General features: G+C 36.8%; 379 protein-coding genes, 2 pseudogenes and 6 riboswitches (1 of these 387 cut by a window edge). Of the genes and pseudogenes, 95 read left to right on the top strand and 286 right to left on the bottom strand.

The window, feature by feature from the left end; genetic code table 11:
- Positions 1-336 precede the first annotated feature (336 nt).
- The 9 genes from IEW44_RS02395 to IEW44_RS02355 all read right to left on the bottom strand — a co-directional run bounded on the left by IEW44_RS02395 (position 337) and on the right by IEW44_RS02355 (position 17,783).
- Positions 337-5,229, bottom strand: a complete 4,893-nt coding sequence (locus IEW44_RS02395) for a DUF4132 domain-containing protein (protein WP_188613417.1) — start codon at positions 5,227-5,229, stop codon at positions 337-339.
- Positions 5,230-5,252: 23 nt separating this feature from the next.
- Complete coding sequence (locus tag IEW44_RS02390; RefSeq protein ID WP_188613416.1) at positions 5,253-5,660, bottom strand: hypothetical protein; 408 nt, start codon at positions 5,658-5,660, stop codon at positions 5,253-5,255.
- A 145-nt stretch (positions 5,661-5,805) separates the two neighbouring features.
- Complete coding sequence (locus IEW44_RS02385; RefSeq protein ID WP_188613415.1) at positions 5,806-7,248, bottom strand: alpha-amylase family glycosyl hydrolase; 1,443 nt, start codon at positions 7,246-7,248, stop codon at positions 5,806-5,808.
- A gap of 206 nt (positions 7,249-7,454) precedes the next feature.
- Positions 7,455-7,820, bottom strand: coding sequence for a YisL family protein (locus IEW44_RS02380; RefSeq protein ID WP_188613414.1), 366 nt, complete (start codon positions 7,818-7,820; stop codon positions 7,455-7,457).
- Between the two features lie 74 nt (positions 7,821-7,894).
- On the bottom strand, positions 7,895-8,794 hold the full coding sequence (locus IEW44_RS02375) for a fumarylacetoacetate hydrolase family protein (protein ID WP_188613413.1): 900 nt from the start codon (positions 8,792-8,794) through the stop codon (positions 7,895-7,897).
- Positions 8,795-8,843: 49 nt separating this feature from the next.
- Positions 8,844-10,004 carry a DUF418 domain-containing protein gene (locus IEW44_RS02370; protein WP_229704133.1) on the bottom strand — a complete coding sequence of 387 codons (1,161 nt, stop codon included), beginning with the start codon at positions 10,002-10,004 and terminating at the stop codon, positions 8,844-8,846.
- A gap of 15 nt (positions 10,005-10,019) precedes the next feature.
- A complete protein-coding gene (addA, locus tag IEW44_RS02365; RefSeq protein ID WP_188613412.1) occupies positions 10,020-13,634 on the bottom strand; it encodes a helicase-exonuclease AddAB subunit AddA in 3,615 nt (1,204 codons plus the stop codon).
- Positions 13,615-17,106, bottom strand: coding sequence for a helicase-exonuclease AddAB subunit AddB (addB, locus tag IEW44_RS02360; RefSeq protein WP_188613411.1), 3,492 nt, complete (start codon positions 17,104-17,106; stop codon positions 13,615-13,617). The genes addA and addB overlap by 20 nt, the downstream gene beginning before the upstream one ends.
- 65 nt (positions 17,107-17,171) lie before the next feature.
- Complete coding sequence (locus tag IEW44_RS02355; RefSeq protein WP_188613410.1) at positions 17,172-17,783, bottom strand: TVP38/TMEM64 family protein; 612 nt, start codon at positions 17,781-17,783, stop codon at positions 17,172-17,174.
- Positions 17,784-17,870: 87 nt separating this feature from the next.
- Here IEW44_RS02355 and IEW44_RS02350 point away from each other — a divergent pair, with 87 nt between their 5' ends.
- Both IEW44_RS02350 and IEW44_RS02345 read left to right on the top strand, forming a co-directional pair.
- Complete coding sequence (locus IEW44_RS02350) at positions 17,871-18,602, top strand: AzlC family ABC transporter permease (protein WP_188613409.1); 732 nt, start codon at positions 17,871-17,873, stop codon at positions 18,600-18,602.
- Positions 18,599-18,922, top strand: a complete 324-nt coding sequence (locus tag IEW44_RS02345; RefSeq protein ID WP_188613408.1) for an AzlD domain-containing protein — start codon at positions 18,599-18,601, stop codon at positions 18,920-18,922. Before IEW44_RS02350 ends, IEW44_RS02345 begins: the two co-directional genes overlap by 4 nt.
- A gap of 154 nt (positions 18,923-19,076) precedes the next feature.
- Here the strand turns inward: IEW44_RS02345 and IEW44_RS02340 are convergent, their stop codons facing one another.
- The 10 genes from IEW44_RS02340 to uvrB all read right to left on the bottom strand — a co-directional run bounded on the left by IEW44_RS02340 (position 19,077) and on the right by uvrB (position 31,780).
- Complete coding sequence (locus tag IEW44_RS02340; RefSeq protein WP_188613407.1) at positions 19,077-20,231, bottom strand: PDZ domain-containing protein; 1,155 nt, start codon at positions 20,229-20,231, stop codon at positions 19,077-19,079.
- A gap of 287 nt (positions 20,232-20,518) precedes the next feature.
- Complete coding sequence (locus IEW44_RS02335; protein WP_188613406.1) at positions 20,519-21,100, bottom strand: TlpA disulfide reductase family protein; 582 nt, start codon at positions 21,098-21,100, stop codon at positions 20,519-20,521.
- A gap of 12 nt (positions 21,101-21,112) precedes the next feature.
- Positions 21,113-21,643 carry a TlpA family protein disulfide reductase gene (locus tag IEW44_RS02330; protein ID WP_188613405.1) on the bottom strand — a complete coding sequence of 177 codons (531 nt, stop codon included), beginning with the start codon at positions 21,641-21,643 and terminating at the stop codon, positions 21,113-21,115.
- Positions 21,619-22,221, bottom strand: coding sequence for a hypothetical protein (locus IEW44_RS02325; RefSeq protein WP_188613404.1), 603 nt, complete (start codon positions 22,219-22,221; stop codon positions 21,619-21,621). Before IEW44_RS02325 ends, IEW44_RS02330 begins: the two co-directional genes overlap by 25 nt.
- A gap of 136 nt (positions 22,222-22,357) precedes the next feature.
- A complete protein-coding gene (locus IEW44_RS02320) occupies positions 22,358-23,683 on the bottom strand; it encodes a murein hydrolase activator EnvC family protein (RefSeq protein WP_229704132.1) in 1,326 nt (441 codons plus the stop codon).
- 28 nt (positions 23,684-23,711) lie between these two features.
- Positions 23,712-24,596 (bottom strand): permease-like cell division protein FtsX, encoded by an 885-nt coding sequence (gene ftsX / locus IEW44_RS02315; RefSeq protein ID WP_188613403.1) that lies wholly within the window; start codon positions 24,594-24,596, stop codon positions 23,712-23,714.
- Positions 24,586-25,272 (bottom strand): cell division ATP-binding protein FtsE, encoded by a 687-nt coding sequence (gene ftsE / locus IEW44_RS02310; protein WP_188613402.1) that lies wholly within the window; start codon positions 25,270-25,272, stop codon positions 24,586-24,588. The genes ftsX and ftsE overlap by 11 nt, the downstream gene beginning before the upstream one ends.
- 422 nt (positions 25,273-25,694) lie before the next feature.
- On the bottom strand, positions 25,695-26,876 hold the full coding sequence (locus IEW44_RS02305; RefSeq protein WP_188613401.1) for a DUF4097 family beta strand repeat-containing protein: 1,182 nt from the start codon (positions 26,874-26,876) through the stop codon (positions 25,695-25,697).
- 60 nt (positions 26,877-26,936) lie between these two features.
- Positions 26,937-29,804 (bottom strand): excinuclease ABC subunit UvrA, encoded by a 2,868-nt coding sequence (gene uvrA / locus IEW44_RS02300; protein ID WP_188613400.1) that lies wholly within the window; start codon positions 29,802-29,804, stop codon positions 26,937-26,939.
- A gap of 5 nt (positions 29,805-29,809) precedes the next feature.
- Positions 29,810-31,780: an excinuclease ABC subunit UvrB gene (gene uvrB / locus IEW44_RS02295; RefSeq protein ID WP_188613399.1), complete on the bottom strand. Its 1,971-nt coding sequence runs from the start codon at positions 31,778-31,780 to the stop codon at positions 29,810-29,812.
- Positions 31,781-32,024: 244 nt separating this feature from the next.
- On the opposite strand from uvrB, the gene IEW44_RS02290 reads away from it, so the two are divergent.
- Entirely contained in the window at positions 32,025-32,510 is a 486-nt protein-coding gene (locus IEW44_RS02290; RefSeq protein ID WP_188613398.1) for a competence protein ComK, read from the top strand.
- A gap of 48 nt (positions 32,511-32,558) precedes the next feature.
- Here the strand turns inward: IEW44_RS02290 and prfB are convergent.
- The 35 genes from prfB to IEW44_RS02115 all read right to left on the bottom strand — a co-directional run bounded on the left by prfB (position 32,559) and on the right by IEW44_RS02115 (position 65,599).
- A protein-coding gene (gene prfB, locus IEW44_RS02285) for a peptide chain release factor 2 (RefSeq protein ID WP_188613431.1) occupies positions 32,559-33,660 on the bottom strand; the annotation gives its coding sequence in 2 pieces (ribosomal slippage) (positions 32,559-33,587 and positions 33,589-33,660; 1,101 coding nt in all).
- A 159-nt stretch (positions 33,661-33,819) separates the two neighbouring features.
- Positions 33,820-36,330 (bottom strand): preprotein translocase subunit SecA, encoded by a 2,511-nt coding sequence (gene secA / locus IEW44_RS02280; RefSeq protein WP_188613397.1) that lies wholly within the window; start codon positions 36,328-36,330, stop codon positions 33,820-33,822.
- 197 nt (positions 36,331-36,527) lie between these two features.
- Positions 36,528-37,208 (bottom strand): S-layer homology domain-containing protein, encoded by a 681-nt coding sequence (locus IEW44_RS02275; protein WP_188613396.1) that lies wholly within the window; start codon positions 37,206-37,208, stop codon positions 36,528-36,530.
- A 93-nt stretch (positions 37,209-37,301) separates the two neighbouring features.
- The gene (hpf, locus tag IEW44_RS02270) at positions 37,302-37,850 is read right to left on the bottom strand and encodes a ribosome hibernation-promoting factor, HPF/YfiA family (protein ID WP_188613395.1); all 549 of its coding nucleotides are present in this window, start codon (positions 37,848-37,850) and stop codon (positions 37,302-37,304) included.
- Positions 37,851-37,936: 86 nt separating this feature from the next.
- Positions 37,937-38,314 (bottom strand): PilZ domain-containing protein, encoded by a 378-nt coding sequence (locus IEW44_RS02265; RefSeq protein WP_188613394.1) that lies wholly within the window; start codon positions 38,312-38,314, stop codon positions 37,937-37,939.
- Between the two features lie 77 nt (positions 38,315-38,391).
- Entirely contained in the window at positions 38,392-38,754 is a 363-nt protein-coding gene (locus tag IEW44_RS02260) for a flagellar protein FliT (RefSeq protein ID WP_188613393.1), read from the bottom strand.
- Positions 38,751-39,146 (bottom strand): flagellar export chaperone FliS, encoded by a 396-nt coding sequence (gene fliS / locus IEW44_RS02255; RefSeq protein ID WP_373286121.1) that lies wholly within the window; start codon positions 39,144-39,146, stop codon positions 38,751-38,753. Before fliS ends, IEW44_RS02260 begins: the two co-directional genes overlap by 4 nt.
- A 54-nt stretch (positions 39,147-39,200) precedes the next feature.
- Entirely contained in the window at positions 39,201-41,258 is a 2,058-nt protein-coding gene (gene fliD / locus IEW44_RS02250; RefSeq protein WP_188613391.1) for a flagellar filament capping protein FliD, read from the bottom strand.
- A gap of 24 nt (positions 41,259-41,282) precedes the next feature.
- Positions 41,283-41,720, bottom strand: a complete 438-nt coding sequence (locus tag IEW44_RS02245) for a flagellar protein FlaG (RefSeq protein WP_188613390.1) — start codon at positions 41,718-41,720, stop codon at positions 41,283-41,285.
- A gap of 511 nt (positions 41,721-42,231) precedes the next feature.
- On the bottom strand, positions 42,232-43,050 hold the full coding sequence (locus tag IEW44_RS02240) for an SDR family oxidoreductase (RefSeq protein ID WP_188613389.1): 819 nt from the start codon (positions 43,048-43,050) through the stop codon (positions 42,232-42,234).
- A complete protein-coding gene (locus tag IEW44_RS02235; protein ID WP_188613388.1) occupies positions 43,050-43,754 on the bottom strand; it encodes an acylneuraminate cytidylyltransferase family protein in 705 nt (234 codons plus the stop codon). Before IEW44_RS02235 ends, IEW44_RS02240 begins: the two co-directional genes overlap by 1 nt.
- Positions 43,747-44,655, bottom strand: coding sequence for a Gfo/Idh/MocA family protein (locus IEW44_RS02230; RefSeq protein WP_188613387.1), 909 nt, complete (start codon positions 44,653-44,655; stop codon positions 43,747-43,749). Before IEW44_RS02230 ends, IEW44_RS02235 begins: the two co-directional genes overlap by 8 nt.
- Before the next feature lie 4 nt (positions 44,656-44,659).
- Positions 44,660-45,697 (bottom strand): nucleotidyltransferase family protein, encoded by a 1,038-nt coding sequence (locus IEW44_RS02225; RefSeq protein WP_188613386.1) that lies wholly within the window; start codon positions 45,695-45,697, stop codon positions 44,660-44,662.
- On the bottom strand, positions 45,694-46,317 hold the full coding sequence (locus tag IEW44_RS02220) for an acetyltransferase (protein ID WP_188613385.1): 624 nt from the start codon (positions 46,315-46,317) through the stop codon (positions 45,694-45,696). Before IEW44_RS02220 ends, IEW44_RS02225 begins: the two co-directional genes overlap by 4 nt.
- Positions 46,310-47,380: an N-acetylneuraminate synthase gene (gene neuB / locus IEW44_RS02215; RefSeq protein WP_188613384.1), complete on the bottom strand. Its 1,071-nt coding sequence runs from the start codon at positions 47,378-47,380 to the stop codon at positions 46,310-46,312. The genes IEW44_RS02220 and neuB overlap by 8 nt, the downstream gene beginning before the upstream one ends.
- The gene (gene neuC / locus IEW44_RS02210) at positions 47,377-48,504 is read right to left on the bottom strand and encodes a UDP-N-acetylglucosamine 2-epimerase (protein ID WP_188613383.1); all 1,128 of its coding nucleotides are present in this window, start codon (positions 48,502-48,504) and stop codon (positions 47,377-47,379) included. Before neuC ends, neuB begins: the two co-directional genes overlap by 4 nt.
- The gene (locus IEW44_RS02205) at positions 48,504-49,655 is read right to left on the bottom strand and encodes a LegC family aminotransferase (RefSeq protein ID WP_188613382.1); all 1,152 of its coding nucleotides are present in this window, start codon (positions 49,653-49,655) and stop codon (positions 48,504-48,506) included. Before IEW44_RS02205 ends, neuC begins: the two co-directional genes overlap by 1 nt.
- Positions 49,652-50,650, bottom strand: coding sequence for an NAD-dependent 4,6-dehydratase LegB (locus IEW44_RS02200; RefSeq protein ID WP_188613381.1), 999 nt, complete (start codon positions 50,648-50,650; stop codon positions 49,652-49,654). The genes IEW44_RS02205 and IEW44_RS02200 overlap by 4 nt, the downstream gene beginning before the upstream one ends.
- A 216-nt stretch (positions 50,651-50,866) precedes the next feature.
- Complete coding sequence (locus tag IEW44_RS02195) at positions 50,867-51,205, bottom strand: DUF8042 domain-containing protein (RefSeq protein WP_188613380.1); 339 nt, start codon at positions 51,203-51,205, stop codon at positions 50,867-50,869.
- Between the two features lies 1 nt (position 51,206).
- A complete protein-coding gene (locus IEW44_RS02190) occupies positions 51,207-53,009 on the bottom strand; it encodes a motility associated factor glycosyltransferase family protein (protein WP_188613379.1) in 1,803 nt (600 codons plus the stop codon).
- 65 nt (positions 53,010-53,074) lie between these two features.
- Positions 53,075-54,331, bottom strand: a complete 1,257-nt coding sequence (locus tag IEW44_RS02185; RefSeq protein WP_188613378.1) for a flagellin N-terminal helical domain-containing protein — start codon at positions 54,329-54,331, stop codon at positions 53,075-53,077.
- A gap of 215 nt (positions 54,332-54,546) precedes the next feature.
- Positions 54,547-54,774: a carbon storage regulator CsrA gene (gene csrA / locus IEW44_RS02180; RefSeq protein ID WP_188613377.1), complete on the bottom strand. Its 228-nt coding sequence runs from the start codon at positions 54,772-54,774 to the stop codon at positions 54,547-54,549.
- Complete coding sequence (gene fliW, locus IEW44_RS02175; RefSeq protein WP_188613376.1) at positions 54,774-55,211, bottom strand: flagellar assembly protein FliW; 438 nt, start codon at positions 55,209-55,211, stop codon at positions 54,774-54,776. Before fliW ends, csrA begins: the two co-directional genes overlap by 1 nt.
- Before the next feature lie 10 nt (positions 55,212-55,221).
- Complete coding sequence (locus IEW44_RS02170) at positions 55,222-55,794, bottom strand: DUF6470 family protein (RefSeq protein WP_188613375.1); 573 nt, start codon at positions 55,792-55,794, stop codon at positions 55,222-55,224.
- A gap of 69 nt (positions 55,795-55,863) precedes the next feature.
- The gene (gene flgL, locus IEW44_RS02165; protein ID WP_188613374.1) at positions 55,864-56,763 is read right to left on the bottom strand and encodes a flagellar hook-associated protein FlgL; all 900 of its coding nucleotides are present in this window, start codon (positions 56,761-56,763) and stop codon (positions 55,864-55,866) included.
- 18 nt (positions 56,764-56,781) lie between these two features.
- The gene (gene flgK / locus IEW44_RS02160) at positions 56,782-58,386 is read right to left on the bottom strand and encodes a flagellar hook-associated protein FlgK (protein ID WP_188613373.1); all 1,605 of its coding nucleotides are present in this window, start codon (positions 58,384-58,386) and stop codon (positions 56,782-56,784) included.
- Positions 58,387-58,397: 11 nt separating this feature from the next.
- Positions 58,398-58,889 (bottom strand): flagellar protein FlgN, encoded by a 492-nt coding sequence (locus IEW44_RS02155; RefSeq protein WP_188613372.1) that lies wholly within the window; start codon positions 58,887-58,889, stop codon positions 58,398-58,400.
- Positions 58,890-58,900: 11 nt separating this feature from the next.
- The gene (gene flgM, locus IEW44_RS02150; RefSeq protein WP_188613371.1) at positions 58,901-59,158 is read right to left on the bottom strand and encodes a flagellar biosynthesis anti-sigma factor FlgM; all 258 of its coding nucleotides are present in this window, start codon (positions 59,156-59,158) and stop codon (positions 58,901-58,903) included.
- A 355-nt stretch (positions 59,159-59,513) separates the two neighbouring features.
- The gene (locus tag IEW44_RS02145) at positions 59,514-59,933 is read right to left on the bottom strand and encodes a TIGR03826 family flagellar region protein (RefSeq protein WP_188613370.1); all 420 of its coding nucleotides are present in this window, start codon (positions 59,931-59,933) and stop codon (positions 59,514-59,516) included.
- Positions 59,934-59,962: 29 nt separating this feature from the next.
- A complete protein-coding gene (locus IEW44_RS02140; protein ID WP_188613369.1) occupies positions 59,963-60,583 on the bottom strand; it encodes a ComF family protein in 621 nt (206 codons plus the stop codon).
- Position 60,584: 1 nt separating this feature from the next.
- Positions 60,585-61,952: an ATP-dependent helicase ComFA gene (locus IEW44_RS02135; RefSeq protein WP_188613368.1), complete on the bottom strand. Its 1,368-nt coding sequence runs from the start codon at positions 61,950-61,952 to the stop codon at positions 60,585-60,587.
- Positions 61,953-62,003: 51 nt separating this feature from the next.
- Positions 62,004-62,846 carry a DegV family protein gene (fakB, locus tag IEW44_RS02130; protein WP_188613367.1) on the bottom strand — a complete coding sequence of 281 codons (843 nt, stop codon included), beginning with the start codon at positions 62,844-62,846 and terminating at the stop codon, positions 62,004-62,006.
- A gap of 141 nt (positions 62,847-62,987) precedes the next feature.
- Positions 62,988-63,512, bottom strand: coding sequence for a DUF3225 domain-containing protein (locus tag IEW44_RS02125; RefSeq protein ID WP_188613366.1), 525 nt, complete (start codon positions 63,510-63,512; stop codon positions 62,988-62,990).
- A gap of 219 nt (positions 63,513-63,731) precedes the next feature.
- Positions 63,732-64,406 carry a response regulator transcription factor gene (locus tag IEW44_RS02120; RefSeq protein ID WP_188613365.1) on the bottom strand — a complete coding sequence of 225 codons (675 nt, stop codon included), beginning with the start codon at positions 64,404-64,406 and terminating at the stop codon, positions 63,732-63,734.
- Positions 64,407-64,429: 23 nt separating this feature from the next.
- Positions 64,430-65,599: a sensor histidine kinase gene (locus IEW44_RS02115; protein ID WP_188613364.1), complete on the bottom strand. Its 1,170-nt coding sequence runs from the start codon at positions 65,597-65,599 to the stop codon at positions 64,430-64,432.
- Positions 65,600-65,745: 146 nt separating this feature from the next.
- On the opposite strand from IEW44_RS02115, the gene IEW44_RS02110 reads away from it, so the two are divergent.
- Complete coding sequence (locus IEW44_RS02110; protein WP_188613363.1) at positions 65,746-66,381, top strand: YigZ family protein; 636 nt, start codon at positions 65,746-65,748, stop codon at positions 66,379-66,381.
- Between the two features lie 89 nt (positions 66,382-66,470).
- On the top strand, positions 66,471-67,526 hold the full coding sequence (locus IEW44_RS02105) for an LCP family protein (protein WP_188613362.1): 1,056 nt from the start codon (positions 66,471-66,473) through the stop codon (positions 67,524-67,526).
- Positions 67,527-67,614: 88 nt separating this feature from the next.
- On the opposite strand, the gene IEW44_RS02100 is transcribed toward IEW44_RS02105, so the two are convergent.
- Positions 67,615-68,658: a glycosyltransferase family 4 protein gene (locus IEW44_RS02100; protein ID WP_188613361.1), complete on the bottom strand. Its 1,044-nt coding sequence runs from the start codon at positions 68,656-68,658 to the stop codon at positions 67,615-67,617.
- A 190-nt stretch (positions 68,659-68,848) separates the two neighbouring features.
- On the opposite strand from IEW44_RS02100, the gene secA2 reads away from it, so the two are divergent.
- Both secA2 and IEW44_RS02090 read left to right on the top strand, forming a co-directional pair.
- Positions 68,849-71,221, top strand: a complete 2,373-nt coding sequence (secA2, locus tag IEW44_RS02095) for an accessory Sec system translocase SecA2 (RefSeq protein ID WP_188613360.1) — start codon at positions 68,849-68,851, stop codon at positions 71,219-71,221.
- 2 nt (positions 71,222-71,223) lie between these two features.
- On the top strand, positions 71,224-72,126 hold the full coding sequence (locus tag IEW44_RS02090) for an accessory Sec system S-layer assembly protein (protein ID WP_188613359.1): 903 nt from the start codon (positions 71,224-71,226) through the stop codon (positions 72,124-72,126).
- 43 nt (positions 72,127-72,169) lie between these two features.
- Here the strand turns inward: IEW44_RS02090 and murJ are convergent, their stop codons facing one another.
- The 4 genes from murJ to IEW44_RS02070 form a co-directional block, all read right to left on the bottom strand.
- On the bottom strand, positions 72,170-73,711 hold the full coding sequence (gene murJ, locus IEW44_RS02085; RefSeq protein ID WP_188613358.1) for a murein biosynthesis integral membrane protein MurJ: 1,542 nt from the start codon (positions 73,709-73,711) through the stop codon (positions 72,170-72,172).
- Positions 73,708-74,808 (bottom strand): glycosyltransferase, encoded by a 1,101-nt coding sequence (locus IEW44_RS02080; RefSeq protein ID WP_188613357.1) that lies wholly within the window; start codon positions 74,806-74,808, stop codon positions 73,708-73,710. Before IEW44_RS02080 ends, murJ begins: the two co-directional genes overlap by 4 nt.
- The gene (locus IEW44_RS02075) at positions 74,805-75,950 is read right to left on the bottom strand and encodes a polysaccharide pyruvyl transferase family protein (protein ID WP_188613356.1); all 1,146 of its coding nucleotides are present in this window, start codon (positions 75,948-75,950) and stop codon (positions 74,805-74,807) included. The genes IEW44_RS02080 and IEW44_RS02075 overlap by 4 nt, the downstream gene beginning before the upstream one ends.
- Before the next feature lie 152 nt (positions 75,951-76,102).
- Positions 76,103-78,367 (bottom strand): S-layer homology domain-containing protein, encoded by a 2,265-nt coding sequence (locus IEW44_RS02070; protein ID WP_188613355.1) that lies wholly within the window; start codon positions 78,365-78,367, stop codon positions 76,103-76,105.
- Between the two features lie 177 nt (positions 78,368-78,544).
- Between IEW44_RS02070 and IEW44_RS02065 the strand changes: the two genes are divergently transcribed.
- Complete coding sequence (locus tag IEW44_RS02065; RefSeq protein WP_188613354.1) at positions 78,545-80,455, top strand: S-layer homology domain-containing protein; 1,911 nt, start codon at positions 78,545-78,547, stop codon at positions 80,453-80,455.
- Between the two features lie 84 nt (positions 80,456-80,539).
- Here the strand turns inward: IEW44_RS02065 and IEW44_RS02060 are convergent, their stop codons facing one another.
- The gene (locus tag IEW44_RS02060) at positions 80,540-81,844 is read right to left on the bottom strand and encodes an oligosaccharide repeat unit polymerase (protein ID WP_188613353.1); all 1,305 of its coding nucleotides are present in this window, start codon (positions 81,842-81,844) and stop codon (positions 80,540-80,542) included.
- Positions 81,845-82,030: 186 nt separating this feature from the next.
- On the opposite strand from IEW44_RS02060, the gene IEW44_RS02055 reads away from it, so the two are divergent.
- Positions 82,031-83,944, top strand: a complete 1,914-nt coding sequence (locus tag IEW44_RS02055) for an S-layer homology domain-containing protein (RefSeq protein WP_188613352.1) — start codon at positions 82,031-82,033, stop codon at positions 83,942-83,944.
- A 40-nt stretch (positions 83,945-83,984) separates the two neighbouring features.
- Here IEW44_RS02055 and IEW44_RS02050 read toward each other — a convergent pair whose 3' ends face one another.
- The 4 genes from IEW44_RS02050 to IEW44_RS02035 form a co-directional block, all read right to left on the bottom strand.
- Positions 83,985-85,913 (bottom strand): N-acetylmuramoyl-L-alanine amidase, encoded by a 1,929-nt coding sequence (locus IEW44_RS02050; protein ID WP_188613351.1) that lies wholly within the window; start codon positions 85,911-85,913, stop codon positions 83,985-83,987.
- Positions 85,914-86,125: 212 nt separating this feature from the next.
- Entirely contained in the window at positions 86,126-87,049 is a 924-nt protein-coding gene (locus IEW44_RS02045) for a C40 family peptidase (RefSeq protein WP_188613350.1), read from the bottom strand.
- A 254-nt stretch (positions 87,050-87,303) separates the two neighbouring features.
- On the bottom strand, positions 87,304-88,350 hold the full coding sequence (locus IEW44_RS02040) for a CAP and S-layer homology domain-containing protein (RefSeq protein WP_188613349.1): 1,047 nt from the start codon (positions 88,348-88,350) through the stop codon (positions 87,304-87,306).
- Between the two features lie 180 nt (positions 88,351-88,530).
- Positions 88,531-92,466 carry a coiled-coil domain-containing protein gene (locus IEW44_RS02035; RefSeq protein WP_188613348.1) on the bottom strand — a complete coding sequence of 1,312 codons (3,936 nt, stop codon included), beginning with the start codon at positions 92,464-92,466 and terminating at the stop codon, positions 88,531-88,533.
- A 229-nt stretch (positions 92,467-92,695) separates the two neighbouring features.
- On the opposite strand from IEW44_RS02035, the gene IEW44_RS02030 reads away from it, so the two are divergent.
- The 3 genes from IEW44_RS02030 (at position 92,696) to IEW44_RS02020 (ending at position 95,268) form a co-directional block, all read left to right on the top strand.
- Entirely contained in the window at positions 92,696-93,376 is a 681-nt protein-coding gene (locus tag IEW44_RS02030; RefSeq protein WP_188613347.1) for a hypothetical protein, read from the top strand.
- Positions 93,376-94,746 carry an efflux RND transporter periplasmic adaptor subunit gene (locus IEW44_RS02025; RefSeq protein WP_188613346.1) on the top strand — a complete coding sequence of 457 codons (1,371 nt, stop codon included), beginning with the start codon at positions 93,376-93,378 and terminating at the stop codon, positions 94,744-94,746. The genes IEW44_RS02030 and IEW44_RS02025 overlap by 1 nt, the downstream gene beginning before the upstream one ends.
- Positions 94,747-94,854: 108 nt before the next feature.
- Positions 94,855-95,268, top strand: coding sequence for a DUF6526 family protein (locus IEW44_RS02020; RefSeq protein WP_188613345.1), 414 nt, complete (start codon positions 94,855-94,857; stop codon positions 95,266-95,268).
- Between the two features lie 38 nt (positions 95,269-95,306).
- Here IEW44_RS02020 and IEW44_RS02015 read toward each other — a convergent pair whose 3' ends face one another.
- Positions 95,307-96,779, bottom strand: coding sequence for an S-layer homology domain-containing protein (locus IEW44_RS02015; RefSeq protein WP_188613344.1), 1,473 nt, complete (start codon positions 96,777-96,779; stop codon positions 95,307-95,309).
- A 137-nt stretch (positions 96,780-96,916) separates the two neighbouring features.
- Positions 96,917-98,503 (bottom strand): SulP family inorganic anion transporter, encoded by a 1,587-nt coding sequence (locus IEW44_RS02010; protein ID WP_188613343.1) that lies wholly within the window; start codon positions 98,501-98,503, stop codon positions 96,917-96,919.
- Between the two features lie 316 nt (positions 98,504-98,819).
- On the opposite strand from IEW44_RS02010, the gene IEW44_RS02005 reads away from it, so the two are divergent.
- A complete protein-coding gene (locus tag IEW44_RS02005) occupies positions 98,820-99,902 on the top strand; it encodes a response regulator (protein ID WP_188613342.1) in 1,083 nt (360 codons plus the stop codon).
- A 649-nt stretch (positions 99,903-100,551) separates the two neighbouring features.
- On the opposite strand, the gene IEW44_RS02000 is transcribed toward IEW44_RS02005, so the two are convergent.
- The 3 genes from IEW44_RS02000 to IEW44_RS01990 form a co-directional block, all read right to left on the bottom strand.
- Complete coding sequence (locus IEW44_RS02000; protein ID WP_188613341.1) at positions 100,552-101,538, bottom strand: 2-hydroxyacid dehydrogenase; 987 nt, start codon at positions 101,536-101,538, stop codon at positions 100,552-100,554.
- Positions 101,539-102,133: 595 nt separating this feature from the next.
- Positions 102,134-102,787, bottom strand: a complete 654-nt coding sequence (locus IEW44_RS01995; protein WP_188613340.1) for a 3-oxoacid CoA-transferase subunit B — start codon at positions 102,785-102,787, stop codon at positions 102,134-102,136.
- Entirely contained in the window at positions 102,774-103,457 is a 684-nt protein-coding gene (locus IEW44_RS01990; protein ID WP_188613339.1) for a CoA transferase subunit A, read from the bottom strand. The genes IEW44_RS01995 and IEW44_RS01990 overlap by 14 nt, the downstream gene beginning before the upstream one ends.
- Positions 103,458-103,543: 86 nt before the next feature.
- Between IEW44_RS01990 and IEW44_RS01985 the strand changes: the two genes are divergently transcribed.
- Positions 103,544-104,137, top strand: a complete 594-nt coding sequence (locus IEW44_RS01985; RefSeq protein ID WP_188613338.1) for a TetR/AcrR family transcriptional regulator — start codon at positions 103,544-103,546, stop codon at positions 104,135-104,137.
- Here the strand turns inward: IEW44_RS01985 and IEW44_RS01980 are convergent.
- The 4 genes from IEW44_RS01980 to IEW44_RS01965 are packed head-to-tail and all read right to left on the bottom strand — an operon-like array spanning position 104,108 to position 108,327.
- Positions 104,108-105,295 carry a thiolase family protein gene (locus IEW44_RS01980; RefSeq protein WP_188613337.1) on the bottom strand — a complete coding sequence of 396 codons (1,188 nt, stop codon included), beginning with the start codon at positions 105,293-105,295 and terminating at the stop codon, positions 104,108-104,110. The two genes, IEW44_RS01985 and IEW44_RS01980, sit on opposite strands and share 30 nt — an antisense overlap.
- A 1-nt stretch (position 105,296) precedes the next feature.
- Entirely contained in the window at positions 105,297-106,052 is a 756-nt protein-coding gene (locus IEW44_RS01975; RefSeq protein ID WP_188613336.1) for a 3-hydroxybutyrate dehydrogenase, read from the bottom strand.
- A gap of 2 nt (positions 106,053-106,054) precedes the next feature.
- On the bottom strand, positions 106,055-107,002 hold the full coding sequence (locus tag IEW44_RS01970; protein ID WP_188613335.1) for a 3-hydroxyacyl-CoA dehydrogenase family protein: 948 nt from the start codon (positions 107,000-107,002) through the stop codon (positions 106,055-106,057).
- Between the two features lie 11 nt (positions 107,003-107,013).
- Positions 107,014-108,327: a GntP family permease gene (locus IEW44_RS01965; RefSeq protein WP_188613334.1), complete on the bottom strand. Its 1,314-nt coding sequence runs from the start codon at positions 108,325-108,327 to the stop codon at positions 107,014-107,016.
- Between the two features lie 182 nt (positions 108,328-108,509).
- Between IEW44_RS01965 and IEW44_RS01960 the strand changes: the two genes are divergently transcribed.
- Entirely contained in the window at positions 108,510-109,808 is a 1,299-nt protein-coding gene (locus IEW44_RS01960; RefSeq protein WP_188613333.1) for an MFS transporter, read from the top strand.
- 135 nt (positions 109,809-109,943) lie between these two features.
- Here the strand turns inward: IEW44_RS01960 and IEW44_RS01955 are convergent, their stop codons facing one another.
- The 3 genes from IEW44_RS01955 to IEW44_RS01945 form a co-directional block, all read right to left on the bottom strand.
- The gene (locus IEW44_RS01955; RefSeq protein WP_188613332.1) at positions 109,944-111,842 is read right to left on the bottom strand and encodes a FecR domain-containing protein; all 1,899 of its coding nucleotides are present in this window, start codon (positions 111,840-111,842) and stop codon (positions 109,944-109,946) included.
- Positions 111,843-111,848: 6 nt separating this feature from the next.
- A complete protein-coding gene (locus IEW44_RS01950) occupies positions 111,849-113,525 on the bottom strand; it encodes an S-layer homology domain-containing protein (protein ID WP_188613331.1) in 1,677 nt (558 codons plus the stop codon).
- A gap of 189 nt (positions 113,526-113,714) precedes the next feature.
- Entirely contained in the window at positions 113,715-118,343 is a 4,629-nt protein-coding gene (locus IEW44_RS01945; RefSeq protein WP_188613330.1) for a hypothetical protein, read from the bottom strand.
- Between the two features lie 196 nt (positions 118,344-118,539).
- On the opposite strand from IEW44_RS01945, the gene IEW44_RS01940 reads away from it, so the two are divergent.
- Entirely contained in the window at positions 118,540-122,139 is a 3,600-nt protein-coding gene (locus tag IEW44_RS01940; protein WP_188613329.1) for an S-layer homology domain-containing protein, read from the top strand.
- A 231-nt stretch (positions 122,140-122,370) separates the two neighbouring features.
- Here IEW44_RS01940 and IEW44_RS01935 read toward each other — a convergent pair whose 3' ends face one another.
- Positions 122,371-122,607 carry a hypothetical protein gene (locus IEW44_RS01935; RefSeq protein WP_188613328.1) on the bottom strand — a complete coding sequence of 79 codons (237 nt, stop codon included), beginning with the start codon at positions 122,605-122,607 and terminating at the stop codon, positions 122,371-122,373.
- Between the two features lie 4 nt (positions 122,608-122,611).
- Between IEW44_RS01935 and IEW44_RS01930 the strand changes: the two genes are divergently transcribed.
- On the top strand, positions 122,612-122,905 hold the full coding sequence (locus IEW44_RS01930; RefSeq protein WP_188613327.1) for a hypothetical protein: 294 nt from the start codon (positions 122,612-122,614) through the stop codon (positions 122,903-122,905).
- Positions 122,906-123,648: 743 nt separating this feature from the next.
- Here the strand turns inward: IEW44_RS01930 and IEW44_RS01925 are convergent.
- The 3 genes from IEW44_RS01925 to IEW44_RS01915 all read right to left on the bottom strand — a co-directional run bounded on the left by IEW44_RS01925 (position 123,649) and on the right by IEW44_RS01915 (position 129,476).
- Positions 123,649-127,041 carry an S-layer homology domain-containing protein gene (locus IEW44_RS01925; RefSeq protein WP_188613326.1) on the bottom strand — a complete coding sequence of 1,131 codons (3,393 nt, stop codon included), beginning with the start codon at positions 127,039-127,041 and terminating at the stop codon, positions 123,649-123,651.
- A gap of 444 nt (positions 127,042-127,485) precedes the next feature.
- Positions 127,486-128,208: a WecB/TagA/CpsF family glycosyltransferase gene (locus IEW44_RS01920; protein ID WP_188613325.1), complete on the bottom strand. Its 723-nt coding sequence runs from the start codon at positions 128,206-128,208 to the stop codon at positions 127,486-127,488.
- On the bottom strand, positions 128,205-129,476 hold the full coding sequence (locus IEW44_RS01915; protein ID WP_188613324.1) for a nucleotide sugar dehydrogenase: 1,272 nt from the start codon (positions 129,474-129,476) through the stop codon (positions 128,205-128,207). Before IEW44_RS01915 ends, IEW44_RS01920 begins: the two co-directional genes overlap by 4 nt.
- A gap of 144 nt (positions 129,477-129,620) precedes the next feature.
- On the opposite strand from IEW44_RS01915, the gene IEW44_RS01910 reads away from it, so the two are divergent.
- Entirely contained in the window at positions 129,621-131,246 is a 1,626-nt protein-coding gene (locus tag IEW44_RS01910; protein WP_188613323.1) for a hypothetical protein, read from the top strand.
- 47 nt (positions 131,247-131,293) lie between these two features.
- Here IEW44_RS01910 and IEW44_RS01905 read toward each other — a convergent pair whose 3' ends face one another.
- Together IEW44_RS01905 and IEW44_RS01900 are read right to left on the bottom strand one after the other, a co-directional pair.
- The gene (locus IEW44_RS01905) at positions 131,294-132,115 is read right to left on the bottom strand and encodes a flagellin N-terminal helical domain-containing protein (RefSeq protein ID WP_188613322.1); all 822 of its coding nucleotides are present in this window, start codon (positions 132,113-132,115) and stop codon (positions 131,294-131,296) included.
- Between the two features lie 122 nt (positions 132,116-132,237).
- A complete protein-coding gene (locus IEW44_RS01900; protein ID WP_188613321.1) occupies positions 132,238-132,696 on the bottom strand; it encodes a transcriptional regulator in 459 nt (152 codons plus the stop codon).
- A gap of 181 nt (positions 132,697-132,877) precedes the next feature.
- Between IEW44_RS01900 and IEW44_RS01895 the strand changes: the two genes are divergently transcribed.
- Both IEW44_RS01895 and IEW44_RS01890 read left to right on the top strand, forming a co-directional pair.
- Positions 132,878-134,398 carry a hypothetical protein gene (locus IEW44_RS01895; RefSeq protein WP_188613320.1) on the top strand — a complete coding sequence of 507 codons (1,521 nt, stop codon included), beginning with the start codon at positions 132,878-132,880 and terminating at the stop codon, positions 134,396-134,398.
- Positions 134,395-137,034, top strand: a complete 2,640-nt coding sequence (locus IEW44_RS01890) for a DEAD/DEAH box helicase (protein WP_188613319.1) — start codon at positions 134,395-134,397, stop codon at positions 137,032-137,034. The genes IEW44_RS01895 and IEW44_RS01890 overlap by 4 nt, the downstream gene beginning before the upstream one ends.
- A 73-nt stretch (positions 137,035-137,107) precedes the next feature.
- Here the strand turns inward: IEW44_RS01890 and IEW44_RS01885 are convergent, their stop codons facing one another.
- Positions 137,108-137,479 (bottom strand): single-stranded DNA-binding protein, encoded by a 372-nt coding sequence (locus IEW44_RS01885; protein ID WP_188613318.1) that lies wholly within the window; start codon positions 137,477-137,479, stop codon positions 137,108-137,110.
- 158 nt (positions 137,480-137,637) lie between these two features.
- On the opposite strand from IEW44_RS01885, the gene IEW44_RS01880 reads away from it, so the two are divergent.
- On the top strand, positions 137,638-138,039 hold the full coding sequence (locus IEW44_RS01880; protein WP_188613317.1) for a YwpF family protein: 402 nt from the start codon (positions 137,638-137,640) through the stop codon (positions 138,037-138,039).
- A 163-nt stretch (positions 138,040-138,202) separates the two neighbouring features.
- Here IEW44_RS01880 and IEW44_RS01875 read toward each other — a convergent pair whose 3' ends face one another.
- The 37 genes from IEW44_RS01875 to IEW44_RS01695 form a co-directional block, all read right to left on the bottom strand.
- A complete protein-coding gene (locus IEW44_RS01875; RefSeq protein ID WP_188613316.1) occupies positions 138,203-138,586 on the bottom strand; it encodes a hypothetical protein in 384 nt (127 codons plus the stop codon).
- Between the two features lie 89 nt (positions 138,587-138,675).
- Complete coding sequence (fabZ, locus tag IEW44_RS01870) at positions 138,676-139,116, bottom strand: 3-hydroxyacyl-ACP dehydratase FabZ (protein WP_188613315.1); 441 nt, start codon at positions 139,114-139,116, stop codon at positions 138,676-138,678.
- A 10-nt stretch (positions 139,117-139,126) separates the two neighbouring features.
- Positions 139,127-139,366, bottom strand: a complete 240-nt coding sequence (locus IEW44_RS01865) for a DNA-directed RNA polymerase subunit beta (RefSeq protein ID WP_188613314.1) — start codon at positions 139,364-139,366, stop codon at positions 139,127-139,129.
- A gap of 18 nt (positions 139,367-139,384) precedes the next feature.
- Positions 139,385-140,233 (bottom strand): flagellar hook-basal body protein, encoded by an 849-nt coding sequence (locus IEW44_RS01860; protein ID WP_188613313.1) that lies wholly within the window; start codon positions 140,231-140,233, stop codon positions 139,385-139,387.
- Positions 140,234-140,246: 13 nt separating this feature from the next.
- Entirely contained in the window at positions 140,247-141,080 is an 834-nt protein-coding gene (locus tag IEW44_RS01855) for a flagellar hook-basal body protein (protein WP_188613312.1), read from the bottom strand.
- 18 nt (positions 141,081-141,098) lie between these two features.
- A complete protein-coding gene (locus IEW44_RS01850) occupies positions 141,099-142,091 on the bottom strand; it encodes a rod shape-determining protein (protein WP_188613311.1) in 993 nt (330 codons plus the stop codon).
- Between the two features lie 176 nt (positions 142,092-142,267).
- Positions 142,268-143,560 (bottom strand): UDP-N-acetylglucosamine 1-carboxyvinyltransferase, encoded by a 1,293-nt coding sequence (gene murA, locus IEW44_RS01845; protein ID WP_188613310.1) that lies wholly within the window; start codon positions 143,558-143,560, stop codon positions 142,268-142,270.
- 345 nt (positions 143,561-143,905) lie between these two features.
- Positions 143,906-144,109 carry a DUF1146 family protein gene (locus IEW44_RS01840; RefSeq protein WP_308421622.1) on the bottom strand — a complete coding sequence of 68 codons (204 nt, stop codon included), beginning with the start codon at positions 144,107-144,109 and terminating at the stop codon, positions 143,906-143,908.
- Positions 144,110-144,199: 90 nt separating this feature from the next.
- Positions 144,200-144,604: a F0F1 ATP synthase subunit epsilon gene (locus IEW44_RS01835; RefSeq protein ID WP_188613309.1), complete on the bottom strand. Its 405-nt coding sequence runs from the start codon at positions 144,602-144,604 to the stop codon at positions 144,200-144,202.
- Between the two features lie 25 nt (positions 144,605-144,629).
- Positions 144,630-146,045: a F0F1 ATP synthase subunit beta gene (atpD, locus tag IEW44_RS01830; protein ID WP_188613308.1), complete on the bottom strand. Its 1,416-nt coding sequence runs from the start codon at positions 146,043-146,045 to the stop codon at positions 144,630-144,632.
- 77 nt (positions 146,046-146,122) lie between these two features.
- Entirely contained in the window at positions 146,123-146,980 is an 858-nt protein-coding gene (gene atpG, locus IEW44_RS01825; RefSeq protein ID WP_188613307.1) for an ATP synthase F1 subunit gamma, read from the bottom strand.
- A 179-nt stretch (positions 146,981-147,159) separates the two neighbouring features.
- Entirely contained in the window at positions 147,160-148,668 is a 1,509-nt protein-coding gene (gene atpA, locus IEW44_RS01820) for a F0F1 ATP synthase subunit alpha (protein ID WP_188613306.1), read from the bottom strand.
- A 27-nt stretch (positions 148,669-148,695) separates the two neighbouring features.
- On the bottom strand, positions 148,696-149,232 hold the full coding sequence (locus tag IEW44_RS01815) for a F0F1 ATP synthase subunit delta (RefSeq protein WP_188613305.1): 537 nt from the start codon (positions 149,230-149,232) through the stop codon (positions 148,696-148,698).
- Positions 149,229-149,750, bottom strand: a complete 522-nt coding sequence (gene atpF, locus IEW44_RS01810) for a F0F1 ATP synthase subunit B (RefSeq protein ID WP_188613304.1) — start codon at positions 149,748-149,750, stop codon at positions 149,229-149,231. Before atpF ends, IEW44_RS01815 begins: the two co-directional genes overlap by 4 nt.
- A 158-nt stretch (positions 149,751-149,908) precedes the next feature.
- The gene (gene atpE / locus IEW44_RS01805) at positions 149,909-150,121 is read right to left on the bottom strand and encodes a F0F1 ATP synthase subunit C (RefSeq protein ID WP_010857993.1); all 213 of its coding nucleotides are present in this window, start codon (positions 150,119-150,121) and stop codon (positions 149,909-149,911) included.
- Between the two features lie 61 nt (positions 150,122-150,182).
- Positions 150,183-150,893: a F0F1 ATP synthase subunit A gene (gene atpB / locus IEW44_RS01800; RefSeq protein ID WP_188613303.1), complete on the bottom strand. Its 711-nt coding sequence runs from the start codon at positions 150,891-150,893 to the stop codon at positions 150,183-150,185.
- Positions 150,894-150,926: 33 nt separating this feature from the next.
- On the bottom strand, positions 150,927-151,298 hold the full coding sequence (locus IEW44_RS01795) for an ATP synthase subunit I (protein ID WP_188613302.1): 372 nt from the start codon (positions 151,296-151,298) through the stop codon (positions 150,927-150,929).
- 577 nt (positions 151,299-151,875) lie between these two features.
- On the bottom strand, positions 151,876-152,985 hold the full coding sequence (wecB, locus tag IEW44_RS01790; RefSeq protein WP_188613301.1) for a non-hydrolyzing UDP-N-acetylglucosamine 2-epimerase: 1,110 nt from the start codon (positions 152,983-152,985) through the stop codon (positions 151,876-151,878).
- Between the two features lie 99 nt (positions 152,986-153,084).
- Positions 153,085-153,714, bottom strand: a complete 630-nt coding sequence (upp, locus tag IEW44_RS01785) for a uracil phosphoribosyltransferase (RefSeq protein WP_188613300.1) — start codon at positions 153,712-153,714, stop codon at positions 153,085-153,087.
- 308 nt (positions 153,715-154,022) lie between these two features.
- Positions 154,023-155,264, bottom strand: a complete 1,242-nt coding sequence (gene glyA, locus IEW44_RS01780) for a serine hydroxymethyltransferase (RefSeq protein ID WP_188613299.1) — start codon at positions 155,262-155,264, stop codon at positions 154,023-154,025.
- Positions 155,265-155,278: 14 nt separating this feature from the next.
- Positions 155,279-155,830 (bottom strand): TIGR01440 family protein, encoded by a 552-nt coding sequence (locus IEW44_RS01775; protein WP_188613298.1) that lies wholly within the window; start codon positions 155,828-155,830, stop codon positions 155,279-155,281.
- Entirely contained in the window at positions 155,823-156,272 is a 450-nt protein-coding gene (gene rpiB, locus IEW44_RS01770) for a ribose 5-phosphate isomerase B (protein ID WP_188613297.1), read from the bottom strand. Before rpiB ends, IEW44_RS01775 begins: the two co-directional genes overlap by 8 nt.
- Positions 156,273-156,550: 278 nt before the next feature.
- Positions 156,551-157,834 carry a methyl-accepting chemotaxis protein gene (locus tag IEW44_RS01765; RefSeq protein WP_188613296.1) on the bottom strand — a complete coding sequence of 428 codons (1,284 nt, stop codon included), beginning with the start codon at positions 157,832-157,834 and terminating at the stop codon, positions 156,551-156,553.
- A 5-nt stretch (positions 157,835-157,839) separates the two neighbouring features.
- The gene (locus tag IEW44_RS01760; RefSeq protein ID WP_188613295.1) at positions 157,840-158,274 is read right to left on the bottom strand and encodes a low molecular weight protein arginine phosphatase; all 435 of its coding nucleotides are present in this window, start codon (positions 158,272-158,274) and stop codon (positions 157,840-157,842) included.
- A 185-nt stretch (positions 158,275-158,459) separates the two neighbouring features.
- Positions 158,460-159,476 carry an L-threonylcarbamoyladenylate synthase gene (locus IEW44_RS01755; RefSeq protein ID WP_188613294.1) on the bottom strand — a complete coding sequence of 339 codons (1,017 nt, stop codon included), beginning with the start codon at positions 159,474-159,476 and terminating at the stop codon, positions 158,460-158,462.
- A gap of 67 nt (positions 159,477-159,543) precedes the next feature.
- Complete coding sequence (gene prmC / locus IEW44_RS01750) at positions 159,544-160,395, bottom strand: peptide chain release factor N(5)-glutamine methyltransferase (protein WP_308421620.1); 852 nt, start codon at positions 160,393-160,395, stop codon at positions 159,544-159,546.
- Positions 160,388-161,464, bottom strand: coding sequence for a peptide chain release factor 1 (gene prfA / locus IEW44_RS01745; RefSeq protein WP_188613292.1), 1,077 nt, complete (start codon positions 161,462-161,464; stop codon positions 160,388-160,390). The genes prmC and prfA overlap by 8 nt, the downstream gene beginning before the upstream one ends.
- Positions 161,457-162,059 carry a thymidine kinase gene (locus IEW44_RS01740; protein ID WP_188613291.1) on the bottom strand — a complete coding sequence of 201 codons (603 nt, stop codon included), beginning with the start codon at positions 162,057-162,059 and terminating at the stop codon, positions 161,457-161,459. The genes prfA and IEW44_RS01740 overlap by 8 nt, the downstream gene beginning before the upstream one ends.
- Positions 162,060-162,213: 154 nt before the next feature.
- A complete protein-coding gene (gene rpmE, locus IEW44_RS01735; RefSeq protein WP_188613290.1) occupies positions 162,214-162,414 on the bottom strand; it encodes a 50S ribosomal protein L31 in 201 nt (66 codons plus the stop codon).
- A gap of 301 nt (positions 162,415-162,715) precedes the next feature.
- Positions 162,716-163,651, bottom strand: coding sequence for an ABC transporter substrate-binding protein (locus tag IEW44_RS01730; RefSeq protein ID WP_188613289.1), 936 nt, complete (start codon positions 163,649-163,651; stop codon positions 162,716-162,718).
- A 110-nt stretch (positions 163,652-163,761) separates the two neighbouring features.
- Positions 163,762-164,760, bottom strand: a complete 999-nt coding sequence (locus tag IEW44_RS01725) for an AraC family transcriptional regulator (RefSeq protein WP_188613288.1) — start codon at positions 164,758-164,760, stop codon at positions 163,762-163,764.
- Positions 164,761-164,871: 111 nt separating this feature from the next.
- On the bottom strand, positions 164,872-166,155 hold the full coding sequence (gene rho, locus IEW44_RS01720) for a transcription termination factor Rho (RefSeq protein WP_188613287.1): 1,284 nt from the start codon (positions 166,153-166,155) through the stop codon (positions 164,872-164,874).
- An 82-nt stretch (positions 166,156-166,237) separates the two neighbouring features.
- Complete coding sequence (gene glpX, locus IEW44_RS01715; protein ID WP_188613286.1) at positions 166,238-167,194, bottom strand: class II fructose-bisphosphatase; 957 nt, start codon at positions 167,192-167,194, stop codon at positions 166,238-166,240.
- A gap of 17 nt (positions 167,195-167,211) precedes the next feature.
- Positions 167,212-168,492, bottom strand: a complete 1,281-nt coding sequence (gene murA, locus IEW44_RS01710; protein ID WP_188613285.1) for a UDP-N-acetylglucosamine 1-carboxyvinyltransferase — start codon at positions 168,490-168,492, stop codon at positions 167,212-167,214.
- 54 nt (positions 168,493-168,546) lie between these two features.
- On the bottom strand, positions 168,547-169,197 hold the full coding sequence (fsa, locus tag IEW44_RS01705; RefSeq protein ID WP_188613284.1) for a fructose-6-phosphate aldolase: 651 nt from the start codon (positions 169,195-169,197) through the stop codon (positions 168,547-168,549).
- An 81-nt stretch (positions 169,198-169,278) separates the two neighbouring features.
- Positions 169,279-170,133 (bottom strand): class II fructose-bisphosphate aldolase, encoded by an 855-nt coding sequence (locus tag IEW44_RS01700; protein ID WP_188613283.1) that lies wholly within the window; start codon positions 170,131-170,133, stop codon positions 169,279-169,281.
- A gap of 99 nt (positions 170,134-170,232) precedes the next feature.
- A complete protein-coding gene (locus IEW44_RS01695; RefSeq protein ID WP_188613282.1) occupies positions 170,233-170,592 on the bottom strand; it encodes a response regulator in 360 nt (119 codons plus the stop codon).
- 99 nt (positions 170,593-170,691) lie between these two features.
- Here IEW44_RS01695 and IEW44_RS01690 point away from each other — a divergent pair, with 99 nt between their 5' ends.
- Positions 170,692-171,192, top strand: coding sequence for a DUF2529 family protein (locus tag IEW44_RS01690; RefSeq protein ID WP_188613281.1), 501 nt, complete (start codon positions 170,692-170,694; stop codon positions 171,190-171,192).
- A 75-nt stretch (positions 171,193-171,267) separates the two neighbouring features.
- On the opposite strand, the gene IEW44_RS01685 is transcribed toward IEW44_RS01690, so the two are convergent.
- The 22 genes from IEW44_RS01685 to IEW44_RS01580 all read right to left on the bottom strand — a co-directional run bounded on the left by IEW44_RS01685 (position 171,268) and on the right by IEW44_RS01580 (position 205,919).
- Positions 171,268-172,770 carry an S-layer homology domain-containing protein gene (locus tag IEW44_RS01685; RefSeq protein WP_188613280.1) on the bottom strand — a complete coding sequence of 501 codons (1,503 nt, stop codon included), beginning with the start codon at positions 172,768-172,770 and terminating at the stop codon, positions 171,268-171,270.
- A gap of 113 nt (positions 172,771-172,883) precedes the next feature.
- On the bottom strand, positions 172,884-174,476 hold the full coding sequence (pyrG, locus tag IEW44_RS01680) for a CTP synthase (RefSeq protein WP_188613279.1): 1,593 nt from the start codon (positions 174,474-174,476) through the stop codon (positions 172,884-172,886).
- Between the two features lie 217 nt (positions 174,477-174,693).
- Positions 174,694-175,281, bottom strand: a complete 588-nt coding sequence (rpoE, locus tag IEW44_RS01675) for a DNA-directed RNA polymerase subunit delta (RefSeq protein WP_188613278.1) — start codon at positions 175,279-175,281, stop codon at positions 174,694-174,696.
- Between the two features lie 83 nt (positions 175,282-175,364).
- Positions 175,365-175,532 (bottom strand): hypothetical protein, encoded by a 168-nt coding sequence (locus IEW44_RS01670; RefSeq protein WP_188613277.1) that lies wholly within the window; start codon positions 175,530-175,532, stop codon positions 175,365-175,367.
- A gap of 182 nt (positions 175,533-175,714) precedes the next feature.
- Entirely contained in the window at positions 175,715-176,359 is a 645-nt protein-coding gene (locus IEW44_RS01665) for a TetR/AcrR family transcriptional regulator (RefSeq protein ID WP_188613276.1), read from the bottom strand.
- 3 nt (positions 176,360-176,362) lie between these two features.
- The gene (locus tag IEW44_RS01660; protein ID WP_188613275.1) at positions 176,363-177,499 is read right to left on the bottom strand and encodes an acyl-CoA dehydrogenase; all 1,137 of its coding nucleotides are present in this window, start codon (positions 177,497-177,499) and stop codon (positions 176,363-176,365) included.
- 20 nt (positions 177,500-177,519) lie between these two features.
- Positions 177,520-178,659, bottom strand: a complete 1,140-nt coding sequence (locus tag IEW44_RS01655; protein WP_188613274.1) for an acyl-CoA dehydrogenase — start codon at positions 178,657-178,659, stop codon at positions 177,520-177,522.
- 12 nt (positions 178,660-178,671) lie between these two features.
- Positions 178,672-179,523, bottom strand: a complete 852-nt coding sequence (locus IEW44_RS01650) for a 3-hydroxybutyryl-CoA dehydrogenase (RefSeq protein WP_188613273.1) — start codon at positions 179,521-179,523, stop codon at positions 178,672-178,674.
- 12 nt (positions 179,524-179,535) lie between these two features.
- On the bottom strand, positions 179,536-180,729 hold the full coding sequence (locus IEW44_RS01645) for an acetyl-CoA C-acetyltransferase (protein ID WP_188613429.1): 1,194 nt from the start codon (positions 180,727-180,729) through the stop codon (positions 179,536-179,538).
- A 265-nt stretch (positions 180,730-180,994) separates the two neighbouring features.
- Complete coding sequence (locus tag IEW44_RS01640) at positions 180,995-183,121, bottom strand: transglutaminase-like domain-containing protein (RefSeq protein WP_188613272.1); 2,127 nt, start codon at positions 183,119-183,121, stop codon at positions 180,995-180,997.
- On the bottom strand, positions 183,118-184,092 hold the full coding sequence (locus tag IEW44_RS01635; RefSeq protein WP_188613271.1) for a DUF58 domain-containing protein: 975 nt from the start codon (positions 184,090-184,092) through the stop codon (positions 183,118-183,120). The genes IEW44_RS01640 and IEW44_RS01635 overlap by 4 nt, the downstream gene beginning before the upstream one ends.
- A gap of 11 nt (positions 184,093-184,103) precedes the next feature.
- The gene (locus IEW44_RS01630) at positions 184,104-185,042 is read right to left on the bottom strand and encodes an AAA family ATPase (RefSeq protein WP_188613270.1); all 939 of its coding nucleotides are present in this window, start codon (positions 185,040-185,042) and stop codon (positions 184,104-184,106) included.
- A complete protein-coding gene (locus IEW44_RS01625) occupies positions 185,043-186,641 on the bottom strand; it encodes an ABC transporter ATP-binding protein (RefSeq protein WP_188613269.1) in 1,599 nt (532 codons plus the stop codon).
- Positions 186,614-187,489 (bottom strand): energy-coupling factor transporter transmembrane component T, encoded by an 876-nt coding sequence (locus IEW44_RS01620; protein WP_188613268.1) that lies wholly within the window; start codon positions 187,487-187,489, stop codon positions 186,614-186,616. The genes IEW44_RS01625 and IEW44_RS01620 overlap by 28 nt, the downstream gene beginning before the upstream one ends.
- A gap of 5 nt (positions 187,490-187,494) precedes the next feature.
- On the bottom strand, positions 187,495-188,031 hold the full coding sequence (locus IEW44_RS01615) for a DUF4430 domain-containing protein (protein WP_188613267.1): 537 nt from the start codon (positions 188,029-188,031) through the stop codon (positions 187,495-187,497).
- A gap of 2 nt (positions 188,032-188,033) precedes the next feature.
- Positions 188,034-189,848 carry a prenyltransferase/squalene oxidase repeat-containing protein gene (locus tag IEW44_RS01610; RefSeq protein WP_188613266.1) on the bottom strand — a complete coding sequence of 605 codons (1,815 nt, stop codon included), beginning with the start codon at positions 189,846-189,848 and terminating at the stop codon, positions 188,034-188,036.
- Between the two features lie 2 nt (positions 189,849-189,850).
- A complete protein-coding gene (locus IEW44_RS01605; protein ID WP_188613265.1) occupies positions 189,851-191,905 on the bottom strand; it encodes a DUF4430 domain-containing protein in 2,055 nt (684 codons plus the stop codon).
- A gap of 83 nt (positions 191,906-191,988) precedes the next feature.
- Positions 191,989-197,313 (bottom strand): S-layer homology domain-containing protein, encoded by a 5,325-nt coding sequence (locus tag IEW44_RS01600; RefSeq protein ID WP_188613264.1) that lies wholly within the window; start codon positions 197,311-197,313, stop codon positions 191,989-191,991.
- Between the two features lie 64 nt (positions 197,314-197,377).
- Positions 197,378-199,108: a PQQ-binding-like beta-propeller repeat protein gene (locus IEW44_RS01595; RefSeq protein WP_188613263.1), complete on the bottom strand. Its 1,731-nt coding sequence runs from the start codon at positions 199,106-199,108 to the stop codon at positions 197,378-197,380.
- A gap of 81 nt (positions 199,109-199,189) precedes the next feature.
- A complete protein-coding gene (locus tag IEW44_RS01590) occupies positions 199,190-202,357 on the bottom strand; it encodes an S-layer homology domain-containing protein (RefSeq protein ID WP_188613262.1) in 3,168 nt (1,055 codons plus the stop codon).
- A gap of 144 nt (positions 202,358-202,501) precedes the next feature.
- A riboswitch (cobalamin riboswitch) is annotated at positions 202,502-202,678 on the bottom strand.
- Between the two features lie 280 nt (positions 202,679-202,958).
- On the bottom strand, positions 202,959-205,130 hold the full coding sequence (locus tag IEW44_RS01585; protein WP_188613261.1) for a (Fe-S)-binding protein: 2,172 nt from the start codon (positions 205,128-205,130) through the stop codon (positions 202,959-202,961).
- Positions 205,131-205,361: 231 nt separating this feature from the next.
- On the bottom strand, positions 205,362-205,919 hold the full coding sequence (locus IEW44_RS01580; RefSeq protein ID WP_188613260.1) for a cob(I)yrinic acid a,c-diamide adenosyltransferase: 558 nt from the start codon (positions 205,917-205,919) through the stop codon (positions 205,362-205,364).
- A gap of 325 nt (positions 205,920-206,244) precedes the next feature.
- Between IEW44_RS01580 and IEW44_RS01575 the strand changes: the two genes are divergently transcribed.
- On the top strand, positions 206,245-206,796 hold the full coding sequence (locus tag IEW44_RS01575; RefSeq protein WP_188613259.1) for a helix-turn-helix domain-containing protein: 552 nt from the start codon (positions 206,245-206,247) through the stop codon (positions 206,794-206,796).
- 93 nt (positions 206,797-206,889) lie between these two features.
- On the opposite strand, the gene IEW44_RS01570 is transcribed toward IEW44_RS01575, so the two are convergent.
- Positions 206,890-207,903, bottom strand: a complete 1,014-nt coding sequence (locus IEW44_RS01570; RefSeq protein WP_188613258.1) for a helix-turn-helix transcriptional regulator — start codon at positions 207,901-207,903, stop codon at positions 206,890-206,892.
- A gap of 100 nt (positions 207,904-208,003) precedes the next feature.
- On the opposite strand from IEW44_RS01570, the gene IEW44_RS01565 reads away from it, so the two are divergent.
- The gene (locus IEW44_RS01565) at positions 208,004-209,431 is read left to right on the top strand and encodes an amidase (RefSeq protein WP_188613257.1); all 1,428 of its coding nucleotides are present in this window, start codon (positions 208,004-208,006) and stop codon (positions 209,429-209,431) included.
- A 56-nt stretch (positions 209,432-209,487) separates the two neighbouring features.
- Here the strand turns inward: IEW44_RS01565 and IEW44_RS01560 are convergent, their stop codons facing one another.
- The 8 genes from IEW44_RS01560 to IEW44_RS15840 all read right to left on the bottom strand — a co-directional run bounded on the left by IEW44_RS01560 (position 209,488) and on the right by IEW44_RS15840 (position 216,666).
- A complete protein-coding gene (locus IEW44_RS01560) occupies positions 209,488-211,167 on the bottom strand; it encodes an acyl-CoA dehydrogenase family protein (RefSeq protein ID WP_188613256.1) in 1,680 nt (559 codons plus the stop codon).
- 3 nt (positions 211,168-211,170) lie between these two features.
- Positions 211,171-212,661 (bottom strand): class I adenylate-forming enzyme family protein, encoded by a 1,491-nt coding sequence (locus IEW44_RS01555; RefSeq protein ID WP_188613255.1) that lies wholly within the window; start codon positions 212,659-212,661, stop codon positions 211,171-211,173.
- A 3-nt stretch (positions 212,662-212,664) separates the two neighbouring features.
- Positions 212,665-213,039, bottom strand: coding sequence for a MerR family transcriptional regulator (locus tag IEW44_RS01550; protein ID WP_188613254.1), 375 nt, complete (start codon positions 213,037-213,039; stop codon positions 212,665-212,667).
- Positions 213,040-213,171: 132 nt separating this feature from the next.
- A complete protein-coding gene (locus IEW44_RS01545) occupies positions 213,172-213,726 on the bottom strand; it encodes a GNAT family N-acetyltransferase (protein WP_188613253.1) in 555 nt (184 codons plus the stop codon).
- 58 nt (positions 213,727-213,784) lie between these two features.
- Positions 213,785-215,452 carry an arginine--tRNA ligase gene (gene argS, locus IEW44_RS01540; protein ID WP_188613252.1) on the bottom strand — a complete coding sequence of 556 codons (1,668 nt, stop codon included), beginning with the start codon at positions 215,450-215,452 and terminating at the stop codon, positions 213,785-213,787.
- Positions 215,449-215,871 (bottom strand): YwiB family protein, encoded by a 423-nt coding sequence (locus IEW44_RS01535; RefSeq protein ID WP_188613251.1) that lies wholly within the window; start codon positions 215,869-215,871, stop codon positions 215,449-215,451. The genes argS and IEW44_RS01535 overlap by 4 nt, the downstream gene beginning before the upstream one ends.
- Before the next feature lie 123 nt (positions 215,872-215,994).
- Entirely contained in the window at positions 215,995-216,237 is a 243-nt protein-coding gene (locus IEW44_RS15845; protein WP_229704130.1) for a hypothetical protein, read from the bottom strand.
- Positions 216,238-216,417: 180 nt separating this feature from the next.
- Complete coding sequence (locus tag IEW44_RS15840) at positions 216,418-216,666, bottom strand: hypothetical protein (protein ID WP_229704129.1); 249 nt, start codon at positions 216,664-216,666, stop codon at positions 216,418-216,420.
- A gap of 221 nt (positions 216,667-216,887) precedes the next feature.
- Between IEW44_RS15840 and IEW44_RS01525 the strand changes: the two genes are divergently transcribed.
- Positions 216,888-218,936, top strand: a complete 2,049-nt coding sequence (locus IEW44_RS01525) for a transglycosylase domain-containing protein (protein ID WP_188613250.1) — start codon at positions 216,888-216,890, stop codon at positions 218,934-218,936.
- 274 nt (positions 218,937-219,210) lie between these two features.
- Here the strand turns inward: IEW44_RS01525 and IEW44_RS01520 are convergent, their stop codons facing one another.
- On the bottom strand, positions 219,211-219,729 hold the full coding sequence (locus tag IEW44_RS01520; RefSeq protein ID WP_188613249.1) for a YwhD family protein: 519 nt from the start codon (positions 219,727-219,729) through the stop codon (positions 219,211-219,213).
- 61 nt (positions 219,730-219,790) lie between these two features.
- On the opposite strand from IEW44_RS01520, the gene thmT reads away from it, so the two are divergent.
- Positions 219,791-219,976: a 2-hydroxymuconate tautomerase gene (gene thmT / locus IEW44_RS01515; protein WP_188613248.1), complete on the top strand. Its 186-nt coding sequence runs from the start codon at positions 219,791-219,793 to the stop codon at positions 219,974-219,976.
- Positions 219,977-220,076: 100 nt separating this feature from the next.
- A complete protein-coding gene (locus IEW44_RS01510; RefSeq protein WP_188613247.1) occupies positions 220,077-220,751 on the top strand; it encodes a class A sortase in 675 nt (224 codons plus the stop codon).
- A 71-nt stretch (positions 220,752-220,822) separates the two neighbouring features.
- Here the strand turns inward: IEW44_RS01510 and IEW44_RS01505 are convergent, their stop codons facing one another.
- From IEW44_RS01505 to lipL, 22 genes are all read right to left on the bottom strand, one after another.
- Positions 220,823-221,917 (bottom strand): response regulator, encoded by a 1,095-nt coding sequence (locus tag IEW44_RS01505; RefSeq protein WP_188613246.1) that lies wholly within the window; start codon positions 221,915-221,917, stop codon positions 220,823-220,825.
- Positions 221,918-222,076: 159 nt separating this feature from the next.
- Positions 222,077-227,770 carry a collagen binding domain-containing protein gene (locus IEW44_RS01500; RefSeq protein ID WP_188613245.1) on the bottom strand — a complete coding sequence of 1,898 codons (5,694 nt, stop codon included), beginning with the start codon at positions 227,768-227,770 and terminating at the stop codon, positions 222,077-222,079.
- 389 nt (positions 227,771-228,159) lie between these two features.
- Complete coding sequence (locus IEW44_RS01495) at positions 228,160-229,470, bottom strand: HD domain-containing protein (protein WP_188613244.1); 1,311 nt, start codon at positions 229,468-229,470, stop codon at positions 228,160-228,162.
- A gap of 100 nt (positions 229,471-229,570) precedes the next feature.
- Positions 229,571-234,754: a SpaA isopeptide-forming pilin-related protein gene (locus tag IEW44_RS01490; protein WP_188613243.1), complete on the bottom strand. Its 5,184-nt coding sequence runs from the start codon at positions 234,752-234,754 to the stop codon at positions 229,571-229,573.
- A gap of 468 nt (positions 234,755-235,222) precedes the next feature.
- On the bottom strand, positions 235,223-236,737 hold the full coding sequence (locus IEW44_RS01485; protein ID WP_188613242.1) for an acyl-CoA carboxylase subunit beta: 1,515 nt from the start codon (positions 236,735-236,737) through the stop codon (positions 235,223-235,225).
- An 18-nt stretch (positions 236,738-236,755) separates the two neighbouring features.
- The gene (locus IEW44_RS01480; protein ID WP_188613241.1) at positions 236,756-237,526 is read right to left on the bottom strand and encodes an enoyl-CoA hydratase; all 771 of its coding nucleotides are present in this window, start codon (positions 237,524-237,526) and stop codon (positions 236,756-236,758) included.
- A complete protein-coding gene (locus IEW44_RS01475; protein ID WP_188613240.1) occupies positions 237,527-238,429 on the bottom strand; it encodes a hydroxymethylglutaryl-CoA lyase in 903 nt (300 codons plus the stop codon).
- Positions 238,430-238,439: 10 nt separating this feature from the next.
- Positions 238,440-238,652, bottom strand: a complete 213-nt coding sequence (locus IEW44_RS01470) for an acetyl-CoA carboxylase biotin carboxyl carrier protein subunit (protein WP_188613239.1) — start codon at positions 238,650-238,652, stop codon at positions 238,440-238,442.
- 12 nt (positions 238,653-238,664) lie between these two features.
- Positions 238,665-240,008 carry an acetyl-CoA carboxylase biotin carboxylase subunit gene (locus IEW44_RS01465; protein ID WP_188613238.1) on the bottom strand — a complete coding sequence of 448 codons (1,344 nt, stop codon included), beginning with the start codon at positions 240,006-240,008 and terminating at the stop codon, positions 238,665-238,667.
- A gap of 4 nt (positions 240,009-240,012) precedes the next feature.
- Positions 240,013-241,644 carry an AMP-binding protein gene (locus IEW44_RS01460; RefSeq protein ID WP_188613237.1) on the bottom strand — a complete coding sequence of 544 codons (1,632 nt, stop codon included), beginning with the start codon at positions 241,642-241,644 and terminating at the stop codon, positions 240,013-240,015.
- A gap of 36 nt (positions 241,645-241,680) precedes the next feature.
- Complete coding sequence (locus IEW44_RS01455; protein ID WP_188613236.1) at positions 241,681-242,823, bottom strand: acyl-CoA dehydrogenase; 1,143 nt, start codon at positions 242,821-242,823, stop codon at positions 241,681-241,683.
- 70 nt (positions 242,824-242,893) lie between these two features.
- Positions 242,894-243,532: a TetR/AcrR family transcriptional regulator gene (locus tag IEW44_RS01450; RefSeq protein WP_188613235.1), complete on the bottom strand. Its 639-nt coding sequence runs from the start codon at positions 243,530-243,532 to the stop codon at positions 242,894-242,896.
- A 75-nt stretch (positions 243,533-243,607) separates the two neighbouring features.
- Entirely contained in the window at positions 243,608-244,255 is a 648-nt protein-coding gene (locus IEW44_RS01445; protein ID WP_229704128.1) for a 3-oxoacid CoA-transferase subunit B, read from the bottom strand.
- Position 244,256: 1 nt separating this feature from the next.
- A complete protein-coding gene (locus IEW44_RS01440) occupies positions 244,257-244,955 on the bottom strand; it encodes a CoA transferase subunit A (protein WP_188613233.1) in 699 nt (232 codons plus the stop codon).
- A gap of 65 nt (positions 244,956-245,020) precedes the next feature.
- Positions 245,021-245,932, bottom strand: coding sequence for a LysR family transcriptional regulator (locus tag IEW44_RS01435; RefSeq protein ID WP_188613232.1), 912 nt, complete (start codon positions 245,930-245,932; stop codon positions 245,021-245,023).
- A gap of 110 nt (positions 245,933-246,042) precedes the next feature.
- On the bottom strand, positions 246,043-247,101 hold the full coding sequence (locus IEW44_RS01430) for a YkvI family membrane protein (RefSeq protein WP_188613231.1): 1,059 nt from the start codon (positions 247,099-247,101) through the stop codon (positions 246,043-246,045).
- A gap of 13 nt (positions 247,102-247,114) precedes the next feature.
- Complete coding sequence (gene menC / locus IEW44_RS01425; RefSeq protein WP_188613230.1) at positions 247,115-248,221, bottom strand: o-succinylbenzoate synthase; 1,107 nt, start codon at positions 248,219-248,221, stop codon at positions 247,115-247,117.
- Between the two features lie 11 nt (positions 248,222-248,232).
- Entirely contained in the window at positions 248,233-249,033 is an 801-nt protein-coding gene (locus tag IEW44_RS01420) for a GNAT family N-acetyltransferase (RefSeq protein WP_188613229.1), read from the bottom strand.
- On the bottom strand, positions 249,033-250,154 hold the full coding sequence (locus tag IEW44_RS01415) for an amidohydrolase (protein WP_188613228.1): 1,122 nt from the start codon (positions 250,152-250,154) through the stop codon (positions 249,033-249,035). The genes IEW44_RS01420 and IEW44_RS01415 overlap by 1 nt, the downstream gene beginning before the upstream one ends.
- Positions 250,155-250,159: 5 nt before the next feature.
- Complete coding sequence (locus IEW44_RS01410) at positions 250,160-251,029, bottom strand: MurR/RpiR family transcriptional regulator (protein WP_188613227.1); 870 nt, start codon at positions 251,027-251,029, stop codon at positions 250,160-250,162.
- 201 nt (positions 251,030-251,230) lie between these two features.
- Positions 251,231-251,458 carry a YuzB family protein gene (locus IEW44_RS01405; RefSeq protein WP_188613226.1) on the bottom strand — a complete coding sequence of 76 codons (228 nt, stop codon included), beginning with the start codon at positions 251,456-251,458 and terminating at the stop codon, positions 251,231-251,233.
- A 74-nt stretch (positions 251,459-251,532) separates the two neighbouring features.
- Positions 251,533-252,354 carry an octanoyl-[GcvH]:protein N-octanoyltransferase gene (lipL, locus tag IEW44_RS01400; protein ID WP_188613225.1) on the bottom strand — a complete coding sequence of 274 codons (822 nt, stop codon included), beginning with the start codon at positions 252,352-252,354 and terminating at the stop codon, positions 251,533-251,535.
- A 127-nt stretch (positions 252,355-252,481) separates the two neighbouring features.
- Here lipL and hemQ point away from each other — a divergent pair, with 127 nt between their 5' ends.
- Entirely contained in the window at positions 252,482-253,231 is a 750-nt protein-coding gene (gene hemQ, locus IEW44_RS01395) for a hydrogen peroxide-dependent heme synthase (protein WP_188613224.1), read from the top strand.
- A 68-nt stretch (positions 253,232-253,299) separates the two neighbouring features.
- Positions 253,300-253,914 (top strand): M15 family metallopeptidase, encoded by a 615-nt coding sequence (locus tag IEW44_RS01390; RefSeq protein ID WP_188613223.1) that lies wholly within the window; start codon positions 253,300-253,302, stop codon positions 253,912-253,914.
- Between the two features lie 109 nt (positions 253,915-254,023).
- On the opposite strand, the gene IEW44_RS01385 is transcribed toward IEW44_RS01390, so the two are convergent.
- A complete protein-coding gene (locus tag IEW44_RS01385; protein ID WP_373286117.1) occupies positions 254,024-255,073 on the bottom strand; it encodes an AI-2E family transporter in 1,050 nt (349 codons plus the stop codon).
- A gap of 394 nt (positions 255,074-255,467) precedes the next feature.
- On the opposite strand from IEW44_RS01385, the gene IEW44_RS16100 reads away from it, so the two are divergent.
- Positions 255,468-256,076 (top strand): hypothetical protein, encoded by a 609-nt coding sequence (locus IEW44_RS16100; RefSeq protein ID WP_188613221.1) that lies wholly within the window; start codon positions 255,468-255,470, stop codon positions 256,074-256,076.
- A gap of 1 nt (position 256,077) precedes the next feature.
- Positions 256,078-256,236, top strand: a complete 159-nt coding sequence (locus IEW44_RS01375) for a hypothetical protein (RefSeq protein ID WP_188613220.1) — start codon at positions 256,078-256,080, stop codon at positions 256,234-256,236.
- Between the two features lie 132 nt (positions 256,237-256,368).
- Here the strand turns inward: IEW44_RS01375 and IEW44_RS01370 are convergent, their stop codons facing one another.
- Genes IEW44_RS01370 through IEW44_RS01355 form a run of 4 tightly spaced genes read right to left on the bottom strand, consistent with a single transcriptional unit; the run spans position 256,369 to position 257,904 of the window.
- On the bottom strand, positions 256,369-256,749 hold the full coding sequence (locus IEW44_RS01370) for a DUF423 domain-containing protein (protein ID WP_188613219.1): 381 nt from the start codon (positions 256,747-256,749) through the stop codon (positions 256,369-256,371).
- Between the two features lie 18 nt (positions 256,750-256,767).
- Positions 256,768-257,001: a DUF5327 family protein gene (locus IEW44_RS01365; protein ID WP_188613218.1), complete on the bottom strand. Its 234-nt coding sequence runs from the start codon at positions 256,999-257,001 to the stop codon at positions 256,768-256,770.
- Positions 256,998-257,174 carry a uracil-DNA glycosylase gene (locus IEW44_RS01360; protein ID WP_229704127.1) on the bottom strand — a complete coding sequence of 59 codons (177 nt, stop codon included), beginning with the start codon at positions 257,172-257,174 and terminating at the stop codon, positions 256,998-257,000. Before IEW44_RS01360 ends, IEW44_RS01365 begins: the two co-directional genes overlap by 4 nt.
- A 58-nt stretch (positions 257,175-257,232) precedes the next feature.
- Positions 257,233-257,904 carry a uracil-DNA glycosylase gene (locus tag IEW44_RS01355; protein ID WP_188613217.1) on the bottom strand — a complete coding sequence of 224 codons (672 nt, stop codon included), beginning with the start codon at positions 257,902-257,904 and terminating at the stop codon, positions 257,233-257,235.
- A 112-nt stretch (positions 257,905-258,016) separates the two neighbouring features.
- On the opposite strand from IEW44_RS01355, the gene thiD reads away from it, so the two are divergent.
- From thiD to IEW44_RS01335, 4 genes are all read left to right on the top strand, one after another.
- Positions 258,017-258,850: a bifunctional hydroxymethylpyrimidine kinase/phosphomethylpyrimidine kinase gene (gene thiD, locus IEW44_RS01350; protein WP_188613216.1), complete on the top strand. Its 834-nt coding sequence runs from the start codon at positions 258,017-258,019 to the stop codon at positions 258,848-258,850.
- Positions 258,851-259,020: 170 nt separating this feature from the next.
- On the top strand, positions 259,021-259,371 hold the full coding sequence (locus IEW44_RS01345) for a YojF family protein (protein ID WP_188613215.1): 351 nt from the start codon (positions 259,021-259,023) through the stop codon (positions 259,369-259,371).
- A 7-nt stretch (positions 259,372-259,378) separates the two neighbouring features.
- Entirely contained in the window at positions 259,379-260,062 is a 684-nt protein-coding gene (bshB2, locus tag IEW44_RS01340; RefSeq protein ID WP_188613427.1) for a bacillithiol biosynthesis deacetylase BshB2, read from the top strand.
- 388 nt (positions 260,063-260,450) lie between these two features.
- Positions 260,451-261,800, top strand: coding sequence for a YjiH family protein (locus IEW44_RS01335; protein ID WP_188613214.1), 1,350 nt, complete (start codon positions 260,451-260,453; stop codon positions 261,798-261,800).
- A gap of 60 nt (positions 261,801-261,860) precedes the next feature.
- Here the strand turns inward: IEW44_RS01335 and IEW44_RS01330 are convergent, their stop codons facing one another.
- Positions 261,861-263,558: a methyl-accepting chemotaxis protein gene (locus IEW44_RS01330; RefSeq protein WP_188613213.1), complete on the bottom strand. Its 1,698-nt coding sequence runs from the start codon at positions 263,556-263,558 to the stop codon at positions 261,861-261,863.
- A gap of 243 nt (positions 263,559-263,801) precedes the next feature.
- On the opposite strand from IEW44_RS01330, the gene IEW44_RS01325 reads away from it, so the two are divergent.
- Genes IEW44_RS01325 through IEW44_RS01315 form a run of 3 tightly spaced genes read left to right on the top strand, consistent with a single transcriptional unit; the run spans position 263,802 to position 266,317 of the window.
- The gene (locus IEW44_RS01325; protein WP_188613212.1) at positions 263,802-264,461 is read left to right on the top strand and encodes a response regulator transcription factor; all 660 of its coding nucleotides are present in this window, start codon (positions 263,802-263,804) and stop codon (positions 264,459-264,461) included.
- 9 nt (positions 264,462-264,470) lie between these two features.
- Positions 264,471-265,652 (top strand): sensor histidine kinase, encoded by a 1,182-nt coding sequence (locus IEW44_RS01320; protein ID WP_188613211.1) that lies wholly within the window; start codon positions 264,471-264,473, stop codon positions 265,650-265,652.
- Positions 265,653-265,696: 44 nt separating this feature from the next.
- Positions 265,697-266,317, top strand: coding sequence for a hypothetical protein (locus IEW44_RS01315; RefSeq protein WP_188613210.1), 621 nt, complete (start codon positions 265,697-265,699; stop codon positions 266,315-266,317).
- 141 nt (positions 266,318-266,458) lie between these two features.
- Here IEW44_RS01315 and IEW44_RS01310 read toward each other — a convergent pair whose 3' ends face one another.
- Positions 266,459-267,196: a TerC family protein gene (locus tag IEW44_RS01310; RefSeq protein ID WP_188613209.1), complete on the bottom strand. Its 738-nt coding sequence runs from the start codon at positions 267,194-267,196 to the stop codon at positions 266,459-266,461.
- Positions 267,197-267,380: 184 nt separating this feature from the next.
- Between IEW44_RS01310 and ilvA the strand changes: the two genes are divergently transcribed.
- On the top strand, positions 267,381-268,643 hold the full coding sequence (gene ilvA, locus IEW44_RS01305) for a threonine ammonia-lyase IlvA (protein ID WP_188613208.1): 1,263 nt from the start codon (positions 267,381-267,383) through the stop codon (positions 268,641-268,643).
- A gap of 165 nt (positions 268,644-268,808) precedes the next feature.
- Here the strand turns inward: ilvA and IEW44_RS01300 are convergent, their stop codons facing one another.
- A complete protein-coding gene (locus tag IEW44_RS01300) occupies positions 268,809-269,483 on the bottom strand; it encodes a glycerophosphodiester phosphodiesterase (RefSeq protein WP_188613207.1) in 675 nt (224 codons plus the stop codon).
- A gap of 126 nt (positions 269,484-269,609) precedes the next feature.
- Between IEW44_RS01300 and IEW44_RS01295 the strand changes: the two genes are divergently transcribed.
- The 4 genes from IEW44_RS01295 to IEW44_RS01280 are packed head-to-tail and all read left to right on the top strand — an operon-like array spanning position 269,610 to position 273,797.
- Positions 269,610-270,722: an ABC transporter ATP-binding protein gene (locus tag IEW44_RS01295; protein WP_188613206.1), complete on the top strand. Its 1,113-nt coding sequence runs from the start codon at positions 269,610-269,612 to the stop codon at positions 270,720-270,722.
- Positions 270,719-271,594 (top strand): carbohydrate ABC transporter permease, encoded by an 876-nt coding sequence (locus IEW44_RS01290; RefSeq protein WP_188613205.1) that lies wholly within the window; start codon positions 270,719-270,721, stop codon positions 271,592-271,594. The genes IEW44_RS01295 and IEW44_RS01290 overlap by 4 nt, the downstream gene beginning before the upstream one ends.
- Positions 271,591-272,409, top strand: coding sequence for a carbohydrate ABC transporter permease (locus IEW44_RS01285; RefSeq protein WP_188613204.1), 819 nt, complete (start codon positions 271,591-271,593; stop codon positions 272,407-272,409). The genes IEW44_RS01290 and IEW44_RS01285 overlap by 4 nt, the downstream gene beginning before the upstream one ends.
- A 29-nt stretch (positions 272,410-272,438) precedes the next feature.
- Positions 272,439-273,797 carry an ABC transporter substrate-binding protein gene (locus tag IEW44_RS01280; protein WP_373286120.1) on the top strand — a complete coding sequence of 453 codons (1,359 nt, stop codon included), beginning with the start codon at positions 272,439-272,441 and terminating at the stop codon, positions 273,795-273,797.
- A gap of 48 nt (positions 273,798-273,845) precedes the next feature.
- Here IEW44_RS01280 and IEW44_RS01275 read toward each other — a convergent pair whose 3' ends face one another.
- From IEW44_RS01275 to IEW44_RS01265, 3 genes are read right to left on the bottom strand one after another with little or no spacing between them, the layout of a single operon-like run.
- A complete protein-coding gene (locus tag IEW44_RS01275) occupies positions 273,846-274,640 on the bottom strand; it encodes an ABC transporter ATP-binding protein (protein WP_188613202.1) in 795 nt (264 codons plus the stop codon).
- Entirely contained in the window at positions 274,633-275,649 is a 1,017-nt protein-coding gene (locus IEW44_RS01270) for an ABC transporter permease (protein ID WP_188613201.1), read from the bottom strand. Before IEW44_RS01270 ends, IEW44_RS01275 begins: the two co-directional genes overlap by 8 nt.
- A gap of 20 nt (positions 275,650-275,669) precedes the next feature.
- Positions 275,670-276,686, bottom strand: coding sequence for an ABC transporter substrate-binding protein (locus IEW44_RS01265; protein ID WP_188613200.1), 1,017 nt, complete (start codon positions 276,684-276,686; stop codon positions 275,670-275,672).
- A 306-nt stretch (positions 276,687-276,992) separates the two neighbouring features.
- A riboswitch (PreQ1 riboswitch) is annotated at positions 276,993-277,037 on the top strand.
- A 6-nt stretch (positions 277,038-277,043) separates the two neighbouring features.
- Here IEW44_RS01265 and IEW44_RS01260 point away from each other — a divergent pair.
- Together IEW44_RS01260 and trpB are read left to right on the top strand one after the other, a co-directional pair.
- Positions 277,044-277,529 carry a QueT transporter family protein gene (locus IEW44_RS01260; protein WP_188613199.1) on the top strand — a complete coding sequence of 162 codons (486 nt, stop codon included), beginning with the start codon at positions 277,044-277,046 and terminating at the stop codon, positions 277,527-277,529.
- A gap of 136 nt (positions 277,530-277,665) precedes the next feature.
- Positions 277,666-278,829: a tryptophan synthase subunit beta gene (gene trpB, locus IEW44_RS01255; RefSeq protein WP_188613198.1), complete on the top strand. Its 1,164-nt coding sequence runs from the start codon at positions 277,666-277,668 to the stop codon at positions 278,827-278,829.
- Positions 278,830-278,864: 35 nt separating this feature from the next.
- Here trpB and IEW44_RS01250 read toward each other — a convergent pair whose 3' ends face one another.
- Complete coding sequence (locus IEW44_RS01250; RefSeq protein ID WP_188613197.1) at positions 278,865-280,475, bottom strand: long-chain fatty acid--CoA ligase; 1,611 nt, start codon at positions 280,473-280,475, stop codon at positions 278,865-278,867.
- A gap of 148 nt (positions 280,476-280,623) precedes the next feature.
- On the bottom strand, positions 280,624-281,577 hold the full coding sequence (locus IEW44_RS01245) for an L-threonine 3-dehydrogenase (protein ID WP_188613196.1): 954 nt from the start codon (positions 281,575-281,577) through the stop codon (positions 280,624-280,626).
- A 338-nt stretch (positions 281,578-281,915) separates the two neighbouring features.
- Between IEW44_RS01245 and IEW44_RS01240 the strand changes: the two genes are divergently transcribed.
- Complete coding sequence (locus tag IEW44_RS01240) at positions 281,916-283,778, top strand: AraC family transcriptional regulator (RefSeq protein WP_188613195.1); 1,863 nt, start codon at positions 281,916-281,918, stop codon at positions 283,776-283,778.
- Between the two features lie 57 nt (positions 283,779-283,835).
- Here IEW44_RS01240 and IEW44_RS01235 read toward each other — a convergent pair whose 3' ends face one another.
- The 10 genes from IEW44_RS01235 to bioD form a co-directional block, all read right to left on the bottom strand.
- Positions 283,836-285,470, bottom strand: coding sequence for a methyl-accepting chemotaxis protein (locus tag IEW44_RS01235; protein ID WP_188613194.1), 1,635 nt, complete (start codon positions 285,468-285,470; stop codon positions 283,836-283,838).
- Positions 285,471-285,675: 205 nt separating this feature from the next.
- The gene (locus IEW44_RS01230; protein WP_188613193.1) at positions 285,676-287,088 is read right to left on the bottom strand and encodes an amino acid permease; all 1,413 of its coding nucleotides are present in this window, start codon (positions 287,086-287,088) and stop codon (positions 285,676-285,678) included.
- A gap of 233 nt (positions 287,089-287,321) precedes the next feature.
- Positions 287,322-288,116 carry a carbon-nitrogen family hydrolase gene (locus tag IEW44_RS01225; RefSeq protein ID WP_188613192.1) on the bottom strand — a complete coding sequence of 265 codons (795 nt, stop codon included), beginning with the start codon at positions 288,114-288,116 and terminating at the stop codon, positions 287,322-287,324.
- A gap of 88 nt (positions 288,117-288,204) precedes the next feature.
- On the bottom strand, positions 288,205-289,395 hold the full coding sequence (locus IEW44_RS01220) for a glycine C-acetyltransferase (protein ID WP_188613191.1): 1,191 nt from the start codon (positions 289,393-289,395) through the stop codon (positions 288,205-288,207).
- A 111-nt stretch (positions 289,396-289,506) separates the two neighbouring features.
- Entirely contained in the window at positions 289,507-289,989 is a 483-nt protein-coding gene (gene ybaK / locus IEW44_RS01215) for a Cys-tRNA(Pro) deacylase (RefSeq protein WP_188613190.1), read from the bottom strand.
- A 16-nt stretch (positions 289,990-290,005) separates the two neighbouring features.
- On the bottom strand, positions 290,006-290,620 hold the full coding sequence (locus IEW44_RS01210; protein ID WP_188613189.1) for a hypothetical protein: 615 nt from the start codon (positions 290,618-290,620) through the stop codon (positions 290,006-290,008).
- A gap of 200 nt (positions 290,621-290,820) precedes the next feature.
- On the bottom strand, positions 290,821-291,825 hold the full coding sequence (gene bioB, locus IEW44_RS01205) for a biotin synthase BioB (RefSeq protein ID WP_188613188.1): 1,005 nt from the start codon (positions 291,823-291,825) through the stop codon (positions 290,821-290,823).
- Between the two features lie 110 nt (positions 291,826-291,935).
- Positions 291,936-292,496 carry a biotin transporter BioY gene (locus IEW44_RS01200; protein WP_188613187.1) on the bottom strand — a complete coding sequence of 187 codons (561 nt, stop codon included), beginning with the start codon at positions 292,494-292,496 and terminating at the stop codon, positions 291,936-291,938.
- The gene (gene bioA, locus IEW44_RS01195) at positions 292,493-293,854 is read right to left on the bottom strand and encodes an adenosylmethionine--8-amino-7-oxononanoate transaminase (RefSeq protein ID WP_188613186.1); all 1,362 of its coding nucleotides are present in this window, start codon (positions 293,852-293,854) and stop codon (positions 292,493-292,495) included. The genes IEW44_RS01200 and bioA overlap by 4 nt, the downstream gene beginning before the upstream one ends.
- Positions 293,851-294,534, bottom strand: coding sequence for a dethiobiotin synthase (gene bioD / locus IEW44_RS01190; protein ID WP_188613185.1), 684 nt, complete (start codon positions 294,532-294,534; stop codon positions 293,851-293,853). Before bioD ends, bioA begins: the two co-directional genes overlap by 4 nt.
- A 160-nt stretch (positions 294,535-294,694) precedes the next feature.
- Between bioD and chrA the strand changes: the two genes are divergently transcribed.
- Positions 294,695-295,843 (top strand): chromate efflux transporter, encoded by a 1,149-nt coding sequence (gene chrA, locus IEW44_RS01185; protein WP_188613184.1) that lies wholly within the window; start codon positions 294,695-294,697, stop codon positions 295,841-295,843.
- Between the two features lie 138 nt (positions 295,844-295,981).
- Here the strand turns inward: chrA and IEW44_RS01180 are convergent, their stop codons facing one another.
- From IEW44_RS01180 to IEW44_RS01170, 3 genes are all read right to left on the bottom strand, one after another.
- Entirely contained in the window at positions 295,982-296,353 is a 372-nt protein-coding gene (locus tag IEW44_RS01180) for a DsrE family protein (RefSeq protein ID WP_188613183.1), read from the bottom strand.
- Between the two features lie 911 nt (positions 296,354-297,264).
- The gene (locus tag IEW44_RS01175; RefSeq protein ID WP_188613182.1) at positions 297,265-298,401 is read right to left on the bottom strand and encodes a bifunctional cystathionine gamma-lyase/homocysteine desulfhydrase; all 1,137 of its coding nucleotides are present in this window, start codon (positions 298,399-298,401) and stop codon (positions 297,265-297,267) included.
- Positions 298,394-299,326 (bottom strand): PLP-dependent cysteine synthase family protein, encoded by a 933-nt coding sequence (locus IEW44_RS01170; RefSeq protein ID WP_188613181.1) that lies wholly within the window; start codon positions 299,324-299,326, stop codon positions 298,394-298,396. Before IEW44_RS01170 ends, IEW44_RS01175 begins: the two co-directional genes overlap by 8 nt.
- Before the next feature lie 328 nt (positions 299,327-299,654).
- Between IEW44_RS01170 and IEW44_RS01165 the strand changes: the two are divergent.
- A pseudogene (locus tag IEW44_RS01165) lies at positions 299,655-299,969 on the top strand (toprim domain-containing protein); the annotation flags it as partial.
- Positions 299,970-300,137: 168 nt separating this feature from the next.
- Here IEW44_RS01165 and IEW44_RS01160 read toward each other — a convergent pair.
- Together IEW44_RS01160 and IEW44_RS01155 are read right to left on the bottom strand one after the other, a co-directional pair.
- Positions 300,138-301,220: a hypothetical protein gene (locus IEW44_RS01160; protein WP_188613180.1), complete on the bottom strand. Its 1,083-nt coding sequence runs from the start codon at positions 301,218-301,220 to the stop codon at positions 300,138-300,140.
- A 1-nt stretch (position 301,221) separates the two neighbouring features.
- Complete coding sequence (locus IEW44_RS01155; protein ID WP_188613179.1) at positions 301,222-302,661, bottom strand: DUF5677 domain-containing protein; 1,440 nt, start codon at positions 302,659-302,661, stop codon at positions 301,222-301,224.
- Between the two features lie 175 nt (positions 302,662-302,836).
- Between IEW44_RS01155 and IEW44_RS01150 the strand changes: the two genes are divergently transcribed.
- Together IEW44_RS01150 and IEW44_RS01145 are read left to right on the top strand one after the other, a co-directional pair.
- Positions 302,837-305,248 carry a sacsin N-terminal ATP-binding-like domain-containing protein gene (locus IEW44_RS01150; protein WP_188613178.1) on the top strand — a complete coding sequence of 804 codons (2,412 nt, stop codon included), beginning with the start codon at positions 302,837-302,839 and terminating at the stop codon, positions 305,246-305,248.
- 5 nt (positions 305,249-305,253) lie between these two features.
- The gene (locus tag IEW44_RS01145; protein ID WP_188613177.1) at positions 305,254-306,219 is read left to right on the top strand and encodes a TIR domain-containing protein; all 966 of its coding nucleotides are present in this window, start codon (positions 305,254-305,256) and stop codon (positions 306,217-306,219) included.
- A 79-nt stretch (positions 306,220-306,298) separates the two neighbouring features.
- Here IEW44_RS01145 and IEW44_RS01140 read toward each other — a convergent pair whose 3' ends face one another.
- Together IEW44_RS01140 and IEW44_RS01135 are read right to left on the bottom strand one after the other, a co-directional pair.
- A complete protein-coding gene (locus IEW44_RS01140; RefSeq protein WP_188613176.1) occupies positions 306,299-308,491 on the bottom strand; it encodes a DNA topoisomerase III in 2,193 nt (730 codons plus the stop codon).
- Between the two features lie 75 nt (positions 308,492-308,566).
- Positions 308,567-308,818 carry a transposase gene (locus IEW44_RS01135; protein ID WP_188613175.1) on the bottom strand — a complete coding sequence of 84 codons (252 nt, stop codon included), beginning with the start codon at positions 308,816-308,818 and terminating at the stop codon, positions 308,567-308,569.
- 122 nt (positions 308,819-308,940) lie between these two features.
- Between IEW44_RS01135 and IEW44_RS01130 the strand changes: the two genes are divergently transcribed.
- Positions 308,941-309,186, top strand: coding sequence for a helix-turn-helix domain-containing protein (locus IEW44_RS01130; RefSeq protein ID WP_188613174.1), 246 nt, complete (start codon positions 308,941-308,943; stop codon positions 309,184-309,186).
- Positions 309,187-309,351: 165 nt separating this feature from the next.
- Here IEW44_RS01130 and IEW44_RS01125 read toward each other — a convergent pair whose 3' ends face one another.
- The 6 genes from IEW44_RS01125 to IEW44_RS01100 all read right to left on the bottom strand — a co-directional run bounded on the left by IEW44_RS01125 (position 309,352) and on the right by IEW44_RS01100 (position 315,680).
- The gene (locus tag IEW44_RS01125; RefSeq protein WP_188613173.1) at positions 309,352-309,594 is read right to left on the bottom strand and encodes a hypothetical protein; all 243 of its coding nucleotides are present in this window, start codon (positions 309,592-309,594) and stop codon (positions 309,352-309,354) included.
- Positions 309,595-309,598: 4 nt separating this feature from the next.
- Positions 309,599-309,931 carry an ArsR/SmtB family transcription factor gene (locus tag IEW44_RS01120; protein ID WP_066545406.1) on the bottom strand — a complete coding sequence of 111 codons (333 nt, stop codon included), beginning with the start codon at positions 309,929-309,931 and terminating at the stop codon, positions 309,599-309,601.
- Positions 309,932-310,216: 285 nt separating this feature from the next.
- Positions 310,217-310,900 carry a hypothetical protein gene (locus tag IEW44_RS01115; protein WP_229704126.1) on the bottom strand — a complete coding sequence of 228 codons (684 nt, stop codon included), beginning with the start codon at positions 310,898-310,900 and terminating at the stop codon, positions 310,217-310,219.
- Positions 310,887-312,521 carry a tyrosine-type recombinase/integrase gene (locus IEW44_RS01110; protein ID WP_188613172.1) on the bottom strand — a complete coding sequence of 545 codons (1,635 nt, stop codon included), beginning with the start codon at positions 312,519-312,521 and terminating at the stop codon, positions 310,887-310,889. Before IEW44_RS01110 ends, IEW44_RS01115 begins: the two co-directional genes overlap by 14 nt.
- Before the next feature lie 10 nt (positions 312,522-312,531).
- Complete coding sequence (locus tag IEW44_RS01105) at positions 312,532-314,448, bottom strand: DNA-binding protein (protein ID WP_188613171.1); 1,917 nt, start codon at positions 314,446-314,448, stop codon at positions 312,532-312,534.
- Positions 314,445-315,680 (bottom strand): site-specific integrase, encoded by a 1,236-nt coding sequence (locus tag IEW44_RS01100; RefSeq protein ID WP_188613170.1) that lies wholly within the window; start codon positions 315,678-315,680, stop codon positions 314,445-314,447. The genes IEW44_RS01105 and IEW44_RS01100 overlap by 4 nt, the downstream gene beginning before the upstream one ends.
- Positions 315,681-315,753: 73 nt before the next feature.
- On the opposite strand from IEW44_RS01100, the pseudogene IEW44_RS01095 reads away from it, so the two are divergent.
- Positions 315,754-317,631 (top strand): annotated as a pseudogene (locus IEW44_RS01095) (DNA topoisomerase III); the annotation flags it as partial.
- Between the two features lie 78 nt (positions 317,632-317,709).
- On the opposite strand, the gene IEW44_RS01090 reads toward IEW44_RS01095, so the two are convergent.
- The 5 genes from IEW44_RS01090 to IEW44_RS01070 form a co-directional block, all read right to left on the bottom strand.
- Positions 317,710-318,444 (bottom strand): hypothetical protein, encoded by a 735-nt coding sequence (locus IEW44_RS01090; RefSeq protein WP_188613169.1) that lies wholly within the window; start codon positions 318,442-318,444, stop codon positions 317,710-317,712.
- Entirely contained in the window at positions 318,444-322,142 is a 3,699-nt protein-coding gene (locus IEW44_RS01085; protein WP_188613168.1) for an AAA domain-containing protein, read from the bottom strand. Before IEW44_RS01085 ends, IEW44_RS01090 begins: the two co-directional genes overlap by 1 nt.
- Before the next feature lie 117 nt (positions 322,143-322,259).
- Entirely contained in the window at positions 322,260-322,814 is a 555-nt protein-coding gene (locus IEW44_RS01080) for an NADPH-dependent FMN reductase (protein WP_188613167.1), read from the bottom strand.
- 93 nt (positions 322,815-322,907) lie between these two features.
- On the bottom strand, positions 322,908-324,755 hold the full coding sequence (locus tag IEW44_RS01075; protein ID WP_188613166.1) for a cation:proton antiporter: 1,848 nt from the start codon (positions 324,753-324,755) through the stop codon (positions 322,908-322,910).
- A 44-nt stretch (positions 324,756-324,799) separates the two neighbouring features.
- Positions 324,800-325,513 (bottom strand): NAD(P)H-binding protein, encoded by a 714-nt coding sequence (locus tag IEW44_RS01070; RefSeq protein ID WP_188613165.1) that lies wholly within the window; start codon positions 325,511-325,513, stop codon positions 324,800-324,802.
- Between the two features lie 149 nt (positions 325,514-325,662).
- On the opposite strand from IEW44_RS01070, the gene IEW44_RS01065 reads away from it, so the two are divergent.
- The 6 genes from IEW44_RS01065 to IEW44_RS01040 all read left to right on the top strand — a co-directional run bounded on the left by IEW44_RS01065 (position 325,663) and on the right by IEW44_RS01040 (position 331,365).
- Positions 325,663-325,845 carry an SE1832 family protein gene (locus IEW44_RS01065; RefSeq protein ID WP_188613164.1) on the top strand — a complete coding sequence of 61 codons (183 nt, stop codon included), beginning with the start codon at positions 325,663-325,665 and terminating at the stop codon, positions 325,843-325,845.
- A gap of 18 nt (positions 325,846-325,863) precedes the next feature.
- A complete protein-coding gene (locus IEW44_RS01060; protein WP_188613163.1) occupies positions 325,864-327,426 on the top strand; it encodes an ABC-F family ATP-binding cassette domain-containing protein in 1,563 nt (520 codons plus the stop codon).
- A gap of 207 nt (positions 327,427-327,633) precedes the next feature.
- The gene (locus tag IEW44_RS01055) at positions 327,634-328,737 is read left to right on the top strand and encodes an ABC transporter ATP-binding protein (protein WP_188613162.1); all 1,104 of its coding nucleotides are present in this window, start codon (positions 327,634-327,636) and stop codon (positions 328,735-328,737) included.
- Positions 328,738-328,747: 10 nt separating this feature from the next.
- A complete protein-coding gene (locus IEW44_RS01050; RefSeq protein WP_188613161.1) occupies positions 328,748-330,301 on the top strand; it encodes a glycine betaine ABC transporter substrate-binding protein in 1,554 nt (517 codons plus the stop codon).
- A gap of 211 nt (positions 330,302-330,512) precedes the next feature.
- The gene (gene spx / locus IEW44_RS01045; protein ID WP_188613160.1) at positions 330,513-330,914 is read left to right on the top strand and encodes a transcriptional regulator Spx; all 402 of its coding nucleotides are present in this window, start codon (positions 330,513-330,515) and stop codon (positions 330,912-330,914) included.
- A gap of 19 nt (positions 330,915-330,933) precedes the next feature.
- The gene (locus IEW44_RS01040; protein WP_188613159.1) at positions 330,934-331,365 is read left to right on the top strand and encodes a MarR family winged helix-turn-helix transcriptional regulator; all 432 of its coding nucleotides are present in this window, start codon (positions 330,934-330,936) and stop codon (positions 331,363-331,365) included.
- 53 nt (positions 331,366-331,418) lie between these two features.
- On the opposite strand, the gene IEW44_RS01035 is transcribed toward IEW44_RS01040, so the two are convergent.
- Complete coding sequence (locus IEW44_RS01035; RefSeq protein ID WP_188613158.1) at positions 331,419-331,910, bottom strand: GNAT family N-acetyltransferase; 492 nt, start codon at positions 331,908-331,910, stop codon at positions 331,419-331,421.
- A 148-nt stretch (positions 331,911-332,058) separates the two neighbouring features.
- Positions 332,059-332,607, bottom strand: a complete 549-nt coding sequence (locus IEW44_RS01030; RefSeq protein WP_188613157.1) for an RNA polymerase sigma factor — start codon at positions 332,605-332,607, stop codon at positions 332,059-332,061.
- Positions 332,608-332,839: 232 nt separating this feature from the next.
- Between IEW44_RS01030 and IEW44_RS01025 the strand changes: the two genes are divergently transcribed.
- Positions 332,840-334,234: a dipeptidase gene (locus IEW44_RS01025; protein ID WP_188613156.1), complete on the top strand. Its 1,395-nt coding sequence runs from the start codon at positions 332,840-332,842 to the stop codon at positions 334,232-334,234.
- 102 nt (positions 334,235-334,336) lie between these two features.
- Here the strand turns inward: IEW44_RS01025 and IEW44_RS01020 are convergent, their stop codons facing one another.
- From IEW44_RS01020 to IEW44_RS01000, 5 genes are all read right to left on the bottom strand, one after another.
- A complete protein-coding gene (locus IEW44_RS01020) occupies positions 334,337-336,199 on the bottom strand; it encodes an FtsX-like permease family protein (protein WP_188613155.1) in 1,863 nt (620 codons plus the stop codon).
- Positions 336,186-336,950 (bottom strand): ABC transporter ATP-binding protein, encoded by a 765-nt coding sequence (locus IEW44_RS01015; protein ID WP_308421621.1) that lies wholly within the window; start codon positions 336,948-336,950, stop codon positions 336,186-336,188. Before IEW44_RS01015 ends, IEW44_RS01020 begins: the two co-directional genes overlap by 14 nt.
- A gap of 106 nt (positions 336,951-337,056) precedes the next feature.
- Positions 337,057-338,016, bottom strand: a complete 960-nt coding sequence (locus tag IEW44_RS01010; RefSeq protein ID WP_188613153.1) for a sensor histidine kinase — start codon at positions 338,014-338,016, stop codon at positions 337,057-337,059.
- Positions 338,017-338,703 (bottom strand): response regulator transcription factor, encoded by a 687-nt coding sequence (locus IEW44_RS01005; RefSeq protein ID WP_188613152.1) that lies wholly within the window; start codon positions 338,701-338,703, stop codon positions 338,017-338,019. It abuts the gene before it with no gap.
- A gap of 147 nt (positions 338,704-338,850) precedes the next feature.
- Positions 338,851-339,414, bottom strand: a complete 564-nt coding sequence (locus IEW44_RS01000; protein WP_188613151.1) for a nitroreductase family protein — start codon at positions 339,412-339,414, stop codon at positions 338,851-338,853.
- A gap of 170 nt (positions 339,415-339,584) precedes the next feature.
- On the opposite strand from IEW44_RS01000, the gene IEW44_RS00995 reads away from it, so the two are divergent.
- The 4 genes from IEW44_RS00995 to IEW44_RS00980 are packed head-to-tail and all read left to right on the top strand — an operon-like array spanning position 339,585 to position 343,990.
- Complete coding sequence (locus IEW44_RS00995) at positions 339,585-341,093, top strand: DUF6583 family protein (protein ID WP_188613150.1); 1,509 nt, start codon at positions 339,585-339,587, stop codon at positions 341,091-341,093.
- 20 nt (positions 341,094-341,113) lie between these two features.
- Positions 341,114-342,298, top strand: a complete 1,185-nt coding sequence (locus IEW44_RS00990; RefSeq protein ID WP_188613149.1) for an ABC transporter permease — start codon at positions 341,114-341,116, stop codon at positions 342,296-342,298.
- Positions 342,295-343,347, top strand: a complete 1,053-nt coding sequence (locus IEW44_RS00985) for an ABC transporter permease (protein ID WP_188613148.1) — start codon at positions 342,295-342,297, stop codon at positions 343,345-343,347. The genes IEW44_RS00990 and IEW44_RS00985 overlap by 4 nt, the downstream gene beginning before the upstream one ends.
- Entirely contained in the window at positions 343,334-343,990 is a 657-nt protein-coding gene (locus IEW44_RS00980; RefSeq protein WP_188613147.1) for an ABC transporter ATP-binding protein, read from the top strand. Before IEW44_RS00985 ends, IEW44_RS00980 begins: the two co-directional genes overlap by 14 nt.
- A 51-nt stretch (positions 343,991-344,041) precedes the next feature.
- On the opposite strand, the gene IEW44_RS00975 is transcribed toward IEW44_RS00980, so the two are convergent.
- From IEW44_RS00975 to IEW44_RS00955, 5 genes are read right to left on the bottom strand one after another with little or no spacing between them, the layout of a single operon-like run.
- Positions 344,042-344,761, bottom strand: a complete 720-nt coding sequence (locus IEW44_RS00975) for a glycerophosphodiester phosphodiesterase (protein WP_188613146.1) — start codon at positions 344,759-344,761, stop codon at positions 344,042-344,044.
- A gap of 22 nt (positions 344,762-344,783) precedes the next feature.
- Positions 344,784-345,668 (bottom strand): GNAT family N-acetyltransferase, encoded by an 885-nt coding sequence (locus IEW44_RS00970; protein ID WP_188613145.1) that lies wholly within the window; start codon positions 345,666-345,668, stop codon positions 344,784-344,786.
- Positions 345,669-345,683: 15 nt separating this feature from the next.
- Positions 345,684-347,492 carry an ABC transporter ATP-binding protein gene (locus IEW44_RS00965; RefSeq protein ID WP_188613144.1) on the bottom strand — a complete coding sequence of 603 codons (1,809 nt, stop codon included), beginning with the start codon at positions 347,490-347,492 and terminating at the stop codon, positions 345,684-345,686.
- Complete coding sequence (locus IEW44_RS00960) at positions 347,489-349,207, bottom strand: ABC transporter ATP-binding protein (RefSeq protein ID WP_188613143.1); 1,719 nt, start codon at positions 349,205-349,207, stop codon at positions 347,489-347,491. The genes IEW44_RS00965 and IEW44_RS00960 overlap by 4 nt, the downstream gene beginning before the upstream one ends.
- Positions 349,208-349,222: 15 nt before the next feature.
- Positions 349,223-350,119, bottom strand: coding sequence for a DMT family transporter (locus IEW44_RS00955; protein WP_188613142.1), 897 nt, complete (start codon positions 350,117-350,119; stop codon positions 349,223-349,225).
- A 132-nt stretch (positions 350,120-350,251) separates the two neighbouring features.
- Here IEW44_RS00955 and IEW44_RS00950 point away from each other — a divergent pair, with 132 nt between their 5' ends.
- Complete coding sequence (locus IEW44_RS00950; RefSeq protein WP_188613141.1) at positions 350,252-352,267, top strand: GGDEF domain-containing phosphodiesterase; 2,016 nt, start codon at positions 350,252-350,254, stop codon at positions 352,265-352,267.
- 45 nt (positions 352,268-352,312) lie between these two features.
- On the opposite strand, the gene IEW44_RS00945 is transcribed toward IEW44_RS00950, so the two are convergent.
- Both IEW44_RS00945 and IEW44_RS00940 read right to left on the bottom strand, forming a co-directional pair.
- Positions 352,313-352,795 (bottom strand): threonine/serine exporter family protein, encoded by a 483-nt coding sequence (locus tag IEW44_RS00945; protein ID WP_188613140.1) that lies wholly within the window; start codon positions 352,793-352,795, stop codon positions 352,313-352,315.
- Positions 352,796-352,807: 12 nt separating this feature from the next.
- A complete protein-coding gene (locus IEW44_RS00940) occupies positions 352,808-353,527 on the bottom strand; it encodes a threonine/serine exporter family protein (protein WP_373286119.1) in 720 nt (239 codons plus the stop codon).
- A gap of 144 nt (positions 353,528-353,671) precedes the next feature.
- On the opposite strand from IEW44_RS00940, the gene IEW44_RS00935 reads away from it, so the two are divergent.
- The 3 genes from IEW44_RS00935 to IEW44_RS00925 all read left to right on the top strand — a co-directional run bounded on the left by IEW44_RS00935 (position 353,672) and on the right by IEW44_RS00925 (position 356,889).
- Positions 353,672-355,084, top strand: coding sequence for a polysaccharide deacetylase family protein (locus IEW44_RS00935; RefSeq protein WP_188613138.1), 1,413 nt, complete (start codon positions 353,672-353,674; stop codon positions 355,082-355,084).
- A gap of 190 nt (positions 355,085-355,274) precedes the next feature.
- Positions 355,275-355,943 carry a GntR family transcriptional regulator gene (locus IEW44_RS00930; protein WP_188613137.1) on the top strand — a complete coding sequence of 223 codons (669 nt, stop codon included), beginning with the start codon at positions 355,275-355,277 and terminating at the stop codon, positions 355,941-355,943.
- A 10-nt stretch (positions 355,944-355,953) separates the two neighbouring features.
- Complete coding sequence (locus IEW44_RS00925) at positions 355,954-356,889, top strand: DMT family transporter (protein ID WP_188613136.1); 936 nt, start codon at positions 355,954-355,956, stop codon at positions 356,887-356,889.
- A 41-nt stretch (positions 356,890-356,930) separates the two neighbouring features.
- Here IEW44_RS00925 and IEW44_RS00920 read toward each other — a convergent pair whose 3' ends face one another.
- From IEW44_RS00920 to IEW44_RS00900, 5 genes are all read right to left on the bottom strand, one after another.
- Positions 356,931-358,103 (bottom strand): saccharopine dehydrogenase family protein, encoded by a 1,173-nt coding sequence (locus IEW44_RS00920; RefSeq protein ID WP_188613135.1) that lies wholly within the window; start codon positions 358,101-358,103, stop codon positions 356,931-356,933.
- Between the two features lie 146 nt (positions 358,104-358,249).
- A complete protein-coding gene (locus IEW44_RS00915) occupies positions 358,250-359,077 on the bottom strand; it encodes an undecaprenyl-diphosphate phosphatase (RefSeq protein ID WP_188613134.1) in 828 nt (275 codons plus the stop codon).
- A gap of 179 nt (positions 359,078-359,256) precedes the next feature.
- Entirely contained in the window at positions 359,257-359,934 is a 678-nt protein-coding gene (locus tag IEW44_RS00910; RefSeq protein WP_188613425.1) for a GTP pyrophosphokinase, read from the bottom strand.
- 213 nt (positions 359,935-360,147) lie between these two features.
- The gene (locus IEW44_RS00905; RefSeq protein ID WP_188613133.1) at positions 360,148-360,384 is read right to left on the bottom strand and encodes a hypothetical protein; all 237 of its coding nucleotides are present in this window, start codon (positions 360,382-360,384) and stop codon (positions 360,148-360,150) included.
- A gap of 22 nt (positions 360,385-360,406) precedes the next feature.
- Positions 360,407-360,958, bottom strand: a complete 552-nt coding sequence (locus IEW44_RS00900; protein WP_188613132.1) for a phospholipase A2 family protein — start codon at positions 360,956-360,958, stop codon at positions 360,407-360,409.
- Between the two features lie 161 nt (positions 360,959-361,119).
- Here IEW44_RS00900 and IEW44_RS00895 point away from each other — a divergent pair, with 161 nt between their 5' ends.
- From IEW44_RS00895 to IEW44_RS00885, 3 genes are all read left to right on the top strand, one after another.
- Entirely contained in the window at positions 361,120-361,599 is a 480-nt protein-coding gene (locus tag IEW44_RS00895; protein WP_188613131.1) for a DUF6530 family protein, read from the top strand.
- A gap of 18 nt (positions 361,600-361,617) precedes the next feature.
- Positions 361,618-362,997: an MATE family efflux transporter gene (locus IEW44_RS00890; protein WP_188613130.1), complete on the top strand. Its 1,380-nt coding sequence runs from the start codon at positions 361,618-361,620 to the stop codon at positions 362,995-362,997.
- Between the two features lie 83 nt (positions 362,998-363,080).
- Positions 363,081-363,512, top strand: coding sequence for a YrvL family regulatory protein (locus IEW44_RS00885; protein WP_188613129.1), 432 nt, complete (start codon positions 363,081-363,083; stop codon positions 363,510-363,512).
- Positions 363,513-363,633: 121 nt separating this feature from the next.
- Here the strand turns inward: IEW44_RS00885 and IEW44_RS00880 are convergent, their stop codons facing one another.
- Together IEW44_RS00880 and IEW44_RS00875 are read right to left on the bottom strand one after the other, a co-directional pair.
- Positions 363,634-365,262: a sensor histidine kinase gene (locus IEW44_RS00880; protein ID WP_188613128.1), complete on the bottom strand. Its 1,629-nt coding sequence runs from the start codon at positions 365,260-365,262 to the stop codon at positions 363,634-363,636.
- Positions 365,259-365,957 (bottom strand): response regulator transcription factor, encoded by a 699-nt coding sequence (locus IEW44_RS00875; protein ID WP_188613127.1) that lies wholly within the window; start codon positions 365,955-365,957, stop codon positions 365,259-365,261. The genes IEW44_RS00880 and IEW44_RS00875 overlap by 4 nt, the downstream gene beginning before the upstream one ends.
- A gap of 256 nt (positions 365,958-366,213) precedes the next feature.
- Between IEW44_RS00875 and ldmS the strand changes: the two genes are divergently transcribed.
- The 5 genes from ldmS (at position 366,214) to IEW44_RS00850 (ending at position 372,833) form a co-directional block, all read left to right on the top strand.
- Positions 366,214-367,356, top strand: coding sequence for an L-aspartate--L-methionine ligase LdmS (gene ldmS, locus IEW44_RS00870; RefSeq protein WP_188613126.1), 1,143 nt, complete (start codon positions 366,214-366,216; stop codon positions 367,354-367,356).
- Between the two features lie 89 nt (positions 367,357-367,445).
- On the top strand, positions 367,446-369,671 hold the full coding sequence (locus IEW44_RS00865; protein ID WP_188613125.1) for a S8 family serine peptidase: 2,226 nt from the start codon (positions 367,446-367,448) through the stop codon (positions 369,669-369,671).
- Between the two features lie 71 nt (positions 369,672-369,742).
- Entirely contained in the window at positions 369,743-370,306 is a 564-nt protein-coding gene (locus IEW44_RS00860; protein ID WP_188613124.1) for an SLOG family protein, read from the top strand.
- Between the two features lie 44 nt (positions 370,307-370,350).
- Positions 370,351-370,668 (top strand): hypothetical protein, encoded by a 318-nt coding sequence (locus tag IEW44_RS00855; protein ID WP_188613123.1) that lies wholly within the window; start codon positions 370,351-370,353, stop codon positions 370,666-370,668.
- Positions 370,669-370,820: 152 nt separating this feature from the next.
- Positions 370,821-372,833 (top strand): methyl-accepting chemotaxis protein, encoded by a 2,013-nt coding sequence (locus IEW44_RS00850; RefSeq protein ID WP_188613122.1) that lies wholly within the window; start codon positions 370,821-370,823, stop codon positions 372,831-372,833.
- 98 nt (positions 372,834-372,931) lie between these two features.
- Here the strand turns inward: IEW44_RS00850 and IEW44_RS00845 are convergent, their stop codons facing one another.
- From IEW44_RS00845 to IEW44_RS00810, 8 genes are all read right to left on the bottom strand, one after another.
- A complete protein-coding gene (locus tag IEW44_RS00845) occupies positions 372,932-373,366 on the bottom strand; it encodes a hypothetical protein (RefSeq protein WP_188613121.1) in 435 nt (144 codons plus the stop codon).
- 87 nt (positions 373,367-373,453) lie between these two features.
- A complete protein-coding gene (locus IEW44_RS00840) occupies positions 373,454-374,839 on the bottom strand; it encodes an L-cystine transporter (RefSeq protein ID WP_373286118.1) in 1,386 nt (461 codons plus the stop codon).
- A 165-nt stretch (positions 374,840-375,004) separates the two neighbouring features.
- Entirely contained in the window at positions 375,005-376,297 is a 1,293-nt protein-coding gene (locus IEW44_RS00835) for a nucleobase:cation symporter-2 family protein (protein ID WP_188613119.1), read from the bottom strand.
- Positions 376,297-376,881, bottom strand: a complete 585-nt coding sequence (locus tag IEW44_RS00830; protein WP_188613118.1) for a xanthine phosphoribosyltransferase — start codon at positions 376,879-376,881, stop codon at positions 376,297-376,299. The genes IEW44_RS00835 and IEW44_RS00830 overlap by 1 nt, the downstream gene beginning before the upstream one ends.
- Before the next feature lie 121 nt (positions 376,882-377,002).
- Positions 377,003-377,104: riboswitch (purine riboswitch) on the bottom strand.
- Positions 377,105-377,187: 83 nt separating this feature from the next.
- The gene (locus tag IEW44_RS00825) at positions 377,188-377,688 is read right to left on the bottom strand and encodes a PepSY domain-containing protein (protein WP_188613117.1); all 501 of its coding nucleotides are present in this window, start codon (positions 377,686-377,688) and stop codon (positions 377,188-377,190) included.
- A gap of 265 nt (positions 377,689-377,953) precedes the next feature.
- The gene (locus IEW44_RS00820) at positions 377,954-378,565 is read right to left on the bottom strand and encodes an ABC transporter ATP-binding protein (RefSeq protein ID WP_188613116.1); all 612 of its coding nucleotides are present in this window, start codon (positions 378,563-378,565) and stop codon (positions 377,954-377,956) included.
- A complete protein-coding gene (locus IEW44_RS00815) occupies positions 378,562-380,562 on the bottom strand; it encodes a bacteriocin-associated integral membrane family protein (protein ID WP_188613115.1) in 2,001 nt (666 codons plus the stop codon). Before IEW44_RS00815 ends, IEW44_RS00820 begins: the two co-directional genes overlap by 4 nt.
- 277 nt (positions 380,563-380,839) lie before the next feature.
- A complete protein-coding gene (locus tag IEW44_RS00810; protein WP_188613114.1) occupies positions 380,840-382,294 on the bottom strand; it encodes an amino acid permease in 1,455 nt (484 codons plus the stop codon).
- Between the two features lie 77 nt (positions 382,295-382,371).
- A riboswitch (Lysine riboswitch) is annotated at positions 382,372-382,547 on the bottom strand.
- A gap of 165 nt (positions 382,548-382,712) precedes the next feature.
- On the opposite strand from IEW44_RS00810, the gene IEW44_RS00805 reads away from it, so the two are divergent.
- Positions 382,713-383,918 carry a CynX/NimT family MFS transporter gene (locus IEW44_RS00805; protein ID WP_188613113.1) on the top strand — a complete coding sequence of 402 codons (1,206 nt, stop codon included), beginning with the start codon at positions 382,713-382,715 and terminating at the stop codon, positions 383,916-383,918.
- Between the two features lie 109 nt (positions 383,919-384,027).
- Positions 384,028-384,216 (top strand): hypothetical protein, encoded by a 189-nt coding sequence (locus IEW44_RS00800; protein WP_188613112.1) that lies wholly within the window; start codon positions 384,028-384,030, stop codon positions 384,214-384,216.
- A gap of 154 nt (positions 384,217-384,370) precedes the next feature.
- Here the strand turns inward: IEW44_RS00800 and IEW44_RS00795 are convergent, their stop codons facing one another.
- Positions 384,371-384,793, bottom strand: a complete 423-nt coding sequence (locus IEW44_RS00795; protein WP_188613111.1) for a hypothetical protein — start codon at positions 384,791-384,793, stop codon at positions 384,371-384,373.
- A 13-nt stretch (positions 384,794-384,806) separates the two neighbouring features.
- Entirely contained in the window at positions 384,807-385,850 is a 1,044-nt protein-coding gene (locus IEW44_RS00790; protein ID WP_188613424.1) for a nitric oxide synthase oxygenase, read from the bottom strand.
- Positions 385,851-386,036: 186 nt separating this feature from the next.
- On the opposite strand from IEW44_RS00790, the gene IEW44_RS00785 reads away from it, so the two are divergent.
- From IEW44_RS00785 to IEW44_RS00770, 4 genes are read left to right on the top strand one after another with little or no spacing between them, the layout of a single operon-like run.
- Positions 386,037-386,348, top strand: a complete 312-nt coding sequence (locus IEW44_RS00785; protein WP_188613110.1) for an aminotransferase yhxA — start codon at positions 386,037-386,039, stop codon at positions 386,346-386,348.
- Between the two features lie 17 nt (positions 386,349-386,365).
- Positions 386,366-386,764 carry a DUF350 domain-containing protein gene (locus IEW44_RS00780; protein ID WP_188613109.1) on the top strand — a complete coding sequence of 133 codons (399 nt, stop codon included), beginning with the start codon at positions 386,366-386,368 and terminating at the stop codon, positions 386,762-386,764.
- A gap of 13 nt (positions 386,765-386,777) precedes the next feature.
- Positions 386,778-387,221: an RNA helicase gene (locus IEW44_RS00775; RefSeq protein ID WP_188613108.1), complete on the top strand. Its 444-nt coding sequence runs from the start codon at positions 386,778-386,780 to the stop codon at positions 387,219-387,221.
- Positions 387,218-388,435 (top strand): glutathionylspermidine synthase family protein, encoded by a 1,218-nt coding sequence (locus tag IEW44_RS00770; RefSeq protein WP_188613107.1) that lies wholly within the window; start codon positions 387,218-387,220, stop codon positions 388,433-388,435. Before IEW44_RS00775 ends, IEW44_RS00770 begins: the two co-directional genes overlap by 4 nt.
- Before the next feature lie 126 nt (positions 388,436-388,561).
- Here IEW44_RS00770 and IEW44_RS00765 read toward each other — a convergent pair whose 3' ends face one another.
- Positions 388,562-390,409, bottom strand: coding sequence for an SLC13 family permease (locus IEW44_RS00765; protein WP_188613106.1), 1,848 nt, complete (start codon positions 390,407-390,409; stop codon positions 388,562-388,564).
- A 229-nt stretch (positions 390,410-390,638) separates the two neighbouring features.
- Between IEW44_RS00765 and IEW44_RS00760 the strand changes: the two genes are divergently transcribed.
- The 3 genes from IEW44_RS00760 to IEW44_RS00750 all read left to right on the top strand — a co-directional run bounded on the left by IEW44_RS00760 (position 390,639) and on the right by IEW44_RS00750 (position 392,884).
- Positions 390,639-392,129: a catalase gene (locus IEW44_RS00760; protein WP_188613105.1), complete on the top strand. Its 1,491-nt coding sequence runs from the start codon at positions 390,639-390,641 to the stop codon at positions 392,127-392,129.
- 69 nt (positions 392,130-392,198) lie between these two features.
- On the top strand, positions 392,199-392,513 hold the full coding sequence (locus IEW44_RS00755) for a DMT family transporter (protein ID WP_188613104.1): 315 nt from the start codon (positions 392,199-392,201) through the stop codon (positions 392,511-392,513).
- A 14-nt stretch (positions 392,514-392,527) separates the two neighbouring features.
- A complete protein-coding gene (locus tag IEW44_RS00750) occupies positions 392,528-392,884 on the top strand; it encodes a DMT family transporter (protein ID WP_188613423.1) in 357 nt (118 codons plus the stop codon).
- A gap of 100 nt (positions 392,885-392,984) precedes the next feature.
- On the opposite strand, the gene IEW44_RS00745 is transcribed toward IEW44_RS00750, so the two are convergent.
- From IEW44_RS00745 to IEW44_RS00705, 9 genes are all read right to left on the bottom strand, one after another.
- A complete protein-coding gene (locus IEW44_RS00745; protein ID WP_188613103.1) occupies positions 392,985-394,565 on the bottom strand; it encodes a Na/Pi cotransporter family protein in 1,581 nt (526 codons plus the stop codon).
- Between the two features lie 183 nt (positions 394,566-394,748).
- Positions 394,749-395,540 (bottom strand): ABC transporter ATP-binding protein, encoded by a 792-nt coding sequence (locus IEW44_RS00740; protein ID WP_188613102.1) that lies wholly within the window; start codon positions 395,538-395,540, stop codon positions 394,749-394,751.
- 11 nt (positions 395,541-395,551) lie between these two features.
- Complete coding sequence (locus IEW44_RS00735) at positions 395,552-397,267, bottom strand: ABC transporter ATP-binding protein (protein WP_188613101.1); 1,716 nt, start codon at positions 397,265-397,267, stop codon at positions 395,552-395,554.
- Positions 397,268-397,279: 12 nt separating this feature from the next.
- A complete protein-coding gene (locus IEW44_RS00730; protein WP_188613100.1) occupies positions 397,280-398,290 on the bottom strand; it encodes a FecCD family ABC transporter permease in 1,011 nt (336 codons plus the stop codon).
- Entirely contained in the window at positions 398,290-399,333 is a 1,044-nt protein-coding gene (locus tag IEW44_RS00725) for a FecCD family ABC transporter permease (protein ID WP_188613099.1), read from the bottom strand. Before IEW44_RS00725 ends, IEW44_RS00730 begins: the two co-directional genes overlap by 1 nt.
- 162 nt (positions 399,334-399,495) lie before the next feature.
- Positions 399,496-401,055 carry a helix-turn-helix domain-containing protein gene (locus tag IEW44_RS00720; RefSeq protein WP_188613098.1) on the bottom strand — a complete coding sequence of 520 codons (1,560 nt, stop codon included), beginning with the start codon at positions 401,053-401,055 and terminating at the stop codon, positions 399,496-399,498.
- A gap of 378 nt (positions 401,056-401,433) precedes the next feature.
- On the bottom strand, positions 401,434-403,044 hold the full coding sequence (locus IEW44_RS00715) for a Na/Pi cotransporter family protein (protein ID WP_188613422.1): 1,611 nt from the start codon (positions 403,042-403,044) through the stop codon (positions 401,434-401,436).
- A gap of 631 nt (positions 403,045-403,675) precedes the next feature.
- Positions 403,676-405,454, bottom strand: coding sequence for a phosphomethylpyrimidine synthase ThiC (gene thiC, locus IEW44_RS00710; protein ID WP_188613097.1), 1,779 nt, complete (start codon positions 405,452-405,454; stop codon positions 403,676-403,678).
- Between the two features lie 126 nt (positions 405,455-405,580).
- Positions 405,581-405,695: riboswitch (TPP riboswitch) on the bottom strand.
- Positions 405,696-405,748: 53 nt separating this feature from the next.
- Positions 405,749-406,675, bottom strand: coding sequence for an AEC family transporter (locus IEW44_RS00705; protein WP_188613096.1), 927 nt, complete (start codon positions 406,673-406,675; stop codon positions 405,749-405,751).
- Between the two features lie 83 nt (positions 406,676-406,758).
- Between IEW44_RS00705 and IEW44_RS00700 the strand changes: the two genes are divergently transcribed.
- Positions 406,759-407,955 carry a DUF4085 family protein gene (locus IEW44_RS00700; protein ID WP_188613095.1) on the top strand — a complete coding sequence of 399 codons (1,197 nt, stop codon included), beginning with the start codon at positions 406,759-406,761 and terminating at the stop codon, positions 407,953-407,955.
- 71 nt (positions 407,956-408,026) lie between these two features.
- Here the strand turns inward: IEW44_RS00700 and IEW44_RS00695 are convergent, their stop codons facing one another.
- The 10 genes from IEW44_RS00695 to IEW44_RS00650 form a co-directional block, all read right to left on the bottom strand.
- Positions 408,027-409,901: an AraC family transcriptional regulator gene (locus tag IEW44_RS00695; protein ID WP_188613094.1), complete on the bottom strand. Its 1,875-nt coding sequence runs from the start codon at positions 409,899-409,901 to the stop codon at positions 408,027-408,029.
- Positions 409,902-409,978: 77 nt separating this feature from the next.
- On the bottom strand, positions 409,979-411,817 hold the full coding sequence (locus IEW44_RS00690; RefSeq protein WP_188613093.1) for an AraC family transcriptional regulator: 1,839 nt from the start codon (positions 411,815-411,817) through the stop codon (positions 409,979-409,981).
- A gap of 87 nt (positions 411,818-411,904) precedes the next feature.
- A complete protein-coding gene (locus tag IEW44_RS00685) occupies positions 411,905-413,020 on the bottom strand; it encodes an acyl-CoA dehydrogenase family protein (protein WP_188613092.1) in 1,116 nt (371 codons plus the stop codon).
- Positions 413,013-414,401: an LLM class flavin-dependent oxidoreductase gene (locus IEW44_RS00680; RefSeq protein ID WP_188613091.1), complete on the bottom strand. Its 1,389-nt coding sequence runs from the start codon at positions 414,399-414,401 to the stop codon at positions 413,013-413,015. Before IEW44_RS00680 ends, IEW44_RS00685 begins: the two co-directional genes overlap by 8 nt.
- A gap of 155 nt (positions 414,402-414,556) precedes the next feature.
- A complete protein-coding gene (locus tag IEW44_RS00675) occupies positions 414,557-415,192 on the bottom strand; it encodes a carboxymuconolactone decarboxylase family protein (RefSeq protein WP_188613090.1) in 636 nt (211 codons plus the stop codon).
- Positions 415,193-415,267: 75 nt separating this feature from the next.
- Positions 415,268-415,372, bottom strand: a riboswitch (SAM riboswitch).
- Between the two features lie 226 nt (positions 415,373-415,598).
- Positions 415,599-416,510 carry a pseudouridine-5'-phosphate glycosidase gene (locus IEW44_RS00670; RefSeq protein WP_188613089.1) on the bottom strand — a complete coding sequence of 304 codons (912 nt, stop codon included), beginning with the start codon at positions 416,508-416,510 and terminating at the stop codon, positions 415,599-415,601.
- Positions 416,504-417,604 (bottom strand): carbohydrate kinase, encoded by a 1,101-nt coding sequence (locus IEW44_RS00665; RefSeq protein ID WP_188613088.1) that lies wholly within the window; start codon positions 417,602-417,604, stop codon positions 416,504-416,506. The genes IEW44_RS00670 and IEW44_RS00665 overlap by 7 nt, the downstream gene beginning before the upstream one ends.
- Before the next feature lie 223 nt (positions 417,605-417,827).
- Positions 417,828-418,085: a DUF2087 domain-containing protein gene (locus IEW44_RS00660; protein WP_188613087.1), complete on the bottom strand. Its 258-nt coding sequence runs from the start codon at positions 418,083-418,085 to the stop codon at positions 417,828-417,830.
- Positions 418,086-418,170: 85 nt separating this feature from the next.
- The gene (locus IEW44_RS00655) at positions 418,171-419,847 is read right to left on the bottom strand and encodes a methyl-accepting chemotaxis protein (RefSeq protein ID WP_188613086.1); all 1,677 of its coding nucleotides are present in this window, start codon (positions 419,845-419,847) and stop codon (positions 418,171-418,173) included.
- Between the two features lie 318 nt (positions 419,848-420,165).
- On the bottom strand, positions 420,166-421,869 hold the full coding sequence (locus IEW44_RS00650; RefSeq protein WP_188613085.1) for a methyl-accepting chemotaxis protein: 1,704 nt from the start codon (positions 421,867-421,869) through the stop codon (positions 420,166-420,168).
- A 319-nt stretch (positions 421,870-422,188) separates the two neighbouring features.
- Here IEW44_RS00650 and IEW44_RS00645 point away from each other — a divergent pair, with 319 nt between their 5' ends.
- Entirely contained in the window at positions 422,189-423,349 is a 1,161-nt protein-coding gene (locus IEW44_RS00645) for an NtaA/DmoA family FMN-dependent monooxygenase (RefSeq protein WP_188613084.1), read from the top strand.
- 142 nt (positions 423,350-423,491) lie between these two features.
- Here IEW44_RS00645 and IEW44_RS00640 read toward each other — a convergent pair whose 3' ends face one another.
- The 3 genes from IEW44_RS00640 to IEW44_RS00630 form a co-directional block, all read right to left on the bottom strand.
- Entirely contained in the window at positions 423,492-424,259 is a 768-nt protein-coding gene (locus IEW44_RS00640; RefSeq protein ID WP_188613083.1) for a nucleotidyltransferase domain-containing protein, read from the bottom strand.
- A gap of 139 nt (positions 424,260-424,398) precedes the next feature.
- Positions 424,399-428,658 (bottom strand): S-layer homology domain-containing protein, encoded by a 4,260-nt coding sequence (locus tag IEW44_RS00635; RefSeq protein WP_188613082.1) that lies wholly within the window; start codon positions 428,656-428,658, stop codon positions 424,399-424,401.
- Positions 428,659-428,812: 154 nt separating this feature from the next.
- A complete protein-coding gene (locus IEW44_RS00630) occupies positions 428,813-430,378 on the bottom strand; it encodes a sensor domain-containing diguanylate cyclase (RefSeq protein WP_188613081.1) in 1,566 nt (521 codons plus the stop codon).
- A 258-nt stretch (positions 430,379-430,636) separates the two neighbouring features.
- Between IEW44_RS00630 and IEW44_RS00625 the strand changes: the two genes are divergently transcribed.
- Positions 430,637-431,806 (top strand): CaiB/BaiF CoA transferase family protein, encoded by a 1,170-nt coding sequence (locus tag IEW44_RS00625; protein WP_188613080.1) that lies wholly within the window; start codon positions 430,637-430,639, stop codon positions 431,804-431,806.
- Positions 431,807-431,954: 148 nt separating this feature from the next.
- Positions 431,955-432,824: a DUF6612 family protein gene (locus IEW44_RS00620; RefSeq protein ID WP_188613079.1), complete on the top strand. Its 870-nt coding sequence runs from the start codon at positions 431,955-431,957 to the stop codon at positions 432,822-432,824.
- A gap of 225 nt (positions 432,825-433,049) precedes the next feature.
- On the opposite strand, the gene IEW44_RS00615 is transcribed toward IEW44_RS00620, so the two are convergent.
- The gene (locus IEW44_RS00615; RefSeq protein ID WP_188613078.1) at positions 433,050-434,375 is read right to left on the bottom strand and encodes a hypothetical protein; all 1,326 of its coding nucleotides are present in this window, start codon (positions 434,373-434,375) and stop codon (positions 433,050-433,052) included.
- Positions 434,376-434,412: 37 nt separating this feature from the next.
- Positions 434,413-435,294: a LysR family transcriptional regulator gene (locus tag IEW44_RS00610; RefSeq protein WP_188613077.1), complete on the bottom strand. Its 882-nt coding sequence runs from the start codon at positions 435,292-435,294 to the stop codon at positions 434,413-434,415.
- 187 nt (positions 435,295-435,481) lie between these two features.
- On the opposite strand from IEW44_RS00610, the gene IEW44_RS00605 reads away from it, so the two are divergent.
- A complete protein-coding gene (locus IEW44_RS00605; protein WP_188613076.1) occupies positions 435,482-436,798 on the top strand; it encodes an aspartate aminotransferase family protein in 1,317 nt (438 codons plus the stop codon).
- The gene (locus tag IEW44_RS00600; protein ID WP_188613075.1) at positions 436,799-438,181 is read left to right on the top strand and encodes a sodium:solute symporter family protein; all 1,383 of its coding nucleotides are present in this window, start codon (positions 436,799-436,801) and stop codon (positions 438,179-438,181) included. It begins immediately after the preceding gene.
- 48 nt (positions 438,182-438,229) lie between these two features.
- Here IEW44_RS00600 and IEW44_RS00595 read toward each other — a convergent pair whose 3' ends face one another.
- Positions 438,230-438,943, bottom strand: a complete 714-nt coding sequence (locus IEW44_RS00595; protein WP_188613074.1) for a hypothetical protein — start codon at positions 438,941-438,943, stop codon at positions 438,230-438,232.
- A 165-nt stretch (positions 438,944-439,108) separates the two neighbouring features.
- On the opposite strand from IEW44_RS00595, the gene IEW44_RS00590 reads away from it, so the two are divergent.
- The 3 genes from IEW44_RS00590 (at position 439,109) to glsA (ending at position 442,311) form a co-directional block, all read left to right on the top strand.
- Positions 439,109-439,795, top strand: coding sequence for a response regulator transcription factor (locus tag IEW44_RS00590; RefSeq protein WP_188613073.1), 687 nt, complete (start codon positions 439,109-439,111; stop codon positions 439,793-439,795).
- A 10-nt stretch (positions 439,796-439,805) separates the two neighbouring features.
- The gene (locus IEW44_RS00585) at positions 439,806-441,200 is read left to right on the top strand and encodes a sensor histidine kinase (RefSeq protein ID WP_188613072.1); all 1,395 of its coding nucleotides are present in this window, start codon (positions 439,806-439,808) and stop codon (positions 441,198-441,200) included.
- A gap of 175 nt (positions 441,201-441,375) precedes the next feature.
- Complete coding sequence (gene glsA, locus IEW44_RS00580; protein ID WP_188613071.1) at positions 441,376-442,311, top strand: glutaminase A; 936 nt, start codon at positions 441,376-441,378, stop codon at positions 442,309-442,311.
- Between the two features lie 46 nt (positions 442,312-442,357).
- On the opposite strand, the gene IEW44_RS00575 is transcribed toward glsA, so the two are convergent.
- The 5 genes from IEW44_RS00575 to IEW44_RS00555 form a co-directional block, all read right to left on the bottom strand.
- Positions 442,358-442,717, bottom strand: a complete 360-nt coding sequence (locus IEW44_RS00575) for a YxeA family protein (RefSeq protein ID WP_188613070.1) — start codon at positions 442,715-442,717, stop codon at positions 442,358-442,360.
- Entirely contained in the window at positions 442,717-444,579 is a 1,863-nt protein-coding gene (locus IEW44_RS00570) for an FtsX-like permease family protein (RefSeq protein ID WP_188613069.1), read from the bottom strand. The genes IEW44_RS00575 and IEW44_RS00570 overlap by 1 nt, the downstream gene beginning before the upstream one ends.
- The gene (locus tag IEW44_RS00565; RefSeq protein WP_188613068.1) at positions 444,566-445,333 is read right to left on the bottom strand and encodes an ABC transporter ATP-binding protein; all 768 of its coding nucleotides are present in this window, start codon (positions 445,331-445,333) and stop codon (positions 444,566-444,568) included. The genes IEW44_RS00570 and IEW44_RS00565 overlap by 14 nt, the downstream gene beginning before the upstream one ends.
- Positions 445,334-445,474: 141 nt before the next feature.
- Complete coding sequence (locus tag IEW44_RS00560) at positions 445,475-446,791, bottom strand: FAD-dependent oxidoreductase (protein ID WP_188613067.1); 1,317 nt, start codon at positions 446,789-446,791, stop codon at positions 445,475-445,477.
- Position 446,792: 1 nt separating this feature from the next.
- Entirely contained in the window at positions 446,793-447,941 is a 1,149-nt protein-coding gene (locus IEW44_RS00555; protein ID WP_188613066.1) for a VanZ family protein, read from the bottom strand.
- Between the two features lie 129 nt (positions 447,942-448,070).
- On the opposite strand from IEW44_RS00555, the gene IEW44_RS00550 reads away from it, so the two are divergent.
- On the top strand, positions 448,071-448,502 hold the full coding sequence (locus IEW44_RS00550; RefSeq protein WP_188613065.1) for a GatB/YqeY domain-containing protein: 432 nt from the start codon (positions 448,071-448,073) through the stop codon (positions 448,500-448,502).
- A 41-nt stretch (positions 448,503-448,543) separates the two neighbouring features.
- On the opposite strand, the gene IEW44_RS00545 is transcribed toward IEW44_RS00550, so the two are convergent.
- Complete coding sequence (locus tag IEW44_RS00545; RefSeq protein WP_188613064.1) at positions 448,544-448,828, bottom strand: DUF6509 family protein; 285 nt, start codon at positions 448,826-448,828, stop codon at positions 448,544-448,546.
- Positions 448,829-448,912: 84 nt separating this feature from the next.
- Here IEW44_RS00545 and IEW44_RS00540 point away from each other — a divergent pair, with 84 nt between their 5' ends.
- The gene (locus IEW44_RS00540; RefSeq protein ID WP_188613063.1) at positions 448,913-450,085 is read left to right on the top strand and encodes an alanyl-tRNA editing protein; all 1,173 of its coding nucleotides are present in this window, start codon (positions 448,913-448,915) and stop codon (positions 450,083-450,085) included.
- A gap of 40 nt (positions 450,086-450,125) precedes the next feature.
- Here IEW44_RS00540 and IEW44_RS00535 read toward each other — a convergent pair whose 3' ends face one another.
- The 8 genes from IEW44_RS00535 to IEW44_RS00500 form a co-directional block, all read right to left on the bottom strand.
- The gene (locus IEW44_RS00535) at positions 450,126-450,293 is read right to left on the bottom strand and encodes a hypothetical protein (protein ID WP_188613062.1); all 168 of its coding nucleotides are present in this window, start codon (positions 450,291-450,293) and stop codon (positions 450,126-450,128) included.
- 185 nt (positions 450,294-450,478) lie between these two features.
- Complete coding sequence (locus IEW44_RS00530) at positions 450,479-450,847, bottom strand: Na+/H+ antiporter subunit G (RefSeq protein WP_188613061.1); 369 nt, start codon at positions 450,845-450,847, stop codon at positions 450,479-450,481.
- Positions 450,825-451,109 carry a Na(+)/H(+) antiporter subunit F1 gene (locus tag IEW44_RS00525; protein ID WP_188613060.1) on the bottom strand — a complete coding sequence of 95 codons (285 nt, stop codon included), beginning with the start codon at positions 451,107-451,109 and terminating at the stop codon, positions 450,825-450,827. The genes IEW44_RS00530 and IEW44_RS00525 overlap by 23 nt, the downstream gene beginning before the upstream one ends.
- Complete coding sequence (locus IEW44_RS00520; RefSeq protein WP_188613059.1) at positions 451,106-451,588, bottom strand: Na+/H+ antiporter subunit E; 483 nt, start codon at positions 451,586-451,588, stop codon at positions 451,106-451,108. Before IEW44_RS00520 ends, IEW44_RS00525 begins: the two co-directional genes overlap by 4 nt.
- Entirely contained in the window at positions 451,589-453,076 is a 1,488-nt protein-coding gene (locus IEW44_RS00515) for a Na+/H+ antiporter subunit D (protein ID WP_188613058.1), read from the bottom strand.
- On the bottom strand, positions 453,069-453,407 hold the full coding sequence (locus IEW44_RS00510) for a Na(+)/H(+) antiporter subunit C (protein ID WP_188613057.1): 339 nt from the start codon (positions 453,405-453,407) through the stop codon (positions 453,069-453,071). Before IEW44_RS00510 ends, IEW44_RS00515 begins: the two co-directional genes overlap by 8 nt.
- A 2-nt stretch (positions 453,408-453,409) precedes the next feature.
- The gene (locus IEW44_RS00505) at positions 453,410-453,832 is read right to left on the bottom strand and encodes a Na(+)/H(+) antiporter subunit B (protein ID WP_188613056.1); all 423 of its coding nucleotides are present in this window, start codon (positions 453,830-453,832) and stop codon (positions 453,410-453,412) included.
- Positions 453,819-455,994: the 3' portion of a Na+/H+ antiporter subunit A gene (locus tag IEW44_RS00500; protein ID WP_188613055.1), read on the bottom strand. It continues 224 nt past the right edge of the window; only the last 2,176 of its 2,400 coding nucleotides appear in the window; its start codon lies off the right edge, out of view; its stop codon occupies positions 453,819-453,821. The genes IEW44_RS00505 and IEW44_RS00500 overlap by 14 nt, the downstream gene beginning before the upstream one ends.

The raw sequence follows: 455,994 nt of genomic DNA, 5'->3' as shown, positions 1-455,994 counted from the left end.
TTGCATTAATTGTCGGTTTTCGAGTTACCAAAGGTACCCCTCATACCGAACGGCATTCATCACCCAACTATAGAGGATGGGCGACTTCTGCCTAAATTAGTTAAAATAGCGAAAATACTTTTGCATATAGTTTAATGCATTATATACGTTAAGATATATGAATTAAAGGTAAATATTAGGATTATATGTATAGAGAATAGTTTCTTCTTAGCACTAATATAAGCTACTATTTGTTCATCTTATTAAGAAAAAAAGACCACATTTTCGCTACGCTCAAACTACAAATGCAAAACAAAAAAGAGGCAGGATGTAACCTAGCCTCTTTTTCCTATTCATTTACGAATAACGAATCATCTGCAAAATACTCGGGTCTTTGATTGTATTATCCTCACTTAGCATTACAATTTTAGACATAATCTCTGCTGTTCGAGGGTCTTCATCTGCAAATGGTAAGAAGATGCGTCCGCGATGTTGAGACTGTACCGCTAAAATAGGCATCATCGCTCCACCTACTTTATGCACTGTGCCACTTCCTAAATTAATACTATACTGGGCTAACGAGCCTTCAATCAAGACATGTTGCTTCTCCACTGAAATATGTGGCAAGTTAAGCATTACTGTTAACTCACGCACAATAGCGGCTCTTGTCTCTATAGTGGAGTAGCTCGCTTCTGGGTCTACTCCGCCAACATGTGCCACACTCACTACTAAGTCGATATCTCTCATTGCCTCAGAGAAAATTAATGGTGGTACTTCTTGTAATGTAATTGGTTTACCTGTGCGACGATTATAAAACATCACATACTCTAACGTTGGTGCCTCAATATCTGCTGGGGAGAACCAGTCCGCCATAGCATACATCGTTACTACAATATCCTCGTTATAATATACTTTACGCAACCCTTCATCGTAGCTCACTAACCAGCCACGATTTTTTAATAAGGCTACCGTCTTTTGTGGCTGAATTTGATGCCCTGCATAACGAGCTGATTTTATACGATCTCTTTCATCCTCATTTACGACGTATAATTCACGGAACACTTGTTTAAACGGCTGTACTATTTTTTCTGTAAATACCTCATGTTGAATGGCAGCCCATTTACTAGAAGCATATAAATCGTAAGGATGTGCGATACGTACTTCAGCATCATCTGCTAGCGTTAATTTTGTAAGCAGTCCTACTTGTTGCTCAGCTACGATATACAATTTACTCAGCATTGGCGCTAATACAGGGTGCTCTAACAAGGCTTTCATTTCACCAAAGCTAAATACAGTACCCTTCTCCATAGCTTCTTCAAACGATTTACGTGAACGTTTTTGTTGCTCTCGCAATGCTTTACGTATGGCTGTGATCTCCACTACTTTGGCATGTTTCTTTAAGCGACTTGGCACTGTTTTCAAACGTTTATCCTCTTTATGGACCACATAATCGACAATCCCTTTATCATTAGCCTCCAAATGAAGTGTAATATCATCAATTTTAATTGGTTCAAAGTATTGCAAAATCGTATTCAACTCAAATATTTCCATGCGCCACATAAAACGTGTCACATCGTCTCCTAAGTTGCGTGCTAAGTTTTCAACCGCCACTTGGCTAGCTAACTTTTCACTCTCACGGCGCTGCGCTCCAAATTGTTTGCTCTCTTTTAAAAAGTTTTGAATAAATTGATAACGTTTATACGCATCTTTTAATGGAATACGCTTACTTAACGGAATCAACCCAATACAGCGCAACTTATCTTTATTACGTTTATCTGCGACTTCTTCCATTAAAGGCTTTAGTTTCAGTTTGCCTAATGCAGCATCTGAAAATAATTGCGCTCGGCGGTGATTAGACCCTTCCGAAGCATATTTTGCACTCTCATATAACTTTTCAAAGCGACGCTTGCCTAATGCTTGATAAACTTCAAGCAACCATTCACGCGCAAATACACCATCTCGGAACTCATTAGCTGTAATATTTGTATACAATTGAATTTGACTAATGCTTTCCTCTGATAATGCATCTGTTGTATGTGCTCTAAAATACCATGCCGCACTTTCCAACCCATTCCACCCTAAATACTCACTTACTAAAGGAATATATTTCGGCGTATACATCATGGCATTAAGTAATTCTTCTTCTGTAATTTTATAAGGTTTTAATGCTAATTTTAAATCCTCAACTGTTTCACCTTCAAGTGGTGAGGCATTTTCTAACATTTTAGAAAATACTTCTCGCTTGGTATAATCTCCTGCCCACATATAACCACGGACTAATTTCAATCCTTTTAATACATGTAAAAGACGGGCAAAATAATCGACACCTTGTAAATAAATATGGCTATTGGCAAGGTGACTCACTTCTGTTTTTAATTCGCCTCGGCTCAGCTCAATCTCAGCTATTCTCGCCACGGTTGTATCATACACTTCTTGTAAAAACGGATAGCGTTCCACTAGATTTTTGCGCTCATCATAACGGAATAAATCCGACGAATTATAACGTGGATTTTCAGGGTCAAATAGGTGCAAATAGCAAGCGTCAATTGGTACTAAACCTAGCTCATGTGCATGCGCTACATCCGCATCACTTGCATGGCGAATAGGGTAATGAGTAATTGCTCGCCCTTTTTGTCTAGCATAAGCTTCACTTTTTTCTGTTAGGACACGGTAAATGCTAAACATTCTTGTAAAATGCTCATTTGTCACAACATGGCGACGGCAAACCGATAATAACTCCTGAAATAATGGGAAGCGACCATAATCATATTCGTCCCATGAATTGCCTGTATTAACACGAGCAAACCACTCTTCCTCTGGCACTGTAGCTATATACTCTACCATTGCATTATACATAGCATTAAATGGGATGGTTTGGTCTTGTTCCGTTTCAAACTCAGTGTTATAGAGTAAGCGAATGATTTTGTCCACCTTCTCACTATGAGGCAAACGAGTAAACCACTCATTAAAGGTATTAATATGATCAAAGTTAATCATATTCGCTAAGCGATTTTTTACCTCTTTCTTTAAACCATGCCCCCAAACGCGACCTTGTCTCGTAAACAGTACAACCATCAAACAATCCATGGCTGTTAATTGCACATCGTCTTTCCATTGCAACCATACATCTGCAAAAGGATAATTCTCAATACGCTCGCCTTCTTTGCCATGTAAAATACTATAGCGATTAGCAAATAGCACAGTAATAGGATTTTTATACCAGTCTTGTGCCTCATACTCTATATTTTCGCGCTCTTGAATGAGCGGAATTAACTGCATAATCTTATCTTGCAGCGCCTCATATGGATAAGACGTTAATTGATACATGGCTTGGTCTACAACAGGTGGCAACGCTTTAATACCACTACGGTCATAGTTAGGTTCAAAAATACCAAAACCACTTGCCAATGTTTTTTGAGAGGTATCATCTACAATAACGTCAATGAGTTCTTGTTCTTTTTCTGTAGGCTTGGCAATATGCGTGATAATCTCTTGCATTTGTGTTAGGCTAACTTTTTTACCTTTCTTCATTTCAATGAGCAAACTTAATCCACCGAGGCGAATATCTTGTTTGCCATCTTTAACTAAACGCTCTGCACTCTCACAAATTTGCGTTACAGGTTGGGTCTTTAAAATGTTTAGAATAGCTTGCCTTGTAGCACCCGACTTTAAATATAACAGTTGCTCTACGGCTTGGATTTGTTCATTTGTTAATGAGGTCTTTTTATATTTCACTAAATTTAAAGCTAACTCGCGTGTACCACGGTCTTGCAAACACTCGACTAAAAACTCATTTGCTTGGGGCATGTCTTCGATTTCTACAAAAATACCTAATAAATTTTCACGTTGGGTAGCTGTTAGCGTGGCACGCTCGTCATAGAGTTTAAGTAAATACTCTTGATCTCCCCAAATTTGCGCTAATAACATAGCGCCACTTGATACATAAGCACGTTCTAACTCATAATCAATCCACGGGAAAGGCTTACCATACAGCTCATGCGTTGGCTTAGTAAATAGAGTAGCGATTTCTTCTAGACGTGGTAATAGTGATGTAGGATAGTCCAACAAGTAACGATAATGCCCTGCTATTTTCTTTGTTTGCTTGTTCTCATAAATATGATTATAAAATGTATATGAAGTTGAAATAGGAAATAGATGTTGCATAGCCATTGTCAAAATATCTAAGTCATCATGCGCCATAATTACTTGTAAAATAGTAGCTTGCATCACAGACTTTTTATCGAGCATCGAAATAAAGTACAAGGTAGCTAAAATTTGATGTTTTTCACCTTGTATTAAACGAGCGAGTACAGTTGAAATTTCTTCCACATCTCGCGTAGCAATCGACCATAATGCCGCATAATTCATAATAGCGTCTTGAGATTGTAATAATGGCTCCACATCTGCACCGTGTGCTAAAATATCAAAAGATAAATCCAATACTTTTTGAATGATTTTTTTATCCTCTACATAGTAACCTAATCCTGTCCATGTGGATACAGCTCGTTGTACTGCCGAAAAACGCATTAAATCATGAGCTTTGATTAAGTCCATAAAATAAACTAATGTGGTGACAGTGCCTCGATCTGCACTCTCTAAAATAGCTTGACGTATCCCTTCTTGACGTTGTGCAGCTAATAATAATTGGCCTAGCCACTCAATAGCTTTGCGGTTATCACTAGCGATAATACTACGTATTACAGTATGAGATAATATCGCGGTATTATTCTCACCAAAAATAGCTTCTTCTACATAAGCCATAGCTTCTTCATCGCCCACTTTTAATAAGTGCGTAAATTTAGCATTAACAAATTCTGACGTAGCTAAACGCTCACGTTGCTTATTACCATACATATAAACCATGCCATTATAATACGTATCGTAACCTTTGCGAATAATCGTTAAGACATCTGCTGTTTCATTGAGACTACCTGCAAGAAGTAAACTTAAAATTGATGTCGCATGATCTGAAATGTTGGAGCTATGAAAAGAACGACGATAAGGTCCTTCTGTGTAATTCATCGTTAATTGTTCTGTGCAGTATGTTTTTAATTCTGCTGCAAAAGAAGCGGAATACATATCTGTAAGGATGTCTGTTAGCCCACCTTCAAATAAGTCATCTACTGTTGTAACATTATAATCTGTTAAAATCTTTTCAAATTTCTTGGCATTATTATAATGATATACCTCGCCATTTTCCTTATACTTTGCTTCCATCTTTGTTAATAACTGCGCTAATGCTTCTTTCATCTGACCAGCTCCTTGTTTTTTGATTACCATAAACGCCCTGATAACATCGTTAATTTAATAAATGTAAACGTATCATCTTCTTGTACATGTAATGCGTCATCAAGTGTTGTTACTGCTGTTTCATTATGTAAAACTTTATAAATCCCATCTTCAAAAGCAAGAATGGCTTCTGTAATCGCTTGTTCTTCGGACTGTTTAGCATCATTATACATATGATTAAATCCTACTTTGCCATGTTCATAGGCATCTTGTATTTGCTCTTGCAGTAAGTAAGTAGTAAATGGTTTTTCTTCGTTAAATGTGCGCACATTTTGTTGCACAATCTCTGTTAAAAGTTGGCGGAGACTTTGGGGTTGCTGCACGTCAAAAGGCTGTAATGACAATGTTGGCTTGCGTTTACCTATTGATTTTACTTTTGCATAAATACGCAATAAAATTCACCTCTTTTTTATTCTGAATAAATTATACATGAGAATATGCGTTCGCACTAACAATTATCGGATTATTGCCATAAAAATGACTTTAGCACTAAAAAAGACTGATACAAAAGTAATTCACTTTGTATCAGCCTCGCTATTATTTTACTTTATTTCTTTTTGAACGACGAATCACAATGACTACAAAGGAGATGAAGGCGATATATACAATACTTAATGCTACTGCATATGGTACATTGAACCCTTCATCATCAATTACTTGATATACTTCCACAATTTCACGATTTAATACTAGGCGGTAAACACCATCTTTTTCGCGCACTAAATCTCGCTCAAACAAGCCTTTTAACTCTTTACCCTCACCTAGCTCCTCTGTTGTGAACTCTACTGTTTGTGTTTTATCTGTGTTATTGACAAAGATAACCCATTTCTCATCTTCACTTTCTTTTGTGAAGACTAATAAGCCATCTTCACTTTTGATTAGCTTAGCATCCCCATGTCGTAATGTAGGTGACTCATTACGCAATTGCAAAGTGTTACGAATACTTTTTTGCAGTTCATCATCCACACTAAAATTCATAATGCCATGTGTATAAGGCTCTTTTTCACCGTTCATGGCAATTTCTGTGCCATATTGAATGACAGGCACACCCGGCAATGTAAGTAATGCACCAAGTGCCATACGAATACGTGTAATGGGGTACATATTTGTTTCTTCTGAATCAAACGTAAATCGTGACGTATCAAAACGATCAATCATTAATTGTGAGGGCTTATCTCCCTCCACTGTTTGAGGCAGTTTTTCCATACTTTCATTTACATTACGAAAAGCACCACGATAAATATCAGCGGTTTCTAATGAAAAAGTAGCATCATAATCCGCTTCACTCTCTCCATTAGCAATGACATAAATATCTTTTTCTTTTTTGATCGCTTGCATTAAATCATTTTGAAAATCAGTTGGTGCATTTCCTAAATATGTGAGGCGTAGTCCAGCAAAATCGTTTTGCTTTACGAATGCTACAGCTGCTTCCTGTAACGCTTTTTGAACATCCTTATTTGTCAAATCCCACTGGATCACACCATTCTCTTCTGATAAGATCCAATCTTGATTGTTAGCCCATTCATGATTTTTACTCGCTTGGCTCAATGGGAAGTCTGCCATAATGGTAATATCATATTTTTTATATGCTTTAATCAGCTCATCTAGCTCTTCTTGTGTACCAAAATGACGCTCTAATGTTGTATGGCTTGTTGGCATTGAGCCGTCATACTTCTCTGTTGAGAATATCGCACCAATTGATAGCATACTAAAGCCCATATCATATACATAATTAAATTTATTTTGTAAGCCTACAAAATCACCACCAGCAAAGCTTTCTGGATTGGTTGAGTCTACCTCAAAGTCATTACTCTTTAATTGATTAAAATAACGGTCAATCAATAAATCATAAATACTTTCGTCTTGTATAGTACGTGGTTGTTCATCTTCTTTTTTAGCTGCTTCACTTGGCATTGCTAGTAAAGAAGTTGATAACATTGCCACTGCCACTGCTGATCCTAGCCATTTTTTTATTTTCAACTTCGTTCCACTCCTTATCCATTACATCACTCAGTTTATCAAATTTCACTGTGCAACCGCTATCTTTTCTGTAAGATATGTATTCGTTATTTTCGACAATGTCGTGACAAGTAAAAAAGCATACCCTCTTCGGCCTTTTATGCATAAACATCTTAAACTATGAGACAAATAAAAAAACTGTCTAACATGCGTTAGACAGCTTTTCATTATGCTAAGAAATTAATCCCCATAGGAAGTTTAAATCCTAAGAATAATGTGAGGAATAAAGCGACAGCAAATAAAATCCAAAAGATATTATTTGGTTTACCTTTTGCTTTTTTCACTAAAACCATTTCCATCATACCCACTGTTACGATACCAAACAGAAGCTTCATACCATATAACATGGGATCAATCGTCTGGTGTTTCATAAATAATGCCACACCTGAAATGATGATTAAAATATAAAATAAACGTAATGCCATGTGTAAACCTTTATTCGGCTTAGCACTCAAAGCTGCAATGAAAAATAACACAATCGCTACGACCCAAGTCGTAATATGCAAATGCGTTGAGTCTGTTAAAAAACTCATTAATACCCACCTCATTTTTTTAGTTCAAAACTATCCTATCATGGTAAATGAGTACTTTCAAATATTACAGAAAGTTATTGAATGCGATTGACCAATGTGCCAATGTCTTCAATTGAAACTTTCACAACATCGCCACTTTTTAAAAATGTTGGTGGATTCATACCCTTACCTACACCAGCTGGCGTACCCGTTAAAATGATATCGCCTGGCTCGAGTGTCACATGCTGTGAAATATAAGCGACTAAGTCTTCTACTTTATGCAACATATCTTTTGTTGAGCCATTTTGACGAATCTCATCATTTACCTTTGTTACTACTGTTAAGTTATGCGGATTTGGAATTTCATCTTTCGTGACAAGGTAAGGGCCTAATGGACAAGCCCCTTCTAAACTTTTCCCTAAAAAGAATTGCTTATGCTTTGTTTGTAAGTCACGTGCTGTAATGTCATTACCAATCGTATAACCAAATACATAATCATATGCCATACTTTTTGGAATGTCTTTTCCTTTTTTCCCAATGACAACGGCTAATTCGCCTTCATAATCAAGTTGTGATGTAACATTTGCATGTGCGGAAATTGTCGCCTCATCCGCTGTAATAGCTGTTGGTGCTTTTGTAAATAATACAAGTTCTTGTTCTTGTTCGCCACCCATTTCTTCTGCATGGTCTTTATAATTACGACCAACACACATTACATTTTTAGGGGTGCGTGGAATCGGTGATAACCATTCAATGGCGTCAAAATTATGTTTAAATTGTGTAGCATTTTCAGATTTTTCTGCTGCCTCAACTAATTTACGCATCTTTTCGACAAAGTCAAATCCTTGTGCAATACCTTCAATAACTGTAGAAGCAAACGAAGGTAATACTTGCAGCTGTTCTTGAATAGCTTGCACGTCCCAAACAGCTTCTTCTCTTTTTACTTTTGGTCCAAATTTGACTTGCCCATTCACTTTGAATGATAAAATTTTCATCTCACTAGCGCTCCTTTTTTTTACAATCTAATACTTGATTATAACGTATTTATTCTTTTGTACGCAATTTACCATATGTAAATTTGCGCCATAACCATTCGATTGGTCCTTGCTTAAAGCGCGCCAACCAAAGTTCAGCAATAATTACTTGCACTACAAAAATAGCTAATGCAATGACGATTCCTGCTTGTACTCCAATCTTACCATACCAACCGAATCCATACCCATAAAATAGCACAGATAAAATAATCGATTGCCCAATATAAGTGGTTAATGACATGCGTCCTACTTTAGCAAAAGGGTTCATGACTTTAGCAATGAGTGGACTCATACATAATAATACAATGATAGCTGCATAACCAAGTGCAGTAATCGGGCCACCAACATACGTCTTAATATAATCTAAGAAAAATGTGCGTTCCTGCAAAATCGGTAAATTTTTCAAAAATATACCGAGTGGTATACAGATTACAGCTAACGCCATCCATAATCCTTTTACTTGTTTTGCCCGTTGAATTAACTGCCATTTACTTGCTGCAGCACCAATTAACATATAGGGCAAAATAGTAAAGAATCCTACAAACCACATCGTAATATCATTTTGCACAGCCAAGTCTAACAGACGTTGGTCAAAGATTTCTTTCCACGTACCTGTTGCATACGTGCCGAGCGCTTGTTGTGTGCTCACCACATCTAAATAATAACCTTCCTCAAAAGAAGTTCTTGGCATTAAAATAAAAAAGCCGATTTGAAGTAAACCATTTAAAAATAATGCCATCACAACTAATAAAACAGGTTGCAAACGTAAGAATAATAAGAGGATTGTACCAAAAACTGCGTACATCATTAAAATATCGCCCCACCATATTAAGAAGGCATGTAGTAGACCAATAATAAGTAATCCCACCATACGACGTATACCTGTACTAAAGAACGGTTGATCTCTTGCTACAGATTTTTGCCATTGCATCGCTAATCCGTAACCAAATAACATAGCAAATAAAGGATAAAAACTACCTTGCACATAAATATCTAACAATTGTTGCCATTTGATGTCACTTGGCAAGGTGTAAAATGAGGCAAGGTCTACGTTAGGCAATGGGGTATTAAATGCCAATAAATTCACTAAAATAATCCCTAATAAACTAAAACCTCGTAACACATCTAATGTGATGTTACGTTCGTTCATTAAGGTGGGTTGGTTATTCACTAAAACTCCTCCTCTTTATAACTGCACAGCATAACCTTCACGCATTAAATAAATATAACTAGCGGTAATATTTTGCTTCGTAATAGTAGTTAATGCCTCACCATAAATACGCATTTGCTCCCCGTATCGCTTGGTCATCTCTGTAACTAAAGCTTGTGGCTCACTAAAGTGAGGCAATACGCGGTCAGATTTATAATCGATGAGATATAAAGAGCCATCTTCCATTTGGAGTACAGCATCCATAATACCTTGTAAGATTTGGGCATCCCCTTGTTCATCCACCACACGTAAAGTAAAAGGTAACTCACGATAAATCGCTGTTGCTTTTTTACATAAAGCGTAAATTGTGCTGTCATAAAATTGTACAAGCCAAGCGGCATCTACAGCGCCTGCTTCTGCTATTGTCAACAATTCACGCTCCACTAGGGACTGAATGAAAGCACTCGCCGCCTTTGTTGTCGTTAAAGTTGACGTTATTGGTAAGTGTTGCATGATTGTATGCACTGCTGTACCTAACTCCATCGCTGTTAATTGCTTTTCTTGCATAAAGTTTGGTCTTTCGGGTGGCGCTATCTCTACTTGTTGGTACGATAACCATCCATCATCTTGCCCTGCTGCTAATTGGGACAATTTCTTCAGCGCTGTCACAGAAGTTTTAGTCTGTTTAGTGACAGCGTGTGGATATGAATAACGCTTGGCAAAACGATTAACAATAGCATCAAAACTTGCTACTACCTCTTGCGAATTCACAATAGTTTGTTCCTCTTGCTGATTGTCTGGAATCGTCGCTTCATGAATAATTGCTACTTGCCAGTCATCGGCATTAATTAACTTATCTTCTCCCTCTTGTAATTGAAATTGCTCATGCCTTGATAGAGCGGGGACAATCCAGTCTAAGTAATGATTGGCTGTCGCTCGTAAATAAGTAGGCAAAGTGCCATCTTTAGTGTCTACTTGCCACTGGGTAACTTTCTTGATTACTTCTTTTTGTGAACCTACAAGGATTAAACGCTCCTTTGCTCTTGTCATAGCTACATATAAGATACGCATCTCCTCAGCACGCAACTCAAGTTGCTTTTTCTCTTTCAATGCTACGTAAGGGAGCGCTTCAAATACAATTCTTTCTACAGGGTCAATCGCTTTAACAGCTAAGCCATAATGTTGGTCAAATAAGTAATGTCCATTAAAATCTTGCTGATTAAACTTTTTGCCTAGCCCACTCACAAAGACAACAGGGAACTCTAAACCTTTAGACGAGTGAATGGTCATTAAGCGCACCACATCTTCTTGAGCACCTATTGCGCGCGCAGAAGACAAATCATCCCCTCTTAAACGCATGCGCTCAACAAAACGTAAAAAACGGAATAATCCTCTAAATGATGTTTTTTCGTAAGCCAATGCCCGTTCATGTAAGGCACGTAAATTAGCTTGGCGCTGTTTACCATTAGCCATCGCGCCTACCATATCGTAATAATGTGTATCATTATAAATTCGCCAAATTAAGTCTGCTAACGAGCCACGACGTGATAAATCACGCCACTGTTTAAATTGTTGTAAAAAGCGATGTAGCTTTTCGGCGGTTAATGTATCTATTTCTGTGTGTTCTTGTGCCATAAAAGCTTGTAGTGCATCAAAAAATGGCAATTTACGATGCGCCAGACGGATTGCTGCCAATTCGTTTTCGGTTAAACCAATAAATGGCGCCCGCAGTATGGAGGCTAATGCGATATCTTGGTACGGATTGTCCACACACTTTAACACATTTAACATAATCATCACTTCTAGTGCTTCAAAATAACCGCCTGATGTTTCTGCATATAAGGGAATCTCTGCCTGTTTAAAAGCCTCAACAATTTCATGTGACCAGCTCATTGAACGTGTCACAATCACAATATCGCGATACATAAGGAGTCGCTCGCTTTGCGTTTTTGTATCGTAAACCGTTGTTTCATTTGCCATTAGCTGTTGAATACGCGTGACGATGTAACGAGCCTCCGCTTCAGCCGAAGTTAATGCCTCATCTGTTGCCGTTTCAATGAGAGCAAGTTCAACTGGCACTACTTTGTCATCATACGTAGCGCCTACTTTTAACGAAGCCTTATCATCATAGGCAATCTCACCAACTTCTTCTGACATCACTTGCGAGAAGATAAAGTTTGTCGCATGCAGTACTTCTTTTCTACTGCGGAAGTTGGCATTTAAGTCAATACGTTGCCCCAATGCATGTTGTGGCGTAAATGTACGATATTTCCTTAAAAAGAGATGTGGCTCTGCCAATCGAAAACGATAAATACTTTGTTTAACATCACCAACCATAAATAAGTTACCTTCTTGTTCTGTGCCACTCTTAATAAGCTGAAGTAATGTCTCTTGTAAAATATTAACGTCTTGATATTCATCCACTAGCACTTCTTTAAATTGCCTCTGGTAATCTTTTGCAATTTGACTAGGAATTAAGGCATCTTCTTGTTGCTCTGTTAAAATAGCAAGTGCATAATGTTCTAAATCCGAAAAATCAACGACAGCTCTTTTTTCTTTCAATTTTTGATAGGCAGTGGCAAAGCGTTCTGTCAGTTGTTGCAATGTTTTTAACAATGGCACCATAATTTGCATCTCTTGTAATAGACGTTCTGGTGTGCGCACAAAGAAATTCGTTTTAATTTGGTCAAAACAATTTTTAATTGCTTTATAATAAGCTGCGCCCTTTTCCTTTAACGCCTCGTCCACCAAATCTTTCTTAGTCACTCTACCAATCGTACTCGCTTTAAATTGGGAGAAGTACGCATACATCGTATGAAAATTGCCGCTTGCTACAATAGCTTTAGCCTCACGTATCGCAACTGCCATTTCATCCGCTGTTTTACCATGAGGTGCTGGCCCAGCAGGTAAGCGACTATTGGCTAAAAATTGCGCATTCAATGCCTCAGCCGCTTCAAGTTGGTTTGTAATGGCCTGTATAATAACAGGCATAAAGGATAGCGCATCAATATTTGTTGTTGCCTCAACATCATATAAGGCAATAATCTCATCCAACCAACGACTTGGCTGTGCATGCACACGTGACATCTCATACAACTGTACAATGAGCGTTTCGATCGCTTGGTCATCACGGTCAGAAGTAAAACTATCCACCAATTGATAAACTTCACTTTGTAGCGTAGGGTCTGCATAGGCCTCCTCTAATACTTGAGCCAAGACATCATCTTTAAACAATGCCACTTCTGATTCTGTTGCCATTCTAAATCCAGGATCAATGTCAATCACGTAGGCATACTGCCGTACAATATTTAAACAAAAAGAGTGTAAAGTCGAAATTTGTGCTTTATTTATTAAACTTTGTTGACGTTTAAGGTGTTGATTGGTTGGGTCTTCTTCCAATGCTTTTTGCAAGGCATCTATTAAGCGTTGACGCATCTCTGCGGCTGAAGCATTGGTAAACGTCACGACAAGTAACTCATCCACATGCCATTGTTGTTTTACAATCTTTTCGATTAATCGTGTAATTAATACTGCCGTCTTACCTGAACCAGCAGCAGCAGATACCAATGTATCACTGCCACTTGTATAAATAGCTTGCCACTGGTCATCTGTCCACTGCGCATCTGTTGGTTTAATAGGTATCGTCGTCATTTGAGTCCTCCTCTCTTACACGTTGTAATACATCATCTGTATGAAGCGATTCTAATTTGTGATAATGTTGGTCGCCATCTGTCACATCAAATTGACAAACCGAGCGGAACGAACAATATTCACATCCCGTGTGACCATTCAATTCAAATGGAGTGATCGCTGTATCGCCTGCAATAATTTGATTGCCTGCGTATTGATGTTTTTTCTCCACAAATTTGCGCAAATCATGTAAATCATTTGGTGCAATGACGCGTGAAAAATGTTTAGAGATGCCTTGTGTTTTTGATGTGCGTACAGGTACAACAGAGGAGGTTGTATAGTCTGCTAAATTCTCGTCCATTGCGACTAACACATCCATATCGTCTACTAATAACCCTGTCATTTTATAAGCTTTCAATCGCTCTTGTTCTACAATTGTCGTATCTACTTCTTCTTGCAAGCGGAGCAATGGATTTTGCACATGCACATATAACATCCCCGCTGGGAAGCCTTCCTCTTGGAGCCAATAATCGGCATTGCGAATCGCTACATCTAAATAGGTGACCACTTGCAAGGATAAGCCGTGGTAAATTTCCTCTAAACGCAAATCTCTTTTTGATGATTTATAATCCACAACACGCAAATAAGGCTTGCCATTAATTTCTTTATAGTCAATACGGTCGATGCGACCTTGTAAATGCATCTCCTTGCCATTTTTTAAAGGTAAGGTCAACGCTGGTAAAGGCTCTCTCGGTCCAAATGCTGCCTCAATCGCAAGTGGCGCAAAATCCGACACACTTGCATGTGCCTGTAGAGCAAATAAAGTACGCTTAATTACTCGTAATAATTTAGCTTCAATATAGCGCATACGAGAACTTGATAATAAGATTTCATGCGATAATAACGGTGCTACTTGTTGCATCGTTCGTTCTGCCATATCACTTAACTGAGCTCTTGTTAATTGCCTCCACTGTAAATTATGCTGTTGAATATGCAAAGTTACTCTACGTAACACCTCATGGAATAAATCGCCGATCGTAAAATGCTCCAAGCGATATTCTGTGCGTTCTTCTAATTTAAGACCATATGTGGCAAAGTGGGAGAAAGGGCAACGATAATATTTTTCCACACGTGAAATACTTGATAATAAAGTTTCGCCATATAATGCTTCTGTAATATGTGGACGTAGTGTCTCCGCCTCATTTTTAGTAGTAAGCGGTTTTGTTACACGCTTCACTAATACATGCCAATAATCGTCTTGCTTATAATAATCGTACAATGCTTGCCACGGAGCAGGTAAAACACTATGCATCTGCATTTGACGCATTAAATAACGCAAAGCAGCTCGTGGATGACGTATATAAGTCAATGCATCCACCTCTACTAGTTCGGAAGGGTCAATTACAACCCGCTGTATGTTAATTGCGGCAATCATTTGCTGTAAGCGTTTGATATAAAGCGATGGTAATAATGCTTTACTCTCCTCATCTGCAATCGGATAGGTTACATATAAAAAATGTGACGGGCTTGCAAACGCTTGGTAAATTAAATAATTTTCGTGTAATAAGCGTGATGTCGATGTCGGCGCTAACTCATAACCCATTTGCGTAATCCAGTCTCGTTCATGGTCAGACAGCAAGCCTTCATAATTCATCTTTTGTGGATAAATACCTTCATTTACACCGATGACAAAAGTTGCCTTAACATCTGGTAAACGAGCAAGCTCTACAGTGGCCACTTGTACCTCGTCAAGTGTTGGTGGAATACGTGAAAAGGTTAATGCTTCTAACCCTTCATCCAATAACGCTATCGCCTCATCCAACGTTAATGGTTGCTCACCAAACAATTGAACAAACTGCTCTAAAATCATTAGCCATTGTTGCCATGCTTGGTCATGCTCAGTAGCAAGCTCAATTGCCTCTTGATTCAATTCTTTCTCTTTCATAGCTTGCAATTTTTCATAGACTTGCAATTGTTCAACAAAGACAAATAAGGCTTGTGCATAATCTTTACCAACTTTTGCCCCGTTAAGTTGTGTTTGTAAGGCTTGCAGTGGCTCTCGTATAAGGTCGCGCACTGCTTCTATTTCTCGTTGCACCATCTGCTCTTCATCGCTTTGCTGTGTGGTATGGAATTCTAAGCCACGATACTTCTTATAAAACCAGCGTCTCTGATCAAACCAACGCTCACCAAAAATACCGTGTGCTAAACAAAAATTCTCCATACGGTCGGCACGTTCTCGCCACAATGTAGTATCGCTTGCTAACGGGAAAAATAAATCCGTTTTAATCGCTCTAAAAACCGCCTCATATTGCCAATTAGTATCAATTGCCTCTAAAACAGAACGCGTGAACTCAATTAAAGGATAATGCAACATCGGTTTCTTAGTGTTTGTAAACACAGGGATATCATATTGCGGAAAAATCGTTGTAATCAATGGATCATACACTTCCGCTTGACGATATAAGATAGCAATTTCTCTATATCTTATTTGTTGCTCTGTAGTGAGGCGCACAATTTCTCTTGCTATTGCATGTACTTCCGCTGCGCGACTAGCTGCCTCCATGATTTGCACAGAACCATCATCTAGTTGTGCGAGATGATTTGTTTTAGCAAATGACTGTTCAATATGTTGTAAATTATTCGTTTGATAGCGGTATGGCGTTGTTAAATGTTGTAGTGCCTCTACAGCAACACCATATTCATAAGCAAAATCCATCAATGCTTGAGCAGTGTATGCCGCCTCATGAAATAACGATTGTTCATCCATAGCCTCTGTAATACTGGCAAAAGGCAAAGCAATATAAACGTCTTTAGCTTGTTGCATTAATTGCCCTACTACTTGGAATTCTCTCGTAGTAAAAGCGGTAAAGCCATCGATATATACGGTTGTATCTTTAATGTGAGGTGCTTCAGGTAATTGCTCTTGCAACAGACGGTAAAACCCTTCACTATCTACATAGGTTGTGCCTAATCTTTGCTCTAATGCCTGTACAACAATGAGTAGATCATGCACTTTTGCTTGTAAGGTATGGGGGGCATCGGTTGCCATAAGCTCCTGTTGAATTTGAGTAAGCAATTGTGACGTCACACCATAGCGACTAAACTCTTGTAATAATGACTCTACCTCCGTCGTAAAACCTCGCTTACCTGCTGCCTGTCTGAATAAAGAAAAAGCGGCTTTATGTTCAGTCAATAGTTGACGAATTAACATGCGATACCCATAGCCACTTACCTCTTCACGTGCAATCCCTGCTGTTTGTTGCAATACATACCAAGCTAAACGTTTAAATGATAATACTTGTGCACGCATCAAACCATTGATTCCTTTAGCATTTGTTAACTCATACTCTGTAGCATAAGACATTTGGTCGGGTACAAGATAAAAAATAGGTGCACCTAAAGGTTGTTCCCGTAGTTGTTGCATCACCATTTGTCGTAGTTTCGCTGATTTACCTGAGCCTGCACGACCATGTATTATGTGTAATGCCATATTCTCCCCCTCCTCTCTTTTGTCTATTGTAACAAAAAAAGTGAGGGGAACATCAGTTGTTCCCTTCACTTTTTGTCAGTATTGCGAAGATCTCGCTCCACACGTTTATTTAATTGAATTTCAATAATCTTACCAATTCCCCACAGTGCAATGACTGCTACAACAGCAAGTATCATCTTCACTGGGCTTGAAATTAACGCACGTAAATCATAACCTAATACACTCATTAGAAAAATCATTACAAATTTACCTGCCATTAACACAATCAAGTAAAATTTCTTACGAATATTAGCTAACCCTGCTACAATATTAACAAGTACAGACGGTGTAAAAGGGAAACATAATAAAACAAATAATGGACTTAACCCTTTCATATCTACCCACCGAATTAATGACTGTACTTTCTCACCACCTGTAATACGCTTTAAACGTGGATGGTGCCCATATTTACGTACAATTAAAAAAACTAAATAAGACCCTAATACTGTACCAATCCATGATAATAAAAAGCCAAACCATAACCCAAATGCGCTTGCATTCGCTACCACAAATATGACAAGTGGTAAGAAAGGTAAAAAAGATTCAATAAATGGAAGCAATATACCAATCAGTGGCCCTAGTTTGCCGTATTGCTCTGCAAGATGCTCAATATTATCAATCGTAAACCATTCCATCATTTGAGCCACCTCCTTTACTTTATTTCATTGCAATTTATAACTATCATTTGTATAATGCTAAAATATCTGAAAATTAAATAACATTACATGGAAAGTGAGTTGAATGTTGTGAAAGCTATCACAAATTCAGTGAATGACGACTCGTTCTTACAGGGCGTTAGAGACTGTATCCCCACATTATTTGGTTACATAAGCATTGGATTAGCATTTGGGGTCGTAGGGATTGCTTCCCATCTAAATGTATTAGAAATCGCTCTACTTTCTATTCTTGTGTATGCTGGTGCTGCCCAGTTTATTTTTTGTGCACTCATCTTATCTGGCAGCCCTGCTTCTGCTATTATCATCACAATATTTGTTGTTAATTTGCGTCATCTCCTTATGAGCTTATCTGTCGCACCTTATTTAACAAGGTATAGTGTGCTACGTAATATCGGTTTTGGCACGTTATTAACAGACGAGACCTTCGGTGTAGCTATGACCAAATCTATGCAAGCAGATAAGCTATATGCGCGTTGGATGGATGGGTTAAATATCACAGCATATAGCTTTTGGATTGCTTCTTGTATTGCAGGTGCATTTTTAGGGCAATGGGTAGCTAGCCCAGAAAAATGGGGGCTAGATTTCGCCTTGATCGCCATGTTTATTGCACTTTTAGTCTTACAATTAAGCAATGTTGGCAAAGGGAAAGTTTGGCATTATTTAAAGTTAATTGGCTGGATGGCAGTATGTATGTATACCTTATCCTTCTTAGTGCCTTCCTACGTTGCTGTATTAATAGCAACTGTAATCGTAGCAACGATTGGAGTGTTAACCGAATGACAACAACTACTGAAATGGTACTTATTATTATAGGATGCGCGATTGTCACTTGGCTACCACGTGTTATTCCCTTTATTTTTGTACGAGCCATTAAACTACCAGACATCGTACTGCGCTGGTTACATTATATTCCGGTTTGTATTTTAAGTGCACTCGTAATAGAAAGTCTTCTCGATACGTCTGGTACAATTGTCAGCATTAAATGGCCTATATTTTTCACATTTGTCCCCACTTTATTTATTGCTCTCTGGACAAAAAGCCTATCCATTACTGTATTGGCAGGGATTGTGATTATGGCGCTTGTGCGATACTTCTTTTAATAACGTTTCGAAGCCTAATTAGTTGCATATTACGTACTCAAGCAGTAAAACAAACTAACTGCAATATCACATACTTTGCGCATAAAAGTAAAAAGTGGTAAAGAGAAAGCCATCCTTTCCCTTTACCACTTATTTTTATGAGTTTAGCGTAATTTTAATAAGGTCGCGCAGCTAAAATACCGATACGATAATGGTCATTCATAAAAACAGCGTGCTGTGTATAACGTATCTCACCATCAATATCTAACACTTCTAAACGACAATAAGCAGCATTAATTTGTAACGCCTCATATAATTCATCTTCTGTATGAACAGCTTGGCCGTTTACCTTTACAATGCACTCTCCAATTTGTAGTCCCATCTTCTCTGCGGGTGAGTCAGGTAATACAGCAGCAATGACAATCCCCTTTGCACTAGGTGCAACAGCATACCCTGCGCTCTTCTCTTGCAATTGCAAAATAACTGTGATTAATAGACGCCAGATAAATGCGGCAATGATTACGATATAACCCATCCACTCATTATAATAAACAAGCACTGCGCTCACTAAAGTAATAATCCCTAACCATAATACATGTTTACCAAGTTGTTTAAAATATTGTTGCGGCAGCTGTCTACGTGATGCTGTATCCACACCAATAATATAAGGAAATAATACTAAAGTAAATGTCGTCTCTCCTAACGTAAATTGTGGCCAATAAGGTAACCATGCAGCAATATCCTGTCCTGGAATCACAAAAAACAATGGCAATAACCATACCTTGCGCAGACGATAGTCCAATGCATTCATCCCACGCTTTGTTTTGTGTAATACAGGCGTAATGCCATGGCGATAATAATAGCGTAATAAAATACCTTCTGTCATGAGTAGTAACGCCATTACAATGATAATGGCTGTTAGTGAAATAGGTTGGTCAACATTAATAGCAAAAGGCATTGTTACATTATATTGTTGACAAAGTATAATAACACCAACTGCAATTGGCAATACGTATGCTGGAGATAAAGCACGATACAATTGTGCCACACATGCCATTATACTAATCAGCATAATGAAGATGAGATTAGCCTTTGACACAACGAGACCTGCTACAACAAAAAGGATGGATAACACAATAGCATAAGGAAAACTTTCTTTTAATAAACTTCCTAATTCCGTCCAACCAAAACGAATACGTGTATGAAATTGGCGTCTTTCTTGTTTAACACGACGATAACCTAAAAAAATAGCCGCTAACGTAGCGACATACAACAACGGATTAATAAAAAATTGTCCAATTGCGGTTATCCATACGATATAATCACTCACTAGCTACGTTACTCCTTTCAAACAACATATTTTTACTATTATTTAATTGTATCAAATGTAAGTTATCTTGCGTAGTACCAAAATACCCTAACGTTTTAAGCGCCGCCTACGATTACATCAAACCCTCATCTCTTTTTACACCATACATGATCTTATAGCCTACAAACTATTTATCGAGAGAACTTTACTCTCGTCATTTAACTTTAAAACGTGTATTTTGATGCGCTTAATACAAAGTGTTGGCCTTTAATGGCTAAAAAACGTGAGAGAATGGCTTCTCTCACGTTTTACTCAATCCCTGTAATATACGTTTCCATCATATCTTCATTCATCGGTCCAATAATACTATGCTCAATCGTTCCTTCTTCATTCAAAATATAAGTAGAAGGGTAGGTGATGACTTTATATGCTTTCTCTGTTTCGCCGTCCACATCAAATGGTACATGGAATGTAATACCGTAATTTTTTAAAAACTTTGTCACCAGGTCTTTGCTCTTTTCTTGTTTTGTCAAATTAACGGCAATAATCTCAAAGTTTTGCTCTTTTCCTTTTTTATCATAGTATTTTTGCATATGAGGCATTTCTGCTTTACAGGGCGGACACCATGTTGCCCAGAAATTCAAAATCACTTTTTTACCTTTAAAATCACTTAATGTCAGTTTTTCACCATCTACAGTCTCCAAAGTAAAGTCAGGAGGCGTATCTCCTTTGCGCAATCCTTTTTGTTTTTGATTTAAGTCAATCGATGCTCCTAATAAAGATTCATCAATCTTCGTTTCACGATCTTTGGCAATTTGATCTTTTGCATAAACACCTACTGTAATGGCAATCAATGCAATGACCATGATAAGCCCAATATTTTTTTTCAAAGTAATACCTCCTTATGTATCCTGTAAAAAATCTAGTAAAGTATCTTTAGCCATTGGTCCCATAATACGATGGACAATCCTGCCATCCTCATCCATAAAAAACGTCGTAGGTACAGCTACAACTTGATATTTTTTGGCTATATCACCTGTTACATCCAAGCCGATTGGTAATGTTAAATGATGTTGTTGAGCAAATAGAGTCGCTGCAGTTTCATCTTGTTCTTTATTTGTCATATTAATCGTTATCACTTGCTCACGATACGTTTCATATACTTGTTGTAAAAGAGGCAATTCCTCCTTACAATAGTCGCACCACGTTGTCCAAAAGTTAATAATTTGTTTCTTCCCTGCTTGTAATACCAGGGGTTTTTGTTCAACAGTATCTAGCGAGAATGATATAGCCTCTTCAGGTACAGGGAAAAGTTCTGTAAGTGCTTGTGGATCTGGTTTAGCCTTCATCATTGAATATATGATCAATAGAATAACGACAACTAAGCATAAGATCCATATTCCCCAGCCTATTTTCTGATTGACCTTTGCCATAACCGCCACATCCCTACAGCTATAATGGTAAACCAAACAGAAAATTGCGCATAAATCGGTACTGGCTGTAATAAAGCAACCAAAATATGAATAAAAGCAAAATTTTGTAAGGCTATTTTGATATGCGTAGTACGTATGCTATAAATTAATGTGCTAGAAAATACAACTAATGTTATGACTTCTTGCCATAAATGATTATCGTTTAAGATAACCATAGCTAATTGAAAGATAGATTGTGTCATCATAATGGCAACAGCCATTTCCTTAGCATCTACCGTCATACGTTTACGCCAAAATTGAATACACACAGCAATAAAAGCGAATACGATACCTATTTTACCACCATTAAAATACAGCAAAGATAAAGGTTGTTGAACAATTATCGAAAAGTCTGTGAAGATGGCACTAAATTTCCATACAATAATAAACGTAAATGCTAAATCGCTATACAATTGAGCAGTTTCTTTACGATATTGCAAACGAATGATTAACCATGTGAAAAATAAGGCAAATAACACAGCTAACCACGATGATAAAAACGTTAAATTCCCGATAATATACGTATCTGTAAACTTCATAACACGCCTCCCTACGCAACCATAGCATAGCTAAAAATACCATTGCACGTATCTTGCTTATCATTGTTTAATATTACACATAAAAAAGCTAGCCAAGAATAGAAATCAAGGCTAGCTTTGCGTATTATATGATATTTTAAAACGGGATATAATACATAGGATTGATATTATTCACTTGTTGTCCTTGCCACGGTCCTGTATGAATTTCAAAGTGTAAGTGAGGCCCTGTGGAGCGCCCTGTAGAGCCCATAATACCAATTTGTTGGCCTTTACTTACAGTTTGACCTTGTGACACGTTAAAGCCGTTTAAATGCGCATAAACCGTTGTAAATACTTCACCATCAATCACATGTGAAATCATAACGAGGTTTCCATAACCACCTAATGGAGCAGCATGTGAAACGACACCATCTGCGGCTGCAACAACAGGTGTACCTGCTGCATTACCAATGTCTAACCCATAATGGTACTCATTACTGCCACCTAAATTTCTTAAACCATGTTGAGAAGTAATAGTACCTGTTGTTGGACGTGTCCACGCACCTGCTGAAACTTGAGGCACTGGGCCTGTTGCTGCTGGTACGTTACTAGTAGATGAGCTTTTCGTTTGCTGCTGTTGTGCCGCTTGTGCTTGTGCTTCGGCTGCTTTCTTTTCAGCTTGTTGACGAGCAATCTCTGCGATACGTTCTTGTTCAGCAATGATTTTTTGTTCAATTTCAGCGGTTAATTGGACATTCTCTTCATGCTCTACTTCTAATGCTGATTTCTCTTGTTTTAATTGCTTTTCAGCCGCTTCTAACTCTGCAATACGGCGATCTTTCTCCGCTTTTTGAGCAAGCAATGTCTCACGTAATTTTTCAGCTTCTGCTTTTTGTGCTTCAAGTTGTTGCTTCACTTCTTCTAACTGTTTACGTTCGTCCTCCAAACGCTTTTTATCTTTTTCTTGATCTAACATAATTTGTCGGTCGGCATCAATTAATGTGTTAACAGCGCTGAAGCGATCAATAAAATCTGTAAAACTACTTGCACCTAACAATACGTCCAAGTAATTCATAGAACCGCTTGCTTGAATGGCGCGCGCGCGTTCTTGCAATAATGCATCACGCTCTTCAATTTTACGAATTAACTCTTTAATAGACGCTTCTAATGCAGCAATTTCATTATTTTTTTGTTCGATATCTTGTGTAAGTTTGTCTAATTTCTTATTATTGTCAGCCATCTTCACAGTTAACGCTTGAATTTGTTCAATTGCTTTTTGTTGTGCTTCAACATTATTTAGAAGTTCTGACTCTTTTTGTTGAATGGTTGCGTTAAGTTCGTTGTTTTTATTTTCGACTTGCTGTTTTTCATTCTTTAATTCTGATAGGTCATTCGCATTTGCTTGTGGCATTTGCATACATAAAAGGATGGCAGCACTTGCTGTAAAAACGCGAACACCCTTCTTCCAATTAACTTTAGTCACTCGGCTGAACTTCCTTTCTGGGCAATTATTATATTTTTAAAAACTTGCGCACTGACATAAAACTACCTAACATACCAATAATAACACCTATAGCTAAAACTAATAAATCCACCTGATAAATAAGCGGCATTGTATCGACAAGTTGGAATAACTCCCCTTGTAATCGCGGTGAAACCTGCTTATAAAAATAAGGGTAAAAGCTTGAAACGGCTGCAATCGGAATAATAGAGCCTAAAATACCTAACCAAGCGCCTTCTAATAGAAGCGGGATCCGTACAAAGGCGTTAGTTGCCCCTACTAATTTCATAATTTCAATTTCATCACGTCTCGCCAAAATCGTAATACGAATCGTATTCGAAATTAAGAATATCGCAGTAAATAATAGCCCGATAATTAATACTAAACCGATATTACGCCCTGAGTTTAATACAGAGAATAATTTTTCGATTTTTCCTTTACCATAGTTTACTTCTGCTGTATATTCCATTTTATCTATTTTTTTCGCAACTTCTACCGTTTGTTGAGGGTTAGATGCCTTAACATACAACACATTGCGAAGTGGATTTTGTTGTTCCCAAAGTTCAAAGTCTTTACCTAAGTCTTTAATCAATTTTTTTAATTCTTCCTCTTTTGAAGAATACACAACCTCATCTACATCTGGTAAATCCTTTATTTTCTTTTGTAAGTCATCTTCTGCTTGACTATCTGCTAATTCATCAATCAATACTTTAATCTCAACATCATTTTCAATATCGTCAGCCACTTTGTCTAAATTAGCCATTAACAGCGCAAAAGCACCTACTAAAATCAATGTTACTGTCACCGCACTAATGGAAGCGAATGTCATCCAGCCATTACGACCTAATGAACGGAAACTCTCGCGGAAATGTCGGCGTAATGTTCTACCTTTCATAGCCGTATTCACCTCCGTCTTCGTCTCTTACAATAATACCGCCTTCAATCGCAATAACACGGCGTCTTGCTGTATTTACAATCTCTTTATTATGTGTTGCCATAACAACTGTAGTCCCTTGTGCATTAATTTTTTCAAAGATGCTCATAATCTCCCAAGACGTATCAGGATCTAGATTCCCTGTTGGTTCATCAGCAATCACAAGCTTAGGATTATTGACAATGGAACGTGCGATTGCGATACGTTGTTGTTCACCGCCTGACAATTCATGCGGCAACATGCGTGCTTTATGCGAAAGCCCTACTAAATCTAACACTTCCATTACACGTTTTCTAATCTCTGCTGGTGTATGCTCCGTTACTTCTAGCGCAAATGCCACATTCTCATATGCTGTTAAGCGTGGCAATAATTTAAAATCTTGAAAGACAACGCCAAGTGAACGACGTAATTGAGGCACTTGCCGATTTTTTAATTGTCCTACATTTTCACCATCTATTAGCACGTCACCTGCTGTTGCCTTTTCTTCTCTATACATTAATTTAATAAACGTAGATTTACCTGCCCCACTAGGACCAACTACATAAACAAACTCGCCTCTGCGTATGGTAATGGATATTCCATTAACAGCTACGACACCATTTGAATACTTTTTTGTGACATTTTTCATCTGTATCATATTGTTAATCACCTATAATCTCTGTTTTTAAAATCCTATATCATTATAACACCGTTACTTTATCGTACTATTACAATTTCATTTCATTGTTGAGTTATCTCGTATTATACTGTCATATTTTGAATCACAAAAGAAATACGCCGTAAAATGTTGAAAATTACAATTTCAATACTTTTAACCAACATACCCCTTGCAGCGCAACACTACTCTCATTCAAGTGAAATTAATTATCTTTTATCGTTGTCACATACTGTAATGTTCTGTAACAATGCAACTCACATAAACTAACAGGATTAGGAAAATCAACATTTATTTTTAATGTCATTCTAAAGAGATAGCGATTTACTCTTTGTTTTGTCGTAAAAGTTAGTCAACTAAAAAAATCAGCTAGCCTAATTGGCTAACTGATTTTTTATGATGGTTTACTCTTCTGTATCAAGCATTGTTGTATAACGTACGATAATTGTGCCTGTTTTAGATGAACCCTCAATATATAATTTGCTATTTTCACTTTCTTTAGTGAAGTTTAATGTTTTGGAAAACATTTGATCTTGTGACTCTACTTTATTAACATCAGCTAAATTAACATCTAATTTACCAAGGTTAGTCCCTAGTTTACCACTTAATGCTAAGTGACTTGGAAGATATAATTCCACCGCACCTGCTACAGTTTCAGCCTCAACTTTACGTGCTTTTTTACCGTAATTTGTGATCGATACTGTGCCATTAACTGATTTCGCTTCTACTTCAACTAATGCACCCTCGATATAAACACGCCCATTAACGGTTTCGGCTTCAAGTTCTTCGCCGCGTACAGAGCGTAACTCTACTTCGCCATTAGCTGTTTGTACTTTAGCTTCATCAAATGTTAGTCTATGCGCTTTTACTGCCCCGTTTAATGTTTTCACTTTTACTTTACGTGCATTAAGTTCACGTAAATTAGCTGTGCCATTTGTCAGACGTAATTTGATTTCATCATATTTTTTTTGTGGTAAATATAAAGTAGTATCCACTACCGCCCATTTCATTTCATTAATTACACGCAGTGTACCCATATCTGCTTGAGCTACAAATTGCTCTAAAAACTTAGCACGTGTCGTTTCTTCATCATCTTGTAGCGATGTACGAACACTACATACTAAGCGTGCATCCTGTAACTCAGCAGGCTCAATTGTTACACTACCATTAGGCATCTCAATAAAAACTTGTGAGATATCATCTGCATCAAATGTACGCACTTCTTGGAAAGTAACTTTCTCTCCAAATGAAAATGGCGTATTAAAATCATAATCTTTCACTTTTTTAACCGTTGTATTAAACAACTCCATAAATACAGAACCTACTTGCGATAAATCTTTGCGGAAGTTTTTCATTTCTTCTTCAAAAAATTCACGTGTTTGGTCATTTTCTGTATGCGTAGTTTTTTGTTCGTCCGTTTTTTCTTGTTGCTCTGTCGTTGCTTGCTTCTCTTGCGTCACTTTTGTTTCAGTCTTAGGTGATGCCGTATTCTGTTTTTCTAGTGCTTCTAATAACGTTACTGCTTCCTCAACCGCAATTTTACCCTCAGACACCAGTTGTAAAATACGTTGCTTTTCAGTTTGCATAATAAAAGCCTCCTCCAGATGATTTACTATTTATACGCTATGACTGCTAAAAAAGTTTCATTATTTTTCACTCGCTACTGCAATTTGCTGCGCCATACGCTCTTTATCACGCGTTAAAATAGGCGCTAAATACTTACCTGTATGTGATTGTTCATGCGCTGCAATTTGCTCTGGCGTACCTGTCGCAATAATCGTACCACCTTTATCGCCACCTTCAGGCCCTAAGTCAATCACATGGTCGGCTGTTTTAATAACATCTAAATTATGCTCAATGACCAGTACGGTGTCGCCATTGTCCACTAGACGTTGCAACACAATCAATAAACGTGCAATATCATCTGCATGTAAACCTGTTGTTGGCTCATCTAAAATATAAAATGACTTACCATTAGAGCGTTTATGCAACTCTGATGCTAACTTCACACGTTGTGCTTCACCACCAGACAATGTTGTAGCAGGTTGCCCTAACTTCATATACCCTAAACCAACGTCTACTATTGTTTGTAGTTTGCGTTTAATCTTTGGAATATTTTCAAAAAACACAAGGCCATCTTCAATCGTCATCTCTAAAATATCGGCAATATTTTTATCTTTATATTTTACTTCTAATGTTTCTCTATTATAACGCTTGCCATGACACACCTCACACGGTACATAGACATCAGGTAAAAAGTGCATCTCAATTTTAATAATACCATCACCACGACAAGCCTCACAGCGTCCGCCCTTAACATTAAAACTAAAACGGCCTTTTTTGTAACCACGTACTTTAGCTTCATTCGTTTGTGCAAACACATCTCGAACATCATCAAACACGCCCGTATACGTTGCAGGGTTTGAGCGTGGGGTACGACCGATTGGAGATTGGTCTACATCAATTACTTTTTCGAGTTGTTCAATGCCTTTAATTTCTTTATAAGCACCTGGCTTTACTTTAGATCGATTTAATTTTTGTGCCAATGTTTTGTAAAGTACTTCATTAATCAATGTTGATTTTCCAGAGCCTGAAACCCCTGTAACAGCAACAAATTGCCCTATCGGAATATCTACTTTAACATTTTTTAAGTTGTTTTCTTTTGCACCAATAATGCTTAACTTACGACCATCTGCTTTTCTACGTTCTGTAGGTAGTGGAATAAACTTTTTACCACTTAAGTATTGACCTGTTAATGAATCTGGATTAGCCATCACTTCTTGTGGTGTACCAGCAGCTACAATTTGTCCACCATGCACACCCGCGCCAGGGCCAACATCAATCACATAGTCCGCGGCTAACATGGTATCTTCATCATGCTCAACTACAATTAATGTATTGCCAATGTCACGCATACTTTTTAACGTGCCAATTAAACGATCATTATCACGCTGATGCAGTCCAATCGAAGGCTCATCCAAAATATATAATACACCTGTTAAACGTGACCCGATTTGTGTCGCTAACCGAATCCGTTGCGCCTCACCACCAGATAATGTGCCTGCAGCTCGACTAAGTGTCAAATAATCAAGCCCAACATTTACTAAAAAGCTCAATCGCTCATCAATTTCACGTAAGATAAGGCGAGCAATTTGATAATCTTTTTCAGATAGTGTAAGGTCTTTGAAAAAACGAACAGCATTTACAATCGAAAACGCCGTTACCTCACCTATGTGCAAGTCATTAACTTTGACAGCTAATGACTCCTTCTTTAAGCGATAACCCTTACAGGTTGGGCAATGTTGTTGTGTCATATATTTTTCCATTTGTTCACGTACATAATCAGATGAAGTATCTTTAAAGCGGCGTGCAACATTCGTCACTACCCCTTCAAATTCAATCTGTTGGTCACGCACATTGCCAAAGTCGTTCTCATAATGGAAATGGATTTTATCGTTGCCTGAACCATATAAAATTTTATCCATCTGTTCTTTAGGCAATGTCTTAACAGGTACATCCATCGCAATATTATAATGTTGACACACAGCCGCCAACAATTGTGGGTAATACTGCGAACTTGTTGGTTCCCAAGGTGCAATGGCATGCTCGACTAATGATTTATTCCAATCCGGTATAATTAATTCTAAATCTACTTCTTGTTTTGTGCCTAACCCGTCACACGTCTGACAGGCACCAAAAGGGCTGTTGAACGAGAACATGCGTGGCTCTAACTCACCTATAGAAAAGCCGCACATAGGGCAAGCATGGTGTTCACTAAACAGTAATTCTTCCACATCCATCACATCAACAACGACGCGCCCCTCAGCCAGACGCAAAGCACTTTCTAATGAATCACTTAAGCGTGTTTCAATGCCCTCTTTCACAACAATACGGTCAACAACTACATCAATAGAGTGTTTTTTATTTTTATCTAATTCAATATTGTCATCTAAGTCTCGCAAATCACCATCAATACGCACGCGTACATAACCTTGTTTTGAAAGATCGCTTAACACTTTTACATGTGTGCCTTTTCGTCCCTTTACAATCGGGGCTAAAATTTGTAACTTAGTGCGTGCCTCGTATTGCATAATACGGTCAACCATTTGCTCAATGGTTTGAGAAGCTATTTCAATACCATGTGTAGGACAAATTGGCTTACCAACACGTGCATACAATAGACGCAGATAATCATAAATTTCTGTTACTGTACCTACAGTAGAGCGAGGGTTACGACTTGTTGTCTTTTGGTCAATGGAAATCGCTGGTGATAAACCTTCAATGGCATCCACATCTGGTTTATCCATCTGCCCCAAAAACTGGCGAGCATATGCAGATAAAGACTCTACATAACGGCGTTGCCCTTCTGCATAAATCGTATCAAATGCTAATGATGATTTACCCGACCCAGATAACCCTGTTAACACAACAAGCTCATCTCTTGGGATTGTAACTGTAATATCTTTTAGATTATGTGCTCTTGCGCCTTGCACAACAATTTCAGTATTCTTCACTTTATTCACCCTTCTGCTTGTAGCTCTAATATCGTATCTCGTAATTCTGTCGCACGTTCAAAGTCTAATACTTTAGCTGCTTCTTTCATTTCTTTTGTCAATGCCTCGATTACTTTTTCACGCTCTGCTTTCGTATACTTCTTCTGTGCCTTCTTCACCACTGTTACATCGTCTTCTGCTTGATATGTGGCACGAATTACATCTGGTATTTTCTTAATAATGGTTTGCGGTGTAATATTATGCTCCTTATTATAAGCCATTTGAATTTCGCGGCGACGCTTGGTTTCTGAGATGGCTTTCTCCATGGAGTCTGTTACTTTATCTGCATACATAATAACTTGTCCGTTCGCATTACGTGCTGCACGTCCAATCGTTTGGATTAATGACCGCTCGGAGCGCAAAAAACCTTCCTTATCAGCATCTAAAATGGTAACAAGTGAAACTTCAGGTATATCGAGACCTTCTCGTAATAAATTAATGCCTACTAATACATCATACGTACCTCGTCGTAACTCTCGAATAATCTCAATACGCTCTAACGTTTTAACTTCTGAGTGTAAATACTCCACTTTCATGCCTAGCTCTTTTAAGTAAGTCGTTAAATCTTCTGACATTTTTTTCGTTAATGTTGTAATTAACACACGTTCATTCTTTTTCGTACGCTCATGGATCTCATCGATTAAATCATCAATTTGACCTTCACTTGGGCGCACGTCAATCGTAGGGTCAAGTAAACCTGTAGGACGTATAATTTGCTCTACCATATGCGGTGTATGTTCAATTTCATAAGGCCCTGGTGTAGCTGAAACAAATATTGCCTGTCCTACCTTCTCTTCAAACTCACTAAATTGTAACGGTCTATTATCTAAGGCGGATGGCAATCTAAATCCATGCTCTACTAATACATTTTTACGTGCTTGGTCGCCATTATACATGCCTCTCACTTGAGGCAATGTTACGTGAGACTCATCAACTACTAACAAAAAATCTTTAGGGAAGTAATCTAGTAATGTATAGGGGGTTGCTCCTGCTTCTCGTAATGTTAAATGGCGTGAGTAGTTTTCAATACCTGAACAAAACCCCATCTCACGCATCATCTCTAAATCATAATTGGTGCGTTGTTCTAGACGTTGTGCTTCTAATAACTTATCATTTGCTCGCATTACTTCTAATTGTTGAGCTAATTCATCTTCGATATTAACAATGGCTTTTTTCATCTTCTCTTCACGCGTAACGAAGTGAGAAGCTGGAAAAATGGCAACATGCTCTCGCTCGACTACTACTTCGCCTGTTAAAGCATTTATTTCACGTATTCGGTCAATTTCATCACCAAAAAACTCCACACGTATGCAACGCTCGTCATGCGAAGCTTGGAAAATCTCTACAACATCACCACGCACGCGAAACGTGCCTCGTGTAAAATTAATATCATTACGCTCATATTGAATATCAACTAGCTTACGTAGTAATTGATTACGTTCAATCTCCATACCTGTACGTAAAGATAATACCAGCTCTCGATACTCCTCCGGCGAACCTAAACCATAAATACATGACACAGATGCAATAACGATTACATCATCACGCTCAAAAAGAGCTGATGTGGCAGAGTGACGTAATTTATCAATTTCATCATTGATACTAGCATCCTTCTCAATAAAAGTATCTGTTTGCGGTACATACGCTTCGGGTTGATAATAATCGTAGTAACTCACAAAATACTCCACTGCATTATTAGGGAAAAAGGATTTAAACTCGCTATACAATTGCCCTGCTAATGTTTTATTATGCGCAATGACTAGCGTTGGTTTATTTACTTCTTTAATAACATTTGATATTGTAAATGTTTTCCCTGTACCTGTTGCACCTAATAAGGTTTGATATTTTGTATCATTTTTTATACCTTCCGTTAGCTGTGCAATAGCTTGTGGTTGGTCTCCACTAGGTTGATATGCAGATTGTAAATCAAAATTCATCGCTCCATCGCCCCTTTTCTTGTAGACTCATTTTATCATAAGAAAACTGTTCATTGCGAGTTTTTAAGAATGTTTGTTCTGTTTTTATTTTTCTTTTTTCATTTTTGAGATATTTTAATTTTAGTGTGCCCAATGTCTTAGTTGTGAAAGATTTACTGATCTTTTATGATCTACTAATACGCTTTTATGCATTTATACCTTTTTCCATTTTATACGTATACTAGGCAAAAAGGAGGTATTCATTATGAAAGACACATACTTAATTTCATTCAATACATTAATGCTTTTACCCGAAACAACAGGTCATCGAACACGCACTAAAATAATTGACCGCCAACAAAATATCATTATTAATCGCAAGCCCATGTATGTGATTCGAAAAACTTGTTTAACATTAGGGCTTTCTTATGAAATGACACGAAAAAATGCAAAAAACTTCTTTGGTAATCAGCATAAATTACCCATTGTTGTATCACATGATTATGGTGTACCTTGCGTATTCTTCCCTACATTTTCTCCTACTGCTGAAGGTAATGTATGGATTGGGTTACATGCTGTCAAACGCATTGACCCTACAGAAGTTAATTGTACTGTCACTTTAATTAATAATGAGGTTGTACCTCTCGAAGCAAGTTTTGTCACTGTGCTCAAACAATTTGCCAATGCCAATTTACTCTATCGTCATTTTAAAAGAGAACGTGCTGCTATTTTACATGATAGTGTATTTTAAAATAACAAACACGATTTCTCCATAAGGAAAAATCGTGTTTTAATCTGCTTAATTCATTTGTGATCGTAAATACGCATGGATGAAGGCATCTAACTCGCCATCCATGACGGCGCCAATATTACCTGTCTCTTCATTTGTACGGTGATCTTTAACCATAGAATAGGGATGGAACACATACGAACGAATTTGACTACCCCAACCAATTTCTTTTTGCTCACCACGAATATCATCTAACGCAGCTTGTTGTTTTTCTAATTCTACTTGGTATAACTTTGCTTTTAACATATTCATTGCTTTTTCACGGTTTTTGATTTGTGAACGCTCTGCTTGACATTGTACCACAATACCTGTTGGCATATGTGTAATACGTACAGCCGAATCTGTTGTATTAACGTGCTGCCCACCTGCACCTGTAGAACGATACGTATCAATTTTCAAATCTTCTGAACGCACTTCAATTTCCACATCATCAGTGAACTCTGGCATTACGTCACAAGACACAAACGATGTATGACGGCGACCTGATGAGTCAAACGGCGAAATACGCACTAAACGATGTACGCCTTTTTCTGCTTTTAAATAACCATAGGCATTATGCCCTTTAATGCCTAATGTAACCGATTTAATACCAGCTTCGTCCCCTGGCAAATAATCAATCGTTTCTACTTTAAAACCATGATGCTCTGCCCATCTCGTGTACATACGTAGCAATAGTGAGCCCCAGTCTTGTGATTCGGTACCACCTGCACCTGGGTGTAATTCTAAAATGGCATTATTAGCATCGTATGGTCCGCTTAATAACATTTGTAATTCAAAGTCTGCCATCTGCTTTTTAAAATCAACGACTTCATCGCCTAATTCTTCTTGTAACTCCACATCTGGCTCTTCACGTAACAACTCCAATGTCATATCAATATTGTCATACGTATCCACTAACTCTTGATATTGATTAACAATGGCTTTTAACGCATTTGATTCATTGATGACTGTTTGAGCACCTTGTTGGTCATCCCAAAAACCAGGCTCTAACATCATCTCATCTAACTCCATAATACGTGCCTCTTTGTTTTCTAAGTCAAAGAGACCCCCTAAAGTCCGCCAATTTTTTGGCTGTATTGTCTAACGTATTACGTACTTCTGCTAATTCCATCATATGATAATTCCTCCACGTAGTTAAAATTGCTATCCTTTCATTATAAACGATAGCTTGTCAATCTCCAACTACTTTATATGAGTATTTCTCTCTCACTTATTTTTCGTTATGCTAAAAAATCCAGATGATACGATATCATCTGGATTTTTGACAATGTTACACTGCCCCGTGACAGTTTTTATATTTTTTACCGCTTCCACATGGACAAGGGTCATTACGGCCAACATCATCTTTCTTACGAATCGGTTGTTTTTTAGCGCCGCCGCCTTCTTCCTCTTTTGGGTTAACAGCTTGGCCTTTAGCCACTTCTTCTCGTTCAAGATTCGATTGAATCTCCGCCTTCATAGCATATTTCGCTACGTCTTCACGTACGGAAGCCATCATATCTTCAAACATATGGAAACCTTCTTGTTGATATTCACGCAATGGATCATTTTGCCCATAGGCACGTAAATGAATACCTTGACGAAGTTGGTCCATAGCATCAATATGGTCAATCCATTTTGTATCAATAGAGCGAAGTAAAATAACTTTCTCAAACTCACGCATACGCTCAGCAGTCATTTCTTCTTCCTTACGATCATAACGTTCTTTTACTTTTTCTAAAATAAGCGCAACCATTTCTTCTGGTGTCTTATTCGTAAGTTGCTGTTCTTCAAGCGCACCTTCTTCAAATAAATTATTCACCATATAATCTGTGATGGCTTTAATATTCCACTCATCTTTGTTTTCGGATTGTGTATATAATGCCACTGTATCTTCTACCACTTGATTAATCATAGTTTCTACTAATTCACGCATATTCTCAGACTCTAAAATCGCATAACGCTCACCATAAATCACTTCACGTTGTTGACGTAACACATCGTCATATTGTAGCAATCGCTTACGTGCATCAAAGTTATTACCTTCAACACGTTTTTGTGCTGACTCTACAGCACGAGAGACAATTTTAGATTGTAGTGGTTGTGTATCATCCATACCTAATTTTGTCATCATATTCTTCATATTTTCAGAGCCAAAACGGCGCATTAAATCATCTTCTAATGATAAATAAAACTGTGTGACACCAGGGTTACCTTGACGTCCCGAACGACCACGCAACTGATTATCAATACGGCGGGATTCATGACGCTCTGTCCCAATAACAGCAAGACCACCTAGCTCTAATACACCTTCACCTGGTTTAATATCCGTACCACGACCTGCCATGTTAGTAGCAATGGTTACAGCACCCTTTTCACCAGCATTTGCAATGATCTCTGCTTCACGTTCATGATTTTTCGCATTTAATACATTATGTGGAATTTTATGACGCACTAATAATTGCGAAATAATTTCTGAAGTCTCAATCGCCACTGTCCCTACTAATACAGGTTGCCCATTGCGGTGACGCTCTGCAATGTCAGCTGCTGCTGCTTCATACTTACCAGCCATAGAAGCAAAGATTAAATCCGCACGGTCATCACGTGCAATTGGCTTATTAGTAGGGATCGCAATAACATTCATATTATAAATATTACGGAATTCTTCTTCCTCTGTTTTCGCTGTACCCGTCATACCTGATAACTTCTCATACATACGGAAGTAGTTTTGGAATGTGATAGTAGCCATTGTCATAGATTCATTTTGAATATCTACGCCCTCTTTAGCCTCAATCGCCTGATGTAAACCATCTGAATAGCGGCGGCCTTTCATTAAACGCCCCGTAAAGCCATCAACAATGACAATTTCGCCATCTTGAACCACATAGTCAACATCTAGATGCATACTTACCTGTGCTTTTAATGATTGATTAATCGCATGTAATAATCGCACATGGGTTAAGTCAAAGAGATTATCAATCCCAAACGCCTTTTCAGCTTTCTCAATCCCTGCTTCTGTTAATGTTACACCCTTGGTTTCTTCCTCATATGTGTAGTCTTCCTCATTTTTTAAAATGCGTACAAATGCGTTAGACTGCTTATATAATTGTACAGACTTGGCTGCTTGCCCTGAAATAATTAACGGCGTACGTGCCTCATCAATTAAAATGGAGTCAACCTCATCAATTACCGCAAAATAAAGCGGACGCTGTACACGTTCCTCTTTATAAAGCACCATATTATCACGTAAGTAGTCAAATCCTAACTCATTATTCGTACTATAGGTGATATCAGCAGCATATGCTTCACGCTTCTCATCTTTACTTAAGCTGTTTAAGTTTAAGCCAACAGATAAACCTAAAAATTCGTATAATTCGCCCATTTCTGTAGCATCACGGCTAGCTAAGTATTCATTGACGGTTACAACGTGCACACCTTTACCCGTAATCGCATTCAAATACACAGCTAATGTAGAAGTTAATGTTTTACCTTCACCTGTTTTCATCTCGGCAATATTACCTTCATCTAGTGTGGCTGCCCCCATAATTTGTACACGGAATGGATACATGCCTAAAACGCGTCGAGATGCTTCACGACAAACCGCAAATGCCTCCACACGAATATTATCTAAATGCTCACCATCTTTGTAGCGTTGTCTGAATTCTTCTGTTTTCTGTTTTAATGCTTCATCTGACAATTTCTCTATATCAGACGCCATCGCATCTACTGCATCAGCTACTTTATTTAACTTTTTTAGTTCTTTTTTATTTAAATCAAACATTTTATTTAAAAGGTTTAACATGCGTCGTCACTTCCTATTTAGTCTCACTTTTCATTCTACCATTTACGTTAGCATTGGCGCAAATTGTCACCACATGTAAAAAGTACGCTATCCTCTTTATATCACATATGCCATTTAATACAAATAAATAATAAACAAAGAGGCTAACACATCGTAAAAAAATACAGCTGAAAACTAGTTCAGCTGTACGGCAATAATTATTCGATACCTACATTAGGGATTTCACCAACAGGTTGCATCGTATGATACGTACGCACTAAAAAACTTGCCATTTGCGCACGATTCACAGGATTACCTGGTTTAAAGTAACCATTTACAGGTTTTGTAATTTCTAACGACGCTAAAATTTGTGTATAATGTTTGGTTTCAGCGTCTTGTACATCATGCAAGATAATGGTTTCATTTCCAGCCTCTAAATCAAAAGACTCGACTAACACTTTAGCCATTTGTTTTCTTGTCAATACACCATTCGGATTTAAGTAAGGATTAGTAAAAGCACCAATATCTTTTACAATAAGTGAAGCGTAAAAGAGTTCTTGTTGTGATGCTGTACCTGCTCTAAAAGAAATAGGCACATCAACAAATGGTGTTTTATTTGCCATTAAATGATGTAAGTCTACATATTGTCTTAAATGTTCGATAGATGAGCCACCCGCAATCGCTCGGGCAATCGTTAATGTAGCATGACTACGCTTTAACTGCTGTGTAGGATTAAAACTTTGTCCATCTTTAAAATACCCAATCTCAACTGCTTTATGTATTTCACTTTGTGTATCTTTATGTAAATTTTGTATATCTGTAAAACTTGCTGCTTGTACATTAACAGCCCCAAACCATAATGCTGACGCTAGTAGTGCTACTTTACTCATACGTTTCATTACATAACCACCTTATACCTTTTACCCTATTATAATATACATATACCTAAAAAATAAGAGGTACATATACCTAGATATATGTACCTCTCTCATTTAATTTGTTTCAATCAAACCGTATTTTCCATTTTTACGTTTATATACAATATTAGTGCCATCCGTTTCAGCATCTGTATAAATAAAGAAATCATGGCCTAATAAATTCATTTGCAAAATGGCTTCTTCTTCGTCCATCGGTTTTAAATCAAATTGTTTTGTGCGTACGACTTCATACTCTTCATCAGCATTGGTTGCTGGCTCTGTTTCAGTATTGGCAAAATAAATGCCTACGCCCTCACGCTCTCGGAATTTACGATTTACTTTCGTTTTATGCTTGCGAATTTGTCGCTCTAATTTATCAACAATTAAATCAACAGCTGCATACATATCAGCATGGCGCTCTTCAGCACGCAATGTTAGGTTTTTCATCGGGATAGTAATCTCGACCTTTGTTTGTTTATCACTATAAACTTTCAAGTTTACGTGAACAGTTGCATCTAAGTCTTCATTGAAATAGCGCTCAATTTTTTCGACTTTATTTTCAACATACTCACGAATAGCTGGTGTTACTTCAAGATTTTCTCCACGAATGTTAAAGTTTAGCATGTAAACTCCTCCTTTAATAACAACTTACTTACTTTATTCTATACGATATGTAAAATTCCTTCTTAATTTATTAATTTTTTTAAAATTTATGCCTTACTTCGTAAAACTTCTTTACGACGTCTTGATTTTAAGTCATCAATTATTTTACCTTCTACTTCTGCCTGTTCATGAAAGTATAATCCTAATTGCTGACCACCGCCGTAAGATTTATACCAACGTATTTCAGCATAACCTTTAATCATATTCGCATCAATGCGAAAGTTTGACTCGAGTTGCACTTGTCTAATTTCTGTCTCTGTTAATTGTAAATCCGATACTACTTTCATACCTTGTGGGCTAATATCTACAATATGCCCTTTCCACTCCTTATGATTTAAGTGCTCTAACTCTGATACTAGTACACCACTTATCACAACGATCTCTGGAAAAGTATAACGAAAACTTTCATTTCTGCGATAAACCATTGAAATCCCCCTCTCAATAGAATAAGGGATAAGGTGAGATGTATTAACATCTATTACCTTATCCCTATCATTATAACCTATTTTTTACCATCATAATACATACCGTCTAAAGTTCTCACAGAATCGTAAGGATTCGCATATTGCGCTTCACTTTTCCTTGACTTCTTTAAGTTTAAGATATCTTGTTTCACAGTATCCATCACCTTATCTAAGCGTTGTTGAATACCTTGATCTAATTCGATAAGATGTGGCAATAATTGATGACCTTCTAAATCTTCTTTTGAAAGCTGACTTAAAAGCTCGCCTCGTTGGTCTAGCAATTCATTAATGCGTTCAATATAAGCATCACGTGCTTCACCACTTGGGACTGTAGTTAAATGATTGAATAATGTGGCTGATGTCGCTAATAAACTTTTAATATCAGCTTGTTGCGTGGTCATACTTGATCTCCTTGTACAGCAGGTTGCTGTTGGCGATTTAAGCGTATAACCTCTTTCCATGTATCACGAAACTCTGTGACTAGCCCCATAACTTCATCAATCATAGCGATATCGTTCTTCATATTAGCCTCAATTAAACGGTGATTCATATATTCATAGAGCGTTAGCATTTCTTTAGAGATCGCAATATCCATATTCAAAGTTAACATAAGCTCTTTAATAATCGCTTGTGCTTTTTGCAAATTATTATTCTTTTCTTGAATATCTTCATTCTCTATCGCCTTTTTGCTAAGTGTTAAAAACTTGAGACAACCATTGTATAACATTAATGTTAATTCCCCTGGTGATGCAGTTGTTACGCTATTTTGTTTGTATGCGTTATGTGCTGACATTTGTGCTGTCAATGACGACAACTCCTTTTCGTGACTTTTATACTAATTATATGATTATTGACCAAACTGTGCAAACATACCTGCTTGTTCATTAGCTTTTTGAATCGCTTGCTCCATCGCAGAGAACTGTTTCCAATAACGCGCTTCAATATCTTTCAACTTTACTTGCAGAGCCTTAATACGATCATCTGTCTCATTAATCTTCTTGCCTAATGTAAAAGTATTATTCACAGCACTTTCATTACCAGCTTTTTTCTCAATTTCAGTAGACATCACTCTCATAGAATCTCTTAAACGCCATGCGATACCACGTGTACTTTCAATTACTTTTCCATTATCGTCTTTTTCACCAGTCGATGCAAAAAGTCGATGCACTTGATTTGCATCTTTCGTTAATGCCTCTTCTAACTTTGCTTTATCTTTAATAATTAATTTTCCGCCATCTTTCAGTTTATCCGATGTCGTTATACCAATCTTAGCCAATGAATTCATTGTTTCATCACTTAATCCATCCATTGGTGTCATTAATGACATACGCATTTGTGACATACCGTCTCGAACAATTTGATCGTTACGTAACATACCACTTTTTGCTTTCTCATCCCATAGCTTTTGTTCACTTTCTGACATATCTTTACGTTGTTCTGCTGTTAATGGAGGGAAATCGCGATATTTTGTTTCTTTTAATTGATTATTAAAGCTATCAATCATTTCATTATATTTATCGATAAACTCCGTAATCTGTTCCATTGCTGCTTTGGTATCAGATGTAGCAGTCATTGTAACAGGCGCTACTGTAGTTCCTGTGATAGGATTTGCATTTTTAAAATTCTCTGCTTCATCTTTTTCAATTTTCAGAGCCTCTACTTTAAGTTTTGCTGAGTCTAACTCTGTCTCTGCTACTTTTGCTTCTTCCTCTGCCATTACTGAAGTTTGCTGTTTAGCATAAATATCTTGGAATTGTGCTAAATCATCACTATGTGTAGCAAATCTTTCTACATCTGCTACATCCATAGCCATTAGCTTTGTTTTTGTATCACTGTCTGGCAAAGCTTCTAAAGCAGTTGCTAATTCCGTATCCGATTTTCCTTTTAAACTTGTTAATGTAGCAATATCATCAGATGTTAAAGATTTTAATGCGGATTTATCCATTGCTAAATAATCACCTTCTAAAGATGAGTTATTTTGAAATTTGTTATCATAAGCTTCTGTAAATGCTTGAGCAGCACTAATTAACGCATTATTTTTATGATTAAAAGCATCTGTAAATGCTACTACATCTTCTTCTGCTTTTGTTAATTTGTTAACAGCATCTTGAAAACTTTTATTTGCCACTTCACCTGCATTAAATGTTTGTTTAAGGGTTAATTCATAACCAGAAATAGTAAATGTATTAGAAGAGCGTTCTGTTTGTATGCCGTTTACTTCAAATTTAGCATTCTGTCCATTATTAGATAATACGCTATCACTAAAACCTAATTTTTGAAACACACTGTTATTACTCTCATCAATAATCTCGCCTGCACCATCTTGGACTTTACCTGTATACTTAGCAGTTACCGAAAGTTTACCATTTTCAAAAATAGCAGTAACACCTGCGTTACTCTCATTTATCTTTTTGACAAGATCATCTACAGTATGTTTATTTGGATCAAAAGTAATTTCCGTTGCTTCTTCTGCTAAATTTCCGTCAGCATTGATTGCACGTAAACTTATAGAACTCCCCATACTGCTGTCTATATCTTTTAATAAAGTACTACCTGAATAACCTGTTTGCGCACCAACATTTTGTGACGCCTTTGCTAATTGTGAAACACCACCAATTGTAATATTACCTGTTGCTCCTGCATTAGCTTTAACACTTACTAAATCACTATTTGTCGATGTCCCTATTTTTTGATTCATTTTACCTGAAAGAATAATATCATCAAACAAATAATTACTAAATGTTGTAAGTTGTGTATTTACTCCTCTGTATGCATCACGTTGCCATTCATATGTTTGTTTCTTCTGGAATGTTTTATCTAAGGGAACACGTTCCGCTTGCATTAACTTTTCTACTAAAGCATCAATGTCCATACCTGATGCTAATCCACCTACACGCATAACCATAATTGGTTACCTCCTTATATCGAATTAAATTTTTTCGTCAACAATCATTCCCACTAATTTTTGCATTTCATAAAAAGCATTTAATAACTTCTCTGGTGGGATTTCTTTAACTACTTCGTCCGTTTGTGCGTCTACTACTTGCACATAATAACGATCTAACCCTTCGTGTAAACGAAACTTTGATGCTGTTGGTGCTGGCATATGTTCTTTCATAAATTCATTTAATGAATCGACGGCATCTTGTAATTTTTCTTTATTTTCAGCTGTTTTACTAATACCCTCAGCTGCCTGTGCATTGGTTGCCTCTGTAATCGTTGGACGATCTACTACTTTTGGTTTACTTGCCTGTTGTGTTGCTTGTCGTTGTGCATTTGTTGCCGTGTTTGTTGAAGCTATGTTTTGATTGGCACTTGACACGCTTGCCGTCATATCCGTTGACGACGCTTGCGATGAAATACGCATGTTCGTTACCCCCTACATCCTTGTATTATATAGTTCTATATATGTAATATCGGTTGTTGGTATCAAACTTCCACACTAATTACAGAAATTAATTAAAAAGCCAAAGAGCCTAGATATCCCTTTTATAAATATTATTTGTATTTGAGATAATGTAGCAATGATTTGATAAATTACTCTTGTAATCTAGCACTTAAATAATGCATTTCATAAAAAATCCATACTTTACCATCCATCAATATCTACTATTTATAAATAATGTATTTGAAAGTCAGTAAAAAATATACATTTCTAATACATAAGAATAGGCAAGATTTCTTTTTATATTTTTAAAATGATCAACTTAATATTTAAGTATTAATTGATTTAATTCTTAATATTTTTTATATTATTCATCTTTCAAAACAAATCATTTTTAAGTTTAGTCTAAAAAACCAATTGTTCCTCGATAACAGATAGTTGATTTACTTTAAAACTCAATTTAAATTACTCTTTACTTAAAAAACGACATCAATTACCAAACGTTTAAACCACCATCAATCATAATATTATGACCTGTGACATAACTAGAAGCATCTGAGGCTAAATAAATTAAAGCACCAACCATCTCTTCTGGTTGCGCCATCCGTTGAAGCGGAATTCGGTTACTATAATTTTGTTTAAAGATATCATTTTGCCCACTCTCAACACCACCAGGCGTAATAGTATTAACTCGAATACCATCCTTAGCCCAGTAAGTCGCTAAATATTTAGTTAGACCAATAACTCCCGATTTCGAAGCTGAATAAATTGCAGGTGTGTTTATTTGACGATCTAAATAATGAGATCCTTCATAGATACGGTTATCAGGCCCCATTACCCCATAAATTGATGCAGTTTGAATAATAGAACCACCTTTTCTCTGGTCTTTCATTATTTTCCCAACATACTTCGCCATCAAGAACATGCCATCTAAATTTGTAGCCATAATTTCTTTCCATTGAGCTAAAGAATATTCTTCAAATGGCGCAAAAAATGCTGCCAAATCACTTGATTTCCCTGCAGCATTATTATGTAAAATGTGAATTTCTCCGTAGTATTTTTGAATATCATTAACAGCTTTTAGTACAGATTCTTCCTTTGTTAAATCACAAAAGAAAGCTTTGGCGTTCGTATTTGTTTTCTCATTAATAAACCGAGCTAGTTCTCCAGCTTTCTCCATATCAATATCGACAATTGCTACATTCGCTCCTGCATCTGCTAATCCTTTACAAAAATGTTGTCCTAATATACCTGCACCACCAGTTACAATTGCATTTTTATCACTTAAATTAAATTTATTTAAGTATTCCATCATAGTTCTCCTCGCTTAGTCGCTAAAAATTCTACAAAATCAAAATCTAATGGTGAATCAATATCTATAGAACGTTCTTCTGGCATTTCATATAAAGCGGTTTTAGGTAGAATCACTTTATCTTCTTCTAATAACACTTCTCTGCGCCATATATAAATTGACGCATTCATATCATAGCACTTAGGTGAGTCTTGCCTTCTTGCAATAGATGTTGATAATTCTTTAGATAACTCAACATATCCCTCGGTGTTTAGTTCTACTAAGTTAAAATAAGGGCTTCTTCTTGCTGGAGCACCTGTAATCACATTTGTAATTTTATTATCATTTTCTAACATATTAACAGCGCCATGAATATCTCTTACATTACGTAAAGGTGATGTTGCATCTAAATCAACATGTATATGAAATGTTTGTCCTGTTTGTTGTTCTGCTGTTTTTAATGCATGACGAATGACAGGTAATTTTGCTGCTTGATCTGTTGCTAATTCATCAGGCCTTTTTATTAAAATATCAGCACCCCATGCTTTCGCAACAGATAATATTTCTTCACTATCACTACTCACTGCTACATAGTTAAATAACCCGCTCTTCTTTGCTTGAATGATAGTATGTGCAATTAGTGGTTTTCCTAATAATAGTTTAATATTTTTATTAACTACTCCTTTAGAGCCACCCCGAGCGCATATTGTGCACAATCTATTCATTAAATATCGTCACCTTTTCTATAGAAGCTTGTTCTATTTTATCGATCATTTTATTTGTATATAGTCCTTCGTTATAGTTACAGACAATTGTATAGTCTTTTTTCAATAATGCTGTATGTTGTAAAAAATATGTATCATTTCGTTTACTTTTAAAACTAATTACTTGCTCATTATGCACGATTGTATTATTAATGTAGTCAGCAATATAAGTACTAGTAGTAGTATTAACAATTATTTTACGCTGATGAATATGATCTAAGTAATTAAGTGTTAGTTGTACTAAGCTACCTTCTCTATTCCTATATTGTAAAAGCACATGATCATCACTAGTTATTTTTAAGTTCGTAACCTTTTCTACCAAAGCTTGTAAAGAATACCATTCACCAAATAAATAATGATATAAATCTAACTCATGACTTAAATCTCTTAATGCTCCGCCACCATTAGCTTTACTTGCTGAATAGCTAGCCGAGTAGTCTGTATTTGGGCGCCATGAAGGCAGATATTGTCCAACATAACCTTGTATAGAAATAATATTCTCTTTCTCAATACTATTTTTTAAATACTGAGTAATGGGATGGAACCGTAAATTGTAACCTACATAAATTTCAAAATCATAAATAGCTTCGCAATATGTAGCATACAATGGTTTTTCTACTAATACTGCACAACTACATCCTAGTTGTTGTAATTTATCAAGCGTGTGCTTATGTTCATTTGTTTTATTAGCAATTACAATATAGTCGTACGTTTGTTCAGCGAAGGCAATTTCTAAAGTTGGATAACATAAAATATCTTTATTTAATTGCTTGCTGACTATAAAAACATTGCATTTTAAACTTTGCAATATTTCCACATGGCGTTTTCCTATAGAGCCATAACCAATTACTAGTACATTCATATCGTCATTCCTTTTCTTTATACTTTAATTGTGCCCGTTCATAGTCCTTTAATTGCCCTATATCCATCCAATACTCGCGGATAGGAAATGCCGAGACATCTTTTTGCTGTTGAATTAAGCAATTAAACAACTCTGGCATATCATAATATTGATTTTTAGGTATGTAAGTCAAAGCTTCAGGCTCTAATACATAAATCCCTGCATTTACAAAATGTTTTTGCACAGGTTTCTCTACTATAGAAGCCAATTTATGTTCGTTGACTTCAATTACGCCATAAGGCACTTGATACTCATACTCCCGTACACACATGGTTGCGGTTGCTTGATTAACTAGATGAAAGTCTAATAATTGCTCAAAATTAGTATTCGTTAATAAATCACCATTCATGACAAAAAAAGCTTCATCTATATCCTCTTTTATTAAAGAAAGTGCACCTGCTGTGCCTAATCGTTCAGTTTCTTCTATATATGTAATCGTAACACCAAAACTTCTACCATCTTGAAAATAATTTTTAATAATTTCTTTTTTATAATTAACGGAAAGTATAAAGTTGACAAAGCCAAAAGATTTAAAGTGCATAATAATATTTTCTAAGATTGGTTTACCACCAATTGGCAACATGGGCTTGGGTAAATCATTCGTAAGTGGGCGTAGCCTTGTACCTAACCCCCCAACCATTAAGACGATAGTGTTAGATCTACGTTTTGTAGAAATGATATTCTCATAAAATAGTACGTCTCTTACAACCTTATCTGTATCTACTAATGGTAATTGCTTTACATTATGTTGTTGCATGAATAAACGATGTTCTTCCATAGTTCGTTTTGAAAATCCATATATGGGGTTTGGATTCATCACCTCACTAATAGGGATATTTAATGGCAAACCCCTTAATATAGCTCGTCTAATATCACCATCTGTTACTGTACCTTGTAATTTATTCTCCTCATTGACTACCACAATAAATTGTTTGGCTGATTGATCTAATATCTTCATTGTATCCATCAAAGTCGTTTCATTCGTTACTAGAATATCATTCATTTCAACACCTCTTTTGCTGGGACACCGACCACAGTGGCGTTTGCTACAACATCTTTTGTTACTACAGCACCTGCACCCACCGTTGCTTTTCCACCTATAATAATACCTTGAATAACTGTAGATGCTGTACCTAAATGTGCAGCTTCCTTAATTATGACATTGCCAGAACATATGACACCAGGTGCAATATGGACATGGGATTCAACAATGCAATCATGGTCAAGTTGCGCACCTGTGTTAATAATGCTATTCTCACCTATTTTAACATTCGGCTGTAAAATTACCCCTGCCATAATTTGAGCACCAGATGCTATTTTTACATTATTAGCAATAATCGCTGTAGGATGGATTAAAGTCGTGAAGTTATACCCTTTCCCCTTAAGGTTCGCGTATATTTTTCTCCTTATATCACTTGCTTTCACAGTACCTATACCTAATACCAATTCAATACTTTTACAATTGTATTTAAAGATTTCTTCATCATTCCCAAGGTATTTTAGTACATTTTTACTCGGATTCGGAGCTGTGTATCCTATAATTTCCCTATCATTTAGTTGTAACATTTCAATTAATACAGAAGCATGTCCACCATTCCCAATAATAATTACTGGCTTATTCATAAATCAGTGTATCCTCTTCAAAATCTGCTACTGCTTCTGTTCCTAATAAGCGCCACCATTCAGAAGGGGCAATCCCATTCCCTGGGCGCTTAACAGTCATATTATTAACAGTTAAACATTCTCCTTTTTTTATAGCCCTTTTTGCTACAATACTTTTACGAGTAGCAAGTTTATTAGCCAGCTCCGTTTGAGTTGGTTCCTTAAATACTGTACCTAGCAATTGTTCCATTAAACGAATTTGCTTTACAAGAGTTATTAACTCACTAGGTACTAAAGAAGCTTTATGGTCTGGGCCTGAAAGTCCGGTGCTTATTGTGAAATGCTTTTCAATAACTGTAGCACCTAACCCTACTGCACCTATACTTGCCATGATCCCTTGTGAATGATCTGAAAAGCCCACACTTATATTATAGTTTTCCTGTAAAGTAGTAATGGCATTTAAGTTAACTTCTTCATTTGGAGTGGGATAAGCCGTTGTACAGTGTAATAAAGTAACATATTCCTTTAATAAATCTTTAGCAACTTGAGTTTGATAAAATTGTTTGCTATTTTCTTTTGTGACATATTGCTTATTAGCTAAACCATAAGCAATAAAACCTAATGCTTCCTCGATCTCATCTAACGTCCCCATGCCAGTTGATAAAATCATAGGTTTACGATACTTAGCAAGTTCATAAATAAATGGGCTATTAGTTAATTCACCTGAAGGGATTTTTATTGAAGTCATTTTTAAATCTTCTACTAAAAACTGCGCACTCTCTTCATCAAACGGTGTAGATAAAAAATCAATTTCTTTTTTATCACAATATTGTTTTAGCTCAAAAAATGCTTCATGACTTAACTCTAATTGCTTTAACATGTCATATTGCGAAGTCTCTTGTCCCATATTTTGTTCTTGGTAAGTTGCTTGTTTTGCATCTTTAGTTACTAAATTTTCAGCTTTAAATGTTTGAAACTTTACAGCATCAGCCCCAGCTTCTTTTGCAATATCAATTAAAACTTTTGCTAAATCGAGCGAACCATTATGATTTACGCCCGCTTCAGCAATAATATATGTGCTCATAAATCATAAAACTCCTTTACAGTAGGTAGTTTTTCTTCTTTTAATATCGTAAGTATTTGTTTTGAAGTGTCTCCCTCTCCAAAAATGTACTCATAGCCATCATTATAAGAAAGAGCGTCTTTAATAGCTTGCTCTATACTTTGCTCATTTAATTTGCAGTGAATAACTGACTTTGGACACTCTCTTCCTAACTGTCTCTCACCAATATTAACAGTAGGTATATTAAAATATGGAGCTTCGATTAACCCACTAGAAGAGTTTCCTATTACAGCTGTAACATATTGTAATAAACTTAAATAATTAAGCTGCCCTAGTGAATCAAAAAAGTGGACATTATCTTGTGTTAACGCATAGTTTTCTAATTGCTTGTTTATTTCTCTGCCGCCATTATCAGCATTAGCTTTAGTTATTACAATATTATAATTTTGATATTTACGTAATCCATTACAAAGCGCTTTTAAACCTAACATAGTATTTTCAGTAGTTGTTTCAGGGTGGTAAGTCACTAAAAAAGTTGGGCACTCTTCTTTTATACGAAGTTGCTTGTAGATTTGTTGTTTAGTTAATAATGGCAAATCCTTTATGTTCTCTATGCCTAGAGCGCCTACATTAAATACTGAACTAGGTTGCTCTCCTAACTGAATCACTCGTCTTTGATGTTGATTTGAACTCACAAAATGCCAATTTGCCATTTTAGTAATGCTATGACGAATTGCATCATCATAAGCACCTAACGTAACTTCTCCACCATGAATATGTGCAATAGGAATTTGCATAATTAGTGCTGTTTGAGCTACTGCTAACATTTCAAAGCGATCACCAAGTATCACAACAATATCTGATTTTAGTCGATTGAAGCTGTCTGCAAATGAAATTGTGGCAAGGCCCATTGCTTTTGCTACGCCAACACTTGTATCAGAAGACAATAACATTTCTACTTTTTCATCAATCGTAAAGCCATCTTCTTCAATTTGCTTATAGGTTAGCCCAAACTCTGGTGATAAATGCATACCTGTTACAACGAGCTGTAATTGTAGCTTATCGTCAGCTTTTATTTTATTAAGTAAGGGCTTTAGTAAGCCATACTCTGCTCTTGTACCTGTCACAACACATATCTTCCGCATTACTTTACCTCCACTGGTGAAGAAGGAATATTAATAATACGCTTCTTCAAATCTTCAGTCACACTTAAATCCATTGCAGGACACGTATCATAAGGCTTTAATTCATTCATTGGTGTCCAAATAGGACGTGCCATGACGCCATTATCATTCAACTCTTGTAAGACTTGATCTCGTTCATAAATAGAAGGGTCTAAAACCAATGTTTGCAGCCAATAGTTACTGTCACTATGATCTGGTTGGGTAAAGAGTTTTACGCCTTCCATACCTTTAAATAATTTTTGGTAACGCTCCGTAAGTTCTTTTTTTTGTGCTAAAAATGTTGTCATTTTTTCAAGTTGCGCACAACCTAGTGCTGCATTTAAGTTCGGCATCCGGTAATTATAACCTACCTCGTCATGTTCATAAGCCCATGTGTGAGGAACTTTAGCCGTTGTGGTTAAGTGTTTGGCGTAGTCTGCTAATGTATCGTCATTTGTTAAAATAGCACCACCACCACCTGTAGTAATAATTTTATTGCCATTAAAACTTACAGCGCTTGCCTTACCAAAGCTACCTGTCATTTTGCCTTTGTATTGTGTACCTAGCGATTCTGCTGCATCTTCTACTACTACTATATTATATTCATCACACACTATTTGTAATGTTTCAAGTTCCACAGCGTGCCCAAAAGTGTGCATTGGCACAATTGCACGAATTATTCTTCCTGTTTCTTTATTATAACAATGACCATCCTTCATGAATGATTGCTGTTTTAAATAAGTCGCTAACTTGGTAGCATCCACCCCTAATGTGTCATAAGAAACATCAATAAAATGTGGGGTAGCTTGTAAATAACTAATTGCATTAGCAGTTGCTACAAAAGTCAATGCAGGCATTAACACTTCATCATTTGGTTGCACACCACATATTTTAAGTGCAATATGTAATGCTGCTGTACCATTAACTACTGCTACTGCTCGTTTGACGCCTACATAGCTAGCTAAATCCTCTTCAAATTTTGTAACATATTTACCAACAGATGATACCCAACCAGAGCTCACACAATCTGTGATATATTCAAGCTCTTTATTTGTAAAAGTTGGTTCATGTAAAGGAATAAAATTAGGGCCATAAATCTCTTTAATTTGATTAATGATTAATGATATACTCATATATTATATTCATCTGCCTTATATTGCGCTAAATTTTTAGGGTTTGAAAACCATTCTGCCGTTTCTTGTAAACCTCGTTTAAAACCTTCTACTCCACCATATTGTGGTTCCCAATCTAATAGTTGCTTAGCTTTTTGATTATCCGCCCATAAACGGTTAACTTCACTTTTTTCTGGACGCAAACGCACTTCGTCTGTTTCAATTTCAATCTTTTTACCCATAACCTCAGCAATCATTTTAGCTGTATCTCCAATAGATACTTCATAATTAGAACCGATATTAATGACTTCACCTATTGATTTTTCCGAATTCATCACTGAGATAAAACCACTAACCGTATCCATCACATAATTAAAGTCACGCGTGGGGCTAATTGCACCTAATTTAATGTTCTCTTTGCCTGCTGCTAGTTGTGTAATAATTGTCGGTATTACTGCTCTAGCAGATTGACGTGGACCATAGGTATTAAAAGGACGAATAACTGCCACGGGCGTATCAAATGAACGATAAAATGAAAGCGCCATTTGATCTGCACCAATTTTAGAAGCGGAATAAGGTGATTGCCCTTGCAATGGATGTTCTTCATCAATAGGTACATATAAAGCCGTGCCATATACCTCACTCGTAGACGTGTGAACGACTTTTTCTACATCTAATTCACGTGCCGCTTGTACTATATTTAATGTACCTTTAATATTAGTATCCACATATGTATCTGGTGAATGATACGAGTATGGTATCGCAATTAATGCCGCTAAATTCAATACATGGCTACAACCTTGCATAGCCACCTTTATACCATGTGGATCACGGATATCGCCCGCAAATACTTCAATATTTTTTGTAATTTCTTTTGGAGACTCGTCTAGCCAGCCCCATGAATTAAATGAATTATAATTAACAAATGCTCGCACATGATAACCTTGACGAACAAGTTGCTCTGTTAAATGTGAACCTATAAAACCATCTGCACCTGTAACTAAAATTTTCTTCATTACCTTTAACGCCTCCATCTATGTATCACTATTTATTATATCGGACTTTCAATAAAAAATTATATAAAACTCTCTAGATCATGATTTGTTTTTTCCGAAAGATCAAATTACAACTTTTCTCACTTTATGAATAGCTTATACTTTTATAAACAAAAAAATACTAGACTGAAATAGAATCAGTCTAATATTTTTCCTTTGTCCCAGATACCAACTTAATCATGCTTCTGGCACTACAGAAAGTTGATTAAAGTGTGTATACAACTCGGAATCAAAAATAGTAGCAACTTCTTGAAATGCCTCTTTTTCTAGAGCATTATTAATTTGTACCAAATAATGTTGAATTTGATCAAACTCCAAATTATGTTTAATATCATGTAATAGCAATAATTGTTGCGCGTCATTCAACCACAATAAACCTTCAGAAAAATACATAATATTTTCTTTGGCTAGTACCAATTCATTTTCTCTTAACAATGTTGCTATCACTTTACACCCTTCTGGTAATTTTCTTAAATACTCATTATAGCTTTGTATAACTTCGTATAACTCATTCACTTCAATCACCCTCACTTAACTTGTCATAAGCTTCTTGAACTACACCTTTTATTTCATAAATTGTTTTTGCCATTACGCCTAATAATTTTATTTGCTCATTTCTTTCATCTTGCACATGTTCTCTGCTAATAATTTGCTCTCTACTATTATGTGACCATAAATATTTTAGTAAAGTAGATTGTAAATTGTGCATAATTATTTTATTACTCATGGCATCTTTAACAATATAATGCACTACACTTAATTGTTCATTGTACTTTAAAAATGTTTTGTGTGTAATTTCCATCTGGTCTATACGGTTAAAATAATCAATTATATTCTCCAAAAATGCTTCATAATATTCTAATTCTTGTTTAAGATTAGCTTGCAATTTGGATATCTCTATAGGGTATGTCTCTATTTGACTTAAAGTGTCTATCACGGGAGTAATTTCATTCCTACAATATATATCAATACATTGTTTTAATGTCGCTTGCTCTGTTAAATAAATGCGTGCACCGCCTTCTGTTGCATCTATTACTTTTAAATTGGCTTCGCCAATGCGTTTTTCAAACCACGTTTTAAACTGTAACCATATTCGAGTCGTTAATACTTGTTCACCATAGTATCCTTCTACATAATCTTGGTCTCTTTTCTGTTCTTTAGTGGGCTCCTCTGCATCATAAAAAGTACCACTTGCATGTGTTTCACTTTCATTAGAGCCGTAAGCTAAATCCTGACCAACTAAAATAATAGGTGAACAACCTAGGTGATCTGCCATACCAAAAGCAACATGAGCACAAGATGAGCCCATATTAATACCTGCTGTTATTGGCTGAGCCATAATTCTTTGTAACCACTCTGTTTCTGCTACTTCATTCCGAAAAGGTATGATTTGATTACCTTCAAATGTTTCAAAAACCCTTGAATCTAATACCGCTGGACCTACTAAGTTAATAGATTTAGGGAATATTTTATCTTTATAAAAATAGTCATACACTTGTGGGACACGTTCAATTGAACATACAAAATCAGGTGTAATTCCTTCATCTAATAAACGGTTAATAATCGTATCTACAGCAATAATTACTGCTTTCCTCTTTACACCCTTAAGATATTTAATATTTTTATTTAAAGAAGGACCAGCAGCTACTACAATAGCTGGTACATCTTTATAACTATTCATTAATTTGCTAGTATCTTTAGACTCTAATATATAAGGTAAATTATATAAATTATGTCTTAATCCAATTAAACTATCTTCCACATCATTGCCAAATGTATGTATGGTTGACAATATGGTTTGGCGAATTAATGTAATCAATTGTTTAGTTAAGTTCAAATCATACATTCTGTAGTAAGATGTAAAATAAAAATTCACTTGTTTCACTAATTTGACAAAATTAATATCATGCATCATTGGTTGCAAAAAAGTAATAATGTTGTCAATAGCATCATCAACAAACAAATAAATATTTTCTTTACCAAAGAAATCTAGATTCTTTTGATGTAGTGCTGTAGTAAAAAAACTTATATTAGGTTCAATTACAATAATGATTGTCTCTTTATTTTTTGTTTTATAAATATGTTGTAATTCATGTACAGCATAGATACCAAAAACAAATAAAATCTCTCGATACGATTGACGCCCTTGATATCCTTCTTGCACATGATCACATACTTCACGAACTTCTCCATCACTATAAGTAAAGTACGCTGCATAATCATCAATTTTAGTGCATACTGGTTCCAGTGCGTCTTGAATCGCTGCTATCCAATTTAATTCATTTGTTGATAACGCTGAAATATTTTGTTCGATATACATCTACTATCACTCCTCTCATGAAAAAAAGCCATAGCGCAATGCGCTATGGCTTAATTTTTTAGGTATTAACCTAATAATTGTAAAACGCCTTGTGGCTGTTGGTTAGCTTGAGCTAACATTGATTGTGCAGCTTGCATAAGAATGTTATTCTTAGTGAACTCCATCATCTCTTTAGCCATATCTGTATCACGGATACGTGATTCAGCAGCTGTTAAGTTTTCTGATGCAGCACCTAAGTTATTAATTGTGTGCTCTAAACGGTTTTGTACCGCACCAAGTGCTGAACGTTGTTCAGAAACTTGTTTAAGTGCATCATCAATTTTAGTAATTGTACCTGAAGCTTGCTCACGAGTAGATACACTCACACCATTAATCTCAAATTTAGAACCTGCTGCTAAATCATCAGCAAGATTTAAATCATCTTTGTCAAATGTTACAGTTTCGTTACCTACTTTAATTTCATATGTGCCAGCTGTTGTAGTCACTTTACCTACTACTTTATCATCTTTGATTACTTGATCTCCAACGATTTCATATTTACCAGCTGCTAATTTAGAAGATACTGAGTTCAGTTCTGTTTGAGCAGTTGCTTTACCATCTTTAATAGTTAAAGTACCATCTTTTAATGATGTTGCGTTAGTAAATTTATATTCTGCACCATTCTTACCAGTTACAACGCCTGCTGCTACATCGCCCACTTCATTACCTTTAGCATCGATTAATTTATCGCCTGCTGAGTTAACTTTATATGTGCCATCTGCTAAACCAGCAACAGTTGCTGTATTTTCTACATCTTTACCTAATGTCGTTGTATTGACTAAACCAAGTGCAGCTGCACCCATTTTATCAATATTCATTTTAAGCTCTTGGCCTTCGTTAGCACCAATTTGGAAAGTACCTGAGAAAGAACCATCAAGTAATTTTTGTGTATTGAATTCAGTTGTTTCTGATACACGGTCAAGTTCTTCTGTTAATTGAGTAATTTCTTGTTGGATTGCTTCACGGTCAAGATTTACGTTAGTATCACTTGCAGATTGTACAGATAATTCACGCATACGTTGTAAAATAGCATGTGTTTCATTAAGCGCACCCTCAGCTGTTTGGATTAAAGAAATTGCATCTTGAGAGTTTTTAGTAGCCATGTCTAGACCACGGATTTGTCCACGCATTTTTTCAGAGATTGCTAAACCTGCAGCGTCATCGCCTGCACGGTTAATTTTGTAACCTGAAGCTAATTTCTCAAGGTTTTTAGAAGCTTGAGCGTTGTTGAAAGCTAAGTTACGGTGTGTGTTTAAAGCTGAAATGTTATGTTGAATTCTCATGATAGAATTCCTCCTTGAATTTGTTTTATTTTGCTCACATCCATGTGGGCTTTATTATGTAGGAAGCTTATTTGCCTCTTACATACATTATATCGCATGTACTTATGATTTGTTTAGCTTTTTTTAGAAAAACTTTTAAGTTTATAATAAAAAGTGTTTAAACCCTTGATACTGCTCTCTTTAGGATATTTGAACGTTTTATGAACACGTGTGAATCAGTCATTTTTCTTAAAGTTTAATTGATCCAACACATCTAAAGATATAGTAAGTGACTTTTCATTTTGTGCCTTAATTGCCTCAAATACTTCTGTACGGTGCACCTTAACAGACTTTGGCGCTACAATACCAATCTTTACTTGGTCACCTTCTACTGACAGTATCTTCAACTCTACTTGGTCACCAATCATAATAGATTGATTTTTTTTTCGTGATAATACAAGCATTACTTGGTCACACCTTTTCCTAACGGGAAGTGTAGTGGATATTTTTTATTATCTTGCAGCACAATTTGTTTCCCCATTTTTTTTGTAATGTTTAGCACGACAGGTGCCAATAAATTCATTGTTGATGTTTGTAATGTTTCTTTCATCGTAATAATAGCATAAGGTAATACTTCGTGATTACCTTCAATATGTAATGTTTGTTTATCCTCGTCACTTAAATCAAAAGTATAATTTGCATCAAATGCAAATGGGTACGCCATAATAAAGCTAATCGTAGGTTGATCAACAGACTGTAGTGCTACTAAAGGTAAGTCTGCATCAATTGGCATAAGTATAAATCGTTGTAAATCACTGAATCCAGGTAAACCTTGCGGAAATGTGTAAACATCTTCTTCCTTAAACGCCACTTCTCCTAAAAACTTCGTTTCGATTTTCATCCTATTCCTCCTATTTAATGACATCAATGAGATGCACACTTGGTCTTTGTAACATCGTATAACTTACTTTGGAAGGCGTGTATTGATGAATGGGTTTATTCACTTGAGCTGAGATGCGTGGTTCTTGCCGCCTCACATTAATATCGAGTGTACCTTTTGTAAAGTGAATGTCAATGGCATCACCTGATGGGATAAATGTAATATTTACTGGTGTATCTTGTGGTCCATGATTTTGCTTTGCTATAGTTTGTCCAATACTAAAGCCCTGTCCTTTACCTGACATTAACATCATTTGATCTCCTTCACGTGCTGTCTGGGCGATAAAATCTAAATTAGCTTGTTTACCATCTTGCGCGTACTTTGCTACCGACTTCATAGGGGATAATAGCCCCATCTCTTGCCACATTCTAGATTGGTCAATCCTAAGCTCACTATTTGTCGTATGCATCTCTATAATAGCGGCTGGTTGTTCAATTTTCAAATCAGCTTGTGGTTGCTTAATCACTTGTTGCCCTGTTACAGCTGCAGGTTGTAAATTCATTTTAATGTCATTAATTTGCAATTGAATTTGTGGCATCATCATAACTCACCTCCTAAATCTTAAGTAAAAAAACACTTGAACACTAGTAAATGTTCAAGTGCCCATCAAAAATTATCGAATAAAATCAACAAGTGTAGGTTGAATCACCTGTGCACCTACTGAAAGACCAGCTTGATGTATTGCTTTTTGCGTCATAAAATTAGTAATTGTTTTAGCATAATCTACACTTTCATTATCTCTCATTTGGGATTCAACTAAAAGCTCTCTAAAACTTAAACGTTCTTCCATTGTTTCTGCACGATTTTGTAATGCACCTAATTTAGCCTGTTCGGATAATACTAAGGAACGCATACTATCTGGATTGTTTTCATTATTAATTTTACCAAGTAAAGAGCTTATTTTTGAAATATCTACTGGTGACTCATTCACAGTTTTAATAATCTCATCCATTGTATCATCTAATTTTTTAAATAATGTAGCACCTGGTGTATTAACTTCCAATTTAATTCCATTAAAAATTTCAATCTCTACATAATTGTCACCGCCAGGTAACGCATTCATATTGCCATCTTTATCAAATAATGGCGACAATACATTAGTACCACTAAAAATATGATTACCAGATACTTCTGTATTTGCAATAGTATGCAGTTGCTTACGTAATTGTTCTAACTCTTTATTAATCGCTTTACGGTCTTCATCTGTTTTACCATCTGTTGCTGCGTATGTTACCAATTCTTGAACACGGTGCACTAATTGGTTTGTTTCCATAAATGCTGTGTTTGTAGCATCTTGCCACATTCTTACTTCTGACATGTTGCGATTATATTGTTCAACTCGTGCCAAATCACGACGATGCCCCATTGCTCGTACTGCACCCGCCGGGTCATCAGATGGACGATTAATTTTGAGTCCTGAATCTAATTGATTTTGCAAATCACTCATTTTACTATAACTGCTATTTAAATTATGCAATAAATTGCCTGATAACATGGATTGTGTTACGCGCACAATACTACCTCCTTAAACTTATAGACCGACACGGCCCATTCCGTTAATTATTTTATCTAATGTCTCATCTACTACTGTAATCATACGTGCATTAGCATTATAGGCTTGTTGAAAGGTAATCATACTTGTCATTTCTTCATCCAAAGATACAGAACTCACAGAGGCACGATCACGATAAATGGCTAATTGTTGAACGGCCGATTCCTTTGACTTTTGGATAGCCTCTCTACCTTGAACGCCTAAGCGACCTGTAACACTGTCATAATAACTACTAATAGAGCCATTGTCTAAAGCAGCAAATGGTTTATTTTGCAAATCTGCTAAGGCAAAAGCATTTTTGCTGTCCCCCTCTTCACCTGGTACAGAAGAAGCTGCAATTAGATGAGGATTATTAAGTAATGCATCATTGACTTTAATATCTTTCGCTGTGATCCCTGCTGGGTCAAAGAAGTCGCCACCTTGTACAGAAGCATCCTTCACAGTACCATCAGGATTTTTTGTTTCTAATGTATACCCTTGTCTATGTAATTTATTAAACTCCTCTACAAAGGTCTTTGCCATTGCGTTAAGGTTTTGTAACATTTTTGGATAGGTACCCTTTGCGGTTTCCATATCTGCACTACCATAACCATAGGCATCAATTAATGATAATAAACGTCCTTTACCTGGTAACATATCATCATACTCAATAGGACCTTCTAAAAAGTCTTCGGCAATGAAGTCGCCATCCTCATCAACTGGCGGCCCTCCAAGTTCGGACATTTTCATCTCTTGGAATGGTAACATTTTCCCTGATGGGTCTGTAATATCCTTTGTTTCAATAGAGACAGCACGATATAATTGTCCTTCTACAAGCTTAACTGTAGTGCCATCTTTCTTTTTCAATGATACGGTTAACGAACCTTCCGATACACTACTTGCATTACCACCTGAGGCTACTCTTTGTACTTCAACGGGGATAATCTCGTTTAATTCATCCACTAATTTATCACGTGCATCGTATAAATCATTCGGTACGTAGCCACTTGGCTCTACTACACGGATTTGCTCATTCAAACTAGCAATTTGACTTAAAATAGAGTTAACATCACGTGTTACCACATCAATTTCCTTACCTAAGTTGCTTTGCATTTCTTTAATTTGAGTATCGTAATAATTAAAAGAATCTGCTAGCTGTTTCGCCCCTTCAATTGCGACATCACGACTTGTTAAATTTTTAGATGCCTGGCCTACCTCTTGCATGTTTTTCCAAAAATCAGCAAATGCTTTATTTAAACCAAAGTTTGATGGCTCTTTCATTAAAGCCTCTAATTCACCTACTGAACGAGCTTGCGCATCCCAATAGCCTAAGCGGTTTGTTTCTTGACGGTATTGACGGTCAATAAACTCATCACGAATACGTTGAATAGAGCCTGCCTCTACCCCTGTACCGATATGCCCTGCCGTTTTAGGCGATTGTAAACCTGGTGCTGGGAAGCCTTGAGTAGCTTGCATATTCACACGTTGACGTGTGTACCCAATCGTATTGGCGTTTGAAACGTTATGTCCTACGGTATAAAGACCTGATTGCTGTGTAAAAAGCCCTCGCTTACTTGCCTCAAGCCCCATAAATGTTGAACGCATATTACTCCTCCTTAAACCTCATACGTTTTACTTGCCATATTAGTAGGTTGGCGCACCTCTTTACTTGAATAATTCATTGTTTGGTTTACTGGCGGTGTAGGTTGCAGTAAATCAAGTGTCATATTCACAAGTTGCAATGATTGATACACTAATTTTTGGTTCTGTTTATTCACGATTTTAATGTCTTCAATTGTTTGTAATAATTGTGCTCTAAATTGTGTAATTTCATTACGCTCTTGCTCGTTAGCTGCTACTAATAACTCCTCAACAGTCGGTGCCGCGGAATGTGCAAATCCATTTGCCTTCAAGTAGTCCGTTACCATACGCTGGCGCTGTTGTTCAAGTTGTTCAATAGCTGCTATATGCTTTTGTTCCTTTTTGATAATGGCATCTAATTCATCAATATTGTCATGGATGAGATGCTCCGTTTTGGCTGTCATTAATTCTAATAAGCTTTTATGCATACGTGTTAAATTGCTTAAATTTTGTAGTATTTTATCCATACCTATGCTCCTTAGAATCGGTAATATTTCAACATATCTTCAGCGACTTTATGTGTATCTACTTTATACTCACCTGATTGTACATCCGCTTTAATTTGCGCTACACGTTCAGCACGTGCAGATTGTAAGTTTGTAGTACCTTTCATATCAATAGCTGCAGATGAGATTTCAACTTTATCTAAAAAACTTTGACCAGATGTCGTTTTAGCTGGTTTTGTTTTATTAGCATATGTGTGCAATGGTTGTATATGAAATGGCTTAATTTTCATTCATTTCACCTTCCTTTTATCTACTGTTCTACTTATATCTTCGGCTCACTTTACTAAAAGTTAATGCCGAAATATAAAAACACGCGATGTTTTCTCATTTTCTATACCCTTTTTCCTGTATTTTATGAAATTTTCTACGTATTTCATACTTTTAGCCGTTTGGTCTACCAATTGGATAATGTCGTATTCACTAGTTTCGTTATCCTCTACTACGTAAAAAGAAGTGGTAAAGGGATGTATTACTCTCCCTTTACCACTTTTAAGATGGCTCAAGCTAAAATGGCTTGGCATTTGTTTGCTCTCCACATGCAATGCCATATTCTCTTGACTGTGTAGGTGAATCATTTCACTATTGTTATTTCTTTTTATTCGCATTCACATGATATGTACCCTTTGCTTGTTGCTCAACAGTTTCTCTAAAGCTCTTTGCGGCCTCAAACGTATTAAGTTCACGTTTTAATGTTTCTTGACACTTGTTACAAAGCTTACCTGTTGTTGTTAAATGTCCACAATTATCACATGGATAACCTAAGTTAGGAAACATTGCCGTATGTAAACGACCTTTACGCACCCAGCGATACAATGTATCTTCTTCAACCCCTGTTACTTCTACAATACGTTCCACTGTCGCTGCTCGATTTTCACGTTTACGTAAAAAACGATACACTACTTGATAATCATCTTCTTCTTTTTGTGAACATTTTGGACAAATATCTCGAATACCTGTGTAATTAAAAAACCCATTACATTTTGGACAACTACGTACTTCTGCCATAATTTAGTACCTCCTTACTCGCTCATTTATCATTTATTATACATCATCCTTGTGAATTCACTACGAAATAATGTAAAAGTAGTGACTTTTCTTGCACCCGCTTCTTTAAAGAGCATAACAATATGTTGTAATGTTACCCCTGTTGTACAAACATCATCAAAAATCACAAAATCTCGATTAAGGACTGCTGTACGATCCCGCAAAACAAAGGGATTCTCTCGTTGTAAACGTTCCGCTCGTGAACCAAGACCTTGCGTAATATTATCTTTTTTCAACAGATGCTCCTCGTAAGGTAATGCCGCTGCGATTAACAATTGCTCTACTTGCGCAAATGTTCTTTCTTGTAATTTGAGCGGGTGTAGGGGCACAGGTACAATAATGGCACGCTCTTTTAATAGTCGCTGACGCAATTGTTGTGTAAAACTTGTAGCTAATAACAGATCCTTCTGGATTTTATAACGTTGCAACCATTCACTCGCGATTTCATTATAAATAAAACAAGCTTCTTCTGGCTGCGTAAACACCTCAAATTGTTGTAAGCAACTCTCACAAATTGTAGCTCTTTGCTCCCTGCCCCACAATCCTTGCCAACTCCTGTTGGCATGTAATTTTGTATCACACCATACACAATGTGTTATCGTTTGCTGCATATTACACCTCCTTATAAGCATTTTGCATACGAATTCGTTGTCTCGCTTTGCTCATTGCTACGCTAATGCCATGATGAAAGAACACAATATCGCCTGTTGGGTATTGAGGGTGGCGTCCTGCGCGACCACTAATTTGGATAAGGGCACTTGCATCAAAGATGGTGTGCTCTGCACCTACGACAGCTATTTGAATATTTGGTATTGTAATGCCTCGTTCTAAAATAGTTGTCGTTAACAAGCCTTTAACTTGCCCATCGCGTAATAGTTGTACTTTGTGAGTGCGCTCTGAGTCATGAGCATGTACGCTTTCTATTAAAGGATCAAGCTGCTGAAAATGGATAAGACTGCTAGCCATTAATTGTTTTGTTGCAAAAAAGATTAGGAAGGGTTCACAACATTGTAGCCTTTCTTGCACCCATCTTGCTAATTTGCGTGGTAATCTTTTTTTCAAAGTAGTTTGGTAATGAAACAATGAGGAAAATCGAGGGACAGGTAAGGGGTGTTGATGATACCTATGCCATACTTTACTATGCTGCCACTGTTCTTTTTTTACAAGGGCAAGTAACGTCTTACTAGGAGTTGCTGTAACAAAAATCAGTGGCGCATCTTGTTTTTTAGCTTTTGTCACAGCCAATTGTAGTGTGTGATCATACGTGAAGGGAAAGGCATCTGCCTCATCTACAATCATGATGTCGAAAGCATTTTCAAAGTGATAAAGTTGATGGGTTGTTGCAATAATGATTTGTGCACAACCTTTCGATAACGGGGCATCGCCATACAATGCGTGAATTACACGTTGTGGGAAGGCTTGTTGCAATCTGGGCATTAGTTCTTTGACAACGTCAGCTCTTGGCGTGGCGATACAGATGCGGTAACGTTTATGTAACGCATAATCTAACATGGGAAAAAGCATCTCGGTTTTACCCGCCCCGCACACCGCATCAACGAGGTGATGCTGACGTGCCTTAACACTTGTAATGAGTGCCTGACTTACCCTTTGTTGCGCTTCACTCAATTGTTGTGGATATTGCGCGATGGTTTTTTTTATAAAACGATATTGGTTGTCATGGTATGTCAGTAATGTCGTCTGTGATGTCACACGCCCCATCATTAAACAATGGCGACAATACGTTAAAGTATACGTAATCAAATGGCGTTGTAACGTTGTTAAACAGCGCATGCACTGTTTAGGTTGCTGACGAATCCCTTGTTGTTGTTGTACATAGCCATATTTTTTTAGGAGATGCATGTAATGGGGTACTTGACTAGCAATAGCTTGCCACTGCTTTGGCAATTGGTCTTCTGCCCAAACACGCCCTATTAAAAAATCACTGATTATCGGTGGCACAATAAAACCTTTATATTTCATCTCTTAACCTCCATAAAAAAAGCCCCTACACTTATGTGTAGAAGCCTTGTATTATTTCATTTCACACCAACCAATACCGATAGATCCTTCACCTAAGTGTGTACCGATTACTGGTCCAAAATAACTGATCTTAAAGTTGACTTGAGGGTATTTTTGTGCAAACTCATTCTTTAAACGCTCCGCCTCTTCCAGACAGTTGCCTTGAATAACGACGACTTCATTAGCACCACTTGCGATGGCATTCGCCATCATCTCCTCAGCACGTTTCACTGCCTTTTTACGTGTGCGAATCTTTTCAAACGGCACAATTACTTTATCTACAAAATGTAACACAGGTTTTACTTGGAGTAAGCCGCCAATAATGGCTGCTGCTGCGGATAATCTGCCCCCGCGTTGTAAGTGTGCTAAATCATCTACAACAAAGTAAGCATTTACACTTGGTTTCATAGCATCAAGCGCTTCAATAATCGTTTGTGCAGATGCACCATTTGCTGCCATTTCACCTGCTTTTAAGACATAATATCCTTGCACAGCACATGAAATTTCACTATCGAATGCCTGCACTGTAATACCATCTACCATCTCACCTGCTTGCAATGCCCCTTGGTATGTACCACTAATGCCACTTGATAAATGGATAGAAACTACTTCTTCAAAACCTTGTTGTTTTAACGCTTCAAATAACTCAACAAAACGGCCAATTGAAGGTTGTGTTGTTTTCGGGAAATCCTTATTGGCACGCACTTTATCATAAAAAGCTGAAGGTGTAATAGCGGTCTCGTCAAATACTTCTCCAGCCAAATTAACTGCTAATGGAATCACTTTAATATTAAAGCGTGACTGTTCTTCCGGCGTTAAATACGCTGTACTATCTGTTACAATTGCCGTTTTCATATCTTCTTCACACTCCTATGGCATTATTTTACCGTATATTACAGTGAATGTGAATGATTGATTTGGTTTACGATTTGTTTCCATGCCAAAATGATAAAAACTGCTATAGTTGTCGCTCAACTTAGCAGTTCACAGTATCATTTATTTTCCTTCTGACGACATAAAGTGCACACTTGATACTTTCCACGTACCATCTTCTGGTACAAACACCGTTACTTGACGCCCAACAGCTTGCCCTGCGCGCCCTGTTGAAATTTCCGTTCTTGAAATTTCAAGATTAGCAAAAACATGTGCTTCTTTTTCACTATATTTAACGATTGTAATATCTTTAGCAATACGTTCCGTATCATAGGCATCAAACTCTGCTTGCACTTTCTCTTGTTCATCTTTATAAACAAATCCCTTTGACTTGGTCGAAAGTGTATCCACATATTGATCTACTTCTTTATTATTAAACGATTCTATGTAAACATTGAATGCGTTTAAGATTGCTTCCTTTTTATCTTCTGGCACATTCGTTGCTTCTTCAATTGAGCCGCCATCCATCGAAAATCCTACTTTATTTGTTTCAGTATCCTTTGTAGATGCTTGATCTTCTCCACTATCATTACATGCTGCAAGTACACTTGCGCATACAAAAAGTAAGGCAATTAACCATTTTTTCATATTTCCCTAACCTCCCGCGAAATATTGTAACACACTACGTAAAAAGTTGTAGTAAAAGCGTTTTAACTTTGTACAACATTATGACGAATTTTTTACAGCTATGTTGCAATTGCGCCATACACCTTAGACATTGTCAATTTATTGCCATAAAAAAAGCTGTTAAGGACATGCCTTAACAACTCTTAATAAGTATATCGTCGTATTTTACACTATGTGTGATTAACGTACTTCAACCCAGCCATTTTTAATCGCTGTTACAACAGCTTGTGTGCGGTCACTTACTGCCATTTTTTGAAGAATACTAGATACGTGGTTCTTAACCGTTTTCTCTGAGATGAATAATGTTTCACCAATTGTACGGTTGCTCTGCCCGTCTGTTAATAATTGCAGTACTTCACATTCACGCTTAGTTAATAAGTGATATGGACGGCGAATATCCGTTTGATGGAAATTCCCTTTATTCTCATGCTCACTTAAACGGCGAAACTCTGCTACTAAGTTTTTAGTTACTTTAGGGTGTAAATATGAGCCGCCATCTGATACAACTTTAATGGCATTCACAATCTCATCTGCATCCATTTCTTTGAGCATATAACCTAATGCACCTGATTTTAAGGCATGTGTTACATAAGATTCATCATCATGGATGGATAAAATAATTACTTTAGCGTCTGGATGTTTCTCTAATAATTCTGCTGTAGCATCAACACCGTTAATGCCTGGCATATTGATGTCCATTAGCACAACATCTGGTAGGTGTTCGTCATACAGTTGTAGCGCTTCTTCTCCATCGCCACCTTCTGCTACTACATCAAATGACTCTTCAAAGTCTAAGATGCGTTTTACTCCTTCGCGGAAGAGTTGATGGTCATCAATAATGATTATTTTCGTCATAAAATTGTTCCCCCTTAATACACTCACTCGTTACTTTCGATATGCTTTGCTTCATATGGAATTTTAAATAAAAATAGCGCGCCTTGATTAGGCTCTGAAATAATTTTCATTGAGCCTTCCAATAATTCAAGACGTTCTTGCATCCCGATTATGCCAAATGATTGCGCCTTCGAGATTTTATCTTTATTAAAACCTTTACCGTTATCTTTCACCATAATATTTAGATCATCTTTACGCCATTCTAGTTTTACCCATATATCAGTAGAGGACGCATGCTTTATAGCATTGGTTACCCCTTCCTGTACAAGACGAAACACTGACACCTCAATATCCGAAGAAAGACGTCGGTCTGAGCCAACGGATTGGAAATGAATCTCCACGCCCTTATTGTATTCTTCGGCAGTAGAAAGGTATTTCTTTAGCGTTGGGACGACACCCAAGTCATCTAAAGCCATTGGTCTCAAATCATAGATGATTCTACGCACTTCAGATAGGGCATTTCTCACATTATGCTTTAGTTCATGTAGCTCATCTAATGCTTGGTCAATCCCTTTTTCACGGTATACTCTTTCAATTAAATCCGAACGCATTAATACGTGAGCCATCATCTGTGCAGGCCCATCATGTATCTCTCTTGATAGCCTTTTGCGTTCATCTTCTTGTGCAGCGATGATGCGCATGCTAAAATCTTGTTTGATTTTGGCTTGTTCCAAAGCTGCTCCGACATTTTTCAAATCGGATAGCAAATAATTCAAAACAACGTTTACTTGATTTACAATATGGTCAGCTCGTTCAATCGTATCTGACAAGCCACGCAAGCGACGCTCAAGATCATCACGCTTTTGACGCAGCTGTCTTTCTTCACTCATGCTAATAGCTAGAGAAATTTGTAAATTATGAGCATTTTCATAGGCTTCTCGAATCTGAACTTCTGTAAACTCGTTGAATGATTTACTTACAAAAGCGAGTCGTTGTTTAGCCAATTGGGTATTTCGTTCTAAACTATCACTTTTGTCTATTGCTTCTTTGATTTGTTCTCGCACATAAGCAAGCTCGTTTTGCATTTCTTCAAAACTTTGACGACTTTTCTCGCTTATAATAAAAATATCGTCTTTTGAACTCGTTATTGTTTCTACCATGCGATTAAATACAACATCAATCGCAGCAATATCAAGATTTCTTTGTTCTGTCATAGTGTCAACGTCCCCAGTCTTTCATCATTATGGCTTTTAAAAAATACCCGACTTAGCTTATGCTAATTATATCATTTTATTATCAAAAAAAATATTGCAATTACATTAAGAATTCGCAACAAATTCCAAAGGAGTGTTACTATTTTATGAGATCAAATTATTTAACAGTTAAAGGTTTTGGTGAGCAGGAGATTATTATATCAAAATCTCACTTTATTGCGTATGTTGAGCGAGCAGAAACAGAGGCAGAAGCACTCGCTTTTATTGATAAAATCAAAAAGATGCACCCTCAAGCTACTCACAATTGCTCTGCTTACCTCATTGGCGAACATGACAACATCCAAAAAGCTAATGATGATGGTGAGCCCTCTGGTACAGCAGGTTTCCCTATGTTAGAAGTATTAAAAAAACAAGGGCTAAAAGATACTGTTGTTGTTGTCACACGCTATTTTGGTGGTATCAAATTAGGTGGCGGTGGTTTAATACGTGCTTACGGCAGTGCAACCTCTGAAGGCATACAAGCTGCGCAAGTTGTGTGGCGTAAGTTACATCGCCATATACGTGTCACTATTGATTATACATTACTTGGCAAAATAGAGAACGAAATACGCCAGTCTTCTTACACATTGTTACATATCGAGTATGGGGAAAACGTAGAAGTAGTGACAGCTGTATTAGAAGAAGAAAAAGACAATTTTGTTAATTGGATGACAGATTTAACGAGTGGCAAAGCGTTGATTTCTCTAGAGGAAACCCATTTTGTAGAATTTTTAACTACCTAACATAATTGTAATTGTCCATTCCATAAATACCGTAGTATAATTATCAGATGAATGTTAAACATGGCTAGACAAATTAAAGGAGAATTAAAATGGGAAATAAAGAACGAAGCAGGACGAAGAAAAATACGAGTCGTACTGTAAAAGTTTTTAAAGTCATTCTTGTTTTAGCAACCTCTGCACTCATTTGTGCCGCTGCTTATGGTGTTTATTTAACAAAGCAAGCGGAATATGCTGTTACTAAAGCACATGAAAAAATTGAAGGGCGCGATATGTCAGCAAAGCGCGATGAAAAAGTAAAACCAATTACAGATAATGTCTCTATATTACTTGTTGGTATTGATGATAGTGAACAACGTGCACAAGGCGCTGATGCTTCACGTGCAGATGCTTTAATGCTTGCTACACTCAATAATCAAGCTAAAACCGTTAAACTAGTTAGTATTCCGCGTGATTCTTATGTACATATCCCTGCTGTTGGGTATGAGGATAAAATCACACATTCACATTCTTACGGTGGCACGCTAGCCACGATTGAAACTGTGGAAGAATTATTAGAAATCCCTGTAGATTTTTACGTTCGCATGAACTTTAATGCTTTTATTGATGTAGTAGATGCATTGGATGGCATTGAAGCTAAAGTGCCTTATGAATTATTAGAAAAAGATGAATTAGACCGTACAGCTGTACATTTAATGCCTGGTAAACAAACGTTAAACGGGAGTGAGGCGTTAGCACTTGCCCGCACACGTAAACAAGATACAGATGTAGACCGCGGAAAGCGTCAACAAGAAATTGTACAAGCCATTATGAAAAAAGCTGCTTCGATGGAATCCGTTTTAAAATATGATGATGTTTTACAAGCTGTTGGCGATAATATGAAAACAGATTTAACATTCTCTGATATGAAGTCATTTGTGCATTATTTATCAAGTGGTATGCCTGAGGTTGAAACAATCTCCTTAATGGGTGAAGATTTAAACACACCAGGAGGTTACTACTATGGGTTAGATGAAGATGAACTTGAAAAAACAAAAGTCATTTTACAAAAACACTTAGAAATCACACCCAAAAAGAAAGCGACAAATGAAACTTACACAGACGATCTAATAAATAATGATACAAATAACGAAAATGACAACTATTAATAAAAAAGGTGAGGCGACTTTAAAATCGCCTCACCTTTTTGTATAAAAAGAAGAGTAACGAAACTTACGCTTCGTCACTCTTTATGTGTTACTTATTTAAACTTCTCACAATATTAAGTAATGGTCGATAGTTTTTACCTGCTAATCCAATAATCTCTACAAACAATTCAATGGTGATGACAATGACTACAATTAAAAGCAATGCGCCCCAAACTTTAGCCATAGAGAATATAATCGCTGCTACACCAAACATCATCGCAATGCCATAAATAAGTAATACCGTTTGGCGATGCGAGAAGCCCATGTTTAATAAACAATGGTGCAAATGGGATTTATCAGGATCAGACCATTTTTGTTTCATTCGGAAACGACGTATAATAGCAAACAATGTATCAGAAATAGGTACACCTAGCATAATTACTGGAATGATAAATGATACCATGGTAACACTTTTAAACCCTAATAAGGATAATACAGCAATCATGAAACCTAAAAATAATGCACCTGTATCCCCCATAAAAATTTTGGCTGGGTGAAAATTATAAAATAAAAAACCGATACATGCAGCCGCTAAAATAGCAGCTGTTGCCATAACAAATGTGTCGCCTAAAATAAATGCCATTGTTGCTAGCGTTAATAATGCAATTGTCGAGACACCTGCTGCTAAGCCATCCAAGCCATCTATTAAGTTAATAGCGTTTGTCACACCAATAATCCATAATAAAGTGAATGGAATACTTAAAAAGCCAAAGTCTAATTTACCATCAAATGGTAAATTAATAAACTCCACTTGAATACCACCGACAAAAACAACAATTAATGCAGCTGCGATTTGTCCGATTAACTTTGCTTTAGCAGAGATTTCATACATATCATCTAACACACCAGTAATTACAATAATCAGTGCGCCTAATACGATGGCTAATGTATATGGACTTTCTGGTTGGTATACTGCAAAGCCTATAATAAAGGCTAAAAATACAGCAAGACCACCTAATCGAGGCATAATGCGTGAGTGTACTTTACGATAATTGGGTGCATCAACTGCACCAATCCGAAAAGCTAGACGCTTTACTAAAGGTGTAAGTAAAATTGACGCCATAAAAGCGACAATTAAAGAAACGTATCCCACATTTCTCCTCCTCTAAAAATATTAAATATGCCAGTCTTCCATTTATTATACCACGGGCAATATTTTTTTTATAGTAAATTCCTTTTAACACATGTCGTTGTCATGGAACTTTAATAGTCACCCCTACTAAAATTTGATAAAATAAAAGGTGCGTGTAAATAACATGCAACCATTAAAGGAGCGTAAAATAATGTTCTCATTTTTCAAAAAAAATAATGAACAGACAACGCAAAAACAATTAAAAGGTTATTACAAGGTTGTTGATAGTATTAACGCCTTGGAAGATAAATTTGTTGCAATGTCTGACGATGAATTAAAAGCGATGACACCTATTTTCAAAGAGCGCATTGAAAATGGTGAAGAAATGACAGCTATTATTCCAGAAGCTTTTGCTGTAGTTCGCGAGGCTTCAAAACGTGTATTAAATATGCGTCACTTTGACGTACAACTTATTGGTGGGCTTGTCTTAACAGAAGGCAATATTGCCGAGATGCCTACAGGTGAAGGAAAAACACTCGTTGCCTCTTTGCCCTCTTATGTTCGTGCATTAGAAGGCAAAGGTGTACATGTTATTACGGTAAATGATTATTTAGCGACTCGTGACTTTGAGCAAATTGGGCAAATTCACCGCTTTTTAGGATTGACTGTTGGTTTAAATGTACCCATGATGGAACCTGATGCGAAAAAACTAGCCTATAAAGCAGATATTACGTATGGTGTGGGTACAGAGTTTGGCTTTGATTATTTACGTGATAATATGGCACATAGTATTGCAGACCGCGTACAACGTCCTTATCACTTTGCCATTATTGACGAAGTGGATAGCGTATTAATTGATGAAGCTAAAACACCATTAATCATTGCAGGTAAAATGATGGCTAATGAAGAACTACATAAAATTGCTGCCATTTTAGCTAAGCGTTTTAAACGTGACGAAGATTATGATTTTGATGACGAAACGAAAGCTACTTCTTTAACAGAAGATGGGATTACAAAAGTAGAACAAGCTTTTGGTATCGACAACCTCTACGACTTAGAACATCAAACACTCTATCACTACGTTATCCAAGCTGTGCGTGCACATGTAATGTTTGAGCGCGATGTTGATTACATTATTAAAGAAGATAAAATCGAATTAGTAGATATGTTTACAGGCCGTATTTTAGAGGGGCGCTCTCTCTCTGACGGCTTACACCAAGCGATTGAAGCTAAAGAAGGCGTGACCATTACGGAAGAAAATAAAGCACAAGCGCAAATCACCATTCAAAACTACTTCCGTATGTACCCTAAATTATCAGGTATGACGGGGACAGCTAAAACACAGGAAAAAGAAATTCGTGATGTTTATGGCATGGATGTAATCCAAATCCCAACAAACCGCCCTCGTCAACGTGTTGACCATGAAGACATTGTGTTTGAAAAGAAACAAGAGAAATATGAATATGTGGCGGAGCTTGTCAAAGAGCGGCACGCTAAAGGACAACCTGTATTAGTAGGTACTACTTCCATTTTACAATCTGAAGAGGTAGCTAAACATTTAAAACAAGTAGGTATCCCTTTCCAACTTTTAAATGCCAAGACTGTGGAACAAGAAGTCAATCTAATCTCTGAGGCTGGTCAACGTGGGCGTGTCACGGTAGCCACAAATATGGCGGGGCGTGGAACGGATATTCAACTTGCCCCCGAAGTATATGAACTGGGCGGATTATTTGTAATTGGTACCGAAAAGCACGAAAGTCGACGTGTGGACAACCAATTGCGTGGGCGCTCGGGGCGTCAAGGAGATATTGGCGAAACACGCTTTATCTTATCATTAGAAGACGATATGTTCCGTCGCTTTGCTCGGGATGATGTAGAGAAATTCAAAACTAAGATGACGAAAGATGCGCAAGGTCTTATCGAAAATAAAGAGGTATTTGAATTAATTAATCGCACACAACGCATTGTTGAAGGTGCACAATTTAGCATGCGTGAGTACAATTTAAAATTAGACGATGTCATCAATGATCAACGTACCGTAGTTTACGGTTTACGAAACAGCATTTTACAAGGTGATAAACTTATCCATCATTTGAAAACGATGCTCTCTGAGACAGTAGACTTTGCTGTACATGAAAATGCACCTGAAGATGTCGCTCAAATTGAGTGGGACTTTGATGAGATGGAACGCTCATTAAACAGTTTATTTTTAACACCTGTGACCATTGATCGTGAGTTGCAAAAGACATCACTCATTATGAAACAAATAGCACCACATGAAAAAGAACTACAAGATAAGTTAGAAGCCTTTGCGCAAGACGAGCGTATTATTAATGCTATCCCTAACTTTATGTTAAGTCATATTGACCGTGGCTGGGTAAAACATCTTGAAGCGATGACCCATTTAAAAGAAGGTATCGGTTTACGTCAATACCAACAAGAAGACCCGATGCGTATTTATCAACGTGAAGGTTTACAGTTATTTGCACGCAACTTCCAAGAGTTACGTCGCCTTATCATTATAGATATTGTCGACTTTATGAAACAATTAGAAGCACGTGATGCACAAGAGGAGGAACAATAAACATGAGTATTTTTGACTTTTTCAAAAAGGACGATAAAGTAAAGAAAGAGAATACTATTGACTCGAAAACATTATTACAAGATTTAAATAAACCGACTTCTGACAGAGATGTTACAACAAAATTATCGATCCACCCCGAGTGGGATGTGCCACAGGAGCAAAAATATATTTTTAGCTTCTTAGCCAATGACTTACAACCATTAAAGCCAAACCAATTATCTTTATCTACAATTAGCATGGAACAACAAGATGGCAAATGGTTTGTGCGAGCTTTCTTCCGTTCATCATTAGACCAACCCATTGAATTAGGTGATGTCGAACTATTTTTATTAGATAAAGATGGCGAGCTTTTAGCGACAAAGCGTTTTGATTTTTCAGCGCTAGGTACAATCCCTGCTGAAAGCGCACGTCCTTGGATTTTTACTTTTGAAAAAGAAACACAAAAACAAGTGCTAGACGGTCTACCTGAAGATGGCTGGCAAATCGCCTTTAACCTTGTGTATTTACGTGGGCACCAATTAGATTTAGACCCATCTTGGGAAGAACAATTAACAAAAGAACAAAAAGCACAGCTTGAAGAGATCGTCAGTAAATTGCCTGAGTTAGGTGACTCTGAAGTAAACTTCACAGGTTTCCAAATTCGTGAGGTCGAAGATGGTAGCTTGCAAGCCACGGTCTTCATTCGCAATGGTAATAATCGTGCTGTCAACTTAGAGCAGCTGCCGCTAGAGATTTATGATGCGAATAGTAAACGTATTGCCAACGGCTCGTTTAAAATGGACCCTGCCATCACAGTAGAAGGCAATACAACCAAACCATGGACATTTATCTTCCCAGCTAATCTTGTCGATACAACTGATGCCGATTTATCACGCTGGTCAGCACGCGTTGCTCAACAAGCATAATCATACAAAAAGACGGTTTCTCCTTTTGAGAAACCGTCTTTTCTTATGCATTATCTTTTTTACTTTTGCCAAACTTAGCAAGCAATTTACGCACTAACTCTTTAAACTCCTGAATACCAAATAACCAATATAACGCTACTAAACTACTGCCAAATATCGCAACACCTACAAAAAACGTAAGGAACTTGTTGTCAAATTGTAAGTAAGTACTAGATAAATATACGATTAACGTAATTAAAATAAATGGCGGCCATGCTCTAAAATAATGGGCACTTGGATCAAACATACCAAATTTTAATTTGTACTTAAATCGCGCATGTAAAACGAGCATAAGATAATTAGTGAAGGAACTAATCAGCGTTCCCCATGCAATTGCCATAGCACCATATTCTTTTGTGAAATAAACCATAATAAAAATATTAATGCCAATTACGTTAACAATACTGTAAATGACAGGTGCTAATGAATTACCTTTAGCATAATAAAACCGTGTAATATACATATTCGCTGCTAAAAAATACATGGATAAAGAAAAGATAGCAAAGACAGGAGCTGTCATAGCAGTCGATTGCTCATTAAATTGCCCATATTGGAACACCACTTGAATAAGGTTTGTTGAATAAAAGTAAGAATATACGGTTACAGGTAATAACAATAATAGAAGGTAATGCAGTCCTTTAGAATAGAGACTTCGAATGCCCTCAATATCATTCTCACCCTCTTTTCGACTTAGCACAGGATAAATAACCGTTGTTACAGCTGTTATTAAAATGGCTTGCGGAAATTGCATTAAACGTGAGGCATAGTTAACAGCAGAAATTGCCCCTTCTCCTAAACCTGTTGCAAACAAACGATGTAATAATGCATAAAATTGTATTGTTGCGCCACCAATCACTAATGGCAACACCATTAACCACAATTCTTTTGTTGATAAATTGTGTGTAAATGAAATCCCAACAGGATGTGACTTTAATTTGCGATAGCCAATAATTAAGAAGAATAGCATAATAACTGCACTTAATAATGCACTAACTCCATAACCAAATGGCCCAATCACAACGGATAATGCAACCCCAATAATTAAAAATGCTGCATTATAAATTAATATCGCAAAACTGGACAAATGGAATTTATCATGTAGATTAAGTAAGCCACTATACCAAGAAGATAATACAAGTAAGACCGAAGATGGCATCATCCAATAATATAATTTCGCTGCTAGCACATAAATTTTTTCAGATTTTTCTTCCCCACCAACATCAAAAACATGAAGCATTGAGTCTGCAAAGAACATCATAATAGCGGTTAAAATCAACGTTGTAAACAATACGATTGTAAATGATTGTTTAACAAATAATGGCCGATTTGTATTTTCACGATTGTAAATCGAGATAACAGCTGTTGTAAAAGCACCACCTACAGCCAAGTATAAAAAATTAGGAATGGTATAGGCAGTAAAAATACTATCTGCATAATATGAAGAACCATATTGCATACCAATAACCATCTCACGCAGAAAACCAAACATACGCGCTACAATATTAATAATAGCTACTGCTCCGATGATTTTGAAAAACTTATTCATACACGTCTACCGCCTTTAGCAGCAACCTCATAAATCTGTTGCAATTGTGCGGTAATATTCTTTTCATCATGCTGCTCTAACACCGCATTCACTGCTGAAACGTGGTAATAGTCGTCCGCCACACGTGTCGTTGCACGTTTCATCTCCTGTGCTAATTCTGATGCATGATGTGGTGGCACAAGGTGACCTGCACCATTATTTAATAAAGATACTAAACCTCCAACTTGGGTAGCAATAACAGGTGTACCTGCAGCTAACGCTTCTAACGCTACTAAACCAAAGCCTTCTAAATGAGAGGGTAAGACAAACACATCTGCCGCTTGAAACCACTTAACAAGCTCTTGTTGTGCTAATGGATCAATAAATTGTACATCCTCGTCAATGAAAGGTTGCAACTTTTTCTGGAAACCTTCATCACGTCTTGCACCAATGATCGTTAATTTAACGGGCTTTTCACAAGATGTTTTCACCATTTGAAAAGCTTGAACAAGCTCTTCCACACCTTTTTGTTCAATAACATTACCAACAAATAAAAAATGAAAAGCGTCCTGTGCAAGATGAACTTGCTCCCGTGCTATATTTTTATCAATAGGATAGAAAATGCGACGATTGACACCCATACTTAAAACGGAAATCTTTTCTTTAGGTATGGAAAAATCATGCTCGATTTGTTCCGCTAGCACAGGGCCCACTGCAATGACATGCTCACTATTTTTTAAAATGGTTTCTGTCCAATTGTGTAAGCGAGTGCTTTTTTTAGCCATACGTTCAATATCGCCACCATGGGCTGTTACAACATAAGGAATACCAAATAAGCGTTTAACAATAAGCGCTAACATTCCAGAAGGGAATGCATAATGGGCATGTGTAACACTGATTTGTTTACGTTGACGAAAAGCGGTTGTAAGGGTTTTTAAGCCCCATTTCATATATTTTTTTATAACAGGCCATTTACCTGTTGTAGGGTCATCATTTACAGCAATCACAACATTCATGCCTGCCTCTTCTAATGCACGCACTTGGTTTTTAACGAAAATACCAAAAGATAAATGATTGTCGGTAGGATACATGTTGCTAATGATTAAAATTTTCTTCATAGCTCCTTCACCGCCCTTTTCATTAATTCTTTACCTTTCATGGCTTCGCTATGAATGTGATTGGCAATTTGTTTCGTTTCGATAATAAGCTCATCCCAGTTCTCGTTCATCTTTTGGATAGACTTTGCCACAATCTTAGGATCTCTTGCAATATCCTCCATGGATAAACAGCGATCTGATGCATTGACTAAAGACATAAAATCTTGCACCTTCACATGATAAGAAATAGCAAGGACAGGTGTTTCAGCATCTGTTGCTAAAATAAGTGAATGCAAACGTGTGCCTATAACAATATCTTGCTCTGCTACTACTTCTAATAAGCGATCTGGATACAAGTTTTCATCTAATATTTGCACACGATTATGATAGCGCATCTTTTTTTGAATATCCTTCGTTACTGTAACATCTTGAGGATATTTGGTTGCAAAAAATGTAATCTCTACATCCTGTGCTTCAAGTAATGCATCTAAATTATTTGCCATACTTGTAATATATTCGTCATACTTTTGAATATTTCCTTCTGGCCAATAGTTTGCATTATAGTAAGGCACTGCAGAAACACCAATTTTCTTTGGCTTTTTTGCATACGTTGTTTTTTCCTGCTTTAATGTAAACGCAGGGTCTCCAATAACGGCTACATCCTTTTTGACGCCTATACGTTCAAGTAGTTCCTTTGACTCGGGGTCTCTTACAGAAACATTCTCTGCATAACTACACATCACACGGATAAATAACTTACCTGTAATGGTATCGAGAGGGCCTGCGCCACAACCATAAATAATATAAGGTACTTTCATTTGCTTGGCCATCATGGCATATGTGCCATAAAGATGAGCTTCTCTACGATAAAAATCCATTAAAATGCCGCCACCACCAATGATTAATAAATCAAATTGTGCTACATAACGTTTATTATTTTTATACGTATGAATAAAAGTTTTATACAGGTTGCCTTTCCGATAATACAAAGGATAACTTGTCACGCCGTAGCGTTCGGATGTTTGTTGTGTATTGTTACTAAACACCGTAATGTCCTTATCTTCAACAGGGAACGTTTCTTTTACTTGTTTGAGAATGCTGTATAAAATAGCTTCATCGCCATTATTGTCATTCCCATAGTTCCCAACAATACCTATTTTCATTCCATTACATCCTTTTATCCCCGGCTCATTTTATCAAGCCATTTTTTTTAATAAAGTGATTATACCATAGCTTCACAAGTGTACTTATTTTTTCTGTACAAAGGAAGAGCTGGCCCAAACGTTACAAAATAACGCTGAGGTCAGCTCCATGTTCATTTGACTTGTAAACTATTATAAAGGAATACGCTAAAGTGAATGCGACTAATAGCTTGACCTGGCTTAAAGGTTTGGTCGAGATAGCCAGTTGCTACACCATTATGCACAAGCGTTTGAATATAATCATATGCCCAAAAATCTTGAGAAACATCCGTAAATACTTTATCGTTTGAGCCTGTTAAATTAAAGGCTTCTACGATCATTTTTGACATATGTGCACGTGTTACATTATTTTGCGGGTTAAAATAACCATCTGCGCCACTAATAATACCAGCTGTTGTTAACGCCGCTATTTCATTGTAATACACATGCCCCTTAGGTACATCTTTATAACCTGGGTCTTGCACATTCGTTGTATCTAACTGCAATACTTTAGTTAAAATTAATGCTGCATGTTGACGTGAAATCGGATTATCCGGTAAAAATCTACCATCAGGATAACCATTAATATAGTTGTGTTGTACTAAATAAGCTAATTCTTTCTCATATCTATGATTGGGTGGGACATCTGTAAACAGCCCCTTTTTAGCGATAGTTACGTTAACAGCCACGGATTGATTACCTAATGTAGCGACAACTTTACCTTTTGTACCAGCATTTTTTGCTGTAAAAGTACCATTCCCCGCAATGCTCCCTATATCACCTTCTACGGACCACTTCACTTGGCGCTCATCATATAATATGTTTTGCCCTGTATCATCCTTAATATCTTTAAGCGTAAAGCGCAATTGCTCACCTTCTTTTAAGGTACGGTCTCCTTCAGCAATTGTCATTGTAGTAGGGCCTGCAACCGTCTTAACAGGGAATGAATTTACTACTGTGCCATCATGCATCACATAGATGCGGTCATCTCCTGCTTTTGTCGTTTGGTAGCTCATGCCATTTGTAGTCAAAGTGCCATGCTGTGAAGAAAGTGTAATATGCCCGTCAATCGGCAAGCTATTACGATTTTTATCTTGCACTAAACTTACCGTAATACGCGAACCATTTCCTTCTAATATAGGGATATCATTTTCAATACGGAATAACATATGCTTTGCAACACTAACAGGCTCTAATGACACTGCCTGTAATATCGTAGATACTGCCCTTTGTGCGCCACCACCATTAGATGTACGGTTAGCTAACACGATTTGATTACTTCCATAATTACGAATGCCCATTGTGGTTGAGCCACCGCCATCTAAGTTAATCGCTCGCTCCACACCTAATGACACTAAATAATTTGCCAATTGTACCATGTTCATGCCTTCACTATGACTTTGACGTCCATCTACTGTAATAAGATGCACCTTTTTACCACCATCTGATGTAGCTACAATCGTGCGAGGAGCCTTTTCTTTGGCACGCCAACTATTTGTACTCATCATAATGTATGGCTTACTATCTTTTACTAACATAGGGCCACTTGCAATGATATAATCTGCATTCTTCCATTTATCATCTATGCTAAAGTTCACAGCAATTTCTTCTCCGATTTTAACATCTCCATATTTTTTGTGCCAATCACCACCCTGCATAGAAACGACGAAAGCTGTACGTGGAATAGTTAAACGCTCTGTAGAATTATAGGGCTTAATATGGGTCACTTTGCCTTTTAAAGTTTGCCCAAACGTATTGCGGGTAATCTCTTGCCCTGTATCCACAACAAATTCAAAGCCATACTGATTCGTATCGGTATGTGTTTTATAAAATTGTGGTGTGTAGATAACAGCCTCATAAATATTACGTTGACGATTTAATCCTGACATCGCTTCCGTTTTGCCGCCTCGCTTTAATGTAATACCAAAATCAAAGTAATCAATTAAACCTTTCCCATCAGCTGTCATACCAAATGCAGTAGGTACATTTAAATATTCGTCACTACCTTGTGACACTGTACCACCATTTACAATGACATTATCTTTTGCAAGTAGGAATAACGGATAGCCTTCTGCCATATTAAAAAAGCCTGCATTAATAGCACCTACAACACGATTGCCCTCTCGTGAATTTTTCATAGCTAAGGAGGTTGTTGTTTCTTTACCATTTACACGGGTTGGTAAACCCAATTGTACTTCTGTTTTACCAGGCGCTACATCTACTGCTATATGATTGATGGATTGAGGTGCTCCTGTAGAATATTTATATTGTTTATACCAAACATCTTCTGACAGACCAAAACTTTTATCAATTGTTTGAAACGCAAAGGCATGGGTAGGTAATAATAGCATTGTAAACACAGCGATAATTACCATAAAAACCGATTGCCATTTTCTCATTTTTTTACTTCCTTTCTACGATTTTAATAATTCATACTCTCTTTACGGTATCAAACAATGGGGGGAATTGCTATATTACAATTGTGGCATTTTCTTTATAATACTGTTTCAATAAATTAATCATGTTACAGCTATGTTAGAATGAATTTAGCTATTGAATACTAAGGAGGCGACATCGTGAAAAAACTCTCATTTATTTCACTACTTGCTATCTGTTTTATGCTTGTACTAGCACCACAATCTCAAGCTGCATTTAACGGAGCAGGGTCACACAAAGATGGACTCGATTATTTATTAAAAAAAGGGGCCATTGAAGAATCAATTAACTACAATGCTAGTGTTACTCGTGCACAATTTGCATCATACATTGTCAAATCACTACAAATCACCGCTTATGATGCCGTTTCGTTCACTGACGTTCCAAAGAACTCACCCTATTATGAAGATATTGCTCGAGCTGTAACAGCTGGTATTGTAACAGGCTACACAGATGATACCTTTAAACCTGATACGTACATCTCTCGTCAACATATGGCTGTTATGCTAGATCGTTTAATGGACTATGCTAAAATCGACAAAAAGAAAGGGACAAAAACCTTTGCTGACCATGATAAAATCAATGCTGATTATCGTGATATTGTCATGACAGCTTCCGAAATGGGCATCATTCAAGGAAAGCAAGGTTATTTCAATCCCCAAAATAACGCAACAATTGCTCAATCAGCAACATTTATTTATCGCACAATGCAATATACTAACGACCCTGAAGTTAAACCTGGCGAAAAGCCTGAGGAACCAGACAACCCAGCACCTACTGGCGATTACCAATTGCAAAAAATTGAATATGGTCGTTTAATTCCTGTAAGAGGATTTGCTTCGTTTAGCGATGCTTCTAAAGCAATGGGGAATAATCATGTGATTACTTTGCATGGACGTGTCGTTAATATGGGAACAGGATTTGCGGTAGCTAATAAATATATTTCTTATAAATCAGAGAATATTAATGATGTTATGGCTGTAGCTGAAAATACGGAGATGGAGTTTATTAGTAGTGATGGTAAGAATGCGCGTGTTCGTCTTTCTGGTCACGTGAGTACGGTAAGTTTAAATGATATTACTTTATATCCCTTTGGCACTTCTAAAGGTCGTTCTTATTATCAAAATGTAAATGGTGAGTTAATTCATTATTTATATAAACACTCTTCTAATCAATACTATGCATCTTATGTTGTAGGTAAAGCACCTAGCTCAATGAAGCCAAACGTACGCTATCATAGTTGGAATGGCATTCACTTCAATGGAGATGGTACATCAGAAGAGGCGTATAACTATTATCAGTTCTTACCAGCGCGCTCTACAACAAGTTACACAGCCCAAGAGATTGATAACTATGTTATGCAACAATTGCGTAATTTAGATGCCAATGGCGGCATTTGGATTAATGGCGTGAATCATAAAAATGCTGCTTCTAAAAGTAAATTAATCGGTATTGGTTCTGCATTGAAACGTGTGGAGCAACAACATAATATTAATGCCATGCTTATTTTATCATTAGCATTCCATGAGAGTGCTTACGGCATGAGTGATCATGCACAAAAATTAAACAACTTATTTGGCTTATATGTGTATGACACAAATCCTTTAAATAAAAACTTTGCCTCGATTGAAGCAAACATTAACGAGTTAGTTTCTAAGTTTTGGCAACCAAACTATATTACACCTGGTGGTTGGTATGCAAATGGCGCTGTTGTAGGCTCAAAAGCATTTGGCTTTAATGTTAAATACGCTTCTGACCCATTCTGGGGAGCTAAAATTGCAGGTCACTACTACCGTGCTGACCGCGCGATGGGCTTTAAAGATGCGGGCAAATACACGATTGGCTTAACAACATCTGCTAATTTACCTGTGCGTACAGTAGCCACAACGTACAATAACACACCATTCTTTACGTATAAGCGTGCAGGCATGCCTGTCATTATTACAAGTGGTAATATCCCTGATTGGTATGAATTATTGTCTGACAAGCTATACAATGGGCGTGTCTATGTACCAAAAGCTAATGTTCGTATCATTCCAACAGTAAAATAACTTTAATCATGAGTTCAGTCCATGGCTGAACTCATTTTTTATACAAAAAAACTGTATCTCATTTAAATAAGATACAGCTTATTATTATTTCATTAGATTAAATTGTAAACCACTAGCACTTTTAGGCTCCGTTTTAATAATGGCTGATGCTAATATTACAAAACCTAACATTAACACAAAGATCAAATCAAGCAAGCCAGTGTGCATTGATATCGTAAACATCGTCACAACAAAGGCATATGCTACGGTATGGAAAGTATGCGTACCGCCTTGTTTTACTTTATTGTAAACCATAGATACGACTGCTCCATATAATAAGAAGCCAATTGCGACTAATAAGTAGCCGCCGTCTAAAAATAGTTGCCCAATAAATGTTGGGGTCGTTGTACGATTTTCACGTGTGATAAACTTCCCGTCTTTTACACTTAATGAGTTAACAATTTGTGTAACACGCATACGTGGCGATACTTGTTCACCTGGTAAGATTGTATTAAAGACACCTGCATGTATTTCACCATTCAAATAACCATTCTCATCAGTATATTCAATAATACGGCTTAATACAATATGCCCTGTCACACTCTCTCCATTCAATCCACGAATCCATTTAGGCGTTTGATTTACTTTTTGTTCTGTTGTTACAAGACGTTCTTTTTTATCTTCACTTAATTCTGAGATATCTGGTTGGTCACGGTTGTTAAACTCTTTTGATGTGTCCTCTGTCACAACACGTAAGAAACCAAACATAGAGAAGGTAATACCAATAATCAACAACGCACTAAGGAACCAAGTCAGTTTCACTCGTTGTACAGTATAGTGGAACACAATAATCCCTGTAAATAACATTAATACTAATGGTGTACGATAACCCATTAATAAGAATAAAGACATAACTACTGCAAATGCTGCTGCATAGATGATGGCTTTTTTCCATGTCATGGCTTTTTCTTTTACCATACGATAAGAAAGTAACAGTAATGCACCAAACCATAATAAATGTGTGAAGAACATTAATTTAGGTGGTAAATTACGTCGTACAGATTCATCGGCTAAGCCAAAGCCAGCTTTAATTGTAATTAGTACATAAGCCACTAACCCAATTAACATTAAACCGACAATAAAATGCACAACATACTTGCCCAATTTCGCTAAACCAAAGGATGGGAATGTCCAACCTAAACGGTCAATTACGTATACACCTATATAATAGAAAATAAGCGCGACAATAACAGATGGCCAAATAGAATAAGTAATGTTGAAGAGCTCAAAACGGTGGAAATCAAATAAGCTCGTGAAGAAATAAAGCACTAGAATAAACGGTAAAAAAAAGTATGGTGAAAATGTATCAATCCGATTCATTTTCTCTAATAAAGTTCTTACATTTTTCATACGTCTGCCATCTTAAATCGATGTACAACCTCCTCAAATAAAATAAAAATTAACTTACCAACATTTTTATAGTCTAACACAAAACTTTAATTATTATATCATAAATCCTATATATCTATACGTTTGTCACATAATTTATGCTACAATTTGTTTGGTAATACTAAACTGAAATGGAGGTATTAGATTTTGAAAAAAATAGTCTTTAGTCTGTTTCTCCTTACTTTCTTATTAATTATACCTACAGCTCAAGCAAATGCACAAAAAATTGGCATAATGTTTTCAGAAAGCAGTGAAAAATATGCAGACACAGTGCATCCTGCTGGCAAGTATAAAAACAAGGATGTTTCAGCAAAAGTGGACTATAGTTCTACTTACGATAAAGAACTAAAGGCTTACCATATGTATCAACAACTTGGATTTGACGTACATAAAGTAAATGAAGCCATGTTAAATGATTTATCCTCATTAAAACAATTTGATGCCATCGTATTTCCTTACACTGTCATGATGAACCATACACAACGTGAAAATGTAAAAGCCTTTGTACAAGCAGGTGGTGGTGCTGTCTTTGCCTTCCAAACGGCGCGCAATGAATCGGCACACTTCCCTCAAGCAGGTAAACCCGATATCTCTCCACTAATTTTTCATGTTGACTCTTGGGTATTTGAATGGGATAACTTAACTGAAGTATTTCAATCTCGTTTTATTGATGATGTTAGACTACGCAACTTTGATGTAGTCAATACCAACCAATCACACCCCATTATACAGTGGTCTACACAAGAACTTGGACGCAACTTAAAAATGACGGATACAAAAACAAACTGGGTTGAAATCATCAAACCATGGCAAAATCAACGCAGTAACATTCAACCTATCTTATTTTTTAAAAACTACGACTACACTGACAAAGCAGCTACTATGAATAGTGACACCTTTGGCGCTGCACATGCCATTCAATATGGTAAAGGTCGCGTCGTCCAAATCGGCTTTAAAATCATGGACTACATTGATGTCGTCGCTAATGATCATTGGGAAGAAGAGAACCGCGGTCATAGCTTTGTTGGTCACAGTGGTTCAGATGATGCTAAAGTATTCATGAAAAATGCGTTGAAGTGGAGCATTGCACCTAATAACAGCAATGCTAAACGTTATTATAACCTGTCCCTGTATACAGACCAACTACAAGCTTATATCTCTCCAAATGGCTTTGTATATCGCGCAACAGCTACTATTAAAAATAATGGTAATGTCCCTGCACGTGGCACGTTAAAAGCAGAAGTATTTGATCAAAATAATAAACGTGTCGGTGTTAGCCATGAACGCTACATACCAGGGTTAGCCGCAGACGCTACAACTAATAACGCAGACCGACGTGATATTAGTGTGCACCGTGAAAAGTTTGAGATTTACATGAAAGGTTTACCTGCTGGTACCTATACGGTGCGTGTTAGCTTCACAGAAGGACGCCCTGACCAAACAGGGAATGGCTTTAATTTCAAGACAATGGCTGAAACAAAAACATTCACGCGTAAAAATGGCTCTAACAATGCGACGTTTGCAAACGTGCCAATGTTCCGTGATGTACCAATAAATAATCCAGCTTATTATGACATCAAAAATCTATACGCTACAGGCATTGTTACAGGCTATGGCGATCATACGTATAAACTGCAAAATGCCATCACGCGTGTACAAGCTGCAACAATGATCTTACGTGCTTTACATATCCAACCTACTACACAACATACTTTACAAGCCAATGACTTACAAAAAGGGCAATATGGCTATGATGTGCTCGCTACAGCTGCAAAATATGGCATTGTCTCTTTACAAAATGGTCGCATCAATGCACAAGCACCAATGACACGTGGTGATATGGCACAAGCATTGACAAATGGCTTCCAGTTGCGCGGCATCTCACACAAAGCATTCCACGATGTGCCAACATCAAGCCCTTATTACAACTATGTACAAACGCTAGCAGCACTTGCTATTACAACAGGCTATGAAGACCAAACATTCCGTCCTAATCATCCTGTAAATCGTCAAAACTTTGCACAATTCATTAATCGTACATTATATTTCCAATCTAAATAATAAAAAGGAATCGCAGTCACTTGCGATTCCTTTTTGTGTACTATTGTTTTGTATAGTATTGTACAATCCCTCTATAAATTGCATCTGCATAAGCATCTTGCTGATTAATGAGTTTTGGTAAATCATTTTGATTCGTGATAAAGCCTAATTCTACTAAAACAGCTGGGACAATTGTGTTATGGATAACATAGAAGCCCATCTTCTTAACACCACGATTATAAGTTTTTAAATCACTAACAATATTATTATTAATGAATGTTGCTAAGTCAATATCCTCACGGTACATATCACCTGCTGACATACTGTAGTATGTTTCTGTACCATGTGCTGAACCACTTGCAAATGAGTTAACGTGAATACTTACAAAAATCTCTGCTTCATTACGATCTGTAAATGCTGTAATATCCCATAACTCTAAAAACTTATCTGTTGTACGTGTTTGTCTTACATCAGCACCTGCTGCACGTAACTTTGCACTCACTTTATTTGCTACTGCTAAGGTAATATCTTTTTCTCTGTATCTTTTATCAAATGATAATGCCCCTGGGTCTTTACCGCCATGTCCTGCGTCAATCACAATTACGCGATTTTGTAATGGTTTACCATTTTGATTTAATAATTTTAAGTACGATTTATATACCCAAGCTGAGCGACCATTGTAATTGACATTCGCCCAATAGCCAGAAATTTTATTAACCGAAACTTTTTGACCATACTTTAATTGACCTAATAATTGTGATTGATTATTAGCCTGTGCACGAACGTTAACAAAATCAACTGTCACGCGACCAATCGTATTCGTTGGCCCTGGATTTGGGTTTGGATCTGGGTCTGGATTTGGAGCTGATACATCCGTTGTAGCATTTGCTACGACATAACCTGGCACACCTTTATAAATCACTTGGTAATAGCCACCTACTGTTTTATAGACAGGTAATTTAGTCCCTTTAGCAATAATGCCTAATTGTGATATTTTCTTAGAACTTGAAGAGGCACCATAATAAAGATTTAATGCATCATTTGCGGTAACTTCTTTTGTTTTACTACCTAATGACTCACGTGTATCAGGGTCAATATACTCTAAATACGTTTTATAAACGTAAGCAAATTTACCTTTATACGAAATCTTTACCCAATCGCCTAAGAAATCATACACAGCTAAATTGCCACCTTTATTGACAACACCTACAATATTATTGTTAGTAGTAGAAGATGCCGTAGAGCGTACATTTAAGCCATCTGTTGTAGAACGCACGATAGCAATCACATCTTTTGCATCAGGTATATCTGTTTCACCTTTAACAGGTAAATCTAAACGGAAACGATCGTCCATAGCACGAGCAATAAATAATGAGAATTGTGCACGTGTCATGGTATTTGCTGCACCAAAGTCAGCACGTGTACCACTTGGACCAACGGCAATACCATTATAGAAGATAGCATTTACTTCTTTTGCGTACGTATGATTAGCATTCACATCTGAAAAGACAGTATCCATACCTTCATATTCTTTTAAATCCAAGTTAAATGCATGAGCTAATACATATGACATTTCACCACGTGTTAAATCTTCATTAGGTTTAAAACTACCACCTGTTTTAGCAGGGAAATAACCTAATTGATGGGCACGCTCAATGTAACCTGAACGCTCCGTATCTGTTACAGGTACATCTGTAAAACTCGATTTTTCAACTTTCAATGGCTTTTGACCTGTAGCCAATACCACCATTTTAGCTACTTGTGCACGATTTACTTTATTATGAGGTTTAAATAATTTTTGACCATTCTCTGTATAACCACTAATAATACCTTTTTCCACTAATAAATTAATCGCATCTACTTTATCTTGCTCCATACTTGGACTTGCTTTTACATCATTAAACTGACTATTTGCTTGTGCAATCGGTGCAAGTAATAAGACAAAACAAATAGACAGCATCACTGTGCTCCATATTTCTTTACGCCACACAACGACGTCCTCCCTTCAAATCACTCATTATTTATTCATTGGCCCAAAACTTGAGGTACATTCCGTCGTATTTCCCTTATTTTGTGAAGACAACACTCCCTTTAATAATAAGAGGGAGCAATTGCCAAAGCAATTCTCCCTGATATTATACCTATTTGTAAGAACACTTATGTCAACAACTTGTAGCTCATTATAAATGAATAAGTTGCTACTTACTTAATAATAGAACGCTCAATGAAAGCATCTAATTGTGTATGTTTTACATTTTCGCCAACACCGAAACTACCATCAATCTTACCTGTTGTAATTTCGTTAGAAGCTAAAATTTGGATGAACTCGTTAAATTGGTTGTCTGCTGCTACATCAGTAAATGATGTTTCGCCACCTTGGTGTTGTAAACCAAATGCTGTTACTAACACTTTTGAAAGTTGACCACGTGTAATTGGTGATGCTGGATTGAAGTTACCATTACGGTCTCCACCAAAAATACCTAATTTACGTACCGCTTCAATTTCACCTGCATACTCATCTGTATGTTTAACATCATTAAAGTCTGCAATTTTATCTGAAGTATCTAAACCTAATGCTGTAGCAATTTCGTAAGCTACTTGACCACGGTTTGCATATACTGTGTTATCAAAGCTTGATGCATTTACTTCTGGCTTAGCTGCTTCTACAGGATTGATGCCAGAGATGCGTACTGCACCTTGGTAACGAGCGCCCCAATAGTATGGGTCGTTAATGCTTGCATAGCTAACACCTTTAGACGTACTAGAGTTAATGAATTGACCATTGCCTGTGTAAATCCCAACATGTGTTAGTGAACCTGCTGTATTAAAGAATACTAAGTCACCAGCTTGTAAATTGCTTTTTGATACTTTAGCGCCACGAGCGTATTGATCCCATGTCGTACGACCAATGTCAATACCTACATCGCGGAATACTTGACGAGTGAATCCTGAGCAGTCAAAACCTGATGTTGTTGTACCACCCCAACGATAAGGAATACCTAAATATTTGTTACCGTTTTGGATAAGTTGTGATGGTGTTGCCGCCTCTGCTGTGTCTGACTCACCTGGTGTTGCTGAAAAAATCATAAATGCTGCAAATACTGGTAATAACCATTTCTTCTTCATTAGTTTCAATTGCCCCTCTCAAATCTTTTAGTCATATAGTTAACGTTATGTGTAATTGTCGTTTTTTACTGAGGTCTTTTTGACCTGTATATAGACTATCATAAATAAAGAGGTTTTTACTTTTCAATTGTGTAACGGTTTCAAAAAACGCCTCAAACCTTGATATAACTAGGTTTTGAGACGTTTTGTTTTTTTGTTTTTTGTTTTATAACAGCTTTCTGTAATATTGCTGTAACATAGTAACATTATATAACTCACTTTTCCCCTGCAAAATGTTGCACCCAGTAATAATGACCGTTGTAATCTTGCCAGATTCCTACACCAACATGTGTATATTTACGCTTTAAAATATTAGCGCGATGCCCCTCCGACTTCATCCATCCCAGCACAGTTTGTTCGGGTGTAGTAAAGTATCGCGCAATATTTTCCCCATAACCATTAAAACGATAGCCAAACAAATAAGCTTGGTCCCAAGGCTGACCATATGTTGGTGATTTATGATCAAAGTAACCTTTTGTAATCATATCTTGTGCTTTAATTAATGCAATTTGACTTAACTTAGGGTCGTAGATTAAAGGAGGCAGTTCTTTTTTTACGCGCTCTTCATTTGTTAATGTTACGACTTCTTCCATTTTTTCAACATGAAAATTGGTTGTATCAATATAGCGCTTATTTACATAGTCATAAATAATTTCATAGTTTGCCTCTCGCTCTTTAAATTGCAAGCCTCGTTGTAACAACGTAGCAAACTGTGCTCTTGAGATAGTAGCATGTGGTAAAAACATTTGATTTGTTGCACCCTTCATAATATAAAGGTCTACTAAATCATGGATCGTATCATAAGCACTGTCTCCAACCTTCACATCTGTAAACTTACTAGCGTGTTTCTGATCAATTTCAATGTCAAAGGCTGGTGCAACCCAAAGAGCTAAATCACGCTTTGTCATCAACGTATTCCCATTAAAGTATGTTGTTTTTGGAATAATATTCAAGGAGGTTAAACGTTTAATTTCTTCATAGCCTACACTATTCTTTGCTACATCAACAAATTCATGCGATGTCATTTCAGCAGGTTTTTTAGTCGCCCGTGCAAGTGCAATCGCTGCTTCTAATTTTGTGATTTTTTGTTGTGGCTTAAATAAATCATCCTGTTTACCTTTCATCAAATTCAAATCCGTTACTTCTGTAATAGCAGGATAAGCCCAATGCTTAGACGATACATCACGATAAGCGTACGCCGAAATTGTTGTGCTAAATAAAACAAGTACTGTAAATACACTAACGATTATTTTTTGTCTCATTACAACCTCCCCTTACTTCTTTCAATATTGTAACATGTCTTGTTTCCTATTCCTTTTAGAACCATTCAAAAACATGGAATGATAAAGTGTCTTTTCAAAATTATGACATAAAAAATAGTGAAGAACAAAGGCATAAATGATTATTTTCTGCCTTTTTCTCCACTATATAAGGAAGCTTTCTTAAATTTGTTTTAAATAGTCATCAAGTAACCATGCATTATTGATTAATTTTCTTTGCTCTGATGTGAGAGCATCATACGCTTTTTGTGCTGCTAATACTTGTTTTTCAAAGTTCGTACTCTGCTCATCAATAATCGTAATAAGCTCTATTACCTTTCGTGCTGCTGTAATATCTTTATTGGCTTTCTCTAATTTATCATAATTCATCACATGTTTACGTAGAGGTGTTGGTAGTGCCAGATATTGCGCTTGTACTTGGTCAAATTGTGTAAAGTATTGTGATGATGTTGCCGACATTTGAGCAATTAATTCCATAACATGCTCCACTTGTTTACGCTGTGCCTCAGCCTCTAATAATTTGTCATAATTTTGAACGCGCTGTTTATCTGCGTTACTCAATGTGTTGTATTCTTTACGCACTAACTCTGCCATACCAAAATAATTAGGGTCTGATACTTTTAAGGCCGCAATTTTATCATACACCTTAATAACATCAGTCAATGTTAAAAATGCGTTGGCATTATAGACAAATTTTCGCTGTTCTGCTGTTAATTTATCATAAGCTGTCATAACCACTTTATACTGTCTCACCATATCTTGTGCTGTAAAGATATTGTCAATTTTATTCACGACATCTTGAATAGGTTTCGCCATCTTTTCCATAGCTACTAATATTGAATAATTTTTCACTGCTTTTTTACGCTCTGTTGACAAGCCATTATAGACATTGCGTGCGTTAGCTACATTTTTTAAGAACTCATCATTACGAGAATCTGGTAAAGCTGCGATTAACGCATCAATATCGGCTGCGCTCGCAATATTTTTCTCTGCCTCTACTAAAATATCCATATTATTAACTAAAGCTCTTCTCTCATCATCTAAACCATTGTATAGTTGACGCGCCTTTTGTGTATCTTCATGATAGGTTTTGCTTGTTGATTTAATCTTACTAATCGTTTCGACCACTTTTGCCACAGGCTCATAGTACATTAAACGATCATAGTTAGAAACTAAGTTGCGTTGTGTACGATCTAGCTTGCCATATGCTGTACGTGCTGCTGTTGTATCTTTCACAAAAGTTAACAGTTCGGCATCAATTCTATCGATTAATACCATTGTAGTTAGTACAGGTTTTACCGCTTTTTCATGGGTTTGTAACTCTCTTTGGTTGGTAACAAGACGTTTTTGCTGCGTATCGAGTCGGTCTAAAGCAATGCGCGCATTCGTTAGTCTTTGCATATAATCTTCATGTTTTGGCTCTTGTACAGCAAGTTGAATTAAATCAACTACTTCCTTCGCTACAGCAATGGATTCCTCTGCTGCTTCTAATAAGTAATAGTTTTTAATTAAGCGTTGCTCCGTAGCATTTAATGCATCGTATGCTTTACGTAATTGTTCAACATCTTTACTATAGGTTTTACTCGAAGGCTTTAATGAAGCAATATCACCCATTAAGTAAGCTACAGGTTCTACTAGTTTTAAATCATTATAATTCGTTACACGTGATTTAGATATTGGCTCTAACGCATCATACGCTTTACGAGCTGCTTCTACTTTTCTCGTATAGTCACGTTGATTAGGGTCTAAATTTTGAATGAGCTGCACTACTTTTAAGACAGCTTTGTTTTCTTTTTCATAATCTGTTAAGCTTTTAGCATTTTGCACTTGGCGCTTAACATCTGCTGGTAAACGTTGATACTCCTTTGTTAACTTGGCGACTTCTTCTAACATATTCTCAGGTGGTACTTGAAGTAAACTTTCAATTTTAGCATCAAATAAATCCGCTTGTTCAATAATATGTTGATAGTTAACTAGCATTTTGTAATTTGTAATCTTTGGTTGATGGCTATTTTCTAACGCTTTATACTGCTCTTGTGCTTTCGCAACATCCGCTCGGAATGTCTTACTAGCTGGCTTTAATTTATTAATTGCTTCAATGACAGTAACATATTGATTAGCTTGCTCTACAAATGTGTAGTTTGTAACATATTCTTTATGCTGTGTCGATAACTTATCGTAGGCTTTATTTGCTGCCTTTAATTTATTAGCAAAGTCTCTTGCCTGTTCATCTAATTTAGAAATTTGGTCAATGACTTTTAATACAGCATTAAATTCTTTTTCATGCTTTTGTAAATCTTTTGTATTCGTTACTTGTTTCTTAATAGCGGATGGCAATAAATCAAGTTTCTCACGTGCTTCTTTTAAAGTGGCAATATAGTCATTCTTACTTAAATTTTTATCATCAAGTTTTTTAATTTGATCAATAATAACGGCTACCGTCGCCTGCTCATTTTCTAAAACATCGAGTTTTTTTAATGCATCTGATTTTAATTTAGCAATTGCCTCATCATGTTGAGCAAGCTCTGTTGGCAGAGTAATGTGCTCTAATGCGTCATATTGTTGACGTGCTTGTTGTAGCGCTTTTTCATAACCTGCCTTCCCTGGCTTTAAATCATTCATAGATTTCGTTAATTGTGCAAATGGTAAGAAGGCTTCAAACTGTGCTTTATTGCTTAATAATGCTTGCTCAGAATCGGTTAATGTAAGGTATGTTTTATTTAATGTTGTCATACGTGCTGCAAAATTTTTATCTAATGGGCGTACTTTAGCTATGTCTTGGTCCAACTTTTGGACATGTTTAATCGTCTTTTCTTTATCTGTCAATACTTTAAGATTTGTCACAATACGTTGTTCAGCTTTATCTAAAGCATTGTAAGCACTGCGCGCCTCTACAATATCTTTTGCCTGTTGAATAGTATTAATCTTCTCTTCTACTGCTTCTACTCGAGTTACGACATCTAATGCTCCATTTAAGTCTGCTTCATTAAAAATAGCTCGGCCTCTTGTATTTTTAAAAGTGGTCGCTTGCTCAACTATCTCTTTTAACTGTGTACGGTACTCAGGCTTATTGGTCGGTTTTAACGTGGTAACTTGTTTTACTATTGCGCTTTCCTCTATATAAGTAGGCATGATATGAGCTGTCATTTGATTGACAAAATCTTGTCCAATCTTTGGTAATGTGGCATAGACTTTCGCAGTATTATCGATTTCCCTTGTATATTCGACACTTGTTTTATAATTTTTGGTTGCTATTGCATGAATCTTTTCGCTTAATGTTTTCGCTTCGTTTAACGACTTTTCAACATTGATAAAATGTTGGTATGCTGCTGTACTATATGTTGGCGTAATGGATAACTCCGCTATTTTTTTGGCGGTTGCACGCAAATTATTATACTCTTCACGTGTATTCTTCACATCCGCCTCTATTGCCATTAAATCTGTCGCTTTTTCAATCACACGCAATTGATCAATAACAGGTACTGCCTCTTGTAAATCTGTGATTGTTTGTTCAAACGTTTGAATATCTGCACCCTTATTCTTAAAATACGTTCTTTGATTAATATCACCATTACCATATTGTAAAGCGTCACCTAAAAATTGATTTAAAATTGCATTACTTGTTGCCTTCACTACATTTTCATACGTTTGATTTGTCGTTAATGTCTTTTGGAATAATTGATTAAGATCTGACTCCACTGTGCCATTTTTATAATCATCATATAAAGTAGCACTCGTTGGCGTTAATCGCGCCATTTGCAAGCCAAGCTGTCGTATTTGTTCGTTATATGTAAAATAGGCTTCGACATAAACGAGTTTTGCCCGCATAAAATTTTGTTCTTCGTTAGTAAAGCCTATACTTGTTAAATCATCTGCCATATAACTTGAGGCTAATGTGATGTCTTCACGTGTTGAATTTTCATTCAACCCTGCAATTAAAGTCGTCAATTGTGTTTTAAGTTCTTCTGGTGTTGCTTGTAACAACATCGCTTTAGTGGGCAGTTGTTCCGTTGTCGTCGCTGCTTCAGCGATAGGTGCCAAAATAGATGGTGTTAATAACACCCCTGCTAAAATACTCGCTTGTATTTTTTTATTCACAACCTTCATCCCTTCTTCAGATCATTCATTATACTTATTATCGACGATTTCATAGGAAATTACAGCTATTTCAGACATAATGATATAAGTATAATGTTTAGGTTTTTTGTTTCAGGGGCATTTTATTTAAACGACCGTCGTTTTTTTGGTATCGTAAAGATGGAGATGGTTGTATAATGATTGGATAGTAACGTCATTTTAGGTTGATTTTGAAGAGAGGAAGCTGTAGATGTTTTACAATTATTCATTTTTTCATAGCTTATTCCACCCCTCTACATTAACTACTGCCGTATCAAATAGTAATGAAATTCGCGGTTATAAACGTCGTGTATTCTTTGTACTATTATTTACTCTAGCAGTTTTTGCTGTACAAAACATTTGGGGCATGGGCACTTCTAGCTTTTCGCATCTATTTGCTACAAATGATGCAAAAACATATTTCACGGCACGTATGATTTCATTTATTGCCACGTTAATTTGGGCTGGTCTATTTTTTATTTTCCATTATTTCTTCGTTTCGTTAATTTTATTTATGTTAACGGAAGTATCTCAAAAATGGATTCGTAAAGTTCAATTATACGTTGTAGCAACGTTAATGATTGAAAAACTCATTTTATTTATCGTCTTTTATATCGTTGGTTATGCAACGAATTTAAATTTCTTCTCTGTAGCACCTTTAGTAGCAAAAGTTACGAATGAAGACTTTGTACTATTTGCACTTAACCAACTTACTATATTTAGTGTATTAACGATTATCATTCAGTACACATTTATTAAACGTTGGATGGAGACAAGTGCTCATAAGCAGTTATTAACAAGAATTATTGGTATTCATGTATTATTTGCTATCATTATTGGTTTACTTAGCGCTCTGCCATTACAAGACTGGATTGTAAGGGGGCTATCTTAATGAAAAAGTTACTTCATTTTATGCGAGAAAAGCCGTGGCAATTTATCGGTTTAACTGTCATGTTAATCCTCATGATCGCTAGTATGTATGCCACTTTTGAGCAAGACAGTAAAGTCACACGCACCTATTTTATTGATGAATTTAAACGAGCAAAAGCCGCTGAACATGAGGCGCAAATTGATAAGCCTGCCATTGTCACACCTGCAAATAAGCAAACTATTGCTGTACCTACTAAAGAGATTGAAAATATTAAAGTACAAGTAGGTCAACAAATTACAACAGCAGATGAATTAGCAACTTATAAAGGTTCAGAAATTGACGATGCGAGCACAAGGCTAAATGCTGAGAAAAGTGCTTACCAAAGTGAACTTAGCACATTGCAATCTGCATTATCTACTGCACAACGCGAGAATAGACCTACAAGTCGCAACCCGCAAGGCAGCATTAAAACACAACAACGTGATAAAGATTTAAATGTAAATGTTCAAGTAGATTTACCTCAACAACAAGACTCTAACAAAACGGCTATTGCAATTATTGAAGGTAATATTGCACAAACCAAACGCCAAATCGAAATTGTTGACGCACAAATTCGTGAGTTACAAGCTAAGCAAGGCGTCATCAGTCCTATTGATGGTGTCATCGCTGACATTAAAGAAGATGCTGGTAATATTGTCTTTGATATTTACAGTGATGAACGTGCCTTACGTACATACGTCAATGAAAAGACTTGGCAACAAGTGACGGAAGATGATGTTGTAAACTTTATGTTAAAGCACACACCTAAAGAGGATGAGCCTATTATGGTAGTTGTGGACGAGGATGCAGATGAGGATGATACATTAACAGCCGTCTTAACTCAAAAGGTATTGTTACCCATCGATCAAACAACGTACTGGGCGTCTCACTTTAAAACAACACACCCTTTAAAAGAAAATCAAGCTTATTATGAACTCATTATGACACCTGATACACCTATTTCGGATATGCCTTACGCAGCTGAAAGTCAGGTAAGCATTATTACAGACCAAAGCACTGAGGCTAATAAAGTGCCTACTAAGTGGGTCAAAAAAGTGACGGAAGTAGAAGAAATTGAAGGTGAAACCTTTAAAACAAAAAGTGAGAATGTCTACACAGTAGGTTATGACGGAAAGATTCGTCTAGAGCCTATCACAATCGACTTTGAATATAAGAAAAATACAATCTTCCAATCCATTATTGAAGATGGCACACCAATCTTAAATCAAACAGAACGTGATGTTATGGCACGCACATTCCGCACAATGCCTATTACTACCGATAAAGCCTATTGGAAACAATTTAAGAAGTTAAAATGGAAAGACTATGTAAAATATAGTATTATGCGTTAATTTTAAAAGCTCAAATCATCCATAACATGATTTGAGCTTTTTGTTTGGTCGTTTATTTATTTCATTTACGTTATAATACCCTTATAGGTATGAAGAGAGGTGATACATATGCAATCTTATAATAACCATTCAAGAAAATTCCCCTTGCAACATTACATTTGGCTACCATTAAGTTTACTATCTTTACTTAGTGCCATTTATTTATTAATTACTAACTTTTCATTATTGACATTATTAATAGCAACAACACTAGTCGTAGCTATTATTGGCGGGATGTTAGCGCGCCTATATGGTCTCAAGTTACAAGACCGTATCATTCGTTTAGAAGAACAATTTCGTTACTACACACTCACCCAACAGCCACTCAGTAATGAACTAACACTACAACAACTTATCGCTTTACGTTTTGCCTCTGATGATGAATATTTGCTATTAGTTGATAAAGCCATCAAAGAAAAACTTTCTCCTGATGATATTAAACGTACGATTCAACAATGGCGCGCTGATCATCAAAGAATATAATAAAGAAGCTTCGCCACAGAGCGAAGCTTCTTTCATTATTATTTTAACACCGTTGTTGAAATACTCTTATATGCATATAAATCATGAATTTCTACAGCTACTTTTGTAACACTTCCCTTTACAGTCTCCACTTCAATGACATAAAAACCTTTATCGCTATTTTTCACATCTATTTTCATAGTGCCATTGTTCTCTGTATAATTTAACTTTGTATTATCTAAAGCATGTACTGTAATATCTTTTACTTTATTTTTGGATAAGTTCTCTAATTGTAAGGTTTCTTCATTCACTTCTTCTAGTGATTTATATGCCAATTTGCCATTGCTATTCTTTACAGACAAACCTAATAAAGTAGAGAACCCACGATACGAGCTCACACGTAAAATATAATCGCCACTCTTTTTAATATCAACATTATGATTATCAATTGTATAATAATTTGGTTGTAATACTAAACCGTTCTCTTCTACATTTACCTTATCAATAGCATGTGTAATAGCATCTGCGTTTATTTGATATGAAGGCTGATAAGCACCTAATAACGTAATATCTTTTACTTCAAGTGTATTATCTTTTACTGTAACATCAATATAATAACGATTCTCTTCATCACCAATGACCACATAACCTGTGCCATCTTCTATGGCATCTAATTGAATGCCTGTAGCGCTTTGAGTGACTTTAACAATAGCCTTAGCCTGATCACTATTAATAACGGTTAATTCTTTCAAACCATACTGTGAAGCTTTAATCGTGTAACTATCTTTTTCTGTAGGCTCTGGATCGATTGGATCTACTGGGTCTACTGGGTCAGGATCTACGGGATCAACAGGGTCAATCGGATCTGGGTCGACAGGGTCGACAGGATCTGGATCGATTGGATCTACTGGTTTTCCTTTGACTGCCTCTGCACGTGTAATAAATAAGGCAAATTGCGAACGCGTCACAACATCATTAGGGCCGAACTTTGTTGCTGAAGCACCTTTTGTTACATTTAATGCATATAATGCTTCCACTAAATCATACAGCTCTGAGCCAACACGTACATCATCAAATGGCATCTCTACTTTATTAGGTGCTTTCAAATGAAAGGCACGCACTAAAATCTCTGCCATTTCTTCTCGTGTAATAGCACGATATAACTTAAATTCGCCATTCGCATAGCCTGGCATAATGCCTGCTTGAGCCAATGCAGCAATTTCCTTATAATTTTGATGCCATGTGCCAACATCTTTAAACTCAGGATTCTTTATATTCGTAGTATCTAATTGTAATACTTTTCCTAGAATAGAGGCTGCTTGAGCTCTTGTCACATGCTGATTAGGCTTAAATGTGCCATCACTATAACCTCTAATAATCCCTCGATCTACTAGCCCTTGAATAGCTTTACCGCTTTCCGAATTAGCATCCACATCTGAAAAACCTGCCGCTTGCGCTTGCATTGGGACAACAATAGCACTTGTTGTTAACGACAATACTACCGCACCTTTAAACCATTTACTTTGATTCATGATTATATTTCCTCCTATGTGTAATGATTTATCTATCCTACTACCTTAACGAAAAGCACAAAATTGTTCAACTCTATCTCTTCAATAAAAAAATACTGCAATAAAAGTACAAACTTTTAACACAGTATTTTTATTCTTCATGTTAAATCTTTAACCATATAAAAATTATCAGCACCTATTTTATCATATAAGCCACTTTTCTTTAAGAAACTGCGCGGTTCTTGAGGTAATTTTTTAATAATAATACGAATATGTTCACTCTCGGCATAATCAAGTAAATTAGCAATCGCTGCCTCACCAGTAGCATCAATAACAGAAACTTCTTCCATTTTCATAATAATGGTTTTTACATCCTCTTGGATCCACGACTCAAATTGGTCTTCAAATTTCTTTGCTGTGCCGAAGAAAAGAGGGCCTTGAATATTATATTTCACTGTAGCCTCTCCAAATTGCATTACCTCAGCTGCTGTAACTTTTTGTTTTTTAATGCGTAATTCACCAATCATTTTCTTTAAAAAGAAAACAGCAGATAACAAAATACCCACTTGCACTGCTACTGTTAGATTAACAAATATCGTTAATAAAAATGTGACCCATAATACAATAGCATCTCCCGAACGCACACGAGCGATTTGAGCAAAAACTTTACGTGCACTCATATTCCATGCTACAAACATTAAAATGGGTGCCATAGCCGCTAGTGGAATATAAGAGGCATAAGGGCTTAATAACACAAGAAACAGTAAAACAAATCCACTTTGGAATATACTTGATAACGGGCTCACCGCTCCTGAACGAATATTAGTTGCTGTACGTGCAATCGCACCTGTTGCTGGGATACCACCAAATAATGGTGTAAAAATATTAGCCAGCCCTTGCCCAAATAATTCACGCTTTGGATTGTGTTTTGTATGTGTCATCTCATCTGCTACAACAGTTGATAATAAGGACTCAATCGCACCTAACATGGCAATAATAAGAGCTGGTTGCCATAACTCTAGCACTTTATTAAAAGTAATTGTCGGTAAAGCAAATTGTGGTAAAGTTTTTGGGATACCACCAAATGCTGTGCCGATTGTCTCTACTCTACCATCTAACCAAATGACAGAGACAATCGTTGGCACAACTAATGCAAATAATAATACAGGTATACGTGGTGCAAATTTTGTAATACTTAAAATCGTAACAAAACCAATGACACCAAGTAACACACTATAGCCATTCCAAGTATGTGCCTGTGCCATTAACTCCATTATGGTTTCATGAAAGTATTCTTTTTTTTCAACACCTGTTAAACCAAAGAAGTTAGCAATTTGTCCAGAAAATATAATGACGGCTATCCCTGCTGTAAAGCCTATTGTCACAGAGCGCGGTACAAAATGAATGAGTTGACTTACCCCAATAAAACTCATAATCAATAAAAATATACCTGCAAGTAAACCCGCAATTAGTAAATCTTCATAACCATATTGCAAAACAATAGCTAATAAAATCGGAATGAATGCACCTGTAGGGCCCGCTACTTGGAAGCGAGAACCACCAAATAATGCGACTAAAAATCCTGCGATAATCGTCGTATAAAGACCATACTCGGGCTTTACACCTGATGCAATGGCAAAAGCCATCCCTAAAGGAATGGCAACAATCCCTACTGTTAATCCAGCAATCAAATCTTTTTTTACATCACTTAATGCATAATTCGTAAAGCGATGATTTTTCAACACAATGCGCCTCCTTATATTTCTTATACAGCTAGTATACGCCTTTTTCTTAAAAATTGTTTGTTTTGTGTATTTTTTTGTATTTTCGGTCTTTTTTTTGTATGAATATTGATTTACTATCGTATAATAATACGTAGGTGGCAACTAGCATTACTTTTTTGCTACACTCATACGTAGTGAAGCATACTATTATGAGTAAAGGCATATGTAAAAAGATTGTTTTATTTAGCTTATCTTTATTTTTAATATAAAATTCAAAAGATATAATAAAGAGACGATATGATGACTAATGAATATAGAAGGAAATGAGGGATATAATATGCGAGCGATTATTATTGATGATGAGCCCATTGCCATTCAGATGTTTGAACGGTTGATTGCAGATATTACTCAACTCGATTTAGTAGCATCTACTACGAATGCTACTCAAGCTCTACCACTAATTACAACACATCTACCAGATGTTGTTTTTTTAGATATTGATTTAGGTATTGCCTCGGGCTTAGAAATTGCAGATCGGATTAATGAACATTTTCCACACATTAAAATTGTATTTATCACTGCTTTTTCTGATTATGCTGTGCAAGCCTTTGAATTAAATGCGATTGATTATTTACTAAAGCCTGTTCAACAAAAGCGCATTGTACAAATGATGATTAAACTATCACAAGCCTCAACAAAACAAGCTGCTACTCAGCAGACCATTCATATAAAAACGTTGTATCAAGGGCGAATGCTCGATCAAGATGGCTCTACAATTAAAGTGCGTACTGAAAAAGTAGAGGAGCTTTTTTATTATTTATGGTATCACCGCTCCGAAGCCATTACGAGAGAACTTATTTTAGACGCATTATGGACAGATTTAGCGCAAGATAAGGCTGTAAATTTAATGCATTCTACATTGTATCAATTGCGAAAAACCTTACATCAATTAGGTTATGACAATGCTATTACCTTAAAAAGCAAACAATATGTGCTTAATGTAGATGTCACTAGTGATTATAATGAATTGATTCACTTGTTAGTACAACCTACACTAACAGAAAAAGATGTTATTCGTCTGTTGGACTTATATCGGGGAGATTTTTTTGAAGTACAAAATTATCACTGGGCACATTTTGAAAGAGAGAAGTTACGTGAAGACATTACCACCTCTTTATTACATTATGTGACAACCGAAACATGTACAGACAATGTTATGATTGCGATTTTAGCCCTTGTTAAAAAGCTCGAATTATATGATGAGGAGTGGGTATTAGCTATAATGGCTTACTTTGCGACACATCATAAGCAAACAAAGCTCATTCATTTTTATAATGAAGTAAAATCACATTGGCAAAATGAACTCGGTTTAGATTTACCCAAAGCGATACAAAATAAATATGTCGATTATATTATTTAATGCTTGCGTGTTTAACGCTTTTTTTATACTAAAAAAACGCAGTGAGCAGCTGCGTCTTTTTAGTCGTCAATTGATATGTTGACTTGAGGATGTACAAGCATAGGCTTGTATTTTAATACGAACGACTTACGTGATACTAAAATGCTTGGCAGACATCTAGTAATGGCAGTGACTGCACTGCCTAATATGTACTATAATAAATGAATTATGAAAAATTTCTTAACAACTATCGTTAAAAAATAAAAAACGAACAGCAAAAACTGTTCGTTTTGAATACGTAGTGAGCAGCTACATATTCGAGATAGGCAAATGAGGAAGTTACACCTCTTCATTTGGCTAGAGTGTTTAGGTAAAATACCTACTCTAAGATAAAACGATTATGCGATATACTAAGATGCTTGGCAGACATTTAGTATTTACAGTAATAACTTACTGCATATGTTATTATAGCTAGCATACTATGAAAAAATTCTGAACATCATTCTTAATAAAAAAGAAGCCTTCTTCGTAACCAGAAGAAGGCTTCTCTTTAGCTATTGAGATTTTGCGGACATCTCATTTGGATAACACTCTCATTTGTTATCTACAATTAGTATAAAAGACCATTTATGAAAAAATTCTGAACAAATTAATCTTATTGATTACATAGTTATCTTTCATTATTAACAAGATGTTGTAATTCAGGCACAATATGCGCCTCTCCTTGTTGGTACAAAATAGCCTTTAAGTTATTAATAGCTGTGCGCTGCATAGCATTTCTCGTAGCTAATGTAGCAGAGCCAATATGTGGTGTTAATACGACTTGGTCAAGTTGTGTAAATGGGTGATCAGCTAGTAATGGCTCTGTCGTAAATACATCTAATCCTGCACCTTGAATACGCTGTTCTTTCAATGCGTTAAGAAGTGCTTGTTCATCTACAACGCCACCTCTTGCTGTGTTAATGAAAATGGCATGTTCTTGCATACAAGCAAATTGCACCTGACCGATGATTTCTTTCGTTTGCTCTGTGAGAGGTAACATCACGATTATAAAATCACATGTAGCACATATCTCATTCAACGATTGATAAACAGCTCCGTATGCTTGTTCGATACGGGGCTTTCTAGAGCGATTATAATAATAAATAGACATATCAAAACCATATTTCAAACGTTTGGCTATCTTTTCACCAATCCTCCCCATCCCTATAATACCTACTTTTTTGCCATATACATCAATACCAAAAAGCGTCTCTGGTACACCTGCTTGCCACTGCTCTGTGCGTATCCATTTATCTAAACGCGTAATCTGACGAGCAACCGCTAACATTAAACCTACTGTCAAATCTGCCACTGTATCATCTAATACATAAGGTGTATGTGTTCCTATTACATGATGTTCTGCCATCGCTTGTACATCAAAGTTATCATAACCCACTGCTATATTACTCACGACCTGTAACGTTGGGCACGCTTGTAATAACTCCCTCGTAATATTACCCATTGGCACTGCGTAACCGACACAACCTTGTAAAGCATCATATTTATTTTGTAATGTCAGATTTGCTGTTCCGACTGAACAATCAAAATATTGCTCTGCTAGTGCCATTATATCTTGGTCTAATGCACATTCAATAAAAATCTTTGGTTTCATCATTGATTGCCTCCTCATCTATTACTTATGGCTATATTAAGCATATCATAGAAATAATTTATCATTCCCATCGTATTTCATACATAAATTACTATTTTTTAATATAACTAACGCGCCAACAAACTATATTCTTTCAATTATTTCAATGCTATACGGATTTTTATCATGCCATTTTTAAAGTTAGGGCGATTTAATTGAGGATTGTCGCACACCACGTGAGGAGGCAATTGCAAAAACAACACCGTTACATGATGCGACGTTATTACCTAAAGGTGCACATACATTTGATGCAACAGATTACTTCTGTGACACCACCTATTGTTATCCTATCGTAGGCAATATTGTAACACACTTTGATGACAATCCTATTTCCGCATCGATTTCACGTTCCTTCATGCCAATCTTTGAAGAAGATCTGCGCACAGCATTAAAAGCAAGTAAAGCATTTACAAAGTTACGCCACTCCTAACCAAAAGGATTGCACTTTTGATCTTAATACAATTGCAAAACACTTGATATCACCATAATTTGTAAAATAAAAAGTGGTAAAGGGATTGATACACATCGCCTTTACCACTTTTTATATCCAGCTCGTTAGTTATTCGCAACTCATAGGTTTTAATTGTTTCAATGGTACATTAATATGAGATTGCAAAGTAGCAAAATCCATATCACTTACTATTTCAGTCACCACAACACCATCTGTTGTAAACTCAAACACGGCATGCTCTGTTACCAACATATCAATTAAGCGTATACCGCTCGTCGGGTACGTTAATTGTGGTACTAATTTTGCGGAGCCGTCTTTCGCAAATAAAGTAGCAGCAGCAATTACCTTTTTAGCGCCTACTACTAAATCCATCGCACCACCTACACCTAGTATCGGTTGACCTGGCACTGCCCAGTTTGCTACCTCTCCTTGAGGATTCACTTGTAAAATACCTAACACAGCAACATCGATATGCCCACCACGAATCATCGCAAATGAATCCGCGCTATTAAAAAAAGCAGCGTGCTTTGCTAGTGTAACTGGTTCTTTACCTGCGGAAATTAAATCGGCATCAATAGCCGCCTCCTCGGGTGGAGGCCCCATGCCAATTAAGCCATTTTCCGATTGTAAATAGACTTCCTTCTCAGCGATAAATGAAGCAACGAGTGTTGGTATACCTACACCTAAGTTAACAGCTTGCCCGTCTTCTAACTCAGCAGCAATTCGCTTTGCAATACGTTCTCTCGCATTAAGCTTCGACATAAAAATCCCCCTCCTTCTTATAAGTTGTTTGTACAATATAATCCACATAAATATGCGGTGTCACAATAGCTTCAGGGTCTAACTTTTCCACAATTTCATCCACTTCAACGATAACAGTCGTCGCTGCTGTTGCCATCATCGGATTGAAATTACGTGCGGTTGTGTGATAAACGAGATTACCTAATCGATCTGCTTTTTTAGCACGAATGAGTGCGATATCACCTTTAATGGCTTTTTCAAAAATATAACGCTCACCGTCTATTGTTCTTTCCTCTTTACCTTCTGCTAACGCTGTGCCTACACCCGTTTTTGTATAAAAGCCTCCAATACCTGCACCACCACAGCGCACCGCTTCTGCTAATGTGCCTTGAGGTAATAAATCAATCGCTAGATTCCCTTCAGACCAAGCCATAACAGCCTCCTTATTAATCGTAAAAAATGACCCTGTTGCTTTTGTAATTTGACCTTGCATAAATAATTTGTGTAAGCCAATGCCACGGTCTCCTAAATTATTACTAACGATATGCAAGTTTTGTGCATGGGATTTGGCTACAATATCAATTAACGTGAGGGCAGAGCCTGATAAACCAAAGCCACCTGCTAATATCGTTTGATTATCCTGGAAAACATGTAATAACTCATCTGTATGAGTAACCATTTTGTTTTTCATATGTTACACTCCTTTATTGTCATAGACGGTTGTTCACTAGCCTTGTATACTTTATAGAAGATACATGTTGAAAGGAGTAGATTATTGTGAGTTCTCCCATTTCGCCTAAAGGAGAAGCTAAGAAAAGGCTTCTCACAGACACAGCCATACAGCTCTTTCGCAAAAAGGGCTATAATAATGTGACTGTGGATGAAATTATTAAACAATGCCAAACTTCTAAAGGCTCGTTTTACCATCATTTCAAGTCAAAATCAGATATTATTAATGAACATTTTGTAGCGGCAGATGTGTATTATAAAGAGATGCTTCTTCACGCACCTGCACATTATGATGCTAAACAACGTTTGCGTTATTTTTTGCTACACATGTTTGATTATTTAGAGCATAATTTTGGTCAGGATTTCTTAACGATTGTCTACTCTACTTCGTTAGAAACAACAACACATAAATATTTTAGAAACCCTAACCGTAAACTTTTTCAAATTTTTGAACAGCTCGTAACAGAAGTAAAAAGCGAGTTCAATTACGAACGCTTACACGTTGCAACAGTTACACAAAGCGTAAAACAAGTTGCAATGGGTATTATTTATTACTGGTGTACCATTCAAGACCCAACGCCACTTGCCAAAGCTGCGGAGCCTTCTGTCGACTTATTGATTAAAGGTCTCGTTTTCGAGTAAAATCGCAATACCTTGACCCCCACCAATGCATAAAGATGCCACACCATACCGTTTATTTCTCAACTTCAACTCCTCTGCAAGTGAGTACGTAACACGTGCACCACTTGCACCTAGAGGATGCCCAAGCGCAATAGCACCACCATTCACATTTACTTTATTGGCATCCACACCCAAATCTTTAATAACAGCTAATGATTGTGCCGCAAAAGCTTCGTTAAACTCAAATAAGTCGATATCATCTAAATGTAACCCCGCTTTTTGAATGACTGCTCTCGTTGCTGGTGCGGGGCCAATGCCCATAATTGTTGGGTCTACACCTACAACAGCTGTGGCAATAATTTTAGCTAACGGTTGCTTATGATGCGTTTTAGCTGCTGCCTCACTCATCAAGACAACGGCTGCCGCACCATCATTTATCCCACTTGCATTAGCTGCTGTTACTGTGCCATCTTGCTTAAAGGTAGGGCGTAGTGAGGCAATTTTGTTCGGGTCTAATGCGGTACGGATATGTTCATCTTGGTCAATTTGATGTTCCTTGCCTTTACGGTCTGTATACATAAATGGCACAATTTCTTGTGCAAAGCGACCACTTTGTTGCGCTTGTGTAGCTTTTTGATGAGAGTGAATGGCAAATGTATCTTGTTCCTCTCGGCTAATATTGTATTGGTCCGCTAAGTTTTCTGCTGTAATCCCCATACCACAACCAATATAAGCATCTGTTAATGTTGCCCATAACATATCTTCAACAATGGGTGCTTTATTAGGCGAGCCAAATCTTGCTCCTTTAATATGTTGAGGGGCTTGCGACATATTCTCTGTACCTCCAGCCAAAACAATAGCACTCTCACCTAATAAAATATTTTTATATCCTTGTACAATTGCTTCAAGCCCTGACCCACATAAGCGATTAACCGTTAAAGCTTGTGACTCGTTTGTCATACCACTTAATAAGCCAATATGTCTTGCTAAATATGGCGAACGCGTCGTCGTTTGAATGACATTACCAAAAATAATTTCATCTACTTCTTTACCTTCAATATTAGCGCGTGTTAATGCTCCTTTTACTGCTGTCACACCTAATTCTAAGTCAGAATGGTCTTTAAAACGTCCCCCATAACTACCGAATGCTGTTCGACTTCCACTCATGATATATACCATGTTACATTCCTCCCGCTACTTTAATATGTTCCATCGTAATGGCACTTGCCTGTGGTGAGGCTAAATAAACGACCATATTAGCAATTTCTTCTGCTGTAATAAAACGCGCCATAGCACGTTTTGGATAAACAATGCGATTGAGGGCTTCTTGTTCACTAATGCCTTCACTCTCCGTAACATCTTGTAATTGTTTTTCAATTAATGGTGTGCGTACTACACCTGGGCATACCGCATTAACTGTAATACCATACGGTGCTCCCTCAATCCCTGTAACATCTGTCAAGCCAATCACACCATGCTTTGCAGCCACATAAGCAGCTTTTTCAGGTGTTGCCATTAACCCATGTACAGAAGAAATATTAATCACACGCCCATACTTTGCTCTTTTCATATGAGGGAAGACATGTTTAGTCATAAGGAAAGGGCCTGTCAACATAACATCAATCAGTTGTTGCCATTGTGCTAACGGAAAGTCCTCCACTTTAGCACGATATTGCAAACCTGCATTATTTACGACAACATCAATCCTTTGTTGCTCCTGTATAATTTGTGCGATGGCGGTTTGTATGGCTTCTTCACTTGTCACATCAACAGCTAAACCTTTAATATGGTGATGTTGATAACTTGAGGCAAGTTGCTGTACAGCCTCCTCATGTAAATCCATGGCATAGACATAATCACCTTGCGCCATAAATTGACTTACAATCGCTTGTCCTATACCACCTGTAGCCCCTGTAACAATTACAATATTTTGCATGATTACTTCTCCTCCTTTTGCACATGATGAGTGTGTAATAAATGTTGTAACAATTCACCATCTCGTACTAATACCAATTCATCAAAACTGCCACCAGGATAGGTAAAGAACCCTTCCCCTGTTTTAATACCGTATTTTTCCTTTGCTACGCGTTCTTTTATCATAGGAAATGGTCGTACAGATGACTCAATCTCACCTTGTAAATTCGTTAACACCTTATCCCATACATCTAAACCACCAAAATCCATTATTTTCAATAAACCGCTCGTCGCATAACGGAATCCTGGACCATCAAATAATACTTTCTCTAAGTCATCCATAGAAATAACACCATCTTCTACTAATGCCAATGCCTCTCTTGCTAATGCCGTTTGAATGCGGTTAGCGACTAAACCAGGCAGCTCCTTTTTAATAGTGACAGGTGTTTTATTAATTTTTTCAAAGAATGCATGCACCTTTGTCATAACCTCTGGCGCAGTATGTTCACCACTTAATAATTCAACGAGCGGCACAATTTGTGCAGGGTTGAAAAAATGTGTTAATAAGACACGGTTTTTCATGCGCTCTACATCTTGCATAATGCTTGATAATGTAAAACTAGATGTGTTAGATGCCAAAATCGCCTCTTCTTTTACAATACCATCAAGCGCCTGAAACAGTTGTTGTTTAATGGGTAACACTTCCACAACACTCTCAATGATCAAGTCACTCTCTGTAAACGCGGTTACATCTGTTGTCCATGTGAGATTAGCTCGTCCTTGTTCTTTAGTTACAAGCAAAGGGTAGCCTTGTTGTAAAAATAAATCATAATACACATCATATTTCTCTTTTGCTTTATTTAGTGCTTCATCATTAACGTCATATACCAACGTTTGATAATCGTGGATGGCAAAATAAAACGCAATGCCAAACCCCATCGTCCCTGAACCAAGTACACCTAAATTTTTCATCCTTTTCCCTCCTAATAAAATGTAATCGCGACAAGTAATGCAGGAATCGCTGCAATAATAGGTGCCAATACGGCTGTAACAAAAACATGCTTATACGCATCTTTATGAGTAAGACCTGTCACGACTAATGTTGTAATAACTGCGCCATTATGTGGTAGTGCATCTAAACCACCTGATGCAATAGATGCCACGCGGTGAAAGGCTTCTGGATTAACACCTAACTTTAAATACGTATCTGTTAATGTCTCCATGGCAATCCCTAAACCACCTGAGCTAGAACCTGTAATCCCTGCTAATAAGGTCGTTGCCACATAGAGTGATACTAATGGATTACCCGGAATATCGGCAATCATATCTTGAAATACAGTAAATCCTGCTGTTGCGGCAATGACAGCACCATAACCAACATCTGCTGATGTATTAATAATAGGTAACACCGCATTAGTTGCGCCAATATTCAGTGTTTTCTTTTTAGCATCAATATAGCGCCAAAATACAAGCGATGTGATAACTACTGTAATCATTAATGTATATAATACTTCCACCTTAAACACATTGAGCAAGAGCAACAATAGTAAGGGTGGGGTTAAACTCACGAATAAATTAGGCAATTTTTTATTCGCATATTTATCTGCTGTTAAACTGGGGTCATCCGATTGCTCTAAATTTTTCATGGATGCATACGTTTCATTACGTTGCTCAGATTTCTTTAGCGCATACTTCATGTACCAAATATTAAAAGCAATAACAGCCACAGTAGCTGTTAAACCAATCCAAGCACCAGCCGTTACTGTTGTGCCTAAATACGTAATGGGAATAATATTTTGAATGGCAGGTGTACCAGGCAACATCGTCATCGTGAATGTAGCAATACCTGTAAAGAATGCGGCAATAAATAAATGCCACGGAATATCCATCTCTTTAAAAATAGGCTTTGCGATTGGTAAAATGGCAAACACTACTACAAATAAACTCACACCCCCATACGTTAAGAAAGCACATACAACCATTATACTAATTAATACACGTAATTTACTTTTCTTTCCTAAAACGCGCAATAAGTATTGTGCAATGGTGCGTGCTGCACCGCTGTCATCCATAAACTTGCCAAACATTGCGGCAAATAAAAAGATAAGGAAATAATTTTTCACATAATTAATAAAGCCAGACATATACACATCTTGAAATGTCTCTAGTATTGGCATTTGGTTGAGTAACATAACAACCAAACTAACTGCTGGTGCAATAACAATAATCGTAAAGCCACGCATCGCTAGCACAACAAGCAGTATTAAAGAAATTAAAATCGTAATTAAACTCCACAAAATCGCCACCCCCTAAAATTAGACCGCAGTCTGTTTTAAACAACATTAATACATTACTAACGAATTGTAAATAGTATTGTAGAGAATATTTGCAATTAACAGAAAAATACTTTGACAATACAAGCAAGAAGATTTATAGTGTTGAAAAATAGACCGCAGTCTAACAAAGGGAGGATATTCATATGTCACCAATTGCTCAATCGGCTACAAGGAAAACGATGGTTCGTATTTTACCTTTTATTTTATTGTTATATGTTATTGCTTATTTAGATCGTGTAAATTTAGGTTTTGCCGCTTTGCAAATGAATGCTGAGCTTGCCTTAACTGCCGAAGTCTTTGGCTTATTGTCAGGGATTTTCTTTATTGGTTACTTCTTTTTTGAAGTGCCAAGTAATATGTTAATGGAAAAGGTTGGCGCTAAAATTTGGATTGCTCGTATTATGATTACTTGGGGCATTGTCGTTGTCTTAACAGGGTTTGCTCAATCGGCTACACATCTTTACATTTTACGTTTCTTACTTGGGGTATCAGAGGCAGGGTTCTTCCCTGGGGTTATTTTATATTTAACGTATTGGTTTAAAGAGCAACAACGGGGCAAGGCAACTGCTGTGCTATTACTCGCTTTACCATTAGGTGGGTTAATTGGTGCGCCGCTCTCTACATGGATTATTGATAATATTACATGGGCATCAATGGCTGGATGGCGTTGGATGTTTATTCTAGAAGGTATACCTGCTATTTTATTAGGTATCATTACTATCTTCTTCTTAACAAATCGTCCACGTGACGCCAAATGGTTAACCGCTGAAGAACGTGACTGGTTAGAAAACGAGCTTGAACAAGAGCGCGAGGCGAGTCGCAAAGTAAATAAAGTATCAAAGTTAGCCATGTTAAAAGATGCTACGGTGTGGAAACTTTCTGCCTTTTACTTTGCAGGTTACACAGGTGTGTATGGTTTATCATTTTGGATTCCTAGTATCATCAAATCATTATCGGAAAATTCCACCAACTTAGAGATTGGTTGGATTGCGATGTTGCCTGCACTTATTGGCATTCCATCTATTATCTTTACAGGTTGGAATTCAGACCGCACTGGCAATCATAAAGCACATTTAATTGGTTGTTTAAGTATTGCGATTATCGGTTTTATCGGTTGTGGGATAGTGACTTCTTTATGGGGTATGGTAGCAATGCTATCCATTGCCTCTGCAGGTTTATATGGGTTTACGGGTTGTTTCTTTGCTTACTTAACCTTCTTTTTCACAGAGTCAACTGCACCTGTTGGCATTGCACTCGTTAACTCTTTTGCCGCACTTGGTGGTTTTGTAGGCCCAATGATTTTAGGGGTATTCACGTTAAGCTCTGGTATGTACTCACTTGCTATTATTTTGGCAATTGGGCTTGGTATTTTGTTAACAACAAAACGCAAAGTCGAAGTCATAGCTACAGATGACCAAACCATATTATCAAAAGAAATATAAAATACTAGGACAACTGGCTAGCTAAAAACAAAAAGCTTCAGCACAACCAATGCTGAAGCTTTTTAATGTGGAATAAACGTAAAAAATCGAACAGTCTAGCATACGGATCTTTCTTGTTGTGCTAGTTTCTTCACCTTATGCTAAGTTAGCAATAGCTGCTAAAATAGCTGCTGTTTTTGCTTGTTTTTCATCGTTTGTTTCTTCTGGCATCGCTAAAGCTGTATCTATTCCTTGCTGTGCCGTTTCTGTATACATACTCAAATCTGTTGGGATTTGTGATTTTGCATCATCTAATGCCACTTGGATATCATCATCCACTATTTTCACTAATTGCTGTAATGCTTCTTGTATCTTTATAATTTTACTAGCTTTCTCTGCATTTGTTTGTTCAGGCAATTCTAGTGCCTCTTCTAAGAGTTGTCGTGTTGATAGTGTATAAATGGTTAAATCACTCGGTACTTGTTGTAGAATATGTTGTAAACCTTGATCTACAGTGACTAATTGATCTATTGCTTGTGTTAATGCGTACCCTTTTTGTGCTTTTTCTTCGCTCGTTTGCTCAGGTAATTGTAATGCCTCTTCCACGCGTTGTCGTGTTGCTGTTGTATACTTCGTTAAATCACTTGGTACTCGTGCTTTACTCTCATCTAAATACATCATATTTAAAGCGTGGAATAAAGCTTCTTTTTTCGATTGCTTTTGTTGTAAATTTTGCTGTGGCATTGCCAAGATTTGCTCAACAGCTAACTTTGTCTCTTCTGTGTAATGCAATGCTTCTTGCAATGATTGATTCACTTGTACTTGCAGCTCGTAAAGCTCTGCATTTAATATTTGCTCGTCTTCAGACGGCTCTGATGGTGTGGGTGGTGTCGGGTCAATAACAGGAATATCTGGTAATGGCTTATCATATTCTTTTAATTTTTGCCATTGTTCTTGCAGTAATTTTTCACGCTGTTGTTGTTGTGCTTGTAATCTTGCTCTGTCACTTTCTGAAAGCTGATTGAGATATTGATTTTTTAGTTGTGTTTGTTGCTCTTCTAACGCTTTTTGCTCTAACGCACGTTGCTGTACGAATTGTTTTAATCGTTCTGCCTCTAATTCACGTAACTCTCTATTATTAGCTGCTTGTGTTTGTTGGTCTTTTAATCGTTGTGCCAATAATGCTTGCATAGCTTGTTGATTTTTAAGTGCCTGTAACTCTTGCTCTGTATATTGTACTTGTTTAGGATTGCCTAAAAGCTTTCTTGTTTCAGCACTCACAAGATTAGATTTCCAGTCATATGTTTGTTCGTAATTTGTCATAGCTTGTAACAGTGCCCAGCGCATATGCTCTTCACGTGATGCAGTAATCACATCTTGCTCTATTAACCTCTCATTTTCTGACACAATGCGAGAAGTTTGTTCTTCTATCGCTCTAAAGATTGTTGGCGACAAATCAGTATATAATTCTTGCACTGGTGTCTGTATGGGTTTGCTACCAGGTACCACATAAATGGTTTGAGCAGGCGAAATCGTATTACGTGTGCCGCCAACTGTCATAAGGGAATTCATTTCTACAATACCAGATAAAACGCTTAGAGAATTAGCGCCAGTTAGTGGTGAAACGGTAATCAAAAAGTTCGTTCCTTTGCTAACATATTGATTAGTAGGCGTGTTTATAATAAATTTACGTTTTGCCTCTGGATTAATACTCGTAAATGTCTCACCACTATACAAAGTAAGCGTAGCGCCTTTTTGCTTATTCAGTGCCTCTACTTTCAACCAAGCTTGCTGGGTTACTGTAATTTTATCAGCTGTAGTATGCCAAGATAATGTAATAGAAGATGTTTGATCTGTTTTTACTTCATCACCTTTTTCAATGGGTAAACCATTATATGCTTGTACCTTTATACCATTCTCTTTCCAAATCCATACCGTCCCTACTACTTCCTCATACGTAGGGGGAGCTACAGGCTGTTTTGCTTGAGCTGCGTATGTTGGAATGATGAGTAACAATACTAAACTTGCCAATTGAATCCATCTTTTAATAGGCATTATGCATTACTCCTTTTCACTATAATAAAATTGTTTAATTTGATGGTCGCCCGCATCTGTGATATACCAAGCATCTTTATCTTTAGTAATGCTTGTAGGTTGCTTCATTTTTGTAGCAATGGTATGCACTTGACCATTGCGTAATAGACGCACTTGACCATTACTAGTATCCGTAATTAATAAACCATATGCCTCGTCATAATAGAGCCCTCTTGGTGAGTTAAAACGGGCTTTTATTGCCTTACCGTCTATATTGCCACCTTTTTCAAAAATAAATTGACCTGTAATGCTTGCTGGGTCTCCTGCTACCGTTTTTACAGTATGGTTTGTAAAGTCCATGTAACGAATCAGATGATTGCCTGTATCACTGACATACAAATTATCATGTTCGTCTAATGCCAAGCCCATAGGCGCATTAAATTGTGCTTCTGTTATTTTTCCGTCTCTAAAACTACCTACTAATAAGATATCTAAATTCCATTCTGTCATTCGACTAGCTGGCGCATTAATCGTTGTTACAGTACCATCTGTCGCAATTTTACGAATCACATGATTCATCGTATCTGCCACATAAGCCTCACCCTTCTTATTCACCACAATACTTTGTGGTGAATAAAAACGAGCCTGCTCTCCCGCACCATCTGCAGTACCTTGTATGCCATTTCCTGCAACCGTTTGTAATTCGCCATTCACGATTTTGCGTATAGCATGATTGCCTGTATCAGCAATCCAGATTTCATTATTTGGCCCTGTTGTCACTGCTGTCGGCTCTTGTAATAAAGATTGTTCGACTTTGCCATTGATTAAACCGCCCTTTGGCATGCCATAATCATCCCAATCAATAGTAGTGCCTGCATACGTACTCACATTGCCCTCTTTAATTATCTTTATTTTCTGATTATTTTTGTCACTAATAGCGAGTGAACCGTCCGCTAATGTAGTAATGGCTGTCGGTGTTCTAAATTGAGCCGTACGTAATGCCCCGTCACTATCACCAAATATACTACCTGCTACCACCTCTGTTGTCGTTAGTTTAGTCATATCAATAATTTGACTCCTTGACACAAAAGAGGCAAACTGCCCTCTCGTAATAGCTTGCTTAGGTTTAAATTGGGATTGATTTGTAATCTCCAAATACGACAACAATTGTAAAGATAAATGTGCCTCCTCCTTCGCAAGTAGCAAATCTGTAATTCCAGACGTCACCTCTTGTTTTTCAAGTTGGCGAATGGTATGGACGCCGTAAATCTCATCATAGGCACGTGTTAAAATTAAAGCCATATTTTCACGTGTCATCTTCTCATGAGGCTTCAGCTCACCATCAGCGCCTAGAAAAATACCATAATCATATAACAATGCAGCATATTGTACTAAATCATTTTGATCATTTACGGCAACATCTGTAAAACGAGCTTTCGTATTCGCATCTTGTGGTAAATCGTAACCTATAGCTACTAACCATTTGCCAATCATCTTAACAGCATCTGAACGTGTCAATGTTTGTTCAGGTCTAAAAGTACCATCCGCATACCCCGAAATAATGCCTTGTTGTACTAATTGCTGAATGGCCTCAGCATGTGTATTATGAGTTAAATCTGTAAATGTAGCCGCTTCTGTCGTTGCTGGTGCTAATGCTATCACTACGGCTGTCGTTGCCCACATCGCATAATATCTCTTCCTCATATCTCTCCTCCTTTACATTACTTTTATCATAGCAGTAAAAATTTCATTGCACTATTAACATTTGTTAACTTGTTTTTATTGATAAGCGAAATTGGCTCGTTTATTCGATGAAATTACATAAGTTAGATTATATAGTTAACAGTAAAAAGATGAAGCGATGTTAAAAATCGCTTCATCCATGTTTATCGCTTAAGGCTTCAACAGTAATTTGCCGTTTTGCATGTGTAATGTTGTACTAGTAGCTGCTTGTTCATTACCAATAGTATCTTTCACTTTAGAGGTTGCCAATGTAGCTGTCATCCCCACTTCTTTAGATGGTTCAAACGTTAAAATAATAATATTATTATCCCCTGCTGGTGTTACTTTTGTTGCCTTTGTACCATCTATACTAAAGTCACCTAACCCTACCATATCTAACGCTTTAGAATAGGTAATCGTCAGTTGCTGTACTTCACTCTTACCACCTGCTAAAGTACGGTGCCCTGATACGCCATTTAAATTTACAGGTGTTTCAGGCGTGGAGGAACTAGCACGAATAATTTTACTCGCCTCTTCGTCTGTATTAACAGCTATACCGACTTCACGCTCAGTAGCATACACGATATCTTGATTTACTGTGCTATAACCCACTGTTACCACTACACGTTGACCTTTCACTTCAACCTTTGTTGGCACATAGTCTTGACCTTTATCAGCATACCTTAGTTCAACTTCCTTGCCATTTCCCTCTACACCTTTGGCCACTGCCTCAAATGTTAAACCATTCGCATTATAATGAAATGCAGCTTGCTCCGTTGCCTGTACTACGCTTGTAACATCTGTAATCTCAGGCGCCTTTGTATCAACCTTTACTACGAACGGCTCATCATCCATATCAATTTCAAATGTTTCGCCTTTGCTATCTTTTACGACAAAGGAAGCAATATATAGCGTTGCGTAATCTCCATGCTTCCCTTTAATTGCTTGGTTACTATTAGAGGCAATAACACCGCTATTTGTAGAATCAAACTTTACTTGTTCAATAGCTGTAATAGGCTTACTATGACCATCTACTAACATAAGCTGGCGCAACAATACTTGATCTAAGGCATCGCCAGGTTTAGCTAATAATTGATTATCAATAATCGTAACACTTGGCTTTTTACGATTATCCATGATATCAAACTCAGCTGTTACAACCTCGCCATCTACTGTGGCACTGAGTGTAAAGTGCGTTTCGTCTAATTTACGTAAGTCTTCGCTTTTAACTTCACCTGTAAATGGTTTACCATTCAACTGTATAGGAGCTGTTGCTTTTTTCGTTGGTAACCCGTTTTTATCAACACCGTAAATTACAGGTGTAAAGCTTGTCGGCTTACCTTCTTCCTCTACATAATATAAGTCTTTTACATTAAAGAAGGCATAATGGGCAGCATCTGCTTGTGGCTTTTTAACGCCTACTTTAACGGTTTGTTGGTGTCCTTCATACTCAACTGTTACCGTTGTCTCGCCTTCGCTAACGGCTGTGATGTTTACCTCACTATTTTGTACAGTGGCTGTGGCGATGTTATCATCATCTACTTTGACTTTAATCTTGCTGTTGTCGAGTGCAAAAGGTTCGCCAAATTGGTTCTTACCTAATACTGTAACTTTATCCTTATCAAAACCTTCGACACCTTGCACTAATGCCATTTGCTCCATACTTAATACAATTTCATTTAATACCGCTTCAGATTGCACACGTAAACGAATACGCTCTGTAATCTCTCTGCCTTCATGATTTAATACAGGATTATCATTTTGATCTACTAGTTTAGCCGTAATCGTTGCTGTACCCGTTGCCTTTGGTGTAAGTTTGCCTGTAATTTGGTCAACTAATAATACACTCGGTGCATTTGATTCATACACTACTTTTAAATCCGTCATATCTACATCTTGTTCAAATTGGTCGCGTACTGACAAGTTTAAATATTTATCCAGCTCTTTTTCAGTAATCAACTCATCTTGCGCAAAAGTTGGTGACTCATATTCATTCTTTGTTAGGATGCCTTCTGTAGTCGAGACTGTCCAGTATTCTCCAAGCTTTCGTGGTGCCGCAATACTCGACTCTGCTGTAATGGTAACCGTCTTTTTAACACCATTACCTGCGGTTAACGTAATAGGCATCTTACCTGTTGCTGTTGCCGCTAATCGAATAAAACCTTTACCTGTAACAAAAGCATCCGCATACTCACTTGATACAGATAACTCTACATCTTCTGTAATATCAACGCCCGCTTCATCTAGCACACGATAGTCTAATTTACGTCCTTGAATCACGGTTTGATTTTTAATGTCAATGGCTTTTACATTGCCCACTTTGTAAGTGAAATCTTTGTTAATCGTATCCTCACCTAGTGTAATGCCTAATTGGTATCTTTCACTTGGCTCCATGCGGTCACGCAATGTGATTTTTGCACTACGTCCGTCTGCTGCTAGTTCAACACGCTTTACTTGTAATGTTGCCTTTGCGCCTTCTACCTGCACCATTTCAGGCGTCAATTTACTAACAGTACGATTAAACACAACATCAAGTGTATGTGCACTTGTTGGCTTTACTTCTGTAATTTCAGCGAGTGCTACTTCTAAATTAGCTACAGCGCTAATATCACCTGATGAGACTTCAACACGCCCCTTACCCTTTTTTAAACCTGTGGCAATTACTTCATAATGGGATATTTTATTATTTTTATAAATAGGGGTTACTACTTTGCCATCTTTTGAAACAATCTCTAACACACTTGTCGGTATCGCTTTAGCACTTAATGCTGCCTCAAATGGTCGCCCATATTGGTCTAATGTATTGACCTTTAATGTCATCGTATCATTAATGCCAATGACACCCGATTGTGGTTCAATCGTCATGGTTGCCAAACGGCGTGGCTCAGACACTTGTAGTTTATACGTACCTTTAACCTCTGCTTTATTGTCGCTTGTACCAGGTGCTGCGATAATCTCACCACCAATATGCTCACCTTGTTGATACTTCGTTTGGTCAAATCTCAAGGCAATATGCGTAGCTTCATTTTGCGAAACTTCTTCGTAACTTGTACCTGATTTTTTCACATAAACAATGCATACATCTGCTGTAGAGGCTGGCGTTGTTGGTGCTGTTGCTTTTAGTTTAGTACGATCAATTTCTTTTGGCTTTAATATAACATCTTTCGTATTTCTAAATTCGATTGGCTCATAATGATACCCCACATCACCCTCAGCAAAAGTAACTAATGACGTTTGAACTTTAGATAAGCTAGGTGTTGGCTCTACTTGCAGCTCTTTTGTTGCAGTCTTGCCATTAATCGTAATCGTAATCGCCACTTTACCTTCATCCGCTAATGTGAAAGTTTCTTTTTGCGTAGCGCCTTTTCGTTCTAAACTGCCTACCTGCCAATCTACGGTTAGCCCTTTCATCTCAATGCCATGTTGATCTAACACTTTTGCGGTAAGCGCAATAGGGTCACCGTTAAAATATTTTATTTTGTCATCATATTCAATCATTACTTGGTCTACTACTGGTGCTGCTAACACATCAATCGTCTCTGTTATTGTTAAGTCGCCAACTTTAACCGTAATCGTTACTTTGCCATTGTCTTTTAAGACAAATGTTTCTTGTTGTGTACCTGTTTTTAGTTGACTGCCTACTTGCCACTCTACAATTTGCCCTGTCATTGGCTTACCATATTGGTCAAGTACGGCTACGTTCATTTCGACCTCATCATTCTCACGGTAAGCTTGTTGTTGTGCAATCGTTAAGGAGAGTTGCGTTGCCTTTGCTGGTGCAAATTCTTCAACGTCTGTAACAAAGGTTTGACGCTCTGTTTTATTTTTCACTTTATATGTGAAAGTGACTTCAATTTTATCTTTAGGCACTACTTTATCATGCAGTGTTAGCTGTCCGTTACTATAGGCAAAATTAGTTGTTGTCTTACCATTAATCATAACGCTCTCTACTTTAGTGCTTGGTAATAAATCAATGCGATTATTATATTGGTCTACACCGTAATACGTTAGTAACTTCTCTGTCTCATTATCCGCTGTTGGTTGAATAGCTGTATCATCTGTTGCCATTTTTGCAAAATATGGTGACTCATTTTGTACAGTTAACGAACTTACCCAACTTTGTGCCCAGTGATCTATCACATGTACACTATACGTTGTATTATTTTTTAAAGGTTTGCCATCAATTGTGCGGAATATAGCCTCATCTTGATAAATGCCACCACCACTATACATCAAGCGCACACGCTCATTACCATTACGCAACTCAATCCATTTCCCATCAATTCGAGATGCTACGTTCATATCATTTGCTGTAATACGTACAGACACTGCATTATTCACATCTTGTAATGCCGTTATATTGGTTAAATAAATCGTAGGTTGTGAAGGCGTTGGTGTAGTAGGTACAGTAACATGAATACTGCCGTCTACTTTATTTACATTCACCTTAGCCCCGTAGCGTACTTGTAGTCGGTTAATCTCGTCATTTGATAAATACTTGTCGTTTTTAATTAGCTTGCCGAGTATACGGTCTACGCTCCATTTGCCATGTTTAGCTAACTCATACCCGTAATCTTTCATTGTCACGACATGGTTGGTATTTGTTTTAATATGTGTAACGTCTTTACCTGCGGCTAATAAGTTACCTAAATCGGCGCTTGGGAATGTGTACGTGACGCCATCAATTTGGGCATAGACTTCTCTCATCTCATACGTTGCGGCGCTTGCATAAGGCGCAACCGTCGATGTTAACAATGCCGCTGTTGCTAAAGTAGCGGTTATTTTATGTACTTTTGTCATTGTTTTCTTCCTTTCTCTTCGTTTAACTGTTAGTATGTTCCTTTATTATATCGTAATATCTACCCATATTTTCACTGTCTTTAGCCCTATATCACTTGCAAATTTGTGAATAACGCTTTGTTTTCTCTATTTTGAGCCGATATAATGAGGAGAGTAAAGAACAGCTATATTTATTGATGTTATAAGGAGAGATTGCATGAAGAAAATCGGACACTACGCATTAGCAGCAACGCTTGTTATTCCTTCTACAGTTGCTTTTGTTGGTGAGGCTAATGCAGCTACTACTGTTAAAGATGCACCACCTAGCGCAACGACAACGAATGTGGCAAATACCCATCGTGAGCTTGAGCAGTTAATTAACGTGCGACTATTCAATCACGAAACGTATTTTGAATTACATTTTAATCGCAATAAAAATCAAAACATACAAGTGAAAGACCTCATTCAACACGTGGAGTCTTATTTGAATGAAAACTATAATTTAAAAGAAGAAAACCCCTACTTAGGTTGGTCGATTAAAAAGAATAAAGTGGAAGGGATCGACGGGCAAGAAAAAATGACAATGGCCATTACCGTAGAGTACCGCAATACACTTGACCAAGAAGTAGAAGTGGATAAGTTAGTCGAGGCGATTTCTAACGAGATTATCACCGCTAATATGACTAACTTTGAAAAAACAAAAGCCATTTATGATTACGTCACGACAGACCATTTACTCACAACATTAAATCAATCCGATACAGCGAAATCGGTACATACTTTACTCAAAAAAAATAACGGTGCATCATTAGCTTACGCTTTATTCATGTATCGTTTACTTACGTATAATAAAATCCAAGCAAAAGTAATAGAAGGCTCGATTTTAGGCGCACCTCCTACAAATTTAGATGCCCAACATTTTTGGAACTATGTGTATCTCGATAATCGTTGGTATCATATTGATGCGGCACTTGGCAGTGGTTACACCGGTTTAATAGAAGTATTCCCGTATGATACCTTTTTATTATCAACGAATACGATGCGTAAAACGCATAACTGGAAAGACTACAGCAATATTCATGCCACAGATGCACAATACGAAAAATACCGCACTGCCAAAAAATTAGATATCTCTAAAAATTACACGATTACAATTAATCCACAAGACCAACTTGTCATTAACAATAAAAAACTAGATGGTTACCGTGTACAAGATTTTGCCTACGATGCTAAAAACAACTGGATTTATTTTATCGGTTTATCACATGGCAGCTATTTATATAAAATCCGCCCTGATGGTACAGGCTTCACTGTCGTTAATCGAGAGCAAGGAAAAAAGGTAGCCATTAAAAAGAATGGCAAAACACAGCAACTCGTTTACCGCACTATTAATGGCCGTGACCAAGTGACAACGATTGAATTACAGGCTGATGTTGACAAGCGTGACGCTAAAAATGTAGAGCGTAAAATTGATGCCCTTGATTTAAACCACGTCACCGTAAATGAAGTAGCGGATATTCGTGTAGATTATAATCAATTAAGCCCTGATGCCCGCCTTTACTTACCGCAACAAACCGAAACAAAGTGGGCAGTGGCGCAAAACAAATTAACCCCTTCTGAAAAGAAAGTCGTTGATGTCATTGTAGGCATTGCCTTATTGGATGACTTAAAGCCAACATACCGCACAGATGTAGAGGCGGCGCGCAAAAATTACGATGCCCTATCTCAACAGGAGCAACGTGATGTATCCAATTATCGTGAGTTAACAGATGCCGAGCAACAAGTCATTAAAAACTTATCACTTGCCTTTGAGCTCGACAAAACACTGGAAAAACTGAATCTCGATATGAGCAATTATCAAGAGCAAATCTTGCGCTCACGTGATACGTTCCATCAACTGACATTTGCACAGCAAACATTAGTAACGCAAGACCAAAAGCTCTACAATATGTACGAGGAAGTTAAAAAATATAATAAAGTAGGCGCTGACTTTGACTATCGTTTAGAGGTGCTAGAGGATAATGACCCGCGCCTCATTGAAAAAGTGCAAGCACTGCGTGAATTATATGACACCATCACTATTGGCGAAGAACGCAATATTAAACGTTACGACAGACTGTTAACATTAGAGCGCACGGTACAAGCTATTGAAAACAAACTGAGTGGCTGGCAAGGTCAAATCGACAACATTTATACCCATATGCAACAAGTACAAAATGCAACCGTTGATGAGCCAGTCGAGATTGTAAAAGACTTTGTCGAGCGACTTATTTTACTGCGTGAAGCTTACACAAAATTTACTCCTGCTGAACAAGCACTCCTAACAGACGAGTACAAGCAGTTAGAAGAAATGGAAGCCTACGCAAAAATGCGCTTCCGTGATACAAACAAGGATGATAAGGGCGTTTATGTCGTGATTGAGTTAGAGAAGGCTATTGACCAACTCTATCTTGACTCGCGTGAGTTAGAAAAACAAATGACCCCTGTGTTAGACCGCTTTTATCAACTAACCGAGAACGAACAATACAGTGTACAAAACTATAAACGTCTCTTACGTCTTGAAAAAGCATTACCTTATAAAAAAGATATTGTGACCGTCATGCAAAAAATTGATAAAACGAACCAACCGATGAAGTGGACGCAATTTAAAGCTGCCACATACGATGCCCGTTTATCATACGACCGTCTACCAGAAGACGCTAAACCTGAGGTGAGCAATTACAGCGACTTACTTGCCGCTGAAAAGAAAGTAAAAGAAGGCAATAAAGAGGAAGACCCAAAGCCACCTGTCATTAAGCCGCCTACCTCTAACGACCAAATCGTTGTAGAGGGCAAACAACAAGCAACTGAGCATACATTCGACATCCCTAACAGCATTGTCACAAAGACCATTGCAGAAGAAGGCACAAAAGACTTGCACTTAACGAGTGGTGATGTGGACATTATTTTGCCTGCACAAAGTGTAACAGACCGCTTAGCCAACGTAACCGATGCACGTGTTACATTTGATAGTAAACTAGAGCATGCTGCCACTTTAACTATCACGTTAGACCCTGGTAAACGCAATGCACGCAACGTCAACTATTTGGCTGACTATGCGCAAATTACCTTGCCAGTAGATGTATTAACCGCGGATAGTGATGATTTACATTTACTTGCGACAGAAAATACATCATTTGCAGCCATCCCGTTTTATGTGGATGATGCCAATAGCGTGGTCATCAAACCACGTACGGTGGGCAAATACAACGTCATGCCAAGCTTTGTCAACTTTACAGACATACGTAATAGCGACTACCAAGACGAGATCAACTTCTTAGCCAATCGCTATATCATTAAAGGGAAAACAACATCTATCTTTGACCCATACTCACCACTGACACGTGCCCAATTCGCGATGATGGTAGCCCGTGCATTAGATGCTAAACCGAGTGCAAATACGGAAAATCCCTTTAGTGATACAAAAGGGATTGAAGCTGAGCAAGATATCCTTGCCCTGTATGAGTTAGATATTATCCATGGCGTGAACAAGCATGAATTCAAGCCTTACGGACAACTAACACGTCAACAAGCACTCGTCATGATGAAGCGTATGCTCGAATCATTAGATTTGGAATTAGAGTATAATGATGAAAAGCCTGAAGGGATTCATGACTGGGGTAGTATGAGCGCTGAAGCCCAAGAAGCTTATTTACTGTTAGCGCATCTTGGCGTACTTGAGCCTAAAGACGGCTATTTAAAACCTTATAGCCCTCTCCAACGACAAGAGATGGCAAATATGCTAAAACGCACATTAGTAGCGGCTGAGATGTATTAAAAATAAACAAGGTTCGGATACAAAGAAAAAGACAAAGCGATTTTAAACATCGCTTCGTCTTTTTTTGCTATAAACAGAGATTTAAACTGCTGAAGATAATATATTTTTACCTTTTTCCTCAAAAATCATTTTATATTGATCTATAAGAAAAAACCTTGTGTATTATCAAAATTGATAAGGAACACAAGGTTATATTTATTCTATTAGTTTATAGAATAAGAGTGTATTTAATTATTGAACAGTAACATCGATTGTACGAGTTTCAATAACCTCATTATCTGAGTTAAGAATAAATACAGTAATCTTAGCTGTACCAGTATCTACACCTGTAATTTCTACAGTTTCACCATCTGCATTAATTGCAACAGTTGCAACTGCTGTATCATCTGATTCTGTACCTAATGCTTCGCCTGTTCCAAGATTAGTTACTGATTTAGAGCTATCTACATCAGTTTTATTTATTGTCAACGGAGTGTTATCTAATCTTGTTAAATCTTTAACTACTGCATCATTATATGCTGTTACAGCTGCATCTAAGTCTGCTTTAGCATTTTGTAATTGTTGTAAAGTTGCATTTGTATCATTTGCTACAGTTTCTGCTGCTGCAATTGCTTGGTTAAGTTTAGTACCTGAGCCAACTACAGTATCACCTACTGTTTTGCCTTCTGTATTACCTGCATTTGCTGTTGCTTTTGCTGTTGTAATGCTTGCATCTAAATCTGTCTTAGCAACTGAAATTGCGCTATTCCCGCCTTATGTATTATAGCGAGCCTACACCGTACAAGCGACTTTCATCGCATACGGCGTGCCATCAATAAGTTTGACATACTTACTGACTAGGTTCCTTCGCTCGTGTTAGTTTTACCCTCCTTACTTGTTACCAAGCAAGTGCTAACGGCTAACCTTCCCTACTACTACGAACCTGCTGCCATTTTTTATAGGTTATTGATGCAATCACATCTCGCTATAAAAAACTTCAAACGTTCCATTAAAATGATCCCTCTTTTTAATACCCTTAGATTCCCACTATACACATATAAACATCAATAGTTTAATAGTTAATTGTCCTATTGCCAAAACAAGTATTTCAACTTATTTGTCTAATATAAAACCCCTAGCGTAGCTTTTTATCATATTAGCTATTTATATGGTTTTAAATGATGGGTTCGTTGTCCTAATCATAGATATTTTTTATGGAGCTCCGCCTCAGGACTACCTGAGTACGACTTCACCTGACTTCGCCCCTTCCACATGATTGTGCTTCACTGGACGCAGGAGGATTAAGCTCATGCTTATGTACTATTAGCAAGGATTGGAATTTCGCCAATCTACTCATTTCAATAGTTATATTTTGATATTTTAGTACCAAAACACATACATTTCATCAAATTCCTATCATTTTCTTTTTATGTAAAATATTTGAAATTATAGTGTAAAGGAAACCTCTCTAGCAAATGCTAGAAAGGAAACCTTTTATTGATTTATAGTATAACGTTTCGTTTATTTTTATTAAGGAGTTACTACTACTGTTTTAGTATCTTTTAAAGCTGTATTTGTTTTATGTGTTACTTCAACCACATACTCATCAGGATTTCCAGTTGACGTTACACTAGTAATTGTTGCTTTAGTAGTATCAATACTATATGCAGCTTCTAAATCTGCTGCAACTGGATTTGTGTCTGTTAAGTTAGTCACTTTAGCTAATTCTGCAGCTAATTCTGCTTGTTGCGCTTTAAGCACTAATGAATTTGCATATTCTAAATTGAATTTAGAAGTTTTAGCTTCTACTGAAGAGTTTTCTTTAGCTTGGTTACCAGCAATATCTTTAATTGTGATTTCTGATTTACCACTTGTAGCTTTAGGAACGATTGTAATTGTAGCAGCTTGGCTAACATTTACAGGACTTTCTAGTGTTAATACTAATTTATCGTTATCAATAGCATCTTTGTCTGCAACAGTAGCACTACCATTGTATTTAGAAGTCGCAGCAATTTCTGTAACAGCATATGTGCTACCGTTAATTACTACAGCTAAATCTTTAGCAGCTAATTGCTTATTATTAGCATCCTTATCGTTAACTGCTGATGCAACTTGAATTGCTTCATTAAATGTTACTTCAATTTGATCCGATTTTGTTTGGTTTGTAACGTCATCAGTACCTACATAATAAACTGCTGATTTTAATTCTGGTGCTACGTTATCTGCTACTGTGAATACTTTTTCAACAGGTTCTTTTGTTTGTAATGAACCTACAATAATTGAGCCTGCTGCTGTTTTCACATTAGTAGTAATACCTAATTTGTACTGTGTACCAGTTGCAAATGTATTTTTAGGGAATACAATTTTCACTGTTTTACGATCATTAACAAAGTCTACTGTTGTGCCTGCTGGTAAAGCTTTACCATCAAGTGTGTAGTTTGCTACATCGCGAGCTGTATCAGACATATCTGCTGGGTAAGCAAATTCAATTGAGTTTTCATCAAAAGTTGATTTCACACGATATTGCCCTGTTGTAAGTTTGTCGTTATTTGTAATTTCTTGGTTTAACGCGAATGGTGTATATTGGAAATTAGACTCTGCTTCTTTACCTACTGATACTGTGAACGCACTGTTCTTAACAGTATTTACAATATAACCTGCTACTGTGTTTGTATTTTCTTCGTTTTTGAACTTGCCTTCTTTAAACTCTACTGTATAAGGAGCTGCAGACAAATCTTGTAAAGCTGAATTTGGATCTTGTGGATTTACTTTTTTACTTAGAGAAATAATATCATTTGTTTTATTTGGTGCATCGCTGTCTTTTAATGCTGCTTCAAATCCTGTTACAATGATGCCATCTTTATCTCTAACAACAAAGTCTTTTGTTTCTGTTAAAGGTGAAGCATCTAATACTAATGTATTAGTGAATTTTACTTCTAGGTTTTTGTTATCTTTTGTTAATGTTGTTGTTTCTACTACAGGTTTTGTATTATTTTTATTTAATGTTACGTTTTGTGTTGATTTTTTACCAACTAAACCATCAGCAGTATACTTTTCAAAAGTAACTGTTAAATCAACTGATGTTTCATTAGCACGATATAATGGGTTACCATCTTTAGCGTCTGTAACTACTACCCAAATACCTTCTTTACCTTTGTAAGTTGTTTGAGCAACTTCAGCTACAGCTACAGTTTCATTAGGAACTAAAGCAGTTTTGCTGTCAAACTTATGAGCACCTTTATTTACTGTGAAATTATTTGCTGTTAAAGGATCTACTTTTACGTTTGTAGATACGAAGAAACGGTTAGCATTTACTGCTTCAATACCTGTTACTTCTGGTGCTGTAACTTGGTCAGTCACTGTGTAAGTACCATTTAACACACTCGCTTTTGAAGCGTATGCTGATGATGTATCAAGTACATCAAAAATTACAACTTCATGTTCGCCTAATTTTTTAGCTTGTGTTTTAGCATCAGTATTTGTGATGTCTACTTTATAACGATAATCGCCAGCTGTACCTAAAACATCTGTTGTTCCTGCTTTAACTGATACTGGAAGTAGTTCTTTACCGCCAATTTCAATACCATCAACCTTAACTAAAGTAACATCTTTAGCTACTGGACGGTCAAATGTAAATTCTAATGTGTCACCTTTTTTAACTGTTTTAACTAATCCTGGTGCTGCTGTTTCAGAGAATGTAGTTTCAGCTGTAACAAACTTCTCGATTTTTTTACCTTCTTTTGAAAGGATAGCATCGTTAGTTTGAACTACATATTTATCACCATTTTGGAATGCTGGTTTAGCTTGAACTGATTGGTCTAGTAAAATTGTAGCTACTTTACCATCTTCAGATAATTGAATATCTAAGATAGATGCGCTTGTATCATTATTTACTTTTAATTGATAGTTAGCTTTATCTGTAGCTGTTTTTTTGTCAACTGCTTGTGAGAAGTTTACTTGTAATTCTGAAGCGTTGATTGCTTTGATTGATTCTACAACTGTTGCTGTGAAATCGTAAGCTTTTTTAACGCCGTTTACTTCTACTTCACCTTTTTTACCATCTAAAGAAGCGATCGTTAATGTGTAGATAGAGCCGTCGCCATTAGATGCCGCTGCTTTCACTTCTACTTCTTTACCATCAACTTGTACTTTGAAGTTTTCTGCTGTTAAATCTTTGTTAGCTTCAGTTACTGAAACTGCTAAAGTTGTAGCATCTTTAACTTCTAAAGCTGCAACTTCTACTAAGTCTGCTGCTGGTGATGCGTCATAAGCACGCACTGAGAAGCTAGCCATTTGAATACGTTTAACCGCTTCACCTGGTTTGTAAGGGTTAGCTTTAGTAACGCCGTTTTGAGCTAAGATTACAATGTACTCTTGGAACTCTTTTGTTGCTTTGTCAAGGTCTGAGATTTCTACTTCTTTGTCAGTGCCTTCTAAGCCAAATGCGTTTACTAATACTTTAGCCATTTGTTGACGAGTGATGTTTTTCTCTGGTAATAATTGATTTTTCTCGTTACCAGTGAAAACTTCTGCGTCTTTAACAATTAGAGAAGCAAAGTATAATTCGCTGTCGCGTTTTTCAGATACATCTGAGAAACCATCAGTGATTTCGAATTCTTCAACATACTCTTTAAGACCGTTTAAGTCAGTGTCATAGCCTTCTTCAGCTGCGATATGACGAGCTAAGATTTTAGCTACTTGGCCACGAGTAACGTAGTCAGCAGGTTTGAAGTCGCCGTTTTCGAATCCTTTAACGAATCCTAATTCTACTGCGCGATCTAATTCTGCTAAAGTTTCTTTGTCGTAATTTGAAGTATCGTTGAAGCCTGCTGCTGATGCTGTAGGAACGATTGCTGCTGCTACTAAAGTAGCTGTCGCAGCTGTTGCTACGAATTTTTGATATTTCTTTGGTTGGTTAGCCATTGAAAAATTTCCTCCTCTGAGTTCGAAAAATTATGTTTTGGTATGCATGAAAGCACACATTAAACAACTACACATAAAAGTATAGTTGTATGCCAAAAAGATGTCAATGACATTTTGCTTAATAGAGACGATGCTCTAGCCCAGTCGCAAAACACACATTTGTTCATCTTGTCCTTATTGTCGGCTAAATAGCATGTAATTTCAAGCTTTAACTGTATTTTTTGCTATTTTGTAATGTTGTTGTCATATTTCTTTCATAAAGTATGCGTTTTGTAATCATTTTGCCTTATTCCTTTACAAAACGAAAAAAGCTCAAGCACTTTTGTGCTTGAGCTTTTTTCGCTTGGGCTACCAACCGATTTCCTTGCAGGGAATTTCTATATAAGTTATAGAGGAAATTTTCCTATACAACAGTAGTTTATCATTTACCTCTAAAAAGGACAATCATTTTTTATTTTTTTGTTTAACAACCTCAAGCAAAAACTGTGGCAACGCCATTTGGCGCTTAATACGAGATGGCTCTTTCACTAAACGATACAACCATTCTGTACCTGTTTTTTGGAACATTTGTGGCGCGCGCTTTACATTGCCTGCTAACACATCAAATGAGCCACCCACCCCTTGATAAATCGTAGGGTGCAATTGATCGCGGTGCTCGTTAATCCAGTTCTCCTGTTTAGGGCTACCCATCGCTACGAATAAAATAGCAGGTTTAGCTTCGTTAATACGCGTGCAAATTAACGCCTCGTCTTTTTCATAGCCGTCTTGTGTCCCTACGACTTGAATACCAGGGTATAATGTTTCGAGTTTAGCTTTCGCTTTTTCGGCAACGCCTGGCTTACCGCCGTATAAAAAGATGCGCTCGCCACGTTTAGCCGCCTCTTCACATAAACGCAGCATCATATCGACGCCCGTTACGCGAGAAGTGATGTCACCTTGCTGTAATTTAGATGCTAAGATCACACCAATCCCATCTGGTATTTGAATCTCTGCATCATTTAACAAACGGCGCAGGGATGGGTCTTGCTTTGCCTTCATGATTTTTTCGGGATTGATGGCAACGACTAACGACTTCTCGTTGCGTTCAATACGTGCAAAAACATCTTCCATTAGCTCATCATAATTTTGCGTATTCACTAAGATATCCAGTACACGTTCTTTTTTCATACGTTTTTAGCATCTCCTAATAAATGATGGTGATACCCTGCTTGTTGCCACTTGTTGCTATCAAGGCAATTTTTTGTATCAAACACGATTTTATGTTGCGGTGTTAGTGTTGTTGGGTCTAGCTCTTTAAATTCATTATGGTCGGTTAATACGACAATCACATCGGCTTGATTTACCGCTTCTTCTAAGCTTTGAGTTTGCGTAGCATGTTTATTGTCTTTAATATGTGGGTCGTGCGAGATTACAGTTAAGCCTAAATTTTGCAACTCATCAATGACGTAAGTTGACGGGCTTTCACGCATATCATCCACATTGCCTTTAAACGCTAAACCGAGGACAGCTACTGTACCGCCAGAGATTTTAGCCTCATTTAAAATGCGCTGCGTCTTTTGCGCTGTAAAGCGTGGCATGCTGTCATTCGTTTGGCGTGATAAATGAATGATTTGTGCTGTGTCGCCACCCAACTCTACTAAAAACCATGGGTCAACAGCGATACAGTGACCGCCAACACCAGGCCCTGGGAAGTGTACATTTACGCGTGGGTGATAGTTTGCTAGCTTGATTGCCTCCCAAATGTTCACGTCTAACTTTTCAGCAAGTTGTGCTAATTCATTGGCAAAGGCAATGTTTACATCACGATATGTGTTCTCCATCACTTTCACTAACTCTGCTGTTGTGGCATCTGTTAAATGAATCGTACCTTGTACGAATGTTTCGTATAATGCTTTTGTCATCTCGGCCGCTTGTTGTGATACACCACCAACAATACGGTCATTTTGAATTAACTCATCAAAAATACGACCAGGGATTACACGCTCTGGTGAGTGTGCTACATGTAGTTGCTCACCAATTACTAAGCCTGTTTTAACAAGCTCTGGCAACATCACATCTTCTACCGTTTTAGGTGGTACGGTTGATTCAAGGACAACGAGGTTACCTTCCTTAATATAAGGCACAACTGCTGCTGTCGCTTGGCGTACGTACTCTAAGTTAGCCGTATGGTCGGCATTGATTGGGGATGGCACAGCAATAATAAAAATATCCGCCTCTTTTGGTGTTGTGGATGCTGTTAACAAGCCTTCGTCTACCGCTTTATTTAAACGCTCCTGTAAACCAGGTTCTTCTATGTGTAATTGCTTTTCTTGAATACTTTTTACAGCCGCTGGGTTTACATCAACACCATGTACTTGCACACCATAGTTGGCAAACATTACCGCTGTTGGCAATCCAATGTAACCTAGCCCCATAACACAAATTGATTTCGTCATCGTTCGTTATCTTCCTTTCAGAAACTCGTCTATTGAAGTAGTATACAACTTTCTCTTTTCAGTGTGAACTGTATTCGGTGTTTTTTGTCAGTTGTCACACTTGTTGCCTTTCTCTATACTGATAAACATAGGAGGCGAGAAGTTTTGAAAAAAGTTTTACTCATATGTACTACTGTACTATTATTCGTTGGTGTTCTTTGGTATTTTATCACACAATGGCAACGCTTTGACCCCAACGATAAATTACTAGCACTACATCATAATATCATATTGAACGTTACGGGATTAGAACTTGTTCCAAGCGCAACAATGACAACCGAAAAAAAGTACGCAACAGACGATCAATATACATATGTTGTGAAAGATGGCAAAGAAGTTGGCACTTTCACCATTACAGTGCGCACACTCGATAATGACGACCAATTTGTGTTTTATCATTTAACTAACACGACAGACCAACCACTTGAAGGCACTTTACAAATTGGCTTGCCTACTAAAACGTACACATTCAAACCATTTAAAACACCCACTCAGCCAGAGCATGACCGCGTCTACGGTCCTGATGAGACATCATCACTTAAAGGGTTGTTACGTGCAGATGGTAAGGATGTCTTGTTCTCTCAAAACTTTATCTCCCATCGCCTTGTGGAGAAATATGAAGATGGTACAACGAGTACATTAAAGGATTTAGTAAAAGAAGAGCGTGAACACACCTTAAAGCAGCGACAACAACATGCTGTTATGGAAATCCCTTTACAAACACCAGCCAAAAACGACGAAAGTGAAGGGTGGCTTTTAATAGGAAGTAAGTCATTATTAGAAGATGATAAAGAATTTACATTTTTCGATAATTATATGGCAGATTATTATATTAACGCACCCAAATGGCTGACAGCGGATGGCGCTTACACTAAACTCCCTTGGTCGATTGAACCCACCACTAAACTCGGTTACGGTCGCAAGCTCATTGGCATGCAGCAAAAAAATATCGCACTGCGCTACGAAACCAATCCTGAGCGTTTATATTACGACTTACTCATCAATGCCACTAACTATTTATTAGACTATAAAACCGATACAGACATTTGGCCAACCGAGTACACAAGCACATGGCTTAAAAATGATTATGGCATTAAAGCGCCGTATCTCGATACACGCCACAATGAAAATATCGCGTTGTTTCTACGTATGGTAGGTACATTTTTAGACGATAAAGACTTACAAGAGAGCGACCAGCTGTATGGCAATTATTTAGTCGCCCAACAAACAGTAGGCAATGTCTTTGAAACTAAAAATGGTTACTATATTTTAGATTATTATGCCGAGTCACAAACTAAAAAAACACATGTCTCACTCAATCATGCGTTTGGCGAAATGACCTTTTTATTTAAATTATATGAGGATACAGGCAAGCAGGCTTACCTAGACACAGCCTTGCAAATAAAAAACGCGTTTGAGGATACAGGTTTAGCTTGGCAAAACCCTAATGGTGACTTATGGTACCAAATTAACGGAGATGGCTCATTTGAAGGGCAAGACTACGATGTTTTAACTTTAACAGACTTTATTAATGTGCTCGATTATTATAAAAAGCTCAATATCCCATATGACCGTTCCATTTATGACACATTAATTCGCAGTAAAATTCAATTTTTAATGGCGGAAGAAATCGTCATCTTACGCAGTGTCAAAGAGGACTTACTACGCCTCGGTTATACGGAGATTAAAGATTATACCTTAACCAAAGAATATGAAGACGACGCATCATAAAAAAAGGCACTGACGAGTTACCGCTTGTCAGTGCCTTCTTTGTGGGATTAGCCTAATAAACGCAAGATCGCTTGCCCTCTTTGCATATGCATAGCTAATACTTGTTGCCCCACCTGTGCTAAAATTTGTGCCTTCACCATGTTCATCATTTCTTTAGCAATGTCTGTATCTCGAATACGCGACTCTGCATCTTGCAAATTCTCTGCCATACTTTGATTCACATTATAAGCATGCTCTAAACGATTTTGGTAAGCACCCAGTTGCGCTCGCTGATGGGATACTTTATTGAGGGCTTGCTCTAATGTGCCAAGCGCATGATTCGCATCCTCCTGTGTCGCAATCGAAAGATTATCTAAACCGAGTGCCTCTGCACTCATATGGCCTATGTTAATCTCCATATACTGCCCACTATTAGCCCCAACTTGAATGTTAAGCCCTTGATCTTTATAGTCCCCATTTAACAAAGCACGCGTGTTAAACTCGGTGTCTGTAGAGGTACGTGTGATTTCTTTTAATAACTCATCTACTTCTAATTGTAGTTTTTGACGGTCTTCATCTGTGTTTGTATCATTTGCCGCTTGTACGGCTAATTCCCGAACCCGTTGAATGATAGCATGTGTTTCGTTAATTGCACCCTCTGCCGTTTGCAACAAAGAAATACCATCCATGATATTTTTTGATGCCATGTTGAGCCCACGTATTTGCCCACGCATCTTTTCTGAAATCGCTAAACCAGCAGGGTCGTCTGCTGCGCTGTTAATGCGATAACCTGTGCTTAATCTAAGCATTGCTTTATTGGCTGTTGCCCAGTTGCGATTCATATGCCCTATAATCGACATCCCTTGCGATGACCATTCTCCTATACGCATCCTTGCTCTCCTCCCTTTATCATAATATCGACCTATATGTAAGCTCATTGTATAGTAAAAGACGATGAATCTTCTCTATATGTTAGAAAATTCATCGTCTTATTGACTCATATTCACTTTAATTAAACCTCCAATTGTTGTTTTGCTGCTGTTAACTCATAAAATGTATTGGCATCATTTTGATCTAACGCACAGTCAATCAAATAATCATAGTTACGTTGTAACCAAGCCACTTCAAACTCATCTTGCTCTACCTTTTCTAGAGGTGGTGCAATTTTCGGTGTTTTTGCTACTAGCTCTTCAAGTAGTGGTAATAAATATTCTTGAATATTTGACATTAACATTAATTGATAGAGCGGTAAGCGCAAGAAACGATTGCCTTTTTGAAATACAAAAATGTCGCCTAAATTTTCAACTTGCATCGTATCAAGATTTACAATCATTTCTTTGCCTTCAATTGGCACAAAATAGTATAATTCTTGTTCTTTAATAACAGAGAAATATTGATAGGCAAAAACGAGTCTCAATTTACGTCCTGTAACTTTTGTATAAAATGGTTTCATGTACTTTACTTCAATCATACGCTTACACCCCTTTTTCCGATATTTTTTACATTATAACACGATTTCTGCTCTTTAATCAAACTTTTCTGAATATTCTACTTTATGATGAGGTTTCTTCATATCGCCATTTATAACGCTTACCTTCTTTCCCTTTTAGCAGTATAATGATAGGATGATATTTTTAAGGAGGCGAACCATATTGGGAATTGCGGTCTCATCCATCGCTAAAACACATAGCCAATTTATTGAACAGCAACTCGCACAATTTGAGGCGCAACTTAACCCTAACGTAGAGGCAGATGAAGCACTTGTTAAGCGTGCCATTTTTTATATACGTAATCAAACGATTGAAATTAAATCCTATAACGAAGCGACTTTAGGTATTCAAGCTGTAATGACGCAACCTCAAACCGCTTTTATCACGTTAGCACCTTCACAAAATACATTATATTGTTCATGTGACGGGGCTAATTTTTGTGTGCATAAATTAGCCGTACTTTTAACATTTTACCAGTATCTCCACTCTGTGCAAAACTGGCAAAGTGAGTGGTTATCCGCCAAACAAGTACAACAGCAAACATTAACCAATGAGCGCACGCCACAAGCTTGGGCAATGAGAGCTGAGCAAGCGCTACTTTACATCTCAGAAGAACGACAATTTGAAAGTTATAACTTGTACTATGCAAAAAACCATATTACGCAAGACTTGCGTAAAACGATGCCTTTTGAGCGTGAATGGCAACCCATTTACTGGCTGTTTATGGAGTTATATCTCACAAAACGCATTTGGCAAATGCTTGACGAACAAGAGAGCAGGCATTTTCACTTAACGCGACCCGCCTTTTTATTTTTGTTAAAAGATACGAGTGAAAAGCTGACAAATTATGCTGAAAAGCTACACGCTATGCCGAGACTATTTGCAACGGATACATTTTATACAGCCATCTTACAATTAGCTCGTGACTTTTTAACATTGCCAGAGCATTTAGCCGAACGCTTAACCATCTATACCACTATCATTGAAAACTTATTGCCAACAGAACGACAATTAAAAGATGAAGCTGACCAACAACAACTACCAGCTGCTCAAGTAGTATTTGCTATTTTATTAGATGAGCCATGTACAATAAATATTGACGATGTGCCAACCTTATTTTATTTATTACAATTAGCCAATGATAAAAATGCTCGCTTAAACGAAGCATTAGCGAAAGAACTATTGCCTCTCTTAGCAGACTATATTGATACATTGCCTACCCATCAACGTGACGAATTTACAAGCGGTGTATACCAAGCTGTACAACCATTAACACTGAGTGTAGAGGAAGAAATGCAACTTTTTGCCTCGTTCGGGACAAGTGGTATTGCACCTTTTTCACGCTATTTAATTGAACAAAACCGTTTTGATGAATGGATTGCCTTACACTTACTACATGCTAAAACGTATAGCCAAGTCGAAGCCAATGGATTAAAAACAGTATTAAAAATGCAACCGCAAGCTGCGTTGCCTTTACTACACCATTTTGCCCTGCTTGAGCTTGACGGGAAATCGCGTCAACATTATAAACGTGCTGTACGTATTTGGAAGACAATGAAAACAGCTGCAAAAAAAGCAAATGAACGTCAATTCTTCAACGACTATATGACAACGATTCAACAACAATATAAACGTTTACGTGCATTGCAAGAAGAATTGGAGAAAGGAAATCTATTTTTATGACACAAACGCCCTTTACTAAGTCATTACAATTACATACAACAATTGATGACCAAGACTATGTGCATATACAATCTCCAACGCATTCAGCCAAACAATTAAATCAATTATTATGTTATCGCTATCCTAAAAACTTCTTCGGTACAACTGCGCAAGAAAGAGAATCTTTGATTTTACCTTTATATCAATTATTAGATGTACTAAGCGAAACATACCGCAATCCCTTTTTACAAATTGATACAACCTTGAATACCTTACTGCCATTATGGGAGAGCAATGAGTTATTTGATTATGCCACATTTGATGGGCAGTTAAACTTTACTTGTGAGCATGGTACATTGCTGCGAAGCGCTGTATTAAGCGCTTTACATGAGCAAGGTATTGCTGAGGCGCAACTTGAAACATTATTACCCACATTAAAAAATGGCGGTTGGCCATTGCAAGCACACCGTAAAATTGATGATGTTTATGTGGCTGTGCGCCTAAGTGAACCTGTAACAGATGATAACTGGCTACTAGAAACGGTGTTATATACCGATACAACAGCTTATTGGACACCTGCACAGCGCAAGAAAACAAGTGCTATCGAGGAGGCGCTACCGCAAAAGTGGAAGGCATTAGCGCCTAACATCCAACAAGAACAAGCGCGCCTCATTGACTTATTATCTCTATCTCAACATAGCGAGCAATTTTTAAGCCATGCAATGTCAGAAGGCGATGTGCGTGCATTTTTACGTGATGACGTTAGCTTATTACAAGCTTTTGGCTTTGAGGTGATTTTACCTTCTTGGCTAAAATCTTTACAACCTACTAAAATGCGTGTTGCCTTACAAGCAGGCTCAGCTAAAGCCATTACTAGTCTGGATGATTTAGTGAATTTCAATTGGGAAGTCTCTTTAGGGGAACATACACTTGATGCAAAGCAGTTTATGCAACTTGTAGAAAGTGAACGTGAGTTAGTGCGTATTGGCACCGATTGGTTTAAAGTAGATGCCGAATGGACAACGCAAATTAAGGCGATTATTGATAAAGCAACTAAAGAAAAAGTGACAGTGCGAGATTTATTGCTAACAGATGTTATGGAGGAAATCACGCCCGAATTAGAAGACGATATAGATCCTCTCCTGACATTCCAATTACAAAAGACCATGCAACAATTTGTTGCCACTTTGCGTGATAAAGAACAGATTCCTACATTGGCTGTGCCGCCTTTACTACAAGCCACATTACGCCCTTATCAAAAACAGGGCTTTGAATGGCTCACTTTTATGCGTCAACAAAATCTAGGTGCTTGCCTTGCAGATGATATGGGGTTAGGTAAAACTGTACAATTGATTACGTACTTAACAGCTCTCTACGACGAACAACCGTCTGCTGCACCATCACTTATTATTTGCCCGACCTCAGTATTAGGCAACTGGCAAAAAGAGTTAGCACGATTTGCGCCACATCTCAATGTTTATACACACTATACCGCTCAACGTGCTAAGGAGGATACATTTAATCCTCATCTTTGCCAAGTAGTATTAACTACTTACGGAACAATTACACAAGATATTCATTTTCTTGCCCAGACAACATTTGCAGCCGTCGTATTAGATGAGGCACAAAACATTAAAAATATGCAAACCATGCAATCCAAGGCTATTAGACAACTACAAGGGACACATCATATTGCCTTAACAGGGACACCTGTAGAAAATCGCTTAGCGGAATTATGGGCAATCTTTGATTTCATTCAAAAAGGCTATTTAGGTACGTTCTCTAGCTTTGTAAAGAACTACATTACGCCCATTGAGCGCGAACAAGATGAAAACATTACAGAAAAGTTGCGCATGAAGATTCAACCCTTTTTACTACGTCGCACAAAACGTGATGAAAATTTAGCGTTGAATTTACCAGATAAACAAGAAGTGAAAGACTACTGCCCGCTCACGGCTGAACAAGCTGCTTTGTATGAAGCTTATGTATCAGAAACTGCCCTATCACTACAAGACTTACATGGCATTGAAAAAAAAGGTAAGATTTTAGTCATGCTTAATAAGCTTAAACAATTATGCAATCACCCAGCACTATACTTAAAAGAACCTTTAGATGATGCGTACACTTTATCTACCCGCTCCTTTAAAGTAGAGCGCATTTTACAGTTAACAAGTGAAATTGTGAGCAACGGGGAGCAATGTTTAATTTTCACACAATATGTAGGTATGGGAAAACTACTGCAATACTGTTTGAATGAACTATATGAGATTGAAGCTCCTTTTTTAACAGGCAGTACAACTAAATCACAACGTGATGCATTAGTGGATGGCTTTCAAAGTGGGGAATTCCCTGTCTTACTACTGTCATTAAAAGCTGGAGGAACAGGGTTAAATCTTACTGCGGCTACACATGTACTACATGCTGACCGTTGGTGGAATCCAGCTGTTGAAAATCAAGCGACAGACCGTGCTTATCGCATTGGTCAAACAAAGTTTGTACAAGTGCATAAGTTTATCACTTTGGGGACATTAGAGGAAAAAATTGATCAGCTTCTTACAGATAAATTAGCCTTATCAGAGGAGCTAATCCAATCGAGCAAATGGCTAACGGAGTTGTCAGAGGAAGAACTCCAACAATTAATGACACTAGAAAGATAAGGAGATTGTCTACAAGAGACAATCTCTTGGCAGTTATTTTGTAATTGCTTCTACTATTATTTAATTTTCACTTTTACGGTAGCACAAAGTCGACAGGCGGTGGCCCTTCATTGTGTTGTGGCACGGTATTTTTTAGCTGATAAAACCTAACATCTTCTGCAATAATTTCGGTCATAAAGATGCGCGTGCCATCTTCTTTATCATAGTTGCGTGATTGGATACGGCCATTGATACCAATTAAAGACCCTTTTTTGCAATATGTTACGATACGCTCAGCTAACTTACCCCAAGCTACACATAATACAAAATCAGTCTCGACTTCGCCTTGTTGATTTTTAAATGTGCGACTAATAGCTAACGAAAAATGGGTTTGCACTCTGCCTCCCGCAAGCTCACGCAACATCGCATCTTTCGTTACACGCCCAACTAGCCCAACCTGATTCATATCATCACCTCCTTTTATTACTGCCTAGCATAACGGCAATACACAAAAGGGACAACGTTTGGAAAATGATATGATCCGTGACATTTCGCACGAAAAATTCCATAATAACAGTAAAGTCTTACATGGAAATGGTATTTTTTAAAAAAGGGGGATTATAGATGAAAACATTTAAATTGTTAAAAATCGAAGTAGCTAGTAAAGATATTCCGTTAATTGATGGTGTGATTATTAACCAAGAGAATAGTCGACGCTCGTGGCTAATTGAGGTATTTACTACGCCTGAGTACCGAGCATACTTTCAACAATTAAATGACCAACTTGTAGCAGCGCGTGCCGTCATTTCGTTTCCTGATAATGAGCCTGCGCCATTTGAAGTTGTTGTACATGCCATTGAACAAATCGATCATGAACATATTTCTGTATTATTACTTGGCAAACTTACAGCGAGCCGTTCAAAATATGCCGAAAAATTACTCGCTAATTTATTAGAACAAAACCTTAACGCCGAACAACTCTTAACTCAGTTCACCGAAGGTATGAAGAAACGCCCCAAATTATAAACCAAAAGTAAGCACAGTTCTTTAACCTTTCTCGCCGAATCAAAAAATGGGAGACCACTTGTATCTTGGTCTCCCATTTTTCTTGTTATAACAGCCTCCATATTAAATAAAACCGCATTTGAGGGATTAGCTCAATGCGGTTTGAATGATTGCTCTATTTATATTACGGTTGTAATGATTTTAAATAATTTTCAACGAAAGTAGCTTCTGCTTTGCAACCGTACTCTAATTGTTTGCCTGTTGCTTGCTCTAATTGTTTGATTGTTGCAATTTGCTCTTCTGTTGGTGCTTGTGCAAGTGTTTTACTAATCACATCGTTAATCTTAGTCGCTAATTCTTCTTGGAATGCGATGCTTTGAATAACTTCTGGCTTTACTTTATCGTACCATGCTGCACTTGTTAATACGTATTGCTGCCAATGCGCAATAAAATCATTAAAATCGTATTTGTCTTCACTCCATGAAATTTTAGCCATATATGTTTCAAAGGCAAATGATATGGAGCGCGTAATACTAATTTTAATGCCTGAAGATAACTGCTTATACATTAAAATAATCCTCCTACATCTCGAAAAGCTTACTGATGATTGATTTAATTAACTTATTCAGTCTATAGCTTTTTGATAACAATTGCAAATTACGATGTTGGTTGCTCAGGCCCTATCGCAAATAAAATGTCTGCTTCACATACCAATTCACCGTCAACAGTAGCAACACCTTTACCTTTGCCCATAACCCCTCTAAACCTTGTAAACTCGACTTCTAGTCGAAGTTGGTCTCCAGGTTTAACTTGGCGTTTAAAACGACAATTATCAATGCCTGTTAAAAAGGCTAGTCGATTTTTAAACTCAGGCGTGTTTAAGATTGCTACGCCTCCCACCTGTGCTAGTGCCTCCACAATTAATACACCAGGCATTACAGGGTAGCCTTTGAAATGACCTTGGAAAAAGGGTTCGTTTATAGTAACGTTTTTAATACCTATGACACGTTTAGATGGTTCTATTTCTAAAATACGGTCTACCAATAAAAAGGGGTAACGATGTGGTAATATTTTTTGGATTTCTTCAATATTTAACATACATAGCCTCCTATTTGTTTACACTACCGTTTTTGATATCAAAAATATGTTGCCACACTTCAGGCTTAAACACATCAAATGCTTTGCCCTCGCCAAATACACTATAACCGATCATAGCACCGATAATGGCTGTTAATAATAACAGTACGAAAAAACCTACTATTCTTGCCCATATCGGCAGTTTTCTTAGTTTTGGCTTATTTTGTGCCGTGTCCTGAGTCGTTGCTTCATTTTTTGTACCATCTGTCATGCTTTTGTTCTCCTTCGCTTAGCGAATGCCATTAATTAAACCAAGCATTTGATCCGCCATTGTTACTGCACGTGCATTAAACTGGTAAGCACGCTGCGTTTGTATTAATTCCGTTGTTTCTTTGCCTACATCAACATTAGACATTTCCATTGCACCTTGCTGTAAACCTACTTCATTACGCCCTGCTCCGCGCAGTGGTGTCAAAATATCGGCTTCTGTTACTCCTAGTTCATTCATATTATTAGGTAATGCAAAATACGTACCTGAGACATGTTCCATAAATTGTGGCTTATTAAAGCGGGTTACAGCGATATCAATAGGTTGCCCTAATGTTGTACCATCACTATATTTTATCGCTAAAGCACCTTGTTGCGAAAGGGAAACTTCTTTCACTAATTGAGCATTTGGAAATGTAATTGGGTTACCATTACTATCTGCCACTGGATAACCATCGCCATTCACTAGCATACCACCACCATTAGCTAAAGGTGAAATATAAAAGTTACCTTGACGTGTGTACACTTCTTTCGTGCCGTTTCCGTCAGGCATTAATACCGTGAAATATTGTTTAGGTGATGTAAAAGCAAAGTCTAAATCACGATCTGTTGTTTTTAGAGCACCTTGTTTTTGATTAAATTGAATTTGACCAAGATGAGCGCCAACACCATAACGAATGCCTGCTGGTGTTTGACGCGGCGCTCTGTCCAATTTATCGTTATTATACTGTTGATATAATAACTCTTGAAACTTAGCATCTCGCGACTTATACCCTTCCGTTGTCATATTCGCTAAGTTGCTGCCAATGTTATCAAGTTGGTTTTGCAACTCGCCCATTGTATTGGTTGCGGTTAACATTGTGCGTAACATACTATCCTACCTCCTATACCTTACCAATTTCATTCACTGCTTTTTCCATACTACGATCATAAGCTTGCAATATTTTTTGATTGGCTTCAAATGCTCGATACGCAGTCATTAACTCTGTCATCGAACGCGCACCATCTACATTAGAGCCCTCTAAAAAGTTTTGTTGTACCGCAAATGTTACACCGTTTGCATTATACGCTGAAGGTAAATTTGCCTCCGCTCTAAATAAACCGTTATCTTGCTTAGTTAAGGCAGCGGGATTTGCTGCATACGACACACCTAAACGTGCAATTTGTTGATTATTGGCATTATAAATCATGCCATCATCAGCTAATCGAAAATCATCACTATTTACACGAATGCGCTGACCTGTATCAGATAAAACATATAATCCTTGTGGATTCGTTAAATAGCCTTGCCCATCTACAGTAAAGTTACCATTGCGCGTGTAAGCTTCACCTTGTCCACTTTCATGTTGTAAACGGAATAAAATCGCGCCTTGTACGCCTTCCGCATTACGCGGTAGGTTGCCATCTACTAAAGCAAAATCTGTTGAAAAATCACTTTCTCTTAGTTGACCTTGCTCGTAATTCGCTAACACATCTTGCATATAAATCCCTGTGTTCACTGTGCCAATCGGCTGAGCCATATTATGTATAAGTCCTTTTTCTGTTGGAATTCTTTTAGCATTGATACTAGAAAGCAACATATCAGGGAATGAGCGAATGGATGATTGGTCTTCTTTAAAGCCAGGTGTATTCGCATTGGAAATATTATTCGTTAAAAGCTCTGTACGACGCTGCTGTGCGATCATACCTGTAGCTACTGTATAAAAACCTCTAAACATGGATGATACCTCCTTTTATTATATATCGGATAAACGGCTAATATTATCTAGCATAACACCTGTACCTGTTGCAACACAGTCTAAAGGTTGCTCTGCTACAAAAACAGGTACTTTCAACTCCTCCATTAAGAGTTGGTCAATACCATGCAAAAGTGCGCCCCCGCCTGTAATAATAATACCACGGTCAATAATATCTGCCGATAGTTCAGGTGGTGTCTTTTCTAGGACATTTTTTGCTGCTTGTACAAGTATTGCCACAGTTTCCTTCACAGATGCGGCTACTTCTGCTGATGTAATGGTAATCGTTTGTGGCAAGCCTGTTACTAAGTCACGCCCTCTAATATCCATCTCTTCTGCACGTTCGTTAGGGCGCACTGTGCCAACGGTCATTTTAATGTTTTCTGCTGTACGTTCACCTATTAATAATTTATGTTTCTTTTTAATGTAGTGTAAAATATCATGGTCAAATGCATTACCTGCTGCTTTGACAGATTGACTTGTCACAATGTCCCCCATAGATAAGACAGCCACATCTGTTGTACCACCGCCAATATCAATTACCATATTGCCACTTGGTTGGAAGATGTCCATACCTGCGCCGATCGCTGCTACTTTAGCTTCTTCTTCTAAAAATACTTTTTTACCACCAGCTTTTTCAGCCGCCTCACGAATCGCTTTTTGTTCAACACTTGTAATTTTCGTTGGGCAACAAATAAGCACATTCGGTTTTGACATAAAGCCTGTTAAATTTAATTTATTAATAAAATAAGTTAACATAGCCTCTGTAACATCAAAGTCAGCGATAACGCCATCTTTTAATGGTCGTATCGCAATAATGTTACCTGGTGTACGCCCTAACATTTTACGTGCCTCTTCTCCTACTGCTAGCACTTTATTTGTTTTGCTATCAAGTGCCACAACAGATGGCTCATTAAGTACAATACCTTTCCCTTTTTGTAAAATTAGAACATTTGCTGTACCTAAATCAATGCCAATATCTTTTGAAAACATGCTTTTACTCCCTTCCCAATAACCCGTTCAAAATATAGACTTACTGACCAATATTTTACCATAGTTGAGTAGTGTTGACACCCTATTTCAAAGTGGCTAATGAAGGTTTATTTCCTGAGAAATGAGCTTATTTAACAAAAAACCATTCAAACATTTTTAGTTTGAATGGTTTTACTTTACGCTTGTACTTTGTCTTGTTGTTCTACTGTGTCAACACGTTCAATTTTTGCACCTAATTGTGCTAATTTTTGATGGAAGTTAACATAACCACGATCCAAATGATGGAGTTTTGTTACGCGTGTGATCCCTTCTGACACTAAGCCACCTAAAATTAATGCAGCTGCTGCTCGTAAATCTGTAGCGGCTACCTCTGCTCCTTGCAATGCATTTTCACCATTAATGAAAACAGAACGTCCTTCGATTTTCACATTAGCATTCATACGTCTAAATTCTTCAACGTGCATGAAGCGATTTTCAAAAACCGTTTCTGTAATGATACTTGTACCTTGAGCTGTTAACATTAGTGTCATCATTTGAGATTGCATATCTGTTGGGAAACCTGGATGTGGCATTGTTTTAATATCTACAGCCTTTAAAGGTCGCGTTGAACGCACGCGTAATCCTTCTCTTAACTCTGTAATTTCAATGCCCATTTCACGCATTTTGGCAATTAATGCTGTCATATGCTCAGGTACAGCATTCTCAATAACCACATCACCTTCTGTAATAGCTGCTGCAATCATAAACGTTCCTGCTTCAATGCGGTCAGGAATAATTGTATGCGTTGCACCATGTAATGTGTCAACGCCAGTAATACGAATCGTATTTGTCCCTGCGCCTTGAACGCGGCCACCCATCGCATTAATAAAGTTAGCTAAATCTACAATTTCAGGTTCTTTAGCGGCATTCTCAATAATAGTTACGCCATCTGCTAATGCAGCGGCTGTCATAATATTTTCTGTAGCACCCACACTAGGGAAATCAAGGTATACTTCTGCACCTTTCAAACGCCCTTCTACCTTTGCCTCAACATAGCCATGTCCAAATGAGATTTTAGCTCCCATTGCCTCAAAGCCCTTTAAATGTAACTCAATAGGTCGTGAGCCAATTGCACAACCTCCTGGTAATGCAACTCGCGCAAAACTATTGCGTCCTAATAATGAGCCCATCACTAAAATAGAAGCACGCATTTTACTTACAAAATCGAATTGCGCTTCGCTTGATAGTGGCTGAGTAGCATCAATTATCATTTCATTTGCTGAAACGTTGTAATCTACTTTTGCGTTAAGACTACGTAATACTTCGCCAATTGTTTGTACATCTGCTAAGTTAGGTACTTCTTGAATATGATGTTTTCCTTCAGATGCTAATAGTGAAGCGGCTATTATAGGTAGTACTGCATTTTTAGCCCCTTCTACCTTTACGGTACCTTGTAATTTACTGCCGCCAGTTACGATGATTTTTTCCACGTTAGTCCCCCCGCTATTTTTTTACAGTCGGTTATTATAATCATTTATTTAATAAAAGTCAGATGTCATAATTTTTAAAAGCAAACAACTTAATATTACAATGAATACGCTTGATATACAAGCTTTCATTTGGATTTGTTTCATTTTTGTTACATATTGTAACTATTATAACGCGGATGAAAACAAAATATCTTGGGGCTATGCGTTTATTATACAACTAAGCCATTTTACCTAATTTAAACTTAAGCATAAATTATTATATGTTTATAACAGTATTTTAGACCTTATAATAACAGCGGCTATTATATAAAAAGAGCAACTCTCCCTAAGATAAAAGTCGCTCTTTTAGATTAAATAAGGTAACTGTTGTGACCATCGTGTTAAAGAAAGGAAAAATTGTGCCACAATCGACCCTAATGCAATCGTAAGTAATATAAATAATATTCGTGCTTGAAATATGCGCCCCTTTTTAACCATTTCTTCTAACTTTAGCGCTTGCAATGCGTAAAAAGCAATGGCGATAAAAACAACATGTGCGACTAATTCAATAACAGCTTCTTGACCAATCGTTTGATAAATATTGATCGGATGTCATCCCCTTAAAAAAAGCGAGCAGAAATATTCTGCTCGCTTAACATATTAAATGTTACCCTCATGAACGTTGATACGATTCATTGCGCGTTTCAATGAAAGTTCCGCACGTTGAAAATCAATACTATCTTGTTTCTTTGCCAGGCGTTGTTCAGCGCGTGCTAAAGCTTCTTTAGCGCGTGCTAAATCAATTTCGTTTGCCACTTCTGCTGAAGGAGCTAATATCGAAATTTTATCTGGTCGAATCTCGATGAAGCCTCCGCTAATCGCAACAAACTCTTCACTGTTTTGCCCTTTAAGCTTTACAGCTCCAATAGCAAGTGGTGCCACTGTTGGGATATGCCCTGGAAGGACACCAATCTCACCTGATGTTGTTTTCGCGATTACCATTGATACTTCTGAATCGTATACGGGGCCGTCGGGAGTGACAATATTGACTGTAACTGTCTTCATATGTTTTCCTCCTCCGTCCCTGGTATTATACCTCTACGCCCATGCTTTTCGCTTTTTCAACTACCTCTTCGATAGAACCTACTAAACGGAAAGCATCTTCTGGCAAGTGGTCATATTTACCTTCAAGAATTTCTTTGAAAGAACGTACTGTTTCTTTAACAGGTACGTATGAACCTTGTTGACCAGTGAATTGCTCTGCAACGTGGAAGTTTTGTGATAAGAAGAACTGAATACGACGAGCACGTTCAACAGTTTGCTTATCTTCATCACTTAACTCATCCATACCTAAGATTGCAATGATATCTTGTAATTCACGGTAACGTTGTAGTGTTTGTTGTACGCCACGTGCTACTTCATAGTGCTCTTCACCAACGATTTCTGGAGATAATGCACGTGAAGTTGAAGCTAGTGGGTCAACTGCTGGGTAAATACCCATCTCAGATAATTTACGCTCTAAGTTAGTTGTTGCATCTAAGTGAGCGAAAGTTGTTGCTGGCGCTGGGTCAGTATAGTCATCGGCTGGTACATAGATTGCTTGAATCGATGTTACAGAACCTTTGTCTGTTGACGTGATACGCTCTTGTAATTTACCCATATCAGTAGCAAGTGTTGGTTGGTAACCTACTGCTGAAGGCATACGACCTAATAAGGCAGAAACCTCAGAACCTGCTTGTGTGAAACGGAAAATGTTATCGATGAATAAAAGTACGTCTGCACCTTGCTCATCACGGAAATATTCAGCCATTGTTAAACCTGTTAAAGCAACACGCATACGTGCACCAGGTGGCTCGTTCATTTGACCGAATACCATGGCTGTTTTCTTAATTACACCAGAGTCACTCATTTCGTAGAATAAGTCATTACCCTCACGAGTACGCTCACCTACACCAGCGAATACCGAGATACCGCCGTGCTCTTGTGCGATGTTGTTAATTAATTCTTGGATTAATACTGTTTTACCTACACCGGCACCACCGAATAGACCGATTTTACCACCTTTAATATATGGTGCTAATAAGTCTACAACTTTGATCCCTGTTTCTAAAATTTCAACTTGTGTAGATAAGTTTTCAAAGCTTGGCGCTTCACGGTGAATTGAATCACGACGAACGTCAGCTGGAATTTCTTCACCTAAGTCAATGATATCACCTAGTACGTTAAATACACGACCTAGTGTAGCCTCACCTACTGGTACAGAAATAGCTTTCCCTAAGTCTGTAACCTCTGCGCCACGTTGTAAGCCATCTGTAGATGACATAGCAATCGTACGAACAGCATCATCACCTAAATGAAGTGCTACTTCTAAAGAAAGAAGTTGTGGTTCTTCATTTGGGCGTTCAATCTTTACAGTTAAAGCGTTAAAGATCTCTGGTAATTTACCGTTGTCGAACTTAACGTCAACTACCGCACCCATTACTTGTAGAACGCGTCCTTTATTCATTACTGTGTACCCTCCTTATCGATTGAACAGTAAAATGGAATTATTTTATGTCCTTATACGATGTTAGGAAGCAGTGCCTATTCTAAAGCAGCTGCTCCACCAACGATTTCTGTAATTTCTTGTGTAATCGCCGCTTGACGCGCACGGTTATATGAAAGCGATAGATTATCAATCAACTCGCTTGCGTTGTCTGTTGCGTTTTTCATTGCTGTCATACGTGAAGCATGTTCACTTGCTTTACCATCTAAGATTGCACCATAAATTAAGCTTTCAGCGTACTGTGGTAACAGTACTTCAAGAATTGCTTCACCTGATGGCTCAAATTCATAAGCTGCTGTAGAGCTAGAAGGCACAATGTCTGTTAATGGTAATAGCTTTTTCTCCGTAACTTCTTGTGAAATAGCACTTACGAAGTGATTGTAGTACATATAAAGTTCATCATATGTACCATCTGTGAACATACCAACAGCCTTACGAGCGATTTCTTTAATATCAGCAAAAGTTGGTTGGTCAGATAAACCAACAATCTCACCGATTACGTTATGACCACGTTTTGCAAAGTAATCACGAACCACACGACCTACTGCTAAAATCACGTACTCGTCTTTTGATTTATGACGCTCGTCAATAATCGCTTGTAGACGACGTAAAATACTTGAGTTGTATGCACCTGCTAAACCACGGTCAGAACCGATTACTAAGTAAGCTGTCTTTTTAACAGGACGGCTCATTAGCATAGGATGCCCGCTATCTTTAGTGCCTGATGCAATCGCACCTACAACATCTTGTACTTTCTCCATGTAAGGAACGAATTTCTTAGCATTTTGCTCTGCACGATTTAATTTCGAAGCCGAAACCATCTGCATCGCTTTCGTAATTTGACTCGTTTTCTTAGTCGATACAATACGCATTTCAATGTCACGTAAGTTTGCCACTGGTATTTCACCACCTTATTGTTTTTAGTCATTTTACCCGTTGCACATGATATGCTCAGTAACTGTTAACGCCTATTTCATTTCAAATATTTCACTCTTCTACCATCCCTGATTATCTTTCATATGCGTGTAATCAATCAATAGTGTCCAAGTGAAATATTGAATAAAACGTCTAAATATTATTCAGATTTAGCGAAAGTTTTTTTGAAGGCAGTAATTGCTGCTTCCATATCAGCATCTGATGCAAGTTCTTTTGTTGTACGGATATGATCTAAAACGTTAGTGTGGTTTGAATCTAACCAGCTTAAGAATTCCGCTTCAAAGCGAACGATATCTTGAACTGGAATATCATCTAAATGACCACGAGTTAACGCATAAAGAATTGTTACTTGCTTCTCAACTTTTAGCGGTTTGTTTAAGTCTTGTTTTAACACTTCAACTGTACGTTTACCACGCTCAAGTTTAGCAAGTGTTGCTTTATCTAAATCAGAACCAAATTGTGCGAATGACTCAAGCTCACGGAATGCAGCTAAGTCTAGACGTAGCGTACCCGCAACTTTTTTCATTGCTTTGATTTGAGCAGAACCACCAACACGTGATACAGAAAGACCTGCGTTAATCGCTGGACGTACACCTGAGTGGAATAAGTCAGATTGTAAGAAGATTTGACCATCAGTAATTGAGATTACGTTCGTTGGAATGTATGCAGAAATATCGCCTGCTTGTGTTTCAACGAATGGTAATGCTGTGATAGAACCTTCGTTATACGTTTCGTTTAATTTTGCTGCACGCTCTAATAAACGTGAGTGTAAGTAGAATACGTCACCTGGGTAAGCTTCACGACCTGGAGGACGACGTAATAATAATGAAAGTTCACGGTAAGCAGCTGCTTGTTTAGATAAGTCATCATAAACGATTAATACGTGTTTACCTTGTAACATGAACTCTTCAGCCATAGATACACCTGCATAAGGAGCTAGGTATAATAATGGTGCTGGTTGTGATGCTGATGCTGTTACTACGATTGTATAGTCTAATGCACCGTGTTTACGTAATGTTTCAACAACACCACGTACTGTAGATTCTTTTTGACCAATTGCAACGTAGATACAAATCATATCTTGGTCACCTTGGTTAAGAATTGTATCAATCGCTACAGACGTTTTACCAACTTGACGGTCACCGATGATTAACTCACGTTGACCACGACCGATTGGTACAAGTGCGTCAATCGCTTTGATACCTGTTTGTAATGGTTCATAAACGGATTTACGCGCCATAACACCGAAAGCTGGGCTCTCGATAGGACGTGTTTTTGTTGTATTAATAGGACCTTGTCCATCCACTGGTTGACCAAGTGGGTTTACTACGCGGCCAATTAGCTCTTCACCAACTGGTACTTCCATGATACGGCCAGTACGTTTTACGCTGTCGCCTTCTTTGATCTCTGTGTATGGTCCTAGAATAACGATACCTACGTTACCTTCTTCTAAGTTTTGTGCCATACCCATAACACCATTTGAGAACTCTAAAAGTTCTCCAGCCATAGCGTTGTCCAGGCCATGAGCAAGTGCGATACCATCACCAACACGGATAACTGTACCTACTTCGCTTACTTCTAATTCAGATTGATAACCTTCAATCTGCTGCTTAATCAGCACGCTGATTTCTTCAGCTTTGATGCTCATGCTTGTCACCTCTCACATTTCTTAATATTATCCGATTAACTCATTCTCAAGACGAGCTAGTTTACTAATAACTGTGCTGTCATAAATATGATTACCGATTTGAACGCGGATGCCACCTAATAATGATGGATTCACTTCGTTTGTAATTGTTAATGTTTGTTTACCTACAAGTTGTGCAAACGCTTTAGAAATATTAGCTACTTCGTCTGCTGTTAATGCACGTGTTGAAGATACTACTGCATTAGCTGAACCTTGTGCATCTGCTGCAAGATCTTTAAACGCTGATGTAATAGCTGCAATTTCATTAATACGCTTTTTATCTACTAAGATTTGAAGTGTATTAAGTAACACTGGCTCTGCATTAGCAAATAATGATTGAACCATTTCTTTCTTTTTGTCGACTGAAATTTTAGGAGCTGCTAATACAGCAAGAAACTCTGGAGATTCTTGTGTAACTTTAGCTAGTTCATTTAAATCTGCGCCAACTTCTGCTAGTTTACCTTGCTGATTTGCCAGCTCAAATAGTGCTTGAGCGTAGCGCTTCGCTACGATAGACTGACTCATTTAGCTTCGCCTGCCTTCGCAATCGTTTCTTCGATTAGCGCGCGGTTGTCATCCTCAGAAATTTCTTTGCCAAGAACTTTAGATGCTGCTAATACAGATAATGAAACGACTTCTTGACGTACAGCTGCGATTGCTTTTTCTTTCTCTGTTTCGATTTCTCGGACAGCAGATTCTTTCAAACGGTTAGCTTCAGTGCGAGCTGCTGTAAGAATTTCTTCTTTTTGCATTTCGCCTTGCTTCTTCGCGCCTTCAACAATCGTTTGTGCCTCTGTACGAGCTTCTTTAAGAAGCTGTTTTTGTTCTTCTAATAGTTGGTGTGTCTCTTTGCGTGCTTTTTCAGCTGCATTGATTTCTTCCGCTACGAATTCTTCACGTTTTTGCATCATACCCATTAACGGACCCCATGCTACTTTCTTAAGTAGTAACATAAGAATTAAGAAGATAACAACTGTTGCTAGTGCGTCACCAAGGTTCATCTTAGTTGAGCCTGCACCTAATACTAGGAAATCTAATAACACGATTGTTTCACTCCCTTCAAGAGCTATAAAATAATAAATGTTTCAATAATAGTTAAATCAGGTATTACCATATAATAAATTGTTTAATTACAATCATTTAATCATTAAAAGGAAAGGCGAAGCGTCTTCTGCTGAATCTTCTCCGCCAAACATATCAATTATTTGTTCATTACGATGAAAGCTACTACTACTGCGATGATCGGTAATGCCTCAACTAATGCAACCCCGATGAACATTGTAGTTTGTAGAACACCACGAGCCTCTGGTTGGCGAGCGATACCTTCTACTGTTTTTGAAACGATAAGACCGTTACCGATACCTGCACCAAGTGCACCTAAACCGATTGCGATTGCTGCTGCTAATAAACCCATTGTTAAATTTCCTCCTTGGAATTGTTTGTTTTATTTTATTTAAGCGGTTTCCCGCTTTATATTAATGGTCCTCACTCACTTTATGAGCAATATAAACCATCGTTAACATTGTAAAGATGAAACCTTGAATGAAACCGATGAAGATCGAGAATCCTTGCCATGCCATCATTGGAATGATTGCACCTAGGAAACCAGGAATGCTTGATGCTGCTAAACCAGCAATCAAACCGATTAAAATCTCACCAGCGTAAATGTTACCATAAAGACGTAGACCAAGTGTTAACGTATTCGCAAACTCTTCTACAATCTTAAGTGGTAGCATAAATGACATTGGTTGTAGGAAACCTTTGAAGTAATTTCCTGAACCGCGCATTTTCACACCATAGTAATGTGATAGTAATAAAATCATAACAGCTAGAGACATTGTAACTGTTGGATCGGCTGTTGGCGATTTCCACCATAGCACATCATCATACACAATAGCGAACGGTAAACCTAATAAGTTCGATACAATGATAAACATGATTAATGTTAAGCCTAGTACGTGGAAGCGACCACCTGTTTTCCAGTCCATGTTACTTTTAATAATCCCTTTCACGAAATCCATAACCCACTCCATGAAGTTTTGCATGCCTGTAGGTTTCATTTGTAGATTACGTGTTGAGATAAACGCAATTAAAAATACGATTGTTGCTGCTACGAGTAACATCATAATTGTTGATGGGTTGAAAGTTAACGGCCCAACGTGCCACTCTGGATTTATGTGATCCATTTTATAATTCACCTCTCTTTCTAATACACAAAGTTAGTTGCCCTTCATATGAGAGATCAATCTCTCAATAAAGAGAAAAACGTATGGTAGCATTAGCCCTATGACTGTGCTGACAAGGTCAATATACTCAGGCATTGTAATGGCTAACGCAACTGCTGCAACACCTGACGCAAAGCGAAGCAATGTGCCGAGCGATGTTGTTTTTGTCCCTTCACTTATGGAACGGTCAAACTTTTCCATTCGTCGAACTAAAATCCAAAAGTTATACGTACCAAAAAAAGCGCCAAGTGCGATGCCGGCAAACACGGTCTCATATGATGTTACCGCCCAACCAAGTGCGCAAATCGCGAGCAAAAAAAATAACGCTTTTTTCTGCATAGCAAAAATGTGATGCAAATCTAGCATTGGTCTGTCGTCTCCTGAATCAAATTTTCGTTGAATTGGGTAAGCTTGATAACCACTTAGTGAAATCAGAAATGAGTAGTAATCTACTCCAGCGGTGTGGAAGTAAAGTAGTGGATGTACCCTATTATGCAGAATCTTTTGTGAAATGCTGGGATACGTTTTACTAGCTAAACTTCCGCCTACGGTTGGACATAAAAATCCAGACGCTATAAGCGAGCTGTTTCATAAATGTTTCAACTGTTTCAACTAGTTAGAAACTTGATAAGATTAGATTTTTCTGTGCTTAAAAATACAAAAAAACCTCATCAATAATACCCTTTGTAAGCATACAATAGGTGTTTTTTGAAGTCAATTAGTAATGAGAAAAAACTTCACACCCTACACATTCTTGTCAAATTGTTGACAAATTTGTGTGTTGCTTCACAAAGTATATAATAACATATAAAAAGCCCTTACATACAAAGTATTTTCAACAGGAGTCTGTCAATAATGACACATTCCTGTTGATGACGAATGAAAACCTTCGCTTAACGATAATTCATTCGCTTTTGCTCATTTTCACTTAACCATTACCGGTTTATTTTCCTTCTAAGTGTGTGAGTAAAGCTTGTACAATACGCTGAGAAGCCTTGCCATCTCCGTAAGGGTTAGCCGCATGTGCCATACTTGTGTAAATCGTTTCATCCACTAACAATTGTTTGGCAAGTTGATAAATGGTTTCTTCCTCTGTGCCTGCTAATTTCAGTGTGCCTGCTTCAATACCTTCTGGTCGCTCAGTTGTATCACGTAATACGAGTACAGGCTTACCTAATGAAGGTGCCTCTTCTTGAATACCGCCTGAATCAGTTAAAATCATATATGATTTTGCTTGGAAGTTATGGAAGTCATACATATCTAACGGTTCAATCAGATGAATACGTTCATCACTACCTAAAATATCATTTGCTGTTTCACGCACTACAGGATTCATATGCATAGGATATACAACTTGAATATCATCATGCTCTTGTAATAAACGTTTGATAGCTTTAAACATATTACGCATAGGCTCGCCTAAATTTTCGCGTCGATGCGCTGTTAATAAAATCATACGATCCTCGCCAATTTTATCGAGCACAGAGTGTGAGTAATCATCATTTACTGTCGTTTGTAAAGCGTCGATGGCTGTATTACCTGTCACATAAATTGTCGCATCATTTTTATTTTCATTTAAGAGATTTTGACGAGACATCTCTGTTGGAGCAAAGTGTAAATCTGCCATAACACCTGTTAATTGACGATTCATTTCTTCAGGGTATGGTGAATATTTATTCCATGTACGCAGTCCTGCTTCCACATGTCCAATCGCAATTTTGTTATAAAATGCAGCCAAGCTACCAACAAATGTAGTTGCTGTATCACCGTGTACTAATACGATATCTGGTTGTGCTTCCTTCATTACTTTATCTAAACCTTGCAGTGCTGAAGTTGCCACATCAACTAATGTTTGGCGGTCTTTCATAATATTTAAATCATAATTAGGTGTAATATTAAACGTTGCCAACACTTGGTCTAACATTTCTCGGTGCTGTGCAGTCACTGTCACAATTGATTCAATTTTATCTGGATGTTTTTCTAATTCTAAAACAAGAGGAGCCATTTTAATCGCTTCTGGCCTTGTACCAAAAATTGTCATTACTTTAAACATATCATTACCACCTTTTTTATTAAGTAAAATCCATACTGAAAAAGAGTGAAAAGTATAGTTGAGCCAATGCCTACTATAAATCTCACTCCTTTATTTGTTTTATTTAGTGCCGAATAAACGGTCACCAGCATCACCTAAGCCAGGTACGATATAACCGTGTTCATCTAATTTATCATCTAATGCCGCAATGTATACGTCTACATCATTATGTGCATCTTGCAATGCTTGTACACCTTCTGGCGCTGCAATTAAACACATAAATTTAATGTTAACAGCCCCGCGCTTTTTCAAAGAATTGATCGCTTCAATAGCTGAGCCACCTGTTGCTAACATAGGGTCAACAACGATAAATTCACGCTCTGCTACATCTGCTGGTAGTTTAGCATAATATTCTACTGGTTCAAGTGTTTCTGGGTCACGATACAATCCAATATGACCTACTTTAGCAGCTGGAATTAACTTCAATACACCTTCTACCATGCCAATCCCTGCACGTAATATAGGTACAATACCAATCTTTTTACCAGATAAGATTTTTGATGTCATTTTTGTCACAGGTGTTTCAATTGTTTTGTCTTCTAATGGTAAATCACGTGTGATTTCAAAGGCCATTAGTGTCGCTACTTCATCAACTAGCTCGCGAAATTCTTTTGTACCTGTGTTAATATCACGAATGTATGTTAGTTTATGTTGAATTAATGGATGGTCAAATACGTATACTTTGCTCATTATGAGTCTCTCCTAACTATTTGAATGACTTTTTTATCCCAATAAGTATAACAGAAAGTACAGCTGTTTTTAAACGTTGTTTCAAGTTTTATTAAAACTCTTATCCCTTTTTGGTTTTCTTTGTGAAAAATAGGCGCACACCATAGCAAAATAAAATGGCGATACCGCTCTTCATTATATCCTTTTTTATGCAACATAACCCTTTAACTCCAATGAATCATAACACTAAAAAAGTGGCAAAGGGTTATCAATCGCCCCTTTACCACTCGTTAGAATACGTTATGATCTAAACTTATATGTGCATTGGATTATGCATACAATGGATGTTTTGCTGTTAATGCTGCAACACGTTTTTTAGCTTCTTCTTTTGTTGCTTCATCTTCTGGATTTTTCAATACTAATGCAATAATAGCACCCACTTCTTTCATGTCTTCCTCTTTAAAGCCACGAGTTGTAACAGCTGGTGTACCAACACGAACGCCCGATGTTACGAATGGTGATTCTGTATCATATGGGATTGTGTTTTTGTTTGTTGTAATGCCTACCTCATCTAGAGCGTGCTCTGCTACTTTACCAGTTAAGCCTAATGATTTAACATTTAGCAATAATAAGTGATTATCTGTACCACCTGAAACGATGTCAACACCTTCAGCTTGTAATGTTTCACCTAGCGCTTTAGCATTTGCTTTTAGTTGTTTAGCATATGTTTTAAACTCAGGTTGTAGTACTTCACCAAATGCTACAGCTTTAGCCGCAATGACATGCATTAATGGGCCACCTTGAATACCAGGGAAAACAGATTTATTTAACGCTTTCTCCCATTGTGCAGATGCTAAAATTAAACCACCGCGTGGGCCACGTAATGTTTTATGTGTTGTTGATGTAACAAAGTCCGCATATGGTACTGGTGATGGGTGTTCGCCAGCAGCTACTAAACCTGCGATATGCGCCATATCTACCATAAAGTAAGCTTCAACTTCATCTGCAATCTCGCGGAACTTCGCAAAATCAATTTCACGTGGATAAGCAGATGCACCTGCAACGATTAATTTAGGTTTATGTTCAAGTGCTTTTTGACGTACATCTTCATAGTCAATCACATTTGTATCTTCTGTCACACCATACTCTACGAAATTATATAATTCACCTGAGAAGTTAACTGGCGAGCCATGTGTTAAGTGACCACCGTGTGATAAATTCATACCTAATACTGTATCACCAGGTTTTAAAATAGCATTATATACAGCCATATTTGCTTGTGCACCAGAGTGTGGTTGTACGTTTGCATATTCAGCACCAAAGATTTCTTTTATGCGGTCACGTGCAATATTTTCCACTACATCTACATGCTCACAGCCACCGTAGTAACGTTTACCAGGGTAACCTTCCGCATATTTATTTGTTAGTTCTGAGCCTTGTGCTTCCATAACAGCTTCAGATACAAAGTTTTCAGAAGCAATAAGCTCGATATTGTCTTGTTGACGTTTTTTCTCCGCTAAAATACCATCTAAAACTGCTTTGTCTTGTACTGCTAATTTTTCGTATGCCATTGTATGACAGCCTCCTAATTTATGCTATATGTTGCGCGCTCGCCACCGATAAGTTTTGGACGCGTTGTTGCTACTGTAAGATATGCTTCACCAATTTTTTTAATGTTTGTGCGTACTGGAACAGCGACGTGTTTAATGTGCATACCAATTAATGTTTGACCAATATCAATGCCTGCATGTGCTGTAATATGCTCGACTACTACAGGATTTTTAAATTGGCGATAGGCATAAGCTGACATCGCACCACCTGCTGTACGTACAGGAACTACAGATACTTCTTCTAAGTAGTGTTTTGTCATAGACATCGCTTCCCGTTCAATAGTTAGGGCACGATTAATATGTTCACAACCTTGAAAAGCTAAATACAACTGATGTTTTCTCGCAAATTGTTGCAGCGGTTCAAAAAGTTCAGCAGCGATTTCTTCAACGCCAGCTGTTCCAATTTTCTGACCAATAATTTCAGATGTGGAGCAACCTACTACAAAGAATGTATGCGGTTGTAAAACTACTTGCTCCTCAACTTCGTGCAACAATTGCTGAATTTCTGTTTTCAGCAATTTACTCACCTCTTGATAAATCTAAACTACATAGCTTATTTACACGACGTTCGTGACGGCCACCCTCAAACGCTGTCTCTAACCATGTTTTGGCAACCATGCGTGCTAACCCAGCCCCAACTACTCGCTCACCCATTGCTAAAACATTAGAATCGTTATGTTGACGCGTTGCCTCTGCACTAAAGACATCATGGACTAATGCGCAACGAATCCCTTTTACTTTATTGGCTGCAATAGACATACCAATACCTGTGCCACAAATTAAAATGCCACGATCAAAGTTGCCGCTCGCTACACCTTCTGCTACTGGTTTTGCATAATCTGGATAATCTACAGAATCGTCATTTTTAGGACCGAAATCCTCATAGCTAATATTTAGTTCATCTAATAATGTGATAATCTCTTTTCTTAAATTATTACCACCGTGATCTGAAGAAATTGCTACTTTCAAATTGGCTCCCTCTTTTCGATATATTGTCATCAACAGTTTACCATTTTTGAGAGAGGAAAAGCACGTAATTTATTTGTTGTGATATGATTCAAATCATACCCAAATACGAATGATTTGTCTATAGTTATTTTTATCGTTCACCTTTTAGTCTTTTTTAAACGTTTATAAATGTCTAAAAACCATTATTTTACGCTATTTGCTTTACTCCTTCTAAATTCAAGAGAGATAGTCTAGCAGGTAAAATAAAAAAGTTGCCTTTGTACTTGGCAACTTTCACTTTAGCTAAATCGCTTAATCATTTCATATAATTGTTGTGCTTGTGCTTGCAATTCATGCGTGGACTGTTCAATCGCATTCATAGCATATAATTGTTCTTCTGCACGACCTCTCACCTCTTGTGCACCGGCTGAAGTCTCCTCAGCAATTGCTGCCACATCTTGTGATTGTCTCGTCGTTTGTTCAATGCTTAATAATTGTTGTTGCATGTCAGTTGATACTTGTTTCGTTGTTTCTGCGATAGTGTAAATCGCGCTGACAACTGTTTCGACTGCACGTGTCGTTTCTGTAACGCGTCCTACTTCATCATTAGCAAAGGTCACTTGGGCTCTAATCTCACGCCCAACGCTCTCAACATGTTCTTGCATGACTTGAATTAATTGAGACGTATCTTTAACCGCTACTGCGCTTTGGTCTGCCAATGTGCGTACTTCTTCTGCGACTACTGCAAATCCTTTACCATGATCGCCTGCTCTTGCGGCCTCAATCGAAGCATTTAAGGCTAATAAGTTGGTTTGTTCTGCAATCGTTCCCACTAGTTGTATGACTTTACCTACATCATTAGCATTATGCTCTAACTGCTGGACACGTTGTAAAGACTCATCACTACGTGTGGCCATGTTTTGAATCCCCTCTGTCAGTTGTTGAATGGCTTTTGTCGCACTCTGTAATTGAAGGATGAGGTTTTCTGCTTGTTCATTAGCTGACACTACTCGCTCGTTCACATGAATAGCTGTCTCTCTAGCTTCTTCCATAGACTCTGCCATACTTTGCACAGCATTAGCTGATGCCTCAGCCCCTTGTGAAATATGGTCAATCGTTAGAGAAATACCTTGTGCACTCTCCGTTGAGACGGTTGCTTGTGTTGATAAATGTTCGACGGTTGTCGCCGTAGCAGAAAAGTTTTGCTCAATGCCACCTACAATCGTGCGCATATTGACCAACATATCATTAAAGGCTTCACCTACAGCATGTATTTCATCTTGAGATTGTGGCACTTCAAATTCCCGACTAATAGTACCTTCTGCCGCATATGTAACAGCTTCCTCTAGCTTATGTAATGGCTTTACTAAAACACCACTAAATAAAGCCGCTAAAATGCACGACCATATAATACCTAAACCAAATGTTAAAACCTCAAACCAAATGCGACTATAATTAGCAAAAAACGTAGGGTGAATATATTCAATAAATACGAAACTTGTTGAATATGTCACAATCGCTAATATACCTACAAATAAGACTAATTTTTTAGCAATGCCAAATGTTGTTTTCCGATGTTGCATAACATTCACTCCTCAAGTTTATTGATGATTGATTGTATTGCTTGCTCTAACGCTTGAAATGTGGCTTGATATGTCGCTAAATCTCCACCATAAGGGTCGTATACATCTTGCATAGGAGCTTCTACATACTCATATAAGCGAAATATTTTATCTGCTTGTTCAGGATACATCTGTAATAAAGCTTGTTTATGCCCCTCTGTCATAGTTAAGACAAGATCAGCCCACTGCATATCTTCCATTGTGACATTAGTAGCTGCATGTGCTGTATTCATCTTATTTTCGGCTAACGTTTGTTTAGCATGTTCACTCATATCCGCTCCTGGTGTAGCAAAAATACCTGATGATCTCACCGCGATATGTGATACATTTTTATGAGATAAAATAGCCGCTGCCATTGGACTGCGACATGTATTCCCTGTGCAAACAAAATAAATATTCATATTTATAGCCTCCTAAGTAGCAAAAATTATGCGCTTTGCTTAATTGTAATGAAATTTTTATCAATTGTCACTTCTTATAACTTATGGACTAAACACAAAATGAATCATCGTATTTTTTACCTATAGCTATAAAAAAACACTAAGCCATCTTTTAAAATGTACTTAGTGTTTTAAACGGCTTATTATTAAATTAATCGATTCCCACCAGCTGCTTTTTCCAGTCGATTCATAATCGCTTTCCCCACACCTTGTAACGGTACAGCCCTTACAATAATCATTGTAGCATCTGTTTGATCACAAGCGCGTAACGCATCATAAAGCTTAATAGACATAGCCTCGATGGTATTTCCTAAATCATACACATAATTTGCTTGTAACGATGTTGGTGACATCGCTAATAACGCTACCTTTTCGTGTTGCGTTTGATGCATAATAATCATTTCTTGCAATGCGTGGTCTTCTAACGTTGTTACATATACAGGCGCCTCTGGTGAATAATGTGTATACTTCATACCAGGCGCACGTGGTGCGTCTTTTACATCTGTTAATGTTGCTTCATGCACTTCGCCAATAACCGCCTGCAACATCTCTTTTGTCACACCACCTGGTCGTAGTATGATTGGTGGTGTTTGTGTCACATCTAGTACAGTTGACTCTAAACCAATGCCTGTTGCTCCACCATCTATAATTAGAGGGATTTGTCCTTTAAGATCGTGATACACATGCTCAGCTTTTGTTGGACTTGGCTTACCACTGCGATTCGCACTTGGTGCCGCTATTGGTAACCCTGTCTTTTGTAATAGAGATAATGCGACAGGGTGATTGGGCATACGTATACCAACTGTCGCTAATCCTGCTGTCACATTGGTAGCAAATATATTTGGTTTTGCTTTTACAATTAAGGTTAATGCTCCTGGCCAAAAAGCCTCCATACATTGTTGTGCCACTAAAGGGATATGCTCAGCATATTGCGCTACTGCTTTTGCTTCGCCAATGTGTACAATTAAAGGGTTATCTGATGGACGTCCCTTCGCTTGAAAGATTTTTGCTACAGCTGTTTCATTGGTAGCAACTGCACCTAATCCATACACCGTTTCAGTAGGGAATGCAACTACTTCACCAGCCTGCAATGCACTTACAGCTTGTGCATAAGTCAAATGGTTATCACCATCATGATCCACAGATACTATTGTTGTCAGCAAGTGTAATCCCTCCTTTATGCTTTTGTTATCCACAAGCTGTGCATAAGTTTCTGAAAATTGTGTATAACTATACTATTTCACAAAATACCATGCGTTCTTTTCCGTTTAAGTCTTTTTGTATCGTTATAGTTGCGCCAGGAAAGCTCTCTTGAAATAACTGTGCTACCGCCTGACCTTGTTTATAACCAATCTCCACACCAATGAGCGCTTTCTCATTCATGCATTGTTGTGCCTCTTGTGCTAGACGGCGATACAATTGCAAACCATCTTCTGCTGCAAAAAGCGCATTATGTGGCTCATGCTCCAACACTAAATCAGACATCAATGGCAATTCGTCAAACGCAATATAAGGAGGGTTCGCTAATAATATATCCCACTTTTTATGGTTGATTGGCTCTGTTAAGTCCCCTAACCCAAAATTAATATCTGCTTGTAATTTATTAGCATTGTATATCGCGACTTCTAGCGCACGTTCTGATAAATCGGTAGCTGTCACTTGTAACTGTGGTGCCTCTAATTTCATTGTTACTGCGATAGCACCACTACCTGTACCAATATCAACAAGTGTTACTGGCTCTTGACCAAACATACGCTCAATTTTTTGTAAGGCATAATAGACAAGTTCCTCCGTTTCTGTACGAGGGATTAACACAGATTCATTCACAGTAAATTTTCTACCATAAAACTCCTCATAACCAATACAATATTGTACAGGTCTACCTGACGCATGCTCTTTTACTAACGCTTGAAACTCCATCCACTCAACATAGGTTAAATCTTCATACATATGCATTACTAACTCTGAATAACTACACTTTTTTACATGTTGCATAATAAGACGAGCCGCATTTTCTTCACGTCCATATTGCTTTAAAAAAGAAGAAGCCCATTCAAGGGCCTCATATGCTTCTTTACGCATCCTCATTTAGCTTCTCAAGCTTTGATGCTTGTTCTTCTAAAGTTAGTGCGTCAATAACCTCATCCAACTTGCCCTCCATAATTTGGTCAAGCTTTTGAATCGTTAAACCAATGCGGTGGTCTGTAACACGGTTTTGAGGGTAGTTATATGTACGAATACGCTCTGAACGGTCTCCTGTACCTACTGCTGATTTACGAACAGAGTCATATTCGCTTTGCGCCTCTTGCATATACATATCTGCTACACGTGCACGTAAAATTTTCATAGCCTTTTCTCTGTTTTTAATTTGTGAACGTTCATCTTGCATTGACACTACAACACCTGTTGGTAAATGGGTCATACGCACAGCTGACATCGTAGTATTTACTGATTGCCCACCAGCGCCTGAAGAGGCGAATGTATCAACACGAATATCTTTTTCATGAATCTCGACATCCACTTCCTCTACTTCTGGTAAACAGGCTACTGTAGCTGTTGAGGTATGAATACGGCCTGATGATTCGGTTTCTGGCACACGTTGCACACGATGGGCGCCGTTTTCATATTTAAATTTAGAATAAGCACCTTGTCCATTAATCATAAAAACAATCTCTTTATAGCCACCCATACCTGTTGCATTGGCATCCATTATATCAATTTTCCAACCATGTGCCTCCGCATAACGCGAGTACATGCGGAAGAGGTTACCTGCAAATAAAGCGGCTTCTTCGCCACCAGCTGCCCCACGAATCTCCATAATAACGTTTTTATTATCATTAGGATCTTTAGGAATTAATAGCATTCGTAATCGTTCTTCTAATGCTGTTACTTGATGATTTAAGTCGTTAAATTCTTCTTTCACCATCTCACGCATATCAGCATCTAATTTTTCATCTAGCATTTCACGTGTATCTGCTAATTGTTGTTTGACATCTTTATATTCACGATACGCCTCTACGGTTTCTTGAATATCAGATTGTTCTTTTGAGTATTCGCGTAGTTTCTTACTATCACTTACAATATCAGGGTCACTTAGTAACTCATTTAAACGTTCATAACGATCTTCTACTGCTTGGAGTCGATCAAACATTATTTTTCACCTCAACTTTAATTTCTAACGGTGGATTTGTATGGCATTTGCGACAAACAGGAAAATAAGCTTCATTTCCCCCAATTTGAATTTGCTCACCTGTATAAACAGGTTGACCATTGCCATCCACACGTAAATTCATTGTGGCTTTGCGTTCACAAAACCAACAAATCGTTTTCATTTCTTCTATTTTATCAGCATAAATCAACATATAGCGACTGCCTTCAAACAATTCATTGCGAAAATCATTTTTCAAGCCAAATCCCATCACAGGAATTGCTAACTCATCTACAATCTTTGTTAATTGTAATACTTGCTCTTTACTCAAAAATTGTACTTCATCTATTAATATGCAGTAGGGCTTGCTACTATAATTTTTTACAATAGTAAAAATATTGGTTTGTTCATAAATAGCAATCGCCTTTTCACGTAAACCAATACGGCTTGAAATATATCCTTCTTCGTCTCTTGTATCAATGCCTGGTGTGAATAACAACACGGGCTTATTTTGCTCTTGGTAATTGTGCGCTACTTTTAAAATCTCAATAGATTTCCCGCTATTCATTGCGCCGTATTTATAATAAAGCTGTGCCAAATCTTCACCCTCCAAACGCTTATCAACTGCTTAAGCGAATTGACCATACGCTATCTATTATAACAATCTATTCTCATTTTTTTAGATAAAAATCGGAAATACTCTCAAAAAAATACCTGCCAAGTGAATACTTGGCAGGTATGGTGTTGCAAAATTATTTAAGACCGTATTTTTTGTTGAAACGATCCACACGACCATCAGCAGCCGCGAATTTTTGACGACCTGTATAGAATGGGTGACATTCGTTACATAATTCAACAGTGATTTTTTCTTCTACAGAACCTGTAGTGAATGTGTTACCGCAAGAACATGTAACTGTCGCTTGTTTGTAATCTGGATGAATTCCTTGTTTCATATTCGTTTCTCCTCTCGCCCTGAACTATTTGCTAGATCAGAGTTGTAATTTCGTTTTGTGCCTTACATAGCCCGAATATGTCGACTACATATGCACAACATACATACTTTAGGAATTATAACAGAGCATACAAAGAAAAACAAGGATTTTTACCTGTCATCAAAATTATTTATAAAATTTGGCATGCATAATTGGATTGCACCATTTTTTAGTCGCAATTGCGTACGTCATGGATTGTTATAACATCCTGCTTCGTCATTAGAGCGCATACATCCTTCTTCTAAGCAAAAGTTTGGACGTATTATTTTTGTTTCTTTTCCTTATTGTCAATGAGCCAATCTGTAATCACCACTACTTGATTTTTTACAGCGATCGGATCAAATGGCCAAAATACAGCTTCATCTAAATAAAATACATTATCATTTTTTACGGCGGGTAATGATTGCCACAATTCATCATCTTTATTCATGCCATCACTATATGACTCGTCTAAGAAAATATAGTCACCCGCATATTCTGGTAATACTTCATAGGCAATTTGTTGGAATGTAATATCTTTATCAATCATATTTTTTTGAATACCTTCAGATGGCTTTAATTGTAATTGTTGATACATCGCCTGTCCACCACGATAAATACCATCGCCATATACATAATAATCATCTTTGTACGCACCTAGTAAAGCAATTGTTTCATTTGGTTCCATCACACCTTCTAAACGTTCACGATTAGCTTTTACTGTTTGATGAAAATCAGCTAACCACTCATCGCCTTCTTTTTCTTTGCCCAAAATTTCAGCTAGTGCGTTTACCTCATCATCTACATTACGATACGTTTCATAAGGAAGAACAATTGTTGGAGCAATTTTACTTAACTTTTCATAGACTTTAGTGTCTGGGTTCGCAGTGATAATCAAATCTGGTTTTAATGCAAGAATTTTTTCTGGTGAACTCTCTCCTGTATTTTCAATACCTTCAATTTGATCTTTAATATGGACATTTAGTAAATCTTGTTCTGTGGCTCCTATTGGTTTTACCCCTAATAAAAGCGCTGTTGGCAAATAGGCTTCTACTACTAAACGCTCAACATTTGTAGGGATTTCAATATCACCATTAATGGTTGTAATTGTTTTTGTAGCTGCCTTTTGTTCCTTTGACTCATCCTTTTTTGTATCATTCGTGCTGCAGGCTGCGACGACCAATAAAAGTACAAACAATACACAACTTATTTTCTTCATTTTTTATCTCCCTTATAAATGATAATGATTCTCATAATCAAATATAATGTAAATCACTTACTGTTGCAAGCCCTTTTATTATTTCCTAAAAAAACAGAAGCTGTTATCGTTTAACTTCTTTTATCCATAGCTGTTGTTGTTCTATGTAAGAGTCGTTGTAAAAATGAAGATTGAATATCTTGCAATACGCGTTGTTTCCTTATTTTTTCTTGCGCTTTCATTTGTAACACTCGCTCTTTGCATTCTCCTATTAAAGGTTCGGATAAAACACTGTCAAATTGAGGCGTCGTATCAATAGTAGTGCGATAAATACTAGGTGCTACCCCTACTTGTTTTTTAAATGCGCGACTAAAATAATATTCATCCTCATAGCCTAAATGATTAGCAATAGCCTTTATTGTATGTTCATTTTTTTGCAGATGTTGCTTTGCTACTTCCATGCGCCTTTGTAGTAAATATTGCTGCGGCCCCATGTCATAACGCGCTTTAAATACGCGCAATAAATGGCGCGAACTTATTGTTAAACTATCAGCTAACTTTTGCATAGTAAACGCTTCGTCCATATGCTGCTCCATATACATTAGCGCTTGTGCTGCTAAATCAATGGGGTGTGGTTTTCCTTGTTCCTCTGTTAATTCATGAAAAATACGATAAATTAATTCATAAAATAAAATCTTAACAGTGAGATGTTCTTCAAACGAACCTGTTTTCCATTTGATATACATATTTTGCATAAGTAAATCAATGGCAATAGGGTTTGTTGGTACACAGCTGAAATTTTTATGAAAAGGACGATGCTCCATATGTAAATGTTGAATACATGCATCTGTATAAACAACATCCGCCTTATAATACAGCAAATAATAGGTAGATGGTTTGTTCATTGTTAAATGCATAAAGGCTGACTTCCCTATATGAAAGATCGCTAAACGGTTGATATGATAAGGTATTTCATCTAACCATAAATTCATGTCCCCCTCTATTACAATGAGTATGGCACTATGCCCTAAAATCATTTCTACATCTGTATTTACTTTTTCAACATATTGTATTTGCCTAACTTGCGCATGTGTATTTTCCCATAACAACATATGCGATTCATAATTCATTTTATTCGCCACCTTTAATTGATAATGATTATTATTATCTTTAATAGTAGCACATTTACAAAGCGCACACATAAAAAAAGAGAACTGCATAAATATGCAATTCTCGCTTTCTTATAATAAACCTTTGCCTTTTGTTGCTTTTTTCATATCTTCGTTTAATTTATCAAAAAACTCTTCATTCGTTTTTGTTGTACGTAACTTACGCATAAAGCGCTCTGCAAAATCTGGTGTGTCAGAGAATGTTTTACGAATTGCCCAAAGTTTATCTAGCTCCTCTTTAGGAATTAATAACTCTTCTTTACGTGTGCCTGAACGACGAATATCAAGTGCTGGGAAAATACGACGTTCTGCTAAATTGCGGTCTAAATGTAACTCCATATTGCCTGTTCCTTTAAACTCTTCATAAATCACTTCATCCATACGTGAGCCTGTATCGACTAATGCTGTTGCTAATATTGTTAAGCTGCCGCCTTCTTCAATATTACGCGCAGAACCAAAGAAACGTTTTGGGCGGTGGAAAGCTGCCGGGTCAATACCACCAGACAATGTACGGCCACTAGGTGGAATCACTAAGTTATAGGCGCGTGCTAGACGTGTAATAGAGTCCATCAAAATAATAACATCGCGCTTTTGTTCTACTAAACGGCGCGCGCGTTCTAACACCATCTCAACTACTTTGACATGATTTTCTGGTACTTCATCAAAAGTAGAACTCACAACGTCTGCATTTACAGAACGTTCAATATCCGTCACTTCTTCAGGACGCTCATCAATTAACAAGACGATTAACTCTGCTTCAGGGTAATTCGTTGTAATGGAGTTGGCAATCTCTTTTAATAACGTGGTTTTACCTGCTTTAGGTGGCGCTACAATTAGTCCACGTTGCCCAAAACCTACAGGAGATACTAAGTCCATAATACGAGTTGATATTTGATTTGGTGATGTTTCTAATTTAATTTGACGGTCTGGATAAAGAGGTGTGAGTGCTGGGAAGTGAACGCGGTCTTTTGCTGTCTCTGGGTCTTCACCATTGACGGCTTCTACTTGTAATAGCCCGTAATAACGTTCATTTTCTTTTGGTGGTCGCACTTTGCCTGAAACTTTGTCGCCATTACGTAAATCAAAGCGACGAATTTGTGAGGCGGAGATATAAATATCTTCTTTACTTGGTGAATAGTTGATTGGTCTAAGGAATCCATAGCCTTCTTGCGAAATAATTTCTAGTACACCCTCCATAAAGAAGAAACCTTCTTGTTCAGAGCGTGACTTTAAAATAGCAAAAATCAATTCTTTTTTCGTTAATTTACTATAATATGAAATCTTATATTCTTTAGCTAAACGATATAATTCTTTTAGCGTCATCTCTTCTAACTGAGAAATTGTCAAACTAGACATAAGCACAGCTCCAGTTCTTAATTAATTATTCTTTTTAAAAAAGGAGTCGATAAAATCACAATGATTTTATCGACATGTTAGCTTAATACGTTGGTTTTTTATCTAAGCTGTGACGCCCTTCAATGAAACGCACTGTGCCTGATTTGGCACGCATAACTACCGAGTGGGTTAAGCAATATGAACCTTTATATTGCACACCTTTTAATAATTCGCCATCTGTTACACCTGTTGCGGCAAAAATGGCATCGTCGCCTTTAACAAGGTCATTTAATTGGAACACTTGATTTACATCAATGCCCATTTTCTCACAACGTGCTAATTGTTCATCATCTTCTGGTACTAAGCGACCTTGGAAGTCCCCGCCTAAACATTTTAGGGCTGCTGCTGAAATAACACCCTCTGGTGCACCGCCAATACCAAACATAATATCCACACCTGTTTGGTCAAATGCTGTGTTAATCGCTGCGTTTACGTCACCATCTTGAATAAACTTGATTTGTGCGCCTGCTGCACGAATTTCTTCAACAATTTTTTCATGGCGTGGTCGATCTAATAATGTAGCCACAACATCAGAAACGGCTTTATTTTTTGCTGCTGCTACAGCTTGTAAATTTTCTGTTACAGAAGCGTTAATATTTACTTTCCCTGCTGCTTCTGGGCCTACAGCGATTTTTTCCATATACATATCTGGTGCATTCAATAGATTGCCTTTGTCTGCAATGGCTAACACAGTTAATGCACCATTACTGCCTTTTGCTACAATGTTTGTACCTTCTAGTGGGTCTACTGCAATATCCACTGCTGGTCCACCATTACGCAAACCTAATTCTTCACCAATATAGAGCATTGGTGCTTCATCCATCTCGCCCTCACCAATAACTACTGTACCATGCATTGGAATGGTATCAAACATCGTGCGCATAGCTGTTGTTGCCGCATCGTCTGCTGAAATTTTATCACCGCGTCCCATCCATTTTGCTGATTCAATTGCCGCTGCTTCTGTTACTCGAACTACTTCCATTGATAAACTACGTTCCATGACTTTTCTTCCTCCTGTTATTTATCCGCTGTTTCTAGCGAAATCTTTTCGCGTCGAATATCGGCGCCTAGAGCACATAATTTGTCAATTAAACTACTGTACCCTCGTTCGATATGATAAATATCGCGAACTTCGGTTTCACCCTCAGCAATTAAACCGGCTAATACTAATGCTGCGCCTGCTCGTAAATCTGTGGCTGTTACTGTCGAACCTTGTAAAGGTGTAGGCCCTGAGACCATAGCTGTATTGCCCTCTACTCTCCCTTTAGCATTCATACGATTCAATTCGTCAATATGTTTAAATCGTGCAGGATAAATCGTATCAGTAACACGAGAAGCACCTGTTGCTTGTGTCATTAACACCGATAAAGGTTGCTGCACATCTGTCGGGAAACCTGGGTATACTAATGTTTTCACATCAACTGCTTTTAATGCTGAAAAATCTGTCCTTGGTATAAAAATACTTTCTTCTTCTGTTTCTACTTTTACACCCATTTCCCGCAATTTTGCTGTTACCGCTTCTAAATGCAAAGGAATAACATTATCAATCGTAATACCATCACCAATAGCTGCTGCCATAATCATAAATGTTGCTGCTTCAATACGATCTGGGATGATTGTATGTTGTGTACCATGTAACTCATCAACACCTTCAATGCGAATTACACTTGTACCAGCACCTTTAATATTGGCTCCCATATTTGTTAATAAAGTAGCTACATCAATAATCTCTGGCTCTTTTGCTGCATTTTCAATGACCGTTTTACCTTTAGCTCTTACTGCCGCTAACATAATGTTAATCGTAGCACCTACACTCGCTACATCTAAATAAATTTTAGCGCCGATTAACTCATCTGCACGCAAATAAATAGCACCGTGTTCATTTGTTACTTTAGCACCTAATGCTTCAAAGCCTTTAATATGTTGGTCAATTGGACGCGGGCCTAAGAAACAGCCACCAGGCAATCCAATTACTGCTTTTTTAAAACGCCCCAACATCGCACCCATTAAGTAGTAAGATGCTCGTAACTTTTTCACATTGCCATTTGGAAGCGGTAGCGCAATCATATTTGTGGGATCTACTGTCATGACACCATTTTGAAATAAAACTTTACCGCCAAACTCTTCAAGAAGTGCTTTCAGTGACCATGCGTCTGAAATTTCTGGAATACCACCAATCGTTACGGGGGAATTGGCTAAAATCGTGGCGGGTATTAAAGCAACAGCACTATTCTTTGCTCCACTTACCTTAATTGTACCTTTCAGGCGATTTTCACCTGTAATTTTATATACATCCATTTCGTTTCTCCTTAATTCAATGGAAGTTCACCCCAAACGGAATGCGCTTCTCTATTATTTCACTTGACGCTTCTCCCAATCTGCTAAAAAGGCATCAATACCTTTGTCTGTAAGCGGATGCTTAAATAATTGCTCTAACACATGAAAAGGTGTTGTGGCAATATGTGCACCTGCTAAGGCTGCTGCTTGGATATGTTGAGGATGTCGAATTGATGCTGCAATGATTTGTGTATCAATATTATGCAAAGCAAAAATTGTCGCAATCTCTTCAATTAAAGCTGCCCCGTCCTGACCAATATCATCTAATCTACCAATAAATGGTGATACATACGTAGCACCTGCACGAGCCGCTAATAACGCTTGGTTAGCACTAAAGATTAATGTTACGTTCGTTTTAATGCCCTTGTTAGCAAAATAACGACAAGCTGTTAAGCCTGCTGGTGTCATGGGCAATTTCACTGTAATATTTGGTGCAATTGCTGAGAGCTCAAGCCCTTCTTTAATCATACCTTCTGCATCAATTGCAATGACCTCGCCGCTAACTGAGCCTTCTACTAAAGTAGCAATTTCTTTTAAGCGCTCATGAAAAGACACATCTTTCTCTTTAGCTACTAATGATGGATTTGTTGTGACACCATCAATCATACCCCATTGATGTGCTACTTTAATATGCTCAAAATTTGCTGTATCAATAAAAAATTTCATGTATATTGCCTCCTTTTTATCTTCATGATAAAACAAGAGAAGCTCGACAAACGTGCGAGCGCTTCTCTTGTGCAATAGCCATTATGCCTTTTGTGAGCTACCGAATTCGCGCATTTTACCAATAACCGTTGTTTTAATTGCCTCGCGTGCTGGTGCTAAGTATTTACGAGGGTCATACACTTTAGTGTCATTAGCTAATACTTCACGAATTACTTTTGTTGCTGCAATTTGGTTTTCCGTATTCACATTAATTTTTGCTGTACCTAATGAAATTGAACGTTGAATATCTTTTGTTGGGATACCTGTACCACCATGCAATACTAATGGTAAATCTGCTAATTTCGAGATTTCTTCCATCTCTTTAAAGCCCAAGTTTGGTTCACCTTTGTAAGGGCCATGTACAGAGCCTAGTGCTGGTGCTAAGCAGTCAATTGCCGTTTGCTCAACCATTTTACGGCACTCTTCTGGGTCTGCATAAATAATACCACCTGTAACGCCATCTTCTTCGCCACCAACAGTACCTAATTCGGCTTCAACTGAGATACCATTTTTATGAGCATATGCTACAACTTCTGATGTAATTTTAATATTCTCTTCAAATGAATGGTGTGAAGCATCAATCATAACAGATGTAAAACCTGCATCAATCGCTTCCTTACATTTGTCAAAACTTGAACCGTGGTCTAAATGAATAGCCACTGGTACTGTAATATTATAGCTTTCGATTAAACCTTTTACCATATGTGTCACTGCAATGAAGCCGCCCATATATTTCCCTGCGCCTTCAGAAACACCTAAAATAACAGGAGAGTTTTCTTCTTGCGCCGCTTGTAAGATGGCTTGTGTAAACTCTAAGTTGTTAATGTTAAATTGTCCTACTGCATAACCTTCATCTTTTGCTTTGATTAACATGTCTTTCATTGATACTAATGCCATTGTGAAAATCCTCCTTAAGGATAATACGATATTTTAACTAGTAGTAATATGCCACTTAATCATATCAAAAAGCGTTTATCTATGCTACTGCCTGATTGACTAACCTTTTAAAATTTTGTTAACAGTTTCTTTTACTTCAGCAATATTAAATGGTTTTGAAAAGTATTTTACTGCACCTAGCTTTTCTGTAGTCTCTTGGGCATCTACTTCACCATATGCTGTCATCATAACGACAGGCAATTGAGGGTACATCATTTTTAATTCTTGTAAAATTGTTATGCCATCCATCCCTGGTATTTTCATATCGAGTAAAACACAATCAGGGCCATGCGTTTTAGCCATTGTCAGTGCCTCATAACCATCTGCTGCAAGATAAGTTTGATAACCTTCTTGTTTAAATACTTCTTGCAACAATAGACGAATCCCCTCTTGGTCATCTACGATTAATACGTTTTTCATTTCGCCACCCCTTTTGGTTTTTTTTTGAAATTAATCCACTGTCATCATACTATAACACATTGCTTTCAATTTCACTTATAATGTTTGTGAGGTGAAAATATGTTAAAAATCGTAACGACACAACTTCAAGGTTTGTTTCAACGCATTGCTACAAATGAAGAAGAAAATATTGAGGACACGGCCCGTTTATTAGCACAAGCTGGTGTTGGTGAGGGGCATATTTACTTTGCTTGTTTTGACGAATTTGAAGCTATTATGTTACATGCTACAAATGAAGAACCCTTCTATAAAATGCTACCTTATACTACTGACACAACGCTTACACCTGCTGACCGTGTTTGTATTTTCACAAAAACAGCAGATGATGAGGCAGCTATTCATTTAGCTAGCACATTGGATGTCCCTTATGCTGTTGTTGCAAGTGAAGTGAAAAATGGTGAGAATCGCTTATTTGAGGAGAGCTACACGTATATTAATCTACAAGTGCGTGGGGGGCTAATCCCTGGAGAAACCGGTGAGCGCTTTTTGCACCCCGATTTATTTGCGGCATTATTTGTTTATGAAGCTGTTAAATTAAGCTTCAATGAGATGATACAATAAGAGTACATCCAACTAAGAAACTAAAACAGGCATTGGCGAAATAAACTTCGCCAATGCCTGTTTCCTTACCTTATCTTAAAATGGCATACCTACACCAGATGTTCCGAGTGAGTTAGCAAGTGCCAACAACTCTTCCATTTGCTCTGCTGTCAATACTTGATACTCAATTGTTGTAATACCTGCTAATTCCTTCATCAGTCCATGGACAAATAGCACTTCACCTTGCGCGCTTGTTAAGCGAACAGAAAACACACCCGCGCCTGCTTTATTGCGAGAGATTTTCAAACCTTCTTCTGTCATGGCAATCGCTGCAAAATCGTTACTACCCATAGCTGCTGTATATTGTTCAACATAAGTATTAGCTACGTTAAAACCAATTTCATCATTCGAGATGATTACTTCATTTTTTTCCATAGCCTCCATAGCTAAAAGTGAGAATGCATCCTTTGTTACAACAAGTGCTAATCGTTTCTGATTACCCAAATCATCAGATAACGTAGCGATATAAGTGCCTTCTGCGGCAATTGTAAGGGAATAACTAGCTAAATCTTCTTCATCTTCTGATGCTTTTTCATAACCAAAAATATCTGAACTTACGACTTTACCTTCTACGGTTTCTAAACGGATATGCTTTGGATCAAAGCCAAAAGCTTCCTCTTCAACAGAGATAATGGTTGGCTCAACGTCTGTTACCTCTGTTAGCTCAACTGCAAAATCGCCTTTGATTTTCGTTACAGTAACGGCATATTTCTTTTGGATATCAACTTCATATTCACCTTCTACATTCACTGTAGAACCTGAAACAATAATGGTGCTTTCACCTTCTGCAATTGGTTCAATCCCTACTGTCTCACCATCATTATGTATTACAAATGGCGCTTCTTCCTCGTCTAATTCATAATTAACATCAATCATTTCAGCTTGTAATTGCTTAGCTGTAATCGTTGCTTTCACACGCGTTTTAACCGCTTGCTCTGCTCGTAAAATAAATTGAGCAAATTGACCACGAGAGACATTTTCACCTATACCAAAACGTTCTGGAGAGATGCCTGTTGTTACTTTATAATGATACAAACTCGCAATATTATGATAAACCTCGGTATTACGTAATACGTCTTTAAATGTAACGACTGTTTCGACAGGTGTCTCCAATTCATAAGCTGCTACTAAAATCTTCGCCATTTGCTCACGTTTTATCGGTTCATTAGGACGGAATGTATTATCGGCATACCCACTAAAGACACCCAGTTCTGTTAGTGCTGAAATAGCCCCATAATATTGATGTGATTGGGGAATATCGGCATACTCATAATCCACAACATCTGTTGTTTCTAGTTCTAATAAGTGAGCAAGCATTTTTGCCATTTGCCCGCGTGTAATAGCTGCAGCAGGACGGAATGTACCATCAACATACCCTTTAATCACACCACGCTCTACTAACGCATTAATCGCTTTACCTGCTGGGCTATTATCTTTCACATCTGTAAATTTCGCGGCATCTGCTGTGGGCGCCACTGCTACAATTGCTCCTGTTGTCAATGTGGCAGCCATCGCTAATTGAAACATCTTTTTTGTCATAATCATTGTCATCTCCCTTTAGGTCACTACTTCCATTTTATCTTATACGCTTCGTAATACAAAAGGTTTCAATAAAAAAACCTAGAAAGATCACTCTCTAGGTTTGTTAATTATTATTGTAATGTTGATTTAATAAAATCGCGGAATAATGGTTGTGGGCGATTTGGACGAGATACAAGCTCTGGATGGAATTGAGCTGCTACAAAGAAACGGTTGGTTGGTAACTCAATAATCTCTACTAAACGATTATCTGGGCTCACGCCTGAGAATACAAGCCCCTCAGCTTCCATCGCCTCTCGATATTCATTATTAAACTCAAAACGATGGCGATGACGCTCATATACTAAGTCATTATCATACGCCTCGTGTGCTTTTGTACTCTCTTTAACTTTACATGGATATAGTCCTAAACGAAGCGTACCGCCAAGGTCTACTTCTTCTTTTTTGTCTGGCAAAATATCAATGATTGGGTAAGCTGTATCGGCATCAATTTCTGTAGAGTGTGCGCCTTTTAAGTTAAGCACATGGCGTGCAAACTCAACTGTAGCTAACTGCATGCCTAAGCAAATGCCTAAGAATGGTGTATCATTTTCACGCGCAAAACGAATTGCTTCAATTTTACCTTCCACACCTCGATCACCAAAGCCACCTGGCACAACAATACCATCCGCTGACGCTAATAAATCAGCCACATTGTCAGCTGTTACGTCCTCTGCATTCACCCAGTCAATTTCAATATCTGTATCATAATGATAACCTGCATGGCGCAATGCCTCTACTACTGAGATATACGCATCTTGTAACTCAACATACTTACCTACTAATGCAATTTTACGTGTGCCTTGTAAATTTTTAACGCGTTCTACTAAGGCACGCCACTCTACCATGTCAGCTTCTGGTGCTACTAAGCCAAAGTGGTCTAAAACAATATCGTCTAAATCTTGTTTGTGCAAGTTCAGTGGTACTTCATATAAATGCTCAACGTCTGCTGATTCAATGACTTCATGTTTTTGTACATCACAGAATAACGCAATTTTCTCTTTCATATCTTCAGGTACTTCTTGTTCTGTACGCACAACAATGATATTTGGTTGAATACCTAATGAACGCAATTCCTTCACAGAATGTTGCGTTGGTTTTGTTTTCAATTCACCTGCTGCTTTAATATAAGGTAACAATGTACAGTGAATATACATCACATTATTGTGACCTAAATTCGTACGCATTTGTCGAATTGCTTCTAAAAATGGTAATGATTCAATATCACCTACTGTACCGCCTACTTCAGTAATAACGACATCAGCATTTGTCTCACGGCCTGCGCGTTGAATGCGGTCTTTAATTTCATTGGTAATGTGCGGGATTACTTGTACTGTACCACCATTGTAATCACCACGGCGCTCTTTATTTAATACCGTTTGATATACGCGTCCTGATGTTACTGTCGAATGTTTACCTAAATTAATATCAATAAAACGTTCATAGTGACCTAAGTCTAAGTCAGCCTCTGCACCATCATCTGTTACAAACACTTCACCATGTTGATATGGACTCATTGTACCTGGGTCAATGTTAATATACGGGTCGAATTTTTGAATCGTTACCTCTAAACCTCGATTTTTTAATAAACGTCCTAAAGATGCGGCTACGATTCCTTTACCAAGTGATGATACTACGCCACCTGTTACAAAAATATATTTTGTCATTACAAAATTCCTCCCTTTTCATTCATAATGCTTGCCTAAAACAAGAAAAAGCCACTAGCACATCGGCTACAGCTAAAATAAAAAAACGCTCCTCCTGCCATATTTGCAGGGGGAGCGTATTATTTATACGGTCATTCTCCTCTTAAAAGGAGCCCAAATAAAAGATTAAACGTATTAGCATTATAAGTCAAGAAATTTATAATGCGAATTTAAAGAATTACTTCTCTTCTTCATATTCTTCTTCGTCGTCTTCTTCAAGGTCTTCATCTTCTTCATCCAGTTCAAATTCTTCGTCTTCAATCAACACTTCGTCGATTTCCGCTTCTTCTTCGATTTCTTCTTCCTCTAGTTCATCCTCTTTGCCAAAGCCAATTGGTTCTACTACAGGTTTTTCATCTTCTTCTTCGTCTTCTTCATAGTCTTCTAATTCATCGTCGAATTCTAGCGCTTCTTCTGCTTCTAATTCTTCCACATCGTCAAAATCATCTTCTTTAGCTTTTGATTTTTTCTTACGTGTTTTAACAGATGGCGCTGTTTCTTCTTCAATTTGCTCTACTTTATACCACTCACGTAGACCCCAACCATCTTCTTGGTTTAAAAGAAAACGACCATCAATATTAATATCTGTATAAAATTGTTGTAATTTAGTTTGTAATTCTGCATTTGTTAAACCTTTTAACTTTTGTAACTCAGCCATTAATGCTTCAAAATTTAACGAGCGACGTTGATCTTTTAAAACTGCATATGCTAAATCTACTAAAGCTTCTTCTGCCAATTGTTGTGCTGTCATATTACGAAAATCCACTAAAAATGCACGTCCTTTCAATTATCTCTTGCTTACCGTCAGCGAGCATAATATTCATTATATACAATGTTCTATTATAATAGCTACTTTGAATTTTGTTTTTTTATCAGTCGCATTTTTTGTATTCCTAAAAAAAATAAATAGGCTGACAAAAGTAGCAACGGAATGGATGCTAATTGTTCATTATATAAAATCGTTACGACAAGAAGTAATACGCCAATTATACCATATGAAATCGTTGCCTTTGTCATTTACTAACACCTGCTATCTTTTCTTTTCATTATAGCGAAAAGTCATTGTTATGTATAATTAAAACATGACAAAAAACTCATATTTATTATGTAAATCATCCTATAAAACATAGAAAAACGACTTTATCAAACACGAAAAAAAGTGTAGTAAAGTGTGATACACACTCGCTACACTTTTATAGTTATTCCTTGGCTGAGAATCCTTTAATCCCGTTGATAAACATTTTCGTTTGCAAATCAATAAATTCATCAATGGAATGATGTGAGTGCAAAGCCCATTTACGGAAAGCCCAACTCTGTCCTTGTACAACGATATTATTTGCAGCAAGGTGAATTTCTTTATCAGACATCTTTAATTCACCTGTTGCTACGCAATTTTTTAAAATCTCTTCAAAAATAGCTACCATCTCAAATTCTTTTGAAAATACATATAACAAGGCTTCTTTTTTTAATGATTTAGTTTCTTGATACATAATTGTAAATTCATCTACCATACCATCAATTAAATAAAAATACTCTTTAATCGCACCTTTTAACTCTTTTAAAGTGCCAGACTGTGTTGGGAACTCCGATAACTGATTCATTACCTCATTAAAAATACTGTCACATACAAGGTATAACACATCCTCTTTAGAGCGGATATATTCATATAAGGTACCAATGCTAAAACCTGCTGCTTTAGCAATTTCTCTTGTTGTCGCACGATGAAAACCTTTTTCTTTAAATAACTTAATGGCGCCTTGGATCATTTGTTTACGGCGAATTGCTATTAAACTCTCATCTTTTACAGATGTTTGTACTACTATTTTATCTTGTTTTTCAGTCATAAATTATTTTGTTAACATACGCGAGATTACAAGGCGTTGAATCTCTTGCGTTCCTTCATAAATTTGTGTGATTTTTGCATCACGCATATAGCGTTCTACTGGATAATCTTTTGTATAACCATAACCACCATACACTTGCACAGCATCGGTCGTTACTTTCATCGCCGTATCCCCAGCCATTAACTTAGCCATTGCAGAAGCTTTACCATATGGTAAATCATTCGACTCTAACCATGCTGCTTGATAAGTTAGTAAGCGAGATGCTTCTGTTTGTGTTGCCATATCAGCTAATTTAAATGAAATGCCTTGTTGCGCAGCAATTGGTTTACCAAATTGAACACGTTCTTTAGCGTAACCTACTGCCGCATCTAACGCACCTTGTGCAATCCCCACTGCTTGTGCTGCGATCCCATTACGCCCACCATCTAATGTTTTCATAGCAATGATAAAACCTTCGCCTTCTTTACCAAGTAGATTTTCTTTTGGTATGCGACAATTATCAAACATAATTTCTGTTGTTGGTGATGAGCGAATGCCGAGTTTCTTTTCTTTTTTGCCCACTGAGAATCCTGGCGTATCAGCCTCTACAATAAATGCACTTGTTCCATGTTTAGACGTAGGGTCTGTTACAGCAAACACAACATATGTATCCGCGATACCACCATTTGTAATGAAGATTTTCGACCCATTTAATACATACGCATCACCATCGAGTCTAGCTGTGGTTTTCATACCACCTGCATCTGAACCAGAACCAGGCTCTGTTAAACCATAAGCACCCACTTTTTTACCTTCAGCCATTGGACGTAAATACTTTTGCTTTTGCTCTTCATTACCATACTTATAAATTGGCCATCCCGCTAATGATGTGTGTGCTGATAACACGACTGCTGTGGAAGCACATACGCGTGATAACTCTTCAATAGTAATCACATAGGCTAAATAATCCATACCTGCCCCGCCATACTCTTCTGGCCACGGGATACCTGTTAATCCTAATTCAGCCATTTGGTTAAAGATCGCCATATCAAAAGTCTCATTCTCATCACGCTCTGCTGCAGTAGGCGCTACTTCATTCTCTGCAAAATCGCGTACCATTTTACGAATCATTTCATGCTCTTCAGATAATTGAAAGTTCATTGCTATAATCCCCTTTTTTATTAGTCTGTTAACATATGTTTCCCAATGACTAGGCGTTGGATTTCGCTAGTCCCCTCGTAAATCTCTGTTACTTTCGCATCACGGAAATAACGCTCCACTGGATAATCTTTTGTATAACCATATCCGCCAAATACTTGAATAGCTTCTATAGCAGTTTCTACTGCTGTTTTAGAAGCAAATAATTTAGCCATCGATGCTTCTTGTCCACACGGTTTGCCCTCTGAGCGCAAATTAGCTGCACGATACACCAGTAACTTTGATGCTTCTACAGCTGTTGCCATATCGGCTAATTTAAAGCCAACCCCTTGTTGTGCTGCTATTGGCTTACCAAACTGTACTCTCTCCTTAGCATAGTTAGTTGCAGCTTCTAAAGCCGCTTCTGCAATTCCTAAAGATTGTGCTGCTATGCCTATGCGTCCTACGTCTAGGTTCGCCATAGCAATTTTAAAACCTTCGCCTTCTTTACCAAGCAAATTTTCTTCTGGTATGCGCATATTTTCAAATGTTAGTTGGACTGTACGAGAACCGTGTAACCCCATTTTCTCTTCATTTTTCCCAATAATCAAGCCTTCTGTGTCTTTTTCCACAATAAAGGCTGAAATACCTCGAGAGCCTTTCGTAGCGTCTGTTACAGCAAATACGACATAAACATCGGCTTCCCCGCCATTTGTAATGAAAACTTTTGAGCCATTAATGATATAATCATTGCCATCTCTTATCGCTTTTGACTTCAATGAGCCCGCATCTGAACCTGCATTAGGTTCAGTTAAACAAAATGCGCCTAAATACTCCCCTGATGCTAACTTAGGTACATATTTTTGTTTTTGCTCCTCATTGCCAAAATAAATGATAGGATTTGTCCCCACTGATGTATGTACAGATAAAATAACACCTACTACTGCACTTACCTTCGATAACTCATTAATCGCAATAATATAAGAGGTGAAATCCATGTTTGACCCACCTAATTCTTCTGGTGCTGTAATCCCCATCAAGCCTAGTTCACCCATCTTAGCTAGGATTTCACGGGGGAACTCCCCTTCTTCCATACGCTCAATAAACGGTGCAATCTCGTTTTGCGCAAAATCACGTACCATATCTCTCATCATTAATTGCTCTTCAGTAAATTGTAAATTCACGTTCCTCACTCCTTACTCGTACTCGTAAAAGCCGCGCCCTGATTTCTTACCTAACCAACCTGCTGCTACATACTTACGTAGTAATGGACAAGGACGGTATTTACTATCACCTAATCCATCATGTAAAACTTCCATAATATACAAACAAGTATCCAAACCAATGAAGTCAGCTAATGTTAAAGGCCCCATTGGATGGTTCATTCCCATTTTCATGACATCATCAATTGCCTCTTTAGAAGCCACACCCTCATATAATGCATACACAGCTTCGTTTATCATAGGCATCAAAATACGATTAGAGATAAAACCAGGGAAGTCATTTACTTCTACTGGTGTTTTATCTAACTGATACGTCATATTCTCAACCGCTTGATATACCTCATCAGAAGTAGCTAGACCACGAATAATTTCCACTAATTTCATTACAGGTACAGGATTCATATAGTGCATCCCAATCACTTGAGCAGGACGCTTTGTTACAGCTGCAATTTCTGTAATTGGTAGTGAAGAAGTATTTGTTGCTAAAATGGCATGCGAAGGTGCAATTTCATCTAATTGTTTGAAAATCGTTTGTTTAATCTCCATATTTTCAACCGCTGCTTCAATAATAATGTCTACATCTTTTGCATCGTTCAAATCTACAGACATTGTAATACGTCCTAAAATCGCTTCTTTTTGCTCCGCCGTTTTGCGGCCTTTCTCCACGTCACGCGTTAAATTTTTAGTAATAACGCCAATGCCGCGCTCATAAAACGCTTGTTTCATATCGTTCAGTATCACTTCAAACCCAGCTTGCGCACATACTTGCGCAATACCTGACCCCATTTGTCCAGCCCCGATGACCATCACTTTTTTAATTTCCATTTTATTCTCCCCTTATTCCTTTGGTACTTCAATCATAATCGCGTCACCTTGTCCTCCCCCAGAACAAATTGCAGCAATTCCCACACCGCCGCCTTGACGTCTAAGCTCATAAGCTAATGTTAAAATAATACGTGCACCCGATGCCCCAATCGGATGCCCTAAAGCCACTGCTCCACCATTGATATTTACTTTATCCTCAGGTAAACCTGCAATTTGATTACTTACTAAAGCCACTGCTGCAAATGCCTCATTAATCTCAACGGCTGTAATATCATCTATTGTTTTGCCTGTTTTCTTTAACAACTCATTAATGACTAAGCCTGGTGTCTGCGGGAAATCTTCAGGTGCTACGCCAACTTCAGCATGCCCTAAAATATAAGCAAGCGGCTTTTTATTTTCTTGCTGCGCTCTCTTTTCACTCATTAAGATGAGTGCACATGCCCCGTCGTTCACACCAGGTGCGTTGCCTGCTGTAATCGTGCCATCCTTATCAAAAGCTGGACGAAGTGTTGCTAACGTCTCCATCGTTGTATTGGGACGCACTGCCTCGTCTTGATTCACCTTAATGGGCTCACCTCTACGTTGCGGTACTTCTACTGTGACGATTTCCTCAGCAAATTTGTTTGTCTCTATCGCTTTAACTGCGCGTTTATGGCTGCGTACTGCCCATTCATCTTGAGCTTCACGGGACAATTGGAACTTATCTGCTGTCGAGTTGCCATAAGTACCCATATGCACGTGATTTGGATGAAAGGCACAAGATAAACCATCAAATACCATGCCATCAATTAGTTTTGCATCCCCCATGCGTAAACCTTGACGTGCATTCATTGAGTAATAAGGCGCTTTAGACATAGACTCCATGCCCCCTGCAACGATTACTTCCTCTTCGCCTAAGCGAATAATTTGGTCAGCTAATGTAACACTTCGCATGCCTGATGCGCATACTTTATTAATTGTTTCTGTCTTGACATGGAAGGGTATGCCTCCCTTTACAGCAGCTTGTCGAGAAGGTATTTGACCTTGGCCTGCTTGTAAAACATTCCCCATAATAACCTCACCGACTTGAGTTGGTGCTACATTTGCTCGATGTAAAGCTTCTTTGATCGCCACTCCACCTAGATCACTTGCCGATAATGAACTTAAGGCACCACCCATTTTGCCAAAGGCTGTTCGCGCCCCGTCTAAAATAACTGTTCGATTCATTTTCATACACCCCTCTACCCCCTAAAATTAAGCAATCGCGACTGAACGCTCGCTCATTCTCCTTTTGTTTTATTTTAAAGGAATACCATAATAATTGCAATGTAAAGTTTGATCAATAACCATGCATACTGCGCTCACAAAACCATTTTTTCTACGTTATGTCGTTGTTTTATATTTTTCTGTTAATTTTAACTATTCATGATACAAATCAAAAAAAGCACAGCTAAAATTTTAGCCATGCTATCTGTTATCTTTATCTTCTCATTTAATAATATGTTATAGCTAGTTTTATTTTTTGATACCATTTTGCCTGCTGCCATATGGTAGTTCTTACACTTTTATAAAATGCATACATATGTTGCTTATCCTCATCCGTTATTGGTAGTTCGCCATATTGTGCTCCTAAATACATGTTGTAGTATGGTGCTATTTTTTCGCCTTGAGACCACTGTTGTAATGTCGTTGCTTTATGCATAGATTGGTACATATAAAATGTATTTAAATAAAGTGTTGTTGTCGCAAACTTCGGAGATAAACGTAAGATTTTTCTTAATTTATGTCTGCGATATAGCCAAATGCCAAGTAAAATTATAAGCAATAAAACAAGCATACTTAGCCATATTTTAATAGGCATTTTTTTCTGTTCTGGTTCTTTCTCTTGAGGCGGTAATTCATTTTGTTGAATGAATTGCTCGTTTAATTCCTCAGGTGGTCCTTCTGCCTCTTTTGATAATGCTTCTTTAGGATCTGGCACAGTCGTTGTTTCATCATGTTCGATTTCTGGCATTATTTTACGATATGGTGGTGTGACCTCTACTGGCATCCAACCTAATTGATCAATATAAATCTCCGTCCAAGCATGCGCATTTTTAGCAGGGATTTTTGTTGTAGCGATCCCTTTACTTAACGTATCCTCTAACGTGACAACATACCCCTCAACATAGCGAGCAGGAATGCCTAATGTACGATAAAGCAAGGTAGCAATCGTGGCATAATGTACTGCGTAACCGCTTGATTGTTGCGCTAACAGCCCTGCTAAAATATTATCTTGAACAGGGAATTTTTGCTCATCATAAGTTAATGTATCCTCTACTTGTTGTAATACAAGTTGTGTTGCTTGCTCATAACTTAAACGTTTTTCATTTGTTGTAATAGCCGGAAAATGGGTAGTGAGCAATTGTTTATCTTCCTTACTCACTACCGTCTCATTTTTATATACATAGGCATTATAATGACTTTCCTTAGCTAAGTATGCCTCATCTTGTTTGGCATACACTTGTTTAGCCACTTGTGGATATTGATAATAAGGCGTCTCACTTATTAGCCATTGATAATTACGTTCACCTTTAATACCACTTGTATAAGCTGTACCTTCTTTTGCAGAGGTCGTCAATACTTGATTAGCTTCATAAGGGGTATAAAAATAATGACGATTTGCATTACGATTCGCAATATTTAATTTTGCTGGTTGCGTCGTATTTGTTAACATATAAAACTGAGTTTGTGCATTGAAGCCTTGCTGTAATAATTGTTCAAACACTGCCTGTCTTTGTAAATACTGACCGCCTGATAATGAGTGCCACTCGTTGTTTTGATACGTTGAGCCAATGAATCCTTTTAAGTACATCGGTCGTATGTTTTCAGTAGCAATCTCTAACATCGTTGTATTTGTTGTTGCCTTTGGTTGTGTTTGTTGTAACTTGCCATCTGGTAAAGGCGCTTTATTGCCATACCTAAAACTCGACCACTGGCTGATCAACTTCTCTTGTATAGAAGAAGCTACAGTGGATTCGCCCATATTAACCCAAGTCATACTTGTCAAACCAATTACCACAATTAATGTGGGGACTAGCCAACTATAACGTAACATTGCCTTATTATTACGTACTACCATTATGAGATATAACGTCATGCCATACAGTAATACTGTAAAAATAGCTACACCCGCACGATCTAATACGATACTAATAATAAAAACAATACTAGCCATTACAATAAACGAGCTTGCTTGTCTTTTCATAAAAGTTTCGATTAAAAGGGTCAACAATAATAAAGCCACTGCCCCTACGAAAAATCCTGTAAACAATTGTTTGTCACTGACTTCAAGTAAAGGGATTAACCAGAAACGTTGTTCTGCTATCATCATGGCAATCGCATTTAACGTTATGCTCATATCATTTTTAAATGCTTCCCATGTACCTAAAATGAGTACCCCATATAATGCTAAAAAGATAAGCAGTCCTTTACGTTTAAATACATAGTATATGATAACGGCAATCCCTGTAACTAAGAGTGGCGCCATCATAGATATCTTTGGAAGAATAATAGCCTGCATAGCTAATAACCACAATGCGAGATAACTATAGATTAATAGCAATGATTGAATTGTCATATTTGCTCACCACTTACTTTTATAATCATGGCATCCTCTTGTTGGTACAGCATGCTCGAGTGATGCATTAGCTCATCTTTTGTACAAGCCATTATTTTTTTTATTAATAACATGACCTGGTGCTCATGCTCAACAAGCGTGTGCTCCCACCCTTGTAAATAAAGAAGGAAGTCCACTTGCTTTTGATAATTAATAGCTGTGTGCAAATAGCCATATACATGTTCAATCAATTTATTGTAACGTGTAATATCATTAGCGATTGTTGTTGTATCAATCGACATAACTAATCTTTCTTCCTGTTCAGCTTCCCAACGCTTCACATATAAATCATCTAGTTTTGACGATACTTTCCAGTGAATCATTTTGACAGCATCACCTGGTTGATATAATTTAATTTCATTAAAATGTGTGCCATCTGTCATTTGGTGTGCCATAATATTTTGCTCATTCTCTGCTTGATACATCGCTGCACTAATGGCTTTGTTTACATTAGCAATCGAAGGCAAAAGAAATAAAATACCAGCCTCTTGCAAACTACGTCTTTGTGTAAAGAGATGGATGGCATCGTAATACGTAAGATGTGTTGTCTGTACAGTTGCCATACCATACCATGATGCTGTTATAGGTAATGCGACACGTTGTTGTGCTTGTGACTTTAATGATAACGTAATCTCATCTGTTATAACTTCACCCGTATATTGATGTGTTACTTTATATTGAAGTGCCATGTGATAGACAGGTAATTTACTATGATTAGTGAACACTACATAGGGCTGTTCGTCCACCTCACTCGACATTTGTAACGCCATATGCACTTTTTTCGTTTGATAGCGTAACGTTAGAAACAGCCATGCCAAATACATCATTGTTAAAATGAGCAGTATTAATGATAAGCGAGAAGGTACAAAAACAGCGTATATGATTAAGCTAATAAGCCATATTAGACTTACTACACTTGCGCGAAGCGTCATCACCTTACCCCCTATAATGTAATATCTGCCTGATCTGGTGTCTCTATCGTTTGTAAGATCGCTTGAATAATAGATTTACATTGTTGCTCACTTAAAATATCGCGATAAACAAGGCGATGAATGATTGTAGCTTCCCAAATTGCCTGAACATCTTCTGGTATTACAAACCTTCTTCCTTGTACAAAGGCATGTGCCTTAGCCATCTGACAAATCGCTAAAGCTCCCCTTGGACTAATACCTTGTGTGAGGGCTTCGTGATTACGTGTAGCTTCTGTTAACTTTGTCACATACGTAAGTATATTATCGTGAATGTGTAAATGATTTACTTGTTGTTGGAGTTCAATCACTTGCGATTGTGTTAAAACGGCTTGAATTTGTGCCATAGGGTCTTGTTGTTGTCGATTGCGTAACAGTGCCACTTGTGCCTCAAAATCTGGATACCCCATACTCAAGCGCACCATAAAACGGTCAAGTTGAGCTAAAGGTAGCGGATATGTACCTAGTGCACCAAAGGGATTTTGTGTTGCCATCACAATAAATGGCGTAGGTAGCGCATACGTTTGGCCATCTACTGTAATGTGATGTTCTTGCATTGCTTCTAATAGAGCGGATTGTGTTCGAGCTGAAGTACGATTAATCTCATCTGCTAGTAGTAAATTACACATCACTGCCCCCTCTTTAAAAACAAAGGTATTTTGCTGCTTATCAAACATCGTAAAACCAATCACATCTGATGCAATTACATCTGGTGTAAATTGTATGCGATTGGATTGTAAGCCTAATACTTTACTAAATGCTTTAGCTAATGTTGTTTTACCTACGCCTGGATGGTCTTCTAATAAAATATGACCTTGTGCTAAAATCGTTGTCCATACTTTAGTAATTACATCTTCTTTACCATTAATCACTTTATTTACTTCAGCAATTACTTTTTGAGATTGTTGTTCCATTTATTTACCTCCATAGCAAGTTAAAATATCTTGTATTGTAATACTATTCGCCAATATACGCCGTGATATTCTACGACTAGCTGTTGTATAAAATTGATTTGTTGTAAAAAACGTTGTGGTATCTGAAACGCTAACAATAGTATGATCAAATAACATGCCACAACGATCCGCTACCGTTGCAGCTACATCCATATCATGCGTAATCATAACGATTGTTGTTCCTGCCCTACTATATTGTTGTAATAATTGAATAACCTGATGTTTAGTTGGCGCATCCATTCCTTTTGTTGGTTCATCCAATAATAAAAAGTCAGGATTTTGCGCTAACACTTTAATTAAAGCTACTTTTTGTTGTTCGCCACCACTTAAATCTAATGGATTACGTTGTAACAGCGCTTGAATATTAAATAACTCCGTAAATTGCTGTAGTGCGGTTTCCGTCATGGCTGTGGCAGCTAACTCCTCTGCTACTGTATTATGCAAAAATAATAAGCTTGGCTTTTGAGGCAATAAAGCGATCTGCTGTTTTGTCTTTTTCAATGGCATATTTTCTAATAATATTTTTCCTTTATAAGGTCGACTTGCACCTGCTAATAAATTTAACAACGTTGTCTTGCCAGAACCATTGCCGCCAATTATCGAAAAAATTTCACCTTTTTTTATTACTAAAGATAATCCTTTGATTTTATCCTCTTGTTTTTTGTCATATTTAAAATATAAGTCTATGAGCTGTAAATATGGTACTTGTTGTTGAGGCGATGGTTTATTTACCATCGTCTGTTTTACTGAGTATTGTTGTAACATAGCTATCCCTTGTTGTACGGTTAATGGTACTTGTTGCTCGCCGTCTGTGACTAATCGAAGATAGAGTTGTGTTGCTGTAGGCAATGCACATACCATATCACCCGATAATTGTTGTGCGATCTGCTGTGGTGTACTGTCAAATAGTAAAGCGCCTTCTGTCATATACCATACGCGATTACTCAGCCATAAAACTTGGTCAAGGGCATGTTCTACTATTATTACAGTAATACCTAACTCTCGATTTACTTTAGCAACGATTTGCAAAAACTCTTCTGAAGCAATAGGGTCTAATTGTGCAGTTGGTTCATCTAATAATAATAAGACAGGGTCTGTTACTAAAATACTTGCTAAATTAACCAGTTGCTTTTGACCGCCTGATAATTGCTCCGTCTTATGATGCAGTAAAGCATGTATGCCTAAAAAATGTGTAACTTCAGCAATCTTTTGTTTCATGATTGGTAGTGCAATGCCACTATTCTCTAAACCAAAAGCTAATTCTTGCCAGACATACTCCATCGTTATTTGGTCATTAGGATTTTGCATTACATAGCCAATAGCTAGCTCTGTAGCAAGTGTTGCTCGATGTAGAGGCTGTTGCTTAAATTGAATTACCCCTTCGTACTTTCCACCACTTGCTAACGCCGGTTTCAATGCTTTTAATAATGTTGATTTACCTGACCCTGTTGGGCCAAATAAAGTAATAAAATCACCTTCATCTACTTCACTTGTTATATTTTTTAGCAAGCGCTCACCATCATAGTGATAACTTACATTTTTGATTGTAAGTAATGCCATTGTGTAACCTCCTTCGCTTCATATAATGAAGGCAGTAAAAAGTATAAAGCTACAACTGTTGCACCATACCAAGTCATTGCCCATGGCTTGATCGCAGGGTAATAATAAAAGAGATATTGTTGATGCCATAAAACAATGCAACCACTTAGCGCTAGCATACTTAATAAAAACCATCCATCTTTTTTGTGAAAGGTAAAAAGGTGAAAATGACTGCGCTTTTTAGTGTACCCATAGCCTTTACTACGCATAATGGCGCTTGTTAAAAAAACATGTTCAAAAGTATAAGTGATTACATACCAATATACTTTGAGCCATCTTACTACTCGATCCGTATAACTGGTCGTTTGATAATACCCATTTGCTTTTAACACACGTTGTTTCGCCTTAAACTCTGCTTTACATAGCGGAATAAAACGTATACTTAACGTACATAACAATCCCAGCCTAGTTGACAATTTGGTTAGTAAAAACAACACTTTATCTGATGTAAAAATGAGACTATAGCACTTTAACCAAAAGCTAACCGCAAGTACGACAACAGCAAGCACAATGCTTTTATACGTGGCTTCATACGTAATTGCTTGGTCATTCAGAAAGAATAATGGCGTCTTACCATTATGTGTAAACATGCTATAACTTAAAATCATCCATATACCTACCCAAAGATAAAAGCCATATTCGCGCAATAGTTTAGGCAAACCAACAAGTAGGCTAAAATAGACACTTGCCCCCATTAAAGCGAAGAAACTCACTACTGGGTTAATAAAAAAAATAATGCCACTAACACCCAACACATATAACACTAAAATAATAGGATGTAATGTACGAAATGCGTGCACAGTAGCCATTCACCTCACTCAAATTCATCATGACCAATATCTTTACCTAAATTACATGTATAACGAAATATAATGTCGTCCCCGTTTTTCACAGCATATTGGCTCACGCCTTTTGTTGGGAATTCGCCGTTCACACTATACATCCAACCACTCAGTGACCCACAAGCAAACTCATATAAATAGTTAATTCCTTGAATATATATGCTGTTATAAATGTTTAAATCAGCGCCTTGATATTCCATTTGTATACGCTCATGCCTTGTAGCGCGGTTTAACACATCAAAAACAGTATCACCGTCCCGTAAAACATACGTGGTTTTACCTAAAACCACACCATCTGCCGTTAAATAAGGATGGATTTCTGGAGGAATTTTATCGCGCTCCGCATAAGCTCTATCATTTAAAATAGTTAACGTTACCGTCTCAGCATCAGGAGTAATGTCGTCTACATGCGTCAAATAATATTCTTCTACAGATTGTATTTTTGTACCTGAGATAAGGAAGGCAATAATTAAGCCAATAAAGCCCAAAACCACAAAATCTTTACGCATTATTACGCCTCCTGTTTCATACGTCTCCTTATGATGCGCCCTACTACAATAATGGCTAATAAACCGCTCACTATAATCAAACTAACTTTTATCCATTTTGCTCGTTCTAGATTTTTCATTTGCACTTGGGATTTTTCGATATCCTCATGACTCAACACCTTTTGTTGATCATAAGGTGCTAATTTGTTGTACCGTGTTACAATCGCTTCCACATTGTGTTTATCATCTAGCGTTAATGCGGAGAACGGATATAATTTATCTAATACCTCCTCATTAATGGCATCAATTTCTAATTGAATTTGTTCAATCTCTGTTTTCATTTGTTGTAACTGCTTCACTTCTTGTGGACGATTTGCTTCTTCAAATACTTGCAATAAAGCAATAACATCTACATATTGCTCTGTCGTTAACAGTTTAGGTAGTTGGGCAAATTGTTGTTCTGCTACCTCGATGCTTAACGATTCACTAGCTGTTGTCATAAGTGATGTCACATTCCCCTTACCTTGAGTGGCAATATTATATGCCTCCCATAAAGGCGGCTCATTTAAAGCTAATTGGTGGCGACTCAACTGGCTTTGTAAAGTGGCAAATGAGTTAACATAAGAACGTTCTTCAATAGGCACTTGCTTATATTGTTGCAATACTTGTGCGATTTGATCTTGCGTTGGCACTTGTGGTAATGCTTGAATTTGTGCATTCACCACATTAATTTGCTGTTTAATATCCTCTGATATTTCTGGACGCAAATCATATAGTGTGCGGTAACCTAGCTGTTGACGCATAATAGCAGCTAATGCATATAGTGCTTGTTCACTCGCCATATCATTGGATTCATCTGGTTGTGAAGATGGATTAGTAGCATCATATTTTGCAGCATGAATAAAACCACCATCTTTTTGTTGATACGTTAACAATGCCTCGTACAATGTCGTACCATGTTGTGTAAAACGCTCATCATCATGAGCTAGGCCTAGTGATGTTAATGCAACAATCACTTGAGCAATACTTTCTGTGTTACTTTGCCCATAACTTGTGAAACTACCATCTGGCTGTTGTAGTTGTTGTAATACCATTAATGCCTCATCTACTACTTCACTTACTGTGGCAGTTCGCTTTTGTTGTGTATACTTTTGGTGATACGTCAGTGATGTCGTTTCATTATAGTAAGGTGCTAATGCTTGAATAGCCATTGCTGTTAAATCCACATCACTTGTGCCTTCACTTAATGCAAAACCGCCATCTTTTTGCTGTAACGACATGATATTTTGGAGAATCCTTTCACGATTAATAGCCGCTTCTTTAGGTATTTGATAACGCATACTGTCAATGGCAATCAGTCCCCAAATCCAACCATTAATACCTTGAGCACCTAAAGCACGTTGGTTCGTGCGGTCATACACACCATCTTTCACTAAATTGATTTCATTGATATGGGTAGGGTCACCACCTGTTGCTAAAGTTGCTAAAATAATACGATGCCACTCTGTCGCTTTAGTTTTACTTAATTTATCTTCTGTCTCATATCTTTGTGCCACATTATTATGTAGCAGTGCTTGATACGTTACAAAATCATCTGTTATCCCAACACGCCCTAAGCCAAAAGCATACCAGTCAACATTTCCCTGCCCTGCATGCTCAACAAAAGGCGCTTGTAATAAATAGGTTGCGCCCTCTTTATGCTCTTTTTGTTTTTTCCACTGAACAATATCCTCAATAACGTCTTTTACGTCACTATTTGCTAATGCACTAGGTGTGATACAAAAGAATAAAATAAACACACTTAGCATGAGCCATATACAATGTTTAATTCCTTGCATGTTTACCATTCCTTTGGCCAGTTCGGTCGGTAACTATTTCCTAAACCACCAAAACCATTAATATCTTGTCCATAATAAAGTGTGTATCTAATACGCACCACATCTCCATCGAGGAAACGTGCGTCAGAGAAACCATAGTTAGGGTAAACATCATTGATGCTATACATCCAACCTGCACCATTTGTAAAATCCATTTCACCTAAACTATTCACGTCATAATCTGTTTCGCTATAATAATCCGCTTCTTTTTGCACAATGTCCCACAAATCTTGAGGTATGGCTACATGTTGCAACATATTTGGCTTGGCTATGCGAGCGATATAAAAGCTTTGTTGTATATTACCTGTGTTGCTGTAGGTAAAGCCATGTTGTTTTAACAGTTTATCTAATAAAATACTTCCTTCTTGCTTTTCGTAGACAGGCACTTTTGTGGGCGGAATCAAATACGGTATACCAATTGTTGATGCCTCCACACTTATTGTAATATCACCTATATAGCCATCTTCTTTAGCAAGTTTGCTATATACCGTGTAGATAAGATTTGTTGTTCTCCCATTATCGTCTTGAACTTTAATTTTCACGATATTTTCGCCTTCTTGAAGTATTAAACGATAACTTGTCTTCTCATCATCTGTCCAGATTGCACTCAATTGCTTATCATTAACAGACACCTTCATATGTCGCTCATATAAGGTTGAACCGTCTGAGGACTGTGCGTTTATATTAATATTTTTCATAGACCCTTGGACTTCACTACCTGATACTAAGTCTGTTACTACAATAGGAGCTAATGGGTCCTCTTTAGGTCCCTCACTACCATTGGGATCTTGATAAAAAATAATATATTGCTTATTCAATTGTTCGGCTTGATGGGTACCTTCAAGTTGAATGGTATTTTTCCCAGGCAATAATGTCACCGCATATTGATTTTGCTTTGTGGGCGACACTACTTCACCATTTAATTTGACTTGTACATTTACTTTTGTTCCATCCGCACTGGCTTGTGCATAAAATGAAAAATCGGTTTGTGATACACGTTGGTCGTGTAAGTTTGTCTCTAAATGAATGGTATGTTTTTCTTTATTGAACGTTATAATAAAACGCTCTTCTTTGTGCAACTTACCTTCTGCACTTTTTAACACAAGTTGGTTTTCGCCTTCTTTTAAGGTCGTTTTATACGTGGCACCACCTAAAGGCTGCTTATTTTCCCCATTAATTTCAACGGTTAATGGCAATTTTTTTTTGCCAATTTTAGCTTGTGCAACAAAGGTAATCTGTTCTTCATGTACTACTTTATTTGCTAAATTCGTTTGAATGACAATGTCTGTAGTGTTCAGATGCACAATAAATTCTTGAACTACGTAAAAAGGTTCTTTATCTTTTTCCTGATACAATACCGTAATACGAATGCTGTTTTTTCCTTCTTGTAATAACAATTCTCCTTGAAATGGCTCTATCGCCTTCCCATTAATTAAAACCTCTTCATCTTTCACTACTAAATCTTTATCAAGATGTGTAATTTTCACATAATAGGCTGGCTCTGTTACTACTTCATTATTTTTTATCGTTGTGACAAAATAGCGATTGGCTTCCTCTGCACGATCAACCACTCTATAATTATCTTTTGGTGTCTCTGGCTTCTGTGGGTTAGGCTGTTTTTTAGGTGGCTTAGTTTTCGTATTAGTAGTAGTATTTGGCGTTGACGGTTTGTCAGGGTTTGGCTTACTTTGTTGCTTATGTGATATCGCATTTTTCTTTGTCGTGTTTGGATCTTGCGCTGGCTGTTTTATCTCCTGTTGACTATAGTCATTTGGCGGTGTCTCTTCAGGTGTAGATGTATCGTCTAGTTCGTCGTTATCTTGTTCAGGCTTATCATCATTAGTCTTTTGACTAACAGCTTCTCCTGTGAGTTTCATCGTTGATGCTTCTGCCCGTTGTGACAAATCTAAAGGTGCTGAAGAGGCACTATAATATACATAAATGACACTCGTTAAGAGTAATAAAATTGGCACAATATAATAGCAACTTTTTTTTATCCGCTCTATCCATTTAGCCATACTAATGCTCCTTTACGATAAAATAACAAAGTGGAAAAAGGGCGTATCCCAACACACTTTGAAATAACCCTTTTTCCTTGTATTTACATCTCTACTTTATTTAACATGCGGTGAATAATCTGTGCCATTTGTGCACGAGTTAAATTACTACCTGGTGCAAAACTGCCATCTGGCTTCCCATTCATAATGCCTTCTGCTTGTAGCGTTTGAATAGCTTTTGTGTATTGCTGATCAATTTTATGTTGATCTTGGTATTTGCTTGCTCTCGTATCATCTGCTTCATAATCTACATAGTGTAGGGCACGATAAATAATGGCTGCTGCTTGTTGACGTGTAATTGCTTGTCCAGGATTAAAGTTGCCTGGTGATTGTGTAATATCCGCTTCATATAAAGCTTGTACTGCATCCTCATACCATGCCCCTTTAACATCTGGATAATATGTCTCCTCTAGTGGTATTAAATTCAAAGCTCTTGCTATCATAGCTGCAAATTGTGCGCGTGTAATACTATGGTTTGGTTCAAACTTCCCGCCATTACCTGTCACAATATGTCGCATTGCTAAAGATTCAATATCTCCTGCACTACCTAAACCTTTAATATCTGCAAAACTCACACCTTGTTGTGAAACAATCAATTGTTTACTCTGTTTTAAATAAACGGTTACTGTATCTTTTCCAATATGGTGTGGTATTGCTTCAATACCTTGCTCTCCATCTTGTAGTAAGACAAATGAGCGCTTATTATTGGGTTGCATATTCGCTAATGGTATTTCTAATGTCACATAACCTTTAGATACAACTACATCTCGTTTAATGCCATTAGATAATACTTCTTGTAATGTTACATCCATATTAAATTTCGTTTGTTGTTGATAATTTACTTTCACTTTCGAATTTTTACCAAGCGAGTTTTTTATTACTGTTAATGGAATGGTTAATTTACCTTGCTCACTATCAATCACTATTTTTTTCATTTTTTGTTGCATAGTCGTAGCAAGCAATTCAGCTGATAATAACAACTCACTACTTGTTGCAGTAATTTGAAGTGTTTTTTGTTTATGATCTACCTCTGCTTTTTCAATCCCTGTTGAAGTTGTAATACCTTCTTCAAATTCTTTCGGTATGTTTTCATTATTTTCTTGTAACTCTTTAAGACGCTGCTCTACAGCTTTTAACTTATCAATATTCGTCACAAATGTTTGGTCATCTTTATGAAGTTCTTCATAAGCTTTACGCAATGTAATAACGAGTGACTCATGTTCCATTTTTATAGCATCTACTGCTGGTAATTGGTTAATCTCTTCCATAATAAAACGAATATTCATTTCAATTTTTGAAATATGGAATTCAGCTTCTTCTAATTTGCTAATATTAGTTACTTGTGCGCGATCTGATGAAGATAAACGTAAATATTTTTCACGTATTGTTTTTATTTGTGTACGTTGCGCTAATGTAATATGAGTTACTGTTGGTAAGGCATCAATCTCTTTTACAACCGCTAAATACGCTTGTGATTTTAATTCTTTCATTTTAGTGAGTAATGATTGTAACGTTGATCCATTCGTCACTAATTGCTGTTGTTGTGTAGTTAAACTGTCATAAGCTACTTTTACCATATTTAAAATATTTTCATCACTTACTGTAATAGTAGAAACACTTGGTAGTAAATCAATTTGTTTGATTACGTTTTGCACAGCAATATCTGTTGTTGCCCCTTTTAAATCTTGTAATTTAGCATGTACACTGAATAACTGCTCGATGTTTTTCACATAATTTTGCTGTTCAATCGTTAACTCGTAATATTGTTGATAAGCCTCCATAATTTGACTCTCATGTTGTAATGTTATTTGTGCTATGGCAGGTAACTTATTAATTAATGTTTCAACAGCTTGGATTGGCGCTAATAAATTAGCGATCTTTTTCTCAGCTGCTGTTAAAGTAGCTACCTCGTCTTTCCAAATCCATTGTTTCATCACATCATCTAATGCATCATAGTTGGCTCTAATTTGCTCGATGGTATTTTTATCTTTTAAAGTAATTACTGTTGGCAATGCTTTAATGGCATCATTTACTACTTTAGCCTCGTTTGGCATAGTAGCAGGTACTTCTTCTTCCGTTTCCTCACCACCAAGTGCCTGTAATAAGCGGTCTAGTTCTTTTTGTGGCGTATCCATCACTTGCAATACTTTCATCGCTTCATCATAATGCTTTTGATTGTCACCCTCTGTAAGGAAGGTTGCTTTATTTTCCATAGCATTGATTTCGGCAATGCGCCAAATCAAGTCATCTTTTCGTGCTGTATTAATTAATGATGCTGTACCCCATTCTGAGTTATCTGCATTCAAATCAGCGCCATAACCAAATACAGTATATTGCCAGCGCATTACTTGTCTATCCTCAAGCGTCCATGCCGCTGCGCCAACTCCTGGGAAATTATTATTAATGGCATACATCCAACCTGACATATTATAAAAATCAAATTCTCCCAACCAATCTTTTTTACGCTCTAAAGTAAAATCGCCACCTCTTTCTGCTGCAGCTTTTTTAACGTATTCTGGAAAATTACTGTAATCGTAATCTGTATCATATACATGTGATAAATAAAATGTATCTTCTACTTTTCCAGTCATCTTCCACGGTTGCTCTATTTCAGGATACTTCTTCTTCAGTAAATCTGTAATTACTTTCGAGGCAGGAGTATATTTTGGTACAGTAACTAACATTGGTTCAATAATATATCCTTGCCCTAAAGTAAATTTCTCCATCGTTACAGCAACTGTAACAGTATTTTTTTTAGGTATAGCTTCAATTGCCTTTTTAGCTTGATTGAGTGCATTTGTAATATCGCCTTTTGATGTTGTGACAGCTTGAATTGCTTTAATTCCAGCATCACGTGCAGCTAAAACCTTTTGATAATTATCACCTTCATATTGATAACTTTTAAACTGTTTTGCATACGCTTCAAGCGCTGCAACAGCCTCTGCCATTTCCTTTGATAAGTCAATCGTTGAAGTTGTCCATTTTGCATAAAGGGTAATATCCTTTGCTGGCATAAAGTCAAAATGATAAGGCTTAGTTAATGCCGCATCACTATACCAACCCGCGAAATACTCTCCTGCCTTTGTAGGTGTAGTAATCATTGGAATATCCGTACCAACATTGCCTGTAATGGCTCCTACTGGTGTGCCGCCACTACTATTAAATTTAATCGTCGATGAGCCAAAATCAGCATAGATTGCTCCGCCTTGCCCCACAAATAAATTCATATTGTCTTGTAAAATATAGATTGTTTCTACACCGTTTGGTCTAACTTTTTTAGTTAAATAATCAGCATGCTCTGGCGTAAAATCATTTGGTGCTGTGAAAGCCTCCACATGTTGATAAACCCATTTCTTTTGCGCCTCATCATACTTATAAATAGAGTTTCCTGTATACCCACTAGTCCCTACTGCTGTATACTTTCTAGTACTAGGGAATGCATATAAATCCCCATTACTATCCATACTCGTACGGTTATAGATATTTGTTGTAATCTGATTACGAATTTCTGGTAATTTTTCTACTGTACCATCTTTACCAACCTTGTAATCTTGCTGATTAATATGAATTAGAAGCTCACCTTTAGTTGTGATATTTTGCAAATTAGGTATGTTCGTTGTGTTAAGATTAAGTTTTATCTCTTTCCATTCATTATTTTCATAAAAATAAACTACACCTTTACCACTAGCATAGGCTATTGTTCCATCTAATTTTTTAAAAGCACTGAAATCATACCCATGTTCTTGCCACTGCTCACCATTCCAATGTGCTCTATCTGTCCAAATTTCGTTTTTATTCGTAATATAAGCAGTGGTACTCTTAGGCTTTAAACTATCTTTTATGATTTCGGAACCTTGTACTTTACGCCATTCTCCTAGTTCTTTGGTGTACTCATAAATGGCATAACTTAATAAAGTACTAACACCCGACTTTTCACTGTCTTGAACAAATGCGAGCAAATGGTCTTTTGTCCCGCCAATACCTAATACTAAACCTGCACTTCCTTCATTATCCCCTGTTTTCAAATCTAGCCCTGGCATATAGGTAAATTCTAGCCCTTGTAATTCCAATACACCGCCTAAGGCTGCTGCATATACGGAGCGTTTACCTGTTGCTTCATCTAAAAATGTTGCCACATCATAAATATTAGGTCCCGGATCTAATGTAGCTACATTACTTAAAAATTTATCGTTTGGTGTTGTTAAATACGTTAATTCTTTTTGTTCTATCGCTGGGAAATCAATATTGTATGTTTTAGTCACTATGTCACCGTCATTGACTTTCCCTACAACTGTAAATTCTTTTGCCGCTGGTACAGGATCTACCAAAATGTTAACCAATATATCTTCTTTTGGCTGTTCTATACTTGTGTGTTGATATGTTGCTAATGGCTTACCAGTCGTCTTTGTACCTTCATAGATTTCAAAGTTATAATTACCTATCACAGCTTTAGCACTTGTAATTGTAATCGGTATCTTGAAAAGGGCTCTTTCACCTACCATGGCAGGTACACTAAATAAATTTCCTTTCCAAGTAGATTCGTTTCCACTCGTTTGAACAACATTAAAACCATCACGATACTCAAATGTTACCTCTGGTGCACTAAAAATAGGTTTGTATGTAGTATCCGATTCTAGTGTGACTTGTAAATTTTCCTCTTTGTTTAATTCTATTTCATCATTTTTTTGCCAACCTTTGAACACATAACCATCATCAGGAAGAGCTCTTAATACCCATGTTTCGTCCTCTAATTTATCTAAACGTACTTTACCATTGTCGCTTTGTTGAATAGTTAGTTGATAGTTAGTTTGAATATCACTAATTTTTTCAAAAACAGGCTCTATTTCTACACTTTTAGCTGTTTTACCGTTAGCAATATTTAAATATAATTCTGATTCAATACCATTTAAAAAATAATTTTTAGTTGCTGCTTTTTCTGGCATTCTTTTATTATTAATGTAACTGCCAAATTTACTACCCTCTGTATAACCTTCTCCGAACAATCCTTCTTTTTTAAAGGCATCATATTCTAATACTATCTTGTCATTATTAATTTTCCAACCTTTAAAAACGTAGTTACTGTAATCAAAGCTTTCCAAAAAAATATAATATGAACCTGACTTTTCAGATGTATCTAGGCTATATTTATGAGGAAATTCATGTAATTTCTTAATGTTGTCTGCATTAGGACTACTATTATTTAAAGAATAGCTATATTTTGCCTTCGCTTCATCTGAGTTTCCTTTCTCCACAGTAACTGTATTAGTAGTGTCTGTTGCATTTGCTGTTAACCAAAATGTTGGAATAGATGAAAATAATACGAGTATAATTGTAAGTAAAGTCAATATTTTTTTTATTATATTTTTCACATTATCCCCCCTGAATTGTCGAGAACTCTAACTTATAACAAAGTTAGAGCTCTCATTAATAAAATTACTTAATAATATAAAGGTTATTATAATCATTACCAAATACTAAATAACCACCACTTGCCGCCATTCCTTGTAGCGTATAAGTTTTCCCATCTGTGTTAGTTGTATTCCATAGTTCTTGAGTTGTAGTACCATTAAAACTATAGCCTGCGCCATCTGCTGCATTTGTTGTTAAATAAATATAATCTGTAGTCCCTACACTATAAGCAACCACTGAAGATTGAACAGGTCCAGGTGTACCAACTGTTGTCACACTCTTTGTATTTAAATCAATAGCTTGAACACCACCATTTGTGAAACCTGCATAATAACCAACATATGCCTTACCATTATTAGTAATCACTGGGGTTGAAGTTGATGTACCTCCTAAAGCGACTTTCCATTCAAATGTAGGTATACCATCTTGGTCTAGCTCGTAAGACCATAAATACCCGCCTTGACTAGTGAAGTACAAGGTATTATCTACTAATGCAATAGATGAGCGAACATTACCTGCTGTAACACCACCATCTGTAGATAGATTAATCACACCACCAACATTAGCAAAGTTGGCAACTGATCTATAATGTAATTTACCTCCATCGCCACCAAAATAGACATAATTACCGACTACTACAGCACCTGCCCAATAATAGTCCCCTGTTGTTGCTGTTTTAACATTTGTAGGGTTAGCGATTTCAACTTGATAATATGTACCGCCACCTTTACCTGTCCATGTACCAAAGTACAAATATGTGCCATCTGTTGTAATTGGCGTATTAATTTGACCTGCAATGCCTGTTACAATCGACACATTACTTGGTGATGGTTGATCTAAGCCTGTTACTTTTTGAATTGAACCTGTTTGTTGATACAAACTTGCATAGTCTACTTTAACTGTACTCGCATTATTTTTCACATCGATGATATACTCCACTTCATCGCCTGCCATCGCTGCAAAATTATCATTTAAATAATAGTAATATTGCCCTGGATTTGCTGGGTCTTGAATTGGTTTAGCTTGAGCATCTGAACTTGATTTTGAAAACGCTTTTGTTACTACTGTAGTACCATTAACTTTGACTTGTACATCTGCAGTTACATTCGTATTGGCGTTATTGCCAACATGAATACCTAAAGTCGCACGGTTTGTAGCTGCATTATTTAATGCCAAACCTGTTTGCTTTAAGGTAACAACTTGGTTTCCAGTTACATCAATTCCTGTGCCTGACGCTACACCACCAGTAACTGTCCAATCTGTTACTGGTGAACCATTTAATTCATCATTTTTTAACAGTTGAGAAAAACCTGTTGTACCAACATAAATTGTGTCATCAGCTTCACTAGATGCATCATTTCCTTGTACTAATAAAGGGGTTGAAAGTTGGAATCCTGCAGATAATGTTAACTGTTTACTCCAAATCTCTTTTGCATCATTCGCACGTACCTTTGCTAAACGACCACCACCATTGTTACCATTCACTGCATACCCATCATAAATAACATAGGCATACGTATCGCCATTATCTAAAGTTTGCATAACTGGTGCAGTGTCAATACCATCCCAGCCAGATCCGTTGTGTGTTAAATTAACCATTGCGGTATTAACGCTTGCTGTAATTGGTGCCCCGTCTGTAATTACACCATTGTGATTATTATTTCCTTGATACGTTGTCCAATCGGCTGCTGCTGGAAATGCAAAGCCAACGACAAGTAATAGTGTTAAAAATAAACTTGAAATACGTTTAAACATATTCTTCTTCCTCTCCCTATTGTGATTAAGTTTTGATTGCGCTGCCTTACGTGTTATCACCCCCCTTTATGAATGACAAACTTATAGCATTTCTATAATGCCCAATGTACGTTTTAAAATTTTAGCCATTTGGGCACGAGTTAAATGCCCTGATGGGTTAAAACCATTGGCATTACCTGACATGATGTCTAGCGTATTGAGCACACCTATGTCGCGTAAGGCAGCCTCACTAATACGATTGACATCTTTAAAATTCGTATTGGGTGAGATTGTTTCTGTCTTAAAATCGGCATAGCGTAAAGTACGAGCCATCATTACAGCCGCTTGTTGTCTCGTTAACTTCCCTTGAGGATTAAAGGTTGTGGCATTCACCCCTTGAATAATCCCTGCCTCATATAGAGCTTGTACATCTTGTTCAAATGCTTTGCCCCTTACATCCATAAAAGGGCTCTTCGTTGTCTGTGGTGTAACACCCAATGCTCTTGCTACCATCGTTGCAAATTGAGCGCGGGTAATATTTTCATAAGGGCCAAACGTGCCATCCAAACGCCCTTTAATAATTTGACGCTCTGCTAATGCAAGCACCTCGTCTCTATTAGCTAAGTTCGCTAAATCAGAAAATGTAGCTTCTTTTTTACCAAACCAGAAAATGCCTCCCCGCTGTAGTTGCATCATGATATGTTTATTTGATGACGTGTAAGGTGTTGTTTTAATATCACGTCCTTCTTCTCGGAAGAGTGTTAACTTATTTACATGTTGCCCATCAACGAAAAAGGTGTATGGAATAGTAATTTTAATAAATGTATTTGGTAATGTAATCGGTGTCTCCTTTTTACCTTGGATTGTAGCTAGCTTCACTTCAAACAAACTGCTGTCATAATCATATTGTGAAATGTAAAGTTGTAATTTCTCTGCTCTTGTTTGATTTAACGCTTTTTGCAATACTTTATTATCAATAAGCCACTGGACACCACGCTCATCTTTTAGTTCTATTTGCTTTACTTTAGTGTCCATTACGGTTTGCAAAACTTTGTCTGGCAATACAATTTTGAAAGCACCTGCACTTTTAGTTGAGGTAATCGTTAATTTATCACCTTTTAATACCATTTCATGATACGCATCAAAATCGGTATCATCTTCAAACTCTTCTTGGTCTAATGCTGCCTTAATCAATTCATCAATGCGTTTTTCTGCTGCCTCTAAGTCTTTAATGTTCGTTACTATCTTTTGTTGGTCACTTGATAAACTATCATAGTAAAGACGTGCTTTTTTTACTTCTAGGGCATCGTCTTTTTTGAGTTGTGTTAACGTAGGTAGCTGTTGAATCATTTTCTTTACTTCTTCTGCCATGCGTTGCGGCACACCACCGTTATTAATGGCATCATCTTGTTCTTCTTTATCAAGCTCAATTAAAATAGCCATCTTTGCCTCTAACTCTTGCAGCTTATTATAATTTGTAATTTGTAAACGTTCGGAAGCTGACAAAGCATTATAGGCACGCCTTGCATTCTCGACTGCTAATTTATAATCAATCGTCAACGGTTGTATTTGGTATAAGTCATTAATTGTACGAATCAATGTATCTACTCGTAACTCATCATCGTATTGATTTAAGATTTGATTCATTTTAATCTCAATGGCAACCAATGTATTGTAGTTCGTTATACGTTTCTTTTCTTCACTATTTAGCTTGTCATAGTTACCTCTCGCTCTTGCTACTTCTGTAGCATGCTCACGTTTTAACTGCGTAGAAGCGGGTAATGTGTTGATTAATGCGATCACGTCTTGTACTTTGTTTGTATCTACCTCATTCGCACCACCTGATTTTTGCGCATATAGCGTAATACTATGTTCAGGTACGACAAGCTTATCTTTTGGATAATAACGTACGCCTGTACCATCTGCCTTTGTATTCCAACTCATCACACCTGGAGGATCAGGTAAATGGACTGTACTGTAAGGCGATTGGTGTTTTGTTGTTGTTTCTATTATGACATTACCATTTAATTCAATATTAACTTGACTAGCATACATATTTTGATGTTCGCCATTTATCATGTCGGTCATATTATAAAGCGCGTTTTTCCCCTTTTTGAAACGGTCGTAGGCAATCAAACCATATAACACTTGGTCTGTGGCCATGGCATCAACCCCTATACCTGAACCGCCACCGCCATCATAGCCTGATGTTACGTGTTTAAACCCGCCCACTTCTGCTGACGAACCACTATTAGGTGCCCAAAAACTCAGTAAGGCATCAATCATGTTATTAGATTTAACCCCGTCATGAATACCACCCGATGTTACAAAAGAAATGGTTTTATTAATGGTTGGTAGCGTGATTGAAGGCGCTAATGGGTCCATTTGTAAAGCTGTAACAGCTACTAAAACTTGCACAGTACTCTCGGCAGTCACATTCCCCCATGCTTCATAACTTCCATTCACATGTTGTATATCTGCCATTTTACTGAGCGCTCGTTCAACAGATGCTTTTAATTCCACATGACTATGTTTTGTACCTGCTTGTGTAAACTTTGACTTATCTAAATAGTAGGGCGCTAAAGCTTGTAATGCCATGCCTGTAATATCGGGGTCAGCTTTATTACCAAATAATGTCCACCCACCATTTTCAACTTCTCTTTTTAAGATGTAATCAATCATCTTTCCAGCTGTATTGCTGTCTTCAGTAGTTGGTACATCAAATTGATAATTACCTGTATTCATAGCAATTAATTCCCAAATAGGACCATTAATTCCTTGACGGTAAGAGAATTTATGCGACTGTGATAAATACGAAGGGAAATTATAACCGCCAACATTATGCACATCATGCCCTATAGCACTGAGCGCTAGCATTAAACGTGACCATTCGGTTGACTTCGCTATATCAAGTACACCTTTCTTGTCTTTGACATACTGTTCAACATGTGTGATGTAATCGGAAAAATATCGCCCAGGAATATGATTAATATAGTCATAACCTGTATATTTCGCGCGTAATAAATCCATCACTGACCAATCTCCAAATGTTGAACCCACTTGTGGTCGGTCAACCGTTTCCAAAATATATCTTGCGGATGCATTAATATAAAAGCCGATATCCGGAGCTTCATTATTCCAAAATCGAACATCTAATGTTTCATGCCCATGTTCGTGATCATAAGCTGCAGCTAAACTTTGCTGTGGGAACCATACAATAATCAATAGTAAAATAAATGCGAACGACACCCACTTTTGCGTAAACTTCATCATCATTTCCTCCCTTTTATTGTATAAACACCAAAAAGCCTACTTCAGCAATTGTATGAAGTAGGCTGTAATAACATATTTAGGCGATTAAAGGCCAAAAAAATATGATACTTGCCGCATATTCCCTCAATTTCCGAAGAGATTAGATACGATCATAAATAGACAGGTCTCCTGACTTGTACTCAACCTACTTTGAACCCTTCCCGTATCACACAGTGGTATATGTTCATTTCGTCTGTACTTACAGTTGCGGAAACAGCTATGGATTTTCACCATATTCCCTATTAAGCCTAAAAAGGCATCTATTTACTGCAAATCTATGTAACTATTTAATATTATTAACAACTATATCATAAGATTTCTAATTTTGTAGTCGAATTTTCAAATAATTTAAACAGCTAGAAATTGGACAATTTGATTTTTTAATGGTTATTTGTAATAAATAATACTTTTTTACTCACATTCGATTTATTTTATAATTTTATTTTCGCTAAAAAGCATCATTAGTCCTAGCACTTGTATTGTCAATTAATAGAAAAACCGAACTATCTCCCGTATTAATTTGTAAATAACTAGGATAGTTCGGTTTGTTCATATATTTTTAGTTTACTAATGGCTCTTCGTCTGTTTCTTCGTCTTCCGCTTGTGTTGCTTCTGCTACCGTTTTTGTACCAAAAACGGAACGAGCTAATAATTCAGCTACATCATATGTGCCTACTTGATCTTCTACTTCTTTAGCTTTTGTTCCATCTGATAACATGGTTAAACAGTACGGACAACCTGAGGAGATAACAGAAGCATCTGTTGCTAAGGCTTGCTCTGTTCGAGCCACGTTAATACGATTACCTACATGCTCTTCCATCCACATGAGACCGCCACCAGCACCACAACACATACCCGTATCACGATTACGCTCCATCTCCACGAGTTTTACACCTGGGATGCCGCGTAAAATTTCACGTGGTGGATCATATACTTCATTATAACGTCCTAAGTAACATGAATCATGGAAGACGATGGTTTCATCCACTTCATAATTTAATGCTAGTTTACCATCTGTAATCAACTGATTTAATACTTCTGTATGATGGTACACTTCACCCTCCCAGCCAAAATCTTTATATTCATTTTTAAAGATATTGTAGGCATGCGGGTCAATCGTAACAATTTTTGTCACATCATTTTTCTCAAACTCACTAATATTAGCATTGGCTAACTCTTGGAATAAAAATTCGTTACCTAAACGACGCGGTGTATCACCAGAGTTCTTTTCTTTATTACCTAAGATGGCAAACTTAACACCTGCTGCATTTAAAAGACGTGCAAAGTCTAAAGCAATCTTTTGAGAGCGGCTATCGAATGCGCCCATTGAGCCTACCCAGAATAAGTACTCCATTTCTTCGCCTGTTTTCTTAAACTCTTTAATAGTAGGCACAGATACGGTTGGGTCAAGGTCACGCCAATTTTCTTTTTCTTTACGGTTTAATCCCCAAGGGTTACCTTGACGCTCAATATTTGTCATTGCACGTTGTGCGTCAGGATTTACTTTACCTTCCGTCATTGTTAAATAACGACGTAAATCAATGATTTTATCCACATGTTCATTCATTACAGGACATTGGTCTTCACAGTTACGACAAGTCGTACAAGCCCAAATCTCTTCTTCTGTAATCACATCACCAATTAATGATGGGCTATAAATATCGTCAATTGAAGCGCCCTCTGCACCAGCTGCTATTGCTAACTGATTGCCTTTTGTATTTTTAAACGCTGTAAATGGTACCCATGGCTTCTGTTTAGTTTCCACTGCTCCTGTATTTGTAAGGTGGTCTCGTAATTTAACGATTAAATCCATAGGTGATAACATTTTACCTGTGCCTGTTGCTGGGCACATATTCGTACAACGCCCACACTCTACACATGCATATAAATCAATGAGCTGCTTTTGATTAAAGTCTTGAATTTTGCCAACTCCAATCGCAGGCATTTCTTCTGCATCATCGTCCATTTCTTCTAAAGCAGAAAAATCGATAGGTTGTAATGTACCTACGCGGTCTAAACGGTTGAAAAACACGTTTGCTGGCCCAGCAATTAAGTGGAAGTGTTTAGATTGTGGTACATATACAAGGAATGTTAATAAAATTAATAAATGAAGCCACCACATTACAAAGAAAATTGTTGCTGTGGCTGATGCTGGTAAAAAGCCAAATGCTAATGCAATAACAGATGCCATTGGTTCAAATAAACCTGGCTCATGTCCTTGCCATATCATATTCATACCGTTAGCGATTAATGTTGATACCATTAATCCACCGATAAAGATCAATACTAGTCCATTCTTCCAACCACGTTTTAAACGCACCAACTTCTCTACGTAACGACGATAGAATGCCCAAATTACTGCTACTAATATCATAAATACAACTAATTCTTGTGAAAAGGTGAAGAATTCATATAAACCGCCTAAAGGCAAATGTGAACCTGGCTTTAAACCTTTCCAAATTAAATCAATAGCACCTAATTGTACTAATAAGAAGCCATAAAAGAAAAATACGTGTATAATACCACTCTTCTTATCTTTTAATAGCTTCTTTTGTCCAAAGACGTTTTCAATAATACTACCTAATCGTTCTTTGACATTTTGGTCAAACTCGACTTTCTTCCCCAGTTTCACAAACTGATAACGTGTTTTTAGTAAGTATAAAAATAAACCTACACCATATACAACAACAATGCCAAATAGCACCCAGTTTGCAATCAATAGTGAATTCATAATGTCTCCCCCTTAACAATAATTCCCCCAAAATTATGAGTAACATACCATCATGTATCTTTGTGTACTTCTATTTTAGTTATGAATGAGCATTCAGTCAACTAGTATTCAAAAAATAATGACGATTTTTTATTTTTCAACACTTCGTACTTATGCTGTTATTTTCTCCATTATACTTGATATCTGTCAAATTGATAGTTCTTTTTTTACTGAGTAACATTGCCAAGTGCATTATTTAAACACTTGGCCACCTCGTTCGTACTCCACATCTGATACATGAGCACGATAATTGATTACACGAGCTGCTGCAAAAAAATAATCGGATAATCGATTCAAATACACTTGAATCAGAGTAGGCACATCTTCAACTTCTCTTACTAATGTCACCATTTGTCGTTCTGCCCTTCTTGTTACTGTACGCGCCACGTGAAGTGCTGCAGCTCCTTTAGTACCACCAGGCAATATAAACTTTTGAAGCGGAGGTGCCTCTGCCGTCAACTGATCAATACGTGTCTCTAAATACGCAATAGAATCTTCTGTTAATTTATATTGTCGTTCTTTCATCACATTGGCTAAATCACCGCCACAATCAAACAACTCATGCTGAATAATAGTTAAATCTTTACTGATATCTTGGCACCCTTCCTGTAACTCTGTAATCGCTACACCTACAAAAGCATTTAATTCGTCTACAGTGCCGTATGTTTCTACACGTAAATCATCTTTTTCTACACGTCCGCCTATTAATGCTGTTTTTCCCTTATCACCTGTTTTTGTATAGAGCTTCATCTATGCACACTCCCTCGCTACCTAATCTCCCTTCATTTTAACATAATTTTCTGACAACCTAAATGCGTATTAACAATATAATGGCATATGGAATGCAGTACATCGTCATGATAAGCAGATATTTTACTAAAATAATGGGCAAAACATGTCATGATAGCTAACCATTATATTGTCCTTACATAAAGGACAAATTACCGTAACCTATTTATGTTTAAACGACATTTAAGTAAAAATTACTACTCATTTTACATAGACGTTATAACGTTTATCGTTTGAACTTAAAAATCGTATGACGTATATTACACATATTAAGGGAGGTTTTTACATGGAGAAAATTCAACTCGCACTTGCTTATAATTTAAAGTCTCTGCGCGAAACTCGCAAACTTACATTAGAGAAACTTGCTGAAATTACAGGTGTAAGTAAAACAATGCTTGGGCAAATTGAACGAGGTGAATCTAGCCCTACTATTACAACCCTTTGGAAAATTGCTGACGGTCTTAAGGTAAGCTTCACTGCTTTAGTTAATATGCCGAGTCATGCTGTTGAATTAATTCGACAAACCGATTGTCCAAGTATTTTAGCAGATGAAGGAAGATACGAAGCATTTCTACACTTTCCTACCACACCCGAGCAAAGCTTTGAGGTCTACACCATTCATATGGCGCAATATGCTTATCATCAAGCCGATCCTCATCAAATAGGTACAATTGAATTCATTACCGTTTTTCAAGGTACCCTTGCATTAACCATTGGCGATGAAACACATGTACTGACCGCTAGTGATAGTATTCGCTTTAATGCTAATCAAACACACAGCTATAAAAATGTCGGAGATGACCTTATTCAAATGAATGTAATCTTGTATTATAGCTAATCACCTTATCCTTGCTATACTACTCTTAACTAATAAACTTTCAATAGTATGAATAAAATCGATTTTATTCATACTCCTTCTGTCAATGACCACCTAGGTAAACAACAATCTTCGTAGTTCACCAACTTTAGTTACTTTTGCTTTTTGATAAATATTTTTCACATGATGTTTGATAGTATTCACTGTGATAAATAATGTAGTGCTCATCTCAGCATAACTTAACCCTTCTAATAGTAATGCACAAACCTCCTCTTCCCTACTCGTTAATCCCAAACGCTGTAAGTTATTCATATAGCTATTATTTGTTTGTACTCGTAATAAGTACGTTGGCGTTGTATAAAAACCATCAAATTTATGATCTCTCTTTGTAGTAGAAAATACATATTGTTGCCCATCATTTGACCAAATAAATCGCTCATTGTGGATTTGTGCAGGAAGCCATGCCTTGATTCCTTGTTGTTGTAATACTTGCTGTGCGACTGGATTTTCATATAAAACATTACAAGCTGTATCTAATAAAATATACCCATCCTCAGCAATAGCTAGCTTATTACGAATTAGCTGCTTTTCATCAATCATTTCCCTAATCGTAAAATAATGCATCATTTTCTTTTCGATAATTTTACTAATGGATTGGAAACGCCACACATCTTGTTCGTTAAATGGTAGCTCACCCTGTTGTTTTAAAATGCCTAAAGTGGCAATGATTTTGTTGTTGTAACTAAAATTAACTGCCATCTCATCTATATAGCAGTGTTTGCGCATAAATTCTTGATAATAGATACTGCGCTTTAATTCATCCAAACTCAATACATGGTAGGATGCTAAAACAGAAGGAACATCACTATTTTCATGAATATAACGTGTAGGGTGTAAAAAATCATGCGTAATATAAAAATCGAAATATTCTGATATTATATGATCTGAAATTCCTAAAAGTTGAGGATTAAATGTTTCACCATCGTCTTTAGTAAACCAAAATACACTATGTTGATAGCCCCAAACTTGTTTTAATGCTTGTTGTACTTGCTCCCTAAAGTTTAACGTTACATCTGATACGAGTTCTAAAAAATATAATACGCGATCAAATTCACGATTATTCATCATAATGCTCGCATTCCTCCCAAAACTACACTTTAAGGTAGTATTTTTGTTTAATATTGTACGCTAGGATAGTAATTAGTACAACACAAAGGAGGAGAAATAAATGAAACAAGATATTACGATGATGAGCGCTATTCAATTAGCACAGTGTATTCGAGAGCAACAAATTACAGTTGTAGAAGTGGTCACTACTTTTTTAGAAAAGATTGACCGTATCAACCCTAAAATTAATGCCTTCGTTACTATTATGCGTGATGAAGCCCTACAACAAGCGCATGAAGCAGATCAAGCTATCGCAAATGGACAACCTCTAGGCGTGATTCATGGTGTACCTGTAGCTATTAAAGATTTAACCCCTGTGAAAGATGTACGTTATACAATGGGTTCAAAACTATTTGAACATCAAATTGCTGATCGTGATGCTATTGTAGTGGAGCGGATTAGGGCAGCTGGCGGTATCATTATAGGTAAAACAAATACACCCGAATTTGGCCATAAAGGTACAACAGATAACCTGGTCTTTGGTGCATCTCGCAACCCTTGGCATCTTGATCGTATTACTGGTGGGTCTAGCGGTGGCTCTTCCGCCGCAGTAGCAGCTGGTTTAGTTCCGTTGGCTGAAGGAACCGATGGTGGTGGCTCCATACGTATACCCGCTGCCCTTTGTGGTGTATTTGGCTACAAACCAACATATGGTAAAATACCGATGGATATTTTTGGCCCTTTTTCTTCACAAGCGCCATTTTTACATTATGGACCTATTGCACGTACAGTTGAGGATGCCACGCTTCTCTATGATATTATGGCAGGGCCTGATACAAGTGATGCTTTTACAACAGAGCCTCACCAAGCAGTTTATCCCGTATTAGAACAAGACATCTCGTCTTTAAAAGTCGCTTATAGCAAGGGTTTTGGCTTTTTCAACGTAACATCTGAAGTGCAACAAGCATGTGATCAAGCTGCCGAAACATTCCGTACACTTGGTTGCCAAGTGGATGACATTACATTCGCATTTGAACAACCTAAGGAAAATATCGAACAAGTATGGTTTGACTTATGGTGTGGATTATTAGCATCTAGTTTTCATGATTTGCCACCAGAACAAATGGCACTCTTAGAACCTAAAGTACAAGAGTGGATTGCGCTTGGTACAGAAATGTCTGCGACAGAGTACTTAAAAGCTTATAATGACCGTGACCAAACGTTTAACGCCTTGAAAAAAGTCTTAGATGAGTATGATGTGATTATTACACCTACAACGGCTATGACTGCCTTCCCTATCGCTATTTGGGGCCCTGAAGAGATAAATGGTGAAGCCATCAATCCGATGCACGGATGGTTTTTAACCTATCTCCTTAATCTTACTGGACACCCAGCCGCTTCCCTACCTGTTGGCTTTGACCAAGAGGGATTGCCTATCGGCTTGCAAATTATAGGTAATCGCCTTGATGATGCAACTGTCCTCCAAGCATCCCGTGCCTTTGAACGTGTAGCTAATTGGTATACCTCTTATGAAAAAATTCAACTATAAATAAAAAGGCAAAAGGTGTGGCAATAAAACGACCACACCTTTTGTTATTCTCTTTACTATGCTAATGGTGTTGTTTTCATAATCTCATCAAAATAGGACACGGTTTTCATTTCCGCACCGATTTCTCTTAATTGCCAAGTGCTCTCCAAATAGATATCAGTAAGTAGCTCATATTTACCACCATAACGTGCAGCCCACTCCACTGCTACTACACTTTCATAACAATGTGCAATTAACGCTGCCATCGCCTTCGCCTCAAATGTTTTAGTTGCTTCATCTAAACTAGCAAAAATTTGCAACTTACGCTGTGCCTCTGTTAATTGGTGTGCCACTATCGTAGTAAATTCATGTGTAATAGTAGCTAAACGCTCTTGCATCGTATGGATAAATAACTCATGTGCTTGATATTTATCCACAAGTCGGATGAGCTCTAATGCTAAAATATTAGCTGTACCTTCCCATACCGTTAATACTTGTGCATCTCGCAATAGCCTTGGTGTTACAAAATCTTCAATATAACCATTACCCCCCATTAATTCAATGGCTTCACTTGCAAAATGAACAGCTTGCTCGCCACTCTCCTTTTTCATTACGGCAATGTACAAACGATTTAATATTTGTTCTTCTTGTGTTCCCTCTCCTGCCGTTACTTTGTCGTATTGTGCAATTAAATCAAAGATTGTCGCTGTCTCCACTTGTAGTTTAGCGGCAAATTTCCCTAATGAATCTCTGATCATAGGGTATTGGGTTAATGGTGCACCAAAAGCTAAGCGATTTGTTGTATAATGTTTTGCTTCTAAAAATGCACGTCTCATAATACCAATTGAAGCTACAGCATTACAAATACGTGAAAGATTTAATGCTTCTAACATATAATAAATCCCTCGAGATGCATCACCCACAACATAGGCTTTTGCATGGTCAAACTCCACTTCTCCTGATGGTACAGCCTTAACGCCAAGTTTATCTTTTAAACGGCGAATACGAATACCATTAAGTGAACCATCTTCATTGCGCCAAGGCACAGCAAACAATGTTAAACCTTTAGAACCTTCTTGCGCCCCTTCGATACGAGCTAATACCATTGCTACACCGCACATGCCAGCATTGGATGCAAAATATTTCTCACCTGTTAATACATAGTGGTCATCCATTGGCACAGCTTTTACTACGTTTGCCCCCACATCTGAACCACCTTGACGCTCTGTTAAAAAAGTAGCTCCCTCATATAATGTCGTATTACCTGTGGCACAAACATGTGGTAAAAAGCGCTGTTTTACCTTTTCATCTGCATAATGGTCTAACAAATAAGCTGTTGCCATCGTTAACGTAACAGGACAATAAAACCCTGGCTCTGCATGTGATAATAAATAGCCTTGTGCAAAGCTATATACATAGTTTCCTTTATGACCTAAAGCATCAATCGGCTTATGCACGTAGCCTACAATACCTGTATTATAACTTTGCTCAACCGTTTTTTTATAGCCATCATTCACCAGTACTTGTGATACTTCTTCGCCGTATTTATTATAACGCTGTAGTTTTGGTTCGCCTTCTCGATCTGTAAATTTAGCTCGTTCATCAATATCATTGGCACATAATTCGCCAAATTTAGCTAACTCTTGAAAGGCATAATCTTTGAAGGCATCGTCTAAATAGTGGGTAAGAATGCGTTGTAATGTCTCCTCATTTGTGAAAAAGTTTTGCTCTTTTGTTTGTTGTTGTAATACTTTCATACCTTAGCCCTCCTTTAGTACTTGTTTTAAAATTTTACCTGATAAATTACGAGGTAATGCGTCTACTTGCTCATATAGGCGTGGGATTTTAAAATTCGCCAAATTTTCTGATAAAAATTGACGTAATACCCCTACATCAATTTGTTCTTTAGCAGCATATACCGCTTTCACCGTCTCGCCCCACTCTGGATGTGGTACACCAATCACTGCCACTTCAAAAATACTAGCATATTGTAAGATGGCCTCTTCAATCTCTTTAGGGTAAATATTGACACCACCACTAATAATGACATCTTTTTTACGGTCTACAATCCACATATATCCGTCCTCATCCACACGTGCTAAATCACCACTGCGTACACCTTCACCTAAAAATGCCGCTTTTGTTGCCTCATCATTGTTATAATAGCCAACCATATTGCCTTCGCCATACAAAATAATCTCGCCAACCTCACCCACAGCAACATCTTCACCTTGTTCATTAACAATACGGATTTCCGTATTTAATGGGGCTCTCTTACCGATACTGCCTGCTTTTTTCTCATGTTCATGAGCAAATAGTAAACTGCCACTTGGTCCTGCTTCTGTTAACCCATAAACAGCTGTAAGGTGATTTGTCTTAAAAGCTTGTTGCACGTACTTCACCTCTGCTTGTGACAATGGAGCACCACCATAAACCCACCACTTCATAGAAGATAAATCTTTCTCTGCTAATTGTGGATGTTGAGCTGTTAATAAGTAAGCGACGGGGGCGCCAAAGAAATGTGTCACACGTTCGGTCTCCACCATTTCAAGTAATAAATCAGGTGTAAAATTGGGTGTTAATACATTCGTTGCGCCAACTAATACAGCTGTAATCAAAAAGAGATGCAACGGTGCTGAATGTGTCAAAGGCATCATGAGTAACACTCGACTCTCTGGTTTAAACTCCATCTCTACTGCCATCATTTGAGCAACAGTTAAAATATTACGGTTGGTAAACAATACGCCTTTTGGTTTACCTGTTGTACCAGATGTATATAAAATGGTTGATAAATCATCCTCTGTCAATTTACAATATACGGGTAATATGCTTGCGCTTTGTATCAATTGCTCAAAACTATAAAAATCGCCCTTAGCTGAACCTGTTGTTATTTTTAATGAACATTGTACTTCTTTTGCATGTTCAAATAATAATTCATGTACAATCATTGCTTTAGCCCCTGCATCCGTTATTACATGATTTACTTCACTTTGCGTAAACTTGGCATTTACAGGTACTACAATGGCTCCAATACGTTGGCTAGCAAAATAACTTATGATGAACTCCACCGTATTCGGTAAAAATAAAACAATACGATCGCCTTTTTCAATAGTATGAGATTGTAATGCATATGCTAAGGCATTCACTTGTGCATCAAGCTGGCTATAACTCATGCGTCGCCCTTGGCAAATGACCGCTTCTTGCTGTGCATATTTGGTTGCGTTACGTGCTAATAAGTTAGAAATATTCATTCATCATTCCTCCAATTTGTTTAGTTTTCTTTTAAAAATGGTATTTAATTGTTCCATTTCTCGTTTAATTTCGTATAACTCTGCAATTTTTTCGTCAATCTCTGCAAGCTTTTCCTCACCGTAGGCAATGGTACGTTGTAATTGCTTTTTGCCTGTGCGGTCTAAATCAAATAACAACACCATTTCTTTAATCTCATCTAACGTAAACCCAAAACGTTTGCCCCTCATCACAAGTTGAAGCTTCACCATCTCTTTTTTGCTATATAAGCGCTGTCCCGTTTCAGTACGTTTTGGTGTGAGCAGACCTAACTCCTCGTAATAGCGTAATGTCCTTGCTGAGATTGCAAATTGTTTAGCTACTTGTTGTATCGTTTGCATGATGTCGCCTCACTTTCTTTCACTTTATCATTTACGTTAACGTAAACTTCAACAGTAAAACGTATTTTACAAGAAAATTTCATCGCTAACCACGATATTTATGTATATAAAAAAGCTAAGAGCTTTACACTCTTAGCTTTTTTGCAATGCTTGCCATTCTTTTTTTAGCTGACCATAGACAACAAGGTCAACATATTTATCATATAAATACTCGCCTTGACGAATACAACCTTCTTCCACAAATCCTAGACGTTTTGGAATGGCACGGCTTTTACTATTATCAACAGCTGCTCTAATTTCAACACGCTCTAAGTCTAATGCTGTAAAACATAACGCAAGCAATGCTGCACAAGACTTCGTCATAATCCCTTTACCTTCATATTTAGGGCTCAACCAATAACCAATACTTGTCGAAAGATTTTGACGATTAATACCATGCATACCTACTCGTCCTACAATATGCCCCTCATAACAAATACCTAACTGATAACCTTGATTATTAGCAAATTGCTGTAAAGTTTGTTGGATATGTATAACCGAGTCTTCAACAGTAGCTGTAGCGTCAACCCAAGGTAACCATTGTCTCAATGTATCACGCGACTCATCAATCATTTGAAATAATTCAGGTGCATGACGTTGCTCTAATAAGGCTAATGTAATATGATCGTCTACTCTAATCTGAAACATTTCATTCCCCCCTATAAAAAAAGAACTGTATATTGACTATACAGTTCTCAACATTTTATCACATTTTTTCAGGAGCTGATACGCCAATTAAACGCAGTGCATTCGTCAACGTAATACGAACGGCTGTAATTAATGCTAATCTTGCTTCTGTACGCTCTTGATTGGTAGCATCTAATACTTTCTCTGCATTATAAAAACTATGGAAAGTAGCAGCCAACTCTTGAATGTAAATGGCAATGCGGTGCGGTGTACGATATTTGGCAGCATCTGCGATCACAGTTGGGAAGTCGCCTACTTTTTTCAATAAGTCAATTTCTTTCTCTGCTTGTAATACAGATAGATGATCTGTTGAAGCTTCCAAACCTTGTTCTGTAGCTTGGCGTAAAATAGAGCAAATACGTGCATGCGCATATTGTGCATAATAGACAGGGTTTTCATTAGATTGTGATACGGCTAAATCTAAATCAAAGTCCATATGTGAATCGCCTGCCGTTTTCACAAAGAAGTAACGCACAGCATCTAAGCCAACTTCTTCTACAAGCTCACGCATTGTTACAGCATTACCAGTACGTTTACTCATTTTGAATTTTTCACCATTTTTATATAATTGCACCATTTGAATTACTTCTACTTCTAGTGTGTCACGGTTATAACCAAGTGCTTCAATCGCTGCCTTCATACGTGGAATATAACCATGGTGGTCGGCACCCCAAATATTAATAAGCTTTGTGAAGCCACGATTGATTTTATCTTCGTGATACGCAATATCAGGTGTTAAATAAGTGTATGAGCCATCTTGTTTAATTAATACACGATCTTTATCATCACCAAATGTCGTTGAACGGAACCAAGTTGCACCGTCCTCTTCAAAAACATGACCATTCTCTTTTAATTTATTTAAAGCGATAGCAATTTTACCATTGTCATATAAAGACGTTTCTGAGTACCATACATCAAAGTTAACACGGAAATTAGCTAAATCATTTTTCAATTTATCTAACTCTAACTGCAAACCATGTTGACGGAAGAAAGTGAAGCGTTCTTGCTCTGTTTTTTCTAGCATACTATTCCCATATTCGGCTGCTAATGTATTCGCCATATCAATGATATCCTGTCCATGATAACCGTCTTCTGGCATCTCAGCTGCTTGACCTAACGCTTGTTTGTAACGCGCCTCTAATGAATAAGCTAGGTTGTTAATTTGATTACCTGCATCATTAATATAATATTCACGAGATACAGCATAGCCTGCTGCATCTAATACGTTACATAATGAGTCGCCTACAGAAGCCCCACGTGCATGCCCTAAATGTAGGTCACCTGTAGGATTGGCTGACACAAACTCGACTTGTACTTTTTCACCTTCACCTGCTGTAGTGCGGCCAAAATCAGCACCTTGAGTTAAAGCTGTTTTTACAACATCCGCTAAAAAATCTTTACGTACGGTAATATTTAAAAAACCTGGTCCAGCAATCTCAATTTTTTCAATATTAGTGCCTTCTACTTCTAAGTGATTAATAATTGCTTCTGCAATGGCACGCGGTGGTTGCTTCGCTAATTTTGTTAATTGCATAGCAATGTTTGAAGCATAATCGCCATTAGCTTTATCTTTAGGTTGTGATAATTGAATAGTAATCGCCGAAATATCTTCTATTAGCTTTGCTTTTGTAATAGCTTGTTGTAATGCTTGTTTAATTGATTGTTGCACTTGCTCTACTGCGTTCATTTTCCTACCTCCGAATATTGTATTGTCAATGTGTATAAGCCTAGTGCTTGTCCACCCATAAGTAATTCATATGTTGTATGGAATTCACCATGTGCTTGATGATGGTGTAACGCTTGCGCACGCACATCTAATGGTAACTTCCCTAATTTATTTTCGTATTGACCTTGCTCAATTACATCTTTTTGTAACGGCAAACGCATAGTAACTGCCCCTGACCGTGTAATAATTGCCCGGTCTTGTGTCATTTTAATAATCGTTGTAATTTGACCTTCTTCTTGCTCATCAATGTAACGGATATAATGTGTGTCTTTGTTTTGCCGTAGTTGACCCTCAATGTCCATTTCAATGGTTTCAGGTTGACCGTCATACGTATCAATAACAGATTTGAGCTTCACTCTTACTGGCTTAACTACTGTCAATGCCATCCGCCCCTTTCTATAACTTATCTATTATATCTTACAAACAAAGCATAATACAATATGCAAGTGCTAAAGGTAATCTACTATAGCACAAGCTCTTTGAAGTAGGTTACCTTTTTTCATTTACCGCGGGGATTGATATTCATAACAAGTTGCTAAACAGTGAAAACCTTGTTTCTTTAATATTGGCGCGCTCATTGGACTAGCATCAACCGTTAATAAACGATACCCTCGTTCATATGCTTTTTCGCACGCGCTGCTAGCAGCTGTGTATAATACCTTCCCTCTATAATCTACTAACGTAGAGTCTCCCCATAAACTTACAAAGGATGTATTCGGTTCAATATACATCCATGCTGCACTCACAAGTTGATAATCTTTATACACACCATATAAATATAACTTATCTGGATATTACTGTTTATCTTGACATAACCTCATACCTAATTCGACTTTATCATCAGACCATATTTTGCCCTCTAATGTGCGATTTTTTAATGCCTTTATCCTCTGTAATTTCTTTAACTTGATGAGTACGTGTAACTTTTAGGAGAGGATGTTTTGATGAAGTTCCGTTACTAATACTGCTTCCTCACCTTCAAGTGTAAAGCCTTCTTCTTGTAATAGCTCTTTTAGATGAGCAGGCTGGTCATAACTATACACTTTCCACTCAAAGTGTTGCTGTCTTTCTTTAAAATAAGCAAGCCCTTGTTGCACTATGCTACGTGCATTATTGTCTGTTAATGTTGAGGCAATAACAAAGCCCGCTTCTTGATGTGCGGATACATGACGCACTACATATGGAGTCTCTTCTCGAATATAGCCAAATGACTGCGCCTCTTGTCGTAATTTTTTAAGAAATTTGGCGAATCATGCTTGTTGATTCATTATATTCTCTCCTTTGTTATTTTATCCGATTTGCATCGTAGTAGGTCAAAATCCCTCAATTGAAACCTTCCTTATTTCATAAACGTAGTATAAGATGTACGATGATACTATTTTAGAGGTGATGTGCGATGGAACGTAAAGCATACGTTCGGAAAAAAAAGCATAAACGTCGAGGCAAACGCCTTTTACTACTAGTTGCTGTTTTTATCGCTCTAATTGGCATCGCTTGGGGAGGGCTACGTATTTATGCGCAGCTTGCAGGTGCACCACCAATTACAGTGCCAAGTGCATCTGTTTTCGTTGACAAAGATGGCGAAAAAATTGGTGACCATTTTGCAACAGAGCGAAGGTACTGGGTAGAGCTTGAAAATATTTCACCATATATGAAAGATGCATTATTATCCGTAGAAGACCACACTTTTTATGAACATAATGGCTTTAATTTTAAGCGTATTATGGGTGCTATTGTTGCTAATATTCGCTCAGGTGGTAAAGCGGAAGGCGCTAGTACAATTACACAACAATTTGCGCGTAACTTGTACTTGTCCCATGAGAAAACATGGACGCGAAAATTAAACGAGGCATTGTATGCTTATCGTTTAGAATTGTTTTATAGTAAAGACGATATTTTAGAAGGTTATTTGAATACTGTCTATTTTGGCCATGGTATGTATGGTGTAGAAGCAGCTAGCCGTTATTATTTTGGTAAATCTGCGAAAGAGCTCACATTGGCAGAAGCCAGTTTATTAGCTGGTGTACCTAAAGGGCCAAGCTTATTCTCGCCAATTGTAGATTTTGATCGTGCTAAAGAACGTCAACAGACCATTTTGCAATTGATGGTAGAAAATCAGAAAATCACACAAATAGAAAGTGATACTGCTAATCAAACCGAGATCGTTTTAAAAAATGATGCCTTTCAAGATACAAATATTGCACCTTACTTCCTAGATGTTGCTTGGCAAGAAGCCAGTGAAATATTACGTAAACAAGATAAAGACATTAGTGAAGGTGGCTATACGGTGACCACTACACTCAATCGTAAACATCAAGAAGCGGCTGATTTCGCGGTAAAAAACCGTTTACCTGCTGGTGAATTACAAGTAAGTTTTATGAGTATGGAGCCAAATACAGGTGCGATTACCTCATTAATTGGCGGTCGTGATTATAGCGATAGCCCTTATAATCGAGCAACTAAAGCAGAGCGACAACCTGGCTCAACATTAAAGCCTTTTCTTTATGCGGCAGCGTTAGAGAAAGGCTATAATCCATTAACACCTCTAGATGTGAGCAAGACAACATTTAAGTACAACGGTAGTGAAACATATACACCTAAAAACGCGAATGATCAATTTGGTAACCGTGACTTCTCCATGATACAGGCATTAGCATTATCCGATAACATTTATGCCGTTAAAACGTTAGAAGACATTGGCTATCCTGCATTCCGCGATATGGGGAAACGATTTCAGTTGAATGTTGGAGATGAGGACTCACCTACCATTGCCCTAGGTACAGAAGAAACGAGCCTAGAGGAGTTAACGAATGCTTATAACTCACTCGCATCAGGTGGTGCCGTCACAAAACCAACTACAATACTTTCAATACAAGATAGTAAAGGTAATGAAGTTTATCGCTTTAAGCAACCTGAATTACAAAGTGCATTATCTAAAACAAATGCTTTCCTTATTACTACAATGATGCAAGCAATGTTTAATGCTAATTATAATGACTATGCACCTGTAACTGGACAAGATATTACTAACCATCTTTCTTACCCTTATTATGCAGCTAAAACAGGTACAACAAATAGTGACCAATGGATGGTTGGTTATTCCCCTACATTAACTGCTGGAGTATGGAATGGGTATGACCAAGGTAAAACATTAGATGTCAGTGTAACGAAATACATGTGGCTTGATTTTATGGAGCGTGCTAATACAGCAAAAGATAATTTTAAAAAGCCTAAAGGGATTGAAAAAGTAAAAGTAGCCATCCCTTCACGTGCACTCGGTTCACGCTCATGCCCTGAACCACAAGCGGATGTTTATGTATTAGAGAAAGATATCCCGAAAGAGCGTTGCGTTAAATTTGATATTTTTGATTTAGATAGCATGCGCGATTTCTTCAAAACAATGCCTAGTTCAATATTAGGTGAAAATCCTGTCTTTAAAGATTGAAACTTTTTTGATTGATGAAACGTCATTAATAAATTGCAAACAAAAAACGATGTGTTATAAGGTACAAACTTGCTACCTTTATAACGCATCGTTTTTCTTTAGTAGTAATTAATAAGAAAACGCTTTACAAGTGGTCCAGACTCGTATAACCTCTCTCAAAAATACTACAGTGTCCTAGCTTACTGATTTATAAGCTCTACAAGTAGTTTACTTTTTTTCAGACACAGTTTCAAGGTCATATCAAAGTGTTTTCAAATTGTCACACATTGTTCAATCATTTTGTTTCTAATGCTTTATGCAATGTTTCTTCGCTATTTACCCACAATGTTTCATTATGGCTTTGTAAAAAGGCCTTTAAAATATCTTTTGATGCATCATCCATATTATCTACCATAATATGACGCTTCATTGATTTATCCATACGATTGACATGGTCTGCTAATATTTTATAACCACGACGTTTTTCACGATTTACCACCATCTCACAAGCTGTGACGCCTGCATAATAAGGGCCTTCTGGTTTTTGGTCAATCGTCACCCACACTAACCAGTATAATTTACCACCTTCTGAATCTTCACGATTTGTTGTGAATTTAATGCCTCTCTCAATAGGACTGCGTGCATGCATAGCTCCTATCTCAACAAAGGCTTTACCTTCCTCCACATCGACAAAGATAGGTGATACATTCTCTAATGATAATGAGCCAATCCCGAAACCTTTATGACCATCCGTTGGATTATTTTTAATAATAGTAAAGCCCATTTTTTGCTTTGGCTTTTCTTGATTTGTCATGCTCATCCTCCTTCATTCATGCTATAGTTAAACTATACACTATTTAAGGGGGAAATGAACAATGCCATACGTTACAGTCAAAATGCTTGAAGGGCGCACAGAAGAGCAAAAACGTGCACTAGTAGCTGAAGTTACAGAGGCGGTCTCACGTACCGTAAATGCACCTCAAGAAAATATTACGGTTTTTATTGAAGAAATGTCTAAAAACCATTATGGGGTAGCAGGTATTCGCATGAGTGACAAATAACTGTTAAAATAAGAGCGTACATCAAAGCACTTATGCTTTTACGCGATGAAGGAGCCATCGTTATTTTGTCGGCTTCTTTTTTATTTTACAGGAGGCCGTTATGAAAAATAAATTAATCACAATAGGTATTGTTTTATTATTCCTTGTTGGTTTAGCGCTTGTCTTTATTAATCCGATTGAAGATTTTTTATTAAAGCGCTCGGCTAAACAGCTTGATATATCCAACTATTCTACCGAACAACTTCAGCAGAACAATGATAAAGAGGTAGCAGATGCTGATTTTGAGTTTGAAGAGGTACAATCTCTCTCCATTCAAGATGTGCTACGTGCACAAGCCTCTACTGAAAACTACCCTGTCATTGGCAGTATGTATGTGCCAAGTGTTGAGATGCAACTCCCGATTTTAAAAGGTGTATCTAATGATGCTTTAGCGGTTGGCGCTGGCACAATGAAACCTGATCAAAAATTAGGAGAAGGCAATTACTCATTAGCTGCTCATTATATCGAAGGGCGTGACGTCTTATTTGGCCCTTTGTATCGTGCTAAAGTTGGCGATGCCATTTTTGTAACCGATGGTAGTCAGATTTATGAATATAAAATCAATAATAAAAATGTGATATTATCAACAGATACACATGTAATTAACGACCAAGCAGATAAAAAAATGTTAACACTCATTACTTGTGCTAACTCGGGTGTAGACCGCCTCGCTGTCGAAGCCGAATTTGTAAATAGCAAACCTTTTGACAAAGCGAATGCTAATTGGGGGCAATAATAACCGATATGAAAACCGAGCCAATCGAGTTATGTCGATTGGCTCGGTTTTGTTTCAACCACTTTATTGTTTTATAACTCCAGTAAGCAAGCTGTATAAATTTTCTGTATATCCTTTGGTAAGTCAATGCCCAATTCATCCGACCACCAGTTCATACTCGCTTCATAGAACGCCACTAACTTGGCACGTTGCTTCGTATCAATATAATAACGTAACACTTCTTTAATCCACGCCTCATCCATGTAAATATCATCGCCCAAATGCTCAATAATCTCTTCTGCTAAACGAGTCGAATAACATCGCTTTTTAAAATGTTGAAATAAAAATGCATAAAATCGCTGCTTAATCACTTCTCGCTCTTCAATTGCCCATACGTAATCCATCTGTGCTAAATAATCGCCTTGATACAAACTTAAAGTTTGCCTAATCATAGCTTCTGAAATATTTTTCTCTTCCATGATTTCAAACAATTGATCTACATCAGCATATACAGGCGCATCTAAATAATAACGTTTATTGCGAAAGACAATCGCTTCTTCAAAGCCTTCCTTATATAACACTTTACGAAGTTGATACATAGCAGAGTGTAATGATGTAGTAGCTTGTTCCTCAGTCGCATGTGGCCATAAGTAAGCTAATATTTGTTCTCTCGTCGCATTTTTGCCTTGCGAACACCACAACAAATAAAATAACTCCTCCGCCTTCTTTGTACGTGTTTTGATTGGTTCATTATTTTTATTATAGATTCCATTATTACCTAATGATGTAATATAAAGCCCATTCTCAACTTGCATTTTACTCACAACACTTTGCTTAATCACATTACTAACCATCTTATGTAAACGTTCATTTGTTACAGGTTTTAACAAATAATCGACAGCACCTAACTCAAAAGCAGATAATGCAAACTCCTCATGCGCTGTGACAAACACGACTTGTACTAGTGGATAATTTTCAGCCAAGTATTCTGCTATAGATAACCCTGTTTCCTCACCTAAATTAATATCGAGAAACGCAATATGGGGATTATATTTATGCATCAACGCATCAATTTTGCGACTATCTGTGTCAATTGCCATGACACGTATTGGTGTTAACTCTTCAAGTTTTTGCTTGAGTAATATGGCTGAAAACCGTTCATCATCAATAATAATAGCACGTCTCATATACACACCTCCTACATCAGCTATATATGTTATTTATCGACATATTTTTCACTTTGTTTATCTTCATTCATTAAGAAAGTAATATATCACTATTGAATTTAATTTTCATACGAGTAAAAAAGCACTATCTCCAATAGAGATAGTGCTTTACACCATTACTTATTTCGCAGTTGCTTTACGACGGAAGAATATAAATGCGCTAATTGCCATTAACACTAGTCCAATGTAAACAAAGATTGTATTACTTGCACCATCTGTTTGTGGTAATTTGTTTGGATTCTTTCCATCATTTGTTGTGTTATGATCCGTACCTGGCTTGTTCGGGTTCACAGGTTTTCCATTATCGCTACCATTTTGGTTAGGATTATTTGGATCTACTGGTTTACCACCATCACCGCCACCTTGGTTAGGGTTATTCGGGTCTACTGGCTTGCCACCATCTGTACCTGGATTGTTTGGATCAACTGGGTTCTCTCCGCCTTCACCTGGGTTGTTAGGGTCTACTGGATTCTCTCCACCCTCACCTGGTTTATTTGGTTCCTCTTCACAATCTGGGTCGGTTGGTTGACCTGGTTCAGGTTTATCACAATTTGGTTCTTCTGGTTTCTCTGTTGTCGTTACATCAAACTCACAGTTTGTACCATCTACTACAAACTCGCCTACTTTTTTATCCACTTCATACACAATGTATTTGCCTTTAGGAAGCGGCTTGCCTGTTGTAAGTTTACCCTCATCGTTTGTGAAACCTGTTAATACGACTTTATCTTTCGCATCTTTAATGGTAATATCTACATCTTTACGTGCTTTGCCGTCTTTATCCGTTACTGTAATCGTAACTTGTGGACAAGTTGGCGCTGGCGTTGTAGTCACTTCATATTCACAGTTCGTTGCATCTTTTGTGAATTCGCCTACTTTTTTATCGCCTTCGTATACAACATATTTACCTGGTGTAAGTGGTTGTTCTGTTGTCACTTTACCGTCTTTATCAGTAGTACCTGTTGCTACTGTTTTACCTTCGCTATCTTTAATCGTTACGTCAACATTTGGACGAGCCTTACCGTTTTCATCTTTTAATGTCACTGTAACTTGTGGACAACTTGGTGCTGGTTGTTTAGCAACCACATTGATTTGACAATCAAAAATTGTGACTGTAATCACTTTAATATGTGCACCATCTACGTATAGTGTATATTCACCAACTTGTAAATCCTCACGTGGGAATACTACTTTACCGTCTTTATCAGTAGTGCCTGTTACAACTGTAGTACCTGCCTTATCTTTTAATACTACTTCAGCACCTGGGCGAGGTGTATTTTCATTATCACCTAAGCCTGTTACCTTAATTGTGTAATGCTCACAAACCGTAATTGGCGGTGTTGTGTTTTGTGGTTGAATAGTAGCTTCACATGTATTCCCCACAGTCACTTCACCTAATACGTTACTGCCTTCTTTTACAACATATTTGCCAGCTTTAATAACACTGTTATCAATTTTAATCTGACCATTTCCATCTGTTGTGAAGTTTGTATCTCCATTCACTTCAACTAATGCTCCTGCTTCATCTGTTAATGTCACAGTTACATTATCACGTGGGTTACCATTAACATCTTTCACTGTTAACGTGAACTCTGGACAAGTTGGTGCTTGCGTCAATGTTAATGTAGCTTCACAGCCACCTTCATAATCCACTTCAACTGTACCTAAGAATAGGTTGCCATCATACACATTGTAAGTGCCTGCTGGAACAGTCGTAGTTGTTGTATCAAAGATAAACTTACCATCTTTATCTTTTGACACTTCATATGTGTTATTACTTGTACCTTGCGCTTTTAACACTAATTTTGAAATTGGTGTTTTTAATACGTTATTTGGATCGTCAACTTTAATCTCAAACTTCGGACATTTATCCGCCACTTTAGGTTGGATAACAGCTTGACAATCATCTGTTACAAATGTGCCAACTATTGTTGTGCCATCTGCTTCGTATACGGTGTACTCGCCTGGCTCCAAACTGTTAAGTGTAATTTGTCCTTGTGCATCTGTTGTATACGTTGGGTTACCTACAATTGTTGTATCTTTCTTTACAATTACTGACTTACCACTAATCGGTTTACCATTAATATTGTTAAGCGTAACTGTAAAGATTGGACATGTTTGTGCTATTGTAAGCTCTGCTTCACAATCCACGTAGCTCACTGTTACATTACCTAAAAATTGTGTACCATATTTTACGGCATACTCGCCGATAGCTGCATCTTTAGGCATTGTGAATGTTTTGTTTGTTACTGTTACTTTCGTTTCAGTACCTGTTGCCTTTTCGATAACTGTTACTTCTTTACCTTCTAAATCAATTGTAGTACCTTTTGCATCTACAACATCACCTTTAATCGTAACTTTGAATGTTGTACAAACTTTATCTTGTTGAATTTGTACTACTGTACCACATTGGTCATAAGTTACTTTAACATCTTTAAATGTAATTGTTTTGCCACTTTGTGTTTTAGCAGTAACTTCATAATTTCCTGGTGTATCTGTAGCACGGTCTAATGTAATCTTACCGCCTGTTGCTGTTTTAGTAATCACTACACCTGTTACCTTATTAGTAAGTGTAATTTCTGTTACTGGCTTACCATCTGCATCTGTTGCTTGTAATTCAAATGTTGAACAAGCATTAACATCTACTTTTGTTTTGTTAACTACTGTTACTACTTTAGCAGCGTCTAGTTTTGCATCTGTATCAGCGTCTAATGTCACTTTATAATTCTCTTTCACATATTCGGCTGGTGTACCTGATGTTTCTTTTAACACATAGTCTGCATAACTTAAATCTTTAATCGTTAACATACCTTGTGCATCTGTTGTTAACCCTTGACGCAATAAATATTCTTTACCACCTACTACCTTAATCAAGTCAAATGTAATACCAGGTAATACTTTTGTGTCACCTGTTAATGAATCTACACCAACTTTTTTAATTTGTAAGTCACCTTTTGTCAAACTCATCCAACCACTTGATGCACTGAATGAGAAGTTTTGGGCTTTATGGTCACTACCTTGTTGGTTAGCAGCACCACCTTGGTAATCTAATGTTGCTGTATTAGATACTTCTACATTTGTTTTCGTTGCACTCTCTGGGAAACCAATTGTGCTATACGTAATTTTATAACCTGCTGTTAAATTAGCAAATTTCACCTCAAAGCTGCCATCATCATTGAAAGTAACTGTCGCATCAGCATCTGCAAATGTCGTTGCTGTCGCCATTTTAGATGTTGGATCATATTTAGCAATCTTCAGTGATCCTCTATCTAGCATTTGATAACCACTTGGTGTATCTTTCAATGTTGCTGGCCCTAATTTAGAGTGCGATTTATTCACATCTAATGTCCAATTAATTTCATTACCCGAACCTTTTTGAGGGCTAGATTTTTCTAAAATTTTATTTGCAATATCTACCTTAACTTTTGCATCTGTTGTTTTTGTATTACCTGCAATTGTAAATGTTACATCATTACCATATGTGTCACCTACAACACCTTCAGCGCCTTCAATCCCTAAAATATCATTTGTATCTTTTGTTTGATATTCAACGATATAAGCATCTTGACCATAACTTGCATCAAAATTAATAGTAAATCCTTGTTTATTCGTTTCAGCGTAAGGAATTGTTTTAATAGCTCCACCATCTTTAACGATGTCCTTGTCGTTTGTTGGTGCACCACTTGCATTTAGTTTAGCTTTATAAATGTTAATATCACCTTTTAGCTCGTGCCCTTCGCCAATCACATCTGTTAATGTTGCTCCGTCCATAGGCGCTTTATTGACATTCGCTAAAATTGTCCATGTGAATAATTGATCATTGTAATCAAATTTCCCTACTTTGTATAAATTGTTTTGACTTACCTTGTCAGGTGTATAAGTAGAGGTAATCTCTTTTTCATATGTTACTGTACCATCTGTCCAAGTAATATCTGCTTTGTTGGCAAATGGCGCACCAATAACAGCACCTGTATTATCTACTTCAAATTTTGTCTTATACGTGATTGTTTCTGTAGCACCAGGCGCAATTGTATACGTTTTAGTAAAATCGTTTGAATTTTCATCCACTAAACCATCTGTCACAAATTTATGCTCACCTGTAAGTACATCTTTTAATGTAACTGTCATTGACTGTGTTGGGTGATCATTAGGAATATCAATACGCCAGTTGATTTGCTGTTGACCAAAGTCAACGGTATATGATTTGTGTAAGTAGTTTTCACTAATCGAATAACCGCCACCAATATTTGTTTTGCTACCCGCATTTACACGGTTATCAATAGTTGTACCATCTTTATTTTCAAAGAATGCTTGGTTGTCATATTTCGCATTATATTTAATGATATATGCATCTGAAGAACCTTCCGTGAATGTTACTTTGAATCCTTTCGGTCCTTCATCAGAAATTGTATAACCACTAGCTGCTGAACCATCAGCTTTTGTTACAGTAATGCTTGTTGTATCAATATTATGTGGTCCTGTCATGGTATCTGTTAGAACATTGTTACTTGCTGTAATTGGGATATTACTAAAATTATATTTAATTTCCCATGAGCTGTTATATTTTTCTTGTTTCGTTGCTTGTTTCGTTAAAAATGGCTCGTATGTCACACTTTGTGTGGCACCTTTCGTTGTAGAAGAACCATTATTCGTGAACGTTACATTATTCGTGAAGCTTTTAGCACCTTCACGCTCTTCAGGTGCAATAGTAACTTCTGTTTTATACGTCAGTTTATACGCATCATTGCCTGTTAATTGTGTATTAACGTCAGCCCATGAGCTTACTGTGCCTGACTTTTTAGATGCACCTACACCACTTAAACCAACCTCAAACGCCTCAATGGTAATATCACCAATTAGTTTGTGATTATTACTTAGTGTATCTACGATTGTTGCATTGTTAAGCTCGTCACCATTTTGGTTAACCCAAACTTCCCATTGCATTTGATGATTACCATCTACTAAAACAGGTGAACCAATAGCTTGTTTTGTTAATTTTTCACCGTTCCCACCTGGTTTGAACGTTAATGTAATCGTTTCTTGGCCACCAGGTGTTGGGACTGTTAAATCTTGTTGTAGGCTATTGCCTACTGTTGCAAATTTAGAAGTAAACTCTAAACCTACTGGCATTGGCTGAGTACTAACATGGTCAACTGTCATACCTGATAATGTCACTCTTACTTTATTACCAGAAGTTGAATAGTTTAATGTAATACCATTGTGAGTAACTGTACCTGTAAATTTCCCATCATAATCTACAATTGTTGCTGGTAAATCAAATTCAAACCAACTGCCATCAGCCCATTGCTCTGTTAGAGGAATTGAAAAACCTAATTCAAATTCGTACTCTTTGCCAGCATCAACAGGCGTATTTGCCCATTCTTTCACATCTGTGTTGCTCACTTTATAGTGTGTGAATGCAACACCTGTAATTTCTTTTGCTTGTGCTGGCGCGTTCAATGTTTGCACTTCATCAGCTTTGTCTTCAGCTGCTTCTGGTGTGGCATTTTCTTCACCTTGAGTAGCTTCAGCTTCTGATGTTTCTGTTGGCTTCACTTCGGGTTGCTCTTGTGAAGGCTCTGATGTTTCGTCTTTAACTGGTGGAGTCGTTGTTTCTGAAGTACTACTATCACCAGTTGTGCCTTCTATTGTTGCCTCTGTTGCCCCATCATTAGCTTCTGGTAATGTTGCTGGTGCTGATGTTGGTTGGTCAGCTTCATTGACTGTAGGTAACTCAGCAGCAAGCGTGCTAATTGGTGCTAGCAACGTTTGGAAGATCAGTAATACTGACAGCATCAGTATGTGTATTTTCTTCAAATATTTGCATCTCCTTTATCGTTTTTATTTAAAGGAGTTGGGGTATAATTAACGTGTGAGCATTAATTTTTAAATTTGTGGTGGCCTAATACCACAGATTTAAACCCTCTCCTTCATTCACAAAGTATATATCGAGAGGTCTGTACAAATTCTGAAATCATTTTTTTCAGGATTATGCACAAGAGCGCAAATATCCGTTGATATTTGCGCCCTTTTTACTATTACCTTTTTATTGTTGTATTCATTGTTATGCATATTATTGAAAAACATTGTATTTTATATCGTTATTCGCTTTTATAGCTAACCTATTTTACTTTTTCGTCGTATATTGTTTGCATGTTAATAAATAAGTGACAACTTTATCAATTTCTCTTTTTATTTAAAAAAAGTCATTTAGACCTATGTGTTTTTACACCTAGGATAGAAAGTATGAGTTCGCTTATTTTATTATTACTTTCATAGAGTAGTTCCTTAGGGAAGTATACTTTATGGTCTCGCTGTTCACGCCCTGTTACAGCTTGAACCAAAGCGGATTTTTCTGATAGCTCTGCCAAACTGCCATCCTTTAACTCCACATAAATGGGCTCACGCGCATTCTCTTCCCCTGGTCGATAAAAATCATAAGGTAAATCTGCAGTTGTATCATGAACAAAATAATAAGTAGGGTCTAAACCTAACTGCTTAAACAATGCCTGTAAACGCTCATAGTCTGCTTGGCGTTCTTCTGGATTAAAATCTACATAATGAAAGAGTTTACGATTTACAAAACGCGAGCTCAAATCACGTAAAATTACATCATCTTCTTGTTGCCATAATTGAAAGTACGTAAATAAAATACTTTCATCTAATGCGATATACTCTGCTAATGTAATTTGCTCTAAAAAGAATGCAATAAAGGGGGTAGGTGCTTGTTTAAACGTATACCCTTGTCGATATAAATGTTTAGCTCTTTGTAAAATATTACATAAAATCACTTCTGCACTGCGCGACACAGGATGAAAATAAACTTGGACATACATTTGATAACGGCTCATAATGTAGTCTTCTACAGCATGAATCCCACTTTGTTTAATAACAACTTTATCTTGCCTTGGTCGCATCACACGTAAAATGCGCTCCATATCAAAATGCCCGTAACTAACGCCTGTATAATAGGCATCTCGCTGTAAATAATCCATACGGTCTGCATCAATCTGGCTTGAAATTAAACTAATCACTCGAGGGTCTGGATATTCTTTAGCAATTACTTGTGCCACCTTATTTGGAAAATCAGGTGCTACTTTTTGTAAAACTGCATTCACCTCTGTATCCCCTAAGAGAATTTGACGTGTATATTGCTCATGGTCAAGTTGAAATACATTTTCGAAGGCATGTGAGAATGGCCCATGTCCCAAATCGTGAAGTAAGGCTGCGCATAATGTAACAAGCCGCTCATCATTATTCCAGTGCGCTCTCCCTTGGAAAATGTCATCTACAATACGTCTCACAATTTCATACACACCTAGCGAATGATTAAAACGACTATGTTCAGCCCCATGAAAAACAAGATAGGTTGTGCCTAATTGACGAATACGCCTTAAACGTTGAAACTCTTTAGTGCCAATTAAATCCCATATCACGAGGTCTCGCACATGAATATAACGATGCACAGGGTCTTTAAATACTTTTTCATCACGCAACTTTGTTGAACCATAATTCACATGGATCTCCTCCTCTCTTATTTTATTATAACGCGCTCATCTGTCTTAACCAAAAGATAACAAAAAACCCCGTAAATCAAAGATTTACGAGGCTGATTCATTATTTATTTTGCGCTTGGCGACGACGCACATAAAACGCAATACTTAATGCCATAAGTACAAAACCTAACACAATATACATCGTTTGGTTTTGACCGTCTGTTTGTGGTAATTTTGATGGATTTTCATTGCTGTCTTTTCCACCACTAGGATTTGTTGGCTTATCTTTATCGCCACCACCTGGGCCTGGTTTATTAGGGTCCACTGTTGTTGGCGGATTTGGCTTATCTGGATTACCTTTATCTGGCGGTGTTGGCTTATCGCCATCTTCGCCATCTCTTGGCTCTCTCTCGTTTGTTACCGTCAGTTTTTCATCGCTAGTTGCCACAATAGTAAAGCCATATTTACTTGCATTTAGTTTATAACCTTTTGGTGCCTTCACTTCTTTAAAGTAATAGTCACCTTCAGCTAAGTTTTCCACGATAATTTGACCCGCTTGATTGGTGTCATACGTGCCAACAAGTGTGTCGCCTGTTGCTAACTTCTTGTAAAGCTCGAACTTCGCACCGGCTAACGTTTTCGCATGATTATCTGCATCGACTTTTGTTAGCGTCACTTTTGTTTTTTCTTGAGGTGGTACAATTGTCTTTTTATTTGTTGCGGTTATGGTAATATGTGCGCCTTCTTTACCTGTAAATGGATAAGTTGTATCGCCTTTTTCATAACCTTTTGGCGCCTTCACTTCTTTAAAGTGATAGTCACCCTCAGCTAAATTTTCCACGACAATTTGACCCGCTTGATTCGTGTCATACGTGCCAACAAGTGTGTCGCCTGTTGCTGACTTCTTGTAAAGCTCAAACTTCGCACCTTGTAATTTCAGTGTGGCATCATCTGCATCGACTTTTGTTAATGTTACTTTAACATGATCGATTGGTGGCATTGTTTCTTTTGTGTTAGTCGCCACGACTTGCGCATGTTGATTGTCTTTTGCTTCAAAAGTATACATAACTTCACCTAATACGTAACCTGTTGGTGCTTTTACTTCTTTAAAGTAATACTGACCTGGTGTTAATTCACCAACTGTAATTTTACCCTCTGCATTTGTAACAAAATACGTTTCTGTCCCATTATTAATGCGCACATCACCATCTGCATTTTTCTTATACAATTCAAAATGTGCATCTTCTAATACAAGTGTAGGGTCTTTTTCATCCACTTTTGTTAATGTTACCTTTGCTTTTGGAAGCACAGGTGGTACGTATGATTTTTTATTCGTTGCTGTTACAAGATAATGTTTGCCCTCTTGTAAAGTAACTTTGTATTCTTTTGCATTTAAATCATAGCCTGCTGGCGCCTTTACTTCTTTAAAGTAGTACTGGCCATAAGCTAATTGCTCTACGATAATACGACCATTTGCATCTGTTTCAAAGTAAGATAAATCCCCATTCTCAATGCGCTGATCTTCACTAGGGGTATCCCCTTTTTTATACAATTCAAATTGCGCACCTTGTAATTTCAGTGTAGGGTTATCTTCATCCACTTTTTCAAGTGTAACAGCTGTATCATTTGCTTCATTTGCAAGGTCAAAATAATAGGTTAACTCTTTTTTATCACTACTAATGGTAAATTGTACAGGCTCCGTCAATGGTTTGTAGCCATATAGCGCTTTTGTCTCTACAAATTGATAGTCACCATCTGCTAGTTTTTCAGTGAAAATCAAACCATCTTGATCGGTGGTATACTTGTTGACAGCTTTATACTCACCGTCTTCATTTTTCTTTTGTAATTCAAATTCCACACCTGCTAGGGCATTTTGTGTGTATTTATCGTACTTGTAAATGGATACCGTACCATATGGCAAGTTTTCCGCAGTAATTTCAACAGGCTCAAGTGCATCTGCTTTAATCTCAAACGTAAATTTACGTCCTTTATTTGTTTCTGGATAACCTTCTGGTACTTTTGTTTCTACAAAGTAATACTGACCTGGTGCTAAGTCTTTTACATGAATTTTACCCGCTTGATTTGTACGATATGTGCCACCAATTTGGCGATCACCATCATTATCCTGACGATACAATTCAAATTCGACATCTGCTAATAATGTAGGTTCACATTCTTCATCACTAAGAGATGCTGGACAAAGTTTATTCACAGGGTCGATTTTTGTTAATTCGACTTCATACACTAATTTATGGTTTTCTACTTTTTCAACTTGAACTTCATTCGGATCATCCATATTTTTAACCGTTACTCGGATTGGTTCAGCTTGCAGTAAATAACCTGTTGGTGCTTTTGTTTCGACTAATAAATAATCGCCGAATAATAATTTTTTAAAGAATACTTCACCATCATTATTCGATGTTGCTCTTTTAAGCACACGTCCTGAAGTTGCGTCACGCAATTCAAATTCGGCACCTGCTAGTAATGCAGATGTATCCGCATCTTCTTTTATAATACGTAATTTACCTGTCTTACCATTGGCTGTACCGCCACCTGTTTGCTCTCTAATTTCTACAGATTCTTCTGTTGTATTCTTCTCTACATTAACTTGATCCCCCGTAAACTCAACCCCATTTTTCACTTCACCATCATAAATAAAGAATAATGTGGAATACGTAATTGTCATTTGGCGATCAATTGTTTTTGAGAAGGCTACTGTAAAACTACGATTATCCTCTGTAAAAGTAATCGTATAATCTTTGCCTTTTTCTAAAACATTACCAGCAGCATCTGTAATCTGTACGGAGTCAGGCAAATACTCTTGGTCTTCAGACAACGTATCTTTTAGTTTTGCATTCTGCACAGTCGCTTGTGCTTCATTAACTGTAACCTTCCAGTCAATTGTCTTACCATCTTTACTTGCAGATTTTGTTACATATTTGCCGCCACCTGTAATACCAACAGAGGCATCTAGCTTTGTATCTTCATTACCTTCTTCACCAAATAAAGCGGTATTTGTATACTTTTCTGCAATATATGGTAAACCTTCTAATGATGTTTTATAGGTAATGTTGTAAGCTTTTGTTGTCTTGCCAAAGTCAAATGTAATATTTTGACCATCAATCGTAGGTTTAATATTAATAACGTCACCACTAAATTGCTCTGTTACAACAAAGCTATCTGGCAAGATTTTTTGGTCCTCACCTACTGTATCTTTCACAATTAATTTTTCATAATTGTTTTGACGATAATTCACACCTAAAGACCAAGTAATTTCTTTACTCTCAACATCATAGGTGCCACCTTTATATCCTTGGTTCTTTGTTTCGTCATTTAATGGCACATTCGTAATCAAATCTTTTTCATATGGCTTTCCGTCTTCTTCCCATTTGAAGTTAGCTTTATTATAAGCATTTAAATCCTTCACTTCATTTGGGTTAAAATAGGTTTTATAACGAATATCTAATACATCTGTTACCGTGCGGTTAAATGAAATCGTAAAGCCCAATTTACCATTGTCCTCTACATCAAAATCTTTACCTGCTTCCCATACTTCTTCACCATGACGTACTGTAACACTATCTGCTTTTAGCCATAAACCACCATTGGTGTATGTGTCGGTGATGACTACATTTTCAGATTTTTGTTTATCTTGGTTAGCGACAATACCCCATTCAATAGTTTGATCCTTATAGTCAACATCTCGGTTGCCCCACTTGTAACCTACTTGTTGTCTAATAGAACCTTCACCAGTAGATGTTGTTTCGCCTAGCTTTGCGGTATTTTGCACATTAATATCATCAATAGGGCGAATATTAGCTTCTGTTCTGTATGTTAGCAACAAAGGTTGATCCGTTGTAATTGGAATCTCAAAACCATTGGCTTTGCTCGTTACTGGGAAATTAATTGTTTGATCTGTTGCTTGCATTTTACCATCTTTAAACGTCATCACTGTAAATTTAACACTATCTTCGATTAACGTTAAAGGAGCATCTCCCCAATAATCACTGAATAATACATTACTCAAATTTTGCTCATCATAATTCAGTTCTACTTGCCACTCCAAGTAACGTTTTCCTGTTTTTTCATCTGTTTTTAACAACCCTTTACCTTTGTTAATCGGGTCACCGTATTTAATTGTTACGGTTGAAGTTGCATCAACAGGTTGCAATTTATTATCTTCTAGTGATGCTTTGTTTGTAAAACTTGTTATCTTTTTATCCACTATTTTTGTTTGATACGTAATTTTCTTTTTACCTTGGAAATCGCCTAAAGCAAGTTCAATTTTATTATTATCTGTAGATTGATTGCTTACAGGTTGTCCATCAACTAATAATGTACCTTCTACTAACGCTAAGCCAGCAGGGATTTCATCAATAAACTTACTCTCTTGAATCTTATTTTTTGTTACATCAAGGTTAATTTCCCAATCGATTGTCTCTGAGCGATAACCGTCGTTTGAAGGATAGCCTTGTTTATCAATGCTTTTTTGAGCCTGTTGACTTTTAACAGGAATTACAACAGAAGATCCTTCCTTAATAGGGTCTAGGACAACGACATCATCTTCTGTAATCACTACATCTTCTTTTAATGAAGAGGCAAACCAAAATGTACCTGTAATATCAGAGTTCTGTTCTACTTCTTCTGTAAAAGTAAAAGTTACTACCCCATCAGTATTAATATAGAAGCTGCCATACTCTCCTAATGAACCTGATATTGGTTGGTCTATCTTTAATTGGCTTGGTAAATTAAAAGCGGTCGTATCCCCTGCTTTGAATCCATGACCATTTTTTAATGACCAATTGTATGCTAAATAAAGATTATCTGTTAACTCTGCTAGGGGGTTTTCTTGTGTGATGCGGTCACCATATACAACATTCCCTTGCCCATCGATAGAGATTAAATGATATACACCTTCTACATCAATGACAAAATCGGCAGAATCTGCGGCTTTGATTGCTGTCTCCTCTACCTTTTCTTCTTGAACTTCTTCTACTTTGTTTTCTTGTTCAGATGTTTCTACGTTTTCTTTTGTTTCAGGTTGTGCAATCACAGGAGGTGAAGTGGTTTGATTATTATCTTCTTCACTGTTATTGTCTGGTGATTGAACTTCTCCACCTTCTATAGGTTGTTGCTCTATTGGCTTGTCAGCCTCACCGTCTATGTTTTCCGTAGCATTTGCTTCGGTGTTCATTGTTTGAGTGTCAGTTTCTTGTGCAAATGCGTTATGCGTAGATAGAGGACCAATGATTGTTTGAGATACTAATAATACAGTCATGATCATCATAATTAGCCTACGTTTCATAATCTTTCACATCCTTCCCTTCTTATCAGATACTATTTTTTTGTTCTATAGAGTATTTTTTATTACCCCTCTATCATAATGACATTATTTTTTATCCAAAAGATAGTAATTCAAACCATCTTCACAAAAATCGAATCGTTTATGCTAGGCCTTATTTTTCATTGTGATGACGGTCGACTGACAACATTGCTTTTATCATTAAAAAAATAGGCTGATAGTTATAAATTTGATATCATTACTTTATATTCAGTTTTTTATACAAGAAATTTTATCTTCAAATTCCCCTCTTGAATTCACTCGTATTTTAAAACATATTTACTTACTATAGATAAGATTAGTTCACATTTGTGACTACACTAAAAATAAAATGCTATTAGACGTATGATTATGCAAAAAAGTTGATGTAAAATGACCTAAAAATAAAAAAACAGCTTACAAGATTTTATTCTTGTAAGCTGTTTTTTTATTTTATACTGGATTTACACCATGTTTACGGTCTGTGAATGTCACATATTTAGACATATAGAGGGGAAGCCTTGTAGCTAACGCTTGGCGTAACTCATTAGGCTCAATTACATCATCTACAATTAACTCCGAAGCCAAACGGTAAATATCAATTTCTTCTTGATATTCTTTGCGCTTTTCATTGATAAAGGCTGTGCGTTCTTCTTCGGGTAATTCGGCAATTTTATTAGCATACACGGCATTTACTGCGGCTTCAGGTCCCATCACTGCAATTTGAGCATTGGATAAAGCAATACAGCAATCTGGTTCGAATGCAGGCCCAGCCATTGCATATAAGCCAGCTCCATATGCTTTACGTACAATTACAGTTAATTTAGGTACCGTTGCCTCACTCATCGCAAAAATCATTTTGGCACCGTGTCGAATGATACCTACCTTCTCGACTTGTGTACCAATCATAAATCCTGGTACATCGGCTAAAAAGACTAACGGAATATTAAAAGCATCGCAAAGTGAGATAAACTTAGCTGCTTTATCTGCTGAATCATGAAATAATACGCCACCTTTTACTCTTGGCTGATTAGCAATAATCCCAATCGGTTGCCCATCAATACGCCCTAACCCCGTAATAAGCTCTGGCGCAAATAACTTTTTCACTTCACAAAAACTATCTTCGTCAATTAAACGATCAATTAAATCATACATATTAAAAGGTACATTTTGATTTTGAGGAATCAAATCAGCAATGGATTTTTCAAACGTTGCTGGTGGCTTAGGTGCTTCTACTGGACTGCGCTCTGTATAATTACTTGGGAAGTAGCTTAAATATTTGCGTGTATAGGCAATGGCGTCCTCTTCGGTTTTAGCTAATACATCACCACAACCCGACACAGAACAATGCATCTTAGCACCACCCATCGTCTCTAAATCTACTTTTTCACCAATTACCATTTCCGCCATTCGAGGAGAACCTAAATACATAGAAGCATTTCCTTCAACCATTACAACAATATCACAAAAAGCAGGAATATAAGCGCCACCCGCTGCAGATGGACCAAACAACAAACAAATTTGTGGTACTCGACCGCTCATCTTTACCTGATTATAAAAAATACGGCCCGCTCCGCGTCGCCCTGGGAACATTTCAAGTTGGTCTGTAATTCTAGCTCCCGCCGAGTCAACTAAATATAACATTGGGCAACGTAATTTCTCAGCTGTTTCTTGAATACGAATCATCTTTTCAACTGTGCGTTTCCCCCATGATCCTGCTTTAATCGTCGAATCATTCGCTAACACACAGACAGTTTGCCCATTTACTTTACCAATGCCTGTGATAACGCCATCTGCTGGTAAATCTCCTGCTAAAGCATTCGCGTATAAACCATCTTCTGACTGTAAACCGTCATCTAATAACAAGGCTAGACGTTCGCGTGCAAATAATTTACCTTGTGCCTTATTTTTTTCGTGATATTTAGGTTGACCACCTTGTAAAATTTTATCTTTCATTGTTTCGCTCATTTGTCATTCCTCCCCATATTATTCCCCTTTGTAATGGGGCGTTCTTTTTTCTGCAAAAGCTTGTAAGCCTTCTAAACGATCTCGTGTAGGTATCAATGCATCATAAGCCAATGCCTCAATGGCTAAACCAGTTTGCAAATCAACCTCGCTCCCTGTATTCATTGCCTTTTTAGCTTGTTGAAGTGCAAGTGGGCCCTGTTTTGCGATTTCTTTTGCGATTTGCTGTGCCCCTTGGTAAACATCGCTAAATAAATGTGTAACAATACCAGCTTGTAATGCCTGTTGAGCTGTTAAACGTCTCGCTGTGTAGATGTATTCTTTCGCTTTGGCAATTCCAATTAATCTTGGTAGACGCTGTGTACCACCTGCACCAGGGATAATAGCAAGAGAGGTTTCTGTTAATCCCATCTTCGCTTGTTCACTTGCCACTCTAATATCACAAGCGAGTGCCAACTCTAAACCTCCACCAAAAGCAACCCCATTTATTGCCGCAATTACAGGCTGTGGCAGTTGCTCAACTTGATTCACTGTTGCACCAATCAAGCGAACTGCTCGTTTCACTTCTTGTTCAGTCATCCCTTTTCGCTCTTTTAAATCTGCACCTGCACAGAAAGCTTTGTCACCTGATGCTGTTAAAATCACGACATAAATATCTTGACGCTGACTAACCATTTGTAATATTTCACTCAATGTTTGCAAGAGCGAAATCGACATCGCATTTGCTGCTTCAGGACGATTTAACGTAATTGTTCCTACACCAAATTGTGTTTGTAACGTAACAAGTGACATTTAGTCCTCACCCCTTAAAATCGCCATTTGTTTAGAATTCACCGTACGATTAATTTTATGTTCGATATATTGAGCCGCTTGTAGTAAGCGCTCTAATGAAACATTCGTTGTAATGCCCATTTTATTTAATGTGTATAACACATCTTCTGTTGCCACATTACCAGAAGCACCTTTAGCATAGGGACAACCTCCTAAACCACCTACTGCACTATCAAAAATGGTAATACCCATTTCCATAGACTTTATGATGTTAGCGATTGCTGTACCTCTTGTATCATGAAAGTGCATAGCAAATTGGTGTGGCTTATATGATTTTAATAACACCTCTAATAAACGTTCTACTTCATTAGGTACACCTACACCAATTGTGTCACCTAACGAAATCTCATCCACACCCATATCAAATAAACGATGCACAACATCTAGCACTTGCTGTGGTGATACATCACCTTCATATGGGCATCCTAATACTGTTGATACGTATCCACGTACTGTTAACTGTTGCTGTTTCGCATGGCGTACCACTTCATTCAGGACGGGGTAAGTATCTACAATGGTTTTATTAATATTATTTTTATTATGACTCTCACTTGCCGACATAAAAACATTTGCCTCGTCAATGCCCACCTGTAATGCTCTTTCCAGTCCTTGCATATTCGGAATGAGCGCTGCATATGTAACGTCTTGTTGACGTTTAATTTGTTGCATTACTTCAAATGCATCACTCAATTGAGGAATCCACTTAGGGTGTACAAATGAAGTTACCTCAATATAAGAAAGCCCTGTATCACTCAACAAATTGATAAATGATACTTTATCACTCGTTTCGATCTGCACTTTTTCATTTTGTAATCCGTCTCGTGGACCAACTTCTTTAATGACTACCTTCTTTGGCAACTTCATTATAATCCCCCTATCCTAATTCAATCAGATCGTCATCTACATTAATGAAGTCACCTTCATTTGCAATGACTTTCGTTACTACACCATCTTCTTCTGCAGCAATAGGTATTTCCATTTTCATAGATTCTAAAATGGCTACATCTTGCCCTGCATTCACTTTATCCCCCTCTGCTACTAACACTTTCCATACTGTACCTGCCATACTTGCTTTTACCATTGTCATGACGTTCACTCCTCATTGTGGTTGATAATAATATTCAACAAACTTTGTTGTTGTCTCTCCTTTAATAAATGCTTCTGTTTGCATAATTTGCTGTAACATAGGAATATTTGTCTGAATGCCTTCTACAACAAAATCATCTAATGCTCGTGTTAAACGTTGAATAGCCTCATGACGTGTTGTACCATAAGCAATTAATTTACTAATCATTGGGTCGTAAAATGGTGTGACAACACTGTTAGCCATTACGCCACTCTCATTACGTATTCCCTCTCCCTCTGGTAATAACCACTGCGTGATAGTACCTGGCGATGGGAAAAAGTTTTTAGGGTTCTCTGCATAGATTCTAACCTCAATCGCATGCCCCGTTTTTTTCACAGTTTCAGCTGTAAATGGTAGTGCCTCTCCAGCTGCTACTAGCAATTGGGCTTCAACTAAGTCTAGTCCTGTAATTTCTTCTGTCACAGGGTGTTCAACTTGTAAGCGTGTATTCATCTCTAGAAAATAGAAATTTTCATTATCGTCTACTAAATATTCAATTGTACCTGCATTAACATAGCCAATATGTTTAGCAGCTTGTGCTGAGGCTTGCAACATATTGTTTCGCGTTTTTTCAGAGATAGATGGCGATGGCGCCTCCTCAACTACCTTTTGATTACGGCGCTGTATAGAACATTCCCTTTCAAATAAAGGCACAATATTACCATGTTTGTCAGCAATGATTTGCACCTCAATATGATGCGCTTCGGCAATATAACGCTCCATATACATCGTGCCTTCTCCAAAAAAGCTAGCTGCTCGCTTTTGATTACTCTCAAATGCTTGTGTTAAATCTTTTTCATCTTCAACAAGTTGCATACCAATGCCACCGCCACCTGCTGAAGCCTTTAGCATAATGGGATAGCCAATATTTTGTGCAATCTTTTTTGCCTCCTCAGCATTTTCAATCGCTGTTTCAACACCTTCTACAATAGGTACACCCGCAGCTTTCATCGTTTTTCTAGCCTCTAATTTACTTCCCATTGTTTGCATTACTTGTGCACTAGGCCCAATAAATTGGAGCCCCGCCTCCTCACAAGCCTTAGCAAAGTTTGCATTCTCTGATAACAAACCATAGCCTGGATGTATCGCTTCCGCACCGCTTTTTTGTGCTACCTCTATTATTTTCCCAATATTCAAATAGCTTTGTGCAACAGGTGGCTTGCCAATACAATACGCCTCCGTTGCTTCTTGTACATGCAATGCATCAGCATCTGCCTCAGAATAAACGGCTACTGTTGCTATATTTAAACGATTACAAGTACGTATAATACGGCGTGCAATCTCACCACGATTTGCAATCAGTACTTTTTTAAACATATGATCACCCCAAATGATTTGAAATAAAATCTTCACGCAATTTAAATTTTTGTATTTTGCCTGAAGCTGTCATCGGATATTCTGTTAAGAAATGGATATAACGAGGGATTTTATGTCGAGAAATTTGTCCCTTACAAAATTCACGTACTTCCTCTTCTGTTAATACAACATTTTCGTGCACAATAATCCATGCTACAACTTCTTCACCATACTTTACATCGGGTACACCCGCTACTTGTACGTCAAATATCTTTGGATGTGTATACAAAAACTCTTCAATCTCTCGAGGGTAAATATTTTCACCACCACGAATAATCATATCTTTTAAGCGCCCTGTCACACGTACAAATCCATTTTCATCCATGGTAGCTAAGTCACCTGTATGCAACCAACCTTCTGCATCAATGACATTATTTGTTTCTTCCTCGTTATTATAATAACCTTTCATAACATGATAGCCTCTTGTGCAAAGTTCCCCCTGTTCATTAGGTGCTACTTCTTGATCTGTGCCGGGATGAACAATCTTTACTTCCACATTAGCTAGTGCTCTACCTACCGTCTCCACTTTAGCAGTAAAGTCATCGTCTACTCTTGTTTGAGTAATTACAGGTGACGATTCTGTCTGTCCATAACAAATGGTGATATCCGTCATGCCCATTTTATCAATAACTGCCTTCATTACCTCCACTGGGCAAGTAGAACCTGCCATTACCCCTGTACGAAGTGTACTAACATCATATTTCTCAAAATTCGGTGAATTTAATTTACTAATAAACATGGTAGGCACACCATGAACAGCTGTACAACGCTCTTTTTCAATCGCTGCTAACACCGCATCTGGTGAAAATTCTTGTACAGGTACCATAGTACCTCCCACTGATACAATAGCTAATGTCCCAATAACGCAGCCAAAACAGTGGAAAAATGGCACTGGAATACAAAGGCGATCTTCATCCGTTAAACGCATACACTCTGCAATATTAATTGCATTATTAACAAGATTGCTGTGTGTTAACATCACACCTTTTGGAAACCCTGTCGTACCGGATGTATATTGTATGTTAATCACATCATCTGGTGTTAACGTCGCGTGCCTGTCATCCAATGCTTCATCGCTAATTTTGGCTGCCCCTTGCAAAACATCTTGCCATGTCAAGGCACCTGTTGCAGTGCCATCAATTAAAATAACTCGTTTTAAATGTGGTAGACGCTCACAATGTAACTCACCTTTATGATTAACAAGTTCTGGACAAATGGCTTGCACGGTCTCAATAAAAGAGTGGTCGCGATATTGACTCATTAAAATTAATGTTGTAGTATCCGACTGTTTTAGCAAATACTCTAATTCACTTTGTCGATAATTTGTATTAACTGTTACGATTGGTGCTCCCATTAAGCCTGAAGCAAATTGTAACTGTACCCACTCTGGAATATTTGTTGTCCATACGGCAATATTCTCGCCTTTTTCAATCCCCAATGCCATTAAACCTTTAGCTACTGTGCGACACTTCTCGTAAAATTGCTCATAAGTCATACGTAAATCTCGGTCTGGATAAACTACTGCTTCGTGTTTTGCATATTTACTACTTTGCTCCTTTAACAATTGTCCAATTGTCTTTTGTACAAGTTCTGCCATGCAAACCCTCCTTATGATTTTACATTCACTAAAGTACTAGCAACCAATTAAGCGTGAAATCACAAGGCGCTGAATCTCAGAAGTCCCTTCACCAATTTCCATTAATTTTACATCTCTCAAATGACGTTCTACATCGTATTCTTCCATATAACCAGAGCCACCATGAATCTGAATCGCTTGATTACATGTGCGGAAGCCCATTTCTGATGCAAATAATTTAGCCATTGCTGCTTCTTTACCAAATGGCTTGCCCGCATCTTTGAGCCACGCTGCCTTGTGTACTAATGTACGAGCAAGCTCAATTTCCATTGCCATATCCGCTAATTTAAATTGAATGGCTTGGAATTTGGAAATAGGTTGACCAAATTGCTCACGTTCTTGTGCAAACTTTAATGCTTTCTCATATGCTGACTGGGCAATCCCAACAGACAATGCTGCAATTGAAATACGCCCCCCATCTAACGTACTTAAAAATTGTGAGAACCCTCGTTTTTCATCCCCTAATAGATTGCTACGTGGCACGCGAACATTTTGTAATACAATCTCACATGTATTAGAACCACGTACACCCATTTTGTCATAATTACAATTAATTGTTAAACCTTCTGCATCTGTTGGCACAATAATAGATGAGATAATTTTCTTACCATCTGCTCGTTTGCCTGTCACTGCTGTTACAATAATTTGCCTAGCATGCCCTGCATTTGTAATCCAACACTTTTCGCCATTAATTACATAATCATCGCCATCAACAATAGCCGTTGTACGCGTGCCTCCTGCATCTGAACCCGCATTAGGCTCTGTGAGACCAAATGACCCCAATGTTTCACCTTTAGCTAAAGGTACTAACCATTCTTGTTTTTGTTCTTCTGTACCAAAATAATAAATTGGTGATGCACCTAAACTAATAGCAGCTGCATAACTCAAACCTGTGCCACCACATGCTCTACCTATTTCTTCTACAGCTAAGGCGTAAGATACCGTATCTGCACCTGCACCACCGTATTTTTCAGGGAATGGTAAGCCCATCAAACCTAATTCCGCCATTTTTTGAAAATGTTCAATGCGCATTGTTGAAGATTTGTCTACTTCTCTAGCATAAGGTGCAATTTCCTTCTCAGCAAAATCGCGTACCATGTTGCGAATCATTTCTTGTTCCTTTGTTAATTCAAAGTTCATAATAAAGTCCCCCTTGTGTTGAAACCGACCAGTCGGTTTGTTTAGTGTAAAATTAAAACCAAAGTTTAAATTATAGCTCTGGTTCATGTAAAAAATATAAACTTGCCTCTTGCTCCCCTTGTTTAGTTACAATCCCTCGCAAAATCATATCTATAAATATCGCAGTAATTTGTTGCATCGTTAACGTACCATCTTGTTTGTACCATTTATACGTCCAGTTAATCATACCTGTAATTGACATCGTAACGATAATAGGCGGCAAAACTTTTCTAAAGTCACCACAAGTTTGACCTTCCTCAATCACACGTTGCAATAATTTGCGATACTCATCACGCTTTGCTTTAATTAGCGTTCTCTCATCACCTAATAACGATTGGCTTTCCTCATAGAACACAATAATATGTGCTTGGTATGTATGAAAAACCTCTGTAAAAGTACGTAAAATAGCGACTAAACGCGTTATTGGTGTATGATAATCGTGATATGCTGTTTTGGCATTTTTGAGCACATAAGAAATGAAAACATCGTGAATTTCATAGAGCAATTCATCCTTTGATGTAAAGTGGTGATAAAATCCACCTTTTGATGTACCTGCATGCTGTACAATTTGATTAACGGTAACGCCATTATACCCATGTTCTTTAAAAAGTGATAATGATGCGTCAATGATGCTTTGCTTTAAAGATGTCACAATAGTTCCTACTTTCATGCTTTGTTTAAGAATACCATAACATCTTTCAAAAGCAAAACAAATATTTTTGCATTTTCGACGCTTTTCATAACATCAAAGAGCTATTTCTTTTAAATCGTCACTTATACGATAAAGAGCTTCTGTTTTTTCTTGTAATTCTGCTAATGAAATATCTGCCGCTTTCTCTACTAAAACCATACCTTCATCTGTAAAATCAAATACAGCTAAGTCTGTGATCAAGCGATGTACGACAGCTTGTCCTGTCAAAGGTAGCGTACATGCTTTTTTCACTTTGGATTCACCATGTTTTGATACGTGTTCCATAATAACAATAACTCGCTTGGCCCCTTGAACAAGGTCCATAGCGCCACCCATCCCTTTAACCATTTTACCTGGTATCATCCAATTCGCTAAATCACCTGTCTCTGAAACCTCCATACCGCCCAGTATAGCTACATCAATATGCCCCCCACGAATCATAGCAAATGATTCTGCACTGTCAAAATAAGAAGCGCCTTTCACTGCTGTTACTGTTTCTTTACCTGCATTGATTAAATCAGGATCCATCTCTGCTTCTGTAGGATAAGGCCCAATACCTAACAAGCCATTTTCGGATTGTAATAGCACTTGATAATCAGCAGGGATTTCATTAGCGACTAAGGTTGGCATACCAATACCTAAATTCACATTCATACCATCTGAAATCTCCTGTACAGCACGACGTACAATTTTTTCACGCATATTAGTTACCTCCTCTAGTAGTGCGACGCTCAATACGTTTCTCATAATTTTCCCCTAAAATAACATGTTGTATGTATACACCAGGTGTATGAATGTCATTAGGGTCTAACTCGCCTGCTTCAACAACCTCTTCTACCTCCGCAATAGTAATTTTCCCTGCAGTTGCTACTAGCGGATTAAAATTACGTGCTGTCTTGCGATAAACTAAGTTGCCTAATGTATCTGCCTTCCAAGCTTTTACTAACGCATACTTGCCAGTTATTGCGCGCTCTTCAATATATGTTTTGCCATCAAACTCTTTTGTATCCTTCCCCTCAGCTATTGGTGTACCAACACCCGTTGCGGTATAAAAGGCAGGAATCCCCGCACCACCTGCTCGAATGCGCTCAGCTAATGTGCCTTGTGGCGTTAGCTCTACTTTTAGCTCCCCACTTAAATATTGCTGCTCAAAAATTTTATTCTCCCCTACATACGAAGCTACCATCTTATCAATTTGTTTATTGGCTAACAAAATGCCTAAACCAAAATCATCTATGCCACAGTTATTACTCACAGCTGTTAGATTTTTAGTTCCTTTTTCTTTAATAGCTTCGATGGCTTTTTCGGGAATACCACATAAACCAAAACCACCAACTAAAATGGTATCACCATCTTGTAATTCGGCTAACGCCTCTGAAAATGATTGTTTTACTTTACTCATCTCTGCCACCTCCTTGTTTTATCGTAGCTTTTTTCTGAGAATTAGGGAAATAATGTTATGGCATATTATTTATTCCCTATTGGCATAAATTCATGCCAACTAAACCACTCTTCTTGCATCAACTTAAGCCACTCTTGTAGAGCGAATGTTTGATAACGCTCGTTTAAACTAACAATGCCAAGTTGCCACATTAAGGGCTCGTCTAAAGGAATAATTTTCACATTCGTATTTGCTTGTTTTTCGTAAATGGCTCTTGGTAAGATAGTTACCCCTAATTGCAAACCGATTAACTCCACAATTAAATCCCATTGTGAACTTTTATACATCACACGTGGTGTAAAGCCTTCATTCTCACAAGCTCTAATGACAAAATCATGCAAAGCAAAGTCCTCTGAAAAAAGAATAAAAGGCTCGTTTTTCAAATCGTTAATTGCAATTTGTGACTGTGTGGCAAAAGGATGTTCAACATGTACATAAGCAACAAAGTAGTCTTTGATGAATGGCATAATCGAAAAGTGTGATGCTTCTAATGGCAATACCGCAAACCCTGCATCAACATTGCCAGAGCGTACTAATTCATTAATTGTCTTTGCACCATGCTCTACTAACTCCAGTGTAATATGCGGATATTTTTGATGAAATTTCTGCGCAATCTCGGGAAAAAATAATGTGCCAATTAATGGTGGTATACCTAGGCGAATCACTCCAGACTTAACCTCACGCAAATCTTGTATCGATTGCTCTAAATCTGTCATGGTATCTAATAATTTTCTGCCATATTCATACACTACTTTACCGCTATCTGTCACTTGTATTTGGCGCGTTGTACGATGTAATAATTGTACATCTAATGCTTGCTCTAAACGTTTAATTGCCTTGCTTAATGTAGGTTGTGCAATAAAATGTTGGTGCGCTGCACGTGTAAAGCTCCCCTCTTGTACAACAGCTAAAAATAATTCAATATCTTTTAAATCCATACTCTCACCCCTTACTTGTTACCATTATAACGTAAAAAAATCGCATCTTTACTTCATACAATAAAGATGCGATCCGTCGCCTTTAATTTAAAATAGAAAATTCTGATAATTTAAATTGTATTTTTACGATGACGATATGCTGCCATAAACGTAGCTATAATAAGTGCAAAACCTAAGTAACCCATCGTCGCATATACGTTGCCAACCAATTGTGTAAAGCCTACAAAACTTGCCCCGTAGCCAACCATACCAATTACAACAATAATCCCTTTGAAATACGGATAATCTGGGGCTACAAAACGTACAGTAAATGAGTAAATCATACCTACAGCTGTATTATACATCATACCTAAAAGAGCAATAGCCATTAATATCCCTACGGCTGGATGGATTTGTTTAGCTAATGCTAATGTAGGCATCGCCTCCTCAGCTACAACATCTATTTTCATCAATAATGTAAGATTAATCAACACAATAAGTATACCTAATAATAAACCACCTAACATGCCACCTGTACCTGCAATCTTCTTTGTTTTAGCGGTACTACCCATAACAATTAATAAAGCAATACCTGCAGCAATATTATACGAAACATAAAGTAAAGCGCCTATGACCCAATGCGAGGCAGCCGATTTTTGCGTTTGGGCTAATGTATGTTGGTCATTAAAACTCATATCACTTGTTACTAATGCATAGCCTAAAACAATAAAGATAATAATCATTAAGTATGGCGTCAACATACCAATAACTTTAATGATTCCTTCCACATTTAATAATAAAGTTAACACAGTGGCTACTGCCATAATAATGCTACCTACCATGGCAGGAATATTAAACATTTGTTCAAATGTTGCACTTGCACCTGCACCTGCAAACATCACAACTGCTACTCCAAATAAAAAGAAAGTAATCACTACGTCTAATAGCGTACCAATATAACGCCCACCGATATAATAAATCACCTCTTTATGCGAAGTAGTCGGTAACTCTTTTCCTAATCGGGCTAAAGTTTTGCCGAGTGCCATAAACATTAAGGTAGCAATTATGCTACCTATAATGCCATATGCACCAAAGCTTGTGAAATATTGCATGATTTCCTGCCCCGAGGCAAACCCTGCTCCTACAATAATACCTACAAAGGCACCACCTATTTGCCAGCTTTGTTTCATAATAATCTCCTTTTTAACGATACGTTTTCTTCTTCTCTGTATAAGCTGCAATAGTGGCTTTGTTAACGGTATAACCAATGCCTGTTGTTTTTGGCACATCAATATAACCATCAACTACTACGACTTCTGGGTCAATAATATCCTTCTCCCAATAACGGCTTGAACTCGCTGTGTCACCAGGCATAATGAAATTCGGTAGCGTAGTTAGAGCTACATTATGAGCGCGCCCAATCCCCGACTCCAACATCCCACCACACCATACAGGGATGTTATGGGCTAAACAATAATCATGAATTTTTTTAGCTTCTGTTAAACCACCCACGCGGCCAATTTTAATATTAATAATCTTAGTGCTCCCTAATGCTACTGCTTTACGGGCATCCTCTAAAGAATGAATACTCTCATCTAAACAAATGGGTGTTGCCACCTCTTTTTGCAACGTAGCATGGTCAATAATATCGTCTGAAGCAAGTGGTTGTTCAATCATCGTTAAATCAAAGGCATCCAGTTGTTTTAATAACGCTACATCTTCTAAACGGTATGCTGAGTTTGCATCTGCCATAAATGCAACAGTAGGGAATGTCTCACGTAACGTACGTATTACCTCGACATCCCAGCCTGGTTTGATTTTTACTTTAATACGTTTGTAACCTTCTTTGACATAACCATCCACTAAACTCACTAATGTCGCAATATCATTTTGTATACCAATACTAATGCCCACCTCTATTCTTTCTTTCGTTCCACCTAATGCCTGTGCTAAAGATTGATTGGTGAGTTGTGCGTAAATATCCCAAACAGCACCTTCTAGTGTCGATTTCGCCATATTATTTTTGCGTATCGGTTCAAATAATGTCGACACCTCATCAGGATGTTGTATCGCTTTATTTAAAAGTAATGGAATTAAAAAGTCCTCTAACATATGCCAATTTGTTTGTAATGTTTCCTCATTATACCAAGGCGAATGGAAGGCAACAGACTCGCCCCAACCTGTCACACCTGACTCATCCTTAGCTTCTAGCAGTAAAAAATCCCGGTGCTCAAACGTTCCAAAGCTCGTTGTAAAAGGGTCTTTTAATTTCATTTTTAATTGGTGAATGGTAACCTCAGTAATCTTCATACTATTCTCTCCTATATTTCAAGTTGATGTTTGGGTACAAATATATAATCATTCATTGCTGTATGTTGCTTTACAGCCACAGCAACATAGTCTTGTGCTAACAAGTTTTGAATGGCCGCCCTTGTTTGTAAACGCCAATCCAAAGCTAAGGCAGCATCTTGCGCTTTAATATCTTGAAAATCTTTTGGTACTGGTACACTGTAATACTCTCCTGTAGCTATTACGGGGTGTGCTTTTTGCACATAAAGATGGTGACTTTTAGTATGTGCTATTTGAAATACGGCTGTTATATTGTGATTAAATGTTTGAGTTTGTTGAATGTAAGGTGAAGTAATATGCCAATTCACTTCAAAGCGGTCAGAGGGTAATCCTTTATTAAAGCCATCTTGCATCTCGCCATAACAATTCTCAATATAAGTGTCACAAACGCCATGTAACTTTGTCAGATTTAAGTAACCATTCCTTGTTTCTAATGGGTCAAATGTCCACACCATGACTTCATAACCGCGTATAATAGCTACTTCTTTTTGTTTATGTTTTAATAATGCTCCAATCCCTTGTGAGCGATAATCTGGATGAATACCTAACATATGAGAGCATAAATAACTTTTTCCTTCACGAAAGCCTGCAAAGCCATAGCTAAAACCAATCAATGTTTGTTGATGATAGGCACCAATAACGATGCCCCCATTTTTTAAAGCGGTTAATGTTTGATGGGTAGGTACAGGAGCTGTCACTTGCCACACAATTTTCTCTAATGCTTGTACTTGAAGCAACTCTTCCATTGTTGTGATCTCGCGAATATCATACACTAGCTCTCAACCTCCATCGCTGCCAAACATGCTACTTCTGCTAAAATCTGTGCTCCTTCATGTAGTCGTTCTGTATTAAACGTCATATTAGGATGGTGTAGACCTGGTGTCACTGCGCACCCTAACCCTAGCATTGTTGCTTTAAGACTTGGGCACTCATACGTATAAAAATGAAAGTCCTCTCCACCTGGCGACACAATACTAGGTGCACAGTTTTCTTGACCTACAATAGTATGAATAGCGGTTGTTAATAATTGTGTTGCCAACTCATCTACTTGAGCTGCAACGATTTCCGCACTTACATTAGTAATAATTTTAGCTTGATATATGGCTTCAACACCTCGCAATACACGTGTGAGCCCCTCCATGAGTTGTTCCATTACTTCATTTGTTTGAGCACGTGCATCTATGCTAAAAGTGGCCTGTCCAGGAATAATGTTAGTTGAACTCCCACCACCTTGAAATTGCGTTACTTTAATAGAAGAAGATACATTAGGGTCTGCCCATATTTTTTGTAAGCCTTCAATAATTGCAGCTCCTACTTCAATCGCATTAATCCCTAATTCAGGGCGTGCCCCATGTGTTTCAATACCTGTAATAGTCCCTTGAATTAACTTAGCTGCCCCGTGGTAAATGGCAGGTGCATGTTGACCATCTGATAATTCTTTAATAGGGCGCACATGAATGCCAAATAAAAACTGTAAATGATCGATCACACCTTGTGCTACTACTGCTTTTGCACCTTGTGCTTTTTCTTCTGCTGGCTGAAAAATAATCCGTATAGCTTGTTGTAAGTTTTGCTGTTGTACATACATGGCAGCTCCAATCCCCATTGCAATGTGACCATCATGACCACAAGAATGATTTGCTTGAAACACACCGTCTACTTCTTGCCATAAGGCATCCAAATCTACCCGAATGCCTACTTGAGGTGTACCTACACCAATATCTACGTATAAACCTGTTGGTGTTAATAATTGAGGTGCTAATCCTAATGCTATTAATTGCTGTTCAATATATTTTGTTGTTTGCTGTTCTTGCCAACTAATTTCTGGATTGGCATGAATATGTTGATACACCTCCATAACTTTCTGTTGTATTTTTGTGATTACTTGTTCCATTGGTCTCAACTCCATCGGTCTGTCATAAATACGTTTGTATAATCATCAAAAATGAGCCTTTGCTGTTCATAATATGTAGGGTCTTGTGTTGTCATGCCTGCAATCAACGCATTAATAAATGAAATAATGGTTGGCATTGTATCTATTGTGGATACACCTGTAAAAGATTGCACAAAGCAAATCGTAGCATGTGGCACCACTGGCGAAATATGAGCATCTGTAATCGCTACAACCTCGACCCCTTTACTTTTAGCCTCCTTAGCAATTAATACTGTCTCTTTAAAATAGCGATGGAAAGAGAAAACTACTAACATATCGGCTGAGGTCATCTCTTGCAAAACACGCACAAAACTACTTGGGTCATGTGGTACTAAAACAATACGCGGGCGCAATAATCCAATAGCAAAATGCATCCATTGTGCCGCCAAATAAGAGGCACCAAATCCTACAATGTATAAAGTTTGGCAATGATGTAAGTGCTGAGTAGTCACCGAGAAATCGGCTTCACTAATTTGCTCTGCCACATGCATCACTCGTTTCGCATCACCCATCATTAATGTTTCATATTGCTTTGTTGTATTTTGTAACGATTGCTTATTCGTTAAATAATTTTTCAAACTACTTGTCTTATTATTTTGTTCAAATAAATATGTGGTAATCTCTTTTTGTAATTGTGCATAACCTGATAGGCCCAAAGCATAACAAAGTCGAATCACTGTTGTTTCACTCACTTGTGCTTGCTTACCCACCTCACTTGCAGCGTGTACGCCAACATAGGTCATGTTATGCAAAATAAAAGTGGCCGCTTTTTGTTGCCCTTTCGATAATTGATTAAATGTCATCTCGATTTTCTGTTGGATCGTTTGTTTCGTCAAAATGAAGTCACTCCTTCTTTTTAAACACAAATGAAGTTTAAACTTCTATTTATGTTCGCTACTATAGCATATGTTTTATACAAAGACAATTCATTTTCTGATAATTCAAAATAAAAAGTGCTCATGTATGTAATTTTGCTTTATAAACAGCAAAAAACGTCCATGATATCTACCATATCATGGACGTTTTCATTATACCTATTATGTTCTTTTTAGTTTAGCAAGCACTTTTTCCATGAGTTCTTCCTCTGTTAGTGCTGCAACGGGACGGCTATTTACAAATGTAAATGTCTTTTTTCGACCTGGCCCGCAGTAAGAATGACAGCCAATTTCAATTGTTGCTTCTGGATCGATTTCTTTTAACTTAGGAATCAATGTTTTTAAATTAACGGCCTGACATTCATCGCAAACTTTAAATTCGTTTGCCATAGTGTCAACAACCCTTTCTATTAGGTATTTGCATAAACGTATTTTACCCCACTTAGTACAGGCAAACAAGTGCTTTACTTAGCGAGCATTTTTTCATTGCGAGTGAGTACACGCTGTAAATAAAATAAATAGCGTTCATTCTCTACATCATTAAACGGTCTTAGCTGTACTTCACTTGTCGTCATTAATAATTGTTGTATGCGTACTACAACATCTTGTACAGTTAAGGTTTGTCTTAATAACTCGTTTAATGAAGCCATTACTTCAGGTTGGATTACAGGGTAAGTAAAGCGTGTGGTTTCATTTTGCAATCCCGTTTCGTAAAACTGTTGTATCATCTTAGCTCGCTCACTACCGCTACCTTCCACACATAAATAAATTTGCACTGCAACACCATCTCGCAAACGGCGCTGAGAAATCCCTGCAAACTTTTGACCATTGATGCTTAAATCATAAGAGCCAGGGCAATACGAACCTACAATTTCATACGCTTTAATTGCTTGTGTTTCAGGAAATAATAAACGTACAAAAGCTAACATCGCCTCATAACCATCATCAATGGATAACGTTTGTGTGCGCTCTGAAAAAACGAGGGAAACATTCAATATCCCTTCGTCTAATACTACTGCCAACCCTCCAGAATTACGCACGATAGGATGATAACCATTCATTGCTAATTGAGCCATTGCCTCATGAATATGAGGTAGGCGATGATCTTGGATACCTAGCACTACACTCGCTTGATGTACCCAAGTGCGCACAGTTGGTGGTGACAGCTGTTGGCCTACTAACTCACATAACGTATCATCTGCTGCAAATGATGTAAGTGGTGATTGTGTAAGCGCACTCAATGATTGATCGTATAAACGCCAAATTGGTTGTTGTAATAACTCCATGTTGTAACTCCTTAGACATAATTACCTTTAGTTTATCACACCACATACATTCAAGTTATGAGGTTTTTTATATAGAGTATGATAAAATGCTAGAGAAAGCTAATCACATTTAAGGAGTGTTTACATAATGAATGAAGCAGCAATTACATTAGATGGCTGGTATGTTCTACATGACTTCCGTGCAATCGACTGGGCATCTTGGAAGCTGATCTCACAAGAAGAAAGAGAAGCAGCAACCGCTGAGTTTATTACATTTTTAGAAAAAATCAATCAAGCAGACATTGATAAGACAGGCTCTCATGCTTTTTACACTATCGTTGGTCAAAAAGCCGACTTCATGCTAATGACATTACGAGAAACAATGGAAGAGTTAAATGACATCGAAATCGCATTCAACAAATTAGCAATTGCTGATTTCACAATACCAACTTATTCATACGTTTCTGTAGTGGAACTATCAAATTATTTGGCGGGTGAATCTTCAGAAGACCCTTACCAAAACCCACATGTACGTGCTAGATTATATCCTGAGTTACCACGTTGGAATCATGTGTGCTTCTACCCTATGGATAAGCGTCGTGAGGGCAATGACAACTGGTACATGCTTGATATGGAAACACGAAAAAAACTTATGTACTCTCACGGCTTAATTGGTCGTAGCTATGCTGGTAAAGTAAAACAAATCATCTCAGGCTCTGTCGGTTTTGATGACCATGAGTGGGGCGTTACTTTATTTGCTAATGACGTCTTACAGTTCAAGAAAATTGTATATGAGATGCGTTTCGATGAAGTTTCAGCACGCTATGGTGAGTTTGGTGAGTTCTTAGTAGGTAATTTGTTAGACCACGATAAATTACGCAATATGTTAGCGATTTAAAATGGATTACACAAAAGGAACAGCATTTTTATGCCGTTCCTTTTTATTTACAGATAAGGAGTAATGACATGAAAAAATGGCTTGTTTTTGCAGTTATTATATTAACAATCGCTGCTATCATCATATGGCAAAAGCAATCTACTGTTGAAGCCAACCCTAATTTGCGATTAATTAATCAAGAAAATCCCATACCTGGCGAAGCCATCCCAACCGATTTAGTTAATTTATATCAAATCGAACGCCCTTATCAGTTATTCGACAGTTCCATTGAATTGTCGTCGCATGTTGTAGATGCCTTAGCTAATATGATCCATGCAGCTAACAAAGATGGTTTGCAAAATTTCATTGTCATGAGTGGCTATCGCAGTGTGGAAGCACAACAAAAACTTTATGATGAGTTAGGTGCAGAATATGCCATGAAGCCAGGTTATAGTGAACATCATTCTGGTCTCGCGCTAGACATTGGCTCTACTGAAACGACAATGGACCTTGCGCCAGAAGGTAAATGGATTGAACAAAATGCCCATCGCTTTGGATTTATTTTACGTTATCCTGCTCATAAAACTGCGATTACAGGTATTGAGTTTGAACCTTGGCATTTACGTTATGTTGGCTTACCTTATAGTGAAGAAATGTATGAGCAAGACCTTGTCCTTGAAGAATACCTCACACAAGACAAATAAAAAAAGTGGTAAAAGGATTTTTCCTTTACCACTTTTCTAATTTTCACGCGTTTGTGAATAAACTGCTGTAACCTTCCTTACATTACTTTATACTGTAGCCTCTGTTATGTTAAACCGATTCTTTTTGTGCTTTTGGTAATGGCTCTTTGGGTGGACTACCATTAGAAGTCACACCTAGTACATCTAATACAAACATGAATAATGGAATACCTACAATTAACCCCCATACGCCTAAGAAATGTTCAGAGAAAATAATGATGATGAAGGTATAAAAAATAGGGAGATCTGTTTTAGCTGACATTAATTTTGGGTTTAAGAAGTAAGCCTCTACAGCATGTAATACCGCTATAATAAGCAAAATATAAAAGATATAACTAAACCCACCAATACTATATGCGATAATGGACAATGGAATTAGCGATATAATTACACCCGCTACTGGTATTAAGCCTAATGTAAAAATCATAACACCTAGTGCAATTAAATGAGGGAATCCCATAAAATAAAGAGCTACAACGGATAAAACACAGTTGACAGCAGCTATGATAAATTGTGCTTCTATTACTTTACCAAATGAACGAATGAACACTTGTGAGAAATAATGTAATTCATCATAAAGGGGCGCCATTTTACTATTTTTAAATTTCATTGTAAATTCAATAATTCGTTTTTTGTCGAGTAAAATAAATAAACTCAGAATCGCTGAAATTAAAATTTGCATAATAATCTTCCCGATATTGGCGATATTCTCCCATACCATGTTTACACCATTTTCGAGATACTTACCTAATTCTATTTTTTCAAAAGTTGGGGCGATGTAACGCGTAAACTCATTTTCATTTGGGTTCAGGCTGAAGTTAGAAATAAGCTTAATGAGTTGTGACACTTGATGGGAAACAATTGGGAAGTATTTATAAATCGTACCCACAATACCTGCAACAAATAGCAAATAAATCGCTATAATTATTACAGCACTGCTAATTCGCACATATTTACGAATAAAAATCGTCAATTTTGTGCTTAACTGCCCCATTAAGTACGTGATGATAAATGTTAATAAAATAATGTTTATCATGCTTCTCATTAAATATAAGGCGATGATAATACTGGCTAGAATGACAAAGCGCTTAAAACCATTACTTTTTAAAAAACTCCACACACACATATTCTCCTTTTATTGTTGAGGTGACCCTTTGTTATGTAAATAATAAAAGCATCTATTACTTTCCATTAAAATTGACAGCTCATAATTTTTTATTACTTTTATTATAACGTTTTCAAATAGCATGTCCAAACGTAACCCACATTTATTTGCGATTTTTTTGTAAATTATTTGTATTAAAATATTATTTTATTCATAATTTATATTTGAAATTGTCGACCCTAAGGAGGACTGCACATAAAAATGACAAGTGAACAGTTAGCAAATCATCCAATTTACCTTTATGTCTTTACAATGATCCTAGCTAGTATTGTAGGCTTAACTAATGAGAGCTTTACTGCTTTGTTTACATAGGCTATTTCACCTTATATAGCATTTTTTCCAAATTCCATTGACAAAAAAGCTCCATGCCTTCGTTAATAAGCGTTTTATTATTGCATTAGTAGTTGGTAACTTTATTATCGTGCCTATACTTGTATGGCTATTGACGTATTTTTTTACACCTTCTCTGCCTGCGTTGATGGGGATTGACTTAGTGTTGCTCACTCCCTGCATTGACTACGTAGTTGTTCTTACACATCTCGGTAAGGGCAATGCCAAGTTAGTAGTAGCGACAACTTCCTTTCTCATTACTTGTGCAAATGATTTGTCCTCCCTTATATTTAAGGCTATTTCTTGGCAAAAACATCTTAAACATTATACAGCCTACACCTTTTATACCTGCCTTTATTACCTCTTCTTGCTGCTATCTTTACACAAGATTGGTCAATATCTTTTAAGCAAGGTGTACACATTATACATCTGGTTGCCTGTACCTTTAATAGCCATTATGCTTTTTGCTGTCATTGCATCACAAATTAGTAGACTTTATCATGACGTTATCTTGTTAACAGAAGTTCTTCCTATTTATGTATTATTCGTACTCATTACACCATTTATCGCTTACGCATTAGCGCTTATTTGCACTAGACATACTAGCAGAGCGAGCTTTAACCTTTAGCATGAGCACACGCAACTCACTCGCTGTGCTACCACTCGCTTTTACCTTGCCTGCTCAACCTGCACCACTAGTAGTCGCTGTAATTATTACGCAAACAATTATTGAACTATTCGCTGAAATCATTTATATTCGCATCATTCCTACATGGCTTGTTACGTAAAAATATGCACCAAAACAAAAGGATAACAAGATATAAATTCATACGTTAACAAAAGTAACCCATAACTTTTGGTCTTGCGTACATCAAAAAAGTGTTAGACCAATAGTTCATTGATCTAACACTCTTAGTGTATTATTTGCCTTCTTTTACAACTGTCTTAATAATAAATAGCCAACCGATTAAAAATAATACACCACCAATTGGTGTAATCGCGCCGAGTACCTTAATGCCACTCAGTGCTAAAATATATAAGCTCCCTGAGAAAAAGACAATACCAGCATTCATACACCAACCCGCAATATTTAAACCTTTATTATTCCCTATTATATTGCGGCTCATCAAAATACCAATGACTAATAAACCAGCCGCATGAAACATTTGATACTGCACAGCTTTCGCCCAAATATCAGCCCCATAAGCGTCTAAAACATCCGCTAAACCATGTGCAGCAAAAGCACCTAGTGCCACGGCTAATAAGCCATGAATCGCACCTGATACAATAAATTTCTTCATTTTTGTCCCCATCCTTTATTAAAAATCAAATAATGAATCCCCGTTAGCCCCGTCCTCTTCTGCTGTCGGAGTAGATTGAGGGATTATTGAAGGCTGCGCAACACTTTGAGAAGTAGGTGTTGCTAAATCGGGTTGCTGTAATACAACATCACATAACGCTTTAATGGCAGTTAGTGATGCTGTAACATTCCCTGCTTTGGCATGTTGTAATTGTTTTTCAATCTCCTGCAAAATGGCTTGTTGTGAAATCATCGTCCGTCACCTCTTTGTTGCTTTTGTTTAAATTTCATGCAATCCATACCTGAGGATTGTTTAACGACTGTGGAAGGGATTTGCTTAGACTTGAAACCATAAGCTGTGCAAGCTCTAGGGTTATTTGTATCCCAAGTCACCTTAAAAAAGTGACATTGAAAACAATTAGCCAATCTAATGCCTCCTATTCAATGTAACATTTTTTAAACTGTAAAGACTGTGAACACTTTCCTACAAACACCAATGAATTGGTGTCTCTCCCCATTGCGCTAATTGTGCGTTAATTTGTGAGAATGGCTTGCTGCCAAAAAAGCCTCGATGTGCACTCAGTGGGCTTGGATGTGGAGCGGTTAAAATCTTATGTTGTGTATGCTGTGAAATCAGCGCTGCTTTTTGCTGAGCAGGTCGTCCCCATAATACAAAAATTATAGGTTGCTCTCTCTCTGCTAAACGTTTAATAATGACATCTGTAAATTGCTCCCAACCTTTGTTTTTATGGCTATGTGCTTGTCCTTGACGCACAGTCAAAACTGTATTTAACATCAATACCCCTTGATTTGCCCAACTTGTTAATGTCCCATTTTCTGGTTTTGGACAACCCATATCATCTTGTAGCTCTTGCAAAATATTACGTAAGCTAGGCGGGAATGGTACATGAGGTTTAACTGAAAAGCTCATGCCATGAGCTTGATTTGGTCCATGATAAGGGTCTTGCCCTAAAATAACCACTTTAACATCTTTATAAGCTGTCGTATGTAAGGCTGTCATTACCTCATCTTTAGGTGGATAAATCGTTTGCGTTTGATATTCTTGCGCTACAAAATGACGTAAATTTTGATAATAGGATTGTTCAAATTGGTCTCCTACTATCTGTTGCCAATCATTTGTAAAAACTTTTTTCATTGTTCTACACTCCAAACTGACCTTATATTTTTCTTTAAAACTGATTATTTTTATATCATCAGAATAGCGGTATACTAGTTCATACTTATTTTACTATAAAGGGGCGCTTAATATGACACTAAATAAAACATTAACTATCGCAGGTTCTGATGCTTCAGGCGGTGCTGGACTAGAAGCAGACTTAAAAACCTTTCAAGAATACAACACATACGGTATGGCAGCTGTTACGGTCATTGCCACAATGGATCCTGATCATTATTGGGCTCATGATGTCTACACATTACCTACTGAAGTGCTTCGTGCACAATTGAAGACAGCCTTCTCAACAGGCATCGATGCAGTAAAAACAGGTATGCTATCCACAGAAGAAGTAATAAAAACAGTAGGGCAAGTGCTGGCACAAGCCCATACGCCTAACGTTGTTATTGACCCTGTCATGGTATGTAAAGGTGAAGACGAAGTTTTAAATCCTGGTAATGTAGAGGCAATGAAGCAATACTTATTGCCCTATGCTTTAATGACAACACCTAATTTATTTGAAGCGGGACAATTAGCAAGTATGAAAACACCAAAAACACTTGAAGAAGTAAAAATAGCTGCGAAAAAAATTATGGCGCTTGGTGTTCCACATGTTGTGATTAAAGGTTGCCAAGGCTCACAACCTCACTATGCTGCGGACCTTTATTACGATGGGCAACAATTTATATTATTTGAAACACCAAAAGTAGATACAACTTATAATCACGGTGCAGGTTGCACATTCGCAGCAGCCATTACAGCAAACTTAGCTAACGGAAAAACCGTGGAGGAGGCTGTCATTGCTGCCAAAGCTTTCGCCGCTGCTAGCATTACGCATGGCTGGCAGCTAAATCAATACGTAGGGCCTGTGTTACACGGAGCGAGTTCACAATTTGGCGCACCAGCTATCATAAAAACTATTGTATAAAATTTAAATACTGTCCTAAACAACAGACACTGATAAAAATGTATCCGTGTCTGTTTTAATTAGCTCAAATACACGTTATTAGTTTAAATAACCCAAGCTATTAACTATGCAATTTTTGCGAACTTCTCTATACTAATACCATAAGTAATTCGGAAGGAGAATTATCGCTTATGGAAATTGTAAAAATTGACGCTTTACAAAAAGAGTTAAATGCTTTTGCTGGTAAAGAAGTCTTTATTCATTTAGAAACAACCAATGGCTCTTATGCAGCTCATTATGATACTAACTTTTTTAATGCGGGGGCATTCATTCGTAATGTTAAACTTGTATATGAACATGCTAAAGTTATAGAGGATACACCAAATCGTGTAGGTTTAAAGCTACCGCATGGCTGGGTGTATGCACAAGGGATCACACATTATGAAGTGGACGTTGAAGGTCGCTTATTAATGGCTGGATTAGACCATAGCGGTAAACTAGCTGTTGCTTTACAAATTAGTGAAACACCCTTTTCTTATTAAGGAGGCGATAACAATGGAGAAAGAAAGACAATTACTAATTGTATATCCACACCCTGATGATGAGTCATTTTCAGTTGCAGGCGTTGCTGCTATGCAGGCTGATATGGGGGTACCTGTCACGTACGCTTGTTTAACACTAGGTGAGATGGGGCGCAATTTAGGTAACCCCCCCTTTGCCACACGAGAGTCACTACCCCACATCCGTAAAAAAGAGCTCATCGCTGCATGTGAAGCAATCGGTATACAAGATCTTCGCATGATGGGCTTACGAGATAAAACAGTTGAATTTGAAGATGATGAAAAAATGATTGCTATGATGCGCCAACTGATTGATGAGTTAAATCCATCATTAGTGGTTACTTTTTTACCTAACTATTGTGTACACCCTGACCATGAGGCTACAGCAAGAGCTGTAAAAGAAGCCGTACGTCGCACACCTAAGCCACAAAGACCCACATTATACGGCGTTGGCTTTGCGAATAACACGGTTGAAGAAATGGGAGAACCCGACGTAATCATTGATATTAGTGCTTATCGTGAGCATAAGTATAATGCGTTAAAAGCACATGCCTCACAAACGGGTTGGATGTTACAAGAGCTTGAGAATCGTGAAGATAGTCACGGTGAGACAACAGAGGATGCTTGGTTCTCTACAGAGAAATTTTACACGATTACCTTTGATGATGAATGATTGATATACTCGCAAATTCAATAAATTACTGGATAAGAAGCCGAATATTTTATTTCGGCTTTTTTTGTTTATTAATTTTATACAATAATAATACATTTGTTCTTTTATACATGACTGTATATTTATCACCTTATCTTTTAGCAATACTAGCTCTAACGAATCAAGTGACAGAACATTGCCAATAAAGAATTTATAGAGAATTAAACATACATTAAACAGATAATAATAACCATAATGACATTTATATTTATTACTATTGTATACCGTTTTTTTAATAAAAATATAAATAATGTAATAATCTCTTTCTTGTAAAAAACTATAGACATACAATTAATTAGAGGCTATAGTGAATAAAAATACATTTATTTAATTGAGAGAGGTTGACACCATGAGAAAACATAACGCCTATACTTGGGTACTTTTTATTTTGCCTTCTTTATTAGGTATTTTTCTTTTTATGACGCCAATCAAAGTGGATGGCGTTTGGAAAGTAACCATCGCAATTTTAGCTAATGAATTAGCTGCACTTGTATCACCTTTTATTAGTTGGTTTGCGTTAATTATTATTGGCATAGCAGCATTAGGCTCTGTCATTTATTTATTTTTGCCTAAGACAACCATGCAAGCACCTGGTCTCTTACGACATTTATTTCATGTTAATCTCTTTTGGACTATTGTACGTGTTATAGCATTCATATTTACAGCTATGGTAGTCTTTGATTTTGGGCCTGAGGCAATTAATAATGAGAATACAGCAGGTTTATTAATGAATCCTGATGAAGGTTTAGTCACCTTTTTATTAACGATATTCTTTTTTGCAGGGACTTTATTGCCTTTACTAACAAACTTTGGTTTGTTAGAATTCATCGGTACTTTAACAACTAAAATTATGCGTCCATTATTTAAAATTCCTGGTCGCTCTTCTATTGATGCTTTAGCGTCTTGGATTGGTGATGGTACAATTGGTGTGTTAATGACCAATAAACAATATGAATCAGGTAACTATACTAAAAGAGAAGCGGCTATTCTTGCCTCCACCTTTTCTATCGTATCCATTACTTTTTGCTTCACCATTTTAAAAACGTTAAATTTAGAAGGTTATTTCTTCCCGTTTTTTGGCACAATTACGATTACAGGGTTAATTTTAGCGTTTATTATGCCACGTATTTATCCGTTGCGTAAAATTCCTGATACGTATATTGATGGCTCTACAGAACGTAAAGAAGAAATCACATCAGATGAAAAGTTGCTAACCATTGCTAAAAATAGAGGATTAGAAGCGACTCATCATAATCGTAATCCTTTTACATTTTTAAAAGAAGGTTTTCGTAATGTATTAGACATGTGGATTGCCGTTACACCTGTCGTAATGGCATTTGGTACTATTGCATTAGTATTAGCCGAGTTCACACCTACTTTTGCTGTGCTAGGCAAACCTTTTGAGCCTTTACTTGCTATGTTGGGTATTCCTGAAGCTGGGCAAGCTGCTCAAACAATGGTTATTGGCTTTGCGGATATGTTATTACCTGCTGTGTTAGGTTCAGGGATTGAAAGTGAAATGACACGCTTCTTCATTGGTGCTGTGTCTGTTGTACAACTTATTTATATGTCAGAAGTGGGTGGCTTAATTTTAGGCACCAAAATCCCACTTAAATTTTTAGACTTAGTTGTTATTTTCTTATTGCGCACATTAATTGCCTTGCCAATTGTTGCGTTATTCACACATTTACTTTTCTAAAGCAAAAATGTTAGGCCGCATACAAGCGGTCTAACATTTTTTTGCATGAACTGCTTTACTTCACGCTTGACGTAAAGTATATACATCTACTAATCGTGCTAACTCTTTAGAGGCATCGCTCATCTGCTTAACATGCGTATTCACTTCATGTAACGCACTGCTAGACTCCTCTGCAGACGCCGTTGTCTCCTCTATACCTGCTGCTGATTGCTGTGTTACAGCAGCTTGTTCTTCAATGCTATGTCTCACTGCATCGCTTGTCTGCGACAAATGCGTAATCTCTTGAGCAGTATGACGAATATTCCCTGTGATATTTTCAATCGCTTCCATAATTTGATTAAACATCGCATTTGTTTTTTCTAATAATTCTGTCCCTGTTCGTACATCTTCATAGCCTTCATGTAAAGAAGTTGTGACCGTTTTTGTCTCCTCTTGAATCCCTGCAATAATATCTGTGATATCTACTACTGAATGGGATACTTGTTCGGCTAGTTTTTTCACTTCTGTTGCTACAACCGCAAAGCCTTTACCATGATCACCAGCCCGTGCCGCTTCAATTGCTGCATTTAGTGCAAGTAAGTTTGTTTGGTCTGAGATTGCTTGAATAGTCTCCACTAATGAGTGAATTGCATTGGATTGTTGTTCTAATTTTTCCACACGCACAACGACTTGCTCAAACACACGATAAATGACATTCATTTGCTGAATGGAATTATTCATGACTTCATGACCACTTTGACTAAGGTCTGTTACTTCTTCTGCTTGCTGATGTACCTTCTCACTATCTAACGTAATTTCTTGTAAAGCCTCATTAAAACGCTCCACACTTTGTACCATATTACTAGCTAGGTCGGCTTGTGAAGTAGCCCCCGTCGCTAATTCTGTCATTGTAATGGCGATTTGATTGGAGCCTTTACTAATTTCATCTGTTACCTCAGAAACGGTAGAACTGCGCTCCGTCACTTCTGTCATAGCATGTGTAATTTTTTGCAATAAGGCATTATTTCGTTCACTCAATTGATTGGTAGCTGTCATCAACTGAGCTAACTCGTCTCGTCCTATAACCTTTAAAGGCGCTTGGCTCAAATCACCCTCTGCAATTTTTAATAAACGATTTTTCACTGTATTGATTGGCTTTACTATACTATTAGTAAGTTGATATGCAATGATTAAACTTACCAAAATCACAAATACCACAACAATACTTGTCATAAGAATAGCATTGGTACCTGATTTTACTACTGCTTTCCCTTCATCTTGGATGCGTTGTTCACGCGCTGCACCTAACTCGGCAAACCCTGCCATAATATCTCGCACATAAGTTTGTGCCTCCCCCGTTAACAACTCACGCGCCTCATCTTCTTGCCCACTATCAAATAATGGGAAGATTGTATTTTCTACAAGTTCTTGCCATTCTTCACTTAATGTAATAAGCTGCTCTACTTGATCACTATGTGTATTAGCTAATAATAGCGTTTGTAATTCTTCACCTTGTTTTTTATAATCGGCATACTCTGTTAAATACTCTTTGTCTCCCATTAATAAATAACCTCGAGCTAATGCAATTTTCTTTGCTGTTACAAATGATAATTTTTCATCCGCAATTAAAATCGGCAACTCTTCATGTGTAATTTCTTTCATTGTGTCATGTGTTTTATTCATCGCATAAATCGTGTATAAAGATAAGCCAATAATCATAAGCAATATTAAAGCAAAGCTAAAGACCATTTTCCTACCTACTGTTTTAAATGTCCACACAGATTAACTACTCCTCCCATTTATGTAATCACTTTGTAGATACAAATACCTCTTTTTTAAAGTTTTAAACAAAATAAACATAAAATTATTATTTGATAGCAATAAAAGCATTACTTTGCACACAGTATATTCGTTATAGGGCTGCAGTTACATAAGATTTTTAGCTAATTTTATTAAGATGATGGAATGAGGAAAGCAAGCTATAATAAAAAGAGGCATTGTGAGAGATAAGGAGAGGATATGATGAAAATTTTATTTGCAGAAGATGATGCGATATTAAGGAAGCATATTCATTATTTACTAACGCAAGCGGGCTATTGTGTTACCTTAGCTGCAAATGGAGAGGACGCCTATGATTTAGCCTTACATGAAACTTTTGATGTAATTATTTTAGATTGGCTAATGCCAAAAAAGTCAGGAATTGCTGTTTGTCGTGCCTTACGTCAAGCTAACCACACGGCAGGTATTATTATGTTAACGGCAAAAGGAGAAGACGAGGATATCATTAGTGGTTTAGACGAAGGAGCCGATGATTATTTAATTAAACCTTTTAAAACAAATATTTTACTTGCACGTATTCGCGCGGTGAGTAGACGTAAACCTAAATCTGTTATTACTACTTTACACTGCAAAGATTTATTGCTAAATGCACAAGCTCATACATTACATAAAAATAATAAACAAATTGAACTCACTAAAAATGAATTTTTACTTTTACACTACTTAATGAGTAATCAAAATCATGTGTTAACGAGGGAGCAAATTATTAATTATGTCTGGCACTTTGAACAAGATGTTTCAAATAATGCCTTAGATGCCCTTATTAAATTGGTACGAAAAAAAATCGATGATGAACATACCTCATACATACAAACAGTGCGAGGCGTAGGTTATAAAATGTAGGTGATACTGTTGTTTCGGACAATGCGATATAAATTAACTTTCCTTTACACACTGACTTTTACAGTGGCCATTGCTATTTTTGTGAGTTTTTTATTCTTTATGTTACAAGGCGTTATGGACCGCCAACAAGTTGAAGAGTTACAAGGCTACTTTGATGCGGAAAAAGCGAACTTTCAACAGCAAGCTCAACAATCATCCGCTATAATGATTGAACCCACACGCCATTTCTTTTATTATATTTATCGCAATAATGATGAATTAGTAGGTGGGGCTTCTCCTTATGAGCAATTAGACCATGCCTTATTTAACAATTTTCATGCTAATCATAAAACGCATACTACGTTAGCATGGCAAAAAGAGCATGTATTGGCGATAAAAAAAGAATTACAACATGGTTATGTACTTGTAGGTAAGACAATTACAACACAGCAAAACTTTTTTAAAAATGCCTCACTTACCTTATTATTGGCAACCGTCATTTTTACACTCCTTATTGGTGCAATTAGTCATTTCTTTGCTGGTAAAGCAGTTAAACCCATTCAAAACACCTATGAATTACAAAAGCGATTTGTCTCTGATGCCTCGCATGAGTTACGAACACCATTAGCTGTCTTTCAAAGCTCCCTTGATATTTTACAAACCGAAAAACTCACGCCTTTTGGCCAAGAGGTGTTACATGATGCGGAGCAAGAGAGTGCTCATATGGAAGCCTTATTAGAACAATTATTACTGTTGGCAAGAGCTGACCATCACGTAAATATCAATAAAACACCAGTAGATGTCACGCAACTTTTACAACAAATCGTGCATACATTCCAACGGATTTCTGCTGTGCCCATCGATTTAACATGCGAGCCAAACATACATGTATTAGGTGATGAACAGAAATTAAAACAACTATTTTATATCTTACTTGATAATGCCATGCGTTTTACGTCAGAGGGAGCGATTACAATTGTAGCTTCAAAAGAAGAAATTATTATCATAGATAGTGGGATTGGCATTAACGCGGAGGATTTACCTCATATTTTCGAACGTTTTTATCGTGGTGATACATCACGACACAAAGGGGGAACTGGTTTAGGCTTGCCGATTGCTCAAGCGATTGTGCACCAACATGACGGTACCATTACCGTTAAAAGTTCACATAAAGGTACATGTTTTACGGTTGTACTTCCTTTTTTCAGCTAAAATTCAGATTGCTCCATTATACTCCTAGAAAAAGGAGTGGTTTAATGGCACATGACGTATCATTTTCATTAGAAACAACAGTTGATGTTTGGCAATTCTCATTACCTGCCTTTTGTGAAAACACCATTCCATTTATTACAAAATGGTTGACACACCTGGAAGAAATTTGGTTTAAACGTGATTTACCTGCCATTCAACAACTGCATACAGAAGATCAGTTGCAAGTGGACGCACTTTTATACCATGCCTTACAGCAACTCGCACAAGCTACGCCACTACCTATGCAATTTTTAACAGATAATATCATTCAAAAATCATCACACACACCACTAAGTTTGCGTGACTATGCGGAAGCTTTTATTATGGATCAACTCGCTACACTATTACAGTATAATTACCAAGCACCTTTTGGTTATATGAAAACAGCACACTATATGTACGCTTGGGGCGACACATCTTATCGCCCCAAAAATGCCTGGTTTTCGCATTATGATAAAGGAGCTAGCGTAACATTCATACCGCAGCAACCTGTCAATGGCATTAAACATGTTACAGTATGCTATCACACTGTGTTAGAAGCTTTAATACAAGCCAAACAACACATCTATTTGAAAAAACCCTGTTCATTTGCGTTAGCGACGACAACACACGTAGCAAAAATATGATAATAATATGCCAATCAAATAAGTGGCAAGGGGGATTAAACTTTTCCCCTTACCACTTTTATCTGTTATACAATGATCTACCATCTCAACTTTGTTACACGTAGTTCTTAAGCGCATTTTCACTTTGTATAGCGATTTCTTTTACGCTTGTCGCTTTTTATTTCTGAAATGAATAATGAATGTAATGCTAAATGCCACAATTAATACCGCAAAGAAAATATAATGTGACACTTCAATACCAAATACACTCAATAGCATTTTAAAAGCAATAATGCCAATTAACATAAATGCTGTTGACTCTAACTCAGGTATCTTTTCAATTAAAGTTAAAAACAACCCTGCTATGGTTCGCATAACAAGTATGCCCAACATACCACCCATTAACAGCACCCATACTTCTGTTGAAATAGCAAAGGCTGCTAATATGGAGTCTACCGAGAAAGCGATGTCCATTAATTCTACTGTAATAACTGTCGCCCAAAACGTACCAAAAATCCGCACAAGCCAGCTATCTTTTTTAAACTCTTTCACTTCTTCTTCTTTATTTTTCTTCATAAAGTGTGACATTGCAATCCATGCTAAATAGAGTGCGCCAAATAATTTAATAAACCAAAATTTCACTAAATAAACACCAATACCAATAAATAAAAAGCGGAAGAAATAAGCCCCCACCATACCGTACATTAATGCTTTTTTACGTTGTTTTTCCGGCAGATGTTTAACAAGTACAGCAAGCACAAGCGCGTTATCTGCTGATAATAACCCTTCAATCAATACAAGTGAAAAGATAACCCCCCATGACACAGGATCTGTTAACACTACCTTCCACATATGCCAATCAAAAAATTGAGCATACGTGTGTAATATTTGTTCCATCATATTTACATCTCCTCAACTTTCATTATACTCCTATACCCTTTTGATAATAGGTTTGGCACATTAAAATACATTTTTATTTTTCTACAAAATTATTTTTTAGAATTAACGAAATATTCAAACCTTTAATTTGGAATGTGTGCTATTATAGATAAATGTTTATTATAGAATATGGAGGTTGACACTTATGGCAGAAACAAAAGAAAAACTCGTTCAAGTTGCTGACATTCTCATCGCATATCAAGCGTTAAAAGATGTCGTTGTACACACGCCACTACAAAAAAATGACTATTTATCTGAAAAGTACGGTGCCAACATCTATATTAAACGCGAAGATTTACAACATGTTCGTTCGTTTAAATTACGAGGCGCCTACTATAAGATTAAAAAAATTGAAAATGAAGCACGTGAAGCAGGAGTTGTCGCTGCAAGTGCTGGCAATCATGCACAAGGTGTTGCTTTTGCCTGTGCACAGTTAAAAATCAAAGCCAGTATTTTTATGCCACAAACAACCCCTAAACAAAAGATTGACCAAGTACGTATGTTTGGTCGTGATTATGTTGATATTATCTTATCTGGCGATACATTTGATGATGCTGCTGAGAGTGCTACACAGTTTTGTGATGAGCATGATAAAATCTTCATCCATCCTTTTGATGATCTAGATGTTATTGCTGGGCAAGGTACAGTAGCTGTAGAGATTATGCATGATATTGAATCTACTGTTGACTATGTCTTTGGTAGCATTGGTGGCGGTGGATTAATGTCTGGCGTTGCCACCTACATTAAAAATTTATCACCTTCATCTCAAGTAATCGGCGTGGAGCCTGCTGGAGCTGGCAGTATGAAAGAGGCCATCACACAACAACAGCCCGTCCAACTAGAGTGGATTGATAAATTTGTAGATGGGGCAGCTGTGAAGTTAGTCGGCGATTACACGTATCGTGTTTGTGCAGAATATTTAAACGATGTTGTCTTAGTCCCTGAAGGTAAAGTATGTACCACAATTTTAGATTTATACAACAAACATGCTATTATTGCAGAACCTGCAGGCGCTTTAGCGGTAGCGGCATTAGATGACTATGCTACAGATATTAAGGGGAAAAATGTTGTCGTTATTGTAAGTGGTGGGAATAATGATATCGGACGTATGCAAGAAATTAAAGAAAAATCGTTAATCCATGAAGGTTTACTTTACTACTTTATCGTTAACTTCCCTCAACGTGCAGGTGCTTTACGTCAATTTTTATCTAGTGTACTTGGCCCTAATGATGATATTACAACGTTTGAATATACAAAGAAAAATAATAAAGAAAGTGGCCCTGCTCTCGTTGGTATTGAGGTTGGGCATCGTGATGACTATGCTGGTTTGTTACAACGCATGGAAAAGTTCGGATTCTCTTATAAAGAAGTAAATAAAGACATTACCTTGTTTGGTTTGCTTGTTTAATATCACATCTTTATAATCTAATAATGGAAAAACAGTTGACTGACCCACATCAGTTGACTGTTTTTTTATCGTAATTAACAACGTACGGGCAATAAATCGCTGAGAACATATTATTTTTCACTCATACTTTCTATACAGCTATACTTTAGCCTTTAATAAATCATACTATTCATTTTTCCATACGATTTCTCGCATTTTATCAGGTTTGTCCGTGAACACACCGTCAATACCTAAGCGCTGTAACGTTAAAAAACGCTTTTCATTATTCACAGTGTAAGCTATTACTTCAATACCTTCATTATGATATTTTTCAATGACTTGTCTTGTAATATATTTTTCGTTAATGCCTACTTGTTTTGCATAGATCGGCATTTGCCCAATATTCTTTTTAGGGATTAACCAGATTACTTCGTAATGCGCTTGCACATCTGCTAATGCCCATTCCTCAAACGATTGAATAACAGCACATTTTGGTTGTTCAGATTGCAACATTGCAGTAAACTGTGCAACGGATTGGATTGTTGGGTTTTTAATTTCAATATACATGCACACCTCCTTATATCGCTGTAACACATCCTTCAACAATAACCCCTCTTGTTCGTCGTCGTGAGCCACAATTAATTCATTTTGGTCATTTGTTTGGACATCTAACTCCACATAATCACTTTTCATAGCAATGGCTAAATCATACGCCTCATAACTATGCTCTGGTGCATAGGCAGATGCCCCTCGATGAGCAATAATAATTGGCTTATCGTTTGTTAATGGTTTATAAAGATTCTCCTGTTGTAGACAGCCTGTTAATAGTAGCACAAACACTATAGCACCGTATTTCCTCACTCGATCGAGCCCCCTATCATTATTAATTTATTATTAATTTGATTTAAAAAAACCTTTAAAGCCCTATTTTTTTATCTTTTTTAAGCTACTATAAAGGCACGATTAGAACAAGTAAGGGGTGCCTGTATGAAACAAGTTTCACTAAACAATGTAGTTAAAACGTATGATAAACAAACGACTGTCTTACATAATATTAACGTCACAATTGAAGCTGGGGAGTTTTTTGTTCTAGTGGGCCCATCAGGCTGTGGCAAAAGTACAATGCTTCGTATGATTGCTGGGCTTGAAGACATCACAGCTGGAGAAATGTATATCGATGAGCAAGTCGTTAACGACCTACCACCTGTAAAGCGAGAATTATCCATGGTCTTTCAAAATTATGCTCTCTATCCCCATTTAACGGTCGCACAAAATATTAGTTTTGGATTACATGCTAAGAAAATGAGTAAGGCCACGATTCAACAACGCGTGGAGGATGTGGCAAAAACATTACAATTAACAGCTTATTTAACACGCAAACCTCGTGAATTATCAGGTGGACAACGTCAACGTGTAGCATTAGCTCGTGCCATTGTGAGCGACGCTAAAATCTGCCTTATGGATGAACCATTATCTAATTTAGATGCCAAGCTACGCACACATATGCGTGCAGAGATTAAACAGCTACAACGTAAACTTGGTATTACTATGATTTATGTCACCCACGATCAAATTGAGGCTATGACAATGGGCGACCGCATTATGATTTTACATGAAGGTGAAATACAACAAATTGGGAAACCTATTGATATTTATAATTATCCTGCCAACCCGTTTGTTGCTACATTTATTGGTTCCCCACCTATGAATATCGCGCCTGCAACGATTCGAGCAGACGGCTTTTTTATAGATGAACAATTCATACTACCTAATGAAATGAATGAACGATTTACTAAACATCATACGTTAGTCATGGGCATACGCCCAGAACACATCACACATATTAAAACAAAAAATGCGCACCCTTTGCCAATTACCCTACGTAATATTGAATTGTTAGGTACTGAAACAATTATTAGTTTTGCTGTTGGCACACATACTTGGCATGCACGTATGCCAGGACAATGGGCATTAGACGTGGGGCAACACCTTACCGTTTACTTACCAAGCGATGCCTTTTACTATTACGATGCCCAAACAGGTGAATTATTAAAAAAAGCTACAATTGTAGGTCATTTCGAGAGGTTAGGTGACTTATGAAGCAACTCACACATATGCGAAGTGCCTTACTCTATTTGCTGCCATCACTCATCTTATTTACCGTTTTTATTTTTTATCCCATGTTTCGTACATTATATTTAAGTTTCTTTCTCACAGATGCTAAAGGCAATGCCTCCGTAGCTGTAGGCCTAGATAATTACATTCATTTATTTACCTCATCTCAATTTTTAAACAGTATGAAGGCTACGCTCTTATTTGTACTATATACAGTACCGCTTGGCATTGTAATTGCATTATTTTTAGCGCTATTAGCTAATGAGAAACTAAAAGGTATTGGCTTTTTCCGTACCATCTTTTCATCAACGATGGGCGTTTCTGTCGCAGCTTCTTCTGTTATTTGGTTATTTTTATTTCATCCTAGTATTGGTATGTTTAATCACGTCTTACAACTGCTACACCTACCGCAAGTGCAATGGCTAGTGGACCCTGACTGGGCACTACTCTCGGTTGCTATCACTACCATATGGATGAACACAGGTTTTAGCTTTTTAATCATTTTAGGCGGCTTACAAAATATCGACCAAACACTTTATGAAAGTGCCCAAATTGATGGTGCTAATTATTGGTATCGTCTGCGCCGCATTACCATACCAATGCTATCACCAACTTTATTTTTCATTTCCACTATTTCATTAATCAATGCCTTTCAAACATTTGGACAAATAGATATTTTAACAAAGGGTGGTCCTACACAAGCCACTAACCTTATTGTCTATTCCATTTACCGTGAAGCATTTGTCAATTATCAATTTGGCACAGCTAGCGCTCAAGCCGTTATTTTATTTGTCATTGTACTGTTCGTAACCATTTTACAATTTAAGCTTGGCGAAAAGAAGGTGCATTACCAATGAAAAAAACCTATCTCCACCGTGTAAGTCTGTATCTTCTCCTCACCTTTTGTGCTTTGTTATTATTCTTTCCTATTATTTATGCTTTCTTCATTTCTTTTATGACAAACACCGAAGTAATGAGTGGAAAGTTACTACCACAAACGTTTGATTTGAGTAACTACTATAAAGTATTTGAGCGCTTGCCACTTGTAACATTTTTAATTAATAGTTTCATCGTGTCATGTACGGTGATGTTAGGGCAATTAATTGTCTCTAGTTTGGCTGCTTATGCCTTTGTCTTTATTCCTTTTAAAGGGCGCGATCTTTTATTTTTTATCTTTGTTTCCACCATGATGATTCCTTGGGAAGCTACTATGATTCCCAATTTCTTTATTATTCAAAAACTAGATTGGTTAAATACGTATCAAGGTTTGTCGCTGCCTTTCTTTGCACTGGCATTTGGCACATTTTTATTGCGTCAACATTTTAAAACTATTCCTTACGAGTTATATGAGGCCTCACGTGTAGTAGGGCTAAGTCGCTTTGCTTTCTTTTGGCGCATCGTGTTGCCTATGTCAAAAACAAGTTTAGTCACTCTAGGTGCTTACGGCTTTCTTACTACATGGAATATGTATTTATGGCCTTTATTAATTACAACAAATGATTCTGTGCGCACGGTACAAATTGGTTTAAAACAATTGCAATCGCAAGAACTTGGCACAGATTGGGGGGTGGTGATGGCTGGCGTTGTTGTTGTAATTATTCCTACACTATTGTTGTTGTTCATAGGTCAAAAACAATTACAAAAAGGTTTATCGCAAGGTGCTATTAAATAATGTAAAGAGGTGCTATCCATATGAAGAACATGAAGTTACGCTTACTATTTTTAGCCATATTAAGTCTATTTGTACTTGCTGCATGTACTAATAGTGACAGTAAGAAAAATGACACTACCTCAACAAACAATACAAATGATAACAGTGGTAAGGATACAGCTAGTGATCCTATTGAAATTGACTTTTGGCATGCAATGTCTGGTACTGCACAAGAAACATTGGATACAATCGTTGCTAATTTCAATAAATCACAAGACAAATATAAAGTAAACGCACAATACCAAGGAACATATGAGGAGTCCTTGCCTAAGCTACGCAGTGTAGGCGGTACGAAAGATGCGCCTGCTATTACCCAAGTATTTGAAATCGGTACAAAGTATATGATTGATAGTGGCTTTATCGAGCCTATTCAAACTTTTATTGATAAAGAGAATTATGATATCTCACAACTTGAACAAAATATTCTCAATTACTATACAGTAGATGACAAGCTCTACTCTATGCCTTTTAACTCTTCTACACCTGTTATGATTTATAATAAGGATGCTTTTAAAGCAGCTGGTTTAGACCCTGAAAAAGCACCAGCTACCTTTAATGAGGTGATTGAGGCCGCTAAAAAATTGAAAACAGATGATATGGCTGGATTTTCAATGTTAACGTATGGTTGGTTTTTTGAACAACTCGTAGCCACACAAGGTGGCTTATATGTAAATAATGATAATGGACGCAGCGATACAGCTACGGAGTCTGTATTTAATGGCAAAGAAGGTTTAAACGTATTTAATTTCTTAAAACAAATGAATGATGACGGTACATTCGGTAATTTCGGTACTAATTGGGATGATATTCAAGCAGCCTTTACAGCCGAGAAAGTGGCGATGTATATGGATTCATCTGCTGGTGTAGCAGGTATGATTGACGCGGCTCCTTTTGATGTAGGGGTTGCTTACATTCCTTATGCCGATGATGTAGAACGTGCAGGTGTTATTATTGGCGGGGCATCTTTATGGATGTCAAAAGGTATTGAAGAGCAAGAACAAGAAGCTGCTTGGGAATTTATGAAATACTTACAGACGTCTGAAGTTCAAGCGGAGTGGCATCTAGGTACAGGTTACTTTGCCATTAACCCAGCAGCATATGAAGAACAAAATGTAAAAGATAAGTGGGCAGAGTATCCTCAATTTAAAGTGACAGTGGACCAGTTACAAAGCACAAAAGAAAGTTTTGCTACACGCGGTGCATTAATTTCTGTATTCCCTGAATCTCGCCAACAAATTGTCAATGCATTAGAGCGCTTATACCAAGGCGAGGACCCGCAAAAAGCTTTAGATGATGCAGCTACTGAAACCGACAAAGCTATGGAAACAGCAGAAAAAGCTAATCAATAGTAATAAAAAACGACTGGAAAATAAAATCCCCAGTCGTTTTTATCTTTTTCATCCTAATAACGCGCGGTCTGAAGCCATTTTTTCACCACGAATACGCTCAAATTCTGTCATTAAGTCTGGAATGGTAAGGTGCGGTTTACGTGCTTCTTCTACTTCTAAAATAATTTGACCTTTATCCATCATAATAAGGCGATTACCCAAGTTTAAAGCTTGTTGCATATTATGTGTCACCATCAATGTCGTTAATTTATCTTGCATGACTAACTCTTTTGTTAATTGAGTAATCAACTCTGCTCTAGAAGGGTCTAAAGCAGCTGTATGCTCATCAAGTAACAAAATAGAAGGCTGTGTAAAGGTTGCCATTAATAATGATAATGCTTGGCGTTCTCCACCTGACAATAAACCTACTTTAGCACTTAGTCTATTTTCTAAATTTAAATGTAATCGCTCCAATGCTGTACGAAAAACATCTCGTCTATTTTTTGTCACACCAAAGCGCAATGTACGCGACTTGTTTCTTGAGTAGGCAATCGCTAAATTTTCTTCCACTGTCATGGATGGGGCCGTGCCTGCCATTGGGTCTTGGAATACGCGACCAATATATTGTGAACGCTTATATTCTGGTAACGGGGTTACATCTTTATTAGCAATAATAATATTGCCAAAGTCAGGCGTTAAAGCACCTGAAATCATATTCATCATTGTAGACTTCCCTGCACCATTACTTCCAATAATTGTGACAAAATCACCTGGTTTAAGGTGAAGGTTAATATTACCTAATGCTACTTTCTCATCAGGCGTGCCTTCATTAAACACCTTCTGAATATTTTGCAGTTTAAGCAAGTTCATCTCCTCCTTGCTTATTGCGCATCTCTTGCAAACGTTTCGCCCGCGCTTTCTTCTCTTTAGACTTATTAATCACTTGTGGTAAAATTAATGCCAAAATCACAATAATTGCTGTAATTAATTTTGTATCGCCAGCATCTAAATACTGTGAGTTCAATGCTAATGCCAATACAATACGATAAATAATAGCACCGATAATCACAGCTAATGTCGTACGCATAATCGTTTTTGTACCAATAACTGCCTCCCCAATAATCACAGAAGCTAGCCCTACAACAATCATACCTACACCCATTGTAATATCCGCTGTTTTATTAACTTGCGCAATTAATGCGCCTGAGAAAGCGACTAAAGCATTAGATAAACCTAACCCTAAAATAATAAAACGATCTGTATTGGCAGAAAAACTACGAATCATACGCTTGTTATCACCTGTTGCTCTTAATGCAATCCCAACTTCTGTTTTTAAGAACCAATCCACAAAGATTTTAATAATAATAATGACAATTAAACCAATAAAGAGCACACTCCATGTTTTCGAAACATTACCAATGCCAATTGTTGTTAGCATATGATTAAGTGCCGTATCAATCCCTAAACTAGTCCACCAACTTTGCACTTGTGAAAAGATAGTCGTTTCGTTTAAGAGCGGAATATTAGGTCGACCTACTGCATTATCTAATGTTAGCCCCATAATCCTTAAATTAATGGAATATAAGGCAATCATCATTAAAATCCCCGATAATAAAGGATTGATTTTACCTTTTGTATGTAGCAAACCTGTCATACAACCTGCCAAAAAACCTGCTATGATGGCAACCACTGTTGCTACAATTGGCGAATAACCAAAAACAATCATCATAGCAGCTGTTGCAGCTCCTGTTACAAAACTTCCGTCTACTGTTAAATCAGGAAAATCAAGCACTCGGAATGTTAAATACACACCGAGCGCCATAATAGCATAGATGATTCCTTGCTCTACAGAACCAAATAGCGAAACGAACATATGAATCATCTCCTTAGATGTTAGTTAATCACTTCTGCGCCCCAGTCTTCTTTAATGTCTAAATCAAGTGCGTCAGCTGCTTTTTTATTGACTACTAATTTTAAATTTTGTGGATGCTGTGCTGCTAGTTCTTCAATCTTAGCCTCACCTTTTAATACTTTGACAGCCATCTGACCAGCTTCGTATCCTAAGTCTTCATAGCTAAACCCATATGCTGCCAAACCACCACGCTCAACCGAATCCAATTCCCCTACAATCAGTGGTTTTTTCGCTCCATCAGCTACATCAATTACAGACTCTAATGCTGAGACTACCGTATTATCTGTAATAATGTAAAATGCATCTACTTTATTGACAATCGATTCTGAGGCTTGTTTAACCTCGGATGAATTTGACGCTGAAGCTTCTTCTACTTTTAATCCTACTTTTTCTGCTTCTTCTTTCACTTGGTCAATTTGAGCTACGGAGTTTTGCTCACCAGCGTTATAAACCATACCAATAGTTTCAGCACCTAGCTCTTCTTTTAAGAAAGCTACTGTATTTTTAATTGTGTCAGGGTGCAAGTCAATCGTACCTGTAATATTTTTACCTGGTGCTTCCATAGCGTCGATTAATTGTGCGCCTACTGCATCTGTTACAGATGTAAAGATAATAGGAATATCTGTTGTTTGACCTGCTGCTGCTTGTGCAGAAGGTGTTGAGTTAGCAAATATTAAATCTACACCACTACTCACAAAGTTTGTAGCAATTGTGGTATTTAAACTGTTGTCCCCTTGGGCTACTTGTTCATCAAATGTAACTTGTAAACCGGATTCTTCTAAAGCTTTTTTAAAGCCCTCCGTTGCCGCATTTAAAGAGGGATGTTCTACAATTTGTGAGATTCCAATGACATATGCTTTGTCTGCATCGCCCGTCGTTGTAGTCTCTTCTTTTTTCTCATCGGTTTTATCACTTGCTTTATCACCTGAGCCACATGCCGCTAATAGTAATAAAACAGCTAGCATTAATAATGCCAACCATGTTGATTTTGTCTTCATATTTTAACCCCCATTTACATAAATTCATTTCACTATGCTCATACATTTCATTGATTGTGAGCGTACAGCTATATTATAGCGCTTTAAAGCGTTAGTCAATAACCTTTAGCGAATGTTCTGACACTTTATTCTACTAAATATTTTTCTTTTCCTTTTGATTCTACGCTTTAAACGACTAAACTGTTGAATTTGTAGTCTTTTTTAATTTTGTAATATAATAAAAAAACCATATATCTTTTTTTATAAAAATACGGAATATTTGCTTTAATTGACGTTATCACCTAGCTATACTACAATATTTATTTGCATGACGAGGTTCGAAACCATCCCTCGATAAAAAACTAAGGAGAGTTTAATATGAAAACTAAAGTTTTAGCGATTAATGGTGTAATCGCAGCTCTTTATGTAGCATTGGCTTTTGCGATTAAGCCTTTTGCATTCGGAGAGCTCCAATTTAGGTTGCCTGAAATTTTTAATCATCTTGTAGCCTTTAATCCATTGTTTTTACCAGGCATTGTTATTGGTGTGTTTGTAGCTAACCTATCCTCACCTCTTGGCTGGTATGATTTAGTCTTTGGCGTGGGACATTCATTACTCACATTAAGTATTGCCATTGTATTATTTAAATTTATTAAAAACACATGGGCAAAATTGATTACGATGACACTACTATTTAGCTTCACGATGTTCATCATTGCTTTTGAATTACACTTAGCACTGGATTTACCATTTTGGTGGACTTGGTTGTACACAGCTATTAGTGAATTGATTGTGTTAAGTATTGGTATGCCTATTATTTATGCATTAAATAAGCGTATTAATTTTAAAGATGTGTTTAAGTAAAGAGCTGAGAGAAATGTTTAACGCATTTCTCTTTTTTTGTTGACATTACTAGTAATCACAGCTATCATAAGACAAATTAGTCGCAGGTATGTAGTAATACTTGGGCTATAACATTTCACGTAGGAGATGAGTTTAGATGAGTACAGCACAGTCAGCAACACAAGGTTATTTTGGTCAATTTGGTGGGAGCTTTGTTCCTGAAGAATTACAAAATGTATTAGCGATTTTAGATGAAAATTTTCAAAAATATAAAAATGATGAAGCATTTAATAAAGAATTACATTATTATTTTGAAGAATACGTGGGACGTAAATCCCCCCTTTATTTCGCTGAAAACTTAACGTCACGCTTAGGTGGCGCTAAAATTTATTTGAAAAGAGAAGATTTAAACCATACAGGTTCTCATAAAATTAACAATGTATTAGGGCAAATTTTATTAGCTAAACGCATGGGGGCTAAACGAGTGATTGCAGAGACAGGTGCGGGGCAACATGGTGTTGCGACTGCTACAGCCTGCGCTATGTTTGGCATGGATTGCACCATTTATATGGGTTTAGAAGACACTAAACGTCAAGCATTGAACGTTTTTCGTATGGAGTTATTAGGCGCAAAAGTAATTGCGGTGGCAGAAGGTCAAGGTCGCTTAAAAGATGCGGTGGATGCAGCATTTGCTGACTTAGTAACAAACTATGAAAACACTTTTTATTTATTAGGTTCAGCAGTTGGGCCACACCCCTTCCCTCAAATGGTAAAGCACTTTCAGCAAATCATCAGCCAGGAAAGTCGTGAACAAATCCTTGAAAAAGAAGGGAAATTACCAACAGCTGTGATTGCTTGTATTGGTGGTGGCAGTAATGCCATTGGATCATTTGCTAACTATATTGAGGATAAAGAAGTACGTTTGATTGGTGTTGAGCCTGAGCAAGCAGCTTCGCTAAATGAAGGTGTGCCTGCAGAACTACACGGTTTCCGCTGTCACGTATTATTAGATGCTGACGGTAATCCCAAACCAACCTATTCCATTGCAGCAGGATTAGACTATCCAGGTTGTGGGCCTGAACATTCTTTTTTACAAGAGAGTGGTCGCGCTGAGTATGTCACAATCTCCAATGATGAAGTACTAGAAGCGTTTCAATTACTATCCAAGGAAGAAGGCATCATCCCTGCTTTAGAAAGCGCACATGCTGTAGCATATGCGTTAAAGTTTGCACCTACCTTAAATCCAGATGAAAGTATTATTATCAATATTTCTGGTCGAGGCGATAAAGACGTGGAACAAGTATTTGCCATGTTAAAATAAGCAAAGAAGCATCGAAAAATTTCGATGCTTCTTTTTTATATTTGTGGATAAAATTGTGCCACATTATCGCGTAATTTCGCTTTTAAAAACTTACCAACAGATGTTTTAGGAATTTCATCTAAAAAGACAATATCATCTGGCAACCACCATTTTGCAAATAATGGTTCTAATATATGATACAATTCTTCTTTTGTAGCTGTCTCTCCTTCTTTTAACACCACACAGGCTAACGGGCGCTCTTGCCATTTAGCATGTGGGACTGCAATAACTGCTGCTTCAAATATTGCCGGGTGAGACATCAACGCGTTTTCCAAATCAACAGAAGAAATCCATTCGCCACCCGATTTAATTAAATCTTTCGTACGATCAGTGATTTTAATTAAACCATCTTTTGTACGAACGGCAATGTCCCCTGTATATAACCAACCATCCCTATAAGCATCGGCTGTCCTTTCATCTTTATAGTACTCATGAGAAATCCAAGGCCCTCTTAAACGTAATTCGCCCATGGTCTCACCGTCCCAAGGCACTTCGCCATTTTCATTAATAATACTGGATGTGATACATGGCATCGTCATACCTTGTGTAGTACGAACCGCCACTTTCTCGTCCATTGCCCACTCATTCATCCAGGATTGATAATTTGATAATGCTACAATTGGTGTTGTCTCTGTCATGCCATACACCGAAATATAAGGTACTTGATACTTCTCTTCAAAAGCACGTATTAAATGAGGCGGTGAAGCCGAGCCACCACAACAAATTACTCGAAGTGAACTAATATCTCGTGGCTTTTCTTCTAATGATTGTAAAGCACCTAACCAAATAGTAGGTACACCTGCTGTCAATGTTACTTTTTCCGATTCAATCATATCTAAAATAATATCAGGTGTGAAGTTCGGCCCTACTAAAACTTGTGAAGCCCCTACATTAACACTGGCAAACGGAATCCCCCATGCATTAACATGGAACATTGGCACAATCGGCATCGTACGGTCTGCCTCTCGAATCCCCATAGAATCCACCATACTAAGCATCATACTGTGCAATACTAGTCCACGATGTGTATAAACTACACCCTTTGGCTTGCCTGTCGTAGCACTTGTATAACACATACCTGCTGGTTCATTCTCCTCCAAATCATGTGGAAAACTAAATGTCTCGTCCGCTTCTTGTAACAACTGCTCATAACTATAAGCATTCGGTAATGTCGTCTTGACTTCGTCCTCATCTGTCATAATAATATAATGCTTTACTGTTGTTAAATCGGCTGCGATATTTTCAATAATAGGCACAAGGTCAGCATCAATAATTAATATTTCATCTTCAGCATGGTTAATAATATAACGTAAGTCATCTTCAGACAAACGAATATTCACCATATGTAATACGGCTCCTGAACAAGGTACAGCAAAGTAAGCCTCTAAATGCCTATGCTGATTCCATGCAAAGGAACCTACTTTCATTCCTCTTGTCATGCCTAATTTGGTTAAAGCATGTGCTAATTTACGTGTACGTTTTGCCCACTCCCCATAAGTTAAGCGATGAATTTTCGTCTCACTTGTACGTGAAATAATTTCTTTATTAGCATAATAGGTCTCTGCACGGTTAAAAAAATCGGTTAACACTAAAGGTGTTTGCATCATATGCTATTCCCCCTTTTCCCCTTTGAATTAACTCCCAACATTAGCAAGTTATCACTACATATTATAGAGAATATTCTAATAATTTAGCAAGTTAAATTATTGAAACAGCAAAAAACTCACTTAATCAACTAGACTAAGTGAGTACATATCATGAAATCGCTTTTGTTATTCTCTTCTGTTGTAGTTTTTCTAACATATCCGTTGTCATTTTAGCTAAATCATACTGAGCTTTAAAACCCCACTCTTGTACGGCTGCTGTTGGGTCTATACGATTTGGCCAGCTATCTGCAATCGCTTGACGCATAGGGTCTACAGCGTAATCCATAGTAAAGTGTGGGATATGTTTGCGAATCTCTGCCGCAATTTGAGAAGGTTCAAAACTCATCGCTGTAATATTAAATGCATTGCGATGAACTAAGCGCGTACTGTCTGCTTCCATTAAGTCAATGATCGCCTGTAATGCATCGGGCATATACATCATATCCATATACGTATCTTGTGCAATATATGAAGTATAATGCCCGTCTGCAATCGCTTTGTAATAAATATCAACAGCATAGTCTGTCGTACCACCACCAGGCGGTGTCACATAAGATACTAAGCCTGGAAAACGTACACCTCTCGTGTCTACACCGTATTTTTGATGGTAATAATCACATAATAATTCACCTGCTACTTTATTTACCCCATACATCGTTGTTGGACGTTGGATTGTATCTTGTGGTGTATTATTTTTAGGTGTATCTGGTCCGAATGCGCCGATTGAACTTGGCGTAAAAAATTGTAAATCTAAAGTTCGTGCTACTTCTAATGCATTCATTAAGCCACCCATATTTAAATTCCATGCGAATAATGGATTTTTTTCAGCTGTTGCAGAAAGTAAAGCAGCCATATGAATTATAGTGTCTGCACCAAAATCTTTTGCTAAATCATGCATTGCTTTACCATCCATTACATCAAGAATAGCTGAGGGACCTGAATGTTCCGTTCCTTGTCGAATATCTGTAGCTAAAACTCGGTCTACACCATACTTCTCACGTAATGTCCCCACTAACTCAGAGCCAATCTGTCCTAAAGCGCCTGTCACTATTATTTTTTTCATCATGTTTGCCTCCTACTCTAGCTGTACAATTGTTTTTATGGAAAGAACAAATAATATTTATTCATATTGTTTTTTAAATTCACTACTCACATAAATTATATGATGTTCACTCTAAAAACACAATATAAATATTAAAAACATTATAAAACAAAGGTAAAACTATCTTTTTATTTCAAATAAATAAAGTGTACTTCTCAAAAAGACATATGTATTTCCATTCAAAGCGGTCATTTGTCCTTTCATTACGGACAACTTATTATTGCAGTATTATTTCAAATGATACGTATTCTCAATTAAAAAGATTTCTGTTATGCTAAATCAAAAAGAGGCATACCATTATGACAATTAATGAGCAAATGAAGTTATGGAATAATAATTTACTTGCTATTTTAAATATTGAGTGGTTTGAACAAGAAGATGAACAAATCATCATCCACAAAAATTTACCAACTAGTAGCTTTATTATTATGACCAAAGGCGAAGGTGAAGTATGTTTTAATAACATTTGCCATACTTTCTCTTCCACTTATATTTTTCATCTACAAAAAAAACAGTCGTTAGAAATACACACTTCTAAAAACTGTGCGTATTTCCTTGTATATTATCGCTCTAAAAATAAGGCACTATTTACTAATACGAATTACCATTTCAAAGCAACAGACCATTTAAGTATTTTAGAACCTATACAACAAATTTATCAAAATAAAAATTATAATCTCGCTTTAAATCATCTTTATATCACAATGTTAGCTCAGCAATTTAGTTATCAAATATATAGACAATACCATTTCCCACATTATGATTTAACATCCCAAGTAATCCATTATTTTCATCAGCATTTTAAACAATCATTAACATTAGAGCATCTCGCTAAACATTTTCACTGTAGTGTTAGTTATTTATCTAAACAATTTAAAGAAAATACAAATTATGCGCCTATGTATTATCTCGGTAAAGTCCGTATTGATGCTGCTATTGAATTATTATTAACAAGTGATGCAACACTTCAAGAAATCGCTGAAAGAACAGGGCATCTTGATGGTTATTCTTTGAGTAGAAGCTTTAAAAAATATACACATTTATCTCCTACTGCTTTTAAAACACGTTATCGATTAGAAGATTTGCCAACAATTCGTAGAGAATTTGCCATTCTCTCTTCAACTCCTTCTCTCTATACTATGAATGATATTGAGAATAATTATCAAATAAGGAGAGAGAAACATTCTATGATGTATCAAAGCATGAAATCAACTTTATTAGCGTTAGTCATGTGTTTATCTATTGTATTAACAGCTTGTAATACCACACCTGCTGAAAAAACTGAGATTAAGCAAGAACAACAAGCAACGGAAACAAGAGTAGTAAAAACACCTCATGGAGATGTAACAATACCAGCTAATCCAAAACGTGTCATTGCTGATCAATATATGGGTCAATTATTTAAATTAGGCATTATTCCTGTCGGTGTACGTTCTTATATGTTAAGTGAAGCTTGGTTTGATTATGCAGGCATTTCACAAGAGACATTAAATCAAATTGAAGATTTAGGCGGATTCCCAATGAATGCTGAAAAAATGATTACATTAGAGCCTGACTTAATTATTGGTTCAATTGAAGATAATATTGAGCAGTACGAAAAAATTGGTACAACAATATTTGTTCCCTATTGGGAAGAACTTTCAACAGCAGGCCCCATTGAAAAATTCCAACGAATTGCGTCTCTATTCGGTAAAGAAAATGAAGCTGATGAGTGGATTAGTGATTTTAATAACCAAGTAACAGACGCACAAAAAATTATAAATAAACATATAAAAAAAGACGAAACTGTCTCTGTTATACAAATTAGTTCACAAGGTAATTTTGTATTAGCTAGTGAAGGTGGTAATTATGGTAGCCCCATTATTTATGATATGTTGAAATTAACACCTACAGAGCAAGCAAAAAATATCAAAGATGGTTTTGAAAATATTTCTTTAGAAGTATTACGTGATTATATTGGGGATCATGTATTTGTTTACATTGGGTCAGAAGAAGATGCTGCGCCTGTATTAGAAAGTGCGGTTTGGAAGGATATACCTGCAGTAAAAAATGGCAATGTTTATTTTTATGGTCAAATGGGTGATGAATTTGTTATGGAAGACCCTTATTCACTTGAAATGCAACTTAATAAAATTATAGATGTCGTAGAGAATCATAAATAACAACAAAACAAACACTAATTGGGGTTTTTCCCTCTGTAGTGTTTGTTTTTTCCGTTATTAGACTAAAAACTTGGCGGTGGCATGTCGCAATGATTTAGATGCTTTCGCAATAGTGCCTGCATGATGATGAATTTTATCCACTTGTTCTAATTGTTGAGTTGTTAATGTCACAACCTCTGTAGCATAATCAGCGGTTTCACTTGAAAAATTCGTTATGGTCGTTGCGGTGTGCGCAACTTCTGTCGTGTGTTGTAAAATCTCTTCTACAGTTTGTGTAACACCTTGAATATTAGGTGTGATACTTTGAACTTGATGTGCAATGGCATAAAAATTCTCAGAAGTTTGTGCTGTTGCGTCTACACCTTGTGTAGCATACACGACCATTTCGTTCATCAGTCTAGCTGTTTGTTGAGCGTCTTGCTCAATGCCTCTAACAATACCTGTAATCATTTGGGTTGATTGAATCGACTGCTCTGCTAATTTGCGAACTTCATCGGCAACAATAGCAAACCCTTTGCCATGTTGCCCTGCATGTGCCGCTTCTATAGCAGCATTCAACGCAAGTAAATTGGTCTGTTCGGCAAGCGTGGCAATAACATCGACTACTTTTTCAATATCTGTAGATCGTGCTGTCATAGTTTGTGCCATTTGTTGAGAATTTTGTGCAGCTTTTTGAATGCGCTCCATTTGTTGTGCATTAGTCGTTACAATAGCTGTCCCTTCCTCCACAGTTTGTAGCGTATCCTGTGTCATTGTTGTCACTTGCTCTAAATGAGCGGTGATCGATTGTATACCTGACTCTACCTCTGTTAAGGAAGTTTCATTTACTTTAAGTTGTTGCACGGACTCCTGTGTCGCATCTGAAATGGCTACCATCTTTTGTTTTATTTGCATAGTGGAAGAAGTTGTTGTAGCAGTGGCTTGCTCTAAGTCATCTGCGACTTCCGTTACATCAACTGCTGTATGTTGCACTGTTGCTAATAAACTTTGCACTTGTGTGGTCATTTGATTGTATGACAGCATAACAGCACCTAGTTCATCATTAGCGCTGTAAGTTGCCATTTGACTAAAGTTCCCTTGTTCAGCTTGTTTTAATAATCGTTTTAACTCTTGTGTTGGAATACGTACTGCCCTTGTAGCAATAATACTCATACTAATTACTAGTATAACGACAATGCCACATACACCACCTAACACCCAATAGCCAAATTGAATATCTTTTTCATACGCTTTTTTCTGTTGCTCTGCTCGTTTAATAATATATTGTGACAACTCACTTAACTTGTGTTGACTCTCCATAGCAAGTGGTAAGTAGTTTTGTTCAAACCAGTCATTTTCTTGTTTTTCTTGCAAGGTATGGGTAATTTGTTGTTGTAACTCCTCATATTGTTTTACTAATAAACTTACCTTATTATCTGACTGCCATGCTTTTAATTGTTGTAGCTCTTTTTTTGTGTCACTCGCATGTTGTGTACCTTTAGAGAATGCTTTTTCTTGTTGTTGTTGTTCTTCAACAAGTTGGTTAATCCAGCTTAATGGTTGAAGTGCTTCTGTATATGTACTTGTTGACTGCCATGACATTTTCCGTAAATAATCGACGCTAAAAACGCCGAGTAAAATATTTGAAATCACACAAATAAACATGAGTAACATGAGTTTATCTTTTACTTGAACATAGCTCCATAGTCTCATTAGCGATAGCTCCTTATGTTCTATTAAAGCTAATACTATAGTGCTGTTATGTATAACATATCAATTCATTGTAAATTTTTATTAATCTTTATCATATAAAATTTAATATTTTTTACAAAAAGACAACAAATCATATGTGCTATTCTTATTCAATAAAAAACAGCAAAATTGTGAATTTGCTGTTGGCTATACCACTACTTTTATGTTAATTATTTTTAAGATTAATTTGTTCTGGTGTAAATACGCGCTCTGTCTCTTTAACAGGGGTTTGTTTATTTCGTTGCGTAATAAAATACATGAGTAAGACAATGGCTGTAATGATGGTAGTGAATAATATTTGTGAGCGCATCGTATCAATGAAAAACATAGCTACTAATAAGGCTACAGTGGCGATAATGGTAAAGTACGTTAAATACGGAAATAGCCACATCTTTACTTTTAATACTTCTGGATTTTCCTTTTCTATTTTCTTACGCATACGCAACTGTGAAACCGCAATAATTAAGTAGAGAATTAACGTAATCGCACTGCAAGAACTAAGCAAAAACATAAATACTTTATCTGGTGAAATGTAATTCATAATAACAGCAATATAAGAGAAAAATGTAGCACCCAAAATGGCGTTAACAGGAACCCCATTACGATTTAATTTAAGAAATGTTTTTGGTGCTTCTCCTTTCTCTGCCAGTGAAAATACCATACGCGATGTAGCATATAAGGCCGAGTTTAAGCAGGATAAGACGGCTGTTAACACGACAAAATTCATAATTTGAGCTGCAGCTGGAATCCCTATATAATCAAGCACTGCCACATAAGGACTTGTTAAAATATCAGATGAATGCCAAGGCAACAATGTAACAACTACTGTAATTGACCCAACATAAAAAATTAAAATGCGCCATGTGATTGAATTCGTTGCCTTTGTTACTGCCGCTAAAGGTTCATCGGACTCACCCGCTGCAATGGCCACAATCTCTGTGCCCATAAAAGAGAAAATGACAATGACAACGCCCATTAAGACAGCACCGAAACCATTTGGTAAAAATCCACCTTCTCCTACAAGGTTAACGACACCTACTGCAGTAAAATTGGGTGCTAAGCCAAAAATAATAAAAGAGCCTAAAGCAAGAAATGCAATAATACTTACCACTTTAATTAATGAAAACCAATATTCAAATTCACCAAAGGCCTTTACAGACCACACATTTGTTAAAGTCATAGCCACCGTTAACAATAAACTCAATAGCCATAACGGCATACCATCATACCAGTATTGAATAATAGCTGCAGCTGCAGTAGCCTCTAATGCGATAGCAATAACCCAAAAGAACCAATATAACCACCCAATCATAAAGCCTGCCCACGGTCCAATGGCTTCATGTGCATAATGGGCAAATGAGCCACTCGTTGGATTAACCGCTGCCATTTCTCCTAACATACGCATTACTAAAATAACAATAAAGCCTGCAAAAATATACGAAAGTATAGCACCCGGACCAGCCAAATTAATGACAGAACCACTGCCCATAAATAAGCCAGCCCCAATAACACCAGCAATCGCAATCATCGTCATATGTCGTTTCTTTAAACCTCTTTGTAACTGTACTTCATTGCTCATACTTCTCACCCTTCCTATATTTGCAATACTTATTACTGAAATTTTAGTATTTTCTGACTTTATTAACGATACACATTACGTAAAAAAGATAGCGCTTACATTTGAACACTATGTCAAGTTTCTTAACTCAAAGAGTGCTTTTCTTGGTAGTAATTAAAAACTACACCGCCCATTGTTAAATCTGTCTAACAATCGGGGTGCAGTTCAATCACAGGTATTTTTACAACGCTTTCTTAATCTTTAACCACTTCTGTATAAATCTCCGGTCTTCTATCTTCATACACAGGGATACGGTTTCTAACTTCATCCACTTGTTCAAAAGGCACATCAATAATTGCCATCTCTTCTGTGTCATTGCCTGTCCATAAAATTTCACCCCATGGGCCAATCACCATAGAATACCCATTAAAATTCTCTACTTTATGACTAATACGATTGACAGCAATGACAAAACATTGATTTTCAATTGCTCTCGCTTGTAATAAAACTTTCCAGTGGTCTACACGTGCTGTTGGCCACTGTGCTGATACAAACAATACTTTTGCTCCTAATAAAGCTTGTGTGCGTAACCACTCTGGAAAACGAATATCATAACAAATCACCGCGCCTGCCTCAATATTACCTAAATCAAAACGATTAGGTGTGCCTTCACCTGCTGTTAAATACAAATGTTCGTCCATTAAACGAAACAAATGTGCTTTATCATAGCTACTTTGTTGTTGACCAGTATTATCATATACATACATGGTGTTATAGTAATGTTCGTTTTGAGCTGTAGCAACCGACCCACCCACAATATGCAGCTGCAATTGTTGGGATAGCTCACTTAAAAACTGTTGCGTACGTTGGCCTTTATCATCGGCTAATTTAGGTAAGTCTTTTAAGGCGTAGCCTGTGTTCCACATTTCTGGTAAGACAGCAATTTCTGCCCCTTGTGCTGCCGCTTTGCGCAACCATTTTTCTGCATTAGCAAAATTTTCTTCGACTTTTCCATATCGTACATTCATTTGAATACATGCTACTTTCATTTATTGCTCCCCCTTTGTTCATCTTATGCTTTTATATTATCCCATAGAAAAAGTACGCTTTGCTATAAAAGCGTACTTTGTATACTTTTTATGAAATCACACCTAGCTCTTTGCCTACTTTTTCGTAAATGGCAAGTGCATCGTCTAACATTTGTTTTGTATGTGCGGCTGTTGGCATATTACGCACACGCCCTGTACCTTTAGGAACAGTTGGAAAGACAATGGACTTAGCATATACACCTTCTTCGATTAAACGCTTTGAAAATTGTTGTGTTAATGTTTCATCACCAATAATACACGGTGTAATTGGTGTCTCAGATGCACCGATATCAAAGCCTAACTTTTGCAAACCTGCCTTTAAATAATTCCCATTGTCCCATAACTTATCATGTAATGCGGTTGAGTCCATAATTTTTTGGATAGCGCTTGTAATAGCCGCTACATCTGCTGGTGGTAGCGCTGTTGAGAATAAGAAGGGACGAGAACGTACTTTTAACCAATCAATAAGATTTTGCTTACCTGCAACATATCCACCTACCACACCAATTGCTTTAGATAGTGTACCAATTTGGAAATCAATCTCATTTTCTAAACCGAAGTGCTTCACTGTGCCCTTACCCTTACCCATCACACCTGAACCATGAGCATCGTCTACATAAGTAATTAAATCAAATTCTTTGGCAATGGCTACAATCTCTGGCAATTTAGCAATATCACCATCCATGGAAAATACACCATCTGTAATCACCATAATTTTATTATACTGACCTGATGCTTTAGCTGCCTTTGCTTTGGCACGTAAGTCATCCATATCAGAATGGTTAAAAGCAATAATTTTTGCTTTAGATAAACGACAACCATCAATAATCGAAGCGTGGTTTAATTGGTCTGATAAGATGGCATCATTTTTATCCATTACTGCTGAAATCGCTGCCATATTACAATTAAAACCAGATTGATAACTAATGGCCGCTTCTGTTCCTTTAAATTCCGCTAGCTTTTCTTCTAATTTAATGTGTAAATCCAATGTGCCATTAATTGTACGCACAGCACCAGCACCTACACCATAGTGCTCGATTGTTGATTTTGCTACAGCTTTTAACTCTTCATCTGTAGCCAATCCTAAGTAATTATTAGAAGATAAATTAATTAATGATTTATCATTTACTGTAATAACGGGACCATTTGCGCCTTGAACCGGATCAATTTCATTATATAGTCCTTGCGCTTTTAAGTCGTTTAAATTATCGTTTAAAAATGCATTTAAGATGTTTGACATGCTGACACTCTCCCTAAAGTATTTGTTTATAGTGTAACAGAAATCTCTTCTTGTGCTATAATCCTTTCACTCATAAAAAAATGCCTCATAAGTTAAACTTAAGAGACATAATTATTGCGTAATTTTATGAACTTGTGCATGCGTCACTTTAATTAAATCTGCAACAGCCATGTGTAATTGTAATCCTACTTTACCTGCACTAACAATAATCTCATCTAATGCATCCACACTCTTATCAATTATAGTAGGATACATTTTTTTCATGCCCACAGGTGAGCATCCGCCACGTACATAACCCGTCACTGTTAATAATTCGTCTAATGGTAACATCTCTAACTTTTTTACTTTAGCAATTTTTGCGGCGGCTTTTAAGTCTAAAGTTTCTGTTACAGGTATCACAAAAATAAATACTTCATCTCGACTTGCATACGTCACTAATGTTTTATACACATATTTAGGTTCCATATTAATTTTATTTGCTACCGAAAGACCATCAATCTCTCCATCATTAACGGTGTATTCTAGTACATCAAATGATATATCACGTTGTTCTAATAATCGGATTGCGTTTGTTTTTAATCTTTTTTTTGCCATGATAAGAACTCCTTAATTAGGCTATTTGCGAAAATTTTGGCTCTTGGAATGACTTATAACCATTAGCTACCATTTGATATGTTGTCGCATACGTTTGTATAGCTTTATTAAACAACCTTGTATGCATAACATCTTCTAAGTTGCGCCCAAATATTGTTTCTCGTTGTGCATCTCGTACAACATCTTTTGTAAAGCGCTCTGGTACATGGACAGTATCATCAAGCTCTTTACTCTCTTGCTCTATAATTTTTGTTTGTGCAATTTGACTAACCGCGCTTTCTGCGACCTTTAAATCTTGAGCAGTTGGGTTTTTAGGGGCTAATGCCGCCTGTCTAATGGACTCTAAAATAGCTAGTGTGTCATCGCTAACTTTAGGCTTTTGCTCATCTTCAACTAATTGTTCACTTGGTAGATGCGCTACTTTAGGCTCATTAGGTTGGACTATTTTATCCTTGACCGAATTCCCTTGTAATAATTGTTGTAACTCAGCTAATGCTGCATTTTTAGCAGGTTGAAAATATTGTGCTTGTTTTTTATACGCACCTTCTGCTTCTTTACGCAACTGCAAACGTTTGCGTTCTTCTGTTTGTACCAGTCTTTCAGGTTGTACAGCACTTGTTGTAATGCGCATAACGCTCCCCCTTCCTCAATTGTGTAATGTTTCTATTATACAATATTTTTCAAGGGGTTTATAGAGACTGTACAACTAAGCAGGCATCTACTATATAATGCTTTCCACCTAAAAGCAATTATTAATTGATAATTACTCTAAATGTTAGAATAAAAAATCGTGCATCCCTCTTGAGGAATGCACAACCTTTTATTAGCCTTTTATGAACAACAAGATGTATTCTCTGTTGTTTGAGGTGCAAATTCAATTTCAAATCCTAAATCTTCCAACATGCGGTAATCGCTATTTTTCTCTTGGCCTGCTGTCGTTAAATAATCTCCAACAAAAATACTATTCGCAATAAACATACCCATTGGTTGTAAGGAGCCTAGGTTTACTTCTCGCCCACCAGAAATACGGATTTCTTTTGTAGGATTAATATAACGGAATAAAGCTAATACTTTTAAGCAATAACGAGGGTTCAACTCATCTGTACCTTCTAACTTGGTGCCAGCAATTGCATGCAAAAAGTTCACAGGGATAGAGTCTGCATCAAGTTGGTGTAAAGCACGCGCAATATCAATCACATCTTCTGTTGTTTCTTTCATACCAATAATAGCTCCAGAACATGGTGATATGCCATGTTTTTTTGCAATTTCTACTGTATTCACGCGATCCTGATATGTGTGAGACGTTGTAATATAATCGTGATGGCGTTCTGATGTATTTAAATTATGATTATAGCGGTCTACACCTGCTTCTTTTAATTGCTCTGCTTGCTCTTCCTTTAACAAACCTAAACAAGCACATACCTTTAAGCCATATTTATCTTTAATTTCTTCTACTGCTTCACTCACTACATTTACATCTTTACGTGTAGGTCCACGCCCGCTAGCTACAATACAGTAAGTTCCGATTTTATTATCATAAGCACGTTTAGCCCCTGCTAAAATTTCTTCCTTTGTAATAAACGGATATTTATCAATAGGTGCAGATGATTTTGAAGATTGCGAACAATAACCACAGTCTTCAGGACAATAACCACTCTTAGCATTCATAATCATATTTAATTTTACTTTTTTGCCATAGTAGTGTTTCCGAATAGTAAAAGCACCGTCTACTATTTTTAATAAATCATCATCACTTGCCGTTAAAATTGCCATTGCTTCTTCATTTGAAATCGTCTTTCCGTTAATAACTTCTTCTGCTAGTTGTGTATAATTCATACCATCTCTCCTCTATTCCCCTCAATATGTTAACTTAAATATATAATAAGTTTACATATTAACATTCAACTTGTAAATAGCCGATTTTGTATGAACGATGAGAAACCTTTTTATACTAACATATAGCGCTGGACAATCGTATCATATAAACGTTTGCTCAATATCGCTGTAACGCAAGCTAATATAAGATCCACAAAAAAACCTGCGGAAAATCCAACCATAATCGCATACTTTATCGAAGTTGTTTGACCAACCCATATATTCAACATAGCATAAAGATACGGTATACCTATTAAATAAATGCAGAACACACCGAGTAAATTGGCTATCACAAAATGTATAAATTGTGGTTGTTTGATACGTTCAATAACCCACCCTATACAATAAGCAGCCAAAGCAAACCCTAATAAATAACCGAAGCTTGGTTTAAAAATATACATGATGCCACCACCTTCATTAAAGACAGGCATGCCTGCTAAACCGACCGCAATATAAACGAGTTGGCTGTATAATGCTCCTTTACTTCCCAATAATACCCCTGCCAAAAAGACAACAATAATCTGTAAAGTAAATGGCACAACAGGTATCGGTATTTTAATAAATGCTCCTATTGCGGTTAAAGCGGCAAAGATTGCAATTAACACCATACGTTTTGTCTGTACATTTTTCATACTAATTCCCTCTCAGCAAAGAAATTAACAAGCGTGTCTTTTGTTGTCGTCACCATAAACGTCATTTCTTCCTCTGTAATCGTATAAGGTGGCATAAAATATAAAATATTGCCTAACGGACGAATGAGTAAACCTTTTTCTAATGCTTCTTTATAAATGTGATAACCAATACGCTCTTCGCTAGGGAATGGTTGCTTTGTTGTTTTATCTACCACCAACTCAATAGCACCTACTAAACCTATTTGACGATACTCTCCCACATATGGCAAATCACAAAAAGCTGTCTCCGCTTGTCGCCTCAACATAGCGCCCTTCTCCTGCACCATATCCATCACGTTTTCGTCTTCAAACATTGTTAAAACTTCCTGTGCAATACGGCAAGCTAAAGTGTTACCCGTATAACTGTGCGAATGCAAAAATGCTTTCATGGTTTGATAATCATCGTAAAAAGCCTCATAAACATCATTCGTCGTTACTACGACAGATAATGGCAAGTATCCTCCTGTAATCCCTTTAGATAAACATAGAAAATCAGGTGAAATGTCTGCTTGTTCACAAGCAAATAAACTACCTGTTCTCCCAAAACCAACAGCAATTTCATCAGCAATCAAGTGAACGTCATATGTGGTGCATAATGCGCGCAATTTTTTCAAATAAATAGGAGGATACATTTTCATGCCTGCTGCAGCTTGAATTAAAGGCTCAATAATAACAGCCGTAATCTCCTCATGATGTTGCTGTAAATCTCGCTCAACAAATTCAATACATTGTGCCTGACAATGACTCGGTTGTTGTTGAAAGGGACAACGATAACAATCCGGCCCTTGGCTACGTACTGTATCTAGTAATAATGGTGTATACACTTCATTATATAAATCCACCCCACCTACCGAGAGCGCTCCAATCGTCTCCCCGTGATATGCATTTGTTAACGCTAGAAAACGTTTCTTCCTAGTTTTATTTTTTTGTGCATGATATTGGAAACTCATCTTTAAAGCGACTTCAATTGCCGCAGAACCATTATCAGCAAAAAATACTTTATTTAACCCTTGAGGTGTAAGGCGTACTAAACGCTCTGCTACTTCAATTGCGGGTAAGTGTGTAAAGTTAGCAAAAATGGTATGCTCAAGTGTTTGAGCTTGTTGAGCAAGTACTTGACTCAACCGTTGATTAGCATGCCCAAATAAATTTACCCACCAAGAAGATACAGCATCTAAATAACGTTGCCCCTGCTCATCATAAAGCCAAACTCCTTCTCCCCTTACAATCACTTTAGGTGGAAATTGTTCATAATCTTTCATTTGAGCACATGGATGCCAAATATAACGCAAATCTTTTTCTTGTAATTGTGTCATCATCGCAATGCCTCCCATAAAGTCGTCTGCTCAAGCGTTAGGTTCTCCAGATCCTGTTCTTTAGCTAACTTCGGTATGACGGCAAATGGCAATTGTGTTTGAGCAATAATAACATCGATATTTTCCTGCTCCAATTGTGTATTCTCAAAGCCGTTAAAAACAATGCCGAACACCGTAATGTTGTTGTTATTTAAAGCTTGCAATGCTAACAAAGTGTGATTAATTGTGCCTAATCCCGTTTTAGTGACAAGTACTGTGGCAAGTTGCGATGCTTTCACAAGGTCTAGTAAATAATAGATGGGTTGTCTATGTAATGGCACATACAAGCCTCCTGCTCCTTCACAAATCATCACCTCATACTGCTGGCTATGCTGTTGTATACGCTCTATTATTACTTCTGGTTTGATATGGTCATTCTCTAGTTGAGCTGCATAGTGAGGCGAAGCAGGTGCCTTGTAGCAATAACACATCGTGTCGTTTGTTAAAAGTGTTTGTTGACTATAGCGCTCATACATTGTGGTGTCATAGTAATATAAGTCATTATCGCTTGTTAATACACCTGTTTGCACAGGTTTAAATGGTAATACTTGCTTATTAAATTTTTGAAAAGTACGCATCAATATTGTGGTGACAAATGTTTTTCCTACATCTGTATCTGTACCTACAACCCAAAAATGTTGCAAGATTAACTCCCCCTTCAAATGTGTTAACTTATTTAGTTTTTAAGTTAACACATATGCTATGTTATTGTAAATGACTTTTGAGAATTTACAATAACTTAACTTGCATACCTCATAAAAACTTATTAGCATTTAAGTATTACTGTGTAGAAGGAGATCATTTGTGAAAAACTATCTGGAGATTTTTTTCATCGCCTTTCGACTAGGTTGTACATCTTTTGGTGGCCCGACTGCTCATTTAGGTTATTTTCAAAAAGAATATGTACAAAAAAAGAAATGGCTAACAGACCAACAATTTGCTGATTTAGTCGCATTAAGTCAATTTTTACCTGGCCCTGCATCGAGCCAAGTTGGCATGGGGATTGGCTTAATACGTGGGGGTATTGTGGGCAGTATATTAGCTTTTATTGGCTTTACTTTACCATCTGTTATTTTTTTGATCTGTTTTGCGTTATTTCTGACGAATACAACCATTGATTTAAATTGGATTCAAGGCTTAAAATTAGTCGCAATTGCCATTGTGGCACAAGCCATTGTAGATATGAGTAAAAAGTTACTTCCAACAATTCATCACGTGTTTATTGCCTTATTAGCACTCAGTGCCATGTTATTATTCCAAACAAGTTGGTTACAAATTGTCATTATTTTAATTGCTGCTATTACAGGGCAACTCATATTAAAAAATCGTACAGTTGCTACAACTAGTATGGCATTCTCAAAAAAGATGGGCATCACTTGTTTGAGTTTGTTTTTTGGATTACTCGTTTTATTACCACTACTCGCAAACACTTTTCAACATGATTGGCTTTATTTAATCGAAAAATTTTATATGGCTGGAGCATTCGTTTTTGGGGGTGGGCATGTCGTACTACCTTTACTCGAAACACAATTTGTTGAAACAGGCTTAATGTCTACCTCGTCATTTTTAGCAGGGTATGGTATTACCCAAGCGATGCCAGGTCCATTATTTACCTTTGCCACATATATTGGCACGACACTTTATGGTGTGAGTGGCGGGCTTTTAGCTACTTTTGCTATATTCTTGCCTGCCTTTTTATTAATTATTGGTGCTTTGCCCTTTTGGCAAGTATTAAGTACCAACGCTAAATTACGCGGTGCAGTAAGTGGTATGAATGCGGCTGTTGTTGGTATCCTTGCCGCTGCTTTTATTACACCTATTACTTGGTATACCATTACTAGTATCAAAGATGTCATATTTGCTGTAGTGCTGCTGCTCATCGTATTTTTAGCTAAACAACCACCTATTGTTACAGTTATCATTGGCTTTATCATTGGTGTGGTATTTTACTAAATACCAAGAGAGCGATATAACTTTCGCTTATTCCATACGATACTGAACACCATGTTGCATTTTCATACCTTTCTAAATCAAAAAATGTTAAACCGAACGAGGTCGGTCTAACATTTTTTCTTTTAATCCTAGCTACTTTTAATTAAGTTGTAGTGACTTTTTAGCACCCATTAATGCATCCACAACGTAATCTGCTGAGACAACTTGTGCTGCATCTATTAATTGCTCTTCTTTGACACCATTATGAATCATACAAGCGGAACACACTTTTAATGTGCCTCCTGCCGAGATAAACTTTTCTATGAGTTCTTGTACAGGTAAAAATGGCTCACCAATATTTATTTTATCCGCAAAACCTTGCGATGCTAAATGCACCGCATCAGACAATAGTAAAATCTCCGCCTTATGTCCTTTTTCCGCTGCTTTCCATCCCATCGTAAATGCAATTGTTACATTATTAGGATTATTATCATGATGTGCCAATGTGATTAATAAATCTGCATATTCCATTATAAATAGCCTCCTTTTATATACCCTAACCCGTATTTTACCTCTTTTTAAATGACTTTTCCAATCATCTGCTTCAATGTGTAAATCACATATTGCTTTTCTTTCTTTTTAAACTCTGAGGGATGCCACAATTTTCATTATGCAGGTCGTTAACTTTTAATAAAAAAAGACCGTCAAATGACGATCGTTTAGCTAACTTCGTTCTTCAATAAACACACTCCTTCTTTTTGTCTGTTAATATGCCAACAACGGCTCCCAATAGTATGTTCGTTATTAAGATTGGATGGATTGAATCTATTGCAACTATTAGAATAAACGACAATATACCTGCAACTGAGGCAAATAAAATTGCATTATAGGACATCATATTTCCTCCTTGGCTTTAAAAGTTTTTCTAGAAGCTGACTCATTTTAGTGTCAATTTTATCTCATCACATGATTATTCAGCCCAACATGCTAATACACTATGACGTTGCATACATCATTAGCTCCCTTGTGTAACTTCTCATCAATGTGGGACAAATCGCTATCATCAGTCTCACTTAAATTAAACGCTGTATGTATCTTTTTCAAAGCTCAATCATATAAAATTAATCGTTTATCAACGGCTACTTCATCAAAATGATCGACTCTGTTTGAATTTTTATCGTCTCATTCTTTACATCTCATTTGGGTACTCTTGATATATCATCTATTTTTTATTAATAAAAAGCGTTTTTTTTACAAATAAAATAAAATAAACGTAATGATAACAATCAAACTACTTTACATTTACGAAGTGGTACAGCACTTTTTTATCTTATTCTTATACATCCTAAAATTTTTCAACTGTCCATTACATTCTATGATGAAACATCCTTAACGACTAAAAATCTCCTTAAAAATGTTTTAAGGAGATTTTTTACTATGTTTTATATTTGAGGCAACGCCTGTGTTAAATCTTCAATTAAATCGGCAATATCTTCAAGCCCAACTGAAATGCGAATCAAGCCATCCTCAATACCTAGCGCTAATCGTCGGTCGCGTGGGATCGAAGCATGCGTCATCTTGGCTGGCAAGGAGATTAAGCTCTCTACTGCACCTAAACTCTCGGCTAATGTAAAATAGTGTGTTTGTTCTAACACACGTAACGCTGTCGCTTCATCCTTCACAGCGAAAGAGATGATACCACCAAAACCTGCTGCTTGTGTTTTGTGTAATTCATGCCCTTTATGAGTTATTAATCCTGGATAATATACTTTTTCGACCGCTGGATGCTTCACTAGGAAATTAGCTAACTCGTTAGCATTTTGCTCAATCTCTTCCATACGGATCCCTAAGGTTTTCATACCTCGCACTAATAACCAACTATCATGTGGGCTTAAAATTGCACCAGAACCATTTTGAATAAAGTGAAGTTCTTCGGCTAATTTTTCATCTTTTACTGCAACTAAACCAGCAATTACATCACTATGACCACCTAAATATTTTGTTGCACTGTGTAAAACAATGTCTGCACCTAGCGTTAATGGATTTTGCCAATACGGTGTACTAAATGTATTATCTACAAGTAATAATAATTGATGTTGTTTAGCAATCGCTGCCACACCTTTTATATCTGTAATTTTTAATAACGGATTCGTTGGTGTTTCAATAAAAATAGCTTTTGTATTTTGTTGAATTGCTTCTTGTACATCAGCTAAATTTGCCGAATTAACAAAACTTACTTCAATATTTACTCGACTAAGCACTTTCGTTAACAAACGATATGTCCCGCCATATACATCATCTGTTACTACAATATGGTCACCTGCATGGAATAATTGCATCACTGAATTAATCGCAGCCATTCCTGATGCAAAGGCAAAACCATGTGTCCCCTGCTCAATATCTGCAATAAAAGTTTCTACACCATTACGTGTAGGATTACCTGTACGCCCATATTCATAAACAAAATCGCCTACACTTTGTTGTTTAAATGTACTTGCCTGAAAAATAGGCAGTGACACTGCTCCTGTTGTTTTATCTACAGTTGCTCCGCCATGAATTAATTGTGTTTTTTTACGCATGATTCCTGTCGCCTCCATAAATGTTTTTACTTAAATAACGCTCGCCACTATCTGGAAATATGGTGACAATTGTTAAAGGTTTATCTGTTTGATCTGCGATTTGACAACACGCTTCAAAAACAGCACCTGATGAACTTCCAACAAGTAACCCTTCTTCTTTTGCTAATTGTGCTACTCTAGCAAACGCTGCTTTATCTGAAATTGTGTAAGCTTCATCGTATAAAGCTTTATCAAAAAATGGTGGGAAGAACTCCATGCCAATACCTTCTGTCTCATGACTTCCACTCTTACCACCATTAATGATTGAACCTTGTGGCTCAACAATTACCGTTTTAATCGATGGATTTTGCTCTTTTAAATATTTAGCCACACCCATAAAAGTCCCTGATGTACCTGCTCCTGCAACAAACACATCTAGTTTACCTTCTGTACCTTCATAGATTTCGCGTGCCAAGCTATAATAGTAAGCTTCTGCGTTCCACTCTGTATGAAATTGATTAGGGTTATAAGCGCCTTCTATCTCTTGTACTAATTCCCTAGCTTTAGCTACAGCGCCTTTCATCCCTAACTCTTTTGGTGTGTTCACAATCGTTGCACCTAATGCCCGTGCCAATGTTTGTTTTTCCTGACTAAAACCTTGGGGAATGACAAAAATAGCATGTACTTTAAAATGTATTGCCGCCAGTGCTAAACCAATTGCTGTATTACCTGCAGTTGGCTCAATCACTGTACCACCTTGATGTAATTTCCTTGTTTTTAATGCTTGTTCAATAATATAAAAGCCTAAACGGTCTTTGACACTTCCTCCAACACTCATCATTTCAAGTTTGGCTAAAATGCGTGCATTTGAAGAGGGCACACTTGTCTCTAGTTCATATAACGGTGTATTGCCGATTAGACTGGTTAATTTTTGATATGTATTCATATGTTTACCTCCAACTAATTCAAACTTAAATAGTAGGTTTTATAAATCATAGCATGAACTTTTACGTTAAACAACACTATTCTTAGTTGACAACTAAGAATTAAAGTTCTAAAATTTCAAAAAACACTGTTATAGGAGGTTGAGTTCGAGTGCGCCAAACTTATATTACAAGTAAAACCCCCGTCATCTTACCTATCTTATTATTTATTGTGTGGTTGATTTTTAAAGCGTAAACATTTATTTTATATTCACTCTACAACACCCCCCTCTATACAAGGATTATGCTGCCAATCTATGTTATATTTACATCATAAGAAAGGGTGTTATTATGGCTAAAATAGCAGTAATTGCTGAGAAACCATCTGTTGCAAGAGACATTGCAAGAGTATTGAAATGTAATAAGAAAGGAAATGGCTATTTAGAGGGCGATAAATATATTGTCACTTGGGCACTTGGACATTTAGTGACATTAGCTGACCCTGAAAGCTATGATGTAAAATATAAGACGTGGAACTTAGAAGACTTACCAATGCTACCTGAAAAAATGAAACTAGTTGTTATGAAGCAAACAGGTAAACAATTTAATGCCGTCAAACATGTGCTTGAACGTCAAGATGTAACGAGTTGTATTATTGGTACAGATGTGGATGTATCTCTATAAAAATCAAGTGTACAAAAATCCTAAATAAATAAAAAACCTAATATTTAAAGGATATCCAATTTTTTCTTAGTGTACATAATTATTCTCCTTAATTTGCACATAAATAAAAAGCCTACCAAATAAATATCATATCTGATAAGCTTCCACATTTTAAAACAGAGGTGAAAATTCATTTTCATAGAACTCATTTACTGCTAAATTAATATCCCGTAAGCTAGTGTCTTGTAACTCTTTATTTTCAAGATGTAGTTTTTGAAAAACATACTGATATAAATTCAACCCATTAATTTTTGCTAAAAATTCTTCATACGATAATCCGTTAATTTTTTCAAAGTCAAAGATTCTTTCAAAAAGGTAGCTTATAGTAGTTCTAATAATTTGCTGATCTAAATCTAAGTTTAAATTATATTTTAAAGAAGTATATAGTACAGTTAGATATCTAAAAGGTACATTTCCACGAATATAAGGTACAAATTTAGTTGTAGACATAGTGAATAAAATGTTCATCCCTTGTGATAAATAACCTCTTTGTGAAAAGAAGAACACCTCACTTATAGGCGCTTCTTTATTACCCATAAATTCTGTATTTACAAAGTTGGTGAATCTTTCTTTTAAAGAATTAGCTCCTACTTCGTCATCCCAACCAAATAATATCCAATCTTTAACTGGTTCCTTCAAATAGCTTTCTATATCTTCAAAAGTGTTTATTTTTCCAAAGTAATCTTTAATGGAACTAATCCCTTCGAATAACGAAATGAAAAATTGTTGGGCAGCTTTAGTGACAATTTCTGTTGGAATTACTGTGCGAAGTGGTAAAATGAAAAAATCATTTGATGCAGTTTTATATAATTCAATAGATTCTCGAATATTTTCTTGAATTACATCTGAAAATTTCTCACGCATTTTAGGAGGTAAGTCTTTATCTAAAAGATTTAAGTAACTGATTAAAGGATCATCAATTAAACAAATTTTTCCACTAATTTTCATAGAATAATGTTGTAAATATTCAAGGTCGATTTTAGTAACAGCTGTGAGAAAAATAGTTTGTAATTTAGGGAATTCATACTCATAGATTGTGTTTAGAACATTTTCATTTCTTTTCCAAAATAAATTTAATTCCTCTATAAACTCAACAAAATATTCTTCATCCCATTCTGTTAATCCTAACTCCAAAAGATAAATGTACTCATTTTGGATTTTAACAAGCTCTTCCATAAATTTCGTTTTTATCATTTTAATTCCCCTCCAGATGAGAAGGGTATCCATAGAGTCCTTTTAAAATTTCTAGTGTTTTTTGCATAAGCATTTTAGCATCATGCCATACGCTTTTTAAATTCTGTTGATTTTCAATGTCTGGTACACAATGGAACTGGTGGCTAGCTTTGTCGCATTTTAATAGGCTACTTTCTCTAATTGCCCCCCATAACCCATGTTCATAAATTGAATCGTAATCATATAGATGTTTATACAAATCTGATTCATTTACTAGCTCTGCCTTCTTTTTAATGTTATGGCTACCAAAATAATTCAAATCCATATCGATAAAATTCTTGTTTTTATATTCTTCTACTAGTAACCCTATATAGTTATAATCCACATGACTGTTAGGATAAATATCACCACTATCTTCATATCTTTCAGTTATTAATTTAAACTGGCCTAATCCGTAATATTGATATTCTTCCCAAATATTTTCTTTCTCTTTTTCTCTAAGAAGTAAATATTTCATCATAATATAGTTTTCGATTAAAGATCTTGTAATACTTCGGCCAGTAATAGTGTTATAAAGATTGTGTTCCACTAATTCTAAAAATCGCTTATATGAAAAGGTCGTAATCCCTAATAAAACTAACATCTTATGGTCTAAGGGCGATGTTGTATGGAATAAATCAGTGAAATATTTTAACTCTTTATAAATTTGCTCTAGTGAATCCTTTCTATCTATTAAATCTTCTACATCAAATTTAACTTGAAAAAGCTCACATTCAGTCAATTCGCTCATCCTTTCCCAAAATAATTCAAGATATGTTATATCTATATTTTTTTCAAAAGAGGGTGACACCATTTCTAAAGTTCTTATAGTAGGTCTAATCATCGCCATTAAAGGATTATCATGTTCCAGTAATGGATACCGTTCAATTAGTTCAAGATGCTGTACTGGCATAATAATTCTATTTTTTAATTGCATATAGTAAAAGATTAAATACCTCAGGTCTGTAGTTTGATTAGAATGTTGACTGGAAAATTCTTTGAGTGTTTCTTCTAATTTATCTATTTTTCCTTCAAAACTAAGTTCATGGCTTGAAAAATACTTTGAAAATGGTCTACTAACTGAATAAGTAATAACAACAGTTAGAGGGTTTAAAGTACTTTGATCTACTTTATTTAATAAATAATTATAAAAGAGCTTTTGTTGTTGTTCAGGTAGATTTAGAATTTCTGAAATTTTCGGATGCATATTTTCTTTCGGTAGATATTTACTTAACTCCATTAAAATATCTTTAAGCAAATCTAACGAATTTCTTCTAGATTGTGATTTATATATTAATGCTATCCATAAATATTCTGGTAGACGACCTAAATACCATTGTTCTTCTTTACCTATTTCTGATAGTAATTCATTAAACGGAGTTATAAATTTTCCTTTTTTAAATTTATGTCCTTTGTATTCCATCAAATTCCCCCAATTTGTAAGTATATTAATGGTAACATTTTTCGAATCATTAGATAATACTTCATATAAAGTTATTTAAAGTTATAATAATATCGTATAAATACTGTTAATAAGCGTTATAAACTAGTGATATTAAAATAAATTCCACAGAAAAATTCACGGGGATGGTGAAATTATGTCAAATGAACAAATTCTCTTAAATAAAGTTCTTGATGCAAGTTCTAATACTATCTGGGATGAGTTGAAAAAGATTAGAGAGTCCTCTGAAGGTGATAAAAAAGTAATTCGCCGTAGATGGGTATGGGAGTTAATTCAAAATGCTTCGGATTGCACACCTAAAAATCAAAGGATCGATATTTCTATAAATTATTCAAACAATCAAATTATCTTTAGCCATAATGGTCTCCCGTTCTCTTATGAAAACTTATTAGATTTAATAACACAAATTTCCTCTAAACAGAGTTCGGAAGAAAAGAAGACAGGTAAGTTTGGAACCGGATTTATGTCAACACATTTATTGTCAGAAGTTGTAACGATAGAAGGTTCTTTTATTCAAAATGATGGGACTTATAAACAGTTAAATTTTGTCGTTGATAGATCGGGTAACGATTATAAAGATATAAAGAATAAAACTAAAAAAATGCTCGAAGATTTAGAAAGACTAAATCACTATTCTGATGAGTTACAAAACGAATATTTGAAAACTAAATTTATTTATTCAATAGACCAGGAGGATATATTAGAAGCAGTTGAAGAAGGAATAAAAGATTTAAAAGATGCCATACCTTATGTTTTAGTATTCAATGAAAACATTAATTCTATTACTTATAATAATGAAATTTATCAAAGAAAATTAGAAAAATCATCTCAATCTAACCCAAAAATTAAAATGGTAAAGATAGAAAGCTCAAATTCCGATGTAAAAAGTTTACTATTTTTGGATGAAAATGAGGTAACAATTGGTTGCGAAGTAGAGTTCATAAATAATAAATTACATTTCTTACCTTTATCAAATAGCTTACCAAGGTTATTTTGTGAATTCCCCCTACTTGGAACAGAAAAATTTTGTTTTCCTATAGTTGTGAATTCTAAATTATTTGATGTTGAAAGAGATAGAAATGCGATTAGAGATAGTAATGAAAGGAATATGTCTTTAATAAAAATTGCTATTTCATTATACAAAGAACTTTTGGAATATTGTTCGAAAAAAGAAAACACCAATAATGTATTTAATATTTGCCTTATTAATAAACCTATTAATTCAGTTATTCAAAATCACTGTTATAAAGAACTAAAAAAAACTATAGAGTCTAGTCCTATTATTCCGATTTATGATGATTTAGGTGGGTTGAAAAAGGAAGCTTTTATAGGGGATTCAGAAGTGAATATCTTTATTCCGATAAAATTAGAGGAAGATACTAATGATGAATTTTGGCAGCTTCTATCTAATTTCAAAAATTTAAAGATTCCTTCTCAAGATAGCTATTTAGGGTGGAGTAAAGTTTTTATTCCTAATATTAATTTTTCTTACGTAAATGAAGAGTATTTATCAGACTCAGATTTAACAACAGTAAATTCAAATTTAAAAACGCATATTCAATCTTCGGAATGGCTAAACAAATTTTATTCTTTATGGATAAATGAAATAGGCATTGAGAAATTAATAACAAACGTTTATGTACCTAATCAAAATGGGGATTTTATTTTATTTGAAAAAATATATTTTGATGAAAATATAGATGAAGAATTGAAAGGCATATTAGGTTCTCTCGGTACTGATATAAAGAGTAAATTATTAAATAAAGATATTACCGTATTTGAAGAATTTTATAACGAAAATACAGAAAAAAAAATAAATAATAAGATTACTTCTAACAAAATCGAGAAAAAAGTATTAGAAATTTTATCTAAAGAAACTATTGATAATATAGAGCGGGAATCCAATACTCAACAAATATTCAATAAATTAACTAACTGGTTTATATCTAATCAGCAAGATGCAATTAATTGGTTTGAAAACATTTATGCCAAAAGAATGATGTTATCTTCCCCAGAAGAAAATTTAAGAAGATATAAAATAGCAGAAAAAATTGAGAATCATAACATTAGATATGAAGAGTTAGACGATATTATTAATAATCGAGAGCAGATAATTTCTATATTACATAATATAGAGTTAAGCCATGATGAAATAATACAACAATTGAAACATATTGTAACTTCTTCAAGAGAACTTAAACTATATGTAGATGGCTTAATTGAGAGAAGCATAAAAAATATTTACACTTATTTAAGTGAAAGCAGTTATTATACGCTTCCTGAGACTCTAGATGAATGGAAAAGTATTAGACATTCAAAAACCATCTTCCCAGCTAAATATAAAGGGAAAGATATCCGAATTGTAATACGTCCAAGTGATCAGCAACAAATAATCTTTTATCATGAAGAAGAATTCGAAGCTCTAGATGATACAGAATACCAATTATGGACTGATGATGGAAAAGTCCAAAGACTTATCACTTTAGGAGATTTATTAAAGACCACTGGAATTTCTAAAATTCCTTTAAATAATTTATGGAAGAGTTGAATTCATTGTTTAGAGATATTGAAACTATTAAGTCTACGATTAGCAATAATAATCGTATAAACGTGAAATATGTACACCCAATAATCGAGAATGAAGAATTAGCAAAATGGATTTCTGCTTTCTCAAATGGTGATGGTGGAGATATTATTTTTGGAGTTCAAGATGATGGAGTAAATCTAAATGTTAAAAAGTTTCCCTTTAAAATTGATATGCTTCAAATACAACTTATCCTAGAAGGACAAGTTCAATTAGAATCTGGAAATTTCACTTTTAATGAACATAATTTATTTTATATTTCTATTGCCAAATCAAGTGAATTTATAAAAGTTAATGGAATTCCTTACACAGTCGACAGAGGAGGTAAATTAAAAGAATTGTTAATGAAAAAAGTATTTATTTCATATACTCATAAAGATCGTGATTTCGCAAATATTATAGAGAGGAAATTAAAAGAAACACAAAATATAATAGTAAGTCGTGACATCAACGTTACAGAGTACAGGGATAGCTTAGATGAGTTTATGCAAACTATAAGAGAACATGATTATGTAATTTCAATTGTTACAGATGCATATATAAAGTCTCTAAATTGTATGTATGAAATTACTCAATTGATGAAAGATAATGACTATAAGGAAAAGTTGTTTTTTATTGTTGTTGGAAAAGACGACGCAATATACTTTAAAGATGAAAATCTTTATGAAAACTTTGAAGCGAAAGTTTATAATGTCTACGATAGAATAGACTACATTACTTATTGGGTAAATGAAAAGGAAAAGTTAGAAGGTAAAATAAAATTAGCTAATCTCCCTATTAGCCTAATGGAACATCTAGCTACAGACGTGAGAAAATTAGAATCTGTAATACCATCTATGAATGATTTCATCGCTTTGGTAAGTGATAGAGTAGGTAGATCATTCAAAGAGATGGAACAAAATGAATTCAAGGAAATTTTAAAATCTATAAAATAGAATTTTATTTCTAATAAAGTACCGTACTAATTGAATTAATACAATTAATACGGTACTTTAATGATTTTTAATAATCTATTTAATCAAGTTTAATTCCTTTTAATAAGTCTGCAAATGGATTATTTAATGGTTCTGCTTCTTTCTCCTGCTGCTTCATATATTTCTGTACACTTCGCTTATCTACTTTACCGCCGCCTTCTTTTTTACGACGAGCTTCAAATGCAGATAGCTTCTCACGATGACCGCATTTACATACAAAGATTTGACCATCGCCTTCTCCGCGTAGCTCTAATTTCTTTTTACATTGAGGACAACGAGCATTTGTTACACGTGCTACGTTTTTCTTATGACCACATTCACGATCTTGGCAGACAAGCATTTTTCCTTTCTTGCCATTTACCTCAAGCATCGGTTTACCGCAGTCAGGGCATGATTTAGTTGAGATGTTATCATGCTTGTATTTTTTATCACTTGATTTGATTTCAGCAACTATTTTTTTCGTGTGCTGCTTCATTTCGTTGATAAATACTTCTTTCTTTAATTTACCTTTTGCGATCAACTCTAGTTTTTGTTCCCATTCAGCAGTAGTCGCTGGTGAGCGTAATTCTTCTGGTACTAAATCTAATAATTGGCGACCTTTTGAAGTGATGTAGATATCTTTGCCACCACGTTGCTCAATCATAAATGAATTAAATAATTTATCGATAATATCCGCACGAGTTGCTACAGTACCTAATCCACCAGTTGATTTTAATGTATCAGCTAACTGCTTATCATTCGTTTCTAAATACTTTGTTGGATTTTCCATAGCAGATAACAATGTCGCTTCGTTAAAGCGTGCTGGCGGCTTTGTTTGGCCTGATGTTTGAGCGATTAACTGAACTTCAATTGTTGAACCATTTTCAATTTTCGGGAAAACTTGTTCTTTTAAATCGTCATTCGATTCTTCATCGTCAAAGCGATTTTCATATACTTCTTTCCAGCCTGGTACAGTAATTGTTTTCCCTTTAGCTACGAAGTTTTCATCGCCAATTTTTGCACGTAACGTTAGCTGCTCGTATTCATGGGCAGGGAATAAAACTGCTAAGAAGCGTTTTACGACTAAATCATAAATTTTTCGTTCCTTATCATTAAAGTTTGCAAAATTAACGTACTCTTCTGTCGGGATAATCGCATGGTGATCAGACACCTTAGAATCGTCTACAAACGCTTTAGTTGCTTTTATAGGTTTTGATACTATCTTGTTAGCAAACGGGCGATATTCGCCAATTCCGCACGCTTTAATGCGTTCTGGTAATGTTGCTACGATATCGCTTGAGATAAATCGAGAATCTGTACGTGGGTACGTTAATACTTTATGCTGCTCATAAAGCTTTTGCATAATATTTAACGTTTCCTTTGCTGAATAACCAAAGATTTTATTAGCATCGCGTTGAAGCTCCGTTAAATCGTAAAGACCTGGTGCAAATGACTTCTTAGGTTTGCGTTCTACTTCAATAACTTTTGCGTTGTTATTACCTAATTTTTTAACAATAGTATCAACTTTTTCTTTGTCGAAACTACGGCTGTTGCCTTTTGTATCTTGCCAAGTAAGCTTTAAATTGTCTTTTGTTTTTGCCTCGATACCATAGTAAGTTTGAGGTTTGAAGTTCTTAATTTCATCTTCACGTGCAGCAACCATTGCAACAACTGGTGTTTGTACACGACCACAGTTTAATTGTGCATTAAAACGTGTTGTAAGAGCACGTGTTGCATTTAAGCCGATATACCAATCAGCTTCACTACGTGCGACAGCAGCTTGATATAAGTTGTCATAGTTTTTACCTGGCTTTAAATTCGCGAAGCCATCTTTAATTGCTTTATCTGTTACAGAAGAAATCCATAAACGTTTAATTGGCTTTTTGATGTTGGCTTTTTCAATTATCCAACGTGCTACTAATTCGCCTTCTCTCCCAGCGTCCGTAGCCACGATTATTTCATTAACATCGTTACGAGTTAACTGAGATTTCACTGCATTATATTGTTTTCCTGTTTGCTTCATTACCACTAATTTCATACGTTCAGGCAACATCGGTAAATCTTCTAAATTCCACGTTTTGTACTTTACGTCATACGCTTCTGGATCTGCTAGTGTAACAAGATGTCCCAAAGCCCATGTCACGATATATTTGTCACCTTCTAAAAAACCATTACCTTTTTTCGTACACTTCAATACGTTTGCAATATCGCGTGCAACGGATGGTTTTTCGGCTATTACTAAACTTTTTGCCATTTTTTCATGCTCCTTTACCTACATATGTAGTATTAAATATACCACAAGTAAAGAATTAGATTATGTTGGCTACTCCTACTTAGAAGTGAGAATGGTCATGGCTTGTTTTAAAATTGAAACTTCCTTTTTTAAACGCTCGTTTTCCTTAGAAATTTCAAGATTTGTTTGGTGCTTCGTAGATTCCGTTTTCCCATAAGTTTTAATCCAACTATAAATTGCTGTAGTAGAAATCTTATGCGTATTAGATAAATCCGCAACAGAATGTCCGCTTAAATATAAATTCACAATTTTTCTTTTAAAATCATCTTCGTATTTTTTATAAGTCATTTTAATAGGCTCCCATTGAATTTTTAGATTTGTATAATATTGTATCACCAGTTAGTTTTGATGACTATAGTCGGTCGAATGAGGTGTCACATTTCTTAGTTAATAAACTAAGAGGTGATGACGTGGAAATTTCAAAAGCATTTGGAATCGTTTTACGTAAGCAGAGGAAGGCAGCTAACTTCTCCCAAGAACAGCTGGCTTTGCAGTGTGATTTAGACAGAACTTATATTGGGATGTTAGAGAGAGCAGAGCGGCAGCCTAGTTTGACGACGATTTTTACAATTTGTGCGGTATTGAAAATTGAACCGAATATATTTATTAAAGAGGTCGAGTTGGAAATAGAAAAAAATAACCAACAATATAAATAGAACATTTTGTTGGTTATTTTAAATTAAAAATTTATTATGGCTATAGGTGATTTTATTCGATTTATTTGGATTTACAATACAAAACAGATAACCTTCCCAAACAGCACTTTGGGGATATTAAAAGCCTTTATCCAATCATTTGTGAATAAAGGCTTTTCTTGACTATCAATCTACTTCTTTTAATAATTTTTCAATTTTACCTACACGGTCATTTAATTCATCTACTTGTTTTTGCAAATTAAAGGTCTGCTGCTTTTCAATATTTAATCGTTCCTCTGAACGTTTCGCATTTTTCTTATAAGCTCTGTAAAATAAAATTACTAAAATAATTGGAATTACCATAGATCCTAACATAATGATTGTTGCCACTACATCTCCTATATTTACAATTGTAGCACCATTAGACATTGATTTAATCCTCCATCTTTTTATTTTTTTTAAGAGTAAGTGTTGGTTCTAACTTCGAAATAAGTTCCTCATTAAGCTGCAAATCAAAGGAATTTAGCATATAGTATTTCGCAGCTTTCCCACTCTCTAATAATTCCATATCGCTTGAAACAAGATTCGCATCTTCAAGCTTCTGTAAATGTAAATATAAAAGTGGTCTGCTCATACCAAGCTCTCTAGCAAGTTGACTAACGTATTGTTTACCATTAGACAAAATGCTAATAATTCTTAATCGATGAGGATTAGACAAAGCTTCCAAAAACAAAAGTAATTCATCGCCATTATTAATATGTTTCATATGTAAGTATTTTATTACATATAGTTTATTTTGTCAATATAAGTAAATACATAAGCATTCAAATAAACGTTCCCAAATGAAAGTTTGGAAATGTACTTATAAGCCACAAATACTGTTATATCAGCGCTTGTGGCTTTTATGTTAGAACATACTCTATATAGATTTTTATACAAGCGTTCTAACCGCTGAAATAGCAACATTTTCACTTATTTAGTCTGTTTTACACTATGCATAAAATATTGTATATTCTTTAGCGTATTAATTTGCGGTAATATGGCGATTCACCTATAAGTTTAAATCAAATCTACTGTTTAATTTTTTTATGACATCATTACTTTCATTTTCCTTCATGTTACTTTTCTCGATAGTATCATTATAGGTTTTTAAGGGCTCAGTAAAATTTAAAATCTCATCTGGATTTTGAGGCAGCGGAATAATTTTTGATTTAACATTAGCTGCTCGCAAATTTTCCGAGCGCCCATATAAATGCGGAAAATAACTTTCTGCAACAATTTGATTATATAGAGTTTCAAAATGTACTTTTTGTTCATTGGATTGCTTTAGTTTTTCTTTAGTAATATCAAGCTCCGTTTGAAGTTTTGTTTTATTTGCTTTAAGTGTTTCCACTTGTTTTACATCTTTGTATAAATCGTTAATGATGTTAAGTAGTTTCGCGATTTCATTTTTCAATTCAATTATATTGTCACCATAGTTTTCAAATAACTCATCCACAGTTAGAATTGTAATAATGCCGCCTTCTTTAAGAGAAGGAACATGTACAGGTGCGTTCAATTGATTAATAAAATCTTTCATTCGTCGGCTCCATGTATTCCGACCAATACCAGTTTCCTTTTCTAGATACAAAGCAGTAAGTTTACCATTAGGTGACTTGTACTTTACTTCTAATGCGATTTCCTTTAGCTGTTCATCTGTCCATTGCTGTGGCTTCCCTCGTTTAATTCCGTCCATTTAATACTCCTTCAATTTGAGAGTTTACGCTCGATTTTAGTTCTATAAACTGCTGTAGCTTGCGAGCAGCCGTTTTACGCTCTACTATATTCAAATCATTACCATACCTTTGAGGTAACGAGATTAAACTTTTTAAAAGTGCCAGTACCTCATCAATTTTTTTATCTAATTCTTCAGATTGATAAGAGAGCCACTTGATTGCTTCCTCACTTTCATTTACACTTGGTGCGAAAATGTATTTAGGACAAAATTCGCAAAACTCAATGCATGTATTAGGGAAGTTTTCTTTAAGTTCCATGCAAAAGCCATATTGAATTTTGCCGACATGATTTTTATTTACATTCTTTTTCTCTAAAGAAGACTTATGAACCAGATATTTTTTCCACCCAATAATAGCGGTATCCATTCTATGACTAATATCGCTTTCGAGTTTTAATTGAGTTAATTTGTATACATACGATTGAACAAATGATTTTGTATGACTAAAGTAACTTTGCGTAATTCTTAACTCTGTATGACCAGCTAAAGTAGCTATATTATGCATACTAAAGCCTTGTAAACACATATTAATAATTGCAAAGTGGCGAGTATCGCCAGCTTTAACTCGTTCTAAATCGTATTTTTGGTATTTCCCCTCAACAATCTCTTTATAAAACCTATCCTTTAAATCATTGAAATCTCTTAAATTTAATATTGAATTTTTCTTAGTACCACTATTTTTTGCATTAATATTGAAGATGCCCGAAGGAAATAAGTATTCATTATCTGGGAAAAAATGATTAATTTGATTTTTTGCAGACATTAATAATTTATAAGTCGCTTCATCAATTGTAATTAAATCATAGTGAAGGGAGTTATTAAGTTCACTATTCAAATTTTTAATACGAGGAACAGAAATATGGAACTTTTGATTTTTTTCATCCTTAATTAAGCAGTCCTTCTTAAGCTTTAAAAACTCACTTGGTCGCATAGGTAAAATATTTGTAAGTAACCACCAAATTAAAATTGGCAGATAGGTAATGTTTTCTTTGAGATGGCTATTTTTGAAATAATTATTGATAATATCATCTAACGCTAAAACATCTTGGAAGTTTGGAAGCTCTCTAATCGATTTTTTATAATTAGGCATACTCTCGCATAAATCTAAGATTTCTTGATAGTTCTCGCATCTGTAGAAATCGATAAATATTTTAGTTACCATGATTAAATGATTTCCTAGATATTTATAGTTGTTTATACTTTCTATGAAGAATTCTTTTAGTTTTTCAACATTTTGAAATCCGTTAGAGTACAAAATTACTTTTCTTAGAGATGCTAATTCATCATATACAGTTTTAGCAGCTTTGCCTGAAGAAATTCTGAGCAACGTATAGAATCTCAAATGCAAATTAATATCAGGATAACTAATTAAATTGAATCGCATATGTAAATCTAATTGCGAAAGTGGGTCGAAAATATACCAAATAGGGTCTGTAAAAGAACAATTACGAATTTTATTAATATCAAATAAATCATCGAAAATTTTTTGATAATCTTTCAGAGTATAGTCATTTTGATAAACTTGGCTAATCGATTCTATTTTTGTGAACTCAGATTCATTTAATGTTTTTCTTATCTCCATTTTAATCTCCCTAAATCTCAATTTTATTTGTATTTTCAGTGATAAGAGATTTTATTCTGTCTATTTCTACATAAGCTTTAACGTGCTCTTTTCCGAAATTTTTATTAGCTTCGCTTAAAATCAAGAAACAATGTAACAGGAATCGATTTTCTCTTTTTAATATATTTAGATTTTCAGTAGTATTTATCGTTTCTAATAGCCTTAATAATTCTTGATTTAACTGTATCAATATTAAATTTTGTGGTAATACATATTCACAGTACATACAATTTGTTAATGCTGGGTACTCGCAATTTGGCGCAATTAAGCACTGAGCATGTTCAATCTTTGAAGGCATTGAATGCGTGGCTAGCTGTTCAAATAAAGTACTTATCTCTTCTTGTTTCAGTTGCATCACTTTATGGATAACTTTTATCCTTTTTTCGTAAATTGAGTTCATCACATTGGTTATAGAAATCTCTTGATTAATAGTATGCGGTTCTAAATAATTGAGTGCATATGCAGCCAAAGATTCTACTTCTTTAAGTGAAAAAGATTCCTTTAGTTTTTCAATTTCAATGGTTCTCGTTTCTAGAACTTTATTTTTATAGTCATCAGAAAGGATAAATTTTAGTAATTGATCATAAAGCCACCCAAAATGTCCTCTTCTAAAAAGATTATTTGACACTCTTTCTAGTGAGCCATCTTTACTCATCATTTGAATATAATTTTTTGTACTATCTTCACTTTTATGAGAGCGTGCTGTTTGCGTTAATATAAGAGCTAATTCAGAATCATATGCACTATCTTCAGTAACCGAACCGTATAAATAAGTTGCTATAGAACGGTTCATAATTAGACTACTAAATTTAAAATCAATAAATTGTTCATAATTACTGAAAAATTTCAAGTGTGTAATATACCCCTGAGTGCGTACTTTTCTATATTTACCTTCAATAAACGTATCAAGTTGTAACTCGTCTTCTTTTCGTAAATATTCAGAGCAGACCATTGCATAGGCTAATGGTTTTTCAAGGCTTGCTGGTATTAAAAATGTTAATATTTCACCAGTTTTAGATGCTCTTTTATTTCTAAAAGAAAAGTATATTTGTTTGATAACATGCTGAATTTGCGTATCTGTTAAAGCGAAATTCTCACGTTGCAATTCTTCATATTCAATTTCTAAATCTTTTAAATTTACTATTGGCGTGTTTAAAATCAAATCGCTTCCTCTGATAAAATCGCAACAGAGTAAGGTCGTATAAACCCACATATTTGCATAGTTTCGATTGTTAATACTATGCTGCAAATGAAGTTCAATGTTTTGAACATGTCTATAAATTTGATTAAACATTTCAAGTGAATATATCTCTTTTTCAGACCTAGTATTTTTTTGAACAGCGAGTAACTTATTTTTTAAGGGAATTTTTTTCTGTTCGAATGCATAGTTTATAAATCTTGTGAAAAGTAATCTTTCTTTAGTTTTCAAGAAATCTTCTTTTAAAAATAAATCATTAATTTTATCTGGACTAAGCTTGAAAATATCATCTTCAAGAACTGTAACTAATTTATTATAAAAATTTATAAATTGGCCAATTGTACCTGTTTTATAAGCATTTGAACCAGTCATTTTACTAAAACAAATACGACTATAACCAAAAAATAATTCCTGTGTTTGTTTTAATTTAGGGATTTCTGTTATATCGGCATATAGTTTATTCATTGCATATTCACTATCTACTTCAACTAACTCGTATAAACCTTCTAAATATTTTATATAACGTTCCACTTCTTTTTTTTCAATAAAAACTCTTCTGTCCTTTCTAATAACATTCAACTTAACTGTTGAATTTTTTGGATAAATAGCATTCCGTATAGCATCTGTAGATTTATTTACTAATTGAGCGACTTCTTTAAGTGTATATAGTTCTTTCTCTAACTGAATCATTGTTTATTTCCTTTCCTTACAATTAAATTTGGTATATAACTTTCATGCATAGTCTCTAATTTTTCTTCAATTTTTTGATGAATGCGAGATGTTGAAACCATGTAAGAAAGGGCCGATTCTAGACTTGAATCACCTCTCATATGAGCAATCTCATAAGGGTTACTTGCCTCGTTGGCTACAATGTTTGTAAAAGTTCCTCTGCCAATGTGTGTTGACCATTTTATGTTTTTTAAATGTTGTGCAACGATACGATGATCTATTTGCTCTGAGGTCTCTAGTTGAGAAATAAAGCGATCTTTGCATTTCTCGAAATATTGTCTATAGCTGCGTCCAGACATCGGTTTATCACTCGAGTTTAGGAAAAGAGCGTTTGTTGATTTTGACTGGTAAATATTTAAATGCTTTCTTAATAAAGTTGAGCCCCAACCATTTATATCTAATACAGCTTGAGTGCGTATTTTCTTAACAGATGCATGTTCTTTTAAGTCTGTTCTGAAATTTTGATTTTCTATTTGTAAAATGAATTCTTTGCTTACAAGGGTCTTAGTAATTTGGGTTCTTTTTATGTTAAGTACTTCTGATACACGTAAGCCTCCAAAAATCTGTAGGTAAATTCCTAAAGCTATTCTCGGAGCATGTATAGTTGCAATTTCTAAAAATACAGGTATAAATTCAAATGGAATTACATGCTCAAGTTCTTTCACTTTCTTTTGAGGATAAATTACTTGAAAGGGTGATTGAAAATATACTTTATTCTGCTCAGATATTTGTTCTTTAAATTCTGTAATATCTACTTGGGTAAATATAGATTTTTTGATTCCCCATACATAGAAATGTATTAACGTTCTTTCAGCATCTTTTACAGTATCTTGAGAAACACCTGTTGTCCCCAACCAATTCAAATACATAGTACCCTGGCTAACTGTAAGGTCAATTAGATTATTTATCTTTAGTGCAGGATATCGATGTATTAAGAAGTTAAGAAATTTCACTGTATTTGTTGCGTGTTTCTTCTGTGTATTAAAAGATTTTAGTCCCCATTTATCTATAATGAAATCACTTAAATGATGATTAATATATGTTACTTTCTCAATATTTTTAATAGCAATCAAACAAATATGCTTTTTTTCTTTAACTTTTCCATTTCCATCAACAACGTAGTCAATCCACACAGGGTTTACAAAGAATTTAATGTTTTGGTTCTTATTCTGAAGTTCTACTACATTAGACAATTTAGCCCTCCTAAAAAACTTATTTTTCAGATATTTATGTGCATTTCTATATTGTACACTACTATAGAGATAAGCAGGGCGTGAAGGCGAATTGGTTGCACGTTGGATTTTAGAAAAAATACATTATCGTAAGCCTGTACAACGTTTATGGATTTCATCTGTTACAGATAAAGCTATTAAAGACGGCTTTGCTAATTTAAAGCCTGGCAAAAACTATGAAAACTTATATCAAGCTGCTGTCGCACGTAGTGAGGCGGATTGGTATATTGGTTTAAACGCTACACGTGCCTTAACGACAAAGTTCAATGCTCAATTAAATTGTGGGCGTGTACAAACCCCTGTCGTTGCTATGGTTGCTGCACGTGAAGATGAAATTAAACACTTTAAACCTCAAACGTTTTACGGGATTGAGGCACAAACAACCGATCAATTGAAACTAACATGGCAAGATGCGAAAGGGAATACACGCAGTTTTGATAAAGCCAAAATTGATAAAATTGTACAAGCTATTAGTCATGAATCAGCTAAAGTATCAGAAATTGATAGCAAGCCTAAAAAAACGTTTGCGCCTGGTTTATATGACCTCACAGAATTACAACGTGATGCCAATAAAATCTTTGGCTATTCTGCGAAAGAAACATTAAATATTATGCAAAAACTGTATGAGCAGCATAAGGTGCTAACATACCCTCGTACCGACTCTCGTTTTATTTCAAGTGATATTGTTAGCACATTACCTGAGCGCTTAAAAGCATGTGGTACAGGTGAATATCGCACACTTGCCAATAAAATAGTAACGAAACCTATTAAAGCTAATAAAGCATTTGTTGATAATGCCAAAGTATCTGATCACCATGCCATCATTCCTACAGAGGAATATGTTAACTTAGCAAAATTCACAGATAAAGAGCGTAAAATTTATGATTTAGTCGTAAAACGTTTCTTAGCAGTGCTATATCCTGCACATGAGTTTGAACAATTAACATTGAGAGCAACCATTGGTACAGAAAGCTTTATCGCCAAAGGGAAGACGATTATTGCTGCTGGATGGAAAGAAGTCTATGCCAATCGTTTTGATGATGAAGCATCTACAGACGATATGAAAGAGCAAGTTTTCCCTCGCATTCGCAAAGGGGATACATTAGATATTCGTTTAATTGCACAGACTTCTGGGCAAACTAAACCACCTGCTCGTTTTAATGAAGCAACGTTATTATCCGCAATGGAAAATCCAACAAAGTACTTAGAGACAAACAATCAACAACTCGCAAACACGCTAAAATCTACAGGTGGTTTAGGTACAGTAGCTACACGTGCTGATATTATTGATAAATTATTTAACTCCTTTATGATTGAGCAACGTGGCGGTAAAGACATCTATATTACATCTAAAGGTCGTCAATTATTAGATTTAGTACCAGAAGCCTTACGCTCACCTGCCACAACAGCAGAGTGGGAGCAAAAATTAGAATTGATTGCTAAAGGGCAATTAAAAAAAGAAGTATTTATTAATGAAATGAAACAACACACAAAAAAAATTGTAGCTGATATTAAAGCTAGTGATAAAAAATATAAGCATGACAATATCTCTTCTAAAACTTGTCCTGATTGTGGCAAACCAATGCTTGAGGTAAACAGTAAAAAAGGCAAGATGCTTGTTTGCCAAGATCGCGAATGTGGGCATAAGAAAAATGTCGCTCGTGTGACAAATGCACGTTGTCCACAATGTAAAAAGAAATTGGAATTACGTGGTGAAGGTGATGGACAAATCTTTGTCTGTAAATGTGGCTACCGCGAAAAATTATCTGCATTTGAAGCACGTCGTAAAAAAGAAGGTCGTGGTAAAGTAGATAAACGCAGTGTACAAAAGTTTATGAAACAACAGGAAAAAGAAGCAGAACCGATTAATAATCCATTTGCTGATGCACTTAAAAATTTAAAACTCGATTAGTCAATCGTATAATAACCAAACAGGCACTGACATGTATCATTTGTCAGTGCCTGTTTGTCTTATTTTCAAATGGGGCATTTATACTTGCTCAACCCACTGTTGATATTGTTGTTTTTGTAGCGCATCTGCTAATGTTTGATCCCATTGTTGTTGCAAAACATCCCATACTCTAGCGTAAAATATGCCTTCCTCTTTATGATATAAAACAAAAGATAAGTACGGAATATCATAGATTTGCGGCTCACTGATGTGTAAAACATCTGTAATAACTTCTTGATACTCTGCTTGAGCAGACGTTTGGTTTTGTAATGTTTGCAGGGCTATTTCTGTTGTGAATGGTTGCTCTTTCATATAGGGAAAGAGCGGAGGAAAATCCTCTATGGCTTCTACAGATGGCACCCCAATCTGCACACACTCTCCGTGCCATGGACTATAAAATAGTGCTTGTTGTTGTTCGCTTAATAGCACCTCGAACTCACCACGTTGCAATTGCACTTCACCACGAGCTGTTATTGTATAATATCCTTCTTCACGCTGTATGAGTTGCTCTTGAGCTAATAATTGTAAAATTCCTTCAATAAATAAAGGCTCTACAGCTAATAATTGACTAAACGCTGCCGTATCTTTAAATTTTACACGTTGAATGGTCAACAAAATCATCTTCATTAAAATATCCATCGTTGCGCGCTTTAACGGCTGATACGTTACAGTATATAAATGAAGAGGCAAACTAAATTCGCTACTTTCTATTAAACTGATAGTTAAATCTGTTAATAATTCATTACGGATTAATTGTTGTTTGATATCACTCACTATACTAAAGTCACCTCACTCACTAAACCATTTGCTCGTTCAACTGTTGTTTTTAATGTACTATACATCTCTTTAGTCGCTTGCTGTTTTGCTTTTGTAGTAAACATCTCTGTATTGCCAATTAACATAAGTAGCTGTCTCGCTCGCGATAAGGCAACATTTAAACGTCGATAATCTTTCGCAAAACCCACATCGCCACCTTGCTGCGTATTCCGCACCATGCTCACCATTACAATATCCATTTCCATTCCTTGAAACTTATCTACAGTACCTGTGCGAATGGATAAATGCGGTAAATTCAACGTTTGTACAAGCTTTGTTATACGTTTGACTTGCTCCCCGTAAAAACTAATAACGCCTACACTTTTTTGAGTCTCTTGTGGTAATAATCCGTTTTGTTTGGCTACTGCAGTAGCTTCATTCATTTCGACTAACATATTCTCTACGATATGCAATTCACCTTCATTAAAACGACTCGTACCATTTGTCATACGTTGCTCAAAATACGGCGGCTGTGCGGGCGTATCTATCCACATGAAATGATGTTGTCGTCCAAAATAAGAGGTAGTCAGTTTATGGTCACGTGCTTCATCTGAATTTGTTAAACCGCATTGTAAACCACCTGCTTCATGCGCATAGAAGGGGGCAATGCCTTGCATAATTTGTTCATGCATACGATATTGTATCGCTAGCATTTGTTTATTTGTTGCGGGTAATGACTTAAAGAGACGCTCAAATAGGGATTCCTTTAAAAGTTGAGTTAATTCTTTTTTACCATCAAATGTTGTTTGCTCTTTTGTTAACTGCTCAATCGTCTCTTCTAACGTATCATCACCTAATAACGGTGGAAGTTGATGATGGTCCCCTACTAAAATTACCTTCTTTCCTTTTAACATCGGAAGTAATAATTCGGGTGGTGTAGCCTTTGATACTTCATCAATAATAACGGTATCAAAGTGACGATAACTCTCTGCAAATTCTTTACGTGCAGAGGCTACACAAGTTGTACCGATGACATTGGCATGTGCTACATATAATTCTCTAATTTTATGGACATCTGCGTCAGTTGCCTCTTGTAATAAGGTTAACCATGTTTGCTGTAAGTCATCAAGCACAGGTTGTATCGTCCTTTTTTCGTCTAATAGCTCATACGTATTTTGCGCTTTGGCTAACTGTTGTTCTAATGCTGTAATTACAGATGTAGGGTCTGTTTCTAGTAAGGCTTTCATTTGTTGGATTTGTTGTTCGGCTTGTTTACCTTCTTTTTTTAATTGGCGATATAACTGACGATTATCCTCCGTTTGTTGCTTACATTGCTGAATTTGTGCCTGTAACTCAGCCATTTGATTTTCTTTTGCTTGTAGTCGCTGTAGGCATACTTGAGCATGCATTTCTTGTAATTGTAGTTGCTGTAATTGCTCGTTGCTTTGTGTAAGCTCTACTTGCCATTCATGGTGATCTTTGATGGACAAAGTCGGTTTAGTTAATGTAGCAAGTTGTTGTTCTAGCTGTGTTAATTGTTGTTGTGATGTATTATTTTTCATGAACCGACAATACATCATCTCTTGCTGTAATGTTTTTTCTAATTCTTTTTGCAATTGAGGTAACATTTGGGTGAGCTGTGTCTCTACCTCAGGTAATTTTTGTACACCATTAACTAAAAACTGTCGTATGGCTAAAAAAGCTTGTAACCATTGCCATATTTTTGTTTGCTCCCAATGTTTAATCGCTTGTTGTTCTCTTTGTGCATTAATTGCCTGTAAGCCTAATGTCATTTTTTCATGAGTGAAATACAATGGTACTTGCTGCAAGCGCTTAGCCTCTTGTCGGGCTTTGTCTTGTTTTTGATAAGCGTGAAATAATACTGTCACTGCTTTTTGAATACGCTCTAATAAAGTTTGTTGCTTATTTAATTGTCCATATTGCTTTAATAAGCCACCTAAATAAGATGGTACATATTTAAGTGATAATTCATAATGCATAAAAAAACGTTTAACGTGTTGTGGCGTCGTTAAACGGTGCGTATATTGAAGCGCTTCTTCACATTGTTTGGCACGCACTTCATTGAATTGTTTAGTATGCACAAGTTGGTCATACGCTTGTTTAACTTCAGCATACTCTTTTGCTTGCTCTAGCGCTTGAAGATGTTCAGTTTGTGCGATGATTTGCGCTGTTATTTTATCAAGTGGCGTATGCTGTTTCTGTTCGATTAACTTGTCTAACTCCGGTAGTAATTGTTTAAATTGTTGTTCAGCTTGTTGCTGTGTTGTTTCAATTTGTTGTTTTCGTTCTTTTATTTCTTCAAACTGCTCATTACAACGAGCAATAGTTGCTCGTGCTGCCTGTAACTGTTGCTCGGCTTGTTGTTTATTGGCTAATGCCTGTCTAGCCTCTTGTAGTTGTTGTTGTAGTTGTTCTATCTGCTCTTGTTGTAACTGTAGATCATGTTTTTGTTGTTGAAGGGCCGCTGGTTGGGATTGAATAGCCGCTTCCATTGCTTTTGTCGTTTGCTCTAGCCAATAATAACCTACATTCTCCTCGATAAAAGGGCGTCCCTCTTCTTCAATACTTTCTGTACGACCAAAGCGAAGAATACGTGTTTTCTCATCTTTTAATAGCCGCCCAAGTGCATTATCAACTGCTAAGTTAGACTGAGACGCAATTAAAGTGCGTTCACCTCTCTTAATACTTTGCAAACAAATCTCTGCTATGACCGTCGTTTTACCTGTGCCTGGTGGGCCCTGTATCAAAAAAATATCTTCAGCATTTAAGGCTCCAGTTACTGCAAGCTGTTGAAACTCATTGAGATCATTATGAAAAGTAACTTCCGTTGTTTTAAGTGGGGCTACTTCTGGCTTTTTATCAAATAGCAATTGTTCTAAGTGGGGATTAACTGCTAAACCATCTGCGAGTTGTTGAAATCCTAAACGCAAACGTTGTAGCTGTATCAAAGTAGCTCGGTTACTAAAACGCAACTTTTTATGTTGCAGTAGTTGTTGTTTGCGAGCTAAATGTTGGGCCCTTTTATTGAGCGAAATTGTAATACGTTGTTTGGTCATTCGAACGACCTGCCCAATTTCTTTATGGTCATCCAAACTAACACCAAAGTCTTCTAACTTTTTTAACTGTTTCGTTGTTAAAGTTGGGCAAAATACTGTTAATTGAGTAAAAGATTCGTTAAAGTGAGCGTCTTGATAACGACACGCAATATCGTTTATCTTTTCTTTATCTTCTTGTATTTTTAAATAGCCTTCCCACCCTGCAATACGTTTTTGCACATATTCAGAACGCTCTTTAGCAATAGGTAATTGGTGGAGAGCAGATTTTAAAGTTTGTGTCATTACACCTCGGCGATAATTAGCTGTAATAAACTTAAGCTTAGCACTTAAGCGATAATTGGTTTGTAAGTGGGGATGACGAAATAATCCATCTTGGTGAAAATGAAGCAGCAATAGCCCATCTTCTTTTAACAAACAATGCATAATGATGACAGTAGTTGGCAATACTTTTTCGATGTATGCATTTTCTTGACTACTCATTATTATTTTTAACTTTAATTCATCTGCTTCTTGTCCTTGTTCACGCTCAATATGGGCGGCATAATAACCTTGTATATCAAAAAAATGCTCATTCAATCCTAGTTTCTCGAGCTGTTCTTTAGCATGATTCGTTAAAATTAAGCTACATTGTTGACGCACTATTGCACACCTCCTTTTTTTACAATCATACGTTCTATTCTACCACAGTCTTTAATTAAAAATAAAATAAGGCTATGTGGTCAAATATGGTTTCCACATAGCCTATCATACTGTCATTTAATTTTGATCAATTGCCTCTTTACTTAACGTTGAACTCATTTCACAATACTGTACAAATACGCGCGCTAACTCGCGCAAACGATCATGCACACCATCATCAATAATAGTATTCTCAGCATCAAAATGCGTCGCATGTGTGTAGACATAATTCGGTGTCACTAACGCACGGAAATAATCTAAAATAGGTTTAAGCTGATTTTCAACCACTAAGTGATGTTGGTATGTGCCACCATTTGCTACAATGGATACAGGTTTATAACGCATTGTCTTCGGATGTAACATATCAAAAGCATTTTTTAACACTCCAGGAATTGAACCTTGGAAAATGGGTGTTGCCATGATATAAGCATCCGCTTCTTCAAACTTTTGAACAAGTTTCTTCATATCGTCATTTAATGGCGTGCCATCAACAATCTGGTGCTCATACTCACTGAAATACATAATCTCTAACTCAAAGCTTGGCGCAAGCTCTTGAATATAGCCTTCAATCTCTTGTAAAATCGCGCCCGTTTTACGACCCAATACGGTGCCGTCAACGAGTAAAATTTTCATGATTTATTACCCTCCAAAAGAATTAATAGTATATCTCTATTGTAGCAAAACAAATTCCTAGAAAGTAATAAATCTCTCAAACGCTAATCAAAATCAGTCTTTTGGCGTAGTTTGCTTCTCTCGCTCTTGCTCTAGTCGTTCTTGTATACGAGCCTCTTTAATTGCTGGTGATACTAGACTAATAATACTATCACCATCCTCTACATTACGCACTTTACCATTAACAAAAAAAGACAATGCGCCATCACTGCGTAAGACGAATAGTGGGATTGTAGTATTATCTTTAGCACGCATAAATTGCTCATAGGTGTATTTTTCAGTTACAGATGTACGGCGCAATACATAACCTGCCTCTACTAACTCATTTAAGTGATGGATATCTTGTGTTGCCTCAAACAATAGTTTGCCACCTAAAGATTTACGATAATCATGAGGATTATTCATATGCATAGTCGTTTGATAAATATTTTCGCGCCCTAATTCAGGCACGAAGCTTGAACAAATTAATGCATTATATGCATCATCTGGTGTTGCAACAATCATTTTTTCATAAGGGGTTAAATCTACACTGTACTCTGTTTGCTCTGACAAAACATCTCCAGCTAGGCTTGGGACACCTACCCTTCTCGCATCACGTAATTCTTGCCAGTTGCGATCCATAATCATCACAGGTTTGCCTAAGTCTTGAAGCTCCTTACCTAGTAATGCTGTAAAAGGCGAACCACCTACTAACAATACACCTGCTTCCTTCGTCGCTGTTAAACCTAATTTATCCGCTAACCAACTAATAGAAAAGCCATGTACAATAACTGTAGCAAATACTAAAGCAAGCGTTAATGCTGTTAATAATTGACCGTCCTCATAACCTGCATCTACTAACACTGTAGCAAAAAAACCTGATACCGTTAATGCAACAATACCTCTCGGTGCAATCCAACCAATTAATATCTTTTCATTTACAGGGATGCCTGTATTAATCGTAGCAATAAATATTGATAATGGACGTACAATAAACATCATAGCTAGTACAAATAATAATAAGTGCCAATCTAAAATACTAAGCAACGTATCTAATGACAATGAAGCTGTTAACATTACAAAAACACTTGAGATCAATAATACAGAAACATTCTCTTTAAAATGACGCATATCACGAATTGATGATAGATGCATATTTGCCATAATCATACCCATTGCGGTGACCGCTAATAAACCTGTCTCATGCATGACAGCATCACTTATCGCAAAAGCAATCAAGACAAAAGCAAATACGGTTGGTGATTTTAAATATTCTGGAATAATCCCCCGCTCTAAAATAAGCCCTAACCCAAAGCCTATACCTACACCTAAAATTACAGCGAATAATGACGCTGCGAAGAAAGCCAATAACGCTGTACCAGTAGAGTGCCCATCAAGGAATAACACCACATTAAAAGCAAATAACGCTAATAAAGCACCAAATGGGTCAACCACAATACCTTCCCATTTTAAAATAGAGGCAGGGCGTTCTTTTAATTTAGCTTGACGTAATAATGGGATAATAACAGTTGGCCCCGTTACGATAAATAATCCACCAATTACAAAAGCCACAGGTAAAGATAACCCCGCAAGATAATGGGCAGCTAATGAACCTAAAATCCATGCGACAAATGCTCCCACTGTTGCTATGCGAAAAATCGGTTTACGAAAGCCTCTAATCTCTCTAAAATCTAAACTTAAACTACCTTCAAATAAAATAATCGCTACAGCTAATGAGATGAGCGGATTAAATATCGCACCAAAGCTCTCTGATGGGTCGAATAAATGTAATACAGGGCCCACTAACAATCCTGCAAAAGACATAATTACAATCGCAGGGATATTAAAACGCCACGCTAGCCATTGCGATAAAATGCCTAAAAATACAATTAACGAAATTTGAAATAACAATGAGTCTAACATGTACTCACTTCCTTTCAAGTAAGTTGAAATGTCACTTTATTCTTTTACCCCCGTTTTGACCAATCAAAAGTCTTTTTGTCATCTTCATTTTGTAAAGGTGGCTCAATATTTTGTAGCTCTTGTGACGTATACACTTTAACTTTTTGTACAGGTTGATATAAGGCAATACAACGCATAGCTTGTGCTACTTGCACACCTTCAATCGCTTGATATTTACGTAAAGGCCCTTGTAATAAAGGTTTCATAACTTTTAGCAGGGCAGCGCCACTCTTTTCACCTAGGCGAAATTTAGCTCTTTCTCCGCGTAATAAAGAAGGCCGAATAATGGACAATTGATCAAAATCCATGGCGATTAATGCTTTTTCTACTTTTCCTTTTACACGACTATAATAAAAACGGGAGGCTTCATTTGCGCCCATTGCAGAAATCACTAAAAAATGAGGGATCCCTTTTTTCTTAGCTAGTGAAGCGATTAATAAGGGGTAGGTAAAATCAACACGTTCAAAAGCCACTTTACTACCTGCCGCTTTACGTGTTGTGCCTAAACAACAAAACACTTCATGAGCAAAATCAATATCTCTTGCCTCTATGCGCTCAAAATCTCTCACTTTTATTGTTAGCTTTGGATGACGGTATTGAGGCGCAGTACGCACAATAATCGTAACATCTACGTAGTTATCATCTTCACATAATTGTTGTGTCAATGCTTGACCAACTAAACCTGTAGCACCGACAACAATAGCAGAACGTTTTTTCATGAACTCCACTCCTTTAATATGATGATTGTGTTATGACAAATCCTTACTTATTATTTCGACAGAAGTCGTTTGATTTTCTATATTTGACATGCTATATTTCAACACAGGTTATACTTTACTACCCTATAGGAAAGGAAGTAGAAAAAATAATGAATAAACGTGATATTCAAGCACAAATTGCTGAATTAAAAATGGATTATATAAATTTACAAGGTGACATCGAAAAACTAGAGTCTACAGGTCATAATGACATGGTAGCACAAGCTGAACAGCGTCTTGCAAATATGGAAGAACGCCTAAAAGAACTCAACACACAGCTTGCTTCATTATAAGAGAGAAGAGGAAAAATTATGGCAATATTAACGGTCGAAAAGCTGGAGCACTCCTTTGGCGACCGCACTTTATTTAAAGACGTATCCTTCCGTTTAGTTGAAGGCGATCATATCGGTTTAGTTGGCGCAAATGGCGTTGGGAAATCGACATTAATGGGCATTTTAACAAAACAAATTATTCATGATGCGGGTAAAGTCGAGTGGCTGCCTAATACGCACTATGGTTACTTAGACCAGCATACCGTATTAACAGCTGGGCGCTCAATGCGAGACGTGTTGAATGATGCTTTCCTTCCATTATTTAAAAAAGAAGAAGAATTGAATACCATTACAGCACAAATGGCGGATGCCACGCCTGAAGAACTTGAAAAACTACTTCATGAGATGGCAATGATTCAAGACGCTTTAGATGCAGGTGATTTTTATAACCTTGATAAAAAAGTAGAAGAAATTGCACGTGGCTTAGGATTGGATGCTATCGGCTTAGAGCGAGATGTCGCTACATTATCAGGTGGTCAACGCACAAAAGTATTACTTGCTAAATTATTACTTGAAAAACCTAAAGTATTACTACTTGATGAGCCTACCAACTATCTCGATGAAGAGCATATCCATTGGCTTTCCATGTATTTGAAAAACTATCCTTATGCCTTCTTGTTAATTTCACATGATACAGAGTTTATGAATGGGGTAGTTGATGTTATTTTCCATTTAGAATTCTCAAAACTAACACGTTATACGGCATCTTATGAGAAGTTTTTAGAATTAGCTGAAATGAATAAACGACAACATATTGATGCCTACGAGAAACAACAAGAGTTTATAAAAAAACAAGAAGATTTTATCGCCAAAAACAAAGCGCGTTACTCTACAACAGGTCGTGCCAAGTCACGCCAAAAACAATTAGACCGTATGGAGCGTATTGACCGCCCTGAAACAGCGATGAAACCTGCTTTTGAATTTAAGCAAGCACGTTCATCAGGGCGATTTGTAGTAGAAGCTGATGAGTTATTAATTGGCTATGATAAACCTTTATTACCTCCGCTCACATTTGCTATTGAGCGGGGCGAAAAAATTGCCTTAGTTGGTATGAACGGGATTGGGAAATCTACTTTATTAAAAACGATGCTTGGCAAGATTAAACCGGTAGATGGCAAAGTTGCGCGCGGTGATTTTTTAGTTCCTGCTTACTTTGAACAAGAAGTGAAAGCACCTACAATTACACCTATTGATGATGTGTGGGCGGCATATCCTAGTATGGAGCAAAGCCAAGTACGTGCTGTATTAGCACATGTGGGTTTAAAGAACGAACATATCTCCCGCCCTATGAATCAACTATCTGGTGGCGAACAAGCTAAAGTTCGGCTATGTAAATTATGTATGGATGAAAGTAATTGGCTAATCTTTGACGAACCAACTAATCACCTAGATGTCGATGCTAAAGCTGCCTTGAAACAGGCTATGATCGATTATAAAGGCACAATTGTACTTGTCAGTCACGAACCTGAGTTTTATGAGGGGCTTGTAACAAAAGTATGGGATGTGCAAGATTGGTTCACATCAGGCAAACAAAGTGAATAACATTTCCATAAATAAACGTATTATCATATCAAGTACTTTATTTGTTAAGCTACATTTACTAAAACAGTTGAGTTTAAAACTCGGCTGTTTTTTTGCATCATTACATAAACATTGCATAACTCTTAAAAGCACGTGACTAACGTCTATCGTTTATCTTAGTCATTTTATGTGAATAGTATACGTAATAATAGAAAAGGAGGCCATGCGTTGATTACATTCCATAACGTGTGTAAAACATACGAGAAGCAACACGTCATAAAAGATTTTTCACTCACCATTCATGAAGGCGAACTATTTGTTTTAATCGGGCCGAGTGGTAGTGGTAAAACAACAACAATGAAAATGATTAATCGATTAATCGAACCGACTAAAGGTCATATTACAATTAAAGATAACGATATCGCTACTTTAAACCCTGTAGCATTACGTCGTAACATCGGCTATGTGATCCAACAAATTGGATTGTTGCCCCACTTAACAATCCAAGAAAATGTGAGTCTTGTCCCTCGATTAAAGCAAATGGCGGTTGAAGAATATCACGCACGTGTTCAAGAACTTATGCGTATGGTGGCATTAGAGCCCTCAACATTTGCTGAACGTTATCCGCATGAACTTAGCGGTGGTCAACAACAGCGCATTGGTGTAATACGTGCACTAGCCGCTGACCCTGACATTATTTTAATGGATGAGCCGTTCTCTGCATTAGACCCCATTAGTCGTGAACAATTACAGGATGAATTAATTCGCATACAACAAGAATTAAAGAAAACCATTGTATTTGTTACACATGATATGAACGAGGCTTTAAAGTTAGCAGATCGCGTTGGCATTATGCAAAATGGTCATTTAGTTCAAGTTGATGCACCGCAGCAATTACTGGCACATCCTGCTAATGACTTTGTAAAAACATTTGTTGGTAATCAACATAATGCTATGTTGGCATCGTTACTCCCTATCACACAAATTATGCAACCTGCTCACACGATGTATGCACACCAAACGATTAAAGAGGCACAGACCTTCATGTTGAAGCATCAACTTGACATGCTTATTATTTTAGACCGTCAGGAAATTTATATGGGGAGCGTTACCATTTGGGCAATTTATCAACAACACTACGATCCAGAAACTTTATTACAAGACGTTATACAGTCTACTGTTGCCGTATTATCTCACTCGGCAACAATAGAAGATCTAACTGCATTATTACACGTTCAAACACAACCTATTACCCCTGTTTTAAACCGAGACCAACGTGTAATGGGCGTTATTAATAGTACAGAGGCAGCAGCTTATATCGCTACTCTCTAAGGAGGTCACTATGATTCAGGAAATTTGGTCAGATACTATAGATGTTTTTACTAATCGGTTTCAAACGATTTGGTCTTTACTTATTGAACATGCTTATTTATCTCTTATCGCCATTGCCATCGCCATTTTTATTGCGGTTCCTCTAGGTATTTTTTTAACACGACATGCTAAATTAGCAGAGCCTGTAATCGGTATTGCTTCCATTTTTCAAACAATACCTAGCCTTGCATTATTAGTTTTTCTCGTACCATTTATGGGGACAGGGAAACTACCCGCTATAATTGCACTAACGATTTACGGCATCTTACCGATTTTACGCAACACATATTTAGGCATTAAGGGCGTTGACCAAGCAACTGTAGAAGCTGGTGTTGGTATGGGTATGACGACACGACAAGTGCTATTTATGGTGGAATTACCGTTAGCTTTAGGTGTCATTATGGGGGGGATTCGCACAGCTGCTGTACTCATTGTAGGTGTGGCTACAATTGCTGGTTTAATCGGAGCAGGTGGTTTAGGTGACCTCATTTATCGCGGCTTACAAACATATAACTCAGGTTTGATTTTAGGCGGAGCAATCCCAGCTGCATTATTAGCGATTTTACTAGATTTTTTATTAAAAAAAGTAGAACAGAAAGCTCAGCCAGGCGCTATGTCAAAACGTGCCAAGAAACGCATGTTGATTGGTGGCATAAGCATTGCCACAATCGCAGTGTTATTTACCATAATCTCCTTACTTCCTACTCAACAAAAAGAGATTACAATAACAGGTAAAAGCTTTACTGAACAAGAAATTATGGTTTATATTATGGGACACCTCATAGAAGAGCAAACGGACATTACGGTAAAGTACGAATCTTTTTTAGGTGGTTCATCCCCTGCTTTTGATGGATTACGTAACGGTTCTTATGACGTTTATGTAGAGTATACAGGCACAGGTTTAATGAGTTACCTTAAGGAGCCCGTCATTAATGATCCTGATAAAGCATATGAACATGTAAAAAAAGAATTTAAGGAGAAGTTTAATCTCGTATGGTTACAACCTATAGGTTTTAATAACACTTACACACTCACTGTACGCAATGAGGATGCTAAAAAATATCATCTTGAAAAGATTTCTGACTTACGGGCAAAGGCAGATGACTTTATTTTAGGTTCAGAGCCCGAATTTTTAGAGCGTAAAGACGGCTATGTTGGCATTAAAGAACTTTATGGCATTACTTTTAAAGATGTTAAAGCGATGGACCCAGGCATCATCTATAGTGCAATTAAAAATAAAGATGTCGATATCATTGATGCTTATGCCACAGATGGGCGCATACAAGCTTTTGATTTAAAAATATTAGAAGATGATGAGCAACTTTTCCCTCCCTATTACGCTGCCCCTTTAATTCGTCAAGAAACATTAAATCAATACCCTGAACTAGAAAAAGTATTGAATCAGTTAGCAGGCAAAATATCAAATGAAAAAATGCAAACATTGAATGCCAAAGTAGATATTGATAAACAAGATTATGAAGAAGTAGCGATTGCCTTTTTGAAAGAAGAAGGATTAATTAAATAAACCTTGCACTAACTTACATGATTGTAAGCCATTTTTTAGAAACTTTTATTTATGAAAATGCGTATAAATTAAGGAAGAAGGGAATAATAACCGTAAACCAATGTGAATAAAAAACACATTGACTTACAAGTAGTTTAGTGGTAAGATATAAGTATCGAATAACTGAATTACAAACCTTCAAATTTAATTTATAGAAAGCGAGGAATGAAGAATGACAGTTACAATTTATTCGCAAGCGAGCTGCTCTTCATCCAGAAAAGCATTGAAATGGTTAAAAGAAAATAATATTTCCTTTAAAGAAAAACGTGTAACATCTCAACCTCTAACTTTAAATGAATTTAAAGAGATTTTAAGTATGACAGAAGATGGCACAGACGAAATTATTGCAACTAACTCAAATGACTATAAAAACTTAAACTTAGATATCGATCAACTTTCGATTCAAGAATTATATGAAGTAATCCAAGCGCACCCTCGTATGTTGCGTAGCCCAATCTTAATTGATGAAAAACGTATTCAAGTTGGGTACAATGAAATGGATATTAGACGTTTCATCCCACGTAAGGTGCGTGCATTCGAGCTTCATGCCATGCAACTTGCACAAGAGAGTTAATTAGTTGGAGCTGATTGTAGTGGAGCAAAAAAAACGAGAAACAATTTCCTCTTTATTTGAGATTGCGGCTACATTAGAGCGCAAGTGGACAAATGATTGGAATACACATAATACACTCGGTTTTTCTAAGACGCATATTTTATTATTAGATTTTTTAGCAAACGAGGGGCCTAAACGCCCTTCTGCTATCGCTGAACATTTACAAGTGACATCAGGTGGTGTTACCGTATTAACCACTAAACTATTAAAGTCTGGATTTATCGAAAAAAACCAACAAACGGTAGACCGCCGTGCATCTCAAATTGTGATTACTGAAAAAGGACAAGAGTTATTGGAGCAATCACGCCAACAGATCGAGACTTTAGTCAATAATATGTTTGGTATGTTGAGTTACGAAGAATTAGCTACATTGCGTACTATCTTTACAAAATGTTTAACACCTAAACCGTAAATAAACACCCGCTACTGCTGAATAATCTTTCAGAGATAGCGGGTGTTTATCATTTAATGTAACACTAATTCATAGCGTAAGACAGCTGCACCTTCTTCTATTTGGTGATCTTTATAATAAAAGCCTAACTTCTCCACTAACTTAACAGAGGCTATATTATCAGGATCAATTTTTGCATGCATCGCTTGATAACCTGCACGTGTAGCTTCATGAATAAGTGCCTGAATAATCTCAGTGCCAAAGCCTTGTCGCCACATCTTGTGACTTAATTCATAACCAATCTCTACATACGAAAAATCTGCTGCTACATGATTAAAACCTGCTGAACCTACCGTCTCACCCTCATAAATCACTGCATAGCGAAAAGCAGTAGGTAAATCGTTAATCAGCCGAATCATATGTAGCGCTTCTGCCTCTGTTGAAAATGGCTGAATATTCATATGTCTTGTGACGTCATCATTTGACCAAATGACAAAAAGGGCTTTAGCATCGTCGTCATGTAATTGGCGTAATAATAATCGTGCTGTTTGGATGACTTGTTTCATGTTAGTTTCCCCTACTCTCGCTTTTTTTACAGCTTATCACAATTCCGAAATTTACTAAAATAGAACACTGCTGTGCAAGAAAAGACCTCTTTATCATAAAAAAAACAGCACATTGAGCGCATCAACTGTACTGTTTTTTTCTTTTATTTTAAGCTGGTAAAATGGCTTCTGCTGCTACATGATCAGCCATTAACATTTCTTTTAAACGTGCTTTAGCACGGAATAATCTTGATTTAACTGTGCCAATTGATACTTTCATTACATTCGATATCTCAATTAACGAGTACTGTTCAATATAAAAATACCATAATGTTTTTTGATAAATACCATCAAGTTGTTTCATTTTTTCTTGTACAACAGAACGAATCATATCCTTCTCGACTTGGTCTTCTGTTGATATTTCTTGGTTTGGTACTAAATCTAAAATAGGTACTTCTAATGTTTCTGGTTGGAATGCTACATATTTGCTACGACGCATCGTTTTGCGATAGCGGTCGCGGAATGTATTCATACAAATTGTAGTTAGCCAAGCTTTTATATGTTCAACGTTTTGCATACTTTCTTCATAACGTACAACTTTTACCCAAACTTCTTGCATTAAGTCTTCTGCCTCTGTTGTATTACGTGTTAGTTTAAGGCAAAGATGATAAATGTAACGATTATATTCCTCATAAATTGCTTGTAATTGTGTGTTCATCCTTTAGTGCCCCCGTTCGTTTTACGTTTTCTTTGTTACTTACATTCTCGCAAAAACGAACCTTACTCACTATCGGATTTTCTTTCAATTAGCTTACATTGATGTAAGGTTAAGCACTATCGCTTGTAATGTTTACACATTATCTAAAGCGATAGCAAAATGTTTCTTCAAGGAAAATCTCTATGCTATACTACTAATTAGGACGCAATTTAAAGAAAAGAGGTTTCAACTTATGACAAACTTACAACAACTTGATGCTTATTTTACAGCACATCGTGAGCGCCACTTAGAAGAACTCAATGAATTATTACGCATTCCAAGTATCAGTGCATTATCTGAGCATAAAGAAGATATGGCTACAGCGGCTAACTGGCTAGCACAAGCATTAAAAGATGTACAAATGGAAAACGTAGCGATTTTACCAACAGCTGGGCACCCTGTTGTCTACGGGGAATGGTTACATGCAGAAGGCAAACCAACTGTATTATTTTATGGACATTACGACGTACAACCTGTAGACCCTGTGAATTTATGGGATAGTGCACCTTTTGAACCAACCATTCGTGATAATAAATTATATGCACGTGGGGCTAGTGATGATAAAGGGCAAGTATTTATGCACATTAAAACAATAGAAGCGCTATTTGCTTTACATAAAGAACTACCTATTAATATTAAATTTTTAATTGAAGGCGAAGAAGAAATTGGTAGCCCTAGTTTAACTGCCTTCATTGAAGACAATAAAGAAAAGCTTAACTCAGACTTAATCGTGATTTCAGATACAGGGCTTTATGGGCCTGGTAAACCTGCGATTTGCTACGGCTTACGTGGTTTAACAGGCGTTGAGATTAACGTGCGAGGGGCTAAAGGTGACTTGCATTCTGGTTTATATGGGGGTGGCGTACAAAATGCGATCCATGCCTTAACAGAAGTACTCGCTTCATTTAGAGACGAACACGGTACAATTCAAGTAGAAGGTTTTTATGATGATGTATTACCACTAGCTGATGAAGAACGTGCGGCTTATGCGGCACTCAACTTTGATGAAAATGATATTAAAGAAGAAGTTGGCGTGAACGAACTGTTTGGTGAACAAGGTTACTCATATTTAGAGCAAACGTGGGCACGCCCTACATTAGAAATCAACGGTGTATTTGGCGGATTTGCTGGTGAAGGGATTAAAACGGTACTGCCAGCAGAGGCAGGCGCTAAAATTTCTTGTCGCCTTGTACCTAACCAAGACCCTGAAAAAATTGTAGCGTTATTACGTACACATATCGAAAAACACAAACCAGTTGGGGTTGATATTACCATTACTGAATTTGACAAAGGGCAACCTTACTTAACACCTTTTGACCACCCTGCCATTCAACTTGCAAGTAAATCATATGAGCATGTTTACCAAGTACCTACTGCCTTTATTCGTGGAGGTGGGTCAATCCCGATTGTTGCATCATTCGACCAAATCTTACAAGTGCCAGTGGTATTAATGGGCTTTGGCTTATCTAGCGAAAACTTCCATGCTCCAAATGAACACTTCCATTTAGAGAACTTTGATAAAGGGTTACGTGTTATTGGCGATTACTATACAGCATTAAATCAATTAACACCTGAGGAGTTAAAATAACAAACGCTATGCCATAGCGTACATCTAAAAATAATAAAGTGGTAAGGGGAAGATGTTCATTCCCTTTACCACTTCTTTTTGCTTTACATGTATTTTATGTCATCACATCGTTAATAACGATTTTTTATAATATTTGCGTACATACAAATAACCAGTGAGTTGTAATAGCGCAAACAGCGTAATACTGCCAACAATAATCACAGCACTACTAGTAAATAATTGTTGGGCGAGTAATAGTGCGAGCAATACAAGCATAACAGCTATTACAAATGGCACTAACATTAAAAAAGCGAGTTGATGATTAATAATGCGATGAAACTGTTGTAAAGATAAGCCCATTTTACATAAACTTTTAAATTGCTGGCGCTCCCTATCCACATGCGTGATTAATCTAAAATAAATCATACTTAGTGAGGCTGCGATAAAAATTAATGCTAACATAAAGCCAATATAAAGTGCTAAGTTTTTACTGATACGCTCTGTATTATATAAGCCAACCGCACTAAATAAGCTAGCACGTTCATAAATATTACCTTGCAATACTTGATTTAATGCTCGGTCTTGTTCAATAAACTGTGTCCAATTCTCAAAAGTATAATTTGTGAAAGTCATCGCTGACAAGGTAGCTTTATTTATTTTAGTGTAGTCCTCGTCCTGTAATACTATTAAACGGCTAAAATAACCAGTTGGCGTAATGTTTTTCTCTATCACATTCTTTACAGCTAGTAATGCCTTATCTAATGGCTGTGTCTCGATATCTTTTTGTGGTATTACACCTACATTACCTGCTACAATCGCTACTTCTGACGCCTGTAAATTAATCGGTGACATATGTAATAAAGTAGCAGCTTCATTGTACTGGCTATTTGAAATATAGCCAACACGCTCATCCTCCTCAACTAAAATAGCAAGCTCTTGTTTGGCAAAACCCGGTTGTTGATTTAACTTATCGTCAATTATTGTAAGATGTTGCTGTTCATGCGTATTATCCACGTGTGAAGCATATGTGTAAACGAAAGGATAGTTACTACGTGTATCCTTTGCCACATTCGTTGAAAATAAATACAAAATAATGATGGCAAAAAAAGCACCCAATAATAAGATCGTCACTAAATACATCATCTTAGTGTTAGCTCTCACATCACTCATTAAATTGCTCACTACTAACGGACGAGTCCCTTGCATAAAGCTAGATGACTGCCTAATACGTTGTAAAACACCTTGAATCGATTGATAAAAAACCACATATAAACCACCCAAAAATAGTAAGAATAAGCATAATTGCATAAGTGTATTCTCTTCAATTTGTTGAGGTAGCCATACAATCGTTGCTGGGATACACGCCAACATGCCCATACCTATTAACCATTTCACACGTGAGAAAACCGCTGCCTTTTCCCCTTGTTTATCCCCTTTCACTAATTGAATAATTTGTGTGGTGCGCAACATACGTGGTGAAATAAAAGCTACAATCATAAATAATGTTAAAAATAATAACACCGTTATCCCAATCGCCTTAAATGGCATATAGAAAGCAAAACCGTCAATTTGTAACACTTTACGAGAGAGTAATAAAAAGAGCGGCGAGCAAATCACACCTGCTACAATCGCTGTTACAATTGCACTCACACCTATTATAATATTCTCGTAAAATAGCATACGATGCATCTGTTGCTTAGAAGCTCCGATTAACATAAATAAGCCTAATGTTTTCTTTTTATTATGCATAAAAGCCATAATGGAAAATGTAATAAATATAAAAGAAAATAAATAAACTAAAATGGCGCCTACTGTCATTGATATGGCTAGCATAGAACCATTACTAATCACAGCTAAATCTGGATGAAACATCGACACCGCAAAGGAGAAGAAGATAAAAATCGAAAAAACACTACTCAAAAAATAAGCAATATAAGTCCATTTATCACGTACTACGTTTTTCCACACAATATCATGAAAAGTCATGGGTAACACCACCTAAGAAGGCTAAATTATCTACAATACTTTGGTAAAATTGTTGGCGATTATTTCCTTTGTACACTTCATTATAAAATTCACCATCTTTAATAAAAACGACGCGTTGGCAAAAGCTCGCAACATATGCGTCATGCGTCACCATTAAAATAGTAGTGTTCATGTCTTGATTGACCGTGGTAAATAATTGCATCACATCTTTTACAGATTTGGTGTCTAAATTCCCTGTAGGTTCGTCAGCTAATAATAATGTCGGTTCATGAATAATAGCTCGTGCGATTGCCACACGCTGTGCCTGTCCCCCTGATATTTCAAATGTTCGTTTCGTTAATAAATGTTGTATACCTAAAATAGTAGTCACCTTAGCTAAGCGTTCCATCATTACATCTTGTGCCACACGGTCTAAAGCTAGTGGTAATAAAATATTTTCTTGCACCGTTAACGTGTGAACTAAATTAAAATCTTGAAACACAAAGCCTAATTGCTGACGACGAAAAGCCGCTAATTCCTCCTCTTTCAAGGCATAGGGTGATATTTTATTAATATGAATCGTGCCACCTGTAGGCGCATCTATCGTAGAAATACAGTTTAGTAATGTTGTTTTCCCACTACCTGAGGGGCCCATAATTGCAACAAACTCTCCCTCCTCAACCGATAATGTAATATTTTTCAATGCTTCATAGTTTACTTTTCCGATATATGTTTTATTCATTTTATTCACTTCTAAAATAGCCATAGTAATATCTCCTTTATGCTTAAGTTACATTTATCATATCGAAGCTACACTACTACATACTATCGCCTTACATGTCATGAAGATGACAATTTTGTCATAAAAAAAGATGCTGTTAAGCACCTTTATACGTAATCGTAAATGTTGTCATTTGTTTTGTAGCATTTGTCAATGTAATCGCATGCCCTAGATGAGTAAGCACTTGTTGTGTAATATACAATCCTAAGCCTGTAGACTCTCCGTAATTTCTACCATTCTGTCCTGTATAAAATAAATTAAATATCCTCTTTTCATCTGCGGTATTAATGCCAATGCCTTGGTTTGCAATGGTGATCGTTTCTGGTGTGATATGAATGTGAATGGCTGTGTGCTCATCACTATACTTAATTGCATTAGTGAGTACTTGTATAACCGCTATTTTAAACCACTTCTTATCGGTAACTATGCGATGATCTTCACCTGTTAGCTTAGGGAAAACGGATTTTGCAATAAAAAAATTTTTATGTTCATTCATTATTTCTTTTAAAAGTTGTTTTACAGACACTTCTTCTACGTTTAAGTCTTGCGAAAAATCGGTAAGCCTAATATACGTTAACAATTGTTCTAAACTGTAATGAATCTTCTGCACCTCTTGTTGTATTTTATCTTCATCTACATTACCATTAGCCATTTGTAATAACATATCAATAACAGCGACAGGTGTTTTCACTTGATGTACCCAACTTTGTATTAACATTTGTTGCTCTTTTTGCGATTGTGTTAACGCAACTATTTTTTGATGGTGGGCTAATACTTGTGCCTCAGCCTGCTTAGTGTAAGCTTGTGTAATAACACTTTTTGGTGCGCTAATAATGGCGTCTTCTAACGTATGTAGCGCCGCTATTTTTTCATACATAGGGCGATCTACATAATATCTGATGACTAAATATACACCTAAAATGACAAGGCTTAATATAACAAAATAGCTAATCGAAATCGATAAACCATCCAGCCAATCGTAAAAGACAAAGAGTACAATAAAAGTGCTACAGTAACACAGGATTAATAATAGATGATGTTGTAAAAACAAACGCATTTATACCAGCTCCTTAAGCTTGTAACCCACACCTCTCACTGCCTCAATGTGATAAGGGGCTTGCAACTCTTTTAAACGTTTACGTAAACGAGCAATGTTAACATTTAACGTATTCTCCTCTACAAAACTTTCATCATCCCATAATTTTGTAAGCAGCGTCACACGAGTGACGACTTTTGGTGCCTCCGATAACAACACTTGCGCTAGTGCTGACTCCTTTTGCATTAATGCCACTGCTTGATTGTCATACTGCAGGATAAGTCTCTCCAAATATAAAATTAAACCTTCATATCGAACACTGCGCTCTTGTTGCGCAGCATAATCCCCGTAAATGCGGCGCAAATGCCCTGATATTTTTGCTACTAATACATCTAAGGAAAAAGGCTTCACAATATAATCGTCTGCGCCACTTTCAATCCCCATAATTTGTTCAGCATCTGCTGCACGGGCAGAAGTAATAATAATTGGGCAAGTCAACGTTTGACGCAATTTACGACACCAATAAAAACCATCAAAATACGGTAAATTAATATCTAATAATATAAGATGGGGCTGATACTGTGTGACAGCTTCTTCAATGTCTTGAAATGCAGTAACGACCTGCACATCATAATTATATTTTGTAAGATGTTGGCTCATAAGACTTGCTAATGTCGTATCATCTTCAATAATTGAAATTTTATACATATTCAAAATCCTTTCTTGTAAAATGACAAAAGAGAAATAACAACATTTGTTATTTCTCTTGTCTACATTATATTTTTTTAGTTAGTATTTGACAAATATAATGAAACTTTTCCGCAAATGAGCCGTAAATAATACTATGTTAGATTATCACTCACCAAATAGCGTCATAACTTCTTCCAAAGGCTTACGTTCACGCGCAGCAGGTTGCTCATCAGCATAACCAAACTGTAACATGCACATCACACGCTCGCCATCTTTGGCGCCAATTGCTTCTCTAAACTTAGGCGCATCTAGAAATACTGGCGTTTTCCAGCATGTGCCCACGCCTTGTGCTACTGCTAATAATTGTGCATTTTGTACTAAAGCACTTGCTGCTGCAAAGTCTTCAAGACGCTGTTTTTGACGCATATCTTCAGGTACTAGGACAAAGACAACACCACCTGCTTGTGTAAATTTTTGCATTTGAGTAGTTACTTCCTCTTCAGGGAGTTGCGCCCAATTAGGGATCGTTACATCGCGTAACAAGGTAATGATTTTGTCATAGCGGTCGCCGCCAGCTACAACAAAGCGCCATGGATTGCGCATACCATGATTAGGTGCCCATACCGCATCTTCTAAAATTGAGACAATTTTACTCTCTGGAACACGCTGTCCATTCATTTTTTTGAAGGAACGTCGTTTTTTAATTGCTTCTTGTACAGTTAATGCCATTTTTTCATTACTCCTTTACCAATTCATACTTGTAAGTATACGTGATATCGGGAAGAAAAAGCGAAATGTTTGTTCTTAAGGTCGTTGACGTGATGTTTTAAGTTATGCTATAAAGATACATGGTTTACTTTTCTAACAATAACAATATTATTTAAACATGGAGGTTTAACATGAACAAAAAAGGAATTATCGGCATTATTATTGCTGCAGTTTTATTGATTGGTGGAGGCGCTCTTGCATACACATTTTTAACAAACTCACCTAAAAATGCTTATATGTTAGCTGAAAAAGACGAAATGGAAAGTTGGTCTAAACTCTTTGAAGAGCGCTATAAAGATGAGTTAGACTGGTATGAAAAAGGGCAAAAAGAAAAAAGCGAAAGCACAATGAAAGCTAATGTTACTGTCAACGAAGCATTAGCACAAGAACTTGGTATGGACCCTTCAATCTTATCAATGGTAGAATCAGTTGTTTTAGATTTCAAGTCGAAAAATGATTTAAAAAACAATGTTAGCAATAATGAATTATCTGTAAAATTAGCTGATTCTGAATTAGCAAAACTATTTTTCGGTTTAAATAAACACGATGTGATTGTAGATACCTCTTTAACATCAGGCGTACAAATTAGCGATAAAAAGCTAACAGAATATGTTTCAGCACAGCCTGATATGCAAGATTTTAAAATGGATTTCACAGAATTATTCTCACCAGAAGGCACTACAATGCCACAAGAAGATGTGGACTATTTAACAGCGCATTATGGTAAAATTTTCTTTGACCAGTTAGAAGATAAATCTTTTACATCTAAAAAAGGTGATGTAGAAGTATATGGTAATAAAGTAAAAGCTGAAAACTTAGTCATGACATTAAATAAAGAACAAATTCGTTCTTCAATTGATGCTATTTTAGCTGAAGCATTAAAAGATGAAAAAACAAAAGAAATTATTGAAAATTACTCAAAACGTTCATCGTTTGGATTATCTGATGGCACAGATACTAAAGAATTATTCGACGGTCTAGAACAAGCACGTAAAGATTTAAAAGAGGCTGACTTACCCGAAAAATTAGTCTCTAGTATTTGGGTGAAAGATAAAGTAATCGTAAATCGTGAATTAACAATTTCTGATGCTAATACAACGTTTACAGTAGTAGGTGTACGTGAAGTAAAGAAAAACAATGCTAACTTCAAGTATACAATGGGTGACGGTACAGATGAGGTTGTTATCACTGGTGAGCTTACGTATGATGGTAAAAAAGTAAATGATATGATTGATATTACTTTTGATGACACGGTTATCTCGTATCAAGCAAATGAGGACCGTAAAGATGGCGGCAATATTTTTGAACGCAGTATTTCAATCGAGCCTGGTACTACATTAGAAGATGAAGTAGGCAGTCCCTTCGAAAAAATGGGAATTGTTTGGCAAGGTGATGTGAAGTATGAAAAAGATAAAATGGGTGGCACTCACACATTCTTATTCCGTGCAGACGACTCAGACGCATTTAGTTTACATGTTGATGCTGATACAAAAATCGTCAAAAAAGTAGACCCTATGAAAGCTAGCGAAGATGTTGTTAATTTAAATGACATGACAAATGAAGAAATTGATAGCTACTTTGAAAATGATTTCGCTGAAGAAATTATGAATTTAGTCGGCGGTTTCGGCGCTGGATTTTAATTTAAAGAAGGTGAATCGGTATGTCTCGATTTATTATTCATCATATTAAGCAATTGAAAAGGCAGTGGATTACACTGCCTTTTCTTTTGTTTTTTCCTATTATATTAGTGGGAGCTGTTGCGCTACTTTTTTATAGTTGGATACAACCTGTAACAGAAACGCCATTAACCATTGCTATTGTTGACAACGACCAGTCTGAAGAGACCGTATTGCTCAGTACACTCTTAACCGACTCCAATACATTAGCTGAGCATATTTCAATGATCCAACTCACTACAGATGAGGCTAAAACACAGCTAGCCCAACAAAAGATTATTGGTTATTTATCACTTCCTACCAACTTTACAGAGACACTTTATAATGGTGAGCGTACTAACATTGCCATCACAGCTGACCCTGCCCACCAAAACGAAATACTACTCTTAAAGCAAGTTGTTGATAGGATAGCCAACTATATGAACCTAGCTCAAGCTAATCTATTACTCATTAATGAGACAGCTCATGCTTTGCACTATACAGATGAGACGAGAATATCCCTCATTAAAACCCATTTATTAAGTTACTTTACGCGTTTTTTTGCAAAGGAACAATTTATGCCACATGAAGAAGTTGAAAATATCGCTACCGCAAATCCTGTTAATTATTACATGTTAAGTGTTATATTCTCACTACTAATCATTTGGATTTTTTTATTACAACAGTGGTTATTAAGAGAAACGCCGCAAAGTATCACTTGGCGCTTACGTTTGTACAATGTAGGGCTTATCAAACCACTACTAGCTAAAGCGGCACTATGTTTACTCATACCGCTACCATTAGCCACACTATTTATTTATGTTATGCGAGCATACGCTCAACTCTACTGGCTACCAAGTGACTATGTGAAAATATTCGTCTTATTATTGTGCGTGACGCTTATTTTCTGTTGCCACCTCTTATGTATTGAGTTGTTATGCCAACCTAAAAGAGCCATGCCTTTACAGCTTGTTTATACGCTTTATATTATTATTTCGAGTGGTGCTATTTTACCTTCTGCTTACTTACCTATTCGTATGCCTAGCTACTCTCAACAAGCCTTTGAACAACTGTCTCAAGTCATTTTGTATGAGCGCACATATGCAGAGTTTCTCCCGTTACTTAGCACACTACTTGTCAGTATATTCCTTGGTTTTATGCTACTTAAATGGAAGGAGCGCACATTATGATTGCCATTCGATTACTGCGTTTTCAAAAACAATATTATAGCATTGTGCTTTGGTTAATCTTACCGTTTGTACTTACTCTCTTACTCTCAACCGTACCTAATAAAACGATACCAATTGGCATTGTCGATGAGGATAACAGTGACTTATCACAGCGCTTTATTGAAACATTGCAACAGCAAAAAGCATTCACGGTTATTGAAACAAATTATGCCACTGCATTACAGCAACTCGAGTCGCATCAATTAGATAGTGTCTTTGTTATTGAAAAAAACTTTAAAACACTTGTAACAACACAGCAAAAAGCACGTTTATTAACCAGCATAAGTTCTAATCTTTCACTCTTTCACGAATCAACAAGCAATATTGTTTTAACGACAGCTCTACAGTTAGTAGGGCAATATGCAACGATTGATGTGATCAAAAGCATGCAACCTGATACAGCAATCGACAGTAATGCTTTAATAGCTAAGAGCACTGCCTATATGAAAGAAAAATCTATTTTAACAACATCATTGCACATGACAAATCAAACTGCTGCTCATACTATATCTTCATCATTTTTAATCTGGTCACTCTTTGCTACACTCAGTACCTTGCTGGCTAGTACGTGGCTTATTAAAGAGCATAATACCGCTTTATTATTGCGTGCGCCATTTTCAAATCATACAGTAACATCGTACTTTTTATATCATCTAACGATGTACATGGTATTATTTTTTGTGATGGACTGTCTCGCTCTTTATCAATTTGCTAACATATCATGGGCAAATATAACAATATTATTTGCTTTTCGGTTAACCATAAGTTGTCTTAGTGCTTGTTTAGCTTTATGTTGTCATAGTATTATCCGGTTTTATCAGTACAGTTTACTGTTGATGACACTCTTATTATTTACAAGTGGCTTATGGGTTCCTATGCCTTACCAACTTCAGCTACTTCAGCCACAAATCGCTTTGCTACAACAAAGCATAACGATTTGGCTACCTATTAGTTTACTATCACTAGTGCTTCTCTTAAAGCGAAAGGAGAGAAGGTATGTTAATCATTGATAATGTTTCTAAAAGTTATCGCCATCATCATGTGTTGTCTCACATTAGTTTTGCTGTGCAACAAGGCGAAATCATTGGCTTAGTAGGACGTAATGGTGCTGGTAAAACAACACTGCTTCATATCATTGCTACCTTATTACCACAAGATGAAGGTACCATCACATTATATGATGAAACTGAACGTAAAAAACTGCGTCAGCACATTGGTTTTGTACCACAGGAACTTGCGATTTTTGAAGATATGACAGTGAAAGAAAATATGCTGTTTTTTGCTAACCTCAGCCCTGTCAAAAAAACACAGACTCAATTACGAGCCCTCTGTGAAAAAGTCTCATTACACGTATGGGATGAACCTGTTCGTAAGCTCTCAGGAGGGATGAAACGCAAGCTTAATTTAGCTTTATCCTTAATCCATGACCCTACGTTATTGCTGCTAGATGAGCCTACTGTTGGGATTGATTTAAAATCTAAACTTGAGATTGCGAAAACACTACAACATTTAGCAGAAGAAAATGTCATGATTATTTATATTTCACATGATATGGACGAAATCAAAAATATGTGTCATCGTATTTTAAGCATTGGTGATGACGATTTTTATTATGATTTATTGCAAGAAACAACGCATATTGAAAAAATATAATCGTAAAAAATAAGGGATCAAGGGAAATACTACTTCCCCTGACCCCTTATTTTATTGTTGAAAGTAAGCAACCATTTCCTCTGGATAATCGGTAAAAATACTGGTGACACCTAGTAAGGCCAATTCCTGTGCGTACAGAGCATCATTTACCGTATAGACTCGCACAGTTGCATCATTGCGTACCGCATCAATAATCGGCTTTCTGAAAGCTGTAGGCAATGCCACATGCATCGCTTGTGCTGGAATATGTGTAATATAATTTTCAATATCAATGACCACTGCACTGAATAAGGCTGCTCGATTACTTTGCGGAGCTATACGGGCTAAACGTTGTAACGCTTCATGATCAAATGACGAAATGAGTGTACGTGCTGTTAAATCATGGGCTTCTACTTCTTCCCAAACAAGCTTTTCCATTCCTTCATATGCAAAAACATCTGATTTGAGTTCAATATTGATTTGGTGATTAGTTGTCGCAAATAGCGTTAAAACTTCGCTCAATGTGGGGATTTTTTCGCCAATAAAACCTGCGCCAAACCACCCACCAAAGTCATATTCTTTTAATTGCTTTAAGGTTAGGTCTTTAACAAAGCCTGTGCCATCTGATGTGCGGTCTATTGTTTCATCATGGATGACAACTAACTGTTGATCCTTTGTAAGGTGTACATCTAGCTCTACACCTGTAATGGGCAATTGTGCAGCTGCTTGAAACGCTACTATTGTATTTTCTGGATAGCTTCCTGATGCGCCTCTATGTGCAAAGATCTCCATACTAATCACTCCTTTATCACCTTTACCCGATTTTATTTCCTGCTATTCTTTTTCTTATATAATAATCTGTTTGCTGAGTAATCGTGAAACGGTTTTTTTCATAAATGCGCAATGCCGCTTCATTATCCATTTCTACCATTAATAGTACATTCGTACAGTTCTCTTGTAAGGCATAATGCTTCACCCATGAGATGAGTGCAGTACCAATCCCTTTATGACGCTCACTTTTTTTAACAGCTAGCGCTGATAACCATTGAATACTACCATCTCTTGTTGTCGTTACAGTACCTACTACTTGCTCACCATCATAAGCAACGAATAACATATGACCTGCTGTTGTAGTTGTATAATCAATTAGTTCTACGGACTCCTCATACAAATCACCAAATGCCTCTTCATATAACTCACAAATAGCTGTTCGTTCATTTAAGTAAGGTTTAATTTCATACAGTGGCGTACTTGTTTCTGCTGGTGCTGATAAATAAGCCTCTGAAAAATTATAATAATAGCCTAACCTTGTTAAAAAGCGCTTCTCTTTACCATCTGTGCGTACAGCTAATGCAAGTTCACCCTCACAGCCTCTATCTTCTAAAGCTTCTTGCAAAGCCTCAATCATGGTGCTACCAATACGTAAATTACGATACATAGGCGCTACTACACTAGACCACTCATACGTATTCAAACCAATAATATCCGTAGCACTAGTAACCCCGATTAAAAGGTCTTTATCATCATCATAAGCTAGGATGACAAAGCCTTTACTGTCATATTGAGGCATTAATGATGTCTTTAATGCTTCTTCATAATGTACACCGTCTTCTACGCCAGTTTGTTTCACTAGCGTTAATACTTCTTGATACGTTTGCTCATCAAGCGGAAAAGATGCTGTAATAAACGATATATTCACAAAAAAACTCCTTATTTATTCATTTCGATTTAACATATGCGCATAAATACCATTTTGTTCAATTAATTCTTGCTGTGTACCCGCCTCTACTAGTTGACCTTGTTGCATGACAAATACAACATCTGCATGCTTAATCGTATTGAGACGATGAGCAATGACAAAACTTGTGCGCCCTTTCATTAACACTTCTAATGCTTCTTGAATTTTCATTTCTGTAATCGTATCAATGCTGCTTGTTGCTTCGTCTAGCAATAACACTTTAGGGTCTGCTAATAAAGCGCGAGCGATTGATAACAATTGCTTCTGCCCTTGTGAGATTTCACTACCATCAGAACTTAAATACGTATGATACCCATGTGGTAACGCCTTAATGAATTCATGGGCATTCGCCTTCTTAGCAGCAGCGATCACTTCTTCATCTGTAGCATCTAACTTTCCATAACGTATGTTATTCATCACACTTGTTTCAAACAAGAAGGGATCTTGTAAAACAAATGCCATTTGGTTGCGCAGTGATGTACGAGAAATAGACTTCGCATCTTGACCATCAAATAAAACACTGCCTTGATCTGTATCGTAAAAGCGAGCAATCAATTGCATAATTGTTGTTTTACCCGCTCCTGTTGCACCAACTAAAGCAGCCGTTTGACCTGACTCCACAGTAAAATTCACATCATGTAATATCGTATCACCTGCATGATACGCAAATGTAACATGCTGAAAGGCTACTTCTCCTTGCAACATATGAGGATTACCTTGCTCATCATCTTCAATAGGCTCATCCATAATAGCAAAGACACGCTCAGCTCCTGCGATGGCAGAAAGTACAGTGTTAAATTGATTGGCCAAGTCATTAAGCGGGCGTGTGAACTGACGAGCATACTCTGTAAAAATGACAATAACGCCAACAGTGATATGACCTTTAACCGCTAAAATCCCTCCAACCCCTGCTACAATCGTAAAGCTGACATTATTTAAAACATTCATCACTTTAGGGATATAGCCTGAGTAGGACTGCGCCCAAAAACTGGCACGTTTTAATGCGTTACTGCGCTCTTCAAATTGTTGAATCATACGTTCTTCTTGAGAAAAAGCTTTCACAACACGTTGCCCAGAAATTGTTTCCTCAATCATGCCATTTAACGCACCAACGGCTTTTTGCTGCTCTTTAAATAATTTACCTGTGCGACGTGTAATCCAGCGCATACCATAAAACATGATAGGAATAATTGTCATCGTTAATACCGTTAATAAAGGACTTAAATACAACATGACAACTACAGTACCTGTCAATGTAATAATACTTGAAAACACTTGAATAAATGCGGTATTTAACGTGGCATTCACTGCCTCAATATCATTTGTTGCCCGACTCATTAATTCCCCATGTTGCCTACGATCAAAGAAAGGAATAGGTAATTGTTGAAAATGCGCAAACAAAGCTGTTCGCATACGATAAATGGTTTGCTGTGCAATGCCAATCATCCAATAATTTTGCAAAAACAATGTGAGGGATAATATCACATAAATCACAATCAGGCTCACAATCCACGACATAATACCTGTCGTTGTACCTTGTTCAACGAAATAGTCAATCATCTTACCGATTAAAAATGGCCCTAACAACGTTAATGCTGAGCTAACAACAACAAGTAATAAGACAAGCATTAATAACAAGCGCTGTTCATCTACAATCTGCCATACTCGTTTCAGTGTGCGTTTCCAGTCATTCGCACGTGCTTTCTTTTTCATCGTGCTCGTTTGTTTAATTTCTTCACGTGTTAGTAAAGGTTCATAGCCGAATGGTTTTCGTAAAAAACTCATTCTTCAATCCCCCCTTCTTGTTGCGAGACAATAATTTTTTGATAAAGTGGCGACGTTTGGCTCAACGCTTCATGCGTACCAAAGGCAACCATTTGTCCTTGATCTAACAGTAAAATATGGTCTGCACCCTTTGCTGTTTGAATTTTTTGTGTCACAACAAGCATTGTCGCGTTATGATGCCCTAATGCTTCCCATAAATTTTCTTCTGTTTTAACATCTAATGCACTTGTACTGTCATCTAATAATAAAAAAGAAGCATCTCGTAATAATGCACGTGCAATAGATAGCCGCTGTTTTTGCCCACCTGACAAGTTAACCCCTTTTTGCCCTACGATCGTGTCATACCCTTGAGGAAAGGCATCAATAGAATCGTGAATTTGAGCTTGCGAAGCGGCATGTAACGCTTCATCTAATAAAGCATCCTCTTTACCCCAACGAATATTATCAAAAATAGTCCCTGTAAATAATACAGATTGTTGTGGTACATAACCTATCTTATTACGTAAAGAGGCTAACTCTATTTCTTGAATATTACGACCACCTATTGTAATCTTACCTGCTGTTGGTTCATAAAATCGTGGTATCAATTGCAATAAAGTTGATTTGCCTGAGCCCGTAGCCCCTAATATGGCTAACTTCTCCCCTTCTTTTATCGTAAAGCTAATATGATTTAACGCATAAGGTGCTGCGTCATTATATCTAAAAGCGACATCTTCAAAGACAAGATCACCTGCTGGTAAATCAAAAGGCTGTGTTTTAATATCCTCTGTGCCTTCTTCAATCAACAAAATTTCTTCCATGCGCTCTGCTGAGGCTTTAGCACGCGCAAATAAAATAATAATAAAAACAAATAAGGATAAAATCATCGTAATGCGCATCGTGTAGTTAATCACCGCTACAGCTTCTCCTAGTTGGATATCGCCTGCACCCACATACTTCGCACTAAACCAAATAATACCTAACATCGTCACATTCATAACAAATAACAAGATTGGCATGATGTACTCCATTAAACGCAACGCCTTCATAGAGTCTATTTTTAAATGACTAGCTACTTCATTAAAACGATTTGTTTCATATTTACCGCGCAAATAAGCCTTCACTAAACGAATAGCTTGTAAATTCTCTTGAAGCATGCGGTTAACTCCATCTAAACGTCTTTGCACAGCACTGAACATGCGTATCCCTTTTGTGACCATTACAAATAAAAAAATAGCAATAATAGGCACACTAATTAATAAAATACTAGCCAATTTTGCATTTACATAAAAAGCCATAATAAAACTACCAATGACTGCTAACGGTGCACGCAACATAATACGCAATAACATAAATAATACTTGTTGAACGTTATTTACATCATTTGTTAAACGCGTAATTAATCCGGAGGCAGGGTATTTTATATACGTTGCCATTGTAAAAGACTGTATCTTTTTAAATAAGGCACTGCGCAAGTCAAAAGCAAAACTTTGTGCAACATGAGCCGAAAAATAGGAGTTAACAACACCCGCAATAAAAGAAAATACAGATAACGCCAATAATATTGTCGTCCATTCTACAATCGTTGCTATATCTTGTAATTGAACACCTTGGTCAATAATATTCGCCATAATTAATGGTTGTATTAACTCCACAAACAATTCAAAAAACATTAATACAATCGCAATAACCGCAAACCATTTATAAGGCTTAACATAACGAAACACTGCTTTCATTTTCACACCTCTTGTCTATGCTTTATCCCCTAACAGTGATAAGGCCATCACACTCAACAACATCACCACAATACCTAGCACCTGCCATGTACCAAGCGTTGCCTGAAATACAATGATGGAGATAATCATTGTCGTTAAGGGTTCTATACTAGATAATACACTTGTTTCTACCGGTGTAATATAAGACATACTGCTGAGAAACATGACATAAGCTAAAGTGCTAAACAAGGTTAGGAGTAATAAAATCATTATTATTTTACCATCTTTTAAGAGCAACCATTCATTAGAACGCCAGATTGCTGTCCCCACACCGAGTAGTACACCACTTATTAACATCCCCCATGCCACAACTAATAATACGCCCCACTCCTTCATTAAGCGCGCAGGGTATAGCGTATAAAATGAGAAGCTCAAACCTAAAATGATACCCCAGATTAATGCCTCTTGACTAACTAATAAATGATCAAGAGAGGCATTGGTTAATAATAAAAATAAACCTGCTAACGTGCTTATAATGCCAATCACTTGAAAACGAGGTGGCATTTTTTTCTGGCTAAGTGAGACATATAGCACAATAAAGATGGGTGCTAAAAATTGTAGTAAAGTTGCTACTATAGCATTACTTACTTCAATGGTTGCAGCAAAAGAGTATTGTAGACCTAGCATACCAACAAGGCTAAAAATAAATAATTGCTGTAACCAAATTCTCTGTTGCCAAATACTATTGATACTTTTATCCATCTTAAAAGATAAAAAAATGAGAAGTGCTATTCCTGCAATAATAAGGCGTAAAGCTAAAATAAAGGATACTGTGAGTGCTGTCTCAGCTAGCAGCCACTCCATCATTGGCCCCGTTGCTCCCCATAAGGCAGCTCCTACTACAATAAGGAGTATTCCTTTTAACCTTTGCATTTATACACCATCCTTTCTTATAATGAAAAAGAATAATTCGATATACTTGATAGAATTTCTTTGAAAACCATGACGAAATGATAATTATTATCTATAATTAAAAGAGTCGTATTATAATAAGGAGAATAAAACATGTCGCGAAATCAAAATAATAACATTGTAGATGTGAAATATGTAGATTTACTACCATTACCAACCCTCATAATCAGTGAGGAAGGTACTATAGTTCACTTATCACAATATACCTATCTTATTTTTGGTAACGAAGCAAAACACTTGCTTCAGCAACCAATTATTACAGTAGCCCCTCAATTGTTCCCCTCTATTAATATGGGTGAACTCGAAAGCATGCTAAAGAAACCGAAATTACAACAAATGAAAAATGTACAATTACACGCATTAACACAAGTTTTTCCGAACACAGACCTTTTCATACAACCTTGTGTATTTGAAGACCAATCAAGCATTGCACTTACTTGTGTCACTTCACAAGATACTATTAACAATGCACTACTCTTAAAAGAGTTGTCTGATTTACGCAATGGTATTTATCAAACATTGATGATGGTCACACTGGATGAAGATGGCTTTATTTTAGATGCCAATCAAGCATTCTTACGCGCTAGCCAGTGGACGCCAAAACGCGTAATTGGCAAATCTTTTTGGCAGCTATTCCCTCAAACTACGAATACGTATAAATTACCTGAACAAATTTGGCGCATTTTACAACAAGGTCAAATCTGGCAAGGTGAGGCAGCACTTCTTACAAAGAACGACCAAGAATATTGGGGTGACTTAGTAATCTTCCCTACATTTTGTCCGATTCAACGAGTGCAGCGCTATATTTTAATCGGTCGTGATATTTCTAAAGCAAAAACAGAACTACATAAACTACAAAAGTATGCTTATGTTGATGCTGAAACAGGACTACACAATGCATACTGGTTAGAAAATGAAATTGGTGAATTAGTAGAAGATAAACGAAACTTCTCATTTGTATATTTAAGTATTGATAAATTTTACACATTAAAAGAGATGCATAATACACCATTAGATGAATCCCTTGGTGTAGCTTTTACAGAGCGTTTGAAAACCTATTTCCAAGATAGCATTATTGCTCGTATTAACGAAACTGACTTTGCTTTACTAACGCCATTAAGTGAATGGTTTATTCAAGGTTTCCTTAATTATCTCGATGGCAACCCCATCTATCACGAACAATTTGCGCTACCGATCTCTGTAAGCGGCGGAATCACACGTTTCCCTGCTGAATTTACGACCTATACGCAATTAATGCGCACTTCTTTAGCAACGATTAGTGCTGTACGAGAGGCTGGTGGCAATCAGATTGTAGCACTCTCAGCAGATCGCCATCGTGAATTAAATCGAGCTGCTTTATTAGAGACGAGGCTCTTGAAAGCGCTTGACGAAAAAAATCTCCATGTATTATATCAACCACAAGTAAATACACAAACGCAAAAAATATGCGGTGTAGAAGCACTTGTACGTTGGGATGATGATGTGGTAGGCTCTGTAGCGCCAGGTGAATTAATTCCATTAGCGGAGTCAACAGGTTTAATCCACAACATTGGTAATTATATGCTACGTGAGGCGTGCCAACAAGCCGTATCATGGAAAAAAGCTGGCACGCCTATCACTGTCAGTATTAATGCTTCTGTACGCGAGTTTCGCGATAAAAACATGGCTGATGTCGTTTTACAAACATTAGCAGAAACACGTTGTCCAGCAGAATTAATTCAATTTGAAATCACAGAGAAATTCGCCTTAGAAGCAGAGTTAGTTGGCTCCATTCAAAAACAATTAGAGACATTACAAGAAGCTGGTGTATCTTTTGTATTAGATGATTTTGGTACAGGGTATTCTTCATTCCGTTACTTGCAAATTTTACCGATATCAGCGATTAAAATTGATGATACGTTTATTCAAGCGATTGAAAAATCGGAGAAAACACAGAAGCTTGTTGAAAGTATGATTCAATTAGGTAAAACGCTTGATTTAACAATTGTGGCAGAAGGTGTAGAAACTACTCAACAACTAAAATGGTTACAAACAACAGCTTGTGACATTCTACAAGGTTATGCCATCTGCAAACCGATAGCTGTAGCAGATATTAATAAACGACTATAAAAAAACAGCAAGCGGCTCTTATGCCAGCTTGCTGTTTTTAACATGCTATAACAGTCTTTTATGTTTTTTTCGGACATGCTGAAATCGTGAACGTCCTGAATCACGTGCTTTGAAGATTAACTGCATCAATACCTCTGCAAATGCTAAGCCCATAGCAATAGCACCTGAGATCATAAATGCCTTAAACCCGTATTGAATACTCACCAAATAATCATTTTCCACTGCACTCCGCATCGCATTGTAAGCAATGCCACCAGGCACTAATGGAATAATACCCGATACATTAAAAACAATCATTGGCGTTTTATATTTTTTGGCTAGTACATGGGCAGCGATGGCTACTGCAAATGCTCCTAAAAACGAGGCTTGTACAGGATCAATCTCTCTTTGAATACTCACATAGTAAACTATCCACCCCATAGCTCCTACAATACCACAAAAAAAGACACGTTTAATTGGTACATTAAAAATAATACCGAAACAAGCTGTTGCAATAAAACTCACAATAATTTGTATGATGTAGTCCATAATAGTGACCTCCTAAAAAGATAACACAACAGCTATGCCTGAACCAATGGCAAATGCAGTTAGTACCGTCTCTGCCCCTTTAGCTAAGCCTGACACTAAGTGCCCTGACATTAGATCACGCACCGCTATTGTAATTGGTAAACCAGGCACTAATGGCATGACGGAACCAATAATGATTTTATCCAACTCTGACCCCAATTGAAGATGAACTGCTAAATAGGCTAGTAAACCGACAACAAGAGAGGCTGTAAATTCTGAAAAAAAACGCACTCTTGTGAGATCATGCGCAATCAAGTACGTTAAAAAACCCATTCCACCTGCAATAAAAGCCGCAAAAAAATCTTGCCATATCCCACCAAACATAATCAAAAAACTACCACTTGCTATACAAGCTGCTAATACTTGGAGGTATATTGGTAAAAAATAGTTCGTCTTTTGTATAGTTAACAACTCGTCATATGCTTGTGTTAGTGTTATGCTTTTAGCAGACAATTTTCTAGAGACGGCATTCACTCTTGCTACTTTCTCCAAATCGGTAATGCGTCTTGCTATAGGTGTAATGCGTGTGGATTGGGTTTTACCTACCGTTAACAAAATACCTGTTGACGTCACATAGGTTTGAATATCTGGTATATTTTGAGAATTCGCAATGTGATACATCGTATTTTCAACTCGATAAACTTCTGCGCCACTTTCAATCATAATCTGACCTACTAATTGTAAACAATCCATTAGCAATTCATTGGTTGATACTTCACTCAACTTTGGCATCCCCCTTTATCAATTCATTACATTTTTTATAAATAAGTCAACTTTTTATCCAAACTATGCGTCTATACAAATAGAACAATTACATAAGGAAGGAGTTTATTTACCATGCAATCTAGAAAACGCAAAAGCAAGCCATTTGTTAAACTTACGCTGCTTGCCATTATTGCAGCATTATGTGCTGTTGGCATCTTTTTTATGTTCTCCAACAATAATAAACAAGAAGCCAAAATGAAAAAAGAAAAACCGAATACTATTACAACAGAGGCTTCATCATACGAAGGCATTGAAATCGTCACTGATCAAGCTAAGAGCAAGAAGACACCTTATACATTACAATATCCAAAAACGACAAATGATGCGTTTAACAAAGAGATTGCCAACCATGTGCTAAAAATGAAAAGAACCTATTTAGCCGAACTCGAAAAACAAAACAATACAACGGAGGAAGACCGCCCATCTTTAACTTTGGACGTAAAAACATTACCTTATAAAGATCGTTATTTCTCCTTCATTTTAACAAATACTTCGTACACAGGAAATGGCAATGAAAAGACATCCATTAAAACGTATGTATTTGATAAAGAAACAAATAAACCTATCACACTTCAAAACATGTTAAATGACAATGAAGACTATTTACAGCTACTTGCTGAAAATGTTAATCAACAATTAACAAATGACGAAGAACTTAAAAGTTTAATGCTTGAGGATAAGGTAGCCTTAATTACTGAGCCAGATTGGAAAAACTTTGAGCGATTTAGTATTTCAGATGATGCCTTACAATTTTATTATAATGAGTATGAAATTACAGCGAGTGCAGCAACACCTACTGTATCCATTCCTTTAAATTTTGTAAACCCCATCTTATTACCTGACTTACAATCTCCTGAAACACTGTCAAAAAACATTTTATCCCCACCTATACGTGAATTAAGCCCTGATGGAAAATATGTGGCGCTAACGTTTGATGATGGTCCTGAAAAAGGTGTGACTGACCGCGTGCTTGATACATTAGATAAATATAATGCTAAAGCAACTTTCTTCCTATTAGGTAATCGTGTACAAGTGAATCCTGAGCTTGTAAAAGAAGAGTTAAAACGTGGACATGAGATTGGCAATCACTCGTGGAGCCACCCTGTATTAACTAACTTAACAGGTGAACAAGTCCAAAAAGAAGTAAATGATACAGTTTCAGTTATTGAGCAAGCTATTGGACAAAAGCCAACTGTCTTTAGACCGCCATATGGTGCAATTAACGATGCGGTAAAATCGCATATTGATGTACCTGTTATCTTATGGTCGATTGACACATTAGATTGGAAAAATCGCAACGCGTCACAGTTATTGCCTTCTGTACAAAATGCTATGCATAATCGTGCTGTTATTTTAATGCATGACATTCATCCATCAACGGCTGATGGTTTAGATAGTGTATTAGCTTATTTAAGTGGCCAAGGCTACGAATTTGTCACTATCTCCGAGTTAGAAGAATTAAAACGACGTATGGCACAACAATAAAACAGTAAGGTGAGGCAAATTTACAATTGCCTCACCTTTTTTCATCACGTTGTAATAGCGCCAAACGATACAGTATTAACCCTCTTACTAATACATTTTCAGGTTGTTTGTGGATTTACCCTCTTTTTTATAGCCAAATATTATGTTACAATTACGCAATATATTGCATATTACGAAAGGAGCATGACGTATGCCTATTCCTTCAAACACAAAAAAAATAACTCGCTTATCTGCTAAAGACATTGCATTACAACAACTACAACAATGGATTATTGATGGCACTTTACAGCCTGATGAAAAAATTAATGACATTGCATTAGCTCAAGCCATTGGCGTCAGTCGTACTCCTGTCAGAGAAGCGCTACAAATTTTAGCCTTATCTGGCTTAGTTGAAGCAATACCAGGTCAGAAAACTAAAATTGCAAGCATTCGTGTTGAAGATATTCAAACGATGTATGAGACGATGGTTGGCTTACAAATTATTGTAGCTAAACAAGCACTCCCTCAACTCAATGACCAACATATCGTTACACTCCGACAACTAAATAAAGCTTTTGAAGATGCATTAGTTGAAAAAGACACAAAAAAAGCGATGCAAGCAGATGCTGCTTTCCATCACTATATTACGGATCTAGCTCAAAACCCTTATATTACTCCTGCACTTACTACAATTGATCTACATATTCAACGATTAGAATATGTATTTTTCCAAAAATTGAATGATGATTTACAATCGGTGCAAGAACATGAGCACTTAATTGATGCATTGCAAAGTAACAATAATAATGATATTGAAAAAATCATTCGCTTAAATTGGCTTCGTCCTATGGCACAAATTCAACACTACTTCAATCATTAGGAGGCATATTATGCATATTAGTGGACGAGTAAAGGGCATGATTATGGTGGTAATTGGGGCTAGCCTTTGGGGGTTATCTGGTACTGCTGCACAAATTTTATTCCAGCAAGAACAGTTATCAACAGAATGGCTTGTCACGATACGATTATTACTTTCAGGTCTTATTTTATTACTCTTTGCCTTCTTTAGTTCTAACCGTCATGAAATATACGTTATTTGGCAAAATAAGAAAACTGCTTTCCAGCTCATTCTTTTTGGACTGTTAGGCATGTTAGGCGTACAGTACACATATTTTGCATCCATTGCAGAAGGAAATGCCGCAGTAGCTACCATTTTACAATATTTAGCACCCTTATTTATTACAGTGTACTTACTGATTAAGTTTAAATCACCGCCTTCTAAATTAGATATTTTTGTATTATTTTTCGCTACATTTGGCACATTTTTATTATTAACAAATGGCTCCTTACACAATTTCATGGTCTCCACACCAGCTATTATTTGGGGCGTATTATCGGGTTTATCTTTAGCATTTTATACACTTTATTCAAAAGATTTACTCACCTTATGGTCATCTAGTGTACTAGTAGGTTGGGGAATGATTATTGGGGGAATGGGCATGATTATACTTCAAGCTCTTACAACGAGACGCTTTATCTTATTTTCTGACACCCCACAACTGCACTTAACTACTTTATTACTTATTGGGTTTGTTGTATTATTTGGCACACTTATTGCCTTCTATCTCTTTTTAGATAGCATACGCTATATTTCACCTAAAGAAACTACATTGCTAGGCTGTACAGAGCCTTTAGCAGCTATTATTTCCTCTGTTATTATACTGCACACACCCTTTTTATTATGGCAAATGGTAGGTGCAGCCATCATTATTCTCGTTGTACTTGTCCTAAGTTTATTTCCTCAAGTTCAAGAACAAGACGTATAAAAAAGAAGGCATCGCAAAAGCGAACTGCCTTCTTTTAGTCATTATCCTTTTACAATCATTGATGAGCGGTGGATGGTCTCTTTAATATGAATATTACGTTTAGCCATTTCTTCAATATAGGCTTGACCAGGTACAACTTTTTCTGGCGCATTTACACCGCGTTCTTCAATCAAACCGTTACCGACCATTTGCGCAACAATTGAAATAGAGCTTGCCGTTGCCTTAGCCATAGCTGTTTCTTCGCTCTCAGCACTACGTTGTAGGACGAGCTCGTATTCATTTGTTACTTGTTGCTCTGCTTGCTCACCTGTAACAAGTACACGTACCAATAATACATCTGCTTTTTTGCCTGCTTCTAACTTTTTACTTAAAGCTTCACGCACAACTTTACGTACATTGACACTCTTACCATCAATTTTTACACTGTTTGAAATATCAAATAACCCTAAATCAACAAGTAATTTCATTTTTTCTGCATGGCCTTTATAGCGAATTGTTTTATAGGTTAACGTCTTTACACCTGGGAAAGAGTCGGCTAATGTCGAGATGCCCCCTGCTGTGTAAAAGGCTTCCAATACGCCTAATTCGTCAAAATAAATGCCTTCACAACCTGACATGGATGGATATTCTTGTTCTTTCCATTTATAAATGGCTTTTGCTGTGCCACTATAGTAATCTAACATGCGTTCAATCGAGAATACTTCAATATAATCAATTGGTGGCACAGGCTCAACTGGAATATCACCTGCATATAATTTAATTTCAGTAACTTCATCTAAACGAGAAGCACCATAACCTGTTAAAATATTTGTCATACCTGGCGTTACACCTAGCTCTGGAATAATGGTTACACCTGCCGCTTTTGCCGCTTCATCCAAATCAAAAACAGCTTGTGTTGCACCTGCCATTGCGCCACCTAAATCCACAATATGCACGCCAGCGTCAATAGCTAAGCGAGCCATGCGTTCATTGTGCGAATAAAACATGGCATTAATCACAACAGCGCCTTGCATCAGCACTTCTTTTAAGGCATCATCATTTTCGAAGCGAAGCTCAATGGATTGTAACTTTTCACTTGCAATACTATCGGCAACAAATTTTGCTTTTTCGTTGTCGGCATCTACCAGTAACACTTCTGTTACTCCATTACTTCGGACTAAATCTTTAGCAATCGCCTTCCCCATAAATCCTGCACCTAATAAAATGACTTTCATATTATCCATCCCCTTTCAAAGCCTTTATGACATATTCACCTTTATTATATATCATTTGTGCTACTTTACGCATCTTTTATCAGAAATTATTTATTTTTCTAATAATTTGAACCAAAAGAAAAAGACTGCCTAATATAGGCAATCTTTTAAACAAGTAAAATGATAGCAATGATGATTGCTAAGCCAATGCGGTAGTACGCAAATGGTTTTAACTTTACTTTATTAATTAATGCTAGGAAGAATTTAATTGATAGTAAAGCAAAAACAAATGAACTAATAAATCCTACAATATAGAAATTTAAATAATCCATTGATAAATGTTCCCAGTTTTTTAAGACAGATACTAAACTCGCACCCGCCATAATTGGCACAGCCATAATAAAAGTAAAGTCGGCTGCTGTTTTATGGTTCATACCAAATAATACACCACCAGAAATCGTTGCACCTGAGCGCGAAAACCCTGGCCATAATGATAGACATTGTACAAGCCCGACTTTAAATGCTAAACCATATGTCAGTTGATCTAAAGATGTAATAGGTGGGTTTTTTGGTCCAAATTTATCTGCTGCTAACATGAGGAAGGCCCCTGCTACTAACGCAATAATAACTGTTACCACACCAAATAAATTATCATCAATAAAATCTTTTAAAGCAAAGCCAACAATTGTCGCTGGAAGCATACCTACGATTACGTGTAATAAGTTAAATCGTTTCATCATGGGTTGCCCATCAATTTTGTAAAGCCCTATTAGACTGAATAGGCGCTTCCACATTACAACAACTACTGCTAATATGGAACCTAATTGCACCACAATTTTGAATGTATTAGCAGGATACTTCCCTAAAAACTCTTCTGTCTTCAGCCACATGTCATCAACAATAATCATATGTCCAGTAGAAGAAACTGGTGCAAACTCTGTCATACCTTCTACAAAACCAAGTATGAGTGCTTTCAGTAATTCTATAATTTCCACAGTGTCACCTTTCCTTTTTAAGTCATCCACTTATCATAACGTTTTGTTAAATGACAAGTTGCTTTTTCACGCTTTTTAGTATAACACACCTCTTAACTACATATTATTGTATTCTCATTCGTCTCTCACTGCTTGCTTTTAAGATGACAAAATCAAAAAATAGGTGACAAAATCGTCACCTACTGCACATTTTTCGTATGCACGCCAATATTCTCCATAATCTCAAGCATAATTTGTGCCAAGTCATCCTTTGCTAATAAACGATCATCTTCTTGGTTATGCGCTTTTAACACATTTACCTCATTATTGAGTCGTTCCATCTTTTGGTCTAATTGTGAAGCCGCAATAGCCGCCTCATGCAACTCATCCGTTAAATAACTTGGTACTTGTTTATTATACTTATAATAAATTTTATGCTCTAAACTTGCCCAAAAGTCCATAGCAATTGTTCTAATTTGCATTTCAACGTATACTTTTTCCATGCGGTCCGACATAAATACAGGCACTTTCATAATGACATGTAAACTTTGATAACCATTTGGTTTAGGTTGTTTAATATAATCTTTTACTTCAACAATCTCAATGTCTGTTTGTCTTTTTATCATATCGAAGACACGATAAATATCAGATACAAACGAGCAAATAATCCGAATGCCTGCAATATCACGAATGTTCTCTTTAATCTCTTGTAAACTCAACCCTACTTTTTGTTTAGCTACCTTCTTAAACAAACTTTCTGGCGATTTCACACGTGTATTTACATGTTCAATTGGGCTACTCTCATGTGTTAAACGAAACTCTTCTTGTAAAATATTTATTTTAGTTGTAATTTCATCTAAAGCAAACTTATAAGCCATTGAAAAGCGTGTCAACTCTGCTCTTAATTGTGTAATTTCATTACGAGAAATAATTGGTGTCACGTTTTACTCATCCTCTTCTATCATTTGTTTCTTCATTTTATTGTGTAATGTCTCCGATCAAATAGCAAGGCGAAAGTAAAACAATGATTGTTCTTTGAAATAGAAAAAAACAGACCTTTCTCTAATCTACAGAGAAAGGTCTGTTTGACTTTATGTGAGTGAGTTCCATGTATAACCCACCGCCATAAAAATAAAGAAACTACAAAACATCACAATATTTAATACCATCAAAATGTAATTTTTACTCATCAAAGCTAAAATGGCACCTACTAAACCTAAAAGAAATGTGCTTAAAAATAAAGGGCTAGCTACTTGAAAAACAAGATTAGGTACCCATGCAAGTACAGCTAAAATAAAGCAAACCCACGATAATTTAGTTTTATCCAATTAGGAAAACACCTCCTTTAGTTTAACATCTATTTACTAACATTTGAGCTTGGAAATATGCTTTCACAGCTAATGCTACACCTTTTTCAACTGCTCCCATGTTTTTATAATGCAAGTTAATATTAGCAATTAATCGGCGATCACTGCCACAATCAAAGTAGCCATATTTAGCATAATCTTTGTCGTGTAGCATGCAGGAATAGTCTAACAAATCTTTGGGCTGCCCGCCGCCATGGCCTGGTCCACACCAATTACCCCATATAGGTAATGATAATTCTGGAATCATCATTACATCATTTGAAGTGCTTACTGTATTTTTATATGCACTATTAATGGTATTGATATTTTCTCCAATTGATAAGATAAAATCAGATTGCCCATCTAAAATAGCTTGTTCCATGTTAAACTTCACTTCTTTGCCTTCACTAACAACGTATTTATTCACTTCATTCTCTATTTGATTCATATCGCTAAATTCATTGATTTCTGTCATTGCATTTGCAAAATTCGGAAAGCTAGTTCCTAACATCATGATAACCATAAGTAAATATAGAACCTTCAGATTTCTCTTCAACCTAAACGCCTCTTTTCCCTTTTTTATACATCGATGTAAATTAATTATTGATTAACTTTTTCTGTTTGTCAAATTTATCCTTGCTACTATTATAGAAAAACACTATAATTACTAACGTAGTAATTTAGTAAATTACTAAAATGAAAGGATGTTATTTTATTATGAAAATACCAACACATTTAAAACATAAACCTGTGATTATAGCCGAGAACTACGCTAATATTGATGGCCGCCATGCATATGATACAGATGCACAAGGCCTATCTTTAGGGCTTGCTCAGTGGAACGACCGAGGCAAAGTAGATATTTCCGCTAAAGTTTGGCGTCATACAGGTGGCAAATGGTCACGTCAATCAGAAGAATTACCTCTACACCGCGTATTGGATTTAGCAATTTTAGTATGTGAGAGCCAATTATACTTTCAAGATGCGTATCGTTATGATGGCTTATATGATGAAAATAATACTGTGATTAAGCGCGTTGGCTTACAAGGCGATGCAATGACTATGGAAGTTTGTACAGAGAATGAACAAATTAAAGAAGATATTCAATTATTTAATCAAGCATTAAGCGAAGATGGCGAGTTAATTGGTGAACGTCTTCGCACATTATCAAATATTTTAAAAGAAATGGGTTATTAAAACCTACGAGGCTAATTTATGAACGAACAATTATTACAAAATGACCAAGCATTACGCAAAGCTTTTATTGGATTTTTAGTACCTGTAATGTTGGCAAATGTTTTACAGTCACTTGGACAAGTGTTTGCGATGTTTTTAGTGGGACGTAACTTAGGTGTAGAGGCGTTAGCCGCCATCTCGGCATTCTTTCCGTTCTTTTTCTTTTTAATGGCATTTGCCATTGGGATTGGTTCAGGCAGCTCTATTTTAGTTGGACAAACCTTTGGGGCTGGTAACCATGAAAAAATGAAGGAAGTCGTTGGGGTTACACTTGCTTTTACTACGATTTTGTCTATTGTTGTAGCCATTTTTGGTGGTTTCTTTATTGAATGGATTTTACGTGTCATGCACACACCGGACAATATTTTTGCGATTAGTGTCAGTTATGCTCGCATTTTATTCTTCACTTTACCTATTATGTTTTGGTATTTCGTATATACTACTTTTATGCGTGGTGTAGGTGACTCTAAAACACCTTTTATTTTTTTAGTCATTAGTGTGCTATTGAATATCTCATTTTTACCACCTTTATTATTTGGCTGGTTTGGCTTACCTCAGTTTGGTTTAAACGGGGCTGCGTATGCCTCTGTCTTATCCAATTTTGTCACCATGATTTTACTATTGACTTATTTACACAAGACTAAACATATTTTACGCTTGGATGCTTCTATCCTTAAGCACTTTAAAATAAAGAAAGATATTTTACAGTCATTATTAAAATTAGCCATACCTGCAAGTATTAGTATGGTAGCCATTTCAGTGGCTGAAATTGCTGTTATTGGCTTTGTTAATCGTTATGGCTCTGACGCTACCGCTGCTTATGGTGTGGTAAATCAAGTCGGCAGTTATGCACAAGTGCCTGCTATGAGTATTGCGATTGCTACTTCCGTCTTTGTAGCACAAGCATTAGGAGCAAACTCTACAGATATGATAAAGAAAGTGCGTCAAATTGGTGTGCGCATTAATTATATTTTCGGTGGCGCAATTGTGTTACTCATGTACCTTTTTGCAGAACCTATTTTGCAATTATTTATTGATTCACCTGATACGGTGGCCATTGCTAAAAACTATTTATTTATTACATTTTGGAGTTATATTATTTTTGGTCATACACAAACCGTCTCTGCCACCATGCGCGCTACTGGCGTTGTATTATGGCCTACGATATTCCTTGTCATTGCCATTTGGGCTATTCAAGTACCAACCGCATACTTGTTATCCCAATACACTACCTTAGATTTAAATGGTGTGTGGATTGCTTATCCTGTTGCCTTTTGTGCAAACTTTATTATGCAGTTTGCCTACTTTAAACTAGGCTGGCAAAAACGCACATTAAAAGCCATGCTTAGCGAACATTAATAAATTAAGCCACACGCCAGTGTGGTTTTTTTCATATGTTGTCACAAATGGTATACTACTACTAAAAAAGAAAGGAGCATAGGATGACAATTGCCATTAGTATTATCGCTTTATTATTATTTATTGGTGCTATTTTAGCATTTTTTGGTGGCATTATTTATTTTGGGTTTGCAGGGTTCTTCACATTATTTGGTGTACAATATGATTCTGGTTGGTCGTTACTCTTATTTTTATTGATTTATATGATTGTAGATGCGATCTTTGATATTTTGGTCATACCCTTTATGATGATGACTGTTGTTTTTAGGCGCAACCCTAAACTAGCAACAGCGCTGCGTATTTTACTTAAATTAATATTTGCTTGGGCAGCTTTACATACTGTAGACGAGATGATGAGTAGTATTGATATTCCGACACGCACTGAAATTATTTTAGTTTTAGTCCTATTTTTATTTGAATTGGCAACAGATGACCGTAAAATGCAAAAGTTAAAGCGCAATAACAATAAAGCATGACTCATAAGCTAAAAAAATGTTAGACCGACTGTATTTTCGGCCTAACATTTTTCTTTATGGAAAAGTAACAAGCTATTTAAAATCAGTGAGTCTGCTTAAACTACTTATTGGCGCATTATAACTATTTAGGTAAAATCACGCGGAATATCGTGCCATTGCGGCTAGACAAAATGGAGATATTACCGCCATGTAAAGCAATCAGTTGTTTTGTAATGGCTAAGCCTAAACCTGTGCCGCTAACATCATCTGTCGTATTCGTCCCTCGATAATAACGCTCAAACAGATTATCGAGCTCTTGTTGAGGGATACCTGGCCCATAATCACGCACATTCACAATTATGGCATTTGCTTCTTGTGAAGCCGTAATAAGCACCTTAGTTTGTTCAGGTGTATGCTTTTTAGCATTATTGACTAGGTTATCAAAAATACGTTGTAATAATACTTTATCCGCTTCAATTTTATAGGCAACATCAATTAACACATCAACATCCTCATCATCAAACTGTTGCATCCACTCTTGTAAGTCAATGCGCTCTCTTGTCAAGGTGACAGCACCATTTTTTAGTTGATACGTATAAGTAAGGTCTTGAATCAAAGCATCCATATAGAGGGCTTTTTCCTGCATGACGGCTGCAAATTGATGTATTTCTTCTTGCGTCCATTCATAATCTGAATTTAACATAGCTGAATAACCTAAAATTGAGCTCAATGGCGTTTTTAAATCGTGAGACAATCCTGTAATCCACTCTTCTCGTAATTGTTCACTACCTTTAATCTGACGTTCATTGAACGAGAGACGCTCCGCTAAATTATTCAAAGATTCATCCACAGGCTGAAATAATACATACTTACGTTTCATACGATTGTTGCGTGAATTATATAAAAAATTTTTTTCTGGTTTACTATAATCAAAACGCGCCAACCGCTCAATACGTGAAATAAGATAAATAACAGGACGCACAAACTGACGTGAAATACTGATGGATAATAAAATCACACCAAATAGTAATAATAAATGCATCACAAGAAAAGCTAATGCCATGATTTTAATCACTCGCACCATAGTATCATCAAATGAGCGATACAATTCATTTGGCTGACGTAGCACAATCGTTTCATTGTCCAAATCAATGAGTTTTGTAAACTCTTGCTTTTCAAACATAGATGTTTGAGACGTGATTAAATCTGCTTTTGTTAGCACAGGGTACTGTTCTCCAAAGACAGCGATACGTTTATGTTCATTATAAATATCAACAGCGATATTTTCTTCTGTTAATTGTGCCACTAGCTTTTTAGACAGTTGTTGGTTTGCCCTATATTCATCCACCACTTTACTTTGCCACTCCGCAAAAGGGTCGTTTGGTACAAAATAAATATAATATGGACTTACCTTCCACTTTCGAGCCATTGGTCGAGTAAACTCATGCCAATCATCAACCGTAGCCTGACATAACTCACAATCCTCTCCTGTAAACTGTAAAACGTCTAAGTCTTTTGTGAGTAAGTATAACTCGCCACCATTATCTTTAGCCTGCTTAATTAAATTATCTTTAATTCGTGGCTTGCCATCGATTTGCTCCATATAATCTTCCATTTCAAAGTCTTCCATAATTAAAATGTCGGTACTTTTCCCTTTAGCCTCAAAATATAAAATCGCTACTAAAGAACCAATTAACGCAATAATGATAAAGATGTAAAACATCATGAAATAAAGGACAAAACGTAATGTTAAACGTTTGCCACCTTTCATACATCATCACCTACTAGTTTATAGCCAATACCTCGCACTGTGACAATGATCTTTGGCTTACTAGGGTCCTGTTCGATTTTTTCCCGCAGTTTACGAATATGCACCATTATTGTATTGTCATCGTACACAGGGTCGCCCCATACGCGATCATAAATTTGCTCCTTTGATAATACTTGCCCCGCATTTTCACATAAGTATTGCAATAAATAAAAGAGTCGTCCACTTAATAAGTCTCGATCTTCACCAACTGTTAATTCGGCCGCATCCATATCAAAGGTAAATGCCTGACAAGTAAAGTAATTCTTCTTACTTTTTTGCTCTTGTTTTTGATAGCGAGACAAATGTACTTTAATACGCGCTACTAATTCTAAAGGATTAAAAGGTTTTGTAATATAATCATCCGCACCACTCATAAAACCCTTTAATTTATCAGCATCACTTGTTTTAGCTGTTAAGAAAAATATCGGTGCATCGTTTGAAGCTCTCACTTTTTGTGCCAAATCTAAACCACTGCCATCTGGCAACATAACGTCCAATAAATAAAAATCAAATTTCCTTTGCTCGTGTTGCATATTAGCACTTGCTATATCATAACAAACGACCACATCTTCGAATCCTTCTTTACGCAAAATAATATCAATCATATCTGCGATTGCTCGCTCATCTTCCACAACTAAAACGGTTGTCTGTTTCATATTTTATCATCCTTTAAGATTAAATTAAGGTACATATTAGTTATGTTTAAGTCTTATTTATTATCCTTATATTATACACAATGCCATTTGTATAGTAGTAATTCTACGTTAAACCTCTGTTAGATGTTTCATTAATATGTGCATAGAACGATTTTTAGTAAATGTTATAGTTAAATTTTATCATTCCTCTTAAAACACTCATAATTGTAGAACAATCAGGGTATTTTTATACTAGCTTGATGAGAGGAGAGATAAAATGCAACCTAAATTTACAATGCGACAAATTTATGGTGATAATGCGGTTTATACGCCTCGCACACCTTATAGTGATAACCCTTGGATGTTAGATGATTGCCATCAACTAGATGCCTTGACAGCGAGAGAAGTTTTATTTGCGGACATCCCTGTACTTGTACATGAAGCTACACAGACTAAAAAAGCACAGAGACTTTTTGAGCATGCTGGGCTACCTTGGCATGAGCAAGCGTATCAATACCGCTCACAAGAACAATACCTCGCTCACTTGAAAAATTGGGCGGATAGCGAAAAGGATATTGTTTGCCAATATTTACATGCACCCGACCAACTAGCAACTACGCACTACTGGATGGATGCAGAGGCTTTCAATCGTATTAATAGTAAAGTGTATTTAGATCAATTATTAGATACAAAATATGTACCTAAACGTTATGTTGTACCGCTGTCACAAGTACAGGCTACAGCACAATATATTACATTGCCTGTAGTGTTAAAGCCAGGAGATGAGTCACCAACCTCTGGTGGCTATGGTGTGATGATTTGCCATACAAAACAAGCAATTACAGATGCTTTACGTAAATTTCAACAAAGTGATACATCAACCGTCATTGTAGAAGAATTATTACACACTGCTAAAAATTATAGCTGCCAATTTGTATATGCTCCGTCAATAGGGATTCAATTTTTAGGGGCATCCTTGCAAATTACGACAGATGATGGCATTTATAAAGGCAATATTATTGTAGAAGATGTGCCAAAAAAAGTGATTGATGTTGGGCGGGCAATTATGCAACAAGGTGTGGAGGAAGGCTTTATTGGCATTGCTGGTTTTGATTTAATTGTGACAACGACTGGAGATGTCCAAGCGATTGATTTAAACTTCCGCCAGAATGGCTCCACAGCTCTTTTAATGTTTTGGGAAAACTTAAACGGGACAGCGGCTAAATATTGCTCGTACGTGGCAAAAGATAACAAACATTTTTATAAAATAATTACTGATTTAGTACAAGAAGGTGGGCTATTGCCTTTAAGTTATTATGACGGGGATGATTTTGATGACCCTACCCCCTCTCGCTTTGCTTGTATGTGGTATGACACTGATTTATCACGTATAGAACATAGAGAACAACGCCTTCTTTAAAAAGCGCTCTGAGCGCTTTTTAAATTTTTGAAACATTATGCGTGGCTTCACGTATACTTATAGCATGACAACTTTGAAAGGATGAGAATATGAAACGTTTTTTATCAGGCTTTATTTTAGCATGTACAGTTGTGTTACTCCCACAAGTCGTACTAGCAGAAACAACTCAAGACGAGCTGAATGAAATTGATCGTGTGATTATTAAATACAACAAAAATGCGCAACAATTTAGCCGTTTTAGTCAAGAGAATACAGATGTATACATTGACGAAACACAACATTATATTTCATTACCTAAGCAGTTACTATCAACAAAAAAAGTACAACAATTAATTAAAAAAGGCGATGTACAATACATAGAAGCCGACTATAAGCGTCATGCTTACGACTTAAAGTCACATATTACAGATTGGGACACCACATCACTTGGAGTGGAAAACTTTACTACACAATTAAAACCTAAAAAGGAAGCTCTCATAGCTGTAGTAGATACAGGTGTAGACTATAATCATCCTGCGTTAAAAGATTATGTAGTACCAGGGTATGATTTTGTCGATGATGACAATGATGCAATGGACGAACAAGGACATGGTACACATGTGGCAGGGATTGCTTTACGCGGAGCCAACTATAACAACGTAAAAATTCTACCTGTACGTGTTCTAGACAAAAATGGTGCTGGCCAAGATGCACAAATCGCCTCTGGTATTCGCTATGCTGTTGACCAAGGAGCTAACGTTATTAACCTCAGTTTAGGTGGAGATGGCATTTCACAAACACAACGTGACGCTATCCTTTATGCGCTAGATCAGCAAGTTAATGTTATTGTTGCCTCTGGCAACGAGGATGAATTGATTTATAATAAATACCCTGCGAGTGAACGTGAAGTATTAACCGTTGGGGCAAGTGCTAAAAATAAGGCACGTGCTAACTTTTCTAACTATGGTGTGGAATTAGATGTAATGGCACCCGGTCAACGTATTTACAGCAGCTTCCCACGAGAGTTAGACATTGAAGATGGTAAACGTGATGGGTACGCGTATTTAGATGGTACGTCTATGGCAACACCTTTTGTAAGTGGCATTGTTGGTTTGATTCATGCAAGCTATCCTGAGTTAACATCTGAAGAAATTGAAGTATTATTAAAATCACAAGCAGAACTACCTGCCAATGTAGACTTTGATGAAGAGTTAGGATTTGGACATCTTAAAGCTGACCGCTTTTCAGTGGATCAAAAAGCATTTTTAATTAACACTACATTTTTAACAGAAGGTAACGATGATGTGCAGATTGGTGTTTATGGTTATGACAATCACACTGTCGATGTTGCTGTTAATAATAAAAATACCGTTGTAAAGACAACGAGCGGGATAACACATGTCCCGTTTGCTATTGAAAAACAAAGTGAAGCTATGATTACAGCTACTCTGCGTGACAGCTCGGGTACAATAGTAGAGACGGTTACACGTGCTGTACCTGTTGTTACACAAGATATTGTTGTTGATATCAAAAATGAAAATAATATGGCACCTACATTAATGGCTGCCTCACTCTATGGCGAAAAAGACGGCGTTGTTGAGCCATTAACACGTTATATTGAAACGAGCAGTAAAGGTACATTTGCATTATCAACGCATCCTTATGACGATTTTGACCAATTATATTTGACAGTTGTTGCTGATGGGGCGTTTTACACACAAAAAGTAGATGCTGAAGCTACGGTATCGCTATCACCTGCACAATTGAAAAAAGTAAAAGTGGACAACAGTGTTTTACAATATCCTAAAGAAAAACGTTTCAACAATATTTACGCAATTGCACCACCTATGCACACTACGGTAGCATATATGGATGATTGGGCTTTTCCTTCCCTGCTACCACTAAACTATTTAACGAATCCTTATGTGTATGTGAATGAAGGCACATATGACTTTAAATTTATTGATGCAGGTAAAAACCATGCTTTCCTAACAATGCGTGCCGTACCTGTTACACAAAATACTACGATTGATTTTAAAAATGCAGGTTATTTACAACGCGTACATTTAAATGGCGAAAGTATTTTACCAATCCCTATCTTCCAAATGTACTTTGAACCTGTACTACCTGGTCAAGAACCTACTATGATGGGTACGCCAATGGGCTCTAATAAGCCAACTTACATTACACGCGGCACATATGATGCTTATGTTCATTTTTACATTATGGGCATTCCATTAATGTCAGTAAAAGGTGAACATGTACGTATTACAAATAATCGTACCTATAATCTTTTCATGGAAGATGATACACTTAATATGAAAATCGCTAATTAACACATAACAGGTTGTCTCTTATAGAGATAACCTGTTTTTCTGTAAAGTATGAGATAAGGAGGGACACCCATTTGGTTGAGCGGTTGTTACTGACAGGTTATCGTCCCCATGAGCTTGGGATTTTTCAAGAAACACATCAAGGTATTGATGTTATTAAACGCGCATTAAAAGAAAAACTCCTCCCTTTAATTGAAGAAGGGTTGCAGTGGGTAATTATTGGTGGACAACAAGGGGTAGAATGGTGGGCAAGCGATGTTGTCTTTGAGTTACAGGCCGAATATCCTATTCAATTAGCCATAATCATGCCATTTCTAGAACCACATTCACGCTGGCAAGAAAGTAAACAACAACAATTTGAGCTATTATTATCACAAGCCGACTTTGTTGATGCCACATCTCGTCACCCTTACCAAGCACCTTGGCAATTTATCGAGCGCGATAAATTTGTAGTAAACCATACAGATGGTGCGTTACTTGTCTATGATGATGAACAAGTAGGCGGCACACAGTACATTAAAAAATTAATTGAAGAATTTAAACTACAACACGAGTATCCATTATGGCAAATTACAGCTTTTGATTTACAAGAAGTAGCTGAGCAAATTGAGCAAGAAAAATGGTATGATACCTTTTAACTTTTGTTATACTTATGACAAATAATCGTAAAGGATTGATGCCAATGCTACAACCTTATGTCATAATCCAACACCTAGAACCTCGCTTCATTGTACACAATACGTATAAACGGGAGTGTCAGTACTTTAGGTATATTACATTATCAGTAAACGATTTGGAAACCATTCTTTATCAAATGAATAGTGAAGATAAAACTTATTTTGAGTTTCATAATGCTGGATTTCCGATAACACAAGGTACATTGTTAAATGGGCACGCACGCCTTGCGCATCAAATTTATATATATTTACAACGAGAAAAAAATATCTCCCTACCCGAAATTTTAAATGGTAAAGATTTTTATATCCGTCTTATCGCATAATAAAAGGCACTTTGCATGATGCAAAGTGCTTTTATTATTGCATGAAATTTTTTACATTATGTACAAGAATGATAGCATAAGCGATAAAAAAATGATATTCAAGAATACAATTTTCGCTTATACTATAGGCAACAAGAAGGGGGTTTTTAGTCATGAAATCAATCAAAACAAAATTATTGCTCAGTACTTTTACTCTAGTGTTAATTATGAGTGTTGCACTGTTTGTGGTGGTTAACCAACAAATTCAGAGTAAAACAGAAAAATTATTACTCCAGCAAAGTCAACTCACGGTTGAAGGATTAACAGACTCCACCTCTAATTTCTTAATGCAATATGAATATGGCATGCAGATGTTAGCTGATAGTGAGCAAGTTAAAAGTTATACAAAACAAGTAGCAGAAGAAGCACAAGCCACCACAATAAAAGCTGCGGAAACACAAGCATTCGCTTATTTTGATACATACTTAAAAAACTATGAAGAAAGTGATGTTGTCTTTATCGGTTTCGAAAATAAACAACTCAAATCATTTCCAGCAATGGATGTGGCAGCAGATTATGACCCTACTATAAGAGACTGGTATAAAAAAGCGCTTGCGACCCCTGATGAAGTCGTATGGTCTGATCCATATATTGATGCCTTTTCAGGTGGCAACGTCATTACTATAGCGAAAGCTGTAAAAGCAAATAATACAATTATTGGGGTTATGGGAGTTGATATTAACCTTTCTAATTTAACGAAACATTTCGAACAATATGATTATCAATTTAACTCATTTAACTTTTTACTAGATGCCAATCGCATACCACTAGCTCATCCTAAATTAAAAGAACAAAAGGGTGAACCCCAAGCAGAAACTACTGCCCATGTTGATCAAATGTATCAAAACGAAAGTGGTATGACACATTTTAAAGAAGGCAATACTGAGCGTGTAGCTGTATTCAACACCATACCTAAATTACATTGGAAAATTGGCGTGGCATTTGATTTAAAAGAAATAAAAGCAACAGCTAACGAGACACAGCAAATTTTATTGTGGATTTTTATCATTGCTCAAATTGTAATTACAGCTGTTTTATATGGGTTAATCACGTATATTTTAAAGCCTCTTAAACCATTAACAAATAGCATGCAAGCTGTGGCAGATGGCGATTTACAAACTAAAGTTGCGATTACAACAAAAGACGAACTCGGTCAATTAGGTGAAAATTTCAACACAATGGTCGCACAAATGGCGAATACGGTGGCTCTTGTGAGAGATACTTCTCAAGCTGTTGATGAATCCGCTCAAGCACTAAATGCCTCTACACAAGAGACCAATGCGATTTCTGAGCAAATGACACAAGCGATTTCTGATATTTCAGGCAGTACAATGGAAACAGCTAATCACACAGAAGATGTTTTAGCCTTAATCACACAACTCAATGATGCCATTACTAGAGTACATCAAGACTCAAAAAACCTCACATCAATTGCAAGTCATACTGAGGAAATGAACATGGAAGGTATTGCTCAAGCTAATCAATTACAACAAGCATTTATTGATTGGCAAACAACACTACAAACAATGGCACAATCTATCTTTGCTTTAGAAGACAAAGTAACAGCCATCAACACAATTATAGATGCGATTACTGCCATCTCTGAACAAACGAATTTGCTAGCATTGAATGCTTCTATTGAGGCAGCTCGTGCTGGCGAACATGGTAAAGGTTTTGCCGTTGTCGCAGAGGAAGTGCGTAAATTAGCTGAACAATCCGCTGCTTCTACAGAAGAAGTACGTAAAACAGTGCGAGAGTTGCAAAGTGGCTCTTACCAAGTAGCACAAGAAATGGAGACAACAAGTCAAACATTTATTACACAAGAAACTGTAGTTACTCGCACCCAAGAAATGTTTACTACCATTTCTGAGCAGATGCAAGCATTAGAACATGCTGTACAGCACATGCATACTGCTATTGAACAAGTATCACAAGGACAAGGTCAAATTAGTGAGTCCATTCAGCAAGTTTCTTCACTATCTGAAGAAACAGCAGCTGCTACTGAGCAAGTATCTGCTTCAAGTGGCGAACAATTACATGCTGTAAGAGAAGTCATGAATGCTACAGAACGCCTTGCAAACTTAAGCCGCGAACTTAACCATGCCATCACCAAATTTAAATTATAATAATAAGAACCATTGCGACTGCCCGTCGCAATGGTTCTTATTTGATTTTATTCATATTTTAATATATTTCACAACATAAAATTGTTACTGTGAAACATTTATGCATACTTTAATTGCTGGTATATTTTTAAAAACTCACTTAGTAATTCTAATCGCTCCATGCGATGATCAAAATAACGCTCAACTAACATTAATAAGGCTAGCCAAATTACTGTAAAGGTTAAAAGGTGACTAATTGTCCAGCTCTCAATTAAATCTGTTGTGGCCACAGTCATTAATGCAATCAAACTCGAAAATATAGTTACGACAAAAGCTGAGTCATTTCTTCTTGCTTTTTGTGCCTCAACAATTGCCATCAATACTTGTAAATCTAAGTCTGACATTACACGAAAATTGCGTGCATTATGTTCTAATGTGCTCCCTAGCTCTGTTAATAACTGCTCAATCTCGTCTTCTAATTGTTTTTGTGTATATTGACTTAAATCTCTTTTTGTATGTATTAAAGCTGTCTTTTTACGGTTTAATCGAATCATCTTACCCACTCCTTTATCATTTCCATCATACACCATTTATAAAAAAAATAAACTTGTCTGCGGAGGGGTAGGCAGACAAGTTGATTATTATATTTCTGTTGCTTCTTTATAAGTTGATTTATCGTTATACACTTCTGTATCTAATTCACCTAAAGCGCGTGATGCTGTCACACCTGCTGTCATAGAACCGCTCACATTAAGCGCTGTACGTCCCATATCAATTAATGGCTCTACAGAAATTAATACACCTGCTAAAGCAACAGGTAAATCTAATGCTGATAATACGATAATCGCAGCAAATGTTGCGCCACCACCTACACCAGCTACACCAAATGAACTAATCGCGACAACAACAATTACTGTGGCAATAAAACTAGGTGTTAATGGATTAATGCCTACTGTTGGTGCAATCATCACCGCTAACATCGCAGGATAAACACCCGCACAGCCATTTTGTCCAATAGACAAACCAAAGGATGCTGCAAAGTTAGCAATGCCATCTGGCACACCTAACTTCTTCGTTTGTGTTTGAATATTCATCGGCAGAGCACCTGCACTTGAACGTGATGTAAAGGCAAATAATAATGTTTCTGCCGTTTTCTTCACATATGTGATCGGGCTTAAACCAGTTAATGCTACGATAATCAAATGTACAATAAACATAATGATTAAAGCAACATACGAGGCAATTACAAACTTACCTAAGTTATAAATTGCACCAAAATCAGATGTTGCTACAGTGCGAGCCATTAAAGCTAAAATACCATATGGTGTTAAACGTAATACAATTTTAACAACTTCCATAATTAATGCATAAATAGCATCAACACCTTTTTTAATGGTTGCTGCTACTTCAGGTTGCTTGCGATTTACTGTTAAGAAAGCAAAGCCTAAAAATGCCGCAAAAATAACAACAGCAATCGTAGAAGTTGAACGAGCACCCGTTAAATCAAAGAATGGATTTGCGGGGAATAAATCTAAAATTTGGTCTGGCAATGTTTTGTCTGCCATCTCCGCTGAACGTTCTGCAATGGCTTCACCACGTGCTACTTCTGCTTCGCCTTGTAAAATTTGTGAAGCATCTAAATCAAAAATAGTCGCAGCGCCAATACCTAGGGCTGCTGAGATTGCTGTTGTGCCAATTAATACAGCTAAAATAATGCCAGCCATCTTCCCTAAATTTTTACCAATCGTTAATTTTGTAAATGCGATTAAAATCGAGATAAATACTAATGGCATCGCAATCATTTGTAATAACTTAACATATCCAGTACCGATAATATTATACCAAGGCATTGTTGCGTTTAACGTTTCACTCTCCACACCATAAATGGTATGGAGCCCTAGACCTAATAAAATACCTAGACCTAATGCAATGAAAACACGTGTGGAAAATTTTACGTGTTTCTTCTTTAAATAGTATAAAAATGCGGTTATTGCTAGAAGTACAGCAATATTTGCAATTATTGATATATACAATATAATTCCCCCTAACTAACTTGGTTATGTATGAGATTGTACATTGTTAAAACCAACAATTCAAGTATGTTTTACTGAAATTAAATTATAAAACTTTTCAGTTATTTAACCATAAAAAAATAGACCCTATACAAAATGTACAAGATCTATGACTTCACGTTATAAAGAATGATTATCTTCTTTCATTTTAGGCCCAATCATATTAAATAAAATATTTAATACAATAGCTGTTATAGAACCTGTGACAATACCATTAGATGTTAACATTTTTAGTTGCTCTGGCAAATTCACGAATAACTCTGGTACAACAGCTACACCAACACCTAAGCCAATAGCAATCGCTGCAATCATGGCATTAGCAGGCGACTTCTCAATCGACGGTGCTAACATCGTAATGCCTTGTGTAATGACCATTCCAAACATCGCTAACATGGCTGCCCCTAATACCGCTGTGGGGATTATGGTTGCCACTGCTGCAAGCTTTGGTGAAAAGCCGAGCAATATTAACATGACACCTGTAATCACAATGACAACACGGTCTTTAGCTCCCGACATACGTGTTAATCCTACATTTTGTGAAAATGTTGTATAAGGAAAGGCATTAAATAAGCCACCGATTACCGAAGCCAAACCTTCTGCACGATACCCTCTCGCTAACTCCTTATACGTAATATTTTTATTACAAATACTACCAAGTGCAAAATAGACACCCGTTGACTCTACCAATGACACCATACCAACAATAGTCATCATTAAAATCGCACTTGCATCAAACGTAGGCATACCAAAGTAAAAAGGTTGTACAATATGACCGATTGGCGCTTCCTCTACAGGTGTGAAATCTACTACGCCCATTGTAATAGCAAGTAATGTACCTACAACCATACCAATCAATATAGAAATCGAACGTAAAAATCCGTTCGCAAAACGATAAACTAACAGAATAACTAATAAAGTGGCGAAGGCTAATATTAAATGGTGAGTAGCAGCAAAGTCTAAAGCCCCTTGACCGCCCCCCATATTATTCATAGCTACTGGTAATAAGGAGACACCAATAATTGTTACTACAGAGCCTGTGACTACAGGCGGGAAAAATACAACAAGTCGGCCAAATAGACCTGCAATCAACATAATAATAACACCCGATGCAATAATAGCACCGTATACATCTGTAATGCCTTGCTCAGGGTTATTGGCAATCGCAATAATTGGTGGCACAGCTGTAAATGTGCAACCTAATACAACAGGCAATCCAATACCAATAAAACGACCCGACATCACTTGCAGTAAGGTAGCAACACCACACATTAAAATGTCAATTGCAACTAAATATGTTAATTGCTTAGAAGTAAATCCTATCGCATCCCCAATAATTAGTGGGACAAGGATTGCACCTGCATACATGGCTAATAAATGTTGTAAACTAAGCGTAACTACCTTCGCCTTATTCATTACTCAGCTTCCTCCTCAGCAAATGTTACTTTGCCCTCTTCAAGCTCATTAACAATCGCTAAAGACTCTACACGTACACCCTGTGCACGTAAGTTCTTACCGCCATCTTGGAAACCTTTCTCAATAACAATACCAACACCTACAACATTTGCACCAGCTTGTTCGGCAATGTGTAATAATCCCTTTACTGCCTCACCATTCGCTAGAAAATCATCAATAATAATAATATTATCGTCTGCATGTAAAAAATCACGTGATACAGCAATATCGCTCGTTACATTTTTGGTAAACGAATGTACCGAAGCTGTGAATAAATTGTCTGATAGTGTTAACGATTTACGTTTACGTGCAAAAACAACAGGAGCTCCAATCTCTAAGCCTAACATCGTCGCTGGCGCAATACCGGATGATTCAATAGTTAATACTTTAGTGATGACTTCATTTGTAAAACGTGTGGCAAATTCATGACCAATTTCTTTCATTAATAAAGGGTCAATCTGATGATTTAAAAAAGTATCCACTTTTAATACGGTTGGGGATAACACTTTACCTTCTTTAATAATCTTGTCTTTTAACAGTTGCATGCTTGAGCACCCTTTCTATTTGGTGAAATAAAAAAAACTCGCAATAACTACGCCATCCCATGTAGGTAGCGCTGTTTCGCGAGCTTAAACGTGCCGAAAAATAAAAAAGCGGCATATCTAATGCGCTAACAAAGCTACTCATAGTCAACTATTTTACGGAAAGTTGGTAGAAACTTGCGAGCCTTATTCTCGCTATTATATGAGTATTTAGAATAGAACTATTATAAGCATGACAATTAGGCTTTGCAATACGCAAAATTGTAATATGAGCATTCTAATTATTCAAAAATTAATAGTAGTCTTATTTTACTCCACTATAACTTCCTTATATTTGCTAATTTTACCATTAATGGCATCTACTTTTACTTCATATTTCCTTCTTATTGTTGTCACTTCAATCGCATATTGATTATCTGTAGTCAATGTTAATGCTGTGACCTTACCTTCCCCTACTCGCTGTAATGCAATGTCACGTGCTTGATGCTCACTAATGGTAACAGGCAATTGTTCAATATCCCCATTATTATCTTCTTCTCTTTGCTCTTCTTTTTTTAGCAAGTCGCCTGACGTTGCATCATATAAGAGATGATAGGTGGTTGCTGTTGTTTGCACTTGCACCTCATATACTTTCAAGCCTTTTTCATCTTGTTGGCTTATGGATAAAATCGTACCTTCCCCTACTTCTTTGAGCGCAGATTCACTTATCGTCTCACTAGGTATGATGGGTTGATTTTTAACAGGGCTATTTTGGCAAGCGACTAAAATGATGCTAATCACAACTAATATACATATCCACCGAATATTCATATGCCTCGCCCCCTCTTATTTATCACTCTTTACCTTATTATTTTTATAGACAAACCCCTATTGAAAACATATATAAATGACAACCCTTTGTACATGGTAAGCTTGTCATTGTTAACCTAAGACTTATAGTATTCTACAGACTTCGTCACCACACATACCTTGTCTTTTACTATCCATCCGCTAAACATCCTAGCATAAGAAAAACGTTCGCTACCAATAAGCGAACGTTGCCGTTAATTTCATATATTTGGCGATAAATTATGGTTCATGTTAAATAGACCACCCGACTAGCATATTGTTTAATCCATTCATCATGTGTTACAAGTACAATCGTTTTACCTTGTTCGTTTAACTTTTGCATAATCTGCATAACCTGCTCGGCATTTTTACGATCTAAAGAGCCTGTTGGTTCATCTGCAAAGATAATGTCACACTGCTTCATCATTAAACGGGCTAAGGCAACACGTTGCTGCTCACCGCCAGATAATGAGTATACCTTTTGATTAACCTTATTTGCTAAACCTACTTGCTGTAATGCTTCCTCTATTGTCGTTTCTGAGCGTGATTTTTTTTTAATCAGCTGTAAATTTTGACGTACAGTTTTATGGTCTATCAAAGCAAAGTTTTGGAAAAGGAAACCTACTTTTTGTTGTAAATAAATCAGTTGGTTTTTCTTCTTTGAAATATCTATACCATCAACCATTATTCGACCAGCATCAAATGGTTCAATTGCGCCTATTATATTAAGAAGCGTTGTTTTCCCACGGCCACTTTCACCTGATAAAACAATAAACTCACCGTCGTCAATAGTTAGATTAAAATGATCGAACAGTATTTTATCACCAAACTTTTTATATAGCTGCTCAACTTGAATCATACGTTGCCACCCTTCAAAATTTTCGCCAATTGTTCACGGTCCATCTTGTTCACTAAAAATAAAATATAGGTAATCTCTAAAATTAATAAGATAAAATTACTGAATAGGACATATAGCCACGATTCCACATTATATAAAAGCATTCCCATAAATGCACCTATTATACCAATAATCGTTGTAATAACAGGCATGAGAATAAGCTTTTTATTACGTTCCCATACACGATAACCTAGTGTCTTTTTGATCGCAATTTCTAGTGCATTCATTTGGTATTCCAAGCGAATAATCGTTGTAATAATAATACATTCCAAAAATAAAATAAGGCACATGAACACAGAATTTATATATAACATACGCTTAGACATTTCCCATTTACGCTCAAAGTTTTCCCACACATTAATATAAAAATGAGTTTGATTTTCAAGCCCTTGTTCTTTGGCAAACTGCTGTACTTGCTCCTTAGTTACGTGATACATCATCCGTGGAAAATCAATATAATCTGTATCTTTTATCACTGAAGGGTCTATCGTCGTTGGATCTATATTAAGAAAAATAATGACAGGATTTTTGACATAAGATGTTGTATAAAAATCCTTTGTATGATTAGTCGCAAATGAAACTGTTTCATCATAATAGATTACTTCACGTGAAAATGTTGTCGTATCATAAAAAGTAGAAGAGAGCATTGTTTCTTCAATCAACGATTCGTCTTCCTTTAATGCATGTGGCATAAGAATATATATCTCTTTTGTAAAATCTTTGTTTTGTATAGAAGGTATAAGTCCCTTTACATATCGCTCCATCGATTTATTCATTGAAACTTGATCAAAAGAAGCATCCTCAAAAGACAATTGCAAAACTTGATCTACACCTTGATAATAATTTTGTTGATAAAACAAATAATTATAGTAATTTTCACGTTCGCTCATTAGATGATATTTTTGCTGTTGATCATCATCGTTTGAGTGGAATTGTTGCTCCTCTTCTAATGGTAATACATCATAGCGAAAAAACACATGCGCGTATTCTTTATAGTCTTCAAAAAAGTCCTTTTGTTGATACACAATATACGCTTCATAAATAATGATTACATTACTTGATACAATAGCTGTTGTCACAATAATAGAAATAACCTTAATCAAATAATTGAACCCCAAAACACCACGTACGTTTCGGCTATTTGAAAATGCTTTTTTCAAATTATAACGATACATAGTAACATACGCACAAGCATTAAGTATTATGATGATTGTAAACGCCAATAAAGAAATATGAAGGGCGTACGATGGATTTGTTAATGGTTGTAATGACCAATAGCTAATAAGGAATAATAACAAAAGAACACTACTATCTATAATAATATTACGGAGCACAATAACATGCACGCTTTCGCCCATTGTGATGCGGATTAGGTTTTCTTTTTGTTGATGCAATATATCGTAAATCGTAAACATTAAAATAACAGTACCTACTAAAAACCAAATCGCAATAATGATCATATTATTCATTTCATTAGAACCCTCAATAGGATGATTACCAGCATATGTATTAATTAATGCCATTTTAAATGCTTGTATATTTTCACTGGAACCAATAACGTAATAATTGGTCGTTAAAGATAATTCGTCAATAGAAGCAGATTCAAAAGATGTAAAATCGAAAGACACATTGCCTAATAAAAAACTCTTGTAAGTCTTATTCGTAATGTGGAAGTTATGCGCTATATATGTATGGACATTTTTTGTTCCATAAATATTGTATTGAATATTTGTACCATTAGGCGTAGATGAAAGAATAAAGAAATCAACTTGATGTGAGTGAGCAGCTTTCAAAATATCTGTTCTCATTTGTTCTTTATCAATACCCTTCTGCTCATACATCGTTGTATTTGTAAATGCATCTGAAAAATTTTGTAAATAAAAAACCTTACTTTCTCCGATGATTAACAACCCTATCCAAATCGTGAAGAAGGCAATAAAAAGTTTTATGCCCTTCATATTCTCACTCCTAATGCTACAAAATTTAACAAATATTAGTTAATATTGATTATATACTACTAACTTTAAAAATTATAGAGCCATCTTTTTTTCATTTACATATATGCTTTAAAGTACATCTCTTTAGCTTAACTCTTTTATCAATGACTTAGATGAATGTATAAGGGAGAATTATATAAATCAAAAAAGGCTACTCTAACGAATGAAGAGTAGTCCTTTTTACCATAAGCTATTTTATTAAAAATAACGACACGCCATTATGATCTCCTTTTATCCCTTACTCTCTCGTTAAATCACATTGTGTTAACGGTACTACCTTTGTTTTATGTTTCACTTTATAGCCAATATAAAATGCTAAAAATAAAGGAATACCAATGTAAGATACAAGTAAGCCATACCAATCAATATGTCCGCCAGTGAAAGCTTGATAATTTTGACCTAAGATTACAATGGTACATAATGCAAAGGCAAATAATGGGCCGAATGGATATAGAGGTGAAAGATACGGTAATTCATTTAAATCTTTTCCTTGTAACACATAGGCCTTACGGAAGCGATAATGACTGATGGCAATGCCTAACCAAGCGACAAAACCTGATAAACCTGATGCATTTAATAACCAAATATACACAACACCATCACCAAAAAATGAAGCTAAAAAAGCTAAACAGCCGACTGTCAATGTAGCTAATAGTGCATAAATAGGGATGCCACGTCTTGTTAACTTCATAAAGATTTTAGGCGCTTTGCCATCTACTGCAAGCTGCCAGAGCATACGAGAAGAGGCATACAATCCTGAATTACCCGCTGATAACAACGCTGTTAAAATAATCGCATTCATAACTGACGCAGCTGCTGCAATCCCCATACGCTCAAATACTAATGTAAATGGTGAGACTGCCACATTTTCTGATAATAGACGTGGGTCGTCATAAGGGATTAATAAACCGATCGCAAAAATAGCAAGCATATAAAACAATACAATGCGCCAAAATACAGAGCGCACCGCTCGCGGAATATTTTTGCCTGGGTCTTCTGTTTCGCCAGCTGTAACACCTAATAACTCCGTCCCTTGGAAAGAGAAACCTGCTGCTAAAAAGATACCGAATAAGGCAAGGAACCCACCATGAAATGGACCATCACCGTGAAAGAAATTAGTGAAACCAACAGGTGCATTACCACCTAATATACCGAAAATCATTAAAAAACTTAAAATGATAAAAATAACTACAGTCACTACTTTAATCATCGAGAACCAATATTCACTTTCACCATAACTTCTTACTGATAAAACGTTAAATCCTAAAATGATACCAATAAATAAAGCAGACCAAATGGCAGATGAACTATCTGGAAACCAATATTTCATAATTAATGTAACAGCAGAAATCTCTGCTGCAATTGTAATTGCCCAGTTATACCAATAATTCCAACCAAGAGCAAAGCCAAGTGCCGGGTCTACAAATTTTGTAGCATACGTACTAAATGACCCTGATGATGGCATATAAGCCGCCATCTCCCCTAGACTTGTCATTAAAAAATATACCATTACTCCAATTAATGCATAAGCAAGTAATGCGCCACCAGGGCCTGCTTGCGCCACTGCACCACCACTTGCTAAAAATAAGCCTGTCCCAATCGTACCACCTAGTGAAATCATTGTGACATGGCGGCTTTTCAATGATTTTTGTAACTTTGGTTTTTTACCTATTTCTACGATGTCTTCACTCATTGTCATAATCCTTTCTGTTAATTAAAAAAGCATCCTCACATATCGTGAAGATGCTTTTATACGTAATCCCAAGTACATACTTAGATAGCTCAACACGCTTGTGGCGTGACAGTTCTGCTTCTTTCGAAGACAGCCCCAACAAAATATGTGAAGTGCCATATTTTGCTTCGGCGATGTACCCTTTTTGTATGAGTCTTAAATGCCTTCCATCTCATCATACATACTTATGTAAACCGCGACCTCTACCTCATTTATACATGAGGTATTTATATAGTTGTCATAACGTTTACGAGTTTAACATACTACTTTTTGCTTTGCAAACACGGAATAATTATCAGTATTTTTTTATTTTTCTGTTTAATTTACGTGCTATACACGTTACACTTTGTTATACGTCATTTGAATGGGGGTTTTCTTTATGTCACATCAAACTGCATCACGTAAAATACGTTGGCATCGTAAAACAGCGCTACTTATTTTAGGCATTATTTTAATTGCTACTACACTCCGACTACCTTTAACGATTGTTGGGCCTATTATTGAACTTTTACGTACCGATTTGGGTATATCTCATGTACTTGGTGGCTTTTTAACTACCATTCCTTTATTAGCTTTTGCTGTCGTATCACCCATGGTACCAAAGATCTCTCGCCGTTTTGGTATTGAACTTACCTTATTATTATCTATGGTTTTACTTATTATTGGTATTATTGCGCGTGCTACCGGAACGACTACTCTTTTGCTAATTGGTACCATTTTAATTGGCGTTGCTATTTCTTTTGGTAATGTGTTATTACCAAGCTATTTTAAATTAAAATTCCCTCTGCATATTGGGTTGATGATGGGGATCTATTCCGTGGCAATGAATATTTCTGGTGGGATTGGCGCAGGCATTAGTCATCCTATTGCACAACACTATAATTGGCAAATAGCCCTTACCTTCCCTTGTTTGTTTGCTATTGTTGCTGCTTTAGTTTGGTTGCCTCAACTTAGCGCAAATGAACGTATCACAACAAGCACACAACATACAGCACGTCTTGTTCTTTGGCGCTCACCTCTAGCCTGGGCGGTTACTTTAGCTATGGGATTGCAATCCTTTATTTTTTATACAACGGGTGCTTGGTTGCCCGCTATTTTTATGGCACAAGGTTTAGCGCCTGACAAAGCGGGGTGGATGATTTCTATCATGTTGCTTGCGCAGCTACCCTCCACCTTTTTAACACCCGTCATTGCTGACCGATTGCCATCTCAAAGACCTATCGTCATCGCGTTCACTTTGTTATATAGTATTGGCTTTATAGGGATTGCTTTACAATTTACTTCACTTACTATGTTATGGGTGGTTTGTATTGGTTTAGCTGGAGGCGCATCTTTTAATTTAGCTATGATGTTATTTACTTTACGCACACGCACAGCATATGATGCTGCTGATTTGTCAGGGTTTGCTCAATCCATCGGTTATCTTCTTGCGGCTAGTGGCCCTGTCATCTTTGGTTATTTACATGATATCAGTGGCAATTGGACAATAGCGACGTATGTCTTTTTAGTGGTCACAGCAATGTTATGTATAAGCGGCTTATATGCCGCACAAAATAACTATGTGAATGAAGAGCGTGCTAGTTAAGCCTATGCATTTGCTATTTCGCTCTCTGTAAGTGCTAACTATTGGCAATCTCCTTTCATGTAGGATTCATTAGCGAGATAATAAAGAGAGATGATAAGGAGGATGCCCTATGCAAAAAAGTGCAACAGAAACAACGAATGTCATGATTTTAAATTTACTTGTTCAAATTTTAGAAGAACGTGGCATCATGACTGACAAGGAGTTAAAAGAGCGCTTGATGAATCAGGTCAAATTATCTAAAACGATGGACGAAACATTAAAAACACAAGTAATGGAAGAAATCACAAACCACCACTAATGATAAGCTACTAATAAAACAACATCAGCCCCTGTGAAAGTTAAGACTTCACTCAATTGCACTAGGGTTGCTGAGCATGCTAGAATAAAAAAATGTTAAACCGAGTGCATTTCGGTTTAACATTTTTGCTTTAAGTAGACTTGTTGGACGGATATTAAGCTTTTACAGGCGTTAACGACTCACGCATATCATGCGTACCCTTCATCCAATAACGCGCTGGGATAGGCACTTTATATTCAAATGATTCAAACATACCTTCCCACCCTAAAGGAATCCATGTAAGGTTTGTTTCTTTATTTGGCAATTGGCAATACATACATCGATTATCAAAATCCATAAAAAACGCTGGATACATAGATAATACAGTTTTTTTGTATTTTTTATGATAGAGCAAACTAAATAAAGATTGCGCTGATGTGCGATAAGGAGCGATTTGTTGAAAGTAAGTATTCACCTCATCCACTTGTAATAGTGTTTGCTCAGTTACTAAGTCTTGCTCATCTAAAACATACCAAGAGAAGCGTCCCTTATACTGAACGCCAGTAATAAATCTCGTGGTGTAAATCGGTTTTCGCATAATCGTCCCTCTCTTAATACGGATTTTTTTGATAAAAGTAATTCGGTGTTACGTAGTTGTTTTGATATGGTTTATGAAAAATGTGAGTGGTTGCACCTGCCATTGGCGGAACAAGCCAAGCCCAGTTTCCTGTAAGTGCTCTCCCTGCTTTTTGTTCGGCTTGTTCAAATAACTTAAATTGCTGTGCTGCATTATGATGGTCTACAATGCTTACACCATCTTCTTTAAAAGAGTGTAATACAGCAATATTAAGTTCCACTAACGCACGATCTTTCCACAAAGTAGTCTGTGTTGACGTATCTAATTGTAGTTTTTTTGCCACAAGTGGCAATTGATGATACCGATCAACATCTGCAAAATTACGCGCGCCAATCTCTGTTCCCATATACCAACCATTAAAGGGTGCTGCAGGATATACTACACCACCAATATCTAATTTCATGTTTGAAATCATTGGTACAGCATACCATTTGAGTTGTAATTCATCAATAGCATACAATGGGTGGCGGATCTCTACTTCTAACACATCTGCTGTTGGAATCTCCCACAATGTAGGTTGATTTTGTCCCACTTGAATAACGAGAGGAAGTACATCAAATCGACCATACTTAGGTTGCCAACCTAACTGTATACAAACTTTTGTAAAGGCAAGAGATGCTGGGTCACCTATCACGCCGTCTGTTGTTTCATAGCCTGCATAACGCACAAGCTGCTCATTCCAAATACGAATATATGTCGGGTGAAATACGGTAATGGTTGGTCGTATTTTCCCTTGATTTGTAGCAAATTGAATATGATGTAGCAATGCTTGGTACACTTGCTCATCTGTTGTTAATTGCCGTTCATCAAAGACGTGTAGTGACTGCCAAAATAACCGACCAATACATTTATTACTATTGCGCCATGCCACACGAGCAGCATGGGTTAATTCATCTGTCGTTGGCCAGTAATCCCCACGCTGTTTAATTTCTGCTAGACGAGCTGTAGCATAGCCATGTGCCTGTTCGGTTTCTTGCTCATATATCGTTAAAAAATGCATAATTTCATTATAATCCATCAAAAATCGTTCCCTTCTCACTTATCATAAAAAATAATAAGGAAGTTAGACAACAACAATCTTGTACTTTAAACATACATATTACATATATGACTAAATTCGTTCATAAACTATGCCTTCTTCTGTTTATTATTTTGACGCCTTCACAATTATCCATTCGTATATTAGAAGAGGAGGTGCTAAGAAGTGAATAAAACAAAAATAATGATGACAGGCATTACAGCGACTGCTTTGACATTAGCAGGCTGTAGCACTACGGACGAAGAAAATACACAAAGCTCGCCCCCATCTAACCAACATTGTAAGGATTGGGATTGGGATGAGGAAACACAAGTATGGGTTTGTGATGAGCGTCGTTCAAGTTACTTTGGTCATTATTTTTTAGCCAATCAATTCTTTCAAAATAAAAAGGCATTGCAGAGTAGTAATGTCTACCAAGACCACACTAGAAAAGCAACGTCTGGTTTTGGGAGCGGTATAAAAAGTACAGGTGGTTAATAAGGAGCAGATGTAAAATGAATTTATACATGAATTTTTTGATGTACGTTAGCACAGCAATAGGGTTGCTCATATTAGGGATGATATTATTTACGATGACAACACCAAAAATTAAAGAATTCTCGCTTATTGCATCCGGGAATATCGCAGCAGCATTATTACTAGGAGGTAAACTCATTGGGCTGGCCTTTGTTTTAGGTGCTGCCGCAGAATACTCCATTTCACTAGTGGATATGGCATTATGGGGCCTCATTGGAATTATTGCTCAAGTCGTATTATTTGGCATTGCGGAACTCGTCACTATTCGATTTAGCTTACAAAAAGCAATACAAAATGATAACCGCTCAGTTGCACTCACATTATTCAGCCTCTCTATTGCGGTTGGTTGGGTTGTAGCAAAGTGTTTATCTTATTAGAAGGAGCTTACCTATGCCTCAACTCATTTACTTTGAAGAACGAGACAACCATTACCAAGCATTATATACCTATGATATAACAGCAATTGGCATTGATGAATGTTATGCGCGACAGCTATGTACGTACACTATTATTCAAGGTGAACAATACGAACTCATAGCAAATGAGCTCGTCAATGATGACGAATATTTAATCGTGAAGCATATTGCACCAAATGAAGCTGGTGAGTGCGAACAAATAAATGAACACAATAAAGGGATTCAATTGGAAATCAGAAACCATGACGTAGCGACAAATTATGCCTTATTACAGCGTATTACATGCAGCACGCATTATGAGATCATTCGTTATTTACTGAAAGATAATCTCGCCATACAAGCAACTACGTATCATGTGCGCTCTAGTGAGATTGATGAAGACCGCGGTGTTTACGTATTATATGTGATGCCGTTATGACTAGTGATACACAAGGTCGTCAAAATTTTTACCAAAGCATACCTGATTTCTGGCCTGATTTATATGAGATGGAATATGCACTCTATGATGTAGCAACCATTACGGCTACTGAGGTAGCACATATACGTGTAGCAAGTGAAAAAATTTGGCATATCTTCACAAAAACATTAACCTTGTTACAACTTGTACCAGATGCTACATTGTTATCTCTTGGTTTTCCGAAAAACAGTTTACCTTATTTACGGTTAACAACCTTACCTCTTGCAAGTGTTATTGCAAGGCTAGATTTAATCCCTTATCACAATAGCTATAAATGTATTGAAATCAATGCCGATACCCCCACATTTATTAAAGAGTTATTTACAGTTAATCAAAAAGTATGTGAACATTTTAATGTAAACAATCCGAATAAATATGAAGAAGCCCGTTTATTTCGAGCAATACGGGCATCTGTAGAAAAAAGTGCCCCTAAAGAAACAGCACATATCGTTTTTACAGCACATAGTGATGATATTGAAGACGCGCTTACTGTACGTTATTTACAATCTGCTATACCTCATGCACACTTTACACCTTTGCATCGTTTACACATTGTGCGCCATGAAGGATTATATGACGAAGTAGGTCGTAAAATTGATGTATTGTATCGCCAAACCTTCCCTCTAGAACAATTGCTAGAAGATACTAATGAACAAGGTGACCCTATTGGAGAATGGCTATTAGAATTAGTGCAACAACGTAAATTAGCCATCATCAATCCGCCATCTGCTTTTTTATTACAAAACAAAGCTGTTCAAGCCGTCATTTGGGGGCTACATGACAACAACGATCCTTATTTTACACCGCAAGAGCATTGTGATATCGCGCATTATTTCTTGCCAACTTATTTAGAAAACACACCCTTTATTGCAGCTAAGCAAGCCTTTGTAGAAAAACCTATTTTTGGCCGTGAAGGGGATACTGTACGTATTTTTGAAGGGACGAATAAATTGCGGTATCAAGAGGAGGCGCGCACATACACAACATACCCTTACGTTTACCAAGCCTATGTTAAACAACCTATTCAACATTTTAAAACCGAACAAGGTATGCAACAAGGGAGCTTATTATTAGGGAGTTTTATCGTAGGTAATCAAGCGAGTGCAATTGGTTATCGTGTGGGGGCAACAATCACTAATAATTTGTCTTATTACTTACCACTAGGTATGTTATAAAAAAAGTGGTAAAGGGAGCAACAAACATCCTTTACCACTTTTTATGTTATGGGTGTTCACACAATCGCTTGTGCAAACTTTATCGAGCCATTGTGCTTAATAGCTTATATGAAAAAAACGCCATGATTAAAACGGAAAAACAAGCGGAATCGCAATCATCATAACGATTAGCATAATAAAATGTAGCGGCATACCAATACGCATAAAGTCGCTAAATTTGTAGCCACCTGCTGTCATAACTAAAGCATTCGTTGGAGAGGCAATTGGTGTAGCAAAAGACATGCTTGCTGCTACTGCTACAGCTACCATAAAAGTTGTAGGGTTAACATCCATTGCTAATGCAGCATTCAACGCAATTGGGGCAAATAAAACTGCTGTTGCTGTATTGCTAATAAATTGACCAAAAGTAACGGTTAATAAATAAATTCCTATTAATACACCATATGCACCATAATTACCTAATACCTTAATAATGGCATCTGATAATAAAACCATGCCTCCTGTTTTTTCAAGCGCCGTCGCCATTGGCAACATCGCTGCAACAAGTACAATGCTCTCAAAATTCATATTGCTGTAAGCATCATCCATATTGCGTAAACAACCTGTCACAATCATTAAGACAGCACCTATTAAGACAGATATGACAGGGCTAAACACTTCAAATACCATCAATGCAACCATCAATAGCATAATGAGACCTGCGATTGGGGCTTTCCCTGTGGCAGAGGCAATGCTCGCATGCTCTTTGGGTTGTCCAATGATAACAACATTTTTCGTTTCTTGTGCGAGTAATTCAATGGACTCCCATGCCCCTTGCACTAAAATAGCATCCCCAAAACGGAGTTTATGGCTAGCCATGTCCTTTAACTTATAACTCCCTTTTTGATTAATGCCAATAATATTTAATTTATATTTTTCACGAAACCCAATTTTCTCAACTGTCTGATTGATAAATTTAGCATGAGGCGTTAACAATACTTCTGCTACACCCATCTTCTTAGAAATAAGCTCATCTGCTTCTTCTGGTGAAATCTCCTTAAACTTCAAGTCATAATCACTTACAAAACGAGCGATATCCGATTTATCACCTTGAATATAAATTAAATCATGTGGATGAAATGTCGTAGTTGGCCCTGCCATTTCTTGTGCCTCTGGCGTTAACAAAGCAAGACCTTCCATTTGCTTACGATGAATTTTCATGACACATAAATGATAGGTAGCAGGCAATTTCAAATCCGCCAATTTTTGACCAATGATGGGTGAGTCATCTGACACTTCTATTTTGAACAATTGATTGGCCAATTGATAGTCTGTCATAATTTTTTGCGGTGATAATTTATAACCTTCATTAGACTGAGCACGTTCTTTATCATTTGGCAACAAATGATTACGTACAAGCACTAAATAAATAATACCAACAATCAATCCAATAACACCAATAGGGGTTAGCTCAAAAAAGCCTAGCTTATTAAAGCCTGCATCTACTAAAATTTGGCTTACGATTAAGTTAGGTGGTGAGGCAATCAATGTCATTAAGCCTGATAAACTTGCGACAAATGATAATGGAATCAAAAACTTTGACGGGCTCTCTTTCAAACTAATGGCAATACTTACGACGATTGGCATCATCAATGCAACAGTACCTGTATTACTCATAAAGGCACCTACCACACCTACAATCACTAATAACAAAATAAAGAGGCGTAATTCATTATCATTCGACCACTTTAATAATAACTGCCCTGCAATACTTGCCAAACCTGTACGTAAAATCCCCGCTCCTACTACAAAGAGCCCTGCAATCATAATGACCACAGAATTAGAAAATCCTGCAAGCGCTTCTTGTGGTGTCAAAATGTTTGCGACAACAAAAGCTAAAAGCGCCATTATTGCGACTAAATCTGCTCGAAAGCGATTAGTCATAAAAAGAATGATCGTTACACCTAGTATGATGAATGTAACAATTAGTGGCATCATAATCTATTCCTTTCTACACCCCTTCACTTACCTATTGTAGCCGTTTTCAGCACATTTACACAGCAATATCGTTTGAGTTTTTGACAAAACGGGTACTAATTATTGGACAAATCACATGTGATGATATATATTACTTATTAAGAATTATTCTAATTTGATTTTCATTTTAATTAAATTCTGTAGGAGGAGTTTAATTAATCACTTAATTCTGTAGGAGGAATTTAACATGACAAACCCAAACGATAAAAGCCGCCGTTTCACAACTGCTGGAGGTGCCCCTGTAGTAAGTAATCATGACTCTATGTCTGCTGGTCCACGAGGCCCTTTATTATTACAAGATGTATGGTTAGTTGAAAAATTAGCTAACTTTAACCGTGAAGTAATTCCTGAGCGCCGTATGCACGCAAAAGGTAGTGGTGCACATGGTACTTTCACTGTAACGCATGACATCACACAATATACAAAAGCAAAAATCTTCTCTGAAGTTGGTAAAAAAACAGATATGTTTGCACGTTTCTCTACTGTAGCTGGTGAGCGTGGTGCTGCTGATGCCGACCGTGATATTCGTGGCTTTGCTTTAAAATTTTATACAGACGAAGGAAACTGGGACTTAGTAGGTAACAACACACCTGTATTCTTCTTCCGTGACCCATTACACTTTACAGACTTAAACCACGTAGTAAAGCGTGACCCACGCACGAATATGAAAAATGCGAATTCAAACTGGGATTTCTGGACTTCTTTACCTGAAGCATTACATCAAGTAACAATCGTGATGTCTGACCGTGGGATTCCAAAAGGTTTCCGTAACATGCACGGCTTTGGCTCACACACATATTCCATGATTAACGCTGATAATGAACGTGTTTGGGTGAAGTTCCACTTCCGCACAGAGCAAGGCATTGAAAACTACACGAATGCTGAAGCACAAGAAGTTGTAGGTAAAGACCGTGAGTCATCACAACGTGACCTTTATACAGCTATTGAAAATGGTAATTTCCCTAAATGGAAAATGTACATTCAAGTAATGACTGAGCAAGAAGCACGTGAATTACCATATAACCCATTTGACTTAACAAAAGTATGGTATAAAGGTGACTTCCCTCTAATTCCTGTAGGTGAATTTGAATTAAACCGTAATCCTGACAACTATTTTGCTGAAGTAGAGCAAGCGGCGTTTGCACCATCAAATATTATCCCTGGCATTAGTTTCTCACCAGATAAAATGCTACAAGGTCGTATTTTTGCTTATGCTGATGCACAACGTTACCGCCTAGGCGTTAACCATTATATGTTGCCAGTCAATGCACCGAAATGTCCATTCCGCACATTCCACCGCGACGGGGCAATGCGCTTTGATGGTAACTTAGGTAGCACAATGAGCTATGAACCAAACAGCTATGGTGAGTGGGAGCATAATTTAGACTATGAAGAGCCTCACTTACCATTAGAGGGCGATGCAGGTATTCATGACTTCCGTCAAGATGATAATAATTACTTTGAGCAACCAGGTAAATTATTCCGCTTGATGACAGACGATAAAAAACAACAATTATTCGATAACACAGCGGCAGATATGGCTGATGTGGAAGAATTTATTAAACGTCGTCACATTTTACATTGCTACTTAGCTGACCCAGCTTATGGTGAAGGTGTTGCTAAAGCTATGGGCTTATCACTAGATGGCATGGATTTATCAAATCCTTATACAAAATAATTGATTTCTCTTGAACCTAGATGTAGTATCATACTGCATCTAGGTTTTATTTATGATTGGAGTGAGCAAATGAGTTTTGTATATTTAGTTATTGCGATTGTTTTTGAAGTTATAGGGAGTTCACTCTTAAAAAAGACCCATAAATTCACTAAAATCGTACCTACCATCAGTATGCTAATCAGTTACGGAGCAGCGTTTTACTTTTTAGCGCTCGCTTTGTATGAACTACCCTTAGGCTTCTCCTATGCCATTTGGTCAGGGTTAGGGACTGCTTTAACAGCTATTGTTGGTGTCATCGTTTATAAAGAAGTGATGAATGTGGCAAAACTTTTAGGGCTGTTACTCATTATTATAGGTGTAGCGATATTAAATCTTGCTGTATAGGGGCTTAGTAAATGATTAAAGGCTATATGTTTCTCAGTTTATCTATTATTTTTGAAGTTGTGGCCACCATCATGTTAAAGCTATCAGAAGGCTTCACTGTGTTGTGGGCATCTATTATTGTAGCGCTAGGTTATGTATTAGCATTTTATTTTCTCTCGCATTGTTTACAATACTTACCCTTGAGTTTAGCTTATGCTATTTGGTCAGGGTTAGGCACTGTGGCAACTGTGGTTGTTGGTATTATACTATGGCAAGAGCCATTTAATTGGCTCACAGCATGTGGCATGTTACTCATTATCGGTGGTGTCGCTCTCCTTAATTTTGCCAATCATCCAAAAGAGAATACTGCTAAGCATAATAATAAAAAATAAAAATAAGTGGCAAAGGATAATTGATATTCCTTTGCCACTTGTCTATTTTACACATGAGCTCGTATTTGATTTTTCATCTAACGTATATGTCATGCTTATTTTAAGAACGTTTAGAACGGTTGACAGTATAATATGCTTCTAAGCGGGCAATAGCTCGCCAGTAATGATAAATTAAACGGTCAATCCATAATACAGCCTCTACCTTCGAGACTGCTTCTTCAATATCTGTTTGATTGGCTACTGTTCGTTCAAAGTATTCCTCACGACGCGTTTTACGTTCGTTTGCCATCTCAGATGAGGCGTCACGCAACAACGCTTCAATCATTTGCAACTCTTGTTCATCTTGTAAACGCACCTTCATATCAACTAACACATCCGCCCACTTATCATTTAGCTTTTGCTTTACATAAGGTGACTCTAACATGCTAAACTCTGATATAACGCGTACTAACCGACTCAAATGGTCAATGGTATGTAATAACTCGATATGCTTTTGTCTTTCACGTGAAGCATTAGAAGGAATCTCATCTAAGTACAATCTTGTCTGATCAATGGCTTCTTCTACTGCTTGTAAACGTTTCTCATGTTTCTCACTCACTTTATTACTCGCTAACATTTGGAGCAATACATCCGCTAATTCCTTAGTAATTTCAATTAATGTTTGAAAGGCGACTTCTAACGCTACTGCTGGTATAGATACTAAATTTAAATCTAAATGCCTTGTTAACGCATTTTCTTTCTCTTTTACTAATCGCTCAATAAAACGAGCGAATGGTTTAACTAATGGGATGAATAAAATAGCGCCTACAATACTAAACAGCGTATGGAATATGGCGAGTCCTACAGTTTCATCAAAGGTGCCCATTAATAAGGTAGTAATGATGGCTGTTAGTTTAATCATTAAAGGTGCTGCGATCGTCACTACAATCGCCGTTATGACATTAAACATAACGTGTGTCATTGCTGTACGTTTTGCTGCAATAGATGCCCCTACTGAAACAAAAAGGGCTGTTGCTGTTGTGCCAATATTTTGACCGATAACTAAATAAACGGCTTGCTCAAAATCAATAGCACCTGCAAATAAAGCTGCCAAGGTGGCTGCCATTGACGCACTAGAAGCTTGCATCACAATGGTCATGATGATACCTATGATAATTAAAAGTAATTTGCCACTTATTGTTGTTGCTGATACGGAGTCAAAAGCAATCATATCTTGAGCTGCAGCCATACCTTCTTGTAATACATCAATCCCATAAAATAATAAGCCAAATCCTGTGACAACAGCGCCATACATTTTAAAATCACGTGGTGCTACAAATTGTGTAAATACACCAATACCAATGAGTGGTAAAGACATCGCTGCTAGACTAATCTTAAAACCAATTAAAGAAATAATCCAACCTGTACTCGTACTCCCGATATTAGCCCCTATAATAACCCCTATAGACTGAGCAAAGGTTAACAGCCCTGCACTAACAAAACCTATAGTTAATAAAGTAGTGGCTGTTGAAGATTGTAGAAGGATCGTCATCACTGTGCCTGATAAAACAGAACCTATTGTGCCACCTGTAAAACGATTGAGCCATTTTTTCAGCGCATCTCCCGCTAACTCTTTTAAACCATTCGTTAGCATCATCATGCCTAATAAAAATAAGCCGATTCCGCCTATAACACTTACCAAAAATATCCCCCCTTTGTCTCAACCATACTGTAAATAGTACCATTATGTAAATTTTACGTAAATATCACTGTCCTAACACCACATCATATTGCGCTTTTTTGAACAATTATAGATATAGCTTCATGTCACGCTTGTAGCAAAAAAGTGCAACTGAAAAAATAGCTTTCAGTTACACTTTATAATTTAGGTTGATTTAATTAAACCGTAAGGAATACAGTAAGGACCACCCGTTTGAGGGTCGGTAATAATATCTGCTTTAATATTGAATACTTCTTGTAGTACGTCAGCTGTTACTACCTCTGTTGGCGTACCTGAACTTACGACTGTACCTTGCTTAATAGCAATCATATTGTGAGCAAAACGTGTTGCGTGGCTAATGTCATGAACAACCATAATAATCGTACGGTTCTCTTGTTCGTTTAGCTGTTTTAACAATTGCAGGACATCTAACTGATGCGCCATATCCAAAAATGTTGTTGGCTCGTCTAAAAATAAAATATCGGTTTGTTGAGCTAGTGCCATTGCAATCCAAGCACGCTGTCTTTGACCACCAGATAATTGGTCTACACCTCGCTCATAAAAATCCGACATACCTGTTACTTCAAGCGACCACTCAATAATCTTTTTGTCTTCTGCTGACATAGACCCCATTCCCTTTTGATGGGGATAACGACCATAACCAACTAACTCATATACGGTTAAGCCGTCTGGTGCACTTGGGTTCTGTGGCAAAATTGCTAAAGATTTGGCGACTTCTTTTGTCGATTTCGTGTGAATTTGTTCACCATCTAACAGCACGCCACCTTTTTTTGGTTTCATTAAACGTGCCATCGTTTTTAAAATTGTCGATTTACCAGAGCCATTTGCTCCTACTAATGCTGTAATTTTGCCATCTGGAATTTCCACATTTAAATTATTGACGATGGTAGTATCACCATAACCTATAGTTAAATCTTTCGTTAATAAACGTTGCATGTGTCTGCTCCTTACATATTGTATTGCGCATGATGTAGTCGACTGTACGTACCACCACTTGCTAATAATTCTGTATGTGTACCTTGTTCTTCTACGCCTGCTTGTGAAATCACTAAAATACGATCGGCATTTTTAATCGTTGCTAGACGGTGTGCAATCACTAATGTCGTACGCCCTTCTGATAACTCTAACAATGCTTGTTGAATGGCAGCCTCTGTTTCTGTATCAAGTGCTGATGTTGCCTCATCTAAAATTAAAATAGGTGGATTTTTTAGGAACATGCGAGCAATGGATAGACGTTGCTTTTGTCCACCGGATAATTTAACGCCTCGCTCACCGATTAAAGTATCCAAACCTTCAGGCATCTCCAAGATTAAAGCTTCCATTTGTGCACGTCGTGCAGCCTGCCAAATGTCTTCTTCTGTGGCATTCAATTTACCATAAGCAATATTCTCTCTAATCGTACCATCAAATAAAAATACATCTTGTTGGACGATGCCGATATGCCCTCGTAGTGATTGTAATGTCATATCTCTAATATCAATACCATCAATCGTAATTTTGCCACCTGTCACATCATAAAAACGTGGCAGCAAATTACATATTGTTGACTTACCACCACCAGATGGACCGACTAAAGCTACTGTTTCACCTTTATTGACTGTGAAGCTAATATTTTTTAGCAGCGCTTCACCTTCTTCATAAGCAAATTCAACATTGTTATAGCGAATAGCACCTGCTACACGTGGCACATCTTTAGCATTTTCACGATCTTCTACATCTGCTGGTGTATCAAGTAGTGCTTGATAACGTTTAAAACCAGCTACGCCTTTTGGATATGTCTCAATTACAGAGTTAATCTGTTGGATTGGCCCTAAGAAAATATTAGATAGCAAAACAAACGCCATAAACTCACCAAATGTCATAGACTCATTAATCACAAACCATGTACCACAAGCTAATACGAAAATCGAAACACCCTTCATTAAAATATGGCTAATGGACGCATTCCAAGCCATAACACGATAGGTGACTAACTTTGTTTTACGAAAACGTTCATTGTTTTCACCATAACGAGCAATCTCATGATCTTCATTAGCAAAAGCTTGTACAACACGTATTCCACTTACGTTATTCTCTACTCGTGCATTAAAATCTGCAATATCTTGGAACATTTGCCCAAATGCCACAGACATTTTTCGACTAAAGTAAATCGATAAAATAATTAAAAATGGCACAATGATAAATGTTAAAATAGCTAGTTGCCAGTTAATCGACATCATTAACGCAAAAGCACCTGTCAATGTCATAATGGCAATAAATAAATCCTCAGGCCCGTGGTGAGCAATTTCACCAATATCCATTAAATCATTTGTCATACGCGATACGAGATGACCTGTCTTGTTATTATCAAAGAAACGGAATGATAATTTTTGTACATGGTCGAATGATTTCTTCCTCATATCCGATTCAATATTAATCCCTAATTTGTGCCCATGATACGTGACAACGAAATGTAAAAAACCACTTAATACATAAATACCAAGCAAGACTAAACTTGCGAATAAGATAGTCTGCCAGTCACCTGTTGGTAATAAATCGTCAATAACATGGTTAAGCGCTAAAGGAAAGGCAAGCTCCAATAATGCAGCAATAATGGCGCATGAAAAATCTGCAATAAACAGCCATTTATATGGCTTATAATAAGCGAAAAATTGCTTTAACATAAATACTCCTCCCTATGCTTTAGAACGTGCTAATAAGTAAAGGAAGTATGGAGCACCAATTACTGCTACTACAATCCCTGCTGGCACTTCTGATGGTTGTATAATCGAACGACCGATTGTATCAGCTAATAACACAAGGAAGCCGCCAACAACCGCTACTGTTGGTAATAAGAACTGATGCTTAGGACCAATTAAACTACGTACTAAGTGAGGAGCAATTAAACCAACAAAGCCAATCCCACCACTTACAGATACCGCTGCACCTGCCAAGCCTACAGCAATAAATAACAACCATCTACGTTCTCTTTCTACATTAATACCTAAACCTGTTGCTAACTGGTCACCCATACTTAAAATATTAAGTACAGATGCCTTATACATTACAAGTGGCATCAAGACTGCAATAAATGGCAATAAAGCTAAAACAAATTGCCAATTTGAACCCCAAATACTACCTGCCATCCAAGTTGCCACAAATTGATAATCTTCTGGTGACAATATTAATGTCAGTACAATCGTAAAAGCACTAATGCCTGCAGCTACCGCAATACCTGTTAATAATAAACGTGTAGGAGAAATACCTTCGTCACGTTTATAAGATAAAATATAGATAAAAGCAGCTGTTATTGCTGCACCAAACCACGCTAATATAGGTAAGAAGAAGATCGACCCACCCGATGCACCTGGGAAAAATGCAACATACAACATCACCATTAACCCTGCACCTGAGTTAATGCCTAAAATCCCTGGGTCAGCTAATGCATTTCGTGATAAACCTTGCAGCACGGTACCTGATACAGCCAATGCTGCACCAACTAATACTGCGATGACAATACGCGGTAAACGAAACTCAAATAAAATTAATTTTTGTTGGTCGGTACCGTTGCCAAAGAAAGTAGCAAATACTTCTCCTGGAGATAAACGAATATGACCTGTATTAACACTGATTAAAAATATCACAATAATGAGCGCTATAAAAACAATCATCACTGTCATATTACGACGTAACTTTTTCTTCATCATTACAGTGTTCTCCTTTCTTTACGTGCAAGGTAAAGGAAGAATGGCACACCGATTAAAGCAATTAATGCGCCTATAGGTGTTTCATATGGTGGATTAATCGTACGCGCAATTAAATCTGCCCAAATTAATAATAAAGCACCTAACACGGCGGAACACGGAATAATAAAACGATAATCAACCCCTACAATATAACGTGTTAAATGTGGAATGATTAAGCCTACAAACCCTACAGGACCAATAACTGAAACAGCAGAACCTGCTAACACAAGGACAATAAGTGTACCAAATAACTTAATATGCTTTGTCTTTTGCCCTAATCCTGTAGCAATGTCTTCTCCCAAACTTAACAATGTAATCGAACGTGAAATAGTAATAGCACCGCCAATTGCCAATACAACAACGGGTACTAATATCGCAAGGTGCGACCACCTTGTGCCTGATACACCACCCGCATACCAGAAAGCTAAATCTTGCCCAATTCTAAAATAAAGAGCAATACCTTCACTTAATGCGCCAAACAACGCACTAACGGCTGCACCTGCTAATACGAGACGTAAAGGGGTTAACCCACCCTTTGCCATTGAGCCAATACCAAATACAAGCGCAACACTGACGGCTGCACCTAAAAAAGAAAAAACGATTAACATACCATACGAAGTGTTAGGGAAAAATGCAAAACATACTGCCATCGCCAACACCGCACCTGCGTTTAGACCTAATAAACCTGAATCAGCTAATGGGTTACGTGTCATCCCTTGCATAATAGCACCTGCTACGGCAAAACTAGCACCTACTAATAAGGCGCCTAATACACGTGGCAAACGTAATTCTCTTATTACTTGTTGTTCATGTGAGCTTGCATCAAAACTAAATACAGCACGCCATACATCGTTAAATGTAATATCTGCTGCACCAAATGAAATTGCAATCATCACGCTGACACCTAACAATACAACACCTACTGTCAATATAAGTGTTGCTGCTAATGGTCTCGATCGCATCTTTGTTTTATCTGTAGCGAGTGTTGTATTCTCTTTTGCCATCGCCATCGTCCTCAATCACCTTTTCTATGAAAGTTAATAACAATAATAAAACCGCACCAATGATGGTGCGGTTCTCATATCATCATTGAAATTGATAATTATTATCAATTAAATAATACCAATGATAAAGTCATATGCCTATAGACATTTCTCATAAGTTGACTATAGATAAATATCAGATTTCACGTCTCCACATAAAAATTGCATTTGAATACGTAATTGTTCTTCTAAAGCGACACCTTCACTCGACCAAAAATCTTGTAAGCGTAACACATAAACTTGTTCTTTTTGCATAGCGGGTAGTTGTTGCCATACCTCGTTAAAGAAACGATGTTCTTGCTCTTTAGAATGCATAACAACAAACATATGATCTGCTGCATATTGTGCGAGATGTTTTTCTTCGACAATTATTCCCCTATTAAGTGATAATACTTCTTTTTGCACAAGCTCAGATGGTGTTAGTTGTAGCATCTCATATAAGTTGTAACTGCCACGAGAATTAGAACGCCAAATACCTACACGATCATGATTGCGTAATTCATACAATGCAACCGTCTCATTCTGAGGTAAAACTGATTTTAATACATACTTTGCCTCTGCTATTTGTTGTTTGTAACGTGTAATCCATTGTTCTGCCTGTGCTTCACGCTTAAATAATTTACCAAATAATCGCACTTCTTCGATACGGTCAATTGTTGCCCAGCGCATAGCAATGGATGGTGCAATTTTCTCTATATTTTGTGTGTATGTTTTATAAGGGTATTCATGTAAAGACGTAATAATTAAATCTGTTGGCACATTCGTTAAGGCGTTTTCTTTTAACCAGTCTTGTTTTAAACGCACTGTTTTTTGAGGTAAGTATTGTTGTAATACATCTGGCACATTATAAGGTACATCAAATACAGCAACAGGCGTAATGCCAATGGCCAATAAAGTACCTGTGAATTGCATAGCTGTAATATGTTGAATCCTATCATGGTTACGAAACATACTTGGTGCCATGCCAATTTGTTGCTTAAACTTACGGCTAAAATATAGCCCATCTTGGTAACCAACTGACTTAGCTACTTGTTGAATGGTGAGACGATCATCGAGTAATAATATTTTTGATTTTTCTAAACGCCAATACGTTAAAAATTCATTAAAGCCCCATCCTACCTCTTTTTTAAAGCGCTCTGAAAAATAGTTAGCGTTATAGCCAAAACGGTTAGCTACTTGATCACGTGTTATGTTTTCGTGCGCGTGCTCTTTAATATAGTGAATCACATCTTCAAATGTATGTTGATGATGGGTATATTCATATTTTTCAAAATCACAATTAATAGCTGCGATTAATTGTTGGAAATGAAATACGTCTTGTGTTTCTGCTACCTGTTGTAACAATTTCACGACTTTAGTAGACACATTCTCGTAAGAAATAAAAGCATGCACAAATCTAAAGTGATCAGGCTCATAATGTAATTGTGGCACTTTTTTTACAAGGCGATAATTACAAAATCCAATTAATGTGTACTGCCCATCTACAGTATGGATTTTTGCATGATCTTTCGCTTGAATCACAAGCATTTCATTCTTACCAAGGTAAAAGGGACGGCGGTCTAATATCACCTCAAGTGACCCTGTATGTACATAAAGTACTACTGCTTCGTTAGGTGATAAAGAAAACCAGTCACTACCTTGTTCTACCCTCGTAATAGCATACATGTATTTTTGATAATTCATAATGACCTCCAGCTCGATGATTATCATTATCAATAATAGTAAGGATTATATGCTTATTTAGCAACTTAAAACTTACGTTATTGTAAATTCAATACGCTTGTAAATGTCCGCATAACAAGGAAATCATATGGACTTTTGCCTTCAATATGAATTTATGCAATGATAGGCAACGAAATGCCTCGTTATTGGTGCTTTTTACTAGAGCAACCTAGACAAATGACAAGCTAAGTTAACTTGAAACGTATTGATAACACTTTCTTCTTCCTAAAATTAGCAGACAAATTTTATTCACAAATAAAAGAGGCTCACCATATGTTGACTCTCTCGACACGAATGTGTTGAGAAGACTTCATATGACTGCCTCTTTTTTACAATACATTAATAATTATCATCTAATACAGCTTCTGCGATATTTACAGCATGGTCACCAATACGCTCTAAATTGCTCGCAATATCAACAAAGACAATCCCTGCTGAACCTGAGCAAACACCTTGATTTAAACGATGGATATGGCGTTTACGTAGTTTGCGCTCCATCTCATCAATTTGATCTTCCTTATCAATCACTATTTTAGCTAAACCTTCATCTCTTGTATCTAATACTTGAACAGCTAGGCTAACCGTTTCAATAGTTAACTTAAACATATTCTCTAGCTCTTGCAAAGCTTGTTCACTTAAACGCACCCTATTATTACCTTTGAAATGAATTAATTCTACTAAATTTTCAAAGTGGTCACCAATTCTTTCAATATCTCGAATACTATCAAGTAAAGCATGGTGCACTTGTGAATCCACATTTGATAAGGATTGTTTGGATAACGTAACTAAGTAATCTGTAGTTTTCTCATCTAGTACATTAATTGCTTCTTCTAATTGCACGGTTAGATTAGCGTGCGTCATATCACTCGTCTTTAAAAATTGCAAGGTTTCTTCCAACCCTTGTACAGCAAATTCACCCATACGTACAACTTCTTGACGCGCTTGCCCAAGAGCAATCGCAGGCGATTGTGTAATCAATGCTTCATCTAGATGCTTTGGTTTATATTCAATCGCAGAATCTTCTCCAGGAATTAATTTTGTTACAACATATGCCCATACACCGATAAATGGTAATTGAATTAATGTATTGGCAATGTTAAATGAACCATGTGCAAAGGCAATTTGCATTTTTGGCTCTAAATTTAACACAGTCGCTAACCATTCGACGTAAGAGGTAAATAACCCTAAAATTATCATAAAGATAATCGTACCTACTACGTTAAACAATACATGGGTAGCTGCTGCTCGTCGCGCCGCTACTGAAGCACCTAAGGCAGCTAATATTGCTGTAATTGTCGTCCCTATATTATCACCAAATAGTACAGGTAACGCGCCTTGTAAATCAATCAATCCTTCTGCATATAAGCCTTGTAAAATCCCTACCGTTGCTGAAGAGGATTGTACAATTAAAGTGAAGATTGTACCTACAATCACACCTAAAATAGGTGAGTCACTCATGTTGAGTGTCATATCAATAAATGCGGGCCATTCACGCAGTGGTTTCATACCATCACTCATCATCTCTAGCCCAATGAATAAACCTGCAAAACCAAATAAGATTTGCCCAACATTTTGAATTCGATTCTTTTTAAAGAAGAAAAGTAATATTGCACCTAATGCCATAATAGGGTAAGCATACTCTCCCACATCAATACCGATAATAAATGCAGTGACTGTTGTACCAATATTTGCCCCCATAATGACGCCAATTGCTTGACGTAATGTCATAAAGCCTGCACTCACTAGCCCCACAGTAATTACTGTTGTACCTGAGCTCGACTGAATTAGCACGGTCACAAAAATACCAACCAAAACTCCCATAATTGGGTTTGTAGTGAAACGATCTAAAATATCACGTAAACGGTCACCAGCAGCTTTTTGTAAGCCGTCCCCCATAAATTTAATCGCAAATAGGAATAGACCTAGCCCTCCAAGGAAGTGAAATATCATATCTTGCCAATTCAGCTCCAACCTTTACACCCTTTCAAATTCATATTCTCGTTACATTATTCATAAGTTACAAGGGATTGTAAATGCCTTTAATCGCTAAATATGCAATCTTTACATACAATTTACATTAGAGTAACAATTGGTTCACAAATCACTATATAAAATTAACGTTTTTATGGTAGAATATGCTTTTTTTATCGTTATATTTTTTTATAGTTGGTATGGATTTATTATTGTAGAAATATATTATATCCATGAAAAAGACCGCTCCTGAAATAATCATTCAGGTAGCGGTTTTTTCGCATTATTCACTTTCATAGGTTCGTACACATTGTACGCAGTTTTGTTTTGAGTAGGGATGACACGTTACATATGAACTGCGTTAGCATCAGTGATAATAATTCGTAGGAGGAACTGTGCTAAGAGATTTTATTACATTCGTCCACCACAAACTAGTGTAATAAAGATTAAGGCGTTGTGTACGTTCTCCGCAAAATGTTTCTAAAAGGAAACATTATTGCTTGAATACAAATTATCATATATTGAATTCACTGTCAACAGAAATCCAAATTTTCATCTCACTTTGTCCATAAAAAAACAGGGTCTTATAAAAATAAAACCCTGTTTTCTATTATTGATAGAGATTACTACCAGCTGCTTTAAATTGTTGTGCTTTTTCTGCCATACCTTTTTCAATAGCTTCTGTAGTGTCAAGTTCATTTTCTTTTGCATAGTTGCGAATATCTTGTGAAATCCGCATACTACAAAACTTAGGCCCACACATTGAGCAGAAATGAGCAGTCTTTGCTCCCTCAGCTGGTAATGTTTCGTCGTGATACTCTGCCGCTCGCTCTGGGTCTAAAGATAAGTTAAACTGGTCGCGCCAGCGGAATTCAAAACGAGCTTTTGATAATGCATCATCACGTTTTTGCGCTCCTGGATGTCCTTTAGCTAAATCGGCGGCATGTGCTGCAATTTTATACGTAATAACACCTGTGCGTACATCATCACGATTAGGTAGCCCTAAATGCTCTTTAGGTGTGACGTAACATAACATTGCTGTGCCAAACCAACCAATCATAGCAGCACCAATCGCTGATGTAATATGGTCATAACCTGGTGCAATGTCTGTTGTTAATGGCCCTAATGTATAAAATGGTGCCTCTTTACAAATCTCTAATTGCTTATCCATATTTTCTTTAATTTTATGCATAGGTACATGCCCTGGTCCTTCTACCATCACTTGCACATCGTGTTGCCAAGCGATTTGTGTTAATTCACCTAATGTTTCTAGCTCCGCAAATTGCGCTTCATCATTAGCATCCGCAATTGAGCCTGGGCGTAACCCATCACCTAACGAGAAGGCTACATCATATGTTTTCATAATTTCACAAATCTCTTCAAAGTGTGTGTATAAAAAACTTTCTTTATGATGGAATAAGCACCATTGTGCCATGATTGAACCACCACGAGACACAATACCTGTTGTGCGTGTAGCTGTCATCGGCACATAACGTAATAATACACCCGCATGAATGGTAAAATAGTCAACGCCTTGTTCAGCCTGCTCTATTAATGTGTCTCTGAACACTTCCCATGTTAAGTCTTCAGCAACACCATTTACTTTTTCTAATGCTTGATAAATCGGCACTGTCCCAACTGGAACAGCCGAATTACGAATAATCCACTCACGCGTTGTATGAATGTTTTTACCTGTTGATAAATCCATAATATTATCAGCACCCCAGCGTGTTGCCCAGGTCATTTTTTCTACTTCTTCGGCAATAGAGGATGTCACAGCTGAGTTGCCAATATTCGCATTAATCTTCACATGGAAATTGCGACCAATAATCATTGGCTCAGCTTCTGGATGATTAATATTAGATGGGATAATAGCACGCCCTCTTGCCACTTCATCACGAACAAATTCTGGCTTTACATTTTCTCTAATCGCAATAAACTCCATCTCAGGCGTAATAATCCCCTTTTTCGCATAATGCATTTGTGTCACATTACGTCCTGCCTTTGCACGTAACGGTTGACGTTTTAACCCTGGGAATACATTTTCATTCGCTCTTGGATCATCAGCGCGACGATAGCCATTGTCCTCTGGTTTAATGTCTCGACCTGTATAAGTCTCCACATCACCACGCTCCATAATCCAATTCTGACGAAGGGCTGGCAAACCTTTTGTAATATCTACTTTGTATGCCTCATCTGTATAAGGGCCGCTTGTATCATACACACGAACTGGTGCATTGTCTTCTTCACCAAAAGTGCCCGTTGTAGGGCTTAGGCTAATTTCTCGCATAGGTACTTGGATATCAGGGCGACTCCCCTCGATATACACTTTTTTACTGCCCTCAAAACTCGACATAATAGCTACATTTTTCTCACTGATTGTTGACATAAAAAAATCGCTCCTTTTTAGTTAATGAAAAAGGACCGATCCTGCACAAAAAAGCACGTGGGACAAAAAAACCAGATTCTATAATAGAATCTGGACCTAGTCGAACGTTAAGAAACATGCAAAACAACGCATGTGAACTAACTTCCCTACGCTGGTATGAGCCAGATCAGGTCCAAAGGGTCATAGAACTTCATGGCGTTCTTCTCTCAGCCCGACTCATCGGACCCCCCTAGTTATTACCTTATTCAATTGTGTACCTAATTATACAGTAATTCCTTTAGGAAAGAAAGGAGCCTAAAATAAAATCTCCGCCATATAAATAACGATTGTGACTGTAATACAACTGACAATCGTTGAAAATAATACCGTTTGGGCAGATGTGTCTGCGTCAATATCATACTCTAACGCTAGACTTGAGCTATTACGAGAGGTTGGAAATGCACTCGCAATAAATAGGGATTTTGCCACTACACCTTGTAAACCGAGTAAAAAAATAAGGAGCAGTGCCATTGCAGGCCCTAACACTAAACGAGTAAAACAACTAACCATAACGGTCTTATTAAACATGGCACTAAATGAGAGTTGAGAAAGCTGAGCCCCTAACGTAATTAATGCTACAGCTACAAATCCTTGAGCCACATAATTAATGGGTATTTCTAAAAATACAGGGAGAGGAATATGATAGATATTCATAACAATACCAATAAGGAGCGCATGTACAATAGGCATTTTAATAAAATCTTTAACAATCGCCATACCAGAACGTGTCGATGAAATTAAATTGTATAAGCCATACGTATACGTAGTAATATTTTGAAAGATTACTAAAATAACTTGGATAGCTACACCGATGGGTTGGGTTGCAAATATCATTTGGGCTACAGGTATGCCATAATTGCCCGAATTAATTAAAACAACGCTATTTTTAAAAACAGCCGCTTCTTCCTTAGATAATTTCATACTTTGTGCAATAAAGCGCCCCAACAACATTTGACTACCAATAAAAAGGGTTATAAATACCGCAACTTGTCCTAAAATAGTTAAAGAAATTGTAGTCTCATACAAATTCATAAAAACGGCGGCCGGCATAAAACAATACGTAATTAACTGTGATAATGCCTTTAAGTTAAATGTGAATTTGCGTTGCAACAGCCCACCTAGTACGAGTAACACAAGAATGGGCGCGACAATTTTAAAAAAGATCATTCCTAAATAAGCCATATTATCACCTTCATATCAATGGTATGCTTGTGCGTGAACTACGTCAACAAGGTATAATGAATATAAAAAAAGGTTGTGTTTGTATGTGGCATTTATCATTAGAACAAAAACAGCGCTTTACACTGGTGAATCAATTACATATTCCTAACGATTGGGACAGCATCTATGCCTATTACAAAAAAGATGGCATTAATATCGAGCAACATCTACAACATGAGTTAAATCAAATCAAATCAGCATTAGCGAAAATTTTACCAACAGAATTATTACCATATTTAGAGAATGGTTTATTAAATAGACGAGAGCTACCTGCTGAAGCACGCCATCAATTATTACAATGGCAAGCGAATGAAATCAGTACTTTTGAAGAAGCACTAGGCAGTACGATTGCACAATTAGAAGCGATAAAAACACAAATGGATCCCGAGCTTTATCATGTACTATCGGATAGTTTACATGATGCCATTATTAAAGATATTGTATCTACCAAAAACCGTACACAACTCATCATTAATACAGAAGGTGGCTTTACGCCTAAAGCATTAGTTATTTTAACATTTCATAACGTGACACAACAATCTGGCGAGTGGCAACTCCATCAATGGATTTTATATGAAGAAATCCAGGCGCCATCTCAAAACTTAGCAATGCGATTCATTTTAGACCAACCCGAGGCAGAAGTCACAATTGTTGCTGAGCATATTACTGCACAGAGCTTTTATCGCCCGCTCGCCTATCATGAAATGATTGCCAACGATGTATTACCTGATGTAAAAGTAGAGGCATTTATTGATGCCCTTAATCGCGATTTCACCTATACGATTATTTTGCATCACCTTATCCTACCCATTGAGCAATTTACAATGGAGGGCTCTCAAATTGCCATTTTACAAGATGGTGAGATTGTTCTACAACATGACGGGATTTATATGATTAATAATGAAGGTTCAACGAAACTCACACATGATACCATTACATTTTTAGAATCTATTTATACGACAGCTTATGAAGACCCTTACGCTATTTTTAGCGAGCCTATGCCAGCTGAAGAATTAGAAGAGGCACTTGCTAGTGATGATTTAGAGCGCCATGTCCGTGCATGGAATACATTATATGCCGCACCACATGAGCATACTGATTTGATTAATAAAGCCCTTATTGCACTTGCCCAAAATCAACATCATGAAAATAACGTAATGTTAGACGTTTATGTCACACATTTTGATACGTTAGGGCTTATTACAGACCAAACAAAAGCACTACTAGCACCTTATTTATAATCATCATCACAAAAAACCAAGGGCTGATGTAGTATTTCATCGGCACTTGGCTTTTTAATTTTAGACAGTACTTATTGATGTGATCTAAAAAATGCAATGATTTCATCTAATTGACCATCTAATGATACAGGATCGCTAAAGTATGATGCATCAGTATCTAATATCATCATTTTATTTTCTTTCACTGCAGGCAAGTCTTTCCACAATGAACTTGTTGCTAAATAATCGGCAACATCTTGTCCATCAATAAAAATATAGTCTCCAATAAAATCATTTAATACTTCCAAAGATACAGCAGCATAACCTTGTTTGGTATCTACTGCTTCTTCTTTTATAAGTGGTGGCATATTGAGATTAAACCCTTCGTATACAATTTCACCACCACGTCCGAAATTCTCACCAAACACCATCAATTCTTTTTCACCACCACCGATAATAGATACGGTTCTATCACCTACAATAGCTTGTATTTCTGATTTATGTTGTTCGATTTTTTCTTCCCATTGTGCAATCCAATCTTCGGCTTCTTCTTTTTTGTTTAACATGTCACCAAACGCTAACAATTGTTCCTTATAGTCCTTTTCACCATAAGTAATAGCCACAGTAGGTGCAATTTTTTCCAAGTTTTCTACACCTTCTCGATTAAAGGCAATAATTAAATCGGGATTTAATTCGGTAATTTTCTCAAGAGATTGTTCATCTCCAATATTTTCTACACCATCTACTTTACCTTCAAAATAGGGATTTTTTAAAGCAAATTTACTCATACCAATTGGTTTAATACCTAGCGCTAACAAATAACCTGCGTAACTATTAGCTAATACTACAACACGTTTTGGATTTTTAGGAATTTCAACCTCACCATTACTTGCTTTGTATGTAACATATTCTGTTTGCACCTCATTTGTTTTCCCTATTGTTTGTGTATTAGTTGTTGTACAGCCACTAAATAATAAGGTAAAACAAATTAATAATGTTGCTAATAATGATGTCCTTGTACTTCTTACCATTGGAATATATACCTCCTTGTTATATTGAGAATCACTCTCAATATAACGGCTAATGCTAGGTTGAACAATGGACGATGTCAAGGATGTTATTGAAGCATCCATAGGATGTTGGTGATACTGTTGACGATATTGTAAAGGAGAACAATGTTTATGCTTTTTAAATAAACGACTGAAATAGTAAGGGTCTTTATAGCCGATTTGTTCTGCAATTTCTTTTAGTGGTGCATCACTTTCACGCAGCCATCTTTCTGCATTAGATAATCGCGTTTGAATCACATAGTCAATAACACTATAACCTGTTTTCTCTTTAAAAGTGGTTGATAGATGAGCCACACTATAATTTAAAGCATCGGCAATTGACGTCAATGTTAAATGTTGTTGATAATTTTGCTCAATATAATGCTTTACACTAGTACATAAATCCACATTAGGCGAATGAGATTGATCGTTGCCTTGTGCCAACAATAAATAAGTAAAGTTATAAAGCGCACCTTTACAATAATAACGACTAACACGATGACCTTCTTGCCATTTTTCATGCATTTGTCGTACATTATGATGCAATGCAATACCATTTTGCGGGATTAAACTATAATGCAATTGAAATGGTTTATGTGCTTTAATGATTTGCATATGCTCTTTAGCCATCACTAATGGCAATGTGGCACGATAAAACAGTACATAATAATAAAATGGCACTTCAGCGTGTATCTTTAACCAACTACCCTTTGGAATATGAGCAATATAATACGCTTGTACAGTTTGCGTTTTAGCATTCACTTCCACTTGTCCTCTTCCTTGTATCACAATAAGGAACAGGTTTGCTGGCACTTGGTATGCCCTATGTGTTTGTTGTGTTCCTACTATTTCAAAACGTACATCTAATACTTTGATTGAAGCATAATCCCAAGCGAGCAGATGAAGGTTAGTATTCATGTCATATAACTCCTTATACAATTGAAAATGATTTTCAATTATACAGGATATTTCATTTATTTTCTAACCAAACATCATTATGGCAAAAAGAATGCTGTTAAATCAGCTAATTGTCTATCTAACGAGACAGGGTCGTTAAAGTAAGCGGCTTTGCTATCAATAATATGAATATTATTATTTTGCACAGCAGGTAACTCTGACCATAATGGGCTTTTTTCTAAATACGGAAGACTATCATTCTCTACAATGAGATAATCTCCTGTGTAATCTTGTAATACTTCCATTGAAATTTGTGCCCATCCTGTTTCCTTTGTATCTTGTGCCACTTTATCAGGCATCTCTAGCTCTAGCTCACCAAAAACAATCTCGCCACCACGTCCATAATTTTGGCTAAACGCCATTAAAGATTTGTCCGTTCCACCAATAATAGAAATGGTCTTTTCACCTACGACTTGTTGAATTTCAGGCTTCACTTTTGCAATAGACGCCTCCCAAGTTTGCAACCATTGTTGCGCTTCTTTTTCCCTGTGAAGCATAATACCAAATTCCTCAATTTGTTCTTTATAATTTTTTTCGCCATAAGGAATCCCAACCGTTGGCGCTATTTTTTCAAACTCTTGATAACCATCCATACCTGCTAATGCAATAATTAAATCCGGTTTCAATTCTGTTATCTTTTCGAGCGAATAAGTGTCTCCCACACTCTCTATGCCATCCACTTTACCAGCGAAATAAGGATTTTGTAATGCTAATTTTGATAAACCTACAATCGGTACATCTAAAGCTAATACGTGACCTACTAATTGGTCAGCTAAAACAACGACACGTTTTGGATGTTTCGGTATCTCTACTTCACCGTTCGCTCCTTTATACGTATACATTTCTGATGTTGTTGCATTGTTTTGAGATTGCGTTTTAGCTTGATCTGTTGCACAGCCTGTTAATAACAATGAAAAACAGATTAATAATGTGGCAACAAATGATTGCTTTGTGTTAGCTATCATTGATAAGTTCTCCTCCTCTTCATATTGAGAATCACTCTCAATATATCGACTAAGTGAATCATAAACAATGGATAATAACTGTATGTTTTTTGTGTGATTTGTCGGTTGTGAGTTCATTACTGTACGTTTACGGTACTGTAGAGGAGAACAATTTTGATGTTCCTTAAATAAACGACTAAAATAATATGGGTCTTTATAACCGATATGCTGAGCAATCTCCTGTAAGGTAGCATCTGTTTCTATTAAAAGTATTGATGCTACTTGCAACCTTTTTTGAATAACATAATCAATCATTGTTTGTCCTGTACGCTCTTTAAATAATAAGGAAAGATGTGGCGCACTATAATTCAAATCATGTGCAATTTTATCTAATGTTAAAGGCTCCGCATAATGTTGCTGAATATAAAATATCGCATCAGCCACACTATCTCGTTTTGCAACAATACCTTGCTGTTGAGATTTAGCTACCTCATAAATAAATTGATGAAACAATCCTTTCATCTGCAATTTTTTAAGTGGATATTGTGTTTGCCATGCTTGCTCCATTTCATAAATTAGCTGCCATGTAGGAATTGCATTTTGTATGGTGACATAAAAGTTAGTTTCCCAAGGTAGTACATCATATGTTGTCTCTTTAATGTCTCTTTTGCGTACCTTATAAAAAATAAGATAATAGGAAAAATCTTTACTACTCACAAATTGAATCTTACTCCCCTTTATAAAATGTGCGGTTTGAAATTTGCTTAACATGATTAACTCATTCTGACATGTAATTTGTGTACTCCCTCTTTCCACAAAAATAAATGCATTACTGGGTAATGGTTTAGAATCCAAATGATGTGAATGATGCCTGATGTCTACTATAATAGCGTCTACATCATTCCATAAATGAATATATTGCGATGAATTCATAATTAATTAAACTCCTTATAATAGATTATCTCTAGTATAATTGAAAAGTATTATCAATAAGATTTCTTTCCAATAAAAAAAGCAACCTCAATAGGTTGCTTTTGCTAATAAAGTTAAAATTTCATCATCGGTTGGCGGGTTGTGTAATCCTGCTCGCACATGTAAATAATAACGGTGCAGTGGACTTTTTGCACCTAAACTTTGCGCACCACAAATGCGCATAGCTAAGTCGGTAATCGTAATCGCATGATTAACAACAGTTGTTTTGGCTGCTAATAAATCGGCTAACTGTACTGTGCCATCATCAAATTCTTTAGCCACACCATGTAAAATATAACGAGATTGCTTTAATAATAATTCAATCTCCCCTATCTTCTGTTGTGTAGGGACGGTTTCAATAATCGGTTTACCCAAGCTTTTAGGGGTATATGTTGTAGCAAAGTGTAAGGCATAATCACGCGCTGCTTCTGCGATTCCAAGATAACACGCTGGAATATGCAATAGACCACCTGGTGAACGAATGACACTGTTTGCTATATCAGCTTGTTGTACCAGAAAATGATCTGGCACAAAAACATCATTAAGCACAATATCGTGGCTTGCAGAACCTCGTAAAGCTACGCTATCCCAAACAGGTAAAATAGATACACCATCTGTATGTCTAGGGATTAAGAAAAATGAATCTTCACCATCTAAATTAACACCTGAGATAAAATAATCGAGCATTGGCGACAATGTAGCAAAGGCTTTATGGCCGTTTAATACATACCCACCCTCTACTTTAGTTGCTGTCGTTTGCATCGTACCACCACGCGTAGGACTACCACTGCCTCGCTCTGACATTACAAGATTAATAAGCGCACCTTGTGCTACTTTTTGTAATAAAAAGTCATACGTTTGTTGTGGCCATGCTGTATTATTACGTAATCCCAACAATGTGCCCATATGCCAGCCAATAGAAATCGCTGTTGCACCATCACCTTTAGCAATGAGCGTTTGGTACTTTACTAACTCATACGCTGATAAATTAACACCACCATATGCTTCAGGCAAAATTAATTTAGTATAGCCTAAGTCTACTAAAGCGTTAACATTTTCAAATGGGAAACTGCCAAGCTTATCTAGTTCTGGCTCACGAGATTGAAATATAGGAATTAACGCTTCAATCTCATCATACAATGTTTTACTAACTACCTCAGGCATGTACCTCGCCCCCAATGCGAAGCTGCTTACCATAATGATTGTCTTTTAATCTCACTTGTCCTTGACCTAAATAATGTTCACGTAATGTGTCTCCCTCATAATCCGTACGATAAATACCTCTCTTTTGTAACTCTGGCACAACAGTATCTACAAATTCTTCAAATGATGCTGGGTTTACCACTTGGCGAATATTAAAGCCATCTGCACCACCTTCTTGCGATAATACTTCCAAACGGTCAGCGATTTGTGATGGTGTGCCCACAATCACTTCTGAGCCATTTGTTAAGCCATGGTATAGCACAGCATCGCGTACCGTCCAGCGATAATCTACGTTATCAGACGTATAACTTTGTAAGCGACTTTGCATCGCTTGTGAAGGTAAGTTTTCAACATATTGGTCAGGGTCTAGCTTTGAAAAGTCCACACCAGAATGCCCTGACAGTAAAGCGGCTGCACCGTCATAATCCACATAGCTTTTATATTCTTCTAATTTTGCATACGCCTCTTCTTCCGTAGCGCCAATAATTGGTACAACAGCAGGGATAATTTTCACATCTTCACGTTTGCGTCCATATTTATGTAGACGCTCTGTAATATCTGCTATAAAGGCTTGAAGTTCAGCAACTGCATTTTTTTGATTTTGTGTATTAGTAAATATACCTTCTGCATGTTTAGCTGCGAACTCTCTACCTCGCTCTGATGAACCTGCTTGGAATAATAGTGGGGTTCTTTGTTTAGATGGCTCAATCAAATGTAACCCAGGTACATTAAAATACTTACCTTCATGCGCAATTTCACGCACTTTTGTTGGATCAATGTACTGTGTATCTTGTACGACAGCATCGTCATCCCAACTTTGCTCCCACAATTTATATACAACGTCTAAATATTCTTCTGCACGGTCGTAACGTTCATCATGTGGAATTAATCCTGACAAACCTAAATTCACAGCTTCACTCTCTAAATAAGATGTCACAATATTCCAACCAATACGACCGTTTGTTAAATGATCTAATGTCGAATATTGACGAGCTAATTGGTAAGGTTGGATATATGTTGCTGATGCTGTAATTGCAAAACCTAATTTCTCTGTTGCTTGCGCCATTGCGGATACAGCTAACAAAGGGTCATGCGCTGGTACTTGTACAGCTTGGGCTAATGCAGCTTGGTTGCTACCTTGATAAACATCGTATACACCAATTACATCTGCTAAAAATAACGCATCAAATTTTCCACGTTCCAATGTTTTAGCAAGGTTTGTCCAATAAGCCAATGTGCCATGCTCTTTTCCTTGATGCTCAGGATGGCGCCATAAACCTGCCGCGTGGGGTGATGCTGAATTTTGTGTAAAACCGTTTAAATGAATTTGTTTTTTTGTCATTATAGTTCCTCCTCATTCTTTAGCATTTCGCTAGTTGGGGTGAGCACCATACAAAAGGCTGGTTGCTGTTGAAGTTAGCGGTCCCCTTACCTTCCTTCAATCTCGTAATAAGGTTTTATTATCTGAATAATAAGTCTTTTATCACTAGGGATTTATTAATATGCATTCAATACATTTATACTATGAGCAAATGCACTTCCTGCTTTTAAAGCACTTGCCACAAAAATGGTCTCTGCTAACTCTTCCTTTGTTACATTTTGAGCTTTTGCATTTGCTACATGTAGCTCAATACAATAAGGACAACCTGTAATATGAGCGATGGCTACAGCAATAATCTCTTTTTCTTTTATTGTTAAAACACCCTCTGCCACTGCTTCATTAGAGAACTGAATAAATGTCTTAAATGCTTCTGGCGCTAACTTTTGTAGTGCGCCTGTTTCTGCAAAATAACTTTTCTCGTATAACCCTTCACCAGTTGCCTCGTCATACGCTCGCAAACTATTCGCGCCATGTGCAAATGCACTTCCTGCTTTTAATGCTGTTGCAACAAAAATAGCTTCTACCGCTTCTTCTTTTGTCACACCTGCTTTTTTGGCAGCTTCTGTGTGGATTTCAATACAGTAAGGACAACCTGTTACAGTAGCACTTGCAATCGCAATCGTTTCTTTTAACTTTGTTGTTAATGCTCCCTCTTTAAATACAGCTGCATTCCAGCTATGGAATGCTTGATTCGGTTTTTTGGCTAAGTCATTTAATTGCGCTAATTTAGAAATATCGGTTTTATTATACATATGATTTGGCTCCTCCCAACAAAAAAGCTCCCTCTTCTCATAGCTTAAGAAGAGGGAGCTTTCACTCCGTTTTTTTCCTCATCTTTCAAGCTAGGCTTGCTGGACTTAGCACCTTTGTGATATTCACCGGTTGCTGCGGGATCATAGGACCAGTTTCCTCCCCCGAACTCTTTATAAGGATTTTGTTGTTGATGACTATATTAAACGCATTATCCTACTAAGTCAATAAGTTTTATTATTTTTTCTGAAAATTCTTTTTTATATTATATTTCGATATAATGTGTATGAGTACCTCATACACATTGCCACGGCTAAATAAGTCTTCTTTATAAGGGATAAAAAAGGAACGCTACTAGCTTTGTTATAATAAAAAACCCAACTGAAAAAATTCAGTTGGGACATAGTATTATTTATTTAATGCTACAGCAATTTGAGCGCCTACATAAGCATTATGTTTTACCAATGCAATATTAGCGTCTAGGCTAGTACCTTCTGTTAATTCTTTCACTTTGCCTAACAAGAATGGTGTTACATCTTTACCTACAATACCTTGTGCTTTAGCTTCTTGTAATGCGGTTTGAATCGTATTTGTAATAAAGTCATAGTCTAATGCGTCTTCTTCACGGATAGGGTTAGCAATTACAGCACCACCTGTTAATCCTAACTCCCATTTTGCGCGTAACATTGCAGCCACGTCTGCTGGTTGATCTAAACGTAAGTTAAGGTCAAAGCCACTTTTTTGTGTAAAGAATGCAGGCATTTCATCTGTGCCATAGCCTACCACTGGTACACCATTTGTTTCTAAATATTCTAATGTTAAACCGATATCTAGAATGGATTTAGCACCTGCACATACTACTGCTACATTTGTTTTTGCTAGCTCTTGCAAATCAGCCGAAATATCCATTGTTGTTTCGGCACCACGGTGAACGCCACCAATACCACCTGTTACAAACAACTCAATCCCTGCTAATTCCGCACAAATCATAGTAGCGGCTACAGTTGTAGCACCTAATTTTTTAGTGGCAATTAAATACCCTAAATCACGGCGAGATGCTTTAGCTACATCTGGTGCATTACCAAACATTTCTAACTCTTCATCAGATAAACCAATTTTAATTTTGCCATCAATTAGTGCAATTGTTGCTGGTACAGCACCATTATCACGAATAATTTGCTCTACTTCACGTGCTGTTTTAACATTTTGGGGATATGGCATACCGTGTGAAATAATCGTTGATTCTAAAGCTACGACTGGTAGCCCTTTATCTTGTGCTGCTTTTACTTCTTGTGATAATACGATATGTTTATTTAACATGTTTGTTCCTCCAGTTCACTTTTTAGGATTTGGTCTGATAGCTCTGGTCTTACGGTATAAGCTGACCCTAATGTTTGTTTTGCATTCACTAAGCCGTGTTGAATACAACGCTCAAAACTTTCTTGTTGCAACCAAGCATGTAACAATGCCCCAACAAATGAATCACCTGCACCTGTTACATCTTTAATTTGCTCTATTTTAATCGCAGGGTAATGGGTAGGTTCACCTTGCTGTGTTGCTGCATAGACACCTTTGCTACCTGCTGTTATTACTACATTCATAACGCCTCTTGCTGTAATTTCTCTCGCTGCGCGTAAAAAATCCTGCTCTGTTTGAATGGAGCGTTTTAATAATGTTTCAGCCTCATCTCTATTACAAATAAACCATGTCACGCCTTCTAATGAACTTGGCATGCGATTCATTTTAGGCGAGGAGACGGGCACAATGGCTAGCGGTACTTTGCGCGCTGCTGCAAATTGCTGTACATATTCTACCGTTTGTTGAGGACAGTTTAAATCAATGACAATACAAGAGGCATTTGCTAGCAATGTCTCATGCTTCATAATAATGTCAGGCAATAATAAGTCATACACATCCATACTTGCCATCGCTAAAATGAGTTCACCATCTGTATCCATAACAGCTGTGTAAGAACCTGTTGTAGCTTCTTGGAAGTGTTCCACACTTGATAAATTCATAAATGCTTCAGAAGCATCGTGAATGGCTTGCCAATCGGAATCCTTACCACATGACGTAATTAATCGTACCGTATGACCTAAACGTCCTAAGTTTTCTGCTATGTTGCGACTAACGCCACCAACACTTTGTGTAGAAGTAGCAGGATTAGATGTACTTAATTGCACCTTGCCCTTCATGTGAAGTTTGCGATCAATATTTGCACCACCAATGCAAATCACTTCATTTTCTTTAGGCAAAATATACGCCCTACCAACAATCTTTCCTTGTTTAGTTAATGTAGAAATAAGATTAGCTAACGCTGGTCGTGACATATTCATTTTTTCAGCCATCTCTTGCTGTGAAAGAAATGGATTACTACGAATCAACTCTAAAATCATTGCGTCGCGTTTATTCATGTCATCACCCTAAATTATATTTGTTTAAATTATAAACTTTTGTTTAAGTGTTGTCAAAATAAAAATTCTCTTGAAATAAATTTCACATACCTATGAGGACACACAGCTGAGATATACTTAGTCCAAGCCAATAAAAAAGAGAAGTCAAGCGTACTCAACTTCTCTTTTTCTATGGTTTTAAAGGTATGTATACTCGTACTTAAGTTCGATGTACATCGTACATTTACCTTTCGTTCACAAAATACGTCATACAATCTTGGGTTCTATTTAAATATTTATAATCTACTAAATAACGTCGTAAGATGGCGAAATCTGGATAAACATTTTTTAATAACTCATTAATTTCTTTTTCGTTATATTGTTTATTCATTTCAAATAGCTGTATTAATTCATTCAAAACTTCTAATTTATTTTTTTCTTTTTTAGGAATAACTGTTAACCGGCCATTTTTAAAATACCGTTCTTGAATTGTCTTATTCATGCTAAACATTCCCTTCTCTTAACTAACATTGCTGTAAATAATATAATAATCCCTTCTACCAAAGACAGCTTTTTTATATTCGTACCTAAATTGAAAATTTATCCGCTTCTTGTTTAAGATTATTCGAAATTTGAGAGAGTTCTTCTATACTCGCTGTAATTTCTTCGACAACAGCTAATTGCTCTTCAGAATTGGCTGCTACTTCTTCTGTAACAGCTGCTGAGTCTTCTGCTGTCTCCATAATCGCAGCTGTAAATTGGCGCACCTCGTCTACTTTGCCATTCATCTTAGCAATAAAGGCTTGTAAATAAGACATCGCTTGTTCTGTTTCTTGTATTTTTTCTACAATGTCATCAAAACTTTGCCCACTCTCTTGTACTAAATTATTTTGTAATTTGAGCGCAGCAATATTTTGCTGGATTTCATGCACAGTTGTCATAATTTCACTTTGAATATTGGTAATAAGGGTGGTGATTTGTTGAGCTGATTCACTGGATTGCTCTGCTAACTGACGTACCTCATCAGCTACAACCGCAAAACCTTTACCTTGTTCACCTGCTCTTGCTGCCTCAATTGCCGCGTTTAAGGCTAATAAATTCGTTTGGTCTGCAATATTCGTAATGACTGTGATGATATTATCAATTTGACTAGAATAATCTCCTAATCGTTCTACAGACTGCCTGGATTGTTCAGCTGTTTGCATTACAGTTTGTAACTGTGTGGCAGCCTCTTGAATCGTATCATAACCCTTTTGTGCTGATACAGTAGACTCTTTAGCCTTTAAAACAGCTTTTTGCACATTGCTATCATTTTGCTCCACTTCTGTTACCATATCGGTCATAGTATCTGCAATATGGTGCGCACCTTCCGCTTGCGAAGTCACTTGTGTGGCAATCTCGTTAATAGTTTGACTAACTTCACTCACACTTTCACTTGTTTGCTCGGCTGCTACGGCTAATGTTTTAGATGAGTCTGCTACTTGTGTGGAGCTATGTTGTAATTGACCTGCGACTTCTTGTAAATGCAGTTGCATCGTATGAAATGCCTCAGCCAATTGTGAAATCTCGTCTTGTCCCTTAGGTTGGAATAATTTTGTCGTTAAGTCTAACTTAGCTACCGCAAGCGCTGTATTACGAATACCTTGTATCGGTTTTACAATCTGTTTAGAAACAAATAACGATACCATAACTATAGCTATCACCAATAAGATAACAGAAATGATAATATTTGTCATAGTAGATTGATTTAAAATCGTAAGATACGTGTCTGCTGGCACTGCCACAGACAACATACCAATAACTTCATTTTGAGATAGAATTGGTTCATACACCGTAAAAAATAGTTTGCCATTAACATCAACTTGTCCGATGTAGTTCTCTTTTTGTTCGATTACTTGTTTTGTTACTGCTGGATCTACAGTAGTTCCCTCATTACCACTTTCAGTCGTCGCGACTCGTACATTATTTTGTACAATCGTATATGTATTCCCTTGCGTAAGTTCCTTTAAGTGGTCCAACAATGTATTATTATCATTCATGGATGTCGTGCCTTTAACTAATTCGTTATTTTTAATTTGCCACTCCCCAGGTATCTTCTCATCTACAAAAGCTTTACTGAGCGTCAAATCGGATAATAGCTTATGTTCAGCACTTGAAAATAAATCCTGTTTTTTAGATTGATAGTTATACACAGTTAAAATGGTTGTTAACAAAAGTATAGCGACAATGACAACAACATTAATTTTAGTACGGATCGATTTCATAAAACAATACGCCTCCCTGCGCTGGATCTTTCCATATAATACAGCTTTTTTGACCAATGACAAGTAAAAGATATATTACTTTTGATTTAATCTTTTTCATAAAAAGCACATATTTATGTCAATCTTTCCATACAATCTTATTTTTACATGATTCACTATACTCAAGTGCATAAAAACAGGTATTTAGTATCACTTAATGATATTTTTAATTTTTATTACGGCATTGGATCCATATCAAAAAATCGTGTGTATCTTGTGACTTACAAGATACACACGACGGCTATAGGAGATAGTAGTGAGTTATTTACACCTTTTATCTTATTCATGGCGATGTGTTGTAAATTTACTTGCTTCTTTTTGCAAGTTCGTAGCAATTTGCGCCAACTCTTCGGTACTTGCTGTAACTTCTTCAACGGCTGCTAACTGTTCTTCTGTTGCCGCTGCCACTTCTTCTGTTACAGCAGCTGAGTCTTCTGCCGAGCCCATAATACGTTGTGTAAAATGTTGGACATTTGTAATCTTAGTAGCTGTTTGTTCGAAGAAGCCTTCTAAATATGTCATTTGAGCTTCTGTTTCTTCAATTTTATGAACAATTTCATGAAATGCCTTACCACCTGTTTGGACAAGTTGAGCTTGTTCTTTCAACGCTTCAATATTACGCTGCATCACATCCATCATCGTAGTGATTTCACCTTGGATATTTACAATTAATGTTGTAATTTGGTGCGCTGACTCACTAGATTGCTCAGCTAATTTACGCACCTCATCTGCTACAACCGCAAAGCCTTTACCTTGCTCACCCGCTCTTGCTGCCTCAATTGCTGCATTAAGCGCAAGTAAATTTGTTTGGTCTGCAATATCTGTAATCACTGTAATAATATTATCAATTTGCTTAGAATGTTCTCCTAATTTCTCAACAGATGTGCGTGAGTCCTCGGCAGCTCCCATTACAATGGTGAGATGTTGCTCTGCTTGTTCAATCGTTTGTTGCCCCTCATGCGCAAAAGCTGTTGACTCATGTGCCTTAGCTACCGCATATTGTACTTTGGCGGTATTCTCTTTAATATTATGCAGTGTTTCTGTCATAGTATCTGCAATTTGATGCGCTTCTTCTGCTTGGTCAGATGCCTGATTAGCAATAGAACTAATCGTTATACTTACTTCATTAATACTTTCGCTTGTTTGGTCCGTTGATATCGATAGCGTCGTAGTTGATTCTGCCACTTGTGAAGAGCTATTAATAAGTTGATTCGCAATTTCAGCCAAATGATGTTGCATACGTTGGAAAGCCTTCGCTAGTTGAGCGATTTCATCTTTTCCTTTAGCATTTAACACTTTACTTGTTAAATTTAAATCAGCCACTTCATTAGCTGTATCTCTTAATTGACCTAAAGGACGTGTAATCTGACTGCGGATAAAAAATGTCATAATGAGCGCTGTAATTACGACGGCAATAATGGAAATTATAATATTCGTCGTAGTTGATTTCATGACAATATCTGTATAGATTTTAGCAGGCACACCAATAAACAACATACCAATCGCATGATCATTGGCATCAAAAATCGGTTCGTAGACGGTCAAATAATGTACACCATTTACATTGGCCTCACCTTGATAACGCTTTCTTTTTTCTAAAACTTGTTCGCTGACAGTAGGGTCTGCTTTAGTACCTACAATGCGCTCACCTTTTGTGACAATACTAGTTGCCACACGTTCATCTTGTTGAAAGATAGTAACGGCACTACCTTCTGTTAATTCATTTAATCTATCAACTAATGCCGTATCATTCGCTATTTTTTTATTCCCTTTATGTAGTTGACCTTCTTTAATTGTCCAATCTCCCCCAAAAGTTTGGTCAATTAATGCTGCGCTCAGATGCAAGTCAGCATTTAATTTATGTTCAGCACTTTCCATTAAATCTTGCTTCTTAGAATAAAAATTAAAAATAGCTAACACAATCGTTAAAATAATTACTGACGAAAGGATTAAAACGTTCATTTTCGTCCGTATGGAATGCATAGTTCTTCCTCCTTATCTAATTATCATAATATAATGCACATTACACTATGCTGAATTCAAAGTAAACATAAAAATAGTTTATTTAGCCTAAAAAATAGGTATGCATTCAAAATCCAATCGTCACACTATAGGTCATAGTGTTTCATATTTCTATGAAAATAAGTAATAAGACCTGTTTTAGACCTATAAATAAAACGCCATCTCCATAAAATATGGTTGAGGATGGCATTTTTCTATCTTGTATCCTAGCCTCATAACTCTTACCATTTAATTGATAAACACAATCCGTTACATTGCGTGTTTTAGGAAGGAGAGTATTATGCCACAAAAGAAAATGTTAAAACTCGCTACTACTTTACTTGCACCTGCCTCAGCTCATGGCACTTGGAAGAACACACCTATCGAAAATTTTATTCATCAACCATTATCCGCCTATCAAAAATTAATTCAAACTGCTGAGGAAGGGAAATTGGATTTTGTCTTTCAACCAGACCGTTACGCCATGTTAGCAAGCCCCACTGATATTACGTATAAAAACAACCTATGGCTAGAGCCTATTACATTATTAACTGCGTTATTACCTTGCACATCACGTATTGGGCTAGCTGCTACCGCTTCTACTATTTATAACGAGCCTTATCATATAGCACGTATGTTTGCTTCTATTGACCATCTGAGTAGTGGTCGTGCGGCTTGGAACGTTGTCAGTTCACGAGGCGACTTTGAAAATATCAATTTTGGTAAAACAGATCTATTACCAGAGGAAGAGCGTGCAGCATATACAGAAGAATTTTTACACGTCGTAAAAAAACTATGGGATAGTTGGGAAGATGAGGCCGTTATTTTAAATAAAAGAGAAGGTATTTTTGCAGATGCCACTAAATTGCATGTAACGAATCATCAAGGCGATTACTTTGACATACAGGGCCCTTTAAGTATCTCTCGTCCCCCTCAAGGTCACCCCGTTATTATACAAGCAGGAGTTTCCGAACATTTTAAAGAGCGTGCTGCTGAAACGGCAGACATTATTTTTACAATGCTACCTACACTAGACATTGCCAAAACCTTTTATAAGGATGTAAAAAAACGCTTAGTAACTTATAAGCGACAACATCATGAATTATTAATCATGCCTGGCGCACAAATTATTGTAGGGAATACGGTAGAAGAAGCTTATCAAAAAAAGAAACACTATGAAGAACAGACAATTCATTTACAAGCTATGCAAAGTACAGGGCGTCATGCGTCATTTATTGGTACACCTCAAACGATTGCCGACGAAATGGCACAATGGTTGCATGAAGAAGGTGCAGATGGCTTTATCTTTATTCCAACTGTGTTGCCAGAGGGTCTAGACGATTTTGTACATAAAGTCGTGCCTGTGTTGCAGCAAAGAGGGGTGTTTAAAAAAGATTACATGAACGCTACCTTACGTGAAAACTTGGGATTACTGCGTCCACGTAACACACACTTAAGTTAAGCCTATTGTTGCACCACCATAAAACAAAGTGGTAAAGAGAAGGGTTATCTCTTTACCACTTTGCTATTTATAGCTTCATACAAGCACTCATCATGTACTTTCGGCAAAACTACTACTTAGTACAATAACTAACCACACTTCTTTATGTTACAGCATGCGCTTTACCAAAACGCCCTGTAATGGCATCTTGCAAAAATTGCTGACACAGCTTAGCACGTGTCATACGATTCGGTATTTTGGTCAGCTTCGCACCTGATAATGCCGCTTGTGCTTCTTCAAACAAGATATGCCATTGTTGTGGAGATTGCTTTTTCATTAATTGTAATGCCTCTTTTTTAGAGACAATTTGATCGGTTAAATACGAGGCATAAATACGTGCCATTGTTGTCACCGCAAATAAAAAATCTTCGGTACGCCAAAAATAAAATAAATGCTTTGTTTTTGGTTGCCAATACCCGTATAAATTGTATTGTAGGGTTGCTTTCACATTGTCCCATGTTGCTTCAATGGGTAGGGTTTGTGCGAGAGAACCATATAATGTAATGCCTTTATGTTTTAAAAGCCACCACGTAATGCCATTTGTATCCCACTCACCATATTTCACTTTACCTTTATGAATATAATAACAAGGTTCGTTCTTTTCTAAATCAATTAACGGAATATACATACCATCTATTTTTTTACAAAGAGGTTCGTTCTTAGCTAATTTTTTATGAAGCTTGCGCAAATTACCTACCTCTTGTTTAGTCAAATCAAATTTTGTCACAATAAGTAAATCGATATCACTCGTTGGTTGAAAAGCTTGTAAAGCTAGAGAACCATATACGTAAATGCCATAGACGTTATCCCCTAAAATTGCTGTTACTTCTTCTACATACTTGGTTAAGAAAATATCAACAGGTTCTTTCATCTCATTCACCTCAATACATACAACGCCTCTTATTAATAGAGGTTCACTTTGTGTGCACATGTTGTATGAATAACTTGTGACAATGCGGTAATATAAAAATGGCTTAGTGACGTTTTGATCACTAAGCCATGTAAAACATTTATTTAATAATATTTGTTGTGCCACCATTTGATTCTGATAAACGTAAGTTACCATACATATCTTTACTAATGACATGCACACGTTGACCTTCGATAAAAGTATCAATTGTAGTTGATGGTAATGATACATCCACTGCGGCTGATGGTGTGAATGGCATATCACCCATCGCAATAATCCCGGTTGGTTTTTGCTTCTTATCTTCAACCGCTTGTACAACTTGCTCCATTTGTGTAGGTGTTAATGTCGTAACATCTGTTGTTGTTGTTGCATAGTATAGTTTCGGACGCCATTGTTCTACATCCATGTTTGATTCAAATAAGAAGCGTAGCTCCTTAGAGGTATTTTTACTGCCACTACCTGCATTAGTAGGGTTTAATAAGCGGGCTTCTACTAAGTTAATCGGTGGTAGGTTTGTTGGCATAATACGGTATTTCGCAATATCTGGTTTAAATTTATAATTGGCAATGTCTGTGCCTGTTACCGTTAGTGTAATATCTGCTGTGATTTCATTACCATACGTTAATAATAATTCATATGGTTGCCATGTTAATACATTCCCTGTATTGTCTTGTGGGATGGTTAATGTGGCATTTTGTGGTGCTGGGCTAATCTTAATGAACGGACTTAACTCAGACCATGAATTTACAGGCTCACCCGTTGTAGGATTTTTTGCAATTGCTTCACTAAACGTTACTTTAAAGTCTTTACCACCTGTTTGGCGTACGATAATACCATGTGTGGTTGGTGTTAATTGATTCACATTATTTGTGCCATCTTCGCTCATGCCATCTGCTCGTTCTAAAATATCACGATATTTACCATTTTCAAAAATTCCTAATGGGTTCATAAATGTTGGCAATGTGCCATCTGATAAGAAGAAGTAATGCATAGGTTGAGCATTTGGATTTTCTGTGCCTACAGGTTGTCCATTATTTTTATGTGATTGCTCTTTCATCGTTAAATTACCATAGGCATCTTCCACTGCAATATACACTTTATAATATTTATGTGGTGAAAGACCCGTTAACAACACTTTTGTTGCTGTAGTCGCATTTAAATCGGCTCGTTTTCCTTTTGCCTTTACCTCATGTGCGCGGTAATCTGTAAAGCCTGTATCATTAGGCCCTGTTGCCTCTTCAATCACATAATATAAATAACCCGCTTCATCACTTGTAATACTCATCTCAGCTGTACGGTCACCAAAGAGTGGCTTCACCTTGCCCTGTTGTCCACTTAATAAATCCAAGTTATTTACTGTAACTTGAGGTGGCATTGTATCTTGTACGATGTCTTTTTGTACAATTTGTGATAAGTTACCTGAACGGTCACGCACAATCATAAATAAAGAGTAGGTGACAAATGGATCTAACTCTGATGCGGGTACACTCACCGCTTTTGTTTGTGTACCAACCATTGCTGGTGCAGGTTGTTGTAAATCACCGACATATTTATTTTTATTACCGTCTTGGAATTTACCTGACGGGTTATTAACAAACTCATCATAGAAATCACGTGATGTAATACCAGCCATATCCGTTTGCTTTGGCATAATCATATAGTAGTACGTACCCGCTTTATCTGTTGTAAATGTAGCAAGTGCCTTATCACGATTAGCTTCATCCAACTGCACTTTATCAAGTGTTAATTTTGGTATTGTGGCATCTGTATGAATGTATTCCGTAAAGTTACGTGGCTTTTCGCCAGCTGCAATATTTTGCTCATTTTCAAAGTCATTAAAGGCTAAATCTTTTACACCTGGTAAAACCGTAAAGACGATATTGTCATAGTTAACTAGCCCTGTATCACCTGGTACCTCAATCGCTAACACTTTACGATTTTCAATATACTTTACAGATTTCGGCAACACACCATCCTTATCATGAGAAGGTATATTTACCATAGCCGCACCTGTTAAACGATAGTTTGTCACATCTTCTGCTGTTTCTCTATCTAAAGCCTCACTTACAGGCACATAGAAAATACTTGGGTTTGCACTATCACGGTCTGAAGGGGTCAATAAAGGCTTTGTCACATATGGTGGTACATTATCAAGCGCTGATGTTGTCAGATCTGTTTTTGCTTGTGGCTCCACAGACTCATTGCCTGACAGGTCAATCATTGCTACATATACTTCATATTCAGTTTCAGCAGTTAGACCAGTTAACGTTTCGTTAATGACGAGTTTATCTGCTTTTGCCTTGCCTGTGACTTGTGCGTTTGCTTTAATCTCTGCAAATGTTGCAGGGGTTTGCCCTGTGGTTTTAGGGCGATAATAAATATAATAATCGCCTGGTTCACTTGCGGTAAATGTTACACCCGCGCGCTGTCCACCGTGTAATGGTGTTGCTTTTAAATGATTGACACGTGGTGGTGTAGCATCTTTTAACTGGAATTCTTGGCTCACTGTAGACGATACGTTTTTAGAGCCATCAATTCCAATAATGTAAACGACGTATGTTTCTTTTTCAGCCAAACCTGTTGCTGTGAAACTGTTTTCACCAACACGCATGGCGCCTGTGCCATTATCATCATATTTTCCAGGGATTTGTTCGATTAAATCTCGTCCTGAAGGTGGCTTCATATCTTTTTCTTTCTTTTGCACAATATAATAATAAGTGCCACGTTCATTACTTGAAAATTTAATTTCCGCATTTGTACCAGCTGCACTAATCTCAACAATTTTTAAAACAGGTGGTGTACGGTCTGATGGCTTTTGGTTTTCAATAGGGTCTTTATCTACTGGATTGCCATCTGAGTCTTCAATTACCGTAATATTAGTATGATCCTCTAAATAATCATCAAAAATATTATTCGGAGACTCACCTACTGGTAAAATCACTTCCTCAATATATGTGTATTCACCTAAATCAATCCAGCCATAAATATTATCCACAACTAATTTATCAATAGTGCCTTCGTAATAAATTTGCAAGTCATATAAACTGTCGTATTGCATATGTTTAATATGACCCTCACCAAAGATTGTTAATGGTGTGGCATTATTAACATGGAAGTATTTTACATCACCAATCACTTCAATTTCTTGAACTTCACCAATCACTTCTAGACGTCCAATAACTGTGTCAGTTGTAATACGTGTTTTATTTTGTGAAACCGTCATACGTGCTACTTCGGCATTTTCAAAGCGAATGTTCTTTTCAACAGGATTCATTTCAGATTGATTGCCATTACCCCAGTCAATTACATCGCGATCTCTAACTTGCAATCGTGTGGCGAACCCTTCTGTTAAAAACATTTGACGCTGACTATAGGTTAAAAATTGCGTCAACGGCGGACGCACTGTCTCATTAATTAACACATGTCCTTGAATATACATATTACGGAACAAAATATGATTGCCATTAATGACTACATCCGCTTGCAATGTCTCATAATCTCCATCAAACGTTAACATACGTGATGCTGATGCACCGCTCGCATTAATTGTGAGCTTTTGTAACTCTACAAGCTCTTTACCTCTAAAAACGCCTTCAATGGTCGCGCCTTTTAATACATTAGCATTGCGGTTATTAATAAATGGCTTAAGTTTTGTACCTACTTTATAAGCGACACCATTAATATAAACGGTGTTGCCATCAACATTTGTAATTTTATATTCCCTTTGCTCTGTACTTACTTTGTCAGAAGTAATTAAAAATGTTGCCATCTGTGCACGAGTCACTGGTTTATATGGCGAATATGTATTATGGGTAGTACCTCTTGTAATCCCCATATCAACTAAACTTTGAATATAAACCGCATTACTCGTCTTTTCGTCCACATCAATAAAACGTGGTTGAATAGATGATGCAACATCAAAGTTATACCCTAGCACTAACATCTTTGCCATTTGACTACGTGTTACAGGCTCATATGGCTGAAACTTCTTTTTATAACCTGTCATAATATTAGCCTCAGCTAATGCGGCAATATACGGATACATCTCATAATTATGGCTCACATCTGTATAACCTGGGTCTTTTACATTTGTGGTATCAAGTTGTAACATTTGCGCTAACATTTTAGCTGCTTGAGCACGCGTGACGGATTGATTGGGCATATACTTCCCTCTAAACCCTTGCACATAACCTAATTCATACAACTGAATGATATTGTCATAATGTGAGCTACTTGGGTCCACATCACTAAATGGAGAAGCCGCCTGTACAGATGTCGGCAATGTATAGGCAATTGTACCCGAAGCTAATGCCGCAATTACAGCTGCTTTACTAACCTTTCGTACATGTTTTTTGCTCATGTAAGTCTACCTCCTTCTAAAAAAAACAACTATATCTCTTTCTGTTATATCGGTTAAATCCAATATAATTCAATACGGTTTCGTTCTTTTCTTCCATACAAAATAACCATGCCATATGCTCAAAATTTTTACATATGACATGGTCATGATTTTGTTATTCTGTTAAATACGTATAAACACGGTTACGTCCTTCTTCTTTTGCACGATAGAGCGCTTTATCCGCCAATTTAATCACTGACTTTGCTGTTGGGGCAGCAGCATGCATATCTGCTACGCCAGCAGACATCGTTACGATGCTTCCTGTTGGGCTTTCCACACTAGATACTACTTGCCTCAAGTTTTCTGCAACACGATAAGCTTCTTCTAAAGGCGTATGAGGTAACAAAATAATAAACTCCTCGCCTCCGTAACGACAACAAATATCTTGCGGGCTTGTGTTCGCTAAAATATGCCGTGCTAAAAACTGTAATACCTCATCACCAATCGCATGCCCATAAGTGTCATTAACACGTTTGAAACGATCTAAATCTAACATAATAACGGCATAATCATAGTGATTATTTTCCCAATTCGTCAACACTTCTTCCATCGTTCGACGATTCATTAATCCTGTTAAAGCATCGGTGGAAGCTTGATTTTGTAAAAACTCCACTTGGCTATGTAAGGAGGATAGGCTGCGTACTAATGAACGCTTCAATGATTGTGCCTCCCTATAATAGCTTGGCACCTCTTTAATACGCTCTACATTCTTCGTCTTTAAGCTCTCCTCTGTATAATGCGCCAATTTTTGAATAGGGCGTACAATATGCAAGGTCGCATAAATCGTAATAATAATCATCACGATAAAGAATGGTAACGTAGCGATTGCAATTTTTTTCACTACTGTAATCGCTGGGTCTGTCACTAAAGTATAAGGGCGCTGTAACACAATATACCAATCGGCTTGTTGTAATTTACTATATCCTACTACATATTTCTCCCCGTCAATTGTTTCTTTAAGACCATCTTGAGATTTAGTGCTTATTTTTTCGATCATACGTTTTGGGATTTTATCGCCAATTCGTTTTAAATCTTCATGAAAGATAATCTCACCATTTGATCCCACAACATACACTTGTGAATCGTCATTGTAAGGATGCTTCCCTAATAGCTCATAAAAAGAGTTATGATTTTGTAAATATAACGTTCCCCCAACAAGCCCTCGGTACATTTGATTATTATCAAACAAAGGTTGTGATATAAAAACAACGAGACGATCTGTTATCGTCAAGTATGGATTCGTAATGAATGGTTTTTTAGCTTGATTAGCTGCACGTGCACCTATAGAATCTAACGTCTTGCCAGCCACCGGTATGGAGCTTGGCGAGACAGCTATTACCTCACGCGCCTCCGTTGTGACAACGGTTGAGTTAAAATAATGGGTTTGCTTTTCTAATCTTGTCGCCTCTTCGCCCAGTTCTTCATAATTGGTTAAATTCTCTTGAATGATATCAGCGCTATACTTTAGTGTAGCTTGCGCCTCTTCTAAAAACTGATCTGCTGTTTTTGCTAATTTTGCAGCATACGTTTGATTATGTTCTATTGTCTCATCTAAAAAAGATTTTTTAATTACTACTTGAGCAATGATTAAACCAAATGTCACAATGAGAATATAGCCAAGTAAAATAAAACCTGTCATTAAATATTTTAATTGTATTTTATCTTTTTCGACTTTTTTCATACGTTATAGCCTCTCTCAATCGCTATTATTTATCATCAAATAGAATAAGGTTGACATACATCATTTTATTATGACATACATAATTTTTTTGTGCTATACGTTCTACTTATCGTACTGTTTTTTGAAAGTTTGAGTCCTATTCTTTCACGATTTTTAGCATATACTTTCAGAAAACGCTCTGTTATAATACTATTTAATATTTTTAAATCTGTATTAATACAGAAAACAAAGGGATTATAAAAAAGGGGGATGAAAAGTTTGACGATTTTACAAGGGTTAAAAGTTTTAGATTTCTCTTCATTATTACCTGGGCCAATGGCTACGATGATGTTTGCGGATTTAGGTGCAGATGTCATACATATTGAGTCTTCTAATCGGGTTGACTTGATGCGTATTATGCCACCATATGACGATGAGAAGGAATCTTACATTCATCAGCATATTAATCGCTCAAAACGTTCTTTAACATTAAATTTAAAGACACCTGAGGCCATCGAAATCATACAAAAGCTAATAATGGAGTATGACATTATTATTGAAGGTTTTAGACCTGGTGTAATGCAGCGATTAGGCTTAGATTATGAGGCATTACGTGCCATTAATCCAAAACTTATTTATTGTTCCATCACAGGTTATGGGCAAACAGGGCCCTTCAGCAATCGACCTGGACATGACAACAATTATTTATCAGTAGCAGGGTTATTAGATTATTCTCGACATCAAAATAAAAAACCTGTAGCTATGGGTATGCAAATTGCTGATATGGCGGGTGGTGCTTTACATGCAGTAGTAGGGGTGCTATCTGCAGCATTACATCGCGAGAAAACGGGTAAAGGACAATATGTCGATATTAGTATGACTGATGCTGTATTTTCGTTTAATGCGCTAGCAGGCGCTACGTATTTTGGTAGCGGACATGTGGCACAAGCCGAAACGGAAATCTTAAATGGCGGCACATTTTACGATTATTATAAAACAAAAGATGGGCGTTTCTTTTCTGTAGGTAGTTTAGAGCCTCAATTTAGAAAACTGCTATGTGAAGCATTAGACATACCTGAATTAATTCATAATTCATTTAATGACTCGGCTTATACACAAAAAAGATTTAAAGATGCCGTACACGATGCTTTTTTATCCAAAACATTTGATGAATGGCGCACTATTTTTAATGACGACTTCCATGGTTGTGTGGAGCCTGTTTTAACTTTTGAAGAAGCCTGTAACCATCCGCAAATACGCGCTAGAGAAATGATTACTTCTATTGATGGACAACAGCAAATTGCTTCTCCGATTAAGTTTTCTGACGCGCCTCCTGTTTATAAACATAAAGGTGCTAAATTAGGCGAACATAATGAAGAGGTGTTACGTTCTATTGGATATACAGAAGAAATGATACAACAATTTTTAACCAAAAAAATCTTATCATAAAAGTTAATTAAATGGTATTTTTATAGGTATTTTGGTATTAAAATTAATGTTTTCATATGTACTAAAGGCTTTTTTTTATAAAATTGTGTATCTTTTGCCGATTTTTAAATGTAGTATTTTTATATCTTACTTTAGGAGGATTTATTCCATGAAGAAAATTTTTATTGGTTTAAGTGCAGGTGCTCTTGCGCTATCTTTAGCTGCATGTGGTGATAAAGGCACTTCTTCTTCATCTGAACCAGCAAAAGAAGAACAAACAGAAAAAGCAAGCTCTGTATCTGTTGAAGATGTATTCAACAAGACAACAGAACGTCAAGGCGAACTAAAAAGTACTAAAGCGGATATCGACACAACTCAAAAAATGTCAGTTGAAGCTGAAGGCGAGAAATTAGAAATGAATTCTTCATCTAAAATGACAATGGAAATGATTGTTGATCCAATGGCTATGCATTTAAAAGGTGAGGTTAAAGGGACAGACCCAGCATCTGGTGAGGAGCAAACAACACCTACTGAAATGTATTTAGATAAGGAGAAAGGTGTATTTGTCGCAGATGCTACTGGTGCATGGATGAAAATGCCTGCTGAATTAACAGATACGATGTTAAATCAAAACCAATCTGCTGACGCTAAACAACAACTTGAGCAACTTAAACCATTTATGAAAGACTTTAAAGTGACCGAAAAAGGTGATGAATTTATTTTAACGTTGAATGCTGAAGGTGAAAAATTCAACACTTTAATTCAAAATCAGGCATCGGCAACATTACCTGCTGAACTACAAAGTGAAGATGTATTAAAAGGAACTACAATTGAAAAAGCCGACTATGTGATTTATGTTGATAAAAAAACATATGATATTAAACAATTAGAACTTGCTATGGTAATGACGATGGACATTGAAGGTCAAAAAATGAACATGGATATGGACTCAAACATTACGTATAGTGACGTAAATAAAGTAGAAGAAATCGTTATCCCTCAAGAAGTATTAGACAACGCTACTGAGGCAGCATTTTAATCACAAGCCATAAGAAAAATACACGTAGCACAACATCGCGCTGAAAAAAGATGGTGAGACCAAAATGCAATTGGTCTCACCATTTTTTGATGTAAAAATGCACAGGCGACATATCAAGATAAGAAATCTTTTCACTACTTCTCACGGATGCTACTCTCCGTATTGCTCCCTAACAGCAGCCCTTTTATGCATACCTTGTTATTCTTTTTAGGTAACAGGCTATTTTTATCTCATTTGTATGCTTAATTTCTCTTGCAACATTCTTAGCCGTTTAGCCAATGCTTTGTGCTGAGTTTGTTCACATGCCACTTGGATGCGTTCAATATGCGCACTACTCTGTTGCAAACACTTGTGTGACACGCCCTCTTGCAAGGGCAAAGCTTCATAATTAGCCTGCCCTAATGCTAACTTTTGTATACGATCACAAGTAGCTAGTGCATCTTTTTTTACTAATTGCATAATGGCACGATACGCTTTTTGTTTGAACAAAGATTGAATCACTACATAGTACATAAACTCCATATAGTTTTTGTCATAACATTTTACAATTTGTGAAGGGCTTGGTGGGTAACTCGGCAACACATCATAATGTAGCATTATTTTTATGGCATTACGCTGGAGTCGCTCTTTAGTAAGCAAATAGTCTGAAATGGTAATGACTTTATCATCATTAGCGTAATACACAGCAATCTTTAATTGTACAAAATGCAGCGCTACTTTTTCTGTATCTGTTAATGGCAATTTATCCTCATCTCGTTGCCAAATATCTTGAATGTAATGCTCAATCTGTTTGGCATTGCGCTCACACGATTGCGATAACAAAAATACTAAAGATAACAGCCATTGCTTTTGAGCAATAGAGTATGCTGCGGTGTTACGATTCACAAATTCGTAAGTGCTTGTTACGATTCTCTCACGCCATATTACAAAGTTTTTCTCACGCCCATATGCCTCTTGTAAAGCGTTATACCATTGCTGTTGCAACTGTGCCATTTTAGGTATGGTATGAAGTGGGAGTTGTAGTAATAGGCTATTTATTTTTTTGGCTAACAAAGCATACCAAAAGCTTTGTTGCGTCACCATAATGATATGCGGCATATAACGAGCTTGCCATTCGTATAAATAAATTTCTTTTAGTGCTGTATCCGATGCTACTGTTACTTCGCGCTGTAATAAGATTTGCATAAATTGATGCCAGTTCATACTGTTGTGAACAGCTAAATGGGCAAAGAAATTTTCCTTACCTTGTTGTGAATAAAAAAAATCATCCAATTGTGTATGCAGTTGCTCAATATTAAACCCTACTGTTTCCATAGACTGTGCTGTAGAAATCGACAGCCTCCCCCAATATTTACGAGCTGTTGCAAAAATAATATTTGCTGCGGTTTCTTCATCTTCTAGAAAGGTCGATAAGGCTAATACTTTACCCACTGCTTGTGGAAATTTGGAATGTGTGATGACATGTTGTTGCTCAAGCGCTTCATCTAATGACGTATGAGGTTGCAATGCACTGTAATTTTCATAAACTTGACGGTCTAACTGATTTAACATTGTATCCCCCCAATGAATGAATTTTCCTACGTACTTGTTAATCGGCTTTTAATGCCCAAGCATTTTTTAAAAATGTAATGAACGTCATAATATTTGGTTCATTACGACGCGCTTTTAAAAATAAAGCTGAGGTTTGAATAACAGGTACAATACTTTGTAACGCTTGGATTATGCCTTGTTCAATCTCTTTTTTCACAGCATTTTCGCCAATGATGGCATAGCCCACATCATTCAACACAGCTCTTTTAATCATAGCATCGCTGCCTCCCACTACGATAGTTGAGGTGGGCTGTTGCTCATGATGGGCAAAATATTTGTCAATAATGGACGCAAAGCTACAGTGTTCATCATATGAGATAAATGGTGTCTCCTGTAGTAAATGATGCAATGTCTTATGTTGTGCCATTGTTGTACTTGCCACCACTAAAGCATGCTCTTGCTCTAATGGTAGCGTTTGAATGGTGGAGGTTTCATTTGCCTCTGCCACGATAGCAATATCTGCTACATTATTTTTCACACTAGCTAATGCATGGTGACTATTTAAGGGTATGAGATGAACGTGTACATTAGGATAGGCCGATTCATACGCTTTAATAATAGGATGTAATCGTTGGCCACAATAATGCTCAGATGCTGCTATCATTAATTTGCCTGATGGGTCTCTAAGTTCTTCCATATCTTTTTCCATCTTATTCATTAAAATAAACAATTCATCTACATGTTGTTTTAATTGTTTACCTGCTGCTGTTAGTACCATGCTTCTCCCTACCTTTGTAATTAATACATGGCATAACTCTTTTTCTAATGCTTGCATTTGTAGTGTGACGGTTGGTTGTGTATAACCTAGTTGCTGTGCTGCCTTCGTAATACTTAAACACTCCGCCACAGTTTGAAATGTTTTTAAATGACGTAACTCCATAGTGACACCCCTTGTTTATTACATCTTGCTTCCCTATATTATAAGCTACTTTACTGTTCTTCGTGCTGTCAGATCACATTATCAAAAACCTTTTTTTACCTATTAAATTTTTTAATACTACGAGTTTGACAGTTCGTTGAAATTGCACGAAAATTCTAGCAATAACATCAAGATGGGGGTTCACGATATGACACAATTTACACACCACAATACAGAGGGACTGTTGGCACCAACTATGGCAAAAGATTTTCCAAACTTACATGTCATAAAATCAGAAGGGTTATTTTATTTTGGTGCTGATGGCAAAAAATATTTGGATTTTACATCAGGGATTGCTACAGAAAATACAGGGCATCGACACCCTAAAGTAATTGAAGCGATTAAACATCAACTCGATGAGCTTGTACATGGCCCAATCGGCATTATTAATTATGCATCTATTCATACACTGGCTTTAAAATTACGCGAAATCTTACCTCCACCTCTCGATTGCTTCTTCTTTGGGAATAGTGGCGCTGAAGCAATTGAAGGGGCAATAAAATTAGCACGTCATACAACAAAGCGACCTTATATTGTTTCATTCTTTGGTGGTTTCCATGGTCGTACGATGGGAGCCTTAAGCGTTACTACTTCTAAGAGCAAATATCGCACATCATTACCTGTTGGTGCTAACTTTACCTACCAACTCCCTTATGCGCAAATTAACGAAACACCTGAAGGTCTCGACCCAGAGCAGTATTGGCCTGCTCAATTAGAAAAAGATTTTGAGCGTTTATTCAATCATCAAGTGGCACCAAGTGAAGTGGCAGCTGTTATTTTAGAGCCTATACTTGGTGAAGGCGGCTATGTCATTCCACCTCAAAGCTGGTTGAAGAAAATACGTGAAATTTGTAATCAACATGGTATCTTACTTATTTTTGATGAAGTGCAAACAGGCTTTGGACGAACAGGCGACTGGTTTGCGGCAAACCGTTTTGGTGTAACGCCTGACATTATGGCTATTGCCAAAGGGATTGCGAGCGGGCTACCATTAAGCGCTACAGTCGCTTCACAAGCGTTAATGGAACAATGGACGATAGGTAGTCATAGCACAACATTTGGGGGCAACCCTGTAGCCTGCGCAGCCGCTTGTGCCACTATTGATGTTATGCAAATGGAGGACTTACCTAACAATGCCAAAGTTATGGGTGAGTACGCATTAAATAAATTAATACAATTACGCGAAAAGCATGCTTGCCTCGGCCAAGTACGAGGGATTGGGCTGATGATTGGTATTGAAATTATTGACCCTATCACCAAACAAGCGAACCCAGAAGGTTTAATGGACATTTTACACCGTTGTTTAGATCAAGGCGTTATTTTATATTTAAGTGGTAATAAAAGTGAAGTCATTCGTATGATGCCACCTTTAACAATTGACAAGGAACATTTAGATCAAGGTATACAATACCTTGACGAAGCGCTTACAGCGTATGAAGCCTCTATCATGACTGGGGGCGTGTAAATGAACTTCCTCGACACACTTGTTCTTTTACTTTATTTCACCGTTTTAATCCTTGTAGGTGTGATTGGCATCAAAAAAGCAAAGTCTGAAAAAGACTTTGTTTTAGCTGGTAGTCGCCTAGGTTATTTTAGCCATGTAGGTTGTTTAGCTGCTGTTATTATAGGTGGTGCAGCTACAATGGGGTCAACTACATTGGGCTATGAATACGGGATTTCTGGCTTTTGGTTTGTATCTATGATGGGATTTGGCATTGCTGCTATGGGACTATTCGTTATTAATAAAATTAGTGGTGAAGATGTTTTCACCATTAGTCAACTATTAGGGCGTCGCTTTGGTGAGGGTACGCAATTAATCAGTGCTATTGTCACAGCTATTTATACATTGATGGTCGTTGTCACACAAATCATTGGTATGGGGAGTGTGATTCATGTGTTATTAGGGTGGGCACTGACACCTTCAATGATGATAGGTGGCGGGATCGTACTATTCTATACTATTTTAGGTGGGATGTGGAGTATCACTTTAACAGATATGATTCAATTTGTTGTTATGACTACCGGTGTCTTCTTTATTATGTTCCCTGTAAGCGTTTACGAAGTAGGAGGCTTAACTGCTTTATTTAACGCTGTACCTGAGTCACATTTATCATTAACAAATATCGGGTGGGATCGTATTTTTCAATATTTCTTACTCTATTTCTTCGGCTTAATGGTGTCACAAGATATTTGGCAACGTGTATTCACGGCTAAAAGTGATAAGGTAGCAAAAAAGAGTGCCATCAGTGCTGGCATATACAGTGTATTGTACGGTTTAGCATTAAGTATTGTTGGGATGTGTGCACTTGTGTTGCTACCTAACTTAACAGATTCACAATCTGCTTTTACGAGTTTAGCATTAGAAATTTTACCCGCTGGTCTTTTAGGTTTAGTACTAGCAAGTGTATGCTCAGCTTTAATGTCTAACGCTTCAGGCGCTATCTTTGCTTCCGCTACATTAATTACCAATGATATTATTAAAGTCTATATTCGAAAAGATATGACAGAGCGCCAAGTCATTAGCACATCTCGTCTTGTCATCCTTACGCTAGGATTAATCGCTATCGCTTGTTCGCTATGGATTCAAAATATTTTAGTTGCTCTTGATATGGCTTATGCTATCTTATCTGGCGCCATTTTTATGCCACTTATTATTGGTCTCTACTGGAAACGTGTGACGAGCAAGGCTGCTTTTTCAGCCATTATTACAAGCTCATGTGTTATTTTTATTTCCTTTATCATCTTTGGAATTACGTCAACACTTCCTATTATTTTAGGATTGATTACAAGTTTTATTGTTATTGTTGGCGTAACACTAACATCGCAACCGCAGACCTCTCTCTCATAACTCACAAAGGGCATGGACGAGTTAACTCGTCCATGCCCTTTTATTACGTTATTCTGTTGCCTCTAACTCCGTCACTTTTGTGATTACAACTTTACTTGGTGATGTTTGTGCAGGAATGCTTCTAGTTGAAGCTGTGTAAAAGACAATGGCATTTGCATTTTTTACATCTTCCCACGTTTTTTCATTACCCTCATCATCTACGATTATCGTATCTTCATTTTCAATCAACTTAACACTATTCGTATCACTGACTAGCTTATCATCAAATTTTGCTACGTCAGCAAAGTTGACTTCGCCGTCATCTACAATAACTACATCGACAATATAACGTGGTGGATAAATCATAGGGACTGGTCGGCTACTGTCCATATAAACCGTGATGGTACTTTCTGGTTTAATAGCTTCTATATTGATTTCTTCGCCATTAGAGTTATAAAATTTTGTTTTTTTATGAATCTGAATGTGTAATTCTTCATCTTGATTTGTTGTATCATTTACAATAATTGTATTATCTTCAAGCGCTTCTGCTGTATTGACTTCTTTTACTTTACCTTCAAACTTAACAAATTGTGAGTTCATTTCTTCTTCCTCACCTTCTTGATTATTGTCATTTTCTTGGTTAGTATCTTCTTGATTTGTTGTATGGCTTCCGTTAGTCGTTTGCGAAGTTTCTTTTTCCTCTTTTTTATCCTCTTTTTGGTCGGTGCCACAAGCGGCTAATAAAACACTACTTGCTACTAAAACAACAGCAAATTTCTTCATGATTCATCCCCCTTGCTATGATATAAAAGCTATAACTTTTTCATATGTTACTATTTATTTGACGTGGTAGTTTTTCAAAAAGTTGCTAGTCGCCGTCATACTAAATGTTTTCAAAGTAATTATAACTCCTTTATACTAACCATACATACGAAAGGAAGGGCATATATGAGAGAACCTAAAATTTTAATTGTTGAAGATGAAATTGACTTAGCTAATTTACTTACAGTGACATTACGTAAAGAAGGCTTAACACAAACATTAGCCACCCATACCTTACAAACCGCTGAAAAAGCGTTTCATGATTACAATCCAGACCTTGTCTTACTTGATGTAATGCTCCCTGATGGTGAAGGTTATGAGTTATGCAAGGTGATTCGTCAAACATCCCATATCCCTATTTTATTTATGTCTGCTAAAACAGAAGAAGTCGATAAACTAGTAGGGCTTGCTATAGGAGGCGATGACTATATTTCAAAACCTTTTAGCCCAAAAGAAGTTGCCTATCGCGTGAAAGCCCAACTGCGCCGCGCAGAGTACACAATACCAGCAGCAACTTGGATTACAGTGGGCGATTTTAAAATGAATCAAGACGAGACCGAAATTTATCTAAATGATACCTTATTAGAGTTAACTGCTAAAGAAGTTGGCTTAATGGCTGCCTTTATGCGTAATCCTAATCGTATTTTAAGTAAAGAGTCCTTATTCGAGCGCGTTTGGGGAGAAGATTATTTTGGTGCTGACAATACAATGATGGTACATATTCGCCGTTTGCGTGAAAAAATCGAAAATGACCCCTCACGCCCTACGCATATCATTACAGTGAAAGGACTTGGCTATAAATTTATAGCCTAGGACAACTTTTATGAAATGGAAACTAACTGGCCGTTTTTTACTATCTGTTGTCATCATCGTAGTCATTGTATTAATTGCTAATATTATTATTTTAATAGCCACTGCGGTGGTAACACGTGACTACCCCGCTAAGATCACTAATTCTCCTGAAAACTTTACTCGCTCTTTTGAAGAAAATATTAGTATCAAAGAAGGGAAACCTTTATTGAGTGACCAAGGTGTAGAGAAGTTACGTGAGGCTAATGCTTGGATTGAATTTTTAGATACAAATGGTAACGTGATTAGTCACACATTTGCACCACCCGAAGCCCCTACACATTATTCACCTGTAGAGCTTGTTAATAAGTATCGTTATAGTGAGGGTAAAGGCTATACCAGTTACGTTTATTTTAAGGATGATATTTCTTACATTATTAATATTCAAGACCCTGAAACATTTCGTTATGTCGGCGTTTGGAACTTAAAACAAACTTTTGGATGGATTAGCTCCTACACACTTTATATTATTATTGCTGATATTCTTATTACCATTATTATTGCCTTTTTCTTTGGACGCAGTTTAACTAAACCTTTATCACAAATTTTAAATCATATTCAAAATTTACGTAATCGTGAGTTTACTACTATTCAACCTCGTAAAGGATTGTATGGTGAAGTCTTTCATAACTTGAGTGAAGTATCAAATGCCCTTGCTATGCAAGAAAAAGAACGCGCACAATTAGAAAAAATGAGAGAAGAATGGATTAGTAATGTTTCCCATGATATGAAAACACCACTTGCCTCGATTAGAGGATATGCGGAGATTATGCAAGATGAGACAAGCACTAAACAAGAACTAAAAAGCTATGCGGGCATTATTGAAAAACAATCCATGCATATGAATGACTTATTAGAAGACCTAAACCTGACAATGCGACTCCGAAACCAGCAACTGCCTTTGCAACTGCAGCAAACAAATATGGTTACTTTTTTGCGTGAGATGGTGATTCAGTTATTAAATGAACCAAAATATGAGCATACTACCATTCATTTTATGCCTTCTACAGAGAACTTATACAGTGAAATTGACCGCCATTTTATGGAACGTGCTATGTATAACTTTATATATAACGCACTGCGTCACAATGATGAAGATGTGGAACTTACCATTGCTATAACGGTAGAACAACATGAGTTGTATATTAAAATTCAAGATAATGGCAAAGGTATTGAAGAAGAAGACTTAGACCACATTTTTGAACGCTATTATCGTGGCACGAGCACCGCACATACAGATGGCACAGGTTTAGGTACGGCTATCGCTCGAGACATTATCATAGCTCATCATGGCGAGGTTTGGATGACATCTATCGTCAATGAAGGTACTACTGTGCATATTTTATTACCACAATTGATCGTTACGTAATGCATAAATGCGCATCATTTAGTTAACGTACTGTTACTTGTTAGCCATGAAAATCGACTAAACTTTCACTTATGCCACGTATTTTTATTCTTTATCATAATGTACCTCATTTTATGATTTATTTTTACGATAAAGTGGCTTATAGTATGAGTGACAAGAGTGGAGGTAACCAACCATGCAACAGGAATTAACAAATAAATTACAACAACTTTATGAGGATGCTTTGTCAACTTGCCAACAAGGTAGCCCTGCTGACTATATCCCAGCGCTAGCCAAAGCAAATGCGCAACTTTTTGCAGTGAGTATTGCTAGTCAACAACTTACCACACAGCTTGGAGATAGCACTGAGCGTTTTACCCTACAAAGCATTGTGAAAGTGATTAGCTTTATGGTAGCAACCGAGGCAAGAGGTGTAGAAGAAGTCATGCATTACGTTGACTTAGAACCAACAGGTGATGCGTTTAACTCCATGATTCGTTTAGAAAGTTCTAAACCTGGCAAGCCATTTAACCCTATGATTAATGCAGGAGCAATCACTATTGCTTCTTTGCTTCATGGCACTACCCCTAATGAAAAAGTAGATACCGTACTCGATTTTTTAGAACAGCTTTTACACAAACGCCCATCCATTAATGGCGAAGTGTTTTTATCTGAGTTTGATACGGCACATCGCAACCGTGCCATTGCCTACCACCTGAAAGCAAATGGTTTTATTGTAGGCGATGTAGAGACAGCACTTAAAGCTTATTTATTACTCTGCTCAATTGAAGTTACCACACAAGATTTAGCGAAAATGGGTTTGTTTTTAGCAACAGATGGTGAGGGAGCGCCCTTTATCTCACCTCATATCCTTAAAATCACAAAAGCGTTAATGATGACTTGTGGCATGTATAATGCTTCAGGCAAAGTAGCTGCCTTTATTGGCATCCCTGCCAAAAGTGGTGTCTCTGGTGGCGTCTTAGCTTGCTTAAAAGATGCGACGATTGAGGGGCATCACGGGGCTATTGGTATTGGTTTATTTTCACCTGCGATTGATGATGTAGGAAATAGTGTCGCTAGTATGCATATGTTAAAACAACTTGCTGACCATTATCATTTATCCTACTTTTAAATACGTAAAAAAGAGTAGCTCAGTCCTTATTGAGCTACTCTTTTTCTTATAATTGTTCTAATGCTTTTTTAGGCACTTCGTTTTCTTGTACTTCTTCATAAGAGGTAATACCTTTTGATTCCTTGTAATATACTCTTAAATAAGCATCGTGGCGTAAATTCTTTTGTGCTGAAAAATCCACACTAATTTCTTTACCTTCTTCATTATATGCCTTATATGCTTTATACCAATATGTTTCATAAACTTTACCATTATCTAATGTTTCTTTCTCAATAGCACCATCTGCAGTAATTTTCACATAATATTGCTCTGCACCTAAATGATTAAAATTCACAAAACGCAATGTAGCAAGGCCACCGACGACAACAACTAATAATATGACTAAAGCAATCATCATTTTTTTCATTATATGTTCCTCCTAGCGTTTTTCACGATTTTATAGAATGCACGTGTGGTAAAGATATAATACAGTACATAAATCAAGGTATATGCTGCCATCCATAGTAACACAGGTTTTGTAATAGACATGCCTAGCAAGTTAGAGAAGCCAAGCAAGGCGACGCTCGCATGCGTAATCCCAACGATTAATGGTGCGCCGAAGATAATAGCTACTTGTGTTGCAATTGTTTTTAACATTTGTTGATCGTTAACACCGATCTTATAAAGAATCGTGTATTTATCTTTATCTGCCTCTGCCTCTGATATGACTTTAAAGTAAATGATACTACCTGTAGCCGTTAAAAAGACTAAACCTAAAAAGCTACCTACAAATAACATAGCCCCCGCTCCAGACATCGATTGCTCAAAATCGGCTGGGTGACTTGTGAATGCTTGTTGTTGTTCTGTAATGCGCTTTTCTAAATCACGTGAGATTTGTAATTGATCGGCTTCCTCTTTCACTTGATACATTTGTGTCAGAATGGCTTCTCCTTGCAATGTTTCAAATGTGCTGTCAGCCACAATCATTATATTGCCTGTTGTACCAATATTCGTAACACCATACTCATATTGTTCAGCCACTTGGAGTTGTGTATCTGCTGTTGTATATGTCTCACCTTTTACTTTATTCGAAAATCGCTCATCAAAAAATGGGTCAAGTAGCACACTCTGTCCTTCTTTAATGCTTGCCATTTCTTGCTTACCTTGTTGCACTGCTAGCTTATTATAGTCGCTCAGTGACATAAACATATAATTATATTCTGCATCTGCGTTTGTTAATGTCACATCTTTTAATGTCAAGGTGTTATGATAATCTACCTCTGGTACATCTAAAGCTTCACCTTTCCACATAAATGTAATGGGGGTTGATGTTGTAGTTGTCTTACTAATATTATAGTAAAGGCCAAATACCGCACCACCTGCTGTAATAGTAGTAGCACTTAGCACCGCAATCACTGTTAATGACTTGGCGTTGCCACGAATGCGATACAATAGTTGAGAAGTCGTAATCAGATTTAAATTTTTCCATGCATAACGGTGTATTTTTTTCATCGCTTGTAATAGAAAGACGCTTACACTATGGAATAATAAATACGTACCGAAAATTGTCAGACCAATAATAACAATCGGCATCGCAATACCAATAATACGCCAAGCTGTACTTGTCATAATGTCTGCTAATGCAAAGTAATAGCCTGTTGCAATACTTGCTGTACCAATAATAGCAGAAATGATAGAAGCTTTTGGCATCGCTTCTCCTTGCTTTTCAGCATGGAATAAGTCAATTAATTTAAATTGGTAAATCACACGGTAACCTTGTAAAGAAGTAAATAAAAATAAAATACTAAAGACAATGATTGTATTAATAACTGCTGGCATAGAAAATGTAAAACCTGCTGTTAAACTATATCCCATCAAGCGAATGAGTATGGTTAATAATACTTTGGACATTAAAAAACCAATCCCAATCCCTGCAATCAACGACACAATACCAATAAATAAATTTTCAAAGAATAACATAAAACCAATTTGCTGCTTACGCACGCCTAATAACGAATATAAAGCAACTTCTTTTTTACGCTTCTTCATAAAGAATGAATTGGAATACGCAATAAAAACGACAATAAAGAATAACAAAACGACTGCCGAGCCACTCATAATACTTGATATTTTTTGAGAAGTTCCTGTCATCTTTTCAATATCATCATTATATTTTAATGTCACAAATGTAAAGTAAATAACGATGCTAAATACCATGGAGGCAATATAAAGAAAATAACTTGAAAAATTACGTTGTAGATTTTTTCGGGCTAAATCAAATAACATCATTTACTTCGCCCCCAATGCTAGCTAGCACTTGTAAGATTTGTTGGAAAAATTGTTTGCGTGTTTGTGTACCTCTCATCACTTCTTTTGACAATTTACCATCTTGAATAAAAATAATACGTTGGCAAAAACTTGCCGCATATGCATCATGCGTTACCATCATAATAGTAGACTGTTCTGTTTCATTTAAGCGGCTTAAACTCTCAAGTAAATCGGTTGCTGATTTAGAATCAAGCGCACCTGTAGGTTCATCTGCAAATATAATTTTAGGTGTTGTTACTAATGCACGTGATGATGCTGTACGTTGTTTTTGCCCACCTGATATTTGATAAGGATATTTACTCAGTAAGTCTTTAATGCCAAATGTCTCTGCAATACGGTTGACACGCTCATCGATCTCCTTCACTGGCGTTTTAGCAATAGCTAGTGGCAATACGATATTTTCGCGCACTGTTAAAGAATCTAGCAAGTTATAATCTTGGAAGATGAAACCTAAATGATCACGTCTAAAATCTGCCAATGCCTTATCTTTCATCTTTGCCACATTATCACTGCCGATAAAAATATCACCACTGGTTGGGTTATCAATTGTAGCTAGTACATTTAAGAGTGTTGATTTACCCGCACCTGAAGGCCCCATAACGCCAATGAACTCACCCTCATCAACTGTAAATGAAATATTTTGAAGTGCCTTAAAAACTTGTGTACCTTTGCCATACGTTTTATTCACGTTGTTCACTTTTAATAGTGGTTGCATAATATATTCCATCCTTCTTTTGTTTTATTATTAGTTTTACTATACCGTGCGTAACTTACATCATCTTTGTGTTAACCTTACATTAACCTTAATAAAAAAAGTTGCTGAGAACATGACTGTCCCCAACAACTACATAATGGATTAATCTATTTTACTATTGCGCTTTGCCACATGTTGTAAAGCATCCCACACACCATTAAATGGTGGGGCATATGCTAAATCTAAATCTAGTAAATCTGATAGCGTCATCTGATTGGATAGGGCTGTCGCTACAACATCAATACGTTTATCAACACCTACTTCACCAATAATCTGTACACCCAGTATGCGCTCTGTATGTTGATGTACGAGCATCTTAATTTGCAAGGGCTTTACATTAGGATAATAACTTGCGATATGATTGCCTTCATATTGGTAGACAACATAAGGTATGTGAAGTGCCTTTGCTGCTTTTTCATTTAAGCCTGTAACACCTATCGTATAATCAAAAAACTTTAAAATAGATGTGCCTACTACCCCTTTAAACCTTGCAAATTTGCCAGCCATATTCAAGCCAGCAATGCGTCCTTGCTTATTGGCAGTCGTACCTAATGGGATATAGTCATTCTGTGCTTTTATTCTATTGTAATGAGTAGCACAATCACCTGCTGCATACACATTTTCAACTGATGTTTGCATATGTGCATCTACAATAATAGCTCCGTTCTTAGCGCGTGCAATGTGTTGGTCTACAAAGCCAGTTGATGGTGCTACACCTATCGCTGCAATAACAAGATCCGTTGCAATGTCACCTTGACTCGTTACGACATACTCCACCACATCATCGCCCTTAAAACCTGTTACTTCCGTATTTAATCGCACGATCACATTTTGACGCTCTGCTTCCTTGTGTACGATATCAACCATATCTGTGTCTAGCATATTGGCAAGTTGTGCCCCTCTTTGCACTAATGTCACTTGTTTTCCTGCTGCTGTAAGCACCTCTGCCATTTCGAGCCCAATATAACCGCCACCAATAACGGTCACATGTTGCGCTTGAGCATTATCTTTTAATAAGGCGTGCATTTGAGGAATCGTTTTAATCGTGTGTATGCCTTTAAGCTGACGATTTTTCCAGTTAGGTATTAATGGCGATGCGCCTGTAGCAATTAATAATTTATCGTAAGGCACTTCAAAGTCATCACCATAAACTATTCGCTTTTTTGTATCAATATTTGTGACTTGATGGTGAATCCGAGCATCGATAGCATACTTATCTCGAAAAGCGTCTACACTTCTTGCAATTAAATCATCCGTTGACGGAATACGACCATCTACTACGTAAGGTAAACCACATTGCCCATAAGAATAAATAGCTGTTTGTTCTAAAGTTGTAATATTAGGTGATTCTACATTACGTACAATTTCCATTGCAGCAGACATGCCTGCTGCGTCTCCCCCAATAATGACAAACTTCATGTTATTTCCCCCTATTTTTTCGTCTTGTTGGATATAGTTTAGCATATTTATCCAAGTATAACTGTCGTTGCCCTCCCCCGAGTAAAAGGCGAATAAAATGAATGAATAGAGCTAGACTTAAAATAAACGATAACGCAAAACTACCTACGGATAAAAAGATAAGCGCTTTATAAAATGGCGATTCCATTGGTAACATCACTTGATTTAAATAACTTAAACCTTTGAAAATTAAATAAGTCACATAGGCAGCTAAAAAACGACGCAAAATATTTGCTACTGTAATACTTCCTGTTTGATTTACTACCCTAATATTCAGTATTAACATACCGATTGTTGCACCTTTTGTCAGCATTGGTACTATGCCAAAAACAACAAGGATCGCCACTGTTGTCGCAATAAAATCATGATTAGGTACAATAGCATTTAATAAACCACTGCTCAACACTACCGCCATATAATCAATGAATAAGGCTAATAATAAAATCGCTGGTCGCACAACGTTTTGCTCTTGTAATAAAGAGGCTTTTTCCGCCACATCCTTATGCGAAGGGAATACTAATAAAACAATAGGTGCTAATAAATAACCGATAAAAGCACCTAAACTATTCAGTAATAAATCATCTACATCAAACAGACGATAGGCACAATTATAAATGCCATAAACGCCCGTATATTGTGTGATTTCAAAAAATAACGACACGATAAATCCTGTAATTAATGCACCTACAGCATACTTTCGCTTTTGCCAGAAATAACGCAAATACACACCTAAAGGCATTAATAATAAGAAATTAAAAAAGGCTTGAAAAAAAGCAGGTTGTTGAAGAATATAACGCCAGGTTGAAGGCTGTGACCATACAATACCACTCTTATACTGAATATCTTTGATAAACTGAAAGAGCTGTAAATTATAATGCACTGTATCTGGCGGTTGAATAGCACAAGTATCTCTTGTAGGGGGTAATGGCAATAAAATTAAACATAATGCCGATGCCGCATAAAATAAGAAAGAAAACACGACAATAGTTTTAGAAAAAGACAAAAAACCATATTTTCGATACGTATAAATTAACCATGGAATGAATAAAATAAACGACATAATGACTGTAAATATCGCAGCCACTACGATTGAATTTGTATATACACTCATAAACCTCACCTCTATTTTTATTCTACCCATTCATTTACCGAAAAACATAAAATTAACCTTAATTTAACCTAACACTTGCGAAAAAAGAAAGTCAATTCTACAATTAAATAACAGAAAGGAAGATCACTTATGCTAAAAAATGACGTTTTCGAGCAATTAAAACAAGCCATGCGCAATAAAGATACTTTAACAAAAGGCGTACTCACACTCCTTAAATCACAATTAGATTTAGCCGAGAAAGAAAAAGGCGACGCACTAACAGAAGTAGAAGAATCACAAATTGTTAATCGTGAAATCAAGCAAACACAACAAGCGCTTGATGGTGCTAAACAAGCTAATCGCGAAGATTTAATCGCACAAGAAGAAGCTAAGCTTGTATTATTGCAAAGCTTTTTACCTGAGCAACTTTCTGTTGAAGATGTAAAGCAATTACTTGTTGAAGCTGGTGTCACAAGTGGGATGCCAATGGGGGAAGCTATGAAAATTGCTAAACCTTTACTTGCTGGAAAAACAGATGGAAAAACAATGTCTGCTGTTGTAAAAGAAGTAATTCAAGCATGAAAAAGGGCTTCGGCATAGGAAAATGCTGAAGCCCCTTTCATTTATTTTGCTAACTCTTCTTTACAAAAATCAATAATCATTTGTTCCTCATCTTCATCTAAGGCAAAGTCAAAATACTCATTATTTCCCTTATTCATAATAAAATAATTTAACATGCGCACGTCATCAGCTACCTTGCCAATAATAGCACGTACTTCGATTCCTGCTTCTGTATATAATTCATCCTCTTCGTCTACCTCAACATCTAGTAAAAATTCATAACGTTCACCTTCAATAATATTTGTTGGATCTTTAATCTCTTCAACTGAAAATTGCGTAATATTCATAGCATTCGCTCCTTAACTCTAGTAAATGTATCATACCATGAATCGTACTATGCTAAAATAGATGACATAATAAGGAGGCGAGTTATGACACGTTTACTCTACTATGAAGATGTGATGTTACAACAATTTGAAGCGACTATTCAACATATTGGACAGGATGCGCTTGGTCATTATGTCATATTATCACAAACTGCATTCTATCCTACTGGAGGTGGGCAACCGCATGATACAGGTTGGATCAATGATATTCCTGTATTGCAAGTGGAAAAAGTCCATGATGAGATTCGCCACTACTTAGCCCAGTCCTACGAAGGCAATCTGCAAGTACAAGCTAAAATTAATTGGGCACGCCGTTTTGACCATATGCAACAACATTTAGGACAGCATATTTTAACAGCTAGTTTTGTAGAGTTATTTGATTATGCTACTTGCAGCTTCCACCTTGGCACAGAAACAGTTACCATTGATTTAGATGCCCCTAGTATCAATGCTGAGCAATTAGCACAAGCGGAAAGACATGCTAATGAAATTATTATGCAAAATATTGCTTTAACTATAAAATGGGTATCTTCTGAAGAAGCTATGACATATCCTTTACGTAAACAAGTCACTGTAGAAGAGAATATTCGTTTAGTTATTATTCCTAACATTGATTATAATGGCTGTGGTGGCACCCACCCCACCTCAACTGGTCAAGTATCCTTACTAAAGATTATGGCTACCGAAAAAATCAAAGACATGACGCGTGTACATTTTATTTGTGGTCAGCGTATTTTACAAGAGCTTAAATGGCGGAAAGAAACTATGCACACAAGTGCTGCTACGTTAAGCGCTCCTGAAAAAGAAATAACATCATACATTGAAAAATTGTTAATGGCTAATAAGCAAAACATAAAAACCATTCAACAATTACAAGAGGAGTTGCTCCAAGTCCAAGGGAATGCTCTTATTAGTGACGCCCCGTTGATCTGTCATCACTTTAATAATATGCTTATGAAGGATTTACAGAAACTTGCACGCCAAGTTATTAGCAAAACACCTAATAGCGTTGTATTATTAGCCAGCGAAAATCAAGATAAACTACAATTTGTTGCAGCAAGAGGTGCAAACTGCACAACTTCATTACGTTTACTACAACCTATTTTTCATCAGATCAATGGGAAAGGTGGCGGCAGCGACCAATTATTCCAAGGTGGTGGCGAGAAGGTTTACACTGCTGAGGCATTACTCAATCATTTACAAGTTTTATTAAAATAAAAAAAGAAGTGATGGGATTGCACCCCTCACTTCTTTTTACTTATTTCTTCGACTTTTTAGCTTTTTTTGCTTTTTTAGCCGCTTTTTCTTTTGCTTTTTTAGCGTCTTTTTTTGCTGCTTTTTCAGCCTTTTCAGCTTTTTTAGCCTTCTTAGCTACTTTTTTCTCAGCTAATTTTTTGTCTAGCTTTTCTTTATCTTTTTTAGCCATGCATAAACACCCCTATCTCATCTATTCGATAGCGCTTTCATTTATAACAAGTCTATCGTGCTAACTTTTTACAGATAGCTTACATATCAGTATAGATTATCCACACTCTTTTTTCAATTACATTCGTCAAGAATTAACTGAAAATTCGACATGAGATAGACTTTTATGTCTAATCTGGTACCAAATTAGTCTTTATTACTCTTTTGTGGAAACAATATAGGCTTTAACTCATCATCTCCTGAGCCTTCTCCTAAAGGTACTTTTGATCGATAAGCAGCTCTACAAATTAAATGACCTGCTACAGGTGCTGTAAAGAAAACAAATAAAATACCTAAAATCAAACGAATACTAACGTATCCATCATGTACCCAAAAGTAAATAAATGCGCCTAACAAACAAGTTAAAACAGAGAGTGTTGAGCTTTTTGTGGCAGCATGTGAACGTGTATACACATCTGGCAAACGAATCATACCTAATGCACTAATTACACTGACAATTGAACCTAATAAAATTAAAATGACGGCTCCCCATTCAACGATCTGATTTGCGCTCAATGACGACACCTCGCTCAATATATTTAGTAAAAGCAATCGTGCCAATAAAAGCTAAAATACCTAAAATTAAAATGGCTTCTAAATAGGCTTTCGTTTGCAAAACGATAGAGACAATGGCAATGGCAGACAATAGATTAACACCTATAGTATCAAGTGCGATGGCTCTATCTGGCATAGTTGGCCCTTTAATAACACGATATAATGTAATCGCAATGGATAAACTAAACAACGCTAGTGCCACTAACAACAATGTATGAATCATCTTGTCACCTCCATAATAGCCTGTTCAAATTTTCCAATCGAACGCAGTACAGCATCTTTTGATGTTTCAATATCCATAGCATGAATATAAAACGTGTCCCCCTCTGGATTTACTTCCATCACGACTGAGCCTGGCGTTAACGTTAGTAATAATGCTAATGCTGTAATCTCCCAATCCGTCTCAAGTTGTGTTTCATACGTAAAAATACCTGGTGTAATGTTTAACTTGGGCGTCATAATTTGTTTTAACACTGTATAACTCGACATGAGCAACTCCCAATTAAAAATAAAAATTAGTTGAATCACAGCAAATACGCGCTTTAAATAAAATTGTGTGCCATAAAAACGATATAACGTATATAAAATCCCAATACCTACTACAAAACCTGTCATAAAAGTAGAGAATCGAGGTGGCACTTCATCATTCAGAAGTACCCATAACATGGCAATAAATAAATTCAATAAAAATTGTGCTGCCATTTACACCCCTCCATTCGCTAAAATGGCTTTGATATATATATCTGGATTCATTAAAACAGCTGCGGCATCCTTCACATATGGTGCTACCAGTTCAGCGCCAAAGCCTAAAGAAATGATACATCCTGCTAATAATAGCATGGCAGCCATATTAACCTTATTCATAGGTGTCTCATCACCAGTAGGGATAATGGTTTCACCAAAGAAACAAGATAAAAAGATGCGCAGTAGAGAATATAAAACAATAATAGTAGAGCCAAAGCCAATAATTAATAAGACATAACTACTTGATGCAATCGCGCCCTGTCCGATTAATACTTTACCTATAAAGCCACTTAATGGCGGGATACCCGCAAGTGCACACATTACAATGAAAAATAACCAACCAAATAAGGGATAATTACGAATTAAACCACTCATCTTATCAATATGCGATTCACTAGTTAACGCAATCATTGTACCGATAATTAAAAATAAAAGTGCCTTTGCAACCATATCATGCATTAAATAATAAATAGCACCTTGTAAGCCTTGCTCTGTGTTAGTAGCTAAACCAATTAAAATAAAGCCAACACCAATAACGACATTATAAACCGCAATGGTGCGTATATCTTTTGCTGCTAATGCACCTAAGCAACCACCTACAACCGTAATGATCGCCATAATCCCAATGATGCGATGCGTCACACTCGGTTCATATGGAAACATCAACGTGAAGGTACGAATTAAAGCATAGATTCCTACTTTTGTTAATAATGCAGCAAACAGTGTTGCAATAGCTGTTGGTGGCACACTATAAGCCGTTGGTAACCATTGATACAATAGTAAACCTGCCTTTAAAGCGAAGACTACAAGAAAAACGAGTGAGATGGTTGTTAATAATGGGTCTTGCCCTGCTTCTGCTACACGCTGAGCAATATGGGCCATATTTAACGTCCCTAATGTGCCATATAAGTAAGCTAGTGCTACAAGAAAAATCCATGAAGCGACAACATTAATTAACACATACTTTAATGACTCTCTTAATTGTAGTTTCTCTCCACCTAATGTAATAAGCGCATATGAAGCTAGGAGCATCACTTCAAAACAAACAAATAAGTTAAAAATATCTCCCGTTAAAAAGGAGCCGTTTACACCCGCCACCATTAACAATACGAAAGTGTAAAAAAACATTTTTTCACGCTTTGGTTCAATTGTCGTTGTTGCATACAATAGAATACATGTTGTAACAATACTAGAAGTGACTACTAATAAAGAAGCAAAACTATCTGCTACAAATAAAATACCGAATGGCGGTGCCCATCCACTAAAATCTAAATAAATAATGCCGCTAGTATACACTTGGTGTAGCATAATGACACTGATGATTGACACAATCGCCATAGTGACTACTGCGATAATTCGTTGCAATACGAGCTGATGCCGTAAAAATACTAATAAAATACCTGTAATAATCGGTAAAATTAATGGTAATACTACAATATTAGTCATCTATATTACCTCGCAATGCTTCAAAATCATCTGTACCATTCATACGATATGTACGAAATGCTAACACTAAAACAAAAGCCGTCACCGCGAAACTAATAACAATCGCTGTTAAAATCAAAGCTTGAGGTAATGCATCTGTATACGGACCATCCGAATCATCAATTAATGGCACATTCCCCTTTTTTAAGCCACCTAGCGTTAAAATTAATACGTGAGCAGCGTGGGATAAGATGGCTGTACCTAAAATTACTTTTAATACTTGGCGTGATAGTATGAGATAAGTGGCTACCATCACTAATATGCCAACTACAACTAACATAACGGTCTCCATACTTACTCCTCCTCACTAATACTTAAAATAATAGTCACTACTGTACCGACCACTGTGAGTGCCACACCTGCCTCAAACAAGGTAACACTAGAAAATGATGTCTTTCCTAGTAAGGGCAGTTCAATATATGTAGCCACTTGCGTTAAAAATGGACGATTAAAGAAAATAGAAACCATGGCTGTGCCTGTGGCTAAGAGAACACCTATAGCCGCTACTTTTTTAAAGTTAAATGGCAACCCTTTATGCACTGTCTCAATATCATTAGCTAAATACAACAAGACAATTGCTGAAGCTAATACTAATCCCCCAATAAAGCCACCTCCGGGAGAATGATGTCCAGCAAAGAATAAATAAACACCTAAAGTTAAAATAATAAAGATGACAGCTTTCGTGACTGTGCGTAGAATGACGTCATTGATTTTCATCTTTAGCTGCCCCCTTCTTTGGTTTTAGTTTAGTTAACGTGTACACACCTAAACCAGCAATAAATAACACAACCACTTCTAACATCGTATCGAAAGCTCGGAAATCTCCTAATATTGTATTGACAATATTAGCACCTCCCGCTAAGTTCAATGCATCATCAAAGTAACTGGATATAGGGGCAAATTTATCATAATTCAATACGGCGAGTCCTATCATCGTAACCGTAGCTCCTGTTGCTATCGCAATTAATCCATGCCATTTACGCGCGCGCTTAGAACGCTTTTTACCCGCTTGTAAGTCAGGTAAGTAACGGAAACAGACAAGGAATAATACTGTCGTAATGGACTCTACTACCAATTGTGTTAAGGCTAAATCTGGCGCTCTAAATACGACAAATAAAAATGCAATGACATAACCAATTACACTATTTAATAAAACAGCCGTCATACGCTGCTTAGCGAATAATATATAAAATGCAGCAAAAATAATGACAAAGACCATAATCCACTCATAATTTGCAATAGGCGCATTAATTGTAGCGTCATACGAAAAAGTCCCTGCTATTATAAAATAACCTGAAACTAATGTGACAAAGCATACGTAAATATACATAAAGTAGTGCGTAAGGTTCCCTGTCATATAACGCATCGTTACATGATCTGACCATTGCTCCGCTTTTTGAATACTCGCATCATAAAGTGCATTAAATGAACGTTCCCGCGTAAAAATTTGATAAACGCGACGCCATTTCGGTAAATATTTATACAGTAACAGACCGATTAAAATAACACCGACAGTCATCATCAACTCTGTATTAAAGTGCCACGGTGTAATATGAGGTACAATTTTCTCAATGGGCGCTTCATGATACATGCTACGCATTGCGGGGCTTAAAATGTATTGCGCCAATACATTTGGGAAAAAGAATATCAGTAACATAGAAAGAGACAATATTAAAGGTGAAATTAACATCCCAAAAGGCGCCTCATGTGGTCGCTTATCTAAGCGCTCTGGTTTAAATTTCCCGAAGAATGTTTTTGTCACTAAAATCACGCTATAAATAAATGTAAACACGCTAGCCACCCATGCTATAACAGGTAATAATATACCTATACTAGATAGCGCAAAGACATCTACATTTTTAATCGTTAACATAGCACTAAAAAACATTTCTTTACTCAAAAATCCGTTAAATGGTGGTAAGCCGGCCATGGATAAACTACCCGCCATAGCAATTGTAAATGTCACTGGCATCATAGCCATCAAGCCACCTAAACGGCGTATATCACGCGTACCTACCTCATGGTCAACAATACCGACCATCATGAATAGCGCGCCTTTAAATGTAGAGTGATTAATTAAATGAAAGAGGGCAGCAAATGTGGCTTGTGTGTAGATAAGATGTTCATCTGCATAACCAAAATAATATGCCATAGACCCTACACCGAATAAACTCATAATCAAGCCTAATTGGCTCACTGTAGAATAGGCTAACAATGCTTTTAAATCGGTTTGACGCACTGCATTAAATGAACCCCAGAATAATGTGATTAATCCAATGACTGTTATCACCCAAAACCATACCGCAGAACCACCAAAGACAGGTGATAAACGCGCTACTAGATAAATACCTGCTTTAACCATTGTAGCGGAGTGTAAGTATGCACTAACAGGTGTTGGCGCTTCCATAGCATCTGGCAACCATATATGGAAGGGAAATTGAGCCGATTTTGTAAAAGCACCTAATAAAATACAAAGCATAGCAGGAATAAATAGCGCTTCATTTGTTAATGTCATAGCGGCAATTTCTCTTACGCTAAAGCTATCTGCCATTTGTGCTAACATCAAAAAGCCGGCCAACATGCTTATGCCTCCAAGAACGGTAATAACCATTGCCTTTCTTGCACCAGCTCTCGAAGCTTTACGATGATGCCAAAATGCAATTAATAAGAAAGAAGATACACTTGTCAGTTCCCAAAATGCATATAAAACCATTAAATTATCGGATAATACGACACCTAACATAGCGCCCATGAAGAGTAATAAATAACAATAAAAGTGGTGTAACGACTCTTTTTCAGAAAGATAGAAGATGGAATATAGCGTGACTAAACTACCGACACCTGTAATTAATAGAACAAAAATTAAACTTAAACCATCT

The sequence above is a fragment of the Lysinibacillus alkalisoli genome, from assembly GCF_014643595.1.
GTDB lineage: Bacteria > Bacillota > Bacilli > Bacillales_A > Planococcaceae > Metalysinibacillus > Metalysinibacillus alkalisoli.
The sequence above is the reverse complement of the archived record's forward strand: the minus strand, read 5'-3'. Positions and strand labels throughout refer to the sequence as shown.

What these genes read in the sequence shown, in the direction of transcription:
- IEW44_RS02395 (WP_188613417.1), bottom strand. Translation starts at nt 5,229, where the DNA reads ATGAAAGAAGCATTAGCGCAGTTATTAACAAAGATGGAAGCAAAGTAT.
- IEW44_RS02380 (WP_188613414.1), bottom strand. Translation starts at nt 7,820, where the DNA reads ATGAGTTTTTTAACAGACTCAACGCATTTGCATATTACGACTTGGGTC.
- IEW44_RS02375 (WP_188613413.1), bottom strand. Translation starts at nt 8,794, where the DNA reads ATGAAAATTTTATCATTCAAAGTGAATGGGCAAGTCAAATTTGGACCA.
- addA (WP_188613412.1), bottom strand. Translation starts at nt 13,634, where the DNA reads ATGACGACGATACCTATTAAACCAACAGATGCGCAGTGGACAGATGAC.
- addB (WP_188613411.1), bottom strand. Translation starts at nt 17,106, where the DNA reads ATGGCATTACACATAATACATGGTCGTGCAGGCTCAGGTAAATCAGCG.
- IEW44_RS02355 (WP_188613410.1), bottom strand. Translation starts at nt 17,783, where the DNA reads ATGATGGAATGGTTTACGATTGATAATATTGAGCATCTTGCAGAGCAA.
- IEW44_RS02350 (WP_188613409.1), top strand. Translation starts at nt 17,871, where the DNA reads ATGGAAAGTGAGTTGAATGTTGTGAAAGCTATCACAAATTCAGTGAAT.
- IEW44_RS02345 (WP_188613408.1), top strand. Translation starts at nt 18,599, where the DNA reads ATGACAACAACTACTGAAATGGTACTTATTATTATAGGATGCGCGATT.
- IEW44_RS02330 (WP_188613405.1), bottom strand. Translation starts at nt 21,643, where the DNA reads ATGGCAAAGGTCAATCAGAAAATAGGCTGGGGAATATGGATCTTATGC.
- IEW44_RS02325 (WP_188613404.1), bottom strand. Translation starts at nt 22,221, where the DNA reads ATGAAGTTTACAGATACGTATATTATCGGGAATTTAACGTTTTTATCA.
- ftsX (WP_188613403.1), bottom strand. Translation starts at nt 24,596, where the DNA reads ATGAAAGGTAGAACATTACGCCGACATTTCCGCGAGAGTTTCCGTTCA.
- ftsE (WP_188613402.1), bottom strand. Translation starts at nt 25,272, where the DNA reads ATGATACAGATGAAAAATGTCACAAAAAAGTATTCAAATGGTGTCGTA.
- IEW44_RS02305 (WP_188613401.1), bottom strand. Translation starts at nt 26,876, where the DNA reads ATGCAAACTGAAAAGCAACGTATTTTACAACTGGTGTCTGAGGGTAAA.
- uvrB (WP_188613399.1), bottom strand. Translation starts at nt 31,780, where the DNA reads ATGAATTTTGATTTACAATCTGCATATCAACCTAGTGGAGACCAACCA.
- IEW44_RS02290 (WP_188613398.1), top strand. Translation starts at nt 32,025, where the DNA reads ATGAAAGACACATACTTAATTTCATTCAATACATTAATGCTTTTACCC.
- secA (WP_188613397.1), bottom strand. Translation starts at nt 36,330, where the DNA reads ATGTTAAACCTTTTAAATAAAATGTTTGATTTAAATAAAAAAGAACTA.
- IEW44_RS02275 (WP_188613396.1), bottom strand. Translation starts at nt 37,208, where the DNA reads ATGAAACGTATGAGTAAAGTAGCACTACTAGCGTCAGCATTATGGTTT.
- hpf (WP_188613395.1), bottom strand. Translation starts at nt 37,850, where the DNA reads ATGCTAAACTTTAACATTCGTGGAGAAAATCTTGAAGTAACACCAGCT.
- IEW44_RS02265 (WP_188613394.1), bottom strand. Translation starts at nt 38,314, where the DNA reads ATGGTTTATCGCAGAAATGAAAGTTTTCGTTATACTTTTCCAGAGATC.
- IEW44_RS02260 (WP_188613393.1), bottom strand. Translation starts at nt 38,754, where the DNA reads ATGACCACGCAACAAGCTGATATTAAAAGTTTATTAGCGACATCAGCC.
- fliS (WP_373286121.1), bottom strand. Translation starts at nt 39,146, where the DNA reads ATGTCAGCACATAACGCATACAAACAAAATAGCGTAACAACTGCATCA.
- fliD (WP_188613391.1), bottom strand. Translation starts at nt 41,258, where the DNA reads ATGGTTATGCGTGTAGGTGGATTAGCATCAGGTATGGACATTGATGCT.
- IEW44_RS02245 (WP_188613390.1), bottom strand. Translation starts at nt 41,720, where the DNA reads ATGCGTATTTCATCGCAAGCGTCGTCAACGGATATGACGGCAAGCGTG.
- IEW44_RS02240 (WP_188613389.1), bottom strand. Translation starts at nt 43,050, where the DNA reads ATGGAATACTTAAATAAATTTAATTTAAGTGATAAAAATGCAATTGTA.
- IEW44_RS02235 (WP_188613388.1), bottom strand. Translation starts at nt 43,754, where the DNA reads ATGAATAGATTGTGCACAATATGCGCTCGGGGTGGCTCTAAAGGAGTA.
- IEW44_RS02230 (WP_188613387.1), bottom strand. Translation starts at nt 44,655, where the DNA reads ATGAATGTACTAGTAATTGGTTATGGCTCTATAGGAAAACGCCATGTG.
- IEW44_RS02225 (WP_188613386.1), bottom strand. Translation starts at nt 45,697, where the DNA reads ATGAATGATATTCTAGTAACGAATGAAACGACTTTGATGGATACAATG.
- IEW44_RS02220 (WP_188613385.1), bottom strand. Translation starts at nt 46,317, where the DNA reads ATGAATAAGCCAGTAATTATTATTGGGAATGGTGGACATGCTTCTGTA.
- neuB (WP_188613384.1), bottom strand. Translation starts at nt 47,380, where the DNA reads ATGAGCACATATATTATTGCTGAAGCGGGCGTAAATCATAATGGTTCG.
- neuC (WP_188613383.1), bottom strand. Translation starts at nt 48,504, where the DNA reads ATGCGGAAGATATGTGTTGTGACAGGTACAAGAGCAGAGTATGGCTTA.
- IEW44_RS02205 (WP_188613382.1), bottom strand. Translation starts at nt 49,655, where the DNA reads ATGAGTATATCATTAATCATTAATCAAATTAAAGAGATTTATGGCCCT.
- IEW44_RS02200 (WP_188613381.1), bottom strand. Translation starts at nt 50,650, where the DNA reads ATGAAGAAAATTTTAGTTACAGGTGCAGATGGTTTTATAGGTTCACAT.
- IEW44_RS02190 (WP_188613379.1), bottom strand. Translation starts at nt 53,009, where the DNA reads ATGTATATCGAACAAAATATTTCAGCGTTATCAACAAATGAATTAAAT.
- IEW44_RS02185 (WP_188613378.1), bottom strand. Translation starts at nt 54,331, where the DNA reads ATGAGAATTCAACATAACATTTCAGCTTTAAACACACACCGTAACTTA.
- csrA (WP_188613377.1), bottom strand. Translation starts at nt 54,774, where the DNA reads ATGCTTGTATTATCACGAAAAAAAAATCAATCTATTATGATTGGTGAC.
- fliW (WP_188613376.1), bottom strand. Translation starts at nt 55,211, where the DNA reads ATGAAAATCGAAACGAAGTTTTTAGGAGAAGTGGCGTTTAAGGAAGAA.
- IEW44_RS02170 (WP_188613375.1), bottom strand. Translation starts at nt 55,794, where the DNA reads ATGATGATGCCACAAATTCAATTGCAAATTAATGACATTAAAATGAAT.
- flgK (WP_188613373.1), bottom strand. Translation starts at nt 58,386, where the DNA reads ATGCGTTCAACATTTATGGGGCTTGAGGCAAGTAAGCGAGGGCTTTTT.
- IEW44_RS02155 (WP_188613372.1), bottom strand. Translation starts at nt 58,889, where the DNA reads ATGGATAAAATACTACAAAATTTAAGCAATTTAACACGTATGCATAAA.
- flgM (WP_188613371.1), bottom strand. Translation starts at nt 59,158, where the DNA reads ATGAAAATTAAGCCATTTCATATACAACCATTGCACACATATGCTAAT.
- IEW44_RS02145 (WP_188613370.1), bottom strand. Translation starts at nt 59,933, where the DNA reads ATGGCAGAAGTACGTAGTTGTCCAAAATGTAATGGGTTTTTTAATTAC.
- IEW44_RS02140 (WP_188613369.1), bottom strand. Translation starts at nt 60,583, where the DNA reads ATGCAGCAAACGATAACACATTGTGTATGGTGTGATACAAAATTACAT.
- IEW44_RS02135 (WP_188613368.1), bottom strand. Translation starts at nt 61,952, where the DNA reads ATGAAATATAAAGGTTTTATTGTGCCACCGATAATCAGTGATTTTTTA.
- fakB (WP_188613367.1), bottom strand. Translation starts at nt 62,846, where the DNA reads ATGAAAACGGCAATTGTAACAGATAGTACAGCGTATTTAACGCCGGAA.
- IEW44_RS02125 (WP_188613366.1), bottom strand. Translation starts at nt 63,512, where the DNA reads ATGAAAAAATGGTTAATTGCCTTACTTTTTGTATGCGCAAGTGTACTT.
- IEW44_RS02120 (WP_188613365.1), bottom strand. Translation starts at nt 64,406, where the DNA reads ATGACGAAAATAATCATTATTGATGACCATCAACTCTTCCGCGAAGGA.
- IEW44_RS02115 (WP_188613364.1), bottom strand. Translation starts at nt 65,599, where the DNA reads ATGACAGAACAAAGAAATCTTGATATTGCTGCGATTGATGTTGTATTT.
- IEW44_RS02110 (WP_188613363.1), top strand. Translation starts at nt 65,746, where the DNA reads ATGAGATCAAATTATTTAACAGTTAAAGGTTTTGGTGAGCAGGAGATT.
- IEW44_RS02105 (WP_188613362.1), top strand. Translation starts at nt 66,471, where the DNA reads ATGGGAAATAAAGAACGAAGCAGGACGAAGAAAAATACGAGTCGTACT.
- secA2 (WP_188613360.1), top strand. Translation starts at nt 68,849, where the DNA reads ATGTTCTCATTTTTCAAAAAAAATAATGAACAGACAACGCAAAAACAA.
- IEW44_RS02090 (WP_188613359.1), top strand. Translation starts at nt 71,224, where the DNA reads ATGAGTATTTTTGACTTTTTCAAAAAGGACGATAAAGTAAAGAAAGAG.
- murJ (WP_188613358.1), bottom strand. Translation starts at nt 73,711, where the DNA reads ATGAATAAGTTTTTCAAAATCATCGGAGCAGTAGCTATTATTAATATT.
- IEW44_RS02080 (WP_188613357.1), bottom strand. Translation starts at nt 74,808, where the DNA reads ATGAAGAAAATTTTAATCATTAGCAACATGTATCCTACCGACAATCAT.
- IEW44_RS02075 (WP_188613356.1), bottom strand. Translation starts at nt 75,950, where the DNA reads ATGAAAATAGGTATTGTTGGGAACTATGGGAATGACAATAATGGCGAT.
- IEW44_RS02070 (WP_188613355.1), bottom strand. Translation starts at nt 78,367, where the DNA reads ATGAGAAAATGGCAATCGGTTTTTATGGTAATTATCGCTGTGTTTACA.
- IEW44_RS02060 (WP_188613353.1), bottom strand. Translation starts at nt 81,844, where the DNA reads ATGAAAAATGTAAGAACTTTATTAGAGAAAATGAATCGGATTGATACA.
- IEW44_RS02045 (WP_188613350.1), bottom strand. Translation starts at nt 87,049, where the DNA reads ATGAAGAAGAAATGGTTATTACCAGTATTTGCAGCATTTATGATTTTT.
- IEW44_RS02040 (WP_188613349.1), bottom strand. Translation starts at nt 88,350, where the DNA reads ATGAGACAAAAAATAATCGTTAGTGTATTTACAGTACTTGTTTTATTT.
- IEW44_RS02030 (WP_188613347.1), top strand. Translation starts at nt 92,696, where the DNA reads ATGTTTTACAATTATTCATTTTTTCATAGCTTATTCCACCCCTCTACA.
- IEW44_RS02025 (WP_188613346.1), top strand. Translation starts at nt 93,376, where the DNA reads ATGAAAAAGTTACTTCATTTTATGCGAGAAAAGCCGTGGCAATTTATC.
- IEW44_RS02020 (WP_188613345.1), top strand. Translation starts at nt 94,855, where the DNA reads ATGCAATCTTATAATAACCATTCAAGAAAATTCCCCTTGCAACATTAC.
- IEW44_RS02015 (WP_188613344.1), bottom strand. Translation starts at nt 96,779, where the DNA reads ATGAATCAAAGTAAATGGTTTAAAGGTGCGGTAGTATTGTCGTTAACA.
- IEW44_RS02005 (WP_188613342.1), top strand. Translation starts at nt 98,820, where the DNA reads ATGCGAGCGATTATTATTGATGATGAGCCCATTGCCATTCAGATGTTT.
- IEW44_RS02000 (WP_188613341.1), bottom strand. Translation starts at nt 101,538, where the DNA reads ATGATGAAACCAAAGATTTTTATTGAATGTGCATTAGACCAAGATATA.
- IEW44_RS01995 (WP_188613340.1), bottom strand. Translation starts at nt 102,787, where the DNA reads ATGTCGAAGCTTAATGCGAGAGAACGTATTGCAAAGCGAATTGCTGCT.
- IEW44_RS01990 (WP_188613339.1), bottom strand. Translation starts at nt 103,457, where the DNA reads ATGAAAAACAAAATGGTTACTCATACAGATGAGTTATTACATGTTTTC.
- IEW44_RS01980 (WP_188613337.1), bottom strand. Translation starts at nt 105,295, where the DNA reads ATGGTATATATCATGAGTGGAAGTCGAACAGCATTCGGTAGTTATGGG.
- IEW44_RS01975 (WP_188613336.1), bottom strand. Translation starts at nt 106,052, where the DNA reads ATGCAAAATATTGTAATTGTTACAGGGGCTACAGGTGGTATAGGACAA.
- IEW44_RS01970 (WP_188613335.1), bottom strand. Translation starts at nt 107,002, where the DNA reads ATGAAAAATTTAGGTGTACTTGGTTCAGGGACGATGGGGTTTGGCATT.
- IEW44_RS01960 (WP_188613333.1), top strand. Translation starts at nt 108,510, where the DNA reads ATGTCACCAATTGCTCAATCGGCTACAAGGAAAACGATGGTTCGTATT.
- IEW44_RS01955 (WP_188613332.1), bottom strand. Translation starts at nt 111,842, where the DNA reads ATGCCTATTAAAAGATGGATTCAATTGGCAAGTTTAGTATTGTTACTC.
- IEW44_RS01950 (WP_188613331.1), bottom strand. Translation starts at nt 113,525, where the DNA reads ATGAGGAAGAGATATTATGCGATGTGGGCAACGACAGCCGTAGTGATA.
- IEW44_RS01945 (WP_188613330.1), bottom strand. Translation starts at nt 118,343, where the DNA reads ATGACAAAAGTACATAAAATAACCGCTACTTTAGCAACAGCGGCATTG.
- IEW44_RS01940 (WP_188613329.1), top strand. Translation starts at nt 118,540, where the DNA reads ATGAAGAAAATCGGACACTACGCATTAGCAGCAACGCTTGTTATTCCT.
- IEW44_RS01925 (WP_188613326.1), bottom strand. Translation starts at nt 127,041, where the DNA reads ATGGCTAACCAACCAAAGAAATATCAAAAATTCGTAGCAACAGCTGCG.
- IEW44_RS01920 (WP_188613325.1), bottom strand. Translation starts at nt 128,208, where the DNA reads ATGAAAAAAGAACGTGTACTGGATATCTTAGTGAATACGCAAAATTAT.
- IEW44_RS01915 (WP_188613324.1), bottom strand. Translation starts at nt 129,476, where the DNA reads ATGACGAAATCAATTTGTGTTATGGGGCTAGGTTACATTGGATTGCCA.
- IEW44_RS01905 (WP_188613322.1), bottom strand. Translation starts at nt 132,115, where the DNA reads ATGCGTATAGGAGAATGGTCATCGCAAGGGATGTCGATTATAGGGCAT.
- IEW44_RS01900 (WP_188613321.1), bottom strand. Translation starts at nt 132,696, where the DNA reads ATGATTGAAGTAAAGTACATGAAACCATTTTATACAAAAGTTACAGGA.
- IEW44_RS01890 (WP_188613319.1), top strand. Translation starts at nt 134,395, where the DNA reads ATGACACAAACGCCCTTTACTAAGTCATTACAATTACATACAACAATT.
- IEW44_RS01885 (WP_188613318.1), bottom strand. Translation starts at nt 137,479, where the DNA reads ATGAATCAGGTTGGGCTAGTTGGGCGTGTAACGAAAGATGCGATGTTG.
- IEW44_RS01880 (WP_188613317.1), top strand. Translation starts at nt 137,638, where the DNA reads ATGAAAACATTTAAATTGTTAAAAATCGAAGTAGCTAGTAAAGATATT.
- IEW44_RS01875 (WP_188613316.1), bottom strand. Translation starts at nt 138,586, where the DNA reads ATGTATAAGCAGTTATCTTCAGGCATTAAAATTAGTATTACGCGCTCC.
- fabZ (WP_188613315.1), bottom strand. Translation starts at nt 139,116, where the DNA reads ATGTTAAATATTGAAGAAATCCAAAAAATATTACCACATCGTTACCCC.
- IEW44_RS01865 (WP_188613314.1), bottom strand. Translation starts at nt 139,366, where the DNA reads ATGACAGATGGTACAAAAAATGAAGCAACGACTCAGGACACGGCACAA.
- IEW44_RS01860 (WP_188613313.1), bottom strand. Translation starts at nt 140,233, where the DNA reads ATGTTACGCACAATGTTAACCGCAACCAATACAATGGGCGAGTTGCAA.
- IEW44_RS01855 (WP_188613312.1), bottom strand. Translation starts at nt 141,080, where the DNA reads ATGTTTAGAGGTTTTTATACAGTAGCTACAGGTATGATCGCACAGCAG.
- IEW44_RS01850 (WP_188613311.1), bottom strand. Translation starts at nt 142,091, where the DNA reads ATGTTTTCAAAAGATATTGGCATTGATTTAGGTACAGCAAATGTTCTA.
- IEW44_RS01835 (WP_188613309.1), bottom strand. Translation starts at nt 144,604, where the DNA reads ATGAAGACAGTTACAGTCAATATTGTCACTCCCGACGGCCCCGTATAC.
- atpD (WP_188613308.1), bottom strand. Translation starts at nt 146,045, where the DNA reads ATGAATAAAGGACGCGTTCTACAAGTAATGGGTGCGGTAGTTGACGTT.
- atpA (WP_188613306.1), bottom strand. Translation starts at nt 148,668, where the DNA reads ATGAGCATCAAAGCTGAAGAAATCAGCGTGCTGATTAAGCAGCAGATT.
- IEW44_RS01815 (WP_188613305.1), bottom strand. Translation starts at nt 149,232, where the DNA reads ATGAGTCAGTCTATCGTAGCGAAGCGCTACGCTCAAGCACTATTTGAG.
- atpE (WP_010857993.1), bottom strand. Translation starts at nt 150,121, where the DNA reads ATGGGTTTATTAGCAGCAGCAATCGCAATCGGTTTAGGTGCACTTGGT.
- atpB (WP_188613303.1), bottom strand. Translation starts at nt 150,893, where the DNA reads ATGGATCACATAAATCCAGAGTGGCACGTTGGGCCGTTAACTTTCAAC.
- IEW44_RS01795 (WP_188613302.1), bottom strand. Translation starts at nt 151,298, where the DNA reads ATGCTAGATTTGCATCACATTTTTGCTATGCAGAAAAAAGCGTTATTT.
- wecB (WP_188613301.1), bottom strand. Translation starts at nt 152,985, where the DNA reads ATGTTTAAAGTAATGACAATTTTTGGTACAAGGCCAGAAGCGATTAAA.
- upp (WP_188613300.1), bottom strand. Translation starts at nt 153,714, where the DNA reads ATGAGCAAAGTATACGTATTTGACCATCCATTAATTCAACATAAACTA.
- glyA (WP_188613299.1), bottom strand. Translation starts at nt 155,264, where the DNA reads ATGGCATACGAAAAATTAGCAGTACAAGACAAAGCAGTTTTAGATGGT.
- IEW44_RS01765 (WP_188613296.1), bottom strand. Translation starts at nt 157,834, where the DNA reads ATGCAACATCGGAAAACAACATTTGGCATTGCTAAAAAATTAGTCTTA.
- IEW44_RS01760 (WP_188613295.1), bottom strand. Translation starts at nt 158,274, where the DNA reads ATGAATATTTATTTTGTTTGCACAGGGAATACATGTCGCAGTCCAATG.
- prmC (WP_308421620.1), bottom strand. Translation starts at nt 160,395, where the DNA reads ATGCGTAAAGAAGCATATGAGGCCCTTGAATGGGCTTCTTCTTTTTTA.
- prfA (WP_188613292.1), bottom strand. Translation starts at nt 161,464, where the DNA reads ATGTTTGATCGACTCCAAGCAGTAGAAGATCGTTATGAACGTTTAAAT.
- rpmE (WP_188613290.1), bottom strand. Translation starts at nt 162,414, where the DNA reads ATGAAACAAGGAATTCATCCAGATTACAAACAAGCGACAGTTACATGT.
- IEW44_RS01730 (WP_188613289.1), bottom strand. Translation starts at nt 163,651, where the DNA reads ATGAAGAAAATAAGTTGTGTATTGTTTGTACTTTTATTGGTCGTCGCA.
- IEW44_RS01725 (WP_188613288.1), bottom strand. Translation starts at nt 164,760, where the DNA reads ATGAATTATGAATCGCATATGTTGTTATGGGAAAATACACATGCGCAA.
- rho (WP_188613287.1), bottom strand. Translation starts at nt 166,155, where the DNA reads ATGTCTAGTTTGACAATTTCTCAGTTAGAAGAGATGACGCTAAAAGAA.
- glpX (WP_188613286.1), bottom strand. Translation starts at nt 167,194, where the DNA reads ATGGAACGTAGTTTATCAATGGAAGTAGTTCGAGTAACAGAAGCAGCG.
- murA (WP_188613285.1), bottom strand. Translation starts at nt 168,492, where the DNA reads ATGGATGTATATAAAATTACAGGTGAAAATCGCCTGAAAGGTACAATT.
- fsa (WP_188613284.1), bottom strand. Translation starts at nt 169,197, where the DNA reads ATGAAATTTTTTATTGATACAGCAAATTTTGAGCATATTAAAGTAGCA.
- IEW44_RS01700 (WP_188613283.1), bottom strand. Translation starts at nt 170,133, where the DNA reads ATGGCATTAGTATCAATGAAAGACATGTTAATCAAAGCAAAAGATGAA.
- IEW44_RS01695 (WP_188613282.1), bottom strand. Translation starts at nt 170,592, where the DNA reads ATGAAAAACGTATTAATCGTAGATGACCAAGAGGGGATTCGTCTATTG.
- IEW44_RS01690 (WP_188613281.1), top strand. Translation starts at nt 170,692, where the DNA reads ATGTTAAAAATCGTAACGACACAACTTCAAGGTTTGTTTCAACGCATT.
- IEW44_RS01685 (WP_188613280.1), bottom strand. Translation starts at nt 172,770, where the DNA reads ATGACAAAAAAGATGTTTCAATTAGCGATGGCTGCCACATTGACAACA.
- pyrG (WP_188613279.1), bottom strand. Translation starts at nt 174,476, where the DNA reads ATGACAAAATATATTTTTGTAACAGGTGGCGTAGTATCATCACTTGGT.
- IEW44_RS01670 (WP_188613277.1), bottom strand. Translation starts at nt 175,532, where the DNA reads ATGACAAAGGCAACGATTTCATATGGTATAATTGGCGTATTACTTCTT.
- IEW44_RS01665 (WP_188613276.1), bottom strand. Translation starts at nt 176,359, where the DNA reads ATGACTGAAAAACAAGATAAAATAGTAGTACAAACATCTGTAAAAGAT.
- IEW44_RS01660 (WP_188613275.1), bottom strand. Translation starts at nt 177,499, where the DNA reads ATGAACTTTCAATTATCTGAAGAGCATGAAATGATTCGTAAAATGGTA.
- IEW44_RS01650 (WP_188613273.1), bottom strand. Translation starts at nt 179,523, where the DNA reads ATGGAAATTAAAAAAGTGATGGTCATCGGGGCTGGACAAATGGGGTCA.
- IEW44_RS01645 (WP_188613429.1), bottom strand. Translation starts at nt 180,729, where the DNA reads ATGAATCGAACAGTTATTTTAGACGGGGCGCGAACAGCCTTTGGCAAA.
- IEW44_RS01640 (WP_188613272.1), bottom strand. Translation starts at nt 183,121, where the DNA reads ATGACAATTCAATCATTGCTATTAATCTATAGTTATCTCGCATTGTGG.
- IEW44_RS01635 (WP_188613271.1), bottom strand. Translation starts at nt 184,092, where the DNA reads ATGACGCTTCGCGCAAGTGTAGTAAGTCTAATATGGCTTATTAGCTTA.
- IEW44_RS01630 (WP_188613270.1), bottom strand. Translation starts at nt 185,042, where the DNA reads ATGGAACAACAATCTCAAAAAGTAATTGCTGAAGTAAATAAAGTGATT.
- IEW44_RS01625 (WP_188613269.1), bottom strand. Translation starts at nt 186,641, where the DNA reads ATGGCATTACTTACAATCAAAAATGTAAGTTATCACTATGATGGTGAG.
- IEW44_RS01620 (WP_188613268.1), bottom strand. Translation starts at nt 187,489, where the DNA reads ATGGCTACTGTGCACGCATTTCGTACATTACATCCTATTATTTTAGTG.
- IEW44_RS01615 (WP_188613267.1), bottom strand. Translation starts at nt 188,031, where the DNA reads ATGCGTAAAGATTTTGTGGTTTTGGGCTTTATTGGCTTAATTATTGCC.
- IEW44_RS01610 (WP_188613266.1), bottom strand. Translation starts at nt 189,848, where the DNA reads ATGCAAGGAATTAAACATTGTATATGGCTCATGCTAAGTGTGTTTATT.
- IEW44_RS01605 (WP_188613265.1), bottom strand. Translation starts at nt 191,905, where the DNA reads ATGGCTAAATGGATAGAGCGGATAAAAAAAAGTTGCTATTATATTGTG.
- IEW44_RS01595 (WP_188613263.1), bottom strand. Translation starts at nt 199,108, where the DNA reads ATGTTTAAACGTATTTCAAGTTTATTTTTAACACTATTACTTGTCGTT.
- IEW44_RS01590 (WP_188613262.1), bottom strand. Translation starts at nt 202,357, where the DNA reads ATGAAGTTTACGCAAAAGTGGGTGTCGTTCGCATTTATTTTACTATTG.
- IEW44_RS01585 (WP_188613261.1), bottom strand. Translation starts at nt 205,130, where the DNA reads ATGAATTCACTATTGATTGCAAACTGGGTGCTATTTGGCATTGTTGTT.
- IEW44_RS01580 (WP_188613260.1), bottom strand. Translation starts at nt 205,919, where the DNA reads ATGAAGCTCTATACAAAAACAGGTGATAAGGGAAAAACAGCATTAATA.
- IEW44_RS01575 (WP_188613259.1), top strand. Translation starts at nt 206,245, where the DNA reads ATGGAGAAAATTCAACTCGCACTTGCTTATAATTTAAAGTCTCTGCGC.
- IEW44_RS01570 (WP_188613258.1), bottom strand. Translation starts at nt 207,903, where the DNA reads ATGATGAATAATCGTGAATTTGATCGCGTATTATATTTTTTAGAACTC.
- IEW44_RS01565 (WP_188613257.1), top strand. Translation starts at nt 208,004, where the DNA reads ATGAAACAAGATATTACGATGATGAGCGCTATTCAATTAGCACAGTGT.
- IEW44_RS01560 (WP_188613256.1), bottom strand. Translation starts at nt 211,167, where the DNA reads ATGAAAGTATTACAACAACAAACAAAAGAGCAAAACTTTTTCACAAAT.
- IEW44_RS01555 (WP_188613255.1), bottom strand. Translation starts at nt 212,661, where the DNA reads ATGAATATTTCTAACTTATTAGCACGTAACGCAACCAAATATGCACAG.
- IEW44_RS01550 (WP_188613254.1), bottom strand. Translation starts at nt 213,039, where the DNA reads ATGCAAACGATACAACAAGTAGCTAAACAATTTGCAATCTCAGCAAGG.
- IEW44_RS01545 (WP_188613253.1), bottom strand. Translation starts at nt 213,726, where the DNA reads ATGTTTCAGATTAGAGTAGACGATCATATTACATTAGCCTTATTAGAG.
- argS (WP_188613252.1), bottom strand. Translation starts at nt 215,452, where the DNA reads ATGAACGCAGTAGAGCAAGTGCAACAATCAATTAAACAAGCATTACAA.
- IEW44_RS01525 (WP_188613250.1), top strand. Translation starts at nt 216,888, where the DNA reads ATGGAACGTAAAGCATACGTTCGGAAAAAAAAGCATAAACGTCGAGGC.
- IEW44_RS01520 (WP_188613249.1), bottom strand. Translation starts at nt 219,729, where the DNA reads ATGACAAATCAAGAAAAGCCAAAGCAAAAAATGGGCTTTACTATTATT.
- thmT (WP_188613248.1), top strand. Translation starts at nt 219,791, where the DNA reads ATGCCATACGTTACAGTCAAAATGCTTGAAGGGCGCACAGAAGAGCAA.
- IEW44_RS01510 (WP_188613247.1), top strand. Translation starts at nt 220,077, where the DNA reads ATGAAAAATAAATTAATCACAATAGGTATTGTTTTATTATTCCTTGTT.
- IEW44_RS01505 (WP_188613246.1), bottom strand. Translation starts at nt 221,917, where the DNA reads ATGAGACGTGCTATTATTATTGATGATGAACGGTTTTCAGCCATATTA.
- IEW44_RS01490 (WP_188613243.1), bottom strand. Translation starts at nt 234,754, where the DNA reads ATGAAACGTAGGCTAATTATGATGATCATGACTGTATTATTAGTATCT.
- IEW44_RS01485 (WP_188613242.1), bottom strand. Translation starts at nt 236,737, where the DNA reads ATGAGCGAAACAATGAAAGATAAAATTTTACAAGGTGGTCAACCTAAA.
- IEW44_RS01480 (WP_188613241.1), bottom strand. Translation starts at nt 237,526, where the DNA reads ATGTCACTTGTTACGTTACAAACACAATTTGGTGTAGGAACAATTACG.
- IEW44_RS01475 (WP_188613240.1), bottom strand. Translation starts at nt 238,429, where the DNA reads ATGAAGTTGCCAAAGAAGGTAGTCATTAAAGAAGTTGGTCCACGAGAC.
- IEW44_RS01470 (WP_188613239.1), bottom strand. Translation starts at nt 238,652, where the DNA reads ATGACAATGGTAAAAGCAAGTATGGCAGGTACAGTATGGAAAGTGTTA.
- IEW44_RS01465 (WP_188613238.1), bottom strand. Translation starts at nt 240,008, where the DNA reads ATGTTTAAAAAAGTACTGATTGCAAATCGTGGTGAGATTGCACGCCGT.
- IEW44_RS01460 (WP_188613237.1), bottom strand. Translation starts at nt 241,644, where the DNA reads ATGGCAGAACTTGTACAAAAGACAATTGGACAATTGTTAAAGGAGCAA.
- IEW44_RS01455 (WP_188613236.1), bottom strand. Translation starts at nt 242,823, where the DNA reads ATGAACTTTGAATTAACAAAGGAACAAGAAATGATTCGCAACATGGTA.
- IEW44_RS01450 (WP_188613235.1), bottom strand. Translation starts at nt 243,532, where the DNA reads ATGAAAGTAGGAACTATTGTGACATCTTTAAAGCAAAGCATCATTGAC.
- IEW44_RS01445 (WP_229704128.1), bottom strand. Translation starts at nt 244,255, where the DNA reads ATGCGTGAAAAAATTGTACGTCGTGCTGTACAGGAGATTTCAGATGGT.
- IEW44_RS01440 (WP_188613233.1), bottom strand. Translation starts at nt 244,955, where the DNA reads ATGAGTAAAGTAAAACAATCATTTTCAGAGGCGTTAGCCGAATTACAA.
- IEW44_RS01435 (WP_188613232.1), bottom strand. Translation starts at nt 245,932, where the DNA reads ATGGATTTAAAAGATATTGAATTATTTTTAGCTGTTGTACAAGAGGGG.
- IEW44_RS01430 (WP_188613231.1), bottom strand. Translation starts at nt 247,101, where the DNA reads ATGAAACAAAGCTGGCAAATAGGTGGTGCCTTTGTAGGTATTATTGTA.
- menC (WP_188613230.1), bottom strand. Translation starts at nt 248,221, where the DNA reads ATGAAGATTACTGAGGTTACCATTCACCAATTAAAAATGAAATTAAAA.
- IEW44_RS01415 (WP_188613228.1), bottom strand. Translation starts at nt 250,154, where the DNA reads ATGGAACAAGTAATCACAAAAATACAACAGAAAGTTATGGAGGTGTAT.
- IEW44_RS01405 (WP_188613226.1), bottom strand. Translation starts at nt 251,458, where the DNA reads ATGGCAAACGAATTTAAAGTTTGCGATGAATGTCAGGCCGTTAATTTA.
- lipL (WP_188613225.1), bottom strand. Translation starts at nt 252,354, where the DNA reads ATGGAGTTATTACAACAACCAATTTGGCGTTTATACGATCAATCATTG.
- hemQ (WP_188613224.1), top strand. Translation starts at nt 252,482, where the DNA reads ATGAATGAAGCAGCAATTACATTAGATGGCTGGTATGTTCTACATGAC.
- IEW44_RS01390 (WP_188613223.1), top strand. Translation starts at nt 253,300, where the DNA reads ATGAAAAAATGGCTTGTTTTTGCAGTTATTATATTAACAATCGCTGCT.
- IEW44_RS01375 (WP_188613220.1), top strand. Translation starts at nt 256,078, where the DNA reads ATGAGCACACGCAACTCACTCGCTGTGCTACCACTCGCTTTTACCTTG.
- IEW44_RS01370 (WP_188613219.1), bottom strand. Translation starts at nt 256,749, where the DNA reads ATGAAGAAATTTATTGTATCAGGTGCGATTCATGGCTTATTAGCCGTG.
- IEW44_RS01365 (WP_188613218.1), bottom strand. Translation starts at nt 257,001, where the DNA reads ATGATTTCACAACAAGCCATTTTGCAGGAGATTGAAAAACAATTACAA.
- IEW44_RS01355 (WP_188613217.1), bottom strand. Translation starts at nt 257,904, where the DNA reads ATGAAAAAAGTTTTTACAAATGATTGGCAACAGATAGTAGGAGACCAA.
- thiD (WP_188613216.1), top strand. Translation starts at nt 258,017, where the DNA reads ATGACACTAAATAAAACATTAACTATCGCAGGTTCTGATGCTTCAGGC.
- IEW44_RS01345 (WP_188613215.1), top strand. Translation starts at nt 259,021, where the DNA reads ATGGAAATTGTAAAAATTGACGCTTTACAAAAAGAGTTAAATGCTTTT.
- IEW44_RS01335 (WP_188613214.1), top strand. Translation starts at nt 260,451, where the DNA reads ATGAGAAAACATAACGCCTATACTTGGGTACTTTTTATTTTGCCTTCT.
- IEW44_RS01325 (WP_188613212.1), top strand. Translation starts at nt 263,802, where the DNA reads ATGAAAATTTTATTTGCAGAAGATGATGCGATATTAAGGAAGCATATT.
- IEW44_RS01315 (WP_188613210.1), top strand. Translation starts at nt 265,697, where the DNA reads ATGGCACATGACGTATCATTTTCATTAGAAACAACAGTTGATGTTTGG.
- IEW44_RS01310 (WP_188613209.1), bottom strand. Translation starts at nt 267,196, where the DNA reads ATGATGGAACAAATATTACACACGTATGCTCAATTTTTTGATTGGCAT.
- ilvA (WP_188613208.1), top strand. Translation starts at nt 267,381, where the DNA reads ATGGCAGAAACAAAAGAAAAACTCGTTCAAGTTGCTGACATTCTCATC.
- IEW44_RS01295 (WP_188613206.1), top strand. Translation starts at nt 269,610, where the DNA reads ATGAAACAAGTTTCACTAAACAATGTAGTTAAAACGTATGATAAACAA.
- IEW44_RS01290 (WP_188613205.1), top strand. Translation starts at nt 270,719, where the DNA reads ATGAAGCAACTCACACATATGCGAAGTGCCTTACTCTATTTGCTGCCA.
- IEW44_RS01285 (WP_188613204.1), top strand. Translation starts at nt 271,591, where the DNA reads ATGAAAAAAACCTATCTCCACCGTGTAAGTCTGTATCTTCTCCTCACC.
- IEW44_RS01280 (WP_373286120.1), top strand. Translation starts at nt 272,439, where the DNA reads ATGAAGTTACGCTTACTATTTTTAGCCATATTAAGTCTATTTGTACTT.
- IEW44_RS01270 (WP_188613201.1), bottom strand. Translation starts at nt 275,649, where the DNA reads ATGTTCGTTTCGCTATTTGGTTCTGTAGAGCAAGGAATCATCTATGCT.
- IEW44_RS01265 (WP_188613200.1), bottom strand. Translation starts at nt 276,686, where the DNA reads ATGAAGACAAAATCAACATGGTTGGCATTATTAATGCTAGCTGTTTTA.
- IEW44_RS01260 (WP_188613199.1), top strand. Translation starts at nt 277,044, where the DNA reads ATGAAAACTAAAGTTTTAGCGATTAATGGTGTAATCGCAGCTCTTTAT.
- trpB (WP_188613198.1), top strand. Translation starts at nt 277,666, where the DNA reads ATGAGTACAGCACAGTCAGCAACACAAGGTTATTTTGGTCAATTTGGT.
- IEW44_RS01250 (WP_188613197.1), bottom strand. Translation starts at nt 280,475, where the DNA reads ATGATGCAAACACCTTTAGTGTTAACCGATTTTTTTAACCGTGCAGAG.
- IEW44_RS01245 (WP_188613196.1), bottom strand. Translation starts at nt 281,577, where the DNA reads ATGAAAAAAATAATAGTGACAGGCGCTTTAGGACAGATTGGCTCTGAG.
- IEW44_RS01240 (WP_188613195.1), top strand. Translation starts at nt 281,916, where the DNA reads ATGACAATTAATGAGCAAATGAAGTTATGGAATAATAATTTACTTGCT.
- IEW44_RS01235 (WP_188613194.1), bottom strand. Translation starts at nt 285,470, where the DNA reads ATGAGACTATGGAGCTATGTTCAAGTAAAAGATAAACTCATGTTACTC.
- IEW44_RS01230 (WP_188613193.1), bottom strand. Translation starts at nt 287,088, where the DNA reads ATGAGCAATGAAGTACAGTTACAAAGAGGTTTAAAGAAACGACATATG.
- IEW44_RS01225 (WP_188613192.1), bottom strand. Translation starts at nt 288,116, where the DNA reads ATGAAAGTAGCATGTATTCAAATGAATGTACGATATGGAAAAGTCGAA.
- IEW44_RS01220 (WP_188613191.1), bottom strand. Translation starts at nt 289,395, where the DNA reads ATGTCAAACATCTTAAATGCATTTTTAAACGATAATTTAAACGACTTA.
- ybaK (WP_188613190.1), bottom strand. Translation starts at nt 289,989, where the DNA reads ATGGCAAAAAAAAGATTAAAAACAAACGCAATCCGATTATTAGAACAA.
- IEW44_RS01210 (WP_188613189.1), bottom strand. Translation starts at nt 290,620, where the DNA reads ATGCGCATTACAACAAGTGCTGTACAACCTGAAAGACTGGTACAAACA.
- bioB (WP_188613188.1), bottom strand. Translation starts at nt 291,825, where the DNA reads ATGAATTATACACAACTAGCAGAAGAAGTTATTAACGGAAAGACGATT.
- IEW44_RS01200 (WP_188613187.1), bottom strand. Translation starts at nt 292,496, where the DNA reads ATGAAAAATGTACAGACAAAACGTATGGTGTTAATTGCAATCTTTGCC.
- bioA (WP_188613186.1), bottom strand. Translation starts at nt 293,854, where the DNA reads ATGATGACACAATTACAAGAAAAAGATTTGCGTTATATTTGGCATCCA.
- IEW44_RS01180 (WP_188613183.1), bottom strand. Translation starts at nt 296,353, where the DNA reads ATGGAATATGCAGATTTATTAATCACATTGGCACATCATGATAATAAT.
- IEW44_RS01175 (WP_188613182.1), bottom strand. Translation starts at nt 298,401, where the DNA reads ATGCGTAAAAAAACACAATTAATTCATGGCGGAGCAACTGTAGATAAA.
- IEW44_RS01170 (WP_188613181.1), bottom strand. Translation starts at nt 299,326, where the DNA reads ATGAATACATATCAAAAATTAACCAGTCTAATCGGCAATACACCGTTA.
- IEW44_RS01160 (WP_188613180.1), bottom strand. Translation starts at nt 301,220, where the DNA reads ATGATAAAAACGAAATTTATGGAAGAGCTTGTTAAAATCCAAAATGAG.
- IEW44_RS01155 (WP_188613179.1), bottom strand. Translation starts at nt 302,661, where the DNA reads ATGGAATACAAAGGACATAAATTTAAAAAAGGAAAATTTATAACTCCG.
- IEW44_RS01150 (WP_188613178.1), top strand. Translation starts at nt 302,837, where the DNA reads ATGTCAAATGAACAAATTCTCTTAAATAAAGTTCTTGATGCAAGTTCT.
- IEW44_RS01140 (WP_188613176.1), bottom strand. Translation starts at nt 308,491, where the DNA reads ATGGCAAAAAGTTTAGTAATAGCCGAAAAACCATCCGTTGCACGCGAT.
- IEW44_RS01135 (WP_188613175.1), bottom strand. Translation starts at nt 308,818, where the DNA reads ATGACTTATAAAAAATACGAAGATGATTTTAAAAGAAAAATTGTGAAT.
- IEW44_RS01125 (WP_188613173.1), bottom strand. Translation starts at nt 309,594, where the DNA reads ATGTCTAATGGTGCTACAATTGTAAATATAGGAGATGTAGTGGCAACA.
- IEW44_RS01120 (WP_066545406.1), bottom strand. Translation starts at nt 309,931, where the DNA reads ATGAAACATATTAATAATGGCGATGAATTACTTTTGTTTTTGGAAGCT.
- IEW44_RS01115 (WP_229704126.1), bottom strand. Translation starts at nt 310,900, where the DNA reads ATGGACGGAATTAAACGAGGGAAGCCACAGCAATGGACAGATGAACAG.
- IEW44_RS01110 (WP_188613172.1), bottom strand. Translation starts at nt 312,521, where the DNA reads ATGGAGATAAGAAAAACATTAAATGAATCTGAGTTCACAAAAATAGAA.
- IEW44_RS01105 (WP_188613171.1), bottom strand. Translation starts at nt 314,448, where the DNA reads ATGATTCAGTTAGAGAAAGAACTATATACACTTAAAGAAGTCGCTCAA.
- IEW44_RS01080 (WP_188613167.1), bottom strand. Translation starts at nt 322,814, where the DNA reads ATGAAAATTTTACTCGTTGACGGCACCGTATTGGGTCGTAAAACGGGC.
- IEW44_RS01075 (WP_188613166.1), bottom strand. Translation starts at nt 324,755, where the DNA reads ATGTTAGACTCATTGTTATTTCAAATTTCGTTAATTGTATTTTTAGGC.
- IEW44_RS01070 (WP_188613165.1), bottom strand. Translation starts at nt 325,513, where the DNA reads ATGAAAAAACGTTCTGCTATTGTTGTCGGTGCTACAGGTTTAGTTGGT.
- IEW44_RS01065 (WP_188613164.1), top strand. Translation starts at nt 325,663, where the DNA reads ATGAATAAACGTGATATTCAAGCACAAATTGCTGAATTAAAAATGGAT.
- IEW44_RS01060 (WP_188613163.1), top strand. Translation starts at nt 325,864, where the DNA reads ATGGCAATATTAACGGTCGAAAAGCTGGAGCACTCCTTTGGCGACCGC.
- IEW44_RS01050 (WP_188613161.1), top strand. Translation starts at nt 328,748, where the DNA reads ATGATTCAGGAAATTTGGTCAGATACTATAGATGTTTTTACTAATCGG.
- spx (WP_188613160.1), top strand. Translation starts at nt 330,513, where the DNA reads ATGACAGTTACAATTTATTCGCAAGCGAGCTGCTCTTCATCCAGAAAA.
- IEW44_RS01035 (WP_188613158.1), bottom strand. Translation starts at nt 331,910, where the DNA reads ATGAAACAAGTCATCCAAACAGCACGATTATTATTACGCCAATTACAT.
- IEW44_RS01030 (WP_188613157.1), bottom strand. Translation starts at nt 332,607, where the DNA reads ATGAACACACAATTACAAGCAATTTATGAGGAATATAATCGTTACATT.
- IEW44_RS01025 (WP_188613156.1), top strand. Translation starts at nt 332,840, where the DNA reads ATGACAAACTTACAACAACTTGATGCTTATTTTACAGCACATCGTGAG.
- IEW44_RS01020 (WP_188613155.1), bottom strand. Translation starts at nt 336,199, where the DNA reads ATGACTTTTCATGATATTGTGTGGAAAAACGTAGTACGTGATAAATGG.
- IEW44_RS01010 (WP_188613153.1), bottom strand. Translation starts at nt 338,016, where the DNA reads ATGCGTTTGTTTTTACAACATCATCTATTATTAATCCTGTGTTACTGT.
- IEW44_RS01005 (WP_188613152.1), bottom strand. Translation starts at nt 338,703, where the DNA reads ATGTATAAAATTTCAATTATTGAAGATGATACGACATTAGCAAGTCTT.
- IEW44_RS01000 (WP_188613151.1), bottom strand. Translation starts at nt 339,414, where the DNA reads ATGGCATTAACTGTACAAGAAGCAATTAAAAAACGACGTTCCTTCAAA.
- IEW44_RS00995 (WP_188613150.1), top strand. Translation starts at nt 339,585, where the DNA reads ATGAACAAAAAAGGAATTATCGGCATTATTATTGCTGCAGTTTTATTG.
- IEW44_RS00990 (WP_188613149.1), top strand. Translation starts at nt 341,114, where the DNA reads ATGTCTCGATTTATTATTCATCATATTAAGCAATTGAAAAGGCAGTGG.
- IEW44_RS00985 (WP_188613148.1), top strand. Translation starts at nt 342,295, where the DNA reads ATGATTGCCATTCGATTACTGCGTTTTCAAAAACAATATTATAGCATT.
- IEW44_RS00980 (WP_188613147.1), top strand. Translation starts at nt 343,334, where the DNA reads ATGTTAATCATTGATAATGTTTCTAAAAGTTATCGCCATCATCATGTG.
- IEW44_RS00975 (WP_188613146.1), bottom strand. Translation starts at nt 344,761, where the DNA reads ATGGAGATCTTTGCACATAGAGGCGCATCAGGAAGCTATCCAGAAAAT.
- IEW44_RS00965 (WP_188613144.1), bottom strand. Translation starts at nt 347,492, where the DNA reads ATGAGTTTTTTACGAAAACCATTCGGCTATGAACCTTTACTAACACGT.
- IEW44_RS00960 (WP_188613143.1), bottom strand. Translation starts at nt 349,207, where the DNA reads ATGAAAGCAGTGTTTCGTTATGTTAAGCCTTATAAATGGTTTGCGGTT.
- IEW44_RS00955 (WP_188613142.1), bottom strand. Translation starts at nt 350,119, where the DNA reads ATGCAAAGGTTAAAAGGAATACTCCTTATTGTAGTAGGAGCTGCCTTA.
- IEW44_RS00950 (WP_188613141.1), top strand. Translation starts at nt 350,252, where the DNA reads ATGTCGCGAAATCAAAATAATAACATTGTAGATGTGAAATATGTAGAT.
- IEW44_RS00945 (WP_188613140.1), bottom strand. Translation starts at nt 352,795, where the DNA reads ATGGACTACATCATACAAATTATTGTGAGTTTTATTGCAACAGCTTGT.
- IEW44_RS00940 (WP_373286119.1), bottom strand. Translation starts at nt 353,527, where the DNA reads ATGGATTGTTTACAATTAGTAGGTCAGATTATGATTGAAAGTGGCGCA.
- IEW44_RS00935 (WP_188613138.1), top strand. Translation starts at nt 353,672, where the DNA reads ATGCAATCTAGAAAACGCAAAAGCAAGCCATTTGTTAAACTTACGCTG.
- IEW44_RS00930 (WP_188613137.1), top strand. Translation starts at nt 355,275, where the DNA reads ATGCCTATTCCTTCAAACACAAAAAAAATAACTCGCTTATCTGCTAAA.
- IEW44_RS00925 (WP_188613136.1), top strand. Translation starts at nt 355,954, where the DNA reads ATGCATATTAGTGGACGAGTAAAGGGCATGATTATGGTGGTAATTGGG.
- IEW44_RS00920 (WP_188613135.1), bottom strand. Translation starts at nt 358,103, where the DNA reads ATGAAAGTCATTTTATTAGGTGCAGGATTTATGGGGAAGGCGATTGCT.
- IEW44_RS00910 (WP_188613425.1), bottom strand. Translation starts at nt 359,934, where the DNA reads ATGGCTTATAAGTTTGCTTTAGATGAAATTACAACTAAAATAAATATT.
- IEW44_RS00895 (WP_188613131.1), top strand. Translation starts at nt 361,120, where the DNA reads ATGAAAATACCAACACATTTAAAACATAAACCTGTGATTATAGCCGAG.
- IEW44_RS00890 (WP_188613130.1), top strand. Translation starts at nt 361,618, where the DNA reads ATGAACGAACAATTATTACAAAATGACCAAGCATTACGCAAAGCTTTT.
- IEW44_RS00885 (WP_188613129.1), top strand. Translation starts at nt 363,081, where the DNA reads ATGACAATTGCCATTAGTATTATCGCTTTATTATTATTTATTGGTGCT.
- IEW44_RS00880 (WP_188613128.1), bottom strand. Translation starts at nt 365,262, where the DNA reads ATGAAAGGTGGCAAACGTTTAACATTACGTTTTGTCCTTTATTTCATG.
- IEW44_RS00875 (WP_188613127.1), bottom strand. Translation starts at nt 365,957, where the DNA reads ATGAAACAGACAACCGTTTTAGTTGTGGAAGATGAGCGAGCAATCGCA.
- ldmS (WP_188613126.1), top strand. Translation starts at nt 366,214, where the DNA reads ATGCAACCTAAATTTACAATGCGACAAATTTATGGTGATAATGCGGTT.
- IEW44_RS00865 (WP_188613125.1), top strand. Translation starts at nt 367,446, where the DNA reads ATGAAACGTTTTTTATCAGGCTTTATTTTAGCATGTACAGTTGTGTTA.
- IEW44_RS00855 (WP_188613123.1), top strand. Translation starts at nt 370,351, where the DNA reads ATGCTACAACCTTATGTCATAATCCAACACCTAGAACCTCGCTTCATT.
- IEW44_RS00850 (WP_188613122.1), top strand. Translation starts at nt 370,821, where the DNA reads ATGAAATCAATCAAAACAAAATTATTGCTCAGTACTTTTACTCTAGTG.
- IEW44_RS00845 (WP_188613121.1), bottom strand. Translation starts at nt 373,366, where the DNA reads ATGATTCGATTAAACCGTAAAAAGACAGCTTTAATACATACAAAAAGA.
- IEW44_RS00835 (WP_188613119.1), bottom strand. Translation starts at nt 376,297, where the DNA reads ATGAATAAGGCGAAGGTAGTTACGCTTAGTTTACAACATTTATTAGCC.
- IEW44_RS00830 (WP_188613118.1), bottom strand. Translation starts at nt 376,881, where the DNA reads ATGCAACTGTTAAAAGACAAGATTATTAAAGAAGGTAAAGTGTTATCC.
- IEW44_RS00825 (WP_188613117.1), bottom strand. Translation starts at nt 377,688, where the DNA reads ATGAATATTCGGTGGATATGTATATTAGTTGTGATTAGCATCATTTTA.
- IEW44_RS00820 (WP_188613116.1), bottom strand. Translation starts at nt 378,565, where the DNA reads ATGATTCAAGTTGAGCAGCTATATAAAAAGTTTGGTGATAAAATACTG.
- IEW44_RS00815 (WP_188613115.1), bottom strand. Translation starts at nt 380,562, where the DNA reads ATGAAGGGCATAAAACTTTTTATTGCCTTCTTCACGATTTGGATAGGG.
- IEW44_RS00810 (WP_188613114.1), bottom strand. Translation starts at nt 382,294, where the DNA reads ATGAGTGAAGACATCGTAGAAATAGGTAAAAAACCAAAGTTACAAAAA.
- IEW44_RS00805 (WP_188613113.1), top strand. Translation starts at nt 382,713, where the DNA reads ATGTCACATCAAACTGCATCACGTAAAATACGTTGGCATCGTAAAACA.
- IEW44_RS00800 (WP_188613112.1), top strand. Translation starts at nt 384,028, where the DNA reads ATGCAAAAAAGTGCAACAGAAACAACGAATGTCATGATTTTAAATTTA.
- IEW44_RS00795 (WP_188613111.1), bottom strand. Translation starts at nt 384,793, where the DNA reads ATGCGAAAACCGATTTACACCACGAGATTTATTACTGGCGTTCAGTAT.
- IEW44_RS00790 (WP_188613424.1), bottom strand. Translation starts at nt 385,850, where the DNA reads ATGGATTATAATGAAATTATGCATTTTTTAACGATATATGAGCAAGAA.
- IEW44_RS00780 (WP_188613109.1), top strand. Translation starts at nt 386,366, where the DNA reads ATGAATTTATACATGAATTTTTTGATGTACGTTAGCACAGCAATAGGG.
- IEW44_RS00775 (WP_188613108.1), top strand. Translation starts at nt 386,778, where the DNA reads ATGCCTCAACTCATTTACTTTGAAGAACGAGACAACCATTACCAAGCA.
- IEW44_RS00770 (WP_188613107.1), top strand. Translation starts at nt 387,218, where the DNA reads ATGACTAGTGATACACAAGGTCGTCAAAATTTTTACCAAAGCATACCT.
- IEW44_RS00765 (WP_188613106.1), bottom strand. Translation starts at nt 390,409, where the DNA reads ATGCCACTAATTGTTACATTCATCATACTAGGTGTAACGATCATTCTT.
- IEW44_RS00760 (WP_188613105.1), top strand. Translation starts at nt 390,639, where the DNA reads ATGACAAACCCAAACGATAAAAGCCGCCGTTTCACAACTGCTGGAGGT.
- IEW44_RS00755 (WP_188613104.1), top strand. Translation starts at nt 392,199, where the DNA reads ATGAGTTTTGTATATTTAGTTATTGCGATTGTTTTTGAAGTTATAGGG.
- IEW44_RS00740 (WP_188613102.1), bottom strand. Translation starts at nt 395,540, where the DNA reads ATGCAACGTTTATTAACGAAAGATTTAACTATAGGTTATGGTGATACT.
- IEW44_RS00735 (WP_188613101.1), bottom strand. Translation starts at nt 397,267, where the DNA reads ATGTTAAAGCAATTTTTCGCTTATTATAAGCCATATAAATGGCTGTTT.
- IEW44_RS00730 (WP_188613100.1), bottom strand. Translation starts at nt 398,290, where the DNA reads ATGATGAAGAAAAAGTTACGTCGTAATATGACAGTGATGATTGTTTTT.
- IEW44_RS00725 (WP_188613099.1), bottom strand. Translation starts at nt 399,333, where the DNA reads ATGGCAAAAGAGAATACAACACTCGCTACAGATAAAACAAAGATGCGA.
- IEW44_RS00720 (WP_188613098.1), bottom strand. Translation starts at nt 401,055, where the DNA reads ATGAATTATCAAAAATACATGTATGCTATTACGAGGGTAGAACAAGGT.
- IEW44_RS00715 (WP_188613422.1), bottom strand. Translation starts at nt 403,044, where the DNA reads ATGATATTTCACTTCCTTGGAGGGCTAGGTCTATTCCTATTTGCGATT.
- thiC (WP_188613097.1), bottom strand. Translation starts at nt 405,454, where the DNA reads ATGTCAACAATCAGTGAGAAAAATGTAGCTATTATGTCGAGTTTTGAG.
- IEW44_RS00705 (WP_188613096.1), bottom strand. Translation starts at nt 406,675, where the DNA reads ATGGCTTATTTAGGAATGATCTTTTTTAAAATTGTCGCGCCCATTCTT.
- IEW44_RS00700 (WP_188613095.1), top strand. Translation starts at nt 406,759, where the DNA reads ATGTGGCATTTATCATTAGAACAAAAACAGCGCTTTACACTGGTGAAT.
- IEW44_RS00695 (WP_188613094.1), bottom strand. Translation starts at nt 409,901, where the DNA reads ATGAATACTAACCTTCATCTGCTCGCTTGGGATTATGCTTCAATCAAA.
- IEW44_RS00690 (WP_188613093.1), bottom strand. Translation starts at nt 411,817, where the DNA reads ATGAATTCATCGCAATATATTCATTTATGGAATGATGTAGACGCTATT.
- IEW44_RS00685 (WP_188613092.1), bottom strand. Translation starts at nt 413,020, where the DNA reads ATGCCTGAGGTAGTTAGTAAAACATTGTATGATGAGATTGAAGCGTTA.
- IEW44_RS00680 (WP_188613091.1), bottom strand. Translation starts at nt 414,401, where the DNA reads ATGACAAAAAAACAAATTCATTTAAACGGTTTTACACAAAATTCAGCA.
- IEW44_RS00675 (WP_188613090.1), bottom strand. Translation starts at nt 415,192, where the DNA reads ATGTATAATAAAACCGATATTTCTAAATTAGCGCAATTAAATGACTTA.
- IEW44_RS00670 (WP_188613089.1), bottom strand. Translation starts at nt 416,510, where the DNA reads ATGTTAAATAAACATATCGTATTATCACAAGAAGTAAAAGCAGCACAA.
- IEW44_RS00665 (WP_188613088.1), bottom strand. Translation starts at nt 417,604, where the DNA reads ATGAATAAACGCGACGCAATGATTTTAGAGTTGATTCGTAGTAATCCA.
- IEW44_RS00660 (WP_188613087.1), bottom strand. Translation starts at nt 418,085, where the DNA reads ATGAATAAGACAATTCAAGAACGGTATTTTAAAAATGGCCGGTTAACA.
- IEW44_RS00655 (WP_188613086.1), bottom strand. Translation starts at nt 419,847, where the DNA reads ATGAAATCGATCCGTACTAAAATTAATGTTGTTGTCATTGTCGCTATA.
- IEW44_RS00650 (WP_188613085.1), bottom strand. Translation starts at nt 421,869, where the DNA reads ATGCATTCCATACGGACGAAAATGAACGTTTTAATCCTTTCGTCAGTA.
- IEW44_RS00645 (WP_188613084.1), top strand. Translation starts at nt 422,189, where the DNA reads ATGCCACAAAAGAAAATGTTAAAACTCGCTACTACTTTACTTGCACCT.
- IEW44_RS00640 (WP_188613083.1), bottom strand. Translation starts at nt 424,259, where the DNA reads ATGAAAGAACCTGTTGATATTTTCTTAACCAAGTATGTAGAAGAAGTA.
- IEW44_RS00635 (WP_188613082.1), bottom strand. Translation starts at nt 428,658, where the DNA reads ATGAGCAAAAAACATGTACGAAAGGTTAGTAAAGCAGCTGTAATTGCG.
- IEW44_RS00630 (WP_188613081.1), bottom strand. Translation starts at nt 430,378, where the DNA reads ATGAAAAAAGTCGAAAAAGATAAAATACAATTAAAATATTTAATGACA.
- IEW44_RS00620 (WP_188613079.1), top strand. Translation starts at nt 431,955, where the DNA reads ATGAAGAAAATTTTTATTGGTTTAAGTGCAGGTGCTCTTGCGCTATCT.
- IEW44_RS00615 (WP_188613078.1), bottom strand. Translation starts at nt 434,375, where the DNA reads ATGTTAAATCAGTTAGACCGTCAAGTTTATGAAAATTACAGTGCATTG.
- IEW44_RS00610 (WP_188613077.1), bottom strand. Translation starts at nt 435,294, where the DNA reads ATGGAGTTACGTCATTTAAAAACATTTCAAACTGTGGCGGAGTGTTTA.
- IEW44_RS00605 (WP_188613076.1), top strand. Translation starts at nt 435,482, where the DNA reads ATGACACAATTTACACACCACAATACAGAGGGACTGTTGGCACCAACT.
- IEW44_RS00600 (WP_188613075.1), top strand. Translation starts at nt 436,799, where the DNA reads ATGAACTTCCTCGACACACTTGTTCTTTTACTTTATTTCACCGTTTTA.
- IEW44_RS00595 (WP_188613074.1), bottom strand. Translation starts at nt 438,943, where the DNA reads ATGAAGAAATTTGCTGTTGTTTTAGTAGCAAGTAGTGTTTTATTAGCC.
- IEW44_RS00590 (WP_188613073.1), top strand. Translation starts at nt 439,109, where the DNA reads ATGAGAGAACCTAAAATTTTAATTGTTGAAGATGAAATTGACTTAGCT.
- IEW44_RS00585 (WP_188613072.1), top strand. Translation starts at nt 439,806, where the DNA reads ATGAAATGGAAACTAACTGGCCGTTTTTTACTATCTGTTGTCATCATC.
- glsA (WP_188613071.1), top strand. Translation starts at nt 441,376, where the DNA reads ATGCAACAGGAATTAACAAATAAATTACAACAACTTTATGAGGATGCT.
- IEW44_RS00575 (WP_188613070.1), bottom strand. Translation starts at nt 442,717, where the DNA reads ATGAAAAAAATGATGATTGCTTTAGTCATATTATTAGTTGTTGTCGTC.
- IEW44_RS00570 (WP_188613069.1), bottom strand. Translation starts at nt 444,579, where the DNA reads ATGATGTTATTTGATTTAGCCCGAAAAAATCTACAACGTAATTTTTCA.
- IEW44_RS00565 (WP_188613068.1), bottom strand. Translation starts at nt 445,333, where the DNA reads ATGCAACCACTATTAAAAGTGAACAACGTGAATAAAACGTATGGCAAA.
- IEW44_RS00560 (WP_188613067.1), bottom strand. Translation starts at nt 446,791, where the DNA reads ATGAAGTTTGTCATTATTGGGGGAGACGCAGCAGGCATGTCTGCTGCA.
- IEW44_RS00555 (WP_188613066.1), bottom strand. Translation starts at nt 447,941, where the DNA reads ATGAGTGTATATACAAATTCAATCGTAGTGGCTGCGATATTTACAGTC.
- IEW44_RS00550 (WP_188613065.1), top strand. Translation starts at nt 448,071, where the DNA reads ATGCTAAAAAATGACGTTTTCGAGCAATTAAAACAAGCCATGCGCAAT.
- IEW44_RS00545 (WP_188613064.1), bottom strand. Translation starts at nt 448,828, where the DNA reads ATGAATATTACGCAATTTTCAGTTGAAGAGATTAAAGATCCAACAAAT.
- IEW44_RS00540 (WP_188613063.1), top strand. Translation starts at nt 448,913, where the DNA reads ATGACACGTTTACTCTACTATGAAGATGTGATGTTACAACAATTTGAA.
- IEW44_RS00535 (WP_188613062.1), bottom strand. Translation starts at nt 450,293, where the DNA reads ATGGCTAAAAAAGATAAAGAAAAGCTAGACAAAAAATTAGCTGAGAAA.
- IEW44_RS00525 (WP_188613060.1), bottom strand. Translation starts at nt 451,109, where the DNA reads ATGATTCATACATTGTTGTTAGTGGCACTAGCGTTGTTTAGTTTATCC.
- IEW44_RS00520 (WP_188613059.1), bottom strand. Translation starts at nt 451,588, where the DNA reads ATGGCAGCACAATTTTTATTGAATTTATTTATTGCCATGTTATGGGTA.
- IEW44_RS00515 (WP_188613058.1), bottom strand. Translation starts at nt 453,076, where the DNA reads ATGACTAATATTGTAGTATTACCATTAATTTTACCGATTATTACAGGT.
- IEW44_RS00510 (WP_188613057.1), bottom strand. Translation starts at nt 453,407, where the DNA reads ATGGAGACCGTTATGTTAGTTGTAGTTGGCATATTAGTGATGGTAGCC.
- IEW44_RS00505 (WP_188613056.1), bottom strand. Translation starts at nt 453,832, where the DNA reads ATGAAAATCAATGACGTCATTCTACGCACAGTCACGAAAGCTGTCATC.